The organism is Lactobacillus sp. M0390 (genome assembly GCF_016102085.1).
Taxonomy (GTDB): Bacteria; Bacillota; Bacilli; order Lactobacillales; family Lactobacillaceae; genus Lactobacillus; species Lactobacillus apis.
In genome coordinates, this window is record NZ_JACFPH010000001.1 from 57,672 (window position 1) to 519,044 (window position 461,373).

Consider the following 461,373-nt stretch of genomic DNA (forward strand, 5'->3'; position numbering starts at 1 on the left):
GGTGCAGGTGACAGTTTTATTGCTGGTTTTCTAGTTTCTTACTTAGATAAGAATAATTTAGTATTAGCGGCAGAAGCTGCAAGCAAAAACGCTGCAGTTACCTGTCAATTATCTGGCGGCTTTGGTCACCAGAAATCTTTTTAGAAAAGAGTGATGAACATGAAAAAAGGTGCAGTACTTGCTACAGCAGCCGTTGCATGCTTCGGTATGCTGTTAACTGGTTGTCAGAACAAAGGCAATTCTAGTTCAAAAAAGCAAGATAAAATTACAGTTGTACAAAATGCCCCAGTGGATTCGCTAGATCCAATCTTGGCCTATTCAAACAGCTCGTCTGTAGTTGTAGCCAACACAACTGAGGGTCTTTATACAATTGATGCAAACGATAAGCCTCAGCTTGGTTTGGCTTCAAGCGTGAAGACAAGTAATCATGGTTTGACGAAGACCTTTACGATTCGTGAAGATGCTAAGTGGTCAAACGGCGATCCAATTACAGCAAATGATTTTGTCTTCGCATGGCGCCGCTTGGCTAATCCTAAGAACGCCTCAGCTTTCAACTTCCAACCAGGTGCAGCTGGAATTAAAAATGCTGATGACATCGTTGCAGGAAAGAAACCTGTTAATTCATTAGGCGTTAAAGCTACAAGTGAAAAGACTTTAGTTGTTGAATTAGATCATGTAGTACCTTATATGAACAAGCTGCTTGCATTTAGTGACTTTGCACCAGTCAACCAAAAGTACTTCGAAAAAGCAGGTAAGGAATTCGCTCAAGATTCAGATCACTTGATTGCTTCAGGTCCATATAAGATTAAGGACTGGAAGCTTGGTGATAACAGTATCCAATTAGTGAAAAACGCAAAATATTGGGATGCTAAAAACGTTAAGCTTAACGAAGTAAAACTTGATGTGATTATTGATCCTGAAAAAGCAGCCATTGCTTTTGAAAACGGTAGTGCTGATTATGTTCACCTTAGCGGACAACTTGTTCCTAAGTACCGTAAGGATAAAAACTACGAAAATGAAGTTGGTAATTTTACCCAATACCTTATGTTCAATGTAAAGAAGCCTGGTCTTGATAACGAGGACTTACGTAAGGCAATTTCTAGTAGCATTAATCGTAAGGAAATTACCAAACACATTTTGAAAGACGGTTCTATTCCAGTTCATTCAATGGTAATGAAAGATTTAGTCAAGAATCCTTCAAATGGTAAGGACTTTGCCGATGAGTCTACGACTGATTTGTCAGAGTACTCAGCTGCTGATGCAAAGAAGTACTGGAACAAAGCTAAGTCCAAGACTGACTTAAGATCAATAACCTTATTGTATGATGATAGTGATCCTGCTTACGCTAACGTTGCCGCATATGTGAAGGCACAAGTTGAAAAGAATCTTCCAGGAATGAAAGTTGATTTACAACAAGTTTCCAAGAAGACTAGACTTGATAAAATGTCAAAAGCAACTTACGACGTTACACTTACACGTTGGGGGCCAGATTATGCTGATCCAACAGCAATTTTAAGTATGTACCAAAGTAAGAATGATAGTAACTACGGTAAATGGGCTAACTCTGAATTTGATAAGTTAATGGCAGAGTCAAACAAGACAACAGATCAAGCTAAAAGATATCAACTTTTACTAAAGGCAAATAATATTTTAATTGATAGTGCTTCTTGTCCGCCATTGTACCAAAATGGTGCTCCAGTCTTAAAGAGAGCTAACATCCAAGACTTACCAATGCATATTGCAGGTGTTCCATACTTCTTCAAGTATGCATCGATTAAGTAAATTGAATGACTGTAAAAAAGAGGCCTAGGCCTCTTTTTTACTCACAAAATATGATCGAGATAATTAGTTCTCACCAACTAATATAATAAATATATTAAATTATTTTAAGAAATAAGGTTGACAGATTAAAAATATCTTATTATCTTATCATATAAGGCGCTGAACAATTACTAAGATCTTGGGTAGATTTAAAAGAGATCTTTATTTCTTTGAAACTGATCAAATTAAAGTCATTTGGTTTTAAGTAATTCTCCCTAGTTCGAAGCATTTAGAAAAGAGTGAAATTTATGAAAAGAAGTGCAGCAATCGTTTCAACTGCAATTGCCTGCGTTGGAATGTTACTGACTGGTTGTCAGAAGAGTTCGAATTCAGGCACACAAAATCAAAGTAAAATTACGGTGGTAGAAAATACTCCTGTTGATTCTCTGGATCCCGCAGTAGCATATCAAGAGTCAGCTATCGTTACCGTAGCTAACACAACTGAAGGCTTATATACAATGGATGCACATGATAAGCCACAATTTGGATTAGCATCCAAAGTTAAAACAAGTAATCACGGTTTGACAAAAACATTTACAATTCGTGAAGATGCTAAGTGGTCAAATGGTGATCCAGTGACAGCTAACGATTTTGTATTTGGTTGGCGGAGATTTTCAGATCCTAAAAATGCGTCACCATATAACTTTGAACTAGGTGCTGCGGGAATTAAAAATGCTGATGCAATTACTCTAGGTAAGAAGCCTACAAGTGATTTAGGTGTGAGAGCTACCGGCCCCAAGACTTTGGTTGTTGAACTTGATCATCCGGTTCCGTTTTTGAGCAGAATTTTAGCATTTGCACCATTTGCTCCTGTTAATCAAAAGTATTTTGAAAAAACAGGTAAAAAATTTGGTCAAGATTCAAGTCACGTGATTGCAACAGGACCATATAAAATTAAAGACTGGAAGCTAGGAGACAATACAGTACAGCTTGTAAAGAATCCAAAATACTGGGACGCTAAAAATGTTAAGGTTAAAGAAATTAAGCTTGATGTAATAACCGATCCAGAAAAAGCAGCGATTGCTTTTGAGAACGGTAATGCTGACTATGTACGTCTGAGTGGGCAACTGGTTTCAAAATATCATAAAGATAAGAACTTTGTTGATGAGATTAGCAACTTCAACCACTACTTAATATTTAATATGAAAGAACCTGGCATAAATAATGCTAATTTGCGTAAAGCAATTTCAGTTAGCCTTAATAGGAAAGAAATTACTACTCATATTTTGAAAGATGGTTCAGTTCCTGTTCATTCGATGGTAATGAGAAAACTTGGCAAAAATCCCAAAACTGGTAAAGACTTTGCTGATGAATCAACAGCTAATTTATCACATTATTCCCCAGCTGACGCTAAAAAGTATTGGAATAAGGCTAAATCAGAAACTAAATTAAGATCATTCACTTTGCTTTATGATGATAGTGATCCGTCATATTCAAATGTTGCTGCTTATATTAAAGCTCAAGTTGAGAAAAACTTACCTGGAATGAAGGTAAACTTACAGCAGGTTTCAAAGAAAACTAGGTTAGATAAAATGGCCAAATCTAACTTTGATGCAGGTATTTCTCGTTGGGCACCAGACTATGGTGATATATCAGCAGTATTAAATATGTATGTTACTGGTAACGCTAGCAACTATGCGAAATGGTCAGATCCGGAATACGATCGTTTGATTGCACAAGCAAACAAAGAAACTGATCTTTCTAAGAGATATCAACTACTATTAAAAGCAAATAATATTTTAGTTGATAGCGCAGCTTGTCCACCATTATATCAAGCAGGTGCACCAGTCTTAAGACGAACAAACATTAAAGATATGCCAATGCATATCTCTGGTGTTCCACTAGTCTTTAAATATGTATATATAAAATAAATTAGAAAACAAATAGAACTGGGATTTAATCTCAGCTCTGTTTGATTAGATGAAAGTGAGGGAAGAACTTGAAGAAATATGTCTTGAAAAGACTTTTAATCGCGGTAGTAACCTTATTCTTAATTACATTAATTTTATTTGTAATGGAAAAGGCAATGCCAGGTTCTCCATTTAATGATGAAAAAATGTCACACGCTCAAGTTGCTGCCCTTTACCGTAAATACGGGCTAGATGGACCGATTTGGCTACAGTTCTTTAATTATTTGAAAAATATGATTACTGGTGACTTTGGTGTTTCATACACAGTTCAAGTAAACACTCCGGTAACAACAATGATTTTTCAACACTTCAAGATTTCATTACAAATTGGTTTACAAGCAACTGTATTAGGCTCAATTATTGGTTTCTTTATGGGTGTTCTTGCAGCAGTTAAAAAAGGCACCATCTGGGATAACCTAATGACAGGAATCTCGGTATTAGGAATTAGTTTACCCAACTTCGTTGTGGCCTTGATTATCTCGCTAATCTTCTCATACAAATTAATGGTTTTACCTGGAACTTACCAACAAACTCAACCATTTGTTTCAAGTATTTTGCCAACAATTGCATTGAGTACATTTACAATGGCAAGTATCGAACGATATGTCCGTAATGACATGATTACGATTATGGATTCAGACTATTATCGATTAGCAGATTCAAAGGGAATTAAGAAGTATCAATTAATTATGCACCATGTAATTAGGAACACTTTGATTTCCGTAATTACTGTGTTAGCACCATTAATGATCGATTTAATTGCTGGTAGTATGGTTATTGAAAAAGCCTTTGCTATTCCTGGCTTAGGTACTTTGTACATCAGTGCAATTCAAGCTAATGATTACAATGTTGTTTTAGGAATCACATTTTTCTACGCAGTTTTGTTCATTGGTATCATGCTAGTTGTTGACATTTTATACGGTTTAATTGATCCACGGATTAGATTAGATGAGGGTGAATAAGATGACAGATAATAAAAATAATGATTTTGAATTTGCCCAAAATCCCGAAGTCGAGGACCATTATTCGGGTAAATCATATTCATATGGTCAATTAATTTGGCATCGCTTTTTAAGAAATAAGGGAGCAGTTGTCAGTGTTGTGGTACTGGTTATTATTACGTTAATTGCCTTTTTGGCACCGCATTTTAGCCAGTTTTCTCCAACTACACCTTATCCAAATCAATCAAATTTAGCTCCAGGTACAAATGGCCATTGGTTTGGTACAGACAATTTAGGGAGAGATATTTTTGTTAGGGTAGCAGCCGGAACCTCCGTTTCATTACGAGTTGCCTTGGTTGCGATGGCTATCGACTTAGTAATAGGGACGAGCTACGGACTTATTTCAGGATACTTTGGCGGCAAGATTGATTTATTCATGCAACGAATTACTGAAATTTTAAGTACAATTCCAATGATTATTATCGTTACGCTTTTAGTTTTGGTAATGAAACCAGGGCTAATTAGTATTATTACGGCGATGATGATTGTTGGTTGGATTAACATGAGTAGAATAGTTCGGGCTCAAGTACTTGAATTGAAGTCGCGTGAATATGTTTTGTCGGCCAGAACAATGGGGGAATCTAATTTTAAGATTATTTTCTCGCAAATTTTGCCCAACACACTTGGTCAGATTATTACAACTTTCATGCTGTCAATTCCAAATGCAATCTTTTTGGAAGCATTTTTGGCCTTTATTGGTTTAGGTGTTCCTGCTCCACTAGCTTCATTGGGAACGATGATTAATGATGGTTATACGCAGGCGATCGTTTATCCTTACATGGTATTCTTCCCAGTCCTATTTTTGGCCTTAATCATGTTAAGTTTCAATATCATTGCTGATGGCTTACGTGATGCGATTGAAGGAAGCTAGGTGAAACCATGACTGAAACAGTTCTAGAAATAAAAAACTTACAAGTTGAGTATCATACCGAACACGGTGATGTACAAGCAGTTAGAGGGATTAACTACAAGGTAAATAAAGGGGAAACTGTTGCTTTAGTTGGTGAATCTGGTTGTGGTAAATCTGCTAGCGTTAAACCGATTATGGGTGAAAAGGAAGCCAATCAAGTAATTAAATCAGGTGAAATTAACTTTACCTACCAAACTGAAAATGGACAAAAGACAGTTGACCTTTTAAAGATAAGTCCCAAAGAAGTCCAAAGTCAGATTAAGGGTAAGGAAATTGCCATGGTCTTTCAAGATCCAATGACTTCACTTGATCCAACAATGAAAATTGAAAAGCAGATTGCTGAGGCAGTAAAAGCATCGAATCCCAAAATTAATAAGGAACAATTAAATAAACGTGTTCTAGAATTAATTGAGACAGTAGGAATTCAAAATGCTGACGTGGTAAAGAAACAGTATCCACATCAACTGTCAGGAGGGATGCGGCAAAGAATTGTTATTGCGATTGCATTGTCGGGGAATCCTAGTTTATTGATTTGTGATGAACCGACAACAGGCCTTGATGTTACAATTCAAGCTAAAATTCTAAATTTGATTAAGGACATTCAAAAAAGCCGTAAGTTATCAGTGATTTTTATTACACATAACCTTGGTGTTGTGGCCAATATTGCTACTAATGTTAATGTTATGTATGCTGGTAAGATTGTCGAAACTGGTACGACTGAAGATGTTTTCTTTGATCCGCGTCACCCATACACTTGGGGTCTACTTGAATCAGTACCTGATGTAAATGAAGCGGTTAAAGAGTTGCCAACAATTGCTGGGACAATTCCAGATTTAACCCAACCAGTTGTTGGTGATGCTTTTGCACCACGAAACAAGTATGCATTAAATATTGACTTTAAAGAACAACCTCCAATGTTTGAAGTTAATGATCATCATTATGCTGCTACTTGGCTTCTCGATAAAAGAGCACCTAAAGTAGAAATACCGACGGTACTTAAAAGGAGAATTGAAAAAATGAAGAAAGAAGCTGAAACTGATGGCGAATAATATTCTTGAAGTACACCATTTAAAACAGTATTTTCCAATTGGGAAGAAAAAAGTAGTTAAAGCCGTTGATGATGTTTCTTTTAATATTGCTAGCGGTGAAACTTTTGGCCTTGTTGGTGAATCTGGTAGTGGGAAAACGACAATTGGTCGTTCAATTATCAGACTTTACAAACCAACATACGGTGAAGTAATTTTTGAAGGTGAACAGATAGGTGGCACTTTAGATAAAAAACGTACTTCAAAGTTACGTAAAGATATGCAGATGATCTTTCAAGATCCGATGTCATCGTTAAATCCAAGGAAAAAAGTTGGCGACATTATAAAGCTTGGCCTCGATATCCACTATCCAGAATTAAGTAAAGAGGAAAAGCAAGAGCGCGTTCTTAAAATGCTAAAAGTCGTTGGTCTTGATAGCTCTTTTATCAACCGTTACCCACAAGAACTATCTGGTGGGCAGAGACAAAGAGTCGGCATCGCACGTGTTGTTATTATGCAGCCCCGCTTAATTATTGCCGATGAAGCAATTTCAGCCCTTGACGTTTCTGTTCAAGCTCAGGTTGTTAACTTGCTGCAACATATTCAAGAAGAAACTGGAAGTGCGATGCTATTTATTGCGCATGATTTGGCAATGGTTAAGCACATTTCAAGTCACATTGGCGTTATTCACTTAGGTCACATCGTTGAGTCAGGTCCTACAGATGAAATCTTTGATCACCCGAAGCATCCCTATACTAAGAGTTTGTTGACCGCAATTCCGATTACAGATCCGATTGCTGAGCAGAAAAAGCAATTGTCTGATTATCATGCACATCGGCATCAATATGTAAACAAGACGATGGTTGATCTTGGCAACGGACACATGGTTTTGGATGATGGCTCATGGTCGTAGAAGCACTGTTAAATAACAATTGCAAAAGTTTACTTATTTAATTATACTTGGCTGGTCGAAACGTAAAACAAGTTTATAGGAGAGTTTATCAATGGCACGACCAACAAATAAAACTGATTTAATTGAAGCAAGTAATACAGCGTATCAAAAAATAGTTGATTTAATTGCTTCATTACCTGAAGAGGCACGTACAGCTGACTTTGATTTTGATACTAGTAAGTTAAAAGAAGCACATTGGAAACGCGACCGCAACGTTAGAGACGTATTAGCTCATTTATATGAATGGCAAAAATTATTAATTGACTGGATTGATAGTAATCAAGCTGGCAAACCAAAAGAATATTTACCTGAGGGCTATAATTGGCGTAATTATGGCGAAATGAACCAAGAGTTTTGGAAGAAAGACCAATCAATTTCTCTTGAAGAAATGGAAGAACTACTTGCTCAAAGTCATAAGAAAACAATGGCTTTAATTGACTCCTATACCAATGATGAACTATTCCAAAAGAATGTTTTCTCATGGACAGGCAATAATGCTCTAGGTACATATTTTATTGCCAATACTTCTAGTCACTATGAATGGGCTTTGAAGAAGCTAAGAAAATATAAGAGGTCTTTAAAATAAGATAGCGAAAAAACCGTTAGCACTTGATGTGAACCCTAAAATTAGGACACTTTATATTAGCTGCTAACTGAGGACTAACTCCCGATATTCAATCGGAGTTAGTCCTTTTAGTTTGATTTTGATTCTTTTCTGATTGCATCTTCTAGTTCATTGAGATTCTTAAACTGCTTTTCAAACCCATAAAACATTTCTCGTTTAAGTATGCCGAAGAAGCCTTCCATTAATCCATCATCAAGTGAGTTGTCGTTGCGTGACATTGATTGGCTAATACCATGATTTTTGAGCCATGCCTGAAATCTGTAATTCTGATATTGCCAGCCCTGATCTGTATGGAAGATTAAGCCATTCAAGGCTGGGTATTTGTGCCAAGCCTGGTTTAACATGTCCATTGTCTGCTTAAGATTAGGACCACGAGAAATAGTGTAGGAAATAATCTCTTGGGTACACCCATCAATGATCGGTGATAAATAGGTCTTTTGCCCATTGAGCTTAAACTCAGTTATATCTGAATACCATTTGTGATTGGGATAAACCGCACTAAAGTTACGTTTAATCAGGTCAGGCTTAATCGGACCTTGGGTACCGCGATAACTGTTATATTTGTGCCAGCGTTTACTGACTATACCAAACAGTTTCATTTTATTCATTAGGCGCTGCACCTTTTTATGGTTGACTAATAAACCACGACGCCTAAGTTCTACAGTAATACGGCGATAGCCATAGCGGTGCTTGTATTCTTCATAAATAGCTCTGATTTCAGCCATTATTTCTCGATTAACCCGATCTTTGTCCTTCTTTAAAGTGTAGTAGTAAGTACTACCAGATAGATTCGGATTGGCATTAATGGTACCAAGAATAAAAGCTACACTGACTTTAAGCTCATGTCTTAGTTGAGTAACTACCTGGGCTATTTCCGGGGCTTGCGGTTCTTGATCCGCTGGTCGACTAAGACGCTCAATTTTTTACAAATTCGTTCTCGATAGTCAGCTTTAAGTTCTGCTGGCGTAAGCGCTGGATTTCTTGCTTTAACCGTTCGATTTCCGGATTTTGTTTGGGCATGAGGTGGTCGTTCTTTCTTGTGGTTAACGATATTATACCCATTTTTACGGTATTCGCGTAGCCAATTGGACAACATGCCATAACTTTTTAAACCTAAATCTAGTGCCACTTGATAAATCGCTTGCTTTTAACCAGCACCCGTCTAATGGCCTGCTCCTTAAACGCAATTGAATAACTTGTATATGGTCGGTCAAGAATAGCTATACCATGACGATTAATGAGGGCTAAAAGATAATTAATAGTAGACGGATAAACCTGATAGCGGCGACTCAATTCAGTGGCTCCAACCTGATAGTTTTGCCAAAGATTAAAGATTTCAATTTTGTCTTGCTTAGATAATTTAGCCATAATAATACTCCTAAATTTGGGAGTCATATCAACTTTGGCTAGCGGTTTTTATATATCTATTATTGGATGGGCTAATTAGTCCATCTTTTTTTAATTAGTTTGATGGCTTTTTGCATATTTATGGTAACTTCTGAATGATCAAGGTCCTCTTGCTTCTCTTTTAAGTAGCCTAACCCATATGATGTGTAATGGTCCCAATCTAAAAAACGATAATAGACGTCAGTATTTCTATTGTCATAAACAAAGCTCGGAACTATAGCAATTCCTGATTTTGCCTGAACGAGCATGGCAGCTAAAGAAACTTTATGAATGATTTCTATTGAGGGAGTAGTGGAAGAATTATTATCTTCTATCGCTTTTTTGAGTAGTGCAACTGATTGGAGCGGTACACCACCATCCCACAAATATATTTTTGTACTGCATAATGCTTTCAAGGGAATTCTTTTATATTTTTGTAAGGGGCTGTCGCGACGAATAATGACTGAAAAGCCTGCACGTAGCATTGGAGAGAAAGAATAGTTTGGATCTTTGAAAAAATCAGATTGATAAATCATATAGTCAATTTCTTGGTTGTCTAGAAGTTTAATAGTGTCCGATTCACTAATATTAATTGCTCGGAGTTCTATTTTCCACTTCCTCTTTTCATTCATTAACTGAATAAAAATTGGCAAAAATTGTTTTTCGAACGGAAGCCCAGAATATCCGATTGAAATAGTACGCTGCCTTTGAGTCTTATTTTGATACATTTCCTTAATAGCAGTAGTAATTTCGTTATCCACGTTTATAAGCGTTTGGTAAAAAAGTTTCCCTTCATCAGTCAAGCAGATTTTTCTATGATCATGAAATATCAACTTAATACCGATCTCTTTTTCTAAATTGTGAATATTCTTAGAAACGGTTGGTTGAGACAGATAAAGGTCTTTTGCCGTTTGTGTGAAATTTAGAGTTTTTCCTAATGAAATAAAGCAGTTAACTTGAGTAGAATTCATTTTTTTCTATTCCAAATATCAATATATCTATTCTTTTTACCTTTAATCATACACTTTTTATGATGCTAAACTCAATAATGTAAGCGAAAACAAGGAGACGAAAGGATGATATAAAAGCGTTAAGTAGATGTATGAAAGATTATAAAAATATTATTTTTAAAAATTAGGAGGAAGAATATGAGTCCTATGGTTATAACGCTATTAATTTTGTTAGCGGTAATTATAGCATTTATTTCTGGCAAAATACCCATTTCTTTAATTGGTGTTTTAGTGATGTTTTCTTTAGTCATATTTAAAATATTGCCACCAGAAAAGGCTTTTGGAAATATAACTAATACTTCGGTCATTTTATTCGCAGCGATGTTCGTTATTGGCAAAGCTATTCAAAAAACAACTATTATTACGAAAGCTGCTCAGCTTGTTGAACGATTCAAGGACAAGCCAAATTTATTAACTTTTTTTACTTGTTTAATTGCAGCAATACTAGCCATCGTTTCTAACGGCACAATAGCTTTAGTAATTATGTTACCAATTCTTTGTGGGATTTGTGATGATATAAAATTATCGAGAAGTAAAATACTATACCCCTTTGAAGTCACAGCTGTTTCAGCGGCCGGTGCGTGGTTCTTGGGTGTTGGTGCCTTAAATATGTCTTGGTCAAGTGTAATGATGAAATTGGGAGCAAAGGCCCCAGTTAATATAAATGATTTTTTGATTGCAAGAATTCCTTTTTTGTTAGTTGTAATTTTATATATGACATTTATAGGACCAAAACTGTTACCAAATATTGAAAATAGTAGGCTAAAGTCCACAGTTTCAGATGATTCAAAAGCTGAAGCACTGTCCAAGGAAAAGAATGCTTTAGGTATAGCAATTAGTTCTTTAACTATTATATTGATGGTTTTTTCATCATATATTGGAGTCCAATCTTATATTATTGCAGTTGCTGGAGCAGTTCTTCTGGTTTTGACAGGTGTTTTAAGTAATAAAGAAGCACTGAATGCTTTAAATCTAAACATCATTTTACTAATAGCAGGTATGTTGGGGCTAGCTGATGCCTTACAAGCAACAGGAGCAGGAAACATGGTTGGTAATGCTATGGCAGGTGTTGCCAAAAACATCACTAATCCGTATCTAATGATGGGGCTATTTTTCTTAGTAGCTATTGTAATTGCTAATCTAATTGGTGGTTTAGCTGCAGTATCAATTCTTGTTCCATTGTGGACTCTTACATGTCTAAAAATGGGCTTGGACCCCAGAGGAGCTGTATTGGCAGCGTCGACAGCTAGTGCATTTAGCTTTTTAACGCCAATAGGAGGGCATAGCTTACCACTTATAATGGATACAGGTGGCTATAAGTTAAATGACTTTTTGAAATGCGGGTTACCGCTTGCTCTCATTTTATGTGTTTTAGGATGTTTTGTTACTCAATTAATGTACCCACTTTAAGGAGATAAAAAATGGACAATATAAAAAATGATTATGACGTAATTGTAGTTGGTGGATCTAATGCTGGTGGCTTTGCTGCTGCTTCAGCAGCTGAGCAAGGTGCAAAAGTTTTAGTCATTGATAAGACAAGTACTGTAGAGCATTTATACCGTCATTGGCTTGGCGGCGTTAACACAAAAGCTCAAAAAAAGGCAGGTGTACATATCGACAAAAATGAATTGGTACAATATTTGACAACATTTACACAGGATAATGTTGATCAATCTTTAATCTGGGCCTGGGTTAATAATTCTGGTGAAGCAATGGATTGGTTAGAAGAAAAAGTTCTAAAGCCTAAAGGCGATCATTTATATAGTGAACCTGATGCTCATTATGAAACTTTGATTAATACTGCTTTTCCAACTGAACACCACGTTACTGCTGACAATAAGTCTGATGATAAAAATTATGGGAATTATATTATCGAATATGCTGAAAAATTGGGAGTAGATTTCAAGTTTAATACAAAACTTGAGCATTTAATAACTGATTCGACCAATAAAATTATAGGACTTGAAGTAAAAAATACTAAAACAAATAAAATTTCAACAATCATGACTTCTAAAGGTGTCATATTATGTACTGGAGGATACGGAGCAAACGAAGCTTTGCTTCAAAAGTGGAATCCAACAGTTCTAAAAAAATGCTGCTATACTCAGAGTCCTCGCGATGATGGTTCAGGAATTATTGCAGCAATGGAAGTTGGAGCTGTTAAAGATGATGAATCTGCTTCAATTATTTTTGATCGAGGTGCAATTCCAGTAGGAACTAATACTAAAGACACATATTTAAAAGATTGGCGGAATCATCAGTATAATATTGGATCATTTCCTTTCCTAAAGGTTAATCTGAAAGGTGAAAGATTCTTTAATGAAAGTGCACCATACCAATTCGACATGAATGCACTGATGCATCAACCAGGAAACATTGAAGTATTGATTTGGAATGAAGAAACAATGAAGCATCTGAAAGAATTTCATACTTTGGGATGCTCGAGAGTTGGCTGGCCTGGAAATAAAGAAATTGAGGGAAGAATAGAACAAAATAATGAAAAAATAGAAGAAGGGTTAGTACAAACTGCCGATTCAATTGAGGAACTAGCTAATAAGTTACATTTGCCAGCAGAACAGTTGGAAAAAACAGTAGAAAGATATAATAAATTGGCTAACAAGGGAATTGATGAAGACTACGGTAAAGAAAAATCACGATTAATTCCGGTTGAAGGGGCACCATATTATGGTGCATGGTTTAGCGGTATATTGTTGTCGACCCTAGATGGACTTCATATTAATGATCATATGCAAGTTTTAGATGAATCTGGGGATCCGATTGATGGATTATATGCTGCTGGAAACTGTTCAGGTGGATTTTTCTGGGGAGCATATGAAGATAGAGTGCCAGGTCTTACATGCAGTCATGCTCAGACTTTTGGAAGATTAGCTGGGAAGTATATCACAAAGTAAGTTTTTCTTAACATATATAAAGAAATAAGTTTCAAAAATAGTCAATTTTTGAAACTTATTTTTATGTTTAGATGAAGCTATAATCAAACTTAGTGTTTGTTATTTCAATTTTAATTTAGTAATATTGTGGTATTGAGGAGTGTTGTAATGAGATCTGATAAGACAATTGAAACAGTAGTTCCGCTTTACCGCAAGATATATCTTGATATTAAAAAGCAAATTCAAAATAATGAATTAAAGCCGGAACAAAAATTGCCTAGTGAACAGTACTTGTGTCAAAAGTACAACGTAAGTAGGATAACGGTTCGTAAGGCTTTAAAGTTGCTAACCGAGGAGCGATTAGTTGTTACCGTTCAAGGTAAAGGCTCATATGTTAACGCTAAGAAGATGATAGGTAAGTTGGATCAGATTCAAGGCTTTTCAGAATTTGCGCTTTCGCTTGATAAAAAGAGTGAGACCAAAATTTTGAAACGTGAAATCATCAAGAACGTCGATATTGCCAGGAAATTAATGTTACCTGATGATGCGGATTTAATTTACATCAAACGACTTTCTGAAATTGAAAAAACACCTTTGGGGATAGATGAAGCTTGGTTATCTGCTGAGCGGTTTCCTGATTTGCTTGTTAATATTAACTCTGACTCTTCTTTATATGAATATCTTGAACAGAAATATCATGAATTACCAGCAAATTCATATCGTGAAATTAGTACAAGTCTGCCAACTGCAAAACAAACTAGTCTGCTTAAACTCGATAAGGTAATACCATTATTTGAGGTTAATAAGACAGTTTATAATCAATTCGATCAGCCATTGGAATTTTCACATTATGTGGTTCGTGGAGATGAAATGACTTATATCATCAATTCGAATGTTGATGGGAAGTTTCGTCTAAACAATGAAAAATAAATTGATTTCAATAATACCAAAGGCAGCAAGCTGAATAACTAGTTCAGTTAGCTGCCTTTTAATTAAAAGATTATTTTTATTTCGTAGCTAGTAATAAAATTAAGAAGGATAATGTGTCGAATAAAAAGTGAACTAAAAAACTAACCCAAATATTATGAGTTTTCGTAAAAGCCCAGTTTAGAACTAACCGTGTAAATGCTAAACCTAAAATGACATAGCCAAGGTTATAATCGTATGTTGATAGATGAAGTAGCGCAAAAATTAAAGTAGAAGCAATATTTCCCCATAATAGCGGATGCGGCAACTTTGCAGAGGTAGCCAATTGCGTGACTGCCAATAGTGGCATAATTGCCAAGAACTCTTCACCTAAAATTTGGATAGCGCTACTAAATCTTTGATAAAAAAAGATTAGCCAGACGTGTGGTGTTTTCATTGCTAAGCCTGCTGCAGCATTACCAGAAACAGATCCGAATAGCTTTTGCGCAATCATCCCCGATAAAACAGAAATAATGTAAGCTAAAATAAAGAAAGCTAAAACCCAGAGCCTCTCTTTTGCCTTAAGACCATGAAATAAGCGGTGCCATCTATTACCAGTAGCTAGTTGAACACCCAAAATTTGAATTCCAAGAAAAAGCGCAACTATTAGTATTTGAAATATACCACTTACAAAAGTTGGATGGTTTTCATCGAAGATTAAAAAGTCTGGGATTTGGATACCAGGCATCATTAAACAGCAATAGGCTAGAAGGTTTGAGCCCAGAATTATTAGCCATTGTTTAAAGGTTAATTTAGTTGAATTGATATTTGTAAAAGAATTATTCATTTTTACCACCTCTTACTAGTCTAATTTTATTGACTATATTGTTGAAATACAATTTCCTTGCTTGTGTAAAATGCACAAGCTTCAAAAAATAAGAAAAGGAATTGTAGGACTTCTTAAGAATTCGGATTGTTATCGTTTACAATAAAGAGTGTGCTAAAATCAAAAATGAGTAGTATGCAAATAATATTTGCAGAAAGGAGCTATTTTATGAAGACTATTACAATTGCTCATCATGAGGTCCCTGCTTTAGGGATTGGTACATGGGAAATGGGTGATAAACCAGAAATAAGAACTGAAGAAATTGCTGCAATTCGTGCTGGGCTTGATGCGGGTTTGCGCGTGATTGATACGGCTGAGATGTATGGCAATGGTCGTTCTGAAAAGTTGGTAGGTGAGGCAATCAAAACTTACCAGCGGTCTAATATTTTCTTGATTTCTAAAGTTTTACCTTCAAATGCGTCTGCGGAACATATGAGACGAAGTCTAGAAAATAGTTTGAAGCGACTTCAAACAGATTATCTTGATTTGTATCTTTACCATTGGCGCGGAGCAATACCATTAGAAGAGACTATTGCTGAGCTACAGTCTTTACAAGATGAAGGCCTTATCCATGCTTGGGGTGTTTCAAATTTTGACTTAGCTGATATGGAAGAACTATGGCAATTACCTAGCGGACGTAATTGCGCTGCTAATGAAGACTTATATAACTTGGAAACTCGAGGAATTGAATACAGTTTGCTTCCTTGGCAAAGAGAAAAACAAGTTCCACTAATTGCATATAGCCCATTAGGACGAGGCGCAAAAATGGGAAGTACAATGATGAAAAATCAGGCGGTCTTGCAAATTGCTGAGCAGCATCATGCAACTGCTTATCAAATTTTATTAGCTTGGGTGATGCAACAACCAGATGTTTTAGCGATTCCTAAAAGCAGTAGCTCAGAGCACTTATTGTCTAACGTAAAAGCATTAGAGATTGAATTAACTCAAGAAGATTTGCAAACTTTAGACCAAGCTTACCCAAAGCCTGATCATAAGGAGCCACTTGCGATTTACTAGGCAATCAACTGGTCTTTTTTGAAAACTAGTGACTTGAGAATGTTAATGGTAAAGTTTCATTAGTCGATATGAGATTATTTTGGCTGATGCAAAAATCTTTTTTAATGATTAAAAAACTAAAAAATAAAGCAAAAAAGCTTGAGTTCACTCAAGCTTTTTCTGTACTCTTATACTAAGTAAGAAATTGGGAAGTTAAATAATGAAGAGTTTTTTGTTTCGATTATATCTGGCATTAATGAAGCTGGTTGCTCGTTTTACGCCAATGCAAGATAATAAAGTGGTCATTCTTAATGGAGCTGGTAGGTCAGGCTCCAATGGTTATTTGTTTGGCAAGTACCTGGAAAAAAGCCATCCAGAATATGAAGTTACACTTGTTGAACCGTGGCCGTCTTCACATTTACCGCTTAAAACTTGGCGCGAAATCGGTGCGGCTAAATTCGTTTTGACCACACACCAGCCATTTAAAGTTCATGCTAAGCAGATTAATATCCAGTTTTGGCATGGTATTCCACTTAAACGAATGGGAATAATGGCAAATAGTACTACTAGAAAAACGGATCAGCGCAACGCCAAATTATGGCAAAAAAATGCTGATATTGTTTGTTCAAGTAGTGACTTATACGAAAGTTTGATGAGTGCGTGCTGCGGCATTGAAACTAATAAATATCAAAAAACTGGCTTTCCTCGACTCGATGTTTTGAAAAGTCCTGCCATTAGCAAAAAGCAGCTATTGATGGATTTGTTTAAAGTCGAAGATGCTGATGCCAAAATTGGTATTTACATGCCAACATTCCGCTATGAAATGGAAGACAGTCAGATTATGAGACAGGTTGAACAGGGTAACTTTTTAACGCTGGCTGACTTTGATATTGAACAATTGAATCATAATTTAAAACAAAAGCATCAATATCTAATTGTTAAATTGCATCCGTATGAAATGCGCTTATTTGAAGATCTGCATAGCAATTTTTCTAATATTGCCTTCCTTAATAATGATTATCTCAACCAGCAAGATGTTGACCTGTACGAATTGTTGGGCAATACTGACTTTTTGATTACTGATTACTCGTCAATTTACTTTGATTATTTAACAATTGATAAGCCAATTATTTTCCTCACTAACTACTTGAAGCAATATGAAGAAAAGCGCGGTTTACTAATGGGACCATATGAAGATGTTGTCCCTGGAATATGTGTGAAAACCCAGCAAGAACTTTTAGAAGCATTGGACAAACCTGACCAGTTTCAGCAAAAGCGACATTATTGGCTAAACCTAACCAACCAAGTTCAAGCTGAGTCAAATTGCGAAAATGTTGTTAAGTTAATGAAGAACATTAGAGGGTAAGTTGTGAAAAAAACTTTTTTAAATATCTTGTATAATGCGGTTTACCAAATTTTCCTTGTGCTAGTGCCGTTAATTACGGTGCCATACTTATCGCGAATTTTAGGTCCCAAAACTTATGGTATTTATAGCAATGTTAATAATATTGTCCAGTTCTTAATGATCTTTTGTACATTATCAGTTTCATATATTGGAATGAGGACAATTTCGCAAACACGAGCATTTAAAAGCCCACAAGAATTAACTGAAGCATTTTGGGGCTTATGGTATTTTCAAGCATTAGCGGGCTTGGTTACGATTCTAATTGTTGTTTTAGTTGCGTGTTTTTTCCATATTAAGTATTGGCAATACATCTTGCTGATGGTGCCATATTTAATCTCAGCTCAAGTTGATATTTCATGGTTTTTCCAAGGGTTGGCAGACTTTGGTCGTGTTGTTTTAAAAAATACGGCGGTTAAACTAGTTTCAGTTGTTTTGATTTTATTATGGGTTAAACAGCCAGGCGACTTGTGGAAATATATGTTGATTATGTCTGTCTCAACGATGCTCGGGTCATTTGTTTTCTGGTTTGATATTCGGCGCTATGTTGGTGGGCCAGTCAAGCACTTTTATCAGTACCAAGCGACAATTAAATCTATTATCACATTATTAATTCCGCAAATTGCGACGCAAATCTATACTTCACTTGATAAGCCGATTTTAGGTCTTTTTCAAAACTCAACTCAGGTGGCCTACTACGACAATTCTCAACGTATATCAAATATGGTTTTGGGAGTTGTTACAAGTATTTCACTAGTTATTATGCCCAAAATGGCCGGTGAAGGTAAAAAAGAGCAGCGTGTTATTCTGAAAAAATCGCTTGAAGCAACCGTCATGCTAGGAACATTGTTTGCAGTGATTATCATGGCCAATACAAAAGAATTTGTTCCTTTCTTTTTTGGTCACAAATTTATTCCGATGACGCCGTTAATGTTCTTCTTTGCACTAACAATAGTGATGATACCGACTGGGGGCGTTTTTGCTAACCAGTTCGCTTTGGCAAATCATCGTGACCAAGACTATGCTATTCCGGTAATAGTTGGTGCGATTCTTGAAGTAGTTCTGAGCTACTTCTTAGACAGATTGTACGGTGCAACGGGTGCGATGATTGCAATTTTGATTACTGAGTTCATCGTTTTGATTTTGCGGTTGTGGATAGTGCGTGACGGATATGATTTTAAGTATTCCTTTAAAGAGATTCCGAAATATCTGTTGATAGCCCTGATTGTCTTAGTAGTGGGGATGCTTATTCCGCAGCTTGTTTCGTCAGCCTTTTTCAATATGGCTATCAAATCAATTGTAATGTTCATCCTATATTTTGCCCTTATGTTCCTATTTAAGCTTGATTTTAATCAGGACATTATTATGTTAGTTAAGAAACTTTTTACTAGAGGTTAAAAATGATTCCGAAAATAATTCATTATGTTTGGGTTGGAGGCAATCCTAAGCCCAAAAATATTCAACGATGTCTAAAAACTTGGCGCAAACACTTGCAGGACTATAAAATTATCGAATGGAACGAGGATAATTTTGACATTCATGAAAACAAATACGTTGAACAAGCCTATCAAGCAAAAAAATGGGCCTTCGTTTCCGACTATATTCGTGCCAAGGCTGTTTATGAATATGGCGGCATTTATTTGGATACTGATGTACTCGTCCTTGACGATTTGACAAGTTTGCTTAATAGTCGCGCTTTTGTTGGCTTTGAAAACAAGGACAATCCTTTTACGGCAGTTTTTGGTGCCGAAAAACACCATCCACTACTGAAGGATATGCTGGCCTATTACGATGATCGCGACTTCACTTTCGATCGAGCCGATCAATTGGCTGGTGTTAATACGGTCTCTGTTTCGGATATTTTAAAAAACAAGTATGGTGCTAAGCCCAACAACCAAGAACAAGAGCTTAAAGAGGGAATTCACGTATACCCAGATGGCGTTTTATGCAACCCATCAGCTGATTCTAAGACTATCCATGTATTTACTGGTACTTGGATGGAAGGCGAGAAGCCACTAAAAAGAAAACTTGTTACAGCGTTCAAAGTAAGAATTAAAACGCAAAAAGAGGCGACGCTTTATGCCAAACTCTTCAGGTGAACTAACTGAAGCAGAATTGCAGGAATTAGTTGAACATGTTTCGCTGACATCATTTAACCGTCCTTTTTTGCATCAAGCCAAGATTAATCGGCGAATGACAACAACTGGGGGATGCTATCATTTAACTGATCATCATCTTGAGATAAATGCACATTTTTTACAACCGCAATACCATGATGAATTAGTTGGAATCATTAAACATGAACTAACACATTATCATTTACACTTACAAAACCGCGGTTACCGTCACCGTGATACCGATTTTAAGTTATTGCTGAAAAAAGTTGGTGGCAGTCGCTATGCACCTGATATTGGATTGCGCAGAAAGCAAAAATCCAAATTTGTTTATAAATGCCGGCAATGTGGGCAGAAGTTCAAGCGGGTTCGCCGCATTAACGTACGACGCTACGCTTGCGGTAAATGCGGTGGCCCTTTAAGGCTGGTAAAAAGCTAGTTTAAAAATAAAGTTACCGTTTTCATGGATTTTGTTTGACAAATCGTTAGGTGCCAAACTATAATCAAATTATAGAAATTAGGTACCTAACAAAAATTAAAAATAGAAAAACAAAAGGAGTTTTATCATGAGTCAAACAAGTGATAAGTTAATGAAGCAACTTTATTTTATTATGCGTGCCAGTCGCTACTTTATGTTTGAGAATAAGCAGCCTATTTCTGGTCAAAAACGTGTCTTGGCAGTCCTTAGACTCGAAGATGGCTTAACCCAAAACTATTTAGCTGAAATTCTGGCGCTTAAACCTGGATCCTTAGCTGAGCTTTTAAAGAAAATGGAAGCTAAGGGCTCCATTCGACGTGAGACAGATGAGCAGGATAAACGAGTTAAAAGGGTTTATTTAACTGAAGAAGGACGAGAAGAAGCAGCTCGTTTAGATGAATTAAAGAAGGCCCAAGACACAGGTTCATTTTTTGCGGGTCTAGATGAAGAAGAGCAAACCCAATTTAGCCATTACTTGGAAAAAATAGCTGATGGTTGGGATGAGGACTTTAAGCAACATGCGCAAAAGTTTGTTGATCCAACAGTACGTATGAAGGCTTATAGCAAGTGGCGCAAATATGCTGAAAATCACGATTACTCAAAAGAAGAGATGAGAGATCTCTGTCACCGGATGCATGGTCACCATCATTATCGTGATCACTGTCATGGTTATAGTAGTGAAGATTTTAAGAAATACTGTGATTTTGACAAAAATTGGCAGGGCGACCGCGACTTTTGGCGTGAATTTTGGCATAATGAAGATAACGAATTGTAGTTAGAAAAAAGAAAAAGTTTTTCAGTAATTGAAAAGCTTTTTTTTAATTAAGAAAGTCGGTACTACTAATGACATTTAAGTCTGACCAAACTAAGACAAAAACGGTTAAAATGAAAGACTTTTTACAGCTTTTAAAGGGACTAAAAGTAAAGAAAGGACTCTTTGCCGCTGGTTTGCTTTTCAGTTTAGTTACGAGTGTAGCTAATTTACTACTGCCATTATTGACACGTAATTTAGTTGATACAAGTAAATGGAATAAGTTCAACTACCGGAGTATGGTGTTAATCATTGTTGTTTTTGCTGCTCAACTTGTCTTAGGCACACTTGGTGGCTATATTTTGCGCTACTTCGGTGAAAGTGTCGTAAAAAGTTTACGTGAAAAACTTTGGTCGCACCTGCTAAAATTACCGATTTCTTATTTTGATGAAAATAAGGCTGGAGAAACTAGTTCACGTCTTGTTAATGATACTGGAGTAATCAAAGATTTAATTGCTTCGCAATTTCCTAACTTTATTACCGGTGCCATCCAACTGCTTTTTTCATTAATTATTCTCTTTGTGATGGATTGGCAAATGGCAGTCTTAATTTTTACAATTGTGCCGGTTGTCATTTTAATTCTATTTCCGGTGGGGCGTATTATGGCGCGACTTGGACGTAAGCTGCAAACTGCAACGGCTGAATTCAACGGTGATGTCAGTGAGAAATTAGCGGAAGTTCGACTGATTAAATCAAGTAATGGTGAAAAGTTTGAAGAGCAAAGTGGGAAAAAGATGCTTAATAAAATCTTTAACATCGGAGTAATCGATGCCCGCGTTGAAGCAATCTTACAGCCAATTATGACAACGCTGATGATGGCAGCATTTGCCGGCATTTTAGCTTTTGGACTTATTCGTGTCGGGCAAGGCTCATTAACAAGCGGATCACTTGTTGCCTTTTTACTTTACTTGTTTAATGTGATTGCGCCATTTGCCAACTTTGCAACCTTTTTCTCGCAGATTCAAAAAGCTTTAGGTTCCACCGAACGAATCCAACAAATTTTACAAATTGAACCAGAAAAAAGTTACTTAAGTCAGCCGACAGATATAGCTAATCAAACTTTGAAAGCAGAAAACCTGAGCTTCAATTATGAGACAGATGAACCGGTTTTAAGTTCAATTTCGTTTGTTGCCAAACCCAATTCTGTAATTGCTTTTGCTGGGCCAAGTGGCGCTGGAAAGTCGACCATTTTTGCTTTGATTGAACGCTTTTATCACCCAGCAACTGGGCAAATTTTGATTGGCAAGCAAAATATTGATGAGATTGAACTGGCGAGTTGGCGCTCTCAAATTGGATATGTGTCGCAAAATAGTGCCATTTTCTCTGGTACGATTAGAGCTAATTTGGTTTATGGACTAGATCAAAAACTGACTGATGAGCAGCTTTGGCATGGGTTAGAGCTTGCTTATGCAGATCACTTTGTCCGTGCCTTTCCGCATCAATTAGATGCTGAAATAGGTGAACGAGGCATCAAATTATCTGGTGGACAAAAACAGCGAATTGCAATTGCACGTGCATTTTTGCGCAATCCCAAGATTTTGATGTTAGATGAAGCAACTGCTAGTTTGGATTCTGAATCAGAGCGCAAGGTGCAACAGGCACTTGACCAATTAATGACAAATCGTACTACGCTGGTCATTGCCCACCGGCTAGCCACAATCGTGAATGCTGATCAAATCTACTTTATTGAACATGGTCAGATAACAGGCCATGGTACGCATCATGAATTAATGAAATCACATCCTTTATATGCGCGCTATGTTAATGAACAGATGGTTGATTAATAAAAAAGACTGCCAGAAAGTCTTGTGTAAAACTTCATTTTGAGGTATAGTATTGAATGTGTTGCGGGCATGGCGGAATTGGCAGACGCGCAAGACTAAGGATCTTGTGATCGCTTTTTGATCGTGGAAGTTCGAGTCTTCTTGCCCGCACTAATTAATGGAGCTTCGGCTCCATTTTTTGTATCCGATAAAAGCACCTTTACTAAAAAGGTGCTTTTTTATTTTAAAAATTAATTACATTGCACATTTTTATGTCCGAAAGAGGTTATACTAAAAAGTAATAACTAAAAGAGTAAGGGAATTTCTATGCCAAAAAAACGTAGGGGCAAAAAGCAATCAAATTTTATTATTATTTTGCGAACATTTATCATCTTATTTGTTTTAATTATTGCTTTTGTAGCGTTTAGATATTATCGGCGGCAAGCAATTCAAACGGAGCAAATTAGACAAGAGCAACTCGCCCGTGAAGAAGCTAGACAAAAGATTATTAGGCAGCACAAAGCATTTATTAAAGAAATTGGACCAATTGCCAAGGAAGTTGATCAGGAATTTGATTTACTTCCAAGTATTACAATTGCCCAGGCATGCCTTGAGAGTGACTATGGTCAGAGCAGTTTGTCTCAAAAGTACAATAATCTGTTTGGCGTGAAAGGTAGCAATCCGAATACCTCAGCGATTTTGAAGACAAAGGAATATCAAAAGGGTAAGTGGATTGTCGTGAAGGCACGCTTCCAAATCTATGATTCCTATGAAGCGTCAATTCGTGCGCATGCTCGGCTTTTCCAAAAGGGTACTACATGGAATAGTCAGCAGTATAAGCATGTTCTAGCTGCTAAAAATTATCAAAAGCAGGCGCATGCATTAGTTCAGGACGGCTATGCCACAGATCCTGATTACGCGGCCAAATTAATTAAATTAATCGAGGAGTACAACCTTGATCGTTTTGATAAATAACAGGTATTCTTGCTAAAAGCTGCCTGCTTTTTTGGTACAATGAATTAGTTACATAATTTTATTTGTGAAGGGAATTATAATGAGCGAAGAATCGATTTTGGCAGGATTAAATCCGCAACAAAAAGAGGCCGTAAAAACGACAGAGGGTCCACTCTTGGTTGTGGCTGGTGCAGGCTCAGGCAAAACCTCCGTATTAACAAGACGAATTGCCTACTTAGTAGAAGAAAAACAAGTCTTGCCTTGGAACATTCTGGCAATTACTTTTACCAATAAGGCAGCCAGCGAAATGCGCGAGCGTGAACAGAAACTTCTTGGTCCTGCCGCAAATGATATTTGGATGTCAACTTTCCATGCTTTATGTGTCCGTATTTTACGGCGTGATTCAGATAAGATAGGTTATGGTCGTAATTTTTCAATTGCGGATTCAGCCGAACAATTGACTTTGGTTAAGCACATTGAAAAAGAACTGAACATTAATCCTAAAATGTATGAACCCAGAGGCATCTTGTCTGCCATTTCAAATGCTAAAAATGACCTCTTAACGCCACAAGCATTTGAGGATAGTGCTGCATCACCTTTTGAAAAAATGGCTGCTAAAGTCTATCAGGAATACCAAAAGCGGTTGAAACATGACCAAATTATGGATTTTGACGATTTAATTATGCAGACATTGGTTCTCTTTAAAAAAGATCCTGAAGTTTTACATTATTATCAAAATAAATTCCGTTATATGCTCGTTGACGAGTATCAGGATACTAACCAAGCACAATATGAATTATGTCATGAATTAGCGGCACAATATAAAAATATCTGTGTTGTTGGTGATGCAGATCAGTCTATTTATGGCTGGCGTGGCGCCAATATGGAAAACATTATGAACTTCGAAAATGATTACCGCGATACTGGGGTTCAAACTGTCAAATTAGAGCAGAACTATCGCTCAACTGGTCATATTTTGTCCGCAGCCAACGCAGTAATCGACAATAATCGTAATCGCAAGAAAAAGAACTTGTGGACTGATCAGGGCGATGGCGAAAAGATTACTTATTACCGTGCTCAAAGTGGTGACGATGAAGCCCACTTTATCATTTCCAAGATTCAAGAAGAAGTTGATGATAATAACCGCTCCTACAAAGATTTTGCTGTTCTGTATCGGACCAATGCCCAGTCAAGAACAGTCGAAGAAGCTTTTGTGAAGTCAAATGTCCCTTATCAAATTGTTGGTGGTCATAAGTTCTACGATCGAAAAGAAATTATGGATATCATGGCTTATCTCAAGCTAGTTGCTAATCCAAACGATTCAATGAGTTTTAACCGTATCATCAATACGCCAAAAAGGGGAATTGGTCGTGTTAGTGTTGACAAGTTTATGGATGTCGCACAAGGAAACAACTTGTCATTGATCGACGCTTTTAAGCACATTAATATATCAGGCATTTCAACCCGTGCTGCAGCTAAAATGAGTGACTTTGGTGCTAAATTACGTGATGCAATTGAATATGCCAAAGATCATAGTGTTACAGGCCTAACCGAAAAGATTTTGCAGGATTTTGGCTATACAGATGCACTTAAGGCAGAACATACAATTGAAGCCGAAACAAGACTAGAAAACTTGGATGAATTTCTTTCAGTTACTAAACGTTTTGACGATCAATATGAACCTGAAGAAGATGATGCTAACGCTTTAAGTGACTTTTTAGCAGAAGTTTCATTGTTAAGTGATCAGGATGATTTAGAAAATAATGATGATCAGGTCGCATTAATGACCTTGCATGCAGCTAAAGGTTTGGAATTCCCAGTGGTCTTTTTGGTAGGGATGGAAGACGGATTATTCCCACTTTCTCGTGCCCTTTTAGAAGATGATCAATTAGAAGAAGAACGCAGACTTGCCTATGTTGGAATTACTAGAGCCAAAGAAAAGCTCTTTTTGACCAATGCTTATTCCAGAATGATGTTTGGTCGGATGCAAAACAATCCACCTTCAAGATTTTTGGAAGAAATTGATGTCGATGATCTTGACATGCAAAACTCAGTTCCAGAGGGTGTAGGAAATAGTGATTTCCAAGTTCAAACAGCTCCTTTTGCTAACGTTGATGAACGTGCGCGTGCTCAAGTTTACACACCAAAGGCAAAACCTGCTGGTGGTGCAATTGGTGCTGAAAAGAAGGGCTGGAATGTTGGCGATCAAGTTGAACATAAAGCTTGGGGCCACGGCGTTGTAACGAAAGTTAACGGCGAAGGCGAAGACATGGAGCTCGATATTGCGTTTCCAAATAAAGGAATTAAACGCCTTCTAGCAGCATTTGCTCCTATTAAAAAGGTATAATTAAAGCGAAAAACATAAATAAAAATTAATCAGGAGGAACAAAATGGCAGACTTAACTCTTGATGAGGCTAGAAAAGAAGTTGCTTCCCTCAGAGATAAACTTGACGAATGGGCTAACGCATATTATTCCAATGATGCACCAGAAGTTGAAGATAATGTTTATGATCAAAACTATCAGCGTTTGGTCGAACTTGAGCACCAGTTTCCCCAACTCGTAACGCAGGATTCAATTACTCAGCGAGTGGGTGGACAAATTGGTAGTGAATTTACCAAAGTTACGCACAAGATTCCTATGCTTTCAATGGGTGACGTTTTTTCGAAACAGGAATTACGTGAATTTGATGAACGGGTGCAAAAGCAAGTTGGTCATGAGGTTGCATATAACGTAGAGCTAAAAATTGACGGTTTATCAATTAACCTTGAATATCAAGATGGTAAATTAATGCGGGCTTCAACCCGTGGTAATGGCCAAGTTGGAGAAGACGTAACGGCTAATGCACGTTTTATTTCCGACATTCCACAAACCTTGCCTGAAAAACTCACGACAGAAGTGCGTGGTGAGTGTTACATGGGAAAAGAAGCTTTTGCGAAGTTAAACCAAGAGCGTGATGAAAAGGGAGAAACAACTTTTGCTAATCCACGTAATGCTGCTGCGGGTTCATTGCGTCAGCTTGATGCCAATATTACTAAGCATCGCAATCTGAGTACCTATATTTACACTTGGGTTAATCCCCCTGAAGAAATTACAAGCCAACATCAAGCAATTGAAAAAATGACGGATCTAGGCTTTCACACTGATTTAACAGGTCGTCGCCTTTCGAAGATGGATGAAATCTTTGACTTTATCGACGAATATACAGCTAAAAGAGATTCACTTGCTTATGGGATTGACGGAATTGTTTTAAAAGTTGATGACCTTGGCTTACAGAGTGAACTGGGCAATACGGTTAAAATTCCGCGTTGGGAAATTGCATATAAATTCCCGCCAGAAGAACAGGAAACTGTGGTTCATGAAATTAAATGGACGGTTGGTCGTACCGGTGTTGTAACGCCTACTGCTATAATGGATCCAGTACAACTTGCTGGAACAACGGTCTCGCATGCCGTTTTGCACAACGCAGATTTGCTAAAGCAAAAGGATGTGCGAATTGGTGATACCGTTATGCTGCACAAGGCAGGAGATATCATTCCTGAAATTTCCGAAGTTGTGTTAGCCAAACGACCTAAGGACTCTGAACCATATCCAATTCCTACTGAATGCCCATCTTGTGGGGAAAAATTGATTCACTTAAAAGATGAAGTGGCTTTACGTTGTGTGAACCCATCTTGTCCAGCACAGATGGAAGAGGAAATTACGCACTTTGCTTCTCGTCCAGCAATGAATATTGATGGCCTTGGTCCAAAAATTGTGCGTCAACTGATTTCTAACGATCTTGTTCATAACGTAGCAGATTTATACCACTTGCAAGCAAGTGACTTGGCTAAGCTTGATCATTTTAAAGATAAGTCTATCAATAATCTGTTAACAGCAATTAATAATTCAAAGCGTAATTCTGTTGAACTTTTGCTTACTGGTCTAGGAATTGATCATGTCGGTGCAAAGGCAGCCCGCTTAATTTCACAAAAGTTTAAAAATATGGCAAAGATTATGGAAGCTGACGTGCAAGAGGTTGCTGCTATCGATACAATAGGTATGACAATTGCTGAATCGCTAACAACCTATTTTGCTCAGGATGAAGTGGTTGAACTAGTTAAAGAATTGCAAGCTAGTGGCGTTAATATGGATTACTTGGGCGAAACAGAAGAGCAAATTGAAGACATTCCTGACAATTACTTTAAGGGTAAAACAGTTGTCTTAACTGGAACACTATCCCATTTCACACGAAGTGAATTTACGAAAAAATTACAGGCTTTAGGTGCAAAAGTGACTGGTTCAGTTTCAAAGAAAACCGATTATGTAATTTATGGTAAGGATGCAGGTTCTAAGTATACTAAGGCCCAAAAGCTTGGTGTAGCGTTATTAACTGAGGAAGAAGCAGTTGCTCAAGTTAAATAAAGGAACAATTAAAGTGAAAAAGTATTTACAGATAATAGCAGTTTTAGGTGCGGCACTTAGCTTGAGTGCTTGTGGGAATCTAAAAAATTCCAATTTGGCTAATAATGCCAAAACTTCAACAAATACGAATACTAAAACCTATCAAACAACTGAAACTGGTAACAATGGCTATACAGTATTGTTAAAAAATGGTCACTATGTAACCAGTCCAATTACTGGTTTAACTGCGACCAGTAATGATAATTCGGTTGATACGCGTGAACTTGAACGTGGATTGATTCAAATTTCGAAGGGTGTATATTCACCTAACTCTTATGTTTTCCAAGAAGGACAATATATTAATACGACTGTGGCCAATGATTGGCTGGGACGTAAATCGAAGAGCAATCCTTTAGGGCTAAATCCTGAACTTGGTTCAAAGAAAAAATATAATCCATATTATCTTGAAGAAATAATTGAACAAGACTTTTTGAATGGTTCAGGCTCAAGTTATCATATTGCGGGGATGAGCATTGGCTTAGCAATTAATTCGGTTGATTATTACCAGAAGAAAAAAGATGGCCCTGAATATCAAATGGCCATTTCTCGTTCAAACCAAAAGCAATATGGGCAAAAAATAGCCCAAGAAGTTGTGACACGCTTGCGTAAGAAAAAAGCTTTGAAGAATATTCCAATCACAATTGGCCTTTTTTCAAAAGAGAGTAAGGACTCACTCGTTAGTGGAACTTACTTTTTGAGCGGGACAGCGGCTGCTAATAGTAGTAAAATATCTAAATGGAAAACTATTAATACCCAAACAGAAGTGTTACCGACGATTGGTGGTAAAAAAGCAATCAACAGTAACGATGCATCCAGCTTTAACAGTTTTAAAGAATCAATTCAAAATTATTTTCCAAATATTAGTGGTGTGACAGCATCATTGCGTTATGAAAACGGAAAATTGGTTCAAGAAAATATTTCAATTACTACTCAATTTTATGGTTATGAACAGATTCAGAGTTTTACTCGTCTTGTTCTGTCCACGGCGAAAAAATATCTGCCTAACAATGTTCCTCTTGAAATAAAGATCGGTTCTGTTAATGATGTTCAAGCCTTGGTTGCGAAAGAATCAGGAGATAGTAGTTATCAAGTCCATATTTATGGCGGCGAATAAGGAGGTATATGCGTGGAAATTACAGAAGAAACAATTAAGCACGTTGCGGGATTATCGCGACTTGAAATTGATGAAAAAGAGATAGGTAAAGTTACTGAGCAAATGAGCTCAATTATCAACATGGCTGATCAATTATCAGAAGTTGATACTGATGGTGTTGAAGAAACAGTGCAAGTAGTTGATCGTGACACTGTGTTTAGAGAAGATAAACCTGAGCACTGGGAAACTCGCGAAGAATTAATGAAAAATGTTCCTGAACAGGCCAATGGCTTTATCAAGGTTCCTGTAATTATTAATAAGGATGAGGACGAGTAATGAACTACTTACACGAAGATATTGATTCATTAAATGAAAAACTTGCCCAAGGAACTTTGTCTGCAGACAAATTGGCGCAAGACACCGTTGAAAATATTAAGAAGACTGATGAAAAGCTAAATGCTTGGATTACAGTTCAAGAAGATGCAAAGCCTGATGGGGACTTGGATTTTGCTAATAATAAATTAGCTGGTATTCCAATTGCCATTAAGGACAACATCATCACTAAAGATGTCAAAACAACTGCAGCTAGTCATATCTTGGATAACTATATTCCTGTTTATGACGCAACTGTTATTGATCGCTTGAAGAAGGCTCATGTCACCTTTGTTGGTAAGACTAACATGGATGAATTTGCCATGGGTTCTTCAACAGAGCATTCATATTTTGGTGCTACTCATAACCCATGGGACTTTGATAAAGTTCCAGGTGGTTCTTCTGGTGGTTCAGCTGCAGCCGTTGCCGCTGGTCAAGTAGTTGCTGCACTAGGTTCTGATACTGGTGGTTCAATTCGTCAACCTTCAGCTTTTAACGGTATTTTTGGTATTAAACCAACTTATGGCCGTGTTTCACGTTGGGGTCTTATTGCCTTTGCTTCATCACTTGATGAAATTGGTGTTATGAGTAAACGTGCAAAGACTTCTGCACAAGTTCTTAACGTTATTGCTGGTTCCGATGAGCATGATTCAACTCTTTCCACAAGAGCAGTACCAGACTTTACAGAGTACATCGGCAAGGACGTTAAGGGTCTGCATGTTGCTGTGGTTAAAGAATACATGGATGCCGTTGATGGTGAGATGCATGAAGTAATCCAAAAACAAATTGATGTTTTAAAGGATGCTGGTGCAATTATTAATGAAGTTTCATTACCATTAACAAAATATGTTGTTCCTGACTACTACATTATCGCTTCAAGTGAGGCTTCATCAAATCTTCAGAGATTTGATGGTATTCGTTATGGTTACCGTGCTGAAGATGCCAAGAACTTGTTAGATGTATATGTAAAATCTCGTTCGGAAGGTTTTGGCGAAGAAGTTCAACGTCGTATTTTGCTGGGTTCGTTTGCTTTATCAGCTGGTTCATATGATCGCTTCTTTAGACAAGCTTCTAAGGTTAGAACATTGATTTGCAATGACTTTGATAAGATTTTTGCTGATAACGATGTAATTGTTGGCCCAACCACAACTACGCCTGCATTTAACATTGGTAGTGAAATTTCTGATCCAATTAAAATGTACAATAACGACATTTTAACCATTTCTGCTAACTTGGCTGGAATTCCAGCTGCTAGTGTGCCTGCTGGTCTTGTTGATGGCATGCCAGTTGGTTTGCAAGTGATGGCTAAGCGCTTTGATGAAGGTAGCATTTTCCAAGTTGCAGACTTCATTGAACGTAACAATAAGTTTTATGAAAAAACACCAGCTGGAATGGAGGATTAATTAATGAACTTTAAATCAACAATTGGATTCGAAGTCCACTTCGAATTAAAAACTAAGAGTAAAATTTTCTCACCTTCACCAGTTAGTTATGGTGCAAAGCCTAACACAGAAACCAACGTAATCGACTGGGGTATGCCTGGTGTTTTACCATACGTCAATAAAGATGTTTACCGTTTGGGAATTATGGTTGCTTTAGCAACGCACTCACATATTTTGCCAACAACACACTTTGACCGAAAGAACTACTACTACCCAGATAGTCCGAAGGCATATCAGATTACGCAGTTCTTCCAACCACTTGCTCGTGATGGCTATGTTGAAATCGAAGTACATGGTAAGAAGAAACGTATTGGTATTCACGAAATGCATATTGAAGAGGATGCCGGTAAGAACACTCACGGAACTAATGGTTTTTCATATGTTGACTTAAACCGTCAAGGTGTTCCACTTCTAGAAGTTGTTTCTGAACCTGAAATTTCTGATCCTGATGAAGGTTATGCATATTTGGAAAAATTGCGTAAAATTGTTCAATTCACTGGTGCTTCCGACGTTAAGATGGAAGAGGGTTCAATGCGTGTTGATACCAACATCTCAATTAGACCTGCCGGTCAAAAGGAACTTGGCACCAAGGTCGAAATGAAGAACCTTAACTCTTTTGAACACGTACGTAAATCACTTGCATACGAAGAAAAACGTCAAGCTCAAGTTTTGCTTTCGGGTGGTCGTGTTCAAATTTCTACTCGTCGTTTCGATGAAGCAACTGGTAAAACTGTTTTGGAACGTGTTAAGGAAGGTGACGCAGATTACCGTTACTTCCCTGAACCAGATATTGCACCTGATCACATCAGTGATGAATGGATTGAAGAAATCAAGTCCAGCTTACCTCGTTCGGCTGAAGAACGTTACAACCAATACGTCAATGAATTCGGTTTGAAGGAATATGACGCAAATGTTCTTCTTCAAACAAAGGAAAGCTCTGACTTCTTTGATAAAACTGTTGCTGCCGGTGCTGATCCTCAATTAGCAGCCAACTGGATGAACACCCAAGTTAATGGTTACCTAAATGATAACCGTGTTGAACTTGCTGACATTAAGTTGACACCAGAAAACTTGGCCGCAATGATCAAATTGATTAAAGATGGTACCATTTCTTCTAAGATTGCTAAGAAGGTCTTTGCTGAAACAATTGCTAATGGAACTGATCCGAAGAAGTATGTTGAAGATCAAGGAATGGTTCAGTTATCTGATACTAGTGTCTTGGAACCAATGGTTAAGGAAGTCGTTGATAACAACCCACAATCCGTTGAAGACTTCAAGAACGGTAAGGATCGTGCAATTGGCTTCTTAGTTGGTCAAATCATGAAGCAAACTCGTGGTAAAGCCAATCCTAAAGTGATTAACCAATTGCTAAACGATGAATTGCAAAAACGTTAATGTCAATTTTTAAGTAATAAGGTAGTAACTATGACTAAAAAAGCAAGATTAATCTATAATCCTGTATCTGGTCACGAACAGATGCCCAAGAATGTCGCTGACATCTTAGACGTGTTAGAGCAAGCAGGCTATGAAGCAAGTGCTTATCGAACAACACCTGAAAAGCAAAGTGCTCAAAAAGAAGCAACGCGTGCAGCCAAAGCTGGCTTTGATTTAATTGTTGCAGCTGGTGGTGACGGCACAATCAATGAAGTTGTTAATGGGATTGCCTTTTTGGAACAGCGTCCAAAAATGGCGATTATTCCTGCAGGAACAACTAACGACTATGCTCGTGCATTGCGCATACCGCGTGATAGTATATCAGGTGCAACTAAGGTCATTCTCAACAACAAAACCCGTAAGATGGATATCGGTGAAGCAACATTTGGTGAGGATAGACAGTATTTTGTTAATATCGCCGCTTGTGGCTCGTTAACAGAACTAACTTATGATGTTCCTTCCGAAGTTAAATCAGCTTTGGGCTATACTGCTTACCTAATCAAAGGAGCGGAGATGTTACCTCATTTGACTGAAAATGAACTACGTCTTACCTATGATGCCGGTGTGTATGAAGGTAAACTATCAATGCTATTATTGGGTATGACCAATTCAATTGGTGGTTTTGAACAAATTATGCCTGATGCAGAGCTTAGTGATGGACTGTTTCAATTGATTATTGTTAAGCCATCTGAGCCAGTTAAATTGTTGAAACTGATGGCTTTAGCCATGAACGGTAAGCACGTTGATGATCCGGATATTATTTACACTAAAACCCGTAGCTTAAAGATTGAGCTGGTAGGTAAAAGCTTAGGACAAAAGCTACCAGTCAATCTTGATGGTGAAATTGGTGATTACTGTCCAGTTACTTTTAAAAATTTACAGCAACGAATTGAATTCTTTGTTGGAGAATAAAATGCAAATATAAAAAAGATCGCTCATAAACGAGCGATCTTTTTTATTGCTTATTTTTAACTAATTAGCGTAATCAATGTCTTCTTTTGGTTGAACCTTGAATTCACGATAATCAGTTTCTTTCTCCAATTCAGGAGTTAATCTTACACATCTGATTCGTTGATTGCCGTAAGTTGCGTAGTAGTAACTTCTTGATTCAGCACACATATAAGCAGTGTAGCAAGTATAGTCAAAGGTATCATCTGTAGTAACAACAATTCCACGAGGGATGCTAACTGATTCCAAAATATGGTGAGAAAGAGTAACTGCTGAAAGTTCATCTGCTGGCTGTTCAACATTGTTCTTCATGAAAGCTGTTCTGACAAAACGTGAAACTGGCGTAAAGTCACCAGGTAAGCCAAATGTTCCTGAACCTTGACTGAAAGGTTTCAATGTTTTACCCAAAAATTCAATATCTTCATGTTGCTTTGGTTGAACAGATAGGTAGTTACGTAAATTAGTTTCATGCCAGTGGTAGTCAGGACTGTTAGTCATAACACCGATTGAGTCTTCAATAACATGAACACCATCTTTTTCTGGTTCAACAATTAAACTCTTGCCTGAAGTATCGGAGAAAATGAAGTGTAGTGGTGGAACTACTTTCAAAGTTACGCTAGCTTCATTAACAATTGAAATCTTCTCGTCAAATAACTCTTTAACTTCTGCAAGTGAAGCAGCTTGAGACAAAATAGCTGAAATTACTTTGTCTGGTGAAACAGCCCAAGTGTTGTCCGTAGCCTTTTCCTTATAGCTTGCATAGCCAGGGAAGTATAGGACACCAGCAGTAACACCAGCGTCGTTAACACCATCACAAGTTACTGGTGCATTATCAACTTCCTGAATGCTGCCCATACCGATAAAAGCATGCTTACTAGTGATTTCTTCTTTATCGTCATAAGAAACGGCAAAAGTTTTGTTCTTTGGAACAAAGACAACTTGCTCTGCCATTTCCATCATAAAGTCCATTGTTCGTGACAATAGGTGTTTATGATCTTTTGTTTCCAGTGTAAAACTACTACAACCAATCATATTGCAACCTCCTGCTTAATTAGCTATATAAAAAATATTTATATAAATTAATGTATATGTTAAAAGTATAAGAGTGTTGAAGACTTAATTCAAGCTATATTAAGAAAAACATTAAAGAAAGATAGTAATTTACTCATCATAATTGTATATGGAGTTTTTGGAACATAAAAAAACTTTGCCACCTGATTAAGTGACAAAGTCTTTAAATAGTTAGGTTAGCTTCAAATTAGTTATTGCTGCTATTGCCGCTACCACCAAAAATTTCTAATAAGAACATGAAGATGTTCACGAAATCAAGGTAGAGTTGCAATGCGCCAAGAACAGCTAAGCCATTAGTTGAAACTTGATTGCCGTATTGGCTATAAATAATTTTCATTTTGTTAGCATCACTAGCAACTAAACCAGTAAAAATAATTACACCAATAAATGAAAATACGTATGTAACTGCTGGGCTGTTAAAAAACATATTAACAAGCCAAGCTACTAAAAAGCCAGTTAAAGCTGCACCTAGATAGGCATTCCAATTGGACAGGTCTTTTTTGGTAAATGTACCAAAGAGTGCCATTGCAATAAAGACAGCTGCTGATGAAACAAAAGCAGTAGTAATTTGAGAGCCGGTGTAAAAACCAGCGATTAATGCGAACTCAAAACCATAGATAATAGATAAAATGGCCAACATAATCATGCTAGCGATTGGACTACGGTTAGCATTAAAACTAATCCCCATTGATAAACCAAGTGGAACTAGTAAAATGAGCCACATCATAGCTACAGGCATATTCATTACTGCAGATCTGAAAACGGTCATTGTTAAGTAAGCTGCTAAGGCCGAAATCAATACGGCTACAGCCATTAGTGAATACATTTTGGTTAAAAAGCCGTTGGTTTCAGAAATACTGTGAATTTGTCGCTTATTTGAATTAGTATCAAAATCGTTCATAATTAACGTCCTCTCTATAAATAAGATTAATAATAAACCTAACACAGTTTGAATAAAGAGTGAAGCGATATTGCTGTAAATTAAATCAATGTTAAGAATGAGCAATGCCGTTACTTTAACCAGTTTTTTTAGTAAAATAGTAATGTTAATTATTGTTTGTAAAAAAGGACAAAAAATGGAAAAAAATCAAATTATCGACTTAGAAATAACTGACTTATCATATGAAGCAATGGGTGTAGCCCATTATGAAGGCATGACTGTTTTTGTCACTAATGCCCTGCCAGGGGAGACAGTTAAAGCCAAAATTTTAAAGGTCAAAAAGAACTTTGCTTTTGCTAAAATTGAAGAAATTGTAAAGGAAAGTCCTGATCGAGTAAACATTGAACTTAACCAGTGGGTTCAAACAGGGTTAGCATCTTTAGCACATATCAAATATGATAAGCAATTAGAGTTCAAACGTAACCAAGTAGTGAACTTATTGAAAAAGGCACACTTAGATGATGTAGAAGTAGGCGAAACTTTGCCTAGTCCTGAAGAAACAGGCTACCGTAACAAGGCACAGGTTCCGGTGAGAGAAGTTAATGGGCAACTTGAAATTGGCTTTTTCAGACGGCATTCGCACGATTTAGTGCCACTAACTAATTTCTTTACCACTGATCCAGAAATTGACCGTGTTTTGGTTGCCGTTAGAGATATATTGCGTCAGTACCGCGTACCTGCATATGATGAAGTGCACAACAAAGGTGAAGTACGGTATTTAGATGTTCGCCGGAGCAAAGCTACCGGTGAAATCATGGTGATTTTAGTTTGCTTGCATAAAGATTTTCCTCAGTTACCAAAAGTAGCAGAGGCTATTAAACAAATTGATGGTGTCACTAGTTTAGTATTGAATTATAACCCGAAGAAGACCAATGTTATTCTGGGAAAGGTAGATTACTTAATTTTTGGTAAGCCACAGATTACTGATCAAATTGGTGATGTGAAGTTTAGAATCTCACCCGAGAGTTTCTTCCAAATTAACTCACTTCAAACGCCTCGTTTATATGATTTAGCCATCAAAAAGGCTGAACTTGCTCCCGATGATGTAGTCGTCGATGCATATTCAGGAATTGGTACGATCGGTTTGACTGTTGCCAAGCATGTTAAAGAAGTTAGGGGAATTGAAAGTGTCCGTGATGCTGTCAAGGATGCCAACAACAACGCTGAACTGAACAATATCGACAATGCTAGATATGTTGCTGGTAAGGCAGAAGAGGTAATGCCTAAGTGGGCGGCCAAAGGGATGAAAACAGATGTGATTTTTGTTGATCCACCTCGAAAGGGTTTGACTTCAGAATTTATTGATGCCGCTGTTAAAACAAATCCAAAAAAGATTGTTTATATCTCATGTAACCCCGCAACAATGATTCGTGATCTGCAAGAATTGCTGGAACATGGCTATAGTTTTGAGCGCATTGATCCAGTTGATATGTTTCCACAGACACCTCATGTTGAAGCTGTGACGGTGCTGGAAAGAGAAAAATATGGTAATGAAGTCAGATAAACAGTTTACATTCGCAGATACTGTTAATTATATGACTAGATATCATATTACAGATTTTTTGTATTTGAGAATAAAAAGGTCTAGGGAACTTTTAATAAATTGATTAAAAGTTATACATATGTAATATGAAAATGCGGAGAGTAAAGTAGGGGCGTAAAATCAATAAATAATATTAAGCGCCTTGCTCTAAATGAATTTATGCTTTTAAACATTTGTACAATGTTTCTAGATTTAGTTTTGGAGAATAGAAAATGAAAACAGATATAGAAAAATACAATGATAGCGTGCAGTCAAATACTGCTTTTCTAAATGAATTGAAGGAAAAACTTCCAGAATTTATTGCTAAAGATGGGTCGTTTGATCTTGATAAATTTAAAGGTCAATTGAAGAACAAAAATATAAGTGAACTTAGTGAAGGGTATCAATTAAACTTTATTGGTAAGGACTATGCACGTCGTCAGGCTGGTGAAATGCCGACTAGTGTGATTGTTCCAGATGAAGAACAAAATATGGGAGAGGGTTCAGACTCTCGCAATTTATTTTTTACTGGAGATAATTTAGAAGTTTTACGGCATTTGCAGAATAATTATCAAAATAAAATTGATCTGATCTATATTGATCCCCCCTATAACACTGGAAATCACGACTTTATTTATCCTGACAAATTTGAGTATAGCGATAGAAAAATTGAAGAAATGTTTGGATTAGATGACAACGAATTACAACGTTTAAAGAGCATTCAGAAAAATTCAAGTCATTCTGCTTGGCTAACATATATGTATCCAAGATTGCAATTAGCCAAACATCTGCTGTCTAACAGCGGTGTGATTTTTATTTCTATTGATGATAATGAGATGGCTAATTTAAAAGAAATTTGTGATGAAATTTTTGGTGAAAGTAACTTTATTAGCAACATAATTTGGAATTCAAGAAAATCTGTTTCAAATGATGCTGTTGTTTCGCTAAATCATAATAGTATGCTTATCTATACAAGACAAATTAGTGAATTCAACAAAAATAAGTCAAACTTTAAATTATGTATGAGTGATAAAGGATTTTCTAATCCTGATAATGATATAAGAGGACCATGGAAAGCAGACCCGTTTGATGCTCCTGGTATACGTAAAAATCTAGAATATAGAATTGAGAATCCTAAAACAGGCGCGTATTTTACACCCACTGCTGGAAGGCATTGGCGGACAGAAGAAAGCGAATATAGGAAGCTTTTCGATGATGATAGGATTATATTTGGAAAACGCGGGGAATCAGGCCCCCAGCTAAAAAGATTTCTTTCTGAAGCAAAAAATAAAGGATTGACTCCTAAGTCCATATGGGATGATGTTGGTACTGCAACTACTGGTACAAAAGAAATACAGGAGTTTTTTGGAAAAAAAGTTTTCAGTACTGCTAAACCTACAGACTACATTAAACGGGTAATAGATCTGGGGACAAATAGCAATTCTATAGTTCTGGATTTTTTTGCTGGATCATCAACAACTGCCGATGCTGTTATGCAATTAAATGCTGAAGATGGTGGACAACGTAAATTTATTATGGTTCAGCTGCCTGAAAAAACTTATGAAATAGATAAAAAAACTGGATTACCAAAACTAAACCGAAAGGGTGAGAAGATTCCTACTAAGGGTGGTAAAGCTGCTTATGATGCTGGATTTAAATCTATTGATGAAATTTCACGGGAACGTATACACCGAGCAGCGGAAAAAATTAAAAAAAATAATAACTTAACTTTGCCTGATAATTTTGACGCTAGCTTTAAGCACTATAGGGTAGTAGAGCCTACTAAACAGACCCTAGAGAACATCGGGGACTTTGATCCTAATAACACCAACTTATTTACTAATATGATTGAAGGATTTTCTAGTAAGAGTCTAAATATCCCTGGAGATGCCTCTGGTGAACAAACCATTCTTACCACTTGGCTAGTTCAAGATGGATATGCCATGGATGTGGAAGTTAAAAATCTTAAGTTTAGTAACTATCTTGCTCATTTAGTTGATAATCGTCTTTATCTTATTAATGAAGGATGGGGGAGTTCACAAACTAGAGAGCTGTTGAATCTGATAGGAACCAATAAGCTTCAGTTGCAAAGTGTTGTGTTATTTGGATATTCATTTAATATTACTGGGTTGCGTGAGCTAGAGAACGGTTTGAAGCAACTAGATAGTAAAGTTTCTTTAATAAAGAGGTACTGAGTTATGAAAATTAGACTTGAAACTTTACAACACCAAATTGATGCTCTTGATGCAATTGAAAAAGCCTTTCCTGGCATTGACAATATGAGTGATGATTCGAATGCTGATTACATATATGCTAATCCTTTGATTAAATACCGTTATGATGATAAAACTAATATCGACATTAAGATGGAGACAGGAACTGGTAAGACATATGTTTATACTAGAATGATGTATGAGCTTCACCAAAAGTATGGTTTATTTAAGTTTGTTATTGCTGTGCCCAGTACTAGTATTAAAGCAGGCACGAAGAGTTTCATTACCAGCGACTATGCGAAACAGCATTTTAGCGAATTTTACGAAAGTACCAGAATGCAATTGAATGTAATTAATGCAGGTGATTTCAAGACGCGGTCAGGTAGACGTGATTTTCCAGCACAACTTTCTGAATTTGTTGAAGCTACCAGACAAAATGCTAATCAAATTGAAGTTCTTTTAATTAATCGGGGGATGCTTCATTCCTACTCAATGAGTCGCGATGACTATGACCAAACATTGCTTGGTGGTGAAACTTCACCTATTAAAGCAATTGCTGCTACTCGACCTGTAATAATTATAGATGAGCCCCAACTTTTTCCACGTGATAAGAAGTTTTACGCCGATATTAAAAGTATGGAGCCTCAATTGATTATTAGATTCGGAGCTACTTTTCCAGAAATCACAAAGGGCCGTGGTAAAAATAAGGTTACCAAAGTAGACTATTACCGTGGTGAACCTCAATATGATCTTAATGCTGTTAATAGTTTTAACCAAGGCCTAGTTAAGGGGATAGACATTGATTATCCAATTCTGTCCAAAGAACAGGCAAATAACTTATATAGGGTTAAAAAAGCTAAAACGAAAGAACTAATTCTATCTAAGGGTAACAAAGAGTATTCTATTAAAATTGGTGAGAATATAGCCGACATTGATTCCAGTTTTGGAAGTAATATTACCTATGCTGGTGGAACTAACTGCGAATTATCAAATGGATTAGCACTTGCGAAGGATATGAAATTGATACCAGGAACTTTTGCAAAAAATTATCAAGATGAAATCATCTCACAGGCACTGGACTGCCACTTTAATGCAGAAGAGAGGAATTTTCTTCGCTTAGATTCGGGTGAGAATGCTCCAAAAATTAAGACATTATCTTTATTCTTCATTGATAGTATTTCGAGCTTTCGTGGTGAGGATGGCAGTAGAGGTTGGTTAGCCCAACATTTTGAGGATATTTTAACCAAGAAGTTGAAAAAGTTAATTGACCGTTATGAATTAGCTATAGAAGACCGCGAAAAGGAGTATCTTTCATTTTTGCAAGCTACCCTGCAAAGTCTTCAATCAGAACATCAAGATGTATATGCAGGATATTTCAGCGAAGACCGTGGTAGCTCTGATGCAGATATTCAGGCCGAAGTAGAGGACATTCTTAGTAATAAGGAAAAATTGCTCAGTTTTAAGGATAAGAATGGTAAATGGTTGACTAGGCGTTTCCTATTTTCAAAATGGACGCTACGTGAGGGATGGGACAATCCGAATGTTTTTACAATTGCTAAATTGAGGACCTCAGGCTCGGAAACTAGTAAAATTCAAGAAGTAGGGCGTGGTCTGCGACTGCCTATTGATGAAAATGGACACCGTCTAAATCAAGATGAATGGCAAAGTCGTCTTTCTTTCTTAATTGGTTATGATGAACATGATTTTGCCCAGAAACTAGTTGGTGAAATTAATGAAGACTCACCAATTAAACTGAACAAAGAAGAGCTTACGGTTGACATGATTAAAGTAATTGTTAAGGCTAAGCAACAGATTGATCCGCAATTTGATGAAGATCAATTGCTTGATGATCTCGATGAACATAACGTGATTACTCGTTCTAACAAGTTTAGAAATGATGTTGAACTTGATGGACAAACTATGTCTGGTTATGATGCTTTGTGTCAACTTTATCCAGAACTTGAACAGCAAACTAAGGTTGCTAATGACAAAGTTCGAGACAAAAATTCTAAGGATGATACTACTGTTAAATTAAGGAAGCAAAATTGGCAACAATTGAAAAATTTATGGTTGCAGTTGTCTAAACGCCAAATGATTAAATTTGATTTATCAGTTAATCAGGATGCTGAAACAGTTGCACGTAATGTCTTTAATGATAGTGACAATAAAGTTTTCGTTTTGCAGCGTCCTGAAATGGTTCATCAAGAGGTTGATACTACTAGTGGTGATGCTGTTGTAAAAGAAACACAAGCAGACTATAGTGCTGAATATTTGACCATGAACTATGGCAAATTTCTCAAAAGTCTGGCTAAACAAACTGACTTGCCGGTTAACTTGCTGAATAATCTGATGATAAAGGCAATTAAGCGGCTGAAAAATAATACTAATTATATTAACGAAAAGACTCTTTGTAATTTGATTCGTACTTTTAATAATCAATTTAACGAGCGAATTAAGACTTCATATAGCTACGAACCATTAGAGTTTTCAGAATCAACTTCGATTTATAATGCTAAAAAACATGAATTTGTAGATTCTGTACCAGCAAGTGCATTAGGTATTTATCAATTTAACTCGACTTCTGATGAGAAGTATTTATATGATCGTCCACCGCTACGCTATGACAGTGCCGACCCAGAGCTGAAAATTTTGAAGCGATCGTATGGCCCTAAGATTAGTGTTTTTGGGAAGCTTCCCAAGAGGGCTATTAAAATTCCAAGATTTGATAATGGCACAACCACGCCAGATTTTATTTTTAAAATTGAGCGTGGTAGCAAACCGATTTATTTGGTGATTGAAACTAAAGCCGAAAATATGCGTCTTGACGACGAACAAATTCGTATTATTCAACAGAAATATTTTGATCGGTTGAGAGAAACAGGTGTTTACTATCAAATGGCGACTAGTGAGCAAGAAGTACATGACTTGATTAACAAGTTGGAAAATGGAGAATTGGATTAGGATGACATCATTAATTAAACTAGCTAAAGAAGGGAAACTAGAAAAAACAGCCGCTAAGCCTAAATTACCAATTAAGGTTGATGGCGTTAGCTCTGAAACATTAGATGTATACAAGATTCCGCTTGAATACCTTTATTACAATGATAAAAATGGGCGAATTGCGACCGGTATTTCTCAGTATCAGGATGAGTTACATCCAGTCAATGATCAAGAAGATCCACAATATAATAGTTCTGTTGCTGAACTGATTAAACAAGATAATCCATCAGCATTGAAACGAACGGAAAAGTCCATTCAAGAGTCCGGTCAACAGGTTTATGGTTATGTACTAGACGATGGGCGAATTGTTGATGGTAACCGTCGTTTTACTGCACTACGTAATATTCGGAAATCTACTGGCAGGACAGTGTATTTTGAGGCTGTTGTTTTGCCGTTCTCATATGACAACATTACTGAGCGAGCTAAGATTAAAAAATTAGAATTAGCCATTCAGATGGGGGTTGAAGAGCGACAAGATTATGACCCGGTTGATCTTGCTGTGGATATTTACCAAACCACTAGTGGTAATGATCCGATTATGACTCAGGCCGACTACGCAGCAGACGCTCATATGCGTGCTACTGAGGTGAAAAAATATTATGATGGTGCTGTATATATGAAGAAGTTTCTGGAGTTTATTGGGGCCCCAGAGAATAATTTCAACATCATTAAGGAAAGTAAAGTGTGGTCGCTTTTCTATGAAATGGGTAAATCGTTATCTAAGAATTTTGGCGATGATCCGGAATCTCAAGTTCGCAAAAATGAAACAATGAATTCATATTTTGGAGTAATACTTTATCAGATTCACGTTGGAGTTAGCGGCATTACTGCTAGGACTCATATTCGTGAATACGGTAAGAACATCGTTAATAGTGTTAACAATGAAGATTTTAATGATGATGTTGCGGATGTGGTGGATGATCTTTCAGAGTCTCTTCAAGACGATGAAATTCGTACGACTTTTGATTTGATGCAAAGTTTGACGGATGAAAACGAAACGGTTGAATCCTTTGGTGATACATTTGACACTTATATGAGGAATGCTAGGAATAGTGAATCCGTGGATAAATTTATTCGTAATATTAAACAAAATGTTAAATACTATCGTGACCTAAATGATGACGGCGGTTTGATTGGAAGCTTGCGATATAACGAAGTTAGTGAAGACCAATTAAAAGAGTTGCAAAAATATATGCGGGACTTAAATCAATTTAGTAAGGAGTTGTTCAGTAAGTATGGGGATGAAATTAGATAGCCCAATCATTATCAAGAATGATGCTGGACAGTTTCAATTATTAGATGATGATTATCATACACTAGAAACTAAGGTAGCACAGAAGGGTTTAGCAATCTTTGCTCCTTATTTTGAAAACCCTGAGCAGCGCACTTTTAAAGAAGATTTAACCTATGTTCAATTATTAGAGTTAATTAAAAAACTTAACAGACGCTTGCAGCGCAAAGGATTACCCGAAGTTAAAACTAGTAATGAATTTAATCAGTTCGTGCAGCAACGTCAGTATTACATCAAAGAACAAAGTCAGGCTGGTTTAACAATCAAGAATGGCGATTTACGTTGGGAGGAAGATTTTGATGATTTTAAGGCTATTGTCAGTCAAGAAATAACTCGACCACTAAAATCGGAACAGGAGAAGGCCAGCTTTTTTCTGACTGTCATGAAGAGAGCAGCAAATTTCTCAGTGCCAGGTGCTGGAAAAACTGCTATGATGTATGGTGCTTTTTCATATTTATCTAGTAACCAAGTTAATGAAGTGAATAAGCTTTTAGTAGTTTCACCTTTGAATGCTTTTGCTGCCTGGCGAACAGAATTTGAACAGATCTTTGGAGCTAAGCGGAAATTACATTATCTCAATATGCGGGATAAGAAGTACAACAATAATCCTGGAGCAATTAAGCGTGATTGGGTAGAAGCTAATGTCATTACGATCAACTATGAGTATTTACAAAGCAAACTCAATATTATTAATGAATTACTGGACTCTAAGACGATGCTAGTTTTCGACGAAGTTCATCGAGTTAAGAGTGTTGGTGGTCAACGAGCTAGGGCAGCACTTAGCCTCAGCCAGTCACCGCATTATCGATATGTTTTAACCGGAACGCCAATTCCAAATGGCTTCAGGGACATTTATAATTTCTTGCACTTGATGTATCCAGATGAATATTCCTCATTCTTTGCTTGGGACTTAACAACCTTAAACAACATTGATCCAGAAGATGTGAATAAGAAATTATCGCCATTTTTCTGGCGTACCAACAAGCAGGATCTTCATGTCCCGAAACCAGATCCAGACATTATTAAAGAAGTAGCCCCTTCAAGAAATCAGGAACTACTGGCACAGGCTATTTATGAAAATGAAAACGGAACTCTGGCAACGTTTATTAGGTTGCTGCAGGCTTCCACAAATCCGGAATTGCTGGCAACCAATATCAACTACAAAGAATTAGGATTGATTGATGCCGATTCTGGTGTCTGGGACAAGCAGTCCGCAACTATTAAAACAGAAAACATCAGTAGTGGTGAGGCGTATAAAAAATATAACTTAGCCCAGATAGAAGCTCCTAAGTTTGAGATGGGGATTGACCTGATTGACAAATTAGTTGGCAAGGGTAAAAAAGTCCTGGTCTGGGGGATGTTTGTCGGAACCATGCAAAAGATAGCCGATACTCTCAAAGGTATGGGAATTGAAACCACCTTGGTTTATGGTGCTACTCCGAAACAAGATCGTGAAGAAATGATTAATAATTTTCGTACTGGAGATGCTCAGGTACTGGTATCAAATCCTAATACCTTGGGAGAATCGATTTCTCTGCACCAAACTGTGCACGATGCAGTTTACTTTGAGTACAACTTCAATCTAACTTTCATGTTGCAATCAAGGGACCGGATTAATCGTTTGGGCCTTCCTGCGGATCAATACACTCGCTACTACTATCTTATGACTAAGGGTGATGTTGCTCACATGAGCTTTATTGACAGTACGGTGTACAAGAAGCTGAAGGACAAAGAAAAGGTCATGCTCGATGCCATTGATGGTCAATTGCTTGTCCCTGAATATACTGACGATTATCTGCAAGAAGTTAAGGATATTGTGATGGGTAGGTATAAATAAAGGAGATTCTGAACATGGAAACTATTGTTCCATCTGTTAATACAACTAAGGAAGAATTACAAGAACGAGTAGATTATATGGCTAATAAAGCTTTACAACTTGAGCAACTAGCTAAAACAGATGAACATGAAGCAATGAGGCAATTTATCATTTTAAAAAAATTTGCAAATAAGGAGTATCATGTGTTAACTTTGCAAAAGAATTAAGCAGCAGTTAATAGCAATGTATATTTATCCAATTATCGGGGATTCTTTACACATTTACATTTTACAGCTGGCAAAACACCTCTTAGATTGCTGCAATGGAATCTCGATGAATTCTATCAAGCAAATATGGGATTTAGATTTTGATTTTCCACAAACGCCCTAATTCCTATTTGTAAACTTAGTTGGTCCTGCAAACAGACAAAACAGAAGTGCTATTACTTATCAGCAAGGCCCCATCAAAATCAAGCATTTTAGGCTAAAATAAACGGATATGCTGCTTTTAGCTAGACAATAAAAATCACCATGACTAGCAGTTAATCAACAATGTATAATTGACCGACTAAGTTCGTGGCATGTGGAAGCTGTGACAGTGCTGAAATGACGTTAGAATAAGAAATCTTTGATTTTAAGCACTTTTATAAGCAAAGACGATTAAATCCGAAATAAAGAGATTTAATGTGTTGATGTTTATAGACCTAGTAAGTGGGAAAACAACAAACAAAAATCAAATATTAAAGTAAAAGTAGCTATTGGCATACTTTATAAAAACGCTTTTTTAAAAAGCGTTTTTTTGTACCAAAATTAAGTTAATAAAAACAACGAGAAGAATATATAGATGAACTTTCAAGAGCTGCCTACTATGACAACACTACTAGTATTGTTAATTTATTGTTAATTCTGCTGCAAGAAGTAGTAAATTGGAATTTTTAATAATAATATACATAGTACTGAACCAGATGATTATATCTATGATTGTTGCTTAAATATTAAAAAAATAAAGTAGTTTCCGAGATATGATAAGAAATCAGTAGAAATTACAATTGGCAAAAGGAGAGAATAAAATGGGCTTTTATGTAATGATTTTTTCAATGTTAATAGGTATTTTTTTAATAGCTTTAGGAATTATTCGTAGAAAGAGAAACTCTTGGTATAAAATTTTGATTGCAGTAGGAGTGTTATTAGTTCTTTTTGCGATTTATTTAGGATTTCCTAAATAATGAACTTTAAGTAATATAAAGATAACTGCTATATAAAATATATAGTATTCCGTATTCTATCTTTTAAATACTTCTATGAAAGACAGTAGTTTGCGCTACTGTCTTTTTTTCTATACTCATCTTTCAAGTTTCCTAAAATCTGTGAAGTAGTAATTAACATGATGGAAGATAAAAAAGATACAGATAGATAACGCAATTTTTAATAAGGTAAGCTGAGTTAAAATTATACTTTAGTTCCTATTATTTGTATCTAGAAGGTATTTAGCTATAAAATTCAGTCAGATGAAATTCAATTATAAGATTGGAGACAATTCATGAAAGACTGAGGCTATCAAAATGGATAAATGGCATGAAAAATGGGCCTACAACAAATATTGGGTGATGGCGCGATCGCAGCAATGTTATGAGCAGATTAGACTACTAGCTAAAGATAATGAGTGGTCAGCTCAAAAGAATGCTGAATTCGAACGTTTATTAGAAAAGGCTGCAGGTCAAACACCAACAGTTAAAACATTAACTAATGCATATCAACATGTTTGGGGCTACTTTAAGAAGATTGCGACAATCTCAGAAAAGCAAACCTATTTACAGTTATTGCAAGAATTATCGCTCCAAAATGATGATTTAGGTCCATTTTTAAAACATCTAACTGAAAAATATCAGGTTTCTTATTTATTAAACTCACGTTTAATTCAGGAGTGCAAAGAAAAATTATGAGATTATGGCATCAAGATTTAATTTGGCGGTTGCCTAGACAACAGTTATTAGGACAACATCGTGAAATTGCAGCTTTACGAGGCCGAGGATGGGGCAAAAATCATGCCATTGTTAATTATGTTTTCCAATATTCGCCGTATAAGCTGTACCAGTTTCATCTACTAGTATTAGCTGAAATGCAACGACGCCATTACCATCCTGATCTTAATTGGTTTGATCCATACTATCGCGGGCAATATTGCCCTAGGTATGAAACATTACCAGCTATTCCATGGACTGATCCAATTTATCCAGAGCATGATGATACTTATTTACAAATCTGTTTGGATAATTTGCACCAAAAAGGAATTAACTTGTATTAAACCCAGCTTAATTAAAGATAGAAAAAATCACTTAAGACATTAAAGAAATCATGATAACTTTTGTCTAAATCACTTTAAAAAAGGTTGAGCATTGTAATATAATGCTCAACCTTTTTTATTTTGTAATCAAATTACTTTTCTTTGATTTTTTGGTTAATGCTTTTAACGTCTTTTACAGCCTTATGGTAAGTGCAATACCAGGTAGTAATATAGATCAGGATAAAAATTAAAGTGAATTTTGATAAGTTAATTAAATTTAATGGAACCCAGCCAGCTAAGAGGGCCAAAGGAACAAAGCCAAGGTAGTAGGTAAAGAAGTTAACTATCGTCTTTTTTAGTAATGACCATTGGCTAATACTAAAAATAAAACTGCCAAATCCGAATAGCGTTCCAGTTACCGCCCATAGAATGACTGAGACGGTAAAAGCATCAAGCGAATTGCTAAATTTTGACGTAAAAGAAGGGTCTGATGGAACGTAACTAGAGCTTCGTGATAGGTAATTACAAATAATCGAAATTGCTAAGCCTATGAAGATGCCTTCAGTAGCAAACATGTATAAATGATAGATAAATCTTTTAACGCCTTTCATATTCCTAACCTCTCTTTCAAGTTTTTAATATTTCTGCGAGAAATTTGTACGCGATGATTGTTGGTTAAAACAACATCAATTAATCCGTTATCGAGTATTTCAAGGTGATCGATATGCTGATAATTAAATACAGCACTGCGTGATGCTTCAATGAAGTAACTGGGCAAATCAGTTTTTAGATTTGATAAGCGGTCATTATAAGATAACTGCTGCTTTTCAGTGAAAACTGAAATATCACGGTTGGCTACTTCCAAAGCATAAATGTCTTGATACTTAACTGGAATAATCTGTGACTGGTAATGACACCAGATTTCATCATCACTTTGTGCTAATTTCTGTAAAAAATCATTGATCTCGGGTGTGATTTTTCTGAGCCACAACTCACCGTGCTCTTCTTTTAAGTTGGGATCAACGTGACAATTAATTTTCATGTTTAAGCTCCTTTCTGCTACCCAGTATAATAGATAAATTTTGTTTTTATTTAGTAATACCTCAAATGGTTGGAAAAGCGTCAATAATGGTTGGAAAAGCGGGAATATTGGATTTTGACTTTAGAATTAAAAGATAGTTTGAGCATATGAATATACTAAAGTATAATTTAAAATGAGTTTAGTTTTAACTATTTATGTTAAGCAAAGAAGTTGGGACTACTTATAGATGACACGGGAAATTAAACGTTGTGATTGGGCAACAAAGAATAAAATAGAGCAGGAATATCATGACACAGAATGGGGAATTCCTGTACATGACGATAAACAGTTGTTTAAAATGCTAGTCTTGGAAGGAAAACAAGCAGGACTGAGTTGGACAACAATTTTAGCTAAAAAAGAAACTCTCTGCAAAGCATTTGATGACTTTGATCCTGCAGTTTTAGTTACTTATGACGATAAGAAGAAGGCAGAGCTTTTACAAAATGATGGAATTATCAAGAATAAGCTAAAAATTAACGCTGCTATTAGCAACGCCCATGCATATTACGATGTTTGTGAGCAATATGGTTCTTTGGACAATTACCTTTGGTCATTTGTTGATAATAAACCTATTATTAATTCTTGGAAGAGTACCGAAGAAGTGCCAGTAAGTACACCATTATCAGATAAATTGAGTAAAGATTTAAAGAAACAGGGTTTTAAGTTTGTTGGATCAACAACAGTTTACGCATTTATGCAATCTGTTGGGATGGTGAATGACCATCTTGATACATGCTCTTTTAAAAACAAATAGTTAATGCTACTAAGTTAGAAGTAAAAAATACTGTTCTAACAGTAAAACGGTATATTTAGTAAAGGGAAAGCAGGTGCATTCAACTGAATAACGAAAATTTACAAAGTCCAGCTATCTTTGAAACCAAATACGATGTAAAAATGCTAAGGAACTTGAAGCAAAAATTCATGAAGAATATGAAACCAATGATGAAACTGAAAAAATTCTGACTGAGTATCCAACTGTCTGTATAATCATTCTGCCTTGTCTAAGAAGGACACGTATGCAGTTTATGTAGGTGAAACAAACGATATCCAGCGGAGAACAATTGAGCATTTAGGAGAAGATCCTAAAGTTCGAGAAGATTTTGCTGACTTTAAGCAATCATCAAATGCCGAAATATATGTAATTGGTCATAAACATTTTAATAAATCGATGACATTAGATATAGAGAATAGGCTTATGCAGTATCTAAGTAGTGTTCCTGCAGTGTCAAAATTAAATAACCGCTGGTTTAATGATCAAAATAAATATTACGATTCTGAAGAATTTGACGGCTTATTTAATCAAATTTGGATATCATTACACGAAAAAAACGCTAAACTTTTTCCAGATGCTGAAAAATTAAAGACGAAAGCTATTTTCAAGGCTTCACCGTTTAACAAACTTACTGATGAGCAATTGAAGGTCAAGACTAAAGTAATTACTAAAATTGATCAAGCACTCCAAACAGTAAATAGGGATGCTAAAAAAGCTAAACTAGTTTTACTTGAGGGTGAAGCAGGTTCAGGCAAAACAGTACTAGTAAGCAATATATTTTATGATTTAGTTCATGAAAATCGCTTATCAAAAAAGGAGAATTTGAAAGTTTCAGTTCTTGTTAATCAAAATGAGCAGCTTAAAGTATATGAAGAGATTACAGCAAAGCTTTTTCCAAAGGATTCTAAGATTAGAATTATGAAGCCAGCTACATTCATTAAAAATACTTCTACTAAAAAAGTAAAGATGATATTGTCATCATTGATGAGGCACATTTACTGTTAACTCAAAATAGTCAATCTTACAATGGATATGGACAAAAAATGATTGATGACATTTTGGAGCGAGCTCGTGTAGTTTTGGCAGTTTTTGACCCGAATCAAGTGTTATCTATTGACTCTATAATTGATAATGATTACCTAGAAAAAATTGTTAATCAAACACATGGCGAAGTTGTTAGTCTAGAAAAGCAGATGAGGATTGATGCAAGTGACAAAACTATTAACTGGATTCGGACTTTGATTGATGATGACAAAATTTTGCCAATTCCAAAGGATCCAAAATATAGAATAAAAATATTTGATGATCCGAAAGAAATGCAAGACGAAATTACTGATATAAATAAAACTCAATATAATGGCATAAGTAGAATGGTTGCAACGTTTGACTGGAAATATTCAGGCGGAAAAGAAAAGCCCTCATCTGAACAAAAGTATTGGAAGGTGTCAGACGGGGACTGGGAAATGCCTTGGAATTATGAAATAAAAAGACGTGATCAGTATGAAAAGAAGCATCATAACCACTCTGTAAAATATAGTGATTTACCCTGGGCAGAAAAAGATTATACGATTAGAGAAATCGGTTCTTTATACACTGTTCAGGGTTTTGACCTAAATTACGTTGGTGTTGTTTTAGGACCATCAGTAAAATACAGAGATGGAAAAATAATTCATGATTTTAATGAAAGTAAAAATAAGAAGGCAACTAACAAATTACATTCAAAGACAAGTTATGCTGATAAGTTACTAAAAAATGAATTCAATGTATTACTAACTCGAGGTGTGCATGGCTTATATATTTATGCTGTTGATAAAGACTTGAGAGCGGCTTTAAAAAAAGCGGAAGATAGAAATTAGTGTTAATAAAGCATCAGGCTATAGTTAGTCTGGTGCTTTTCTTTTCAAGAGCCTAGTCAATTTTACTTATTTAGGTAATTATGCTAATCTAAATTTAATCAAATCCTTATAAATGAACAAAATTTTTAAGAGTAAATTCAATATAATAGAAAGAAGATAGTGAGGCTATTTTAGCTACTAATAAACAAAAATGAAAATTAATAATACAATTAAATACTATCTCTACACTACATTTACTAATCTAAGGTTTTCCAGAATCATTAGCATTTTGTTTGTAGTACAAGTATTAAAACTAAGTTTGGTTCAGTTTGCGCTACTAGAATCAATTTTTATGTTTGCACAATTTTTTTCTGAGATACCAAGCGGAGTTTTAGGTGATCTGTTTAAAAACAAAACTGTTGTTTTGACTGGGTTAGCCGTTTTAATTACAACACCACTATTAACGGTTATGGCAATGTTTTGCCCGAAAAATATTATTTTCCCTTTACTTGCTGTTTCCTTTGCACTGGAAGGGGTGGGAAATGCATTATTGAGTGGTGCAGATGAGGCCTTTTTTTACGAAGGTATTCGCGAAGATGGGGATGAACAGCTCTATGGTAAAATACGAGGAAATAGGCAGTTAATCGGTTCAATTGTTTTAGGCGTTGCAACTGCAGTAGGAGGCTATCTTTTTACTCAAAACGATAAATTTCCATACTTGTTTCAATCACTTTTTCTCCTAGGTGCAGTGGCCGTTATTGCTTTAACTAAAGAGTCAAAAAAATTTGAAAACGTAAATCATGAGCACGAGACTTACACTGATATGCTAAAAAGTATTTTATCAGTTTTTAGGGATATGATTCATTCTTCAAACATTCTGTTTCTCTTTGTAATTATGATTATAGTAACTGCGGTCGAAAATGCGATATTTATGCTATTGCCCAATTATATTTCTAAATTAGGTTTTGATGCTTCTGCTAACGGAAGCGTCTTTATGATCTATAGTTTTGCTGGTGGGTTAGTAGCAGCTCAATCTTACCGATTGGTAAAAATGAAGTTTTCATCTTTAACGGTTTTAATAATTGCTGTTTTACTAGCCGCAACAGGACTAGAAATTCAAGGCTCGAAGTATTTGTTTTTACTAGGTGCTGGTTTATTATATATTGTTTTAGACATCCTCGATCCAGTAGTAATGCAAATGTTAAATTTATGGGTGTCAGATAAATCCAGGGCTACTTTTATTTCTGGACTGTCATTCTCTACTAGTTTAGCTACAATGATTATCAATCCGGTTATTGGTGCAGTAATTCAAAAATACGGCACAATAAATATGCTCATTGCCGTCTCGTTGATAACGGTTATGATGATTGCAATCGCATATTTATTAATAATACGGACAAGTAAAAATCAAAATGAAAAATAATAGATTTTTGAGGTCTTCTAAATGAACAAAAAAGAAACTTTGCAATATCTTGATCAATTGGGAATCGAATATGAGATAGTTGAGCACCAAGCCGTTTTTAATATGGCAGAAATGGAAGAAATTTCTCTTCCGCATCCTGAGGCAGACGCTAAGAACTTATTCGTGCGAGATGATAAAAAGCGTAATTATTACCTGCTGACCGTAAAGGGTGATAAGCGAGTAAACTTAGCTGAATTTCGCAAGCAAAATGATACCAGAAGACTTAGCTTTGCCTCACCAGCTGACTTAAAAGAAAAAATTGATCTGACTCCAGGTTCAGTTACACCCTTAGGTTTGTTAAATGATCAAAAGCATGAAGTATTATTTTATTTGGATAAGTACTTTGCAGATCAGCCTAGAATTGCCGTTCATCCTAATGACAACACTGCAACGATTTGGTTAAATCCCCAGGACTTGCTTGCAGTGATTAAAAAGCAAGGCAATCCAATTAAAGTGGTGGAAATGTAATAAATTTATATTAAACAGTATTTTGACTAAATAAGCCAACTAATTTTAATTACTGAACTATTGACACATGCCAATTTAGATGCTAAATTAAAATATAATTAAATATTTCATCTTGAGAAGCAGAGTAATTTTCTTGGTATCGTGAAAGAGAGCTAGCAGGTGGTGAAAGCTGGTCGATAGCAGTTAATGAACATGAGCTTTAATTGATGACTAACGGTGATAGTTAGCCGTTAGCGGCGCTGCAGCCGTTATAAATGCAAGCTATTGATTGATAGCTAGTGAGTTTTATTACGTGAGTAATAAAAAAATTAAAGGTGGTAACGCGAAGCACTCGTCCTTATATTAGGGATGAGTGCTTTTTTATTTGGTTTGGAGGATTTCAAATGTCACAAACAGCTTATATCAATGCCAATATTTATACTGGCGAAGATGATCAAATTCATGCAAACAACTACTTAGTAGTTGATGATGAAAGTGGAAAAATTACCAAAATTGGTTCAGGTGAAATACCTCAAGTGGATAAAACTGTTGATTTAGCAGGAAAATTTGTTATTCCTGGTTTAATCAACTGCCATACTCATGTCGTGATGGATCCTCAAACGGCTGATGGCGGGACAGATAACAATGAAGTAGCTGCAGTAGTTCAAGCTTTAAGTAATTTGCATGACTTATTAAAATCAGGTGTAACGTACATTCGCGAATGTGGAAGCAGTTATGATGTTGATATTTATTTAAGCAAGCTAATTGAGCAGGGTAAAGTCACTAAAGCACCAGAGATTTTACCTTCTGGTCGACCATATTCAATGACTGGTGGTCATGGCGATATGCCTAATTTTGGACATTTAGTAGATTCACCTGATGAAATGCGCAAAGCAGTCAGACAAGGAATCAAAAGAGGCGCTAAAACAATCAAGGTAATGGCAACTGGCGGTGTCATGACTGAAAATGACTTCATGGATGACCCACAGTTGAGTGAAGAAGAAATTCATGTTGCTGTAGAAGAAGCTCACCACAAAGGCTTGACGGTTGCTGCACATGCTGAAGGTAATCCAGGGATCATGAATGCCATTAAGGCAGGTGTTGATAGTATTGAGCATGGTTTTTATGTTAACGATGAAGAAATCAAGGTAATGCTTGAAAAGGGGACATATTTGACACCAACAATTGTTGGTGCTTGGGCTTTTATTGAATATGCGCCAGGTAAAATTCCTGATTGGGAAATGAACAAAATAGCAGCTGCATGGAAAGACTTGCGTGGTAACATTACTAATGCTAAAAATGCAGGCGTTCCAATTACTTTGGGTACAGATGCAGGAACGCCATTTAACGACTTTACAATGACGCCTGAAGAATTGCCACTTTTGGTTGAGCAAGGCTTTACTAACCATGAAGCATTACAAACGAGCTATAATTCTGCTAAATTAATGAAAATTGATGATGAATATGGTTCACTAGCTGAAGGCAAATATGCAGACTTCCTTGTTTTGGATGAAAATCCTTTAGAAAAGATTGAAGCAGTTGTTCAAAAAGATAAGGCGGTTTACAAAAAGGGTCGTCGAGAGTATTAATTTGCTTTCACCCAGATAAGTGCAAACCTTGAAGGAGATTACGATAATTAGTAATCTCTTTTTGCTTTTAGCGAAAAAAGAGTTCAAAGGTTTTTTAGGTTATTTTGTCCATAAAAGTAAATCCAGATTTGTTCAAATAAATCTTTAATTTTTTACTAATCTTAGATAGAATAGTAGATATCACAATTTATCCAAAAAGGGAGGATTATTTAATGAAGGCCTTACTATACAGTATGACCCCTGAACAAAAGGTTTACGTTGACCAGTGGAATAAAGAACATCCTGACGATGATCTGCAAACTACTTATGATGATTTAGATGCAAAGACAGTTGAACAAGCTGAAGGTTTTGACGTTGTCAGTGTCTTGCAAGTTTTTGATCTTGATGAGGAAGAAGTTTATCGCAAATTAGCTTCGTATGGCATAAAACATATTGCATTACGCTCAGTTGGCTATAATATCGTTAACTTTGATTATGCACATAAATATAATTTACTTATTACTAACACTCCTGCATATTCGCCACGAGCAGTTGCTGAAAACACCTTAACTTCTGCAATGTACTTGTTACGCAAGTGGGGTCCAATCTTGAAAAATGAACGGGAAGATTTGAATTTTGTGCGTGAAGCCAACTTGATGAGTGACGAAATTTATAATCAAACCGTTGGTATCATTGGTGTGGGACGAATCGGGAGCGCCACAGCCGAAGTTTTTCATGCATTAGGTGCACGAGTTATTGGTTACGACATTGTTGAAAATCCTGCCAATGAAGCTTTTCTCGAGTACACGGACTTTGAAACGGTTATTAGAGAATCCGATATTTTATCTTTGCACACGCCACTTACACCTGATTTAGAGGGTATGATAAGCGCTAAGGAATTTAAGGAAATGAAAAACACAGCGGTATTAATTAACGCTGCACGTGGACCTTTAGTTGATAATAAAGATTTAATTGCTGCTCTGAAGAATAATGAAATCGCTGGCGCATCGCTTGACGTTATGACTGGCGAAGAAGCAATTGTTATGAAGAAATTCAATGACATTTCAGAATTGCCAGAAGACTATCAAGAATTGGTCAAAATGCCAAATGTTGTTTTCACACCGCATTCTGCATACTACACTAAGACTTCGGTTAAAAATATGGTTAACCAGAGTATGACCGATGCTAAACGTGTTTTAAGTGGTGAGAAGCCAGTATATCCAGTTGATGAATAGATGAAATCAAAAAAGACTAACTTTTGTTAGTCTTTTTTTGTCCTGGTATCATATTTTGTTATTGTCAATTATAATAAAAATATTGGTATAATAACTAATAGATAAAGGTCGGAGATCAGGATGGGTAGATTTCATCACAAATATACGTTGCCAGCAATTATTTTACTGTTAATAGTTGCAATTGGTGGACTTGTAGCAGGTGTACTTAATTTTCGCAATCAAACAACACTGCCTTCCGATTCAAATTCAAGTGCAATTGGTGTGGAACTAAATCAAACTTTTGGATATGTTGACCTGCATGAATTACAAGATCACGGTATTTCGTTTGTGTATCTCAGAAGCACGCAAGGACGTTCATATTTTGATGATGATTACTTATCTTATCGCGATCAGGTGTTAGGCACGAAAATGGCTTTTGGCACTAGCATCGCATACAGTAATGAATCTACACCGGAACAGCACTATCAATATTTCATGAAGAAAGTCGGTTTGAACACAGGCAGCTTACCAATCTTGATTGAACCCGCAGTTGACGATCATAGTAACCACTATCTGGAACAGATGGCTCAATTTGTCAGGATGCTGGAAAACCATGGCAAATTAGTCATGGTTGATGTTAATATCAGGTATAAAACCTTTTTCCCTGATGGAACTTTATTTATTACTAATGGTAAAAAAGCACCAAGTAAGATGAAATATTCTTTTTGGCGCTACACTAACAATGGTCGCGTAAAATCGGTTAGCGGCTTAGAAAATGGCGTTGCAATGCTCGCATATAATGGGACAGTAACGCAGTATAAACAACGATATGGACAGTTAACACAATAATGAAAAAAGAAATCGAAACAGTTTTAACTAAATTAGGTTTTACAAAACCAACTTTAATTCAACAAGAAACTAACCAGTTAATTAGTGAGGGTGAAAGTTGTATTGCGTTGGCCAAAACGGGAACGGGAAAAACGTTGGCATATGCTTTGCCGGCCCTTGAAAGAATCACTAAGGGTGAACCGAATAGTTTGATTATTTTTGCACCTACAACAGAGCTTGCAGTGCAAATCAGACATGCAATTAATCCTTTTATTCACGCTTTAGATCTTACTGGTATTACGCTGGTCGGTTCAGGTAATCGGCAACGACAGGAAGACAACTTAAAGAAAAAACATCCTGAAGTTGTTGTCGCTACTCCAGGACGTTTCTTTGACTTTTTTTCAAGTAACCGTATTAAAGTTGAACAAATCAAAACTTTAGTCATTGATGAGGCTGACGATATTCTTGAATTCAGCAAAATGGAATTGTTAAGTTCATTAGGACAAAACTTATTACCGAATGCTCAAATTTTATTATTTGGAGCAACTGAATCAGAGATTACGCAAAATGCAGCTGAATTGTTTGATCGTCCTTTTAAACTAGTTGATGTGCGGGCGAAGCAAAGAACAACAGTAAAAAATTATTTTCTGCAGGTTGATAATGCTCATAAAATTGACTTTATTCAGCGTTTAATGAGATTGGATCACTTTAAAGGGATTTTGTTTTTCGATTCCAATCAGACAATGATGCGTTTTGCTGGTATCCTCGGTCATACCAAAACCAAATTTGGTTTACTAGCAAATGAGTTTGGCAAGCAAAAAAGAGAGCAAGCACTCAGCGATTTTAAGGCTGGTAGAACACGACTTTTAATTGCAACAGACCTAGCTGCTCGTGGTTTAGATATACCTGGAGTAACCTATGTAATCAACTATGATATTCCTAGTGAAACAAATACCTACTTGCATCGCGCTGGAAGAACCGGACGAATGGGAGCCAAGGGTTATGTTGTGACACTTGGGGATGACCATGATTTGCGTGATCTCAAAAAGTTATTAATAGATACAACACAAATTGAGCGGGTTTATTTTGCTAAACACAAGTTGTCGACCGAACAGCCCAAGGAGCAAGAAGTAGCGTCCAAAGCTGCTACAAAGACAGTTCAGCCTGAGCAGCCTACTAAAAAGAAAAAGCATAAAAACAAAAATAGAAAGAATAAGGGATATCATCCACATTATTTAAAGAAAAAGGAGCAAAAATGAGTCGATTAGTAGCCTGGTTAGAAGACTACATATTACCACTAGCAAATAAACTGGCGCAGACCCATTGGCTAGTGGCCTTACGTGATGCATTCGTTTCTGTAATGCCAATTACGATTGCTGGTTCGCTTGCAGTTTTAATTAAGAGCTTGATTGAAGCTGCGCGAGTTAACTTGGGCTGGGAAACTTTCGCCTGGTTGATGAGTCCGCTCGCTTTGATTAGCAATGTTGTTTGGCGAGGAACCTTTGCACTTTTTGCACTCTTTTTATCTATGTCACTCGGCTATCATTTAGCTAAAAGTATGGAAGTTGATCCAATTGCAGGGGCAATTGTTTCCCTGTCTTCCTTAGCAATGAGCATTGCCAACTTAACCAAAATGCGGGTAAATGGTCGGACTATTTCAGTTAAGCACACTTTTGATATTTCGCAGTTTTCAACTACCGGAATTTTTACCGCAATCTTGTTTGGTTCAATTGGTGTTTCAATTTTTGCCTTTTGTGTAAAAGCACGACTTAAGTTGAATATGTCGGTTACTTTACCATATGCAGAACAAATGGCGCTTGATTCATTGATCCCGGCAATTATTGCCATCTTTTGTGTTGGCATGATCAATTTTGCTTTTCAAACAATTACTGGTACTTATTTTGGTAATTGGCTATTAAATTCCATCCAAACACCGCTTGTAAAACTTGGCCAGGGCTTTGGTATGGTCTTGCTAGTAACGCTGTTTGTTCAAATCTTTAGTTTCTTTGGACTTAATGGGCTGGGAGTCTGGGCTCCAATCCTCGATTCAATTTGGTTAACAGCCCAGAATGTTAATGTAACTGCGGTACGTAATGGTGAACCTGCTTCTTATCTCTGGGTTAGGGGCTCATTTGATGCCTTTGCTTGGTTTGGAGGCGCAGGTGGTACTTTGATGTTAGTTGTAGCGATTTTGCTATTTTCTAAACGGAGTGATTACCGCACGATTGCTAAAGTTGCATTGGCTCCAGCTGTTTTCAACATTAACGAACCAATTGTACTTGGACTGCCAGTCGTGCTTAATCCAGTTTATTTCATTCCCTTTGTTTTAGCTCCGATCGTCAATGTTGCATTTTCATATTGGGTGACAATGCTGGGTTTGGTAAATCCGGTACAAGCTGCGGTTCCAGCAGTTGTGCCGCCAATTATTGGACCATTCTTAGCCTGCAATTATGATTGGCGTGCAATTGTTTTGTGTATTATTAACATGTTAATTGCGCTGGCAATCTGGACACCTTTTGTTTTTGCGGCAGATAAAATTGCGGATTCAAACAATCCAAGTCCATATTTCACACGGCAATATTAATTTAAAAAAATTGGCTTTTATCAACTAAATTTGGTAAAGTTAATTTGTTGCGACCCTGTAGTTCATCTGGATAGAACAATGGTCTCCTAAACCGTAGAGGTGAGTTCGAATCTCACCGGGGTCATTAATTTAGACTTTTAAATCTTGATGTATCAGTATTTAATATTAATAATGTTAGCTAAATTATTTTTCTGGTTTATTCATCGAGCCGGATGCTTAGGCTAGACATATAAGGATAGATGTCCTTAGTGATACATATATTTGTGTATTCAAATTTGTCACTGTGGTAAAATGAAATTTGAGCGCACTAATAGCGCAGATTGGATTAGTTCTTAAAGAATGAAGTTTGGAGACAGAATTCTTTAAGAACTTTTTTGATTTAGTAAAAATATATTGACTTCAGAAGATTAAAAGCCAATAATTTTGATATAAATATTAAGAAGGGGGGATTTTTATGAAGTACTTTCAGGAAATATGGGGTTATATTAGTTTATTATCCTTCGTTAAACTAATATCAACAATAATTGATTTTGTATTTAAAATTCAATCTAATATTACTTTTCTGATTCTTGTTCTTTTTTCTCTTCTTCTTTTTCAAATTCATCCGTTGAAGGAATCAAATTGTCCTTTTGATTTTCAAATTGAATTAAAGACCCTGGATTTTCGTTTGAGAGTTTAAGTTCTTTTTGTAAATTATTTTTATCTTTTTCGATTTTCTGAATATTTTTCGGAAAATCGATTTTTTTCTCCATTGATTCGATAGAAAATTTATTTTCTAACTCTTGCTTATCGTTTTCTTTATCATCATTACTAATTGCTGAATTTTCAATCTCCTTTAGAAGCCCATGTTTTAATCCTTCTGAATTTTTATCATTTAAATTTGAGAGTGTTGAAACTGAATTGGCGTATTTGTTAGAACTATCGGCTTTTATATTGTCTATTTTTGCCTTCTTTTCTTCTACATCAAGGTTTCTAATTTGTCTTTCGGTTTTTGAAAAATATCTAAATATACCTACAAAATTTATTTTAAAATCGCCGTGTTTGATTTCAACTTTACCAAAAAGACACCCTATAAGTAAAGGAACCAACCAATACAAATTTTGCTTAACATAAATAATAATTTGACCAGGTGATTGAACATACAGTTTTTGAAAGACATTACCTAAATTATTACTCAAAATATCTTTCATTGTTAGCTGATAATCTAGCCAAGATGAAGAACTTATTTCTTTATCTGTATTTACACCAATTCGAGCGTATACCTTTCCTTTGTATCTATATAAAGGATTAATAAAAGGATTTAACTCATTACCGTAACCAGTAATATTAAAAATACTTTGATGTGCACTTTCTATCCATGAAAGTTTATCTGGAAACTTGCTTTTTGGGAGTTCCTTAATCCATAAAATTTTTCGCTTCAATTTGAAGGGAGATATTGCATAATTTGACTCACTATTTTCATCCAAATCTTCCACATGATCTATTTCATTTTCAAAGCAGTTGGTTACTACAGTACCAATTAAAAACTTTTCTGCAGATTTATATGGAATAACCACAAAATCCCCAATATTCATATCTTCAACAAAATGAAAAACTATTCCAGATCTATACGAGCTTCTCTTCAATACAGCAGCTCTTTCCTTCTTTCTGGTTTTATCCGACATTTTTTCATCTTTGCTACGTTTGTCAAATTTGCTTAAAGCATTTTCTTGAAATAATTGTTTATACCGATCTTTTAAAGCGTCTTTTGAACTACGTAGTGTTTGTGGGATATCTAATAGAGTATTCAATGAGATTGAACTAGAGTCAACTGCTATATAGTTATTTTGTAAAAAATCATCGTAATATTCAGCTCTGCTATTAGCTCTTACAAACCAATATTGCGTGTTTGATGGTATGTCAAGTATTTTAAATTCATTTTCGTTATTCATTTTGCCTCCTAAGTATATATTTTTTGTTCCGTATTAGCGTACGAGGGATTTTAAAGATTTAATAGTCGTTCCTTCTTTGCTTCGAATTCATCTTGAGTGATAATACCATCGTCAGCTAATTGTTTAAATTTTTTTATTTGGTCAGCAGTATCAATTGATTCAGATGATGAATTGGCGTGATTCTGATGAACTTTGCTAATTTTTTCTTCTACAAATTCTTTTAGAGCTAGCATTTCTTTATTTTTGCCATTTCTAAAAACAATTCCAGTTGTGCTTCCATAAGCACTGTTGCCGCCAATTAAACTTTTTTGCGGACCACTTGCAGCATTAATTTGAAATTTTCCTCCAAATCCTGTTGATTTACGGAAATCTATGGATACTATTTGCCAATAAGGAATTTTGGTAGATCCAACTTTACCGTGGTTACCAAATGCACGTAATCCTTTGTGAGTGATAGTAACTCCTGTATCATCAGCCTCAACAATAGTATGCTCTGGCACTTTGATTTCTACTTTCATTTAAAAACCTCCTAAACATTGCCTTAGGTTTAATGTCACTGGTATGATGGACAAAATGATTAAAAGCAGAGATTATATTCTTCTTGTCTAGTTCAGTTTTATTGTGAAGCATTCATACATAGAGGTTGTATGGTAAATAAACATAATAGGGTTCATCAAACATATCAAACTCTTTTGAAGCATAGTCATAGACTGAATTTAAAAAATATAAATCTATCAATTATTTTCCAGAGTTAATTGGTTTATAATGACACAATATAGTGCTGTTATTTTATGATGCTATATATTATTTTATTGATGTTTAGTGGATTGCAATTATTTATTTTTCTATAATCAAAATTAAATTGAGACGATAATTGGCAACCAGTATTACCTACCGATAGTCAGCAGAAGTATGTCAAACTTTAGCTTTTTTTGCAGATTCTCAATTTCGAGTTTACTAGTTTTTTAACTATGAATAGTATTTTCCCTAATTCGGCTTGTTTGTCAACTTGAGTAAGTGTTAAATGCCGCTTGACACAAAATAATTTGCTTTGTTAAAAGATTGATATTAAGGAATCTCTGCCCTAATAAACACAATAACAAAAAAATATTGAAAATGCAGTCCAATTACTTTATGTATTGCTTTTTGATATTAGAATATTCTATAGTACATGTCAATAAAACCAGGTAATTAGGAACGTGTACTAAGAAAGTGAGTTAATACTTATGAAAAGATTCTTATGATACTGTTTTATTTTTCCATAAGGAGCTACAAAACGACAATATATAATGAAATAAAAAAGCTCTAAAGCGTCAATGTCAGGATTACAGGATTAATAGTAGTAACTTTTGTGATTATATGGGACTAACACTGCTGGAAAATTTAACATTAGACTATAACTCAAAGGAGAATCATTGGGTGTTCCTATTTACTATACTATCAAATAGTATGAATGAAATAGCAGTGAGTAAAATCATCGCATAGACCACAATTTTAGTTGCTATTAAAAGATAATTATGATAAGTGAAGTGTAAAAACTAATAAGAAATAGAACTAAAAAAACAAAGAGAATATCTTACTGAAAACTTCAAGTTAATAAGTTAGTTAATAGTTTTCAGCTAATGAGTATTTAGAAAACGTGAAAAATTAGTGTATATTATTGATTTCTTTATGCTGACCCGCGATTAGTATCAGTGTAATTAAAGCATGTTGATATTGATGATAAATTTCTGTCTGATATAGTTGGTATTCTGGACGTCTTTCAAGTTGATTATATTGTCATTACTGGTGAGTATAATGAGTTAGAAGAAACAAATAGTGTAGGGAAATAATAAATCACCTTTACTGTTTTTCTACAGGTGATTTTTTGTTCTGACTAGTTAATTGTAGTAGTGATTATCAATTGTTTTTCCAATTTATTTTGATTATAGAGAATAGAAAAATTGGGGGTCATTATTATCATATTTACGCCAATTATGATGAAAATATGCTATAGTTAGTCCACTTCAAGTTCTAGTATTAAAGCTAGGACAAATAGATTATGTAGGTGGAGAGCATATTAATCTTTATAGACACCGTACATCGTTGCAAAAAGTAACAATTGACTATGACAAACGGGATGATTTCAAAATGGCGCTATATAAGTGATTTAGTAAAATACTTAAACTTAAGCACTGTTTGGAAACGAGTTGAAGTTAAATAAATGGAAAAATCCATGTTGTAAAAAAGCATGGATTTTTTGTAATGCAAAATTTAATTGACATGGAGTTAACTCCAGCAGATAGACTACTATTATAAAAATCTACAAGAATAGGAGGCTTTAGATACTGGAGCACCAGTTTTCGAACAAATGAAATAGATCCACCAATACGAGTTACAACTCAAACAGTGTTTGAGAAAGTGACTGATGGTGATGCTAAATACGATTATGACAAAATAGTTAGCAGTGTAAATAGGGATAGTTAAATTTATCCTTATAACAATAAGTTTCATTATGCAATGATGCTTTACAAGAACATAATAGGAGATTTTTAAAAATGATGAAGCGCTTGGCTAAGATAACAGTCTTATTAGGTCTACTAGGCAGTTTAGCTGCTTGTACAAACGACATGGGACCAGGTGACGTGGAACTAAGCACCAAAGTTTACAGTAAGAAAAAGAAGACCAAAAAGGTCAAAAAAGTAAAAAAGGCGAAAAAAGGTAGTAAGAAAGGGGACCAAAAATTGAAACTGATTAAAAAATACACAGGCTTCTCATCTCCAACAGCAATGGCAATTGATAAAGAGAATAACCTTTATGTCTCAAACTGGGGTGGAGATTCAGTAACAAAAATATCGAGCAATGGTGAAAAGTCAAAATTTGTAACTGGCATGAGTTCGCCAGCAGGATTAGCTTTCGACAAGAGTGGCAATTTGTATGTATCTGACTATAGTGCTAATGTCATTCTTAAGGTAGATAAAAATGGTAAAAAGACTACTTTTGCTAATAATTTGAGTACGCCAACAGGTATTTCATTTGATAAAGCAGGGAATTTACTTGTTACTAACCGTGGTAGTGATGAAATAGTAAGTATTGACCCTCAAGGCAAAAAGACCATTGTTTCGAATAAAATGCAGACTCCTGTTGGAGTAGTGGAAGATTCTCAAGGCAATTTGTTTGTCACGAACTACGGTGGAAGTGTGCTAAAAATTGACACCAATAAACAAGTCTCAGTATTTTCAAAAGGTTTTGCAAGACCAGGCGTTGGCATCGACATTACAGCTAAGGGCGAGATAATTGCCGCTGACAATGGTGGTGATTGTGTCAGAAGAATTGCTAAAGACGGTTCAACTGAAGTTATTGCTGATAAAATTGGTGGTTGCGTAGGTGTGCGTGCTCATAATGATCAACTTTATGTATCAAGCTGGTCAGATGGCGCGGTATATGTTTACTCATTAAATTAACGTAGCCACTAATTTTAAGTATTAAAAAACTGACTTCCGATTTGGAAATCAGTTTTTTTGTTATATATAAATAAAGAAAAAGTGTTCTATTTGGTTAATTAAAATATTAACTTAAATAGGTTTTGAGAGTATCAACTATTATTTAATGCTGTAACCATAATGAATGAGAATATAGAAGTCACTGTCATCTATAAAGTTGATTTAAGTTCAGCTATTAAAGTCAGCCTTTTGATTTACGACTATCATGACCATAAGAATCTTTCAAATTAATTTTACCATCTCGTTTTTGGCTAATTAACTCAGTCTTTTCTTCTTTAGCCCGTTCTTTAGCAAATTCCATTGCATCAGCTTTGCGGTCAAAGACTTTAAGTGGCTTGGCTTCACCAGCAATCTTTACTGCCCATTGGTCACCGTGAGTTGTAACCCAAACATTTTTGGTGGTTTCTTCCTTGCTCATTTTGCTCATCTCTTTTCTTACTCTATATTGTGATTATACAACGAGCTACCAATTAATAGTTGAAAGATGCACATTTAAAACTAGGAAAAAATGAGTAGCACTCTTTTGCGAAAACCCTACTCTAAAAATGATTAAAGTAGAGGATTGTTTAAGATTAGCTTGGTTAAAATGCCGATTATAATAAATAAGATAATTGCGCCAGTCAAAAGTAATAACCGTTTTTGCTTTGTACGCCGGTTATCGAAACTAAATACTAGAAAGAAGCAGGCAATGATGATTAAAAAGGCAGTGATTAAAAGTAGTCCGAAGTGATTTTTCATTAGTTTACCAGCTTTCTATTTCCTCTTAATTATTAAAGCATAATGACTTGAGTTTTTCTTGTGAAATTAATATTATTAATGTGGAGGCACTTATGACTAAAATAAAAGTAATGATGGTTTTTGGAACCAGACCAGAAGCAATAAAAATGGCTCCTTTGGTGCTGAAACTAAAGGCAGATGAGCGTTTTGATGAGGTAACAGTCGTTACTGCGCAACATCGCGAAATGCTAGATCAGGTTCTAGAAATTTTTAATATAAAACCAGATTATGATTTTAATATCATGAAAAAGAACCAGTCGCTCGAAGGAATTACTTCAAAGGTAATGCTTAAATTGGCAGATGTGATTACCAAGGAACAACCTGATATCGTTTTGGTGCACGGTGATACAACGACTAGTTTTGCAGCTAGTTTGGCCAGTTTTTACCAACAACGACCTATTGGTCACGTCGAAGCCGGTTTGAGAACATGGAATAAGTATTCGCCTTTCCCTGAAGAAATGAATCGCCAAATGACAGATGACTTGGCAGATATTTACTTTGCACCAACTAAGATGAGTAAAGAAAATCTGCTTAGTGAGCATCATCAAGTAGAGAATATTTTTATTACTGGTAATACTGCAATCGATGCTTTGCAAGAAACTGTCAAAGATGACTATCATCACAAGGTGCTCGATTTAATTGAGCCAAATCATAGAGTGATCTTAGTAACAATGCACAGACGGGAAAACCAGGGCGAACCGATGAGACGCGTCTTTAAGGTGATGAAAGAAGTTGTGGATAGTCACGATGATGTTGAAATCATCTATCCCGTTCACATGTCGCCTAAGGTACAAGAAGTAGCTCATGAGATTTTAGGCAATGATCCTCGCATTCATTTGATCGCACCACTTGACGTGGTTGATTTCCATAATTTAGCTAAGCGCAGTTACTTTATTATGACAGATTCGGGTGGTGTTCAAGAAGAAGCACCTGCCTTAAACAAACCTGTGTTAGTTTTACGTGACACTACTGAACGACCAGAGGGTGTCAAGGCTGGAACATTGAAACTGGTTGGAACGCAAGTTGACGATGTTCGAGCAGCAATGCTGCAATTATTAGAAGATAAAAGTGCCTATGACAAAATGGCTAATGCGAAGAATCCATATGGTGATGGTCATGCTTCAGATCGCATTATGGATGCAATTGCTTATTACTTTTCTGATAAAAAGGGGCAACGACCAAAAGATTTTGAATAAAAAGAAAAGCCACGATTGGATAAAGAAAAATGATTTGGAAATACTTAAAACGAGTAATTAAAAAAATTGGTATTAGCAAAATTGCATATTTCTCTATCTTCGTGCTTTTTGGATATATACTTTATTTTTCGCAACCTTATTTCATCACTAATTTATTTTCAACAAATAAAAGTGAAAGTAACAGATTAGGTAATTTAATAGCCCTGTTAGTTTCACTTATGACGATACCGTTTATTGATTATTTCAACAATACATTTGTTCAGGCAGTTAGGAAATATTCTAAACAAGAACTGTGGGAAGTAGTTACTAATAAACCTTTCAGCTATTTTTCAAAGCATCCTGTAGGTAAAGTCCAAAGCTATATTAAGGACGTCTCTTTTGCCTGCCGTGAGTTGGAACAAAGTAGTTTAAAAATCATAATTCAAATGGCTGTAATGATTGTGCTGTATACCATCATGATAGGTATCGAAAAAAAACTACTTGGTTTTTTATACTTGGTGTTCTTTTCTGGTTATTTAGCAATTTCTGTGTGGATGGCGAAGTGCAACAGGAAAAACATATCTAATTCGTTAAAAAGTGCATCTGTTGTAAACGAGTATATGATTGACTACTACCGAAATATTGAAACGATCTCATCTAGTAATTCTGAAGAATATGAAAGTAATTACATGAACAGTATTCTTTCTAATGAGCAAAAGTCATATCAACATGTTCAGAGCATTACAAATCAGGCCGCAATAATACAACAATTAATAATAGTTGTTTTAGCTTGTCTAATTGCGGCAGCTGGACAGCATGTATTTGGAAGTAATAAAATTCAATCACTTTCAGTCATTCTAATTTTATTATATTCTATTTTGAATTTATCCGGATTTGGCCCACAGTATTTAGCTATAGAGGAATTATTAAACCGCATTCGAGCAGGATTGTCCGAACTCGAATATGGTGTGTCATCTGAGCAAAAAACTAATATGGTTAAATTTGATAATCAGACAGACGAAGTGGTAATTAGAGATATTGACTACTCATATAAAAGTGATCAAGCTATTTTTCATCACCTAAATTTAACCTTTGAAAAAAATAAAATGAATGCATTAACAGGGCAAAACGGCACTGGTAAAAGTACACTTTTGAAAATTCTGAGTGGTTTTTATACACCGAGTAAAGGTGAAATAATTTTCCCGTTTCAGAGTGCACCCAAAATAATGTACATCGCACAAGATGCCCCGTTATTTAACAGATCTATTTATAAAAATATCTGTTATCCTAATTTAAATGCTAGTATTGAAACAGTTTTGAACCTAGTTAAAGAAATTGGCTTAGATACTTTAATTCAAACTAGAGATGATTTAAATAATAAGACACCAGGAGATTTTAAGAATAAAATCTCCGGCGGTGAAGTTCAAAAAATTTTGTTTTTGCGAGCAATTATTACTAAACCGGATATTTTATTACTTGACGAATTTACAAGTAGTTTAGATGAAAAGGCTATCAAAAAAGTTTACTTAATGATTAACAAATACCTAAGTAACACGACAATTATAAGTGTTATACATAGGGCAGACGAATTATCTTATTATTCAAATATTGTGAAAATAGCTCCAACGCAATAATTTTTCTTTTTTAAAAAATCAATTAACAAAAGCTGCAATTTGTCATGGTAACTAGATAGTTATAATGACTCTTTGTAAAATGCAGCTTTATAATATCTTGATTGAGCATCAGGCTACCAAGTAGCTTGATGCTCTTTTTTGATTTCGGTTTTGAAATTTTGATAGCTTAATGGAAAAATTCTCAGGTTCGGATAAAACTTAAATATTTCTAACAAAGAATTAAAGAGACACTAAAAGGCCTGATTCCGAAAGAATATCGGACTCAGACCTTAAAGAAATGATATTAACTTTTTTCCAAGTTTTTGGCTTAGAACAATTCATGATTTTTTTATTTTGGACGCTTTTCTTGATGTTCTTTGAGCTTCTTTTTAGCTCGTTCAATCATCGTTGTTTCTTTTGCTTGGAAAACAGATCTGGTAGTCAAGTAATTGAAAATACCAACCAGAACTTGATCAAGAATCTTCACGAATAGTGCATTCATTTTTAACCATGACAGACCAACTAACATGATGAGGCTGTCTGGAATCAAGCTGATAATGCGGTAAGTGAAAAAGACGATTAACTTTTGCCAAGTAGAGTGCTCTTCATCAACGTTATTTGTAAAAACGGCTTTTTGATTAAAAACAAAAGAGGCCAAATTTGAAATCACAAACGCAATTGTATTTGAAATTAATACGGGGCTATGCATGTATTTGTGGATAACCATAAATACCACGGTGTTAATGAGAGCAGCAATAAAACCGAAAATCATGTAAACAAATAAATTACGGTGCCGTTTAACCACGTTTTGTCCCAAGCGATGAATGGTTGGATCAGACGTTGAATTAAACTTGGATGAATTAGTGTTAGTGTTTTTAGCCATTTAATTGATCAGCCATTTCCTTTGCGGCATTGTCAATAGCAGCGATATCGTCATCATCCGGTGCATTTTCAATTGTAACTGGTTTAGTTACTTCTTTTGCACCAACTTGATTAAACATTTTTTCAAAGTCAAAGACATTTTCGCAAAAATGGTCAGCATAGACCATGTCGCCGCTGCCCATCACGGCGAAGTATTTACCACTTAAATCCAATTCTTTTAGTTGCTCATAAAAGTCCGCAACGTCATCAGTCATTTTACCTTCACCGTAAGTATAAGTGACGAAGATGCAGAGGTCGCTTGTCAAATAGTCACTAGCATCGGTAAATTCTGCTTCGCTTGTTTCCACATCAAAGCCGTAGTCTTGTAAATCTTCTTCCAAGATATCTGCCATATCGGCATCATTACCAGTCATACTAGCATAGACAATTCTAGCTTTCATACTTCTCCTTACCTTTCCTCTTTTTTATTCATCATAACATTATACATAATTTCACTGTATTGATGAAATTCTTTAGTAAAGTTTTAAAAAACGCTATAATGATAATAAACATCATTTTACTAAGAGGAGAAGTTTAATTTTGATAACAATTAAATCTGTTCGTGAACTTAAAGGTATGCAAGCTTCTGGCCGTTTACTGGCTTCAATGTTTGAAGGATTGCGCGATGTCATTGAGCCAGGAATTACGACCTGGAAAATTGAAGAATTCTGCCAAGACTTTGTTAAAAGCCGTGGTGGTCGCTTATCAGAACAAGGTTTTGAGGGCTACAAATATGGTACTTGTATTTCAGTCAATGACCAAATTGCTCATGCAACCCCACGTAAGGACACCATTTTAAAAGAAGGCGATCTGGTTAAGGTTGATGTAACTTGCAACCTTAACGGTTTTGAAACTGATTCATGTACCACTTATGCAGTTGGTGAAATTTCTCCTGAAGATCGGGACTTAATGGAAACAACTAAGAAGGCAATGTACCTTGGAATCGATCAGGCTGTTTTAGGCAACCGAATCGGTGATATTGGTGCTGCTATCCAACATTTCGTTGAAGATGAACACCATTATGGTGACGTAAAAGAACTAGTTGGTCATGGTATCCAACCAAGTATTCACGAAGATCCTGAAGTTCCTCATTGGGGTAAGGCAGGACATGGTTTACGTCTTCGCGAAGGAATGACAATTACGGTTGAACCAATGGTTGAAGCCGGGGGTGACTGGCGGATTGAACAAAAAACTGTTTCTGATCCAAACGATGATTGGGTTTTTTACGCTACTCCAGATGGCTCTAAATCTGCACAATTTGAGCACACTTTTGCCATCACTAAAGATGGTCCTAAGATTTTAACTTTACAAAAGCCATATGATGGTTATGAGAAGTATTTGCCACACTTTGACGAAATGGATGACTAAGTTGAATGGGTAGAAAAGCGAGCGCAGCCAGTCAACGTGTTGCTTTATTTTATAAAACCGTTTCTAACAAGTTCACTCAGGGCGAAGTTTTAACTAGTGCAATTTCAATTGCGTACTATGTTTTATTCTCAATTTTTCCGTTGATCATTATTATCGGAAACATTTTGCCATTATTTCACATTAATACGGAACCGATTGCTAGCTATCTAAAATTGATTTTTCCTGATCGGATTGCCAAATTTATTATGCCAATCATTGATTCACTGTTAAAAAGTAACTCAACTGGTTATATTTCGTTTGGTATTTTGCTGGCATTTTGGTCGGTCTCGTCTTTTGTAAATGCTATCAGAATTGGCATGAATCGGATTTACGGTGTACGTGAAGTTGAGCTGAAGCAGAAGTGGCAGATTACTGTCTGGACAAGATCGATTACCATCTTTTTAACCAACTTGATGATATTGATTTTTGCTTTACTTATTTTGACTTTTATTTTTGGTCAGCAGGTATTGGAATTTTTACGTCCAATTTTTTCATTATCAGTCGGTGAAATTGAAAAAATCTTTAGCTACCGCTATCCTGTGGTCATTATTACTTTAATTGGTGCATTGTATTACTTAAATTATTTTTTGCCCAATATAAAATTAAAAAAGCGTGTCATTTGGCCTGGTGTTTTTACAACTTTAATTGGTTGGGTGGCATTGTCGTGGCTCTTTAGTTACTATTTACATAATTTCCATATTAGCTGGGAAAACTATGGCATTGTTGGTACCTTCATCATTTTTATGTTGTGGCTCAATATTGCTTCAATTTTGTTTTTGGTTGGAACCTGTGTGAATGCAGCAATTGTGACAATGAACTACGGTGAAGTGAGTTATTCGGTAGGTCACTTGGCTGAATATGTGCAAGGAAAGCGCCACCGGAAAAACTAGCATCAGATGCACTAATCTGTTATATTATTTTTTAGATTAATAAAGAAAGCGTACAAGGGATGAAAGTAAGGAAAGCAATTATTCCGGCAGCTGGATTGGGTACAAGATTTTTACCTGTCACTAAAGCAATGCCAAAGGAAATGCTACCAATTGTTGATAAACCAACAATTCAATTTATTGTTGAAGAAGCAAAACATTCTGGAATTGAAGATATCTTAATTGTTACTGGTAAAAACAAACGAACAATTGAAGATCATTTTGACTCTAATCCAGAACTTGAACAAAACTTACAAGAAAAAGGTAAGACTGGCTTACTTAAACTATCGCAAGAAATTACCCATTTAGGAATTAATATTTACTACACTAGACAGCCTTATCCAGCTGGTTTAGGTGATGCAATTGCGCGTGGACGCAGTTTTGTCGGCGATGAACCGTTTGTGGTAATGCTTGGTGATGATTTAATGATGGACAAAGAGCCATTAACCAAGCAATTGATTGATCGCTACAATGAAACTCATGCTTCGACTATTGCAGTAATGCCAGTGCCACATAAAGAAGTTTCAAAATACGGTATTATTGAACCCGAAAATGAAATTGTGCCTGGTTTGATTAATGTTAAGTCATTTGTGGAAAAACCAGAAATTGACAAAGCGCCAAGTGACTATGCGATTATTGGTCGCTATCTGCTTACTCCTGAAATTTTTGCAATTTTAGAAGAACAAAAACCTGATAAGGGTGGCGAAATTCAATTAACTGATGCAATTGATACAATGAATAAAACACAGCGCGTTTTTGCACATGTGTTTGAAGGTGTTCGCCATGATGTTGGTAATAAAGAGAATTACCTTGAAACATCAATTGAATACGGGCTTCAACATCCTGAAACTAAGGATCAGTTACGTCAATATATTATTGATTTAGCTAAAAAGTTGCAGGCTGAAGATAAGAAAAAATAAATAACAATTTAAAGAAACCAAATCTTAATGGTTTCTTTTTTTGTGTAAAATTTTTCTTAACGTGGGCCAAATTACTATTTTTCTGCGTGATTTTTAGGTAAGATTCAACTTGAATATTTTGTGAGGAGATTAACTTATGAAAGATATTTATGTTGTTGCAGCTAAAAGAACACCTTTTGGCCGCTACCGCAGTTTGTGGAATGAAAAAAATGCAACTGAACTTGGCGAATTAGCGCTGACTGGGGCACTTGAAAGCATTGATATTGAGCCACAGAAACTAGATGCATTGTTTATGGGTAACGTGCTAAGCGCAGGACTTGGACAAAATATGGCTCGGCAAGTTGCACTGAATGTTGGAATGAAAGAAACCAGCAGCAGTGTGACAGTAAATGAGGTTTGTGGCTCGAGTTTAAAGGCAATGCGCTTGGCTCAAGGACAAATGGAGCTCGGCGACTTTGAATTAGTTGCAGTCGGCGGTGCCGAGAGCATGACTAATGCGGCTTTTATCGCTGAAGATAAAGCTGGTAGCAATTTAAAAAATGAAATGTTTGCTAACGGGCTAACAGATGCATTTTCAGGGATGCCGATGGGATTGACCGCTGAACGACTTGCCGACAAGTATCAAATTTCTCGGCAAGAAATGGACGAGTTCAGTAGCTGGTCACATGAAAAGGCTACGGCAGCAGTGCAAAATGATTGTTTTAAAGATGAGTTAATTGAAGTTTTTGATGAAAATAATGACTTAGTGCACGACGAAAATATCCGCGAAGATACAAATGTTGCCAAGCTTAGCACCTTAAAGCCAGTTTTTAAGGAAGATGGTACTGTAACAGCTGGTAATGCGTCGCCTATAAGTGACGGAGCCAGCATCGTAATTCTGGCAACTGCGAACAAGGTAGAAGAATTAGGTTTGCAGCCACTTGCTAAGCTAGGTTCTTTTGCCGAATCAGGTAATGATCCTGCTGAAATGGGATTTGCTCCGTATTATGCAGTGCAAAAACTACTGAAAAACACGGGTAGCACGATTACAGACTATGATGTAATCGAACTAAATGAAGCCTTTGCGGTTCAATGTGTGGCAGTAGAACAAGCTTTAGCAATCCCACGTGAAAAGTTGAACATGTACGGTGGTGCAATTGCTTTGGGGCACCCCTTAGCCGCAACTGGAACTAGACTGGTCGGAACGGCAATCAATGAATTAAAGCACGTTAATGGGCACAAAGCTTTAGTCACACTATGTATTGGTGGGGGTCAGGCCATTGCCTGCGAATTAATTCGGGACTTTTAACGAATGAAATTTTATGAATTGACGCCTGAAAAAAGACGAGAATATTTGATTAATCAAGGGATAGAATTAGATGACATTGATGAAACTACCTTGCACGAATTGAATAACCTAAGTGAAAATGTTATTGGACAATTGCGTTTTCCGGTAGGCGTTGTGCAGAATTTGCTGGTAAACGGTAAGTCGTATCTTGTTCCACTAGCAACAGAAGAGCCATCGGTCGTTGCCGCTGCCAATCATGGGGCTAGCATTTTTGCAAAAAACGGTGATGTTGCAGCAGCAAGTAAACGTACTGGAATTTACGGTCAAATCACTTTACAAGTTGACACTAAGTTTGATGCAAGTGAGCTTTCTCAACTTTTTCCTATAATAATCGAGCAAGCAAACTCTCAATTTGCTAGCTTGGTTAAACACGGTGGCGGTGTTCGTCAAATTGATTTACAACAAAAAGATGATTTAGTAATGCTCAGAGTACTGGTCGATCCGGCTGAATCGATGGGCGCTAACCGTGTAAATTCAATTTTGGAGTTTGTGGCTAACAAGTTAGCCATTTTTCCAGGAGTTGTTGACAAGTTATTTGCAATTTTATCGAATTACCCCAGTCAATTCACTAAAGCACAAGTTGAATTAGATGTTGCCACAGTTGGTGGACTAAAAGTGGCTAAACGAATTGCTTTATTGAGCAAAATTGGGCAAAACGATCCATTTCGCGCAGTCACTAATAATAAGGGCATCATGAATGGTGTTGACGCAGTTCTGTTAGCAACTGGTAATGATGCCAGAGCCGTTGAAGCTGCTTGCGGTGTTTGGGCCAGTGAAAAGGGCAAATACAGTAGTCTAAGTCAATGGGATGTCAAAGATGACAAGTTGATTGGCTCTTTGACGATTCCATTAGCAATTGGTACGGTTGGGGGCTCAATTAACTCCCGGACTGATGTAAAGCAGAGCTACCGTCTTTTAGGCCAAGATATCACTAGTAGCGAACTGGCTAACGTGATTGCAGCGGTCGGCTTAGCTAACAATTTAGCTGCTTTGCTAGCAATATCGACCACGGGAATTCAAGCGGGACACATGAAATTGCAAGCTAAAAATACTGTTGCCAATTTAACTGCCACTTTGCGAGAAAAGGAGCAGGTACGGCAAATGATGATTGACAAAAAAGAGTATTCATTAGCAGCTGCGGAGCAGTTTTTAAAACAAATAAGAGAGGGACAATAATGCAAGTTGGAATAGATCGAATTGGTTTTTACACTCCTAATAAATACGTTGATATGGTGGATTTAGCACATGCGCGTAATCAAGATCCTAATAAATTTTTGATTGGAATTGGTCAAAGCAAAATGAGCGTGGCTGATCAAACACAGGATGCTGTTTCAATGGGAATTAACGCAACTATGCGTTATATTGATGAAATCGACCGTGAACAAGTTGGTCTGTTAGTCATTGGAACGGAAAGTGGAGTGGATCAGTCTAAGTCTGCATCACTTTTTGTTAAGAGTGCGTTAGAGCTTGCACCTGAAGTGCGAACTTTTGAAATAAAAGAAGCTTGTTTTGGGATGAGCGCGGGAATTATGATTGCGCGAGATTATGTTCGACTTCACCCACATCACAGTGCAATCGTTATCGGTAGTGATATCGCTCGTTACGGTTTAAACACTGGTGGTGAAGTGACGCAAGGTGCAGGTAGTGTCAGCATGCTAATTAAGGCTGAACCACGAATTTTAGCCTTAAAAAATGGTCACAGCGCCTACAGTGCCGACATTAATGATTTTTGGCGTCCAAACGATTCTGCTGTTGCTCTAGTCAATGGTAAATACTCTACCGAGGTCTATCTTGACTTTTTCAAACGAACATTCACCAATTACCAAACGCAAAATGGCTGTCAAACTGCCGATTTTGCTGCACTAATTTATCATCTACCTTTTGTTAAGATGGGATTTAAGGCAAATCAATTAGCAATTGAAAAGCAGGAACAAGAAACTGCAGAAAGATTAGCAAATAACTTTACAGCTTCTGCGCAATACAGCCGTGAAATTGGTAATATTTATACTGCGTCCCTATACTTAAGTCTTTTGAGTTTGCTAGAAAACGGTAATTTGCCTCCAGAAGCGTTAGTTGGACTATTTTCTTATGGTTCGGGTGCAATGGGTGAGTTTTATGCTGGTCAAGTCGTGGCAGAGTATCAAAATGCGCTTGATGTTGATGGTGACAAGGAAATGATTGCCCGTCGGCAGAAAGTCAGTGTTTCAGAATATGAGCAAATTTTTACTCAGGCACTTGAACTTCCTCAAGATAACCTTGAATTAGCGAGCGATGAAGAAACCGGTTATTGGTACTTTGCTGGAACTAAAGATCACGTTCGTCAATACAAGCAAAAATAAATTTAGACCCTAAAGTTGGGTCTTTTTTTATGCACATTTTTATTAAAACTGAAACCAAAACATTAAGCTAATTAACCCTTGTGCTATAATTTAGGTGATTTAATTTTAGTCTAAAAGTTTTTGAACTAAAAATGTAGCTAGTTTTTAATTCAAAAGCGTGTTTTTCGCAATTACGAGGTGGTTGAGTTGACGAAAAATACTTTGATAATTGCCGGAACTATTTTTGATGAGACAGCATTAAAAAATGATGATAAAAAATCGGTTTTAGATGGTTGTTAAATCAATGATGGTTAGAACTTAACACCTAGATTACAGACAACCAAGCTGGTTTTAGATGGTTGTTAAATCAATGATGGTTAGAACAAAATCGTGAGGACAAACACGGTGGCAATAGTTTTAGATGGTTGTTAAATCAATGATGGTTAGAACATGCTATTGGCGAACCCGGTATTTACTTTAGTTTTAGATGGTTGTTAAATCAATGATGGTTAGAACGCAACCGCAGAGAATGTTAAGCGATTTTTCGTTTTAGATGGTTGTTAAATCAATGATGGTTAGAACCTCGCGTAATATAGACATCTTTTGCTGAAAGTTTTAGATGGTTGTTAAATCAATGATGGTTAGAACAAACAATATACTTGGCTTTAGAGATAGAATGTTTTAGATGGTTGTTAAATAAAAAACGTGAGACTAATACATAATTAAAAGAAGGCTGAGAATAGAGGCACTAAAAATGATTAGTGGAAAGTAATATAGCCAGCAGGAAGAATAAAAAAATAATCGAAGAGAAGCCTTTAAACGAGCAGGCATCCTTACTGATAAAGAATTCTATAGTCTAACGACAAGTGAGCGACTTGAATATGTCAAAAAACAAAATGAGTTACATATGCCAGTAACTGTAGAGCGAGACACACCTTATGATACTAACTTCCAAGTGAAAAAATCAGGTAAAGAGAAAAAAGTAGATGTTGACGCTAAGATTAGACATGCACAAACTAAGGGCTTTATTATGAACGTTTTAGGTTTATTAGCCCTAATTGATATAATCCATAATTGGTGGGGACCTTCAAAATAGTTTCATTTTCTAAGAACAAGTGGTTATTACCTAGCCTAGGAGAAGACAAAAGTTACTAAACACTTTTGAATTTACTAAGTGTATCAGCTTTTGTTAGGATTAATTTATAATTGCTTATTGCATAACTATTTTGAATAAACTATGCATTTTAAATGTGCTTTTTTAATTTTCGTTGTTTAGAGGAATCAAGAATAAAAAACAGTTAGTCGAATGAAACTAACTGTTTTTTGCTGTCTTTAACTATTCATATTTTTATGAAATACAAAAATAAGCTCATGGATATGATGGACCTCGCTTACCCTTGAATCAAAACTAAGTTAATCTAATTGAATTTTGTTCGGGCAATATTTGAATGCCAAATACTGGAAGGAGTTCTTGTTGATTGACCATATATGTGGGGATATCAAAGCCATGGATGTTTTTTACTAAATGAATCATTTTACCCTTGGTCATCGCCTGTTTTCCTGGATACAACAGACACTCTTTGCTAGAAATTTTTAATTTTGCCAAGGGATAAACTTGTTGATTAATTGTTAAAAACAGTTTGGTTTGGCTATCTATATCATTCGTTAATTGCAATAAGTTAGTCAATTTCATAATAATGATTCCTATACGTTTTTAAAGTGTTATACTATTGATATTATTTTTAGAAAAGGTGACATATCTTTGAAACAATTAAAGCATAAAAAGCTATGGCTTTCATTAATAATTATTGTTTTGCTAGTTTGCATAGTTTTTACCGGTGCAGGCTATTATTTCTTTAAAATGGCCTGTGTACCAGGACCAAAAAGCTTTTTAAGCTCATCCAGTGACACTTTGAAAAAGTCGGATCCTCTGTACAAAGAAAAAATGTGGTTCAAAAAGACTGATAAACAAAAATGGTACATGCAGTCGGCTGACAATCAATATAAATTAGTCGCAAACTATATTCCTGCGGCTAGTTCTAATAAGACAGTAATTATTCTGCCTGGATACATGGACACTAAGGAAGATATGGGCGAGTATGATGCGCTATTCCACGAACTGGGCTATAATACTCTAACACTTGATCCACGTGCTCAAGGTAAAAGTGAAGGAAAATATATCGGCTATGGTTGGCCAGAAAAACATGACGTCAAAAAGTGGATTAATTTAGTACTCAAGCGTAAAGGTAGTCAGCAACAAATTGTCGTCTATGGTCTTAGTATGGGCGCAGCGACAGCTATGATGACAAGTGGACTAAAACTTCCTGGGCAGGTTAAGGCCTTTATTGAGGATTGTGGCTATACCAGCGTTAAAGATGAAATTGAACACGAGGCTGAAGCACTATATAATATGCCTTCTTTTCCACGGTTCCCATTAGTAGAAATCTTGAGCGGCATCAATCGAATAAAAGTTGGTTACTTTATGAAAGATGCCTCGAGCATTAAACAACTACATAAAAATCATCGTCCAATGTTCTTTATTCATGGTAGTCATGATACTTTTGTTCCAACAAAAATGGTATACCATAATTATTTAGCGACTAAAGGCCCTAAACAACTATGGGTTGCACCAAATTCCAAACATGCCGATTCATTTTCGGATCATCCGAAGGAATACCGTAAGCGTATCGCAAGCTTTTTAAAAGATTATGTTAAATAATTAAGTGCATTTTGGTGGTAAGGACTAGCAATAAAATGCTATGATTAAATTGTGGAAAGGGGAAACAAATAACCTAATTTATTTCCATATTCTATATATTGTTAAAGTAAAGTATATGTCATATATGAGTTGGCTTTCTAATAGTTAAGGGATAATGATCTTTACTTAAAGAGATTGGTTTATCAAATAATAAAGGTTGGTCTTTATTTATTCACCTAAAGCATTAAAATACCTCCATCCACAAATAAAAAAGTTGCCGCAATTTGCGACAACTTTTTTATATTAGCGTAAGGTTAATTTGACGACACACTCACAGCGTGGTGTTTGAGGTAACATATCAACATTTTCAATTAAGCGAACATCGTATGCTTCACTCAATAACATTAAGTCTTGTGCAAGAGTGGAAGGATTACATGAAATGTAAACAAAAGTTTTAGGCTTGATTTTCAATAGGGTCTTAATTAGACTTTTCGCAAGTCCGGTCCTTGGCGGATCAACAATTAAGGCATCAATTGGAACACCATTTTTCTGCAATTCAGGAAGAACTTTTTCCACACTGCCTTGAAAGTAATCTGCATTACGCAAATGATTAAGCTCAACATTGTGTTTAGCGTCTTCAACAGCTTCAGGAATAGTTTCAATTCCAACTACTTGTTTGACTTGATCTGCTGCTAAAATTCCCAGTGTACCGACGCCGCTATAGGCATCGATTAAAGTGTCCTCAGGTTTTAAGTCGAGGAATTTAAGTGCCTCAGAATACAAGGTTGCAGTTTGAACTGGGTTTAATTGGAAAAATGCTCGTGGTGAAAGGGCAAACTTCTTGCCTAGGATTTCATCAATAATTTGATTTTTGCCGGCCAATTTTTCTGTCTTATTACCCCAAACTTGAGGGTTGCGCCAATCAGTTTCGTTCTGAAAAACGCTAACAACATTAGGCAAGTTAATGATTTCCTTACTTAAAGCGGGTAAGTTCTTAATTTTGTGTCCAACCGTTATTAGTGTTACTTGAATTTCTTTGGTTGCTTCCGCTTGGCGAACAACGATTGTCTTTAAACCATCATAATGTCTGAAAGGATCGGCAACTGCTACGTGTAACTTGTCAACCAGCTCCTTTATTTTACGTTCAGTCTCTTGCGTTGCTTTGTTTTGCGTTGGCATGACAGGTAAATCGTATAGTTCATGTGAATTTGGAGCAAACAAACCGAGTTTAGTTTGACCATGATCTTGCTCAATTTGATATTGAGCCTTATTACGGTAGTGCCATTCACTTGGAGCAGGGATTGTCTTTTTGACTTTATACTTATTGTAACCGCGTGGATGATATTTTCTTAATGCTTCCAAAACATTGTCACGCTTGAATTCAAGCTGTTTTTCGTAACTTAAATGTGCCAGCTCAAGTCCGCCGATTGCTGGATCAACGCCTTTAGGGTAAGGAACACGGTCTGGACTTTTTTCCTTAATGCGAACTAGTTCAGCGTCAATGTAGTGCGGATATTCCTTGATAATTTTTGCCACAACAACTTCGTTTGGCAGTGCGCCTGGAATAAAAATGATTTTCTTGCGATAATAGCCAATACCTTCACCATTAATTCCTAAGCGTTTAATCGTGATGATAACGTCTTTTTCTTTTGTTTCTTTTTGCTTAAAATTTTTGTACATAATTTTCTTTCTACAATAAAACGTTACAATGTTAACAATTTATTGTACTACCTAACAAAACTTTTTCGCAAGAATGAAAGAAATTTGCTAGCATGTAATTATAACCTAGTAGAAAGGTGAGTAAAATGCCAATAATTACTAAAGTAAGCAGTCAAAAACGTCCGGGTCGGTATAATATCTTTTTAGATGGCAAGTATGCTTTTTCCGCCAGTGAGCAGACTGTCGCTGAATTTGTTCTTTTAAAAGGACAAGAGCTGACTGATGAAAAAGTAGATGAGGTCAAGCAATATGATGAAGATGCAAAAGCAACTAATTTAGCATCAAGGTATTTAAATTATGAACCGAGAACGGTTTATGAAGTTTTACAATACTTAAAGGATCATGGAATTGATAATGAACCTGCGCAAGCTGCAGTTAGTCAATTAACCGAAATGGGCTTTTTGGACGATCAAAAGTACGTGGATCTAGCAATTAGACAAAATTTGCGAATTGGTACTGATGGGCCAATGACGATTTCACGTAAACTTACGCAAAAGGGGATTGATCCTGAATTAGTCCAAATTGGGTTGGAACAGATTGATGACAGTGAATGGCAAGATGCGGGACAACGGGTCTTGAAGTCAATGAAAAGTAAAATTGGCAGAATTTCACAACGTGAACTTGAACGTAAAATGAGGAACAAGTTGATGAGCCATGGCTTTTCTAGTGCAATTGCTGATGAGATAATTGCCGAACTGGATCTTGCGCAAGATGAAAGTGAGCAACTTGATGCTTTGAAAAAACAGGGCGTTAAGGCTTATAAGCGCTTCAGAAGGCTGCCCGAACAAGAGCGCAACAGTAAAATCCGTAATTATCTTTATACACATGGTTTTGCCAGCAATGAAATTGATTCTTTTTTAGCAGGAGAAATTATCCCGCTTGATGAATTAGCAGACTATTAAGGAGTTTTTATGAAAAAGTTACAAGAAAAAAGTACATTTGTTGGTCGTCCTTTTTCCGATCAATTAATGGATGACCAAAGAACATTTTCTAGTTGTAATGTGGAAATGGAACAAGATCAGGTTTTTCAAGCGTTTTTAGCCGAGCATGAATTGACTGATCAACGGGCTAGCATGATCGTTTTCGGTCCAGAAAATTTTATGTACTGGTACGGTGTACTAGTTCCAAACGAAGTAGAAGTTCCTAGCGGTCTAATGAGATTTGTTTTACCTCAAAATGAGGTTGCACTTGAAGAACTTGACCAGCAAAATCTCGCTTTTTTCAGTCAACCACTTAATTCAGTTTTACCAACATTTTTACAAAAAGTTGGCGATGAAGGAATTCAAATGTATGAAAATCCAGGTGATAGTCTAACACCATACTTTGTTCAAACGCTAAATTTAGCGACAAAAAAACTGGCACAGATGTTATATCTGGATGCCAGTGAATAGCTTATTTAATGTTGGTTAGGGTCGATTGATAAATTATCGTACTCAACGTAGGCACCTAAGCAGGTTGAAAGTAACATGACTAACATTACGATTCCTGCCGACTTGCCAACAATCTGATCCAAAGTTAGAAATTGGCGAACAACAAACGTTGCGCCAAAGCAGAGAACAAAGTCCAAAATCATATTGGCTAATTGCAAAAGTGGACGCCGTCTAATACTGAAAAAACGTAAAAGTTGTTTTAGTAATCCGTCATCAACTTCCACAGCCAAGAGGTCGACTGGACGTTGAATGGTTGCCTTAATTGCAAACATAATTAGAGCGCCGACAAATGCACCAATTGAGGTTCTGAACAAGTCAGCTGAATGCAGTACTAATGCATCGTAACCGATACCAATAATAGTAAGACTGCAGATGTATGGTATTAGCAATAAAAACGTAAAAACAAGTAAAACATGACTTTTTTTCATTAATAAACCTCATTTCTTACGTGCTATTTTAACATATCCTGTGCGTACATGATATAATGGCACTATTAAACTTCGTATTTTTAGAAAGAGAGAAAAAACTATGGCTAGCGACCCTGATAAGGGGAATTTATTTCAAATTTTCAAAAATAAATTATCCTCTTCAAGCGATGGAGAGACGAAAGAACATTTAACTGAGGAAATAAAGGAACTGCACGATCAGAAAAAAGTGAGTGACACTGAGTTTTCAATGTTAAATAATGTTTTGGATTTTCAAGGACGAATGGTTCGTGAAGTCATGGTTTCTAGAATCGATGCTTTTATGGTCGATTATGGAGTTAGCTTGCAGGATAACCTTAAAGAAATTTTGCACGAGCCATATTCAAGAATCCCTGTTTACAAGCAGGACAAGGACAAGATTGTGGGTGTCATTCATATCAGAACAGTGCTTAGAAAGGCTTGGGAAAAAGGCTTTGATAAGATTGACTATGAAGATGTCATGAATCCACCGCTATTTGTTCCAGAAACAACTGATTTGGCTGAATTACTAGTTGAGATGCAGCGAACACAGCAGCAATTAGCAATTTTAACCGATGAATATGGTGGAGTTGTTGGTATTGCAACCATTGAAGATTTGATCGAAGAAATTGTTGGTAACATTGATGATGAAGTCGATCACACTGAAGTTTTATCCGAACAAATCGCTCCGAATAAATATGTGATTTACGGGAAAATGCCGCTTGATGAATTTAACGAACAGTTTGGTACTGATCTTGAAATGGAAGACGTTGATACAGTAGCCGGATACGTAATCACTAAATTGGGAATTATTCCTGCCAAAGGAGAAAAATTATCAGTCAAATTAGACAATGGAATGGTTTTGACCACAAGAAGAATGAACCGATCAAGATTACTCACGGTCTTGTTGACGATACCAGACAAAGGACAAAAGGAAGAAGAGCAAAGTAATTAATGAGTGATGAACTTAAAAATAAGGTAGAACAAAGAAGAACATTTGCTATCATATCGCACCCTGATGCGGGTAAAACAACGATTACGGAGCAAATGCTTCTTTTTGGTGGCGTTATTCGTAGTGCTGGTACCGTTAAAGCACGTAAAACAGGCCATTATGCAACTAGTGACTGGATGGAAATCGAGAAACAACGTGGTATCTCCGTTACTAGTTCCGTAATGCAGTTTGAATACGATGGTAAAAGAATTAATATTCTTGATACACCAGGACACGAGGATTTTTCAGAAGACACTTATCGAACATTGATGGCGGTCGATGCAGCAGTCATGGTAATTGACTCGGCTAAGGGTATTGAGCCACAAACGAAAAAGCTGTTCAAAGTTGTCAAGCAACGTGGTATTCCAATCTTCACGTTTATGAACAAGTTGGACCGTGATGGCCGTCCACCACTAGATTTAATTGCGGAATTGGAAGATCTTCTTGGCATCGAAGGTGTTGCGATGAATTGGCCAATTGGTTCCGGCCAAACTTTGCAGGGTCTTTATGATATTGCCAATAATCAAGTTGAGCTTTATCACAAGGACGGTGAAGACCGTTTCTTGCCACTTGATCAAGATGGAAACTTGCCTGAAAGCGAACCATTAAGCCAGAACCCACAATTTAAGGATACTTTAGATGAAATTGAATTAATCAAAGAAGCTGGTAATACTTTTGATTCTGAGAAGATTCTCAGAGGTGACCAGACCCCCGTATTCTTTGGTTCTGCCTTAACTAACTTTGGGGTTGAAACCTTTTTAAAGAGTTTTGTAAAATTGGCTCCAGCGCCACAAGCACACACAGTTAATGATGGTGAAGAGCTGAGTCCAGACGACCCAGAATTTTCCGGCTTTGTCTTTAAGATTCAAGCTAATATGAATCCAAATCACCGGGATCGAATTGCTTTCATTAGAATTGGTAGTGGCGAATTTAAGAAGGGCTTAGATGTTACTCTTGCGCGGACTGATAAGCCAATTAGGCTAAATAATGCGACCGAGTTCATGTCTAGTGAACGTGTTCAAGTCTCCGATGCCGTTGCCGGCGATATCGTTGGTCTCTATGATACTGGCAATTTTCAAATAGGTGACAGTATCTATGCTGGTAAAAAGAAAATCGTTTACCCACCATTACCAGAATTTACACCGGAATTGTTTGTGCGTGTAACTGCGAAAAACGTAATGAAGCAAAAATCGTTCCATAAAGGAATGACGCAACTGGTTCAAGAGGGTGCGATTCAGTTATACCGTAACTATCAAACTGATGAATATATTTTGGGTGCCGTTGGTCAACTGCAATTTGAAGTTTTTAAGTTCAGAATGAAGAACGAATATAACTCAGATGTAGAGCTAAATAGTATCGGTCATCGTGTGGCTCGCTGGATTGATCCGGAGCAACTTGATCCTGCTATGTCGAATAGCCGTAACTTATTGGTTAAAGATCGCTATGATCAGCCACTGTTTCTCTTTGAAAATCAGTTTGCTGAGCGCTTTTTCCAAGATAAGTATCCGGATGTTAAATTAACTGAGAAATTATAAGCAAGCAAAAAAAGGTTGATAAATTTATCAACCTTTTTTCTATTTATCAATATTGATTTCAATTAACTGTTGATTTTTGTCAAAGGTTATAACGTAGGAAGGATCATCTTCCTTAATTAGTCGCTTAATGACAAATTCAGCTTCTTCTTTACGAATACGACGATCATGATTTTCCAAAGCAATTTCGATTGCTTCATTGCTTTCGGTATAGATGACAGAGGTATTTCCTAATGAATAAACTTTTACATAATTAACGTTAGTCGAATTCAGTTGACTATGAACTAGATCCTTATAACTATTGGTTACATCTATTAAGTGCATGGATTTCACCCGTTTCTTCTAGTAGTTATCTTTTACTTTAGTATAACGCTAATTACAACATTTTTCTTTGCAAAAAAGCAATTATATTGTAATTAATTAAAATTTTATTGCATAAAGCCGAGAGATTAATGATTAATTTCCTCATCAGAAGAATTATTTTCTTCATCGCTAATAACAATCTTTTGATCCTTAACACTTGCAGTTAAGTTTTTAGCAGTTGGATGATCAAGCTTGTAATCAGCTACTTTATCTTCAATTTCTTCTTGAATAGTTCTGCGAAGTGGACGTGCACCCATAGCAGGGTTGTAGCCTTCCTCAACTAACTTGTTCTTTGCTTCGTTAGTAACAGTAATTTGCATTCCACGGCTCTTAACCATGTTGTTTACACTGTTAAGCATTAAGTCAACAATCTTAACTAAGTCTTCCTTAGATAATTCGTTGAAGTCGATTACGTCGTCTAAACGGTTTAAAAATTCAGGTTTAAAGAATTGACTCATTGAAGAACGAGCAGCATCTGGCTCATCACTAGCGTTTTCAGCTGTAAAGCCCACGCTAGTTTCCTTAATACCTTGACCCGCGTTAGATGTCATAATAATGATTGTGTCTTTGAACGAAACAGTACGACCTTGAGAATCAGTTAAGCGACCGTCATCTAGAATTTGTAAGAACAAGTTCATTACAGAAGGATCAGCTTTTTCAATTTCATCTAACAAGATTAGACTGTATGGATTACGACGAACCTGTTCAGTTAATTGACCTGCTTCTTCATAGCCAACGTAGCCAGGTGCAGAACCAATTAGTTTAGAAACTGAATAGGATTCCATATATTCTGACATATCAAAACGAATCATGGCATCTTCTGAACCAAACATTTGCTTGGCTAATTGTTTAGCAAGCTCAGTCTTACCAACACCAGTTGGACCAACAAAGAGGAAGGAGCCAATTGGTCGTCCGGATTCGTTGAAACCAATCCGGTTACGACGAATAGCACGTGCTACCTTGTCGACAGCTTTATCCTGACCAATTACATGTTCTTTTAAGTTAGAAGCCAAGTTTTGCAGTTGATTTTCTTCTTGTTTTTGTAAGTCACCAACTGGGATACCAGTTTTTTCTTCAACAATCTTATTCATAATCTTGCTGGTAATAACTGGTGATTTATCAGGATCAACCTTTTGGTCTTTTACTTTATTATATTTTTCAATTTGATCACGATAGTAAGCGGCTTTCTCGTAGTCTTCATTTTGCAATGATTCCTGCTTTAATTTTTCAGCTGCTGCAATTCTTTCCTGCAATTTTTCTTTGTCAACGTAAGGGATGGTTAAGTTCATTCTTGAACCAGCTTCATCGAGCAAGTCAATGGCCTTATCAGGTAAGAAACGATCTTGAATATAGCGCTCAGATAATTCAGCTGCAGATTTGATTGCATCATCAGTGTAGTGAACGTGATGATAGTCTTCGTAACGCTTCTGAATACCTTTTAGAATTTGAATAGTTTCTGCAACTGATGGTTCTTTAACATCAACTGGTTGGAAACGACGTGACAAAGCAGAATCTTTTTCAATTTCGCGATATTCGTTCAAGGTAGTTGCACCGACTAGTTGCAAGTCACCACGGGCAAGGGCAGGCTTAATGATGTTACCAGCATCCATGCCGCCTTCAGCATTTCCGGCGCCAACTATTTCATGAATTTCATCAATAAACAAGATGATGTCGTCATGATCTTGCAGTTCCTTGATCAATTGTTGCATCCGTTGCTCAAATTGACCACGAATTCCAGTTCCTTGAACAAGAGAAACAACATTTAATGAAATAATTCGTTTATCTTGTAATTTTGCAGGTACTGAACCATCAACTATTTGTTGTGCTAATCCTTCGACAACCGCAGTCTTACCAACTCCGGCTTCACCAATTAAGACAGGATTGTTTTTTGTTCTTCTATTTAAAATTTCGATGACACGCGCAATCTCTTTATCACGACCAATAACAGGATCGATTTTGCCTTTTTTAGCAAGAGCAGTTAAATCTGTACCGTATTGATCAAGTAGTGAACGGCCTCCACCACCATTATTAGGATTACCATTGTTCATTCCAGGGTTTCCTGGGTTATTAGGGTTGCCGTTCATTGCATTTTCATTATTAAAATTAAAGAGATCGTTAAAGTCGCCAAAGAAACCGTTGTTGTCGTTACTCATGTTAATATTTCCTTGTTGTTTAAGTTCTTGATAACATTGTCCACATAAATTGATTTCGCGGCTTTCTCCATTTACCTTTGCAAAAAGATGAATAGAGGCAGGTCGTTTTTGACAGTTTTGACAGAGCATTACATTACCGCCTTTCTTTTCAATGACTAAATTATATAATTAGCACTCTCAATAATCAAGTGCTAAAACTCGGAATAATATATATTATTATCTATTGAATCCAAATATGCTAAAATAATCACTTGTAAAAGCAAAAATGCTTAATTTTTAGTGTATGTTTTAGAAAAACGGTGGTATATTTGGATTATCAAAAAATTTTAGAGCAGTTAGCAAGTGGTGAATTAGATCATTATGAAGTTGAACCTAAAGATGCATTTGCGTTTCAGGCTGCTTTGAGATCTTTTGGCAAAAGACAGAACATAACTGGTAAAGCCCTACGTGGTGGAAAAATAGTTTACAAGCAATCAACGACGGAACTTTGATGATGTAAACTGTTACATTTATGTTGTCTAATTCACAAAAAAATGATAGTCTAAGTAAGCGAATAGGTAGTTACTACCGGTTTGATTTTTCAATTCAAAGGAGATATTTATAATGGAAAAACGCGATTTTCATGTTATTGCAGAAACAGGTATTCATGCTCGTCCAGCAACTTTGTTAGTACAAGCTGCTTCAAAGTTTGGTTCAGACATCAACTTGGAATACAATGGCAAATCAGTTAACTTGAAGTCAATCATGGGTGTTATGTCACTCGGTGTTGGTAAGAATGCTGACGTTACAATTAGTGCTGATGGTGATGATGAAAAAGATGCAATCAACGCTATTTCAGAAACAATGAAAAAAGAAGGATTAGCTGAATAATGACCAAGACATTAAAAGGAATTGCTGCTAGTGATGGTATTGCTGTAGCACCAGCCTATCTCTTGGTCGAACCAGATCTTTCTTTCACGAAGACAACTGTTTCAGATGTTGACAGTGAATTAACTCGTTACCATGAAGCTATTTCAGTATCAACTGAAGAAGTTGAAAAAATTCGTGATAGTGCCAAAAAGAGTTTAGGTGAAGAAGAAGCTCAAGTTTTTGAAGCTCACTTGATGATTTTGAATGACCCTGAATTTACAGGTGCAATTGAAAATGAAATCAAAGAGCAAAAAATTAACAGTGAAGCTGCACTTGATGAAACCGCTCAAAAGTTCATTACAATTTTTGAAGGCATGACAGATAACGAATATATGCAACAACGTGCTGCTGATGTTCGCGATGTTTCAAAACGAATCATGGCTCACTTATTAGGTAAGGAATTACCTAATCCAGCTTCAATTGATCATGAAGTTGTTGTTGTTGCTCATGACCTTACTCCAAGTGACACTGCTCAATTAAACAAGAAATTTGTTAAGGGCTTTGTTACTGATATCGGTGGTCGTACTGCTCACTCAGCAATCATGGCTCGTTCACTTGAATTGCCTGCTGTTGTTGGTACAGATTCAATTACTAAAGACGTTGAAAACGGTCAAACATTAGTTGTTGACGGTTTGAACGGTGATGCAGTAATTGAGCCAACTGATGAACAAGTTGCTGATTACAAAGTTAAGAGTGAAGCATTCCTAAAGCAAAAGGCTGAATGGAAGAAACTCAAGAACGAACCTTCTGTAACTGCTGATGGTAAACAATTCATTATTGCAGCTAACATTGGTACACCAAATGATATGGAAGGCGTTAATGAGAACGGCGCTGAAGCTATTGGTTTGTATCGAACTGAATTCTTGTACATGGATTCCAAGGATTTCCCAAGTGAAGAAGACCAATTCGAAGCTTATAAAGAAGTTATCGAAGGAATGAATGGCAAGCAAGTTGTCATTAGAACAATGGATATCGGTGGTGACAAGCACTTAGACTACTGGGATCTTCCAGAAGAGATGAACCCATTCTTAGGTGTTCGTGCTATCAGATTGTCATTGCAAAATGAAGAAATCTTCCGTACACAATTACGTGCGCTTTTACGTGCATCAGCATTCGGTAAATTGGGCATCATGTTCCCAATGATCGGTACTTTGGGTGAATTGCGTAAGGCTAAGGCAATTTTGGCTGAAGAAAAAGATAAGTTAGTTAAAAGCGGTGTTAAGGTTGGCGAAGACTTACAAGTTGGAATGATGATTGAAGTTCCTGCTGCTGCAGTTATTGCTGACCAATTCGCTAAAGAAGTTGACTTCTTCTCAATCGGTACCAATGACTTAATCCAATACACAATGGCAGCTGACCGTGGTAATGATAATGTTTCATATCTATACCAACCAGCTAGCCCTTCAGTATTGCGTTTGATCAAGCACACAATTGATGCTGCTCATGAAAATGGCATTTGGTGTGGTATGTGTGGTGAAGCCGCTGGCGACAGCACCATGTTTCCAATTTTGCTTTCAATGGGTCTTGATGAATACTCAATGAGCGCAACTTCAATTTTAAGAATTAGAAGCTTAATGAAGAAGTTAAACACAGAAGATATTAAGGAGTTAGCTAATACTGCTTGTTTTGTTTCAGAAACTGCTGAAGAAAACGAAAAATTAGTTGACGACTTGATGAAAAAAGTGAATAATTAAGTTCATTAGTTAACAAAGAGTGCATTAGATATTAATGCACTCTTTTTATTTCTTTACTTTTTCTTGAGAAATTCTTCACAGTTTCTTCACTTTTACTTACTATCATAAAGTATAGATAGCATAGACACATTACTTATAAAAAGAAAGTAATGTGATATAATACTAGAGGTAACGAATCATTTTTTGATCAGAAGGAGCGTGAAAATATATGGTAAATTTATATATATCTCCAAGTTGTACCTCGTGTCGGAAAGCGAAGGCATGGTTGAAGAAACATGATATTGATTTTAAGGAAAGAAATATCTTTTCTGAACCACTTACTAAAGGGGAACTTATCCAAATTTTGCGGATGACTGAAAACGGTACTGAAGAGATTATCTCTACACGATCCAGAGCATTCCAACAACTTAAAATAAATTTGGATGATCTGTCAATTGATCAATTACTAGATATGGTTGAAAAGGACCCAAGTCTTTTAAGAAGACCAATTATTATGGATGATCGTCGTCTTCAAGTTGGTTACAACGAAGACGAGATTAGGCGATTCTTGCCGAGAAAAGTTCGTCGACTTGAACTTGAGGAAATGCAAAAAATCGCAGATTTATAATTTGAAATCTTTCAAAAAAAGCGTTAGTTTTAGAACTAACGCTTTTATTTTATGTACAAAATACGCTACAATAGAACAAAGGATCTGATGGAGGTGAATGACTCATGCAAGTAGAACATATTAATGAAAATACTATCCGCGTGAGAATTAACAAGTCTGAATTAGCTAAACGTGGTCTGAAAGTTCTAGATTTGCTGGGCGATAAAGGTAAGATCCAACAATTTTTCTATTCAATTTTAGATGAAATTGACACCGACCATTCTTTTAGCCAGGATGCTCCAGTCACTTTTCAAGTAATGCCAAATAATGGTGGACTTGACCTGTTGATCACTAAGGCAACGAATCAGGATCCAGAGAGCTTATCAAAACTGTTTGAGAAGGATTTTGGCGATATTAAAAACGAAAATACTGATGATGCACGTCGCTCTTTCCTTGATTTAGAAGACGATGATGAAGAAGATTTGGATGACGAGGACAGTCAAGACACTGATGAAGCTACAGTTCCAAAAGTTAAAAAATCGTTTTGGAAATTGCAGACAAAACAGGGTTACAGTTTTTCTGATCTTGAATTTGTAGTTGAACTTGCCGATAATTTATTGGCACCAGATCTTTCTTCAAGTCTTTACTATGAACGAAATCGTTTTTACCTTGACTTAGCGTTTGATAATGAAAACTATTCTGAACTTAAACCTGCTGATGCGTGGGCAATTGCTAATGAGTATGGTACCAAGGTAAAGCCTGAAGAAATGGGGCGTGTCCGGACAACTGCAAAGTGTCTTATTAAACAGGATGCATTAGAGCAATTACGCCAGACTTTTGCTAAAAAATAAAACTGATTAAAAACGACAGGGTAAAACCTGTCGTTTTTTGCGTACTTCATAATAGGTGATTATTTTGTACGCAGCATTTTTGAATAATGAATTAGTTACTGCTAAAGAAGAAGCAGTAAAAGAAAGTACTAACCCAAAGCAGTTTGCGAGGCGACATTATTTCTGTCCGCGTTGTAAAAGAGAGGTTCAGTTAATTGTAAAAAAGAAGACAGCTTACTTTAAGCACTTGCCACAGACTATCAATATTGCAGGAGAAAAAGATGAGCATGCACAAAGTAAGGAACTACTTAAAGATGCCTTGCAAGCGGCTAAATTTGACGCTCAGACGGAAGTTTCACTTGCAAATGGTAGATTACGAGCAGATGTGTTAGCAAGTCCTAAGTTGGCTTTTGAGGTGCAATGTGCGCCGCTCAATAAATCAGAATTTATGCACCGACATCTTTTGTATCAGCAAATTGGCATTAAGGACATTTGGATTGTAGGAAAAAGGCACTTTCTTCAACATTATCTCAAAAAAACACAACTCATTTTCTTTCGTGAAAACGAGTTGTGGAATAATTATTATTTAGAAGTTAATCCGTATCAAAGGAGTTTACGTTTGAAATATAACGTCAAACTTGAACCACTAACGGATATGTTACATTTTCAAACTGCTAGTTTTAGTTTGGATTCTATTGGATTAGAAAAGTTATGGTATTTTAAGCCACGTTTGAAAAAATACCAGATTGATTCTAGCGTTCAGAAGAACTATCTTAAAATGCAATTAGCACATAAAAGTATCAAGGGACTGCAGATAGGTGCAAAGTTGTACCAAAAACAGATGACGGTTGATGAATTACCACAATGGGTGTTTAGCAAAGTTCGTTCTGTCAATTCAGCTGATAATGCTACAACATACTTTACATCAAGCGAAGGTGCCTTCTAGGAAGGTAACCATTTTCCACTTGTTTTTGTTCCTCTTCTTGAGGTTCACTACAGTAACTATTTTTTAACAAAGCAAGCAATTTATCGTGAGCAATTGTGCCTTCAACTAAAAGCCCATTATCGTTACCACTTTCATTAAAAAAGATTGTTGTAGGAATGGTTTGAATATTAAATTTTCGTGCGAGCTCTTTGTCTTGCTCAATCGAGTCATCAATATATTTATTGATTTTAGAATCACAGATTCGTTTGTAGTTTAAACCTAAATCAACTGCAACTTTTTTAGGCAAATCTTGCGAATAAACATTAAAGTCCTTACTCACAGCCTTTTGCACGCTAACTAAGTAGCAACGTGCTTTTTTATTGCCGTATTCAAGTTTAATTGCATGATAATTACGCAATGCCTGATAAGCAGCCATTGTGTATTCAGGAATATCATCTATCGTTTGACCGCAAGTTTTTCTTCGAATAATGTCGTCTCTGATTACTTTTGAGTTAGTAATAGGAACAAAATGGAAAGAAGAACTAATATCAAGTTCTTCGACCGTTTTCTTAACAGCTACTTCTGTATCATAGCAGTATACGCCAATTGGATTGACAAAAAGAAATATCTCAAACATGATCAGGCTCCTCCATAACTTGATTAATCAATATAACTTTACCAAATATCTATCCTTTAAAAATGAAAAAATCCATACAGCTACATTTTACCACGATGACTGAAAGCGCGTGCAATTTTTGCTCGGTTTGTGTTAGCAGAATTTTGCACTAACCCATATTGTTGCTTAAGCAAATTCAGTGTTGCTTCAATTAAAGTAGGATCATCATTTTCTACTTCTAGTTCAAAGTCTTCAAATCCATCAGGATACCTTGTTTCGTCAAATGTAAGTTCACAATTTTGTGGTCCTTGAGCAAGAATTCGATGTGTTTTACTGAATGTTTGCAAGCATAAATTTGCTTCGGAATCGAAGTGTTCTTTTAGATAATCACCAACTGAACCAGTAAAGATGATTTTGCCTTTTTCTTCGGCATTTTTTAGAAGGTCTTGTGCCTTCTCTAGATTCAAGTCATCATTGATTTCGATTGCTTCATGGTAACGATGCTGTACAGGATTTTTATCCGGTACTTTCAATGTTTGCTCGGCATGATCTTCAAACAAACGTATCCTGCAGCTGATATGTGCCTGCTTTAATAAGCCGTTATCAGTGTCGAAGTAGTAGTTTTCTTGTTTAAAATCGCTTTTAACGGGAAAACTTGCACATAAATGGGAATATGTTGCTTTGGGCAAAATTATCTTGGCTTCAATTTCATTATTCTCTGACATTAATCTACCCCAATGTATATCAACAATTTAGCTATAGTAAGTAATCTCACCTTAAAAGCTATCATAGGAAAAATTACAACTAGCAATCTTGCCTATCTATATTATAGTAAACTTTTTCTAACTTGATCACATTTATTATAATGCGGCAACGTTTTTCATTGTGAACTATTTTTGCCATAAGAGTCAAAAAATAAGCTTAGGAAAAGTTGGATTATTAAGAATGGGATATCCAAACTATTGTTATAAAGCAAATGTGAGTTACAGTTAAAAAATCAAAGTGAGCAACTTTTTTGACTTTATTTAATAAATTTATCATAATTTTAGAGGATTGTTAAAGAAGAGCTTTTAAAAAAATCAATTTAATAAAAAAGCTAATTAATCGCACTTTTTCCACTTTTGTTATTAAAAAAGCAAGCAAGATAATAGCTTCTGTCACCAATATGAAATTGCTATCATTGTTTTATGTTAGAATGAAGAAGCAACTAAGAAAGGAAATATTTCAATGAATTTTGACTGGGATACTTTTTTATGGCCTTATACTGAAGCCGTTCGCGAATTAAAAGTAAAATTCCGTTCGCTGCGCCAGAGCTTTTTGACTAAAGGTGAGCACTCACCAATCGAATTTGTTGTTGGACGCGTCAAAACGGTAGATTCGATTAAAGAAAAGATGAAAAGGCGCGTTATTAGTCCTGATGTAATTGAAACCGATATGCAGGATATTGCGGGCATTAGAATTGTTTGTCAATTTGTTGATGATATATACAAAGTGGTAGATTTGATTCACGAGCGTGATGACATGGAAGTGTTAGAAGAGCGTGACTATGTTCAAAATGCCAAGCCCTCAGGCTATCGTTCTTATCACATGGTAATTTCATATACAGTTTATCTTCCAGAAGGCTCGAAAAAATTGTTGGCTGAAATCCAAATCAGAACTCTAGCAATGAACTTTTGGGCTACCGTAGAACATACGCTAAACTATAAGTATCAAGGTTCGTATCCTGAAGACATTTCGCAAAGATTAAAGTCTACGGCTGAAACAGCCTATAAGCTTGATGAAGAAATGTCGCTAATCAAGGATGAAGTACAAGAGGCACAGAAAGTTTTTACCAAAAACAAAGGTAAGGAAAAATAATGAGAATAGCGATTGCTCATAACACTAATGAAGAAACTTTAAAAGTAGTAGCTCATTTAAAAAAGATTCTTGCCACAAAAGAAGGCGTAGTTTTTGACGCAAAATATCCTGATGTAGTGATTACTGTGGGTGGTGATGGCACATTAATAAACGCTTTTCACCGGTATGAAAAACAAATCAGCTCGATTCGTTTTATTGGAATTCATACAGGACACTTAGGTTTTTATACTGATTGGCAGGGGCAAGATGTTGATAAAATGGTTGATGCTCTCTTTTTGCGTGAACCTGAATCAGCCAAGTACCCTTTACTAGAAGTAGAATTGACAACAGAATCTAATGAGCGCAAGCATTATTTAGCTTTGAATGAGTCTGCTGTTAAACGGGTTTCTCATACACTTGAGGCCAATGTTTATATTGACGGCAAGCTATTTGAAAATTTTCGTGGTGATGGTCTCTGTGTTTCAACGCCAACGGGCTCGACTGCTTATAACAAATCAATTGGTGGGGCAGTAATTCACCCGAAACTAAAGGCGCTGCAGATGACTGAAATTGCATCGATTAATAATCGTGTCTTTAGAACTCTTTCATCTCCAATTGTCATTGCACCTGACCAGTGGATTACGATTGTCCCTAATTCAGATCATTTTGTAATGACGGTTGACGGTAATAGGATTAACATTCATAATGCCAAAAAGATAGACTTTCGAATTTCAAACAAGGAAATTCGGTTTGACCGGTTTGGACATACTCATTTTTGGTCTCGAGTTCAGAGTGCCTTCATTGGGGATAAACATGACACTATTTAAAGTTAAAGTAGAAAATAAAGCTCCCGTAGAATTAGGGGCTTTTTTAATGAAAAACGGGTTTTCAAAAAAGGCTGTCAATGATGCAAAAAACAATGACGGAATGATTTTAGTAAACCATAAACGGCGTTTTACCAATTATCAGTTGCATTTTGGTGACGAAGTGATTTTTGTTCCGGGAAACGAAAGGGAGAATCCATGGCTAAAACCGTCGTACGAGCCTTTAGTGATTGCTAAAGAAACGGAAAACTATTTAGTCATAAATAAACCAGCAGATCTCTTGTCAATTCCTTCAAGATACGATGACAATGCGGTTGTAAATCGTGTTTTAGGCTATTTTGAACAACAAAAATTGCAAGGTGTTAAGCCGCACGTTGTAACCAGGCTTGATCGCGAAACCTCAGGCTTAGTATTGGTTGGTAAAAATGCAATAGCTCATTCGCGTTTTAGTAAACTGGATAAAGATCAGTTTGTTAAAAAGTATCATGCGCTTGTTCATGGTAATTTTGCGGAAAATGAATTAAAGGGTGTGATTGATAAACCAATTGGAAAAAAGGGAGATGCAGTCAAGCGTAGTATTACTCCGGATGGCAAAAGAGCAATTACAGCTTATCAGGTTCTTAAACAAGAGCCTGGAATTAGTCTAGTTGAACTAAGACTTTATACTGGACGGACTCATCAAATCAGACTTCATATGCAATCAATTAACCATCCTTTATTTGGAGATCCGCTGTATGGCATAAATGACGAATTTAAGCGCCAAGCATTGAACTGCTTTTACTTAGCCTTTCCAGATCCATTTGCACACAACCAGCTGGTAGAAATTGAAATTGCGGATCCGGAAGATATGCAAGCTTTATGGCAAAATAGCACAAAAAAAGAACTGTAAAAACAGTTCTTTTTGTTTGGCTTAAAATTTATTCACTGAAGAGAACACGAGTACCTTCAGGTACGTAAATGTCTTTTTGAATTGGAGTAAGGCAACCATCTTCAGCACTACGCTTGTATAAGGTAGCATTGTCAGTGTTTTGGTTGGTTGCTACAACAAATTGCTCGCTTGGATCCCAGTTGAAATCACGCGGGAATTCACCAAAAGTAGAAACGCGTTGTTTAAGCTCTAACGTGTGATCTTCTTTAACTGCAAAAACAGTAATTGAGTCGTGACCGCGGTTAGATACGTAAATAAATTTACCATCATGACTAATTTTAATAGCAGCAGCACCGTTGTGGTCAGTGTAATCGTCAGGAATAGTTGAATATGTGGCAATGTTGTTAAAAGTCCAATCTTTTTCATTAAATTGAACCACATTGACCTTACTTGAAAGCTCACCAACGACATAGAAGTAATTTCCATCATGACTAAAGACGATATGACGTGTACCAAAGCCGGCTTCGTTTTGATACTTAGCTAAGTGTTCAAGCTTGTTGTTTTGAAGGCGATAAAAATCAACGCAGTCGTTACCCAAATCGCAACTTACCAGGTTCTGTTCTGGTGTCTCATCAAAAAAGTGTGGGTGAGGCCCGTCAACTTGTTCTGGACGAGGTCCAAGTGTGTCTGCTGTATGTGTGACAGAGTCGATTAGAGTTAGTTGACCATCAGTTGTGTAAGAAAAGACAGCTAAAACGCCAGTGTGATAGTTTGCTGTATAAAGTAGGTGCTTTACTGAATCAATTCCGATGTAAGCTGGTGAAGAACCAGCAGTTAAATAAGAATCTTTTTCTTGATATGCACCATCAACTAACTGGAAAGAACTAATTCCGCCTTTATCACCAGCATTGTTAATTGTGAAAATCAAATCCTGGTCTTGAACAAAGTATGTAGGACCGCCGATTTTAATTACTTCCTTTGCTGTTCCCAGTTCAACTTTTAAGCCGTTATCAGAATTATAAAGTGGTAATTCGTAAATTCCTGTAGCCTTTTTTTTGGTGTAACCACCAATTAATAATTTCATTTTTAAGCCTCCATTTAATTTCAGTGATATGAACTAATGAGATAAGTATAACATGACATTTATTTGTAAAAAATTTGCATGATTACATTAGTTTAAAAGTGGTAAAGTATGGTATCGGAATATTCCGATTAAATCACATTTTTATTAAGGAGTACAAATGAATGGACGAAAATAAAATTCGTGAGCTTTATGCCCAGAATGATATTTCTGAAGTTTTTACTAATTTGCAATCTTCTACGGACGGTTTGAGTTCCGAAGAAGCTGCTAGTCGATTAGAGAAGTATGGTCCGAATCAAATTCAGAAAGCCAAAGAAGAATCTGAATGGAAGGCCTTTTTTAAAAACTTTATTAGTATGATGGCCATTTTGCTTTGGATTTCAGGCGCGGTTGCCATGTTTAGTGGCACACTGGAATTGGGAATTGCTATTTGGCTGGTTAATATCATCAACGGGTTATTTAGTTTTTGGCAAGAGCGAGCAGCTAAAAAAGCAACCGATGCTTTGAACAACATGCTGCCAACATATGTCGAAGCCATTCGTGATGGTAAAAAGGTCCAAATTGATGCTAAAGAATTAGTTCCTGGGGATGTTTTTGTTTTGCAAGCTGGAAATTCAATTCCAGCCGATGCACGGTTGATTTCTGCGAGTTCGATGCAGGTTGACCAAAGTGCTTTAAACGGTGAGTCTGTTCCTGAATCAAAGACAACCGACTATTCACCTGGCGAGGGCAGTTACGCTGAAACTAACTTAGTATATTCTGGTACTACAGTTGGAGCGGGAACTGCACGTGCGATTGCATTTGCAACGGGTATGAATACCGAGTTTGGTAAAATTGCCAAGCTTACCCAAAAGCAAAACAAGGTCGATAGTCCACTTACACAAGAATTAAATCGACTTACTAAACAGTTATCAATTATTGCGGTTTCAATCGGAATTGTGTTCATGATTGCAGCGATTGCTTTCGTTAAATATCCGTTTGCAAAAGCATTTATTTTTGCTTTAGGGATGATTGTTGCATTCATTCCAGAGGGCCTTTTACCAACTGTTACTCTTAGCTTGGCCCAAGGGGTCAAAAGGATGGCCAAGAAACATGCTTTGGTTAAGGAACTTAATTCTGTAGAGACTTTAGGAGAAACAACCGTCATTTGTTCAGACAAGACGGGAACGTTAACTCAAAACCAAATGACCATTCATTACATTTGGACACTAAAAAATGAATTCCAAGTTACCGGTAATGGTTATGAAAACAATGGTCAGGTGGAATTAAATAAAAAACAACTTTGGTACGAAGAAAATCCTGATTTACATAAGCTGGTTCAAATTGCTTCGCTTGATAACGATACAGCTGTTCAGCCAAGTAAAACCAAGGGCGGCAAACCAAAGATTTTAGGAACACCAACTGAAGCGTCATTAATAATAATGGCGGAAAAAGCGGGTTTTGATCGCCAAAAGGTCTTGGTTAAATACCCACGCTTACGTGAATTACCGTTTGATTCAGACAGAAAGAGAATGTCAACTATCCACCGTTGGAACGATACACAAGACATTATCTTCACTAAAGGTTCATTTAGTGACGTAATTAAACAGTGTGATCAGATTCAAGTTGATGGTGAAGTTCGGCCACTAACTGAAGACGACCGCAATGTTGCTGATAAGCGTAATGCAGAATATGCTGCTAAAGGGTTACGTAGTATGGCAATGGCCTACAGAATCATTGATTCTAAGGACACTGATATTAATAAGTTAACCATTGAAACTGCCGAAGAGCATTTGGTATTTGTTGGGTTAACCACGATGAGTGATCCGCCACGTCCTGAAATTTACAATGCCGTTAAACGTTGTCATGAAGCAGGAATCAAAATTATCATGGTAACTGGTGACTCCAAGTTGACTGCCAAGACTGTGGCTGTTCAAATTGGTTTAACTTCAGATAAAGCGAGAGTTATTTCCGGTGTTGAATTAAACAAGATGAGCGATGATGAACTGCGTGAGGCACTTAAGGGCGAAGTGATTTTTGCTCGAGTTGCACCTGAGCAGAAATATAAAGTTGTTAAAACTTTACAAGAAAATGGCGAAATTGTTGCCTCAACTGGTGATGGTGTTAACGATGCTCCTGCTTTGAAACAGGCTGATATCGGGATTGCGATGGGGATGACTGGTACAGATGTTGCTAAGGATGCTGCCAATATTATCTTGACTGATGATAACTTTGCTTCAATTGTTGCTGCAATTGAAGAAGGCCGCGCAGTTTATAGTAATATCCGTAAGTTCTTGACATATATCTTGACCTCGAATGTTCCGGAAGCTTTTCCATCGATTCTCTTCCTACTTTCTGGTGGTTTGATTCCACTTCCAATGACGGTTATGCAAATTTTAACGGTCGATTTGGGAACTGATATGCTTCCTGCATTGGGACTCGGTGGTGAACCGGTTGATCCAGATGTGATGAAGCAACCACCACGTAAACGAAGTGAACATCTGCTCAATCGAAGTGTAATTATCAAAGCATTCTTATGGTATGGCTTGATTTCAAGTATTATTTCAATTTGTGCTTACTTCTTTGTTAATATGCAAAATGGTTGGCCAAAAGTGGCACTTGCTTCAAGTGGTTCAGTTTACATGCGTGCTACGACAATGGTACTTGGAGCAATTATCTTCTCTCAAATTGCTAATGTGCTAAACTGTCGTACAAATAAGGTTTCAATTTTCAAAAAAGGTTTATTCAGTAACCGTAATATCTGGTACGGAATTATTTTTGAAATTTTATTGTTCCTTGTTTTAACTGTAACTCCAGGTTTACAACAATTATTTAACACTACAAGATTAATGCCGATTGACTGGCTCTTCTTATTCTGTTTACCAATTCCATTGGTAATCATAGACGAAATTAAAAAATGGCTGTTATATCGTGAAAAATAGTCATCAGACAAATAAAAACCGCTTATATATTAGTTAAGCGGTTTTTGTTATGCTAAAATTATTGTCTAAGGAGCTTAATAAAATGAAATGGAACTCAACGATTACCAAAATTGGTCAACAAGCTATTGAAGCAGACGGCAAAATGGTGATTTTATTTAGTGATAATGTGACAGCCGATTTAGATGATGTTTCAGTCATTCAAAAATTTGATGACACAACACCAGTTAGTCAGTTTGTGTTCAAAAAGGGCGACACAATTACGATTGATGGTCAAACCTACCTGGCTGATTATGTCGGAGCAATGGTTGAAAGTAATATGAAAGCTTTAGGTCATATTACAATCTTTTTTGATCAAAAAAAGCCTAAAAATCCCATGGCAAATGCTGTCTACTTGACGTTTGCTGATAAGCAAACATTCCCAGAGTTTAATGTAGGTGATGAAATTATCTACGAGCATGTTTAAATAGGGGGATTTAATGAACTCACAAGAAAAGCCTAGAAAACAGAGCATTTTTCAAAAGTGGTTTTTGAATAATCGCTTTAGCGTTGTCTTACTCAATATTTTATTGTTTTTCCTGATTATTTGGGTCTTTAATAAAATATCTTTTGTGATGAATCCGGCAAAGCTATTTGTAAGTGCAATCTTGCCGCCTTTGTTACTAGCATTAATTCAATATTACATTATGAACCCCTTGGTCGACATTCTTGAGCGTAAGTTCAAAGTACCACGGGTTGCAACTATTATTGGTTTGTTTTTACTGGTAGCGGTATTACTTGTTTGGATTGTTAATACTTTATTGCCAATTGTGCAAACGCAAGTCGATTCTTTAATAAGACACTGGCCTCATATTTGGAATGATGCAACAATTGCTGTTCAAAATATGTTAAGTGATCCACAATTTCATAGTGTGAAAAATAATATTAATGATGCAATTGCACGTGCGCAGGACATGATATTTAAATCTGGCCAGCATGCGATTGACGCTGCACTAGATAATATTTCGTCGGCAATTAGTATTGTTACGATGATCTTTATGACGTTATTGACGGCGCCATTCATCTTATTCTTCATGTTAAAAGATGGACATAATCTACGTCCTTATTTGACACAATTTGCCCCTAAGCGTTGGCAAAACGGCTTTGGCGAATTACTATATGATATTAATACAGCTCTTTCTTCATATATCAGAGGTCAATTAACAGTTGCCTTTTGGGTAGGGATTATGTTTGCAATCGGCTATAGCATCATCGGTCTGCCATATGGGATTGCGCTCGCTGTTTTAAGTGCCTTTTTAAACCTGATTCCATATTTTGGTACTTTTATTGCATTCATTCCAGCAATCGTAATTGGTATCATGATTTCTCTACCGATGGTCATTAAAGTTTTAATTGTCTTCGCTGTTGAGCAAACAATTGAATCACGTCTGATTAGTCCGTTGGTTATGGGGAACAAAATGGAAATGCATCCAGTTACAACTATTCTTCTCTTGATTGGTTCAAGTGCGGTTTGGGGCCTATGGGGTGTGATTTTTGGTATTCCAATTTACGCAATTTTAAAAATCATCATCATGCGTGTGTATAATTACTATCGTAAGGTTTCAAAAGTTTTTGATGAAGACGAAAAAACTTCTTTAGTTCCAAAGAAGACAGTTGATAACGAAGAAGTGACAAAGAATTAGAGTAAAGTGTGGTCACTGGGCCACACTTTTTATGTTAAGGAGAAAAAAGTGACTAATCACGTTGTTTTATATGAACCATTAATGCCTGCTAACACAGGTAATATTGCACGTACTTGTGCTGGTACTAATACTGTATTGGACTTAATTGAACCACTTGGTTTTCGTATTGATAATAAAACCATGAAACGTGCCGGACTTGATTATTGGGATAAGGTTGACGTGCGGCTGCACGATGACCTTACAGCTTTTTTAAACAGTCTTGGTCCAGACGATGAAATGTACTTGATTTCCAAATTTTCATCAAAAAACTATGCGGAAGTAAGTTACACAGATCCAAAAAAGAATTATTATTTTGTTTTTGGTAAGGAAACAACTGGTTTACCAGAAACGTTTATGCGAGAATATTATGAACGCAATTTACGGATTCCAATGTCTGATAATATCAGATGCTATAACCTAGCTAATTCGGTTGCGATTGTCCTGTTGGAAGCAATTCGTCAGCAAGGTTTTCCAGGATTGGAAAAAGAGCATCACTACGAAAATGATAAGCTTAAGGACAGTTATAATCGTCCAGAAAGATATGAACGTAATTTAAAAGGAGAACAATAATGGAATTTAATAAAGAAACACCAGTCATCGTAAAGAATTTTCACTACGACATTAATGAAGAACTTGAAACTAAGGACAATGTGAACTTTGGTTTGAAAAAAGTCGAAAAACAAAATGAAGATGGCACTACTGATCCTGGTGAAGATGGTAACTACTTCGACATTACCGTTGTCTTTGAAGTGGCCCCTGCTCCTGGTGAATTCACTGTTAGTGGCATGATTAGCCAAGTTGTTAAAATTAAAGATTATTTCGGTGATGGTAGTGATCTTTCAAAAACAGATTATAAAATCTTAAGTCGCCCATTGGTTGAATATATTGAAACTTTGACTTATGAAGTTACGCAAATTGCGCTGGATGAGCCAGTTAATTTGAACTTCCAAGCCAACTTTTAAAGCCTAATTAGGTGATTTTATGCCTAAGAAAAAGAAGAGGACAACAAAAGCAAGTAAGAAGGCACAAAATACAGGAATAACTTGGGCTGTTGTCGGCCTTGTTCAAATAATTATTGTAATTTTAGCTTTTGCCAAATTTGGTATTTTAGGTAAACAAATTGCTAATGTTTTCCGTCTGTTTTTTGGCGATTCCTACCTATTAGTTGCTGGACTATGCGCAATTTTTGGCTTAGTGATGTTGATATACAACAAGCCGATGCACTTTAAGCTGAAAAGAACATGTGGATTGCTCTTGGCAATTTTGGGTTTTTTGATTATTCAAAGCAGCGTTTATTTTGAACGCGAATTAGTCAATAATGCGTTCATGAACGCTTTTTGGCATGAGATGTCGGCAGAATTTGGACGCGCAGCTATTACTGAATCAATTGGTGGTGGATTAATTGGTGCTATTTGCTATCAACTATTTTATCCGCTACTTGGACATATTGGTCTGCGTGTGTTTGCAATTCTGTTTATTCCAATTGGCATTTTGATGTTCTTTGATGTTAAGTTTGCTGATGTCATTAGGAAGTTTCAGGCTGTTAGCCAGTTGTTTATTGCCAAAAATAAAAAAGCTGGCTCAAAAATCAAAGAAAAATACAGTGAAATTCGTGAAGAGCAGATTCAAAAAAGAGAAGAAAAAGAGGACGATTTTCAAGACCCACTTTCTTCTGAATCACCAGTTTTTCCAAATGTTGATGATTTTACTGTAAAAGATGATACCGAAGATGAAAGTAATACTTCGTCCAATCAAGAAAGTGATTTTGCAGAAGAACTTCCAATTGAAGAACAACCAGCTTATCAAGAGCCGCTTGAAGATGATAGCCAAGTTCAATATTCCAGTCATGATGACCAGCAAGAGCAGTCAGAAACTGAATTACCTAAGTCTCATTCTTTTGCAGACGAAGACCAGAAATTGATGCAGGAGCTTGGATCAGTTGATCACGGTGAATTTGATGGTAAAGAAGTAGTTAACCCCGAATATCAAAAGCCACCGTTGACATTACTCGATTCAGTTAAAAACACTGACCAAAGTGCTGACAAAGCTTTGATTAGGAAAAATACCCAGACCCTGCAATCTACTTTTAAGAGCTTTGGCGTCAATGTCAATATTAAGAAAGCAATTCTGGGACCTACGGTTACGCGATATGAAGTTCAACCAGCAGTCGGTGTAAAGGTAAGTAGAATAGTTAACTTAGCTGATGACCTTGCGCTGGCTCTTGCAGCAAAAGATATCAGAATTGAAGCACCGATTCCGGGTAAACCATATATCGGAATTGAAGTCCCCAATCGTGCAACTTCGATTGTTGCTTTTAAAGATGTGATGCAGAATCAGGACAGCAAGGCTAAAGCTGATCCGATGCAAGTTCCACTCGGTAAGGATGTCAGTGGACAAATTATTTCTGCCAATTTGACGAAGATGCCGCACCTCCTGATTGCTGGATCAACCGGTTCCGGTAAATCTGTTGCAGTGAACACGATATTAACAAGTATTTTAATGAAAGCCACTCCAGATCAAGTAAAATTGATTTTAATTGATCCGAAGATGGTTGAGCTCTCAGTCTATAATGGTGTACCCCACCTGTTAATTCCGGTGGTCACGGATCCAAAATTAGCTGCAAATGCCTTAAGTAAAGCAGTTAAAGAAATGGAGCGTCGGTATAAACTATTTGCTGCAAGCGGTGCACGTAATATGGCCGAATTTAATGAAAAGGTAGAAATCAATAATCAGGATAAAAGCAAGCCTGTGATGCAATCTTTACCATACATCTTAGTTGTAGTTGATGAATTAAGTGACCTAATGATGGTTGGTGGACGCGACGTAGAAGGTGCAATTGTTCGTTTAGGACAAATGGCTCGTGCTGCCGGTATCCACATGATTTTAGCAACGCAACGACCAAGTGTTGACGTCATTACGGGACTAATCAAGGCTAACGTGCCTTCCAGAATCTCATTTGCGGTTTCAAGTGGAATTGACTCTCGGACTATTCTTGATCAAAACGGTGCAGAAAAGTTGTTGGGGCGTGGAGACATGCTGTACATGCCAGTGGGTGCTTCAAAGCCTGAGCGAATTCAAGGTGCCTATATTTCTTCTCATGAAGTTGAAAAAGTCATTTCATGGGTAAGTCAACAGCAAAAGCCAAAATATGATGAGGGTATGATTCCGAAAAAAACTGAAGAAACAGCTGATAATGTTGACGCTGAGCCAGAGGATGAATTATATGATCAAGCTGTTGATCTAGTAAGAAGACAACAATCAGCCAGTGTGTCAATGTTGCAACGGAGGTTTAGAATTGGCTACAATCGTGCAGCGCGCATCGTTGATGAAATGGAAGCTAAGGGTGTAGTCGGCCCTTCCGAAGGATCAAAGCCACGTCAAGTATTAATACAACCTCAAAAAACTGAAAATAAGAGCTAATTTTTAAGAAAGTTTAGCATGTTGGTTTTTTGCCAAGTTTTGAGAAAAAATAATGTTAAAATTAATTCGAATGTGAACTTTAGTCGAAATTGTAGCATCTGAAAAGTAATTATTATATAATTGCAATGCTGTTTTTGGTGTTTTGTTCACTAAAACAAAAAAGGAAATGTTTTGATGCAGCGAGCGATAGTTTTTGGTGCAACTGGTGGTATTGGTCGGTCGATTTGTACCGATTTAGCTGAAGCCGGTTGGTCGTTATATATTCATTGTAGCAGTAATTGGACAGCTGCTTGTGAAATGAGTGAAAGCTTCATGAAGCAATACCCATCGCAGGACTTTCTACCGCTCAAGTTCAGTTTCTTAGCAGAAAATAATGAGCTTGAAAAAGTAGTGCAGAGTTTATTGCCAATTAATGCAATTATTTTTGCTCAGGGCATTACAGATTATCATCTTCTAAGTGATCAACATTTGGATAAAGTTGATGAGATAATGCAGGTCAACTTGGTTACACCAATTAAGTTGACTAGCCTACTTGAGCCACTCTTGCTAAAAAATGATTTTAGTCGAATTATTTTTATCGGTTCGGTTTATGGAGCTCAGGGCAGCGCAATGGAAACAGTTTATAGTGCAACTAAGGCTGGACTTAGCCGCTTTAGCCAGGCATACGCTAGAGAAGTTGCATCGGCTAACTTAACGGTTAATGTTATTGCGCCCGGTGCAGTTGACACAGCAATGAATAAAATGCTTTCTGCAGAAGAAATGGCAGAAGTAGTAGAAGAAATTCCGGCTGGACGATTAGCTAGTGGCGCTGACATTTCATTCTGGGTCAAAGCCTTACTTGATCCCAATTCAACTTATTTAACTGGACAAACGCTTTATGTTAGTGGTGGCTGGTTAACGTAGTTTATATAATGGTAAAAGAAATTAGTAGTATATATGTTATACTCAGTGTGTAAAAATAAAAATTAAAAGGGGTAACTATGGCAGATATTGGAGACAAATTACGCAGTGCCAGAGAGGCAAAGGGACTTTCAATTGAAGATATTGAAAAAGCAACCAAAATTCAAGGCAGGTATCTGACGGCAATTGAGCAAGATGACTTTGATAAGCTTCCTGGTGACTTTTATGTACGTGCTTTTATCAGACAATATGCGCAAGTAGTCGGATTAGACGGCAAGCAGCTTCTTAGTGAATACCACAATGACATTCCCCAAGCTGAGCCTGACGAATACGTTGAGGATTCAATCGATAACAAAAGCGAAGAAGTCAGCAAAACAACTAGCAATAAAAAGAAGATTTGGAAAGAGTATCTTCCAAGAATTATTGTTGGTGTAGGGATTATTTTGGCTGTGCTTGTTTGTTACATGGTTTATGCTCATTTTTCAGCTAGTGACAATCAACCTGACAATTCTGCTAACGATGTTTCTGTTTCATCAGATAACAGCAATACAACAAAGCCTAAGAAGCGGAAGCAAGTTAAGAAAACTAAAGTAAAAATTAAGCAGTTGAGTAATAATCAATATCAAGTAACGGGCTTAAAGGAAAACCGCAATTTAGTTGTACGTGCTGGTAATCAACAAACCAATGTTTCAGTTATAATTGACGGCGTTAGCCAAGCAAATCAAGTACTAACTTCAAATCAGAAACGTACTATAGCTATTCCTGAATCTGCTAAAACAATGGTAGTGACATTTACTAATCCTTATGGTGCAACAATTAGGATTGGCGGTAAGAGAATGCACTTTGATCCACGGATTACCGGTAGCACTTTGACTTTCTATATTGGTAAGCATAAGCAAGAACAATCTCAGACAACTGAGAATAATTCAACGCAAACTAATAATAATCAAACGACTACCCATTCAAATACTAATACAAATCAGCATAATCAAGGCCAAAATCAGTCAAATGGTACTACTAATAACCAGCAGAACGGTCAAACTGATAATGGTCAATCTGGTCATGAAACAAACCAGCAAACTAACAATGGACAAGGGACTGAAGCTAACCATTCTAACCAGTCCACAAATAACAGCAATGGTGGCCGGTAAAAGACTGCCAAGTAGTAGAAGGAAGTAATTTAGAATGAATTTACCTAATAAATTGACGGTTTTTAGAATTTTCTTAATACCGGTGTTTGTATTAATTATTATTTTCGGTGGGGATGCCAGTGTTAAAGTTGCTGGAGCAACTGTTTATTGGAAATTAGTAGTTGCTGCGATTGTTTTTGCAGTTGCATCGGCAACAGATTGGTTTGACGGACATATTGCCCGTTCGCGAAACCTAGTTACTAACTTTGGTAAGTTTGCTGATCCTTTAGCTGACAAAATGTTGACAATGACAGCTTTTATTATGTTGATTTCTTTAAATTTAGCTCCAGCATGGATAGTTGCAGTTATTGTTTGCCGCGAGTTAGCAGTAACTGGCTTACGTTTGCTACTTGTTGAAAACAAGGGTCAAGTAATGGCAGCTGCTATGCCAGGCAAAATTAAGACAACATGCCAAATGTTATCAATTATCTTCTTATTAGTTGGTGATTTTTACCATATTGGAACAATTTTGCTATATCTAGCTTTAATTTTTACAATATACTCTGGCTGGGATTACTTCCGCAGTTCATGGGATGTTTTCAAAGGTTCTATGTAAAAACAAATTGAATAACTATAAAACACTAACTTAGTTAGTGTTTTTTGTTTGCCAAAAATTAATTGGTGAAGCCTAGTATAAAGCAACAAGATTGATAACAAGTAATAATACTGTTAAGATTAAATTATAATTAAAATGAAAAGGAGAGATTTTATGGTAGAAGAAATTCCAATGGTTGAATTCAAAGATGTGACGAAGATTTACTCCAAGTCGAAGCAACCAGCAGTGGAGCACATTAGCTTTAAAATAAATAAGGGTGAATTTTGCTGTTTAATCGGTACCTCCGGTTCAGGTAAAACGACGTTAATGAGAATGATTAACCGGATGAATAGCGTAACTAAAGGACAAGTCTTGGTTAACGGCAAGGACGTAAAGAAGTTTAACTCAGTTAACTTACGTCGAAAGATTGGTTACGTAATTCAAAATAATGGTTTAATGCCGCATATGACAATTCGTGAAAATATCGTTCTAGTACCCAAACTTTTAAAATGGTCGAAAGAAAAGCTCAATGAAGAAGCAGAGCGTTTAATCAAACTGGCTGAATTACCCGAATCTTATTTAGACCGCTATCCAGCTGAACTTTCTGGAGGACAACAGCAACGTATTGGTGTAGTGCGGGCTTTGGCTGCAAATCAAAATTTGATTTTAATGGATGAGCCTTTTGGCGCACTCGATCCCATCACGCGGGAGAGCCTACAAAACTTAGTGCAAAATTTACAAATGCAGTTAGGCAAAACGATTGTTTTTGTAACACATGATATGGATGAAGCACTAAAACTTGCCACTAAGATTGTCGTTTTGCATGACGGCAAGTTAATTCAGGTAGGAAGTCCGGAAGAAATTTTGCATCATCCTGCAAATAAATTTGTTGAGAGCCTGATTGGTGAGGAGCGACTTTCTGAAGCAAAATATGAAACTGTTAAGGTTAAAAATGTGATGACAGCACCCGTGAAAATTAATTTGGGTGCTTCTTTGAATGATGCATTAGCTATGATGAAAGAACGTCACGTTGATACTTTGCTTGTAATTGATGATGATAATCATTTGAAAGGCTACATTTCGATTGCTGACTTACAAAGAAAGTATCCTCATGTTAGTTCAGTTAGCGATATTATGTTGCCAATTAATGCTACCGTTGGGCCTGAAGAATATTTACGTGATAATTTCAGCAGAATTTTAAGCCGCAATGGTCAATATATTCCAGTCGTTGACGCAGAGAGAAAGCTAATTGGAGTAGTTACTCGAGCTAGTTTAGTTAATGTTGTCTATGAAAAAATTTGGGGAGAAAAGAAACCTGCAACAGAAGAGTTAGAAAAGAAGGCGAATTAGTATGTCTGCTTTCATTGCACAGCATGGTTCAGAGTTGCTTGAAAAAACTTGGCAACAAATTTATATTTCCGCAATTTCATTGTTTTTAGGAATCATAGTTGCGGTACCGATTAGCGTAATTTTGCTTAAATTTCCTAAGACTGCCAAAGTCGTAATTGCACTTGCGAGTATGTTGCAGACTATTCCAGCCTTAGCACTGCTCGCAATGATGATTCCTTTCTTTGGCGTAGGACGTGTACCAGCAATTATCGCTTTATTTCTTTATAGTTTGATGCCGATAATGCGCAACACATACGTTGGTTTGATTGATGTAAATCCAGACACGATAGACTCAGCTCGCGGACTGGGAATGACGAAAATGCAATTAATTCTCAAGGTTGATATTCCCTTAGCAATGCCAGTAATTATGTCAGGCATTCGATTATCAGCTATTTATGTCATCGCTTGGGCTACTTTAGCTTCATATATCGGGGCAGGAGGATTAGGTGACTTTATCTTCAATGGCTTGAGTTTATATCAACCAGATTTAATTTTTGGTGGTACGATTCCAGTTATTATCTTAGCACTTTTGGCAGATTACTTATTAGGCCAGTTAGAGAAGAAGCTCTCGCCAAAGGGAATATAAGGAGGCATGTCTAATGAAAAAGCAATTTAAAAATTTATTGTTGTTATTCATTTCAGTCTTACTTGTATTGACCAGCAGTGCGTGTGGCTTACCTGGTTTAGCGGATACTCAGGGGCAAAATGACGATATTAGGATTACGGCTCTAACGACTACTGAATCACAAATTGTGGCTAACATTGTTGCTCAATTGATTGAACATGAAACGAATTATAAAACTTCGATTATCAATAATTTAGGTTCAGCGCCAATGCAACACCAAGCTCTTTATCGGCATGATGCTGACATTCAAGCTGCGGCCTATGATGGTGGTGAATTGACCGCCAATTTACTATTACCAGCAATTAAGGATTCAAAAAAGGCGAATGAAACAGTTAGGCGAGAAGTAAAGAAAAGATGGGATCAAACTTATCTGCCAACTTATGGTTTCGCAAACAACTATGCCTTTATGGTAAGAGCAAAAGATCAGAAAAAATATCATCTATATAATATTTCTGATCTGAAAAAGGTGAAGGATAAGTTTTCTTTCGGAGTTGCATCCGAATGGGTCAATGCTCCTGGTGTTGGTTATCCTGCCTTTCAGACAGCGTATGGCATTACCTTTTCAAAAGCACACCCAATGAATATCGGATTAGTATATTCAGCTTTGAAGAGTGGAAAGATGGATGTCATTTTAGGCTATTCAACTGATGGCCGGATTGATAGCTATAAATTACACTTACTAAAAGATGATAAGCACTTTTTCCCACCATATAACTGCGGGATGTTGATTAATAACTATCTTTTACGTGAGCATCCAGATTTGAAGCCGCTTTTAAGTAGATTAGTAGGTAATATTAATGTCCATGAAATTAGGGCAATGAATTATCAAGTGGATGATAAATTACTTGAGCCTGCTACTGTCGCTCATCAATTCTTGGTCAAGCACAATTACTTTAGGGGGCAAAAATAATGTCAAAATTAGGTTTGTGGCAACAATTTATTTATTATTACCAGCACAATGGCAGTTACGTTTTGCAACAATTTAACCGTACGTTTTTAATCTCGATTTACGGTGTACTGTTTGCTGCTGTAGTTGGAATTCCCATTGGAATTTTTATTTCTAGAAATGCACACTTAGGTAACTTTGTTGTAGAAATTGCCAACTTTATTCAAACAATTCCGTCACTTGCATTGCTTTCAATAATTATGATTGCGATGGGACTAGGTGTAATGACAGTAATAGTGACGGTGACACTCTATTCTTTATTACCAATTATTAAAAATACATATACTGGAATGAAGAGTGTTGATAAAAATGTCATTGACTCAGGTAAAGGGATGGGTATGACTAAATGGCAGTTGCTCTATCTGGTGCGACTTCCGTTATCAATGTCAGTAATTATTGCCGGATTAAAAAATGCTCTCGTGATTGCAATTGGAATCACATCAATTGGTTCTTTTGTTGGTGCAGGAGGATTAGGCGATATAATTATCCGTGGTACCAATGCAACTAACGGTAGTGCAATTATTTTAGCAGGTGCATTGCCAACCGCGTTAATGGCAATTTTGGCAGATTTACTTCTGAACTTTTTACAAAAATGGTTGCAACCAAAAGGGCTAAGAAATTAAATTGCAAAAAATTATTGTTAGTTCTAGCGTACTTATTAGTAAGAAAGTAATTTTAAAACATTTGTTCGCTTTTTCTTGCAAATATACACTAAATCAAAGTATAATTAGTAAGTACTAAATTGAGGACTAGATACTAGAGGAGGAAAAAATTCTTGGCCAAAGATGAAAAGCAGGCTGCATTGGAAAATGCGCTGAAAAAAATCGAAAAGAATTTTGGTAAAGGTGCCGTTATGCGCATGGGCGACAAGGCGGATACCAAAATTTCAACCGTTCCATCCGGCTCGCTTGCATTAGATGCAGCTCTTGGGGTTGGCGGCTATCCGCGAGGCAGAATTGTTGAAATTTATGGACCTGAATCTTCAGGTAAAACTACGGTTGCTTTGCACGCTGTAGCTGAAGTGCAAAAGCGTGGCGGAACGGCTGCGTATATTGATGCGGAAAACGCAATGGATCCAGCATATGCGGAAGCTTTAGGTGTTGATGTTGACTCACTTATCCTATCCCAGCCAAATACTGGTGAAGAAGGTTTGCAAATTGCGGACACACTGATTACGAGTGGCGCGATTGATATTTTAATTGTTGACTCTGTAGCTGCCTTAGTACCTCAAGCAGAAATTGATGGTGAAATGGGTGACAGTCACGTTGGTTTGCAGGCTCGTTTGATGAGTCAGGCCTTACGTAAGCTGTCAGGAAACATTAATAAGACAAAAACGATTGCAATTTTTATTAATCAGATTCGTGAAAAAGTCGGTATTATGTTTGGTAATCCAGAAACTACTCCTGGTGGCCGTGCCCTTAAGTTCTATTCTACGATTAGACTAGAGATTAGAAGAGCAGAAAAAATCAAGCAAACTGGTGGCGAAATTACTGGTAACCGAGTAAAAATTAAAGTGGTTAAAAACAAGGTTGCACCGCCATTTAAAGTTGCTGAAGTTGATATGATGTACGGCAAGGGTATTTCACAAAGTGGTGAATTACTTGATATGGCCGCTGATAAAGATATTGTTGCTAAAGCGGGTTCTTGGTATTCATATAACGATGAAAGAATTGGTCAAGGGCGTGAAAATGCCAAGGCATATCTTGAAGACCATCCTGATATTTATGATGAAGTTCAACAGAAGGTAAGGCAGGCTTATGGAATTGATGAAGAGTCAATTGCTGAGCGTGAAGACCCTGAAAAAGTTAAAAGCAAAAAGGCTAAAGAAGCCGAGAATGCTGAAAAGGAGGTTTCCGAAAAAAAGGAAACCGACAACAAAAGTAACTAAAATTGAGGAGATTAACCTTGATCTATAATTTGGATCAAGGTTTTTTTCTACTTGTTTGACATCGTTCTCGCGGTTCATTATTATTAATTATGTGTAAATAATCTAAAAATAAAAAAGGCGATAGTAATCATGACAAATACAATATTGATTCCCGTCGCGGTTGCTATTATTTCAATTTTAGTTGGTACAGTCATTGGCTATGCTGTTCGAAAGAACATTTGGGAGAAAAAAGTCCAAAATGCGCAAAGTGATGCTGACCATATTTTAACCGAAGCAAAAGCACAAGTAGATGCCGCAAAAGCTGAAGTCAACGCACAAAAGCAGGCAGCAGATGCTATTAAGCAAAGTGCACAAAATACCAAAAAAGAGAAAATTCTTGAAGCTCAAGAACAGATTCAAGAATATCGACAAAAAGTTGAAGATGAGCTAAACACAAAGCGTGACGCAATTGCACGTGATGATAATCGCTTAAAACAACGAGAAGATACACTCAATCACAAGAATTCTTTGTTGATCGAAAAAGAGGATGGACTAACCGAGAAGGAAAACCAATTAGTAAAACAAAAAGCTGATTTAGATGAAAAAATTAAAGAAGCTGATGAGCTAGTACAGCAAAGCCAAGATAAGCTCTACGAAGTAGCTCATTTGGATAAAGAGCAGGGTAAAAAGATGGTTCTTAGTCAACTATCTGATGAGTTAGTTAAAGAACGTGCGGAAATGATTCAAAATAGTAATGAGGAAGTTAAGGCAAAAGCTGATCACTATGCTCATAAAATCATTATTGATGCCATTCAGAATAGTTCAGCTGATACTGTGGCTGAGACTACAGTATCGGTTGTTGATTTGCCTAATGAAGAAATGAAAGGACGAATTATTGGCCGTGAAGGTAGAAATATTCGTTCTTTTGAAGCCCTTACTGGTGTTGATTTAATCATTGATGATACTCCAAAAGTAGTTACACTAAGTGGTTTTGACGCAATTAGACGTGAAATTGCAAAACGAGCAATGGAACGTTTAATTAAGGATGGACGGATTCACCCTGCTAGAATCGAAGAAATGGTTGATAAGGCTCGTAAAGAGGTCAACGACGATATTTATGAAGCTGGTGAAAGCGCCCTAATGGAATTAGGAATTCACAAAATGAATCCTGAATTGGTTAAAACATTAGGTCGACTCAAGTATCGGACATCATATGGACAAAATGTTTTAGGTCACTCGATTGAAGTGGCAAAATTAGCCGGCACAATGGCGGCTGAGCTAGGTTTAAATGAAAAATTAGCGGTTCGCGCGGGATTATTACACGATATAGGAAAAGCCATCGATCATGATATTGAAGGCTCACACGTAGAAATAGGTGTGGAATTAACAAGAAAATATCATGAACCAGATGTAGTAGTTAATGCAATTGCTGCTCATCACGGGGATGTACCGAAGACTTCGTTTATTGCTGAACTAGTAGTAGCAGCAGACACGATTTCTTCTGCGAGACCAGGAGCAAGAAGTGAAAGTTTAGAAAACTATATTAGACGGTTAACTGAACTAGAACAAATTGCCAATCGGTATGACGGAGTTAAACAGGCTTATGCCATTCAAGCAGGACGTGAAGTTCGCGTAATGGTAGAGCCAGACAAGATCTCAGATGATCGCATCACTGTTTTAGCACGTGATATTCGAAACCAAGTTGAAAAAGAGCTTGATTACCCGGGTAATATTAAGATTACGGTCATTCGTGAAAAAAGGGTAGTTGCAGTTGCAAAATAAAAAGGTTGAATTTTCATTCAACCTTTTTTTGTGCGCTTTTCAAGATTTTTTTGGCGCATTTTGACATAAAATGTCATTATAAATCACAAAATTAATTAGTGAAAAAGTATACAATCTATTTTAGAGAGGAAATAAAAGTGAGTTTACGCATATCTTCAGAACTTCTATCTTCAGAACTTCAAAGTTTTATCAGTGAATTAGGCTATCCATTTACTACACTATCAAGTTTATTTGAATCGAAAAATTTAGATAAATATTTAGATTCAAAGTGGATCCAAAGTGCTCATATTTTTGAAATACTGGATAAAAATGCAAACGATCAACAGTTATTAACCTGTAGTAATGTCCAAAAATTTTATCAGTTTATTCCTCCCTACTTTGCCGCTCTTTCAAGTAAAAATGGGCAGCAAGCAATTTCACGTTTAGCATCGTACGAACAACTAATTGGTCCAATTGAAATCGGAACGTTTAAAGAGGGTGATAAGTTAAGGATCCACATTGGATACCTTAATCAATATCGTAAAATATCACGTTTTAGTTTACTAGTTGATCAACTATCGATAATCAGTTTAATTAGAACTGGCACAGGAAAAGAAGTCAAGCCCATCTCAATTGGTAGTCGTTTTGAATATAGTCAGATTTTGACTAACTATATAGGGATTCAAGCTCAAATGAGTTCGGATAACTATTTGGTATTTAAATTAGAAGATTTACTAATTCCTTTTAAAACTCAAAATGATATTGTTTGGAATTTTATGGAGCCTGGGTTAAAAAAGTACATTGATGAATTAAACGTCAATCCACCTTTTTCAGCGGTAGTTCAAAATGTTTTATTTAAATTGATTGCTGGTGGCAATTTTCAAGTTAAAGATGTCGCAGAAGAAATTGGTATCTCGCCACGAACTTTACAACGCTGGCTTGGTAAGGAAGGAACTACCTTTAAAAAAGAACTAGGTAAGGTTCAACAAGTTCTTTCACTTAACTTGTTGCAAGATGCAACTATGAAAACTGCTGAAGTAAGCTTCTTAGTAGGATTCACGGATGTTACTTCTTTTTATAAAGCATTCAAAAAGTGGACTGGAAAGACCGTTTTAACATACCGACACGAAGTTATTTATCGGAAAAATCAATTTAATTCAACAAATTAAATTGTTGAGGAGAGAAAAAATGTTTTTAAAAAATAAAGATACATGGAATGCAACTTATGATGTTGTAGTAGTTGGTTTTGGTGGTGCAGGTGCCACTGCTGCTCGCTTTGCTGCAGACAAGGGAGCCAAAGTCTTGTTAGTAGACAGTGCTCCTGAGGGCCATGAAGGTGGTAACACCAGATATTGTGGCCAGATTGTTGAAGCAGGTTATGATTATGACAAGCTTAAAAAGTATTATCAAAAAATGACTGAGCCGCTTGATTTGGACGAAAAGGTACTCGATACCTTCGTTAGAGGAATGGTTAATCTACCAGAATACTTTGAAAAGTACTTAGGCGGCAAAGCATTCAGCGTTAAGAATAATCCTGGTAATAAGAATGTAGCAATGCTTGCATATATGAGTGCCGAGTACCCGGAATTTGAAGGTGCAGATACAAATGATGACCTTTTAATCCATGATCAAATCTTTGATGCAGCTTTATGGAAAATACTGCGTCTAAATGTTTTAGACCGAAGCGATAGGATTGATGTGCTTTATTCCACTCCTGCAAAGCATTTAATCCAAAATGATGATAAAACTATTATTGGTGTTCAAATTGAAAACAAAGGCAAGTTATTCAATGTTCGAGCAAGAAACGGTGTTGTTCTAGCCTTAGGTGGTTTTGAAAATAATGATCAAATGATACAGGATTACTTAGGTGAAACAAACCTCTTACCATACGGGACACTGTATAACAATGGCGATGGTATCAAAATGGCGATTGAAGTTGGTGCTGATTTATGGCACATGAACAACTATGAGCCGGGTGGAACAGTTAACTTTGCTGCGCCAAAAGGCCAAAGAGCCCATAATATTATGGGCTGGAAAGCTTTATTTACGGGTTCACTCATTTCAGTAGGTGATGATGGTACAAGATATGTCCCAGAAGATGACCCAACTAGACATGGTCACCGCTATAACCACGGCCTTTGGAGAATACCACTTGCACAAATTCATCCACATATGATTTTTGATCAAAAGAAGTTTGATGAATTGACTGCTGGCGCTAAAGAAGATTTTCAAAAAGAGACTCTGGCTAAAGCTATTAAGTCAGATACAATTGCTGACTTGGCCAAGACAATTGGTGTTGATTCTGAGGTATTGGAAAATACAATTAAGACCTATAATTTCTTCGTAGATCAAAAGGTAGATTACCAATGCGGCAGGAAACCAGAATCAATGGCAAAAATTTCACTTTCAGGACCGTTTTACTCAATTGCACAGCAACATACAATGCTTAATACTCAGGGTGGTCCAAGACGTAATGAAAACGCTGAAGTTTTGGATACTGATCAAAAAGTGTTGCCTCATTTATACGTTGCCGGAGAATTAGGTCATATCGGAGCCAATCAATATAATGGTGGTGGAGATATTGCCGATTGCCTAATTTTCGGTAAGATTGCTGGTGAAAATGCAGCCACTGTAAAAGATGATCAAGCAGTTACAGGTGCCAGTGTTAGTGAACAAAATTTAGACACTGATTTTCCAGTTTCTGATGTAAAAGAAGAGCATTATACAACTGGCGACAATCAATACATTGGTACGTCAACTAGTGGAATGGGTAATGAAATTGTGGTTCGCGTTACTGTGGATGACCAAAAGAACCCAAGTAAAATTGAAGTATTGAAAGAAAGCGAATCACCGGATTATGGTGAAAAGGCAATTAAGCAGTTGCAGGAAAAAATGATTGCAAACCAGACTGCAGATGTCGATGTCGTTTCAGGAGCTTCTGCCACAAGTCGGGCATTTAAGGCGGCTGTTATGGCAGCACTAAATCAAGCTTAGGACTTTAAAAACAAAAATGGGATTCATAGTAAAGTGAATCCATTTTTTTGTACTAGGAAAAGCCTAATTTGTACATTTTTCGCCAAGTCGGTATAATTAAGAGAATTAATTTATGAAAGTAGCCGATTATGTTTAAAATTATCGTTGAACTGTTTTTCTTAGTGATTATTCAAGCTGCAATCACACCTTTTATTAGAAGGTTAGCCTTTGTTTTAGGGGCAGTAGACATCCCCAACAAAAGACGAGTAAACAAGAAGCCAATGCCGACTCTAGGTGGCTTGGGTATTTTTGTTACTTTTAATATTGGGGTTTTTATTCTCTTGCGTGAGCAATTTCCTACTCATGAAGCCTTTAGTGTCCTTCTTGGGTCAAGTGTAATTGTTCTAACCGGAATTATTGATGATATTATGGAACTTAAGCCAAGACAAAAAATGTTTGGTATTTTCATTGGTTCATTGGTAATTTACTTTTTGGCTGGAATAAAAATGAGTGTACTAAACCTACCATTTTTAAATAAGCAAATAAATCTAGGCTGGTGGAGCTTACCAATAACAATTTTTTGGATTTTAGCGTTGACTAATGCTGTCGACTTAATTGATGGCCTTGACGGCTTAGCCGATGGTGTATCAATGATATCATTGACAACAATGGGAATAGTTGGCTATTTCTTCTTACATACAGGTCAGCTTTACATTCCAATTAGTTGTTTTATGTTAGCTGCATGTCTTTTGGGATTTTTACCGTATAATTTTCATCCGGCAAAAATGTTTTTAGGTGACACAGGGGCACTCTATATTGGTTTCATGATTGCGGTATTTTCGCTTAAAGGCTTGAAAAATGTAACTTTTATTTCAATGCTAGTACCAGTCACAATTTTAGGCGTGCCAATCACTGATACGATTTATGCGATGATTAGACGTAAGCTTAATAATCAACCTGTTTCACAGGCAGATAAGCACCATTTGCATCATCAGTTAATGAAAATGGGGCTAACTCACCGGCAAGCAGTTTTAGCAATATATGGAATTTCACTGATTTTTTCATTCATTTCATTGCTTTTCTTACTTTCACCGGTGTGGGGCCTATGGCTACTCATTGCGGGGTTAGCCGTAGCACTAGAGTTATTTGTTGAATCAATTGGCTTATTGGGTGAAAAATACAAACCGCTTTTAAGTTTGATACAAAAAATAATCAATTCACGTAGTAAGAAAGATCCAACGGTTGAAGTCTGGCATTTGGGTCAAGAAAAACCAGAACAATTAAAAAGCAAACATAAAAAGGACTAAGTACTAGTCCTTTTTATTTGTCATGATAATTATGATCGGTAATTGGAATTTCATTATAGCGTTTATCACCTGGCGTAAACTCGATTTGACCGCTCATAAGGTTGGTGAGGTTTTTTTCAAGCTCTTGCTGCTCATCTTCATCGATAAAAATGCTAATGACAACATCGACTCCATAGGTAACTTTTTCAATCCAAATATTTTCTTCTTTTAGAAAATGGTTCACTTCATCAAACCGATTATATGCGACGTGAAAAGAAAGCTCTTGTTGCAAGACACGCTTAACAACGCCGATTGCTTCAGCTCCTTCGGTAACGCTGTTAGAATATGCCCGAATTAATCCACCAGCACCAAGTTTAGTCCCCCCAAAATAGCGCGTAACTACAGCAGTAACATTTTTTAAATTCATCAGTTGTAGGGCTTTTAGCTCAGGAACACCAGCGGTTCCAGAAGGTTCACCATTATCGCTGGCTTTTACTTGCTCATCGTTTAATCCTATCGTATAAGCATAAGTGTTATGAGTTGCATCACGGTATTTTTTTGTGGTTGCAGCGATTACTGCTTCAGCTTCAGCTACTGATTCGGTGCGAAAAAGACTTGCAATAAAGCGACTCTTTTTAATGACTATTTCGTTTGAACCATTTTCTTTAATTGTTAAATAATTTTCTTCTTTGACCAAAAAAGTTTGCCTCCTTTTGACGTATTTATTATTAGGAGGGCAGAGAAATGGAAAATTCATCTTGCCTCGCTGGCCGCCAGTGGATTAGCAGTCAAGAGGATTTTAGCACAAATGAAGCTTTAACTAAAATTAGCGCAATTCAGCAAGGCCACTGTATGCGTTGCGGTGCAAGAGTTTATGCGAAGCTGCCAAATGGCAAATTTTATTGCCGCGATTGTATTGAATTAGGACGCATAGTAGAAGGCGATTTACTTGTTCGTAACCTGGAGATAGCTGATTTTTCCAGAATGAAGAATGGCGGTCTAACCTGGCATGGCAGTCTGACAAAACGTCAAGCAGCTGTTTCGTGCGAACTTGTCAAGAACTTCAACCAAAGAGCAGATACGCTAGTTCACGCAGTTACCGGTGCTGGAAAAACAGAAATGCTCTTTGCGGCAATTGCTGAATGCATTTCGCAGGGGAAAAGAAGCTGTATTGCAACACCAAGAATAGATGTTGTTAATGAGTTGTATCCGAGATTTAAGGCAGCTTTTAACACAATAAAAATTGGAAAATATCATGGTAAAGAGTATCACGAACCCAGACTGGATCAACTAACCATTTGTACTACACACCAACTAATGAAGTTTTATCGTGCCTTTGATTTGCTGGTAATCGATGAAGTGGACTCTTTTCCATATGTTGAAAATACGCAACTACATTTTGCCGCAAAGAATGCTGTGAAAGAGGATGGTGTAAGAATTTACTTAACGGCAACTCCAACAAATGATCTACTTGAAAAGGTTAAGAAAAAGCAGTTAAAGATTTTACGTCTTAACCGACGGTTTCATGGTGGATTATTACCAGTACCGCGAGAATTATTTTTTAACCGCCCATTTTTACTCCAACAAAAAATTAATCCTAGATTGTTAAAAGAAATTGACGCAGTTATTAAGAGTGGTCATCAATTACTGCTTTTTGTGCCAAGAATTGAGCAGATTTCCATCTATGTGAGTGCATTAAAAAATGATGCTCAATTTAGTAGTGTGATAGTTGAGGGCGTTCATGCCATGGATAAAAACAGATTGGTAAAAGTGGAAAACTTTAGGCAAGGGAAGTCGCAAGTACTTGTGACGACGACAATTTTGGAACGAGGAGTGACATTTAAGCACGTATGGGTAATTGTTGTACAAGCTGATGACGAGATTTATACATCAGCTAGCCTTGTTCAAATTGCAGGTCGTGTCGGCCGGGCAAAAGATGATACAGATGGACTTGTTTTATTTTGTTACCGCAAGTACACGCATAATATTCGTAATGCACTTAAGCAAATTAGGGAGATGAATAAATGAAAAAGTGCTTGTTATGTGGGCAAGATTTCATTCCTGCTACCTCATTTTTGCGGATTTTTTCCTTTAAGAAATTTCATGAACAATGTTTGTGCCAGCATTGTTTGGCCAAATTTGCACCAATAAGTGGAGAGCACTGTAAAATTTGTTATGGTAAAGCCGCCGCAAATGAACTCTGTCTTGACTGTTTAGAATGGCAAAAAATGTATGGACATAATTTACTTCATAATCATGCAATCTACCACTACAATGATGCTTTTCACGAGATAATGGTAAATTATAAACGATATGGTGACTATGTTTTACGTGAAGTATTGCAAGAACTGTGTTTTGAGCAGCTAAAGAAAATTAAAGCCGATTTTTATGTTCCTATTCCCACATCCCTTGAACACATCGCAAAAAGGCAGTTTGATACAGTTGCTGCGATTTATAATAAACTAGTACCACTTTCGTTTTTTCTTGCCAAAAAAGAAGGTCAAGGTGCCCAAGGTGAGCGTACGCGAAGTGAGCGGCTGAAAAGCAAACAAAGTTTTTTTGTTAAAGAGGGAATTAAGGTTGATGTGAGTAACCACTCAGTCCTGCTTTTGGATGATATTTACACGACCGGAAGAACGTTATATTATGCCCGGGATGCGCTTCAAACAGCCTTTCCGCAAGCAAAGATTTCTAGCTTTACAATTTGTCGATGAGATATGTTGTTCAGCGCTTTCAAGTTTTGTTATAATATAGATAAGATAAGACTGCGAATGCAGTTGAAAGGAGAATCTCATATGTTAAAGTATAATGTTCGTGGTGAAAATATCGAAGTAACCGATGCTCTAAGAAGCTACGTTGAAAAACGTTTAAAGAAATTAGAAAAATATTTTGACTTGAACCAAGATATTATTGCGCACGTCAACCTAAAGGTGTATCGTGATCGTAATGCCAAAGTTGAGGTTACTATTCCACTTCCATACTTAGTATTGAGAGCAGAAGAAACAACTGATGATATGTATCGTAGCATCGACTTTGTTTCTGAAAAACTTGAAAGACAAATTAGAAAATATAAGACACGCGTAAATCGTAAGACCCGTGAAAAGGGAATTGGTGATTTCTTTGTTGAGGGTGCTGAAGAAGAGGCACAAGAAAAAGAAACAAAAGAATTTACTATTGTTCGAAACAAGCAAATTGGTTTAAAGCCAATGAGTCCAGAAGAAGCAATTTTGCAAATGAACATGTTGGAACACGATTTCTTCGTTTTCCAAGATGCTGAAACAAATGGTACTAGTGTTGTTTACCGTAGGAATGATGGTCGTTACGGCTTAATTGAAACTAAATAAATAAGTGCTGTTTTGAGACTGGACCTCACATTTAGTGTGAGGTCTTTGTTTTGTTTATTTTTCATTTAGGGCTAATCATGGTAAAATTATGATGTGTTTTTATACTTAAGTACATATAAGGATCGATTAAATGGCTAATATTTTAAAGAAAATATACAATGGTGATAAAAGAGAACTAAAGAAATTCGAGAAATTAGCTAAGCGTGTAGAAAGTTATGCTGATGAATATAGTAAACTTTCTGATGAGCAACTACAGGCTAAGACACCAGAATTTCGTGAACGCTTGAAAAATGGTGAGACATTAGATTCACTATTACCCGAAGCTTTCGCAGTTTCTCGTGAAGGTGCTAAGCGTGTTCTGGGATTATACCCATTCCACGTTCAAATTTTGGGTGGTATTTCACTACACTACGGTAACATCTCTGAGATGATGACGGGTGAAGGTAAGACTTTAACTGCTACAATGCCAGTTTATTTGAATGCACTGACAGGTAAAGGTGTTCACGTTGTCACGGTTAACGAATATTTGTCGAGTCGTGACGAAGAAGAAATGGGCCAATTATATAGATGGCTAGGCCTAACTGTTGGTTTGAACCTTAACGCAATGTCTCCTGATGAAAAACGGGAAGCATATGAGTGCGATATTACTTATTCAACTAACTCAGAATTAGGTTTTGATTATTTGCGTGACAACATGGTTGTTTATAAAGAACAAATGGTTCAGCGTGAACTTAACTACGCCATACTTGATGAGGTTGACTCAATCTTAATCGATGAAGCAAGAACTCCTTTGATTATCTCCGGTGAAGCAGAACAAGCTAATGGCGACTATATTCGTGCAGATCGTTTTGTCAAAACTCTTAAAGAAGATAAGAGCGATGATGACGTTGATGATGAAGAGGACCATGGCGATTACAAGATTGACTGGCCAACTAAGACCATTTCTTTAACTAGAACTGGTATTCAAAAGGCTTGTGACCACTTTGGCTTGAGAAACTTATACGATGTTGAAAATCAAAAGCTTGTTCACCACATTGATCAAGCTCTACGTGCAAATTACATCATGCTTAAGGACATCGATTACGTTGTTCAAGAGGGTGAAGTTCTGATTGTTGACTCATTCACTGGTCGTGTAATGAAGGGACGTCGCTATTCAGACGGTTTGCACCAAGCAATTGAAGCCAAGGAAAATGTTAAGATTCAAGAAGAATCTAAGACACAAGCAACGATTACTTACCAAAACTTCTTCAGAATGTACAAAAAGCTTGCCGGAATGACTGGTACTGCCAAAACTGAAGAAGAAGAGTTCCGTGAAATTTACAATATGCAAGTTATTGCAATTCCAACTAACCGTCCGGTAATTAGAAAAGACCGTCCAGATGTTTTGTATCCTAACTTGGATTCGAAATATGCTGCAGTAGTAGACGAGATTAAAGAGCGTCACGCAAATGGACAACCAGTTTTAGTTGGTACGGTTGCGGTTGAAAGTTCTGAAAGATTGAGTAACTTGCTTGATAGAGAAAATATTCCGCACGCAGTTTTGAACGCTAAAAACCACGCTAAAGAAGCACAAATTATCATGAATGCGGGTCAACGCGGTGCTGTAACGATTGCCACTAACATGGCTGGTCGTGGTACTGATATTAAATTAGGGCCTGGCGTTAAAGAAATTGGCGGTTTGGCAGTTATTGGTACAGAACGTCATGAATCACGTAGAATTGATAACCAGCTTCGTGGGCGTTCAGGTCGTCAGGGTGACCCTGGTGAAACTCGTTTTTACCTATCACTTGAAGACGATTTGATGAAACGTTTCGGTGGAGAACGAGTTAAGGACTTTTTGGATCGTTTGTCAGATAATGATGATGATAAAGTCATCGAAAATAGATTTATTACTCGTCAAATTGAATCTGCTCAAAAACGAGTAGAGGGTAATAACTATGATACGCGTAAGCAGACCTTGCAATATGACGACGTGATGCGTATTCAGCGTGAAATTATTTATGGTGAACGGATGCAAGTCATCGGTGAAGAAGATTCACTTAAGGATGTTTTAATTCCAATGATTCGTCGCACTATTAACAGTCAAGTTGACATGTTCACACAAGGTGATCGAAGCAAATGGCGGATAGATTCTCTTCGTGACTTCATTAGTTCTAGTCTTCTATCTGAAGATGAAACAGATGCAATCGACTTTAAGACAATTACAGTTCCTGAATTAAAAGAGAAATTGTATGATGAAGTTGAAAAGAACTATAACGAAAAAGCTGATGTTTTGGCTGATCCTTCACAAATGTTGGAATTTGAAAAAGTGGTTATTCTACGTGTGGTAGATGATCGTTGGACAGATCATATTGACGCAATGGATCAATTACGCCAATCAATTAGTCTTCGTGGCTATGGACAACTTAATCCGCTAGTTGAATACCAGGATTCCGGTTACAACATGTTTGAAGAAATGGTTTCAAATATTGAATTTGATGTAACTCGTTTATTCATGAAGGCTGAAATCAGACAAAATCTTAGTCGTTAAAAATTAAGATTAAAGAGAAAGCGGCTATGCTTTCTCTTTTTTGTATTAAACCTAATTTAGGAGAAAAATTAATGGAAATTAGTGACATCCAAAATCAGTTAGACGAGTTAAAAAAGCGGTTAGACCACTTTAGGGGGTCTCTTTGACTTAGAGTCAATTGACGAAAGCATCATTGTTAATGAAAGTAAGATGCAGGAACCCTCGTTTTGGGATGATCAAGAAAAAGCACAAAATTTAATTAGTGAAAATAATCTATTAAAGGAAAAGCGTGACTCTTTTTTAAGTCTGCAGGAAAACTATCAAAATGCAATGACAGCTTTAGAACTTTTACGTGAGGAGCCGGATCAAGAACTTCAAAAAGAGGTTGAAGCAGATTTAGCCAAGTTACAAGAAGAATTTCATAACTATGAAATGGATCTGTTACTGTCTGGCAAATATGATAATCACAATGCTTTGCTAGAAATTCACCCAGGCGCTGGTGGTACAGAGGCAATGGATTGGGGACAAATGCTGTTTAGAATGTACCAACGATATGCAGATAGCAGAAACTTTAAGTTTGAAATTAACAACTATGAGCCAGGTGAAGAAGCAGGACTGAAAAGTGTTAGCGTTCGAATAAGTGGAAAAAATGCTTATGGCTTGTTGAAATCAGAAAATGGGGTTCATCGTTTAGTAAGAATTTCACCGTTTGATTCAGCCAAAAGACGCCACACTTCGTTTGCTTCGGTTGAAGTCATTCCAGAAATTGATGATAGTATCAAAATTGATATTAACCCTAAAGACTTGAGAATTGATGTTTATCGTTCTAGTGGTGCGGGTGGACAACACATTAACAAAACTTCTAGTGCGGTGCGAATTACCCACTTACCAACTGGATTTGTAACTACATCACAGGCACAGCGTTCGCAGCTCCAGAACCGTGAAACGGCAATGAACGAATTACGAGCCAAGCTTTTCCATTTAGAAGAGGAAAAGAAGCGCCAGCATAAGCAAGAACTCAAGGGTGATCAAATGGAAAACGGCTGGGGTTCACAAATCAGATCTTATGTTTTTCATCCTTATAATTTAGTTAAAGATTTGCGTACAGGCTATGAAACTTCTGATACAAGTGGTGTAATGGATGGAAAGTTACAGCCATTTGTCTATGCATATTTGCAATGGTTACTTAGTCAAGATAATCCAGAGTAGGTGGAAAAATGAGTTTTTGGGGAATTATTGGAATTGTTTTATTAGCAGTTATCATTCTAAGTGCGATATTTGCTTTCTTTCACATTTTATTCATGCTGTTACCAGCTGTTTTGGTAATTGCAGCTATTCTCTGGCTGATTAACCACTTCACCAAGAAAGACGATGATCAGCGACCAAGTAGTTTTGGTGAACGACCAGATTTTTCTGAGAAAAACAATTGGTATTCTAATTCGAATGAGCGGCCCAAACGGAAAAAAGTGCGTAATGTTCACACTAAGGATGTTGACAAATAACTGAAAGGCAATTTTAAATGGTAAACGCTGTTAAATTAAAAAATTTAGTTCGAGATAACAAAATTGCATATGTTGTCCAAGGACAGCAATACATTGATGATAAAGAAATAATGGTCTCGGACATTTACCGTCCAGGACTTGAATTAACTGGTTATTTCGATTTTTATCCCAAAGAGCGAATTCAGCTTTTAGGTAGAACTGAGATATCTTATGCGGCTAGGCTAGATCACGAGAGTTTAGTCAATGTCTTTAAGCGACTATGTACGCCGCAAACGCCATGTTTCTTTGTTTCGCGTTCTTTGCCTGTGCCAAAAGAACTTAAGGAAGCAGCAGAGGATGCTAAGATTCCAATTTTGTCTTCAACTGAGTCAACAACCTATGTTTCAAGCCGACTAACGGAATATTTGCGTGAACGCTTGGCGGTTAGAGATACCATTCATGGTGTTTTAGTTGAAGTAAAAGGAATGGGCATTTTGCTAACAGGAGATTCTGGGGTCGGAAAGTCAGAAACTGCTCTTGGTTTGATTCATCGGGGCCACAGGCTAATTGCTGATGATCGTGTTGATGTTTACCAGCGTGATGTTGAAACAGTAATGGGTGAGGCACCACAAATTTTAAAGCATCTGATGGAAATCCGTGGTATCGGCATTATTGATGTGATGGATTTATTTGGTGTTGGTGCAGTGAAAAATCGCGAGGTAATTCAGCTTGTAATTAAACTGGTTAATTGGAATGAAAAGGCCAATTATGATCGGTTAGGCTTCGAAGAAAGTAAACGTGAAATTTGCAATGTTGAAATTCCACAGATTACTATTCCAGTCAAAGTTGGTCGCAATATGGAAGATATCATTGAAATTGCTGCAATGAATTTTAGGGCAAAAAGAATGGGCTATAATGCCACGACTACCTTTGACAATAATTTGACTAGTTTGATTGCTGAAAATTCTAAAGATGACTCAACAAAGGGTGAAAGTAAATGAAGTTAGTGATTAGTCCTGACGCCTTTGTAATTGGTAACTTTAGTGTAAAGTGGTACGGCATTATCATGGCCGTTGCAATCATTTTGGCGGTTTCAATGGCAATTGTTGAAGGTAGAAAGCGCCAAATCGAAAGTGAGGACTTTCTTGACCTATTGTTATGGGTAGTTCCACTTGGCTATATTGGGGCTCGAATCTATTATGTGATTTTTGAATGGAGTTATTATTCAAAGCACCCTGATCAAATTATTGCAATTTGGAATGGTGGTATTGCAATCTATGGCGGTTTAATTGCTGGCTTGGTTGTTTTACTAATATTTTCTTATCGAAGAATGTTACCGCCATTTTTAATGCTAGATGTAATTACACCAGGGGTTATGGCAGCGCAAATTCTTGGGCGTTGGGGTAACTTCTTCAATCAAGAAGCTCACGGTGGACCAACAACTTTACATTTTTTACAAAGCCTACATTTGCCAGATTTTATCATTAATCAAATGAAGATTGGTGGAACTTATTATCAGCCGACATTTTTATATGAATCATTTTTTAATCTCATTGGGCTAATTCTGATTCTGGTATTAAGACACAGAAAGCACTTGTTTAAACAAGGTGAGGTCTTTATGCTGTACTTAGGCTGGTATTCTATCGTGCGTTTTTTTGTCGAAGGATTGCGTACAGATAGTTTATATTTAACAAGTGGAATAAGGGTTTCACAATTATTAAGTTTGATTTTGTTTATTGCTGTAATTGCTTTATTCATTTATCGAAGAAAAGTCGTCAAACCTAAATGGTATCTTGACGGTAGTGGGCTAAAATTCCCGTATTCAAGAGATTAGTAAAAATATAAATAGAAAGATTGGAAAAACAATGACAAAAATTGCAGTTTTAGGAGCAGGTTCATGGGGAACAGTTTTAGGCTCGATGCTTGCTGATAAAGGTAATGAAATCGTACTTTACGGTAATAATGAAGAAGTTAACCAAGAAATTAACGAGCATCATACCAATGAGCACTACATGAAGGATTGGAGTGTTAATGAAACAGCTACGGCCACAGGTGACTTAAACAAGGCGCTTGATGGGGCTGAAGTCATTCTTTTTGTGTTGCCAACGCAAGCAATTAGAATAGTTGCCAAGCAAGTTGGTCAAATTTTGACTGAAACTGGTCGCAAGCCTTTAATTGTGACTGCAACTAAGGGAATTGAGCCAGGGACTAAGAAATTAATCTCAGAAATTCTAACCGAAGAAATCTATCCTAACGACACGGATAAAATTGTGGCAATTTCTGGTCCAAGCCATGCAGAAAGTGTTGCTCAAAAAGATCTCACTGCTATTTCTTGTGCATCAACAAGTAAAGAAAACGCCGAAAAAGTACAGGAAATGTTTTCAAATGACTATTTCCGCTTATACACTAATAGCGATTTAGTTGGTGTTGAAGTTGCAGGTGCAGTTAAAAACGTAATTGCAATCGCTGCAGGAATTTTGGTTGGTAAGCATTATGGTGATGATGCTAAAGCAGCTTTGATGACCAGAGGTCTTGCTGAAATCACAAGACTTGGCGTTAACTACTTTGGTGCTGATCCAATGACATTTAGTGGCTTATCTGGTATCGGTGATTTAATCGTTACTTGTACTTCAGTTAATTCACGTAATTGGCGTTGTGGTAAACAACTTGGTGAAGGTAAGAGTCTTGATTATGTTTTGCAAAATATGGGACAAGTTGTTGAAGGTGCGACAACCGTGAAGGCAGTTCATGAATTATGCCAAGAAAAACAAATTGATATGCCAATTAGTGAAGCAATTTATCGTGTACTATATGAAAACTCTAATGTTGACGCTGAAATTACCAAAATGATGGGAAGAAGTCCAAAGCAAGAAATTAGACTTTAATCGGCTTTAGATGTAAGATTTACTTACGAAAAATAAGAGTATAGTTAAGGTGTAATTATGACAAAAAAATATGATGTAATTGTAATTGGTGCTGGCCCAGGCGGACTAACTGCAGCACTATATGCTTCGCGAGCTAACCTTTCAGTTTTAATCTTGGATCGTGGTTTATACGGTGGTCAAATGAATAATACTGATGCAATTGACAACTATCCTGGTTTTACTGAAATTAAGGGACCAGAGTTGGGCGAGAAAATGTACAATTCGGTAATGAAATTTGGTTCCGAATTTGAATATGGTGATGTTCAGTCAGTAACTATAGACGGTGAAAATAAGGTTGTTAAGACTGACACTGGTGAATATAGTGCTCCTGCATTGATTATTGCAACAGGTGCTGATCATCGGCACCTAAACGTACCAGGAGAAGAAGAATATTCCGGTAAGGGTGTATCCTATTGTGCTGTTTGTGATGCTGCATTTTTCAAGGATGAAGACATTGCAGTAATCGGCGGTGGCGATTCAGCGATTGAAGAAGGAATTTATTTGGCTCAGAGTGCTAAATCAGTGACTGTTATTCACCGTCGAGATCAGTTACGGGCTCAGCCAACTTTGCAAAAACGTGCTTTTGCCAATGATAAAATCAATTTCATTTGGAATGGGATAACTGAATCAATCGATGGCGATGGCCAACGCGTAACAGGTGTTACATACAAGGACAAAGAAACTGGTGAAGAAAAGCAATTAGCTACACGTGGTGTCTTCATTTACGTTGGTGTGATTCCTCAAACTGCTCCTTTTAAAGAGCTTGGAATAACCGATGAGCAGGGCTGGATTCCAACAGATGATCACATGCGAACTAAGGCTGATGGTATTTTTGCCTTAGGTGATGTTCGAGCAAAGGATTTGCGGCAGATTGCTAATGCTGTTGGTGACGGTAGTATAGCTGGTCAAGCCGCTTACAATTATCTACAAGATTTAAATGATAAATAAAACTAAGAAAGAATTCATAAAAAATGGATTCTTTTTTTATTATTGCGGATAGCTAAGTTGATAAATGCTAGAATAGAAATTATGAAAACGAATTAGCCATTTAAAAACAAGAAAAAGAGGTTTAGTGCTGTAATGAACGCTAAAGAAATATTTCAAGTTTGGCAAAAAGCGCCTAATGTGCCCGATTATTTAAAGAAGCAACTAGAACAGTTGGGACAAGATCCGAAATGGATTGAAGATGCTTTTGGCCAAGAAATTAATTTTGGAACTGCCGGTATGCGAGGCCGACTTGAACCGGGAATTAATCGGATAAACCTGTTTACAATTGGCTGGGTAACAGAAGGGCTAGCAAGATTAATTGATGAAAAAGGTTCTGAGGCGCAAAAACGAGGCGTAGTCATTTCTTTTGATTCAAGATATCATTCACGTGACTTTGCTGAACATGCGGCTCGGGTTCTTGGAGCCCATGGTATCCACGTCTACCTTTTCGATGACTTGCGACCAACGCCTGAATTGTCTTATGCAGTCCGTTATCTCCATACATTTGCCGGTATTAACATTACCGCTTCGCATAATGCCAAACAATATAACGGCTATAAAGTGTACGGTGAAGATGGTGCCCAAATGGGACCAGACGATGCTGATCGTGTTTTTGACTATGCACAAAAGATAACAGATATTTTTCAAGTTAAGACTGCTGAAGTTCAGGAATTACGTGCAAATGGCACTTTGGAGTTAATTGGTGAAGATCTTGATGAAGCCTATTTAGCTGAATTAAAAACAGTTAATGTTGATAAAAAGCAGATTAAGCAGAATGCAGATCAATTAAAAATTGTCTATACACCACTCCATGGTACAGGCAAGATGCTTTATGAGCGTGCCTTTAGGCAAAACGGGTTCGTTAATGTTTATCCTGTAGCAAGTCAATCGATTATTGATCCTGAATTTCCAACAACTAAGAAGCCTAATCCTGAGTATCGTGATGTTTTTGATCCAGGAATTGAACTTGCCAACCAAGTAAATGCTGACTTGATTATTGCGACGGATCCGGATGCAGACCGAATGGGAGCTTGTGTAAGGACAAAAGATGGCGAATTCCAGGTTCTGACAGGTAATCAAATTGCCACTTTGATGATCTATTATCTTTTAGTTAACTTAAAAGACAATCATCAACTAGCAAGTGACTATGAATTAATCACTTCAATTGTTTCAAGTAGTATGCCACTGAAAATCGCACAAGACTTTGGAATTAGAACCAAAACAGTGTTAACCGGCTTTAAATTTATCGGCGAAGAAATTGACCGAATGAACAAGGAGCACGATGGCCGTTTCCTAATGGGCTTTGAAGAAAGCTATGGCTATTTATTCAAACCATTTGCACGCGATAAGGATGCAATGCAGGGCGCAATTATGTTTGCAGAGGTTGCCTCGTACTATGCTTCTCGTCAAATGACTGTTTTGGATGGCTTAAACGAGATCTGGCAAAAGTATGGCACATCATATGAAATCACACGCGCAATTGAAATGCCTGGCATCGGTGGACAAAAGAAAATGACTCAATTAATGGCTAAATTGCGTGAAAGTCAGTTAACCGAGATAAATGGGGTAAGAGTTTCTAAAATTGAAGACTACTTATTGCAAGAACAGTTTAGTGGAAAGCAAAAACAACCATTTACTGACTTGCCTAAGTCCAATGTGTTGAAGTACTATCTTGCCGATGATACTTGGCTTGCTCTAAGACCATCAGGCACTGAGCCAGTTATTAAAGGATACGTTGGGGTTAACAAGCCGGACATTAAACAAGCTGAAGCGGCAGCGCAGGACTATCAAGAAGCTTTAGCACAACTTTTAAGATAAAAACAAAAGACGTGCGAAAATACGTTCGAGGTAGTAGAATAGAATAAACGAAATAAAGGTTGGACTTTTTGGTCCAATTTTTTTATGAGGAGCCTATCTATGATTAAACGACAAGATAAACGAAAATTTGAGCTTGTCTCAAAGTTTAAACCTGCAGGAGATCAAGAGCAGGCAATTAATAAATTAACTGACGGCTTTAAAAAAGGTTATAAGGAACAAATTCTTGAAGGAGCTACTGGTACAGGTAAAACCTTCACGATGGCTAATGTTATTGCCAATTTGAACAAGCCGACATTAGTAATTTCACATAATAAAACTTTGGTTGGTCAGTTGTATGGCGAATTTAAGGAGTTTTTCCCTAACAATGCAGTTGACTACTTTGTTTCGTACTATGACTACTACCAACCTGAGGCTTATGTACCCCAGTCGGATACCTATATTGAAAAAGATTCATCAATCAATGACGAAATTGATCAGTTGCGTCACCAAGCTACCAGTGATTTGATGGAGCGAAACGATGTGATTGTCGTAGCATCTGTTTCTTGTATTTACGGTTTGGGTGATCCAAAAGAGTATTCTGCAAGTGTGATTACTGTTCATGAAGGCGATGACTATGGGCGTAATACATTGCTGCGCAATCTTGTAAATATTCAGTATGATCGAAATGATATTGACTTCCAGCGCGGACGGTTTAGAGTGCGCGGAGATGTTGTTGAAGTCTTTCCAGCTGGTAACTCAAGTCATGCCTACCGAATTGAATTTTTTGGGGATGAAATTGACCGAATCGTTGAAATTGATTCTTTAACAGGTGAGGTAATTGGTGAGCGTGAGAGTATTTCACTATTTCCAGCTACGCACTTCATGACTAATGAAGAACAAATGCGCAGAGCACTTAAAGCTATTTCGCAAGAAATGAAACTTCAAGTTAAGAAGTTTGAGGGAGAGGGAAAACTCCTTGAAGCGGAAAGAATTAAGCAGCGCACTACTTTTGACATGGAAATGATGGGAGAAGTTGGTTTTACCAGTGGAATTGAAAATTATTCAAGACATATGGAAAATCGAAAAGAGGGCGAACCGCCTTACACTTTGCTTGATTTCTTTCCAGATGACTTTTTAATTCTAATTGATGAGTCCCATGCCACGATGCCCGAAATTCGAGCAATGTACAATGGTGACCGTAATCGAAAGAAAACGTTAATTGATTACGGCTTCAGATTACCATCTGCATTGGATAACCGGCCTTTAAAAATTGATGAGTTTGAAAAGCATGTAAATCAAATTATGTATGTTTCTGCTACACCTGGTGATTATGAACTCGAGCGAACTGACCACAAGGTTGAGCAGATTATCCGACCGACAGGATTGTTGGATCCGAAGATTGAGGTCCGACCGGTTGAAGGTCAAATTGATGATTTGGTCGGTGAAATTAATAAGCGAATTGAGCGTAATGAACGTGTCTTTATCACTACATTAACTAAGAAAATGGCAGAAGACTTGACCGATTATCTAAAGGATTTAGGGATTAAGGTTCAATATCTGCACTCTGATGTAAAGACACTTGAAAGAATGCAAATACTGCGTGACTTACGAATGGGCAAGTATGATGTGTTAATTGGAATTAACCTTCTTCGTGAAGGTATCGATGTTCCTGAAGTTTCATTAGTCGCGATTCTTGATGCTGATAAAGAGGGCTTTTTACGAGCTTACCGCCCACTTGTTCAAACAATGGGACGTGCATCGCGTAATTCTAATGGTGAAGTAATTATGTATGCTGACACAATCACGGATTCTATGCGGGAAGCAATTGAGGCAACGCAGAGAAGACGTAAATTGCAAATCAAGTTTAACGAAGAACACGGTATCACACCAAAGACAATCGTTAAGCCGATTAGAGACGTGATTTCTGCCACCAAGGCTGTTGATGAAGTTGCTGAGACTGATAGCTTTGCTGATCTTAACTTTGATGAACTAACTGTTAAACAGAAGAAGACGATGATTAAAGATCTTCGTCAGCAAATGCAAGAAGCCGCTAAGAAACTTGATTTCGAAGGTGCCGCAACATTGCGTGACGCAATCATGGAACTTGAAAGTTCAACAAGAAAACCAATTGAGAAAAAGGGAAAAACACTAAATGGCAAATGATAAGATTGTAATTCGCGGGGCACGTGAACACAATTTAAAAGATATTAATTTAACAATTCCAAAAGATAAAATGGTGGTAATCACTGGCTTATCGGGTTCTGGTAAGAGCTCGCTTGCCTTTGATACACTGTACGCTGAAGGTCGTAGACGTTATGTTCAATCACTGTCTAGCTATGCTCGTCAATTTTTGGGTCAAATGGACAAACCGGATGTTGATTCAATTGATGGCTTAAATCCGGCAATTTCAATTGATCAAAGAACTACTTCACACAATCCTCGTTCAACAGTGGGTACAGTTACTGAAATCAATGACTACTTGCGTTTACTATGGGCTAGAGTGGGTCATCCAATCTGTCCGAATGATGGAACGTTAATTGAAAGACAATCCGTTGAGCAGATGGTTGATCGAATTTTAGCATTGCCTGAAAGGACTAAAATTCAGCTACTCGCACCTGTAATCAGATCTAAGCGTGGCGCTCACAAGGAAGTATTTAAAAGGGTTCAACGTGCTGGTTATGTGCGTGTGATTGTTGATGGCGAGATGCATGATATCAGTGAGGATTTTGATTTAGACAAAAATAAACGCCACACCATTGATATTGTCGTTGACCGGTTGGTAGTCAAAGAAGGTATCAAATCACGTCTTTTTGATTCAGTGGAAGCTGTGCTAAGGCTGTCAGAAGGATACATGGATGTTGATATTATTGATGGTGAGACACTGAACTTTTCTGAGTTCTATGCTTGTCCTAAATGTGGTTTTACAGTAGGTGAAATGGAACCACGTTTGTTCTCCTTCAATGCACCGTTTGGTGCTTGTCCAGATTGTGATGGATTAGGAGTGAAGCGTTCAGTTGATGAAGATTTAGTTGTTCCTGATAAAAGTAAGACACTAGCTGAAGGGGCAATTGTCCCTTGGAAGACTTCAAATTACTATGGTGGGATGCTTCAACAAGCATGTGACGCATTAAAGATTCCAATGGATAAACCATATAGTAAATTGACCAAAAATCAAAGAGAAATCTTGATGCATGGCTCTAAGAAAGAAATTTCTTTTCATTTATCTGGTGAATTTGGCGTGAAGAACACCACTGCACCATTTGAAGGCGTAATGGAAAACATTGAAAGACGCTACATGAACCCAATGTCCAAATTTATGCGCGATGTCATGGGTAAATACATGACAGAATTAACGTGTTCAACTTGTCACGGCAAGCGCCTTAACCAAAAAGCTTTAGCAGTTAAAGTTATGGGAAAAGATATTTCGGAAGCATCTGAAATGTCGATTACCAAGGCTTTGGAATTTTTCAATAACATTAAATTAAATGAACAAGAAACAATTATTGCTAAACCAATTCTTAAAGAAGTGCGAGATCGACTATCCTTCTTGAACAGTGTTGGCCTAGACTATTTAACGTTATCTCGTTCCGCTAACACTTTGTCTGGTGGGGAAGCTCAAAGAATTAGATTAGCTACACAAATTGGCTCAAACTTATCTGGTGTAATGTATGTTCTGGATGAACCATCGATAGGGCTGCACCAACGTGATAATGATCGCTTAATTTCTGCATTAAAACGAATGCGTGATCTAGGTAACTCGTTAATCGTCGTTGAACACGATGATGAGACAATGCGCCAAGCTGATTACCTCGTTGATATGGGTCCTGGTGCTGGTAGTTATGGTGGTGAAGTAATGGCCGCCGGAACTCCAGAAGAAGTTGAAGCTAATCCAAAATCACTTACAGGACAATATTTGTCTGGTAAAAAATTTGTGCCGGTTCCATTAGAAAGACGTAAAGGTAATGGGAAAAAGATTACCATTACCGGTGCCGAAGAGAACAATTTAAAAAATCTTAAGGTTGAGTTTCCACTTGGTAAGCTAATTGTTGTCACTGGCGTGTCAGGTTCTGGTAAATCGACGTTGGTCAACATGATTTTAAAACGCGTATTAGCGCAAAAACTGAATCGTAACCAAACTAAACCTGGTAAATATAAGAGTATTTCTGGCTATAAAAATATCGAAAAAATAGTTGATATTGATCAGAGTCCAATTGGTAGAACACCTCGAAGTAACCCAGCTACTTATACTAGTGTTTTTGATGATATTAGAGCATTATTTGCTCAAACTAATGAATCAAAATTACGTGGCTATACTAAAGCTCGTTTTTCATTCAACGTCAAAGGTGGACGCTGTGAAGCTTGTCGCGGTGACGGTATAATTAAAATTGAAATGAACTTTTTGCCAGATGTTTACGTACCTTGTGAGGTATGTCACGGCAATCGTTACAACTCAGAAACGCTTGAAGTCACATATCGTAAGAAGAATATTGCCCAGGTTCTTGATATGACCATTAGTGAAGCTTGCGACTTTTTCAAAAATATTCCGAAAATAGCTCGCAAGTTGCAAACAATTGTCGATGTAGGCTTGGGTTACGTGAAATTAGGTCAATCTGCCACTACTTTATCTGGTGGAGAGGCGCAAAGAATGAAGTTAGCAGCAGAGTTACAAAAAATTTCGACTGGTAAGAATTTTTATATTCTAGATGAGCCAACAACTGGTCTTCATACTGATGATATTAAGCGTCTGCTTGAAGTAATGCAGCGGCTAGTTGATCAAGGTAATACAGTATTAATTATTGAGCATAACCTTGATGTGATTAAAAATGCTGACTGGCTAATTGACCTTGGTCCTGACGGTGGTGAAGGTGGTGGCACAATTGTTGCAACTGGTACCCCTGAAGATGTCGCTAAAGTAAAGGAAAGCTATACTGGACAATACCTTGCCCCTGTTCTTAAACGAGACACTGTGCTGACTAAAGAAGCAGCGAAAAAAGCAAAGAAATAGTATTTATTTAAATACAAAAAGTGTAAAATATCGGACAGGGAGGAATAGAAATGGATAATTTTTCAAATTACAGAGAAAGACGCGGCTTTAATTGGGCCGCACTTATCTCTGGCATATTAATGATTATTGCAGGCGTATTTTTAATTAGTCATCCTAATAAGGCTTTACACGCATTTGTCTTGCTGTTTGCGATTATTTCAATAGTCCAAGGTTTTGTCTGGCTCGCATTTTATAGTCGCTTTCGTTATTTTGTTTCCTTTAGTTGGATTTCAATCGTTACGGGGGTTTTGGATATCATCATTGGTATTTTATTCCTCTATTCATACGATGCAGCAGGTTTAACCATTGCATACTTATTTGCCTTCTGGTTCCTGTTTGATTCAATTTCTGGAATTATTTTCACGTGGCATTTACGCAGTTTATCTGGTTTTTATTTCTGGGTAAACATGATACTGAATATTTTCGGGCTCTTGATTGCAGTAGGATTAATGTTCAACCCAATGCTTTCAGCATTGACATTAATTTGGCTCGTTGCCTTCTGGCTATTTATTTTTGGAATAAGCGAAGTAATTGCAGCATTTGCTCATAGATAAAGATTGAAAAAGTTCGTAATGAACTTTTTTTTTGACCTGAAATGTGAAACACCCGGTATGTTATAATTTGAGTAGAGGGGAGTGCAACATGACTAATAATAAAAAACAATTGTTGATTGTCACTGGAATGAGTGGGGCTGGAAAGACTGTCGTTTCACATTCCTTAGAAGACATGGGATACTTTGTTGTTGATAATTTGCCTCCAACCTTACTTTCAAGTTTTTGGGATTTAATTGTCAACTCGGATGATTATTCTAAAGTAGCAGTGGTAATCGATTTAAGAGTGCGCAGTTTCTATAAGGACTTAATAAATGAAATAAGTTCACTTGAGGATAATAGCTGTGTTCAAACACGGATTATCTTTTTGGATGCTTCGGATGATATATTGGTTGCTCGCTATAAAGAAACAAGGCGCGTTCCGCCACTAGTTCATGGTGGGAGGCTACTTGATGGCATTATTGAAGAGCGACATATTCTTGCAGGAATTAAAAATCGTGCTAATGACATTATTGACACGTCAAACCTTGCTCCTCAAGAATTAAAAGAAAAAATGTTTGAAGAATTTAGTGATCAAGAAAAGCAGCCATTTTCAATTGAAGTTCTTTCTTTTGGCTTTAAATATGGTCTGCCAATTGATGCTGATCTTGTGATAGACGTACGTTTTTTACCAAATCCATTTTATATTTCTGAACTACGTCCTTTCACGGGACTTGATCAGCGAGTCTTCGATTATGTGATGGATAAAGATATTACTCAAGTATTTTATGAAAAACTGTTAGATTTGTTGAGAACAGCCATGCCTGGGTATATTAAAGAGGGAAAGAGCAAGTTAACTATTGCGATTGGCTGTACAGGTGGTCAACACCGTAGTGTAGCAATTGCAAGGCAGCTTGCACATGATTTGTCACAAGACTATCCAGTTGATATAACTCATCGCGAAATTAGCAGGTATACCAGAAAAAGGTGAAAATATGACATATAGCGATTCCAAAGTGATTAGGGTAACGAGAAGTAGAAGACCCAAAATTGTTGTAATTGGTGGCGGAACGGGTCTTCCAGTTGTTTTGAGCGCGTTAAAAGAACAAGATGCGCAAATCACAGCAATTGTGACAGTTTCAGATGATGGCGGCTCTTCTGGAACAATTCGTAACTTCATTAATGTTGTTCCACCAGGTGATATTCGTAACGTATTAGTTTCTCTAAGTGACATACCACAAGAACAAAAAGATGTTTTTCAATACCGCTTTGATTCATCGGACTCGTTTTTCTCAGGCCATGCGATAGGTAATTTGATTATTGCCGCTTTAAATGAAATGCATGGTAATATTTTTGATGCTGTTCAATCATTGTCAAAAATGATGCGCGTAGATGGGCATGTTTTCCCAGCTTCAAACGAACCTTTAACATTGAATGCGGAATTTATTGACGGAACAATCCAAGCGGGAGAAAAGGAAATAACTAACAAGGACAAGCGAATCAAGCGTGTTTGGGTAACAGATACGAATTCTAATAAAGAACCGGAGGCTGTTTCACCTGTTCTGGACGCAATAATGCAAGCTGATGCAGTTGTTTTGGGTCCAGGAAGCTTATTCACTTCAATTCTTCCTAATTTGATGATACCTAACCTCGGTGAAGCTGTTAGAAAAACAAAAGCCGAAGTTATTTATATTTGTAATATCATGACCCAACTTGGCGAGACCGATCACTTTTCCGACTGTGATCATGTTGATGTTATCAATAAGCATCTTGGTGGTCATTATGTAAACACAACTTTGGTTAATGGTGCAAAAATTGACATGTCAAAATTTAATCCTAAGGATTATGATGCCTACATTGAACCCGTTAAAAATGACTATGATGGCTTGCGAAAGCAAGGGTGCCGGGTAATCACAGATGACTTTATTGACCAACGAAGCGGCCTTGTTTTCCATGATGGTGAAAAAGTGGCAAACGAGATTATTAATCGTGCATTTACGGCAATGTCGACCAGAAAGACTACGGAATAACCAATGGCAAGTTATGCAAGTGAAGTAAAGAAGGAACTTACCTCCTTACCAATTCATCCTGAGCACGCAAAGGCTGAATTAGCTGCTTTTTTGCGGATGAACGGTGTTTTAAACTATCATGATCGTATGTTTAGTCTTGATATCACAACTGAAAATCCAGCAATTGCTCGACGAATTTTTTCCTTAATAAAAACAGCGTATCGTGTAGAACCGTTATTAATCGTTTCGCGTAAAATGAAATTGAAGAAGAATAACCAATATCTGGTACGTCTGCAAAATCATGTCAAAGGAATTTTGACTAATTTGGAAATCTTAGCACCAGATTCAGGTTTAATCACGCGAATACCTAAAAGAATAATTGATTCGCGCGAGGGCGCAATGTCGTATTTGCGTGGTGCGTTCTTAGCAAGCGGTAGTGTAAATAATCCGGAAACAAGCAGGTATCACTTGGAAATATACTCTGCTTATGAAGACCACAACAATGATTTGTTAGAACTAATGAATCATTACTTTAATCTTAATGCCAAAACAATTAGTAGAAGGCGGGGTTATATAGTCTATCTCAAGGAAGCAGAGAAAATTGGCGATTTTCTTCATGTTGTCGGTGCAGTCAACGCAATGCTATCCTTTGAAGACTTAAGGATTATGCGTGATATGCGCAATTCGGTTAATCGCTTAGTTAATTGTGACACGGCAAATTTGAAAAAGACTGCTAATGCTGCTGCTAAACAAGTTGAGGATATTGAATTAATAGAACGTAAAATCGGGCTTGAAAATATTCCAGAAAAGCTGCAGGGAATCGCAAGATTGCGGCTGACCAATCCGGAACTGTCATTAAAAGAGATTGCTCAGCAAGTTCCAGATGGACCTATTTCAAAATCAGGTGCAAATCACCGTTTTGCTAAACTACATGAAATGGCACAGAAATTAGAAGAATAAAAAAGATCTCCGAGCTATTTAGCTTGGAGATCTTTTTAGTTTAATTAGTATCTAACTACTTCTTTTGGTTGACCATAATTTCATCAATTAAGCCATAATCCTTTGCTTCTTCAGCAGTTAGGTAGTTATCACGTTCAGTATCTTTCTGAATCTTTTCAAGTGGTTGACCAGTAGTTTCGTGAAGAATCTTATTGATCTTTTCACGGCTCTTTAAAATTTCATTAGCCGCAATTTGAATATCAGTTTGTTGACCTTGAGCACCACCTAAAGGTTGGTGAATCAAAACAGTAGAGTTAGGTAAAGCAAAGCGTTTACCCTTTGCACCACTGGTTAATAGAATGGAAGCCATTGAAGCAGCCATTCCGATTGCAATAGTTGATACATCTGACTTAATGAAGTTCATCGTATCCATAATTGCTAAACCGGAAGTGATTACACCACCGGGTGAGTTGATATAAAGGGAGATGTCCTTAGTGTTGTCTTGAGCATCAAGGAATAATAACTGGGCAATAATTGTATTTGCCATGTCATCATTAATTTCTCCACTGAGCATGATAATTCGATCTTTTAGCAAACGAGAATATATGTCATAAGCCCGTTCGCCACGAGCAGTTTGTTCAATAACTGTAGGTACAAGCATCTTTTTACCTCCTAAAATTAAAGTCATTTTTGTTAGCACTCTAATAAGTACAGTGCTAATTAAATCACTTACATTAAATGCTGTCAATGAAAGTGTATTAATTTTGTATTCTAAGTTACAATGTTCTTATTATATAATACGAAAGTAAACTAAAATATTGGAGGAATAATTTTGAAGCTTTTTAAGAAAATTGCAATTCTTGTGACAACAATGCTTGCTGGCCTAGCATTGTCAACTGGTCTTGCAATTACATCGGTTGAGGCTGATTCTAATCAATCGCAGCAGCCAACGCAAGGAGAAACTAAAACCACTCCTAGCAAGAATAGTAATCAGGGAGAAAATACCGATGAGGAAAATGACAGTGGTGATCCCAATAGTCAACCTGATCCTGGTAATACCAACTCTGATACTCAGAATGATAAGCAGCCGCTAGTAAAAAAGAAAACACCTAAACAAGTAATAACAGGCTATGCAATGATGACTAAAGTTGCTGGTAACAAAAACTATAAGGTTTGGGCAAATGTAACAGACGGTAAAGTTAGCAAAAAAGTCGCTGACGGGATTAATTTTCAATATAGCCATATTCAATCAGACCAACTAATTGAAACTAAAAGTGCACGCTATTGGCGAATTTATGTTAATGGTCGAAAAGTTGGTTATGTAAATGAAAAATTCTTTGCTAGAAACCAAATTGCTGTTCCTAAGACTATTAGCCTGGTTAACAACGAATTTTATGAATTTTTCACACGGGATGCAATTTCATACGTAACTAATTACATGGGTACGGTTATTAGTAATGATGATGTAAAAGTTTCGCGTGAGACTATCTCTTGTGCTACTCCAAAAACTTATACAGTTAAATATACATATGGTGATGCGACAGCAAGCGTCAAAATAACTGTTAGAAAAAGCACTACTGAAGGAATTGCTGATCCTGATGTAACTAATTCGTTCCCTGCGCAGCCTGGTACAAATGAACACCAAGCATGGAAAACACATTATGGTTCTTCAGTTAATTACATTAGTCCTACAGAATACACACCAGAAACAGAATCACATACTCTAACAAGTGGTAATATGACTCTGAAGACAAGATTTTATCAACCAGTTCTTCTGAGCGTAAAGGATCCAACCGATGATAATATTAATCGTGTTGGCCATATTCCAGAAGGTGTAACTGTTTCAAACGGCTGGGCTTATACCAGTTTATTGAGTCACACTTATTTAAGCTCTGGTCACATTGTTGGTTATGATTTGAATAAGTTAACTAATCCATATAATGCTCAACATCTTTTAGACATGTCACAAAAAGACTTTAATAATTACGTTAAGCATATTAAAGTTAGTCCATATATCCCAATTGGTCACGGTCAAGCAATGGGTGCAAGTGACAAGTATATCTATGTGATTAACAATGATAATAAATTAAATGAAACTACTGACTCAGAAGAAATTGTTCAAATTCGTAAGAGTGATTTACAAATTAACAAGATTTGGACAATGAAAACTTGGGTAGGTGACCAAAATAGTCCGCGTTACTTCCATAACGGTGTAATCATGAACGACTATGAAATGTACACGGTATATCATGATACTAAGAATAATCGCTATGAATATTGGCAACTAACTCGTACTGGTGACAACTGGAATCCAAAATTAGTTGGTAAGACAGATGGCAATTTTGTTAACAACAATTCACCAGTTCAAGGTTTTGCTTATGATCCAGATCATAAGAATTTTTACTTAGCATTTAATGATTTAATCTTCAAAATTGGTCGCGATGGAACTTTAAAGGATCACTATTCATTTGATACTGGTCGTGAAATTGAAGGTATTTCAGTACATGATGGTAAACTTTACGTTAACTTAGCACAACGTGCAGAGTTATTAGTAAGCATGAACATTGATTAAAAAATAAGCAGTATTTAAAGTAAATAAAAAGAAGAGCTAATTAGCTCTTCTTTTTTTGATTCTTCTTTTGACATTCAGGACAAATACCAAAAATTTCTAGGTGACTTGCCGACGTAACATAGCCCGTTTGTTTTTCAGCTTCTGCACGCATACGATTTTCAACTGCTTCAAAGTCTGGATAATAGACGTCAGCTATGTTATCGCATTGTTTACAAATAATGTGGAAATGAGGCTCTACAAAGTAGTCATAATGAATGGAATCATCACTATTTTTGATTTCGATAACAATGCCTGCGTCAACTAATTTGTTTAGTGTGTTGTAGACTGTTGCTCGATATGCTGGCTCGTCGCCGCTAATTGCTTTAAAAATAGTAGCTGCAGTAGGATGATTATGATGTGTCCGCAGATATTTCAAGATTTTAAGCCGTGGCTTGGTGACTTTCAAATTATGCTCACGTAGTAAATCTTCTGTTTCTTTTAAGTAGTTTGGCACAGGTTTCATCTCCTTAGTTTATTAAGTATAGTTTAGCATTAAATGCACAAAAAAAGTCGCCTTTTATTAGGCGACTTAATTAATCTTTAATTAGTATTTACTGTTCTTTAGCATCTTGATGGTGCTTAATCGTTGGTAAAATCATACCAAGTAAGAATAAAACAATTGGGGTAGCAATGTTCAAGCATAATGTAAATGGATCATCAGAGTACATTCCCATTAAGCAACATGCAACTGTAACAATTAATCCCCAAACACCAAGCGTATATGCAAGCCATTGATGCTTAGTCATTTCGTAGTTTTGGCCATTGTGGAACTTAGCTGCTTGCTTACGTAATGCAATGTAAGCAATGAATACCCATAAATAACGCATTGGCATCACGATAGAGTTTAATTTAACCAGTTGAGCCATGACTGCTTGAGCATTTGGCATGATAGCTTGTAAAACAATTAGACCACCAGATAAGCAAACAACCATCCAAATACCATTGATGTAGGCACCATGCTTGTTAACTTTCAATAGCTTCTTAGGGATATAATCTTTAGCTTCCTTACTACCTAATAGGATACGTAATGGAGCATCGATACTGATTACTAAAGCTGAGAATTGTCCAATAACGTTGCACCAAGCATAAATGTACATGAACAATCCACCAACACCGTAGTATTGGCCCAATTTAGCAAAGGCCATGTAAGGTCCGTTAGAGATGTATTCGTTTAAATTAGCGTTAACAACCTTAGGATCAAACATCATTGCCAAAGCAATTGTTCCTAAAATTGCGGAAATCATGACCATTCCAGCTAAACCTAACATTGATTTAGGGAAGTTACGAGAAGGATCTTTCAACTTATTTACATATGGTGAAATCTTTTCAGCTCCACCAACTGCGAATACTAAAATTGATAATGAAGTAAAGTACTTGAGGTTAAAGTCAGGTACAAAATTCTTCCAGTTCCAGCTGATATTATTAAAACCCGCGTGAGGATTGATCATAGGTGCTGCATACATCATGATAATGAATAAAATTGACATGATGAACATTGATGAACCAGCAATCGTTGACAAAGTCTTAATAACTGGCACACCACGACTAGCAACCCAGCAGAAGAATAAAAAGACAGCAAGAGTTGCTAATTGAGTCCAAGTAGTAGGTAAACTGTCATACCAAGTAGTATTGCCAAAAATACCCCATGACATACCTCTTAAGCCACCAGTACCTTTACTTGAGATATAAACGACATGAACAGCCCAGAAAGTCCAACCAGCATAGTATGCCCATTTTGGACCGATTGTAGCATTAATCCATGATGAGACCCCACCTTCGGAGTTTTGAAAGACAGAGCCGAGCTCACCAACCATTAATGCATAAGGGATGAAAAACAGAAGGAAAATAATAATCCAACTGAGAATAACTTTTGTTCCATCAAAATAAATGAACCCATTAACAACATTACCAAAGCTCCAAACAATAGAGAAAGCCATAGTTGCTAGGGTGGGCCACATCATTTTTTTGGAATTTTCTTGCAATGTTTCCATAACCTAGTTCTCCTTACAGAAAAAAATAATAACTTTGATATTGTAACGCAGAGGATTATAAAAATCTAATTTTTGTTAGAATCCTAAAAATACGCTATTGATTTAACTTTTTAAAAGTGTGAAACTATCTATATATGTTTTATTAGGAGGGTAAAGAATTTAATGAAGAAAAAGTTTATAAGTAAGTTGCTAGTTGCCTGCTCAATTATGGTAACTGGCTTATTTGTCGGGAGTAACACAACTGAAGTAAATGCCAAGAGCTACCACAAAGCTGTGACTAAAATTGCTGGCAATGGTAACTATGCTATTTACCATAAGGCAAGCAAAAAAGGTCCATCAGGTAAATTTACTTCAACTAAGTATTTTAAGCATGCTCAAATTCAATCAAAGCAATCGCTTGATACTAAAAAGGGTAAGTTTTGGAAAATTATTGTTGATGGACGTACAGTTGGCTGGGTCAGCCAAGACTTTTTTGCAAGAAACAAAATTGCAGTTGTTTCTAAAGTAAGCCTAGTACAAAATCCTAGTTTTTCATTTGATACAAGAGATGCAATTAACTATGCTACAAACAGTGAAGGGACAGCTGTTAACGCAAATAAAGTTAAAGTTTCAACGTCTAGTGTTAGTTCCGCTACCCCTGGCGCTACAACAGTTAATTACAGCTACGGCAATGCAAAGGCAAATACAGTAGTAACTGTTCGTGCTGACAAAAATGAAGGTATAACTAGAGCTTCTATTACGCCTAAAAATGGTCCTAAAGAAGTTTCTACTTGGAAGGGCAGTTCAAAATCTAGTTCAAGAAATTGGAATGCAGCTCATCACTTTACTTTCGAAACTAGACCGAATACTTTTAAATCAAATGGCTTAACTCTTAAAACTAAGTTTTTCCAACCTCGTTTTGTCAGTTTAGATTACAACAAGGCAGCTGATAAAATGGGACAAGTTGGAGTAATACCAGAAGGAATAACTGTACGCGGTTCCAACTTTACAGTTGCTGTCTTCAATTCAAGTAGTGATCAATACGGTCACTTGGTTTCATATGATTTAAACCATGTTAGCAAGTATGGCGCCCAGAATTTACCAGGCTTAAAATGGTCAACTTTCAAAAAATATGCATCACATATTAAAGTCAGTCCATACATTAAACTTGGACACGGACAAGCAATCGGCTCTTCAGCAAATTATATTTATGTAATTGCTAATGATAACAAGATGAAGAATTCCACTGCTTCTGAAGAAATTTATCAAATTCGTAAGTCAGATATGATGGTTAACCAAATTTGGAGCTTCAGAATTTGGAGTGGTTCATCACCAAGATACATTCACAATGCAACATTCCCTGATGATAACACGATGTATTGCTTATTCCATAATGGTGGCAACAACCGTTATGAATACTGGAAAGTAACACGGACTGGTGATTCTTGGGTACCAGAAGAAGTTGGTGCAACCAAGGGTAACTTTGTCAGCAACCATTCACCTGTTCAAGGATTTACTTATGATCCATCGCATGACCAATTCTACGTTGGCTTTAACGACTACATTTTCAAAGTGGCCAAAGACGGAACTTACAAGAAGACGCATCATTTCAACGTAAAACGTGAGCTTGAGGGTCTGTCTATTTCCGGCAATAAGATTTACGCTGAATTTGCTCAACGTGGTGAATTAACGGTCGGTAAGACTAAATAAAATGAATTAAAAACAGTTTTCCGAAAGGAAGACTGTTTTTGTTTTAGTCCGGATTAATAAAAAATTGACTATCCTTATAAAGTTTGCATATTATTTTAATTATTATATAATTTCATTTATAGTATTTTTAAAATAGTTTAAGGAAGGTCCCTATGCAAAACATACTAGAAACAACTAACTTAACTAAAAAGTTCAAAAATCAAGTTGCACTTGATCATGTTAATATACATGTACCTGCCAATCAGGTTTATTGCTTGCTTGGACCAAATGGAGCCGGTAAGACGACACTGATGAAAATTTTAACTGGAATGATTTCAGCCACAGAAGGATTGATTTCCTTTGCTGGACATGAATGGTCTAGAAAAGATCTTGCGTCTATCGGTTCGTTGATTGAGAATGCACCGTTATATGGCAACCTAACTGCAAGAGAAAATTTGCAGGTCATTTGTAATTTGCGAGGCGTAGATACTAATGAAATAGATAATATTTTAGCAACAGTGGGTATGGATCAAACTGGAAAGAAACTTGCTAAAAATTTTTCTTTAGGGATGAAAGAACGATTGGGAATTGGGCTAGCCTTAGTTGGTAGTCCTAAGCTATTGATTTTAGACGAGCCAACAAACGGACTTGATCCACTAGGAATTCAACAATTACGTAACCTGATTGCTGAATTTAAAAAGAAAGATATCACAATTATTATTTCAAGTCACATGTTATCAGAAGTTGAGCATTTAGCAGATAACATTGGAATTATCGGAAACGGTAAACTTCTCTTAGAAAAGCCGATAGATCATCAGGAAAACTTGGAAGAACTGTTTAATAGTACGTTGATGAAAGCTGGTGTTACAGGTGCTTAAAGCTCTATCAATAGAAACTCTTAAAACTAAAAGAACTCTTGTTAGACAATTAATCTGGGTTTTTCCATTCTTAGTAGCAATTGTCACTTTTCTATTATTTGCAGCAGCTGGCTATGTGGCTCAAAGCATAATTAATCAGTGGAGTTGTATTTGGTTTCCATTATTTTTAGCACTAATCACTGGGCTAAATGATCGCCATGAAAAAAATAGTACTGAATATAAAATGATTCTGAGCTCACCGGATGACTTATTTAGTTATGAGTTAGGTAGAATACTTCATGGGTCTCTGGAAGGCCTGATTACTTCCCTTGTCCTAGTTATTTTGGTTTGCGTACTTTCATTTGTGACAGTCACTAGTGTTTCAGTCTCCTCAATAGTTTTGGCGATTTTGGGATTATGGCTTGTGAATTTATGGCAAGTACCTTTATATACATGGATTAGTCGTTTGACGAATATGTATGTTACAGTGCTTATTGCGGCTATCGGAGTTTTTATTGGCATAGAAATTAATGAATATGCTTGGGGGAAAATTTGGCCATTTACTTGGTCTGAAATTTTCCCAATTTCTCTAATTAAGATTAAAATAAATGGTCTCCCGATAGCAAATACTTCAGGCTTATCGAATAATTACTGGACGATTGGAGCAGCACTTGTTTTATTTGTGATTTTAAGTTACTTGGGTGCTAGATCATTTAGAAATCAGGTAAAGAAGAATGATTAATAAAATATTTAAAGCCGAAAACGAAAAATTAAAGCGTAGTTTTTTATTATACATGCATCTATTTGTGCTACTTATTTTCCCGCTAATTATGGGACTTTACTATGGAAGTAAGAAGAATTTTGTTAATTCCCAAACCATGGTTATAAGTTTTTATGAAATATTAGCAATTGTTTCTCCTTTAGTCATTAGCGTTGTGGTTTGTCTTGTTTTTGATAGAGAAGAAAAAGCTGGCGGCTGCAAAAATTGGTTGTCCAATCCTATAGGGAAGGGCAAAACTATAATGACGCAATTGCTGTACTATTGGCTGTGGTATTTTGTTGAAATAGTAGGGACAAGTATTTTTTACTATTTGATTCTAAAATATGGGTTCCGTGTAACGGGTATCTCCTTCTTAAAGCTTCTTCTAACAAGCATTGCTTTTGCTCTTTTTGGCTTTTTGCAATACGCAATTGCTCAATTAATTGTACTTAAATGGAACGTTGGGGGAGCAATGATTTTAGGATTCTTTGGATCCGTAATTTCTGCTTTAAGCATTACAGTTATCTTCGACTTTATTTGGCCGATTGTACCCTGGTCATGGCAAATTTATTTGATTGCTTTTTGGCAGAAAGAAATGAGTCTTGGCTCCCAAAAAGTCATAGGATTATTGATGCTAATTCCACTCTTCTTAACAGTTATATTTAGCCTGTTGATTGAAAAGGCATATAGAAACTGGCAACACTAAAAGTTCTAAGTTGAATCATTGCATGCCTGACATAAATATAAAAATTAGAGGAGTGCATTATAATTTAGATGAGGACTAACTTTCGATTTTTAATCGAAGTTAGTCCTTTTTGTTTAAAAATAGATATTAAGATGCTAAAGTATGTGAGTAATTTTGCTATGTATGACAATGTTTAAGACTTTTTATAATTTTAATAAAATAATTTTTCAAAGGAAAGATATCAGTTATCATCTTAATTTGATAAAACCAATTATTTTGATTAAGGAGAACCTTTTGACTAAAAGAGATTTTATTGATAGCTGTAATTTTTCACAAGTTGAAATGCAATATATGGCCGAACTGGGCTTGAAGCTAAAAGCGGCAATTGAGCACGGATATTATCCACCATTACTAAAGGGCAAGAGTTTGGGGATGATTTTCGATCAATCCTCAACAAGAACGCGCTGCTCTGCTGAAGCTGCAATGACTGAATTAGGTGGCCATGCATTATATTTAGCACCTGGTCAAATTCAATTAGGCGAGGGTGGTCATGAAGGATTAGCGGATACCAGTCGTGCTCTAGGAGACTTGCTCGATATTATTGGAGTTAGAACGGCTAGCCAAGAAGATGTTGAAGAGATAGCTCAAAATTCTCGGGTACCTGTTGTTAACTTTATGACCGATGATGATCATCCTACTCAAGCATTAGGTGATTTGATTACCATTAAGGAGTATTTGCCTGAAGGTAAGAAACTATCTGAAGTAAAGCTTGTTTTTGTCGGGGATGCTACGCAAATAGCTGTTTCAGCAATTTATCTGTGTGCGCAAATGGGTATGCAATTTGTGCAATATGGCCCTAAAGCTAAGCAAATGCCAAAGAAAATAGTAGAAAAAGCACAAAAAATTGCTGACAAAACAGGTGGTACAATCACTTTATCTGAAGATGAAGCAGTTTTAAAAAACGCAGACTTCATTTATACGGATGTTTGGTACGGCTTATATGACCAAGAGCTGAATAAAGATGAATACATGAAGATCTTTTATCCTAGATATCAAGTTAATGACGAGTTGATTGCAAAAACGGAAAATCCAAATGTTAAATTTATGCACTGCTTGCCTGCTAATAGGGGTGAGGAGGTCAGTGCTTCTGTTCTTGAAGGTGAAAAATCAATCGCTTGGGAGCAAGCAGCCAATAAAAAAGCTGCTATGCGTGCAGTGTTTGTTTATTTGCTTAATGCCAACTTTGCTACAGACGCTGATTCAATTAAGATTGCTAGTCGGTATCAAAATGAATTGCAAGAAATACTAGAACAAAGACCGTAAAAGCAAAAAGAGCTAAATGACAACAATTCATTTAGCTCTTTTATTGTTTAATTATGGGTCCCCTGAGAGTCGAACTCAGATTTTAAGAACCGGAATCTTACGTGCGATCCATTACACTAAGGACCCAATTAGCACTTGAACAAGTATAGCAGAAAAAAGCAAAAAATTGAATTCTTTTTATTCTAAAAGCTAAGCAGGACTCAGTTATTACTTAAAACTAAGGAAAAAGCAGTTAAATTATTAAGACTTTCTAATCGGTTCATTTTTGCTTGAATTATTTTTGGGTGGTTGATATACTATAGATGTCGATTGAGGAATGAAGAATTTAATTGATATAAGTTCACGTTTCTCTTATATTTTTAGACAATCTGGGACAAAAAATGACAATAGCTAGGTCAAAAATGTCCCAGGAGAAGGAGAGAAGTCGATGTACTCGGAAATTCCTGTGCTAGAAGCTCTCGTTCCTGACATTTTAAAAGTTTTTCGACAAAGATATCTTGTTCTAGAGCAGATATCACTTAAAGCCCCAATTGGGCGTAGAAGTGTTGCTCAGTCTTTAGGACTTTCTGAAAGGAACGTTCGAACTGAAACGGAGTATCTTCGCGATCTCGGCTTAATCGAGATTAAAAGCTTTGGAATGTTTATGACAGAAAAAGGTCAGAAGATGTTGCAGGATGCAGCGCCGGTGATTGATCGACTATTCAATGCACGTGAGACTGAGGTTGATTTAGCTCGTAAACTTGGAATTGAACGGACGATTATTGTTCCTGGCGATAGTGACTTGCAAGAACTTGTTTATGAGCGAATGGGTGAAGAACTCAATTCAGCTCTTGACTTGCTTTTGCCTCTAGGACACTCAATTATCACTGTTTTAGGTGGAGCTGCACTTGCGAAGTCAGCAAAAAATTTGTCTAGAAATTTAGGTAAGAATCGGCAATTAGAATTTGTACCTGGTAGAGGTGCCCTGGGTGAAAATGTTGCGATTCAAAGCAATACAATTGTTCAGGAGATGGCACTGAAAACAGGTGGTAAATATAGAACTTTATATTTACCTGAGCAGGTTTCTACAGAAGCCTATAAGTCACTGATTCGTGAATCAACTGTTGCTGATGTGCTTGAAGATATTTCAAAAACTGATGTTGTCATTCATGGAATAGGGCTAGCTCAAGATATGGCGCGGCGCAGAGGATACGATTCGGTTCGTTTGTCTGAGTTGCGTGAAAAAAAGGTCGTTACCGAATGTTTTGGGTGTTTTTTCGATAGCGATGGTAAGATTGTCGACCGCGTGCATCAGGTTGGCTTGCAGTTCGAAAATCTGAACAAAATACCTCACATATTTGCCTTTGCTTGTGGTGGCAGAAAAGCCAAAGCAATCAAAGCTTATATGCCTAATGCTCCTCATCAAACCTGGTTAATTACTGATGAGGGAGCCTCAAAGAAGATTTTAAAGGAGAAATAATTCTCATTTAAAATAAAAAGATGTTTATAGTTCTTAAGGAGGACTTTAGAATATGACAGTTAAAATTGGTATTAACGGCTTTGGCCGTATTGGTCGTTTAGCATTCCGTCGAATCATGGATTTGGGCGAAAAGTCAAAGGATATCGAAGTTGTTGCTATTAACGACTTGACTACTCCAGCACTTTTAGCACACTTATTGAAGTATGACTCAACTCATGGTACTTTCAACCACGAAGTTTCAGCTACTGATGATTCAATCGTTGTAGATGGTAAGAAGTACCGTGTATACGCAGAACCACAAGCTCAAAACATTCCATGGGTTAAGAACGATGGTGTTGACTTTGTTCTTGAATGTACTGGTTTCTACACTAGCAAGGCTAAGTCACAAGCTCACCTTGACGCTGGTGCAAAGAGAGTCTTAATTTCAGCACCTGCTGGTAACGACTTGAAGACTATTGTTTACTCAGTAAACGATGATACTTTAGATGCAAGCGACACAATCGTATCTGCTGGTTCATGTACTACTAACTCATTGGCACCAATGGTTGACGCTTTGCAAAAAGAATTTGGTGTTAAGGTAGCTACTATGACTACTATCCACGCTTACACTTCAACTCAAATGCTTTTGGATGGACCTGTTCGTGGTGGTAACAAGCGTGCTGCTCGTGCTGCTGCAGTTAACATTATTCCTCACTCAACTGGTGCTGCTAAGGCTATTGGTCTTGTTGTTCCAGAATTGAACGGTAAAGTTAACGGTCACGCACAACGTGTACCAGTTACTGATGGTTCATTGACTGAATTAGTTTCAATCCTTGACAAGAAGGTAACTGCTGACGAAGTTAACTCAGCATTGAAGAAATACGAAAGCCCATCATTTGCATACAACGATGATGAAATCGTTTCAAGTGATGTTGTAGGTATGACTGCTGGTTCAATCTTTGACCCAACTCAAACTATGGTAACCACTGCCGGTGACAACCAATTAGTTAAGACTGTTGCTTGGTACGACAATGAATACTCATTCACTTGCCAAATGGTTCGTACTTTGTTGAAATTTGCTACTCTTTAATCTGTAAATTAGATTACTGAATAAGTAGTAAAGAGAAGGCGGAGGGAAATTCTTCCTTCCGCCTTTTTTTCAAGAAAAATAATTAAGTTATCGGAGGATATAGATGGCTAAATTAATCGTTTCAGACGTTGATGTTAAAGATAAAAAGGTATTAGTTCGTGTTGACTTTAATGTTCCTATTAAAGATGGCGTGATTGGTGACGACAACAGAATCGTTGCTGCACTTCCAACTATTAACTACATTATCGACAATGGTGGTAAGGCAATCTTACTAAGTCACTTAGGTCGTATTAAGTCAGATGCAGATAAGAAGGACTTATCACTTAAGCCAATCGCTGATCGTTTGAGTGAGTTATTGAAGAAACCTGTTACCTTTGTTCCTGAAAATGAAGGTAAAGAAGTTGAAGATGCTATTAACAACATGCAAGATGGCGATGTTGTTGTTCTTGAAAACACTCGTTTCCAAGATATCGACAACGACTTTGGCAAGCGTGAAAGCAAAAACGATCCTAAGCTTGGTGAATACTGGGCATCATTAGGTGACGTTTACGTTAACGATGCCTTTGGTACTGCACATAGAAGCCATGCTTCAAATGTTGGAATTGCTGAAGCAATGAAGAAAGCTGGTAAGCCTGCTGCAGCTGGTTTCCTAATGGAAAAGGAAATCAAGTTCTTAGGTGATGCTGTTGCAAATCCAGTTCACCCATTTGTTACTATCTTAGGTGGTGCAAAGGTTTCTGATAAGATTGACGTTATCACTAACTTGATTCCTAAGTCTGACCACATCTTGATCGGTGGTGGTATGGCTTATACTTTCTTAGCAGCACAAGGTCATGAAATTGGTAAGTCATTATTTGAACCAGATAAGGTTGACTTGGCTAAAGAATTGCTTGAAAAAGCAGATGGTAAGATTGTTTTACCAGTAGATAACTTGGCTGCAACTGAATTCTCAAATGATGCTGCCCGTAAAGTTGTTGGTGACGACATTCCTGAAAACATGATGGGTCTTGATATTGGTCCTAAGACTGTTGAAAAGTTCAAGGACATCTTGAAAGATGCTAAGACTGTTGTTTGGAATGGACCAATGGGTGCATTTGAAATGCCTAACTTCGCTGAAGGTACTCTAGAAGTTGGTAAAGCATTAGCTGATTTGACTGACGCTACTACTATTATCGGTGGTGGTGACTCAACAGCAGCTGCTAAGCAATTAGGTATTGCTCCTAAGATTACTCACATCTCAACTGGTGGTGGAGCTTCATTGGAATACCTTGAAGGTAAAGAATTGCCAGGAATTGCCTGCATTTCAGACAAATAAGCTATCAGAAAGGACAATAATTAAATGCGTACACCAATTATTGCTGGTAACTGGAAACTAAACATGAACCCAGAACAAACTGCTGAGTTCGTAGCTTCTATTAAAAATGAGTTACCAGAATCAAGTAAAGTAGAATCAGTAATTTGTGCTCCAGCCGTTGACCTTGATGCATTGAAAAAGGCTGCTGAAAGTTCAGAATTACATGTAGGTGCAGAAAATGCCTACTTCGAAACTGAAGGTGCTTTTACTGGTGAAACTTCTCCTAAAGTTCTTAACGAAATGGGAATCGATTACTGCATTATTGGTCACTCAGAGCGTCGTGAATACTTCCACGAAACTGATGAAGATATTAACAAGAAAGCTAAAGTTTTATTTGCTAATAACGTAACTCCAATCGTTTGCTGTGGTGAATCACTTGAAACTCGTGAAGCTAATAAGCAAGAAGAATGGGTAGTTGGCCAAATTAAAGCTGATTTGGATGGTTTAACTGCTGAACAAGTTTCAAACCTTGTTATTGCTTATGAACCAATTTGGGCAATCGGAACTGGTAAGACTGCTAGTTCAGAGCAAGCAGAAGAAATGTGCAAGACAATCCGTGAGACTGTCAAGGACTTGTACGATGATGAAACTGCTGAAAATGTTCGTATCCAATATGGTGGTTCAGTTAACCCAGCTAATGTTAAAGAATTGATGGGTAAGCCAAATATTGATGGAGGTTTAGTTGGTGGTGCATCACTTAAACCTGATTCATATTTAGCTTTGGTAAATTACCAAGACTAATTTTAACTGTATAAATGAAAAATCCTCTGCTATTTGCAGAGGATTTTTTTGTTTATCAAAAATTTAATACCAAGATTATTACTATAAGGTGAGCAAACTACAAGTTGTTTTTTGTAAAATCATGTATTAAAATTTAATATATTAGATAAAATAGTCATTAAATTAATGATCGTTAGGAGAAAATAATGAAACTAAATAAGTTTAATTTAAGTTTGTTTTTAAGCACCTTACTTTTATTTTTTATAAGTCTTGGTTCGACAACTACAGTTTTTGCATCAGAAAATAGTAATACAGCTGTTGTTGCAAAAAAGTCCACGATCTACGTGCCAGATGAAAAACTATCTGCATATGTGCGTACAAAAGGAAGGGTAGAAAAAGGAACAAAAGTAAGTTTACTTTCTTCTATAATTTCAAACGGCCGTAGTTTTGATGAAATTTCAGATGGTAAGTTTATTCTGGCTACTAACCTAAAAGGTAAGAGCCGCAAATTAAAGAAAGATGCGTATGTTATTTTTCCAGATGGTGGGAAATTAAAAAAGTTAAAAAAACATACGAGAGTAATGACATATGGACTACCAGTCACAGGCTATTTAGATAAAAAGTACTATACGGAAAAAAGTGGAAGGTTTATCAAAAAGTCAGCTTTTATTAAATAAGAAGGGAAAGAATATTGAATAAACAAATAAAGAACAGCAAAATAAAGATACTTATTGCTATAACTACATCTTTGGCTCTTGGATTATTTGTAGGAAAAAGTAATGATAGTAACTTCTTCAATACAAACGCAGTTGTTCAAGCAGCTCATGTAAAAGGTAATTTAGGAAAACTGACTACACCGAAGAAGATGCGCGGGACCTGGTATGGCAAAGCTTTTGATATGAATTATAAATCAAACACAATTGATAAATTGAGAGTAAAAGCGCATAAAATCGGTTCTGATGAATTACATAGGCAAGATACTAATGCTAAGGGAATTAAGAATACTAAGCAAACCAGAAATTGGGTAAGGGCTTTTTACCCTGTAACTTTTAAAAAGGACAAAAACATAAAATATATCTCGATGTTTCCTTGGTTTAGTCCTGTTGCATCAGGTAGGAGTTTAGGTTTATATCATTACAAAGGACATCGCGTTTTAATTGAAAGAACTACATCTTCTTATAGAATAACTAACGTTTATTGGCGTTCGGCTAAGTTAGCTAGAATGTATGGTGGGACAAAGCCAAAAGAGTTAAAAACATTTGCTCAATGGTAAATTATTTTTGTGTCAGTTTTTCTTATGTTTAAAACGAAAAGTCTCTGCTATTTGCAGAGGCTTTTTACTTGGAATTGTTTTAGTTAGCAGGAATAATATATATAATTATATATTTAAATCACAAAAGACACTTTTATTGTTGAAAATAACTGATATAATATTAAATTATCTCAGGTTCTCAGGAGGCCGAAAAAATGAAAAGTAAGAAGATTTTAACAATGCTTGCAGCCGCAACAGTTGTTTTAACTACTGCTACACCAGCGCTAGTAAATCAACCAGCTCAAGTTCAAGCTGCCACTGTTAAGAAAAATAAATATGGTTTTAACAAACTATATACTTTCCCCAAAACTTGGCGTGGTAAGTGGTACAGCACCAACAATTTGACACCTAATCCAATGAATATTCAAAAGAATTCATTCGATGCGCCATGGGCAAATGACCATGTTAAGGCTGTTGAAGTTGGAACAGTTAAGGGAACGAAAAAGTACCCTTGGCAAATGTCCAGAACTTGGAAGTCAAAGAACGCTGATTTATTTGCTAAGTATGCAAGAGTAACAACTAAGACAATGAACGGCGACAAGTGGACAATTGTGAGTCCAGTCGATGAAAAGTCAACTAAGATGGGTTATGCTTTTACTGTAAAAACTGAAGTGATTGATGGAAAGAAAGAATCTGTTTTATTCCAATCACATCCTCAAGTGGGTGAAGTTACTAACCAATACTTCAGAACTGAAGAATTGGCTAAAAAATATGCTGCTCATGAATTCAAGAATATGAAGTATAGTAAAGTAAATCCTAGAAATTAAAATAGACTGTAGTTACAATTTAACTGTAACTACAGTTTTTTATTAGTTTTAATTGGAGAAGCTTCAAATGAAATTGCTTTTAACAGGTGATAGCATCATTGCTAGAAAAGAAGGCTTGAAAGAGCCACGACTTGACTACACTTTAAAGAAGAAAGATTCTAATATAGGGACGATTAATACCGCAGTACCAGGAATTAACTCAGGTGCATTTTTTGCTTTGATTTCTGACCTTGTCCTTAAGATAGACCACTGTGATAAGTTGATTCTATTACTTGGAACAAACGATTTGGCACTGCATAAAAAGGTTCCATTGGAGCAGTTTAAGCAAAACATGGCATTAATTATTTCCAGCATCGTTTGCTTATATTATCCAAATAATTTCATAATGATTTCTCCGCCTGCAGTTGATGAGCATAAACAGGAAAAGCGAATTAATAATGATGTTGCTGCTTATACAGCAGAATTGGAACAAGTAGCAAATAACTATAAAATACATTTTATTAACCTCTTTGAAAAAATGGTTAAGCAAGGAAGCTTAACAACTCTTTGTCAAGGCCAATTAGATGATGGTTTACATTTTGGTGCTGCAGGGTATGAGCTATTGGCTGACTTGATTATTAAAGAACTTGATAATAATAGCTAAAATTGACAATAAATAGTAGATTTAACCTTGCTATGGAGTTAACTCTAATGTTTATACTAACTCTAACAAAAGAATTTTTGGGAGAGTTAAAAATGGAGAAAATAACATTAAATAATGGGGTAGAGATGCCCCTTTTAGGGTTCGGTGCTTTTCAAATTACTGATTTAACCTTAGCTGAACAGGTAGTAGAAGATGCAATTAGATCAGGGTATCGCTTAATTGATACAGCCTCTTCATATGGCAACGAAGAGGCGATAGGACAAGCAATAAAAAATAGTGAAGTTGATCGTGCTGATATATTTGCTACAACAAAACTATGGGTATCGGACACCGGTTATGAAGCAACAAAGAGAGCAATTTTAACTTCTTTAAAGAAACTTCAGTTAGACTATTTAGATTTATATTTAATTCATCAACCGTATGGCGATGTTTACGGCTCTTGGCGAGCAATGGAAGAAGCATATCAAGCAGGTACAATTAGAGCAATTGGTGTTTCGAATTTTACAGCAGACCGTGTTTTGGATTTAGAGCTATACAATAAGATTTGTCCCACTGTTGATCAAATTGAAGTTAATCCTTGGATGCAACAAAAAGATGATGTTCCTTTTTTGCAGGAGCGCAATATTCAACCGGAAGCATGGGCTCCATTTGCTGAAGGAAAGCAGCAAATATTTACTAATTCACTGATTGCTGAAATTGGACAGAAGTATCATAAGACCGCAGGGCAAGTTATTCTACGCTGGCTACTTCAAAGAAAGATTGTTGTGATTCCAAAATCAGTTCATCATGATAGAATAGTTGAAAACAGCCAAGTCTTTGATTTTGAATTGACTCAAGCAGAAATGGCACAAATTAAAACACTAGATGAAAATAAAAGTCAGTTTTTTGATCATCGGGATCCAGCAGCTGTTCAAAATATCCATGATCTAGTACGAAATGTTGATTAAGGAAATAAAAGTTTGAATATCAATGAAGTGAGCAAAAAGTTTGGTTTACCAAAAGATACATTAAGATATTGGGAAAAAGAAGGATTAATACCTGCGATAAAGCGTGATCAAAATGGTTATCGCGTTTATAGTGAATACGATCAAAACTGGATTTTTTATATTTTAGTTTTGCGTAAGGCTGGGATGCCGGTTAAAAAGCTGAAGCAATTTGTTGCACTATATTTGCATGAACCACAAACCAGAAAAAAGCGTCGTGAATTATTAGAAATGCAACGTGACGAACTAATAAAGCAAACACATGATATTCAAAAGACAATTAACTATCTAACTTATAAAATTGATCATTTTGATGACCAACTTCTGACATTCGAAAATGAAAAGCTAGCATATGAGAAAAAGGTTGATTAATTAGCAAAAGACATTACCCCTGTAGCCCGGTAATGTCTTTTGCTATCTTCTTGAAGTTTAAACTGAACATAAACAAGCATTTTTTACTAATTGACAGAATAAGTGAATAATATTAGAGTTAAATGAAAAAGTTGATTGTATATAGGAGGCACAACATGCACAAATATCTTAAGCAACATTTATTTTCTGTCGGGTGTGCCTGCTTATTGTTGTTAACCAATTCATTCCTGCAAGTTTTTGCTGCTACCAAAATGGCAGATTTAGCTAATGCTTTAATTGCGAAGAATATAAATCTTTTTGGTCAACTACTGATGCTGATTTTTTTACTATGGTTTATTTCTTTTATTATTTCCTTTTTTGAAAGCTATATTGAAGAAAGTGCAACTCAAGACATTTTAACTGATATTAGAAATGATATTGCAACAGCGCTAACTGAAATGCCAGAGAGTGATTTTCAGAATAATCCAGTGGACTATTACGAATCGTATTTGCAAAATGATGTTAATCTCATTCAAAGAGAAGGTGTAAACACCTTTTTCAGGATTGTTCGCTTCAGTGGCAATGCAATTTTTGCTTTAATTGCATTATATCTATATAGTCCAATTTTGTTCATTACTGCTATTTTTTTAGTAGTTTTAATTGTATTAGTACCTCGGCTTTGTAAAAAATACCTTAGTAATGGAGTGGAAGAGATATCTAAAGCTAACGAAAAATTTCTTAAGTATACTAGCAGTGGATTACACGGTTATGAGACTCTCTTTGTTTTTAATGCCCTGTCAGAGATAAAAAAGCTCGTTGATACGGGCTCTAGTATATTGAAGAAAGCAAATGTTCATAACACTATTAGGAGATCGATTGTCGACATTATTACTAGTGTAGTAAATATTGGTAGTCAGCTAATTATTTTAGGAATTACTGGATTTTTACATTTCAAGGGTGTTTTGAGTGCTGGAGCCATTTTGTCGACAGCAGAATTAGCAACAAAAGTCTTTGATTCAGCTGGAATAATTAATCGCTATTTAGCTCAATTACTTTCAACTTCAGGTATTTTTGCAAAATTTTCTAAGCTGAAAAATCTTGTTATTCCAAGTAATCAAAAGTTTGATCTGGCATCCTTTCCAATGCAATTTAAGACACTGGAATTTAGAGATGTGTCGTTTTCATATCCTGGTTCTAGAACAACAATATTAAGTCATTTTTCTTATGCCTTTATTAGGGATAGTTTTTATAAACTAAATGGTGATTCTGGTAGGGGAAAATCAACATTGCTTAAGTTAGCAACTGGTCAGCTCAAACCAAATTCTGGTGAAATTCTTTTAAATGGAATTAATATTAATCAAATCCCACAAGAAGTCATAAACGAGTTGATTATATACTTACCTCAAAAGGTTACAATTTTCCCTTACTCAATTAACTATAATATTTCATTAGGAAGAAAAGTTGATTTGGAAAAATTAGCCTCAGTAAAAGAAAAGTTTGGAATTGATGATTCATGGCAATACAATTCTCTTTCTGGAGGACAGAAACAACGAGTTGCATTAGCTCGTCTCATTGATTCTACTAACAAGCTTGTTTTACTTGATGAAAGTTTTTCAAGCATTGATTTGAAATCGTCGCAGGATTTACTTCAAATGTTTTTGAAAGATTGTAAAACGATAATTTTAGTTTCTCATCGAAATAATGAAATTGGCGATTTTCCAGTTAAAAATCTCACTTTAAAGTAAAAGCTGGAACAAATGATTTAGCAAAAAAGAAGATTTCTGGGCTATTTGCTGCAGGAAATGTAACTATACCAATATCTGGAATTTCAGAAGCAATACATTCAGCTCAAATCACGGGATTCTATATAGAACGTTTACTAAGGAAAAGTACTATTGCTAATCCAAGCGTTAGGTTTCTTTTTCCCCGAGAGGTCAACTGTAACTATAGCTTGCAACATAATATTGAAGAGTCAAAACAGAAGATGGATAATATTTAAGGATGGAAAAGTGATGATAAAAAAGAAATATTTAAATGTTTATAAATTACTAGCTGGACGGGTGGCAACTAATATTGCTGATAGTTTATTCTATATGGCAATTCTTTGGTACTTTAAAGAAACTGGTCATTCACCATTAATGGTAGCGCTAATTTTTTCAATTGAAGCTGGAATTGACATAATTTCGTTTGGATTTGGTCCGCTAATTGATCGTTTGTCCGTTAAAAAATTGCTAAAATATTCAACTCTTATACAAATTGTAATTAGTGTTATTATCGCGTGTGTACTATACCTTAAGCAAAATAATGTAATCATTGACATATTTTTACTTCTGTTATTTGGTATATCAACAATATTATCATCAATTATTTATCCAACAGAATATAAGCTATTGCCCGTGCTTGTTGAGAAGAAAGATCTCTTGCATTTTAACGGCCTTTTTCAGGTAAGCTACAAGATATTGGACTTAGTACTAGACGGTATAACCACCTTTATTATTGCTACAACATCCATCAGTATAACCATTATTATATCAGCGGTTATTTTTACCATAGCGCTCTTTATCTATGCAAGAGTACAAATTAATATGCTCGCAAAAGATGTACTAAAAAGTGAAGAATACTTTACAGGCTCCTATTTAAAAGATTTACAAGTTGGTTGGGTTACTTTGAAAAGTGAGAGTAATATTATTGAATTGATATTACCGTTATGCGTGGTTAACTTCTTTTTTGGCATTTATGATGTTGGATTGCCTTATTTTGCGGAAAGCTATATACATGACTCGGCGATTGGCTATGGAGGATTGCTGATGGTATCCTCCCTAGGAAGCATACTAGGAGCTCTTGTTATACAGCATTTTAAGTTAGGAAAAAAGAATATGGAAGCCTTTATTACTTTATGCTTCTTGGGAGCGGGAATATTTAGACTCTTGGTTCCATTAACTGTAAAAACTAGTGTAATTTTCGCCTTGATTAGCTCTGCAATCTCTTCTTTATGGATTACAATGATGAACATAGATTTTGAAACTCTAGTTCAAACAAGCTTTTCATCAGCAATTTTAGGTAGAATTGATACTATCAATGACAGTATACTTTCTCTAATGATACCGTTAGGTACATTTGGGGGAAGCTGGATTATAGAAAAATTCGGCTCAATAAGTACACAATACGTTTATGGAGTGGCATTATTAGTTAGTGCAATCTACTATTTTGGTGTAACAAGATATAGAAAAAGATTAAAATAACTCATTTTTTGATTTGGCTGAAATATACCTATTTTGATGACCAACTTCTGACATTTGAAAATGAGAAGTTGGCTTATAAGAAAAAGGTTGATTAACAAAAGGAGCACTACAATTAGTAGTGCTCCTTTTGTTTAGTTGAATTTAACATTATATTTACGTCCAATAGGTGGGAATGTCGGTAACCGCAGAGGCGTTGTATGCCATTGTGTAAAGAGGGTGGCACACAGTAAAATAAACGGTACATCTTCTGGGCGAGCAATATTACAAGTTAAAACGACCCCATTTTTCTTGATATCTGTTTCAACCGTAGCCACTGTTTTAACCCCAGATAAAAAGCGGTATTTTCCGTTTTTGATACTACCTGTAACTAAGTAATTAAGTCTAGTAATATAAAAAAGATTCGACACAGAGTTGTTAAAGCGTTTGACTTTAACTAAAGAATGATTGACAACGTCAATAGTATAGGATGAAATTATGCCATTACCATCAGTATAAAGGCGACCAATTTCAGTTTGCTTATACGTCTTCAAATAAAGTGTATGGTTAGGATTATCAAGATTACCTTGAATTAAGTATTTGATTTTGCCTTTTTCATTTGCAACGGGAATCTGACCGTATTCTTGCTTTTGAGTTAGTTCTAGTAAATAGCGCATTTAAGCACCTCTATTCTTTAGCATTTTCGCTAATAAACTGTTTTAAAATATAAGCTACTCCATTTTCATCATTAGTTTTTGTTTGTACTTGGGCTAATTTCTTAATTGCTGGAACCGCGTTGCCCATAGCTACACCTGTACCGGCATCCCTAATCATACTCTCATCATTAAGGTTATCGCCAATTGCAGCAACTTCTTCTCGCTTCAGGCCTTTCTTTTTCGCATATTCCATCAATGCAGGACCTTTTTGTGCCTTAGCATCATTAATCTCGATATTAGCTGGGGAGCTTGAAGTCACTGCCACATCTCCTAAAGCCATGATTTCCTTTTTTGCCTCAACAAAAGCTTCAGGTCCATGTCCGTCAAAGGAAATTATCTTCATTACTTCAAGCTCTGGATCGTTTAATAGGTCAGTAAAACTGTCAACATAAGTCATGCTTAACATTGCATTACTTCCTGCTGCTGTTGCTACTGCTTTTTTAAAACTTAGGCGCGGATTAAGCGCAGTTAATGCACGAGCTAAATTAACTACTCGTTGGCTAATGTCTTTTGAAAAAATCAAGTCTGAGGTTACAAGCTCATAATAAATGTGGTGCCGGTCCAAAATGTCCGCTACTTGTTTCGCTTTGGCTGTTGGCAACGGATTTTTAACCTGCAGCTTACCATTTGCATCAAATACAAGTGCACCATTAATGTTAATAAAACCTGTGTTAATACCAAAATCTTTAATTACTTTACGCGATTGTTCAGGTGAACGTCCGGTTGCCACCAAGAACTCAATTCCACTTTTTTGGGCCGCTTTAATTGCGGCTACGTTTTCGTCTGAGACGGTAATATTACTGTTAAATAATGTGCCATCAAGGTCACAAGCTACTAATTTAATCAAGATAAGAGATGAGCCTCCTTCGTAACTGAAGCGTTTTATTATTTCATAATCATCTTAACATAAGTAGAGAACATGCCGTTTATTATTTTTTTAATAAATGCGCTTTGTTATGGTAAAAATCGTTAAAATTGTCTAAGTTATTTTCAATCAGAATTAGTTTCATGATACCATATAGGCTGTGAAAGAGAGGGTGTCTTGATAATGAAAAAGTTTATTGGCAATGACTGGGATGAAGTACTAGCTCCCGTATTTGAAAGTAATGAATACCATGCGCTTCATGAGTTTTTGAAAAAAGAATACCAAACTAAGCGGATATTTCCGGATATGTACCATATTTTCACTGCTTTTAAATTAACCCCATTTGCTAAGACTAAAGTAGTTATTTTAGGCCAAGATCCATACCATAATCCAGGGCAGGCAACCGGAATGAGTTTTGCCGTAATGCCTGGGGTTAAATTACCACCATCCCTACAGAACATTTATAAGGAACTTTATGATGATGTGGGCTGTATTCCGGTTCAACATGGTTATTTGAAAAAGTGGGCTGATCAGGGTGTACTTCTACTGAATGCAGTTTTAACTGTACCATATGGACATGCAAATGGACATCAGGGCAAAGGCTGGGAGCAAGTAACAGATGCTGCAATCAAAGCCCTGAGCGATCGTGGTCAGGTTGTTTTTATCTTATGGGGCAAATATGCGCAAAATAAAATCGCATTAATTGACCAAGAGAAGAATTATGTGATTAAATCAGCTCATCCAAGTCCCTTCTCAGCAGATCGCGGCTTCTTTGGCTCACGACCATTTTCGCGCTGTAATGAGGCCTTAAAAAAATTTGGTGAAACACCAATTGATTGGCAATTGCAGCAACAAGTTACAGAATCTGATTTAGCATAGGTGAAATAATGAGTATTTTTGAATTATTAAAGAGCAAAGTGAAAAATTCTAGTAAACAATATCGCATAGTTTTCCCTGAAGGAAATGATCCTAGGATATTAAAAGCCGTTAGAAAACTTAAAGACGATAATGTCGTTAGTCCAATTATTTTGGGTGATCCAGAACAAATAAAACAAGTTGCACAGCAAGAAGGAATTTCACTCGATGATCTTTTGTTAATTGACATTGATAATTACGAGAACCTGAATGAAATGGTAGTCAGTTTCATTCAAGCTCGTGGTAAAGAAATTACTGAATCCGAGGTGCGTAAAGCATTAAAGGATGCCAATTATTTTGGCACAATGATGGTTAAGATGGGAATTGCTGATGGAATGGTTTCTGGTGCAGTTCATTCGACGGCAGAAACTGTTCGTCCAGCATTACAACTTGTTCATACTGCTGAAGGCATGCATCGCGTCTCTGGTAGCTTTATTATGGAGCGAGGGAAAGAAAAGTATCTTTTTGCAGACTGTGCAATCAATCCATCACCTGATAGTCAAACGTTAGCAGAAATTGCTTATCAAACTGTTGAAACAGCCAAAATGATTGACCTTGAGCCACGTGTAGCCTTCCTTAGCTTTTCAACCAAGGGCTCCGCAAAAGGTGAAATGGTTACTAGAACTGTCGGGGCTGCTGAAATTTTTGCTAAAGAGCACCCTGATATTGTTTCAGATGGTGAATTACAATTTGATGCTGCTTTTGTTCCGGAAGTTGCTGCAAAAAAGGCGCCTGACTCTAAGCTTGCGGGTCGTGCAAACATTTTTATTTTCCCTGAATTACAATCGGGCAATATTGCTTATAAAATTACACAACGTTTGGGTAACTTTGCAGCAATTGGACCTATTTTGCAGGGACTTGATAAACCAATTAACGATTTATCACGTGGGGCAAGTAGCCAGGATGTCTACGACTTAGCTGTTTTAACAGCAGCTCAAGCACTTTTTAAGGATAAAGAATAATGACTAAATTAGAGATTAACTCAGCTGCTGAAATGAAGAAAATTGGTGCAGCGATTGCCACTACAGCTAAGCCACACGATTTGCTTTTACTAAATGGTGATTTAGGAGCCGGTAAAACTACACTGACACAGGGAATTGGTTATGCGCTTGGGGTAAGACGTCCGGTGAAAAGTCCAACCTTTACGATTGTCCGTGAGTATGCTGAGGCAAAACTACCAATTTATCACATGGATTTTTATCGTTTAGAAAACAGCGATTTATCATCAATCGATTTAAATAGTTATCTGTCAGAGCCAGGATTGGTTATTATTGAATGGCCAGAAGTTATTCAGGGCTATCTACCAGATCAATATTTGCAGGTAGTAATTAGAAGAGTTGATGATAGCTGGGATTCCACTAAGAGGACATTAGAATTTAGACCGCAGGGAAAGCGCAATGAACTGTGGGTAAAAGATATCATGAATAAATTGCAATAAAAAAGGCAGAGCTGAAATTAATCAGTTCTGCTTTTTGACTTATTTATTAGATTTGGTAAACAAGGTTTTTAATTGGTTCATCACCAAATTCTTTGTTTTGGGCGATAAGAATACCTGCACAGGCTTCACTATCGCTAAGCGCATTGTGATGGTGCCACAATTCAACATTTAATGCTTCGGATACAGTATCTAGTTTATGATTAGCTAGATTAGGTTCAAATAATTTACTTGTTTGTAGGGTGTCGATTACAAAATAGTGCGGTTCTTGAATATCATAACGCGCTAAACTTTGCTTCATTACATTTGTATCAAAACGTGCATTATGCGCACAAACTAGCATGCCAGGCTGATACAAGTCTTTGATTTGAGTCCAAACTTCTGCCATTGTTGGCGCATCCTTTACATCATCTGCAGTAATGTCATGAATTTGAATGTTTCGCGCATCAAACGGCATTTGGGGGTTTATAACTGTATAGAACCGGTCAACAATTTGATTGTCGCGAACCATTACTAGTGCTAGAGAACACGCACTTTCTGGATGGCGGTTGGCGGTTTCAAAGTCCATTGCAATAAAATTCATTTTCTCTCCTTTAAAACTTAATTTTAGTATAACATAGGATGAAGCAATTCACTGAATGCGGTAAAATAAACAAAAGATTTAATAAGGAGAATTTTAACTTTGAAGTTATTTGATTTAGCAAAAGAAGGGATAGAAATTAAGCAACAAGTCCCGCTTAGCAAATATACGTTTACAAAAACTGGTGGTCCAGCAGAATTTTTGGCTTTCCCGCAAAATCAAACAGAGCTTCAAGAGCTAGTTGAAGCAGCTAATGCTGATCAAATACCGCTAACTGTTATTGGAAATGCATCAAATTTAATTATTCGTGATGGTGGCATTGATGGACTCGTCATTATTTTAACCAAAATGGATAAGATTACCGTTGAAGGTCAGACAGTTACTGCTCAAGCAGGTGCACGAATTATTGACACTGCTTTTATGGCAGCCAACCATGGACTTAGTGGAATGGAATTTGCAGCCGGTATTCCAGGTAGTGTTGGTGGCGCTGTTTTTATGAATGCAGGAGCGTATGGCGGTGAAACTTGTGAGGCTGTTGCGTCGGTTACCGTAATGTCTGCAAAAGGTGAGTTTAAAACTTATACAAATGAGGAAATGGCTTTTTCATACCGACATTCACGTATTCAAGACACTGATGATATTGTCTTATCTGCGACCTTTGAATTAAAGAAAGGCCAGAAAAGTGAAATTTTAGCGCAGATGAACTATCTCAATGCATTGCGACAATATAAACAACCATTAGAATATCCTTCTTGTGGTAGCGTGTTTAAGCGTCCAGCTGGTCATTTTGTTGGTCCGATGATCATTAAAGCGGGTCTTCAAGGAAAACAAATTGGTGGTGCGCAGGATTCCACTAAACATGCCGGCTTTATTGTTAATAAAGGAGGAGCAACAGCTACGGACTATCTTGACTTAATCCATTTAATTCAAGAGAAGATTAAAGAGGAATTTGGTCTTGATTTAGAGACTGAAGTTAGAATTATTGGTAAGCCAAATGATTAAGTTTTGCTTGTTACAATAATAGAAAGGAGTATCTATGCAGTCTAACGGAATACATATTTTTACTTGGGCGAACTTCTCAACTATCTTAGACGTTTTGATCATTTGGTTTTTAGTTTACCATTTGGTCATTTTAATCCGAGGTACTAAAGCAGTTCAGCTTGCCAAGGGAATTGTCCTGATTTTTGTGGTGCGCATCGTTGCTGGAATTTTGCAATTACATACCACGACCTGGTTGATCGATCAAATTGTTTCTTGGTCGGTGGTCGGGATTATCATTATTTTTCAGCCCGAGATTAGGCGTGGACTGGAGCACTTAGGGCGTTTGCCAATTTTTGCTGGTCGAGAAGACAGTGAACGTACTGAATCAATCAAGTTTATTAATGAACTTGATAAGGCAATTCAATATATGTCGAAAAGAAGAATTGGAGCATTAATCACTCTCCAGCAAGAAACAGGACTAGACGACTATGTTGAAACTGGTATTAAGTTGAATGCTGATGTAACTGGTGAGTTATTGATTAATATTTTTATTCCTAATACCCCGTTACATGATGGTGCTGTCATTATTAATAATGATCATAAGATTGCCGTTGCGGCAGCCTATTTGCCTCTTTCGGATAATAGTATGATTCCGAAGCGTTTAGGGACACGTCACCGTGCTGCTGTCGGAATTTCAGAAGTTACCGATGCGATTACAATTGTTGTTTCCGAAGAAACTGGTGGTGTGACAATTACGCGGAATGGGCGTTTTCTAGTTGATATGACTCGTGATGAGTACATGAAATACCTGACTGCTGAACTTGTTCCTAAGAAAAACCAAGCAGAAAAATGGTATCAAAAAATTGCTCGTAAGGTTTGGAAGTGGGGTGCTGACCGATGAAAAACTTTTGGAAAAAATCTTGGTTCATTCGGTTAGTTTCACTACTGATTGCAATTTTATTGGTAATTTATGTTAATGACACGCAGGGTGGTTTTTTAACTCAGGGACAGTCAAGTCGGACGAAACAAACTGCTAACAAAACACAAACGATTAGTGTTCCTTTGCAAGTTTCAGTTGATACAGATAAGTATTACGTTGTCGGCTATCCTGAAAAAGTAAGCATTACATTAGAGGGCTCTAATGCACTAGTGACATCAACTGTTAATACGCAAAACTTTCGGGCCTATATTGATTTGACTAAGAAGAAAATCGGTGGTCATGAAGTAAAAGTTCACGTTAACGGCATTAGCAGGCAACTTTCGTATTCAATCAATCCAAAAGTTGTTCATGTTGATATTCAGAAAAGAAAATCAACAACAATGCCTGTTCAAATAGAGTATAATGAGAACGCTGTAGCTCATGGTTATACGGTTGGTCATCCAAGCGTTTATCCGCAACAAGTTGAGGTTACTGGAGCACGGAGTGAGGTTGAACAAATTGACCAAATAGTCGCAAAGGTCGTTCTTCCAAGTGAAATGAAGCATGACTATGAACGGCAAGTTAGCCTTATTGCCTTAGATCATAAAAAAAGGCAGCTTAATGTGGTCATTGAACCTGCTACAGCTAAGGTAACAATACCAGTTTCAGTCGCTCATAAACGAGTTAGGGTTAAGCTAGAACCAAAAAGTGAGCAAAGCGGAAAAATATATTCGCTAACGGCTAAACCGGACTATGTTACTATATATGGGGCAAAGGAAGATTTAGCCAAAATAAGTAAGCTAAAAGTTCCAGTCGACCTTAGTGAAATTGCAGTGTCGACAAGCAAAGTGGTTAAACTAGACTTGCCCGCGGGTGTAGTTAAGTCTGATCCCGTTCAACTTGGAATAGACATCAAAGTAGCAAATTCAAATGTAAAAAGTGAAAAAAATTAAGTAAAAGGAAGGTATTTTAGATGTTGAAGTATTTTGGCACCGACGGTGTTCGTGGAGTAGCAAATCAAGATTTATCACCAGAATTAGCATTTAAATTAGGACGTGACGGAGGTTATATTTTAACCAAGAACAAGGATAAAGATGAGCAAGCTAAAGTTTTAGTTTCTCGTGATACCAGAATCTCTGGTCAAATGTTAGAATATTCGCTGATTTCTGGTTTGCTATCAGTTGGAATTGAAGTTTTAGAAGTTGGTGTAATTACGACTCCAGGTTTGTCATACTTAGTAAGAGCGCAAGGTGCAGATGCCGGCGTACAAATTTCCGCTTCTCATAATCCAGTTCAAGATAATGGAATAAAATTCTTTGGTAGCGATGGCTTGAAACTATCTGATGAAATGGAAGAAGAAATCGAAAAGCTAATTGATGCTAAAGAAGATACCTTACCTCGTCCTTCAGCTGAGGGTTTAGGCTCAGTAACTGATTTTCACGAAGGTAGTGCAAAATACCTCCAATTCATTGAAAATACCATTCCAGTTGATTTAGATGGAATTAAAGTTGTTATTGATGGTGCTAATGGTGCTGCTAGCAACTTGATTTCTCGTCTATTTGCTGATTGTGGTGTTGATTTTACTACGATTGCAACTCATCCAAATGGCTTAAACATCAATGATCACGTTGGTGCAACCCACACAAAGAAGTTACAAGAAGAAGTAGTTAAACAAGGTGCCCAATTAGGACTCGCTTTTGATGGGGATGCTGATCGCTGTATTGCTGTTGATGAAAATGGTAATGAAGTTGATGGAGACCACATTATGTACGTTTTGGGCAGCTACATGGAAGATGGTGGCCGTCTAAAGAAGGACACGATTGTAACTACTGTAATGAGTAACTTAGGTTTTACTAAAGCACTTGAGAGAAAGGGCATTAAAAACATTCGTACTCAAGTAGGTGACCGTTATGTTTCCGAAGAAATGAGGGCAAACGGTTATAACTTAGGTGGGGAACAGTCTGGTCACGTAATTATGAGCGATTACCATAATACTGGTGATGGGATGCTAACAGGTTTGCATTTAATGCTAGTAATGAAGAAGACTGGTAAATCACTAAGTGAACTACTTGAAGATTTCAAGGATTACCCTCAATGTCTTGTTAACGTTCCTGTAAAGGATAAGAAGAGCTGGAAAGAGCATCAACCAATTCTTGATGTTATCAAGGAAGTTGAAGATGATATGAATGGTGATGGTCGTGTCGTAGTTAGACCTTCAGGTACGCAAGAGCTTTTACGGGTGATGGCCGAAGGACCAACACAAGAGGAAACTGATGCTTATGTAAAACGCATCACTGATGTAGTTGAAAAAGAAATGGGCGTCTAAATTCAACTAGTCCAATTAAAAGTAAGAGGCAGGAAAATATTTTTCCTGCCTTTTTTGTGTATACAATAGCACTTATCAGACTTAGTATATACCAATTGTCATACTAATTACTTGACCAATTTTTAAATAAATATTATCATTCCATACGTAACAAAGAAGCTTTCACTAGTCCAAAAAATAAAATATGGACTATACCAAAGGAGAATAATATGTGTGGAATTGTTGGAATTATCGGTAAATCGGCTAAAGAAGTCGTATTAGATGGTTTAGCAAACTTGGAATACCGGGGATATGATTCAGCGGGCATTTATTTAAATGACTTAAATGGGCGAGAATACTTAACCAAAACTACCGGGCGTATTAAGAACTTACGTGCTAAGATGACGCAGGATGAGGATGGACTTGTTGGAATTGGGCACACGCGCTGGGCAACACATGGCAAGCCAACTGTAGCTAATGCACATCCACAATTTGATGAGACAAATCGTTTTTACATGGTTCACAATGGGGTAATTGAAAATTATCAAGAACTAAAGGAAAAATATTTAAGTGACGTTGATTTTCAATCAGATACAGATACCGAAGTTATCGTTCAATTAATTAGTAAGGTAGTTAATGACAAAAAGGTCGATACCTTTACTGCTTTAAAGATGGTACTGGCAGAAGTAAAAGGCTCATACGCAATACTTTTAGTTGACAATACAATTCCTGATCACATTTTTATTGCTAAAAATAAGTCGCCACTAATGCTTGGACTAGGAAAAGACTTTAATGTAATTGCTTCAGATGCATTGTCAGTATTAGATCAAACCAAGACTTTTATTGATTTGGCTGACGGTCAAGTTGGAGATATCACTAAGGATAACTACGTACTAGAAAATCTTGCTGGAGAGAAAATTCAAGCCAAGCCTTATGAGGTGAATATTGATCCTAACGCTGCTTCTAAAGGCACTTATGAATTTTATATGTTAAAAGAAATATGCGAGCAACCAAGTGTTTTGCGGCATTTGGCGCAATACTATTTAGATGAAGACGGTAAGCCAAAAGTTGATCAAGAAATCGTTGATGCACTGACACGAGCAGATCGTTTATATATCTTTGCGGCAGGCACCAGCTACCATGCTGGTTTGGTTGGCAAAGTTTTGTTTGAAAAGTTTGCTAATATTCCGACAGAAGTTGGACTTGCATCAGAGGCTGGTTATCATTTCCCAATGATGTCGAAAAAGCCATTATTTATCTTTTTATCGCAATCTGGGGAAACGGCAGATTCACGTGTCGTTTTACAAGAAGCAATTAAGCGTAATATACCAACCCTTACATTAACAAATGTTCCAGGTTCAACACTTGCTCGTGAAGCAAGCTATTCAATGTCACTTGAAGCGGGACCTGAAATTGCTGTTGCTTCAACCAAGGCTTATACCGCTCAGGTGGTAGTTGAGGCAATACTAGCAAAAGCAATGGGAGAAAGAACTGGCAATGACGCAGCGAAAAATTTTGCTCTAAAGGAAAATTTAGCTTTAGCTGCTGAGGGAGTAGAACAAGTAATCTCCAGTAAAGAAAAAATTGAGCAATTAGCTAAGGAATATCTAGTACCGTCACGCAATGCTTTTTATATTGGACGCGGAATTGATTATCCACTTGCTCTTGAAGCTGCACTCAAACTGAAAGAAGTATCTTATATCCAAACAGAAGGATTTGCGGCAGCCGAATTAAAGCATGGCACAATTTCGTTAATTGAAAAGAATACACCGGTAATTGGCCTAATTAATGATCCGGTTACAGCAGACCTAATGCGCGGGAACATCGAGGAGGTTGTCTCAAGAGGTGCTAGTGTGATTACCATTGCAAGTAAGAAACTGGCAAAACCTGACGACGATATCATTTTGCCAGATATTGATTATTATCTAACTCCACTTGTTAGTGTTGTTGCCGCTCAATTATTTGCCTATTATGCCTCTAAAGCTAAGGGCTTAGATGTAGATAAACCACGTAACCTTGCTAAAAGTGTTACTGTTGAATAAATATTTTTTTAGAACTAGCAAAACAACTAGATACCGAAAAAAGTCGTAAGTAATTACGACTTTTTGTATAATAAAGGGGACGATGCAAAAAGCAGTGGGAGGAGAATACTGTGTCAATAAAATTAATTGCTGTTGATTTAGACGGTACTTTGCTTAGTAGTACTAACTCGATTTTGCCAGAAACAGAAAAGACTTTAAAAAACGCGATTAGCGAAGGAATTCAAGTGGTTCTTGCAACAGGTCGACCTTTATCTGGGGTAATGCCTTTTAACAAGCAATTGGGCCTTGCTGGAAAGAAGCAATATAACATTGTGTTTAATGGCGCGGTCATTCAAAACTTGGCAGGCGATGTTTTGATGAATCAAGAAATGAACTATCAGGATTTTTCCAATATGCGCAAACTTCAAAGACTTGCTCATGTTAATTTACATTTTGAAACGCCAGAGTGTTTTTGGACCTGTGATCGCGATTTAGGGGCTAATCTTGCAGTGAATGCCGCAATGACTAATAACATGATTAAAGTACGTAAGGCAGAGGAAATTCCACAAGATTTTGCTTTTAACAAAGTTGGCTTTAGCATGACTGAAGATGTTAACGAGGTTGAAAAATTATGGAACAATATTCCCGAGTGGGCTTTTGCCAAGTATGATATTGTTCGAAGCTTTTCGACTAATGTTGAAATCAACATTAAAGATGCTTCTAAGGGTAACGCTCTTATGGTACTTGCTGATCGCTTGAAGATTGATCAGAGTCAAGTAATGGTCTTTGGCGATCAAGGGAATGACATTTCCATGTTTTCCAATCCAAACTTTAAAAAAGTTGCAATGGGAAACGCAATCGAACTGATTAAAGATAGTGCGGACTATGTAACTGATGATAATGACCATGACGGAATTGCCAAAGCATTAAAAAAATATGTTTTGTAGTAGAATAAAGTTAGGTTGATTATTATGGTAGAAAAAAATAAAGAACATAATATTTCTGAAGCCGAGTGGGAAGTCATGAGGATAGTGTGGACACTTGGTGAAATTCATACTGGTGATATCATTAAGCAATTACAAGCTAAAAAGAACTGGTCAGAATCAACAATCAAGACACTGATTGGGAGACTAGTTAAAAAAGGTTTGCTAAAGACTAGAAAAGATGGACATCGGTATGCATACTCCGCAACTGTTACTCAAGTGCAGATGATGATTCAGGTTTCAAAAGAAATGATGGATCACATGTGTGATATGCATAAAGGACAAGTTCTAATTGAACTTTTGAAAGATATGCCATTATCTAAATCAGATATCTCGACAATTGAGGATGAGCTTGCTGGTAAGGAGAGCAAGGCGCCTGCAGTAATTAAATGCAACTGCTTAGTTTCAGGTCAACACGAATGCTAGAACAATAGTTAATCTACCTAAGGGGGTAAGCTTAATGAAGAAGTTTACTAGTATTTTTCTACGGTTGATCTTTGCCGCATTGGTTTGTCTATCAGGGTTATTTTTATTTGAGGGCGCTGCAACAATTAATGTTCAGAATGTTCCCAAAATGGCGAAAACAGTAATTGACAAAAATGTTAATAAGACTGGGGATGCTAATTTAAAGGGATCGCTACAGTTAGCAAAAGACTTTGGTGTTGAAGATAAGATTTTTGAGCAATTACCACAAAAGTATCATCGCGATTTGTCTTATATTAACCTTTATAATTTGAGTGTGAGTTACCAAGAAAATGGTGAAGTTACAGCGCAAAATTTGAATTTATCTGAAAAGAATCAGGTTCAAAAGGCTGTCAATTACGTCATTTTAGATCGGTTAAATAAAGAGCTCAAAAACAACGGCAAGCAAGTCAACGATACCATTAATGTTTTCCATTATTTCTTTTTCGCAGCTATTTTGCTTTTTGCTATTGCAGCTCTGCTTGTACTATTCGGTAGTTCTTGGGCTTCGATAGTTTTATTGATCGCCTCTGTAGGATCGTTTGGCGCACTGCAATATTACTTAAATCAGCTAACCCAAAATTTGCAGACAGAGCTTTATCATGGAATTTCATTGACCACTTCGTCTGTTTTGTGGCTTGGGCTCGCCATGGGATTGGTGCTCACATTTATTTGGCCAGTGATCCTAAAAATAACTAAAAAAGAGAATAATTAAAAATAGCATCGTCTATAGAAGTGACTATACTGACGGTGCTTTTTTATGCTCAAAATTTCATAACAATGGAACTAAATGCAATAGTACTATTTACAATTAATAAGTGCGATATTATTAGCCTTTTTTATAAAAACAAGCAATATTGTAATATTGGTGTGATAAAATTGAAAGTGCGAATTACAATTTAACAAGGTAAGGGAGTAAATGATGTATTATTTTCTAAATAACAGATTAGATGCTAATAGCTCTGGTATTGAGCATGCAGAAGTTAAACGATTAAAATTATTCAAGCAAAAGGGTGTACCTGCTAAGATAGTCATGTGTGAATATAATCGTCTTGCTCACCGAAATTTACCATTGTATGAAATGACTGATGATGATTATGTTAACATGTTTGACTTTTTTGCTGGTACAGTAACTTTTCCGGCGAAAGTGGTAACTGTTTCTGATTTATCAATTCCAGATGAGTATCAAATAAGAGAAGTAGATAACGGTTATGAAGTTTATAATGGTAATCGTAAAACTATGCGGATTACTATGTTTCCTAACGGTAGTGTTGATACAATTGATTACTTTAATGGTGACGGCAACCATACAAAACAAGAATTTTATGATACTCGTGGTTTCAAGAGTATGACCCAAATTTATGATACGGCAGATGGACACCTTATTTATGAACAATTTTATCGCCCTAATAATACTGTTTATTATGAGACCTCTTATGAAAAAAGACCTAACTCCTATCCTGCAACAAATATTCAATTGACTGATACGCACGGTAAGCTGCACTCGCTGATGAACACTGGACAGGCATTCACAATTATGCTCGATGAGTTAAATGAGCAAGATGGTGACGAGATTTCGACCTTTATTTCTGACAGAAGTGATTGTTCGAATGTTCCGATGATTAACATGAAAACTCCAGCTCGGAAAATTGAACATTTTCATAATATTCACTTCAGAGATTTTTGGGATCCAAGTTCTCCTATAACATATCCGTCAATTTCTAATAATGAGTTATTAAGCAAGACTGACTTGGTTATAACGCCGTCTCAACGTCAAGCTGATGATATGACGAAACGTTTACGTACACAAGTACCAATTGTATCAATTCCAGTTGGAATCGTTCCTGATAAGCAGTTGAATACCAGACATATTCCAATGAGTGAACGTACGCCAGGCAAAATTGTAGCAGTGGCACGTTTATTTTATGAGAAGCGTCTAGATGATGCGATTAATGCATTTGCAAAAGCATATAGAGAAAACCCAACGCTAAGCTTTGATATCTACGGTTATGGTAACGGACGCGATGGTCTTAAGGAAGAAAAGATGCTTAAGCAGCTTGTTAAAAATCTTGGTTTAGAAAATGTGGTTCAATTTAAGGGCTATACTCAAGATATGGAAACTGTCTACAATACAGCGGAGCTTTTAGTACTATCTTCACGCTATGAAGGAGCTCCTCTTGCAATTGTTGAAGCACAATCGCATGGTGTACCAGTAATTGCTTATGACATTAACTATGGTCCGGCTGATCTAATTCAAGATGGTCAGAGTGGTTTTATTGTTCCGAGCGGACATGTTGATGATCTGGCTGCCAAAATTAAAGAGTACTTTGATAATCCAGCGTTGATGGAGCAGTTAAATGAAGGTGCATATCAAAATGCACAACGCTTCTCTGGCGATAGCATTTGGAAAGAATGGGAAAAGTACGTTATTAATGCCTAATTTTTCTTAATTAGTTAAGAAATAAAACCTATCTTATACGAAATGAGCTCCGAAGTTAGCAGACTTTCGGGGCTTATTTTATTATTGGTGTTTGTTGAAAAAAACAATATCGTTTGTGATTGAATTAAAGGTCTACATTGTAATGTAATGAGGTAAAGGATTAAGAGATGTACTATTTTCTAAGTGGCGGATTAAGTGTTAATAGCTCTGGCATTGAGCATGCACAAATTAAGCGATTAAAATTATTTAAACAAAAGGGGGTACCTGCAAAAATTGTAATGTGCGAATACAATCGCTTTGCGCATAGAAATTTGCCATTATATGAGTTAACTGATGATGACTATGTTAATATGTTTGACTTTTTTGCTGGCACAGTAATGTTTCCTGAAAGAGTGGTAACCGTCTCTGACTTACCGATTCCAGTCAATTATCTAGTAAAAGATGTAAATACCAGCTATGAAGTTTATGATGGTAGTCGTAAAACCATGCGAATCAGTTTGTTTCCTAATGGTAGTGTTGATACGGTTGATTACTATAACGGTGACGTTAATCTTACTAAGCAAGATTTTTATGATACACGAGGCTTTAAGAGTTCAACTAAAACTTATGATACAGCTGACGGTCATCTTGTATATGAACAATTTTATCGCCCAAATAATACAGTTTATTTTGAAATTTCTTATGAAAAGCGGCCAAATTCTTATCCTGCAACAAATATTCAGTTAATTGACGTAGAAGGCAGAACGCATTCGCTAATGAATACAGGTCTAGCGTTCACAATTATGCTTGACGAGTTAAATGAGCAAGACGGTGATGAAATGTCGACCTTTATTTCTGATCGGAGCAATTTGGTAAATGTTCCAATGATTAACATGAAAACTCGAGCTCGTAAAATTGAGCATTTTCATAGTATTCATTATCGAGATTATTGGGATCCAAGTTCTCCTCTGACCTATCCGTCTATTTCTAATACCGAACTATTGAGTAAGACAGATTTAATTATTACGCCATCACAGCATCAAGCTGATGATATGAAGAAACGGTTAAGGACTCAGGTGCCAATTGTGGCCATCCCAGTGGGAATTGTTCCAGATGAACAACTGAATGCTCGGCATATTCCAATAAGTGAACGTATCCCAGGCAAAGTTGTAGCAATAGCACGACTTTTCCCTGAAAAGCGTTTAGCTGATGCAATTAATGCATTCGCAAAAGTATATCAAGAAAATCCGACATTAAGCTTTGACATTTACGGTTATGGTAATGGTGCCGATGGCTATAAAGAAGAAAATATGCTAAAACAGCTTGTAAAAAAACTTAATTTGCAAAATGTGGTTCAGTTTAAGGGCTATACTCAGGACACAGATAGTGTATACAATAGTGCTGAGCTCTTGTTATTAACATCAACATATGAAGGCTTTTCATTAGCAGTTTTAGAAGCGCAATCACATGGTGTTCCGGTCATTTCTTATAACATTAATTATGGTCCTTCTGACATAATCCGGGATGGTCAAAGTGGTTTTCTTGTTCCAATTGGAAGTGTAGACGCCTTGGCTGCTAAAATTGAAGAGTACTTTGCTAATCCTGAACTAATGAAGCAGCTAAATGAAGGTGCATACGAAAGTGCAAAGCGCTTCTCCAGTGACAACGTATGGAAGTACTGGGAAAAGTACGTTATTAATGCTTAATTTTGCTATTAAGTTAAAAAATGATTAAATAAAACCCATCTTTTTAGATGGGTTTTTGTTTTGAAAACGTTATTAATTGCTTTTTAATTTTTTTTAGGTTACGATAGTAAATCGTTAGCTTGCTAACTAAAATTGAAGGAGGAATTTTATGCAAAGGAAATTAGATGCGAGATTGATTTGTTCAATCTTTGCAGCAGGATTGATGTCATTTTCGGGGGTTTTGATTGAAACGGCAGGAAATGTTACCTTTCCAGTCCTAATGAGCGAATTTAACGTTAATATGTCGATGGTTCAATGGATGACAACAGGTTACTTATTGGTTGCATCAATTGTTATGCCACTTTCAGCATATTTAAAACGTAATTTTAGTTCACGTGCACTGTTTATTACAGCTTCAGTTTTGTTTATTGTTGGTCTTTTAATTGATGTAGTTGCTAAGAATTTTATGTTCTTAGTAATAGGAAGAATTGTTCAGGGAGCAGCAGCTGGAATTGCAATTCCACTGATGTTTAACATTATTCTAGAAAAATCCCCATTAGACAAAATTGGTTTATTAATGGGAATTGGAACAATGATTACTGCAGTTGCCCCAGCACTTGGACCAACTTTTGGTGGTTTAGTTGTGAATACGATGGGTTGGCGCTACATCTTCATCTTCATGCTTCCGGTAATGATTATTTCATTAGTTATGGGTCTTTGCTCAATTACTAAAGACTCAGAAAAGATTGAGCACACTAAATTAGATTTTGTTGGCTTTTTAAGTATTGCAGTAACTTTTATTGCTTTGATTTTTGCTTTTAGTAACTTAGCAACGGTTATGCAAAAGCCTCTTACGTTTATTATTCCATTAGTAATCGGAATTATCGGATTGATCATTTTTATTAAGCATTCTTTAAAAGTGGAAAATCCATTGATCGATATTCGAGTATTTAAGAAAAACAAGTTTACTCAAGGTTTAAGTGCATACTTTGTATTTCAAATTAACACGTTAGGTTTATCATTTATTCTGCCAAACTATGTTCAAATTGCTAACAAGCAAACAGCTATGACAGCAGGTCTTTTACTTTTGACTGGTGGAATTGTAGGTGCGATTGCATCTCCTGTTGGTGGGCGTTTGCTTGATAACTACGGTGCCAGAAAACCAGTAATGACTGGTGCGATTCTAGAGTTTATTGGCGGTGCATTATTCTGTGCTTTTGCTTCTAACTTTAGCTCACTTGAAATTATCCTGTTTTACACAGTGACAATGCTTGGAACTGGTTTAATCATGGGCAATATCATGACAGCTTCTCTAAATGTTTTAACTGAAAAAGAACATACTGATGGTAATGGATTATTCAATATGGCGCAGCAATTTGCTGGTGCAGTAGGTACTTCAATTGTTTCAGCAATTATGCAATTTGTTCAACAAATGAGTACTAGATCAACTGCAGCTGGCCGACTGGTTGATGCCGCTCAAATTGGCTTAATCTTTTTGCTGATTTTAGTTGCTATTGGTGTATACTTGCTTTATAAAGCTACAAAGGCTGTTAAAGCAGGAGAATAATTAATGGAAAGACTGGGTTTGACTCTACAACGCGCCCAAAACACTTTTAACCGTAATGTAGATCATTTTGCTAGACAATTAGGTCTGACAGGAATGCAAATGCTAATTATTGAATATTTAGCATCTTTTTCTGGAGAACACTATATTTATCAAAAGGATATTGAGCATGAGTTCAATATCAGAAAGTCGACTGCAACTAATATTTTGCATTTGATGGAGCAAAAAGATTTGATTACAAAGGAAGTTAATCATAAGGATACGCGTTTAAAGGTAATCCAGTTGACAGATAAAGCCAAAAAATTGGAACCTGAAATAACTTCATATTTTGTTTCTTCTGAAAAAGAAACTGAGAAAATTTTGGGTTCTGAGGTAAAAAAAGAGCTGATACAGAATCTGCTTAAATTAAATCAAATATTATCTGAGAAATAAAAAGGCTAGTTACGCTTGTGTAACTAGCCTTTTTTGAAAACTCGATATTTAAAATTTATCTTTCGTAATTAGGTGCTTTTTTAGTGATCTGAACATCATGTGGATGTGATTCTCTCAAACCAGCATTAGTAATTTTTACAAATTGAGCATTTTCAATTAATTCAGAAATAGTTGATGCGCCAACGTATCCCATTCCGGAACGTAAACCACCAATAATTTGGAAAATGATATCCGAAACATCACCTTTATATTCAACGCGTGCTTCTACACCTTCTGGAACAAGTTTATTAGCTTCATTTACGCCACCTTGGAAATAACGGTCAGATGAGCCATGTGCTTGTGCCATTGCTCCTACAGAACCCATTCCACGGTAGGTCTTGTATTTTTCGCCATCACTTTCAAAAATTTCTCCAGGAGCTTCAGTTGTACCAGAAAGCATGCTTCCTAGCATTACAGCATTACCACCAGCAGCGAGGGCTTTTACAATATCACCGGAGTATTTCATTCCACCATCGGCAATAATTGGCTTGTGATATTCACGAGCGGCTGTTGCGGCATCGTAAATTGCAGTTATTTGGGGAACTCCAACTCCAGCGACAACTCTCGTTGTACAAATTGATCCGGGTCCAATACCAACTTTTACGACATCGACGCCAGCATCAAAAAGTGCTCTTGCCGCATCACCAGTGGCAATATTACCTGCAATTAAAGTAACATTTGGAAAATGATCACGAATTTCTTTGATTTTACGTAATACACCAGCGGAATGTCCGTGTGCAGTATCAATAACGATTGCGTCAGCGCCGTTTTCGAGTAGTGCTTCAGCACGTTCAAACGTATCACTAGTTACGCCAATTGCAGCTGCAACCAATAAACGATTGTTCTCGTCGACGGCTGCTTTAGAAACGTCACTTGGTACAATAACATTTTTTACGTTTGCGACTTCGCCAGCTTGTGCGTTGATTGACATGTTCTTATGAATAACACCTAATCCACCTTGAAGTGCCATTGCAATTGCCATTGCACCCTCAGTAACTGTATCCATACCAGCACTAATTAGTGGGATTTTAAGTTTAAGATTTGGTGCTAATTCTGTATGTAAATTAACTTCATTGGGTAATACATGACTTTCAGCCGGAATTAATAAGACGTCATCAAAAGTTAATCCTTCTTTTACAAATTTTGTTGACCAATTTGACATTTACTGCACGCTCCTTGTTTAACTATAGATAAATTATAAATTGATTTTACTTTACTAGTGATTGGGGAGCTGGTCAAGGTAGAATTAATGCATTTTTTTAAAATATACTAAGTGCTACTAGTTTTTATTATGATTAAACAGCAAATATAAAATATACAAGCAATAAGGAAGGTAAGGATAACAAGTGTTTTTTAAAAAGATTTTCTAAAGAACCACTGAAGTAAGCGAGTATTTCTTGAAAGATATTACAGATCCTCATAGACTGATGATCTGCGGTTTTTTGACCAAGTCTAAAAGATGGGATAGAAAATGAAATGAAAGACAAAAGTTTTATTTAAACAAGTTGATCACTGAATAGTTGAGTATCTTCACGCTAGAAAGCAATGGAGTAAATAAAAGCGTATCAAATGCTAATAATGCTTAACCTGCTGCTTATGCGCAATTTGATAGTCCGGATGCGACATAATTTTTACGCACGAGTCGATTTTATCGATTTTGGAGGATCGATAAGTCAGATAGACAAAGTAAAAATCGCAACAGCCATTAACGAAAGTTAGTGGTTTTTTTAATTCATTTATGTTTACAAATGTAAATTTAGTGGTAAACTAATTGTAGTTTACAAATGTAGACATTAAAAAGAATAAAACAAATAAAAAATAAGTTGAAGGAGAGTTAATTATGAAGGTTATTACATTAATTATAGGAATTATGGCTATTGCTTTTATTGCTTGGTGGTTCTTAGGTAAACATGATGCAAGTGTTGAGCAAGCAAAAGTGAATTCTACTAATCAAACGGTTAACATTCAAGTAAAGGGTGGCTATTCACCTGAAAAAGTTGTCCTAAAAAAGGGCGTTCCTGCAACTTTGAATTTTAAGCGATTAGATTCTTCTAGCTGCTTAGATCATGTCATTTTCTCTGACTTGGGAATTAATCAAGAACTACCAAAAGGTCAAGTCGAGCAAGTCAAAATCGACACATCTAAAGCAGGTGAATATGACTGGGAATGCAGTATGAACATGTTTCATGGCAAGGTAATCGTTAAGTAAGTAGGAAAAGGAATCAGTATATGAAGATAACGACACGTTTTTGGACCTCATTGGTACTTTCCCTGCCAATGCTTGTTGAGATGATAATCCATCCCTTTACAGGCTGGATGTTACCAGGTGGTAATTGGACAATGCTGGCGTTTACGACAGTTATTATGTTGATTTCTGCGGGTCCATTCGTTTCTAGCGCCTGGTCAGCATTCTTGAAGCATCATTCCAACATGGATACCCTTGTTGCACTGGGAACAATGATCACTTACCTTTACAGCATTTATGCCATGTTCACGGGAAGGCCAGTCTTTTTTGAGACAGCAGCGTTTGTAATTACATTTGTTCTCTTAGGGCAAGTCCTGGAAGCAAAAATGCGCAGTAATGCCTCGAGTGCAATTAGTAAGCTGGTTAACCTGGGGGCAAAAGAGGCCTTGGTAAAACGCGGAACTGAGTTTGTGAAGGTTCCGATAAGTCAGGTTGTAAAAGGTGATTTAATACAAGTTTTACCGGGACAAAAAGTACCTGTCGATGGAAAAATAGTTTCTGGAACTTCAAATATTGATGAATCAATGGTTACTGGGGAAAGCATGCCTGTTGCCAAAAAAGCTGGAGATCAAGTAATTGGTTCAACAATTAATCAAAATGGATCTTTTGTCATTGAAGCCGAAAAAGTTGGCAATGACACAATGCTTGCCCAAATTATTGAAATTGTAAAGAAAGCACAGAATAGCCATGCACCGATTCAAAAACTAACCGATAAAGTTGCTAACGTTTTTGTACCAACTGTTTTAATTATTGCTATTATTACATTTCTAGTTTGGTTTGTCTTTTTAAATAAGAGCGTACCAACAGCTCTTAACTATGCAGTTTCCGTAATGGTAATTGCTTGTCCCTGTGCTTTAGGATTAGCAACGCCAACCGCTTTAATGGTCGGAACAGGTCTGGGCGCTAAAAAAGGAATCTTGATTAAAAATGGTGAAATTCTTGAAGCTGCTAATAATTTAACTGCAATAGTTTTTGATAAAACTGGCACAATTACTAAAGGAAAACCGCAAGTAACAGACGTCATTGGGAATAAATTAGTAGTATTACAAGTAGCTGCAAGCCTTGAAAAATTATCAGAGCATCCACTTGCACCAGCAATTCTAACTGCTGCTCAAACAGAAAATGTTGAGATGAAAGATGTAACTGATTTCAAGGCGATTGAAGGACACGGAATTAAGGGGATAATCGAAGGGAAAACTGTTTTTGTCGGTAAACCCGAAATTGACCAATATACTCTTGAAACCAAAATGTCTGATGCGATAACTAAGCTGCAAAAAGAAGCAAAGACCGTTGTTATTGTTGCTATAGATGATAAGGTTATCGGTTTGATTGCAATTCAAGATGCTCCAAAGGAAACAGCAGCTAAGGCGATTTCCGACTTAAAGGCGGAAGGCTTAAAAACAGTTATGCTTACTGGTGATAATAAGCAAGTTGCAGATTCAGTTGCTAAGCAAGTAGGAATAGATCAAGTAATTGCGGAAGTTTTACCGATTGATAAAGCTGACGAAATTAAAAAGTTGCAACATAACTATAAAGTTGCCTTTGTTGGCGATGGTATTAATGATGCTCCAGCATTAACACAAGCAGATGTTGGGATAGCAATGGGCTCTGGAACTGATGTAGCGATTGATGCAGGCGGAATTGTTCTAATCAAAAATGACTTAGAAGATGTTGTTCGTGCACTTAAATTGAGTAAAAAAACTTTTAAACGAATTAAGTTGAATCTGTTTTGGACATTTATTTACAACATTTTAGGAATTCCAATTGCTACGGGGTTATTTGCAGGGATTGGTTTTACTCTTAGTCCTGAAATAGCTGGTCTTGCAATGGCCTTTAGTTCATTATCAGTTGTAATAAGTTCTGTTTTACTCGGAAGAGCAAAAATTTAACGCAAAAAGGATAGTCGAAATTTAGTCGACTATCCTTTTTTATTCTGTATGAGCATTAGTTATTTGTAACGATGTTTTCACTTAAATAAAGTGGTTTTAATTTGACTACAAAAAACTATTGAAAAAAGCCGAGCATAATAGCTCGACTTTTTTTACTATTCAACGGATATTAATCAACGGATTTCAATGCTTCTAGCATATCTAAATCTCTCAGCTTTTTGTTGACGATAAATCCTAAAATAATTGTAATTAATCCAATTACACCCAATGGCCACAAGAAGCTTGAGGCGGAAAGGGCTGGATTGAACATGACATTATCAGGTGGAACAACATACAGGATGTAGCGATAAAGCAAATCACCAGTCAAATATCCCACTAGAATCCCAATACCCGTTAACAAAATTGTTTCGCGGTAGATGTACATTGTGACTTCATTGTTGTAAAAGCCTAGTACCTTGATGGTAGAAAGTTCGCGAATTCGTTCAGCGATGTTGATATTAGTCAAATTGTACAAAATAACAATTGCCAGCAAGCCAGCAACAATGATTAAGACAACCATTATCATGTTAAGGGATTGTACAACAACGTCTAGTTCTTGACTAATTGCTGTGTTTTGAACGACACCAGCGACACCGTTAAGCTTCATAAAATCTGCAGCTACTTTTTTGGTGTTCTTATTAGAACTGTTCTTTAAGTTAACCAGATGAGCGTTAGTAGAATACTTTTTAGCAAAAATCTTTTCATACTGGTTTGAGTTCATTAGAACAAAGTGGCCCATATACATTTCAGTAATATTAGCAATCTTCATTCTTCGACGGTGATTGTCTTTATCAGTCAAAGTAATATAGTCACCTTTATTAACATTTAGGAGACTGGCTAAGCGTTCGGAAACGACAACACCACCATTAGTTAATGTAATCTTCTTTTTACTGCGACGATCGTTTAAATAAAGATATTGATCAAGTTTGTGGTCTGATTTTGGCGCAATTAAAGTAATGTCTTGCGTGTCACCAGATTTACCAGCAGTTTTTGACATCGACTCATAATAGATAGGTAGTTCGGATTTAATGTTACTTCCTTCTAGCTTATCATCGAGTGTAGCTTGGTCATTAGCTGAAATTGGGGATTTTTGAGCCACTATCATGTTGTAATGAATTAATCCTGAAAACTGACGATTGTTCATATTACTGATAGAGTTCTTTACTGCAAAACCTGTAAAAAGAAGAGTAGCTGCACCACAAACACCAAAGATTGTCATTAACATTCGTTTTTTATAACGGAAGATGTTACGGGCAGTTACCTTGTGGGTGAAGCTAAGATGATTCCAAATAAACGGAATTCTTTCAAGAAGTATTTTTGAACCAGCTGCAGGTGGCTTAGGTAGAAGTAATGCAGCTGGTTTTTCACGGAATTCAGCTTTTGCAGTTAAATAAGCGGGTAGAACGGAACTGATCCACGATAAAACAAGGGCAATTAGACTAATCTGCCAGTAAAAGTGTTCTTCAATTGGTGGTATCGTCAGAGACTTATAGTAAGCATGGTAAACAATCTGTGGCATTAAAGTATGGCCAAGATAAACACCAATAATTGTTCCGATGGTTCCTGAAAGAAAACCGTAAAAGACAAACTTGCTGATAACAACATTGTCGCTATAGCCCAATGCTTTCAGTGTTCCAGAATTGATTCTTTCCTCATCGATAAAACGATTCATAGTGGTAAATGTGACTAAAGCAGCTACAAAGTACAAAAAGATAGGAAAGACTTTCGCTAAGTCTTCGACAACTCTTGCGACCGTGGTATAGACAAGATTTCCTTCACCACCAGGCACTTCTCGGCGATTGTAAACACTATAACTTGGTGCTGATAACTTTTTTGCCTGCTTTTTTGCCTTAGCTAATTTAAGCTCATTCTTTGCAATTGTTTTTTCAGCACTTGCTGAAGCAGTCAATGCTTTTTGTTTTTTTGCTTGTAAAACTTTTGCCTTAGCAGATAATTCTGCTAGAGCCTGTTGAAGCTGCATTTTTGCTTCCGGTGTAGTAGCACTCGAAGTTTGAGCAGCTAAGGCATTTTTCTGCTCATCTAATTCTTGCTCGGCAAGTAACAGTTGCTTTTTAGTATCGGCTATTTTATTTTTGGCGTTAGTAAGTTGCTGTTCCTTTGGCTTTATTACTTGATTAAAGCTAGCATAAATTCGTTTTTGGCGTTGCTTGGCATCTTTTTTGAGCGTTTTTTGCAATGCCTTTTTGTGATCACTAACTCGGGCAGTATAAACTTTGCCATATGAATCAAGGTTACGTAAATTGTGATATCTAAGGTTGGCAACAGTGTAAACTTGGTGGTTAAAAGCACTTGGCAAAACAACAGCATATCCTTTAAGTTCTCCAGTACCACTATTACTTTGACCTAAGTTAACATTAGATAGAATTTGACTTGAGCGGACAAATCCAACAACTTTAAATGTCTTTCTTTTTAGAAGGGTACTGCCAAGCAGATTCTTCTTTTCGGTAAAACTGACTTCTTGACCAATCTTGTAGCGATTATGATAGTGCTCAGCAAGTGCAACTTCTTTTTTACTTTTAGGTAAGCGACCTTGACGCACTTCGTACTTGCCGACAGATTTAGGCTTTGAAAAAACGCGAAAACTTTCATCGGTATTTTTTAAAACGGTGTCAGTCATATAGCCGAATTCAACTTCTTCAAGACCCTTTGTTTGCTTGATTTTTTCGGTATCTTTTTTGTCAAAACCATAATTACACATTACAGATAAATCTGCAGTGTTAAGTTCTTGCGCATAGTGATTACCAGTATCACGCATATCAGGTCCCGTAACAAAAAGTCCGACCAACGCGAATGCTCCAATCATCATTAAGCCCATAATTGACAAGAATTGTCCTTTGGTATGCTTAATTGACTGCCAAAAATCTTTCCAAATTATTTTTTTCATGATCTGCCTTTTCTACCACTTAATATTTGTAATATCTTCTGGTTGAGCGTTTTGCTCAATTTTGGTTACTTGGCCGTCATGAAAATGAATCACGCGATCTGCAATTGGTGCCAGTGCACTATTGTGCGTAACAATAACTACTGTTGCACCATTTTCGCGGCTCATTTTGGCAATGGTTTGTAAGACGCTCTTTCCTGTTTGGTAATCAAGTGCTCCAGTTGGCTCATCACACAGAAGTATCTTGGGATTTTTAGCAATTGCACGCGCAATTGCAACTCTTTGCTGCTCACCACCTGATAGTTCAGCAGGGAAGTTGTTAATTCGATTTTTTAAGCCAACGTCAATTAAGGTTTGAACTGGATCAAGTGAATCGGCAACAATTTCTGATGCTAGTTCGACATTTTCTTTTGCAGTTAAGTTTTGAATTAAGTTGTAGAATTGAAAAACAAAACCAATGTCATTACGCCGATACGTAGTCAATTGGCGTTTATTATAATTTGCAATATTTTTGCCATCGATAATGATGTCACCAGAGGTGTTGGTGTCCATTCCGCCTAAGATATTGAGGATAGTTGACTTACCAGCACCGGAAGCTCCTAAAATAATTGCCAATTCGCCTTTTTCAATGGAAAAATTGACGTCGTTATTAGCTAAAATTTCCGTGTCACCGGTTTGGTAACGTTTAAAATTGTGTTTGACTTCAATATAACTCATAAATAATTTTCCTTTTAGATCTGTTTTTTGCTTTTATTTTAACTTGATTTTAGCCTAAATAGTCTTCTAACACTTGCAAAACGCCCATTTCATTGTTGCTAGGAGCTTCAAATTTGGCAATTTTCTTTAAGCGTTCATCACCATTTTCCATTGCATAACTGTAACCAGCAAGTTCGATCATTTCTTTATCGTTCATTCCATCGCCAAAAGCAATTAGCTCTTCAGGTTCGATTCCAAAGTAGCGTAAAAAGAATTTGATTCCCTGACCCTTGTTAACGTTGACTGGCATGATGTCGATATTATCAAAACCACTAGTTGTGCAGTGAATTCGCTCAGTATTATCTGCGTTGAATTTCTTTTCAATTTCATTAGCTAGTTCAGAAGAGCAGCTTAGTGTCAGCTTGGTTAAGCTGTCGCTGGTTGGAAGGTCAAGTAAGTTTGCGATTTCATCAATGTTGGGATAGAAAAAGTGCATTAATTTTTTAAAATTGGTGGATGCACGTTTGTTTAAGTAGGCACTATCCAAACCACTCGCAACAATTTCTATTTGGGGGTAATTAGTCTGAATGAAATTAACTAGCTTAATACCAGTTTTATAAGTAAAAACATGTCTAGCGATGACCTGATTATCCTTGGTAAGAATTGAACCATTATCAGCTATAATGTCGATTCGATCCAGAAACTCAAAAAAATCTTGTCGCAAACGCGAAAGAGGGCGCCCACTAGAGACAATGAAATGAACTTTTTGCTCACGTAATTTGGTTAAAACTTGTTCAAACCGGTAATGATCAAACTGCTTATTATCATCTTCAAAAGTGCCGTCCATATCTACGGCAACTGCTTTAAATGGAATTGGTGTCATCGGTGTTCTCCTTCGTCTAAAATCCTCTATATTATTATATATTAGATAGATTGGTTTTTTCTTTATTTAACAAAAAAACAGATTCATTTAACGATGAACCTGTTTTAAAATTTTGATAACTATTTTTTAGCTGAAGTAGGCTTTTTTCTGCCAACTAGCCAGCAAATCAGAATTGCAAACATTGTTTCAATCAGAATTAATACAATGTTCATGCCCAGTTTAGCCTGTCCAAGACTAAGTGTAGCGCCATTAAACAAGTGATTTCTTTCTCCTAAGTATAAATCAAAAATAATTGAACCAATTACTAGAACACCCATAGTTGTCCATTGACCACGATTGAAAGCAATTCCGTATTCTTCTTCACGTTTCCTGATACTTGGCAGTATCGCACCCAAACCAATCAATACTACAATTGCGACAATGTTAATAATTAGTTCATACCACCAATAGCCACTGAATTGCTTAATGTCTTGTGGCGCAATGCCGAGTACTGTTGCCACTGCAGTGACAATCAATAAAAACAGTCCAGCCAGATAGCCAAGCTTGTCGTTTTTAATAAAGACATAATCAGACTTGAATTTCTGTGAATTCTTCCTGATTTGCATGAATGAGAAGAAAATCCAGCAGGTAACACCTGGTGAAATAATACCGTTAAGGTTTAAGAGCCAGTTGAAAATATCATTCATATCAGGAAGGAAAATTCCTAAAAGCATGATGAAAGCTGAAAGACCGACAGTTAAAACGTAACCATTAATTGGTAATCCATTTTTATCTTTTTTCTGCAAAAAGTGTGGCATGTATTTGTCACCAGTATCGGAAATTAACATTCTCGTCATTGCATCGAGTAAAACGGCCAGAAGGGCTGCATTGTAAAAGACTGATGTCCAAGCCCAAATGTAAAGTAATGTTTTACCCATACCATATTGGTGACCGACCATATCAAATGCGTAGTAGGCACCGTTCATCTTTAAATCTTTTGGAATATGGTAACCGTCAAAGTAAATACCAAGTGCGAATGAGCCAAAGACAGTTAAGAAAATGGTCATAATTGCTAAAGCAACCATTGCTTTAGGAAAATCAGCTTTTGGTTTCTTCATTTTGGTAACGTAAGGCGCTACTAGCTCACAGCCATTTAAAGCGTAAATTAACATGGCAATAGTGGTCCAATAATGCATGTCAAACTTAGGAATAAGTGTCTTCCAAGTAAATGGATGAGTTGCCATGTGGCCACCTGATTTAGCTAAACCTAAGAAAGCTAAGAAAACAAACATTAGTGTCATGATTAACATCAAGCCACCGCCGATGGTCGACAAAATTTCCATTGAACGAGAGAAATAGTGTTCAATGATGATGAAGATAATAAACATGGCAAAAGTCATGAGAGCAAATTTGGTGTTAGATATTTGACTCTGAAACTTTTCTGAACCAGTTAATGCCCAACCAATATCGACAATAATCTCGTTAGCTGAATCGACGGCATAAGGGATAGATGCAGCCCAATATGTCCATGCAGTAAAGTAACCAAGGAATTCCCCATTGGTTCCACGTACCCATGAGGAAAGCCCACCGCCTTCCTGATTAAAGACTGAGCCTAATTGTCCAACCATTAATGAATATGGAATAACATAAAAAAGACACATTATGATCCATGAGGTGACAACTGGCATTCCCTGATTTTGGAAATTGTACATGATATCATCGAGGCCAATAACCGTACAGAAAGCCATTAGGGTTAAAACAGGCCACGAGATATATTTTTTATTAGAATCTAGTTCCTCCACAAAAGTTCTCTCCTTTTTTAAACAATTATTTACATTTTACGCATTAAAAATGAAAAAGACTAGGGAATAATTAATAAATTCGTCTGCATTATTATGGTAAGTAATTATATTAGACTGGAAGAAAATCACTCCGCTTGACTTGATAGTATTGAATTTTCTTAAACCGTGCGTTAAGATTATATCGTTAATATTTTAAGAAGAGAAAGAAGGATTCTTATGTCAGGACATTCAAAATGGCACAATATTCAAGGCCGCAAGAATGCGCAAGACGCAAAGAGAGGTAAAATTTTCCAAAAGTTATCTCGTGAAATATATATGGCTGCAAAGAATGGTGGTCCTGATCCCTCTGGGAATCCTAACCTACGTATGGTGATGGATAAGGCACGTGCCAATAATATGCCTAAAACCAATATTGATCGTGCGCTTAAGAAGGCTGAAGGTAATTCAGATGAGCACTACGATGAAATTACATATGAAGGTTATGCACCAGGTGGTGTAGCAGTATTTGTTGAAGCTTTGACTGATAACAAGAATCGGACAGCTTCTGCAGTTCGTGTCGCATTCACTCGTAATGGTGGTTCTCTTGGTGCAAGTGGCTCAGTTGCTTACATGTTTAATCGCAAAGGTTACATTGTAATTGATCGTACTACTACTGACGCAGATGAGGATCAGATGCTTCTTGACGTAATGGATGCTGGTGGTGACGATTTACAAACTAGTGACGATGCGTTCGAAATCTACACTGATCCAAAACAATTTGCTCAAGTTCGTGACGCTTTAGAAAAAGCAGGTTACAAATTGGCAAATGCGGAATTGACAATGATTCCAGAAAATACAACACCTGTTCCTGAAGATAAGAAGGAACAATTTGATAACTTAGTTGATGCACTTGAAGACGATGATGATGTTCAAAACGTTTATACTGCAGCTGAAGAAGACTAATTAATAGAAGATAAGACCTTCCAGATTTATTCTGGAAGGTTTTTTATTTGCCATAATTAGCTATTTTTTAGCTATGTAATAACTATTCGTGCAAGGATCAGGCTAATAAAAGAATCAGATTTACTTCAAATATAGTTGACTGCTTCACAAAAAAACAACTAGTTTATTACCATAATAGTACTAGTGATCATGGCGTTATTTAACAAAGATAGTAAAAGATATTTATAAATTTGAGTAATAAATCACAAATTTATTGGGAATATTAGGTACACAAGTAGTATACTGTTTTACTGGAATTAATTAGATTCTTTATTACAAGACATTTTAATGAGTAGGAGAATTAAGATGACAAAACCCGTTATTTTAAGTACGGATCCTGGAATTGATGATGCAGTTGCAATCTCAATTCTATTATTTGATCCGCAAGTAGATGTGAAGCTAATTGCGGCAGCTGCTGGTAATGTGGGAATTGAACAGACACTAAACAATGTGTTAAAGCTTGAAAAGTTTTTAGGCAAAAAAGTTCCTGTTGTAGAGGGCTGTAAACGCGCTTTAATTAAGGCACCAGTAGATGCGGCTAGCGTTCATGGTAAAAGTGGCATGGATGGTTATGACTTTCCAGAGCCTGATTTAGATTTACTATTAAAAGATACAACAGCACCCGAAGCTATTCACAAGGTAGTGGCTAATTCAAGTGAAAAAGTTACTTTGGTGGGAATCGCACCATTAACAGATTTTGCACTCTACATTCGGCTATATCCTGAAGATTTAACTAATATTGAAGAATTAGTATTGATGGGTGGCTGCATTGGTCGCGGAAATTACGGTATCTATTCCGAATTTAATATTGCTGGTGATCCAGAAGCAGCAAAAATTGTTTTCGAAAGTGGACTAAAAATTCGCGTTGCACCACTGGAGCTTGGCTTCCAGGCACTTGTTAAGCCAGAAGTAAGTGAGCAAATCAAGTCACTTGGCAGTGTTGGTGATATGTTCTATAGCCTGTTTAAACGCTACCGTGGCGGTAGTTTCAATACTGGATTGAAAATTTACGATGCGCTTGCAGCAGGAATTTTACTAAATCCAACTATGTTTGATTTTGAAGAGGCCTATGTGGATATCATAACCGATCAAGGTCCTACAAACGGTGCTTCTTTAATAGACTTCAATAATAAATTGAATAAACCAGCAAATGCCTTAATTGGTAAGTCTGTTAATGTTGATGAATTTATTGCGTGGTTCATCGAAGCAATCAAAAAAGCTTGTTAGATTAGAAGGGAATTTTTAATGAATCAGTTAATCGCAATCGTATTAACTTTGTTGTCAGTAGTCATCTTGGTATACATGTTATCCAAAAAAATGGATATTAAAATTGTGCTATTTGCTTTAGGACTTGTACTTTTGTATTGTGCAGTTCTAATGGGCAATAAGATAACCGTTTTAGCACCAGTGTCGAACCAATTTTTAAAACCTATACAGGTTATAATAGATCAATTTACTTCGACACTGTCACAAGCAGGATTTGTAATTCTATTTTTAGCGGGGTATAGTGCCTACATGAGTCACATTGGCGCAAACGATGTGACAGTAAGTGCTTTGACTTCTTCAATGAAGGGAATTAAATCGGTTTATCTATTAGTTCCGATTGTTTTCTTAATGTCAAACATCCTTTCTCTTGTAGTTCCAAGTGCTTCAAATTTAGCAATTATTTTATTGGCAACATTGTATCCTGTTTTAAGAGCAACAGGAATGAGTAGATTAACTTCTGCTGCTTTGATTGCTACTTCAGCTACAATCATTCCAACACCATTAGGTTCAGATAATGTGGCATTGGCTTCAGCCCTACATATGTCAACTACACAATATGTTTTTGGTTACCACGCTTTAATTTCAATCCCGACCTTACTTTTAATGGCAGTAATTCAATATTTCTGGCAAAAACATGAAGATAAGAAAGATGGACAAGAAATTAGCTATGAAGAAGAACTAAAGAAATATGGGTTAAAAGAAGAGAGTACCCAGAAACTTAAGGTTAAAGGTGGAAAATTCGTACGCTTTGTATACGGCCTATTGCCTTTAGCACCAATTATCATCTTGATAATTGACTTCATCTATAATCTTGTTAGAGGCGTAACTACAACCATGAGTGTGCAGGAAGTGACACTTATCAGTTGGATTATTGCCATTATTGTTGAACTAATTAATACCAAAGATGCTAAACAGGTTTTGCAGGACAGCAATGTGTTCATTAAAGGGATGGGCAATGCAATGAGTATTGTCGTACTTTTAGTTGCTGCTCAAACTTATGTCCAAGGATTAAACGCAGTTGGTATCATGACAATGCTACAAAATTCAATGACAGATATTAAAAGTGCCGGCATCCTCTTGCCAATAATTATGGTAATCTTTACTGCTATAATTGTTATCTTGAGTGGTAGTGGTATTGCATTGATTTTTGCATTAATTCCATTGATTGTACCGTTAGCAAAATCTGCCGGAATTGCTCCGCAGCAACTTTCTGTTCCAATTCAATTAGCAGCTAATTTGTTAAGAGCAGTTTCACCTGTTGCGGCAGTTGTTCTAATCGTTTCCGAGTCAACTCACTTGGATACAGCTCAAATTATCAAGCGGACTTCTGTGCCAATGCTTGGTGGTGTAGTCATTATGCTAATCTTGTCATTCTGTCTACTATAAAAATGAATAGAAGAATAAAGAAGCAGTACTTAAAGTGCTGCTTTTTTGTTTATCCAAAATAATATTTGATTTTAACAAAAAAATTCCAGGTTTTTGCGTAATTATTATTGGCGGCAAAAAGGAGGTATTTATGCGAATTAAAGAAGCGGTTAGTTCATTAATTCAAGAAGCAATTGACTGTCACGCCAGCGACTTGTTCTTTTTAACCCAAAAAGGAAAATTAGTGGTTAATTTTCGAACAATTAATGGAATTGCAAATCAAGCGAATTTTTCGATTAACGAAGGAAAGGAGTTGATTAATTATTTAAAGTTTGCGGCTCAAATGAATATTGCTGAACACCGACGACCGCAAGTTGGGGCATTTGATTTTGAGTACAATAAGCAAGTATATTATCTGCGCTTATCCAGTCTTGGTGATTATACTGACTGCGAGTCACTGGTTATCAGAATTATTTACCGTGTAAGTGAAGGAAAGTATTTCTTTAACCAGCAACTTGAATTACTGAAAAGCTTAGCGCAAAAACGTGGTCTTATTATTACTAGTGGTCCAACGGGCTCGGGAAAAACGACCACCATGTACAAACTTGCTAAGTATGTTGGTCAAGACAGGATGGTGATGACAATTGAGGATCCGGTGGAAATCCATGAAGCTAGTTTTTTACAGACACAAGTTAATTTAGAGGCAGCCATTACATATCCGATATTACTTGAAGCAGCTTTACGACATCGTCCGGATATTCTAATTATTGGCGAAGTCAGAAATGCAGTAACTGCACGTTTGGCAATTGATGCGGCCTTGAGTGGTCACTTAGTTTTTGCAACGGTTCATGCAAAAAGCACACTGCAAACAATTTCAAGACTAGAAAGTTTGAACATTACTAAAAGTGAATTGGTAAATTGTCTTACTGCTGTTTGTTATCAACGTTTATTGCCAACAAAAGATGGTTTTTCTTGTCTAATGGACATTGCAAGTAGGAATTTTTTGCAAAAAAGCATCTTGAAATCTCAACGGGGTGATTATGTTGACTGGCAAGATAATATAGCGAAGTTAAAGCAGGAGGAGAGAATTAGTGCGGCAGTATTTGAGCAATTCAAGCAAGGGTAAGCTAAATAGTAGGGAACGATTTCTCTTTTTGGATTACTTACAAAATAGTTTACTTAATGGTTTTTCTCTTGGTACAAGTTTGGAATTAATGCCAATTGTTTGGCCAAAGCAGAAAAAGATCCTTGGAAAGTTAAACAAACGCCTTCAGTCTGGAACAAAATTGAGCAAAGAAATGGAACGACTAGGCTTTTCAAAAACTGTTGTTACCCAGATCGACTTAGCAATGAATCAAGGCAACTTAGTTGAATGCCTTGGCCAACTTGCGTCATTGAGTAGATTGAAAAATGAACAAATAAAGAAATTAAAAGCCGAAATGTCCTATCCATTTGTTTTAGCTGTAATGATGGTTTTGTTGCTCGTATTCATGCAAACTTTCGTTTCTAGTCAGTTTGCAAATACTGGAGAGCATACTGGAGACATTATGCTATTTGTTTTACTTGTTATGGGTCTACTTTTTATCTATTTTTTAGTTAAAGTTACCACCTTATTGAAGAAACAGGACTATCGTTCTCTAGTTAAGTTAGGACACTATCCAATCATTGGTTCGACTATTAAATTATATGTTAATTACTTACTTGTTTATGATGCTGGTTTATTGCTTGCAAGTGGGTTTTCACTACAAAAGATGTGTGAGTATGCTGCTAAACAAGAAACAGGGTCACTACAACAAGTGATTGGTGCAAAAGTTGGTAACCAGCTTAGGGATGGTAAAAGCCTGGAGGAAATTATCAAGAAAGAGTCTTTTTTACCAAATGAACTGTTATTGCTAGTTCAAACAGGTGCGAAAAAGAGTGATTTAAGCAAGCGTTGTTTGCTTTTAGGGAAGACACTGTTTACTAATTTGTCCAACAAAATTGAAAAGTTAATTGTTAATGTTCAACCGTTTTGCTTTATCTTAATTGGATTATGCATTATCGGGATGTACTTAAAGTTATTACTACCAATGTACGCAATGATGCAAAGTATTTAGGAGGATATAAAAATGAAAAAAGTAATAAAAAAATATCTATTGGGTTTACTAGCCAAAAATAGAAAAGCACAAGGATTTACTTTGATTGAGATGGTAGTAGTCGTTGCTATTATCGTTATGTTGTTACTAATCATTGCACCTAATTTGACTAAACAAAAGCAAAGTGCAAATGACAAAGCTAATGATGCATTTAAAACGACACTCCAAACTCAGGCAGATTTATATCAAGAAGACAAAGAGCGCGACGGTAAGGAAATTTCCTTTAAAAATATGTTTGACGACGGCTATTTAACTAAGAAACAGTTTGATAAGACACAAGATTATACAGTAACTAACGGTGTTGTTCAAAAGAATGCAAACTAAAGCAAGCCAACGTGGCTTTACAGTTATTGAAATGGTAATTACTTTAGCAATTTCAATCGGAGTAATTATGCTGGGTACAGTTTGTCTTGACGGTTATAGTGAAAAAATGATGTTAAATAATACTACCAAAGAAGTTAAAAGCACAATCGAACAGGCTGCTACAATTTCTACCATTAAACATGTTGCAAGCTACATCAGGTATTATCCTAATTCGAATATGTTGACGGTTACCAGAGCTGGCCATAGAAAAGTTGTTAAAATTGCACCCCAAATAAAGATTTATAAATTGTCAGATTTATGGATTTCGTCAAGCGGCTCAATGTCACCGAGAACAATTGTAATTGCCAATCGTCAAGAAAAAAGGACAATTAGGCTGCAAATGATGTGGGGACGAGTGATTGACAATGCAGCATAAAATAGGTGGTTTTTTAATGGCTGAAAGTTGTGTCGCACTCTCTATTACATTTTTAGGAATTGTCAGTATTTCATTGATTGTGAGCGAAAGTAGATCATTCGAACTAGAAAATGAGCAAAAAGTTGATCGTACTTATGCTATGCGAGCAATGAAAGAAAATGGAATTAAGCAAATTATTGTTCATGATCATGTTTATCAAATGATAGGTGATTCAAAAATTTATGACGCAACTAAAAAACAAACGTACAAGGTCAAAAAGTAATGGCTTCTTATTGGCTGATGCTGTATTTGCTGTTTTTGTAACCTTGCTAGCAGTTGTAACTTTACAGAATATGTTAAAGAGTATGGCAACGGCTGATAAAGCACATCATCGAACCGATGACATAGTATTTGCTTATGTTCAATTTGATCATTTTTTGAAAGAAGATGCTAAAACCGTTTATCTTTTTCCAGCTGGAACAAATAGCCGTCAAGTTGCTATCAAAAAAATTGATCAAAGCGGAAAAACGCAAGTTTATATTTTGGCTTCATATAAAGACATGATTAGAATGAGGACGCCTGAAGGAGGGCATATGCCACTACTGTTAAACGTTAGAAAGGCCTCATTTATTAGTAAAGACCAACAAATAAAAATTAACGTCGTCGAAAAAGATGGGCGATCATCTGAAATATATTTCAAATTGGATGCAAAATCTAAAACAACAAAAAATGAAAAGAGGGAAAATAATGAAATTAAAAGCTAGCGCTTTATTAAGTAGCGTTTTAGTTTTAACTACCTGTTTGCTTTTTTTACAGTTTTATCAAGAAACCTATTGTAGCAGTTTGCAAAACAATACGCTATTAATCGAATATTTATGTCGGTATTGATTTACTTGCGCTTGTTACCTGATTTCTATTAAAATGTTTAGAAGAAACGGGGTATCAAAGTGGATAAAATTGAAAACTTATTTAATAAATTTATTGACTGCGTTGAGGTATTACAGAATGCTCTAAACGTATCATTTAGTGAAGCATTAACAGAGACTTTTGATAATTTGGAAAATGAGCAGATAAAGGTTGAATTAGGTGCACCTGATAAAGAAACAGTGGCCCAACTAAGTGAAAAATACCAACAATTGCATTATGAAGACCTTTCACAAAAGGCGAAAGTTCAAATATTTACTTTTTTAACACTCAAGGCTATTAACGAGGATGGTTTAGATCCTAATCAGATGCCAACACCACCAGTGATATCAACTATTATTGCGATGTTTATGCAGAAATTATTACCAGATCAGGGGTTAACTATAATTGATCCCGCAATTGGTTCAGGCAATTTATTATTCTCGGTGGTGAATCAGCTCAAAAATGCGAATCATTCGAAAGTAGATTTTAACTTATTTGGTATTGATAACGATGAAGATATGCTGAACTTTGCCGATATTAACGCTCATTTGAATGGTCTTGAAATAGAGCTATTCAACCAAGATGCGTTAACACCATGGTTTTGTTCTGAGCCAGACGTTGTTGTGAGTGATCTACCAATTGGTTATTATCCAATTGATGAAAATGCAGAAAATTTTGCAACCAAGGCTGAAAAAGGTCATTCATTTGCTCATCTTTTGTTTATTGAACAGATAATTAAGAATTTGGCGCAGGGTGGATATGCTTTCCTTGTTGTTCCTAAGGACATTTTGTCTGGAAAAACTGGAAGTGACTTTATGCCATGGTTATCAGAAAAAGTTTATTTAAGAGCAATAATTGAGCTGCCAGATAATGCGTTCCAAAATAAATTTAATCAAAAGTCCGTTTTAGTTTTCCAAAATCATGGTAAAAATGCTAAAAGTAGTGAGGTTTTTCTCACAAAGTTGGATACACTTAAAAAAGAAGAGGACCTAATCAAGCTTAATGTTAAACTAAATGAGTGGTATACTAAAAATATTCATTAACTTGTGAAAAAAGTCAAATTAAAGTGTATGGAGGAATCTCATTTATGAAAAAAGTTTTAGCAATAAACTCAGGAAGTTCTTCATTTAAGTATAAGCTATTTGCTATACCTGAAGAAAAAGTATTGGCAGAGGGGATTGCTGATCGAGTTGGTATTGATGGCTCATCTTTTGAAATTAAGTTAGCCAATGGTGAAAAGCACGAAGAAAAGGTTGCAATTCCCGATCAAGAAACAGCTGTCAATTTGTTATTAAAGGCTTTAAAAGAATATAAAGTTGTTGAAGACTTGAGTGAAATTGCTGGAGTAGGTCACCGTATTGTTGCCGGTGGTGAAGATTTTACTGATTCAGCTATTATTGATCAGGAAAAGCTGCAAAAAGTTTACGATTTAAAAGAATATGCCCCATTACATAATCCGGCTGAGGGAAAGGGTATTGAAGCTTTTATGAAGTTACTACCTGATGTTCCTGAAGTAGGGGTTTTTGATACTTCATTCCATCAAACATTGGATCCAGAACACTACATGTATTCAATCCCTTATAAATACTATGAAAAATATGGTGTGCGTAAGTATGGTGCACATGGTACTTCTGTGCGTTACATTACTGGTAGAGCAGCAGAAATGCTTGATCGTGATGCCAAAGATTTGAAATTAATCGTATGTCACTTAGGTTCTGGTGCATCTGTTACTGCAGTAAAGAATGGCAAATCATATGATACATCAATGGGCTTCACACCACTTGCTGGTGTTACTATGGGTACTCGCTCTGGTGATGTTGATCCATCTGTTTTGCAATATATTATGAATAAGGAAAACCTTGATATTAATCAAATGATTGACATTTTGAATGATCAATCTGGTTTATTAGGTATTTCTGGCATTTCTTCTGATATGCGTGACTTGGAAAATAATTCAGATGAAAAAGCTGCATTAGCACGTAAGATTTTTGTTAACCATATAAGACAATATATCGGTTCATACATTGTTGAATTAAAGGGTGTTGATGCAATTATTTTCACTGCTGGAATCGGTGAGCATGATGCAGGCGTTCGTGAAGAAATCATGAAGTCATTTGAATTTATGGGACTAAAGCCAGATTATGAAGCTAATAAATCTAATGGTGAGAAGTTCATTTCTAAGCCTGATTCAGCAATCAAGGCAATGATTATTCCAACTGATGAAGAATTGATGATTGAACGTGATGTTGTTCGTCTAGCTCACTTGAGTTAACGATAAAACCTGTAATTAAATAAAGAAGCCGCTAAGGAAAAACTTAGCGACTTTTTTTGTTTATTTTTGATATTATAGTATTTGGAAATAATGCTGTAACATAGGGAAAAATATGTGTTATTGCCTAAAAGAAATGTGTCGTCATTAAACGATTTAGAAGAAAGAATAGCTTTTTTGACTGTTATAGCACTATTAGGCAATTCAATTTTACAAGTATCTCAGCCATAGAGAATTAATTATGACATTTTGACCAATATGAATAATTTATTGCACACACATGTCTTTCCCAGATTTCAAACTGAGGAACCCGAAAGGCTAGCCAAACCAGTTTGGTTATATGATTCGCATTATTAGATTGATTTTGACTATTAATATAATTCACAAAAGCATAGTCGGATTCAACGGTAAATAACTTAAAACTTGAACAAAATAGTAAAGGAAAAATAAATGATTAAATTAGTTGCGATTGATGTTGATGACACATTATTAAATAGTCAGGGAAGGTTACTTCAATCTACTATTGAAGTAATTAAAAAAGCAGTAGAGCGTGATATTAAGGTTGTGCTATGCTCTGGACGACCATTAGCTGGTGTGAAGCATTTTTTGAATGAGCTAGGAATAGTTCAGGATAATCAATATGTTGTTACTTTTAATGGTGCTGTTATTGAGACGGTGACAGGTAAGACTTTACAAAAATCTGGAATTGATCAAGCAACTTATGAAAAGATTGACCAATATTCGAAAGAACATGGCGTGGATTACAATATTGTTGATGAGAATAGTGCAATCATTACAAGTAATTTAAATGTTAATCGAATTACTGTTGTCCAGGCGTGGGAAAACAGTGCAGGTGTCTTAATCAGAAAACCTGATGAATTACCTGAAGATGATCAAGTAATTAAGGCTGTTTTTGGTGATGAAAAAGATAAGCTTGATCAAGTTGAAGCTGATGTTGTAAAAACATTTGGAAAAGAAAATTACGTGGTACGCGCAGCAGCTAACTTTTTAGAAATAATGCATCCAGATGTTAACAAGGGAGTAGCACTAGAATTTTTGAAAAAAGAACTAGGATTAGAAACTGCTGAAGTAATGGCTATCGGGGATGAACGCAATGATATTCCAATGTTTAAAGTGGCTGGAACTTCAGTAGTAATGGAAAACGGTTCTGCTGCAGCAAAAGAACATGCAGATTATGTAACTGCTTCAAATGATGAAGATGGGATTGAACAGGCATTTAATAAATTTGTTTTGTAAAAGTTTTATGTGGTAACGCGAAAGCTATTGGATAGTAAGTTAGTGTAAATTATGCTATACTATTTCTATCCTATTTGGGGATGTTTTGGGATTCGACAGGCGTAGATTCGCATTGACTGCGATCCGTAGGTCACGTCTGCGTTAACAACGTCAACAGTTTTATAACTGCAAATAAAGAAAATTCTTACGCATTAGCTGCTTAATTTAAGCGCATGTGTTGCTTTTTATCGGATTACTCACGTCTGGTAGAAAGTATCAACTTAGTGAGTTACGTTTAACTACCTCATCTGAATAGTTAAAAAGAGTCATTTCAGGTTAGCTAGTCCATTCTAGCCCTGTTATATGGCGTTTTGGATTAGTGAAATTCAAGTAATATAACTATGATTGTAGATGTCAGTGACGGAATGCGTTTGGACAGGGGTTCAATTCCCCTCATCTCCATAAATAAAAAGAAAAAGACTGATAAATCAACGCTTATCAGTCTTTTTTGATACAAAAGTTCGAAAAAAGTTCGAAAAAAATAATTAAAGATTTAAACTGTCCATAAATTCTCGTACTCTTTCGCGGCCAGATTCTGTAGAGTGAGTGTAGTGTTTGGTCATAAACTCATCTGAGTGGCCCATTACTGCTTGAACATCTTTGATGCTTTGGCTCTTATTGAGAGTAGCGTAGGTATGGCGAAAACCATAGACAGTAATTGGCCTTAAACTTGGATTTTGTTTGTAAATATTTTTTAGCCAACGGTCAGGCTTTGAAATTGCAACATACTTGTTGCCAGATCCGTGAAAAACAATAGGGCAGATTAGCTTGTCTTTTTTATGATATTCATGTAATACTTCAATCATGTGGCTTGTTAAGACGGCGGTTCGTTTAGAATCAGCACTTTTTGGGGACTGAACTATTTGCGTATTATTCATACCGATAGATAGAGTTTTAGTTACACTAACAGTTCGTTTGTTGAAGTCAATGTCTGACCAGAGAAGTGCTAAGGCTTCTGATTTTCTAAGTCCTGTAGTAGCTAGTAGCAGAAAATAGGTGTAATACTTGAAATTATATTTTTGAGCAGCAGCTAAAAATTCTTTTAATTCCTCTAAAGTATAAAAATTGGTTTTAATGTCTCTTCTTTTTCGTGTTGTTTTTTTAGGAATGATAATCATGTTAACTGGATTATCTTCACGTCTGCAATAACGCATCGCGGCTGCGTATTTATAAATCTGGTCAAAACGATTTATTATTTCTCGAAACTTAACAAGTTCTTCGGCCTTTTTATTGGCGAAAGCCTGAAATTTTTCACTACTAATTTGATCGATGTAGTCGCTCCCAAACCATGGCTTAATGTGAACTCGATAATTGATTTGAGTTTTGTTTGCAGTGGATTCCTTAACCTCATTTTTGTAAATAGGGAACCAAATTTTGTAAACGTCATCTACTGTCTTTTGCTTAGGTTTTGAATAGTGTCTGGTTCCCTCAAGCCGCACCTTATCATAAGCATCCTTGGCATCATTGTAGTTATCGTAGGTACCATTAGCAAAAACCCGTTCACCTGTTACCGGATCAAGTCCAATGTAAGTATTGTACTTGTATCGCTTAGCACCACTCTTAAGTGTTATCTCTTTGATATTTTTGTCTCGTTTTGGCATAAGTACCAACCTTTCTCTGTTATAATGAAAGGGAATGACTATTTAGTTATTCGCATTTTTAAGTCTTTAAGAACTGAGTTTGCCGACCTGCTTCTTAAAGGCTTTTTTATTTTATTTTAAATCTGTCTGTGCTTTGGAAGTCAACTTGTTGTTATCAAACACGAAGGTAGCAGTTGCGCCGTCTTTGCCTTTGATACCAGTCATATAAATAGCAGTAACGTTAGTCTGTCCCATGGTAACACTCTCGTTTAATCCATCGGGTTCGCCGAATGATTTAACGAGTGCATCATATGTACTGTCATCTTTAACTTTGTTAAATGCTTTAAGGTCCAACTTCTTACTAGTTCTATTCCATTTAAATCCTGAAATAGTCTTAGTAATAGCTTTCTTGTGTGCAAATTGCACTAAGATATCTGTACCTGATTTAGTCCAATTATATGATTTGACCTTAAAACCACTTACTTTGGCTGTACTAGTTGAATTAGGTTGACCCAAAAGGGCAGTAACTTCATCAACTGATGCGCCACCGTTTCCTTGTTGCGCAACATCACCAACTTTAATCTTGTCATACTTTTCTCTAAAAGCAGTTTTTTGCTCCGTTTTTCTCTTTTTCTGCTGAGTAGTCTTTGTTCCAGTGCTGCTTGACTTGCTTTCTGATGAATTAGAAGAGCAACCAACCATAGATGCAGCTAATAGTCCCACCCCAACTACTGACAATGCTTTTTTAAACTTATTCATAAAATCTCCCTTCAAAAATAACCGTAGGTTTAACGTCACTGGCGTTATGGACAAATTATATTTTTAAAAATAAAGATTGTTTTTCTTTTTGTATAACTCTGTTGCATCATTAAGCATCCTAATAGGGATGCCGTACTCATAAATAAACTGAATTGGTTCTTCAAATGTATCAAACTGATCTGAAGCATAATCGTAGATTAAATTTAACGAATATAAATCTGCGAATCGTTCTTCAGAGTTAATAGGCTTTCCACAGTAGAATGCTGCGTTAGAATCTCCGTTCATAATATGGCCTATTTCGTGTCCAATTATGAAAGGTAATTCTTGTTTATTTCTACAATTTTGATTTATTACAATTAGTTTCTTTTCGGGCAGTGCAACAGATTGGTAATCTATATTTTTCCATATTAATGCACAACTAACTCCGTTATCAAAAGCAAATTGAAGGAGATAGGTGATTAAATCATCCATTTATTTATCTTTTCCCTTTCTAATATCACTGTCCATTAAATTGCGAATAACGTCCAAATATTCCTTAGGCACTGGCTTTCCACGATATGAATAAATAGTTTCATCATCTGCAATATCAACAAAAGGATGTTCACTGTCTTTATGTACAGGGGACGAATCATCAGTATTACCCAATAAGTAATCTGTTGAAGTATGCAGTACTTTTGCAACATTTTGTAGATTATCAATACTAGGGGTTTTAGTTTTCCAATGATAAATAGTTCTAGTACCTAAACCAGCTTTATCATTTACTTCAATTAATGATAAACCCTGCTTGCGAGATAATTCTTTTATACGGTCAAAGGCTGTCATATCAAGCTCCTAATGAATATGACAAAAATATTTTCGCATTTTTCGCATTTTTGTATTGGTTAATTCGCAATAATGCGTAATAATATATTTGCCAACAAAATTATTTACACTTTTAAGTAAACAAAAAAAGTATTGAAATGTATGGGGGATACTGTTCAATTGCTTTATTTACTATGCTTACATATTCGCATTTATACGAAAAAATGTCAATGCGAATTCGTAAATTTGATGACAAAATTATTGACACTTTTATTTAAGGAAAGGAAGTGAGCTAATGCCAGCCGAAGAAATTTTAGCAAATACTAAACGCAAAATTTTTGCTGATATCAAATATGAAATGGATAAAAGAGGGTATACAACGACAAGTCTAGCTGAGTTGTTAAATATAAATCGTCCAACTGTTAGTTCTGCAATTCATGGAGGAACAACACCCAGGGATGTAGAAATTAGGAAGAGAATTTATCAAATTTTTGAGATGAGAATTAACTAAGGCTAGGGTCTATTGAAAATCAATAGCAAAATTGACGTTATAAATTCTGAATATAAGTTGGTAATTGAGATTGAATTAGGTAAAAAGGAGAAGAAATGAGCATAACGAATCAAGAAATTCCCTCTCAAGCAGTTGAAATGTTTACTAAGGGATTGACTGCAGTGTATCAAGATGCAAAAGCAAAAGCACCAAAACTTAAAAATCCAAAATATGGGTATTTTAACAAAACAAATGCAGCCATTTATTTAGGAGTTTCTAATCCAACTTTTGCAAAATGGATAGCAAAATACAACATTCCTTACACAAGTGTTGATGGGGTTAGACGATTTGATAAGTGTGATTTAGATGAATTTATGAAAAAGCATAAAAAGTGGGCGAGGTGAAATAAATTGGAAATAGGAAGAAAAGAAGTTAATTATATTTATTTTTTCTTTGATCAATTCGGAGAAAGAGTACCGCTAATTGCAGGAGCTGATTTAGGAAATAACCTTGATAGCGAAATACATCCAAATTCGATACTAAAAAAAATGATCTTGGAGCAACTGCCCAAAGATCAGACTTCAAAGAGTATCTATTTATGGATAGATGGAACTGAGTTTAAGATAGGCCAAGTTTCTTAGCAACAATACTTTTGGCCAAAAAAGCTATTGTTTCAAATGACACTTTTAAACCAAGTTCTTTAATTTTATTCTTCGCTTCATTCCAGACGTTTTGAGTTCTAACTGAATTAAGATACTCATTTCCTTGCCAAGTTAGATTACCTGGCTCAGTTATCTTATATGAATTGCCTATTAATTGAGGGGACTTTGTAATAAGTCCGCCTTCGTACATTCTAGCTAATGTAAATGTTAATTCGTCATATGAACATTCTTTTTTGGTAGCGAAATCTATTAGTTCTTGAGCTGTTGGACCACTAGTGTGTTCACTCTGGGCATATTCAATAAGTATATCTCTCACAAGGTCATAATTTAATTCCATGTTTTCACTTCCTTTTATTAAATTATCTCACTGATGGGAACGTGAAGGCAAAGATAGAAAGAAGAAAATAATGTTACATATTCAAAAATTCAAAGAAAGGATATTACAACAATGGCAGCACATATTATATGCAGGTTTCGGCACCTATCCGAAAAACAGAAAGTTATTAATCGCATCATTGCTTATAGTAATTGCTGGACTGGTATTAACGATTATCGTTTTAAGCCTGCCAGAACGATTACCAGGAATATAAAAAAAGCCCGACGGCAATCGGACTTAAATTATAAATGAAATCTAAGGAGATTATAGCACAAATGAAGTGTATAGGTACAGAAGCAGATGGTGGACTAGCCACATATGGTGAAAATGGTGATGACTATAGCAGCGCAAGGGACTTTGTTGTTGGTCAAGCATGGAAAATGAATAACTTGAAAAAATATACAGAGCGCTTGGGATATTACCTCGGACAGCCACTTGGACATCAAACATTTGAAGATATGTTAAATGATTTTGCAGACTGGTGGCATGATCCAGATGGCGAAGAATGGTACGACCTAGCTGCAAATTACTTTGACGGTCACGAAAGAGGTGTGAAAAATGAATGACTTTATCGAATGGCAGAGTGAGGTTTTAAAAGGAATCGACTTATGGACAACGAATCTTAAAAATGAAGCCTTAAAGCAGAAAACTTACAAAGGTGCAATCAATTACCTTAATAAAAGTCGTCCTGATTTACCACGCTCATATCAAGGTACAGCTTCTGAACAATTTCAATCAGTGATTAGATCAATGTTTGATGAAGCTAAAAAGATGGTTTATGACGAAGCACAAAGTCAGGAGATTAATCATGAATAGAATTAAAGAATTACGGGAATCTAGAAACGTGAGCCAAGAAGAGCTCGCTACCGTACTAGACACTACTCAACAATCTATAAGTTTGTATGAAAGTGTAAAGCGTGAGCCAAAGCTAGAAGCATGGCAACAATTGGCAGATTACTTCGATGTCTCAGTTCCATACCTACAGGGCTTTAATGAACATAAGCCAAATAGGCTAAAAGAACTAAGAAATAAAAAGGGGATGTCGCAAAGTCAATTTGTACAAGCATTTAATGAATTGTTAATTAGTAAAAAAATGAAACCTATAACAATCCCGACATATTCAAGATGGGAAAATTCATTAAATAGTCCTACCGAAAAGGTGTGGCAGCAATTAGCAGACTTCTTTGAAGTATCTGTTTCATATATCAAAGGTGAAATTGATACAGAGCAGTTAGAAAAACTAATCGAATTAACAATATTTTTCTGTTTTCCAAAAGCAACTTTAAATAATGGAAAAGAAGAACTTGACGAAGAATTTAAACCATTTATAATCATTGGAATTTTGAGCCGAATGCTAAGCTTGCTTGGCTATGATTCGAAAAATAAGTTTCAAAAAGTTTATCAAAAAGCAATACACATGGTTGATGACCAAATAACTTTTGGATTTTTGAATAATTTTAAATGTGTTGTGGATGAAACCATTCCTGATGCTGAAGGAATCACTAATAACTTGCTGCAAGCCTACGAAAAATTATAAATATGTACGAATTAAGATCATATCAAAGCGATTTAATTCAGCGCATAACTAAATCAATGCAGAATGGTCATCATCATATTATTGTCCAGTCACCACCTAGAACAGGTAAGACAGTGGTAATGGCAGAAATTGCCAGGAGAACAACCGATAAAAACAATCAAGTGATGTTTATCATTCATCGTAAAGAAGTATTGGACCAAGCTAAGGCTACTTTCAAAACTCAAGGTGTCAATCCTAACTTAGCAACAATGGGACTAGTACAGACACTTTGCAGACGAGTTGATGAATTACCTGAGCCACAATTAATTCTGATTGATGAAGGCCACCACGCACTTGCAAAAAGCTATCAAAAAATACTAGAGAAGTTTAAAAATGCCTATGTGCTGATTTTTACAGCTACTCCTAGACGTACTGGGCAAAAGCAACTTGACCAAATAGCAGACGATATTATTGTCGGAAAATCAATTAAGGAATTAACCAATGAAGGCTTTTTAGCACCATTCAGATATTTCCAACCGCCAAACGATTTTAATAGTAAATTACTGAAACGCAGTTCGACTGGTGATTATACCAACAAATCAATGGATGAAGCTATGAGCAATAAGATCTTTGGTCATGTCGTAAAGCAATATCAACGCATTGCCGATGGGATGCAAGCAGTTGTTTACACGTATTCAATCGAGTCTGCGAAAAGAGTGGCTCAAGAATTTAATGATGCAGGAATTTCAGCAAAAGAAGTTGACGGTAAAACACCGGCAGTCGAAAGGGACGCAATTGTTAGTGATTTTAAAAATCAAAAGCTAAAAATACTGGTTAACGTCAATTTATTTACAGAAGGTGTGGATTTACCCAATGTTGACTGCGTAATTATGGCTAGACCTACTATGTCACTAGCATTGTATTTACAGTTTTCAATGAGATGTCTTAATCCAAGACCAGGCAAGACTGCAATAATTATTGATCACGCTAATAACGTTCAGAAATTTGGCTATCCCGATGATGATCGAGACTGGAAACAAGCTGTAGTCAGCGGTACGAAGTCAGTTGAAAAAATAAATACTGAACCAGGCATGGCAATTATTACCTGCGATTACTGTTTTGCAGTTGTCAAAGCAGGCGAAGTTAAAGATGGCAAGTGTCCATTGTGTGGTAAGCCAATTAAAGTTCATGAAGCAAAACAGGTTAAAGATGTTGATTTAGTTGAAGCGAAAAATCGTAAGAAATTAATAGCAGAAATAGTACAAAGCGACCTAATGAAAAAAGTCGCAAACATGAAAGTTAATGAGTTAACTTCACCAGCTGAGCTAAATGCTTACGCAAAGTTGCATGGCTATAAGCAAGGGTGGGTTTACTTCCAACTTAAACAGAGAGGAATGATTAGAAAATGATAGATTTACCAAAACCTAAAAAATTAGAACCAAAGGCGCAGCCGCATAACTTTTTCATCTGGGGCGCTCCCATGAGTGGTAAGAGCTACTTTGCCAGTTTTTTCCCAAATCCAATTGTACTAAACACTGATGGCAACAGTGAACAAGTAACCGCACCTGGATTTCAAATTAGAAATTTAAGAGACAAGAACGGCAATCCTACGCAACTAGTAACTAAACAAATGGATGATATTATTCTTGCTTTGCAAAATCAGGCTCAAGGCGAAGATGTTTTTAAAACGGTAGTTGTTGACGTAATTGATGACATTATCGTCATGCTAGAGCAGGCAATCTGCTGGGATAACAATGTTAAGTCATTAAGTGATATTCCATACGGTAAAGGATACGCATTATTCAACACCGCATTGCAACAGTTAGTAATGGATTTAAAAGCATTGCCAATGAACATAATCTACATTAGTCGAGAAAATTCAATTACAGATGACAGCACTGGTGCCACTTCTTATCATCCTTCACTTAAGACTAAATATTTTAATGTGGTAAATGGCAATTGTGATGTTGAAATTAGAACTAAAAAAGTTGGTGACGGTGTTAATGCTTCGTATTTCAGAGAAGTTAAAAGTTTAAGAACACAATACAATCCTAAAAATATTACTGACAAACGAATTTTAAAGCTATTGGAAACATGTAACGGAATTTTTATCAAGGAGACTAAATAATGAGCTTATTAGATGCAATGAACGATTTGAAGAAAAATGGATTCGACCCAAAGGAAGGTAAAGAATACAATCCCTACGAGCGAATCCCTGATGGAACATACCTAATGTCGTTTGACAACGTAAATCATAATGCTAAAGGTGACCGTGATTTCTTAATGTTGGCTTTCACAGTAGTTCAAGGGAAGCAGGAAGGTAAGCAAGAATCAATTTTTCCATCGCTAGCACAGACAAAATCAAATGGAGAACCAATGCATTCATTTGTACTTGCAAGAAATATTTCAATGATTCAAGTCATTGGCGAAATGTTAAACAATCCAATCCCAGATTCATGTTTTAACTTTGAAAATGAATCTGAGGCATACGAGGCTTTAGTTGAAGCTTTCAAACCTGCAGAAGGTCGAGTTTTAGAAATGACAATTGAAACTACGCCAAATAAAAAGAATCCACAATTTCCTTTTAGAAATTACGAATTCAAAAAGCATGAACAACCTAAGATTGCAAAAGCTGAAGATCCATTTGCAGGTTCAGGTGACACAGTAGAAATTAACGACAGTGACTTACCATTTTAGGAGATAAAGGTAATGAAAGCTTTAGAACTTTTTGCAGGAATAGGCGGTATTGCATTAGCAGAGCAGATGGCGGGGATAGAAGTTGTTGCTCTATCTGAAATAGAGGAATACCCAGTCAAAATATTGGAAAAGAACTTTCCGAATGTACCTATTTTGAAAGATGTAAGAAAAATCAACAAAGAAACACTAAGAAAGGAGGGCATAGATGCAGACACAATTAACATTGTTTCAGGAGGGTTCCCCTGCCAACCATTTAGCACAGCCGGGCACAGACGAGGCAAGGAAGATGACCGTGACCTCTGGCCTGAAATGTTTAGAATTATCCAAGAAATCAGGCCAGATTGGGTTATTGGAGAAAATGTTGCTAACTTCGCAAACATGGAACTCGACCGAACGTTATCTAACTTGGAGAGCGAAGGTTACGAAACAAGAACCTTTGTACTTCCAGTTACAGCCGTCGGTGCCCCACATCAAAGATTGCGAACATTCGTTGTGGCCAACGCCAATGGCAGGAGACGGTCAAGCGTGGAAAAAAGTGAATCAGTCAGATGTAATAGGCAGTATCCAGAGGTCTTTGATGCCCAAGAGTGGCAAACGGAATGGACAGACCAGGTACACGTATTATCTGCAGGTGCAAGGAAACTCAGCCAATCAAGCAGCCGACTTCGGCGAAATGATGATGGGCTTTCCCAAGGGATGGACAGACTTAAATGCGTAGGTAATGCAGTAATGCCGGAACAGATATTACCTATTTTTAAAGCAATAGTTGAGATTGAAAAAGGAACAAGAATAGAAATTAATAGGTTAAATCATGGCATTAGAAAATCTAGTCAATTATGCAGTTAACTACGCATCGCATGGATTTTCTGTAATTCCAATTGGAGCTACTAAACGACCGCTGATTAAATTTGCCGGTAAACCACCACTTTCTGTTGATGAAATTAAACAGGTGTGGCAACGATATCCGTTAGCAAACATTGCACTTAAAACTGACAAGTTTTTCGTAATTGATGTTGACCGTCATGGAGATGTTGATGGGATGGACTCAATTAATGAGTTAAATCATCCTGAATGGTTTAAGGGTACCTTAACCGAGAAAACTGCACACAACGGTTATCACTTTTTCTTCCAAAAGCCTAACAATGAAACGATTGCTCAAAACATTGGTTTCTTGCCTGGTGTTGATTTAAAAGCCCACGATAACAATTATGTAGTAGTAGCGCCTAGCCAGATAAACGGTAAGCACTATAAATGGCTTAATCATGAAATTATTCGTCCAGCCCCGCAAGGGCTGCTTGACCTAATTAAAGAAAAAGCTAAACCGGAAAAACGGACAATCCTCAGTTATAAAACATCTGCTAAGACACAAACTACTGAATTATTCGAAAAAATTGCTAATGGTTTAGGTAATGATGGTCAAAGAAATAAATCGTTAGCTAGCTTTGTCGGTGGTCTGTTATATCGTAGCGTTGATCCAGATGTGGCAGCTAAATTAGCAATAATTGCAAATACCAATACAGCAGATAGCTTACCGCTGAATGAAGTGGAGCGAACCGTTAATTCAATGATTGAAAAAGAAATGCAGAGAAGGGGGATTGAATGAGTGACGTTATTAATATTGACGAGAAAAACGCTGAGAAATTGCGTAAATCAAATATTACTCTTGATCGTCAAAATAATGGCTCGGTTAAAACCACAAGCGTTAAAAACGTAGTAATGATTTTATTACGTGACCCCAAGCTTAAGAATCTGTTTCGGTTAAATGAATTTACGCAAGAAATCGATGTTGTAAAAGAAATTAACTTAGAAATAAAAAATATCGGCACTGTCTTAATTAGCAAAGGTCAATATACCGACCAAGTTACTAACTCAATTGAACTCTATATTGAGTCTCAAGCGAGCTATGACCACGCTAATTTTAAGAATGTAATCATTGAGCAAGCAGTTGATAATGTGGCTTACATGAACTCCTACAATCCAGTGATTGACTATATGAATGACGCATATGAACATTGGGATAAGAAGAGAAGATTGGATAATTTTTTTCCGGAATATCTTGGTGCACCAAAGAATGCTACTACAACTTTAATTACTCGTACGTGGTTTATGGGTGCAGTTGCAAAAGTGTATAATCCCGAAACTAAATTTGATTATGTTTTGGATTTAGTGGGTGGTCAAGGCGTTGGTAAGACATCATGCTTAAAAAATATTGCTCCATTGGGACTTTATACAGACCAATTCAATACCTTCACTAAAAAAGATGATTTTGATGTGATGCGTAATGCGTTGATTGTAAACGATGATGAAATGATGGCCAGTAATGATGCTAGTTTTGAAGAAACAAAGAAATTCATCACGATGCAAGATTTTGAATACAGAAAGCCATACGGACACAAGCCTATTCACTTCAAGAAAAAATTCGTAATTGCACGAACAACTAACGAAGTGCGGCACTTAAAAGACCGTTCAGGTGATAGACGTTTTTTATCAATCTATGCTCACCCTGAAAATCAAACAAAAAATCCTGTGACCGACTTAACTGAAGATGTGGTGCAGCAGCTGTGGGGCGAAGTAGTGTGGTTATTCAAAAATGCGAAAGATCCGTTTAGATTTACACCTAAGCAAGAAGAATTACTGAAAGAAAATCGTGAAGAATTCCGATACACATCAGGACTTGAAGATAACTTGATGGACGTTTTGGAAAATAAATTTAAAGATCAAGATTTTATTTCTAATCGCGATTTATCTTTTGCGCTATTCCAAGACTACAATGCACTATCGAAAAACAGTAAGCAGACACGCGATATTAGGTATTACATGGAGCACTTAGGGTTTAACACGAGTGGACGAAAGAAAATAGATGGAAAAGTAGTAAGAGGATTTCAAAAGTGAACAGATGGTGACAGTAGGTGAACGGTTACTGTTCACCGCATAAAAGCATATGAGAGTAAGGCTCATGTATATAGGTGAACACTAGAACACTATATTCTAATAAAACTTTTTATTTATATTTTATAAGTACCCTATAGAACGTTTTAAAGTTTTTTTCAATTTTACTGTTCACCGCTCAAAAAAACACCGTGTTTTGTTGCGGGAGTAAGGATTGACTGGTGAACAGTTACTGTCACCGAAGTGTCACCTGAAAGGTAAGTTTTAGATGGTTGTTTTAGAAGGAATTTTAGGTCAAAATCCTAATGTGATGGGAAATCGGAGTGATAAAGATGAAATTTAAAGATGGAGAGGTAGCGAAAATGGAAAATAAAAAAACGCCACAATCCGACAAGATTGGTACGTTTAAAATGGATAAACAAGGAGAATTAGTTTGGGAAGATTCTACTTATGGACATACAATTTTTTCAGCTGAACAGGTCGAAGCAATCAAATTTTTAATTAATTCTGTATAACGATTTGAGTTAGTTTTTTACCAAAAGTTGTGAATTCTATAAATCCCTTTTTAATAGCGGGTTTAAAGCCTATAGCTGATAAAGCACCTGAATTACTCCAACTTAAAAATTCAGGTGATTTTTCAACAGAATCATAAAATGACTTATTTGTATCATTAGCTAAATATTGTTCATCGCTTTGATTAATGATTCCTAGCGATACAAGATTATTTAAACTTAGTTCATTTTGGAACCAAGAAGCTGTTGATCTATCTGGAGCAATAAAATGATTTCCATATTCAGAGCCACTACCATTATTCAGTTGGGCAATAAATATAACAGTAGGTATAGGAAGAAGATCAAAATTATTAGTCGAAATTTGCATAAGAAACTTAGCATCTTCTGGACTGAATTGAGATAAAACATTTGAAAATCTAGGTGATAATCCTTGATTATTCCTTTTGTCTATAGAAGCAGCAATAAGTTTAGCGAACATTTCTCTTAAGTTATCATCATTTATTTGATATTTAGAGTCCTCTATAGTTTTCATAGCTAAGTTTATTTTAGAAGAATCCCTATTTTCTTCAGGAATTTTATTTACATTATCAATAATTGATTGCTTAAATTTTCTTATATGTGCATTAGCCCATGTTGTTGCTATGTTTACTGGCGATAATATTAATTCTGAAACATCTCCTAAGGTGTCACCAATATTTTTCGCAGTAGGGTTCAATAATAGTTTTTTAGTATTTTGAGGTAAAACAGCACGTGGATTTTTTTTATCCATAAAAAGTCTCCTTTTAAAAAATCAAGCAAGCACTAAATATATGTACTATTATACACGAAAGGTACAAGATGTTGTGGAATAAGATACAAATTATTTTGAATAAAAAGCATTGGTCTTTAGCAAAATTAACCAGGGAATCTAATGTAAATTATGAAACATTAAAAAAATATAAATTTGCTGGGCAGGAACCTAGCTTTAGTAAAGTATGTAAAATTGCTGATGCATTAAGTATTAGTTTAGATGAATTGAGGTAACCATTAGCCTGAAAGGAGCTAGTAAATGACAACGATAAAAATGAATGATGGCAGAACTCAATATGATGTTAAGGAAGATTACTACAAAGTAAGAGATGATTTACAGATGCTAACTCAATCTTTTATTGAATTAACAGATACTCAATTGGGTAAAGTTCTACTAAATGTAAACAATATTTTATCTGTAAAGAATGCAGATTAAATACGGTGGTAAATATGGGTGATAATTTAAAGTTCAGAAAGTGGGACAAACAATCTAAAACTATGAGCGATGTTGAAGTTTTAGATTTACGTCCAGGACAAACATATACAGACAATCCAGTTATTATGCAATCTACTGGTCTTAGAGATGTAAATAGTAAAGAAATTTATGAAGGCGATATTCTAAGTTTACCAACTCATTATCGAATTCTTATGTCTAATGTTGATCGTTGGGTGGATGAATTTTTAGAAGTTAACTATTCTAGCTGGTTTGGCGGGTTTATAGTTTCGCCATCCGAGAAATATCTCAGTGAATATTTGTTTGACGGCTATGATAAAAATGGTTTTTATCACAAATATCCCAAAATTGTCGGGAACATCTATCAAAATTCAGAGTTGGTTAATATGATTGAAAAAGAAAATGAGTGAGTGAAATGGCAGGAATAATCAAATTTCGGGGAACGGGTAGCGATTGTGTTAGCCGAATCTACGAAAAGCAGCTAACCGATTTGAAAGAGTTAAGCATGAAAGTCGAAAACGGACGCTTTGCTTCTTATAAAGCTAAGTTTGGTGGAAGAATATATCGCATTAACAAGGATGTGTTTTTTGAGATATTAGATAGGTTACCTGAAACTAATCTAGTAATCATTAATCCTAATTAGAGGGAGAGTAGTAATGGAAGAAAATGTATATTGCCAAGCGTGTAAACGTGATTTATCCGGAGAAGATGAAGTTATTGTTTTTGACTCTGACATTTTTTGCAGTCCTGAATGTTTAATTCAAAATCTGAAAAACTACGAAGGATTAGAGGAAATGACGGTCTAGGAATATTTGGAAAAAATGGGTGATTAGTAACGTGAAGATACTAGATGCTTGTTGCGGTTCAAAGATGTTCTGGTATGAAAAAAATGAACCGCATACAACATACATTGATAATCGGTCAGAAGTTGACCAAATTAAAGATCGTAATTATGTTCGTAATGTAATAGTTAATCCAGATATTATTGCGGACTTTAGAGATTTGCCTTTTGAAGATAATGAGTTTGATTTAGTAATCTTTGATCCGCCGCATTTAATCCATGCTGGTAATAGTAGTTGGCTAAAAATCAAGTATGGGTGCTTACCTGAAGATTGGCCAAACTACATAAATAAGGGATTTCAAGAATGTTTAAGAGTACTAAAACCAACTGGAACACTATTGTTTAAATGGTCAAATAATCAAATTTCATTTAGCGAAGTGTTTAAGGTTATTGGCCAAAAGCCAATTTTAGGAGATAAACGAGGAAACACAAGATGGTCGATTTATATTAAGGAAAATGATTAATGTCTGAGCACGAAATACAAAAACAAATCATGCGTGAATTATCAATGCATCATTGTACTGTTTTTAGGGCTAATGTAGGTAAAGTGCAGATGCAGAATGGAAGGTGGTTTGATACTGGACTACCTAAAGGACATCCAGATTTATATGGTTTCAGATGGGTGGACAATCAAGTGTTTTATATAGAAGTAAAATCTGAAACTGGTAAACCTAGAGACGACCAAATTAGATTTCATGAGTTTCTTCTGTCACACAATGTAATACACGGTATTGCTCGCAGTACAAAAGATGCTCGAATGATTGTGGAAGGAGGTTTAGTAGGATATGGATATCCCTTATGATTTAATTCATAAATTAGAAAATAAATATGTAACAATGATGAATGTTCCAGAAAGTGATCCTTTGATGATTGAATTACACCAAAAAATCGGCATTAAAAATATAAAACATACAAGTCACCGCAAAAGTTACAAACGACATTATGTTCCTCATTATTATGATGATGAAATTATTGAATTAAATAGAAAAGGTTACTCTATTAATGAAATTAATTATATGACCAAGCGCTCAAATCAAACTATTAGCAATATTTTGCATAACTTTGGATTAAAAACTAAAGATCCTTATATTGGAATTTACAAAGGTATCTATATTTCTAGTTTACAAAATCTATTGTATTGGGGAATTAAAGCAAGAAACTCAATCGAAGTTAATCGTAAAACTAATCAGCAATTTGCTACCAAAAGATATCACTGGTGTGATTTGAGTGAAGGTGACAAATTCATGATTAGGGGAAATAATACTGAAATTTTTACTAAGTAAGAAAGGGAAGAGCTGTGGAAGAAAACGTTGATTTACCAATTGATATTGATCAAAAATTAACTGCTCAAAAGGTGCGCGACTTTTTTAAATATAATTTCGAACACTATCTAATAAGAGCAGGCTATCATCGTACTGATCTAAGCAGTCCACAGCTTGATCCTACTGGAATTATGAGTCATAGTGGTAATTCTGCCGAAGCGAAAATGGCAACAATATTTGAAGCACAGGATAAATGCCAAGCAGTTTATCATGCCATTGATCAATGTGCTGATAGTTCAAAGCAACCATTTCGAACAATTCTAAAATCATTATACATAGATGAACTTAGTGACTGGCAAGTGGCTGCAAAAGTTCAGTATAGTGACTCAAGGTATGGCGACCTAAAGAGGTATGCTTTGTGTCAATTCGCAGACACAATTGATACTTGGAAACTAATTTATAATGTGAAAATTCCAGAACTTAAGGTGTTTAAAAATCGGTGCAATATCGGTTCAGAATCGGGGAAAGGTCGGACTTAGCAAGTGTTATATTTATACCATCGAGAATAAAAGATATTCTTGATAATTGTGTATATGCAAAGGCAAGAATAGGTTCGATTCCTATCGTTGCTATAACGTGTAATTCAATACGGCAGTCAAGGTATATTATTTAGCGGAATTAACCAATTGATTATACGTTTTTATTATATTCACCTCAAAAGAACTAGCTTTAATAGCTAGTTTTTTGTATTATTTTTTATGAGGTGAATAGAATGGCAGATTTTTTTTGTTGGTTAGTTGTGTTTACTTTAATATGGTTATTTATATTTAAATTTAGCTATGGAAAACTAAGAAATTACGTAATTAAGCATAAAAAAGTTTTTATAGTCTTTTTGATTGTTATGAGTGCTTGCATCATGTACGCTGTTCAAAATAATGCAGATAGCATTTTGTATATTTTAAAATATAAAAATACTGCAAGTTGGTTTAGTGCAATAGGCACAGTAGCTGCGACTTTTGTGGCTTTGCTGCCTCAAATTATGAAATTAAAGTCAAGTGACATACTATTTCAAGTTTCAATTGAAAAGGTAGATGCTAAAAGATTTAGAGTAAAATATGAGATTACTAATTTTTTAGATAAATTAGAAAAAATAAAAATAGAAAATTCTTCATTAGAATTTTCTGTTTTTGAACCCGGTAAGTACAGATTAAATCAGATGGAGGCATATTCAGAGAAAGATTCTCTAATTTTTCAGTCCTTTCGTCATAACGTGAATTCAGGTGATGGTCCGGAACAAGCATTATATTTACCAGCTTTTGGCAAAAAGCAAACAATTTATTACTCCAAACCTATATTGATAAATATTATGGAGAGGTATGCAGAAAATAATATTGATTATCATGAAGATGAAATAGATATTCATAAAAACAGGGTAATGTTTGTTCTTCAAAAAGCAAAAATTAGTGTTAAAAGAGATAAAAAAAATTATTATGCAGAAACAAGTTATAAAATAAAAAATTATAATTTTTTCTTTGAACATAGACATAACGTTGAAAATCAGGGCTAATAGTAATCAAGAAATAGTTACTATAATAATATATTAGATTCAAAAATTTAAAAATGTATAAGATGAATGGGCTATTTGTTGATGAATTAAGATTGTTAGCAAAGTAAAGGATACTATTGATAGATAAAATAGAAAAAATGAGATAAATAATGATCAATATTAATAATAATTTCAATTGTGATCATTTGAAATTAAACAAATAAAAATACAGCATGGCATTCGAAGGAATGCTATTTTTTATTTACCCAAACTTAGGAGGTGGTGAAATGATGTGAGTGAATTAAGAGGCAAGCAGCGTAAGTTTGCTGATAATTATATAAAAAGCGGCAATGCGACAGAAGCATATGTTAATGCTGGTTATAAAGTTAGAAGTAATGAAACTGCTAGAGCTAATGCTAGTCGACTGCTAACAAATGCTAACGTGAAAGCTTATATTGAAAGACGGTTAAAACAGCTTGAATCTGCTAAATTAGCAACTGCTCAAGAAACTTTGGAGTATCTCACGTCAGTTATGCGAGGTGAGCAAACAGAGACTGTAGTAACTGCTAAAGGGCTTTATAAAAATGTTGAAGTGTCGGCTAAAGATAGGATAACTGCAGCAAAGGAACTGCTTAAAAGATATCCAGTTGATCCATTGACGAAAGCACAATTACGTAAAATTAAAGCTGATGCAACAATTGCTGAATATCAGGCTGAACAGTTAACATCTGATGACAGCGATACTTCAGTAAACATCAATTTTGATATTCCAAAGGAGGGGGAAAATGCAAGTAAGCCTTAAAGACAACATCTCACCTGCGTTTTATGACCTGTTTTGGGACATACACAACAAAAAACATGCTAATTATTGGCTAAAAGGAGGACGAGGTTCAACTAAGTCCTCTTTTATTTCTCTCATGATCGTTTTAGGTGTGATGCAAGACAAGAATGCTAATGCGATTGTTTTACGTAAAGTAGCTAATACCTTGCGTGATTCGGTATTTGAGCAATACTTGTGGGCAATTGACTTATTGCATGTTGATGAATACTGGCAGTCGTCAGTTAGCCCTATGCAGTTAACATTCAAGCCAACCGGTCAGCAAATCAGATTCAAGGGTGCAGACGACCCACGTAAAATCAAATCGCAAACCTTTCGTCAAGGATATACGAAGTTCAAACACTTTGAAGAGGTTACTGAATTCAAAGGCATGGAAGAAATCAGATCAATCAACCAGTCTCTTGGTCGTGGTGGTTCTGGAATAATTACCTTTTATTCATACAACCCTCCTGCACGGCAATCTAACTGGGTAAATCAGGCGGTTGATAGTGAACAGATGCGTGATGACACGTTAGTTAACTTGTCTGATTACCGCTCAGTTCCTAAAGCATGGCTTGGTATTGAGTTCCTGACAGACGCAGAGCAACTTAAAAAGGACAACGAGAAAGCATATCGTCACGAGTATTTAGGTGAAGTTACAGGTACTGGTGCAGAAGTGTTCAACAACATTACTACACGAGCTATTACTGATGATGAGATTGCTACCTTTGACAAGGTTTATCATGGTCTAGACTTCGGTTTCGCTCATGATCCGACGGCTTACGTAAAAATATATTGGGATGCGGCAAGACGTCGCATTTTTATTTTCGATGAATTCGAACGTGTAGGTTTAAAGAATCGTGATGCGGTTGAAATGATTAAGCAACGGAATCCGTTGAACGAACCTGTGATTGCTGATTCAGCATCCCCTGGAACAATTGCCGAGTACCGTGACTTAGGCTTGAACATCTATGGTGCTCGCAAAGGGCAAGGCTCTCGTGATCATGGCTACAAGTGGCTTGAAGACTTACGAGAAATTGTCATTGACCCTGCCAGATGTCCGGATGCATGGCGTGAGTTTACGGGTTATGAGTTTGAGTTGGATTTGAACGGTAACTACAAATCTGGATACCCAGATGGCAATGATCACACAATGGACGCTACACGTTATGCACTTGAAAGATTAATTCAGAAAGGAGGTTTCGAACCTTGGAAGTAGAAGCAATGAAAAAGCTATTGCAAAGCACGCAAGCAAGACGTAAAAATTTTATAGAACGATATAGTACCTCTAAAAGATATTATCTGAATGAAAATGACATAACATCTAAAAATAATGGCGAGTCCAAAACGAAGGAAGAAGATGCTGGTAAAGAAAGCAAAAATCCTTTTAGAGCAGCTGATAACAGAGTAAGCTCAAACTTCCACCAGTTGTTAGTTGACCAAGAAGCAGGCTATTTAGCTACGAAGCCACCAACTATTGATGTTGATGACGATAAACTAAATCAGCAAATCAAAAACACATTAGGCGATAACTTTGGATTAAGGCTGAATGAACTAGTTGTAGATGCAGCTAATGCTGGTGTGGCATGGCTACACTACTGGATTGATGAAAATAAGCAATTTAGATATGCCATTGTGCCTCCTGACCAAGTGACTCCGATTTACTCAAGTGATTTAAACAGAAAGCTTATTGCGCTAAGACGTTCATACAAAGAGCTTAATAAGGACACAGCCAAGGAGTACTGGGTACATGAGTTCTGGGACGATGAAGCCGTAACTGTATTTAAGTCAAAAGATGAGCAATTTACTGACCTTCAGACAATAGATTCCCGATTTGCAATTTATGATGCAACTACTGACGCTAAGACTGGCAATTCAAGTGTTAACCATCATGGACTAGGTCGTATTCCGTTTATTGCCTTTCCTAAAAATAAAGAAAAGCAACCTGATCTATATCATTACAAGGGCTTAATTGATGTCTATGACAAGATATATAACGGATATGTTAATGACCTTGATGATATTCAGCAGGTTTTCTTAATTCTTAAAAATTATGATGGTCAAGACTTAGACGAGTTTAGGAAAAACCTACAAAGGTACAAGTCAATTAAAGTTAGAAGTATGGGTAGTGGCGACGACTCAGGAGTTGATCAACTGGCGGTTGACATACCAACTGAAGCCCGCAACTCAATGCTTGAAACTACTAAGACTAACATCTTTGTTCATGTACAAGGAATTGACCCAACAGACTTTAAAACTAACAATGCAACGGGTACGGCAATTAAGATGTTGTATTCCCATTTAGAGTTAAAAGCAGCTAAAACAGAAGCTTATTTCAGGGATGCCTTAACAGAATTGGTTAGAGCAATTATGAACTGGCTCAATGTGCCCGATGCTGATAGAAGACCAATCGAACAAACCTGGACTAGAACAGCCATTCAGAATGACGTTGAAAAAGCTCAAGTGGTTGCTCAGTTGGCAAATTGGACTAGCAAAGAGGCGATTGCTAAGGCAAATCCAATTGTTGAAGATTGGCAGCAAGAGCTCAAGGACGAACAGGAAGATCTGAAGAACCGTAATGATGAGTATGGTAACCCTGACAACCTAAACGGCGATGGTGACAATAATGACGGCCAAGAGAGAGGTTAATTATTGGAAACGTCGCTTTCTTTTTGAGAAGAAGCAACAACTGCAAAACACTGCTGAATATGAAACAGCAATGCGCGCCAGACTTAAAGAAGTTGAGCAGGTGCTAGAGCAGGAAGTCGACTATTGGTTAAAACGATATGCTGCTAATCAGGAAATTACCGTTAAAGATGCTCGTAAGATACTATCAACCATCGGCACACGTGACTGGCATATGACGTTGAAAGAATTCAAAACCAAGGCTAAAGCTGGCGGCTTTGATAAAGAGTTAGACGCCGAGTATTTTCGTAGCCAATTATCAAGATTGGAGAACATAGACGAGCAATTAACTAACTTGCTGGCTCAATATGCGACAGCTGAGACGGACAAAATGGGGAAGAGTCTATCTAACCAGTATCAGCAAACGTACATGCACAGCATCTATTTAACGCAAATAGAAAAGGCTAAACTATCTAGTAACTTTGCAAATGTTAATGAGTACCAGGTAAAAGCAATTGTGCACAAGCCATGGCGTGGCAGTGATTTCTCAAAACGTATTTGGAAGAATTACACTGAAGTGTTACCGAATGAACTAGGAGATGCTTTATTGCGTGGTTCTGTTCTGGGACATTCAAATGAGCAGATTTTTAAGATGATGCGCCAACGCTTAAAAGACGTTGAAGACTATCAACTGCATAGGCTTGTTATTACTGAAATGGGACATGTAGCTGAAACTGCAACAGCCGAAGCATACAAAGAAGAAGGAATTGAACAGTATCAATATTTAGCAACTCTTGAGTCTCACACTTGTGATGAATGTGCGCATTTAGATGGTCAAGTATTTGAATTAAAAGACAAAGTTGAAGGCTTAAATTATCCCCTAATACATCCATACTGTAGATGCACAACTATGCCGTACATTAAGGGATTGCCTGACAGCTCTGAACGCTGGGTTCGTGATCCTGAAACTGGTAAGGGCTATTATGTTGACAACATGACTTTCGACCAGTGGAAGAAGGCAATTGAATATCAAAGGCAAAATGAGTCGTTACCAAATTCTGCCGCTAGATGTATTTCAAAAAAAGGCAATTATAACTGGAACGAACTCAATGCAGAGCAGTATAATAAACATGTAAAGGGAACGCCCGAATTTGATAACTATGCTAAAGGTCGTAAACGGCCAGTAAGCGAATTAATTATCTCACCCGCTGAAACTCAAGCATTGATTGGGAAATATGGCAAGAAACGTCAGAATACGGATAAACAAAAGGTTTTGTTCAACCATAATTCTTATATAGGCTTATGGGCTGACATAAATGGCAATTATTATCCAACTAAGCAGGGACGTATCGGCTACAGTAAGAGAGGCTGTCATGTCACGCCACAGAAGCCAGATTATTTAAAATAAGGAGGGCAAATCATGAACCCACAAAAAATGACGATTAAAGAAATTGATCAGCATTTCTATGGCAGGAATGTGAAGTTCACTTTAAAGAATGGTAAGCATAAAACGATATTTGTTGAGGACATTTTGAATGAAGATGATGATGAGCCTGAGCTTACTTTCATTGGCGGGACTTTAGAAGACGAGATAGGCATTTCTGATATTGTTAGTGCAGTACCAGTATAGGCAGAGCAATGAGTAATAATGATTATTTCGCAATTGCATACAAAATATTGAGTTATCTAAAATATTGCTATGAAAACGGCCAAGATGCAGATCCTGACATACTAAAAGCAGATACCTTTAATATATCCCAACAGCAATTTGTGCGTACACTACAGATGCTGTTTAAAGATGGTTATATTGAAGGTACTACGTTTTCTCCATTGTAAAGTGGCGGTATACTCTTGGGTAATAGGAGCAGTACGGTTATAACAAGCGATGGATTGCAATATCTTGCAGAAAACTCAATGATGCAGAAAGCATATAGAATTTTTAAGGAAGTCAGGGATTGGCTTCCACTAATCAAATAAATTAAAGCAGCATAACAGCTGCTTTTTTTGTTGCCCTGAGCATGGCGTAAAAAGGCTTATTTTTTATACCTTAATTTGTGGTCGCTCCACGTAAAAATATTGCGAGAGAGGAAATAAAATGGCAAATAGAATTTCAAGAGAAAAGTTAATAAAAATTGGTTTAAGTAATGAACAAATGGAAAAGATTGTTGCACTTCATGGTGCAGATATTGAAGAGTTGAAAGCCAAGTCCGATGAATTAATTAATTCAAAAACTGAGGAATTGAAAAAAGCTAATGAGTCCTTGCAGTCGCAAATTGCTGAACGAGATAAGGATTTGAAGTCACTCAAAAAGCAAGCAGGAGACAACGAGGAACTCGGTAATAAGTTCAAGGAACTTCAGGACAAATACAAGCATGACACAGAGGACTTAACCAAGGAATTGCAACAAACCAAGCTCAATAGCGCAGTTGACAGTGCATTGGGGAAAGCAAAAGTGCGCAATACCAAGGCGGCTAAAGCTCTTTTGAATATGGACGATATACAGCTCAACGACAAGGGCGAGCTTGAAGGCTTAGACAATCAAATTAATTCATTACAAAAATCAGATGGCTATCTGTTTGACCAGGGAAGTAAAGAACCGTATCAACCGCAAGGTGGTGACGGCAATACAGACCCTGATCCAGTAGCCATCATGACTAATATTTTTAAAGGAGATAGATAAAATATGGCAACAGTTAATTACGCAGAACAATACCAGAAAGCAGTACAACAAGCATTTTATGATGGATACTTATATACTTCACCGTTATGGAATTCACCAAGTAATAGTTTGATTGATTTTGACGGTGCTAAACACATTAAGCTTCCAAGATTGACCATTGAAGAAGGTCGACGTGATAGAAAACGTAGAACGATTGAAGATATCCGAGCAAACTACACCAATGATTGGGATTCCTATGAAATTACAAATGAACGTTACTGGAGTACCTTAGTTGATCCATCAGATGTTGATGAAACTAATTACGTTACTACAATGGCGAACATTACTCGTCAATTCAATATCGATGAAAAAATGCCTGAAATGGACAAGTTTATGTTTAGTAAATTGTTCAAAGAAAAAGAGCAATTGGATAGTGGCAAGGGAATCACAACAGATACTCTTGATGAGAAAAACATTTTAACTGCTTTTGATAATATGATGCTTGATTTTGATGAAGCACGTATCCCTGCACAAAATAGATTTTTATATGTCACACCAGAAGTTAACGCTATTTTAAAGCGCGCCGAAGTAATGAATAGAGAATTGGTTCTTAAAGACCCTAATTCTGTTGAACGTAGAGTTTACAGCTTAGACTCAGTTACAATCGTAGTTATCCCATCAGATTTAATGCACACAGCATATGATTTTACAGTTGGCGCTAAGACAATTGATGATTCTAAGCAAATTGAAATGATGTTGATTTATAACGGCGTTCAAATTGCGCCAGAAAAATACTCTTTTGCTGGTTTTGATGACCCAAGTGCAGCTACCAACGGTAATTACCTTTACTATGAACAATCATATAACGATGTGCTTTTGTTAAAGACTAAGACAGCTGGTATTCAATTCGTTATTAAGGACAGACCAGCTCCACAAACACCAGCAACTAAAGCTGCAGTAGATGAATCTGCTGATGATGCAGACAGCGCTAAGGAAACTAAAACAACTAAGACAGCAGCTAAAAGTGGGAAGTAAAGATGAATGACGAACGCAAAAAGGAGATTAAAGATAAGGTCACCCAATTACTGAGTGATAAAGCGAACAACGATCTGATTGATTTCAGTGTGGATAGAGTTATCCAATCCGTAGCAAACTTCACCAACATTCCCGTTGATGAATTGCCATTAGAAATAGATAGCACTATTACAGCAATGTGCTTGCAATTATTACAGACACATGATTGGACTAGCAATGATGTGGTCAATTCAATCAGCGAAGGAGATGTATCGGTTAATTTTGGTTCACCAGCAGAGCTTTATGCTCAAGTGCAGAAAATTAATCCGGTTACAGACGATTTCATTAGTGATTTAATCCATTTTAGGAGACTACCACAATGATTAACGCATTTAACAAGCTAAAAGAAGTGGCACCCATGCTATGGAATGACAAAGTGACTATTCAAACCACTAAGAAAGTGATTAATGAGCACCACATAACCACCAGTGAGCCTGTGACGGTAGTTTTAGATGAGCCAGCTAAAGTTATACTCAAAGGGCTAAAAGCTGGTGAGCAGTCGTTTTTTGGTACAGATGAATATGATGCAAAGCTTTTAATTAGAACAGGAATAGATGTACCGGCAGGTGCCACAATAACAGTGACAGATGTTAATGGCCAAACTACCAAGTATAAACGGAGTAGTAAGAGCTATTCTGGCTATGTAAGCCATCAAGAAATAGCTATGACAAGGGATGAAAAAGCATGAGCGCATTTGGAGATTTTGACAATGCTGAGTTTGAAGCATTTGCCCAACGTGTTAATTCACAAATTTCGGGCGGTCAGTTGAAAAATGAAGTCAAAAAGAGCGTGAAGAATGTTGGAGAAACATATAAACGCAATGCTGAAAGCAGGACACCAGTTCAATCTGGTGAGTTAAGGCGTAGTTGGCAACTCAAAGGACCGTTTTTTAGTGGCACAGATATATCAGTGGAATTACGCAATAGCAAAAACTATGCTTCATTCGTGGAGAATGGTCACAGGCAGACACCTGGTAGATATGTACCTGCGATTGGTAAAAAGCTAAAAGCTAGTTGGGTTCCAGGACAGCATTTCTTACAAAAAGCAACTGATGAAACCAAAGGACAGGTTCCGCAATTGCTCACTCCTGTAATGAATGACATTCTAAGGAGGTTAATGGATTGACAATTATTGAACGTATTGCTAACGAGATAGCACGGCTATTCCCTGATGCAACCATCTACACGGAAAATCAATCAGACGGTTTTAATGAGCCGTCTTTTTTTGTTGAGAAAATCAATACGTCTTCAACAGTGGAACAGTTTGACAGGCAGTTACGCAAGTATGAATATCAGGTGGTTTATTTTCCTGATCCGGACAATCCTAAAACGGATATGGAGCTAATGGGAGACTATCTGTTGAGTGGTTTGTTAGAGCTAAAAGACTATGCTCCGTTAAGGCATATACAGGTTACGCAGCAAGAAGACAACACGCTAATCTATCAATTCGAAGTTTGGGGTAGATTCTACCCGGATAAAAAAGATGAAATCAAATTAAACAAAGAAGAAGTGAAAGGACAAATTAAATGAGTTGGAAAAGTGAAAACAAACGCCGTCCTGGTGCCTACATTAATGTTGTGGGTAAAGGCAATAACAATAATGGCGCGGATATTGGACGAACATTGCTACCAGTTAGCACACAACTAAACTGGGGAGCTAAAGGGATTATTAAGCTAAATAGTGATTCAAATTTTCAGGCACTGCTTGGCCATGACATTGATGAACCTGAACTGCAAACACTCCACGAAGTGCTTAAGGGAGCAAACACAGTATTGTTACTTAACAACAATGACGGTACTGCGGCTTCGGCAACGGAGGCTACACTACCATGGACAATGACTGCTAAGTATCCTGGTACATTAGGCAACAACTTGCATGTAACGGTTGAAAAAAATGATAGCAAGGTGACTGTATCAACACTGTTTGGCACAAAGGTGGTTGACCAACAAGTAATTGGTGTTGATAAGCCGAATACGCTATTTGACAACGATTATGTCAGTTTTAAGTTGACTAGTGAAATGACACCTCAGCCACCATCATCAGGCAGTGATGGCAATGACAGTAATGGTAGTGATGGTGGTAAAACTACTAAAGCAAGCAAAGCACCAGTAGTAATGGCATCTAAGCTGGATCAGTTATCAAGTGACGTGACTGTTGATTTGACAGGTGGGACAACATCCCCAGTTAAGATTAGTGACCTGCTTAATGATGCGCTTGAAACAGAAGACTACGACGTAGCCACTACTGCAGGTTTTCCGGTTGATAGTCCGCTACACAAGCAATTAGTCGATAAAATCAAACATTTGCGTGAAGACAATGATATTAAAGTACGTGGTGTTATCCCTTATACAGGTGACAAAGTTAACTATGAGGGTATTTCTACAGTAGCTAACGGTGTTGTATTAGGCGACGGCACAGAGTTAGATGCAACAGTAGCTGCAGGTTTCTTTGCAGGAGCATCAAGTTCTGCAAATGCAGCCAAATCATTGACCTACGTTGAATATCCAGATGCTATCAGTGCATATCCTAAATTCAGCAATGACCGGACAATTGAAGCTTTAGAAAATGGTGAAATTGTCTTTACGACAAAACGCAATGAGACAGTTGTAATTGAGCAAGACATTAACTCGTTGACCAAAGTAACTGCAGAAAAACCAGTATTTTTCAGTAAAAACCGTGTAGTCCGCACAATGGACACAGTTGTAACTTATGCTAAACGAACTTTTGAAGATATGTTTATTGGGAAAATCACAAACAATGCAGCTGGACGTGATTTGTTCAAGGCAAACATAGTCAGTTATTTGCAGGGGTTGTCAAGTTCTGGCGTAATCACTGATTTTAAGGAAGACGACATTACGGTAGAAGCCGGAAATGACCGTGATGCAATACTGGTTAACTTAGCAGTAAAACCATTGGATTCAATGGAAAAACTATATATGACAATGGTCGTTCAATAATAGGAGGCAAAGTAAATGGCAGATGAAACAGTAAGCACAGTTGGCAGTTTTTTAAATGGTCGAGACACCATTTCGACTAAAGATGCCAAAGTATATGTCACGATTGAAGGCAAAGTTATTCCGCTCATTGAATGTAAAAAATTTAGTGCAAAGTTGGAAAAAAACAAAGAGGATGTTCAGACATTAGGAAGTCGTTGGAAGCACAAGAAAGTAACTTCGGTAGAAGGTACTGGAACACTTGGAGGTTACCTAATTAGTTCAAATTGGACTAAATACGCCCTGCCTTATATTAATGGTGGTAAAGATTTATACTTTGAAATCACGCTAACAATCAACGATCCAACTAGCCGTGCAGGAACACAAACACTACATTTTGGCGAGGTAAATCTAGATGACATACCATTTGCAGACTTTGAAGCAGATGATGGAGTAATGGATTGGGAGTCAGACTTCACATTCGAACAAGTAAACCTAGTTACACCATTTGATGGATTTGAAATTTAATATAGGAGAAAAAGAACATGGCATATAATGTGGAAGACTTTTTAGCAGAAAACGTAAAGAGCAAGGTTGAGACTAAGAATGTAAAATTTGATGGCTTTAAATCGCCATTTGTCATCAAAGCATTGACAGCAGATGAGTTTAGTGAACTCCAAAAGCAAGCTACTACTAGTTATATTAATAAAAAAACGCACCAACGCGTTCAAGAATCGGATCAAAATAAACTAGTAGATCTAATGATGTCAAAAGCAGTTATTCAGCCAGATTTAAATGATGAGAAACTGCAAAAATCTTGGGGATGCATTGCCGACCCAGCTGGTGTTTTGAAAAAAATGTTAAATGCTGGTCAATATACTGACTTAGGTAATGCAATCCAAGAGTTATCAGGATTTGATATTGATAGCATTGATAATTTTGTAGAACAAGCAAAAAACTAATTACAGAGTCCTATGGGGACTTCAGCGTATATTACTACTGTCTGAATGAATACCATTGGACTCCAGGACAATGGGCTCAATTGTCCCAAAAAGAAAAGGCACTAGTAATAGCTTCAATTCAAATTCGTCAAAAGGAAGAAAAGAAGCAAGAACGTGAAGCTAAGCGTAAGGCAAAATCTAAACATATATAGAAAGGAGGTAACACGTGGCAACTGTTAGTGGAACATTACGTATTAATGATGCATTCAGCAACACGCTTAACCGCTTTAATGCTGGTGTAACTAGGGCATCAGAAATGACTGGTCGTCTTAAAGCTGCAATGTCAGGAGGTTCCAGCAGCATTAACTCACTGAATAAAGGTCTGGGGTCCGCTCATCTTGGTATGAAAGAGTTGATTGCAGGTTCAGCCATTGGTGGGATGATTAGTTCCGCAATGGGTGTTGCTGGAACAGGTGTCCGTGCCTTTGTCGGCGAACTAAATGAATCTACTAAGGCATGGTCAACATTTGAAGGTAATATGCATCAAATTGGCAAAAGTCCAGCTGCAATTGCTAGTGCAAAAAAATCACTACAGCAATTCGCTCAAGACACCATTTATTCTTCATCTGATATGGCTCAAACATATAGCCAATTGGCTGCAGTAGGTACCAAAAATACTACTAAATTAGTTAAAGGTTTTGGTGGATTAGCAGCAGCAGCGACTGACCCACAGCAGGCAATGAAGACATTGTCGGAGCAGGCTACGCAAATGGCTGCTAAGCCTATGGTGCAATGGCAAGATTTTAAATTAATGCTGGAACAAACACCAGCAGGTATGGCTGCAGTCGGCAAGACAATGGGTATGAACACTAAGCAATTAGTTAAAGCAGTACAAGATGGCAAAATTAAAACTGAGGACTTTCTAGCAGCCATCGCTAAAACTGGTACTAATGCAAACTTCTCAAAAATGGCAACACAGTATAAAACTGTTGGGCAAGCTTTAGATGGTCTGAAAGAAACTATTGCTAACAAAGTTCAACCCCAGTTCAAGAAGTTGAGCGACATTGGAATAAAAGCTATTAGCGGAATTACTGACAAACTAGGTAATGTCAATTTTAAACCATTCTCTGACGAATTATTGAACACAGTTAATTACGTCAAGCCTATTTTGGACAAAGTAAAACTAGGTATTCAGGACGTTGTTGACGGCTTTAATTCTACGGGTGCTGGTACTGAAATCAGTCAAATGTTTCAGCAAATTGCAGATTCAGCAAGTAATTTAACAGACACATTCAGCGGAAGTGGTATCTATTCCACAATCGGCACTACTATAGGCAACATGGCCGGTGGACTAGCAAAATTTATTGGTACACTGGCGAGTGTTACAGGTAAGCTTGATCCAGGCACTTTGAAAGCTCTAGGAGCTGCATTACTAGTTCTTAAAGCAGGAACTAAAGGTCTGGTATTAACAGCAGTTGTTGTTGGGCTTAAGGCATTAAATAAGTTAAATCCAAGTCAATTACAATCGCTTGCAAAAGCAGTGACAGCTTTAGCGATTGCCTTTGCTGCGTTCAAAGTACTTAAAGGTGTTAAAGATGTTTTCGGTAGTCTAAAAGGACTAGGTGCTCTGGGTAAAATATTTAAGCGTACACCTAAAACTCCTAATTTACCGGCATTGTCTGAAGCTCCAAAATCTGGCGGTAATGCTGCCTCGACATTTGCAACAATGGGCAGTGCAATGTTGAAATTAGGAGCGGCAGCTCTCACAGCTGGTGCTGGTTTCGCTTTACTTGCATATGGCATTAAAACCATTGCACAGGGTGGTTCAACAGCAATAGGTGTTTTGATAGGTGTAGGTGTAGCAATTATTGTGATATTAGTGGCAATTGCTGCACTTTCGAAGCCATTAGATGTTGCAGCGGTTGGACTTTTTGCAATCGGTGTTGCAGCGCTTTTGGCTGGTGTCGGAATATTGGCAGCAACATTTGGTTTGTCATTACTAGCTAAAGAATTGCCAACAATAGCACAATATGGGCTTCAAGCAGCATTTAATATCTTGGTATTGTCAGCAGCAATGGCTGTCTTTGCTTTGGGTGCAATAATTGCTACAGTTGGCTTGATTGCATTGGCAGTTGGCCTAGTAGTATTAGCAGTTGGCATGGGAGTCGCAGCAATTGGTGGACTGCTATTTGCAGCTGCTTTAATTGCTGTTGCTATCGGTGCAATAATCGCCACAGTGGGCGTTGCACTGTTAGCTGTAGGTGTAATGATTTTGGCCGCGTCATCCATAGTTGCAGCAATAGGCTTGATTATGATGGCTGTCGGTATAACTCTAATTGCAGCAGTTGGAATAGTAGCCGCACTGGGCTTAATGCTCTTTGCAGTTGCATTGATGATAGCAGCTCCATTGATGATGATTGCCGCAGTTGGTGCATTACTATTAGGAGTAGCTGCAATTATCCTAGGCGCAGGATTATTGGTAGTTGGTGCTGCTTTGTTAGTTGTTGCAGGTGGTTTGATAGCTGTAGGCGTAGCTGTGATGGTACTGGTAACCATGTTTATCATGGCGGGAACCATGATGGTTACAGCTATCACTAGTGCAATGAGTAATGTTGTAAGTAGCGTTAGAAATGGTGTCTCAAATGCAGTCAATGCTGCTAGAAGCTTTGCAGGGGCTTTAGTAAGTGTAGGACGTGACCTAATTCAAGGATTAGTCAATGGTATCAAATCTATGGTTGGCGCAGCAGTTAATGCTGTGTCAAGTGTAGCAAGCAGAGTTGTAGGCGCAACTAAGAACATACTGCATATTGGCTCACCATCTAAACTATTTAACCAATACGGTCGCTGGGTTGACCAGGGACTAGCAATTGGATTGGCCCATGATGCTGATTTGGCAAGTAATGCTTCTGCCGAAATGGCAGCGGGAGTTGTAGCAGCAGCTTCAGATATGACGCCAACACTTAACCCTTTATCAATTGGCAAAACTAATGTAGGTAACTTGCTTGCAAATGGTTTTGATAGAGCAACAACAGCTGTAAATAGCGTTGCCAATGCGCTAAGTGGATTGGATGGCACTACAGCAGGAATTGGTATTAATGAACAAGATCAATTTGATGCTTCAATCAGTAGCAATGACGCTAATGGTTCGAATTTAATTGGAACTAAATTCGGCGGTAGCAGCGCAAATAATGACAATCGAAGTTCAACTGTCACAATTGAAAGTGGCGCTATCCAGATTAACAGCACAGGCAATACTGACTATGATGCTGATATGCTTTTAGAAGCTATTGAAAATAGACTAATTGCGCAAAACGAGAAAGCATTAAACTAGGGAGGTGATATTAATGGATGGTTTTGGTATTTTCCTTACGGATTATAAAACGAGTAAAACTATCCAATTGCCGGTTAACCCGGCAGCTTTAAAGCTTAAATTAGAGGGTGATAATAAAAGTCAGACCGTTGTTAATTTGGGCGAAATTAATCGACTTGGTAATTTAAAATTAGCTGAAACATCAATAGAAAGCACACTTCCGTGTGATGTGACTACATATGTTGCAGATGATAATTTGCAAGAGCCACAATTCTATATTAATTTCATTAAAAAAATTCAAAAAGCAAAGGGACATATTCAATTTGTAGTTGCTAACACAAAAATCAGCATGCCGATGACTATTGAAAGTTTCGAATATGGTTTTGCTGATAGCTATGATGAAGAGTATGTTTACACGCTTGATTTAAAGCAATATCGTGAGTTTGCAGCTACTAAAGTTTCAAAGTCCAAGAAAAAGAAGAAAAAATCCAAAAAAGGCAAAAAAAGGATTGCGCCACCTAAGAAATTTGGGGTTGGATCAAGTGTTGTAGTTAATGGCAGATTGTATATGGATTCAAACGGCAATGGACCTGGAGCTTATGAGAAAAATGTTAAGCGTCAAGTAATCAACATTGCTACGGGTCGTAAGTATCCTATTTGTGTTGGTATCAACGGTGTAGCACGTGGCTGGGTTAAGAAAAGTGATGTGAAAAAAGCATGAAGGCTACTACTTTTGAATTGGTGCGTAGAAGCAACATGTATCGCAAATCTAAGAAAAATGGTAAAGGAACCACGTATGATTTGAGAGAAGTTGTTACCAATATTAAATGGATAACTGACCTTAATTTTAGTGCTGGCGAATTGACGTTTGACTTAATTCAGAAAGCACATCCGATTATTCCTTATACGGGAGACATTATTAAGTTTCGTTGGGAGCACCATAAAACTTTTTATGGCTACGTCTTTAAATATGCGGTCAAAGACGATAACACACTCAGTGTTACATGTTATGACAAAGAACGTTATCTAAAGAACCAAGACTCAATTGTATGGCAGGCTGGCACTATTGCCGACCGGTTTAACAATGTCTGCAAACGTGCAGGAATTAAGCATAAAGTAGTTAACAAGCCCACTCACAAGGTGGCAGCTGAGGTGTGTGATGGCAAAACATACTTTGACATGCTCAAGAGTGCTATTACTAAGACAAAGACAGCAACTAAGCACATGTACTATGTGTATTGTAATTACGATACTGTAGAGCTACGGCGTGCACCCTATAAGAAACTGAAAATCATTATTGGTAGTAAGTCGGCTATGACCGGCTTTTCTTATGCGGTTGATATTAACAATACAGCAAACGTAGTTAAGGTTATTCAAAAGGATACAAAAAAATCCAAGTCGAAGTCAGCCACAGCTAAGCAAGATGATCCGAAACGTACTAGTTTTAAATCTACTAGCGCAAAAGGTAAATCAACGGAGCAATGGGGCAAGTTGCAGGTTACGGTTAACAAGAAAAACAAAGCTAATCATGCCCAAATGGTTAAGCAAGCTAAAGATGAGCTTGCTAAGCGCAATCGTGCTAATAAAACATTGACAATTGACTGTATTGGCAATGTTGACCTTGTTGCCGGTAATGCCGTTACTATTAAAATTAACGATATTAATAAGACACTTAAAAATTGCCCAATTCTAAAAGCAGAGCATAATTTTGGCACTGATTATACGTGTCATTTAACGATGAAAGTGGGTGCTTCATGGCTGGAGAACTAATAATCGAAATGCTAAATAAACGTGGTGGCAAGGACAGTGATTATGCTGACGTTGTTTATGGCGAAGTAACTAGTGACAAGCCATTAAAGGTGCAACTATCTAACAACATGGTTATTGACGATAATTTTATCGTTCTTGGTCGAAATATTGGTAAACACAAGGTTTCGGGTAAAGGTGAAGTTAGTGGCCAAAAAATTAGCTTCAAGAACTTAGAAATAGACAATAGTTTGAAAAAAGGCGACAAAGTGACCATGATCCGTATGGATGGCGGACAGCAGTTTTATCTATTTGAAAGAGAGGAGGGATAGCATGGACGATGATGATAATATTATTGTTACTGAAGATGACAATATGGACGATGAAAGTGCCGAGCTTGAAGATACCGACATTGACGCAGATAGCGATGACGATGAAGTCCTGGAAGATGAGCCAACTTTAACGTTTAAGGTTGAAAATGGTCGTATTAGGGGCAAGGTTGACGAACAAGCAGCTATGGTTCAAGCAATTGACAAAATACTTCAAACTGAACGTCTAGTCTATCCTATCTATTCTGAGCAATATGGTAATGACTTTAATGACCTAATTGGCAAAAATATGGGCTATGCCAAAGTTGAAGTTGACCGAATGCTGAAAGAGGCATTATTAGCTGACGACTGAGTCACCGATGTTCAAATTGACGAAATAGAGCAGATTAACCGCGATACCTTGCAGGTCAAGGGGACGTGCTTCACAGTTTTCGGAAAAATCAATATAGATAGTGAGGTGGATATAGATGAATCCTGATGAATTAGCTGCTAATTATATGGCGCAAGATTTTGAATATTGGTTAAATCTGATGCTAGATAATGTACCAGATGATATTGACCAGCGGGTGGGCTCAATTATATATGACGCAGTAGCTCCTGCAGCTATGGTAATGGCACAACAGTCACTGTCATTAGCTAATATTGTCAAGCAAACTTATATCAAGACTGCGCAAGGGGAATTTTTAGATTATCGTGCGGCTGAACACGGAACAGCCAGATACGCAGCAACGCAAACAGAAGTTAAGGCTAAATTTTTAGATTCTGACAGTAACGCGATTAATAATGTTCAAATAGGCGACCAATTCGCAAGTATTGGCGAAACGCCTATTTTTTATACCGTGAAAAAAATCAATGATGATTTGACAGGCGAATTAACTGCGGATGATCCAGGGACAGCAGCCAACTCATATATTGGCCAAATACTGCCAGTAACCAGTAACGACAGCTTATCATGGGCTGAAATCACTGAAATAGTGGCTCCTGCAAGGGATGAAGAAACAGATAACCACTTGCGTGACCGTCTGTTAAGAGCTGATGACTGGATTGCCTACGGTGGCAATATTACTGATTACTTGGCAATGCTCAGCAAAATAAGCGAAGTTGGAGCTGGGCAGGTTTATCCGGTTTGGAATGGTGCAGGCACTGTTAAGCTTGTTATTGTTGACAATAATCTAATGCCTGCTAGTGCCGACTTAGTCAAAAAAGTGAAGAATATCATTGATCCTACTGACAATGAGAGTCAAGGTTATGGTCTAGCGCCAATCGACCATCAAGTAACTGTAGTTGCACCAACACCATTGACAGTTAACATAGCAGCAACGGTCAACATTGATGGCACGCATGGAGCAGACACAGTTAAGGCAAAAATCAAAACTGCTATCGAAGAGTATTTTAAGTTGCTACGGCAAAGCTGGAACAACATTGATGCAAAAACTGGGCGAGGATATTCTCAGACTATTTATCGCTCCAAAATACTGTCCCAAATAATGATGGTTGATGGGGTAATCAATGCATCTGTTCCAACTTTGAATGGTGCCGACCAAGACATTACGCTTGTGTTTAACAATCAAACATCACAGCTGCCAGTTCTAGGGGAGGTAAAGATAGATGGCTAACAATTTAATGGACTATCTTCCTGACTATTACAATGATGTTTACGAAATGCAGGCAATAATGCACGCACAGGGTAACGTCTTAGACAGGGCAGAAAGTGAACAGTTACGTTTGCTTTTAAATCAGTTTGTTACTCAAACAGATGCGAAAGGTATTTCCGTTTTCGAAGACCAAGTAGGTATTAAGCCTGCCCAAAATGATGATTTGGAGACAAGGCAAAACAAGGTACTAATGCGACTATTGCCGCCAAGACCGATTACCATTAGCTACTTGCGAGATTTATTTGCGACCCTTAAAATTCCTGCGACAATCACAGTCATTCAAAGGAATGCAATCGTTGAAGCGAAAAGTGCCGAAATTGATAGTAGTCAGATTGAAAATATTAAGTATCTACTTAACATCTATCTCCCTGCTAACATGATTTATGAAATTAGAGTTGCATTAAACAGAGCAGAAATATCAAGCGACATAAAAATTGGTATCGGCACCTGGTATCAAGCAAAAGCTACTACACAAGCTAATGTGTCGCAATTCATCAATTAGAAAGGAGTGGTAATTTGTCAAAATATAACAAAACAATATTAACCAATGCAGGGCTTGATTTAGCTGCTAAGGCTAATTCAGGCAAAGCAAAATTCACGATTACCAGGGCTGCTACTTCAACCGAAAAGTTAGCAGATAAGAGTATTAGTGAGCTGCAAAAACTTACTACACTACCAAGTTTGATGCAGTACGGTGAGATTAATAATGTTGCAAATTCCGCACAAGACAAGAGCATTGTCATTGGTACAGAGCTAGTATTTAACAACAAGGACTTGACCACAGGCTACAACGTGAACACTATTGGCTTGTTTGCAAAAGAGGAAGGTACTAATAAAGAGATTCTTTACGCATTAACTACTGCGGCTGAGCCTGAAACGATGCCTGACTTTAAAGATAAGGTACTGTTCAAGTTCAACATGACAATGTTTGTGGTTGTTGGCCAAACTGATAATGTATCAGTCAATGTTACAGATAATGGTGTAGTTACACAGCAACAACTGTCTGATGTCATTGCTAAATTACCGACTAAAGACGATTTGGCAAAAGTGCGTAAGGATAGCAATGATTTAGCGGTACTTACAAATCCAAGTAGCATAGTATCCAATCAGACAATCAACTTGGATACATTTACCACAAAAGGAATCACCAAATTCCAAAATGCACAGTTATCGTCGGCTGGTTACATGCAAGCATTTGATCAGTCTACCACTGGGCTAAATGGTTGGATTTTTAACATATACAGCAATGACGGGGCTAGTTATATCCAAATTGTGTACATAACCAACACTGCATATAACCAAGGGGCAATGTACTTTTTAAGGGCCAAGGCTAATGGCACCAGTACAGAGGATTTCGCTCGATTGTCGACTGTAAAAGACCACGCTCAATTCTTCCCCTTAACGCAAAGGGACGCTAAAGAGGTTATTGCAAGGGACGAAAACAAGAGCTTTAATCCAGATAATGTAGTGGGTTCAGGTGTCCACAGAATATCTAGCACTAAAATTATTGCTAAGTATGATGTTACTGATCCTAAAGACCCCAACAGTGGCTATAGCTTTTCAGGTTATTATTGGGGTTGGTTATTCAACTTTAATTTTGACGACACGCCAGATAGCAATGCAGTCTATCAACTGTTATTGGTAAACAGTGGTATGTATTTCCGTGAAATATCTGTTAAAACGAATGATTTCCCAGCTTTCAATAGTTTCAGCTTTACCAAAGATATTGCCAATCTTCAAACAGCAATCGATAACAAACTAAAAGCAAAAGTTAACTTTTCTGACATGATTGGTTACATTTCAGATCACAACGGCAATAAGTTGGTAGAAACTACAGGCAATGCTAATGCTATTGGCGAACCTGGTATCTATTTCACAAAAGGCGGTATAAAAAATCTGCCACTGACTAATTGGGGTATATTGCAGGTTATTGGTATTACAGCTACAGATAGTGATAGTGCGCATCGAAAAGTGCAGATATATTATCCAGATGACCTAGGCATAATGCCGTACTATCGTAATGTAACCAACACTAATATTGGTTCTTGGCATCAGTTTGCGTCCCAGGACGACATTACTGATCTTCTCAATAAAGTTGATACTCTTGGCGCTGTAAAAAAGGTTAATAATAGATTACCAGGTGCTGATGGTAACGTCACTCTATCGTCTTTTGAAAATCCTGATTTTGTTTACACAAAAAAAGATACATTAGATGTAGACAAGGCCACTACACCAGGTATCTATTCGTTGATGGATACTACGCTGACATGTTCAATTAACAAAAATGCGCTTAGTGCAGTGCCAGGCAACACAGACGGCACAACATATACAGGATATCTAAAGGTGTATAAGCATGACGCTGCCAATATTACGCAAGAGTTACGGATCTATACAGGACGCACTGTTCCTGATTTTACGACTAGCACTAGATGCATCTATGGCAACAGTAACTACCGACCTAACTTTCAACGTTCAATCACCGATATCGATTATAAGAGCATTATCAATTATATTGATGACAAAGAAGTAGTGCATCAATGTGATGACTTAACAAGTGGCATTGCTTACTCAAAAGCAAATCCAAATATCATTGTTGCAACACCATAATATTGTAGAAAGGGGATTGATTATGCTTCAAATGAATGGGAAAGAAGTTAATAATCTGATTTTTGCCGGACAACGCTTTTCGGCTGTTAAAAATACGCTGATAGGTACTCAAGTTCAGGTTAAAAAAGGGCAGAAAGCTATCTATGTTGGCGAAGCTCAAACGACAGCTATAGGGAGGTTTTCAACTGGAACGTCCACAAAAGACCAACTAGTAGAAGTTAAACAGTGCTTATATTTGACTAAGACAAATAATCCGGATGATGGAGAATATTGGATTCAAGCTTTAATCAATTTTACTAATGAAGAAAATAGGATAGTTTATGTTTCAGCCCCAGTTTTTATGCGGTTATCTGATGTAACCATCCAAAGTGAAAGTGGGGGGTAAATAGTCCCTCCTATTTACTATTTATATATAAATTGGAAGACGTGAAGGAGGTGACTCCTTCATGACTTTGATAATGAATGGCAAAGAAGTTAATCACTTAGTAATAGCTGGAGAAACATTTGACAAAAGCTATTCTGCCGGAGTTAAGGCTAGGGTTATTTCACATTCACACGTAGGTTCGATAAATAAGAACGGGGACATTATTAGTAGGCTTTCTGACGGTGGAATGCCTATCAAAGAGCAAGGTGATATTTTGACAGTAGTTGGGATATATAAAAATGCGGCTGCATATTTGGCAGACGATGGTGAGCAATATACTAGAGGAAGCTGGATATCATTGAACGATATTGAATTTATAGATTAGGAGACAAAAATGACAGAAACAACGAATACAGTTAATCAAGATAGTAGCGGTGCTGATTTAGCGGCCAATAATGATGAAAAGGGTTTTGTACAAGTTTATAAGTCAACTGATGAAGTACCATGCGAGGTGTGGTTTGCACCAAGGGATGCAGAAATTATCCGCCCCCTTTACACCAATACCACCAGACCCCGATTTGAAAGATCCAAAATTCGACTTTGTTAATTATAAATGGTTCGACTTAGATGCGGCGACGCAAGCGCAAAAAATAAACAAATTAGCAGATAAAATTAAAAAATTACAGCAAGATGTAGCTGACGGCAAGCTTACGCAAGAAGAAATGAACCAACAATTAGGTTTATTAACAGATTTGGTTTCATCAGCAGCTACTGATAATGACAAGGAAGAAGGCAGCAGCAATGAACAAGGCTAAGATTTTCGAAAAGCTGTATAGCTACCTATATTCTGTTGGTACTTATGACAAAGCAAAAGTTGCTAGTTTTGTTGGAAAGACAATTGATGCCACTGCTTATAAGAAGATTACGGGAGATGATTATGTTGACCAAACTGAAGCAGTTAACTAGAAATGCTGACAACAACTTTAATCAAATGCTGATAGGAGTGCTAATCATTGTGATTGGCATTTTTTTGTGGGCCGATAAAAATTATTTCTTTTGGCCACCACAGTTAAGACCGTTAATGAACAGCGAGTGGTCGGATATTATTTTGTCATTTTAGGTGTGTGCCTGCTTTTTACGGCATTAACCGGCAATCGCAGCAGAAAGTTGCAGAGTATTTTGCTAATTGTGGCAAGTGCAGCTGTGGCCATGCTGCTGGTTGAGCAGGTGTGGCACGTGTTATTTGCTAATAAAATTGAAATGATAATGGCTGTAATCTTAGACGCAGGATTATTAGTAATGCTTATCAGGTGCGCATACGAGAATTAAGGGGGCGATCACTTGCGCGATCTATCAAATTGGATACAAGTGTTCGCTGGTGCTATTAGTACGATAATAGCTGCCGTTGCGGTGTCGCACAAAACCAACAGGGCAGACTATGATGCAATAATACAAGAACATAAATCTGAACGTGACGAATTAAAAAGGGAGAGAGATGAATTCAAACAGAATTACTATAACGAGAGAGAATTGAGAAATAAGGCGGAAAATGAACTGCTTGAATGTAAAACCAAGTACAAAATTTTATCCAAAAAATTGAAACAGCAAAAAAGCACTAGGAATAAATCCTGAGTGCTTTTTATATTAGAAAGGAAAAACAATGAGTCAAATCACTAATATTATCAATGTCATATTTCCGTATGTGGCATTAATTGCAGTTGCTTTTGTTGCTATTTATCCCAATTTAAAGCAAATTAATCCAAGCTTGGCGGAAAAGATGGAAACTTTATATCAAATAGCGCAGTCAATCGTTGTTAATCAAAGTAAGCGTGATGTGCCGGGACAAGTTAAAAAGGAGACTGCGACAGAGCAATTGCTTAAACAAGCAAATAAGTCTAACACTAACATAACTAAAGAAACAGCTGAAAGCATCATAGAAGATGCCTATGATACCAAAATTAATAATCAAAAAGGAGAGAATAAATAATGAAAAGAAATTATAAATACGCATTAAGTGATAATGAAGGAAGTTCGCACAAGGCAAAGCCTAACTTTATTGTGGCACATTCCACGGCAACGCCAAATGGTGAAGCATGGGCTGTAGCTCGCAATATGAAAACTGGAATTAACACCAGTCAAACCTATGTCCATTTGGTAATTGACGATGAAAATATCTATCAGGTCGGCGAAGTTGGCTATGATGCATGGGGCGCAGGTATGCCGGCTAACAGTATGGCACCAGTGCAGATTGAGCTTTGTGAGTTTACCAATCATAAGCGAGCAATGAAAGCCTATAAACACTACGTTAACTGGTTACGCTGGTCTGCTAAGAAATACGGTATTCCGCTAACGCTTGACAACGACAAGCCAACCGGTATTAAGACGCATGCATGGCTAGTCCAACATGGTTACAGTAATACCAATCACACTGATCCATGGGGCTATCTAACTAAGTTAGGTATTACTAAGGCACAATTTGCTAAAGACTTGAAAAAGGGCTTCAGCGGTAAAAACATCAAAAATACTAAATAATAATCAATAATCCACTCTGGAGCATTGCTCTGGGGTGGTTTTTTTTGGTGCTATAATTAAATAAAACGAGGTAAGGAAATATGAAATCAAATAAAAAAAGAAAATTAAATTATAATTTTTTGGAAGTGCTATTTGCTATAGCTATAATGTTAATTTATGGCACAAAAAAATTATCCAGATCAATTTTGTTAATAATATTGACTGTTTCTGATGCTTTACTTCATAACTTTTTTAATAATAAAGAAAAATTCGATAAAGACTCTAAATATTTAATGCTACCCTATATTATTCCGATATCTTTATTATTGTTAATTTCAATATTTGGAGTATTCAATACGGAAATACAAAAATATTTAAAAGATTATACAATTTATGCAGCTGGAACGATCATTTCTTTATTACTATATTTTTTATTTCTTTATTTTATTCGCTGTCTAAAAGTCATTAAGGAAATTAGAGGAGATAAGCACCTTTTTGTAGCAGAAACAATTAAATCAGCGTTAAAGTATTTTTTGTATTTTTCTGCGGCTAGTTTAGCTATCATATCTTTTTCTGATGAACAAGGTTATATGGTCTTGACATACCAACTTTCTAATGTTTTCGTGAATTCTATTTTATTATTTATTGACATGTTTGTTTATGTCCGTTCGGAAATTGACGAATTTGATAAGCAAGAGAAAGTAGATGAGGAAAAGAAAGAAAAATTGGATGAACAAAAATATGAAATGGATAAAAAAGAGCTACAGACTATTAAAAAAGAGATAGAAATGATGAAAAACAAGATAAATAGAAAAACAGCGAAAATAGAATATAAAATAATTCATTACAAAAACAAATAAAAGCCACTTAGACTAAGTTCTAGGTGGCTTTATTTTCCTAAAAATAATTGACACTACACTTACGTAAGTGTATTATAATATATGTAAGGAGGTGAGACATGGATGGCAAGAAATAAAAAAAGACTTCAACAGTCAGGTGAAAAAGTTGCTAAGTACACCGCAATAGCGGCATGGGCTGTTCCAGCAACCGCACTTATCAACTTGATTCAAGACATTGTTAAAGCCTTTTGTAAATAACCAAAGATGTGGAGCTTAGCTCCACTCTTTGCTATCCATTATAACATGACTGATAAAGAAAAAAAGTACTATAAATCAGCAATGATTGCTATATTATTAGGAATACTGTTATTTTCAATAGGAGCGCTAATATGACGTTAAGTGATGCAAAAAAACGTGCAAACCAAAAATGGAATGATAAAAATAAAGATAAAATGACTTACTTAAGGAGAAAATCGGACTCTAAAAATTTCATTTTGAAGTATGCTACTGAAGAAGACTTAGACAAAACACTAGAGTATATCCAACAGCGAAGAGATGAACTAAAAAGTTAAACCATAAAATTGCTTTTTTATCACTTAGGTTTTACAATTATACCAAACTAACGTTTGGGTGGTACGCAAGTGAGTAAAGAATTTGATAAAAGATTAGATGATTTTTTCAGAACATACCAAGATCGTGGCATGAAAAAATGGCAGGGATTTATGCTAAGCGACTTTACTTCTAAAGTTGGTAAGATTGACAAGGAACGCGCACAGGTTTATGAAAAAAAGAAACCAATGTCTCTTGAATCAATCAGTGAAATATTGATGATTGCTTATGCTAATCATAGATCAGTATCAGTACAGTTGAAGCAGGTTGATATCGATGATAAATTCCTGCCTGATATAATTGGCACCGTAGATGGCTATCAAGTTGACCACGTAGTTATTGCAGGCGAATGGATTGAGTTAGAAGACATTAATAATGTAGAAATAGGTTAAAAGAGTAGCTTATTAGTATGACTCTTCGTTTCCTAGTTATAAATTTATTAGCAATTTAAGTTAGAAAGAAAATCAACGTTGGAATAATTCGAAAAAGTTCGAAAAAAATTTTATAACCATTTAAATCCTTTTTATAAATGGTGGTGATTACTGAAATGTTTGAGTCTATTTGAGCCTATTTATATTAAAAAGGAAACCCCTCATCTCCATAGAATCTATGCTATAAATGCTTATATTACAGTGTTTTGATACATGGGTGGACTAAAAATGGACTAAACGGTACTTATCTTGAGTACTGTTTAGTCCATTTTTTATTTATAAGGTATCTAGTATTTCTTCAATACGGTTATCAGTCTTAGCTTTTAATTCGTCAATCATATGAGCATAAACTTTTGCGGTAATTGACATGTTAGAGTGACCTAGTCGCTGACTTGTCGCGTATAGGTCGACGCCTTTAAGAACTAAGTTTGGTGGCCTGCTTCTTAAAGGCCTTTTTGTTTTATTTCAAAGTTACAGTTTCATGTTTTAGTTTTATGTTATTTGATTTTAAAACAGATACGGATTCAAGAGCCTTATATTTTACGTTGAACTGTCTGCTTTTTGACCGTTTGGGTAAAAATTACCCGGCAAATAGTCAGGGAATAGTTGAGAAATACAGTCCTTTTGATTAAAAGTCTTAAACTCATCTTTTGAAATTTTAACGGAAGAATCAGTACATTCAAGATTATCCTTAATTCATCTTTATCAGTTTTAAGCTTTTTATGAATCTCATATACGTCTACGTCGTCTCCGCTGAGAGTTGCTCGGAAAATTCTATAATACTCCCTACCAGGAATTATATTTTTAATGATAATGCAATTACCAGTTGATTTGGCAACAGTTAAGTTTGATTACAGTTCAGACAGAATTCAAGCGCTGTTAGATTCACCTAGTTAGACATCTAACGGATTTTCTTTTTAGCAAAGTATATTTTGCTTGAACTTTAAATCTATATGTACTGCAAGCTAAAATAATGGTAATGAGGTACTAAAGGCAAACGGATTGAACTGTTCTAAAAAGTGATAGAGATGCGAACATAGAAAAATTAAAGAACAATCGGATCGGTAAGTCTCCAACAAAAAGACTTGCTTTGAGGATAGTTATAGCTGAGTATGGCAGTTACGATTTCCCGAAAACGAAGGTCAACATGAAGGCACCAGCTAAGGAATTAAAAGTTAAAAAGAAGCTCAGCAAGAGAAATAATTAACCAAATAAAAGAAAGAGCTCTACAAAAACAACCTAGTGTAACCAGGAAACAGAGTGTAGATGACACGAATAGCCCTCAAATTCGACTAGAAAGACTATGAGATGAGGATAATGAATTGATAATATATAAAAACTCGCTTTTTGTGATGTGAACCCAAAAATTAGGACAGTTTAATAAATTCTAGCTGAGGACTAACTTCCGATATTCAATCGAAGTTAGTCCTTTTAGTTTGCTTTTGATTCTTTTGGTATTGTAGTAATTAATATACTTGCTGATTGCTTTTTTCTAGTGCGTTTAAATTCTTGAAGGCATGTTCAAAGCTGTAAAACATTTCCCACTTTATGATGCCAAAGGAGCCCTCCATTAGTCCATCATCCAGCGAGTTGCTCTTGCGTGACATCGATTGATCGATGCCATTGTTCTTAAGCCAGGCTTGAAATTGTTGATGCTGGTACTGCCAGCACTGGTCTGTGTGAAAAGGCCATTTAGTGCCGAATGCTTGCCCTAAACATGTCCATAATCTGCTTGAGGTTGGAACTGCGCGAAATGGTCTAGACAATAATCTCCTGCGTGCACCCATCAATGATGGGCGACAGGTTGGTCTTCTGGCTATTCAATTTAAATTCTGTCACGTCAGAATACCACTTGTGTTCAGGGTAAATTGCCTAAAGTTGCGTTTAATTAAATTAGGCTTAATCGGACTTTGGGTACTGGGGTAGCTGCTATACTTGCGCTAGCTTTTACTAACCAAGCAAAAGAGCTTTTGGGAGTTGCACTTTCTTGTGGTTGATTATCAGGCCGCGACGTCTTAATTCCAGGGTAATGCGGCGGTAGCCATAGCGGAGTTTATGCTCTTCATATATCGTTTTGATTTCTGCCATTACGGCTTGATTGCCTTAATCCTTGTTGCTTTTTTTAGCGTGTAGTAGTAATTGCTGCGCGATAAGTGTGGCAGGTCAGGATTGCATTAATAATATTAAGAATAAAAGTTATGCTGACTTTAAGTTCGTGCCTTAGTTCGGTAACTGCATGAGCTATTTCCGCGGCTTGCGGTTCTTATTCCGCTGATCGATTAAGGCGCTCAATTTTTTTACGAATTCGTTCTCGACGGTTAGCTTCAAGTGCCACTTGGTAAATCGCTTCGTTTTTAACCAGCACCAGTTTAATGGCCTACTCCTTAAATGCAATTGAATAACTTGTATACGGTCGGTCAAGAATAGCAGTACCATAACGATTAATGAGGGCTAAGAGATAATTAATAGTAGACGAATAAACCTGATAGCGGCGACTCAACTCAGTGGCTACAACCTGATAGTTTTGCCAAAGATTAAAGATTTCAATTTTATCTTGCTTAGATAATTTAGACATAATAATACCCCCAAATTTGTCCTAAATTTGGGGATCATATCATTGTATACCTTTTTATATCGTATAACTATTCTTAATTTTAAAATTTTTATATTTCTCGTTTTTTTCTTTGTCTTGTGTATTATCAGTGGTACGTAATAGTCTGTCAGTATTGTCATGGCTTGCTTTTTGCTTAATTATTGTTTTTACCAAATCTGTATAACCGTATTCCTCGATTGCGCTTGTTAGTGCAGCGGCAATCGAGGCGGATTTATTGTGCTGGTATTTTAGCCAGCGATAAATTTCAGACTTATCGTCAACTCTAAAATTAACTTGTTTAAGTGTCATTTTTTCACCTAACTTAATTGTTTATAACCTTCATCTACTATATAGTAACATTTTTTGGTTCATTTTCAAATACCAATGAGATGTACTTGTATCTATTAATTTTAAGCAAAATTTCCTTTTTTCCATTCATTTCGTTTTGTTGGGCTTGAATTAACTATTCTCGTAAATTCAATAATATCTTTTACGTTAAAACCATCATTAATCCTGGATAAGTACTTTGAAGCTTTTCGTAAAACTGCTCCGTAGCCTAAATCAACAGCAGCTACCATATTTTTGTTTTTGAGTGTTAGCTTTTAGTTGTCTTAACATATAACCTCTTTTTCTATTTAAACTATTAACTAAGCTAAATTAATTATAGTGCATTGTTATAAATTCAAAAGTGGAAATAAATAGATGTAGCATTTTTATATAAAATCAAAAGAGTAGTGCTGCCATTTTAGGAACCTTACAGCATGAAGGGATAAAGAAAAGGCCTAGAATTAATCTAGGCTTCTATTTGAAACTTAAAATTATAGGGTTATATGTTTGAAGCAACAACGAAACAAACGCCATTTGTATAATCACCGTTAAAGTGGGTGACACCTAGTCCAATTCCAAAGGTTCTAAGTGACGGCATTTTTAGGTGATCTCTGTGTGCATACCCAGCGTTAGCATCTCTATAAACAAACTTATTAAATGCAGATTCTGCCATTTTTTGAGGACTGCCATAGGTTACTAAGCAAATCATTTCACCACCTGTTTTTGAACCAGCGTGATGATCGGATTGCTGATATTTGTCAAAATGCTGTGCTAATTCAATTGATCTTGCAACATCATAATCATAATGCTTAGTTGTGTATGATACTTTGGATCCTACCCCTTGTTGAGCGCGCCAATCATTTACCAGTGATTCAAAACATTTGGCTGTCTCTTCGATGGTGGCTCTGTCAAGAGAGGTTCCACTAGGGATAGAGTTTTGTTTTTCTTCTTCAACAATTACACCTGTGTTGTCATCAGAATTGTCTTGGTTATCTGAAGTAGAAACATCATCGTTATCCTGCTTTGGCTTCGATTTTTGGGTATCGGTTGCCTTTACCCAATTTTGGTACTTAATTCGGTACCATGTATTGCCTTTATCATCTGTATATGTTTCATAGACTGGTTGTTTTCCAATCAGTGTATAAAGCGATTTTTTACCGTTAGGCTTTGTATAAAACTCAGCGTCATATTTCAAATAAACCGTAAATAAAACTGGATCCTTGTCTTCCTTAGGGGGGATGACCGTATTAATTTTCTTTACATATCGTCCGTTACCAATATTGTAATATACTTTTCCTTTTATAGATTTTTTCCCATAAGTTTTAAGATATGTTCCTCGTTTTAATGAAACTTTACTTTTTCTACTACCCTTTGAAGAATATACATAGGAATTCTGTCTTAACTGAACTCTAGGTGAAGAGGCAGCCAAAACAGGGCTTGAACTTTGCTGTATAGTTAAAAGTCCTAAGCCAATTAAAAGTCCCGAAGAAATTTTAGTAAAGGCTTTTGTATTTATCATGTTGTTCTCCTTTTTATCTAACAATAAATTATTTATATTCTTTATTGTAGACAAGAAAAAAGAAAATTTCAGGAAAAATTAGGAAGGAGCAAAAGCAGTGAACAAAGTATATAATTTTAAAAAGCAAAAAGGTAATTGGACAATCAAGACAAAAATAGATTTAAGACCTAGAACTATCCTTAAAACAGTTATAATTGTAGTAGTAATCATTGCGATAATTTGGAGCGTGACAAAATGGCTAAGCTAACTGAAGCAAAAAAAGAAGCAAATAAAAAATGGAATCAAAAAAATAAAGAGCGAATGAATTATCTTGCGGCTAGGTCTCAAGCTAAAAGATTCGTTAATAAATTTGCGACCCTTGAAGATTTAGACAACTTGGAAAAGATTATTGCCGAAAAAAGAAATGAATTAGAAAACAATAATGACATAGAGAACCACATGGACTAACTTTTCAAAAATTACTATTGTCAGTTGTTTTTAAAATGCTATTATATCAAGGTTTATATTTGATATTTATTGATGATTTCAATTATAAATTCCCCTCATCTCCCTAAATAAAAGCCTATAACCTTCGTGGTTATAGGCTTTTTTATCATTAGTGGTCGCCAAATGGTCGCCGACTTGTTACATTTTGTCTAGGATTGATCATAAAATTTTAGAAAAAGCACATCACTTAGTCTTTTGATAAAGAACGCTCTAATATATTAGAGATTGCTGGGTTCTTATATATTGCAACAACATCATATTTTAATTTCGGTAGCTCAGGTAAAAAAGTAACACGGCTATCATAAATCTTGGGTAGTGATAGTTCCTCTGGATAGATTGCCATACCCTGGTCTAACACAACATTTGATAATGCAGAGTCAAAACTATCTAAATAATCAATTTCTTCATAACTAATATGCATTTTTTCCAGAGTATTTTTGATTTTTGTTTGTACATCATTATTATCAGTAGCACTCCATCTTTGTAAAAAAAGGGGGTGTTTTTTTAGTATGTTTTTCTTAAGTTTCCCGTTTGAATCGAAAGAACTTTGATTCAATAAAATCCCAAAACTAGCGGTACCAACTTTTCTAACATGGATATTTTTAATCTTACTGACGGCAGTAGAAAAGCCAATCAGTACGTCATAGTCGCCAGCATCAAGCTTAGGTATACTTGTTGAAAAATTTTCAGTATCCAGTTGTACTTTTAGGCTAGGGCTATTTTTGGTCAAAGAGTCAGCTAATTTTACAGTCCAATAATCAAAACCATGTAAGTAATGTATTCTCAAAGTTTGAAATGAATTGTTTAATTGACTGATTTTTTCATTGAATTCGTAGTAATTTTTTAAAACAGGTACTGCACAATTGTATAGGTTATTTCCTGCCACGGTTACCTTAAAGTGTGAAGTTGAACGGTCAATTAGTTGGACACCTAACTCATCTTCTAAATTTTTAATCGCATTGCTGATTGCTGTTTGAGAGACAAAATTTCTTTTTGCAGCAGGAGTAAATCCTTGAGTTTCAACTACATCAATAAAGTATTTATATGCTAATAAACTGTATTTCATCACGTTTTATCCTTTTGCTTATAACTTTACCTAATAAGTTATTATCATTATATGTTAGCGCTTTCTAAAAAGCGAGGGTAAAATTAAATCTGTAAAAACGGTTACCATTACTAAATTAGTTTTGTGACTAAAAAGGAGAAAAAGTATAAATGGCTGAAAAATATATTTTAGCGATTGACGAAGGTACTACAAGTACTCGATCAATTATCTTTGACCATGATGGTAAAAAGGTAATTGACTCACGCAAAGAATTTAATCAATATTTCCCTAAACCTGGCTGGGTAGAACATGATGCCAATGAAATTTGGAATTCAGTATTATCTACAATTGCCAATTCGTTTATTAATTCGGGAATCAAACCTAATCAAATTGCTGGTATTGGTATTACCAATCAGCGTGAAACGACAGTAATTTGGGATAAAAAAACCGGATTACCGATTTATCATGCAATAGTTTGGCAATCACGGCAAACTTCAGATATAGCTGACAAGTTAATTGCCGATGGCTATTCAGACATGATTCATGAGAAAACTGGCTTAATACCTGATGCTTACTTTTCAGCAACTAAAATACGCTGGATTCTTGATCATGTTCCTGGTGCTCAAGAGCGGGCTGAAAAGGGCGAATTATTATTTGGCACCATTGACACTTGGCTGGTTTGGAAATTAACAGGCGGTAAAGTTCATGTGACAGATTATACGAATGCCAGCCGGACAATGCTCTTTAACATTACCCAACTTGATTGGGACGATGAAATTCTTAAGCTATTGAACATTCCAAGACAATTACTACCTGAAATTCGGTCCAATTCTGAAGTCTATGGTACTACAGCAGAATACCATTTTTATGGTAGTGAAGTGCCAATAGCTGGAATGGCCGGTGACCAGCAAGCAGCTTTGTTTGGCCAACTAGCTTTTGAACCAGGCATGGTTAAAAATACTTATGGTACCGGTGCTTTCACAGTTATGAACACTGGTGAAAAGCCAAAGTTTTCTTCTAATAACTTGTTAACTACTGTAGCTTACGGAATAAATGGCAAAGTAAATTACGCTTTAGAAGGTAGTATTTATGTAGCAGGTTCTGCAATTCAATGGCTACGTGATCAGATGGAAATTATTGATGACGCTTCTCAATCAGAAGAGGCAGCTCAAAATTCAAAGGATAATAACGAAGTTTTCGTTGTTCCAGCATTTACTGGATTAGGTGCTCCATATTGGGATTCTAATGTACGCGGTGCTGTCTTTGGCTTAACTCGCGGTACTACCAAGAATGATTTTACTAAAGCTACTTTGCAGTCCTTAGCGTATGAAAGTCGCGATGTAATTGATACGATGCATGAGGATACAAAGATTGATATTCCTAAGTTGAAGGTCGACGGTGGAGCAGCAAACAATGACTATTTGATGCAATTCCAAGCAGATATCTTAGGAACTGAGATAGAGCGTGAAGCTAACCTTGAAACTACAGCACTTGGCGCAGCTTTTCTGGCAGGCTTAGCAATCAACTTCTGGAGTGGTCTTGATGAAATTAAGAAAATTCAAAAAGTAGGTAAGACCTTTGAACCCCAAATGAGTGATGAGGAAAGAGAACACCTTTACGAAGGCTGGAAATCAGCGGTTAAGGCAGCTCAAAGCTTTTCATACAAACCATACCTAAAGAAGTAAGTAGTGTTTTTTACAAAGAAAGAGAATAAATCATGGCATTTTCAATTAAAACAAGAGAAGAAGAAATTGAACGTTTAAAAAACGAGAAACTAGATTTGCTAGTAATCGGTGGTGGTATTACAGGAGCAGGTGTGGCTTTGCAAGCTAGTGCAGCTAAAATGAAAACTGGCTTGATTGATATGCAAGACTTTGGTAGTGGTACCTCATCACGCTCGACTAGATTAGTTCATGGTGGTATTCGCTATCTTAAAACTTTTGACGTTCAGGTAGTTTCCGACACAGTTAAGGAACGTGCAGTTATTCAACATATTGCTCCACATATGACTCAACCAGATCCAATGATTTTACCTATTTATGACGAACCTGGTGCAGCCTTTACTATGTTTTCTGTCAAAGTTGCAATGGATCTTTATGATCATCTAGCTGGCATCGAAGGAGATTCTCCTTTGACCAAATATGCTAATTATACGATGGATAAGGAAGAAACCTTAAAACGTGAGCCACAGTTAAATAGTAAAAATCTTCTAGGAGCAGGGGTTTATTTAGATTATCAAAATAATGATTCACGTCTGGTACTAGAAAACGTTAAAAAGGCACACGAATTAGGTTGTTTGGCTGTTAGTCGACTAAAATGTGTTGAAATTTTGCATGATGACCAAAAGCAAGCAAACGGCGTGCGTGTTCATGATAATTTAACTGGTGAAGATTTTGAAATTCATGCGGACGTAATTATTAATACTTCTGGACCATGGTCTGATTTGGTAAGACAATCAGATAAAGAAGTTTACAAGAAACCACGTTTACGTCCTACTAAAGGTGTACACCTTGTTGTTGACCAATCACGTCTGACAGTACCACAACCAACTTATTTCGGTTCGGGTACCGATGACGGTCGTATGATTTTTACTATTCCTCGGGAAGGCAAGACCTACTTTGGGACTACAGACACTGACTTTAGAGGTGACTATGCTCATCCAACAGTTGAGCAAGGTGATGTTGACTACTTATTAGGTATTATAAATAAGAAATATCCTTCTGCTCATTTAACTATAGATGATGTAGAAGCTAGTTGGGCTGGTGTTCGTCCATTAATTGAAGTAGAAGTTGAAGAAAACGAAGCAGCTGATGCCGCAACAGGTGCCAGTGTTTCTGATAGTACTTCCGCACCATCAGCTGTGTCACGTGGTAGTTCATTAACTGAAGCAGAGGATGGATTAATCACTTTAGCTGGTGGTAAGTTGACCGATTACCGTATTATGGCAAATGGAGCAATGGATAAGATTCTGGAAAAACTGCACGATAAGTTTTCAAAGAACTTTACCTTACAAGATTCAGCCGAAATTAAGGTTGCAGGTGGCGACTTTGACTCTGACAATGCTGAAGAAGAACTTGCCCGTATTGCTAAAGAGGGCGAAGAAGCTGGTCTGTCAAAAGCAGATGCGACAGAAATTGCCAATTTATTTGGTTCAGAAGCTGAACAGATATATGATTATGCTCGTACAATTAAACCAGCAGATGGATTAAGTCTGGGAGAAACTGCTGCACTTGATTATTCGTTAGCTGAAGAAATGACACTGACACCTGTCGATTATCTTTTACGTCGCACTTACCACATTTTATTCAAGAGTGACACATTGAATGAAGTTAAAACTGGTGTTGTCAACCATATGGCTGATTACTACGGTTGGGATAAAGTGCAAAGAGAAGAGTATGAAACTGAATTAAGGAATGAAATAGAAGAATCACGATTGGAAGATTTAAAAAGTAAAAACTAATATAATAAAGTAATAATGAAACTAGTTGTGAATTATTCCTCAAAAAACCTGTCAGAACAATCTGACAGGTTTTTTCTCATTAATGCAGTTAATAGTAACGGTCTAATTAGTGCTATAGTTAAAGTAGCAGAAAAAATCTAAAGATATCATTAATAGCTAAGTACCTATAAAATAAGTAATTTTACTTTTAAAGTGTTAAATGTGTGACTATTTTTCAAAAAGGAAAATAATAGGATATTTGTATTTAAATCAAAGCTTTTAGCTATTTTTATGGTTAAAAGCTTTTTATTTGCTTTAATTTTTAGCTAGAAAGAGCATTGTAGGGATGAAAAAACTTAAAGAAGAATCCAAGCTTTTATTGGGATATGCAATTTCAGGAATGGGTGATCAATTTTACATTTTTGCAATTCCATTGCTAATGCTGTCTAAAACACATTCTTCAATTATCATGGGACTGCTAACAGCAGTTGAATATCTTCCTACTGCCTTGTTCGGCTTGATTATAGGACCCATTTACGATATTTATCCAAGAAAAAGAATTATGCTTATTTCACTAGTGATGCAAATGTTGCTAATATTTTGTGTTCCAATTTTGACTGCCAATAATATCTCAATTTATTTAATACTTCTTATTGTCTTTTTGCTAGGCAGCTTTGATCTAATCTCATGGACAGGTTATCAGATATTTATTGCCGAATCTGTCGATACAGAAGAATTATCAAGCGTTTCAGGTAAAGTTGGATTAATTTCATCTATTCAAAAAACGTTTGGTCCAGGGATTTCTGCAATTATTATTAATTTGCTTAACTATATGGGTGGTTTCCTACTTGATTCACTTAGCTTCGGCTACCTTGCTTTAGTAATTAGAAACTACCAACCACTGCATGAAGAGAAAACTGCTACTGCACAGAGCTCTTTCAAAAAAGGTACAAAAGATGGTATAAAATTCCTGTTCTCACAACATACAATAAAATGGTTAATAATCAGCTTTTTAGTTGCTAATATCGGTTTTCAAGCAGTTATACCAATGTTAACTTTCGTATTAAAGCAAGCTATGAACTTAAGTGTAAATATGGTCAGTATTTTCTTTACGGTCTCAGCGGTTGCAAGCATCATTGGAAATTTTGCTTATTTACATTTAAATAAAAAGTTCAAAATAGGATTTCAACTAATTATGATCGGTCTGTTAATTGCATTAGGTTTTGCAATTATGCTTAATACCAAGTCCTTTATAATGGTAACTGGTGGTTACGCACTTGTTTCGTTTGGTAGTGTATGGTCTCAAGCAAATTTCTTTACGATTATTCAAGCAAAAACGCCAACTCAATATAAAGGAACAATTACAGCAGTTTCTACATCTTTAACTAGAATAATAGGACCAATCATGTCTTTAGTAAGTGGAGTCTTAGTTAATTGTGAAGTACATTTGATTTTTATCGTAGCTGTTATTTGCTTAGTAGCTTCCGTCATACTCAATTTTGTAGGTGGCTTAAACAATCTAAAAGAACTATAGTCTGCAACTTTTTATAAACAAATGTTAATTTGTTATTGAAAAAACAAGACTTACTTTATAACATATAAGTGATGCAATCCATGATTAGTAATTAACCACATCTAGTAAAAATTGCTTATGGATTGCTTTAAAATTATAGTATGATAGGTTTTTATACTGGTTATTTCAAATAGCACACAAATTTGCTTAATAAAAACATATAAAGAAAAACAATATAAAGTTACTGCAAAATATTACTTATCAATTATCTAGCTTGTTGCGATAGGATTTCTTTTTTATTTTTTAAAATTAGGCTGTATTTTTGAATTAACGATTTATAAAAAAATATTATTATTGTAACAACAACTTGTTTTCATATTTGAAAATTTGTTTTAATTTTAATGTGTAAAAGTTTAAACTTATATATGAGGTGATAGGGAATGGAACCGATCTTTTTAACTCCGTATTTTAGATCAAAAATATGGGGTGGCCGTAAGCTAGAAACAATCTTTAACTACGATATTCCTGATGGAAAAGTCGGAGAAGCATGGGTTATTTCAGGTTATAAGGATGATGCCTCAACGGCAACAAACGGCGAATTAAAAGGTAAGAGCTTGCGTTCGATTTATCAAGAAAACCCTGAGCTTTTTGGTAATCCGAAAAGTAAGGAATTTCCACTATTAGTGAAATTTCTTGATGCTAATGATGATTTGTCTGTCCAAGTTCATCCAGATGATGATTATGCTGAAAAAGTAGAAAATGATCGTGGAAAAACTGAAAGTTGGTACGTATTACAAGCTGATCCTGGTTCTTATTTAATCTATGGTCATACTGCAAAAACACGTGCAGAATTGGCTGATATGATTAACAAAGGCCAATGGGATAAGCTTTTGCGGAAAGTTCCAGTTAAAGCAGGTGACTTCTTCTACGTTCCGGCAGGTACAATTCATGCCTTGACTAAAGGAATCATGGTAATTGAAACCCAGCAATCAAGTGATGTTACGTATCGCTTATATGACTATGATCGAATCGATGACAAGACTGGACAAAAGAGAGATTTACATACTGAGAAATCTATCGATGTTACTACCGTTCCTCACGTTGATCCTAAGCTTAACGGCAAGATTGAACAAGATCAAGATGCACAAATTACGACCTTGGTTGCTCCACCTGTATCACCACATTTTTATCTATGGCAAATTGATTTAAATGGTGAGTGGAGAACGGGCTTAAATGAACACCCGTATCTGCTAGTAACTGTAATTGATGGATCTGGTCAGTTAGAAACTGAATCTGATTCATACCAATTAAAAAAGGGTACAAATCTGATCATTCCTAATCAGATGAAAAAATTCACTTTCACTGGTAAAATGAAAATGGTTATTTCTGCTCCTGGAAATGACGAATAGATTTTCAAGACTAAAAGAGGGAAAAGTATGATATATATCGCTTGTGGATCAGTTATTATGGTTGTGGGAATTATCTGGCTAATTAATCCTCCCCGAAAACCGCATCCACTTTACGGATATTATTCATACCTTGCTCAGACTAATTCGACTAGTTTTAAGTTTGCTCAAAAAAAGGCTAGTCTTTACTTTATCCTTTTTGGCGGAATACAGTTACTAATTGGGATTGGTGTCCATTTGCTGAATTGGGATCGATATTTCCTAATTTGGCTACTCACATTTTATCTTTTTCTTATATTTCCAATTATGGCAACAGAGAAAAGCTTAAAGAAGTTTTTGATCGATCGCCATGAATTGCCACATGATTACGTTAATCCTGATGACGTAAAGCATGAGAGAACTAAGGGATTTAGGGACCGAAAATGAAATTAAATATCTTAATGGTTGAGGATGACCAGTCCGTTGCAGAGATGATGGAAATGTTCATCAAAAAAGAGGGTTGGACAATGGAGGTTGCTACTGATGGGGAGCAAGCGGTTGAAAAATTTTCTGCTAATCCTGATCAGTATAATTTAGTTACACTGGATTTGAATTTACCAAAAAAAGACGGGATCCAGGTTGCTAGAGAAATTAGAGAGAAATCGCCAACTATTCCAATTATTATGCTGACGGCGAGAAATAGTGAAGCAGAGCAGATTTTGGGCCTAGGCGTAGGCGCAGATGATTATGTTTCAAAGCCATTTAGTCCATTAGCTTTAATTGCAAGAATCAAGGCTCTTCAGCGAAGAATTGATATAGAAGAAAGCCAAAGTAGAGCTAAAGCTAAAGCCGAAGCTGATAAAGTAAAAGAAAAGTTTGATGTTGAAACAGAACATATTAAAATTTCTAAAGACAGACGTGAAATCTTGTTTGATAACAAAAAAGTACCAGATATTACCCCAAAGGAATTTGATTTGTTGGCTATAATGGCAGAAAAACCTAAGCAGGTTTTTTCGCGGAGCCAATTAATTGACTATGTTTGGGGCTATAATTTTTTTGGCGAAGAACGAACAGTCGACGCACATATCAAGAAATTACGACATAAGCTAGAAAAAGTTGGAGCAAACGTCATTCAAACGGTCTGGGGAATTGGTTACAAGTTTGACGATTCACAGGTTTAATAAATTATGAAATTGATTTATCAGCACATGCTTAGCTTTCTGCTGATTATTTTGACAACTGTTGCAATTATTGGCTATTCCGAAATTGCTTATGTAACAAACCAATCATATTCGCAAAACTATCAGCGAATGGAAGACTATGCGTCTTCATTGGGTTCTTTGGCAGCTACGGATAAAAAGAATGGCACATTAATGTTAAATGCAAATTTCCTAAAGCAAATGGAATTTGTCTTACGTGGTGATGACCTTCATCTCCGTATTTTTGATTCAGATGGCCGTCAAATTTATCCCAAGACTGCTAAAGACTTGCACCTTGCTTCTGATATATATGGTATTTTGAAACAAGGGCAAGAAATTCGTATTAAAAATAATAACGACTCTCATTCTTATATGGGCCACACTAATGATCCATGTACTGGTGTTCTTGTTCCTTGGATGAGTGAGCACAAGATGATTGGTGCAATTTGGCTTGGCGCTAGGGTAAAAAACGTTGAAAGACCAATAGCAATGGCGAAGCAAAATTTGGTAAATGCTTTTATTGTTGCGTTAACTGTCGGAGTTGCCTTAAGTTTAGCTTTGTCATATTACACTACTAGCAAAATTAAGCGCCTCTCGATTGCAACCAAGAAGGTTACTTCCGGTAATTTTGATGTGCAGCTCAATTATAAGGGAAACGATGAAATTGATCAGCTAGCCGATAACTTTAACCAAATGGTACGGTCGCTGAAACAGTCTGATGAAGAAATCAAGAATCAGGAAAAACGGCGGGATCAGTTCCTGGCTGACGCTGCTCATGAAATGAGAACGCCTCTAACAACCATTAACGGAATTTTGGAAGGATTGCAATATGATGCGATTCCTGAAGACGCTAAGCCTAAGTCAATTTCTCTAATGAAAAAAGAAACTAAAAGGCTAATCAGATTAGTCAATGAAAATCTTGATTTTGAAAAAATTCGTAATAATCAGATTTTGTTGGTTAAAACATCATTTAATGCAACTAAGATATTAGAAGATGTGAAAATGCAGCTTTCACAAAACGCTGAAAAGGAACATGATGAGATTCGAATTGCTGCACCTGGCGATTTGTCAGTTTATGCGGACAAGGATCGCTTTACCCAAATAATTTTCAATTTGGTTCAAAATGCAATTCAATTTACCAAAAATGGTCAAATAGTAATTAGTGGCCGAAGGAAAGACCATGCTACAGAAATTGTGGTTATGGATAACGGAATTGGAATGAGCGATGAACAAATGAAGTATATCTTTGATCGTTTTTTCAAAGCTGATCCGTCAAGGGCTCGTCAAGGAACTGGTGAATCTGGTCTTGGCCTTTCAATTGTCTCTTCGCTAATTAAGCAGCATGGTGGCAAAATTAGCGTAGATTCGAGTCCTAACGAAGGAGCTATTTTCACAATCACTTTCTTTGATGAAGGATTTGAACAGTATCTATCTGAATAAACAAAAAGCACTTCAACTGAAGTGCTTTTTGTTTACTCTTAGGTATTATTCTTTTTTGTCAGTAGATTTTTGCCAAATTTTTGCTGTAGCAGGTACTGCACCTAAGTTAGTCATATCATCTTTATCGACTACAATTAGGTTAGAAGGACCAGAAGCAAGCTTGTTAAAACTATCTAGGCTTTGGTTTCTAAAGTAACCATCTGAAGCTTTATCCAAGCTTGCCTGTAGCTGATTAATTCGGTATGCCTCAGCATCGGCTTCAGTTTTGACAGCTTCAGCTTTAGCCTTTGCAGTGGCAATTAATGCCTCATTTTTGGCCTTAGTGGTTAATTCAATGTTTTTAGCTTCGCCTTCGGCTTTTTCAATTGCTGCAATTTTTTCTCTATCAGCAGTTAGTTGTTTATCCATTGCCTTTTGAATTTCAACACTAGGAAGTAATTCATCAATATTGACACGAACCACACGAATACCATATAAATCTGTCAAATCGCCAATTGCATCAGCAAGTTGTGAATTGATTTTACTAGTTGAACCAAGGGCATCGTTTAAGTCCATCCGACCAATGATATCGCGTAAGTGTCCTCTAATTAATTCAACCATCGACTTAACTGAATCGGTATTGTTGTAAAAGTACTTATATGAATCAGTTACTAAATAGTTTAACGTCAAACTAGTGGTGATTTCAGCATTGTCCTTAGTAATAATTGAATACTTAGAAATTTCTGCTGGAAACATTGCTAATGAAACGCGTCGCAATCTTTGAATTACAGGTATGACAAACACAAGGCCTGCTTTAACTGTTCTTGAGTATTTACCTAGAGTTTCGATTAGTCCTTCGTTATTTTGAGGAACAACTCGGCAACATGATAGAAATAAAAGAATAACGACAATAACCAAAATTAAATAGACCATAGTTTAAAACACCTCAAATTATAAAAAGATTAACTATGTCTTAATTATATTCTCTTTTTTTCTTTTGGCTATCATTATCCCTTTTTTTATCTAAATGATTTTCTGCTACTGATTCAGGAATTTCTGTTATTTCGTAGTGGCGGCCATTTAATTCAGGGGCATCAGTACGATAAAAACGAGTAGTGGAGTGCTTATGTGTGGAGATTAGTGCTGTTGATTTGGTCTTTAATTTTGCTCTTAAGGCTTCCATTTGCTGGAAGTTACTCAAGTAATCGAATTGACCTGGATCAACTGGTTTAAATCCCTTTGGGGTGTAAAAACGTAAAAGGTTATGGTTATTGAGCAAATCAGAGTACTTAAGAGCCATTTTTCCTTTTTTGGCTAGTTCCGCAATTTCTTTGTTTTCTTTTTCTGTATAATTGATAATTTCTTTACCGCTGATTCGATCGTAAACAGTGCCTTTTTTACCTTTTCCGCCGATAATAACATATTTTTGACTGACAATTGTGCCATTTCTAAAAACAATCCACGGTTTGTACTTCGGTGATAACAGGTCATTACCAAACTGAATATAGTTCTTATTGGAAATGCCAAGTAAGTGAAGTAGTGTAGGCAAAACATCAATTTCTCCTGCAACTTCATTCATAATCTTGCCCTTTAAGCTAGGGGAGTAAAGCATAAAGGGCACACGTTGCATTTGGACATTATTATAACTATTCCAAGTATCCGAGCTTTCGCCAATAATAGGAGCCAAGGTTTCATTTTCGGAATTACTTAAGCCGTAGTGGTCACCATAAATCATTACTACTGTGTTTTTCATTAAACCAGATTTATTCAAATAGTCGAAAAATTCCCTGATTGCTTGATCAAGATAGTGGGCCGTTTCAAAGTAGTTGTTGATAGCTTTGTCAGATGTATCCGCAGTTTTAAAGTTTGGATCGCGATCTTCTTCGTCCATATCAAACGGGGTATGATTGGTAACGGTGATAAATTTGCTATAAAAAGGTTGTTGCATGCGCTCAAGATATTTAACACTTTCAGCGAACATGACTTTATCTTTGATTCCGTAACCAATACTATCGCTTTGATCGTGACTGTAATAATTTTGATCAAAGAAATAGTTATAACCCATATTTTTGTAGACATCGTCACGATTCCAAAATGAACCAACATTGCCGTGAAAAACGGCTGAAGTATAGTTGCCTTTTTCACGCAAAATCTGTGGCGCGGCTTGGAAGGTATTTGAACTACCTAGCGCAGTAAAAAGTGAACCGTCTGAGATACCAAATGTGCTTGTTTCAAGCATGTTTTCTGCGTCACTAGTACGTCCAATTCCAACTTGATGATAGAAATTAGAAAAACTAAGTGAATGACGACTATGATAGATTGAGTTAAGAAAAGGTGTGACTTCCTTGCCGTTAATTTTGAGATCGATTACGAATTGCTGGAAACTCTCTAGGTGGATTACAATGACGTTTTTGCCTTTGGCAGCACCATAATACTGAGGGCTAACTGGTAACTTGTTTTTACGTGTATAAGCCAATATTTTGTTTAAGTCAGCGGTGTTAGCATTACGATTTACTTGCTCAGTTTGTTCATTTTTCACGCCGTCGTACACGGTAAAAGTGTCAATTCCTAGGTACTTAACAATGTATGAACGATCAAAAGTTGTCCCTAAAAGGCGTGGACGTGACGATTCTGCTAAAAAAACATTGAGACTTAAAATTAGGGCTCCACACGTTGTGATCGTAAATGGAGTTAGTAATCCATATGATTTTTGGTCAATTTTGATTTTATGAGCAAGCAAAAGTCCTATCACAATAATTAAGTCGAGCCATAAAATTAGGTCAGAGGGCTTTAATAGGGCAACCGCACTTTTTCCAAGACCTGGTGCTACTTTAGCTGCATTAGTCATTGTTTTGACAGTAATGAAGTCTGCAAATTGTCGATAATTTAAGATGTTAGCAAAAAGCAAACCAGTATTGGCGAAATCCATTATCAACATGATGACATAGGATACAACTGGTTTAGAAAAGTAAAATCCAATGCTTAGTAATAAAACCGCCGATCCGATAGGACTGATCCACATGATAATGTGTTGGTAAGGGTCACTAATGCCCAGGTTAAAATCATGATAGGCAGCAAAAATGTATTTTAATGTAAACAAAACAACCAACAGACAAAAAAAGCCTGTACGGGTCTGGATAAAATTAATCAGCTTCTTTTTTTTCAAGTTGAACTCTCCTTATTTAATTATTTTAGAATTTTCGTGCACTTTAGACAATCATTTCTGAATTGTTAGTCCTTTTTTAAGAAAAATTTGGCAAAGATTGGGTATAATCTAGATGAACACTAAATTTATAGGACTTGAACTAAAATGATATTTCTAGGACCGCTATATAACTTAATTGCTCAAAGTTATGCAACTAAAGTTAATCATTTTGCCTTAATTAAGTTAATTATGTTGGCATTTGATAAGACAATTTTTTATTTTTTGGTTTTCATGATTTTGCGTTTGTTTTGGTTAATGGTGGTAAGACGAAGGCGAACACTTAAATCAGAAGCGACGGTATGGCTGTTTGCTTTTTATTTAATTTTGATTTTAATGTTAACCACTTTTCGCCGAACCTATTTCCCATGGCAACTTTCTTTCAATTTCCATCGACCGCTAAGTGAGATTAATCTCGTATTTATGAAAGAAACTTGGAAGATGTACTATGCTCAGAGTCGGTTGGATTTTATTTACAACTCACTGGGTAATGTTGCTTGCTTTTTGCCATTCGGTTTTTTAGCACCATTTGTTTTTTCAAAAAAGCAAACTTTTATCAGGGTGTTAGTAGCAGGTGTCTTATTTTCAGTTTTTATTGAAACAATGCAGTTTCTACTCGCAACCGGTGTGAGTGACATTGATGATGTCTTTTTTAATAGTTGTGGGGCGGCCTTGGGTTATTTACTATACTGGCTTTTTCAACAATTACGAGTAAAGCTGAAAACAATTTAAAAAGCGCTGGTATTTATAAAATAAGATTGCTAAAATGGTTTTGTGAAATAGATATTTAATTCAATAAAGGGAGCGTATTTTATGAGTTTAATTAAATTCGATAGCAGTAAATTAACACCATTTGTTCACGAAAATGAACTAGGCGAAATGCAAGCAATGGTTGATGCTGCATCTAAGGAATTAAAGGAAGGTACCGGTGCAGGTAGTGACTTTTTAGGTTGGGTTGACTTACCAGTTGATTACGACAAAGAAGAATTCGCTCGTATTAAAAAAGCAGCTGCAAAAATTCAAGCCGATTCGGAAGTTTTGATTTGTATTGGTATCGGTGGCTCATACCTTGGAGCCCAAGCTGCCATTGAATTCTTAAATAGCGCTTTTTATGGTAAGGGCAAGGATAAGTATCCAACTGTTGTCTTTTGTGGTAACTCACTTTCTGGTTCATATCTTCACGATTTGATTGAATGGTTAGGAGATAAGGACTTTAGCATTAACGTTATTTCTAAATCTGGTACAACCACAGAACCTGCTGTTGCATTCAGAATCTTTAAAGATAAGTTAATTAAGAAATACGGTAAAGAAGAAGCTCAAAAACGTATCTTTGCTACAACTGACCGTGCTAAAGGTGCTCTTAAGACTGAAGCAGATGCTGAAGGCTATGAAGAATTTGTTGTTCCAGATGACATTGGTGGTCGTTTCAGCGTCCTTTCTGCTGTTGGTTTATTACCAATCGCTGTTTCTGGTGCTGACATTGATCAACTTATGCAAGGTGCTGCTGATGCACGTAGCGAATACACTGATACTGACTTATCAAAGGCAACACCATACCAATACGCTGCTTTACGTAATATCTTGTACCGTAAAGGATACACTACTGAAATTGTCGAAAACTACGAACCAACTTTGAGAATGTTTAGTGAGTGGTGCAAGCAATTAATGGGTGAATCAGAAGGTAAAGACAACAAGGGTATTTGGCCAGCAAGTGCAAACTTTACAACTGATCTTCACTCATTAGGTCAATACATTCAAGAAGGTTTACGTAACTTGTTTGAAACAGTTATTAGAGTTGAAAATCCTGCAAACGATGTAGAGATTCCTTCAGATGATCGTAATTTAGATCAATTGAACTTCTTAGAAGGAAAGAGCTTAAACTTTGTTAACGATCGTGCATACGAAGGTGTTGTTTTAGCACATACTGATGGTGGTGTTCCAGTTATGACTGTTAATATTCCAGATCAAACTGAGCACACATTAGGCTACCTTATTTACTTCTTCGAGTTAGCCATTTCAATTTCTGGTTACCTTAATGGCATTAATCCATTTAACCAACCAGGTGTTGAAGAATACAAACGTAACATGTTTGGTCTACTAAACAAACCGGGTTACGAAGCTTTACATGATAACTTAGTATCACGTTTTGAGCAAAAATAAGGATAATGTGTCCTGTACATTGTTATCTGATCGGTGAAAACCGATTAAGGATTGGAAAGGGTAAAAGCTAATTGGCTTTTTACTCTTTTTTATTACCGGGAGGTTTAAGAGAATGGAAAGAAAAGCAGAGACGCCAAAACATATTTTGGCAATTGTTAGCTGCGCACTGATGGCATTTGTATCAATCTTAACGGAAACAAGTTTGAACGTTACTTTTCCTACGTTAATGAAACAATTTCATATTGGTCTAGGACTTGTTCAATGGACCACTACAGGCTACCTTTTAACAATTGCAGTTATTATGGTTGCAAGCTCATATTTAAACGAGCGTTTTTCGGCTAAACAGCTATTTTTAACAGCAGCTATTTCATTTATTGGCGGCTCAGTAGTTGCTGGACTGGCACCTAATTTTTGGGTTTTGCTTGCTGGAAGACTCATTTCATCTGTGGGAGCTGGTTTGTCAATTCCATTGATGTTTAATTTGGTTGTTGAACTAATGCCGCAGGAAAAATGGGGCTTTTATATGGGATTAACTGGTCTAGTAGTTATTCTTGCCCCATCTTTAGGACCAACATTTGGTGGGACAGTTGTTTATTATTTTGGCTGGCCGTTAATTTTTCATATTGTTGCTTTAATTGCTGTAGTCGTACTAATCATCGGTGCTCTATCAATTGAGCAATACCACGAAAAAAAGCATCCAAGCTTTGATTGGGCGAGTTACTTTGTGATTGCTGCGGCTATGATTATCTTTAACTTGGGCTTTAATCGAATTAGTAATGGCTTCGGTGATCCATATTTTTGGATAAGTATGGCTGTTGTTGCAGCGCTAGTATTCCTTTTTATCAAACTGTCGAAGAAGAGCAAAAAGAAGCTAATCAACTTAGATATTTTCAAAAATAAACCATTTGTTTTCGCGATGATTTCTTATTTATTGCTGCAGTTTATTAATATTGGAACTAGTTTCGTGTTACCAAACTATGTTCAAATTGTTAATCATGAAAGCTCACTCATTGGCGGTTTAGTTTTACTTCCGGGATGTATTTTAAGTGGCTTCTTGAATCCATGGTTTGGGCATATCTATGATCAAAAAGGGCCAAAACTTCCATTTTTAACTGGTACAATCTTTTGCTTTACGGCAAGTATACTATTTACCATTTTCGGTCTGAAAATCTCAACAGTTATGGTGGGCGTTTTCTACGGTATTATGATTATTGGGAGACAAATGGCGTTCAACAATACAATGGCTGAAGCATCCAAATTGCAACCAGATGAATTACATACTGATGCTACCGCTGTCTTTCAGACTGGTCAACAGTATGCTGGCTCAATGGGAACAACGGTTATGGCCACAATTATTTCGGCTTGGCAAAAGAAACCAGGCAATTATTCTGTTTTGACTGCCCAGGGAAGTCAGGTTGCTTTCTTAGTTATGTCAATCATTAATGTCATTATTTTCTTAAGTTATCTAAATTTATTTAGGTTAGAAGCAAGAAATAAATAGAAGTATTTTTTTATAATCAGTAGAGGCCTTGTCATTAACGGCAAGGCTTTTTTGATGTTATTAGTGAGAAAACAGACAGAGACTTCACTAATTATTAGTTTGGGCATAAAGAATAATTATGTTTAAATAAAGGAAAGCGCTTTTAAGGAAGGAGGGATAATATGAAAGCGAAATATCAAGTGTTAAGCAAAGTTGAAAACTTATTGGCTAATAAAACAAAAGTAACAACACAAGATGTTGCAAAGGCAATGCAGCTATCACGTGGTGTTGTTAGCACTTATTTGTCGCAATTATATCAGGAGGGACTACTTTTGAAGAGTGGTACCAAACCTGTGTATTGGCAACTAAATTCAAATGATGATGTATTTGCAAAAATGATAGGATCAGATGGAAGTCTTAAAAAAGTAATAGATAAGTGTAAAGCAGCGGTCAACTACCCACCAAATGGTTTTCCACTAATTATTACAGGTCCATCTGGTTCTGGTAAAAGTTTTTTAGCTTCATTAATTTATGAATATGCTAAGCAGGTTAGTGTAATTAGTCAAAACGCAAATTTTGTGGTTTTAAATTGTGCAGATTATGCTAATAATCCTGAGCTACTATCTTCTGTGTTGTTTGGCTATAAAAAGGGAGCTTTTACAGGGGCTGATCAAGATCATCTTGGACTAGTTGATCAAGCTGATGGAGGCTATCTTTTTCTCGATGAAATCCATCGTTTGCCTAGAGAAAGTCAAGAAAAGCTTTTTGTTTTACTAGATTCGGGAAAATTTTACCCTTTGGGAGAAAGTAAGCACTTCAAACAAGTGAATGTTCGATTTATTTTTGCTACTACAGAAGATATTACTAATCATTTGTTAAAAACTTTTAGAAGACGTGTTCCTTTAAAAGTTAGCTTATCTTCAATATCTAAACGCCCACTTGTTGAACGTTGTAAGTTAATAGAAAATTTCTTCAAGAAAGAAGCTATCAAAATTGATCGAGATATTGAGGTACCAACTGATGTGGTTGATTATTTATTAAAGTCTGAATTAATTGGGAATGTTGGTTCTCTGGAAAATCAAGTTAAACTTCTTTGTGCAGAAAACTTTAATCGAACTGACAATTCTTCAATTTTAAAAATCACTTCTAGTAAAAATGAAAAAGAAAATAATAGAAGTTGGTTAATTAAGAGTTCCCAATACATAAACTTAACCTTTAGTTCAAGTGATGAGATTAATGTAAAACTAGCTTCATTTGTAAAAACATTGCTAAAGAATGAGAAAATAAATCGAAGAATTGAAAATCAGTCTTTAGCAATGAATCAATTTTTGCGCGATTTACATGAGAATCTTTCTGTTTTAATAGTTGATGAAGATTATAAAAATTATCTTTATAAAAAGCTCACAGCTACTTTGAAACCTGTTTTTCTGCGCTACGGACTTTTAAAGGATTTAAAAAAGGTAAAGATAGAGCAAGCTGCTTCTTTGCTATCAGTTTTACATAGGGAAAATAATAAAACTGATCTGAAAGAATTGAGGGAATTAGTAGAGCAGCATTACCCAAGAACCACTTATATTTGTAACCAGGTAAAGAATGCTCTTGATATAAAAATTGATGCTAATTGGTTAATTATTGTTCTTTTATATGTAATATGTGATGAAATTGCACCTGAAATTGAAAAGCAGAAATTGTTGGGTATTATGGTCTGTCATGGGGGAGCAGTTGCATCTAACATTTGTTCAATAGTTAATTCTCTATGTGGAAGTTATATTTTCGAAGCATTTGATATGCCTATTGATGTGTCTAATCGTGAAATTGTTTCTCAAATAAGTTGTTATATAAGGAAGCAAAATCGTAATTATGATGGAACAATTCTATTATTCGATATGGGGTCACTTGCAACCTTGTATAAAAATATAAAGGCATTATTAAACAATGATTTATTAGTAATTAATAATATAACTACTGCAATCGCCCTTGATTTAGGCTTACAAATTCAGCAGAGAACGAGCTTTAAGAAAATCGCTGAAAAAGCTGAGAAATATCCTGACTCAATGAAAATTCAATACTATGAGGGGATTTCACAAAAATCAAATGTTATCGTTTCTTGTATGTCTGGTGTAGGACTATCAGAAGAGGTAAAAAAGATTTTGAAGGTGACTTTAAAAAGTGATATTGAAGTTATCACAATGGATTACCGCGATCTTAAGAGTACTTTACAAAGACATGATCATTCTTACTTTAAAAACACAAAATTTATTTTAACGACAAATGATGTGCCAAAACAAAATGGAATTGAAGTTTTGAACTTGTATGATGTAATGGATGAAGACGGTGATTGGAAGTTGCGACAGTTGTTGAAGCAAATGGGTGAAGATAAAAAAACAATTGATAACCTTATTAAAGAACTGCTGAAATTTTTTACAATTGGTGGTATTAAAGGTCGTTTACGATTTTTAAATCCAGAAGTCGTGATTCCCGAAATCCAAGAGATTGTTGCCAAGTTTGAAAAGTTCTATCATCTTAACTTTTCAAATAAGCTTAAATTGAGCTTGTACATGCATATTGCTTTGATGCTTGAACGTTTGATGCTAGGAGGAGTAGACACAAGTGATGTGCATGAAAAGGTCATTACTAAAGATGAGAGGGACTTTAATGTAATTGCTAAGAAAATTTTTCGCGATATTGAGGAAAAATATAATATTACAGTGAATGATTATGAACTATCATTAATTTACGAGTTGCTCAAAGTTAATTTTAATAAATAAACTGCTTAAAGAAGTGCTTAAAAAAAGCACTTCTTTTTTTATAAATGCCTATGTAACAGTACTTTGATGGAGTTGGCATGACTTTTGCTAATAGATTAGTAGAACAGGGGGGGTGAAAAAATGAGGAAGTTTGTTTTAGTTAGTCATGGGTCATTAGCGCAGGGAGTGAAAAACTCCGTTGAAATGATTAGTGGAAAACAAGACAATTTGTATGCTTTTTGTATGCAGGAAGGAGAAAGTCCAGCAATTTTAAAAGAAAAGATTTCAAATTTTCTTGAGCAAAATAAGAAAGGAGAAATTGTTTTCGTTTCAGATTTTCCTGGAGGAAGCGTGAATACAATGTTAATGAATTTTTTGGATTGTGATAACGTTTTTTTGGTATCTGGGATGAACTCAATGCTTGTGCTTAATTTGCTGTTAAGCCAGGCAAAAATTGATGTTTGTCTTGATAAAGCCATTGAGGCTGGGAAAGCAACTATAAAAAGGATAGAAATTGTTGAAGAAGATCAGGAGGATGATTTTTTTGATTAGTATATTACGAGTAGATGACAGATTAATCCACGGTCAAGTAGCTGTTGTATGGAGTCATTATTTAGGCGTAAATCGAATTATCGTTGCCAATGATGAAATTTTGGATAATAAAGTTCAAATAATGGCTTTAAAAATGTCCGTACCTGATGGAGTTAAACCATTTTTTGTTAGTGTTGAACAAGGAATAAAATTGATGAACAATCCGAAGTCAGCGAATCTAAAGATTATGGTTGTAGTCAATAAACCAGCTGATGCACTAAAAATTGCACAAAGCGTTCCTAATATACCGTTAATTAACCTTGGCAATTACGGACGAGTAGGAGCAGAAAATATGAAAAATAAGAAACAGTTAAGTAAGAATATTTTTGTTACAGAAGATGACGAAAAAGTACTGAAGGACTTAATTGCAACTAATATAAAAGTAAACGTTCAGCCTGTTCCAAGTGATCCTGATGTACAGCTGTCTAGTTTAATTTAAGGGAGGTAATTTTATGTTAGTACCAGCTTTATGGGTAGCCCTTATAATGTTTATTGGAAATTTTTCCGACTGTGGTATGTCTGACCCGATGATTAGAAGGCCACTTGTTATGTCAATGCTTGTTGGTCTAGCCTTAGGTGATCTAAAAACAGGTATTATTATGGGAGCCTCACTAGAGGTTATTTTCCTAGGCATTAGTGGAATTGGTGGTGCAATGCCATCTGATTCAATGACAGGATCGATATTTGGAACAGCATTTGCAATCTTAAACCATCAAGGTGTTGCAGTCGCACTTTCCTTAGCTGTCCCAATTAGTTTGTTGGCAGTTTTTGTTAATCAATTAGTTATTTTCATTCGTGGTCTTTTATTAAACTTTTTTGAAAAGTATGCAGATGAAGATAATATCAAAGCAATTGAGCACTTACAGTACTTGAGTATTATTGGTGGCCCCCTTGTATATGCCATTATTGGTTTTTTAGGTATATATCTTGGTTCTGGTTCAATTTCGGCACTAGTACATTCTATCCCTGCAGTTATTATGAATGGTCTTACAGTATTAGGACAAATGTTACCAGCATTGGGAATTGCACTTTTACTAAATATGATTTACGAAAAAGGTAACATGATTTACTTATTACTAGGATTTTTATTGGCTTGTTACTTAAAATTGCCGATTATTGCCGTTGCACTTATTGGCATAATCCTAGCAGTTATTCTTTCTTCAATCGATAAGAATATTTTGGATGTAAAAAATCTAGTAACTTCAAGAAAAACAGTTACTGAAAAAAGGAACAAAGATGATACATTAGAGGAGGATTTTTTCAATGACTAAAGAAAATGTTAGTTCTGTCCAAGATCAAGTTATGGATAAGAAGACTTTCAAACAGATTTTCTGGCGATCATTTCTTTTACAAGGATCTTGGAATTATATAAATGGTGCTGGTGTTGGAGCATTATATATGCTTTTGCCATTTATTAAGAAGCTATATCCTAATCCAGAAGATAAGCCACAGCGTGTTTCTGCATTGAAAAGAGGATTAGCATATTTCAACATTACTCCTGCTATTGCTCCTTTTCCAATGGGAATTGCAGCCAGTATGGAAGAACAAAACAAGAAGCTAGATGAATTTGATGCAAGTTCAATAAATGCAGTAAAAGCAAGTTTAATGGGGCCTCTTTCAGGAATAGGTGACTCACTATTTTGGGGAACAATTAGAGTTATTGCAGCAGGAATAGGAATCAGCTTAGCAAAAGAAGGCAATATTCTTGGACCAATTCTATTTCTAGTTATTTACAATATTCCAAATCTACTTGCTAGATACTATGGCTTGAAATATGGTTATGAACTTGGTGGAGACTTTATTCAAAAAGCTTATGAAAATGGTTTGATGAAAATAATTACTAAAGCAGCAGGTATTTTAGGTATGATCATGGTGGGAGCCATGACATATAGTACCGTTACTTTAAAAACAATTTTGAAATTCAAAATGGGAAGTATGACCTTTAATTTACAACAAATTTTAGATCAAATTATGCTTGGTATTATTCCATTAACTGTTACGCTTTTGACCTTTTTACTAATAAGAAAAAAGGTTAGTGCAAACAAAATAATTTTGTTAATGGTGATTTTATCTTTTGCTCTGAGTGCTTTGAAGATTTTCTAGTCATTTGAGAAGGTAAGGTATATGGAACAATACTTATTTAGACCAGATAATTGCTTTTTTGGGGATTGCATGCCTTTTTATCAAAAGAAGGACAACCAATTTTATTTATATTTCCAAAAAGACACAAGAAGCCCTATTCCATTTGGTGATCCTTTTGGCTGGGAACTTGCTACCACTAGTGATTTCGTTAAATATAAAACATATGGCGAAGTTCTGAAAAAAGGACAAGAAGATTCCGAAGATCAGTTCATTTATGCTGGTAGCGTATTTGAAAAACCTGATGATAAAATTAGTGCTTACTATACTGGATATAATCGAAATTTTGTTAGTCAAAATAGACCATCACAAGTTTTGCTGAAAGCTTCTAGTACCGATGGTATTACATGGACTAAGGAGGGGAAAGCAGATAAATTAGCTCCACAGGAAGGTTATGATCCAGATAATTGGAGAGATCCAAATGTTGTATGGAACGAAGAGACAAATGAATATCTTTTGATTTTGGGTACAAGATTGAAATCTGATGTTAAGAAAAAGACTGGTAGACTAGTTTATTATACTTCTAAAGACTGTAAAGATTGGTCATTCAAGGGGGATTTTTGGACACCTGATTTATATACAATGATTGAGATGCCTCAACTTTTTAAAGAAGGGGATTGGTGGTATTTAGTCTATTCAGAATACGATCTTGAAAAAACTACTCATTATGTAATGAGTAAAAAGATTATGGGACCATGGATTATTCCAGAACAAGATACTTTTAGCGGTCGTGCATATTATGCTGCGAGAACTGCTACTAATGGAAAAGAAAGATTTCTTTTTGGCTGGGTTCCATCAAAAGAGGCAGGAAAAGACGAGAATAATTATTTGTGGGGTGGAACTTTCTTACCTTTAGAAGTAAAGCAAAATAAGATTGGTGAATTGGATGTTGCAATGCCACATAGGTTAAAAGCAGTTGTTAAGGAAAAAGTGTCATTTCATCAACAAGAAATTTCTTCACCATTTAGGCGCTCAGAAGTACCGCTAATTGGTGGCATATCATCCAAAAGCTTTTTGTTAAAAAACAAAATTTCATTTAAACCATCAACTAGAAGTTTTTCTATAATTTTTTGCGAGAACCCAGAAACCGGAGAAGGATACGAGTTTAATATTGATCTTAAGCGGCAAGAACTATCTGTAAGAAGAACACCAAACTTACGTTGGTATCAAATGCTTAATATTGGTTTGACGAGACAAGTTAAATTAAAGCCAGAAACAGATTATGAAGTGTCATTATTTGTGGATGATACTGTTGCAGTTATGGAAATAGCAGGCACAGTCTTAAGCTGTCGTATTGAAAAAAATAACTATCATGGGTTATCACTGGCTGTTGTTGATGGATCGGTAACAGTTAAATAAGTGATGAAACTGAACTTTTGAATAGAGCTTAGTTTTTATTACATAACAAGCTAATTTTATGATTCGGCTAATTAATTTTTAATTTTTCCTTTATTTTTAAATTTATCATGTTAAACTATTGATAATATCTTTGAATGGGAGGAAAAAAGAATGCAGCTGAATTCAAGCCGTTTTTACTTGCAACGAATTATTTTTAAATGCAATCAACATTAAAAATTAATTCGAAGGAGTATTTCTTATGGCTGACACAACCACAACAAACAAATTAACAATCAAAACATTTTTTAACAATATTCTGGCAGGAACTGCAACTGGGATCATTGTTGGTTTGATTCCTAATGCAGTAGTAAGCGCAATTTTAAAGTTATTTGGGCAGAATGCAATTACCGCCAGTATCGGTCAAGCATTACTGATTTTCCAATGTGCGACACCGCTGTTGATTGGGGCACTAATTGCAATCCAATTTAAAATGGTTCCGTTGGATGTAGCTATTGTAGCTGCAGCAGCATATGTCGGATCAGGCGTAACTAAATTTGTTCCGCAAATTGTCAATCCAGCAACTAAAGCACAAGGTGTGTTTGTTTCTGCTGGAACTGGTGATTTGATTAATACTATGATTACTGCTGGTCTAACTGTTTTTCTACTATTAATGGTAGGGGAACGTTTTGGATCAGTGAAAATTGTAGCTGCTCCGATTATTATTGGAGTTGGCGCAGGCTGGATCGGGTTATTAATTTTACCTTATGTAAGTAAAATTACCACTTGGTTAGGAACCGTCATTAATTCATTTACTGATTTACAACCAATTTTAATGTGTATATTGATTTCCTGCATGTTTAGTATTTTGATTGTTTCACCAATTTCGACGGTTGCGATTGGCATGGCAATTCAATTAAACGGGCTTTCAGCTGGTGCTGCAGCTATGGGTGTAGCAGCAACGACAATTGTGCTAGTTGTTCATTCTTGGCGCACAAATAAATCAGGGGTAACAATTGCAATTGCGTTAGGCGCAATGAAAATGATGATGCCGAATCTATTTAGACATCCAATTATTCTTCTGCCCTCACTAATCACAGCAATTGTGTCTGCAATACCTGTCGCATTATTCCATGTATCTGGGACTCCTGCATCAGCAGGATTTGGTCTTGTAGGCATTGTTGGACCACTGGCTTCAATGGATGCAGGTAAGTACAGTTTGAATTTCATAATGGCACTGCTTGTTTGGATTGTTATTCCAGCAATTGTTGCAGTAATTTGTCGCTTTTTATTTGAAAAAGTGCTTCACATCTATGACGAAAAAGTAGTTTTTGCTTATTTAGGTGAATAAAAAATAAAGAAATAGCCAATTTCGGTAAGGAAATTGGCTATTTTTGTTTGATTTGATTTTTAGCTAGTTTTTTAATTCAAAGGGTAGATATAAGTTGTTTTAATTATGCTTTTTCCATGCAGCTTCTATTTGCTCATAGCTTAATTTGGAGGTATCAGGATAGAGCAAGTAGGCTTCGCTAAGTTCATTTTCATTACCGACACCTACTGAAAAGGCACCTGAAGAGTTTATTGCTTTAATTCCAGCGATTGAGTCTTCGATTCCAACACATTCTTTTGGAGATAAGTTAATGGCATCTGCAGCGGCGATGAAAATGTCGGGTGCTGGTTTTCCTGCTGCAACTTTGCTGGGATTTGCAATTGCATCGAAAGTACTAATAAGCTCTAATTTTTCTAGTATATAAGGACCGTTCAAGCTTGCAGAAGCTAGTGAAAGCTTAACATTATGTGCCTTAAGTTCAGAAATAAGTTCAGATATTCCAGGTAGGATATTAGCAGGGGTTAAGTTGGCTAATAACTCACGAAAAACATCATTCTTTTCTTCAGTCATTTTGTTAAATTCAGAATCAGTTACTTTAATGTCTAAATAGTTCAGAATTGCAGTAAGTGAATCAGCACGACTTACGCCTTTAGTTTGGACTTCTAATTCATCAGGTAATTCGCGATTAAAGTGGTCTTTGATGAGTTTTCGCCAGGCTTGAAAGTGGTAAACCGAAGTATCGGCAATTACACCATCAAGATCAAATAGTACGCCCTTCATTTAAAAACTTCCTTTCACTAGCCAATGGAGTTTCTGCTAAAACAGCTTTGATGTTAGCGAAATCTTCATCGGAGATATTAACAAATGGTAACATTGTATTCATTTCAATTAATGAACTTCCACCAAATGTGTCAAGGTTATTTTGATCTTGTAAGAAACCAAAGACACCATTCAGTGGTGACAATTTTTCTACTAATTCAGAATCTGCCATAAGGTCTTTGGCTGGCATATCAATGTTGTAGTATTCGATATAGCTAGAACTTGGAACATAACTGATAGAATATTGTCCACCAGTTAGCTTAAGTGGCAGACTAGTGGCTTCACCATTAAGCTGAACTTCACCAGTAGCACGTGGTAATTTCACTGTTACTTGTTGACCAAATGGAGTATTCAGGTTGAGCTTGATTGTGTGTTGTTCATCAGTTTCAAGTTGGTATTCAATTTGAAGATCACCGTATGAACTTTCATAATGACCTTGAACATGCTTGAGACGGTAATCAAATTGTGGTGCCAAAGTGACTTCTTGATAGCCATTTGTTTGAGAACTGATTCCAAGTACTTGCTGGTAAACCCACTGCATAATCGCACCAATAGAGTAGTGGTTAAGTGAGTTCATTCCTTCAGGATTCATTGAGCCATCAGGCATAACTGAATTCCAACGTTCCCAAATTGTTGTTGCACCTAAATTAACTGCATAAAGCCAACTTGGGAAGTCTTCATTTAAGAAGATTTGTGTTGCAAGCTTGTGTTCGCCATTTTCAGAAAGAACACGACAAACAATTGGTGTACCAACAAAACCAGTCTTTAGATGGTTATTATCTTTACCAAGGCGAGTAACTAGGTCTTTAACGACACGTTGCTTTTGCTCATTAGGTACTAAATCAAAGGCTAGAGCCAACGCATAAGCTGTTTGTGTATCAATTGATAAACGTCCAGTTGCAGTAATATATTCGTTAGAAATAGCTTTTTTAATTGCTTTAGCTTGTTTTGAGTACTTAGCAGCATCATCGCTAAAACCAAGTATTTGTGCTGTCTCAGCGACAATAGAAGTAGAGTAGTAATAGTAAACAGAAGCAATGAAGTCTTCATCAGTTTTACCAGTTGGCATTGCTGGATTTTCACCATCAAGTGAAAGCCAGTCACCGAATTGGAAGCAACCTGTCCAAAGGTTCTTAGTTGAAGTATTTTTACCAATCCATTCAACCCAAGCTTTCATGCTTGAGTAATTTTGACGCAAAATAGCAGGATCATTATATGCTTGGTAAACAGTCCATGGAATAATTGTTGCAGCATCACCCCAAATTGCAGCGCCACCGCTACCATTACCCATTGCTGGAGCATACATTGTGAGCATGCCATCATGAGCATTCTGTTCGATTTGCATATCACGTGCATATTTCTTAAAGAATGCATAGGTATCCATGTTCAAAACGGCTGTTGCTGAAAATACATCTGCATCACCAGTCCAACCAAGACGTTCATCACGTTGAGGACAGTCGGTAGGGACATCAAAGAAATTACTCTTTTGACCCCAAATTACGTTTTGCAAAAGGCGATTGACTTTCGCATTATCTGTTGTAATTCCGCCAGTAGTTTTCATATCGGAGTAAATGACTGCTGAGCGAAAATCTTCTTTCTTAAGTGGCTTGGTATTACCTGTAACTTTTGCATAGCGGTAACCATAGTAAGTAAAGTGGGGACGAACCCATTTTTCTTTACCACCAGAAGTATACTTGAAGGCGGCGCGGGCTTCACGAAGGTTGTCCCGGTAAAAATTACCGTTTTGTAAAATTTCCCCAACTTGAAGTTCAATTGTTTGTCCCGCAGGTTCATGATTGAAAAGCTCAGGCCAACCTGCATGATTTTGGCCAAAATCTAAGACAGTTTCACCAGCAGGAGTTTGAATGATTTCTTTAACTGGTAAGTATTCTTCAACTTTAAGTGGCAAGCTTAAACGATCATGCAAAATTTCTTTAGAGTGATCAATGATTACTGCTGGTTCCCAACCAGTAATTTCTATCGTGTCATCTAAGTCCTCACCGTAGTAAATTGCTGACTTAGTAACTTTTCCCGAAGTTGTTTGCCATGAATCATCTGTGTTAATTACTTCTTCAGTCCCATCAGCAAAGGTTAAATGCAGTTCTGCAATGGCCATTTGACGATCACCATAAATATTTTCTTGACCGCCGTCAAAGCCGAAGTTTCCTTTATACCAACCGTCGCCTAGAGAAATCAATAATTCATGCTTTGGTGTTTTTTGTAAAAAACTAGTGACATCATATGTCTGAACTTGGGTTACTTGATCATAGGCAGTTACACCAGGCGCAAGTAATTCATCACCAATTTTTTCGTTGTTGAAGTAAACTTCGTAAACACCTAAACCAGTCATGTAAAGACGTGCACTAGTAATTTCTTTATCTAATGCAAATTCTTTTCTTAACAAAGTATTTTGCAAATCCTTGTTACTGTTTCCAATCCAGTTAGCTGAAAATGGTTCAGTTATTTTTCCAGTTTCGAAAAAACTATCCTTAGTTATTTCATCGCCGGCATTTTGAACGGAAACAGACACTGTATAGTGGGTACGAGGTTCTAACTCGATTGCAAAATCAAAAAAGTTATTGTCATAGTTTTGCCAATCAGAGTCGTAAACAACTTCATCGGTTTTTATAATGACTCTTTTTTTGGTTTCCGTCATAGGTTTAGAGCTATTTACACTAAATTCAATATGTAAATGGTTATCTAAGTCAAAACCAAGTGGAGTGGTCATATGGTTAATTGAAATTTGACTAATTTCGATCATTTTTAGCTCCCTTTACAAGCGTGTGTCAAAACGACCACAGAATGGATCAACTGGGTTAGTACCAATGAATTTTTCTTCGCCGGTCATCTTTCTTAGCAATGCATCAATGGTAACGTCATTACCTGTATATGCGTTGACGTAAGTTGAAACCATTGGAATATCGAAGAGGTGATATGGGTTGCAAGTTGAAACAAAAACAGTTGGAATGTCTTTCATGAACCATGGAGCATCGGCAGCCATTAAGTGAATCCAGTCAAGACGGGTAGTGGTTTGATTAGAAGCAGTTTCAACGTTAGCAACGTAAAAAGCTAAGTCAAATTGGTCTTTTTCGTATTGAACACCACCTTCAAATACTTCTTGGAAGTTTAAGTGTTGGCGATCAAAGACAGTAACTTCAAAGCCTTTTTCTTCAAGTTTTTCCTTAAATTTAGCAGTAACCTTGCCACCTTCTTTAAAGCCACCGTCATCGTTGTCACCTAAAACTACTAGGCGAACACGAGGATATTTTTTAGGTGTAATTGGCAACAAGTTGTCACGATCTTTAACAAGGGTAACTGATTCAGCTGCAACTTTAGCAGCTAACTTTTCATGTTCAGCAAGCTTTAAGTCAATGTTACTTGAAGTAGGTTCACAAAGTTCACAATCAGTGTTCATAACACCTTGTGCTATCTTAGTTCCGATAATTCTAGTAACAGCTTCATCCACTCTGTCCATTGAAATGGTACCGTTAGCCACTGCATCAGTAATGAACTTGTAATCTTCGTCAATGTCTTTGTTGAATAAGATCATGTCGATTCCTGCGTTAATTGTAGCTGGTAAAGCTTCAGAACGTGGCATGATTGCATTGTAACCAATCATTGGAGTAGCGTCCGTAATTGTTAAACCGTTGAAGTTTAAAATGTCGCGAAGCAAGCCATCAATTAACAATTTGGAAGTTGAAGCAGGATGCAAGTCTTTATCTTCAATTCCTGGTTGTAATTTTTGCTCCCAAGCAGGTTGCATAATGTGAGCAATCATAATACTTGGCAAGCCATTTTCGATTAAGTGATGGTATATTTCACCGTATGATTCCATCCATTCATCAGCAGAAAGTGAATTAATCGAACTTAAAAGGTGTTGGTCGCGTTCATCAACACCGTCACCAGGGAAGTGTTTAGCAACAGGAATAACGTGATTAGCATTAAGTCCTTCGATTTCTGCATCGGACATTTTAATTACACGGTCCTTGTCACTACCAAAAGTACGTGAGTTCATAATTGGATTGCGGAAGTTTAAGTCAAGGTCAACAATTGGTGCAAAAGACATATTGCCACCAACTTGTTTTGCTTCATAACCTGAAACATCACCGAGGTTATATGCGTTTTCTGGATTATCAGTTGCCGCCACTTGAAGTGGACGCCCAACCCAAGTACCTTCATTAACCAAGCCATTACCACCAGCTTCAAGGTTTGCGGCAATTAATAGTGGAATATCACTTGCTTCTTGTGAAGTGGCAATTTCATGTTGCAATTTTTTGGCAGCGTCAGGACGGTACATAATTCCGCCTGGTTGGTACTTTTTAATAAATTCTCTTAAATCTGTGTTTTCTTCGTCTGCCCCAATAACGAAAAACAATTGTCCAATTTTTGCTTCCGTTGACATACTTGCTATTTTTTGCTTTACAAAGTCGATTTGTGAAGCAGACAAGTTATAGGGCTTCTTCGATAAGTCTGTCATATTTTTTCTCCATGTGTTATAAATATAAAAAATGATCCTATTAATTAATTCTAGTCTTATGTTGGTATTTGAGCTATTGCCAAAAGTCATAAATACTATGTTGATTTCACAGGTTTATTTCAAAGTACTTGTGAACTGGAGGAACGGAATTGAAAGAAAGAGTTTTAAAAGTACTTCGGAAAAATAATTCACCTAAAACATGGAAAGATGTATTGGAAACTGTTAAGAAAAATGGCAATCTTACAAAAAAAATTGGTAATGTAGGCACAGAACCAATATATCGTTTTTTTGATACATATTCAGATAATTTAACCTTGAATAGTAATTCAATTTCGATTGCTGTTCAGCCAACAGAATCATTTGTGCCTTTCCACGTTCACGACTATATTGAAATCATGATTCCACTAAATGAAGATTGTGTAGTTGTTCTCGAGCACTCAGAAGTAAAAGTTAACCAAGATGATTTGATTTTTATGGGTAATCGAACTATTCATAAAGTTAAGCCTATTAGTAAAAAGGGAATAGTTGTCAATATTGCATTGCGCAGTTCGGCTTTTTCTCTAAATGAGCTGGATTATCTAAAAAATCAAAAAAATGGTTCAAATATTTCGAATATTCTGTTTTCATTGCTATCTGATGAAGAATATGGTGAAGGAAGGTATAGTTTATTCAAAACAAAGCATAATGCAAAAATCAAAGAGCTTGTATACGATATAATTTATGAATATTACTATCCTGATATACAGTCAGATCAGCTTATTAGATTAGAAATGTTGACCCTTTTTTCAAGATTAATTCGACAAACTGCAAACTCAGAAATAAAAGTAACAGATTATCATAAAAAGAATAATAATTTGCTATCATTACTTCTATATATTGAAAAGAACTATAGCAATATTACTCTTCAAAAAATGGCTAAGAACTTTGGCTTTAATCCAAACTATCTTTCTGACTATTTGAAAAAGCAAACTGGTAAGACTTTTATTCAATTAGTACACTTGCAAAGAGTTAACGTAGCAGCAGAGTTTCTCACATATACAACAGCTCCTATTGAACGTATCGCAAATCAGGTGGGGTATGAAAATCCTTCCTACTTTTATAAGATATTTAAGAAGTATTTTGGAATTTCACCTGCCGAATATCGTAATAAAAATAGTTAAGAATATAGCTGATATAGTATCTTGTCAGCTTTTTTTGTATGTGTTATTTTTGCTAAAACTGGGAAATGGATATAATTCTTCTGTTTTTTGGCTATGGTTAAGAGATAACAATATGAATATACTTTGTTTAAAATGAAAGCGATTAAGCTGATAAGGAGTATTTAAGAAATGAAAAAATTTCAAGAGTGGCTAGAAAAATATCTAGTTCCGTTTTCAAATAAGCTAGGACAAAATAAGGTCCTACAAAGTATTTCATCTGGAATGGTTATGACACTGCCAGTGACAATTGGTGCGTCTATTTTCTCTATTTTTGCCAGTTTTCCAATTAAACCTGTAGCAGATTGGTTTGCTAAAGTTGGTATTACACCATCCATGACTGCTATCGTTAACGGGACAATGAACATTTTAGCTGTTTTCATTGCCTTTACAATTGCTTATGACTACGCTCAAAAGTCTAAGGCAAACGGTGTTGTATCAGGTCTATTAAGTTTGGCCAGCTTTTTCATTTTGATGCCGCAAGTTATTCCAGGCAAAACGCCAATTAATGCGTTTAAGATTAACTATTTAGGCAGTGAAGGTATAATTGTTGCTATTTTGCTATCAATTTTAATTGGTGTTTTCTATGTTAAGTTAAGTAGAAACAAGAAGTTAACAATCAAATTACCTGATTCGGTTCCTAGCATGGTTAGTTCATCTATTGAACCTTTAATTATTGGAATTATTATTTTTGTTGGCGTATTTATTGTAAGAGCTATTTTTGACTTTTCACCATTTGGAAATGTTTTTGACTTTGTTAATAAGCTAATTACAACTCCATTATTACATGTAGGTGGTTCACCAATTACATTAATTTTAATTATGGTGTTATCTAACCTATTATTTACCTTTGGTATTCATCCAGCTGCTATTCAGTCGGTTATTATTCCAATTGTAATTTCAATGATGGTAGGTAGTACGCCAGCATACCAAGCTGGTAAAACTATTCCATATTTAAGTAATTTAGTTGTATTTTCATTTGCAAATAATGATGCTGCTGGCGCTACACTGAGTTTAGTTCTAGTTGCGTTAGTTTTCGGTAAGTCTAAGCGTTACAAGGAATTTTTCAAAGTTTCAGCTTTACCAAATATTTTTAACATCAACGAGCCAATCATTTTCGGTATGCCGATTGTATTAAACCCAATTATGTTTATTCCATTTATTTTATCTAGTTTTGTATCTAGTGGTGTAGCTTTATTAGCTGTTAAAATTGGCTTCATTACTAGTTACAATCCAAGTTTAGGAATGGGTATGCCTTGGACAATGCCTAAATTAGTTGCTGATGCTATGATTATGGGCTGGCAAGGTGCAGTTATTTGGATTATCAACTTTGCATTAATGTGTGCAATCTATCTTCCATTCTTTAAGGTTGCAGACAAGCAAGCATTAGAGGAGGAAAGTAAATAAAAATGAGCATTCAAAAGCAGCTCAAGGACGATTTTCCAGCTGACTTTTTGTGGGGAGCAAGTACTTCAGCTTTTCAGGTTGAAGGTGCAGCTAATGAAGACGGTAAAGGCGTTACAGTTGCTGATTTACGTTCACAGAAAAGTAAGTATATAGATACTTCAGTTGCAGCTGATCATTATCATCATGTTGAAGAAGATGTAGCCTTAATGGCTGAGCTTGGCCTAAAAAGTTACCGTTTTTCAATTTCTTGGGCACGTATTTATCCTCATGGTAATGATGAGGAACCAAACCAAAAGGGCATTGATTTTTATAATAAGCTAATCAACTTATTGGTTAAAAATAAAATTGAGCCGATAGTTACATTGTTCCATTTTGATTGTCCAGAAGATTTGGTTAAACAATATGGTGGATGGGCTAATAGAAAAGCCATTGATGATTACTACCGCTATGCTAAAACTGTTTTTGAACAATTTGGCGACCGTGTAAAATACTGGTTAACTATCAATGAACAGTCTCTAATTGCCAATGTACCAGCGATGAATGGAATTAACGACACCGATATGCATCGCTTAAGGGAAAAAGGCGAGAATTCAAACTACAATATGTTTTTAGCTCAAGCTAAGGTTTACTCACTGTGTCATAAAATGTTTCCTAATTCCAAAATAGGTCCAGCTGTATCATATATGACCAATTTCCCTTACGATCATACTTCTGCTAATGCATTAAAGAGTAAGTCAATGGAAGATATGATTTCCTTTATTGATATGGATGTTGCTCTTCGTGGTGAATTACCGAGCTATTATTTACGTTACCTTAAGGACAGCAATATAACACTTGATGTACATGAAGGTGATGCTGAAATATTGCAAAATGGAAGAGCTAATTTCTTAGGCCTAAACTGGTACTCAACTTCAGTTTTCAAATTAAGCAATGAAGAAAGCCCTAAAATGCTCGATGGTGTTATTTCTAATGTCGAGAAGGTTAGGGACGATCGTTTAATGAATTCTGAATGGGACTTTTCATACGATCCTGTTGGTTTACGCTTTGCCTTGCAAAAGGTTAATGATCGCTATCCAAATATTCCAATTATTATTACAGAATGTGGTTGGCCAGAACGAGAAGAGCTTGAAGATGGAAAAGTTCATGATTCAAAGCGGGTTAAGTACCTTAACGGACATATTTATGAATTACGTGAAGCGATTAAGGATGGCGTAAATGTGATTTCATTTAATCCTTGGTCATTTTTGGACTTATTAAGTGTTAACGATGGCATGGATAAACGATATGGCTTAGTCTTTGTTAATCGTGACAATAATTCTGAACGTGATATGAAGCGTTATCCAAAAGATAGTTTCTACTTTTATCAAAAAGTAATTGCCACAAACGCTAAAAATGTTACTAAATTAGAGATAGATGAATAAGGAGTTTTAATATGGCTGAAAAAACAATCATGCTATGCTGTTCTGCAGGAATGAGCACAAGTTTACTTGTTACTAAAATGCAAAAAGCAGCTGAAGACCAAGGAAAAGATGTGGAAATTTTTGCTTGTCCTGCAGCGGAAGCAGATGACAACCTTGCGCAAAACAAAATTGACTGCGTTTTACTTGGACCTCAGGTTCGTTATATGGAAAACGAATTTAAGCAAAAAGTTGATGGTAAAAACATTGGACTAGCAGTAATTGATATGCAAGCATATGGTATGATGGATGGAGCCAAAGTATTAGATCAAGCATACCAGTTAATGAGTTAATAAAGTATACTAGAAATTAATAAAAGGTTTGAACCCAGTTCAAACCTTTTTTTGTTTAGCTTAAAAGCTGGAATTAAAAAATGGCTACTCTAGTTTTTACGAATTATTCCGAAAGATGGGAAAAGAACAGCTATTTCCTGTTTTTTGGATATGGTCTGCTTTTAAATTTATACTTTATAATAAAATTATAATCGAAAGCGGATACATTGATAATTTGAGCATATCAGCTCAATAAGAGGAGAAAAAACATGTTAAATTTCAAAGTAGAGCAGAATGAAAAAACCAATTTTCCACATTACTGGGAAGTGTGCGTAGGGAGTTGTCATGCATATACCGCTTTGCGAGAAGATTATCGCGAGCAGCTAATTAAAGCGCATAATGAATTAGGTTTTAAATATGTTCGTTTCCATGGTTTATTTGATGACGAAATGAGTGTATGCATCGAAAACTTTGATTTTGAAGGTAATTCTCAGGGAATCACGTATAATTTTATTAATATTGACAAGATTATTGATTTTCTACTTCAAATAGGTATGAAACCATTTTTGGAATTGGGCTTTATGCCTTCATGTCTTGCGTCTGGCAATGGTAGAATATTTGTCTATGGTGGAAATAATTCAATGCCTAAGTCTGATAAAGTATGGGAAGAGTTGATTAGCCGTTTTATCAAGCATATCATTGATCGTTATGATGAGTCAGAAGTAGAAACCTGGTTCTTTGAAGTTTGGAATGAACCAAATTTGCCACTGTTCTTTTCTGGCTCACAGGAAGATTATTTCCACCTATATGAGATGACGGCAAGAACAGCTAAAAAGATTGATAGTAAGCTTAGGTTTGGAGGGCCAGCAACTTCATACAATTCTTGGATTCCTGAAATGATTGACTTTTGTGAGAAAAACAATGTTCCACTTGACTTTGTTTCTACTCATCATTATCCAACAGATGATCCATTATGGAAGAGTGGATTGGATATTAAAGAGTTTTTTAAGCAAACAGGTGGAAAAGAGACAGACTATCATCGTGGCATTTTAAAAGAAATGACTGCTAGAACAAAGCAAGAGTCTAAAAATTATCCTTTATATTATACTGAGTGGAATGTCTCGGCTATGCTTGGCGATACAATTCATGATGAACCATATGCTGCTGCAATGGTCGCAAAAACTTTAGCAGATAATGATGGTTTAGTTGATGGTTATTCATTTTGGACTTTTAGTGATATTTTCGAAGAACAATCTCAAAAGCCAGGTGTTTTTCATGGTGGATTTGGTTTACAAACAGTTGATGGAGTTGAAAAGCCAGTTTACCGTATATTTGAAATTTTCCATGAGCTAGGAACAAAGAGAATTAAAGTGGAAAATGATACTGAAAGTACTGCTGAAATTTTAGCTGTTCAAAAAGGGAATGACTTACAAGTCTTAGCATATAACCATAATGTTCCAAGTGAGCCAATCGAAACTGAAGAAGTTAAAATTGATTTAGGAACGGATAATGCATATGATGCATGGATCGAACGAATCGATTCCAATCATGCCAACCCAATGAAAAAGTGGGAAGAAATTGGAAAACCAGAATATCTTAAGCAACCTGAAATTAATCAGTTAAGAGAAAGCTCTAAATTGCAGAAAGAAAACATTGAGATTAAAGAAGGACAACTGACACTCGAAATGCCACCACATTCATGTGCATTTGTTACAATTCCAGGATTCTTCAATTAATAATTTAAAAAGGCTTGAACTAGTTCAAGTCTTTTTGCTGTTTAAATATTAATTAAATTACATAACTCCAGAAATAAATGATGTCTTGTAAGAGCAAAATATATTTTTGGAAAAAGTTTGCTTATTGCTTACGAATGTAAACATTTTGAAATGATAACACTAATTAGAATAAATTTTTGATTTTTAAAGTTAAGCCCATTAAATAACCCCAAAAACCCCCATTTTTACTATGAAAAAAGGTATAATTTGGATAATAAATGAAAGGGGTTTTTACCTATGATGTGTGATAATTTGTTTTTTAAGATTGTTTGGGTAATTGTTTATGGCATCACTGCTTACTTTACATTTACTGATAAGATGATGATGGCTATGTACTGGATGGCAGGCGGTATGTTTGCTCAAGCCTTAGTTGATCTAATTTATCACTTCTGGCCAAAGAAGAAGTGTTAATACAAAAAAACAGCTTTTTATATAAAAAGCTGTTTTTTACTGGTCATTTTCTTTTAAAAAGCTCTGAATGATTTTTTCCCGCATGGCAAGAAAAACTTGGTTGTGTCCCGTGGGATGAACACGGTTAGTTAAAACGATCATTCCGGATTTTTTCACTCGATCTAGGAGAATTAGTGTCCCAGTGAAACCTGTATGTAAGATAATTGGGTAATTGAATTCAGGGTCAAAGCGTAAGTCCCAGCCCCAAGAACGTGGCTGAACACCGGCGGGATTTTTATTTTCAAAAAGCTTAGTTACAGTCTCTTGGTCATATGGAAGAATATTATCGTCTAAGCCAATGTAACCTTCCGAAATTTTAATTAAATCAGACATTGTAGAAAAGAGGCCAGCAGAGCCACAATCACTCCCAAGTTGTCTTGCTTTAGGATCATGAGGCACTCCTTGGAGGACAGAACCGTTTACCATTGCTGTTGGAACACAGTTATCCTTATCAGGCGAAAAAGTGGTTTCTGTGAGTTTCATTGGTTTGATGATCTCGTCTACTCCAACTTCCTGAACAGGCTTACCATAGATTCTTTTAATTACTAAGCCCAGAAGAATGAAGTTGGTATCAGCATACCGCATTTTATGCTCAAATTCGTCAGTTACAGGCAAGTTAATAATTGCATGTATTAACTCATCATGGTTTAGCTGGTCACGATTTTCAATCCAACCGCGAATTCCACTAGTATGGGTGAGAAGATGAAAAAGGCGAACTCGGTTGTCTTGAAACTCTGGAATAAAATCTTGAAGTGGCTCAGTAAAGTTTAATTTATCGTTTTGATAAAGCTTTAATAAAATATTTTCAGTAATGAGCACTTTAGTTAGACTTGCCAAATCATATTGGGCAAATGGACTGAGTTGAGTTACTTTGGGGTATGTACTAGCAAAACCAATTGTTGAAGTGAAAATTTGCTTGTCTTTAATAAAAGCGTAGTTAACGCCTGGAACAATTCGTTCGGAAACCATTGATTCAATTAAATTTTGTGTGGTTGAATAAGCAAGCATAAAAAATTCCTTCATAAAATACTTTACCTACTATTATATACAATTAAAGTAATAAAATTGTATCGAAAAGACAATAATTGTATTTTTATGCTAAGAAGAAGTTTATCAAAACTCAGAAAGTAAAAAATATTGAGGATATGTGATTTTTAAGCTGAAAATCTTTGGTGTAAATGCGTCAAAAGCACTTGACAACAAGGGCTGTATAAAGCATAATAATTACTGTTGATTTTGCCCGTTGGTCAAATGGTTAAGACGCCACCCTCTCAAGGTGGAGTTACGAGTTCAATTCTCGTACGGGTGATTAACACTGGGATATAGCCAAATGGTAAGGCACAGGTTTCTGGTTCCTGCATGTTTCGGTTCGAGCCCGGATATCCCAATATAAAAATGGCTTAACAGCAAGTTTTTAACGAATTGAAAAGCTGGCTTGCCTATCAAATTCCCATCAGGGTGTCTAAGTTAAAAAAGCTAGATGAATAAATCATCTAGCTTTTTATTTTCTCGAATTTTCTGTAATTAGCTCAAGACAAGTTATTTATATTTTTAAGTAGACGTGCAAGTGGGCTAATCTTAGATATTTAGCTAAATCGGTACAGTTGGTTAATGTAAAACAAGTAGGTTTAAATCTGACTTAGACACCAAAAAGCCAGAATCTATAAGGGTTCTGGCTAGTTTTGATACTTTCAGATTTCATAATATAAATAAAAATTTATTGACAATTTAAAGTCGCTCAATTAGTCTTTAATTAACTTTATTTTAACTAAATATTAAAATATTTAATGTTTTTTGGAAGGTATTTTTTTGCCAAATTATAAAAAGAGTAACTCAGTCAGTAGTGGCTCTGAAATAAAATTAGAAAAAGAAGTTCAATCCTTAGAAGATATTATCCTTTAATTAAATTATGTAGGTGATTTTATGCGTGCTGTTCTAAAAGAGATTAATGGCAAGTACAAGTTTGAGTATTTTCTTTTTTTAGGAATGAGTATTATTAATACATGTATTGAGACATCTAATGTTATTTTGGAAGGTATGCTAATAAATTCACTAGTATATAAGGCTGATAGAATATCATTTATACGTAATATAATAGTGATAATAGTTTTAAACCTAATAAGATTGTTTTTATCTTTTTTTATAAACAAAATTCAAATTCTAAAGTTCAGAAAAATAAACATAGAAGTAAACGATATTATAATAAAGAAGCTGTATTCAAAAGATACGTTAGAAGTCTTAAAACTTGATCCTATTCAAACTGCAGATAGAATTACGGAAGATACTAATGAAATCTTAAATTTCTTGTTTCAAACAGTAAATCAAATCGTTTCAATTATTATTTCCTCGATTATAATTTTTATTTATATTATTAAAGCTAAATCTCACTTTTTCTTGCTAGTAATGATTTTGCTACCAGCCTATATTATTTTGTACCTTTTTTTAAAACCAAAAATATTCAAAATAAACTTAGAATTAAGACGAATTTACAATGAATACTTTTCTGGATTTGCTGAATGGCTGAATAGATATGTTGAAATTAAAGGTAATAAACGGGAAGAGATAGAATCTAGAAGATGGAAAAAGACCAAAGTTTCTCTTTTAAATGTTACAAGAAAAAACTTTCTTCTTAATTTAGGTATGTCTACTTGTGAAATTGTCTTACAATTGATTTTCCAGATAATATTGTTTATTAATGGCGGATTGGCCGTAATATCAGGAAGTATGACAATTGGATCTTTTTCTGTTCTTTTCCAATACTTTAATCAATTATTAGGACAAGTGGATGAAATCTTTTCTATTTTGTTTAACTTTGAGTCTTTTCGAGTTGCATACATGAGAATTGATCAATTGATGTCTATCCGGAATGAAGTAGACGGAGCAATAGTCATTCCTAATGTTGAAAATATACAAGTTCATAATTTCAATATTAGCTTGGATGCACAAAATACTTTATTTTCAAAAGAACTTACATGTACTTTTAATAATCCTGGTTTTTATGTTATTAGAGGCAAAAATGGAATAGGAAAATCTACTTTTTTAAGGACGATAATTGGACTGTATACGTCAGCAAAAAAAGGGACAATTTTAATAAACAATATAGATATTGATTTAATAAATAAGGAAAAATTGAGAGAAGATAATATGAGCTGTTTATTCCAAGATACGATTCTTCCAAATTGTCTTGTAAGAGAATATTTAGATATGTATGTAAATGAGAGTAACGAAAACTGTATTTCTGGTGATCAATATTTCCAAAAAGTATTTAGCTCTTCTCAATTTAATATAAAAAAAGTGTTAGATAAGAAAATGACTGAGCTTTCAACGGGTGAAATACAATTAGTAAAGCTTTACTCTGCTATTTTGAAAAAGAAAGCGCACTGCTTTTTATTAGACGAGCCACTAGCTAATATTTACCCTGAATTGCAATCAGATTTATTATGCTTATTGGAAAAAATTGCACAAACTAATCTAGTTATAATCATTAGTCATGACCTTGAAATTGGGGAAAAAACTAAAAATATAAGAATAAGATAACTATGAAATCATATTTAATAATGCCGAAATTCTGAATAAAAATGGGATCAACTATCTTATAAATAGAAGCATCATTAGTCTCTTTCTTTATTTTCTCGAATTTTTCTGTCATTAGCTCAATAAGTACAAACGTCATGTTAAATGTAAAAAAGTTTAAATGATTTCTCCTGTAATCGCTTGCATAAAAGGAACAGTAGTGTTAAATTTATAGATTATAAATAAAAATAGTTTTTATTTGACGTGTTACTGGTAATGCAGGCAAGATCAAATGTACGTAAATAATGCTCCAAAATTATTGGTCTATTTTACGCATATTTGGTCTTTTTTATTTAGTAAAAGAGGAAAAAGTAATGGATAACCATAAAGTTGCGCTGCAAATCCTGAACGGAGTTGGTGGAAAGGAAAATGTCTCAGGTTTGACTCATTGTTTCACCAGACTAAGATTCGTTTTAAAGGATGAAGCTAAAGCAAACAAAAAAGAAGTGTCTAGTATAGAAGGAGTAATTCAGGTTGTAGAGGCAAGCGGTCAATTTCAAGTCGTTTTAGGTAATAAAGTTGAGACGATTTATGATGAAATTATGCCGATGCTTGGGGCTGATGCTGATTCCCAAAATGATGAGCAAGAAGAAAAAGTTGGCATAGGAACAAAGATTCTAAATATGGTTACAGCTATTTTTACGCCAACTATTCCAGCAATTGCTGCATCTGGAATGTTAAAAGGTATTTTAGCTATAGCTGCAATAATTGGATTAAATATGTATCATGTCGATATCAAGACATTTAATACCTATATCATTTTGAATGCAGCCTCGGATGCACTATTTTATTTTATGCCGGTGATCTTGGCTAAATCCGCTGCCAAAGTTTTCAAAACAAATGAATACATCGCTATGACGCTGGGAGCAACGCTATGCTATCCCACTTTGGTAGAGTTGATGACGGGAAAGAATGCAGTAACGTTATTTGGGATTGGGATTACCAAGGCAAATTATGTTTCCTCAGTTGTGCCCATCATCATAGCAGTTTTTGTATTGGCATACGTTGAAAAATTTGTTAAGAAAATAATGCCGGATGTTTTGAAAATCATTATGGTTCCGACGTTGTCTTTACTTATTATGGTGCCTGCAACTTTAATGATTTTTGGACCAATTGGCATTTACATTGGTAACGCAGTTAACTGGGCATACCACTACATCATGAATTTAAGTCCAATTTTACTAGGTGCCTTTGTCGGTGGCATTTGGTGCGTATTGGTCATTTTTGGTGCTCACAGAGCAATTATTCCGATTGGTATAAATGATGTTGCTAAAACAGGACGCCAAAACTTACTTGCTTTTGCGGGTGCAGCTAATTTTTCGCAAGCAGGTGCAGCATTAGGTGTTTTCTTAAAAACCAAAAACAAGAATCTTAAAACTGTGGCTGCTTCGGCTACAGTTACAGCCTTATTTGGCATAACTGAACCGGCCATTTATGGTGCTAACTTACCCCTGAAAAAACCTATGGTGTACGCAGTAATTAGTGGTGCTTTAGGTGGTGCCTTAATGGGCTGGGGTGGCTCTTACGGTAATGCTTTTGCTAATCAAGGCGTTTTAACTATTCCAGTTTATGCTTCTGCAGGAACCAAGGCATTTATTTGCTACATTTTAGGTTGCTTAATTGCATTTGTTGGAGCATGTATTTTAACGGTTATATTTGGTTTCAATGATTTACCTAGTGATACAGCTCCTGAAGGCAAAAATAGTAAAGAAATAAAACAGGTTGCAGATAACCAGAACGAAAATTCTACTAAAACGATTGACGAAGGTTTGGTTACAAACGATTGTGATTTGTTTGTAAATTCTCCGGTTGAGGGTAAGACACTTCCTCTAGCGCAAGTTTCAGATGAAGTTTTTGCATCTGGAGCTTTGGGTAAAGGTATTGCTGTACAACCTACAGTAGGAAAAATTGTAGCTCCTGCTGATGCAACAGTTAGCATGATATATCCAACTTTACATGCAATTGGTTTGATTTTGGATAACGGAATTGAAATGATGATTCATATTGGCATTGATACTGTTAAACTGAATGGGCAATACTTTGAAAAGCATGCTCAAGACGGTGATCATGTTAAGAAGGGGCAGCCAATAGTGTCATTTGACATTTCAAAAATTGAGCAGGCAGGGTATGACTTAACAACTACAGTTATCGTTACTAATTCAAAAGAATATGCAGCCATTGGTTCAACAAAGAAAAATGCTGTTACTAATAACGATCAGTTGTTGTACCTCTTGTCAAAATCATAAAATTAAGTCTGAAGCATAATTATCGGAGGAGCAAAATATGAAAAAATTCGACCCTAATTTCTTGTGGGGCGCGTCATCATCAGCATTTCAGATTGAAGGTGGATGGAATGAAGATGGTAAGGGAGAATCAGTAGCAGACTATAATTCTTTTGTCCATGCTGGTCCCGGACAAGCTGATACAAAGGTAGCCAGTGATTTTTATCATCATTATCGAGAAGATATTTCTTTAATGAAAGAGCTAGGTCTTAAAGTTTATCGTTTTTCCGTTGCCTGGTCGAGAATTATTCCTGATGGAGACGGTAAAGTGAATCAGAAAGGCATAGACTTTTACAACAAAGTGATTGATTGTTTAATCGAAAATGGAATTAAACCTTTTGTTACTTTATATCATTTTGATTTGCCACTAGCTTTGGTGGAAAAATACAATGGCTGGGAAAATAGGGCTTGTATTTCAGCTTTTAGAAGATATGCCCAAATATGTTTTAAGGAGTTTGGTGACCGAGTTAAAAATTGGCAAGTATTCAATGAGCAAAACCTTATGGTTCGTGTTGACGAACGCATGAACATGTATCATATTGAAGAAAAAAATAAAGAGCGTGTCAGAGCACAAATGGACTACAATATGTTTGTAGCAAGTGCATACGCAATGGAAGATTGTCATAAACTAATCCCGAACAGTAAAATTGGCCCTGCAGTCTCGTCCACAATGACTTATCCGGCTTCTAGCAAACCATTAGATGTTTGGGCAGCAAAAATGAATGATAATTTTAAAACAAATTATGCACTAGAGATGTATTGTAATGGCCAGTATCCCGGTTATTATATTAATTATCTTAAAAAAGCTGGCATTTTCCCATCTATACAAGAAGATGATACTCAAGTATTAAGGGATGCAAAACCAGATTTCATAGCAGTTAATTATTACCGGACGCTCGTTGCTAGTTACTTACCAAGTGATTCTAACCACCCATATGGTACAAGGGAAAATGATGTAGATTTTAACTTGTATGGCTATTTTAAAATTGAACCCAATCCTAACTTGTCAGCTACAGAATATGGTGCTCAAATTGATGCGATGGGGTTAAGAATCGTATTAAATGAATATCATCGTCAGTTTCGTCTACCGATGATTATTACTGAAAATGGTTTGGGTACACCTGATATTTTGGCACAAGATTGCAAAATTCATGACCAATATCGCATAAAATATCTTGCAGATCATATTCAAGCTTGTTATGATGCCATTCAAGACGGAGTAAATCTAGTGGGCTATTGTCCATGGTCAGTTATGGATTTACTAAGTTCTCACCAGGGATTTAAAAAACGTTATGGTTTTATCTATGTAAACAGAACTGATGATGATTTAAAAGATTTACGTCGGATTCCAAAGGACAGTTTTTATTGGTACCAAAAAGTCATTGCAAACAATGGACTGACCAATTAACCAAATATGCAATTAGGCGGTGAGCTAATGAAAGTACTAAAAGTTTTAAATAATTCGCTCATTTTGGCATTAGATGATTCGGGAGCAGAATGTATCTTAATGGGAAAAGGAATTGGCTATCACAAAGCAATTGGTTATCCCGTTAAAAACGAAGAGATTCAGAAAATCTTTGTTTTAACTGATAATAAAATGTTAAAAAACTTTATTCAGTTGGCCAGTACAATAGACGAAGTTTATTTAAATATGGTCAAGGAAATAATAGATTTTGCCGCCAAAGAATATCACATTAAAGTGAAAGACTACCTTTATTTATCCTTGGCTGACCATATTTCTTTTGTAGTAAAGCGATTTAAAGAAGGCAATATTGGTGAAAATTTCAACTATCCTGACGTTTTGCTCCATCATAGGGATGAATATCAGGTAGGTTTGTTTGCCGTCAATTTAATCAATAAAAAAATGCATGTTTCATTACCTGATAGTGAAGCAACAGCCATAGGATTACATTTTGTAGATGCTGAAGTTGACCATAGCAATCAAGAGAAGAATATGAAAATAGCTGATCTGGTAAATAGTCTTGAGAAAATAACTCAAAGGGTTATCGGAGGAAAGATTGATCAAAGTACTTTCACTTATTCTCGCTTTTTAACACATTTAAATTATTTTTGTGAAAGAGTTTATGAAAACAAACTTTTTTCAGATGAAGACAAAGAAGGACTTTATCAGGATTTGGCTGCAAAAATGCCAAAAGAAGTTGAGATTATTGCTGCTTTCGATAAATTTATTAATAAAAAGTTTACTTTAAAAATCACTAAGCAGGAAAAAATATACTTGTTGGTTCATTTGCACAAAATAGTTGAAGAAAACTGCAAAAAAGTATAATTGGCTAAAAACATTATCTATTACCTCTGGATTAAAAATGTCCAGAGGTTTTTTCTTAGACTTATAAATTCTAATCAGTAATAGTAGAACAGGAAAAATCATGTTTAGTGCGTAGGTGACATTTTTAGCAGATATTGTCTTATAAAGTTCTTAGATGTACATATATTATTGAGCTTTTAGTCCTATATCTTTATAGAATGCTGATTAACTATTTTACTAATAGTTAATATCACAAGCAAATTTAAAGGTACTTTTTTTAGTCTGTGCTAAGTTTATTGTAAAGATAATAATTAAGAGTGCCTAGTGCAGAGGACGCTATATATGAGTACAAGAAGAAAAAGTACAATGTTAGGTAGCAGCTTAACTGTGGCTACACTTAGCTTATTGCTCTTTACAAATAATAATGTGATTAAAGCCGATAGTTTGCCTGTTAACCAGCCAAATAGCGAAGAGAGTTCAGACAAGGGTAATTCTGCCACTTCTAATACGCAAGAGCAGGTTAGCAAAAATACTGATAATCTAGGAAAACAAAGTGAACAGGTTGAATCTCAAACTGAACCGACTATTGTTAAAAGTGGTACGTGGGGTGAAAATGGTCCAAAATGGAGTTATGACAGCAATGACTGCTTAAAGATTAACGGGGGTACAATTACCGGTGAAAATGATAGTAACGGTGCTTTTGCTGATCAAGACATTTTAAAAAACGTCAAAAAAATCGAGTTTACAGATCAGATAAAATTGAGTGGCGATTTTCAGTACTGGTTTAGATATGTAAAAGATACGCGGTTAGTGAATCTCACGGAAATAAGTGGGTTAGATAAAGTAGATACTTCCCAAGTCACTAATATGCGAGGTATGTTCTACGCAAGTAAAATTAAAGCACTGAATTTGTCTAGCTGGGATACTTCTTCTGTAACAGATATGAGTTACATGTTTACTGATATGTTTGCAGTTGGGGAAGATGGTTTGATAAACATTGGAGGTAAGTTTGGACAAAATTCAAAGAATGTTCAGGATATGACTTTCATGTTCAATGGTTGTGTTGGTTTGAGTAAAATTGAAGGAGTATCAAACCTTAACACTAGTTCTGTAACTTCAATGAAAAATATGTTCCATGGTGCTTATAACTTAACCGAATTAGATTTAAGTCATTTTAATACAGAAAAAGTGACTAATATGGATGACATGCTAAGTTTTATGCTCAGTCTAGATTATTTAGATTTAAGTTCATTTGATACTACGAATGTTGTTAGCATGAAAAACATGCTGGCAAATGATGTTGTGGTAAAAGTTGCAGTTATGGATAATGGCAATGTCGATACTCAGTTCCTCCCTGGTATCACAACGATAGTATTAGGCCCGAAAACTAAGTTAAAAAGTGAAGTGGCCTTGGACCAGCCTAATCCTACTAAGTTGTCCAACAAGAGCGATTATATCGATAAATGGCGTATGGTGGGAAACGACAATGAACCGCAGCTTACCAGTAGTGAACTACTTCAAAAAACTCAAGTTGGCACACTTAAGCCTGGCACCTATACTTGGAAAAAATTTGTACCATCATCAAACGGCAATGACAGTAATAATACAAGCACCGTTAATTCAGGACAAGGTCAAAATCCAGTCCCAGAGATTGCACCTGATGATCACACTGATAAAGCAGCCGACAAGAATGAAGATAATCTAAGTAACATGCAAGAATACACTTTGATGCATAATGCTTATTTATACGACGATGCTGGCAAGCGTACTAATGGCGTCATTTTGGGAGTCGGTTCATTTATTGCAACTTATGGTGAAAAGACTATCAATGGGCGCGATTTTTATATTGTAATCGATAAAAATGACAACAATATGAAGTACTATGTTCGATATGGTAATGTTCAGCCTGTTGTTAGAAAGCTAAAGCAAAACGCCTACCTTTATAATCAATATGGAGAAAAAGCTAACAATACTGGCAAGCTCAAAAGGGGGCAAAGCATTAAAACGTATGGTTCACCTGTTCGTATTCGAGGCATTAAATACTACATTATTGCTAAAAACCGCTACGTCAAATTGAGCAACTTACTAGTAAATACTCAGAAAAATGCATCTACTTCTGAAACTGTATCAAAATCTTCGCAGATTTTTGATGGAAAACTGCTAATGCATAATGCCTATTTATCTGATAAAAATGAAACCCGCGCTAATCGTTTAATTCTTACTGCTGGATCAATAGTTAAAGTTGTCAGTAAAAAGGTAAATAATAAAAAAAGCTATTATGAACTGTCAAATGGTTTGTATATTGCAGCGGGAAACATTGACGCAAAGCAATCTAATTTGAAACATAATGCATATCTTTATAATCGATATGGCAACCGCAAAAAAACAAAAATAAAGAAAAACAGACTGGTAAAGACTTATGGTGCGCCTATTAGAATAAAGAATAAGGAATACTACATTGCGAATGTGAACAGCTTTATAAAGAAAGCAACTTTGTAAGTCCTACTAAGCAATGTTGTCATAAAAAAATAATCAGGCCATATTAAAAGGTCACAGTCCACAATTAAATTGTTGGAATGTGACCTTTTTGATTGAATAATTATTAATGCTTAAATTTGAATTTAAAGCTAGTTTATTTGGTCATACTTTAAATTATTTATCCAGTTCAACTTGTGTTTTTGAGATAAGTTTATTGTCTGAGAAAACAAAAGTGGCACGGTTACTGTTGTTATCGGATTTTGACTTGGTTTTGGTTTGGTAAAGAGCAACTTTGTTCTTTTTACCCATTACGATATTATCGTTTAACGTATCCGGTTGACCGTATTTTTTAACTAAACTGGTATAAGAACTATTTTCTTTGATTTTATTATATGTTTTTAGAGTTAATTTATTAGGAGCTTTCTCCCATTTAAAATTATTAATGGTCTTTGTGATTGCCTTTTTATTATAGAATTGGACAACAAGTATAGCACCTGATGTTTTCCAACCTATGGTTTTAACTTTAAGTCCGTTGACTGAGGTTGTTTCAGTAGATTTTGGCTTTCCTAAAAGCTCAGTAGTTTCTGTAATAGAAGCACCGCCGTTGCCTTTTTCGGAAATATCTCCAAGTTTAATTTCGTCATACTTTTCCTTGAAAGCTTTCTTCTGCTGTTCAGTCTTAGTGAGTGTGTTGGAGTCGCTCGACTTGTTATTAGAAGAGCATCCAGCCAATGTGATTGCTAAAAAGCTGATTCCAACAACTGATAGTACTTTTTTTATTTTGATCATTAAGATCTCCCTTCAAAAATATGCCATAGGTTTAGTGTCACTGGCGTTGTGGACAATAAAAAATATATGACCGTAGTTATTATATATGTATATTTAAATTTTTGGAAGATATTATTTTTTGCACCTCTAAATCTACGCCATTTTAATCATATTACGTACGGTATGATTAAAATAAAACACTAGTGATAGGCTTTTGACAGAACATTTTTCATACCTGAAATAATAAAGAACTAAGAAATAACCGGTTTAAATTAGACTTAGAAAATTTCTAGGTATGGGGAACAAGTTGTGATATTATAATTGTATTAAAGAATAGAAAACGCTATTAGGAGAGTAATTATGAAGAAAATTGAAAGCTTAAAAATCAAGAAAAGCTCTGCTTTATTGACTGCCGCAGCTGCAGCAGTATTTGCTTTTGCTGGTGTTAATGGAACTAATGTTGTTAAAGCTGATGCTACCAATCCTGCTGCTACAGTAGTTAACGATGGAAGAACTGCTACAGTTGTTGCTCATTATCAAGATGAAGCAGGAAATAAGATTGCTGACGATCAAACTATTGCCGGCCATACACAAGTTAGCTATGGAACAATGCGTAAGGCAATTCCTGGTTATACTTTAAAGGACTGGCAAGGACCAACTGAAGGTTACTTTGAAGACACACCTAAAGAGGTAATCTACATTTATACTAAGGATAATGGTTCAAATGAGACCAATGTAACTGACAATTCAGGACAAATTCAAAACCCAATTGAAAAGCCTGGTACAAGTTCTGATCAAAAGGATCCTAGCAAAGATAAGAAGGACCCAGCAGCTTCAACTGATACTGCCAAAAAAGATGAGAACAAGAGTGACAATGTAAATACAACAACTAAGGATCCTGCCGCTAAACCAGCTGTTTTGCCACAAACTGGTTCTGATAAGACTAACTCTTTGAAGATGTTATTAGCTGGTATTTCTGTCGTTGCAGTTTCATTGCTAGGAATGGTTGCAGCATTTAAAAAGCGTATCTAGTCTGTTGAGCAGCAAAATATTTGTATAACTGAATAACATTTAAATACACGATTTGGATTTAACCGAATCGTGTATTTTAGTTTGCTCAAAAATGTAATTACTCTGTTGCATTTGAATTAGCAGATTTCACAAAATATTAGCATATTTGCTCATAAAAAAAGAGCTCCAAATAGCCAGATTGAAGCCTAACTATTATGAAGCTCTTTTATTTTGTGTTGTTAATCGTCTATTGCATTGCTTGCAATAACATTTTTGTACCAATTAAATGATTTCTTTTTGTATCTGTTATAAGTTCCACTACCATCATCATTTTTATCAACATAGATAAAGCCATAGCGTTTAGTCATTTCACCTGTACTTGCTGATACAAGATCAATACAGCCCCAAGGGGTGTAGCCAACTAAGTTAACACCATCCTCAATTGCTTTAGCCATTTCAACAATATGATCATGAAGATAATCAATCCGATAATCATCTTCGACAGTATATTGACCATCTTTTTCAACTAGTTGATCAGCAGCTCCCAGTCCATTCTCAACGACCATTAGTGGAATTTCATAACGTTCGTATATTTGATTTAGTGCTGTTCGAAGGCCAACTGGATCGATTTCCCAACCCCAAGCACTACGTTCAACATATGGATTTTTAACGCCGTTAAAGAAGTTACCAGCTGCTTTTTCAGCATCGTCTTGGGTAACAGTGACAGTAGATGACTGATAATAAGAAAAAGTATAAAAATCAACTTTTCCTTTTTGTAACAATTTTAAATCATTGTCAGTGATATCTAACTTAAGATTGTGGTCATTCCAGAACTTTTGCGCAAAGTAAGGATATTTTCCCTTAACCTGCACGTCACCACAGTAAAAATTATTGATTTCAGTCATATATTGAGCATAGCGAACATCGTCAGGATGGCTTGTTAGAGGATAGATCATGCGGTAGGCCATCATGCAGCCCATTTTTAATGAAGAATCATAATGATGTGCCCAATCAACAATTTCGGCGCTCGCTAAGAACTGATAATGTAGTGCTTGATAACGTAGTTGGGTAGAGTCTTCCTCAGTATTATTGAAGACCTCTGAATCACCTAAGTACATTCCGCCACCCATATACGCTCCAAGCGGTTTGGCAAGCATGTTGATTTCATTAAATGTAAGCCAATATTTAACATCTTTGTGATAGCGTTTGATTACAGTCTTAGCAAATTTAACATACTGGGGAATCATTTTACGAGAGGCCCAAGCATTGAACTCTTGTGTTAATCCAATGGGATTTTCAAAATGTGAGATGGTTACTAACGGTTCAATATGATATTTTTTCAATTCAGCAATTAAGTTATCGTAAAATTCCAGACCTTTTTCATTAGGCTCGTTTTCTAAACCATTAGGGTAAATTCTTGACCAAGCAATTGAAAAGCGATATGTTTTGAAACCCATTTCGGCAAATAACTTAATATCTTCTTTGTAATGATGATAGTGATCAACGGCCATATGATTAGGGTAGAGGGTGTTGTCTTCGATTTGACGTGTGATTCTTCGCGGTGTCTGATGATCACCACCAGTAAGTAAATCCATCGTGGATAACCCCTTACCGTCTTCATTATAGGCACCCTCAAGTTGATTAGCGGCTGTTGCTCCACCCCATAAAAAGTCTTTGGGGAACGAATAAGTTTTACTCATTATCATCTTGTCCTTTAATTCTAGTGCTGAAGATTCGATCATCAACAGTTACTTGATCTACTGAGTCATAATTTAACTGGTTGTCTGGTTTATTGAGCGCAATTATTAAAACAGTCGGATCATATCCTGCTTGCTTAATTTTAGCAAAGTCAACTTGAACCAAAGGATCTCCTTGTTTTACTTCTTGTTGCTCTTTAACTTGAACGTCGAAACCTTCGCCCTTTAAGTTAACTGTGTTAATTCCAATATGAATCAGATATTCATTACCATTATCTGATGTGATTCCAATTGCGTGACCAGTTTGATAGGTCATAGTAACTTTACCGGCTAGAGGAGAAACAATTAGGTTAGTTTCAGGGTCAATCCCGCGACCTGAACCAAGCGATCCACTTGCGAACACTTCATCGTTAACTTGATCTAGAGGAATAACTTTACCATCAACTGGAGCGTTAACAGCTTCAAATTCAGCGTAATTTTCAGTATTAGATGAATTTAATGTATCTGATGTTTTTGACGCACTTGAATCAGTTTTTTCAACTTTTGCGAGTATAAAGGTGAAGATAAAACCTAAAATAAAGGCAATAACTGCAGTAATGATTGCATTTAAGAAGTTACCTGGTTTACCAACAAAGTTAACAATGGTGAAAATACCAGGTGAACCAAATGAGTATCTAACAACTTGAGTAATACCAGCGTAAAAGCCAGCCAATCCACCGGCTGCCATAACTGCGTAAATTGCTCGTTGGTACTTTAAGGTAACACCGTAAAGAGCAGGCTCAGTAATTCCTGATAGGGCAGTTACACCAGCAGAAAGTGCTAATTGGCGATTTTGTGAACGTTTATCTTTTAAGGCAATGGCAAATGAACAGCCAGCTTGAGCGATATTCGAAGCTAGCATACCAGGTCCAAGAATATTTTCGCTTCTTGCGGGACTAGCAATACCTAAAGATGCTATTGGCATCAGGGCAACATGCATTCCAACCATAACTAGAAGAGGTGAGAAAGCGCCCATTAAAGTTGGAACTAGCCAAGGAGCATATTTGTTCAGACTATTGATTAATAATGCTAATAAGTCACCTAACCATGAACCGATTGGTCCAATGACAATTAAAGCAAGAGGAGCCATGATGATAAAAATCAAAAGCGGCTTAAGCATTGTTTTAATGACGTTAGGGGAGACTTTTTCAGCGAATTTTTCAACGTAGGATTGAATCCAAACACATAAAATGATTGGAATAACAGTGCTGCTGTATGTAGCTAAAGTTATTGGTGCTCCAAACAGAGTTACTGGTTTGCCTGCAGCAACTAACGCTGCCCAGTTGGGATGTAAAAGCACGCCTGCAATAGCAATTGACAAAAATTTATTTGTCTTAAAGTGTTCTGCAGCACTAACAGCCAGCATCATCGGCAGGAAGTAAAAGACGGCATCAGCCATAAAGCTCAAAATAGCATAGTTCTGGGACTTGACTGAAATTAGATTAAAAGTAGTTAAAAGTGAAATAACCACTTTAAACATACCGCCAGCAATTAATGGCGTGATGATTGGTGCCATAATTGTAACGATAATATTAATTAGGTTTCTGAAAAAGCCAACTTTTTCCTTATCGGTTGAAGGCTCCGAAGAACTATCACCAGAAATGTGATAATCACTCTGAATCTGTTTAAAGTATTCACCAACTTTTGCGCCAATGATAACTTGCGATTCTTCACCTGCTTGAACCGCCCCCAAGATTTCCGGTTGTTGCTTCAAAAATTCGGCATTAAATTTACTTTTATCCTTTAATGTGAAGCGAATTCGCGTCGCACAATGATAAAAGCTAGAAATGTTATCGGGACCGCCAACATTTTTGACGATCATATCGGTAACTTCTTTGTTACTTCTCATTTGTTTTTTTCCTTTCAATACATGGTCACACGGTGAATATGAATAATTAAATAAGCAAGCTCTTCCTTAGTAATAGGTTTACTATAAATAATTTCAATTGTTTGCTTAAGCTTCATGGCAATTTTACTAGCTTCAGGATAAAGATTCATCACTTGTTCTAGTAATTCTGGATCATTTGAAAGCATCTGATCACTGATATATCTTTCAGCAAAAAACTTAATATGAGTAACGAAGCGCTCATAATTTAAACCTTCCGTTGCAAGATTACCGTGGCAAAGAACACGCAGAGTTTGCAATATATTATCAATTAGGCGAGAAACTTCAAGCACATTGCTGCTTTCCTGATTACTGGAAGCATTAATAATGTGAAAAGCAATGTTAGCAGCTTCTTCTTGAGGTAACTTTACGCCTAAATTGTCTTCGATAATATCAAGTGCATGTAATCCTACTTTGAACTCAGGCTGATAATAAGTTTTCATTTCCAGATATATACGGTTGCCTAACGATAAGTTATTTTGCAAACGTTGAATTGCAAAATATAAATGGTCAGACAAAGCATAATAAATACTTGCATCGAGCTTTTCGTGCAGGCTTCGCTCTGCATATTCAACTATTTCAGTTGTTGTTTCAATGATCTTGGCTGGAATTTTTTGTAGTGACTGAACGAGCTCGTTTTGTTTGTTATCATCAACCGGAATGTACTTCCGACTAATTTTTTCTTCAGGCACTTCGCTGCCAACTTTGGCGTGGTAGCCAATCCCTTTACCAAAAGCAATATATTCATTTCCATCGTGATCAATAATTACAACATTAACATTTAGTATCTTTTTAATTTTATTCATTCTTGTACCCATCAAAAAATGCAGACAGGACGACAAAAATAACTAATACTTAAAAAAGCAAAATGTTAGTTATCAATGTAGTCTTGCCTGCATTACCAGTAACATGCGCTATCATTAACTCTTTTAAAGTTAACAAAAAAATTATCTTTTTGCAAGCGCTATCTTTAAAAACTTTACAAAAATAGTTTTTAGCTGTTAATTACGCCAATTACATGCCAGCCTTAATTATCTTTTTTTCTGCCATTGTCTTGCGGAGTGAAAGAAGGGCAGTGTAGGTAGATAAAATGTAAACCTTTTTAGTTGGAAGCTTGGCAATTTCTTCAATTACTGCTTCGTTATCCGGACAGGTAGTCATTTGTTCTGGTGAAAAGCCAGCAACTTCTAAGCGAAATCCCATGTCATGCCAACGCTGTCCACCAACTAGAATTTGTTTAATTTGCTCGTGATTTAAATCTTCAAACTGACCATCCCAAATCCATGAAGTATCAATTCCATCAGCATGATTAGCATTAAGTAGTGTAACTAGAGAATAGTCATCCTTTTCGGTGTTAAGCATATGTAAAACTTCGTCTAGACCAACTGGATTTTTAACCAAAATGAGATCAATGTCCTTATCAGCGTATTGAATTAACTCTTGGCGACCAAAAACGCGTTTGTTTTTGGCAAAGGCACTAGCAATTTCTTCATCGTCAAGATCAAAATGACGTGCGACAGAATAAGCTGCTAAAGCATTGTAAATGTTATATGTTCCACCAATATTGATGTGATAATCTTTGGTTCCCATTCGAAAGCTAAGGTGGTTTGGATCCTTATCAATAATCTCGCTGACTGAATAAGTTAACTCCGGACGGCGATAGCCACAGTTGGGGCAGAAAAAGTCGCCTAAGTTAGCATAAATTCGGTCATGGTAGTGCAATATATGGTCGCATTCTGGGCAAAGGACACCATCAGTATTAACCGGAGCTTTAACATCATTTTGTGAATGGTCACTTGGAAGTTTGAAGCCGTAAAAAATTTTTGGATTTGGCAGATCAACTGATGAAAAAATACTAGCATCACCGTTAGCAATGACGGTTGCATCAGGAGCTAACTTAATACCTTCAATAATTTTATTATAGGTAGTATAAATTTCGCCGTAGCGATCCATTTGATCACGAAAGATATTAGTTAAAACAAAAACACTCGGCTTAACTAGTTTAGTAACCATTTTGACATTGGCTTCATCAACTTCTAAAACAGCAATGGGGCGCTTAGCTTTGCTCTTTTTATTAGCTAAAAAAGCAGTAACAATTCCTTGCTGCATGTTAGAACCAGATGGATTGGTCAAAACCTCGCCGTATTTTTCTCGTAAGGCTTCAACTATCAGTGCCGTGGTCATGGTTTTACCATTTGTCCCGGTTACAATAACTGTTTCGTAATTTTGAGCAAGTGTGTTCAAAATATCTGGATCAAGTTTCATTGCAATTTTTCCTGGGAAGCTAGTTCCACCTTTTAGTACATTGTGAAGAAACCAGTAACTTGATTTTCCGGCAAATTTGGCAACATCAGATTTTAGATTCATGTTTATCCCTCGCTTTAAAATCTGTAACAACTATAGCATAGCACGCAAACGAAAACGAGTTTTTAACTACTATTTTAACTGCACTTATTTTGATTTTCATCTATACTAGATAAAGTCAGGTGGATATAATTATACAAAGGAGCAAAAATGGCACAATTATTTTTTCACTACGGCACAATGAGTAGTGGCAAAACGCTTGAAATTCTGAAAGACGCACATAACTATGAGGCTCAGGGTCGAAAAATTGTGCTGATGACAAGTGGCGTAGATAATCGGAGTGGGGTAGGAACTGTTGCTTCCCGAATAGGTCTTCATCGCAAGGCTATTCCAATTGAGCATGACATGGATATTTTTGCTTATATCGAAAAAATCAATGATCAGGAAAAAAAGCTTGGTGATGGTCCAATTGCGTGCGTTTTTGTTGATGAAGCACAGTTTTTGGAACGGCACCATGTTTTTGAGTGTGCTAGAATTGTTGACGAATTAAGCATTCCAGTAATGGCTTTTGGATTAAAAAATGATTTTCAGAATAACCTATTTGAAGGGTCAAAAAATCTGTTGATTGTTGCTGATAAAATCAACGAAATAAAAACCATTTGCCACTATTGTGGACGTAAGGCTACAATGAACTTGCGTATTCACGAAGGGAAACCAGTTTATGAAGGTGAGCAGGTCCAAATTGGTGGTGATGAAAGTTACTATCCGGTTTGTCGTTTTCATTATTTTCACCCAAATGAACAAAGATAGAGAGGGACTGATAAAATATGGATAAAATTATGGCACAGCTTGAAGGACTTGTGGCTCATTATGATGAATTGCAAGAAATGATGGCCGATCCAGAGGTTATCAACGATACCAAACGGTATATGGAAATTTCCAAAGAAGCATCTGACTTACATGATGTTGTAGAAAAATATCAAAAATACAAAGCAGATAAAAAAGAAATAGCAGACAATAAAGAAATTATTTCAAGCGAAAGCGACTCTGATTTAGTTGAAATGGCTAAAGAAGAAAATAGTAGCCTAGAGCAGGAAATAGTTAATTTGGAAGACGAAATCAAAATTTTAATGCTTCCTAAAGATCCTAATGATGATAAAGATATCATTATGGAAATCAGAGGTGCAGCTGGTGGTGACGAAGCCTCACTTTTTGCTGGTGACTTACTCAGAATGTATGAAAAATATGCTGAACGACAAAATTGGCAAGTCTCCATTGTTGATAGTGAACCTACTGAAGTTGGTGGTTATAAGCGTGTTGCAATCATGATTACAGGTGACAAAGTTTACTCTAAATTAAAGTATGAAAATGGTGCTCACCGTGTACAACGTATCCCTGTAACCGAATCTCAAGGACGAGTACATACTTCAACTGCAACAGTTGCTGTAATGCCAGAATATGAGCAAGTTGATTTTGAGCTTGATCCAAAGGACATCAGAGTTGATGTTTACCGTTCTAGTGGTGCAGGTGGTCAGCACATTAACAAGACCTCTAGTGCTGTTAGAATGACTCACTTGCCTACTGGAATTGTGGTGGCAATGCAGGATCAACGTAGTCAGCAACAAAACCGGGAAAAAGCAATGCAAATTTTAACCTCACGTGTTTATGATTACTATGAAAGTGAAAATCGTGATCAATATGACGAAAAGAGGAAAAATGCGGTTGGTACAGGGGATCGTTCTGAAAGAATTAGAACCTATAACTATCCGCAAAACCGTGTAACTGATCACCGAATTGGTTTAACACTCAACAAGTTAGATCGAATTATGAATGGTGAGTTGGACGAAGTAATTGATGCATTGATTTTATATAACCAAACTAAGCAATTAGAGGAGTTGGCTGATCAAAATGGCTAAAATTGCTACTTTGAAGGACTTAAGTATTTGGGCAACCGAAGCGGCTGCTGATCAGCGTCAAGAAGACGTTGATTTTCTTTTAGCTGAAAGACTTGGACTAAGTCCAAGCGAATTTGAGTTAAAACAAGAAATGGCGCTAAGCGACGCTCAAATTAAGCAAGCCGAAAAAGATGTCAAAAAACTTGCTAAAGGAATTTCACCTCAATACATTTTGGGTTATGCATGGTTTTATGGTTACAAGATATTAGTTGAACAAGGTATTTTAATTCCGCGTTTTGAAACTGAAGAACTAGTTGCTTGGACGCTTGAAGAATTAAAAAGCGGTGAGACGGTACTTGATTTAGGTACTGGTTCAGGCTGTATTACTGTTGCTTTAGCAAAAGAAGCAGCAAAAAAAGGAATTACAGATTTAAATTTGTTCGCTTCTGATGTGACAGATGCTGCTTTAAGAACAGCGGAAGAAAACTTCTTAGTCTATGATTTAGATGTCACTGTGCGCAAAGCTAACGTTTTAATTGGATTAGAAAAGTTTGATAAGATAATTTCTAATCCGCCATATATCAAAGAATCCGAAAAAGATGTGATGGATCAAAATGTTTTACAAAATGAACCTAAGGAGGCATTATTTGGTGGTAAAAGTGGCATTGCCTTTTATCAAAAATTTGCCAAGCAGGTACGTGAGCATTTGAACACAGGTGGCGAATTCTTTTTAGAATTTGGCTTTAGTGAAAAACAGCAATTACAAGAAATGTTTGTCAAAGAATTACCTGATTTTACAATTGAATTTAAGGATGATATGGCAAATAAACCACGAATGGTATTTGGGAAGTGGAATAAGTAATGGAAACGAAAATTTTTCAGCAAGACCAAATTGACGAGGCCGGTAAACTTTTAGCAGCAGGTAAATTAGTGGCTTTTCCGACCGAAACAGTTTATGGTCTTGGCGCTATCGCAACTAATGAAAAGGCTGTGAAGAGTGTTTATGCCGCCAAGGGAAGACCTAGTGATAATCCATTAATTGTAACTGTTTCAGATGGAGCAATGGTTTCGGATTATGCGAAAGAAATTCCTGAACGTGCGCAAAAATTAATGAAGCATTTTTGGCCGGGTCCGCTGACCATTTTGCTTTTTGTTAAACCTAATGCTTTGCCCAAAGCTGTTACTGGTGGGTTAGATACTGTAGCTTTTCGTTGCCCAGATGATAAGTTGACACACGATTTGATTTCTAAACTGGGCTATCCAATAGTTGGGCCTTCTGCGAATACTTCTACTAAACCAAGTCCAACCACTGCACAGCACGTTTATCATGATTTAAATGGTAAAATTGCGGGCATAATCGATGGTGGGCCAACCAGAGTAGGTTTGGAATCAACCATTATTGATTTGTCCGTCGAAACGCCAGTTGTCTTACGGCCTGGTGAAATTACGCCACAAGAGCTAAGCGAAGTACTTGGTGAAAAGGTCTTGATTAACAGTGGGCAAGTAGAAGACCAAGGTGTACCAAAGGCTCCGGGGATGAAGTATCGTCATTATGCTCCAAGTGAACCAGTAATAATTGTCGATGACACGAGTGATTTTGCAAAAATTGAGTTTAATGAGCATACTGGCGTAGCAGCTTTAGATTCTGTTTTAGTTGGGTTGAATGTACCAGAGCAAAATAAGTTCAGTTTGGGTAAGAATCTGGTAGATGCTGATCATAACTTATTTGGTGCATTGCGCTATTTTGATGATAAGCAGTCAATTGATCAAATTTATGTTCAAGGCTTTAGTGGCAGCGAGGCCACCTTGGCATATATGAACCGCTTAAATAAGGCTGCGGCTGAGAACCATTTTCATGGAAAGTAAAAAAATAAAGCAAAGGGCTTTAAACCCTCTGCTTTTTTGATTAAAATAAGCGAGAAAGTATATTTGTTTTATAGGAGGAAAAGAATGGGTAAATTTACAGTGTTAGATCATCCGTTGATTCAACACAAGTTAACAATCATTAGACGTAAGGAGACAAGCTCCAATGAGTTTCGTCAAATTGTTGGTGAGATTGGCGGATTGATGACATATGAAATTACTAGGGATTTACCATTAAAGGATGTTGAAATTGAAACACCAATGGGCAAAACAACGCAAAAGGAAATAGCTGGTAAAAAGATGACGATTGTTCCTATTTTGCGTGCAGGTATTGGTATGCTCAATGGTGTGATGGAAATGATTCCTTCAGCTAAAGTTGGTGTCATTGGGATGTACCGTGATGAAGAAACATTAGAACCACACGAATACTTCTGTAAGATGCCTAAGGATGTAGCAGATCGTGAGTGTTTAGTAGTTGACCCAATGCTTGCCACTGGTGGCTCAGCTAATATGGCTATTGGCGCCTTGAAAAAACGTGGTGTTAAGGACATTAAACTTGCCGTTTTAGTTGCTGCACCTGAAGGCGTAAAAGCTATTCAGGAAGAAAATCCTGATGTAGACATTTATGCCGCAGCAGAAGATGAGAAGTTATTACCAAATGGCTACATCACTCCTGGTCTCGGTGATGCTGGTGACCGCTTGTTTGGCACTAAATAGCGATATTTTTACAAATAGTATACGGAATTCGCTTACAATTTTTCACAAAAGGTTTGTTTGGTGTTAATATTGTAGGAGTGTTCGATAAACTGGGCACAAGAAGGGAGGTCACGAAGTAATGGAGAAATCATTTGTTTTTAAATTTTTGGGTTTAAACTTTGATCTCGCTGGGATGATTGGCTCAACTTTAATGGCTGCAGTGGTTTTATTCGTCTGCATTTGGCTCTCGCGCAAAGTTGAATTGAGACCGAACAAGAAGCAAAATGTGATTGAATATTTATTGGATTTCACTGATGGCATTGTTAAAGATAATGTCAGTGATCCTGATGCACGTAAGCATCTATCACTTTATGCTTTTGTTTTGTTCCTATTTATCTTTTGCATGAATCAATTGGGACTCTTCTTAGAAGTCAAAGTTGGTGACAATATGTTTGTTAAGTCACCAACAGCTGATCCAGTAACGACAATGTCGTTTGCAATGATGACCTTGCTTCTATCATTCACATTTGGAATGCAAAAATTTGGCGTAGGTGGCTATTGGCGCAATTATGCAGAGCCAGTTAGCTTTTTGTTCCCAATCAATATGATTGAGGAAATAACTAACTTTTTGACTTTGTCTTTACGTTTATACGGCAATATTTATGCTGGGGAAGTTCTATTGACATTGATTGGAAATAGTTTAGCTCCTAGCTTTGGTATTACAACCATGGTTTTAGCTGCCCCACTTGCGATGATTTGGCAAGGTTTCTCTGTCTTCATTGGCTCTATCCAGGCATATGTTTTCGTAACCTTATCAATGGTTTATATTGGTAAGAAAGTTACAAAAGAATAATTTTTCGGAGGTTTAAATATGTCACAAGCATTTAAATATATTTCTGCAGCGTTAGCCGCTGGTATTGCTGCTTTAGCTGCTTCTTGGGGTAACGGTAAAGTTATTACTAAGACTGTCGAAAGTATGGCTCGTCAACCTGAAAGTGCAGGTAACTTGAGATCAACAATGTTTATCGGTGTTGGTTTGATTGAAGCCGTTCCAATTTTGGCAATTGTTGTTGCTTTTCTGATTCTCTTCCTTTAATTTTTAAAAGTAATTAAGTTGAAAAGAGAGAAGGGCAGTAAATGACATTTCAAACTTTATTTGCAGCCTCATCAGGTCATATTTACATTGGTAATACCATTTGGTATTTGATTGTTTTTGCAATTTTGCTTGTCTTGGTTAAGCACTATGCTTGGGGACCAGTTTCCGAAATGATGGAAAAAAGACGGCAAAAAGTAATTAGCGATTTAGATTCAGCTGCAGACAACCGCAAAAAAGCCGAAGTTTTGGCTAATGAACGTGAAGCTGCCTTGAAAAATTCAAGACAAGAAGCAACACAAATTCTCTCTGATGCAAAAGCTAATGCGCAGAAGACAAGTAGTCAAATCGTAGCTGAGGCTAACGATGACGCTGCTTCGATTCATGAAAAGGCCAAAGCAGATGCTGCACAAGCCAAAGCAGATGCATTAGATGAAGCACGTGCGCAGGTAGCTGATATTTCAGTTACAATTGCTGAAAAGGTAATTGCTAAAAACTTATCTGCTGATGATCAAAAAGATTTGGTTGATCAGTTTATTAAGGGGCTGAATAAATAATGGCCTTAAGTAGAGAAGAAATTGTTGCACGTTATGGAACTGCGCTATTTAATTATGCGCAAGACATGAACGCTTTGGATACTGTTAAAGAAGAATTATGTGAATTAAGAAAAGCCGTTTGTACAAATCCACAGATCCTTAGTGTTTTTAGTGATCCAATTTTAAACAGTGATGAAAAGAAAAAATCGTTGTCAGCAATTGAACAGGGCTTCAGTACAGAAGTTCAAACTTTTTTAAATTTGCTGCTAGATTATAATCATTTTCTTGAACTTGTTGATATTATCGATTTCTTTAATAAATTGTATAATGACAGCAAAAAAATAATGGTTGGAACTGCAATAACTGCGGTTAAACTCGATGAAGATCAATTAAGTGCTCTAGGAGATAGTTATGCCAAAAAATTTGGTTTATCCAGTGTTACCCTAGAAAACAAAGTAGATTCAGAGATAATCGGCGGTGTAATTCTAAAAGTTGGCGATTGCGTTATCGACGGTTCAGTAAAGAACAAACTGAAAAAGATTCGTGCGCAGTTAATTAGTAAAAATTAAAAGAGGTGAAACCATTGAGCATTAAAGCAGAAGAAATTAGCTCTTTAATCAAGCAACAGCTTGAACACTATGATGACAAACTCGACATTAATGAGGTTGGGGTTGTAACTTACATAGGTGATGGTATCGCCCGGGCTCACGGATTGGACAATGTTCTATCTAATGAATTGTTGGAATTTGACAACGGTTCGTATGGTATTGCTCAAAACCTTGAGTCAAATGATGTTGGTATCATTATCTTGGGTAACTTTGATGATATTCGCGAAGGTGACCAAGTAAAAAGAACCGGTGAAATCATGCGTGTGCCAGTTGGCGAAGAACTGATTGGTCGTGTAGTTAATCCTCTAGGTCAGCCAGTTGACGGACTTGGTGAAATTAAAACCACTAAGACTCGTCCAATTGAAGATGCTGCACCTGGAGTTATGCAACGACAATCAGTTAATCAACCACTTCAAACTGGTATCAAAGCAATCGATGCATTGGTTCCAATTGGTCGAGGTCAGCGTGAATTAATCATTGGTGACCGTAAAACTGGTAAAACAAGCTTGGCTGTTGACACTATTTTGAATCAAAAAGGACAAGATGTAATTTGTATTTACGTCTTTATTGGTCAAAAGGAGTCAACTGTTAGAACGCAAGTAGAAACTTTGAAACGCTTTGGCGCAATGGATTATACAATTGTTGTCGAAGCTGGACCAAGTGAACCGGCCCCAATGCTTTATATAGCACCATATGCTGGTACGGCAATGGGTGAAGAATTTATGTACAACGGTAAGGATGTTTTAGTCATTTTTGATGACCTATCCAAACAAGCCGTTGCTTATCGTGAACTCTCTTTGCTCCTTCGTCGTCCGCCTGGTCGTGAAGCTTATCCTGGTGACGTTTTCTACCTGCATTCCCGTCTGTTGGAGCGTAGTGCGAAGTTGAGTGATGAACTTGGTGGAGGTTCAATGACTGCCATTCCGTTTATCCAAACTGAAGCGGGAGATATTTCAGCGTATATTCCAACCAACGTAATTTCGATTACGGATGGTCAGATTTTCTTGCAAAGTGATTTGTTCTTTGCAGGAACTCGTCCAGCTATTGACGCTGGTAATTCTGTTTCCCGTGTTGGTGGTAGCGCTCAGATAAAAGCAATGAAAAAAGTTGCTGGTACGTTACGTACTGATTTGGCAGCTTATCATGAATTAGAGAGTTTCGCTCAATTTGGCAGTGATTTGGATCAGGCAACCCAGGCTAAATTAAATCGTGGTCGTAGAGTTGTTGAAGTTTTAAAACAACCATTACATGACCCAATTCCAGTTGAAAAGCAAGTTGTCTTACTATACTCACTAACTCATGGCTATTTGGATTCTGTTCCTGTTGAAGATATCGGCCGATTTGAAAAAGAATTGTATGATAACTTTGATAGTCAACATTCAGACTTATTGGATCACATCCGTGAGACAGGTGAACTGCCGGATGAAAGTGAGTTAAAGACTGCAATTTCTAAATTTGCAGATAGTTTTTCACCAAGTAATAAATAGGAGGTAGCGTATGCCTGCATCTTTACTTGAGTTGAAGAAGAAAATTGCTTCAGTTAAGCAAACTGGTAAAATCACAGAAGCAATGAGAATGGTTTCTGCGTCAAAACTTAATCAAACAGAAAAAAGAGATGAAGGATATACGGTTTATAATGACCATGTTCGACAAACTCTTTCCCGTTTGATGAGTGCACAAGTGGTTAGCCACTTGCACAAAGAAAATGTTGCAATCGATGAAGACAGCATCAGTAAGATTGACTATGAAAATGTTTTTGGCCTAGGTGTCATTTCAGACATGGTTCAAGCTCGTAAAGAAGTAAAGTCTACTGGTTATCTTGTAATTACAGGTGATCGAGGACTTGTTGGATCATATAATAGTGCCGTCATTAAAAATATGATGGGCTTAGCTGAAGATGCAAAAGCAGAAAATAAAGACATTAAAATTCTTGCTGTTGGCTCTGTAGGAGCTGAATTTTTCAAGAAAAACAACTTGAATGTTGTTTATGAAAATGCTGCAATTTCTGATGTGCCAACTTTTGATGAAGTTTTACCAATTGTTTCAACTGCAATCAAAATGTACTTAAACGGAGTTTATGATGAGCTATACGTTTGTTATACGCACCACATAAACTCTTTATCATCAGCATTTCGTGTTGAAAAAATGCTTCCTATTGTTGATATCGATATCGGCCTTAAAGAAGCAAAAGAACACCGAGATCTAGAATATGATATTGAGCCAGACATTAATACTGTGTTGACTACACTAATTCCTCAATATGCCCGTTCAACTATTTATGGGGCAATTCTGGATGCAAAAACTGCAGAACATGCTAGTTCAATGACAGCAATGCAGAGTGCAACCGATAACGTAAATGACTTGGTTTCAAGTTTAACTACAAAATTAAACCGTGCAAGACAAGCTGAGATCACTACTGAAATTACCGAAATTGTCAGTGGTGCAAATGCTTTGAAATAATTAAGAGAAAAGGAGGTAGATGTTTTGAGTGAAGGTGAAGTTGTTCAAGTAATCGGCCCTGTAGTCGATGTGAAATTTCCACTTGACAAAAACCTACCTGATATTAACAATGCTTTGCGCGTCGTTAAGTCGGATGATGAATCAATTGTTCTTGAAGTTACACTTGAACTCGGTGACGGTGTATTAAGAACAATCGCGATGGAATCTACCAACGGACTCCGGCGCGGAATGAAGGTCCAAGATACTGGAGGTCCTATTTCAGTACCTGTTGGTTCTGATACCTTAGGACGTGTTTTTAACGTTTTAGGTGAACCAATCGATAATGGTCCAAAATTTGATAAGGATCATCCTCGTAACAGTATCCATCGAAATGCACCAAAATATGATGAATTAACTACCAGCCAAGAAATTCTGGAAACAGGGATTAAGGTTATTGATTTACTTGAACCTTATGTTCGTGGTGGTAAAGTTGGTTTGTTTGGTGGTGCCGGAGTTGGGAAGACTACTATTATCCAAGAGTTAATTCACAATATTGCTCAAGAGCATGGTGGTATTTCGGTCTTTACTGGTGTTGGTGAAAGAACACGTGAAGGTAATGACCTTTACTTTGAAATGAAGGCATCTGGTGTTTTAAGCAAAACAGCGATGGTCTTTGGTCAAATGAATGAGCCGCCTGGTGCCAGAATGCGTGTAGCTTTAACTGGATTAACCCTAGCTGAGTACTTTAGAGATGTTGAAGGACAAGACGTTTTGCTCTTTATCGACAACATTTTCCGGTTTACTCAAGCTGGTTCTGAGGTTTCAGCTCTGTTAGGAAGAATGCCTAGTGCCGTTGGTTATCAACCAACACTTGCAACTGAAATGGGTCAATTGCAAGAAAGAATCACTTCAACTAAGAAGGGTTCAATTACTTCAATTCAAGCCGTTTATGTTCCTGCCGATGACTATACCGACCCAGCCCCAGCTACAACTTTTGCTCACCTTGATGCTACAACCAACTTGGAACGTAGCTTAGTTGAGCAGGGTATTTATCCAGCCGTTGATCCATTGGAATCAACTTCTAGTGCGTTGGATCCTGAAGTAGTTGGTCAAGAACATTACGAAGTTGCTACACGTGTACAGCACATTTTGCAACGCTACCACGAATTACAAGACATTATTTCAGTGTTGGGTATGGATGAATTATCTGATGAAGAGAAGGTAATTGTTAGTCGTGCTCGTAAGATTCAGTTCTTCTTATCCCAAAATTTCTTTGTTGCTGAACAATTTACTGGTGTACCTGGTTCATATGTTCCAATCAAAGAGACAATTAAAGGCTTTAAGATGATTTTGGATGGTCATTTAGACGATTTACCAGAAGATGCTTTCCGTAGCGTGGGTCCTATCGAAGATGTTTTGAAAAAAGCTCAAGATATGGGTGTAACCGCCAGTGATCCTGAAGCAAAAGCATTATTAGAAAAGTAGGGTGATGTCAAATGGCAGATCCAGAAAAACTTTTCATGGTAAATGTTGTAACACCTGATGGCGTAGTTTTTTCTCATCATTGTAGTATTGTTGAGATGCGTGCAATCGATGGACAACGCTCAATCATGTATAATCACTTGCCTATTTTAACTCCACTTTCAATTGGTGAAATTAGGGTTAAAAGAAGTCGTGAGATGAATGAAGTTGTTAATCACATAGCAGTAAGCGGTGGCTACTTTGAGTTTTCTGATAATGTAGCAACGATTATTGCTGATAGTGCGGAACGTTCAAATAAAATTGATGTGTCTCGTGCTGAAGCAGCTCGAAAGCGTGCTCAAGATGCTTTGAAGGAAGCAAAAGCAACGCATGATCAAAGATCGCTCGAAAGAGCACAAGTTGCATTGAGAAGGGCTGTCAACCGGATTAGTGTTTACAATTCAGGTAAATAGTATTAAAGTTTAACGGATACACAAAAGCGTGTATCCGTTTTTTATTTGACTAAAGAAAAGTGGGAAATTAAATGTTTCAACTTGGTGTTCATGCTCTGATCAGTATTATTATTTACCTGATAACAATAGGGCTATCATTTCAAATTATGAAGAGTGTTAGAATCGAAAAAATTATTAGAACTAATAAGGTTTTTGAAGCGCAATTGCTACTGATTTTTGCAGCAATTGCGTTAGGCTTTTTAGTGGGGAATTTTTTCATTACGCTGATAGATACTTCTTTACAATTAAGTAATTTCTTTTAAGACTTGTTAAAACGCCTGAAGAGTGCAGCAAACTAGCTTTCTTTATGGTAAAATGTACAATGAATGTTTATGGAGGATTATCGTGGCACGAGATATAGGAATTGATTTAGGGACAGCCAACGTGCTCATTAACGTTTCTGGTAAGGGAATCGTTTTGAATGAACCATCAGTAGTTGCTGTCAATACAAGTACAAATAAAGTAGTAGCTGTTGGAACTGAAGCATACAAAATGGTAGGTAGAACGCCTGGTAACATTCGTGTGATTCGCCCATTAAAGAATGGGGTAATTGCCGATTTTGACATTACAGAAGCGATGCTATCTTACTTCATTGAAAAATTAAATGTTAAGGGCTTTATGTCAAAACCCAACATTTTGATTTGTGCTCCAACTGGAGTAACTTCAATTGAACAGAAAGCAATTATTCAAGCAGCTGAAAAATCAGGTGGTGGTAAGGTTTACCTTGATTTTGAACCTAAGGTTGCAGCTGTTGGTGCAGGGCTAGATATTTTTAAGCCACAAGGTAACATTGTTATCGATATTGGTGGTGGTACTACTGATATTGCTGTTTTATCAATGGGTGAAATTGTTACTAGCCAATCTCTTCGCTATGCTGGAGACCATATGAACCAAGCTGTTGTTTCTTACATTAAAAACAAGCATAATTTGCTTATTGGTTCAAGAACAGCTGAACAAATTAAAATTGAAATTGGTAGTGCGTTTGAACCGGATAAGGATCAGACGATTACTGTTCGTGGACGTGATGTAGTGGATGGTCTTCCTAAGCAGGCGACTGTTTCTGCTCCTGAAATTCAAGAAGCTTTGCATGATGGTTTAATGACAATTATTGCAGCAACTAAAGATGTTTTAGAGAAGACTCCGCCTGAGTTATCTGCCGACATTATTGATCGTGGTATTATGCTAACTGGTGGTGGTGCGATGTTAAAGAACTTGGATAAACTAATTTCGTACTATCTTAAGGTTCCAGTTTTGACTGCTGATCATCCTCTTGAAGCTGTTGCATTGGGAACAGGCATTTTGCTTAAAAATATCGAAAAGCATCAACGTCATTAATTCAACTGGAGGTGTGGTTTGCGTAAGATTTTAATTTATCTAGTTAAAATTTATCAGAAATTTATTTCGCCGGCTTTACCTAAGTCTTGCCGTTATTATCCTACTTGCTCAACTTACATGATTGATGCATTGACCAAATTTGGTCCTTTTTTAGGATTAATTATGGGTATTAGCAGAATTTTGCGGTGCAATCCCTTTGTTCGCGGAGGGGTTGATCCGGTACCTGATAAGTTTACTATTTTCCGTAACCCCCACCCAGAGAGATATGAAGATGAAATTATTGCTAAAAAATTTCATCCTGATGTGAAATAGGAGTATTTATGTCAAAAAAACCAGAGAATATTAATATTGAAATTAATGAAATCAACGGAAAAGATAATCCGACTTGGGAAGTAGTCATTCCACAGAAGAAAAAAGCTATTGGTTTAATTGAAAAAATTGATGGACGTTATCGTGCAACTACTAATAAAACTAATAGTGTTCTATATGCAAAGACGTTAGAAAGTAGCATCAATGACTTGCTATCGTACTTTGCTTTACATGAAAAATAGTGGACAGTGATGATTAATGGTAAAAGTACAAAATAAAACTGATTTGTATGATCAAATAGCCTGGAACATTGTTGTTCCTGTGCTGATTCTGGCAGCTGTTGGTTTATACTCGATTTACTTTGCTGCAATAGATGATCCAAGTCATATGGGAAGTCCAGTAAAAGCAGTTTTAATGCAAGGGCTTTGGTATCTGATTTCTTTAGTAATAGTTGTTTTTGTAATTCAATTTGATGCAGAACAGTTATTTCGAATTGCACCATATGCCTACGGTCTAGGAATTGTCCTTTTGATTGCAGTTTTATTCTTTTATAATCGAAGTATAGCTGCTGATGCTGGTGCCAAAAGTTGGTTTAAGCTAGGGCCAATTTCCTTTCAGCCATCCGAGGTAATGAAACCAGCGTTTATTCTAATGTTAGCTAGAGTAGTTAGAGAGCACAATCAGAAGTTCGCACACACAATTCGAAATGACTGGGTTTTAATTGGTAAAATAGTTGGTTGGATGCTACCAATTGCAATTCTACTGAAATTACAAAATGACTTTGGTACGATGCTTGTCTTTTTCGCTATAGTTGGTGGGGTAATTATTGTTTCAGGAATATCTTGGAAGATAATAACACCAATGTTTATCATAGTTGCAATTATAGGTGTGGTAGTGATTTTTATGGTAACTACACCAGGCGGCCAGGTTATTCTAAGCCATTCTTTTCAACCGTATCAATTTGCTCGTATCATGTCTTGGCTGAATCCATCTACAGATACATCTAAAGCAGCATATCAGTTGTGGCAGAGTATGCAAGCGATTGGATCTGGACAGATTTTTGGTAATGGGTTTGGAAATCTAAGTGTTTACGTACCAGTCCGTGGTTCGGATATGGTTTATTCAGTAATTGGTGAATCATTTGGTTTTGTTGGTAGTGTAGCAGTTATCTTGCTTTACTTATACCTGATTATTCAGATGGTGCGTATCACATTTGATACCAAAAATGCATTTTACTCATATGTATCGACCGGGGTCATTATGATGATCTTGTTCCATGTTTTTGAAAATATAGGAATGAGTATTGATCTCTTGCCGTTGACAGGTATACCATTACCATTTATTTCCCAAGGTGGTTCAGCCTTAATTGGGAATATGATTGGTATTGGTATGATTTTATCGATGAAGTTTCATAATAAAGATTATATGTTTAGCCAGGCAGGCGACTTTTAATTAAAAATAAAAAGCACTTCTTTTAAAAGGAAGTGCTTTTTGCATGCCCAGTTTATTTTAACTTTGATTTTCGGCGGTACGACAAACTAGTACATCGCAATCTGCGGTTCTGGTTACATACTCGGTTACGCTACCGACTAAAATTCGTTCTACAGCATTTAAGCCAGTTGCACCAACTACGATTAAATCAATTTGATGCTTTTTAGGAAAGTCGTGTGCAATGATTGCCTTAGGAGAACCGAATTCAATTGAAAAGTGAACATCGTTAATTCCCGCTTCTTTTGCATCATTGTAATATTTTTGCAGCTTTTCCTTAGCATCATTTGAAACTTGCTCAACCATTTCGGAGTCAAAGCTTGAAACATTTTGGAAGGATCTAGTATCAATGACATGTAAAATTTCTAAGCCTGCATTATTACCCTTAGCTAGTAAAATTGCTTTTTTAAAAGCTAAATCTGCTTCTTTTGATCCATCAACGGCGACTTGTATGCGGTGATATTGTTTCATCATTTAAAACACCTCTCTTATACATTCATTTTACCAAACTTTTGGCCAATTAATCATTTTCGTGATTAATTAATAAGCTAAAAATTAGAATAGTAATTGAACTAAGGAGTAGGGTAACCAAATTCAAATACTTATTACTTTGGAATAAGATGATGATCCCAATAATGCATTCCAACAATAAAATAATTGCTGTCCAAGACATGATAGGCCGGAAATTCGTATTACTTTTACTACTAAAAACCAAAAAGTGTCTATCTCGGTTATGCCAAAGATAGAAGGCGGTTAGAAGAAGCACGGCTAAATACAGAATAATAACAATTTTTAAGATCATAAAAGTCTCCAAATAAAAAAGCGGTCAATAGACCGCTTCCTGAATTTCTAAAGAAATCCGAGTCGACCGAATATAGCAAAAGAATGCTTGTTGAACCCGCAGTGTTCAAAAAAATGAGATGTATCGCAATGAATATGGATCCTATTAACTAAGTAATAGTATTCCGATTCAAAAGTTATTTACAATCTCGCATGTCTTATGTTTGACCGGTCAACTATATACAATTAAGCTAGTCGATCAACTCAGATCAATTATTATACTACCCACCATTACAGCATTTGTCAAGATTTAAACAATAAGCAGATAGTATTGCAAAAAAATCATAATGTTATGAATTAAACTGTTGTTTTTATTATTATTTTAATATTTATACATAATTAAGCTGTTTAAATATAATTTCAGAAAACAAGTAATTGTCAAATGAAATGCACTTTTTTCTATTTGAAGTATTAAGCATCAATCCTGAAGCACATCAGCAAATCTTTGTATAATAGTAATTGTCTGCAGAAAACATCCCCTCATTTTCCTTTTTTAAAATCACTTAACTCATTATTTATAAAATGCATATCAAGTGTAAGCACTATATTAGCAAATTATTAATAGTGGTCATACAATGTAGTTGTAACATAGATTTTGAGAAAGGAATATCATGCTAGGGAAAAATAATAACAATGAAAGATTAAAGAAAATGGAAATGCAAGATAAGCAGGACCACTTTTCAATTCGAAAATTGACAATTGGTACTGCTTCTGTGCTATTGGGCTTTACCTTTTTTGGCCTAAATACCCAAACTGCTAAAGCAGACATGGTAGATGCTGCTCAAGAAGTTAGCAAGAAGACAGATAGTTTGAGTACTTCTGATAGTCAAAAGGTTAACTCCCAAGATGATAACACTCAAAATGCTAATCACTTGGTTGATGTAAGTACCTATTCAGGTTTAAGCTCATTTTTAAGAGATGGCAGTGTGCCTCCAACTACTAATTCAAGTTCTTCAACTAGTCAGACAGGAAAGACTAATGCAACAAATGGCTCTGATCAGCAAAATAGTACTAATCAAGAACCTAGTTCTGACACAGCTGATTCTAAGGACCAAACTAGTACAGGTAATTCTGATACCAATCAAACTGGTGGAACCACTGACACCTCAGGTAAAGGAGGTACGACGACTAAACCCGTTGATCCAACTGATCCAGCGGCTAAAGTTCCAGATACTGCTAAAAAGACTGAAATTAAAACTAAGGATGCTAGTGTAGCGCAGGTCCATAGCTTTACTGAACTTATAGCTGCTTTTCAGAATGAGTCTATTTCAGAAATTGACGTCATGAACGATATTACAGACGGACCAGAGAATGGATCACAAGCTTTCTACTTTTACGGAAGAAAAATGTTGGTTAAATCCGGTGGCAACGGTAATACCAGATTTAAAGTTGATTTGAAAGGTAATCACCTTCAATTAAATAGTGGAAGTACGAAAGACTTGGATATTACGTACGATAATCTTGATTTATGGAGTGCTGATATTTGGGGCGTCATCATGACTGATGATTACAACAAGGACGGTCATTTTTCAAAAATCACCTTTAATAATGTTAATTTCCATGGATCGCAAATGGTTCACTGTGGTAATAATACTAAAATTTACTTCACAGGAACTAACTACGGTGAAGTAACGCATACACCATATCCAGGGATTACGATTTCAAGTGGTGATGTTCAACAACTATTTGAATTTACTGGTTCAAATAACTCAATCGATTTTAGCGGGACTTTTACCGGTAAAACTGTTGGTGGTAACGTGCTTGAAATGAATGGCGACAATAACGTTGTTAATATTGCTAAGGACGCTAAGGTTACACTTTCGCCGCGAATCTATTTTCCTAATAATGGTTTAGGTTCAAATGCGGCTGAGCATACTGGTCTTCCTTTGGCTATCGCCATGCGGGGGAATAATGAAGCCGTAAATGTTGATGGTGAATTAAACATCGTAGTTGGTAGTGATCACTATAATGGAACATACGATAATGATCAGTCCAGTGCAATCTTTATCAATGATGGTAATTCTGTCTTCAATATTAATAGCGATGCGAAAGTCAATATTACCACTAACGGCGATATAGCCAATAACTGGTGGAACAGAAACCTGATTTATGATGGCGGTAACTTTAACATTTTACCGCGAGGTTCGCTAAACATTAACGGTTCAAATATGGGTGACTATTCTGGTACGTTAGTTCTTATTAAGGGTACGGCTAATATAGAAAACGGTGGTTTCAATATCGTTCTTGGTCAGCCAGATCCAAGTGGCAAATATGTAAACGGCGGTACTGGTCAAATACTATTGGTAGATGTTCAAGGTGGAAAACTAGTTGTTAATAATCCTACTTCATTAATTTTAAATGCCCAAGGTAATACCAATCCTAATACCAGTATTATCGGTACAATGCCAATTACCTTAACAAATGTTCGACAACAGTTTGATTTGAGTTCGACGCAAAGTGGGCTAGGTAAAGTAACATTGCCACCGTTTCACGTTTTAACTGTAAGGAAAACTGATAGCACGATTGCAGTTGATAATATTGAATTGCTTAATGGCCAAGAGAAGTTAACTGCAGATAGATTAGCAGAAATTAAGGCGCAAGCAGCTAAAGCTAATATTTCACTTGATAAGTTACCAGCAGACGTTCAAACATCATTGGCTGATGGTATTAAAAACGGTTGGACTTACGATCAAATCTTTTCAGATATTATTCAAAAGGCATTTAATAATAGAAACAATTTTGGTTATAACAACATTAGTTTTGTTCCAGCCAATCCAAGTGGCTTTTTGGATATTGATCCCGGTAAGGTTCAAATAACTAGAAATGCTGATGGTTCACAAACAATTTCTGGTGATCCAGGTAGTGTAATTAATTACAATTCTGCTGTTGATGGTCCTGATTCAGATCCACAAAATTTGAAAAACCCATTTAGTTTAATCCTACCTATTGCAACTAAAGCATATATTATGGCTAATTTGATTGATAGTATGGGTAGAAAGACAGCGTGGACACCAAAGGATCAAAATGGTAAGAACTTAATTGACAATCCATATGCTCAAACAAAAGACACTATAAGAGACTCAAGCAACAGTTCTTTGAATCCTTTACCAACTCAGTATGCGGCAATTATAAATGATGACGGCTCATTTAGTTTTACTATCCCCGCAGACCAAACGATTAAGTTTGATAAGGGTTACTCTGTAGAACTAGCGCCCAATGCTAACTTTGTTAGCTACGATCCATCTAGTGTAGCTACGGGACGTCGCCCAATTATTAAAAACTTGGATATTTTAACTTTATCTGATGCACAAGATCAAGCCGCTAAGGCAATCACTGACGCAATTAGTGATGCGAAAATTCATAGACCTAATAACCTGTCTGAAACTCAAGTTAACGATTTTAATAGTCAATTAGATAAAATTGCGACTGCTGCATCTAAGACTGTTAATGCTGATAACGAAAAAACTTCAGTCTACGCCCCAAGTTCAAACACGTTAACAGAGATTAACAATCGTAAGAATGCTGCCCTTGATGCGATTAAGAACATCGTAAGCCAAGCACAAAGTTCCTCAACGATTGAAACATCTCGTGATAGTGCGATAACGAATTTAAATAATGAAGCCACATTGCAGTCAAAGAGATTTCCTACAATGGTAGATGCGATTAATGCTGCACGTGATAAAGCAATTAATAATGTGAAAGCTTTTCAAGCTGATAAAGATATTACAGAAGCAATGAAGAATGGTATTAATGCAATTGATCAAGCCGCTTATGGCTATAAAAAGAGTATTGAAACTGATCTTAAACAAAAAATTGATCAGGTCTATGTCGATACTTACAAACTTGCAAATGATCCTAACTTGAGTAAAGAAGAGAAGGACGAAGTATTAAAGCTAACTGGTCGTTTGTCTCGCGCTCAGGCGATTGCTCAACCGGAAGGTGATATTGAAAAAGACCTTGATCAAGTGTCAGTAGACGGGCACCAAAAAGAAGCTCAAGGTATAATTGATCAAGTTAACAAAACAATTCAGGCCCTGAAAGACTTACAGGCAGTTGCTCAAGATGAAATTAAAAATCATGCCGATAAGACCGCAGAAATAAAAGATTCTTATAATAAAGCAGTTCACAACATTATCACTGGTGATGATCCTGATGGTTCTAAGGGTAAGGAGTCTATTAAGGATATAAATGCTGATCAAGAAGCAAGTAAAATTAATGCTGCAGCTGAAGCTGCCAAAAAGCGAGTACAGAACTCAGGCATTAGTTCGGATCAGCAGACCCCTTTATTAGACGCAATTGATCAGGCTGCCCAAGTTGCAACTGCTAAACCAGGAAGTTCTATGTATGATAAGCAAAAGTCGATATACGGAACTGCTGATAATACTGTAATTAGTCAAAGAGAAGCAGCTGCACAAACTATTTTTGATCAAAATGCTGCAAAGGCAGAGATTTTGGGCTATGCAAACGCTAATGAGAATTCGTTAGGTATTGTTTCAAACTCTGATATAGAGAAAACAGTAAATGATAGTTTGACTAATATTAGTAAAGCAAGCGATTCCGCAACTGTTTCAACTACTGAGGAGGCTGCTAAGAGGTCAATTTTAAGACAGCTTTCTAAGATTAAACTAGCTAAATTTGAAAGCGATATTGAAACCCAATTGCGTAGTTTGCCTGGCTTATCTGCAAATGATATTGACGATAGCGTAGCAGCTGCGCAGAAGTTGCTCAATAATTCAACAACTCCTCTTGGTTATAACCAGCGCATTGATCAAGCAGATAGTTTAACCGCAATCGACTCAGCACGAAATGATGGTATTGCCGCCCTGAACAACCTGCTGCTTTCGGCTAAAGCTAAGGGTGAGCGTAACACCTCCTTAGATGATGCTATCAAGCAGATTAGAGAAGAGCAAACTAATGCTAATTCAAGAATTGATCAAACAAGCAATCTAACTGATGAACAAAAGAAAGCATATCATGATCAAATCAGTAAGGTAGTTAATGATAGTATAGATACCTTAAACAAGGTTGATAGTTCAAAAATTGCTGAGACAGTAACTAATGCTAAAAATAGTATTGAGAATATCGTAAGCGATGCTCAAGGCACTGCAGATAAGGAGGTAGAAGAAGCTAGAACCAAGGCAACTCAAGACATTGATACAGCTGTTAATGATGCAAAAGCTAAAATTGAAAGCATTGATGATAGTCAACTCAGTCCTTCAAATAAGAAATATTATGAAGATCAAATTGATCAAGATGCCCAGGCTGCGAAGGCAAAAATTACTTCGGCTCAAAATGTTTCTGATATTAATTCGGCTAAACAAGAAGGCCAAAATAATATTCTAAAAGATTTAGGTGCTGCTCAGATTACAGCTACTAGAGCACAAGCAATTAGTAGATTACAACAGGCCAAAGCTAAAGCTAAAGATGCTCTTGCCAAAGCCCAACAGAATGAACAACTTGATCCTGCAACAGTCCAAGCTAAAAGAGATCAAATTGATGCAGGGTACGATCAAACAATTCAAGCTATTACTAATGACCATACAGTAACTGACATTAATGATGATGCTCAAAAAGGAGTTGATGCAATTGATTCAGTTATTAATTCTCTTTCATCAGATATCAACGCCCAGGCTCTAGAAAAGCAACGTAAAGCCGCAATCGAAAAATTAAAAGGTACACGCGATGATGCAAATAGTCAAATTACTAATGACCCTAATTTGGGAGTAACAGAAAAGAATGACTACTATAACCAGATTACAAATGCCTTTAATCAAGCGCAAACTGCTATTCAGGGTGCAAGTAAAGATGATATAGATACAGCACTAACTAAAGGTAAAAATGATTTTGCAAACATTCTAGCTTCTGCTAACTTGCAATCCGCAAAAGACCAGGCTTTAGCAACTCTAATGGCTGAACGAAATAAAGTTAAAGAACAAATTGGCAATATGGATCAGATTACAAGTGCCAACAAAGCAGATTTACGTGCAAAAGTGGATGCTATATATAATATCGGTGTTAATGGAATTAATAATAAAACCACCACTACTAACGGGCAACTTAATGAAATCGTTCAAAACGGTAAGTCATTAATTGATAATGTGATTAGTGATGTAAATGTTAACAAGATTCTTAATAAGCAAAAGCTTGATGATTATGCTCAAAAGGCGGTTGAGCGAATTAGTAATTCCTCAGATATTACTAATGATACCAAGGCAACCACTATTAATAATATTACAGCTGCACGTGATAATGCTAAATCAATAATTGATTCCACAGATGCCATTTCCGATGCTAACACAGCTGAGAAAAAAGGTGAATCAGCTATTGATGCTGCAGAAGCTACAGGTAATGGTTTTAATGCATCTAAAACGGATATTAAGAATAGTATTGCTAATGCTGCTAACATTGCCAAGAACCGTTTAAGTGACATTTATAGCAAATTATCGACAGACCAAAGAAATGAAGTAAAAGATAAATTTACTGATGCAATTAATCAACTTGGCACAATCCCAACTGATGCAAACACTAAAATTGATGCTACAACAAACAAAGATCAGCTAACTGGGATTTATCAAGATACATTAAATAAAATTAATGATATCGAATCAGCTGCAAAGTTGGCTAGTGACAAAGTTATCGCCAAAGATTTGATTCAAAAGACGGCACTTGAAGCTCGCGATAAACTTCATGATTCACGAGACCAAAATGCAGTTTTCGAAGTGGCTGATTTAGGTATTAAAGATATTGATGCTGCAAATGACAGCGATACAGTTGAAAAAATCAAAAATAATACTTTGCAGGGAATTAGTAATGTTATCACAAATGCAAGTAAGAGTGATGCAGATGATATCCGTAATCAAAGAGATCAAGCAATTAAAGAACTTGATAAAGCTCTCGGAAAGAGCTCAACTGATACCGGTGTTCTACCAGAAATTAATGGTTTACCAGGCTTAACTTCAGATCAGTTAGCTAAGTTTAAACAGCAAGCTCAAGATGCTTATAATCATGCCATTGCAAGTGTTAATGGTGCTCTTGCGGAAAATATTGATACAGAGAAAAATGCTGGTCTAAGCAATATTTACCAGGCTTTGGCTGATGCTAAATTGCAAGCAGCTAAAAATAAGGCAAATTCATTTTTAGATGAGTATGCTAAAGGAGCCATTCAAAATGACCCTAGAGATGCGGACATGATTAATAGCGAGCGTGATAAGGCGAAAGCCAAGGTAGACAATGCTAAAAACCAAGATGATGTTCAAAAAGCTCAAGATGAGGGTCACGACATTATGAAAGGAATCATTGACACCGTCAATGATAAGAACATGAACGCTGCTAAAGACTCTGCTAAGAATGATTTAGCTGACTCAATTAGTAAATTACAACAACAAATTGATCAAGATTTAGCTAATAAAAAGCTAGGTCAAGATCAATATAACGATTTGAAGAATAAACTTGATCAAGTTCGGCAATCTGGTGAGTCAAGAATTAACTCCACTGTAAATAAAGATCAATTATCTGATGCTAAAGATCAGAATAATGCTGATTTGAATAAAGTTAATAATGAAATTATTAAGGCTGAATCTGCTAATACTGCATTGACTAAGTTGCAAGATGCAGTTAATAAGGCAAACGAATCTGCCGATAAGATTGCCAAAGACAATCCTAGTCTTGCAGATCAGATGAGAGACCGAATTAAGTCAGAGCGTGATAAAGCTGCCCAAAATATTCAAGCCGCTCAAAATAATTTGACTGATGCAAATAGTGCAATGAATCAAGCAGCACAAGCTGGTAGTGATGCAATTACTGGTTTAACCCAGAGATTCGAAGAAAAGAACAAACAAATTAATACTCTGAAAGATTATGCTGAAGCTGCTAAGGCAAAATTACCAAGTTCAGGACTTGATCCAACAGAAATAAGCCAAAATGAAGCTGCAATAAATAACGCAATGCAAAAAGGTGTTAGCGACTTATATGGTGCTGATGATAATGCAGACTTAGGTCAAGTTGAAAAAGCTGGTGAAGCCGCTATAGATCAAGCAGGTATTCCAGCCAATTTACTAAGTGAAAAGAATAAGCAAATTGCGGCTATTGATAAGTATGTCAAAGATAAGGGCAGTATTAGTCAAGTTGCCAGCGATTTAACTGAACAGCAAAAGGCTGATTTACAGGATCAACTTAATCAGCTGGTTCAAAAGACCAAGGACGAAATTAGTAAAGTTGCTTTACCAAGCAGTCCGACAACAACAGATCTCGAAAATGCTAAACAGAAATTGCAGACCATTGAAAAGGGACTAGATAAAGATGGTCATGCAAACAATTTAGGTGAAGCTGGAATTAATCAGCTCTATCAAACAGCCCAAAATAAAGAAGAAATCTATCAAATTAAGCAAAATGCTATTAATAATCTTCTTGAGCAAAAAGCAGAAGCTGATAAAAAGCTTGAGGATTCCGGTTTAGTAAACTCTGATTTACAAAAGCAAAAGCAGAAGCTCCAAGACATTTACGATCAAAGTAAAGCAAAGATTAACGCAGTTCCAACTACAGATAAGAACGGAAATGATCGCTCTACTGATGACATCCAAAAGGATGTTGATCAGATTGTCAGCAACGCAACTCAAGGATATTCTGATAGTGATTCCGGTAGTCACATTCCTGGATTTGCTGATGTTGAAAAAGATACTGATCTTGCTGCTGCAAAAGCAAAGGCAGAAGCTATTTTGCTAGGTAAGTATTCGATTACTCAAAATGTTATCAGGTTATCACAGCTAACTGGTGAGCAAAAGAAAGCATTAAACAAGATAGTTGATGATTTATATGCAAATGAAAAAGCAAGCATAGAGCAGCAAACTGATATCAATAAAATTCCGATTGATGAAAATCAAATTGGTACTAAGCTAACTGATACTTATCAAAATACTTCTGAATGGTTCAATTACAATCAGTCTAATGCAATAAATGGTGCTGGAAATGAAATAACTGGCTTAGAAGCTGGATACAATGGGTTAACTGAAGAACAAAAAGCTAATCCAAATTATCAAAAGAATATTCAAGCTATGCATGATTCAATTGATGCAATTAGACATGCAACCAATATAGATACAACAACAAGGTGGTACAATACTGGAATCAATGCTTATAATGAACTAATATCTAGGGAACAACTAAAGGACATGTTCAATAAAGCAAAGGACACACTTAATAATATAGATAGCCTTCTTCCTGAAGACAGAGATCATTTCAAGAATAGGCTTGATGGAATATATGGAAGTGTAGATATTAAGCTCACTCAGGAAATTGGAGCAAGCACATCCTATGATAATATTGAGTACAATCTAAAGCGTGATATTGACTTAGCAAGGCAAGCAATTGATCAATTAATGCAGCAAGCATTGTACACAGTTAAGAGTTCTGCCAATAGGGATATTGAGGCTGAATACAAAGGTGCAGTTGCTCAGAACCAAAAATACTTTGGTGATTCTGCATGGATTTATTCAACTAACAGTGAGCATGACAAATATAAATATATATCTGGTAATTCTTACGATGAAGTTTCGAATAATAGAATAACTGGAATACGAGAAATTGCCAAAGCTGCTGTTTCTGATGCTGCTACTAATGCTAAGAAGAAAATTGATAATAACAAAGTAAAGCATGAAAATGGTGATAACTATACTGATGATGAAAAAGCTGTGATTAATACTGAAATCGATCGTATTCTAACAGATGCTCAGAAAAAGATTAATCAAAATAATACTCTGACTGATGTTGATGGTAAGCGTGACGATGGTATTGAAGCGATTAATAAGGCATCATCAGATTCAACTGTCATTGATAAAATTATTAAAGATAGTGCCAACAACAGCAATAACGGAAATAATGGCAACAATGATAATACTAACAACAATGGAGGTAATTCTACTTCTAACGGTAATGGTGATACAACTTCTAACCCTGCAAATCCAGCTAAGCAACCAACTACTGATAAAGAAAATGGTGCAGCAAATGATTTAGGCGAAAGTACTAACGTGACCTTAATGCATAATGCTTATCTATATGATAATTCAGGAAAACGTGCTAACAAAGTTACACTTGGTGCTGGCTCAATTCTTTCAACTTATGGTACTGTTACTATTGCCGGCCATGAATACTATGTACTAATTGACACACATGATAAAAATAAGAAATATTATGTTGCCGTTGGTAACGGATTGGCAACTGAGCAAAAGTTAAAACATAATGCTTATGTTTATAACAAATTCGGACAGCGTGTAAAGAAAGCTGGTGTTCTAAAGAAGGGTAGCATTGTTAAAACTTATGGTGATAGTGTTAAACTTCGTGGCGAAAAATACTTTATCATTGATAAGAACCGCTATGTTAAAGCTACAAATGTTGCAGTGGTTGTTTCTAATCAATCTGCAAAGGTTGAAGCAATATCTGCTAATGAGTCTAAGGAAAAATCTGGGACAACCATTGAAAAAATGTTAATGCACAATGCATATCTTTATGATGAAAATGGTCATCGTGCTAACCAAATGATGTATTTAGCTGGCTCTATAATTAGCGTAACAGGACAAAAAGCAATTAGTGGAACTAACTACTATATTTTGCAAAATGGTTTACTAGTTAATGCAGGTAATATCGATGGTAAGAATTTAAAGCTGAGACATAATGCTTATCTTTACAGTCAATATGGTAATCGTCTAGGCAAAAAGGTATTGAGAAAGAAGCAATCGGTTTCGACCTATGGTGATCCTGTTTCTATTAAGAATAAAAAGTATTATATCGTTGCGCAAAATAAATATGTTAAAAAGGCTAATTTTTAAATTAAATAGTTAACTTTTAGACCAAAATAAAAGTGACACAATTGTTAGAAATAACAATTGTGTCACTCTTTATTTTTTTAATCCTTTTTCTTGCATTTCATGTAGAATTTCGTACTGCTTCTTAAGGCCACTTTCGATTTTAGAATTGCCTTTAGGATTGAAATACTGCGTACCAACTAAATTGTCCGGCAGATATTGTTGTGCAATCCAGTCATTAGCAAATGAATGAGGGTATGCATATCCTTTACCGTGACCTAGTTTCTTAGCACCTTTATAGTGGGTGTCCTTAAGGTCATCAGGAATTGGACCGTAATTTTTACTTTTCACATCGTCTAGTGCTTGATCAATTGCACTGATTGCACTATTGCTTTTTGGTGAAAGTGCAAGTTCAATCACAGCGTTTGCCAGGGGAATCCTCGCTTCAGGAAAGCCTAGACTTTGTGCTGCCTGTATTGCAAGCTGTGCGTGTTGCACAGCTGCTGGATTTGCTAGGCCAATATCTTCATATGCAATTACACTCAGTCTGCGGCAAATTGAAATAAGGTCACCAGATTCAATTAAACGAGCCAAATAATGCAGTGCAGCATCAGTATCGGAACCGCGAATTGATTTTTGAAAGGCGGAGACTAAGTCATAATGTCCATCGCCTTTTGCATCAAAGTTTTGGCTGCGCATCTGAATTGAATTTGCCATTTCTTCTTGGTCAATTATTAGTTGGTCATCTTCATTTTTACCCGCAGCAATTTTTTCTTGCTTAGTTGAGCGAACGGCTAACTCTAAGCCGTTTAAGGTGGTTCGTAAGTCACCATTTCCTTTTTGAATTAATAATTTTCTTGCATCATCTGTAAGCTCAACATGGTATGAGCCCAGGCCATGTTCTGAATCGTTAAGTGCTCGGCTAATTGCTTGATTAACATCTTCTTCAGCTAAGGGTTTTAATTCGAAAATTTGGCAACGTGATCTTATTGCTGGAGAAATTGCAATATAGGGATTTTCGGTTGTTGCACCAATCAGAATAATTTCACCAGACTCAAGCAGAGGCAAAAGGAAGTCTTGTTTAGTTTTATCCAACCGATGAATTTCATCTAGTAAAAGGATAACAGTTCCACTTAATTTACCTTCTGCAGCTACTTGCTCCAATTGTTTTTTACTATCAGTAGCAGCATTAAGCATGCGAAAAGCATATTTAGTCGAACCAGCGATTGCACTTGCGATACTAGTTTTTCCAATGCCTGGTGGGCCATATAAAATCATGGATGACAACAGTTTGGCTTCAACCATTCGTCTAATAATTTTTCCGGGACCAATTAAGTGCTGTTGACCCACAACCTCATCTAGTGTACGTGGACGCATGCGATAAGCTAATGGTTTCATTATTTATCTCCATGGAATAAGCGATGCCAAAAACCATTTTTATCTTTTTTAGCATCATGACTTAACTCAGTTTTAGGAATTTCGGGTGGGTAAACTTGGGCTATTTCTATTCGCATTTTGTTAATTGCTGTGTTTGAAACTACTAAAATTGCCGTATCGTCAGGACCAGTTTTAGCGGTCTCGTTAGTAACAATCGTAAAAGGAATGTTTGTTTTTCCACATTGTGCCTCGACCTGATTTAAAAATTCATCATTTAAATTGCCGTTAATCAGGATCGAAAATCCAGTGTAATCGTTGAAGTGCGTTAAAAATAATTGGGTTAGGGCAGGGTCTTTAACTTCAGTGTTATTCATTCTGACAAAGACGCGCTCTCGCAGTGAACCGAGATATCTTCTACGTTCATCAGGCTTTGTTTGTGGGGTAATTCCCTGGGCTGCATTTGCAACTCGTGTGTTTAAATCGTCTGACATAGTTATTATTTTCCCTTTCAAGTAACAAAAAACCCTTCCCAAGAAGGAAAGGGCTTTTGCGAATAAAAGAAATTAAAGTAACTTGTTGTAGTATTCAACAACCAAAGCTTCGTTAATTTCTGGTTCCATTTCATCACGTTCTGGAAGACGTACAAGAGAACCTTCAAGTTTATTGTCATCAAATGTAACAAATGATGGACGAGAAACAACTGCTTCAAGTGCATCTTTAACTTGTTGTAAGTTCTTTGACTTTTCTCTAAGACCGATTACTTGGCCAACCTTAACGTCGTATGAAGGAATATCAACACGTTTACCATCAACAGTAATGTGACCATGGTTAACTAATTGTCTAGCTTGTTCTCTAGTAGTAGCTAAACCTAGGCGGTAAACAAGACTGTCTAAGCGACATTCAAGTAAAATCATGAAGTTAGTACCGTGTTCACCTTCACGTATCTTACCAGCACGTTTGAACAAAGTTCTAAATTGGCGTTCGTTTAAGCCGTACATCCAACGTAGCTTTTGCTTTTCGTGTAATTGTTCACCATATTCTGATAAACGACCACGTGAATTAGGACCGTGTTGACCTGGTGCATAGTTACGACGACTAAGTTCTTTACCAGTGCCTGAAAGTGAAATTCCTAATCTTCTGGAACGTTTCCAGCTTGGACCTGTATATCTTGACATAAAATCCTCCAATAAAATCTGATAACAGTTTTTGGAGTAAAATAGTTACGTATAAGTTTAGCATTCGTGCATCTTAATTTTCATTTTCGCCTCTTGCAGCGTCGGTTACTCGTTCACTAAAACGTATTAAGATGTTGACGTTCTTGCCACTTATAGCTGCAAATATTTTACACGAAATCTATTATAGCTACCTTGGGCTATTTAAGCAAGGAAAACTGGATGCTTCTAAGCGTTTTTTAAAAAAACAAGTTAAATTTAGACCAGTTTGGTAATTATTATATTGATAAATTAAAACGTCAGAAAAAGCTCATACTTAATAGTAGATTTTAGCATTCAATTAAGATAGTTAACTTCTTTCAAATCAATCCGCACTCCGTTAAAGAAGTTTGGTATAATTGAGGGTAGTTTTGGAGGAAAAATATGACATCAACTCAGTCCATAATTGTAATAATTGCAATTTTAATTATCATTCTTATTGTAGCATTTATGCTCATCATTAATCGGAGGCAATTGCGAGAAATTATTGAGCTTGACGATATGATTACCAAGATTGACAAAATGGACTTGGGCAATGATATTGCTAAGCTTGATAAGATTGATCTTGCGGGTGAAAGTCTAACAACTTTAACAACATGGCGTAAGAACTATGAACAAGCAACTAGTAAGAAAATTCCGGAAGTTCAGGAGTTACTAGAGCAAGCTGCAGAACAAAACGCACATTATCAGCTTTTTAAGGCAAACAAAAATATTAAGCAGGCTCAAGAAATTATGAAGCCAACTTATGATGATGCCAAAAACACAAAAGACGTTTTTACAGAATTGCTTGAGTCAAATCGCGAAAATCAAATGGAATATGATGATTTGAACAAGAGCTACCAGGAGATGCGTAAAGAGGTTTTAGCAGATTCCTTTAAATATGGTGTTGCGCTTGATCAAATTGAAACTGAGCTTGGTGCAATTGAAACTGATTTTACTGAGGCTAAAAGCTTAACTGCGCAGGGGGATCAGGTTGAAGCTAAGCGCGTTTTATCCAAAATAAAAGCAGCAATTAATTCGATTGGTACAAAATTACCTGAAGTTCGCGAGGCCCAGCATGAGCTTGACACGGTTTTTCGTGAACAGTTAAGTGAACTAACTGATACCTACAAAAAAATGGCTTCTTCAAAATATTGCATTACTAAGGTAAATGTTTTAGAAGAAATTAAACAAATTCGTGGTCAAGTTGATGATGCTGAAAAGCTATTAGCTGAATTAAAAATGGCAGATCTCAAGAAGGAGCTTAAGCAAATTAAGTCTGAAATAGATGGCCTATATGATGTTTTAACGCTAGAATACAAAGCTCGTCCGTTTGTTGAAAAGAATCAAGATAAAATTCAACGCTTACTTGCTCATGCACAAGTTGAATCCAAAAAGCTAGTTGAAAAATTGCGTCATATCGATGAAAGCTATGAGCTAACTCATGGCGAACTAGCTGAAAGTCGAAAACTGGAACAAGAAGTAAACGATATGAATCGGCAATATACTGTAGATACTCAGAATATTGCTGATGGAAAGGGCGTTTATTCCGAAATCAAGACTTCTTGGCTCAGCATGATAGAGCGATTACGTGAAATTAGCGATGAACAGAAGAGAATGTCACAAGACGTTGATGGGCTTTACGATGCTGAAAACGTAGCTAATGATTCAATCAATCGCTTTAAGCAAGAAGTTTCGTTAGTCTATCGCCGTTTGGAACGTAAGAAGTTACCAGGCAATCCTGATACATTTATTCAAATGTACACGTTGGTAGTTAATGAAATTGGTCATGTTGCAAAAGAGTTGAGTGAAGTTAGAATTAATATGGAAAAAATTTCTAACGAGTTAATTCAGATTTCAGACGACGTTGAACGACTAAAAAGAGAAGCAGATGAAATTATCAATTGTGCTGACTTAGTTGAGTTAACCTTGCAATATTCAAACAAGTACTCTAATCATGATTCAATTAAACAGGCACAAAAGAAAACAATGCAACTTTACAGTATGGATTATAACTATAAGGATGCACTTGATACGATTGCAACAGCAATTGAAAAGGTCGAGCCTGGATCATATCAACGACTTGAGAATCTTTATTATTCTGACAAGAAGAACAATTAGACAATCTGATATAAATAAAAAGCTGTATTTATCTAAATACGGCTTTTTACTTGTAAATGGTTTTATAGCGAGGCTCTTTTGGTAATTTAAACGGAAGAATTAGGGATGAGCGACTTGTATTTAAATTATTGCATTGAAGCTAGTTTTGATTTAAGCTAAAATTTATTAGTTAATGGACATTCAAGTCAATTGGGCTTAGAAGGGAGCAAAAGCTTGTGATATATTTTGACAACAGTGCCACCACTAAAATTGATCCTTCAGTTTTGGCGACTTATGATCAGGTTACGAAAACAATCTGGGGTAATCCATCAAGTTTGCACAAATTAGGTGACCGGGCATTTCAATTATTGGAGAGTTCGCGAAAACAAATTGCTAACCTATTGGGTACGCAAGCAGACGAAATTTTCTTTACTTCTGGTGGAACTGAATCAAATAATTGGGCTATTAAAGGAACGGCTTTTCAAAAACGTAAATTTGGTAAGCATTTAATTACTTCTAGTGTTGAACATGCTTCTGTTACCAATGCGTTTAATACTTTAGAGTACTTGGGCTTTAATGTTACAAGATTGCCAGTGGATAAAGAAGGTAGAGTTAATGTCAATGATCTGCGTAATGCAATTGATTCTGATACGACTTTAGTTTCGATTATGGGTGTTAACAACGAAATTGGCACCATTCAACCAATTGAAGAGATTAGTGATTTACTATCTAATTATCCAAATATCATGTTTCATGTTGATAATGTGCAGGCATTAGGTAAAAATATTTGGTCACGTGTTTTTACACCACGTGTTGATTTTTCAAGTTTATCTGCACATAAGTTTCATGGCCCTCGTGGTACTGGTGTTTTTTATAAAAAAGAAGGCAAAATGATTGCTCCGCTCCATGATGGTGGGGGACAAGAAAAGAGTCTTCGTTCAGGTACTGAGAACTTGCCAGCAATTGCTGCAATGGCAAAAGCAATGCGTCTGATTTTGGATGACGAACCTGAAAAAGCGACACGTGAAGAGGCAATTAAGGCGAAAATTGTTAATTATTTGCAAGACAAACCTGGTATTACAATTTTTTCACCAGTTTCAACTGGCTTTGCGCCACATGTTCTTTGCTTTTCGCTTGAAGGTATTCGAGGTGAGACTCTCGTTCACACGCTCGAAGATCATGATATTTATACTTCAACAACGTCTGCTTGTGCTTCAACTAAAGTAGATGAAGCAAGTACTTTGATTGCAATGAATGTTGATGACAAAATAGCTACAAGTGCAATCCGCATGAGTTTTGATGAAACTAATACACTGGATGAAGCAGATGAATTTATTAAAGTTTTTGATCAAATTTATCGTCACTTCGCTCAGATAAATCATTTAGGAGAGTAGTTTTTAATGGAATATACGGAAATTATGATTCGCTACGGCGAGCTTTCAACCAAGGGAAAGAATAGGAAGGACTTCATTGGTCGCTTAGCAGGAAATGTAACTAAAGTTCTGCGTGACTTTCCGCAAGTCGAAATTCATCCCAAGCATGATCGCATGCATATTGTTTTAAATGGTGCACCATTTAAACAAGTTGATCAACACTTAAAAAAGGTTTTTGGTATTCAAACTTATTCCCCAACGATTAAGACTGAGAAGACTTTAAAGGATATTGAGGAAACGGCATTAGCATTAATGAAGGAAACCTATCATGAAGGGATGACTTTTAAGGTTAATACCAAGCGTAGTGATCACCATTTCACTTATGATACCAACGAATTGAATTTAATGGTTGGCGACTATTTGTTTGATCACATGTCCAACCTAAAAGTTGAAATGAAGCATCCCGACATTGTTTTGAGAATTGAAGTTCGTCAAGATGCAGTTTACATTTCTGATGAGTTGCTCCATGGTGCTGGCGGAATGCCGGTTGGAACGGGTGGAAGAGCAGTGATGATGCTTTCCGGTGGAATTGACTCTCCAGTTGCTTCATATTTGGCATTAAAACGTGGTGTTGACATTGAAATGGTTCATTTTTATAGTCCACCATACACAACTGAGAAGGCTTTGAATAAGGCAAAAGAATTGACTGGAATTTTGGCAAATTATGCTGGTCGAATTAACTTCATCGCTGTTCCATTTGCTGAGATTCAAGAAACTATTAAGGAAAAAATTCCCGAAGGCTACTTGATGACAGTTCAACGTCGTTTCATGCTAAGGCTTGCTGATTTGATTCGCGAGAAGCGCAAGGATTTAGCGATTTTTAACGGAGAATCAGTTGGTCAGGTTGCCTCACAAACATTGGAATCAATGGCTGCAATTAATGATGTGACGACTACACCTGTCCTTCGTCCTGTTGCAACAATGGATAAGACAGAAATTATCAGTTTAGCTGAAAAAATTGGCACTTTTGATTTGTCAATTCAACCGTTTGAAGATTGCTGTACTATTTTTGCACCACCACGTCCAAAGACAAAACCGAAAATGGATAAAGCACGTGAATATGAAGCTAGACTGGATGTCGATGGTTTAATAGAACGTGCACTTGATGGTATTGAAGTTACACCAATCTATCCAGATGAGAAATTCCTGGCTAATAAAGCCGAGGAAGATACTGCATTACTGTAAAAAACATGCTATAATGGCAACAAAGTAATAATCAAGAGGTATTAATCTTATAAATAGAGAAAGGTCCATTGTTGGTGAAAGACCGAAGGAAGATTAGTTGGTAGCTTGATTGAAAACTGATTAGCTGAACTGGTAGTAAGCTAGTCCGGTGATTTGCCGTTATCATGTTTTAAGAGAGGTAGGACCTAGTCTTACCTAACTTAGGTGGTACCGCGGTTAATTATATCGTCCTAAACAATTTTTAAATTGTTTAGGACTTTTTTATTGGGAGGAAAAATATGAAAGATTTAGCACCTAAATATGACCCTCGTGAGGTTGAAGAGGGCAGATATCAAAAATGGCTAGATCAAGATTTGTTTAAGCCATCGGGTGACAAAAAGGCACATCCGTATTCAATTGTTATCCCACCTCCAAATGTAACTGGAAAACTGCATTTGGGTCACGCCTGGGATACTGCAATTCAAGATACTTTGATTCGTTATAAGAGAATGCAAGGTTATGACACTTTGTATTTGCCAGGGATGGATCATGCTGGTATTGCTACACAAGCTAAGGTTGAAGCTAAGTTGCGTAAACAAGGCAAAGATCGTCATGAAATGGGACGTGAAGCCTTTGTTAAGCAAGTTTGGGACTGGAAAGATGAATATGCTGGAATAATTAAGAGCCAATGGGCTAAGTTAGGCTTGTCACTTGATTATTCCCGTGAGCGTTTTACGCTTGATGAAGGTTTGTCAAAAGCTGTTCGTCGCGTTTTTGTTCAATTATATAATGAAGGCTTAATTTACCGCGGCGAATATATCATTAACTGGGACCCAGAATTACAGACGGCTTTAAGTGATATCGAAGTTATCCACCAGGATGATCAAGGTGCGTTCTATCATATTAAATATCCATTTGCTGACGGCTCTGGTTTTGTTGAAATTGCAACTACTCGTCCTGAAACAATGTTTGGTGATACTGCTGTTGCAGTTGCTCACGGTGATGAACGCTACAAAGACATCGTTGGTAAAGATTTAGTTTTGCCATTAGTAGGACGTCACATTCCTATTATTGAGGATCAACACGTTGACCCTGAATTTGGAACTGGTTTGGTAAAAATCACACCAGCTCATGATCCTAATGACTTTGCTGTAGGTAATCGTCATAATTTAGAACGAATCAACGTAATGAACGATGACGGTACAATGAATGAGAATGCTGGTCAATATGAAGGCATGGATCGTTTCGAATGCCGTAAAGCAGTAGTCGAGGATTTAAAGAAGCAAGGCTATCTAATTAAAGTTAAGCCAATCGTTCACTCGGTTGGACACTCTGAGCGTTCCGGTGTTCAAGTAGAACCTCGCTTATCAACCCAATGGTTTGTTAAGATGAAGCCATTGGCTGAAAAGGTTTTAGAAAATCAAAAAACTAATGATAAGGTTAACTTTGTACCTAAAAGATTTGAACAAACACTAGAGCATTGGATGGAAGATGTTCATGACTGGGTTATTTCACGCCAATTATGGTGGGGTCACCGAATTCCAGCTTGGTATAACAAGAAGAATGGTGAAATGTACGTTGGTGAAGAAGCGCCAAAGGACATTGAAAACTGGGACCAAGATCCTGACGTATTAGATACCTGGTTCTCAAGTGCATTATGGCCATTTTCAACGATGGGCTGGCCAGATGAAAATTCAGAAGATTTTAAACGTTATTTCCCAACAAATGCTTTAGTAACAGGATATGACATTATCTTTTTCTGGGTTTCCCGTATGATTTTCCAAAGCTTGCACTTTACTAACGAGCGACCTTTCAATGATGTAGTTCTACATGGATTAATCAGGGATGAACAAGGGCGCAAGATGAGTAAGTCATTGGGTAACGGTGTTGACCCAATGGATGTAATTGATGAATACGGTGCTGATGCTTTACGTTGGTTCTTACTTAACGGTACAGCTCCTGGTCAAGATACGCGTTACAATCCAAAGCAACTTGCATCTGCTTGGAACTTTATCAACAAGATTTGGAATGCTGCTAGATTCGTAATTATGAATTTACCAGAAGATGCACAACCTGCTCATATGCCAGATAAAGCTAAATTTGATTTAGCAGATGGTTGGATTTTTGACCGCCTAAATCATACCGTTAGTGAAGTTATTCGGTTATTTGATGACTATCAATTTGGTGAAGCTGGTCGTGAATTATACAACTTCATTTGGAACGACTTCTGTGACTGGTACATCGAAATGGCCAAAGTAGCTTTGAATGGTAATGATGAAGAATTAAAAGCAAGAAAACAAGATAATTTAATTTGGATTCTTGACCAAATCTTGCGTTTACTACACCCAATTATGCCATTTGTAACTGAAAAGCTTTGGCTCTCAATGCCACACGATGGTGAGTCAATTATGGTGGCTAAGTATCCTGAGGCACATGCTGAGTTTGAAAATGAGCAAGCGCGTCATGATATGGCTTTCTTGATTGAAATTATCAAAGCAGTTAGAAATATTCGTACCGAAGTAAATGCGCCATTATCATCTTCAATTGACATTATGATTCAACTAGAAGACGCTAAGAATGAAAGAATTTTAACTGATAATGAAGATTACGTTAAGAACTTCTTACATCCAAAGGAATTGACTATTTCGACCCAAATTGCTGCACCGAAACTTGCTAAAACTGCTGTTATTTCAGGTGCACAAGTCTTTATCCCATTGGCTGACTTAGTGAATGTTGATGACGAAATTAAGCGGATGGAAAAAGAAGAAAAGAATCTTCAAGCTGAAGTTGATCGTTCAACTAAGAAATTAGGCAATCAAGGCTTCGTTGCTCATGCGCCTGAAGAAGTAATCGCTAAAGAAAAAGCTAAGAAAGCGGACTATGAAAGTCAACTCGAAAGTGTACGTCAACGAATTGAAGAATTAAAGAAGGGTGAATAAAATTGTTTTTTACCAACGCTCAAGATGTGATTAAGCACTTATATTCACTTCCTAAACTACATGAAAAAGCTGACCTAACCTATATTAAGCGCGTCTTAAAACTATTAGGAGATCCACAAGATCAGGTGAAAACGATTCATGTTACGGGCACAAATGGTAAAGGATCTACTTCTTATTATTTGAGTAATTTGTTGCAAAAGGCCGGTCAAAAGACTGGCCTTTTTGTTTCACCGTACATTTTTGAGTTTAATGAGCGAATACAGTTAAACGGCCAAAATATTAGTGATTCTGAGTTGGTTAGAATTGCTAATCTAGTTGAAAAAGCACTCGATCAAATTAGAGTCGAAGATCCCAGTTTTGCTTTAGTGACGTTTGAATATGAAGTTATCATTGCCTTCGTTTACTTTGAACAAGTTAAATGTGACTATGCCGTGATTGAAGTTGGAATAGGTGGTGAACATGATAAAACCAATGTTATTACCCCGGAAGTTAGCATCATTACAACTGTCGGACTTGATCACGAAGATGTAATTGGTCCCACACTACTTGATATTGCTCGTGAAAAAAGTGGAGTTATCAAAACCAAGCGGCCAGTTGTTCTAGGTAATCTACCTAAGGAAGTAATGCCAATTATTGAGGAGAGAGCTCGCGAAGAAAGTGCTCCAATAAGAAAATTGGGTAAGGACTTTTTCGTTTCGGATGACCAAAAAATACGTTATAGGGATAACAATAAAAAGTTATCTTTCAATCTTAGACCAGAAGTTGAGGGCTTTGACATTGCTGTCGCGGTTCAAGCATTTTCGCTTTTACATTTGCCTTTAGCGCCTGATGAAATTGAAGAGGCGATTAATCAGACAATTATTCCTGGTCGTTATCAAGTATTGCAGTCTGAGCCATTAATCATTTTAGATGGAGCTCACAATATTCAAGCAATGCAGAACTTGCTTAATTTTATTCATGAGCAAGCACGCCTTCGTCATAGCACGGTTCGCATTTTAATGATGATGATGCGTGATAAAGATTTAGACGAGGTTTTCTCATTATTCCAGCCAACAGATCAAATAGAATTGACAACGATTGATTATCCTCGTGCCGCTAAAAAAGAAGACTTTCCAAATTGGGTTGTGCAGAAGTATCCATACCACGAAAATTGGCAATCAGTCTACAAGCAATTAAAACTTGAAAGTCAAGCAGATGATATACTATTAGTAACAGGATCGTTTTATTTGGTGGGCGAAGTTTTACATTTAGAGGAGAATGCCAAAAATGAAAATTAATGGTATTGATGCAGAAATTAGCGGTATCCTTTTCGATATGGATGGATTGCTGGTTAATTCTGAAAATTTGTATTGGAAGGCTAACATTCAAGCTGCTAAAGAAGCAAATTTGGGCATTCCAGATGACACATATCTCAAACTTGTTGGCTCAACCAATAATGATATGCAGGATTTTTACCAAAAGTACTTTTCTGGTGATGAGCAACGTGATCGCTTTATTAAGCGGACTGATGAATTGGTTTGGCAGTGGACGAATGAAGGAAAGCTAAAATTACGTCCTGGTGTCCAACAAGCACTTGATTTATTTCAGGAAAAGCAGATACCAATGGCGGTCGTTACAAGTAATACTGAAGATGTGGTAGAGCAGAATTTATGGATGACGGGAATTAGAAATTATTTCCAATTTCACTTGAATTATGATGATGTAAAGAAAAATCATGTAAAGCCTAAACCAGCACCTGATATTTATCTGCTAGCTGCTAAAAAATTAGGAATACCGCAAAATAATATTTTGGCTTTTGAAGATTCATCAGCTGGCTTACAATCTGCTGTTGCTGCCGAAATCAAGTGCGTAATGGTACCTGATTTAATTCCAGCAAGCGATAGTGATAAAGAAATTGCTGCAGAAGTTTGCAGCGACTTTTTCGCTTTCTTGAAAAAAGTTTAACGTCTTTTTGCGTATTAAATAGTGAAAGGAATGATTTAATGAAATTTATTAAGTCCCGACACTATTTGATAGACACTGATATTGTGATTTTGACTAAGCTGTTTGACCAGCTGAAGAAAGTTGGAATAACTGATTATGATCAGTTAATTAAGAGACTAAATCAGTTGAATATTGTTAGCTTTGACGATTTACTTGAATATTTGTCTGATTTCAAATGTGATGATAAAGTTGCAGTGATGGGCGAAATGGTGCTTGAGCGTTTACGGATGGCTGTCTATGATCGTGATGCAGTGCTGACTTCTAGTAATGAAGTGGGGATGTATTTAACGGACAAGCTGGCGAATCGTAAGCAAGAAGAATTGTGGGCTATTTATATAGATAATAGCAACCATATAATTGCTGAAAAATGTTTGTTCAGGGGTACATTAGATAAATCTGTGGCTCATCCGCGCGAAATTTTTCGTTGGGCATTGATATATGCGTGTGCGGGTGTTTTTGTTGTTCATAATCATCCAAGCGGTAAATTAGTGCCCTCAAAAAGTGATTTAGAATTGACCAAGTTGTTGCACAACGCAAGTGACATGCTACACATCGACTTTTTGGATCATTTTATTGTTGGAAAAGGGCATTATTTAAGCATGCGTGAGCATCAATTGTTTTAAGTTCATCTTAAAGTTTATACTGCGCTTCTTTTTTAAGTCTGAGTTTATGCTATAATGATTCAAGATTTAGAGACTGCAGTAATAAGGAGAGATTTTCGTGTTTGGATTAGGAGCAAAAAATATTGGTATCGACTTGGGTACAGCAAATACACTTGTCTATATAGAAGGTAAAGGGATAGTTTTAAGAGAACCTTCTGTTGTTGCTAAAAATACTCATACTAATAAAGTAATCGCTGTTGGTTCAGAAGCCAGAGAAATGATTGGTAGAACCCCATCAAGCATCGTTGCAATTAGACCGATGAAAGATGGTGTTATTGCCGATTACGATACAACTGCTTCAATGCTAAAGTATTTTATTGAGAAGACCGTTGGTAATTCTAAGCCTTCAGTAATGATTTGTGTTCCATCTGGTGTAACTGAAGTAGAAAAACGTGCAGTAATTGATGCTGCTCGAGTAGCTGGTGCCCGTGAAGCTTATGTGATTGAAGAACCATTTGCTGCCGCAATTGGTGCTGGGTTACCAGTAATGGATCCTACCGGTTCAATGGTAGTTGATATTGGTGGTGGAACAACAGATGTTGCAACCATTTCACTTGGCGGAATTGTATCTTCAACTTCAATTCGTCAAGCAGGCGATAAGTTCAATGCCGCTATTGTAAATTATGTTCATTCCAACTTTAATTTGCTAATCGGTGAACGTACTGCTGAAGATATTAAGATTCAAATTGGATCTGCATCAGTTGAAAAAGCAAAAGACATTGAGTCAGTTAATATTCGTGGTAGAGACCTGGTTACTGGTTTACCAAAATCAGTTGATATCAAGGCAGAAGATGTATCACGTGCCATTCAAGACGTTGTTCAAGATATTATTGTTGCTATTAAAGAAACACTTGAACAAACATCACCAGAAATTGCTGCTGATGTTATCGACCATGGTATTGTCTTAACCGGTGGTGGTGCCTTACTTAAGAATTTACCTGATGTTATTTCTGAGGCTACAAAAGTTCCTGTATTCATTGCTCAAGATCCACTGGACTGTGTTGCAGTTGGAACAGGTGAATCTCTCAAAAACATTGAAATAATGCGTAGAAGTCGCAGATAAAATTTTAAAAGCCGGCTATTTTTGCCGGCTTTTCTTTAGGGATCATTCCAGATGAAGAAATTTCTACAAAATAAAAAATTATTATCAGTTTGCATTGTTGTTATTGCTCTTTTTGCAGTGATTGGTGGCTCTGTTAGTTTGCGTAATAAACGAAGCACTCCACTTGTAATTCAAAGTTTAGGCAATGATATTGTTGCAGTTGGTACCAGAATTGTTGATTTTCCAATCGGTATAATTTCTGGTGGCTTCAACAATGTTAATAATCTGCTAAATACACAAAATGAGAATAATTACTTAAAAAGTCGTGTGTCTGAACTAGAGCAAACAAAAGCGCGTAATTCTAGCCTTGAAGCAGAAAATAAGCAGCTGAAGTCAGCTTTAAAACTTAAGAAAACTCTTACTGATTTTGATCAAGTTAATGCGTCAGTAATATCTCGTTCTCCTGATAGTTGGACAGATATCCTGGTTATTAATAAAGGGACAACTTCTGGCTTACGTAAAAATATGGCGGTAATGTCTGGCGGTGGTGTTATCGGACGAATTATCGAAGCAAACGCAGCTTCCGCAAAGGTTGAATTAATCACAACTACTGATAAGTCGGCTAACCGTTTCGCCGTGGAAGCTGAAGCGACTAACGGGAAAAAGGTTCATGGCATTATCACTGTTATTGGAGATAAGACACTGGCATTTACTCAAGCAGTTGATAGCAAGAAATTAAAGCAAGGCACCAGGATATATACTAGTGGAATGGGAGGTAATTCTCCTAAAGGCTTACTAATTGGAAAAGTTGCGGCTACAACTCACGATTCTTTTGGGCTATCTGACTTGATAAAAGTAGATCCTGCTGGTGAATTGAATGACCCAACAACAGTAACCGTAATTAAGAGGACGGTGGACTGATGAGCTCGTTAAAGAAATATACACTAGCATTTGCTTTATTCATCACCTTAGCTTTAAATGGTAGTCTTTCATTATATTTGCACCCATTGTTTGGCTTTAATAATGGAGCAAATTTATTACTACCAATTGGTATGATGCTAGTTGCATTAATTGATGATATTAACCAAAAAGAACTTTGGCTAGCATTCGGTACAGGCATTGTAAGTGATATTTTTTTCTTTGGTATCATTGGTGTATATACAGTTAGTTTGCCGTGTGTCTGCTGGCTTTTGCAAAAAGTTGCTCGTTTTTTACCAGAATTGTTTTGGGCTAGAGCTATCTTTACATTAATTGGAACAATTTTCTTAAATGTTTATAATTGGCTGTTCTTTAACCTAACTGGTATCACTAAAGTATCACTAGGGATGCTAATAAAAGGCTTGCTACCGACTCTTTTATGGTCAGCTGCTTTCATTATACTTACGTACTGGATTTGGAACTGGTTAGCCATAGAGTTTCCATTTATGGTAAAGCAAGAGAATTATCGTTCTTAAATTCTCTGTAAACAAAAAAAACGTGAGATCATTTCTCACGTTTTTTATTCGAAAAAGCCGATTTGGCTTAATGCCTGAACGACAACAGCTGCTAAAGTAATAATAGCCATTAGCCATGCCATAAAAATAGTTAACTTTTCAAAACCTGATTTTTTCTTTTTACGTCTTCGCGTCATTTGTTGACCTCCTGTTTGAACAATATTTTATTCTACTTAATTATTTTTTTCAAACGGCTAATAGGATAAAATAGAAACAAAGTAAGTAGAGGAAGAACAAATATGCTTTTAATCTTTGTGTTACCCATCATTGGAATAGTAATAGCTGTCTTACTAAATAAGTTTTTTCCAAAAGCAAAATTTAGAGGCTATGATATTTTACCGTTTTTTTTAATTGCGGCTTGTCATTTGATAGTCGTTCGAGAAAAGAGACCAGAATTTTTGCCATATGGCTTTTTCGTGTTTTTTATTTTAGTAATAATTATTGCAGTTAGTGAGGCTATAAAAAATAAAAACATTTCATTGGGTAGAACAATGAGAGAAATTTGGGACTTTTTAACTATGAATACCATTTTTTGGTATGTTGGTTTATTATTTTTGATGATTTAAGTGGGCATAATTCACCACCGGCAAAATAAGCTTAAAAGATTGAAATCTTGCAAAAAGATTTCAATCTTTTTTTATTTTTAAACGTGAAAAAATAAAAAAGTGAAAAAATGTACTAAAAAGTGGTAGAAAGTGGTGGAATGTGGTAAATTATTATTTGGAAGGGGGCTAGACCATGTTCATGGGTGAATTCCATCACAATCTTGACAGCAAAGGGCGTTTAATTATTCCCGCTCGTTTGCGTACTCAAATTGGTGATAAGATGGTATTTACTCGTGGGATGGAAGGCTGTATTTTTGGCTACACACTTGATGAGTGGCAAAAAATTGAAGCTAAGTTAGCAAAACTTCCATTAACTAAGAGGAATGCGCGTAGTTTTACGCGATTGTTTTACTCTGGTGCAATGGAATGCGAGTTTGATAAACAAGGACGTGTTAATCTGACCACAACATTGAAGGAACACGCTTCCTTGGTTAAAGAATGTGTCATCGTTGGTGTATCCGACCGAATTGAAATTTGGGCCAAGGAACGCTGGGAAGAATTTAGTGAAGACGCTAATGAAAACTATGATGATATCGCAGAAGATTTGGATGATATTGAACTATAAAAATGACTATGGAATTCAAACACACCAGTGTACTCTTACATGAAACAATTGAAAATTTAAATCCCCAAAACGGTGGTCTATACGTAGACGCAACTTTTGGCGGTGGCGGACATGCAAAATATTTGCTGAGCAAGCTTGAAAATGGAACGCTTATTGGTTTTGATCAAGATGAATATGCAATAAAATCAGCACAGTTGAACTTTGCTAGTTTATTAGATCCTAATAGTGACCCTAAACTACAGTTAGTGCACGACAATTTTAGTCATTTAAAGAAGAATCTGGTTGAGCTAGGTTATCAAAATGGCATTGACGGTATATACTATGATTTGGGTGTTTCATCTCCGCAATTTGATCAAGCAGGACGCGGTTTTTCTTATCGTTTTGATGCTAGATTGGATATGCGTATGGATCAAAGTCAAAGTCTTGATGCATATCAGTTAGTGAACAACTCCAGCCAAAAAGAGCTAGCAGATATTTTGTACAAGTTTGGCGATGAAAAATATTCACGACAAATTGCTCGTAAAATCGTTGAAAGAAGACAGAACAGACCAATAGAAACAACTTTTGAATTGGTAGAGGTTATTAAGGAAGCAATTCCTGCGTTTGCACGTCGAACTGGGGGACATCCTGCTAAAAAGACATTTCAAGCATTACGCGTGGCTGTTAACCATGAGCTTGATGTTTTGCAGGAGTCACTTGAGGAGGCTATTGAGCTCTTAAAGCCCGGTGGCAGAATTAGTGTAATTACCTTCCAGTCTGATGAAGACAAAATCGTAAAGAATATTTTTAAAAAATATTCTGAAGTTGAAGTACCAAGAGGAATGCCAATGATACCAGATAGCATGAAGCCAACCCTTCGCCTGGTCAATCGGAAACCAATTGTTGCTTCTAAAGAAGAGTTGGAAAACAATAACCGCTCACACAGTGCAAAGTTGCGAGTTGCGGAAAAATTGTGAAGAGGAAATAGCAATGGCTGATAGTTTAGCAAGAAAAATAGAATTTAATCCTAATAATCAAGAAGAGCCCCAAAAAAGAAAAAGACAAGTTCTTGACCATCGCCATGTTGCTTGGAATGGGCTTGAGCGGACTTTACTTGCCGTGGGCACCTTAATCACAATTGGCTTGATGACAATGTTAGTATCTTCAAGCATTTCTGCTACCTCAGCTCAACATGAACTTACTAGTGTGCAACGTGCAGTTGCTAAAAAGCAAAGTCAAGTAAGTGATTTACACCAGGAATTAGGCGAGTTAACCTCAAGTGCAAGACTTAACAAGATTGCTAAAGATAAGGGGCTAACTTTGATTGAAAAAAATATTAGGACTATTCACTAATGAAAAAACACATTAGTAATTTAAATTTACAGAAATCCAAAGCTCACAAATACCGTTTTACTGTAGGAAGATTCCTTCAGGTAGCTGTAGCTTTGGTTTTTCTTGTATTTATGGGCAGATTTTTATATATAGGAATATCTAAAACAGTTAGCGGTCAAGACTTGACTAAAAAAACTGAGCAGTTATACATGAGAAATCAGGTTTTAAAGGCAACTCGCGGAACAATTTATGATCGTAATGGTCTTGCGGTTGCTCAGGATTCTCATCTATATACAATTTATGCAATTTTGGATAAATCTTCGATCAATTATAAAAATAAGCCCGAATACGTTGTAAATAAAGCAGAAACTGCAGAAAAATTAGCGAAAGTCCTACCGCTTTCTGCTGACAAGATTTTGCAGTATTTAAATCCGGGGCATCCAGCTTTTCAGGTTCAATTTGGAACTGCTGGTATTGGGTTGACACGAAAAGAAAAAGAACGAATTGAAAAGATGAAGTTACCAGGAATTAAGTTTTTTGAAACTCAATCGAGACTCTATCCTAATGGTAATTTCGCTTCTCATATTGTTGGCTTAGCTACACCAGAATATAACAAAAAAACTAAGACCCAAGATTTGATTGGAACAATGGGACTTGAAGCTTGGTATAATGATGTTTTATCAGGTAAGGATGGCTACCAAATTTCGTCAGTTGATGCTTCAAATTTTCAAACGCCAAATAGTGTTCAAAACTATCAGGCACCAAAAGATGGTAATAACGTTTATTTGACTATTGATTCACAATTACAAGAGTACCTTGAAAATCGCTTATCGTATGTTCAAAGCAATTTTAATCCAGTTTCAATTACTGCCGTTGTAGAAGATATGAAAACTGGTAAAGTCCTGGCTGCTTCACAAAGACCAACTTTTAACCCGCAAACAAAAAAGGGAATGGAAAAATCATACCGGAACATTTTGGTGCAAGATACGTATGAACCGGGCTCTGTATTTAAAGTACTAACTTTGTCTGCGGCCGTTAATAGTGGAAATTATCATCCAAATCAATACTACAATTCTGGTTCGGTAACAGTTAGCGGTTCAGTAATTCATGACTGGGAAACTCATGGGTGGGGAAGCATCCCATTTTCACAGGCTTTTCCTCGCTCAAGCAATACTGGTTTTGTTCATCTTGAACAACAAATGGGTGCAAAAACTTGGCGTAAATATTTGAATGAATTTCACATTGGTCAGAATACTGGTGTAACTTTGCCAGGAGAACAACCAGGACTGATTGCTTTTAAATCACCAATTGATCAAGCTGTTACAAGTTTTGGTCAAGGTGTAAATGTTAATGTTATGCAGATGATGCAAGCCTTTAGTAGTTTGGCTAATGAAGGTCAAATGGTAAAGCCACAGTTTGTTGAAAAAGTGACGGATTCTGAAGGTAAGACAATTACCAATTATCAAATCAAAAATGTTGGTGAACCGATTTATTCAAAAGAAACTGCACAAGTAGTTCTTGAAAATATGCAACGTGTATTGAATAAGAAAATTGGAACAGGATCTGTTTACCGCATTAAGGGCGAAAGTATTGCAGTCAAAACTGGAACTGCTCAAATTGCCAATACCAAAGGTGGAGGCTACCTCAGGGGCGACAATAACTATACTTTTTCTGTTGTTGGCGTTACCCCAGCCAAACACCCACGTTATTGTATTTATATAACCGTGAAGCAGCCTCGACGGATGAGCAAGCCTGCGGAAGTTATCTTAGCTTCAATTTTTAAACCGATGATGAAACGCGTCATTTTAATGTCAAAAAACGAAGTAAATGACACAGTAATCATTAAAACACCTGATTTTAAAGGAATGTCATATTTAGAAGCTGAGAAGAAGGCACGTCAAATAGGTTTGAAGCTTGCCAAGGTAGGCAGTGGTGATAAAATAAGCGGGCAGTCAATTGCTAAAGGACAAAAACTAGAAGCAGGTAACAAAATTTTTGTTTTGACTTCCGGTAAAATAAAATGTCCCAAAATGAATGGCTGGACAATTGAAGAATTGCGTCAATTTGAAAATCTTACTGATGTGAAGTTGGATATTCAAGGCACTGGTAGAGCTAGTCAGCAAAGCGTGAAACCTGGTGTCACTATTAAGTCAGGTACTAAAATAAAAATCAAATTAAAGGAGTAGCATTTTTATGCTTATCATTAGCATTATTGCATTAGTTAGTTCGTTAGCATTAACAGGAATTTTTCTTCCATGGATGATTATTTTCATGAGAAGCCACCATGAAGGACAAGAAATTCGTGATGAAGGCCCTAAATGGCATGAGAAAAAATCGGGGACGCCTACAATGGGTGGTGTCATCTTTGTGCTTTCCGCTGTTATTTCAACAATATGGGTAGCTGCTTGGCAAAACCACTTGAATAAATTAATTTGGATTTTGGTAATTAGTTTATTAGGTTATGGCATTATTGGCTTTCTAGATGATGGAATTAAACTGTTTTATAAGCGAAACTTGGGTTTAAAGGCTTGGCAAAAGTTCACATTGCAGATCCTAATTGCAGCTTTAATTGTGCTAATTGCAGCAACTGATAACTTCAAATTTGGTCTTTATATTCCATTTATCGGCATTGTGACAAGCGCAATTTTGTTTACAATCTTTGTTATTTTCTGGTTGGTTGGCTTTTCAAACGCAGTTAACCTGTCTGATGGGTTAGACGGTTTAGCTACTGGTTTATCAATCATTGCATACGGGACGTACGCATATTTAGCATTAAAGCAAAAGAACTTTGCCGTACTAATTTTTTGTATGAGTGTAATTGGTGGACTTATTTCTTTCTTCATTTTCAACCACAAACCAGCCAAGATTTTTATGGGTGACGCTGGTTCACTTGCCCTAGGTGGTGGTTTAGCTGCCGTAAGTATCTTTTTAAATAGACCATGGTCATTGTTACTAGTTGGAATCGTATTTGTCTGTGAAACAGCTAGTGTAATCTTACAAGTGATTTCTTTCCAAACAACGGGTAAGAGAATTTTCAAAATGACACCTATTCATCATCATTTTGAAATGTTAGGTTATTCCGAATGGAAAGTTGATATTATTTTCTGGCTAACTGGTTTAATTGGCAGTATTTTATATTTAGTTATTTGGGGATAAAACAAAATGAGGCAGATTGAGACATATAAGAATAAAAATATTTTAGTCTTAGGATTAGGAAAAAGCGGCTTTGCTGTAAGTGAGTTGTTGCTTAAGCTTGGTGCAAAATTAACTTTAAACGATAAGGCTAATCTCGATCAAAATCCTCATGCACAAGAATTAAAAAAGCTTGGTGTAAGGGTTATTGGTGGTCAACATCCAGTTGATTTGCTTTCAAAAGAGCACTTTGATTATTTGGTTAAAAATCCAGGTATTCCATATGACAACCCAATGGTAAAGGAAGCAACCAAACTAGACTTACCAATTATCACCGAGCCGGAGGTTGCTTTAAGTGTTAGTGATGCTCCATATGTCTGTGTTACCGGTTCTAATGGTAAAACAACAACGGTAATGTTGACTCAACAAATTTTGGAGCATCATTTAGTAAAAACTGGACATCATGCATACGCGGTAGGCAATATTGGACGACCAATTGCAGAAGTTGTTACTGAGGCTACGAAGGATGATGTTCTGGTTGTTGAAATGTCAAGCTTCCAATTGATGGGTGTGACTGATATAAATCCACGCGTTGCAGCAATTATTGACATTTATGATAATGTTCACCTTGATTATCATAAAACCTTTGCCAATTACGTGGCTGCTAAGTTAAATGTTACAAAGACACAATCAGCAGATAACTATTTTTTAGCTAATTTTGATCAAAAAGCTATCTTAGAAAAAGAAAAGGCAATTACCAAGGCAAAAATACAAACTTTTTCAGAAAAAGATCAAACAGCAGATTACTTTATTGCTGACGGATATTTACAAGATCAAAACGAAAAGATTATGGCAACTAAGCAAATGAAACTGCCAGGAATCCATAACCAACAAAATGCCTTAGTGGCAATTGCTATCGCTAAGATCATGGGGGCAGAAAATGAAGACATTCAAGCAGTCTTAGCAACTTTTACCGGTGCTAAACACCGCTTACAGTATGTCATGACACTTGATGGTCGAAAGATTTATAATGATTCTAAATCCACTAATATAGAGGCTGCATCAGTTGCTATCCCATCTTTTCAAGAACCAGAAGTTTTGATTGCAGGAGGTTTAGATCGTGGATTTACATTTGATGACTTGGTACCATTACTAAAAAAGCACGTAAAAGCAGTTGTTCTTTATGGTGAAACAAGATTCTTGTTAGCAGACGCTGCTCGTAAGGCTGGTATCACTGATATTGTGATTGAAAACAGCTTACAAGAGGCGGTGCCCAAAGCCTATGAGTTAACCCAACCGGGCGATGTTTTACTATTTTCACCAGCATGTGCATCGTGGGATCAATTCCGTACTTTTGAAGAACGTGGCGACTATTTTATAAATTTTGTTAAGGAACTGAAAACTAAATAAAATGAGAATTATTTTTACAGGTGGTGGCACGGGTGGCCACATTTATCCAATAATGGCATTGATAGAACGACTTAAAGAGCGTGATCTAGCAACTGATGACGAAATTCTGTTTGTCGGAACGCAAAAAGGGCTCGAAGCAAAAATCGTTCCTGCTGCTGGAGTAAACTTTAAAACACTTGAATTGCAGGGGTTTACTAGAAAGCACTTACTAAGTAACTTTACAACGGTTAACCTATTTATTAAGGCAACCAAAAAAGCCAGAACAATAATTGCTGATTTTAAGCCAGATGTTGTTGTAGGTACGGGTGGCTATGTAAGCGGAGCAATGGTCTACGCTGCTGCTAAAATGAATATTCCTACGATGATTCATGAATCTAATTCAGTTGTTGGTGTCGCAAATAAGTTTTTGGGTCATTATGTTGATAAAATTTGTTATACCTTTGATGATGCAGCTGCTCAGTTTACCGAAAAGAAAAAACTGGTAAAAACTGGAAACCCTCGTTCACAACAGGTGTTAGGCCTTGCTTCTACAAAAGTTGACTTGCAAAGTAAATTAGCACTTAATCCTGATACACCGACAGTACTGGTTTTCGGTGGTTCTAGGGGCGCACTAGCTCTGAATCGGATTATGCTGAAATCACTGACCAAGTTAATGAAAAAACCGTATCAAGTGATCTGGGTGACAGGTACATACTACTATGATGAAATTCAAAAGAAGTTAGCCGACTTTAACTATGGTCCAAGCATCAAAGTACTGGCTTATGTTGAGGACATGCCAGCTCTTTTACCCAAGATGACTTGCGTTGTTTCAAGATCAGGTGCAACGAGTATTGCAGAATTTACTGCATTGGGCGTGCCAGCAATTTTGATTCCTAGTCCCAATGTTACCCATAATCATCAAATGAAAAACGCTCTTGATCTTGAAAAGGCTGGGGCAGCAACAGTTATTGCTGAAGATGATTTGAATCCTAACAATTTTATTTCCTCGATTGATCATATTTTACTAGATCAGAAATATGCTGATGAAATGAGTGCAGCGTCTAAGAAATTGGGTGTACCAGATGCATCAGATCAGGTTATTAAAGTAATGGAAGAAATAGCCAAAAAATAAAAGCAGGTGAGGTAGTTGACCAAGAAACGCATAACTAAGATTGATCCGGAAGAAAAATTATCGCACTACTTAGACCATCAATCTAATCAGAAAAAAAGAAAAAGCCAAAACAAAATTTCTGCTTCACTTTCAAATTTGCATAGTGAGCGTAAGTCTGCGTTGGTTAAAAGGCTCGGCTTAATCATAACTATCTCAATAATTTGCTTAATTTGCCTTGGCTACTACATTTCACCCTTAGCAAATGTTCGCAGTGTTAGGGTTGAGGGAGCGGATGATTTACCTGCTAAAGAAGTGGTTAAAACTGCTGATATTAGGGCAAGCGATAGAGTAATCGACTATTTGCTACACTGGAATGATGTAGATGAAGATCTAGCTAATAGATACACAGAAGTTAAGAGTGTTGATATAAAAGTAAAACATTTCAATCAATTAAATTTAAATATCGTTGAATTTAAAACAATTGGTTATATAAAAAAAGAAAAAGGCTATTGTAAAATCCTATCAAATGGTAAACTAGGTACACAGCTTATTTCTTGGAATAAAATAGATCAAGATAAGCCAGTTTTTATTGGTTACAACCATGAAGTTTCATTAAAAAACAATTTACAGTTATTTAATAGTTTGCCTGAAGAATTCCAGGATCAAATTAAGCTATTGAGTGGAAATACCCGTCGGAAATCGCAGGTCATCTTTGTAATGAAAGATGGAAATGTAGTAATTGGCAACATTTCTACAATCAAAAGTAAATTAAAGTACTATAATGAAATAAAGAATAAAGTAAAGAAAAATAGCTTGATTGACTTAGAAGTAGGTGCATATAGTCGCCCACTGACATCAAGCGAAAAGCGAGCTTATGGCTTAATATAAGCTGTATTTGTAATTGTTTTATGTTAAAATTTTCAAAAAGGCATCGACGGGGGGTTAATCTTGGACAACACAAATTTACTGGTGGGACTTGATATAGGTACTACAAGTGTAAAAGCAGTTGTAGCTGATTCCGGAAAAGTTATTGGAGCTGTTGCAGTTCCAAATAAGGGAATGCGTCACGGTAGTATCGTTGATATTGATGAGACCGCAAGTGCAATCAGTTATGCGCTAAAAGAAATAAGTAAAAAGACAAATGCTAACATTTATCGGGTTGTAACTGGTATTCCAGTTGGAATGCTACAGCTAGAAACTGCAAGTGATTTAATCAATGTTAGTGATAATGGCCAAGAAGTTGGCAATAATGATGTTAGGCGCGTCGTAAGAGCTGCAATTAGGTCTGCTGTAAAAAGTGAACGTGAACCGATTGCTTTTTTACCGAGCCGTTTTTTAATTGATGGCAAAAATGAAGTTGACGATCCACGAAAGATGATTGCCCACTCGTTGGCTGTCCAAGGTATAGTACTAACTGCTCCTGCAAGTCCATTGCACAATATAAAAAAAGCAATTGAACGTGCAGGCTATCAAAATAATTTCTTTATTCCAACGCCACTAGCAATTGCAAGTGTTGCTTTAAATGAAAGTGAACGGACATTTGGCTCTATTATTTTAGATTTGGGCGGTGGCATAACTACTGCAACTGTTATTCATAATGGTCAGATTAAATATGCAAATATTGACTTTGAAGGCGGTAGCGACATTACAAATGATATTTCAACCGTCTTAAGTACCTCCAAAAAAGATGCCGAGCAACTTAAACTTGACTACGGTTATGCTGAGCCTAAGCTTGCTTCGGAGAAGAATAAGTTTGCCATTAATAGTGTTGGCTCAAATGGGCAACAGATGGTAGATGAAGTTTACTTAAGTCAGATTATTAATGCGCGTATTATGCAAATAGTTAACCGGATTGAGAAGGGCTTAATTAAGCATGATGCTTTAAAACTTCCTGGTGGTGTTATTATTACTGGTGGTAGCAGTTTACTACAGGGAATTGATGATATTATTGCAACAAAATTAAATATTAAAACCCGTATTTATCAACCGGATCAAATTGGGATGCGTAATCCTGTTTATTCAGCTGCATATGGTATTGTCAATTATGCATATAGGATGTCTGATATTGACTTTTTGGTAATAAGTGCAATTTATGGCAAGAATACACTTGGAGAAAAAACTGAGCTACCTGAAAAAAATAATAAAAATTCAAAAAGAACAGGTACCGGTAATGAAACAAAGGGTAAAGAAGAATATAATAGAACTGAGTTACTGAAGCGGGAACGAAGAACGCAAAGTAAATCAAATAAAGATACGCAAAATAAAGAAAAAGGAATAAAGAATTTCTTTAAAAAATTCTTTGATTAAAGGGTGGTTAATTAGATGGATTTCACATTCGATTCAGACGACAATAAAAATGCTGTCATCAAAGTGATTGGTGTCGGTGGCGCTGGTGGTAATGCTGTTAATCGAATGATCGATGACGGCGTTCAAGGGGTTTCCTTTGTTGCTGCTAACACAGATGTTCAAGCATTAAATAGTAATAAAGCAGAAACTAAAATTCAGCTTGGGCCAAAATTAACGAGAGGATTAGGAGCAGGCTCTCATCCTGAGGTTGGTCAAAAGGCTGCTGAAGAAAGTGAGCAAACAATAGAAGATGCACTTAAGGGTGCTGACATGATTTTTATCACTGCCGGAATGGGTGGTGGTACAGGTACTGGTGCAGCTCCTGTTGTTGCTAAAATTGCTCGTGAAACGGGAGCATTAACAGTTGGTGTTGTTACTAGACCATTTACATTTGAAGGACCTAAGCGTTCGAAAAATGCAACTGAAGGAATCGCCCAATTAAAGCAATATGTTGATACGTTAGTTATTATTGCTAATAACCGCTTACTGGAAATGGTTGATAAGAAGACCCCAATGATGGATGCTTTCAAAGAGGCTGATAATGTCTTGAAGCAAGGTGTTCAGGGGATTTCTGATTTAATTACTTCTACTGACTACGTAAACTTAGACTTTGCGGATGTTAAAACTGTAATGGCAAATCAAGGTGCTGCCTTGATGGGAATCGGACGTGCTAGTGGTGAAAACAGAACTGTTGAAGCTACAAAATTGGCAATTTCTTCACCACTTCTTGAAGTTTCAATTGATGGTGCAAAACAAGTCTTACTAAACATTACTGGTGGACCAGACTTAACATTATTTGAAGCTCAAGATGCTTCTGAAATTGTTTCAAAGGCTGCTGGCGATGACGTCAATATTATCTTTGGTACATCTATTAACCCTAACTTAGGCGATGAAGTTGTTGTTACTGTAATTGCGACTGGAATTAGCTCTTTGGCTGAAGAAGAGGCTTCAAAGCAATTACCTGGTCAAAGTCATCAGGTCAAGGCAAATCAGAACAAGCAAGCACCTAGCCAACCAGCTAACCAAAATGTTGCTGAACCAGTTGGCGAAGCGCAAGTTGTTGATCAAGCTTCTGATGTTGAACCTGCACCTAAGCATCGAACAATGGTTGATCCAACAAGCGTTTGGGGTTTAGATAATGATGATCAAGTTAATCGTCGTTCAACTCCAAGCGAGGTTGAGCAAAATGAACAGCCAAGTTCATTTGATGATGATCAAAGCAATATTTCTCAGATTGAAACTAATGCTTTTGATGATGACGATACAGATGACATTCCATTCTTTAGACACCGTGGCGAAAACTAATAGGAGGTAAAAGAAATGGCTTTTAGTAAAATAGGTAAATTTTTTGGCGTCTCTGATGATGAAGACGAGATGTTAGATAACGAAGAATATCTTGATGAGCAGGAAGAAAATGAAAACAGTATTCCTGTCGGTGCAATTGATCATGACAAGGTAGTTTCTATTAAGTCTGGGAATAATTCTGCTAAAAGCAAGATCGTTTTGTATGAACCTCGTGTATATTCAGATGCTAAAGATGTAGCCCAAAATTTATTAAATAACAAAGCTGTAATAATCAATTTTAGTCGTATGGAAGATGCTTCTTCAAGACGAATTGTTGATTTTATTACAGGGACGGTTTATGCCCTAAATGGTGAAATTCAACGCATTGGTGATAAGATCTTTTTAGCTACACCACCTAAATTCGTAACTAATGGAAAAATCAGCGATTTAGTCGATAAGAAAGATAATTTAAGTTAATGCTTGTAGCAATTTATTATATACAAAATATTCTAAATTGGATTATTTGGTTATACAGTATTGTGATGGTTATTGATGCAATCATGAGTTGGGTACCTTTTTTACGTGATTCAGCAATTGGGCAAATAATTAATCGCATCATTGATCCATATGTGAGTATTTTTCGTAAAGGACCAATCGAACAGTTATCAAATTCTACTGGTATAGATTTTTCATTTCTTTTAGCCTTATTATTACTGTACTTTGTGCAGGAATATGCTATAGGATGGCTATGCGATATTTTGTTTAGGATCTTTGCATAATGGAAAAGAGACAAGCAAGTAAATTTTATCCTTATTTTGACGTTGAAGAAAAATCGGTCATTGATAAAATGACCGGTTTTTTCAATAGTGTGGTTTTTAAACAGCAACCATTGCTTACTGAGTTCTTGGATCCTGCTCAAAGAGATATTTTACGCACAATTGCAGGAAATGATCTTTTTATGCAGGATTTTGGTGGTTACCAAGCTGCTGAGAAGAAAAGAGTTTATCTAACTGTAGACTGGACTAATTTTGATTTATCGGATTATGGTGTAACTGCATTTTCAATTAACTATCCGAATAAGTTTGAAAAATTAACTCATAGTGCCATTCTGGGTAGCTTAGCTAATTCAGGAATTGAGACTGAAACATTTGGTGATATTATTACTGACGGAAATGGGCAGTGGCAGTTTTTTGGAAAAAGTGAACTAACTGATTTTTTTCAAAAAGAAATTACTAGAATAGGGCGAGTCAAAGTTAAAGTTGAACCTATAGACTTTAGAAATGTCATAGTCCCAGAAGATGATAGTAGTGAAACTTCGATTGTTGTAACTTCACTTCGTGTTGATGCAATTTTATCAGGAATTAGTAACCAAAGCCGTAGCCAAATTCAAAATAGTATTTCGACAAATTTGGTTAAATTAAATTGGCATGGTATCAAAGATTCTAATATAATAGTAAAAGTAGATGATGTTCTCAGCTTAAGGCATTTTGGTCGATGCAAAGTTGAGGATATTAGAACAACGAGAAAAGGCAAATACAAGGTGGTGCTGAGACTTTGGCAGACAAAAAAACACAAACAAAGAAATTAACGCCAATGGATATTCACAATGAGGAATTTAAAAAACGTGGACTTAGTGGCTATGATCGTCGCGAAGTTGATTCTTTTTTAGATCATGTTGTGGATGACTATGGTGATGCACTTGATGAAACAATTGATTTAAAAAATGAAGTAGCTCGGCTAAAAACGCAAGTTAATGACTTACAAGCTAAAGTTACGAAATATGAGCAGAACGAAGAAGCAGCTAAGCATCAACTTGCTGATGCACATGTTCGTGCACAAGAGATTATCAATACGGCAACAGAGCAAGCGCATAACGAAACTACTCAAGCAAGAGTAGATGTTGACTACCAAAAGCAGCAATTGGATACGATCAAAGATGATTACGAGCGAGTTAAGAAAGAGGTCGCTGGTTATCGTACATATATTCAAGATTTGCTTCAAAAGGCAATTGAAAATCTCAATGACGATGATTGGCAAAAGGCGCTTGATAAGTACTTTGGCACAGAGCGTTTTTATCCACCAGACGGTGCAGAGCCAATTACTTTAACCGATGAAGAAGAAATTGTTGATGAAGATGACGATGAAGAGGATACGGGAATAGTTGACAAAGATGATAACTATGAAGTAAACTTTGATGAAGAAGATGATCCACAGCCAATGGCTGGTGATAGTTCAAATTCTGAAACAATTGATCTGAATAATGAGGAGGGACCTGAAGTACAAGTTTCAGGCACTTCAATCGTTTTTCCAGAGGATTATAAAAAAAGGGATTAATAAACGGATAGTAAAACCGACAGACAATTCAGCGATCTAGTGGTGGTGTGAGACTAGTATTAAGTGCTTGATGGTTGATCAGCTATCGCGATACAGTTTATTTCGTCAATTGCACGTTACGCAATCTTTAAGTGGAGCTTAATTGGCTCAATTTAGGTGGTACCACGATATTAAACCTCGCCCTAATTAGGACGAGGTTTTTTTGCAGAAAGGAATAAATAATGAGAGTAAAGGATACGCTAAATTTAGGAAAAACTAAATTTAAAATGCGTGGAAATCTTCCCGTTAGAGAAGCAGAATGGCAAAAAGAATGGGATGAAAATAAATTATATGAACAAAGACTAAAACTAAATGAGGGTAAACCTCGTTTTGACTTGCATGATGGTCCTCCATTTGCCAATGGTAATATTCACATGGGACATGCGTTAAACAAGATTTCTAAAGATATTATTGTTCGCTTTAAAAATATGGATGGCTATTACGCACCTTACGTTCCCGGATGGGATACACACGGGTTGCCAATTGAGCAACAATTAGCAAAACAAGGCGTTGACCGTAAAAAAATGAATCGTGCGGAATACCGTCAATTGTGTGAAGACTACGCTAAAAAAGAAATCAGTAAACAAAAAGCTGATTTTAAGCGTTTAGGAGTGATGGGTGACTGGGATCATCCATACATTACTTTACAACCTGAATACGAAGCAGAAGAAATTCGTGTGTTTGGTAAAATGTATGAACAAGGATACATTTACAAGGGTAAGAAGCCGGTCTACTGGTCACCTTCTAGTGAGTCAACGTTGGCTGAAGCCGAGGTTGAATATCATGATGTAAAGTCTCCTTCAATTTATGTTGCTTTTCCTGTTAAGGATGGTAAGGGCATCATTGACCCAAAGGATACTTATTTCGTAATCTGGACTACAACACCTTGGACTATACCGGCTAATCAAGGGATTACAGTTAACCCAGGCTTTGACTATTCAGTAGTCAAAGTTGGCGATAAGAGATATGTGGTAGGTACTGATCGACTTGAAGCAGTAGCAGAAGCGCTTGATTGGGAAAATTATGAAGTTGTACAACACGTAAAAGGTTCTGAGATGGATCGCATGCTTGCTTCACATCCACTATATGGACAAGGTGTTTTGGTAATGAATGCGATGCATGTTACTGCTGCTGACGGTACTGGTTTAGTTCACACTGCTTCTGGCTTTGGTGAAGACGACTATAATGTTGCTCAACGCTATGATTTACCTGTCTTTAGTCCCTTGGATAATAAGGGTTGCTATACCGATGAAGTTCCCGACCCTGAATTAGTCGGCATGTTTTATGACGATGCTAATAAAGTTGTCAGCGAAAAATTAAAGCAGTCTGGTAACTTATTGAAACTAAGCTTTTTCACGCACTCATATCCACATGACTGGAGAACTAAGAAGCCAGTTATCTATCGTGCAACAACCCAATGGTTTGCATCAATCGAAAAATGTCGTAAACAAATTCTTGAACAAATTGATCAGGTTAACTTTATGCCAGAATGGGGTAAAGTTCGTTTGCACAACATGATCAAAGATCGTGGCGACTGGGTAATTTCACGTCAACGTGCTTGGGGTGTTCCTCTACCAATTTTTTACGCAGAAGATGATACTCCAATTGTTACTCCAGAAACAATTGAACACATTGCGCAAATTTTTGCCAAGGAAGGTTCGAATGCTTGGTATAAACGCACTGCTAAAGAACTTTTGCCAGATGGATTTACTTCTCCACATTCTCCTAATGGAGAATTCAGAAAAGAAACAGATATTTTAGATGTTTGGTTTGATTCTGGGTCTTCACATCGAGCAGTAATGGCTGCAAGAGAAGATTTACGTTTTCCAGCAGACATGTACCTTGAGGGGAGTGATCAATATCGTGGTTGGTTCAATTCTAGTTTGATTACTTCAGTTGCAACAACTGGTCAGGCCCCATATCGCAACATCCTATCTCAAGGGTTCGTTTTAGATGATAAAGGTCATAAAATGTCTAAATCGCTTGGTAACATCATTGCACCAAACGATATAATTAAAAAGATGGGTGCTGAGATAATTCGTTTATGGGTTGCTTCAGTTGATGCAACTTCAGATGTAGCAGTTTCCCAAGACATTTTGCAGCAAACTTCTGAAAGCTACCGTAAAATTAGAAACACTTTCCGTTATATGTTGGCTAACACTTCAGATTTTGATCCAGAAAAAGACCGTATTGCATATGAAGATCTTAATTCGATTGATCAATATCTTGAAGTTCGTTTGAATGAACTTGTTAAGACCTGTTTGGAAAGTTATGAAAAATATGATTTCAATAACGTCTATAAAAAGATCTTTTCATTTATTTCTAACGATTTATCAGCATTTTACTTGGACTTTGCAAAAGATGTTTTATACATTGAAGGCAAGAATAGTCATGCAAGACGTTCAATGCAAACGGTCATTTACGATGCTGCGGTTAAATTAGCCAAGGTTTTGACACCTATCCTTCCGCACACAATGGAAGAAATCTGGTCATTCTTAAAAGAAAAAGAAGACTACATCCAACTGACGAATATGCCTGAAGTTGAAGAATATGAAAATAGTGAAGAACTACTTGTTAAATGGCAAAAGTTCATGTCATTAAGAGATGATGTCTTAAAGGTCCTAGAAGAAGCACGTGACAAGAAGCTAATTGGTAAATCATTTGAGGCAGCTGTGACGATTTATCCTACTGAAGAAATGAAATCGGTTTTAGATTCACTAGATGCCAATTTCAGACAGATTTTAATTGTCTCTAAATTAACTATCGCTGATGGTCCGGCTCCTGAAAATGCTGAGAAACTACAAAATGGTGCTTTCATTGTTGAACGAGCTGAGGGTGAAGTTTGTCCACGATGCCGAATGATTAGAAATGACATTGGGCAGGATAACGACCTTCCAATGCTTTGTGGACGCTGTGCTGAGATAGTCAAGGCTGATTATCCAGAAACAGCTCAAGAAGGACTAGAAGAATAATGCGTTTAGGTACAGTAAAGCAATTTGATCCAAAAAGTAGTTTTGGATTCATTGAAGATGACGAAAACCACAAATCTTATTTTGTTTTTTACACTGCAATTAAAGAAGAAGGATATCGTCGTCTTCAAGTTGGTCAAAAAGTCAAATACCAACTTGCTCAAGGAAAAAATGGCTTGCAATGTGTGAATGTATATCTAGCTAATTAATAGGAAAGTGAATAAATGGATTTAACAGAAACTGAAATTTCTTCAAAACAGATTTTTTCGGGGCGAATTGTTGATCTCTCTGTTAGAACAATTAAATTGCCTAATGGTGAAACTGCAACAAGAGAAGTAGTCAAACATCAACCTGCTGCTGCAGCGATTGCAGTAAATGATAAGCAAGAAATGCTGCTAGTTGAACAATGGCGCGAACCAATTAAAGAATTAACCTTGGAAATTCCAGCTGGTTTAATTGATGAGACCGATGCGAGTCCATTGGATGCAATGAAACGCGAGCTGAATGAAGAAGGCGGTTATCATGCCGATTATTGGGAAAAAATTACCGAATTTTATTCTTCACCTGGCTTTACTGATGAGAAACTACATTTATTTTATTGTGACACTTTGACAAAGCTTGATGATAAAAGACCATTAGATTCAGATGAATTTTTGACTAGTCACTGGTATAATTTGGAAGAACTAAAGCGTCTTTTTGCTCAAGGTAAACTTGTTGACGCAAAAACGTTGTACGCAATGAGTGTTTGGGAAAACATGTTGTTAACTGGCGCAAGCGCAAAGGAATAAAATGACTGAAAAGCGATCTGATTATCGAAAAAAGAATCAACGAAAAAAGAAAAACAGCTTTTTTAAGACAATTAAATCGGCTTTTGATAACGAGGAAGAAGTAGATGTAAATCCAGAATTTACACGTGACTCAACTGAGCGTCCTTTTAATGATGAGCAAAGCTCAAAAACTATAAGAGAACCTCAAAGAGAAACGCAAACTTCTAGTGATGAAAATAATTCCAAGTATCAAAATAAGCAGAAAGCTCAGCCTAAGACTTGGGTAGAAAAGGGCTTAAGACTAAAAAGGCGTTTAAACATTGCAATATTAATTGTGATTGTATTGATTGTTTTGGTATTATTAGCGTTATTTCATTTATAAATAATCGAGGGGAAAATGAAGATAGCAATTATTGTCCCAATGGAAATTGAGGCAGAATATTATCGTAAGTATTTTCACTCTGGTAGCACAGAAATGTTCGGATCTACACAGTTCGAGCATTTTTGCGTTAACGGCAATGAAATTTACATTGGATTGAGTGGAATAGGTAAAGTACAAGCTGCAATGAACTTAGCAAGCTTATTGAGCAGCGTAGATATTGATTTGATTTTTATGACGGGAACGGCAGGTTCTTTGCAACAAACTGTTCATAAAGGTGATTTAGTTTTAGCTAGTTCTTTTGCTTACCATGATGCTCATAATACGCTTGCTGGGGACTACGTAGAGGGACAAATTCCCGGTGAACCAGCAGTATTTGAACTAGATTCATCTGCTAGAAATGAATTTATTAGCTTCTTAAATAAAGAAGGAGTATCGTATCAAGAAGGATTAGTAGTCACTGGTGATTCCTTCATCGGTTCTGATAAGCAGAAGGACGAAATTAAACTTAATTTTGCTAATGCTCTTGGTGTTGAAATGGAAGGTGCGGCGTTTGCTCAAGTAGCTTATCATTTTGCTAAACCTCTTATTGCATTACGTGCGATTTCGGATAATGGAAATGATAATGCAAACGAAGATTTTGATCAGTTTGCCAAAAAAGTTGGCGCTAAAGCTGCAAAGTTAATTTGTGCCTATCTAGACAAAGTGAAATAGCTTATGGAAGAAATTTATTTAGACAATGCAGCGACTACTCCAATGTCTCCAAAAGTAATTGATGTGGTTACTGAAGAAATGAAGAACGATTTTGGTAATGCTTCTAGTACTTATGAGCTGGGAAGAAAAGCGCGTCATGTAGTCGACCAAGCGCGTTCAAAGGTTGCTAAAGCAATTAATGCTAAGGATAACGAGATAATTTTTACTTCTGGTGGTTCGGAAAGTAACAATACGGCAATTTTCGGTACCGCTCATAGTAGGTCTGATATTGGCAAGCGCATTATAACTACTAAGATTGAGCATCCATCTGTTTTACAGCCAATGATGCAACTTGAACGTGAGGGCTTCGATGTAGTTTATCTTAATGTTGATGAAACAGGCCATATTTCACTTGAAGAGTTGAAAAAGAACTTAACTCCTGAAACAATTTTAGTTTCGATCATGGCAGTCAATAATGAAATAGGAACAATTAATCCGATTGCTGAAATAGGTGAAATTGTCGCAAAGAGTAACGCATATTTCCATGTTGACGCGGTTCAGGGATTAGGAAACATTGACATTGATGTTGCTAAAATGAAAATCGATTTACTATCTTCATCTGCTCATAAAATAAATGGCCCAAAGTTTCTTGGCTTTTTGTATGAAAAAGCTGATGTGAAATTACCACCATTAGTCTATGGTGGAGAGCAGGAAACGAAGCGACGGGCAGGTACTGAAAACGTTCCTGGAATTGCTGGTTTGGGCGAAGCTGTAAGCGAAATTGCTGAAGTAGACAAGCAAAAATTGCAAGAAAAGTATCATCACTTCCAAAAAATAATTTTGACTGAACTTGATCAAGCAAAAATTGCTTATCAGGTTAATGGCGGTTTAGGTGAAAATGTTTCGCATCATATTTTGAACCTGCGTATTGATGGTATATCTACAACACTTTTACAAGCAAATCTTGATTTAGCTGGCTTTGCCGTTTCAGGTGGCTCAGCTTGTACAGCAGGTTCACTTGAACCGTCACATGTTTTATGCGCATGCTTTGGTAAAAAGTCTCCGCGTGTTCTAGAGTCAATTAGAATTTCATTTGGTAGATATACGACTGATGAAGAAATTACTAGCTTTGCTCAACAACTAGTGAAAATTGCTCAGAAAGTCCAGAAAAAAGAAAAATAGTTGCTTTTTAATTTAATTTAACTTATTATTAGTAAGCGTGAGGTATAATTATGGCAAATACTGTAGAAATTAATGGTGATACGCGTAAGTTTACACTTAGTCCTGACTTGAAGCTGTACGCGCTTATTGACGCTGGCTTTGTTAAAACGGCTAAAGGTAATTTTAATTACGAACATCCACTTTATAATGATTCACCATATAATGCTCCTACCAAATTGAAAATGACGATTGACAAAGAAATGAGTCATTTAACAATGGTTGTGACTGACCGCAATGGTCTTAAGAAGGTTAATATTTTTAAAAACCAACAATTGGCACCTACGGTGGAGCTGTTAGATTATATTCTAAAAGACTTAGAAGAGCGAAATATTATTGTTGCTGTAAAGGACTGAGTTAATTGGCAAAAAAGGGTCGAGTAGTAGTAGGTATGAGTGGTGGGGTTGATTCCTCTGTTTCTGCATTACTACTTAAGAAGCAAGGCTATGATGTAATTGGCGTTTTTATGAAAAACTGGGATGACACTGATGATGCGGGTGTTTGTACCGCAACAGAAGATTATGAAGACGTCAAAAAGGTAGCTGATCAAATTGGTATTCCATATTATTCAATCAATTTTGAAAAAGAATATTGGCACCGTGTTTTTGAATATTTTTTAAGTGAATACAAAAAGGGGCGCACACCTAATCCAGACGTAATGTGTAATAGCCAAATTAAATTTAAATCATTTTTGGATTTCGCAATGGACTTAGATGCAGATTATATTGCAATGGGACATTATGCAAAAACGATTACTGATGAAAATGGCATTACGCATATGATGCGGCCAAAAGATGGCAATAAAGATCAAACTTACTTTTTGAGTCAACTGAGCCAAAAACAAATCAGTAAGGTGATTTTTCCATTGGCTAATTTGACTAAGCCACAGGTACGTGAAATTGCAATTGAAAATAATTTAGTTAACGCAAAAAAGAAGGACTCCACTGGAATTTGCTTTATTGGAGAGAGAAACTTCCGCAAGTTTCTAAGTGAGTTTTTACCGGCAAAGTCTGGTAAAATGGTCACACCTGATGGAAACGTTGTCGGTGAGCATGCCGGATTAATGTACTATACTATTGGCCAGCGTTCTGGCTTGGGTCTAGGTTCTACTAAGCAATCAACTGCTCCATGGTTTGTTGTTGGTAAGGACTTGAAAAAGAACGAATTAATTGTTGAGCAAGGATATGATAGTGAATTGCTTTACGCTACTAAGCTTGAAGCAAGCGGCATGTCATTTTTCACTGGTCAACCTGACCGTGACTTCAAGATTCGTTGTAGTGCAAAGTTCCGTTATCGCCAGCCTGATGTTGCAGTTACTGTTAAATATCATGCTGCTAATAATTCAGCTACTGTTTACTTTGATGAGCCAGCTCGTGCAGTAACACCTGGACAGGCTCTAGTTTTATATAACGGTGAAGAATGTCTAGGTGGTGGCAACATTGACTGTGCATACCAGGAAGAGCGGAAATTACAATTAGTTTAGAATAGCTATAAAGAAAGACTTAGTTCTTTCTTTTTTTATACTCTGAAATATATTTACAGGCCGTTGATTCTGCTTTTTCATTTATATTAATTAAATGATAAACTAGAAAAGTAATGCTAATAAAGAATAGGACTAGTAATAGATGCAGATTTATTTTGTAAGGCATGGAAAAACCGAGTGGAATTTGGAGCGTCGTTTTCAGGGCGCACATGGTGATTCTCCATTGTTGGTAGAAAGCTTAAATGATATAGAAAAACTTGGCAATCACTTAAAAGGAACTAATTTCAATGGAATCTATTCTAGTCCATTAAAACGTGCTTTTGATACAGCTAATGGCGTGAAAAAAGCTATATCTTCGGATTTAAGTGTCAAAAAAGATGAGCGTCTACGTGAATTTGACATGGGGCTAATGGAAGGCTTAAAGTTTGATGAAGCGAGCGCAAAATTTCCTAAACAGGTTGACGATATCTGGAATAGACCTGATAAATATGATGGTAAAAGCATTCAAGGTGAAAACTATCCAGATGTAATTTCGCGTGGAAAGAGCTTTGCTACTGAAAAAGCCAGCCAATTTACTGGTGTTGACGATAAAGTGCTTGCCGTTAGTCATGGTGCTGCTTTGGGTGCTATTATGGGGGGATTACTAGGATACCCATTAAAAGATGTTAGGTGTAATGGTCCATTAAGTAATACTAGTTTAACGATTTTGGAAACACTTGATCAAGGTGCAACCTTTAAGTTAATTGTGTGGAATGATACAAGCTTTTTGGAAAGGGATACTTCAGGAACTGATGCATTATGACAGATAAACAAAGTAAAAGTATGAAAGAGGACGCTGTAGTTAATCAGCGTATACACAAGTTAATCGAAAAAATAGATCAGAATCCACAAAAAACAGAAAATTATCTAAAATTAGCGACAGAATTAATTGAGCAGGGAAGTTTTGCTCAAGCAACTCAACTTCTTGAGCAAGCTAAACATCTTGTTAAGCACCCACAGGACTTAGACTATGATTTAGCAGTTTGCTACTACATGCAAGGTGATTTTGATAAGTCTCTTACCTTACTTAATCAAATTCCTAATGATGATTTAGTTTTATACCAGAAAGCACTAGTTTTTTTAAAACTTGGTCAAGGACAAAAGGCATTAGCTCATGCGTTAACGATTAAGCAAGTTGATGATAAGGTTCTAGAATTACTAGGTGATATCTGGCTAAGTCTTGGTGAATTAAGCGAAGCTCGTACCTGTTATGAAAAGATTTCTCCTAACAAGAGGACGGCAAAAGTTTATTTTATGCTTGGGATTAGTATTTTGGATAGTGACCGTGAAAAAGCAACTAGTTATCTTAAAAATGCAAAAGAAAAAGATCCTGAATATTTTAAGCAAGCCCAGGAACAATATGGTGCAATTTTAAAAATGGTTAACGAAGCGGAAAAGAAAAATGACTAAGTTTGTTGGAAAAGTGAACAGAATCGTTTTCGAAAACGATCAAGATTTATATAAAATCCTTGATGTAACAATCATTGGCAAATTGGAAGACTATGATCGCGAGGAAATTAAAGTAACTGGTAATTTTGGCGAAATTCAAGAAAATACTACTTATAGCTTTGAAGGGAAGCTCGTTGTTCACAATAAGTTTGGTTTACAATTTCGATGCGATAGCTATAAGCAATCAGTCCCACACGAAAAGGGTAGTTTAACGCGCTATTTGAGTTCAAATAAATTCCCCGGAATTGGTAAAAAGGCAGCAGACTCTATTATTTCGGTTTTAGGTGTTGATGCATTATCAGTTTTAAAAGAAAAACCTGAAAAAGTTTCAGTTTTACCGTTAACTAAGAAGCAAAAGGATAGTCTATTAAATGGGGTTCAGTCAATGGATTCATATTCAGAGATTGTTCTAAAGCTTGCCCAATTTGGCTTAAATAAAAAGGTTGCTGGACGTCTTTACCAACTTTATCATGGTGATACTTTAACTAAAATAGAAAATGACCCCTATGCTGCAATTTCAGAAGTGACAGGTTATGCTTTTAAAAGTGCGGATCAAATAGGAAATAAGTTGGGGATAGAGGTTGATGATCCCCGCAGAATTAAGGGTGCAGTTTTTCAGGTTCTAATGGATGAGCTTAGCCAAGCTGGAAATACCTATATCAAGTTAGAACAGCTTCTAACGTCAGCTAGCGAATTATTGCAATTTAAGCATTTTGATCCAATTGCCAATGCAGTCAATGAATTGCAGCATGAAGGCAAAATTGTGGTTTCTGGTGAGAATGCTGCATTACAAAACATTTATGCAACAGAAAATGACATTGCTTTAATGATGAAAAACTTAGTTGATCGTAAAGATGAAAGTGAGCATTTTGAAGATAAGGCAATCGACAAAGCTATAAAAAATGCTGAGAAAAAGCTAAAAATTAAATATGACCAAACACAAAAGCTTGCAATAAAAAATGCTTTAACTAATCCAATATCGATTTTAACGGGTGGACCCGGAACCGGTAAAACAACTATTATTAATGGTATCTTGTTAGCTTTACGTGAACTTGCTGATATTCCTGCATCAGCACTTTATAGTAGTGATCCGCCATTCTTACTGGCAGCTCCAACTGGGCGAGCAGCAAAGCGCATGGAAGAAATAACTGGTATTACAGCAAAAACAATTCACCGCATGCTGGGCCTAGGAATTGGCGATAGTGATGCTCTTGACCTCAACGAACTTAACGGCGAAATTCTAATTATTGATGAAATGTCGATGGTTGATATGTTTCTTTTTAAAGAACTAGTTTCTTGCATAGCTGAAACACGACACGTTGTATTTGTTGGAGACAAGGATCAGCTGCCATCAGTTGGTGCAGGAAATGTTTTTAGTGACTTAATTAGTGCAGATGTTTTTCCAACAACTGTTCTAAAGCAAATTCACCGTCAGGGTGACGATTCAAGTATTATTACGCTTGCCCACGATATAAATGAGGGACAGGATCAAGACGCATTATTTAATAAAACTAAGAACTATTCTTTCATTTCCTGTCCGCCACATGAAGTTGATCACGTAGTTAGTCAAATTGTTGAGCGTGCTCTTAAACGTGGTTTTTATCAGGATGATATTCAAGTATTGGGCGCAATGTATCAAGGTTCTGGTGGCGTAACTAACCTAAATAATGTGATTCAGGAAATTATGAATCCAGCCAAACCTAATAGTAAAATTCTCGAAGCTCATGATGAAATTTTTCGAATTGGCGACAGGGTGCTACAACTGCAAAATAACCCTGAAAAAGATATTTACAATGGACAAATAGGAAAAATAATCTCCATCGATGAAAAAAATCCGCAAAAGTGTATGATAGCTGATTTTGATGGACGTGAAATTAACTTTAGTAAGAAAGATCTGTTTGACCTTACTAGAGCTTATGCGATTACGATTCACAAAGCACAAGGTTCTGAATTTCCCTTGGTTATTTTAAGCTTGACCATGCAAAACTATGTCATGTTGAAACGAAATCTTTTATATACAGCCGTTACCCGAGCGGAGAAAAATCTTGTGTTAATTGGAGACCCGCGTGCATACGCAATGGCTTTTAATACACCAGGAAATGACCGTAAAACTGGCTTAAGTGCCAAACTGTGTGAACAGCTAGGTAAGAAAGCTAATACAGAGGTAGTTGATGAAAAAAAAGATAGTAATCTTGCAAGTAGCACCACTGACTTGCCAAAAGATGAAGATTACGTTTTAACTTCAGAATTAATTTATTCAGGTCAAATAGATCCAATGATTGGCATGCAAGGAATTAAATTAGGTGTTCAACAATAAGCAAAATAGCTTGGAGAAAAATAATGAGTAAAGAAATTGAGCAAATCATAAAAGATCAAATTGGAAACTGGGTAGTTAATCACACTCAGGTTTGCTTTATTAGTGATGATACACTTGAAATTGCAACTAGTGAAAAAGACTCTTTGGGAGAAACAATATACTGCTTTATCCAGAAAAGTAATGATGTATATCGGATAGGTGATGACAGTAGAACATTGTTTAAAATTGACCCAAGTGCAAGTGATGAAGAATTGTATGCTATGACAGAGGAAATTGCTAAGTCTGCAGGCTTTGATTTTGATTACAATACTGGAGAAATTTGGAAGGAAGTAAGCCGAGCTAATGTCATTGCAACGATTATGAAGCTAACCCAATTAGTAGTTGCCGTATCTTATTTAGGTTAATACAGTAAGTAAATCTTCTTTTCAATCGTGCAGTAATGGAGTTGAAATAGATGAGAGGGAAGGAACCTTAGAAAGTGAAATGCAATCTGCATACCCTTTGTGGTTAATTTATCTATTTCAAATTCTTGGAGAAAACATTATTGTTTGGCTTGAGTTATTAGTCATAAGCATAGTCACATGTTTTTGTCGTACTTTACTTTTAATAATTTAATATCTTCTTTGCTTCTTACTTTTGTTTTTTCCTATAGCATTAAGTATGAACGAAAAAATGGTTCATTTGACGCTTTTTAAAATAAAACTTAATATAAAATAGAGCAGTTTGATATTCATGAAAAGATGTTAACTGCTTTTATTATACTTAATAGAGTAGTTCATGCATTAAAGGAAGTTAGAATATTATTTTAGAATTTAAGAATGTTGTTTGGGGAACAAAGAATTATTTTGCCGTAAGAAAATTATATTTAACCGCTTTTCCAAAAAATGAGCGCTTTTCAATATGGCAATTAGTTTTAATGTCACTTCACCGCCAAGTTCATTTCGAAGCGGTTTATGACAAGTACGACTTTATTGGCTTAGTATTTCTTGCAGAGAGCAGTGAAGCAGTTTATTTGATGTTTTTGGCAACAGTTTCGAACAAAAGAAATCAAGGGTATGGCTCAAAAATTTTAACTCAATTAAAAAAGCGTTTTGCGCCCAAGAATATCGTTATTGACATTGAACCAGTGAATGAAAAAGCGGTCAATTATAGGCAACGCTTAAAGAGATTATCTTTTTATGAAAAAAATGGGTTTAGGCAGACTTCTAATTATCTAGTTGATGATGGAGGGGCCTTCTCAATCTTAATTTCGGGAAAGAAATTTAATGTAAAAAAATTCAGTCATTTACTGAAATGGCTGAGCTTTGGGTTGTATAAATTTGAAATAAAATAAAAGGAAAAGCGTGTATCTTTTCCTTTTTTAGTGATTATCTTAATAAATAAAAATGGCTAACTTTAAAATCTATTTTGAATGAATCTGGTTTGATTTGCTCACCATCAACTTGGGCAAACTCTTTTTTAGTTGTTTGAATAGATATTTGCTTACCCTCAAAATAATGAAATTGAGGATCATGAACATGTGAGCCGTCTTTTAACAAATTAACAAAGAGTTTGATTAGTTTGCCTAAACTGAAGCGTTCAACAACAACGGTGTCAAGGACACGACTTTTGATACTTGCGCTTGGTAATAATGGAATGCCACCACCCAAATAGGGATGATTAGTAGTAGTTATTAGAAAAGCATCATCGTAATGATATCTTTTATTGTCGCACTTAATATCAACAGTAAATGTATCTTGCTTACGCAGTGCTGACAAAATATGAAGTCCATAAATCATTTTGCCTTCATTGATTTTGTTTAAGAGTTTCTTTAATTCTGAAATGTTACTAAGATGATTAACATAAGCATCAAAACCAACCCCTAGACTATTTGCAAAATAATAAACATCATTGCTTGAATGAGGGAAGTGGAAAGAACCACAATCAATTCTTTCAGGCTCAATACCATTTTTTAAGTGATTAATAAGTTCTTCAGGGTTTCCAGAAAGATTAGCAGCCTTGCCGAAGTCATTTCCGGTGCCCGCAGGTAAATATGCTAGCGGCGTGGAAGGATGACTTGATCTTTTTATTCCATTAAGAACTTCATTCAAAGATCCATCTCCACCAATTACTAATAGAACTTCATTGGAGAGATGGTTTCTATTGCCATATCCTTGTGCAATTTTTATTGCTTCACCTGCAAAAGAGCTTTTGTAAACATCAAAAGCAATATTTTCATTAACAAGTAAGAGGGTAGTTTGGTCTAATATCTTTTTCGCATGTCCATTTCCAGCAGTTTCATTAACTAGAAGATGGATTTTAAGTTTATTTTTCATATTTTATTTATTAAAAAAAGCCCAAATGGGCTTTTTTACTTTTTCTCAACAATCATAGGTAAAATCATTGGCCGTCTTTTTGTCTTGGAATATAAGAAATCAGAAAGATTTTCAACAATTGCCTTACGGACAACAGCATCTTTAGGATTATCTGTTTTATCCATTTCACTTTTTATAATATGGTAAATATGTTTTTGAGCTTGGCTAATCAATTCAGTTGATTCACGCATATAAACAAATCCACGACTTAAAACATCAGGTCCTGCTAGAACACGCTTGTGTTTGTAATCAACGGTAGCAACTACAACAACTAAGCCATCTTCTGATAAAACCTGGCGATCATGGACAACAACATTGCCAACGTCAGCAGTTCCAGAAGTATCAACATACACATCGCCTGCAGGAACGTGTCCAGCAATTCTAGCACCCTCAGGTCCAAAGCAGACAACCTCACCGTTTTCCAAAACAAAAGTATGATCTTCGGGGACGCCAGCAGCTTGTGCAAGTTCTGTATGAACTACTTGCATGCGATATTCGCCGTGCACGGGAATCATATACTTAGGTTTAGTCAATCTAACCATCATCTTTAATTCTTCTTGACCACCGTGACCAGAAGTATGGACATTATTAACACGTCCGTGAATGACGTTAGCGCCACCTTCCATCAATTTGTTAATCAAATGATTTACACTAAGTGTATTACCAGGAATAGGGTTAGAAGAAAAAATGACTGTATCACCAGGTTGAAGACTAATTTGACGGTGTGTTCCGTTTGCAATTCGAGAAAGAGCAGCTAATGGCTCACCTTGTGATCCGGTACATAATATCATTGCCTCATTGGCAGGAGTGTGATTGATTTCATTTGAATCAACAATTAAACCTTCAGGTACATTTAAGTATCCTAGATCGATTCCATTTTGCACACCGTTTTCCATGCTTCGACCAAAAATTGCAACTTTTCTACCAGTATCAATTGCTGCTTCAATTGCCGTTGAAACACGATAAAGGTTAGAGGCAAACGTAGCGAAAATAATTCGACCATGGATACCAGTAATAATATCGTGCAACGAATGTGCAACAAAGCGCTCTGACTTGGTAAATTGCGAAACCTCTGCATTAGTTGAATCTGATAGAAGGGCTAAGACGCCTTCGTTACCAATTTGAGCCATCTTTTGAAAATCAGGAGCAGGTTGGTTCATTACTGGAGTTAAATCAAATTTAAAGTCACCAGTAAAGACAACAGCACCGAGAGGAGTGTGAACAGCAATTCCTAACGTATCAGGAATTGAGTGGGTAGTTCTAAAGAAAGAAACAGAAAGCTTCTTGAATTTTAGAACTGTGTTTTCGTGTTCTTCGTGCAGTTCGGTAGTGCGAAGAATTCCGTGTTCTTCAAGCTTACCCTTGATTAATGCCAAGGCAAAGGGTGTAGCATAAACTGGAATTTCGGGTATTTTTTCAAGTAAGAAAGGTATACCACCAATGTGATCTTCGTGACCGTGGCTGACAACCAGTGCTTTGATTTTTTTACGATTCTTGACTAAATATGAATAGTCAGAAATAACGTAGTTAATACCAAGAAGATCATCTTCTGGGAACTTAATACCACAGTCCATGATAATAATTTCATCTTGATATTGAACGCAATACATATTTTTGCCGATTTCATGCAACCCCCCGATTGCAAAGACGGCTACTTCATTATTTTTAATTCGCACAGAAACTACTTCTTACTATCAAAAGTCGTCAATTTAAAATCGGCGTGTTCTTTTTCATATTGTAGTGAATTTCCTGCTAATTCTTGGATGAGTTCAATGTTGTAGGGGGTATTGTCCTCAACCAAGGTTCTAGCGCTGACCAAATTATCAGCCTCTAGGTAAAGGGTTTGAGTTGTTTCACGTCTAGGATTAACAACTTTGTCCTTTTGATACAAAACTTTGTAGATCATATTTGTATTCTCCTTATTCAGTTATAAAAACGTTCTTAATTTTGGATAACTAAAAGTATCCAATAGCTTATCTCAGTTTACCATAATTATAATTTTAAGTATAGAAACACTACTTGTTTGACTCATAAAAAAACCGTCAAAGTAAATTGGCGGTTAATCTATCATGTACTGATGATACTAATAAATTAGGACTGTATCATCATCCAATTTAAATGGGTTTTGCTTATCAATCCGGTCATAAAATAGGTGGCCTCTTAAATGTTCAATTTCATGAGATGCAACGATAGCAGGATAATCCTTTAAGTTAATCGTCTTTTCCTCACCATCAACGGTATAGTAATGAATCTTTAACTTATCAGGACGGGGAACATAGCCGTCAATAACTTTATCAACGCTTAGGCATCCTTCACCTTCACTAAGACATGCCTGACGAACGGATTCGGACAAAATCTCAGGGTTAACAATTGTTTCTTTAAAAACAATCTCGTTTTGATCATTTGGAACAAGAAGTGATGCCATTTGCACACTTTCACCCACTTGAGGTGCCGCTAAACCAACTCCAGCGCGTAACTGATGCTTTTTAGCAATTTCCGGATTCTGTGAATTGATTAGGTATTCCATCATGTCTTCGGCCAATTTTTGGTAATGGTCGCTCAAAGGAAAAGTTAACTTTTCAGCAACTTTGCGCAATACAGGATCCCCATCACGAACAATATCTTTCATTAAAATCAATTAAATTCACTCTTTCATAAAAAAGTTATCTCTATATTTTTACCATAAATAAGGACATTTTGTCTGCTTTTTATTCTATCGTAAATTTAAAAATTGAAAAAGAGTGATAAACGTTGACCAGTATAACAATTAGGTGTTAAAATCAATGAGCGTAAATATACAGATATGAAACACTTCGATTAGCATGTTCTTGAACGTGCCGGCGAAACTGTGACATTGTCACAGTTTTTTTATTGAGGAGTGGAGGAGGAATACTTTTGTCAGAAAAAAGAAGAGACGATATTAGAAATATAGCGATCATAGCGCACGTTGACCATGGTAAGACAACTTTGGTTAACCAATTATTGAAGCAATCCGACACTCTCCCTGAGCACATGGCTTTGGAAGATCGTGCAATGGACTCAAATGATATTGAACGTGAACGTGGTATTACTATTTTATCTAAAAACACTGCGGTTAAATATGGCGATACCACAATTAATATTTTAGATACACCAGGGCACGCCGATTTTGGTGGTGAAGTTGAACGTATCATGCATATGGTTGACGGAGCCCTTCTTTTAGTTGATGCGTACGAAGGAACAATGCCACAAACTCGTTTTGTTCTTAAGAAGGCATTAGAAGCAGGAGTTAAGCCAATCGTTGTTATCAACAAAATTGACCGTCCAGGTGCTCGTCCTAAGGAAGTTCTTGATGAAGTTCTTGAATTATTCATTGAATTAGGTGCCAATGATGAACAACTTGATTTCCCAGTTGTTTATGCATCAGCATTGAACGGAACTTCTTCTTACGAAGCTGATCCATCCACTCAAAAAGAAACAATGGATCCAATTTTTGACACTATTATTAAAGCTATCCCAGCACCAATTGATAATGCTGATGAGCCTTTACAATTCCAAATCACTATGCTTGACTGGGATGACTATGTTGGTCGTATTGGAGTAGGCCGTATCTACCGCGGTAGTGTAAAAGTTGGTGACAACATCACAGTTATGAAACGTGATGGTTCAAAGCAAAACTTCCGTGTAACTAAGCTATTTGGTTTCTTTGGTTTGAAGCGTAATGAAATTACAGAAGCTAAAGCCGGAGATATTATTGCCATTAGTGGTATTAACGACATTTTCGTTGGTGAAACAATTGCATCTGCAGAAGACCCAGAAGCATTGCCATTCCTTAAGATTGACCCACCAACTTTGCAAATGGACTTTGTTGCAAGTGATTCACCATTTGCTGGCCGTGAAGGTGACAAGGTAACTCCTAAAAAGTTAGAGGATCGTTTAATCAAACAAACTCGTACTGATGTTTCTTTGAAGGTTGAACCTACTGATCAAATCAATGCCTGGACTGTTTCTGGACGTGGTGAATTACACCTTTCAATTCTTGTAGAAGAATTACGTCGTGAAGGATTTGAATTACAACTTTCACGTCCAAAAGTTATCTATCGTGAAATCGATGGTCAAATGTGTGAACCATATGAAGCTGTTCAAGTTGATACACCAGATGAATACGTTGGTTCAGTAATTGATTCACTTTCACAACGTAAAGGTGAAATGAAGAACATGGAATCAACTGGAAATAATCAAACTCGTTTGGACTTCTTAGTTCCGTCACGTGGCTTAATTGGTTACAACAATGAATTTATGTCTCAAACTGGTGGATATGGAATTTTAAACCACAGCTTTGATTCATACAAACCAGTAGTTAAGAACTGGGAACCAGGACGTAAAAATGGTGCTCTTGTTGCCATCAGTCAAGGCAAGTCAACTACATACTCACTTCAAACTGTTGAACAACGTGGTGAATTATTCATCGGCGCAGGTGTTGAAGTCTACGAAGGTATGATTGTTGGTCAATCATCACGTGATCGTGATATTGCAGTTAACGTAATTAAGGGAAAGAACTTAACTAACACCCGTGCTGCCGGTAAAGACCATGCGGCTGCAATCAGAACACCAAAGACATTGACACTAGAAGAAGCAATCGAGTTCTTAAACGATGATGAATATTGTGAAGTAACACCTGAATCAATTCGTCTTCGTAAGAAGATTTTAAACACTTCTGAACGTCAAAAAGCAGATAAGAAACGCAATAAAAACTAAATCAAATAATTAAAATGGCACTCACTTAATGAAGTAGTGTCATTTTTGTTTTATAATAAAAATATATTTTTTTCGTAAGAGGAGGGCTACTTTTGCGACGGAAACTTCAACATCTGGACTACAAAATTTTATCACCATATTTATTACTGGTTTTCTTCGGCATAATTATGGTTTATTCAGCTAGTTCAGACATTTTGCTCGTAAATGGTTTTAAGCCGGCGACATATGGGATTAGGCAAGCAATATATGCGGTGGTAGCTTTCTTTTGTTTTGCTACATTGGCGTTCTTTTTGCGGTTAGAACTTTTTAAGCGAACTAAGTTTGTTGCTTGGTTCCTCGGAATTAGCATGTTCCTATTATTTTACCTGATTGTTTTAAAGGTGTTTAAGGGTTCGGACGCTGCTGTGAATGGTGCGGTTGGCTGGATTGATTTAAAAGTTATCCGTATTCAGCCATTGGAAATTGCCAAATTAGCATTGGTAATATATTTAGCGTACTATTTAGATCGTCATGATGGTTCTTTCCGCCAAGGGAATATTGTTAATAATTTGATTAGACCAGCAGTTTTATCTGGGGTAATGATGCTATTAGTGATAGTTGAACCAGATTTAGGTGGTACTGCCATTTTAGCAACAATTGTGATCATTATGTTTTCTCTATCAGGTGTGCCTGCTAAGAATGCACTACTCTGTTTAATTGGAATTGGAATTGGAGTTTTATTCTTGGTTTTCCTAATTGTTAAATGGAATCCAGATTTTTTACAGTCCAGTTATCAATATCAACGGCTTATGTCATTTTTGCATCCCTTTGAGCTAGAGCAGAAAGGTGGTGCCCAGTTAGTTAATTCATATTATGCGATTCATAATGGTGGTTTGTTTGGTGTTGGTCTAGGTAATAGTATGCAAAAGAGAGGCTATTTACCGGAACCATATACGGACTTTATCTTAGCAATTGCTGCTGAAGAAATTGGAGTAATCGGTGCATTACTAGTTTTAGGCTTACTTTTCTATTTGATGTGGAGCATTATGGAAGTGGGTCTTCATGCTAGTACGCAATTTAATGCCTTGGTTTGTTTTGGCGTAACGACAATTATCTTTACTGAAACTCTGTTTAATGTTGGTGCAGTTTTGGGACTATTACCAATTACAGGTGTTACTTTGCCCTTTATTTCATACGGTGGGTCATCACTAATTGTCTTATCAGCTTCAATTGGATTAGTTTTAAATATTGCTGCAAATGAACGTATTAAGAAAGAAGAGGAGTTGGCTGATGAGTATCAATCATGATTTGGCAAATACTTCCTTAACTAAGAGACAAGGACTAATTGTTTATCTTAATTCTATTAACAGTCAGTTTAAGCTTAGGCGTTACGGGGACATCGTGTATTTTTCTAAGAAAAATGCATATTGTGTCTTATATGTTGACCAAAAAGAAGCTGACAAAACGATAAACGCTATTAAACAGTTGGATTTTGTCAAGGATGTACAAAAATCTAGTGATGATGAAATTGACTTGTCAAGTAAGCATATTGAAGAGCAAATTACTGAACTTGCTGCTGAAGCAGAAAAAAAGTTACTTGATGAGCAGGAACAGAATACGGACTACTTATTATGAGAATTATTTCGGGAAAGTACGCTAAGCGCAACTTGTATACACTAAAAAGTCAAAAAACTAGGCCAACCAGTGATAAGGTTAAAGAATCTTTGTTTAATAGCCTAGGACAATTTTTTGAAGGTGGAGAAGTATTAGACTTGTATGGTGGCAGTGGCGCTCTTGCAATCGAGGCTGTGTCAAGAGGCTGCAGTCATGCAACAATTATTGATATTAATTACCAAGCTGTAGAAATCATCCGGAAGAATGTTGCTTTAACTAAAGAAGAAGATTGTTTTTCTGTTTATAAAATGTCAAGCAATGCTGCATTAACCAAACTTGCCAAAGATGAAAAGAAATTTGATTTAGTTTTCTTAGATCCGCCATATGCCAAACAAAAAATTGCTTCTGATATGAAGAAAATGGACAGTTTAAATTTGTTAACAGATAATACAGTTATCGTAGCAGAGACAGACGATGAAACTAATCTTGGCGAAATAGAAGATTTTGAGCTAACAAAAACTCACCATTTAGGTAAAACAATCGTTCGTTTTTATCGAAAGGAAAAAAGATGAGTATTGCACTTTTTCCAGGTAGTTTTGACCCAATTACTAATGGACACATTGATGTAATTCAGCAGGCTGCTAGAATCTTTGACCAGGTTTTTGTAGTAGTAATGGACAATACCTCTAAACACTATTTATTTAGTGCAGATGAACGGATAGAATTTATTAAAAGTGCAGTTAAAAATATTGCTAATGTTGAGGTTCAAAAAAGACCACAATCATTAACTGTCGATGTGGCACACGACATTGGTGCAACAGCTATTGTTCGCGGAGTGCGGAACAGCGAGGATTTCACTTACGAGCAACAAATTGCAGCAATGAATAAGAAGCTAGCGAATGAGCTTGAAACTGTATTATTGTTTACTTCGCCGCAAAACAGCTTTGTGGCATCTAGTATTATTAAAGAGGTAGCTCAATTTGGCGGTGATATTAGTTCATTTATGCCAATAGAAGCTGCAACTGCTTTAAAGAAAAAATTGGTAAAGATTAATGAACGATAAAACTAAAGATAAAGGTAAGAAAAAAGGTCATAAATGGCTCTTCTTTTTCTTAGCTGTTGTCGCAATTGTAGTAGGCTTAAGCTGGCCAACTAATTATTATCTTGAAATGCCTGGCGAGGCATTCCAAGTTAGTCAATTTATCAGAAGTGGTAAAAAAGCACCTGATAATTATTATTTAGTGACAGTTAGCGAAACCCAACGTCCAGCTTCAGTGCTGCGGTATTTGTTAAGTTATACTAGAAAATACGAAACGAGAATTTCAAAAGAAGAACTGCTGGGGGATGCAACAAGTAGTCAGTATGAGGAATTGCAGAATTGGTACATGGAAACCAGTCAGCAAAATGCTATCTATTATGCAGCAAAGAAGGCAGGCTTAAAGCCAAAACTGAATTACGAAGGCGTTTATGTCATGCAGGTTCAGAAGCACTCAAGCTTTAAGAAAAAACTGCAAATTGGTGATACTGTTCTGGGCGCAAACGGCCATCGTTTTAAATCAACAGAAGAAATGCTTTCATATTTTCAGAAAAAGAAAATTGGCGCTAAAGTTAAAATTAACGTTTTAAGAAATAATAAACCACTAACTTTTTCAGGAAAAATTGTTAAAGTTGAGGGTACTAATAAACCAGGAATTGGAATTCAGTTAGTTGAACATGTCAAAGTCACGACAAAACCAGAGCTAAAAATAGATGCTGGTGCAATTGGGGGGCCTTCAGCAGGATTAATGTTTACACTAACGAGCTATGAAACTTTCACGCAACAGGATTTGGCTAAGGGACATAAAATTGCCGGAACGGGCACTATCTCTCCTAGAGGCAAAGTTGGGGCAATCGGTGGTGTTGACAAAAAAGTAGTCGCAGCCGACAGAGCCGGAGCAGAAGTTTTCTTTGCGCCGACAGATACGTCTCAATTGAAAAAAGCTGATAGTAACTATCAAGTTGCTAAAAGAACGGCGAAGCAAATAAAAACGAAGATGAAAATTGTCCCAGTAGGTACCTTTGAAGATGCTTTACATTATTTGCAAAAACACTACTAATAAAAAGTAAAAAGTTCAGAAGAAATTCTGAACTTTTTTCGTACTTAAAATTAGGAGGTGAAAATATGGATTGGGCAAAAGTTAAGGAATTCATAATTGAGCATAAACAGTATTTTGTTATAGGAATAGGGATTTTGCTTGTCCTGCTTTGGTTAATTGGTCATTCTGGAAATGAACAATCTAATGATTCTGATTTTGCCATAAAGCAAACAGAGACTGATGAGCAAGAAGGAACTGAAATAAAAGAAGAAACACAAATTGCTAATAAAGAGGTAGAGAAGAAAGTAAAAGAGCCTAAAGAAGTTACTTGTGATATTTCAGGTGCAATTGAAAATCCAGGTGTTTATACATTGAAGTATGGTGCTCGCTTAAATGAATTGATTGCAGCAGCAGGTGGACTGACAAGTAAGGCTCAAATTGAAAAAGTTAACCGTGCATTAATTCTTCGTGACCAGGACAAAGTTCATATTCCTTATCATGGAGAAAAGTTAAAGGAAAACGAAATTGTTTCTTCTGTTAATAGTAGTTCTAATTCAGGAGAACTAGATAATTCTTCCCAGAGTGAAAGTGCCAACCAAGCTTCAGGAGTAAAAGTAAATATCAATACGGCAAACACTGCAGATTTGCAAAAGTTATCTGGAATAGGCGCTAAAAAAGCTGAACAGATTATTGCGTACCGGCAAAAAAATGGAAATTTTAAAAGCATTGAGGATTTGAAACAAGTTTCTGGGATAGGAGATAAGACTTTTGAGGCACTTCGAAGTCAACTGGAAGTCTAAAATTCTGACACCAGGTTTTTTATTGCTAGTTTCTTTATTATTAGCAGACATAAATTTTGGTCTTTCACAGTCTATTACGCCTCTTCAATGGCTATTTTGCTTGGTAATTGCACTTTATTTGGTATTTCTTTTGTTTCATAAACACCGACAAACAAGTTGTTTAGCCTTTTTAGTGCTATTTGTTGCACTTATCAGTTTTGCTATTAATCAGAACCAACAAAATTTTTCGCTCAAAAATAGTTCTGTGGTTACCATATACCCAGATCAAATCAAAGTGTCTGGAAACCGAATGTTTGGCCAAGGAAAAGCAGATGGAAAGTCAGTACTAGTTTCAACAAAAATTAGCCAAATGCAGAAAAAAGAACTCCTTTCTGGGTACTCACTTTATCTTTCGCATTTACAAGGAGAGGTTAAAGAAATCGAGCCTGCTACAAATTATGGCCAATTTGATGCAAAAAAATATTATCTTAGCAAAAACATTAAACAAAAGATTGAACTGGAGAATTGTATAATCACAAATAAAAAGCAACATTTTAGGGATGTTGCACATCATATTCGTTTTTGCTTGCAAAAGTATTTTGCACAAATGCCACCGATTTTGTCTTTTTTCAGTAGCCAATTAGTTCTTGGCGAAAGTCCAAGCCAAGCGGACCAATCGATTTTATCTAATTACCGTGACCTTGGCGTAATTCACTTGTTAAGTATTTCCGGTCTTCACGTTGGTATCTATACCTTAGTAATTAGTACAATTTGTTATTATCTGAAATTAACCGAACAAGAAACATTTGCAATTTGTTTATTCATTTTATTAATTGGTATTTTCTTAAGTAATGGTCAAGCTGGCTTTATTCGAGCCAGTCTAACTTATATACTTGATCAGATTTTTAAATTCCAGAAGCAAAAAATTACTCATTTTGATTTATTAGGTCTCACTTATATGATTCACTTAATAATTAATCCGTGTTTGATGCTCAATGTGGGAGCCATTTTAAGTTATGTCTTGGCTCTAGGTTTAGAATTAACAACTAAATTAACCTCATTTAAACAGTCATTTGCCTTAAATTGTTTACTAACACCATTACTACTTTTTCATTTTTTTCAATTTAATTTGTTGACCGTTTTTTTCAATTTGGTAGTAGTACCATATTTTAATTGGCTAGTTATGCCAATTGTCTTTTTGAACTTAGCTACTTTTAAATTATGTCCTGAAATTTCCTGGTGGTTTGAAAATGTTTTAATGACATGTGAAAAGTTAATAGCTCAAGTATCCGCTTCTAAATTGGGACTATTAACATTTGGTAAGATCAACTGGTGGCAATGTGTGATATTAACTATATTTACGGCTATTTTGCTGGCTTTTCTAAATGAGAAAGAATTGACGAAAAAAAGGAGGTTAAAAGCAATTGGTGGCATTGCGGCTTTGTACGTGATGATCTTTTTCTCGATTCATTTTCCCTTAACAGGTCAGGTTACATTGATTGATGTGGGTCAGGGCGATAGTATTTTAATTTCTACACCTTTTCCGCGGCGTGTTTATTTAATTGATGTTGGTGGAAAATTGAATTTTAGTGGCCAAAAAACGACGCCTCAAGTTAATAAAATTACCATTCCTTTTTTGAAAGCACTGGGAATCAGTAAACTTAATGGTGTTTTTGTAACTCATCAAGATGCAGATCACGTTGGAGATTTAAGACCCTTGCTCGAACAAGTTCACGTTCAAAAATTGTATACGGCAGCAGGATTAATTCGTAATCCGTCTTTTATAAAAAGAATAGTGGGACAAATTAAGCGAGATCAAGTTGTAGAACTATTAGCTGGTCAGAAAGTAGCTGAGCCACAAATTACATTTAATGTTGTTTATCCTTTTAAGCCTGGCCTAGGTAAAAATGAAGATTCACTATCTTTGACATTTGTTGTGAAGAGTAAAAGATGGCTTTTTACTGGTGATTTAGGTCAAGAAGGTGAAAAAGAAATAATGAACAAGTTTAATATTCAAGCTGACTATTTCAAACTAGGACACCATGGTAGTCGCACTTCTTCAAATCCTGATTTTTTAAAAGCTTTAAGGCCAAAATTAGTTTTTATTTCAGCTGGTCGAAATAATCGTTTTGGGCACCCGCATAAGGAAACGCTTGATACTTTAAGCAATCAACACATTCCATGGGCTTCGACGCAGGACTGTGGTATGATTACTTGGACATATGGCTATTTTTCTAGGCCAAAATTCAAACGTTTTGTAGTGGTGAATCAAAAATGACTTTACTTTCTTTGTTTAAAAATTCAAATAATAGCAATGCGCAAACCTTAATTTTGGGTTCAGATAGTTTTTTGAATGATTATATTGCGCGCTCATACATATATGAAGAATCATTTCAAGAACTAGAGAAAGTATCCGTTGATTGTGAAAGCGATAGTCTAGATGATTTGATTGCTGAATTAACAGAATCAAGTCTTTTTAGCCAGCAAAAGATAATAACTATCAAAAATCCGTTCTTTTTAACTGCTAAAGTTCCGCAAAAAGCAAAAAAGCAACTTGATCAGTTGCAGCAAATTTTTGATCATGTTGATCAGCTCGACAACAAACTAGTAATAGTAGCATCGTATGAAAAGCTTGATCGGCGAAAGAAGCTGACAAAAACAATTTTGAAGAAGTTTAATGTCGTAGATACTGAAGTTAAAAGTTATGAAGTTAAAAAGGTAACTAAGGCACTAATTAGTGCTGAAGGATATCAGATTACAGAGATGGCTTTGCAGCTTTTACTTGAAAGAAGTGATCAGGTTCTTGATACTGTACTGAGCAATTTTAATAAATTAAAGATGGCTGCCACTGAGAATAAAATTGATGAGACACTAATTCGTAAAAACGTTGACTTATCATTTGCCCAAAATGTTTTTGCAATTTTAGAAGCAGCTTTAAAGCATAATTATCGAGAAGCGATTGCAAGATTAGATAACCAATTGAGAGAGGGTAGTAATCCGATTCAATTACTTGCAGTCTTTGAAAACCAGTTAGAATTAATTTTAGTTGCAAAGACATTGCACGAGCGTGGCAGAAATGAAACTGAAATTGTTAAAGAGCTAGGGGTTCACCCTTATCGAGTAAAGCTAGCTCTTAATAATAAAATTTCGACTAATAAACTGGCGAGCTTGTTAGAGCAGGCAATCAAGCTAGATTATAACTATAAAAATGGGCAGTATCGGGAAAACAATTTCTTAAAGTTATTTGTTTTGAGCGTATGAGGTAATAAATTGAGCAAAGAAAAAAGCAAGGATTATTCAATCCTTGCTTTTTAGTTTTTGAATTCAAATTATTTAGCTAACTTAGCTAAGCGACTCTTATCACGGCTAGCCTTGTTTTTATGAATAAGACCCTTAGAAGCGGCCTTGTCCAATGCGCGGGCAGCAGCAACATGTAATTCGGAGGCGTTTTCAGCACCAGCAGCTTGGGCAGTCTTGAACTTCTTAACAGCAGTTCTTAATTCTGTCATTTGAGCGGCTCTGCGCTTTCTAGCAGCATCTTGAGTTTTAACACGCTTAATAGCTGATTTGATTTGTGGCATAACATTCACCTCCATTAATCGTAATTTTACTTAGTAAATTATACTGAAGAATAGTTGTAGATGCAAGACAATTTATACTTGCTTTTTAAAAAAATAATCTGTATTATACTATTGTTGTGAACCGTTAACGCTGTTTGCTCGCTCACACCTGACGGTTAACGTTGTTAACGGCAATTTTTTTATTGAAAGGTGAATAATTATGGCAATTTCAAAAGCAGAAAAAGATGAAATCATTAAGCAATTTGCTACTCATGAAGGTGACACAGGTTCAACTGAAGTACAAGTTGCTATTTTAACTAAAGACATCAACAACTTGACTGAACACATGAGACAACATTCTCATGACCACCACTCATATGTTGGTTTACTTAAGAAGATTGGTCACCGTCGTAACTTGCTTCGTTACTTACAAGATAACGACATTAATCGTTACCGTGAATTAATCAAGAAGTTAGGTTTACGTCGTTAATTTCTAAACTTAGATTTAAAAAAGTCAGTTCTATTAAAGAACTGGCTTTTTGTTTTTGCCATAAGTGCTTTTTATGCTAGAATAAAAAAAGATACTTTTTACGTTGTGATCTTACGATCCATAAATAAACAACTTAATAACAATTATTATAGAAAAGGAAATAAAATGGCTGATCAAGTTAAGATAATGATTTTGAGCGGTGTTCGTGAACAAGGAAAGGACATGTTTGCTGTTCAAGTTAATGATGAAATTTTTGTTCTTGATGCTGGATTAAAATACCCTGATAGTTCTTTATATGGAATTGATTTGGTTATTCCGGATCTCGACTTCTTTGAAAAATATGGTGACCAAGTTGTTGGTATTTTTCTAACTCATGGACACGCTGATTCAATTGGGGCCTTGCCATATATTTTGCGTCAATATGATATACCTGTATTTGGGTCTCGGTTAACGATTGAACTGGCTAAAATTACAGTTAAAAGAGAGAATAAGCGAATTAAAAACAGTTTGTTCCATGTAATAGACGCTGAAACTGAAATTGAATTTAAAAACGCGAATATTTCATTCTTCCACACGACGCACTCAATTCCTGACTCGCTCGGAATTGATGTGCACACTCCAGCTGGAGAAGTAGTCTATACTGGTGACTTTAAGTTTGATCCTTCTGCAGCGCCAAAATATCGAACTGATTTAGATCGGTTGGCAGAAATTTCACAGAAGAAAGTTTTGGCACTTTTAAGTGACTCTTCTAATGCAGAAGCATCACTACCTAATGTTTCTGAACAAGAAATAGGTGAATATGTGACCAATGTCTTTCGTAATGCCACTGGCCGAGTAATTGTAGCTGCTAAAGCTTCTAATTTAATTAGAATTCAAGAAGTTTTAAATGCTGCGCATGAAACAGGCCGGAAGGTACTATTAACTGGACGTGATGTAGCAAAAATAGTTCGTACAGCTATGGACTTAGGTTATCTTTATGTTCCTAAAAATCTGTTAATGCGTGTCAAAGATTTGAGCACTACACCAGATAACAAAGTGGTAATTCTTGAAACTGGGCAAATGGGTGAGCCATTAAATTCTTTGCAAAAAATGGCTAAAAAACGTCACAGTATGATTACGATTCATGAAAATGACCTAGTTTTCATCGCAACAACACCATCTCATTCTGTTGAAACAGTAGTTGCGCAGACTAGTGATCTTGTTTATCGAGCAGGCGGAACCGTAATTGAGCTTGGCAGGGCTAAGCACACAAGCGGTCATGCAACTGGACGTGATTTGCAAATGCTAATTGATATTCTAAAACCACAATTTGTAATCCCGGTAATCGGTGAATATCGCTTATTGGAAGTTCATCGCGACCTTGCAATAAGAGCAGGAATTAAGAAAGAAAATGTTTTGATTACCAGAAATGGTGATTGTTTGGATTACGATTTTAAACAAAAGAAGTTTAATTTAACTGATCCTGTTCCAGGCGAAGATATAATGATTGATGGCTCAGGCATCGGTGATGTCGGCAATATTGTCCTGCGTGACCGAGAAATTTTGTCAGATGATGGTATTTTTATTGCCGTTGTTACAATTGATCGTCGTAAGAAAAAGATTATTGCACAACCACAAGTTACTAGTCGTGGCTTCGTTTACATCAAAGCCAATCATCAATTGATGAATGATTGTATTGAATTAATTAAAAAGACTATAAATAATAACTTTGAACATAAGAAGTTTGATTGGACTGAAATAAAGCAGGATGTTAGAAACGATTTAGAGAAGTTCTTATATAAGAAAACTAATCGTCGCCCTGTAGTATTACCAGTGGTCATGGAAGTAAACCAGAATAGACATCGTGCGATGCAAAAGCGTACGGGCAAAGATGCGACTACTGGAAAAAATAATGAGCATCATTCCGTTGACGTGAAAAAATCTGGTAAGAAAATAGTTAAGAAAGACTAGTATGACAACTTTAAGCCAAAAAAATTTACTAACTCTAGCACAAGAAAATGAAGCAAACGGTAAATTAGATTTAGCAATTCAAAATGTTGAAGAAGCTCTGCGAATTGGCAGTAACAAGGAAATTGTTCTTCGCTTATGCGACTTATATTTAAAAGCCAATCAAGCCTATTCTGCGTATAGCTTAATCAAAGAGGAAAAAGATCTCTTTTCAGATGATGAGATCTTTTTTGCTTATTCTAGGGTTTTGCAAGCCAATCACTTTTTAATTGAAGCACTCGAGATTAAAAATTTGAGTAAGGGCGAAAAAAAAGTTGAAGTCTTACCAGTTTCGATTTCTGAGCAGCAAGCAACAATGGAGAAATTTCGTCTTAGTAAAAATCCAACTAAGTATGAATATGACCAACTTTTTACATTGGATTTAATTAACTTTACGAATTTTGCACAGAGTCTATTATTAGACCCCAGCTTAAGTTTTGCTGTGCGTCTAGTATTATGTGAAGACCTCTTTCGCTTGGGAATTAATGAATCTTTTGATGTTTTGGTGTTAGGTAAAAGAGAAAAGTTTATTCCTAACGAGATTAATTTGCTAGAGAAGGATCCAGTTTATCGTGAAGTAGTTTCGGCAATCGGATCAAGATATTATCACCGCCCGAGTCAGCTTCCCGCCGTCTTAGGCGAAGTTAATTTGATCTTAGGTAGTTTGTATCCAAAACTATCTAAATACGTGGAAGAACCAGATAGTTTTGCGAGTGACATTGCATCATACATTGATTTTCAAGATGGTCGAAGTCACCATGATTTATTCAAACAAATTGACCATGATTTGCCAAAATAATTTAGATAAAAGGCCTTTACATTTTTTTCATATTTAGTATAATATCAAAGGACGTTTTCATTAGGCATGGCTCTATGCATTAAAATACTAGGCATTTGCCAATGAAAGTAGTACAATATTCAACAGAGAACTATCCGTTACTTACTCAACGGACTTCTTGCAAATTTACAGGAGGGTCATTTTAATGGCAGAAAAAGAACATTACGTTAGAACAAAGCCACACGTAAACATTGGTACTATCGGTCACGTTGACCATGGTAAGACCACTTTAACAGCGGCTATTACTAAAGTTTTATCAGAAAAGGGCTTAGCAAAGGCTGAAGACTATTCAGACATCGATGCAGCTCCAGAAGAAAAAGAACGTGGTATTACTATCAATACCGCTCACGTAGAGTACGAAACTGAAAAACGTCACTACGCTCACATGGATGCTCCAGGTCACGCTGACTACATCAAGAACATGATCACTGGTGCCGCACAAATGGATGGTGCCATCTTAGTTGTTGCTGCAACTGATGGTCCTATGCCTCAAACTCGTGAACACATTTTGCTTGCTCGTCAAGTTGGTGTTAACTACATCGTTGTTTTCTTAAACAAGACTGATTTAGTTGACGATCCAGAATTGGTTGACTTAGTTGAAATGGAAGTTCGTGACTTGTTAACTGAATACGATTACCCTGGTGATGATATTCCAGTTATCCGTGGTTCAGCTTTGAAAGCTTTACAAGGCGACAAGGAACAAGAAGAAGTTATCATGAAGTTAATGGACACTGTTGATGAATACATCCCAACTCCAGAACGTCAAACTGATAAGCCTTTCTTGATGCCTGTTGAAGATGTCTTCACTATCACTGGTCGTGGTACTGTTGCTTCAGGTCGTATCGATCGTGGTACTGTTAAAGTCGGCGACGAAGTTGAAATCGTTGGTTTAGTTCAAGAAGTTCTTAAATCAGTTGTTACTGGTTTGGAAATGTTCCACAAGACTTTGGACTCAGGTGAAGCCGGCGATAACGTTGGTGTATTGCTTCGTGGTATCGACCGTGACCAAATCGTTCGTGGTCAAGTTTTAGCCGCACCTGGCTCAATCCAAACTCACCGCGAATTCAAGGGTCAAGTTTATGTCTTGAAGAAGGAAGAAGGCGGACGTCACACTCCATTCTTCTCAGACTACCGTCCACAATTCTATTTCCACACTACTGATATTACTGGTGAAATCGAATTGCCAGAGGGTACTGAAATGGTTATGCCTGGTGATAACACAGAATTTACTGTTAAGTTAATCAAACCAGCTGCCATTGAAAAAGGTACTAAGTTCACTATCCGTGAAGGTGGTCGTACTGTTGGTGCTGGTCAGGTTACTGATATCCTCGACTAGTTCGTAATAAAACAGTTTAAAAAGATGTACTTCTTCATAGAAGTGCATCTTTTTTTGCCTAAATTTGTTTTTTGCGTGCGTTTAATGTAAGATAATTTAGTATGCAAGATGCAGTTAAACTTGACATTGGAGGTATTTAATTAATGTCTGTAAAATGGAATAAAACTGGTAAAACTACCGGTGAACTTACTTTTGATATTTCTCAAGCTGAAGTAAAGCTTGGGTTAGATCAAGCATTCAGAAGAATAAAAAAGAATTTGCGTGTTCCCGGCTTTAGAAAAGGTCACGTTTCACGGGTAATCTTTGATCAATACTATGGTGAAGAAGCTTTATATGAAGAAGCATTAAACATGGTTTTACCTAACGCATATGCTGCTGCTATTAAAGAAGCTGGTATTTCTGCAGTAGGTCAACCTCAAGTTGTTCCAGATTCAATGGAAAAGGGCAAAGACTGGACAATGAAGGCCACTGTAACTGTTGAACCTGAAGTTAAATTAGGTGATTACAAGGGCATTGAAGTACCTAAGCAAAACACTCGTGTTTATGCTAAGGATGTTGACGCTCAACTTGATGCAGAACGTGAAAAGAATGCAGAACTTGTACTTAAGAAGAGTGCTGCTGCCAAGGGTGATACAGTAACTATTGATTATAAGGGTACTGTTGATGACAAGGCATTTGATGGTGGTTCCGCAGACGACTATGCACTAGAATTAGGCTCAAATACCTTTATTCCTGGCTTTGAAGATCAATTAATTGGTCACAAAGCTGGTGACGAAGTTGACGTTGTAGTTACTTTCCCAGAAGACTACGGTGCTAAAGATTTAGCTGGTAAAGAAGCTCACTTTGCAACTAAGATTCACGAAGTTAAGTCAAAACAACTACCTAAACTTGATGATGAATTTGCAAAAGACGTTGATGATTCAGTTGAAACTCTTGATGAATTAAAAGAAAAGATCAAGAAAGATTTAAAGGCTAAGAAAGAAGAAGCTGCAAACGATGCAATTGAGCAAGCAGCTATCGAAGGCGCCGTTAAGAACGCTACAATTGACGAAATTCCAGATGCAATGATTCAAGAAGACGTTAATACTCAAATGAACCAATATCTTGGTAACATGCAACGTCAAGGTATTAGTCCAGAAACTTATTTCAAGTTGACTAATACAACTGAAGATCAATTACGTGCTCAATTTAGTAAAGACGCTGCTGAGAGAGTTAAGACTAACTTAGTTCTAGAAGCAATTGTTAAGGCTGAAGATATCAAAGCATCCAAGGAAGAAATTGATAAAGAAATCAAGGATCTTGCTGGCGAATACAACATGGATGAAAAGACAGTCCGTAACACTTTGACTGATGATATGCTTTCACACGATATTGATGTTCGTAAGGCAATCGATTTAGTAACTGATAATGCAAAACAAGTTGCTAAGTCTAAGAATAAGAAAGATGAAACTAAATCTGAAAAATAGTCGGATTTAATTTCTAGATAAAAAGGTAGTTGTTAAAACTGCCTTTTTATTTATCTACAAGCAAATTTTTTATGCAATTTTCTTGATTTATGATACCCTTAAGCTTGTAGATATTAGGAGGAATAGAATGGCATCACAGTTTACTGATCAGGATGAAATTAGATGTTCTTTTTGTGATAAAACACAAGATCAAGTTAAGAAAATGATTGCTGGCAATGGCGTTTATATTTGTAATGAATGTGTTGATTTATCCAAAAAAATTATTGACGATGAATTAAAATCAGATTCACTCAAAAAAGCCAAAGACTTACCTAAGCCAATGGAGATTAAGCAACAGCTTGATCAATATGTTATTGGCCAAGATCAGGCAAAAAAGGTACTGTCAGTGGCCGTTTATAACCATTACAAACGTATAAGTCAAATGGATATTGACTCTTCAACTGAATTACAAAAATCAAATATTGCTTTAATTGGGCCAACTGGTTCAGGAAAAACCTATTTGGCACAAACTTTAGCTCGTATTCTCGACGTTCCATTTGCAATTGCTGATGCAACAACTTTAACTGAAGCTGGTTATGTCGGAGAAGATGTTGAGAATATTTTATTAAAGCTTTTACAAAACGCTGATTACGACATTGAACGTGCTGAACGAGGAATTGTTTATATTGATGAGATAGACAAGATTTCCAAAAAATCTGAAAATGTCTCAATTACTCGTGATGTTTCCGGCGAAGGAGTACAGCAATCATTACTAAAAATTCTTGAGGGTACCATTGCTTCAGTTCCACCTCAAGGGGGAAGAAAGCATCCACAACAAGAGTTGATTCAAATTGATACCACCAATATTTTGTTTATCGTTGGTGGTGCGTTTGATGGAATTGAACAAATCGTTAAAAACCGTATGGGTAAAAAAATTATCGGGTTTAGTGCAGAAAATGAACTGAACAAAACAAAAGATGATTCATGGACACAGCATTTAACTACAGGTGATTTGGTTAAATTTGGTATGATTCCAGAATTTATCGGTCGTATTCCAATCATTGCGACGCTTGATAAACTTAGCAGCAAAGACTTGGTAAGAATTTTAACAGAACCTAAGAATGCGCTGGTAAAACAATACAAGAAATTGCTTTCGCTTGATCAAGTTGATTTGGAATTCACTGATAGTGCGCTTAAAGCAATTGCAGATTTAGCAATCGAACGTAACATGGGTGCACGTGGTTTGAGAACAATCATTGAAAATGCAATGATGGGCATAATGTACAAAACACCAAGTGAACCTGATATTGAAAAGGTTGAAGTTACTAAAGAAGTTATTACTGATCAAGCAAAGCCAAATGTAATTCGGCGAAATGCTGATGAAGATAGTGAAGAAATTAAGGCCGCAAATGATAATTAAAACGAGCGACTATGCAATCAGTGCTGTAAAAGAAGAACAATATCCTAAGGATCAACTTCCTGAAATAGCTTTGGCAGGTAGATCAAATGTGGGTAAATCAAGTTTGATTAACTCATTATTAGGAAGAAAAAACCTTGCTAGAACTTCATCGCAACCTGGTAAGACGCAGACATTAAATTTTTATATTATTAATGAAGAATTTTATTTAGTCGATGTTCCTGGCTATGGTTATGCGAAGGTTTCTCAAGTAAAACGGCAACAATTTGGTGAAATGATTCAAGATTATCTTGAAACTAGAGAAAATTTAAAAGGCTTAATCCTATTAACTGACTCACGCCATGAGCCGACTAAAGATGACATTGCGATGTATAATTATTCGCTCTATCTTAATTTACCAATTTTGGTTGTTTGTACTAAAATTGATAAGGTAAAGAAAAACCAAGAAAATAAAGTACTATCCAATTTAAAGAAGCACCTTGATTTGGCACATGACAATGTTACTGTTCTAACATATAGTTCAGTTAATAAAACGCATGTCAAAGAAGTATGGGACTGGATAGAAGAAAAGCTTTAAAAAAAATGACTCTCATCTTGAGAGTCATTTTTTCTTCTTCTTATCGTCTTTATCTTTAGTAAGCTTTTTCTTTTTGTCTTTTGGAACTGTCGCAAATTTATCAAATAACTTTTCCAGTTCATCCTGTTTTTTATATGTTAGGCCCATGGCTTTTTTCCTTTCATTTTTGATAATTATAATTGAAAAAGCTGTGACAAGCTAGTATAAAAATAGGTAGTAAGAATAAAAGCTGACAGAATCACTAGTTCGTATTTTGTGTTAAAATTGATAAAGCAAATTTAGAGAAGGGGTGATTTTTTGGCGTCAGAATTAATTGAAAACAAGTTAAAACTTCTTCCTGCTAAACCTGGTTGCTATTTGATGAAGGATATCAACGGGAAAATAATTTATGTTGGAAAGTCAAAAAATCTAAAAAATCGAGTACGTTCTTATTTTAAGAGCACCCAAGTTGGTCGAAGGGCTGAATTAGTTAATGAAATTAGGGACTATGATATTATTACCGTTTCAACTGATAAAGAAGCCTTTCTTCTAGAAGTAACTTTAATTAAAAAGTATCAACCGTACTATAACGTTCAGTTGAAGCAGGGTACAGGTTATCCCTACATTGAAATTACCAATGAACGGGATCCGCAGACAAAACTAACTAGTATTGTTAGAAAAGATGGCGGCTATTATTTTGGTCCATATCCTAATGTTTATGCTGCTCAGGCAACTCTGAAATTTATTCAAAAAGTTTTTCCTTTAAGAAGGTGTAACGGTAAGCAAAAGCGACCTTGCTTGTATTATCACATGGGTCAATGCCTAGGAGCATGTTTTAAGACAGTTCCTAAATCAGAATATGATGCCCAAATCAAAAAGATTAAAAGCTTTTTGAACGGTGATATTGCTTCTGTTAAGCAAGAGTTAAATCAAAGAATGGAAGAGGCGTCGCAAAACCTTGAGTTTGAGCGAGCAGCTGATATTCGTGATCAACTCAAATATATTGAAGAAACAGTCGAAAAGCAGAAAATCATTTCTAACGATAATACTCAACGCGATATTTTTAATTTTTACGTTGATAAATCATGGATTTCAGTTCAAGTGTTTTTCTTACGCCAGGCAAAATTGCTTAGAAGAGAAACAAGAATGTATCCTTTGACAGATACTGGTGATCCTGAAGACGCTTTTGCATCAGTTATTGTTCAGTTTTATGGTCAGAAAAATCGAGTTCTTCCTAAGGAAGTTCTTGTACCTGAAGGAATTGATAATGAAGCCTTAAGTGAAGTATTAAAGGTCCCTGTAAGAACACCAAAAAGAGGGCAAAAACGCGCACTCTTAAAGATGGCTAAAGAGAATGCTAAGCTTAAACTCGATGATAAATTTCGTTTGCTGGAACTAGGAAATAGAAAAACCAAAGGTGCGCAAAAAGAAATTTTTGATGCACTTGGCTTACCGTATGGCCATGTAATCGAAAGTTTTGACCACTCTCATATTCAAGGAACAGATCCTGTTTCTGCTTTGGTCGTTTTTAAAGACGGCGAACCAGACAAAAATTCTTACCGAAAGTATAAGTTAAAGGGAGAAGTTGAACATCAAAATGGTGGCGATGAAGTTCGCAATACCAGAGAAGTTGTGCGTCGAAGATATGGAAGACTTTTACGTGAGCATAAAGCGATGCCTGACTTAATTTTAATGGATGGTGGTCAAATCCAAGTAGATGCTTGTCAAGACGTTTTACGTAATGAGCTGAACCTTAATATCCCTGTAGCAGGAATGGTTAAAGATGATAAGCATAGAACCAATCATCTATTGTATGGTGATCCGATTAACGGCGTGCCAATGAAACTGATTCCACTAGATCCAAAATCACAAGGATTTTATTTGATGACTAGGATTCAGGATGAAGTTCACCGCTTTGCAATTACATTCCATCGGCGGACACATGCGAAAAATGCTTTATCGAGTAAATTAGACTCAATTAAAGGAATTGGTCCGAAGAGTAGAAACAAGCTATTGCGTCATTTTGGCTCAATTAAGAAAATTAAAGAAGCATCAATTGATGAGTTGCGCGAAGTAGGTTTGACACTCCCGCAAGCACAAACAGTAAAATTAACGTTATAGCAATTAAATTACCACAAAAGAGCTGCTTTTTTGTGGTATAGTAGTAAAGTTAGAGAAGACGGAAGGAGAATTAGCATGCCTACATTTGTCGATCAGACTAAGATAGAAGTTCAAGCCGGTAAAGGCGGGGATGGTATGGTTGCTTTCCGCCATGAAAAATACGTTCCTAATGGCGGACCCGCTGGTGGAGACGGTGGCCGTGGTGGAAGCATTATTTTTGTTGCAGATAGCGGCTTAAGAACTTTGATGGATTTTCGTTACCGGCGCAAATTTAAAGCTGAAAGCGGTGAAAATGGCCGTATCAAATCACAATACGGTCGCGGCGCAAAGGACTTATATTTGCGCGTCCCGATTGGAACAACGGTATATGATTTTGATACTAATGAAGAAATTGGCGATTTAACTGAAAATAAGCAGGAATTAGTTGTTGCACGTGGAGGCCGTGGAGGTCGTGGAAATATTCACTTTGCTACAAGTGTCAACACTGCACCTGAGATTGCCGAAAATGGTGAGCCTGGTGAAGACCGTGTCTTGCGTTTAGAGCTAAAGGTTCTGGCAGACGTTGGCTTAGTTGGCTTTCCATCAGTTGGTAAATCAACTTTACTTTCTGTTGTTACCAAAGCCAAACCAAAGATTGCTTCATATTCATTTACCACATTAACTCCTAATTTAGGGATGGTCATCTTACCAGATGGTCGAGACTTTTCAATGGCTGACTTGCCTGGATTAATTGAAGGTGCAAGTCAAGGTGTTGGACTGGGAATTCAGTTTTTACGACACATAGAGCGAACAAAAGTTATTTTACACTTAGTATCAATGGATCCTGAAAATGGTCGTGATGCACTTGAGGATTATCAAAAAATCCGTAAGGAATTGTTGCTCTATGACGAAGAACTTAAAAACAAAAAAGAGCTAATTGTAGCAACACAATTGGATATTCCTGGTTCTGAAGAAAAACTGGCTGAATTTAAGGAAAACTTGAAAGAGGCAGGCATTACGGAGCCGGTATATGCAATATCTAGCGTTACGCATCAGGGAGTTGATGTCTTAATGCAGGATACAGCTTCATTAGTCGAAAAAGTTGAAAAAGAAAAAGCCCAAGAAGAACCAAAAGCTGTTCAAAAAGTTAAAGAATATCGTTATAGTTCACCTAAGAAGAATGAATTTACAGTTATCAAACTTGAAGATCATGTTTTTGAAATTAAGGGTGAAAGTTTAGAGAATTTAGTTAAACGTACAAATCTTGATTATCAAGACGGTGTTGTCCGTTTAGCACGTAAATTGAAAAACCTTGGTGTGGATGAAGCATTACGTGAAAAAGGAGCCGTTGACGGCGACGATGTAATAATTGGCACATTTAATTTTGAATTTGTGCAATAATTAAAAATAGAAAAGTAGAAAAATGGCAAAAAATCGGTTTATTACGGGATATTCTGGACTCAGAGCGTTAGCAGTTATCGGTGTGATTTTATATCACCTGGATCCTAATACTTTTATTGGAGGCTATCTTGGAGTGCCGATTTTTTTCGTTTTAACAGGTTATTTGGTTACATGTCAGATACTTAAATCTTATGATGAGGAAGGATACTTTGACGTTAAGAGATTCTATCTAGGTAGGTTAAAGAAGCTATATCCATCTTTAATTGCTGTTTTATGGCTAGCTGCTGCTTATATTATTTTATTTCAACGAAATTTATTAGCGAAATTAAATCAAATTGTTATTGCTAATCTATTAAATGTCTATAATTTCTGGCAAATTTTTAACGGGCAGAGTTATTTTGAGCGTTTTGCGACAAATGAATCTCCCTTCACGCATTTATGGACAATGTCAATCAACGGACAGTTCTATATTTTATGGCCACTAGTGATTTTTTTACTCGTAAAATACGGTAAAAAAAGGAAGAGAATCTTTGAAATTCTTTTTGGTATGTCCATCCTTTCCGCGTTGGAAATGGCAATAATGTATAAAACCGGCGTTGATCTTAATCGGATATATTATGGGACTGATACACGCTTCTTTTCACTTGGTCTAGGTGCCGCGTTTGCAGTTATTTGGCCAATGGACAGAATGAAATCTCGAATTGAGCAAATAGATACGACATTACTTGATATTGTAGGTGCGATATCGCTAGTTACGATGCTCTTTCTCTTCTTTGGTCCAACAATGAATCCAGAAAAGGGCTTCCCATATTATGGCGGCATGCTACTGTTCACTATTTTTACTGTTATTTTGGTTGGCGTCATTGCTCATCCGGGAAGCCATTGGAATAGCTGGCTGACTAATCCAATTTTTAATTGGTTGGGCTCTAGGAGTTATGGTATTTACCTGTATCAATTTCCAATTATGATCTTTTTTGAAGATAAGGTCACTAATATGGCCGATCATGTGGTGTTATACCGACTAATTGAGCTATTATTAATTTTAGTATTCAGTGAAGTTTCATATCGTATTATTGAAAAGCCACTGGGGAAGATTACTTGGGCTAAATGTAAAGCTTTTTTCTTCAGATTACGTGACTTGGATGCCAAAAACAATTTTCTTAGAATAAGAACAGCTTTAATTGGCTTAGTTTTTATCGTTGGTAGTATTGCAATGCTTGTTTCGCCAACGGTTAAGGCGGAAGACTTTAATAAATCCCAACTTGCCTTAAGAATCAGTGCAAATCGAAAGCAACAAAACAAAGATAATAAAGCTTTGATTGCAAAAATGAAAAAGGCAAAAAAGAAGGATGAAAAAAAGAGCAAGCTGATAGCTCAAGCGAAGCGAAGTGCTAAAAAGCATCCTTTAAATCGGTCCTATACAAAATATGGGATTAGCCAAGTTGACCTACAGCTGGGACAAAAAGTGCGCCTTACTGCAATAGGTGATTCGGTCATGGCCGGTTCGAGTAATGACTTAACTAAGTTAATGCCGAAAGCAATTATTGATGCGGCTATTTCACGTCAGCTAAATGTTGCTTTTGGATTGGTTAGTCAATATAAGGCCCAACATGCACTTGCTGACAATGTGCTAATTGGCTTAGGTACAAATGGGCCATTTGCCATGTCTGATTTAGAGCAGTTGATGAAAGAAGTTGGTCCAAAGCGCCATGTTTTTTGGATAAATACACACGTACCAAATAAACCATGGCAGAATCAAGTAAATAAATTACTGGCACATGCGGCGAAACGTTATCACAATCTTACAATTATTGACTGGTATGATTTTTCTAAAAATAAAACTGACTGGTTTTACGAAGATTTGACTCATCCAACACCAATAGGATCAAAGTACTACAGTGCTTTAATCGTCAAAACAATCACAAAAAACGCCAAATATTAGAACGAGGGACATATGGAATTAGAATTTTTAGGAACGGGTGCAGGGCAGCCATCTAAGCAGCGCAATGTTTCGAGTATTGCACTTAAAATGTTAGATGAAATTAACGAAATTTGGTTATTTGATGTTGGAGAAGCAACACAGCATCAAATTTTACGTACAAATATTAGATTGCGAAAAGTGACCAAAATTTTTATTTCTCATAATCATGGTGATCATATTTTTGGGTTACCTGGTTTGCTTGCAACCAGATCGTTTCAAGGAGATGTAGGTCCGATAACTATTTATGGTCCTCCAGGACTAGAACAGTTTGTTCGCACTGCCCTTAAAATTTCGCGTACAAAAATATCCTATCCAATCAAGTTTGTTCAACTTGAAGAGGGTGGTCTAATATTCCAAGGCCAAGGATTTAAAGTATATGCAGAAAAACTTGCGCATCGTGTTCCAAGCTTTGGTTACCGCGTAGTTGAAGATAACCATCAAGGTGAGTTGCTAATGAGTAAGTTAACGCAATATAATATTCCTAATGGACCATTACTTGGTAAACTTAAAAATGGTGAAAAAGTGACCTTAGACGATGGTACAATATTGGATGGAAATGATTTTTTAGGACCAAGTAAGCCAGGTAGGATAATTACAATTATTTACGATACTCGTTCTACGCCAACAATTGCAAAGCTTGCTAAAGATGCTGATGTATTGGTCCATGAATCAACTTTTGCTGGTCATGAAGCCGACTTAGCGCATTCATATTTTCATTCAACAGCGGTTGAAGCAGCTAAAATTGCGCGCGATAATGGAGTAAAGAGCTTATATTTGGATCATATTTCAGCCAGATATTTAGGGGCAAAAGCCAGAAAACTAGTAAATCAAGCCGAAAAAATTTTCCCTAATACGAAATTAGCGAATGATTTTGACCGGGTAATAATTCCAATGGAGGGTGAGCAGAATGAGTGACTCATTAAGAAATAAGGTCGTGGTTGTTACTGGGGCATCCAGTGGCATAGGCCATTCAATTGCTTTAGAAAGTGCGGGACGCGGTGCAACCGTAATTTTGATAGCACGAAACAAAGAAAAGTTGGAAAAGGTAGCAGCTGAGGCACATGAACTATCTGGTGCACCAACTTACAGCTTTGTTACTGATATGAGTGAAAGTGAGCAAATTGATGCTACTTTCAAGGACATTGTTAAAGTAACTAAACATGTTGATTATTTAGTTAACTGTGCCGGCTTCGGTAAATTTGAAAATTTTGTTGAAATGGATCGCCGTGAAGTTACTGCAATGTTCCAAGTTAATGTTTTGGGCTTGATGTACTTTACTAGATTGATCGGAAGACTAATGATGGACCAAAAGACTGGTCAAATCATTAACTTTGGTTCAATGGCTGGCAAGGTTCCAACTGTAAAATCGGCTGCTTATAGTGCATCAAAAGCTGCCGTAATTCAATTTTCAAATGTCTTACGTCTAGAACTAAAGCCATTCGGTGTTAAAGTAATGACGGTCAATCCTGGCCCTGTTTATACGAATTTCTTTAATATTGCTGATAAAAGTGGTGAATATGTTAAAAACGTTGAAAGATACATTCTTGATCCTGATGATGTTGCTTGGCAAGTGGTTCACTTCTTTGGTAGCAATAAGCGTGAATTAAATATTCCGCTTAGTTTGGCCACTTTAGCTAAGCTTTATAATCTATTTCCATCAATTGGGGATAAATTATCCCTTAAGTTTGCCTCAAGAAAGTAGTGCGATAAATGAAAAATAAGACAAGACAAATAAAATTGATCTTAATCTTGATCCTTACTCTTTTAGCAGTGATTTTTGTCGTACTTAATACCAAAAATGTTGCAATCAATTTCGGCTTGTTTAATGTCAAGGTACCACTAATTATTATTTTAGTGTTAATGATTATTATAGGCGTCTTAATTGGCTGGTTTTTTGGAGCAAATGGGCATAAAAGGGACAAGAATAACTAATATATCTTGATTTATTTAAGATACAATAGTATCATTAACAAACGTGAAGTGTTTTAGGCACTGTTTTATTAGTGACCTAAAAACGTAATTCTACAATAAAGGAGATCAAATAAAATGGCAGTTCCTAAGAGACATACTTCTAAGCAAAAGAAACGTTCACGTCGTGGCCATATCAAGTTAGCTGTTCCAGCAATGCACTATGATGCAACTACTGGTGAATACCGTTTGAGTCACCGCGTTTCACCTAAAGGTTATTACAAGGGTCGTCAAGTTGTTAGTGAAACTAACGCAAGCGACAACAACTAATTTAAAGACACCTCAATTAAGGGTGTCTTTTTTTTACCTAAAATTTGTTCACGTAGATAGGATTAGACAAGATGGAATTAGTTTTCTTAAGTTCAAGTGATTTACATGGTTATATATTACCGACAGACTATCAAAGTCGCCAAGATTGCAATGCTCCTTTTGGATTAAGTAGGGTTAGTAGCGTCATCAAGCGTGAACAGGAGACGTATGGAAAGGATAATGTTGTCATTACTGATTCCGGCGATTTTCTGCAGGGCTCGCCATTAGCCTCATTTGCTCGATCAGCTAAAAATATTGTGCAGGTGAAAGAATTTCTTTCTTTATATAATGCAATCGACTATGATGCGCGGTGCTTGGGCAACCACGACTTCAATTATGGACTTAATTACTTAAACTACTGCATTGATAATAGTAGAGCGCCATTTGTAAATGACAATGTTTTAGATGAAAAAAACGGTCAACCAGCTTTTGGAAAAGACTATTTAATCGTCAATAAAAATGGAATCAGGGTAGGATTAATTGGTTCTACAACTAAAAAAGTTCCTTCATGGGAACCTACGGAACATGTCGCGGGGCTTAGATTTGCCTCTGCATTTGCTCAAACAAAGTATTATGCGCAAATTCTACGCCCACAAGTAGATGTTTTAGCCGTAATTTATCATGGTGGCTTTGAAGCTGATCCCGAAAGTGGTATGCAAACTGAACCAGCAACAGGAGAAAACGAAGGCTACAAAATGCTGGCTGAAATTCCAGAAATTGATGTTTTCCTGACAGGGCATCAGCACAAAAAGATGAGTGCGGTAGTTAATAACACAGCAATTGTACAGCCAGGATATCGCGGTGAAGCCGTCGGAAAAGTGGTATTAGAGATTGACGAACAGACTAAAAAAATCATCTCTAAAAAGGCAATGTTGATTGATACTGCAGAAGCCACTCCTGATTCAGAAATTATTAATCTTTCTACGGATTTAAACAAAAATACACAAAAATGGCTGGATCAGCCGATAGCAAAGTTAAGCCAGTCAGCACCAATTGAAGATGCAAATAAAGCGCGGATTGAGGGATCACCGTTTGTTAACTTGTTACAGCAAATGCAACTTTATTTTACTGGAGCAGATGTTTCAGCCACTGCAGTGATGAGTGAAACGGCGAAAGGCTTTAAACAAGAAGTAACAATGCGTGACATTTTGCTAAATTATCCGTATTCCAATTTGTTATGCAAAGTAAAGGTTTTAGGCTCTGAACTACGAGCAATTGTTGAACATAGTTTATCTTTTTTAAAAAAAGATGATCTAGGAAAAATTAGTTTTGCACCTGAATATCAAGATTTATTATTTAACTTTGACGTTTTTTATCCAATTGACTATGAAGCTGATCTTGATAGAGAAGTAGGCCAGCGCTTAACCAAATTTGAGCTAAAAGGCAGAGCAATTGAGCCAGAAAAGAGCTACTACTTAGCAGTTAACAATTATCGGGCAATGGGTGGCGGCTTTTATCCATGTTATAGTCAAGATAAAATTGAGGAAACACTTGATAAAGATTATGTCCAAATGTTTCAAGAATTTTTAACTCAAGCAAAGATACCAGTTGATCCAAGAAAAAATTATAAATTTTATTAAAACAAAAAAGCCGCTAGCAGTCTATGCTAGCGGCTTTTTAAGATCTATTTTAGCTTAGTGTATTGACTTTTATCTTTAACAGAATGAGCTGTAATTGTTGGGATAATAGCGGCAAATAGAACACCAAAAATCACACCAATAATAGCAGCTTCACCTAGGTTGAAGACGTTTTGCGTTAAAGGAGCCGCAATAAAGCCCACAATTAACATATAAACAACGCTCCAACAGATGGTTACAATATAACGTCCCATAGTGTTGCCCTCTTTCATAGGAGAATTTTAGCAAAGTTTGGGCAGGTTTTCAAACTAAAAGAGTAGTTTTTGGTATACTAATTTTAATAGAAGGGAAGATGCCAAATGAAAATTGCTGCTTTACAAAATACAAGTTCTTTCACACTTCTTGAAAGTCCAATTAAAATTAAAGATCTTTTAATTGCCGCTAAAAGTGAAGGTTATGAGGCAGTTAGCCTAACTGACATAAATGTTACCTATGGTCTAGTTAACTTTTTTGAAGTGGCGCAAGATGTTGGCATTAAACCTATTTTAGGGATGCAGCTCAGATTAAACGGCCTAATTGATAATTCGCACCAATATGACATAATTGCATTGGCAAAAACTGATGAGGGCTATCGCAACATTCTACGCTTATCTAGTAGGATTAACTTATTAACTGAGAATGGGGCTAATAAGAAAATACTAACTTTAGACAAATTGGCTAAAGATCTTGGTGATTTAGTTTTAATTGTTCCGGCAAATTCATATAGCGAGTTGCTTAATTTACAAAAGCAGGATGACCAGCTCGGCAACGATTTTGTACGAAAGCTGCTTAATTTGGTGCCAGAAACAAGCTCTCTGTACTTGGGAGTATATGGCTCGAAAAAACAGGAAGTTTATCTTACATATGTTAAAGAACTGGCTAAACAGTTTAAACTACCAATTGTTAGCCTGGAAGATACCAACTACCTGAAACCGCATGATCAATTTTTAAAGAAAACATTACAGGCTGTAAAAAATGGTCTTGTCATGGAAGACATCGAATCACTAGCTAAGCAAGAAGGCTCGCATTATTTACCAAGTACGCAAGAATTAAGCATCAGGTACCATGATTTGGACCTTGATGAAGCACTAGAGAATACTTGGAAAATTGCTGAGCAATGTAACGCTAACATTGTTTTTCAAGAACCTGTTTTACCAAAATATAAACAAAACAAATTTCCAACTTCAAAAGAATATCTTACTTATTTGGCGCAAAATGGTTTGCAGGCTCGGTTTAAAAATAAGTCAATTCCTGCTAATTACCAAAAACAACTTGATTATGAATTAGGCATAATTGATGAAATGGGCTTTAACGATTATTTTTTAATTGTTTGGGATGTAATTAATTACTGCCATCGTGCTAAAATTGTCACAGGTCCGGGACGTGGTTCAGCTTGTGGATCACTTGTTTCATATTCATTGCGGATCACGGAAGTTGATCCAATTGAATATCATCTTCTGTTTGAGCGTTTTTTGAATCCTTCAAGACACGAAATGCCTGATATTGATCTAGATATTCCTGATAATCGCCGAGATGATGTTATCAAGTATATGTTTGAAAAGTATGGGATGGATCATGCAGCGCAAATTTTAACATTTGGTACTTTGGCAGCTAAACAAGTTTTACGTGATACTGGACGTACATTTGGTTTAAGTGAAGCTGAAATGAGTAAGTGGTCGCAAAGTGTGCCGTTTTCTAAAACAAAAATTTCACTTGAAGAGTCTTATAAAAATTCTAATAAAATGCGCTTATTGGTTGACGCTAGTTCGAAGAATAAGCTCCTTTTTGAAACGGCAAAGGGGCTTGAAGGCCTGCCAAGGCATTACTCAATCCATGCTGCTGGGTTGGTTTTAAGCGATAACTCAATTGCAGCGATTTCTGGATTGCAAGCCGGTCAGCTCGGTATACCGATTACACAACAAACTAAAAAGTATGTTGAAAGCCTTGGCTTATTAAAAATTGATTTTTTAGGACTCCGTAACCTAACAATTCTGGGTGACACTGTAGATATGATTCAGAGTCAAGGTAAGACAATTGATGTAAATCAAATACCGCTTGATGATCAAAAGACAATGGAAGCTTTCCAGAAAGGGGATACGGATTTAGTCTTTCAATTTGAATCTGGTGGGATTAAGAATGTTCTTCGTGAGCTTCATCCGGATAACTTTGAAGATCTCGTTGCGGTTAATGCTTTATATCGTCCGGGTCCAATGCAAAATATCCATTCTTTTATTGCTCGGAAAAGAGGAAAGGAAAAAGTTACTTATCCGGATCCAAGCCTTAAGGAAATTTTGGCACCAACGTATGGTATCTTGGTTTACCAGGAACAAGTTATGCAAACAGCTCAGATTTTAGCTGGCTTTTCTTTAGGTGAAGCCGACATCTTACGTCGGGCAATGTCTAAAAAGAACCAGCAAGTCATTGATCAAGAAAAAGATAAATTTATTGAGGGCACAGTAAAAAATGGACGCCCTCGTGAAGTAGGAGAACGTGTATACAGCTATATTGAGCAGTTTGCTAACTATGGTTTTAATCGTTCCCATGCAGTTGCCTATACTAAAATGGCATTTTGGCTCGCATACTTAAAGGTTCACTATCCAGCAGAATTTTATGCCGCAATGCTAAATTCTAATAGTGGTAATCACTTTAAAATTAGTGATTACATTATGCGTGCTCAAGGAGCTGGAGTGAAAATTTTGTCGCCTGATATCAATAAGAGTGATTTAAATTATCAGATGGTTGATGGCCGAATTCTGGTTGGTCTTCGCGCAATCAAGGGTATAAGAATTGATGCACTTAAGGAAATTTTAAAAGCACGCGGAAATAAACCTTTTACTTCATTTACTAATTTTTTGCGTCGAATTGATTCCAAGTTTTTAAAAGTTAAGTTAATTCAACCTTTAATCAAGGCAGGGTGCTTTGATAGTTTAAATAATAATCGAAATGAATTACTCAAAAATAGCCCAGAGATTATTGAAAATATTGAACTAACTGGTAACAATTTGGCTTTATCGGAAAGCTTGGGTGGCGTACCAATAAAACCAGCTGAAGCACCAACTAGTACTGAAAAAGCTGATATGGAGCAAGAAGCACTAGGCTTTTCGACCATGACATCACCAATAGTTGCGGTACAAAAGTATGCCGAAAAATTTCATGCAAAAGCACTTAATGAGTTTGAAATTAACGAAATTGGTGTCGCAGTAGGAAAACTGATGACATTAAAACTTGTCAAAACTAAGAAAAATACAACGATGGCATTTGCTAATTTTGTTGATTCTTCAAGTAGAGAAGATATTGTTATTTTTCCAAATGTTTATGAAAAAGCCCAGTCTATTTTAAAGGAGGGTGATATTTACCTTCTGAATATTAAAGTTCAAAATGATCGCTTTGATTCAAGTAAAAAACAATACGTTTTACTGAACATAAAAGTAGTGAACTTTAAGGGATAAAGCGTTTTTTCTAACAATTTTTGGTGAGTAATGACTGTTAGCGCTAACAAGCAAAAAGACCGATAAAACGGTAAAATAAGTCATTTTTTTGAGATTTTTTTGGCAAAGAATGTTAGAATTTAGTGGATGTGAGAAATTACACAATAAATATTAATGAGGTGAATTCATGAAGCGAATTGGTATTTTAACGAGCGGCGGCGATGCTCCCGGCATGAATGCAGCTGTTAGAGCTGTTACTAAGACTGCAATTCATAACGGGCTTGGTGTCGTTGGTATTCGTTATGGCTTTGCCGGGTTAGTTGCTGGTGACTTTGTTACGCTTACTGCTGAAAACGTTGACCACATGATAAGTTTAGGTGGCACATTTTTATATAGTGCACGTTTCCCAGAATTTGCACAACCAGAGGTGCAAAAAAAGGGAGTTGAACAACTAAAGAAGCATGATATTGACACTGTTATCGTAATCGGCGGTGATGGTTCTTATCACGGTGCCTTAGCCTTAACTCGTCTTGGCATTAACTCAATCGGTTTACCAGGTACAATTGATAATGATATTCCATGTACTGACTACACAATCGGTTTAGATACTGCCTGCAATACTGCGTTAGAAGCAATTGACAAGATTCGTGATACTGCAAGTAGCCACCACCGTGTGTTCATTGTTAACGTAATGGGACGTGGTTGTGGTGATATTGCTATGCGTGTTGGTTTAGCAAGTGGTGCCGATGCAATTGTTGTTCCTGAACGTCCATACGATGTTAAAGAAATTGCTGAGACACTTAAGCGAGGCTTTGCAGCAGGTAAGGATCATGGTATTATCGTATTAGCTGAAGGCGTAATGGATGCCGAAGAATTTAGAACTGAACTTCTAAAATACGGTGACTTTGACGCTAGAGCTAATATCTTAGGTCATATGCAACGTGGTGGATCACCAACAGTTCTGGATAGAGTTAATGCAACTAAGATGGGTAATTATGCCGTTAAGTTGCTTCTCGATGGTAAAGGCGGTTTGGCTGTCGGCATGGAGAATGGGCAACTTGAAACACACGATATCTTAGACCTGTTTGATGATACTCATCGCAGTGATGAGACGTTATTAGATATAAATGATGAAATGACTAAATAATTTAGTCGATTTTGGGGAGAATTTTACATAATGAAGAAAACTAAAATTGTTAGTACTTTAGGGCCAGCTTCAAACGATATTGAAACTATTACAGCTTTGGCTAAGTCAGGCGTAAACGTATTTCGTTTCAACTTTTCACACGGTGATCATGCTGAGCATTTATCACGTATGAAGATGGTTCGCCAAGTTGAAAAAGAAACTGGAATACTTCTTGGTATTGCTTTGGATACTAAAGGTGCTGAAATTAGAACCACTGATCAAGAAGGTGGCAAGTTCACTATTAATACCGGTGACGAAATCCGCGTTTCAATGGATGCTTCAAAACCTGGTAATAAGGACATGATTCATGTTACTTATGAAGGTCTATATGGTGATACTCACGTTGGTGGTCATGTTTTAATTGATGATGGTTTAGTTGATTTATTAATTAAAGAAAAAGACGACTCTAAGAAAGAATTAGTTTGTGAAGCTCAAAATACTGGAGTTATTGGTTCTAAGAAAGGTGTTAACGCACCTGGTGTTGAAATCCGCCTCCCAGGAATTACTGATAAAGACGCTGATGACATCAAGTTTGGTCTAGAGCACGGTATTAACTTTATCTTTGCCTCATTTGCACGTAAAGCTCAAGATATTCTTGATATCCGTAAGCTTTGTGAAGATGCTGGTTGTGATTATGTTAAGATTTATCCTAAGATTGAATCACAAGAAGGTATTGATAACGCAGACGAAATTTTACAAGTTTCAGATGGTTTGATGGTTGCTCGTGGTGACATGGGTGTTGAAATTCCATTTATCGATGTACCATTTGTTCAAAAGGACTTAATCAAGAGAGCTAATGCACTTGGCAAGCCAGTTATCACTGCAACCCAAATGCTTGACTCAATGCAAGAAAATCCTCGTCCAACTCGTGCTGAAGTTTCTGACGTTGCTAACGCAGTACTTGACGGTACTGACGCAACTATGCTTTCAGGTGAATCAGCAAATGGTCTTTACCCAGTTAAAGCTGTTTCAGCAATGGCTGAAATTGACGAAAGAACTGAACAAGAACTTCTTAAGCGTAACACTTTAGCTCTTCAAAGATTTGAAGAATACAAGGGTTCAAACGTTACTGAAGCTATTGGTGAATCAGTTGTCCGTACTGCTCAAGAATTAGGTGTTAAGACTATCATTACTGCAACTAACTCTGGCTACACTGCAAGAATGATTTCTAAATACCGTCCAAATGCTAACATCTTAGCTTTGACTTTTGACGAAAAGATTCAACACTCACTTGGCATTTGCTGGGGTGTTCAACCATTACTTACTGAAAAACCTGCTTCAACTGACGACATGTTTGATGTAGCTGCTAAAGTTGCTAAAGAACAAGGTTACGTTAAGGATGGCGACTTAGTAATCATCGTAGCTGGTGTTCCAGTTGGTGATTCAGGTACAACTAACTTAATGAAGCTTCAAATCATTGGTAGCAAATTAGCTCAAGGTTTAGGCGTTGGTAACGGTTCAGTTGTTGGTAAAACAGTTGTTGTAAACAGTGCTGAAGAAGCAATTAGCAAGACTAATGAAGGTGATATCCTTGTTGCTAAGAACACTGATCCTGATTACATGCCTGCTATTAAGAAGGCTTCAGGTTTAGTTGTTGAAGCTTCAGGCTTAACTTCACATGCTGCAGTTGTTGGTTTATCACTTGGTATTCCAGTAGTTGTAGGTGTAACTGATGCAACTGAAAAGATTGCTGGTGGTACTACTGTTACTGTTGATGCTCGTCGTGGTGCAATTTACCAAGGTGAAGTTTCAAACCTTTAATTAATAACTTTAAACGAAAAAGTCAGCTTAGTTAGCTGGCTTTTTTGTTTTGCTTTTTTCTTATCACCTTGTAAATAAATTAAATTGCTTCTTAAGAAAAATATTACGTGGTAAAATGTTATACTTAGTGAATAGAATATGTAAAATTAAAGGGAGAATTTTATGCTTGGCACAATTGCAAAAGGAAAGGTCATCGATCAAAATGATGATGCCTATTACGTTCAAATTGAGGGTGTTACTTATGAGCTGAAACGTAAAGAAATAACTCAAGAAGAACCACCTAAACTTGGTGATGAAGTAAAAGGCTTTCTGTATGACGATAAACAGCACAATCGCCAAATGACCCAGTTTTTACCTTTTGCTCAAGCGGATCAGTACGGCTGGAGTAAAGTGACAGATGTAAGGTTTGACTTAGGGGTTTTTGTTGATATCGGGTTGCCTGATAAAGATGTTGTTTTATCAGTCGATGATTTACCTTTTAACAAAGATGTATGGCCAAGAAAAGATGATCAGCTTTTAGTTCATCTTGAAACAGATGATAAAGACCGTATCTGGGCCAAGCTGGCAGATGAAGATATTTTTGAACAACTTTCAGCTCACTTTCCAACTGATATGAAAAATAAAGATGTCTTTGGAACAGTGTATTCTAGTCGCGATGTAGGTGCTTTTGTCATTACTAGTGACTATTATTTGGCTTTCGTTCATGCTTCACAAATGGCACAGCCATTACGTGTTGGTGAACAATTTAAAGGTCGTGTAGTGGGCATTAGTCAATATGGACGCTTAAACTTAAGTAGTTTGCCGCGCGCATTTGAAGAAATTGATGATGACGCTCAAATGATTCTGATGAGCTTACGTCGTAAAAGAGATAAGACCTTGCCTTTTTATGACAAGTCAGATGCTCAGAAAATTAAAAACTACTTTGGCATTTCTAAGTCAGCTTTTAAACGTGCTGTGGGCCATTTACTTAAAAACAGATACATTTCAGAAGATAAGGAAGCAGGATCGATTACTTTAATTAATGATCCTGAAGCTGAAGAAAATGAATAAACTGCAAGAAGATGTTGAAGATTATCTGCGCTATAGTCAAATTGAACGTGGATTAAGTGATAATACAATTTTTGCTTATCGACAAGATCTAATGGATTTCTTGGCCTTTTTGAAAAAAGAAGGACTCGATTCTTGGCCAACAAAAGCGGTTGATATAGATGCTTTTTTAGCCGAACAGCGTGATTTAAATAAAGCAACAAGTTCGATTAGTAGGATGATTTCAAGTCTAAGAAAATTTTATCAATGGCTGGTTAGGCAAAACATTCAAAAAATAAATCCCATGCTTGAAATTGATTCACCCAAAAAAGAACACCGTTTACCTGTAGCATTAAGTGTTGATGAGGTAACAAAGTTGCTTGATCAACCCGATGTAACTAAAAAATTGGGCATACGAGATCGAGCCCTGTTAGAAACTTTATATGCAACAGGAATTAGGGTGAGTGAACTAATTAATTTGAAATTTAGTGACCTGCACGAAGAACTAAAGCTGCTGAAAGTATTGGGCAAAGGATCAAAAGAACGTCTGATACCAATTAGTGATGTGGCAATTTCTTGGATTAAGAGTTATCAGGAGAAAGTAAGAGATCCGCTTCTTTTAAAATCTGGCAAATACACCGACACCATTTTCCTGAATAATCGTGGTGGTGCATTGACTAGACAGGCTGTTTGGCAAATTATTAAGCGTTATTGTCAAATGGCTGGAATCAAGAAAAATGTTACTCCACATACATTACGCCATACTTTTGCAACTCACTTGCTTGAAAATGGTGCTGATTTAAGAGTGGTGCAAGAAATATTAGGGCACTCAGATATCAGTACGACGCAGATTTATACTAATTTATCGCAGCAGCATATTTTGCAAGTGTATGCTAAAACACATCCACGAACCTAGGTGATTGTATGCTGATTCAATGTAAAAAAGATAAAGAAAAAGTGGCAATGGGCTTATTGTCCTACTTGCCAGATTTTAAAAATTTGGATAATTTAAGAGACGAAATTGAACTCAATAAAAATAGTGAAGAATTTCGGCTGTTTTTGTATCGGGATGATGATCCTAACTTTGTTGGTGTAATGGGAACTCAATGGGATAATGAGTTTATTGTTGTACGTTATCTCTCACTGGCGCCAGATTATCGTCAAGCCAAAACAGAGAGTAAAATAATGCAAGAATTGGCAAGCAGTAATCCGAACAAAAAGATTACCGCCGTACCAGAATACATTTATTTAGTAAAATATTTAACTAAAGATAATTAAAAGATGAACAGTAATTTAACTTTAGAATTACCAAACTTTGAGGGACCATTAGATTTGCTCCTTCATTTAATCAAATCGCAAAAAATTGATATTTATGATATTCCGATTGCACAAATCACTAGTCAATATTTATCCTATTTGCATGAAATGCAAAGATTAAATTTAAAAATTGCTGGTGAGTATTTTGTGATGTCCTCAATGTTGTTACGAATTAAGTCACAGTCTTTATTGCCCAAAAACGATTTTACGGAAGATGAGGGGCCTGAAGAAGACCCAAGGGATGAACTTGTTCAACAATTAGTGCAGTACTCAGTTTTTAAAAAGATTTCTGCTTATTTTAAAGAACGAAATGAGGAGATTCCGATTACTGCTGCTAAAGAAGAAAGTGTTCCGCAAACTAAAAAAGTTCAGCCGCTACCATTAGGACAAATTACCTCTTCAGAATTGGCAAATACCTTTATTGTGGTTCTGCAGCGGTTAAAAATTAGACAGCCTGATGCTGTCTCGGTTGACGTCAAGGAAACGCCAATTACCGAAATGATTGATTACTTACACCAAAAATTGGCTACACAACGAAAAATTAGCTTTTTTTCTTGTACGGATAAAATGAAGAATTTATCTGATGTAATCGGCTTGTTCTTAGCATTACTTGAGCTTTGTAAAAAGCAGGAAATCAGAGTGCAGCAGGCACATACCTTCGGTGACTTAGAACTAGAAAGAATAGACCAAAATGATAAGTAAAATAGCTCAATTAGAGGCTCTACTATATGTGGCAGGGGATAGCGGCATACTAACCAGTAACTTGTGTGATCTGATGCAAGTGGAGCATGCTGCATTGCGAGAACTGGCCAAGCAGTTAGCTGACAAACTAAGTAAAGACCCTGATTCTGGCCTCCAGGTATTGTATATAAATCACAGCTATAAATTAACTACAAGGCCTGAAGTAAGTGAGTTAGTCTCGAACTTTTTCCAAAAAGATGTTACAAAAACACTCAGTCAGTCGGCACTTGAAATTCTGTCGATAGTTGCTTATAAACAGCCAATTACTAGAGTTGAAATAGATGAAATTAGGGGAGTTAATTCCTCAGGTGCTTTGCAAACCTTGGTTTGGCGCGGTTTGATTAAAACTGAAGGAAAAAAAGATGTTCCAGGACATCCAAATTTATATGTAACTACAACGTACTTTTTACAATATTTTGGCTATCAAAGTTTGGCTGATTTACCTTTAATAGAAGATTTTGAAGATGAGAGCATTAACTCTGAGGGAGAAATTGATTTATTCTCTGCAAGAGGAAAAGCTGATGAAAATATTGCCAAGGCACAAAAGGGAGAAAAATAATGGTCTTACAACGATTACAAAAAGTTATTGCGGAAGCAGGCATTGCTTCACGTCGAGGTGCTGAAAAAATAATTCAAGAAGGTAGGGTAACGGTTGATGGTAATGTCGTTACTAAGCTTGGCACAAAAGTTGATACTTTCAGTAATATTACCGTCGATGGTGAGCCAATTGAGCGTGAGAGTCTGCATACATATCTTTTCTACAAACCGCGAGGCGTTGTTTCAACCGTTAAGGATGATAAGGGACGTAAGACTGTGGTTGACTTCTTTAAAGACGTACCTTATCGGTTATATCCAATTGGTCGTTTAGACTATGATACGTCAGGCTTGTTATTAATGACAAACGATGGTGAATTAGCTAACTTGATGATGCATCCACGTAACAAGGTAGCCAAAGTTTATGTAGCTAAAATTGAAGGTCAATTAACACCGGAAGAAATTAAAAAATTATCCTCTGGTGTAGAAATTGATCATCGTAAAAGCTCACGTGCCAAGGTTAAAGTTGTTCGCACTGATAAAAAGAAAAAATTCCAAATTGTGCAGCTTACTATCCACGAAGGACATTACCATCAAGTTAAGCGAATGTTTAAAGCAGTTGGGCATCAGGTTATTAAACTGTCACGTGAGCGCTATTCATTTTTAACTTTAGAATCTCTTGTTTCAGGAAAATATCGTGAATTATCTCATGCTGAAGTTGACAGGCTAAAGCATGTGGACTAGTATATGTTTGTAATTAAATATAAGTTTGTTGTCTTCATGGCAGGGTGAAAATCCCGACCGGTGGTGAGAGTCCACGACCCACGTAAGTGGTGGAATCAGTTATGATACCGATAGTTAAAGTCTAGATGAAAGAAGACAGACTAAACTTAAGCTGTGAATGATGTATATGAGATATGGGTTCATTCCATTTAAGCGGGTCTGTTGCTAGGAGCAACAGACCTGTTGTTTTTTGGAGGAAAACATATTGAAAAGAAAAAATACTAGTAATTTAGCCAATATTATTGCATACGCTTTAATCGGTACAATTGCATTCATTTTAATGGAAATTGCTTTTCCGTTGCCTGTTGCCAGTTTTTTGAAGTTTGATTTTTCGGATGTTATCGTGACAATTGGAACATTTTTATTTGGACCTTTGCCTGGCTTGTTTATCGCTTTTATCAGAATGGTAATTGATTTGATATATAAGGGTTTCGCGTTACCAAGTATTATTGGTCAATTAGCTGCTTTACTTGCATCCATGTCATTCGCACTACCGTTTTACTTTGTTACTAAAGATCTTTCTGTTGACGAAAAAAGCACAACAAAAAGGCATCTGAAGCCACTTTTGGGAATATTAATCGGGATTGTCGCAATGACAATTGTTTTGGCAACATTGAATGCACTTGTTCTAACACCAATTTATGCTGTATCAACAGTACCAAATCTACCTGCTATTCACGGTTATTCTGGTTTACTTAACTTCACAGAAAAGGTTTATTTAGGGCAATTACTTCATATTCCATCAATGAGTGCTTACATTTTCGGAATCATTGTGCCATTTAATTTATTAAAAGGTGCAATTAATGGTGTAGTTGTATTCTTACTATTTGAAACTGTTTTAAGAAGCTTAAAACCATTCGTGCGTAAATATTTCAAGTTAAATAAATAAGTATGAGAAGCGTTAGGATTTTCCTAGCGCTTTTATTTTTCTTAAACATGTTGTTTTTATTTCAACATCTAGTATAATATAACTTGTTAATTATAAACCAACATGAAAGAAAGGCGTTTATTAATGAAATATGCTGTTACTGCTGCTACAGGCAACTTTGGTTTGTTAGCAGTCAATTATTTATCAAAGTTAGTTGATCCAAAAGATATTATTGTTATCGCTAGAAATGAGCAAAAGGCTCAACAACTTTTCCCAGATTTTGAAATTAGAAAAGGCAATTATGATAGTGCAGAAGAAATGACTGACGCACTTAAAGGAATTGATCGAGTACTCTTTATTTCATCACAGCCTGGTGGTTCGGTAGAGCGTAGTGTTCAACATCAGAATGTTGTTTCTGCACTTCAAAAAAATCATGTGAGTTTTGTAGCTTATACTAGTTTTGCTAATGCGCAATCTTCAAAAACTGCATTGGCAGCTGACCATAAGCTGACAGAAAACCTAATTGAAGAAGCAGACATCCCACATTCATTTTTACGAAACAATTGGTATCTAGAAAATGAGGCTGGCTTTTTTGAAAGTGGAAAGACGAGCCAAAAGGCTATTTACTGGGCAGGTAATAAAGCAGGTTGGGCTCTTGAGCGTGAATATGCGGAAGCTGCTGCAAAAGTTCTTACTTCTGAAAATCCACAAGCAATTTATGAATTTTCAGGCAAAGCAGTTACATATGAAGTGCTAGGAGAAGCTTTAAATAAGGCACTTGCTCAGCCATGTGATGTTGCACAGGTTTCTAAACAGGAGTATACTCTTGATTTAGAAAATCAAGGCTTAGACAATCAAACAGCTTCATTATATGCTTCCTTCCAGGATCCAATTGACAATGGCTCGTTAAATGAGAATAGCAGTGATCTGCAAAACGTACTTGGAAGAGAATTGACTACTCTAAGTGATGGTATCAAAGAGATACTTTCGAAGTAAGGTGAGGACAAATCAAATACTCATATAAATTAAGTGACGCGATTCATTTGCTAGCTTATCTAGTAATATGTTCGGACTGTGACCAATCCAGTAAAGCAATCGCTGCCAGTATTGAAGCAAATCCGAGTGTAATTAGAAGTTTGATGAGTGATTTGAAAAAGTCCAACATCATTACTGGGCGTCAAGGCTTAGCTAAACCAACTCTAACCAGAAATCCTGCAGAAATTAGTATTTTTGATATTTACCAAGCAATTAATATCAATCATCATCTTTTGCATGTTGATCCTGAGACTAATCCCAAATGTATTGTTGGTGGCAATATTCAGGAAGTATTAGGGGAAGTCTATTCTGAAATTGAACAAAGTGCACAACAAAAAATGAAAGAGATTTCTCTACAAGAAGTTGTAAATCAAATTTTGCAAAAAAATAAAGATAAGTAAAGTAAAAAGTAAACTGACTAAATAATCTAGAAAAAGGAATTTTTCTAGATTATTTTTTGTCCATTTTAATAAGTAAATATGCTAAAATTAAGCCAGCTAGGTTGAAGGAGTTTTTTAAATGCAGCAAAACCATGAAGGACCATATAAACACTATGAACGTCCTAGCAGCAAAAGAGCGATAATAAATAAAACTGGCTCTCGAGCATGGCTAGTGGTAGTTATTTTTTTGGTTGTTATCTTAGTGGCACTTGTTCCAGTAGTTCATCACTTGTCTTCGGCTGGAAAAACGAATGAACGGGTTGTTGAATTGCAAAAGTCAACTAAGAAAAAGGTGCATTCTAAGCTTAAGAAGATGCGCAAGAAAAAAACTAAATCTACTGTCCAGAAACAGACAAGGAAAAAGCCACAAGTTAACTCCCAAGGTGAGATTAAAACTAAAAAGAAAATTTCACAGCCAACAGAGTATACTGTACAAACAGGGGATTCTCTGACCAGTATTGCGGATAAATTCCATTTAACAGTTGGTGAGTTGATTCAGATTAATCAACTTGATTCAACCGGTCAAGTTAATGCTGGACAAGTTCTTAAATTAAAATAAATTGTAGAAAGGTTGGGACATACAGTCCCTTTTTTATTGGCATGCAAGTAGCAATTGATGGACCAGCTTCAGCTGGAAAAAGTACAGTAGCAAAGATTATTGCGCAAAAATTGAATTTTACATATATTGATACAGGAGCAATGTATCGAGCTTGTACGGTTATCGCAAAAGAAAATAACCTAGATTATGGTGATGAACAAGGCATCTTGGCTGCAGTTGACCGCAATGAAATTCAACTTAAAGCAATTGACGGTGAGCAAAAGGTATACGCTGGTGATGAGGACATCACTCGTGACGTCCGGCTACCTGAAATTTCCGCCAATGTTTCTCAAGTTTCAGCTCTTCCAAAAATTAGAGAGAAAATGGTCAGTCTTCAAAGAAAAATGGCCGGTGAAATGAATGTAGTGATGGACGGAAGAGACATTGGAACTACAGTTCTACCAAATGCGGAAGTGAAAATATTTTTGGTTGCATCAGCCCATTCTCGAGCACAAAGAAGAATGCTTGACTTGAAACAACAAGGAATTAAAAGTGATCAAACTTTGCAAGAAATAGAGCAGAGTATTCAGGAAAGAGACTATAAAGATTCTCATCGTCAAATTTCTCCTTTAAAAAAGGCGGCTGATGCTGTTGAAATTGACACAACTGAGATGAATATTGATCAAGTAGTTGAAGCAATTTTGGCTCAAATCAAAAAATCTCAAAAAAATATTTAAAAAACGGGCTAAAAGAGTAGAAAAATATCTTACTTTCATTTAGAATTAGATTATGATATTGGGAGGTAAATAATGTCAGAAAACAGTAATCAATTTTTAGATGCATTAAAGCAAATGCAAGGAGTTGAGGTTGGCGATATTGTAGACGTTGAAGTTTTAGACGTTGAAGATGGTCAAATCGATGTTGGTGTAGAAAATGCTGGTGTCGAAGGTGTTGTTCCTCGTCGTGAATTCACTTCAGATCGCAACTTAGACTTACGCGAAGCAGTTAAACCAGGTGATAAATTCAAAGCTTTAGTTTTGAGAAAAGCTGGTGGTGACAAGGAGAACGGTGAATTCTTCTTCTCAGTAACTCGTCTTAAGGAAAGAGAAGCTTATGACGAATTACAAAAAGACTTCGAAGAAGGTAAAACAATCGAAGGTACTGTTACTTCATCAGTACGTGGTGGTTTATTAGTTGATGTTGGTACTAGAGGTTTCTTACCAGCTTCACTTATTTCTAACCGTTATGTTTCTGATCTTAAACCTTACATTGGTAAAACAATGAAGCTTAAGATTACAGAAATTGACCCAAGTAAGAACCGTCTGATTCTTTCTCACAAAGACTTAATCGAAGAAGAACGTGAAGAAGCCTTTGATAAAGTTGCATCACAACTAGTTGTTGGTGATGTAGTTGAAGGTAAAGTATCTCGTTTAACTAACTTTGGTGCCTTTGTTGACGTTGGTGGTGTGGACGGTTTAGTTCACATATCTGAAATTTCATATAAGCACGTGGACAAACCTAGTGATGTTTTGAAGGTTGGTCAAGATGTTAAAGTTAAAGTAATCGGTATAGACGATGACAGACATCGTATCTCCCTTTCAATTAAACAAACAGAACCTTCCCCATTCGAGCAAGCTACTGCTGAATTAAACGAAGGCGATATCTTTGAAGGCGAAGTTAAGTCTTTAACTAACTTCGGTGCTTTTGTTGAAGTTGCTGACGGCATTCAAGGTTTAGTACATGTTTCTGAAATTTCATTTAAGCATGTAGATAAGCCAAGTGATGTTTTGGAAGTTGGACAAAAGGTTAAGGTTAAGGTTTTAAACATTGACCCTAGTGAACGTAGAATTTCTCTTTCAATGAAGGCTGCAGATTCTAAAGGTTCTGAAAATAGCGAAGAATCACATTCACACAGTTCATACAACAAAAACGCAGTTAACAAGAAGTATATGAGCAATGATGACAGCGGTTTTGCATTAGGTGACATAATTGGTGACCAATTGAAAGATCGTCGTTAGTTTTTAATTAAAAGAGCCGACTTTGTTAAGTCGGCTCTTTTATTGTTAGGAGGCTGGAAATATGGTTTTACCCGTAGTTGCTATTGTTGGACAACCAAATGTTGGTAAATCAACGCTTTTCAACCGGATTATTAATGAGCGTTTGGCAATCGTCGAAGACAAGCCAGGGGTAACCCGAGACCGAAACTACGCACAAGGTGAATGGCTAGGGCACAAATTTGATTTGATCGATACCGGTGGTATTACATGGGAAGACGGCCGGATAGAGGATGAGATCAGGGCGCAGGCTGAAATAGCAATTGATGAAGCAGATGTCATAGTTGCTTTGACTAGTGCAACTAATCAAGTAACCAATTTAGACGAACGTATCGCACAAATGCTTTACCAGACTAAAAAACCTGTAATTTTGGCAGTTAATAAGGCTGATAATCCTGAACAAAGAATGGATATTTATGATTTCTACAGTTTAGGTCTTGGCGAGCCAATTCCAATTTCAAGTGTTCATGGTACTGGTATAGGTGATTTGCTAGATAGAATCGTCAGTGAATTACCAAAAGACTTGGACAATAATGACAATGATCAGATTTCTTTCAGCGTTATTGGGCGTCCTAATGTTGGAAAATCATCAATTGTCAACCGGCTACTCGGTGAAAAACGAGTAATCGTGAACAATGAGGAAGGAACAACTAGGGATGCAGTTGATACGCCATTTGAAGGTGAAGATGGCACTAAGTATCGTATAGTTGATACTGCAGGAATCAGACGACGTGGGAAAGTATACGAAAAAACTGAAAAGTACTCTGTAATGAGAGCAATGAGTGCGATTGAACATTCAAACGTAGTTTGTTTAGTTTTAGATGCAAGTACTGGTATCCGGGAGCAGGATAAGCATGTGGCCGGATATGCACATGATGCGGGTCGTGGAATTATTATTGTTGTCAATAAATGGGATTTGCCAAAGAAGAATAGTAATAGTGGCAAGGAATTTGAACAAACAATAAGAGAAGAATTTCAATACTTAGATTATGCACCAATTATTTTTGTCTCTGCTAAAACAGGACAAAATCTTGATCAGATTCCCAAAATGGTTAAACGTGTACACGAAAACCAAGTTCAGAGAATTAGGTCTAGTGTGCTAAATGATCTATTGCTTGAAGCAAGTAAGTTAGTTCCAACACCAATGATTAAAGGAAAGCGTCTTAGAGTATATTACATGACGCAAGTAGCAGTTAATCCACCTACTTTTGTCGTTTTTGTCAATGATCCTGAATTAATGCACTTTTCTTACGAAAGATTCCTGATTAATCAGCTGCGAGATAACTTTGACTTTACTGGTACACCAATCAAAGTTATTGGACGAAAGAGAAAATAACTTTGTATCTACCAAATGAAGAAAAATGGCATTTTTTGACTAAATTACTTGTTGTACTATAGGTTTTGTGCTATTTTGAAACAAGGAAAGAATGATTAGGAAAGAATCATTATTCCTTGTTTCTCTCTTGAGAAATAAGTATGAATTTCTATTATGAAATTCAATTTTGGGAGGTGAATTTCCAGATGGCAAATAAAGCAGAATTAGTTACTGAAGTCGCTTCAAAAACTAAATTGACCAAAAAAGATGCTGCAACAGCTGTTGATGCAATTTTTAATTCAATCCAAGAAGACCTTGCTAAAGGTGAAAAGGTACAATTGATTGGCTTCGGTACTTTTGAAGTACGTCAACGTGCAGCTCGCAAGGGACGTAACCCACAAACTGGTGATGAAATTGAAATTCCAGCTAGTGTTGTTCCTGCATTTAGACCTGGTAAAGCGCTTAAAGACGCTGTTAAATAAAACTAATGGTTCTATCAAAAAAGATGATGGCGTACTTGCTATCATCTTTTTTGATTGTTATTCTTTTAAAGAACATTAGATGATAACTATTTCCATAATTAAAAAGGTGATAATGATGAGCTATTCCGAACAACTTCTTGATTCAATAGAGAAGCAAGATTTTTCGCAAGAAAAGGTTTTACTGAAAAAAGCTTTAGACGAGGATGAACCAGAAGTTTTGGCGTCGCTAGCTGAGAATTTAATGGGACTTGGTTTTACTGACTTGGCCAAGGATGTATATCGAAGTCTAATTGCGAGGTTTCCTAAAGAAGATTTGTTTAAAATTTATTTAGCAGAGATTTTATTAAATGATGGTAAAGACGATGATGGCTTGTCCTTACTTTACGATATTCCTGAGGATTCACCTTCATATCTAGATAGTCTGTTAGTTCAGGCTGATTACTATCAAACCAATGGTTTGCTTGAAACGGCATATAGCAAGCTGAAAAAAGCAGCTAAAATTGCTCCTGATGAAGATGTTGTTAAATTTGGTTTGGCTGAATTAGACTACCTAAGTGGCCACTACGAGCAAGCACTTGATTTATATCGTGACTTGTTGAAACGGCAAAGCACTTTTAGTGAGATCAATTTGAATGACCGCCTGTTTCAGACGCTTGCAAAATTGGGCCGCTATGAAGAAGCTAGTGAAGTAATCGATCAGCATGGTGGCGATATCTTAGATATTGATAGCAAATATCAAGCTGCTCTAATTATGCTTGCTGTTGGCAAAAATGATCAAGCAATTAAGTACCTTGATGAAGTAATTGACCAAAGTCCTGATTATGTTAATGCATATCGCTTATTAGCTACAGCGTATGAAAATAAAAATGATGATGATCAAACCTTACGTTCAGCACAAGCTGGGATTGCTTATAATGAGCTCGACCCAGTGCTGTATTCTAAGGGTGCTAGTGCTGCTGTACGACTCAATGATTTTGCCACTGCTGAGAATTTGCTTCTAAAGGGGTTAAAATTCCTACCAGAAGATATTGATTTACTGTTACAGTTATCAAACGTCTATTTGCAAGAAGGCAAGTATGAAGAAAATTTGCAGCTGTTTAAAGATGTAGATGAAGATGATCTTGATCCACAGGCACACTGGAACTTAGCATTGTCATATCAAGCTTTGGATCAAAATGAGCAAGCAAAAAGTGAATTTCTGCTTGCCTATCCCGAATTTCAAAATAATGCAGATTTCTTGAAACAAATGATTCGCTTCTTTAATACTGAGGCAAATTCACAACAAGTAGTTAAGGAATTGCTTACGCGCTATCTCAAACTTGAACCTGAAGATACTGAAATGCAAGAACTTAATAATGATCTTTTAGATAATTAAAAAAACTTCTTAACTGAGAAAATCCAGTTAAGAAGTTTTTGGTTATTTGGTTTGTTTAAGAAAATGTGTTAAATTTTCTCCTAATATTGTAGCTAGCCTATTTGAATTAATATGGCGCAAGTCAGCTAAGGCAGTGAGCGTTTGTTTCAAGATACCAGGATAGTCGGTTACGCTAACCGGTTTATTTAGTAGCCATTCTACTGAATTCAAACCGTCAGTTTCGATTAACAAATGATCTAATGGAACATTTTGGGCTAATTTAATAACCGCAGGATTGTCTAAAATATCAAGACAAATGCTGAAATAGCAGCCAAGGTCAATGTAGTCTTTTTGATATTTTAGGCAATCATACCAATGCACAAAGTAATTATTGGGATATTGCCGAATTATTGCGAGAATTTCTTTTTCGCAGCCTTTGGTGTGAAGAATAACCGGTTTTTGCTTTTTAGCTGCCCAAGCAAGTTGTTTTCTAAAAGTTTTTGTTTGAAGTTTTATATCATTTTTTGTCCAAACCGAGTCAAGCCCAATTTCACCAACTGCGTCGGCTTGCTCTAAATAAGGAACAATTTCTTCAAACTTTAATTTGTTAACATCCCATGGGTGAATACCAAAACTAAGTGGCTGTCTATGCATGGTTAACTTAGAATTGATTTGCCACTCTTTTGGAGTTTGACAGTTGATAATGGCTTTTATTTGTTGTTTGATTTGCAATTGTGCGAGCTCTTGATTGTTTGCTAGATGGCAGTGCGCGTCAATTAACATTTGCTTTTTTCCTTCTATAATAAAAATTATCAGCTAATTCTATCGTAAATGCCTTTTAAATTATTATCTAATATTTTTAGATAGGAACAAATTCGCAAAATAAAACTCCTGGTTTTCGCAGATCAGCAAGAACAGGGGGCCTTATTGACATGTTGAGTTTTATTTTAGTTACTTACGAATCAGTAAATGTTGTCGTTTTTGCTTATACGTAAATCCTTCACCTAAGGCTTCGTGCACTTCAATTACGCTCACAAATGCTTTAGGATCTTCTGCTGCGATTAGTTCCTTAACTGCAGGAATTTCACGCGGTGAAACTACGAGGTAGATTACAGGACGCTTTGTCTTTTTGTAACCGCCGCGGGCCTCAAGATAAGTAAAACCGCGATCTAGTTTTAAATCAATCATTTCAGCAATCTTTTCATAGTTATCCGAAATGATGAGTAGACCCCTTGCAGAATATGCCCCTTGTTGTACTGTATCCATTACGCGAGACAGAATGAATGAGGCAACTAGTGTATACATAATATGTTTCAAGTCTAAGTACGAAAGAGAAGCAAACAAAATAATTGCATCGCAGAATAATAAAACTTTCCCAGAAGATAGGCCATATTTTATCTGGCAAATTCTAGCAATAATATCAGTCCCACCTGAAGTACCATTATAGCGAAAAACTAAACCTAATCCTATTCCGGAAAGAGTTCCGGCCAAAATTGCGGACAGGAAGAGGTCGTGTTCCAAGTTTAATTGATATATAATAGGAACTAAGCGCCAGAACCACAAGAAAAAAGAGAGCCAAAGTGTTCCCCAAATTGTGTAGGCTAAAAGTCGTTTACCCATAAAACGGTAACCAAGAATTATAAGAGGGATGTTTAATAGAAGTGAAGAAAGTCCCATGTTAATGCCCCAGAAGTGTCTGAGCAAAAGGGTGATTCCACTAATACCGCCATCGGTTAGTTGATTAGGTGCAGAAATCATATCTAAGCTTAGGCCGTATATGGCGCAACCAAGCATTATCATGAATAATTCAAGTATGTTTCTTTTTGTAAGTTTATGCATAAAGTTGTCATCTTTCTTTTTATTTTCATCACCTTAAACGTAACATATTTTGATCTAAAAAACACGAAACAAATGAGTTGATTATTAATGAAAAAAATAAATGAATTACCACCAATTTTTTTATCAGCAATTCCTGTCCTAAAGCGATTAGAAGAAGCTGGTTATGAGGCATATTTTGTTGGAGGTTCAATCAGAGATTTGCTTTTAGGAAGGCATATCCATGATATTGATATTGCTACTAGTGCATATCCTGAAGAAGTAAAATCCCTTTTTCATAAAACGATTGATACCGGTATCAAGCATGGTACGGTAACAGTACTTTTTGAAGGGGAAAGTTATGAAATTACTACGTTTAGAACTGAATCCGGTTATCAAGATTTTAGACGACCTGACCATGTTACTTTTGTCCGTAGCTTAAAAGAAGATCTTAAACGACGTGACTTTACAATTAATGCGCTGGCAATGAATACAGAAGGCGAAATTGTTGATTTATTCAATGGCTTAGGGGACTTGAATAATCACCTAATTAAAGCTGTTGGTGATCCTATGGAACGTTTCCACGAGGATGCGCTTCGAATGATGCGAGCAGTTAGATTTATGAGCCAACTAAAGTTTGATCTTGAGGATGAGACAAAAGAGGCAATTAAGAATTTACATGATCTTTTGCCTAAAATCTCTGTTGAACGGATCCGCGATGAGTTCATCAAAATGGGAACCGGTCCTAATTCACGTCAAGCATTTCAGGTTTTCCTAGATACAGAATTAAGTGAAGGAGTTCCTGATTTTGCAGGTAAAAAAGAACTGTTAAGTATTTTTCCTAGTTTGAAATTTGGTCCAAGCATGGAGTCTAGCTTGTGGGCAATCATTATCATTTTGTTAAAATTGCCTAATGATCAAATCACCAGTTTTATGCGTGATTGGAAAAATTCAAATGCAATGACAACTAATGTAGAACGAATCGTTGAACTATTTGACTTGCTTTCTGAACATAGTCCATCGGATTATGAGCTATTTAAGGCGGGTAAGGATGTTTTGCTAAACACAATCGATGTGGCTAAAATACTTGGACAGCCTGTTAATTCAGAAGCTTTAGTAGACCGCTATACTGCTTTACCAATTAAGTCTTCAGCTGATTTAGCAATTGATGGACGCTTTTTGATTAATGCAGGAATTCATCCTGGACCTGGATTGGGCGAACTTTTAACCGAAATTAAGCAAAAAGTCATTGCAGGTGAGCTTGAAAATAGTGAAGAAGCAATTACGGTTTATTTAAACGGACTCAGTGCCTAAACGTAAAACAAAACTGAAAAGTACATTAAGGCAGAACCTATGATAACAAATAGGTGCCAAATAACATGGATAAATGGTACATTTTTCATCGTATATAAAACTGCACCAACTGTGTAAGATACCCCGCCTCCGACTAGTAGCCAAAAACCGGTTGGACTTAGACGAACATACAAATAGTTGCCTGCTAAAATGACTAGCCAGCCCATTCCGACATAGAGGATTGTATCTAAAATCACGTGCTTGCCGCGGTTAAAGATGTAATAAACAATTCCAAAAATAGCAATTAGCCAGATTAAAGTGAATAACAGCCAACCCCATTTTCCACCTATGGCGACTAATGAAAATGGAGTATAAGAGCCAGCAATTAAGAGATAAATAGAGGAATGATCAAAGATTTGAAAGACATTTCTTGCTCTGGTAAAAATCAGGCTATGAAAAAGAGTTGAAAAAAGATATAGCAAAATCAAACAGACACCATAGACAGTGAATGTAATTAGTCTGAGTGGACTCTGAAGAGAAATAGCTTTAATGATCAACAGAATTAAACCGATAACGGCTAGGAAAAAACCGATTCCATGTGTTACTGCACTTAGTGTATTGTCCAAAATTTGATAATTCTTACTTCTGTTTTTCGGTTCTTGCCAAAACTCTTTAAATTTCATAATGCAACAATCTATCCGCTTTCTTTTTTTTACTGGTTTTTTTGATATAATAATTTATAATTGATTCAGTTCACATTCTATCATAGAATGTGTAAAGCAATTCAGAATTGAGGTCGAGTAAGTTGTCAAGAATAAAAATTTTGACCGATTCTTCTGCACAATTAACACCAGAAGAAATTGAAAAATATGATATTACGGTTGTGCCCTTATCGGTAACAGTTGGCGGAAATACTTATCTTGATGGTATTGAAATTTCCAGACAAGAGTTTGTTAAAAAAATGAGTGAGTCAGCTGAACTACCAAAGACGAGCCAACCATCAATTGGTCGCTTAGTTGATACAATTAACGATTTAACTAGTGATGGTAGTGAAGTTATCGGTATTTTCTTAGCGAAAGTTCTAAGCGGTACAATTGACGCTGCTCGTCAAGCAGTGAAACTTACCGGTAAATCTGACCAAGTTCACATTGTTGATTCAGAGCTGACGGATCGGGCCGAAGGTCTGCAAGTTTTAGAAGCAGCTCGTGATGCCGAAAAAGGTAAATCAATTTCGGAAATAATTGATCATCTTGAAAAAATCAAGAAGACTCAGCGTTTACGGCTGATGATTGTCAACTTGGAAAATGTTATCAAGGGCGGTCGTTTGGGTCCTATTTCAGGTAAAATCGCTAATATGCTTAATATTAGAATTGAGTTACAAATGCCTAACGGCGAATTGAAGGTGGCCAAAAAAGGTCGTGGTAAGAAATTCATGATGGCTTTTGACCAACGCGTGCTTGATGATATTGAAGCAAATAAAGAAAAAATCAAAGAAGTTGGAATTTCTTATGTTTCACTAGATGGTGTTCCGCAAAAATTGCTCGATTTTGCCCAAAAAATTAAAGATATTAATTCAAAAATTGATGTCTTGGTTCGTGAGACCAGTCCAATTATTGCAACACATGCTGGTATGGATGCATATGCAATTTTATATTACACGGAGTAAATAATTGGCCTATCGAGAGAGTTTTTACCGATATTTAATGACATTACGTGACGCTGATTCAAACGATGAAGTTGCGCAATTCGCAAATAATGCTCAAAATGATCAAACTTTTCCTAAACAGGAACAAGACTATGACAAATTGTCTGACTATCTTGAACTAAATGCAGGATATTTGTCTAGCATGAGTATTTTTGATCAAGCTTATCAAATGTATCGAGATAAAATGATGTATTAACAAAGGCCCTTTTGGGCCTTTTAGTGTTAAAAGAAGGCGAAATAATGGCTAATATTCAATGGTATCCTGGTCACATGAACAAGGCGCGTAACCAACTGGAAGATAAGATGGGGTTAATCGACGTCTTAGTTGAAGTTTTGGATGCTCGCATCCCTGAATCATCCCGAAATCCAATGATTAGTGAGCTAGTGGGTGACAAACCACATTTAATTATCCTAAATAAAGCTGATTTAGCTGATCCTGTGATGACTAAGATGTGGCAGAAAAAGCTCAGTGGCAAGGGCAAAGTTGTTATGGCCCTTGATTCATTGCATAGCACTAATATGCAGGTCTTAATCCGAATGATTAAAAAAGCTGCAAGTTCAAAGGTAGCTAAACTTGAATCAAAGGGTGCTTCCAATCCAGTAATTAGAATTGCCTTAGCTGGTGTTCCTAATTGTGGTAAATCAACCATTATCAATCGCTTGGTTGGACGCAATGTCGCTGCCGTTGGTAACAAGCCAGGAGTTACTAAGGGACAAACTTGGTTAAAAGCGCCGTATAACATTCAAATTTTGGATACTCCGGGTATTCTTTGGCCTAAATTTGAAGATCAGGAAGTTGGCTATAAGTTGGCAGCACTTGGTTCAATTAAAGATAGTATTTTTAGTGCTGATGATGTTGCCCTATACTTGCTTTCGAAATTGCGTAAGTACTACTTAAACGATGTCGTTAAATTTGCTCGCTCGACTAAAGAAGAAGTTAGCAAAATTAATGATACTGATTTATTGCTTGCATTAACGGAACAATATGGGATGAGGGATGATTATGACCGCTTTTCACTTTATCTGTTACAGCGCTTGCGCAAAGGTAAAGTAGGAAGGATAACTTTAGACCGCCCATGACAATTAATGAGATAAAAGAACTATTGACCAATGACCGATTAGATGAAACTGAACTTGCCGAACTTGAAAGTGATTCACGTTCAGGTGTCAAAAAGCTCTTGGACAGCTATCGACGTCGTAAAGAAAAACTGGCTCAAAAAAGGGAATCTTTTGAAAAGAGATTTACATATGAAAAAACTTTTTGGGTTAAGAATCAAATGGTTGCTGGTGTCGATGAAGTAGGACGGGGCCCCTTAGCAGGTCCAGTTGTTACGGCAGCAGTAATCATTGATGAGAATTTTGACCTAATCGATGTTAATGATTCCAAAAAGTTAAGTGCACAAAAAAGACTGGAACTTTATCCTAAAATTTTGGAAGAAGCTGTCAGTGTAGCAATCGGTGTTAAAGACGCTGAAGTAATTGATCAGGTTAATATTTATGAAGCTGACCGTTTGGCCATGGCTCAAGCAGTTAATGATCTTGACGTTCGTCCAGATGCCTTATTAGTAGATGCAATGAACGTTCCAGTTGATTTACCACAAATAGAATTAATTAAAGGTGATAGTAAGTCAAATTCAATTGCTGCTGCGTCAATTGTAGCCAAAGTTTTCAGAGATAAATTGATGGAAGATTATGCGGAAATTTATCCCGAGTATCATTTTGATTTGAATGTTGGCTATGGAACTAAAGATCATATTGCTGCAATTAGAAAATATGGGCCGACCCCAATTCACCGAAAAACTTTTGCACCAGTTAGTGATTTTTATAAATAAGAAATTTTGTCTCCTTTTTACGTAATTCTAATTAGGAGGCTTTTTATGAAGATAACAAATTTTCTTTTGCGCTTAAAATTACAAAACGGAATCGGTTATGTTAAGATGTTACAAATTGCTAGTCAATTGCCTACTAGCGAAGTTAATCCTGAAATAATTAAGCAAATGGATTTGCCAAGTAAGTTGATCAAGTCAGCGTTAACAGCATTTTATGATCAACAGGCTGAAGCAAAGATTACGCGAATAAAAAAGCAGTGTCAGATAATTAGTTTTTTTGATCAAGTGTATCCCCAAAAATTACGGGAAATATATCGACCGCCGTTAATTTTGTTTGCGCAAGGTAATTTGAAATTGTTGCAGGAAAACGTCATCACTATTGTGGGTTCGCGTCAAGCAACTGATTATAGTCAATTGGTTTTGAATAAAATAGTGCCGCAATTAGTTAAAAGTAACTTTGTTATTGCCAGTGGATTGGCAATGGGTGTTGATGTAATGGCACACAGCGCTACATTGAATAATGGTGGAAAAACCATTGCCGTTATTGGAAATGGTTTAAATCACTTTTATCCAGAACGCAATAGTCAAATTCAAAGGCAGATTATTAATGAAGGTTTAGTTCTTAGTGAATATTTGCCTGATACACCACCAAGGCCCTTTCGCTTTCCAGAAAGAAATCGAATTTTGGCTGGAATTGCTAACAGCGTAATTGTTACCGAAGCTAAAGAAAAATCAGGTTCGTTAATAACGGCCAATATTGCGCTTCAAGAGAATCGTAATATTTATGCAGTTCCCGGTCCGATTAATAGCCAACTTTCGGCTGGTCCGAATAAGTTAATTGCAGCAGGGGCAACACCAATAACTGATTTTTCTTCTTTAGCTTGAATAAGTTGACAATTGGTAGGCAAATATTCTATTCTCAGACTAGTATTTTTAAATAGATTTTTAATGAGGAGGCTTTTGATGCCTACGAAATCAAAGCCAAGTAAACGAAAAAAGACATTGGTGATCGTTGAGTCACCCGCAAAGGCTAAGACAATTGAAAAATATCTTGGTCGTAATTACCGAGTTATTGCTTCTAAAGGCCATATTCGTGATTTGCCTAAATCACAGATGGGAATTGATTTTGATAATGATTACAAACCAAAATATATTTCTATTCGTGGTAAGGGCGATACGATTAAAGAATTGAAGTCAGAAGCCAAAAAGGCTAAAGAAGTATATTTGGCTTCCGACCCGGATCGTGAAGGAGAAGCAATTGCTTGGCACGTCGCGCATACGCTAAATTTGGATGATACTGCTAAAAATCGTGTAACCTTTAATGAGGTTACTAAGGATGCAGTTAAAAACAGTTTTAAAAATCCGCGTGCAATTGACATGGACACGGTTAATGCGCAACAAGCAAGAAGAATTCTTGATCGAATTGTTGGTTATTCACTTTCGCCAATATTATGGGACAAAGTTAAAAAAGGTTTAAGTGCAGGACGTGTTCAATCTGTTGCACTCAAGCTGGTAATTGACCGCGAAAAAGAAATTAAAAACTTCAAGCCTGAAGAATATTGGACAATTGACGCTGAGTTTAAAAAGAAAACTAAGTCATTTAAAGCATCTTTTTGGGGTGTTGATGGTAAAAAGCAAGAACTACCTAATAATGAAGCAGTTCAAAAGGTTTTGGCCAAAATTGATAAAAAGAAACCGTTTGAAATTAATAATGTTTTAAAGCGTGAACGTCGTCGGCAACCTGCAGCTCCTTTTACGACTTCAACGCTTCAACAAGAAGCCAATAAGCGGTTGAACTACCGTACAAGAAGAACGATGAGCATTGCTCAGCAGCTTTATGAAGGAATTAGTTTGGGTAAACAGGGGACAGTAGGTTTGATTACCTATATGAGAACCGACTCTAAGAGAACATCACCAGTTGCTCAAGCAGAAGCTTCTAAGTTCTTAAATGAGAAGTATGGCAAAGAATACGCGGCCAAAGGTGCAAGGCACTTCAAAAACCAGGAAGATGCTCAGGATGCCCACGAAGCAATTAGACCAACTAGTGTTTACCGCACACCCGAATCCCTCAAATCCGTATTAACAACTGAGCAATATCGTTTGTATAAACTGATTTGGGCACGGTTTGTTGCAAGTGAAATGACACCAGCAGTTTATGATACTGTTAGAGCAGATATTGAACAAAATGGTGTTACATTTAGGACTACTGGTTCAAAAATGAAATTTGCTGGTTTTACAAAAGTTTATGATAACTTGCAAGAAAAGAATATTGAGCTTCCAGATTTAAATGATGGAGACGAAGTTAAACTTGCAAAATCCGATAATAAGCAGCATTTCACTTTACCACCTGCTAGATATACAGAAGCAAGTTTAGTACACACGCTGGAAGAAAATGGTGTTGGTCGTCCGTCAACATATGCACCGACTATTGACACGATTCAAAGACGTTACTATGTTAAGCTTGAGGCTAAATCGATTGTACCAACTGAGTTGGGTGAAATCGTTGATAATTTAATCGAAAAGTTTTTCCCAGATATTGTTAATATCGACTTTACTGCTCAATTAGAGAATGACCTCGACAGTATTGAGGCTGGTAAAAAGAACTGGGTAAAAGTGGTTGATGAATATTACCACCCATTCAAGAAAGAACTAGATAAAGCTGAAGCAGGGATTCAAAAAGTTCAGATTAAGGATGAGCCTGCTGGATTTAACTGTGATATCTGTGGTGCCCCTATGGTCATCAAAATGGGACGCTATGGTAAGTTCTATGCTTGTTCACGTTTTCCTGATTGCCGTAACACTAAGGCAATTGTCAAAAAAGTTGGCGTTACTTGTCCGAAATGTGGCAAAGGAGACGTTGTCGAGAAAAAATCTAAGCGTAATCGTAAATTCTATGGTTGTTCGCGTTACCCAGAATGTGACTTTGTTTCGTGGGATATGCCGATTAGCCGTAATTGTCCAAATGATGGACATTTCTTAGTTGAAAAGAAAACTAAAAAGGGCTTAGTAATTTCATGTCCAAATGGTGACTACAAAGAAGAACCTAAGGATGAAAAAATAACAAAATAAAATTAAATTTATGTAAATATCATCAAATCGTTTTGATTTGATGATATTCTTTTATTTAAGCTTAATTTAACTGATTTTTAGTAAAGGAAGATATAAACATGCCAAAAAGTGTAACTGTTATTGGTGGTGGCTTAGCTGGAAGTGAAGCTACCTGGCAATTAGCAAAACGCGGGATTCCAGTTGATCTTTATGAGATGCGCCCTAAAAAGATGACGCCTGCACATAAAACGGGTGAATTGGCCGAGTTAGTGTGCACAAATTCAATGAGATCCAATCAACTATCTAATGCCGTTGGATTATTAAAAGAAGAAATGCGTCAACTAGATTCGTTAATTATTGAAGCTGCCGATAAAACACAGGTTCCAGCTGGAGGAGCTTTAGCAGTCGATCGTGATGAGTTTAGTGAATATATCACGCAAAAGCTTCATGCATTGCCAAATATCACTTTTCATGGAGAAGAAATTACTGAATTGCCTAAAGATGGTATTACGGTAGTTGCAACTGGCCCATTGACTAGTGATGCATTAGCAGATCAAATTAAACAATTTTCTGGTACTGATAGCTTACATTTCTTTGATGCAGCAGCCCCAATTATTGCGGCAGACTCAATTGATATGGATATTGTTTATAAAAAATCACGTTATGACCGTGGTGATGCCGCATATCTTAACTGTCCAATGACACAAGAAGAATATGAAAAGTTTGCTCATGAATTGGTTAATGCTGAAACTGCTGAAATGCATAGTTTTGAAAAGGAAGATGTTTTTGAAGGCTGCATGCCAATTGAAGTAATGGCCGGTCGTGGTGAAAAGACAATGCTCTTTGGTCCACTTAAGCCAGTTGGCTTAGAGGATCCGCATACCGGAAAAACTCCTTATGCGGTTGTTCAACTGCGTCAGGATAATGCAGCTGCTTCAATGTATAACATTGTTGGTTTCCAAACTCATCTTAAGTATGGTGAGCAGAAGAGAGTCTTTTCGATGATTACAGGTTTGGCAAATGCACGCTTTATTCGCTACGGTAAAATGCACCGCAATACTTATATGGCTTCTCCTGAAGTCTTAGCAGCTACTTATGAAGCTAAAAAGCAACCGGGACTCTTTTTCGCTGGTCAAATGACTGGAGTTGAAGGTTACGTTGAGAGTGCTGGCAGTGGTTTAGTTGCTGGTATTAATGCAGCAAAGACTGCCTGTGATCAAGCTCCTGTTGTCTTTCCGAAGGATACTGCACTTGGTTCAATGGCCAACTATGTTACAACCACTAGTGTTAAACATTTTCAGCCAATGAATGCCAGCTTTGCTCTGATTCCTGGTTTAGAAGGAAAGAAAATTCGCAATAAGCGTGAACGGCATGAAAAAATTAGTGAACGTAGTTTAGCAGATCTTGCAACTTTTAAGCAGGAAGAATTGATGTAAAAATGACAGGTGCTAATGAAAGTGATGAACTAACGCTTTTTATTTCTTATCTTCAAAACGAACGACATTACAGTAAAAATACGGTCATTTCTTACCAAAATGATTTGCTTGAGGCAAAAGCATTTTGGCAGGATAATGGTGGTTTTGATGGCTGGAAAGAGGTTACTAGACGGGATGTTGAGCTTTTTATACAAAATCTCGCAGAGCGCAAAGTAGCAAGGTCCACACAATCACGAAAAATGTCGAGTTTGCGGTCATTTTACCGCTTTCTAACTAAGCGGAAAATTGTTAAAATAGACCCAACGCAAACGGTTGTTTTGCGCGCTAAAGATCATAAACTACCGCAGTTCTTTTATGCTCCTGAAATCAAGCAAGTTTTTGATTCACTTAAGTCCAATGAGCCATTAACAATGCGCAATCTAGCAATGTTTGAATTGTTTTATACAACTGGCATGCGGGTAAGTGAAGTAAGTGAACTAAAAATTGAGCAAATTGACTTGGAGTTAAAGATCATCCTAGTTCATGGAAAAGGAAATAAAGATCGTTACGTGGCTTTTGACAAGCAAACTGAAGAAGCACTGTCGAACTACCTGAATGAAGGACGACCTAAGCTTTTGAAAAATTCAAACGATACTAAAACTGTTTTTTTAAATAATTTAGGGAAGCCACTAACTACGCGCGGAATTGAATATATTATGCAAAAAGTATTTAATAATGCGGGGATAAACGGAAAAGTTCATCCCCATGAATTACGCCATTCATTTGCGACAGCTATGCTTAATAATGGTGCCGATTTGCGTAGTGTTCAAGAGTTATTAGGACACATTAATTTGTCGACAACACAAATTTATACTCACGTAACAATGAGTCATTTACAGGCAAATTATGATCAGTTCTTTACACGTAATGATAAGAAAGATGAGGCAAAATAATGACAACTATATGTTCAGTAAGATATAACGGAAAAACTGCAATCGCAGGTGACGGTCAGGTTACTTTAGGTGAAAAGGTAATCGCAAAAGCAACAGCAAAAAAGATTCGCCGGATATACCATGATCGCGTGGTTATTGGCTTTGCTGGTGGTGTTGCCGATGCAGTTAGCTTACAAGATATGCTAGAAGGAAAACTTGAAGCGTTTGGTGGCGATTTGCGTCGTGCTGCAGTTGAAATGGCACAGTCTTGGCGAAAAGATGCTACTTTGCAAAAGCTAGACGCAATGTTGATTGCATTCGATGATAAGGACTTGTTACTAATTTCAGGAAACGGAGAAGTTCTTGAGCCAGATGAAAACGTAGTTGCAATTGGTTCTGGTGGTAATTTTGCTCAGGCTGCAGCAATTGCTATGATTAGACATTCTTCTGATATGTCAGCCAGTGAGATTGCTCTTGAAGCTGTTGAAATTGCTTCTGGAATCGATATTTTTACCGATGATCAAATTCATACGGATGAACTTTAAAGGTGAGTGAATAAGTAATGGAGATCAAAACACCCAAACAAATTGTTAGCTTATTAGACGAATATATTATTGGTCAAGATGAAGCTAAAAAAGCTGTTGCAGTGGCTCTTTATAACCGTTATCGACGCATGCAACTGCCTAAAAAGATGCAGGAAGATATTACTCCTAAAAACATGTTAATGGCAGGACCAACTGGGGTCGGAAAAACAGAAATTGCTAGAAGACTGGCAATTATTGTTGATGCACCTTTCGTCAAAGTTGAAGCAACCAAATTTACCGAAGTTGGTTATGTTGGGCGTGACGTCGAATCAATGGTACGTGACTTAGTCAGTGAAGCTGTTCGAATGGAAGAAAAGGATCAGTTTGACCATGTTCGTGCTCAAGCAGCAAAAGAAGCAAATAAGACAATTGTACGTTTGCTTGTTCCTGGCATCAAAAAAGAAAAAAGAAGAAATCAAATGCAGGAATTGCAGGACATGATGTCAATGCTCATGCCAAACGAGCAAAATGCTAATAACGTTCCTGAAGCTGACCAAGAAGAAGTAACAGATGAAATCAGAAATGAGCGTTTGTCAGTTGCTGAACAACTTGACAAAGGCTTGCTAGAAGACCGTGATGTGACGATTGAAGTAGAACAAGCTCCAAAAATCAACCCAATGGGTAACATGATGAACCAAATGGGCGTGGATATGGGCTCAATGCTTAATGAAATGATGCCAAAGAAACGTGTTAAACGGACCATGTCTGTTAGGGATGCCCGTGAAGTTCTAATTCAAGAAGAATCAAAGAAGTTAGTTGATTATGACTCAATCTATCAAAAGGCAATTGAGCGTACATCAAACAATGGTATTATTTTTATCGATGAAATTGATAAAATAGCTGCTGGAAACAAGAAGACTTCGGGAGAAGTGTCCCGTGAAGGTGTTCAACGCGATATCTTACCAATTGTTGAAGGATCAACCGTTCAAACCAAGTATGGTCCTGTATCAACGGATCATATTCTCTTTATTGCTGCCGGTGCCTTTTCAGAATCTAAACCAAGTGATTTAATTCCAGAACTTCAAGGTCGCTTTCCTATTCGAGTTGAGCTTAATGCTTTAACTAAGGAAGATTTTGTGAAGATTTTGAAAGATCCAGCAGATTCTCTGCTTGAGCAATATGTTGCATTGATGAAGGCTGACGGCATCAAATTAGTCTTCACAAAAGAAGCAGTTGATAAAATAGCTCAAATAGCGTTTGATGTTAACCAGGGAACGGATAATATTGGTGCTAGAAGACTATCAACTATTTTGGAAAAGTTGCTTGAAGATGTTTTGTATGAAGGCCCTGACATGGCAATGGGTGAGATTACAATAACTGAAGCATATGTTGATGAAAAACTTAGTGATATAATAACAAATAAGGATTTAACTAAGTTTATTCTTTAACAAAAGGCGATGATTTAACATGGATTACACAATTAAAAACAGCATTTTGCAAGTCACAATTGCAAGCAGGGGTGCTGAAGTCCAGAGTGTTAAAAGTTTACATAGTGGGTATGAGTATATTTGGCAAGCCGATCCAGCGGTCTGGAATCGACATGCACCGATTCTATTTCCAATTGTTGGTAGACTAAAAAATGATGAATATACTTATCAAGGCAAAACCTATCATTTAAATCAACATGGTTTTGCACGTGATCAAGAATTTAAAGTTGAGCAACAGACTGATGAAAGTATTACTCTTCTACTGACTGATAATGAAGAGACAAGAAAAGTCTATCCATTTAAATTTGAATTACGCGTAAACTACAACTTACTCAACAATTTATTGGAAGAAAATTTCAGTGTGGTAAATAAGTCCGATGGTGAAATGATTTTTGGGATCGGTGGTCATCCTGGCTTTAATATTCCAACTACTTCTAAGCTAACAAAAGAAGATTTCTACTTTAGTACTAAACCATCCCGTGCAAGGGTACGGATTCCTTTAAAGGGAGCCTATTTGGATTGGCAAAATCGTTCTTTAGCTTCAACTAATAGTCTGATTACGCTGAGTAACCATTTGTTTAAGGATGATGCATTAATTTTCCAATTACGTGGTCATGATAATCGGGTTTCTCTTAGAACAGATGCAAACAATTTCCACGTTAACGTTTGGTTACGGGATGCTCCATTTGTTGGTGTTTGGTCGCAATATCCAAAAACAGCTGACTATGTTTGTATTGAACCTTGGTGGGGAATAGCTGATCGAAGTGATACCAATCAAAAGCTAGAAGAAAAATATGGGATGAACCATTTGGCTGCAGGTGAAACATTCACTGCTGGCTTCAGTATGGCGTTCCATGATAAAGATGAATAACTTATAACTAAGCAAAAAAGTATGGCGACTAGTCATACTTTTTTTGTGCAATCAAAATTGAATGATTAAAATATTTTTCCTACTGATTTTAATTATAATTAGCAATTTTTTGTATAATTCAAATCACTTATTGATAAATGACCTACTATTTAGCACCACTATATATTGTGATAATATTCTAGAAGAGTCAAAGTTTAGTGCTAAGGAAGGAAAAATTAATGACAAACAATAAGAAACTCGTAGGAGCAATTATTGCAGTTGGAGTCCTGAGCTTTTTGGGAATTGTAATTGAAACTGCGCTAAATATCGCTTTTCCGCAGTTAATGAAGCAATTTGCAGTTTCAGCAAAAACAGTTCAATGGCTAACTACAGGATATATGCTTGTTTCAACGATCATCATCCCTTTCGGGTCATTTTTGCGTAAAAGGTATCGAGCAAGCGCCTTGTTTAGGGTTGCGGTCATCTCTTTTTTGATTGGAACAATCATGGCAGGATTCACGACCAGCTTTACGATGCTCTTAGGTGGCCGTCTCCTACAAGGAATTGCAGATGGAATTGGCCTACCATTAATGTTCTCTTTAATATTGGAGCAGGCACCAAAAGAGAAGGTTGGAACTTTGATGGGCATCGGAACACTAGTTATTGCCTTTGCCCCTGCTGTTGGTCCTGCATATGGTGGTCTTGTTTTGAACTATTTACCATGGCAAGCCTTATTTATTCTAATTATTCCGATAATCATTATTACCTGGTTATTAGGAGAACGAAGTATTGTTCAAGTCAAACAGCCAGTTCATGTACCATTTGATTTCCAAGGTGGAGCTTTTTTAAGTGTATTTTTGGTGTCGACTTTATGGTTGCTACTTGATTTAACTGACCAGCAATTTGGCTTAAGACAGATTGTTTTACTGCTTGTTGCGCTAATTAGTTGCTTAGTCTTTGTTTATTGCGAACAAAAGAGTGATCATGCTGTAATCAAACTAGCTCTTTTTAAAAGTGTGCGTTTTGATGGCTTACTAATTGCCTTTTTCTTATTGCAATTGATTTCGCTATGCCTATCTTTTTTACTTCCCAACGTTTTGCAAACAGCATTTGCGCAGACAGCTGCAAATACTAGCCTGCTTATCCTTCCCGCCGCAATTACAGATGCTATTGTTGCAGCGTTGGCCGGCATTATTTACGATAAAACTAATCCGCGTCTGCCGATAATTTTAGGTGTAATTATTATTTGCTTTAGCTTTTTGATTGCAAGTTTCAATGGGTCATCGGCTTCTATCATAGTGATTAGTTATGTAGTTTTTATGATTGGCTTGGGTCTGAGCTACAGTAATATTATGACGTTTAGTTTAGCAAGGCTTGAAAATGAGGAGTCTAATGACGGCAATGTGATTTTTATGACGGCTCAATCTTATTCTGGTGCAATGGGCACAGCTATGGCAGCGTCACTTTTGACTTGGGGTCAAGCCCAAAGTAAGGATATTGTGTACGGAACACTTGCCAGTCTAAAATTAAGTTTTGAGGTGCTTTTGCTAATCTCGGCTATTGTAGCTGTACTTTGTGTAGTTAGCTTAGTTGAGTTTAAGCGAAAGTAGGATATCTTTTTCCTGCAAAAAGATGCCAAAATATTCCGTTGCGAACTTTTGTTCTTATAACTATAATAAAATAGCTAGCAAATAGTTGCTAGCTGTATTTATTCACTTAATGTTTATAACTTGTTGTGTTTTTTCTTGTACCAATACCATAATCCGAACGGAATAATGTTTTCTTGATGGTTAATTAGTCGCTTAATATTGCTGCGGTGCCGGATAAAAAGTATAACCATAATGCAGCCAACGATAATTTCAAGGAAAAGGTCATGAAAAAAGAAAGTGCTAATAAAAATTAGGACAACCGCAATTAGACTGGCTAAACTCACATATGAAGTAATGAAAACAAGTGGAAGAAAGATTAGGGCACAAACGCCGAAAAACTTTAGGTTGTAGCCTAAAAAGAGACCGGCACTTGTTGCAACTGCTTTACCACCCTTAAATTTTAGAAAAATTGAAAAAGTGTGACCTAGAATTGCTAGGCCACCGGAAATTAATAGTAAGTATTTAGGACCAGCAATATGAAATAGACGTGGCAAGTTAGTAGCTAAAGTTCCTTTTAGAACGTCAACTACTAAAACAAAGCTCCCGGCAAAAGGACCTAAAACTCGAAAAGAGTTTGTGGTACCAATGTTGCCTGAACCATAGTCACGAATGTCTTCAGCAAAAAATATTTTTCCGATAATTACCCCAGTGGGGAAGGAACCTATTAAGTATGCTAGAATAAATACCAGTATTAATTTTAGATTTATCATTTATATCCTGCTCTCTTAAAGTCTAAGGCTATTTTATCAAAGATTACTTGGCTTGAGGATTAAAATATATAAATGATTGAAAACTGGAGGAATTTATTTGGCTAAAACAAATAAAAACGCAAATTCTTACGATGATTCATCGATTCAGATTCTTCATGGTTTAGAGGCTGTTCGTAAGCGTCCAGGAATGTATATTGGATCAACTGATATTCATGGCCTGAACCAACTAGTTTACGAAATTGTCGATAATTCTGTTGATGAAGCAATGGCCGGATACGGTCAGGAAATTGATGTTACAATTCATCAAGATAACAGTGTCACCGTGCGTGATTTCGGGCGAGGAATGCCTACTGGGATGCACAAATCTGGTCGCCCAACAATTGAAGTTATTCTGACGGTTCTTCATGCTGGAGGAAAATTCACTGAACAGAACTACAAGACATCAGGTGGTTTGCATGGTGTTGGTTCTTCGGTAGTTAATGCTTTATCCAGTTATATGGATGTAAAGGTTGTTCGTGATGGTGTTGCGTATGAAGAAGAATTTAAAGACGGTGGGCATCCAGTAGGTACTTTAAAACGTTTAGGTAAAACTAAAGAAAAAACAGGAACCTGCATTACCTTTAAGCCAGACGAAACAATTTTTTCTACTATTAAATATAAGTACGAAACAATTCAAGAACGAATTCGTGAATCTGCTTTTCTATTAAAGGGTGTGCGCTTTGTTTTAACTGATGAGCGCGAACCACAGCATCATGATGATTTTAAGTATGATAATGGGATTGAGTCCTTTGTATCCTACTTAAATGAAGGTAAAGAAACCCTTAATGATGTCTTCTACTTTGATGGTAAGCAAGACGAAATTGAAGTTGAATTCAGTGGCCAATACAGTGATAGTTATTCAGAAAACTTAGTTTCGTTTGTCAATAATGTGCGGACTGCTGACGGTGGTAGCCATGAAGTGGGTGCTAGAAGCGGATTTACTCGTGCGTTTAATGACTATGCTAAAAAGCAAGGCTTACTAACCAAAAAAGATAAGAACATTGATGGCTCTGACTATCGTGAAGGTTTAAGTGCTGTTTTGTCTGTCAAGATACCTGAAGAGCAGCTAGAGTTTGAAGGGCAGACCAAAGGCAAACTAGGTACACCTCAAGCAAGATCCGTTGTAGATGCGATTGTTTACGAAAAAATGTCGTACTATTTGATGGAAAATGGTGAACTAGCTCAGGAGCTGGTCAAAAAGGCACAGCGAGCAAGGGATGCACGTGAAGCAGCCAAGAAAGCTAGAAACGAAAGTCGTAATGGCAAGAAACGTCGTAAAAAAGAAGTTCTATCTGGGAAGCTAACACCAGCGCAATCTCGCAATCCTAAGAAAAATGAACTTTTTCTAGTGGAGGGAGACTCAGCCGGTGGTTCTGCTAAGCAAGGCCGAGATCGTCGTTTCCAAGCAATTTTGCCTTTACGTGGTAAGGTTTTAAACACCCAAAAGGCTAAATTACAAGATATTTTTAAAAACGAAGAAATTAATACTATGATTTATACCATCGGAGCCGGTGTTGGTGCCGAATTTAAAGTCGAAGATTCTAATTACGACAAAGTAATCATTATGACGGATGCCGACGACGATGGAGCTCATATTCAAATTTTGCTATTAACCTTCTTTTACCGCTACATGAGACCTATGATAGAGCACGGTAAAATTTATATTGCATTGCCCCCACTATATCGTTTACAAAAAGGTCGCGGGAAGAAAGCTCAAGTTAAATACTCCTGGACTGATGAAGAACTTGTAAATGATGAAAAGGAAATGGGTCGTGGTTATTCTTTGCAGCGTTTCAAAGGTCTTGGTGAAATGAATGCAGAACAACTATGGAATACTACAATGGATCCAGAGACCAGAATGCTGATTCGCGTTAAGATTGATGATGCTGCACTAGCTGAGCGTCGAGTAACTACTTTAATGGGTGACCAAGCAGAAGCTAGAAGAAATTGGATTGAGGAAAACGTCAAATTTAGATTAGGCGAAAATGCTTCAATTCTTGAAGAAGAAAATGAATAGAGGGGTTTAATTAATGGCTACAAAAGAACGAATTCGTGAAATGCCACTTGAGCAAGTCATGGGTGAACGTTTTGGAAGGTATTCTAAATATATTATTCAAGAAAGAGCCTTACCTGATATTCGTGATGGCTTGAAGCCCGTACAAAGAAGAATCTTGTACGCAATGTACCAAGATAATAATACTTATGATAAGCCATTTAAAAAAGCTGCTAAGGCGGTTGGTAATATCATGGGTAACTTTCACCCTCACGGTGACAGCTCTATCTATGGCGCGTTAGTCCACCTTTCTCAAGATTGGAAAATGCGTGAGCCGCTAATTGAAATGCACGGTAATAATGGCTCAATGGACGGTGATGGTCCTGCAGCCATGCGTTATACGGAGTCTCGTCTAAGCAAAATTTCCAATATGCTTTTGGAAGATATTGATAAAGATACTGTCAATATGGTGCTTAACTTTGATGATACTGAATATGAGCCGACAGTTTTACCTGTACGCTATCCCAATTTACTTGTTAATGGTTCAACAGGAATTTCTGCTGGTTATGCTACAGAAATTCCACCACATAACTTATCTGAAGTAATTGATGCGACTATCTATCTCTTGAAGAATCCTGATGCAACACTTGATGATTTAATGAGGTTTGTTAAGGGACCAGATTTTCCAACTGGAGCGATTGTTCTTGGTAAAAAAGGTTTAAGAGAAGCATATCAAACTGGCCGTGGTCGTATTCAGGTTCGTGCTAAGTCAACAATTCAAGAAATCCGCGGGCATCGCGAAGAAATTATCATTACAGAGATACCTTACGCAGTAAATAAAGCTTTACTTGTCAAAAAGATGGATGAAATCCGTCTTAACAAAGAAATTGATGGTATTGCGGAAGTACGTGATGAGACTGATCGTCATGGTTTATCCATTGCGATTGAACTAAAAAAGGGTGCAGATGCGCAAAACATTTTAAACTACTTGTTCAAGAACACCGAATTACAAGTTTCCTATAACTTCAATATGGTTGCCATTGATCATATGACGCCAATGCAAGTTGGGTTGAAGCATATTCTTTCTTCATACTTGGAGCATGAAAAAGATGTTGTCATTAAACGGACAAAGTATGACTTGAATAAAGCAGAAGCACGTCTTGAAATTATTCAAGGTCTGATTCATGCGATGGATATCTTAGATCAAGTAATTAAGGTTATCCGTGCATCTAAGAATAAGACTGAAGCTAAGAAAAATATTTCGGAGCAATTTGATTTTACTGAGCGTCAAGCAGAAGCAATCGTTTCTCTGCAACTGTATCGCTTAACCAATACCGATGTTGATGCCTTGGTAGCTGAGCAAGCAGAACTTGATAAAAAAATTGAGCAGTATCGTACACTTCTGTCCGATTCAAAGGTTTTAGACAAGGAAATTATTAAAGAACTGTCAGCTGTTAAGAAAGAATTTGGAAATCCACGAAGAACAGAAATTTCATCAGAAACAGCACAAATTAAAATTGATGAAAAGGCGTTAGTAGCGGATGAACAAGTTCGTGTATTGATTAGTAAAGACGGCTATTTAAAGCGCTCTTCATTAAGATCATGGCAGTCAAGTGATGATGAAGAAAACGGTCTTCCTGATGGGGATGAAGTCGTATTTGAGAAGACTTTGTCTACGCTTACTTGTCTATATCTCTTTACCAATCATGGTAATGTGATTTTCCGTCCCGTTAACGAACTAATTGAGACGAAATGGAAAGATACTGGACAGCACCTATCACAAGAAATAGGTCTAAATAATGATGAACAAATAATTCGTGTCTTTGATTTTGAGCAGTTAGATCAAAAGGTTAACTTTTTAATTGCAACAGATGATGGCTATATTAAGCAGCTACAATTAACAAACTTACAGCCAACCAGAACATATAAATCGCGAGCAATTACTGCGATTAAGATGAAAAACGCTGATAGTAAGGTTGTACGAGCTGACGTGGTTCAACCGGATTCTAAGCAAGAAATAATTTTATTTACTCATAATGCTTATGCAGTTCGCTATGATATTAGTGAAATACCTGAATCGGGTGCAAAGGCCGTTGGAGTTAAATCAGTTAATCTGAAAGATGACGACTTTGTTGTATCTTATGTCTTAATTCAACCTGACTACCTTGATTTAATGCGTGTAGGATTAATCACCCAGAGAGGAGCATTTAAACAGTTTAAAGCCAATCTGATTAATAAAGTATCTCGGGCCAAAAGAGGAGTTCTCGTTCTACGTGAGCTGAAGAATAATCCACACCGCGTTGTTGCTGTTGCCTCATATGGTCAAGATCATACTTTAATGATTACGACTTCAAGTAAGCGACACATTAAAGTGAATACGAACGAATTTCCACTTGGAGATCGCTATTCAAATGGTTCATTTGTGATAGATACTACAAGTGAAGGTTTACCTGTTAGTTTAAGAATCGGTAACCCACTTAGTTCACGGTAAATAATATTTATACATACACTGTTATTTAATAGAGCTTGCGGCAGTATATTTTGAACTACTCTTTGACATGAAGGGGTTTTTGAACGATAATAGCATATAAATAGAGTTATATTATTGTTAAGATAGAAGGATTAATTTATATGCCTAAAACAGATACAATACTATCAACAAAGTCGTTACATTATTTTTTGCAATTAATTGATACCATGAATTACACTCAGGCGGCGCAAATTTTAGGAATTACGCAGCCAGCCTTAACTCAACAAATTAAAAAGATCGAACATGCAATTGGGACACCTTTATTTGGGCAAATGGGCAAGAAACTCTATCTAACTGAAGCCGGCAAGCAATTACAAACGGGAGCAATTAAGCTTTTAGGAACAATCAATTCTGTTGTTAATGATATCCAGGAGTTTACTCAAGCTGATAAAGGTAATATTTCAATTGGAGTTTTAGACAGTGTTAGTTCTGAGCTATTAAGAAAATTTTTAATTCGTTTCAATCAGCAAAGTCCAGATATCACAATTAACGTTTGTTACTTTAATCGCAAAGATTTGTGGTATAACCTCGATAATAATTTAATAGACTTTGGGTTGTTCTATGTACCTGCAAATATAAAGAAAAGTCAGGTTAATCTGCATAATCAATATGAGTACATGCAGATTTGTGAAGACCGGCTTACAGTATTAACTCATGATCACGAATTAGAAGCAGGGAAGGCTTACCCTTCTTCAAAATTTATGGACAAAAAGTGGGTGGCATATCCAGACAACTTTTACTTAACACAGTTGATGAAGGAAAAATTTGGTAGCAAAATTAATGCTAAGAATGGTATGAAAGTTCCATTGAGTTTTTCTTCAACTGAGCAATTAGTAGAGACTGCTGAAGAAACAAGTTATGACACATTTGTCAGTTCTTCATATTATCAACTGCATAAGAGTGAAATTAATTTAATTCCTGTATATATAGAAGGTACTCCAGAATATTCTGTTTCAATTATTTATCGTAAGGGTAAGATTGACGTGCCACGTATTAAGAGAATTTTAACGGAACTGAAAAAGTTCTTGGACGAATAACTATTATTAGGTAAACTACTAAGTAAAGAGATAAATATAAAAGAAAAAGAGGAAGATTAATGGAAAAAGAGCTAATTTTTGGTCACCAAAATCCTGATACAGATGCAATTGGTACTGCAATTGCATATTCATACCTACAAAATAAATTAGGCTATAATACTGAACCAGTAGCACTTGGTGAAGCTAATGATGAAACTGCATTTGCATTAAAGAAATTTGGTTTTGAAGCACCTAGAGTAATTAAAACTGCTGCTAATGAAGTAGATAAGGTAATGTTGGTTGATCATAATGAGCCACAACAAAGTGTTTCTGATATTGACAAAGTGACAGTTACACACGTTGTTGACCACCATAGAATCATGAACTTCAATACAACTTCACCATTATTCTATCTTGATGAACCAGTTGGTTGTACAAGTACAATCATGTATGACTTATATAGATATAATGATGTCGAAATTCCCAAGAATATTGCAGGAATTATGCTATCAGCAATTATTTCCGATACTTTGCTATTAAAGTCACCAACCACTACTGATAAGGATAAAAAGGCTGTTGAAGCTCTAGCTGAAATAGCAGGTGTCGATTACCAATCTTACGGTCTAGAAGAACTAAAGGCTGGTACGAACATTGCTGATAAGTCCGAAGAAGAGTTAATTGACCTTGATGCTAAGAGCTTTGAACTTAACGGTCAAACTGCTCGTGTAGCTCAAATTAACGTTGTTGATCTTCCTGAGGCAATGGAACGCAAGGACAGCTTCTTGAAGGCAATGGAAGATGCGTCAGAAGCTGAGAACTATGATTTATTCATGTTGCTAATTACTAATGTACTTGATTCAGATTCAAAAGCACTTGTAGTGGGAAATGATAATGCTAAAGCTGCTTTTGAAAAGGCCTTTGGCAAAGTTGTTGACTCTGAAATTGACTTACCAGGTGTTGTTTCTCGTAAGAAGCAGGTAGTACCTCAATTAACAGAAGCTTTTGAATAAAAATTTAAATTAGTAAAACAAAAAACGAGCTAAGTAAAAACTAGCTCGTTTTTTGTTTGATATTTAATTTGAAACAATTATTCTTTGTTTATTTCTTTAGCTAAAACAATAAAAGATTTACATACTCGTTCAGCTTTTTCTGGAGACATCTTTCTTAATTCATTAAGAACTTTTTTGATAAATACAGGTGTATTATCATGATGATTTTCGACTTTAACTTCTTTAAAGCGGTAAGCATTCATAATGATGTCTGGAGTAGTAGTGTTCAGGGCTCTAGCAATTGAGTCGAGTTTCTGAATACTAATATTCTGATTCTTAGTACGTTCAAGACGTGAAATGAAGTTAACTGACAAATCGCTTAACTCAGCGAGATCCTCCTGCGTCAGTTTCTGTTCACGTCTACGACGGCATATTTCTTTTCCTAAATTTATACTCATGGAATAAATTCAACCCTTTCAAAAATATAATTCCATCTTCCATAATAACAGAACAATTATAGAATTAAAAATTAAAACAATAAAAATAATGAACAAAACAACTTAACTAATAATGTAGTTAAAGCCACAGATTAGCAAAATTGTTTTTTAACTATACCCCAGATAGTATTGTAGGACAAAAACAAAAAAAAGCAAATAAAAAGGGCTAAAAAAATAAACCTAAAGTGAAGAGATAAAAGCTTGCAAATAATAGTTTAAGCCACCAAAAGAGGTGCTGTCAATGCTATTCAAAATTTCTTTAAGACCAGTTTTTGGACAATTAATAATAATATATAAACTATAAATAGTAAATACAGAAAGCGCTTTTTATAACCATTTATTTAGTTTCAAAACCAAAAATAAAAATAGTAATGAAGTAGCATCATTGATGCACTTAAATAAATAACATTCAAAAAAGCAATGTGCTAATTCACTAATATATACCGGTTAGGAATTGTCGCTAAAATATAAATCAACCAACTAATTCGATTTTTGTCTGTTTTAGCTTTTTTAAGCATTAACAGGCCATCATTTTAGTTTTTTAAAATGATTAGTAGGAAAAAAGAAATAAAAAGAAAATTCATTTGAAAAGTAGGACTTATGATTTTTCCATATGTATAACTTCGTATAATATATATTATGTAAAGTTAAATATAAAAAACTGAAGAGAATATTATTTATCAGTGAGAGCATTACTCGTGTATTTAAATTACTAGTACTAGCATCAAACTTTTTTGTTAAGCAAATGTTTGAGTTCAATTGTCTAAAAAGATCAGTTTAATAGGACCAAAATACTTGTTTACGGATACTATCTTCTGCTGTGCTGTTAGTGTGATTTTAAGCGCGTCAAAATAATTTTTGCTCGATAACTGATCAAATCGATTAGCTGATTCGGCAGAATTTTCACTCAATTAAGGTAGAAAAACGATTTTTGAACAAAAGTAGAAAATTGTCGAAATTCATTGTTCAGTTAATTATATTTGTAGAGAAATTAGGGCGTTTATTCCTTAAAGGATCCCATATGGTCAAATATTCAATTTGGGTCAAAAAATGAAGTGACTCAACTATTTTTTGGTTGCTATCATTAAAACTATAATTTTAATGATAGGTATAAACGTACACTATTAGTTGCTTAGTCAAATTTACTTGAGTTTAACTTGTTTAAAGTTATCAAAACGAGTTTAACTTTTTTATCAAAAGTTCTATCGCGTATTTAAAAAGCTGATCTTAGGTTTAAAGATCAGCTTTTTAAATTTTTCGTAGCAAGTCAAACTGATTCTTCGGAAAAAATGCAAAATGTCAGTTCGATTTATACTGATTTGCGGATAAGTTAGAGACGTGAGTAAATGCCTAATGCCTAAGAAACCATAGGAAACCACCAATAAAATAGACTTTACTTCCATGAAATAGATAAAAAACGCCCCTCTCCTCTTGTGTTTTGATAACCTAAAGTTAAATATTCCTTACGCATCAAGCTATATTGATGGTTGAGATGAATTAATTTGTCAGGATGTACTTTATTAAATAAATGCTATGTAAAGTAGTCTGACTAGTACTCTCTCCCCCATCCTTCTGCTCCCCTAGTTACAAAATTGGACTAAATAGCCATTTTATTTAAGTACAGTATTGATTTTAGACGTATTTTCTTGTCAGCAACTGTTACTTCATATTTTTCTTTTTGTAGTAATTTACCATATGAAATAGCATAAACATACCCTTGGCTTGAAGTGAGAGTAATATAATTGGGCTTAAAAGGAAGGCTTTTAATTTCCTTTATTTCCTCATCAAGCGACTTGGTTTCACCGATGTAATTTGGTGCTAAGTTAAGCTTACGCCACTTGCTTGTTAGTTTTGGTAAGAATGTCATATTTTGACCTATATGATTAAAGATTGAATAACGAATATCAGTGCCAGTTTGATAAAAAGTTTTCCAGTTGTAATACCTTTTTGTAAATGTAGTAATGGAATCATCCTTTTTTATTAAGAATGGAACAGTAGAATGCAGATCTCCAATAATATTTGATGCGTCAAATCCTGCAAACTTCCGAATATTCAGCGATAATTCTCCGGTAACAGTATCGATTGCTTTTTCTTGAGCAATAACTTTACCTATCAAGAACATTGCTATGATATATGCGTCATCCGCACTAGTCACTTTATGTTTAAATTTAATGATATGAAGAACGTTATCGTCTTTTGTTAAATTTAAATCAGTACTCGTATCAGGGAGTTTAAGCAGTAGTTTTTGCAAATCATTATTTTTATTAGTTTTTTCAATGTATTGCATAAAGCTAGCAAAAGAACTGTCTGGTAATTTTTTTATGTCAAAATTGTTTTCATACACATTTACAAAAACACGCTCTATTAACCGAAGGGACGCAGCGTCTATTACGTGATGCGAAAATATCAATCTTAATTCACTTGTTTGTTCATTTATTAGAACTAAATAGACAGGCTTTCCTACATCACTGTACATTATCTGTGCTAATTCATTATCACTAATATTTTCTTGGGCTATATAAATTAACGGATGGGCTTCTTTTATTTTTTTAAAGAAAAGAGAATCATCTTTAAAGAACCAGGCAAACTTCAAGATATCAATTTTTTCGGCTAATTTACAAAAAAGCTGCCTAATTTTTTCGACCTCTTTGGCTGTCACTTCTTTTAGTTTAAAACTAGTATAGATAATCGATTTCTTGTGTTGTCTGAAAAGACTTTGTTGTGATGATGAAGCCATTATTTGTTCGTCGTCATATGTGAATGACAGGTTTTTCATCATATTGGCAAGATTAATTAGATCTGCTTTTAAATTAGATGTAGGAGTTGTAGTTTTTTCATTTGTCTCATTCCTAGCAGCAATAACTAAATTTACTACGTCATTGGATGTAACCAACATTGAAGCCTGAGCCTCATTAATTTTAATATTAAATGTGTGTTCAAGATCTAAAAGCAAGCGTACTAAGTCCAGAGAATCTAAATCAGAAACACGGTTTACATGATACTTGTTTAAAATAGAATCTACTTGAGCCTTTATATCCTTATCCTTGTTCTCATCTGAGTTCAACGTGTAATACTCATTAATCATTTTTTCCGTTGCAAATTTACGATTATAGGTATAGCTAAAATGATCTACCTTTAAGATAATTGGTTTTATATAATCTGGAAGTTTGGATAAGATTACTTCTTCTTGGTTATTTGAGCTAATATAAAATATATATATTTTGCCCTTAAAGTACTTTACAACTGCAGATTTGATAGACTCGATTGACGATGCAATTGCCTGAATTTCGCCTAACTCAATACGAATACCATTGACTTCGATTTGATCATCTTGACGATTAAGAAAGACTAATTCATTATCCTGATTCCTAAAGACATTATCGCCAGTAGAATAATATTTATGACCGGCAATTGTTATAAAGCTTTCATTGTTTTTAACTGGATCTAGTAGATAACCTTGTGTAAGACCCTTGCCTCCTATGTAGAGTTCGCCCTTCTCTACTTCTTTTAGTCTGTCCTTATCAAAAATTTTAGCAACGGCTCCATCCAAGGCTTTGCCGATTGGAACAAACTCTTGTTCATTTCCAGTTAATTCATGACATGTTGCGTATAATGTGGTTTCGGTTGGACCATATAAGTTAAAAACTCTACATCCATTGGATAAAGTTGTTTTCAATTTGTTGGCCAATGAAATTGGAAAATTTTCACCTGCAATCATAACGCATTTGAGTTGGAGGAAACATTGGTTATCGGTTATATCCAATAACGCATCAGCAAATGATGGTGAAAGGGATAGATGAGTAATTTTTTGTTTACTAAGTACAGCCGGAACTTCCCTAATGCTGTACCCCTTTTCTAAACAAACCAGAATACAGCCAGTAACAGCGGGAGCTAATATTTCACTTATAGAGACGTCAAAAGAGTATGGGGTTGAAAACAAGAAACTGGAATTTTGATTAATATCAATTAAAGGATAAAGAGTGTCGACAATCCAATTAATATTTTTTTCTGCTAAAAAAACTTTTTTTGGTATTCCCGTACTGCCAGAAGTTGAAAGGATATAAACCGTATCATTATTCTCGAATTGCGCACTTTCTATATTTTGATATGTACAGTCTTCCTTGGAGTCAAAGTCATTAACTTTAATGATTTCTTGCTCTGTTTCTACTGCGAAATCAACTAGTAAGGTGTCAAATTCAACGTCTTCAACTCGTTTTACTGCTTCCGGTAATTTTAAAGCAGAAACTAGTGGCATAGGTATCCTACCAGATAACCAAATTCCAAGTACTGTTGGCAGCACAAAGCAAGTATCATTAAGATAATATGCCACTATTTTTGAACCTTGTTTTCGATCAAGCTCTTGAGCAATTTGCACTGCAATATTTTTTACTTCTTTAAAAGAATAACTCCTAGATTTACTTGTTACAGCTATTTTGGTTGGATTACTTTCAACCTGCTCTTTAAATTTGTTTATTATATACATACACACTGCCTAATTTCTTTTTAACATTTGAAGTAATTATATTACTCTTTTAACTAATATAAAAGATATATATTGTAAAATTATTAAAAAAATATTAATCTTGTATATTGACTTTTATGTCAAAATAAGTAATGCCTCCAAATGCTTATAAAAGCTTTGCTTTTAGTCGGTTAGTTAAGGCTAATCTTAGTAATGTATTCTTAAATTAATGATGTATTTTTCGATAATGATATTGTTTAGATAAGCAGTCATCTAGCTTTATCTAATAAAATATTACTTATTTAATATTATTATATAGTTATATATTGGGTGAATAAATGTGCTATCTAGATAGGCTTTTTTGCTCTATTCAGAAATTTATTATACGAGATTAGCTTCAAATGGTTGTTTTAATCACTCTTTTTAGCAAAAAGACAAACATACATTCCGTTTTTGCTTTATAATGATAAAAAAGCATAGTTAGGAGAACTACGTGGAAACTAAAAAGTACTTAGACCTTATTGAAGAAGAATTGAAGAAAATGCCTGATTTTGTTAAAGAGTATAATTTTGGTACCAATCACTCATTAGCAACTTCTTACCAATATTTGACTGAAATCAGGCGTTTTTTTGATTGGTTAAGGCAAGAAGGAATATCTGACGCTGAAGACAACCAGCATATTACTACTGATACTTTGGCTAATCTTCAGCGTAACGACATAATGCTTTATATCAATTACTTGGGGCATGTTAAAAACCAACAGGGTAATTTAAATTCCCCTACTACAATTAACCGTTCAATCAATGCATTGCGCTCTTTATTTAAGTTTTTAACCATCACAGCCGACAATAACAATGGTGAGCCTTATTTCGAAAGAAATGTTATGTTGAAGATTGACTCACTTAACAATACAAAAACGTTAAACTACCGCGCACATATTTTGGAATCCCACATGTATACTGGTGATTTAAAATATCAGTTTTTGGATTTTATTGATAAAAATTTTGAAAAGCAGTGCAACAAGCATGCCCTGCCATCTTTTAAAATCAATAAAGAACGCGATATGGCAATTATTGCCCTTATTTTAGGAACTGGAATAAGGGTTTCTGAGTGTGCAGGAATTGACTTAGCTGACATCAATTTAAAGAAAGCCTCACTTGATGTAACCCGTAAAGGTGGTCAACGCGACAGTGTACCAATTGCAAAGTGGACGATTAAGTATTTGAACAGTTATCGTGAAATACGCAAGAAGCGTTATTTTGCTGATAAAAAGCAGAATGCCTTTTTCCTTACCAGATGGCATGGTCAAACTAAGAGAATTACAACTAATGCAATTGAAAAAATGGTTAATAAATACTCTGCAGCGTTTGGCCATCCGTTAACACCGCATAAATTGCGTCATACGCTTGCCTCCGAACTTTATGGGGTAACTAAAGATCAAGTGCTCGTTGCGCAACAATTGGGCCAAAAAGGCACATCAGCAACAGACTTATATACGCATGTTGACCAAAAGAAACAACGTGATGCTTTAAATGAAATTGCTAATGTTAAAAATCAAGGAGAAAAAAAGCTGGATTAACTATCCAGCTTTTTTATGTTAGTCACAAATAACTTGCCAATGCGGATCATGTGCAGCCTTTAAGCACATTTTTACTTCATCTGCAGTAGTACGATTTACTGATAATGGTGGAAGATGATCAACGTCAAAATAATCATATTCGGTCGTTTCAGTGTTTACAACGAATTTACCGCCAAGTTCTTTGCAAAGGAAAAAGACACTGCAACAATTAATTGCACGCTCTACTCTTTTTTGATTATGAACACTAACGGATTTATCAATTAGCGCAATTACTTTTTCAATTTCGACTTCGCGTCCAGCTTCCTCCTTAACTTCTTTGATGCAATTTTCAGTCGTTGTTAAATTAGGATCACACCAGCCACCTGGCATTGACCAATGTTCATCAGTCGTTTCTTTAACAAGCAAGATCTTCCCGTCATTAAAAATCGCGGCGCGAACTGCTAATTTTGGAGTCTGGTAACCATCATCGCTACTAAAGAGTTCTTTTACCTGTTTTATTGGTAAACCAGTCTTAGCAGACATCATTTCTGTAGCAATTTCCCTAATTCTGGTATATCGCTCTAGGTCAAAACGGTCGTGACCGTATGCTAATCCGTCTTGAGCAAGACTTTGAAGTTCAATTGCCCAATTAGTAAATTGATCTCTTTTTTCCATGTTTATTTACCTCAAGTTACAAAAAAAGCAGCCTATAAGCTGCTTCTACTTAGCCCAAATCAATCTTATCAATATCAATCATCCAGCCAATTGCAAACGATTTTTCACCCAAGTGCGTAGCAATTACCGGACTAAAGGTAGTGACAGAATAATTCTGGTTAGGGAACTCTTTCTCTATCCACTCTCTAGCTTCATTGACCTGCTCACTATCATTTGAATCAATAATGAAAAGCTTGATTTTATCTTTATAAGGTAATTCATCAATTTTTTGAGTGGTCAGCTTTTTAATTCTTGAAAAAGCACGCTTCATTGAGCGAATTTTCTCAAATGCAACGATATTACCGTCCTTAAAAGTTAACAGTGGTTTGATATTAAGCATTGAGCCGATAAATGCACCAGCATTACTTAAACGACCACCTCTACTAAGGTTATTCAAGTCATTAGGAACAAAAATTTCGTCAATTGTGGAACGAATTTTTTCAACTCGTTCAAGAATGGTATCGAGATCTAACCCATTTTTAATCATTCTTGAAGTGGCCAAAACCAAATCACCTTGTAAACGAACAGTCATTCTTGTATCAATTGGATGTAGATTATATTTTGGATGATTCTCCGCAATATTGCATAAAGTATGATAAAACCCAGAAATACCACTGGATAAAGTAATCGCAATGATTGCCTCATAGCCTTCATCATGTAATTCATCGAAAAGCTTAATCATATCGCCAATGCTTGGTTGAGAAGTCTTGGGAAAATCAGCCCCTTGTCTTTGCATTTCAAACAATTGATCAGGTGTGATATTGATATTTTCCAAGTACTCTTTTCCACCTATGATAATTGGAATAGGAACAACAACTATATTGTTTTCTTCAGCTTCTTTTTTAGTAATAACGCTAGTACTATCAGTAACCAATGCAATTTTCATCTAAATAACCTTTCGATTCTAATCTGTACAACATAGATGAATTATAGCATAAAAAAACAAGTGGTTCGACTTTCTATTTGAGTGAATTCTTCTCTACTTTTTTGACTAGTTTATTAAACATACTGTTAAAAACTGAGATATCTTTATCAGAAAAACCAGCAAATAAGTTTGCTTCGATCTCTTTTAAAGAACTTTTGAGTTCTTTGATTTTGGCAATCCCTTTTTCATTAAGAACAACAGTTTTACTAGAATCATTTTCTGAGCGAGTAATAATTACTAACTCAAGCGTTTTTTTCTGTTGTAACTGTCTGCTCAATGTGGAAAGAGAGATTTTAAGCTTGTCAGCAAGGTCCCCCATTTTGAGGGCAGTATTATTATTCTTGCCAAAATATAGCAGAATGCGCGTTTGTGAAAGATTTAAGCCACATTTTTTACTAATAGCTTTTTTGATACTTTCTGCAATTGTACTAAAAGATAAAATATCCATCTAACTACCTTTTTCTTATAAAGCAACAAATAAAAACAATTTCCTGTTAATTCAATTTGTTAAAACGACCATCAGCATGAATGATATATGCCAAGTTGTGAAACAAATGAATCATATGTAGCAATCAAATTGCTACAAAAGCTGTTATATTATTTTTAGCTTATAGTTATGTAGCAACGATAACCATAAATCTATATTACCAGTATATCTGCTTTTTGCAATAAATAATTTTGTAAGATCGATTAGTTAATATAGTAATATTAGTATCTTATTTTCAGGTAGAGGCTACTTTCTTTAGATACTTATTTGTAAATAATTGGTATAATAGAAAGCGTATTTTGAGGTGATATTATGGCATTTGACGGATTGTTTATTCATAGTCTTTTAAAGAGTATTGAACCAGTTTTAACTGGTGGCAGGCTCTCAAAAATTTACCAGCCTTTTGATCAGGATCTGGTTTTAACTTTTCGAAAAGAACGAAAAAACTACCAATTACTTATTTCTGCAAACGCGCAGTATCCACGCTTCTATTTAACTAAGCAATCAATAAGTAATCCTGATAAGGCACCTACTTTTGTTATGGTGTTAAGGAAGTATCTTGAAGGATCAGTGCTTCAAGGAATTGATCAAGTTGGCGTAGATCGAATTGTAAACTTGCATTTTAGCAATCGGAACGAGCTTGGCGACCAAGTTAAACTAGTCTTATCGATTGAGTTAATGGGACGACACAGTAATGTTATTCTCTATAATGAACATGATGGTCACATTATTGATTTGCTAAAACGAATTAACCCTGATGAAAATCGGGCTAGAATGTTGTTACCCAAAGCTAAATATGAACTACCACCATTGAATCCTGGTGTTAATGGCTTTGAGATAACTGAAGATGAATTTAATAAGCAAAAGTCAGAGCAAGAACCGCTAGCTTTTGCTCGCCAAATTGGTGGGCTTGATCGTGATGATAGGAATGAACTAACCGGTTATTTAGAAGATGATTACTCTTACTCATCTTTTTCAACTTTTATCGGTCAATTTGATAAAAGCGGAGCATTCATCTTACAAACTCCGGAGCATAAACAAAAAATATTCTCGTACCTCCCCTACCATCTTGACTTAACTAAGGAACGCTCATATTCGGACATTAATGAAGCTCTTGAGGACTTTTATCTTGATCAAGCCAACCAGGATTGGGTTAAGCAAAAATCTGGTCAAATAGAGCGTCTAGTAAAGAATGAGCAAAAAAAGTTGACCAAAAAAATTGGTAAACTAAATAAGCAATTGGATTTGGCTGAAAATTCTGAAGGTTACCGAATTCGAGGAGAAATTCTTAATGCCAACTTAAATCAGGTTAAACCAGGTATGACGAAAATCGAATTACCTAACTATTACGAAAATAATCAGCCGATTGAGATAAAGCTTGATGCTGCTCTTTCTCCTGCTCGAAATGGCCAAAAGTATTTTACACGTTATAAGAAGCTTCGTGATTCAATCAAACACGTCAAGGAACAAATTAAAATTGCTCAGGATAATTTAGCCTATTTTGATTCGGTACAAACTGCAATTGATAATGCTGAACCGCAAGATACTGATCAGATTACAGATGAGCTAACAGCCCAAGGCTATTTGAAGAAGCCACAAAAACAAAAGCGAAAGAAAAAAATATCAGAACAAAATTTGAATAAGTTTAAATTGTCTTCTGGAAAAACAGTCTTAGTTGGTAAAAACAATTATCAAAACGATTGGCTAACTTTAAAGAAGGCAAATAAGACTGACATCTGGTTTCACGTTAAGAATATTCCAGGTTCACATGTCATTTTGCAGGACGACGATCCAACTGATAAAGATATCGTGGAAGCAGCTGAAATTGCGGCTTACTTTTCAAAAGCTAAAAACTCAGCTCACGTGCAAGTTGATTATGTTCAAGATAAGCGTGTAAAGAAGCCAAATGGGGCAAAGCCAGGTTTTGTAATTTATACTGGGCAAAACTCAATAGAGGTAACCCCAGAAGAAGAACGTGTTTTAAGTAAAAGAATAGACTAAAAAAGAGGATAATCATTTATCCTCTTTTTTGCTTAAAGTTAAGTTTTTAAATTGGTTGAGTGGTTAGTGACAATGATTCAAGAACCCTTAAGATTAATTCTGTTGTTTCAATACTTGAAAGTACCGGAATATGAATATTTAAAGCTTCATCGCGAATTCTTGTTGCATCTCCGCTAGCTGAATCAGATAAATCGGTAATATTAACTACCATGACAATTTTTCGTTGTCGTATTTTGTCTAAGAGACTGTTTGAGTCCGAATGAATTTTACTTACCACTCCGGTAGTAATCCCCGCTTCAGCCAAGCAATTAGCTGTTCCTTCCGTGGCAATTATCTTAAAACCAAGCTGATAAAAGCGTTTAGCAAGCTCAGTCATTTTCTTTTTATCGGCATCACGCACTGACATGAAAATTGTACCAAAACTAGGAATATGAATACCACTTGCTTCGTATCCTTTATAGAGTGCCTTAGACAGTGCAGTATCACGTCCCATAACGGATCCAGAAGATTTCATTTTGGAGTCAAAGGTGTTCTCACTATGATAGTCGATGTATGAGAACACTGGCATTTTAACATAAATGAAGTTATTGGAGTGCCATAAGCCTCGTTCATAATCTAGCTCATTTAAGTTTTTACCAGTTAAAACTTCAGTAGCACATGCTGTAATGTCCTTGCCCAAAGCCTGGGTTAAAAAAGCAACATTGTGGCCGGCATATGGCTTTATCTGTAACAAATAAACATTGTCTTTAACAATTAAGAAATGGAGTGTAAAAATTCCCCGTAGTTTAATTTGTTTTATTAAGTTAGTGGTATATTCAGTCAAACGTTTTTGGTCTCGTGTAGACAGATTTTGTGGCTTAAACACAGCAATTGAATCAGAAGCATGAGAACCACTTTGTTCTAGGTGCTCGATAATACCTGGTATAGCAACATTTTCACCATCTGATATGGCAGTAATTTCATACTTATTGCCTTCAATAAAATGTGACAATGAAATTTTGGATAACTGATTTTCATTCAAATACTTTTCCAAAGCCGGTTTATCATAAACAACTGCAGATTTTTGCTTTACACCTTGGCTATTGAAACCACCAATTAAAAGTGGAAAATTATTTTCTTCGATAAATTTTTCTCCAGCTTTTTGATCTAAAGTAGTTATCATTTGGGTTTGCCTTAGTGAGTCTAATGAAGAATTTAAGACTTGCTCAATTCGATCTTTGGGATTAACGTCTCCCGTTCCTAGAATACTCAAGCCATTGTTCATCAATCTTTTTGCTAAGCCACTAATTTCTTTGCCTGAAAATTGAAGGAGAACTTCTTTAATCCCTTCTTTCTCGGCAATATGAACAATATTTTCAACTGTGATAGGTTCAAAATAGACTTTATCAGCTTTTTGATAGCTGGTAGCAACAGATTCGTCATTATTGGAAATAATGACAGTGTCATATTTATTATTATGTAAAGTATCTATTGCATGACTTACCATGTAATCAAATTCACTAGTAACTGATACCTGTGAAGGCAACATTCCAACGATTAGGATTTTCTTTTTTGAATCTAACTGGATTGATTCATCTTGTACGCCGAAAGCACTATAAAAAGCATGCACCTTTGGTTCATAAACACCAGCTGAACCGTCTATTTGCAAATAAGCTGGCTTTAATTGGAGCCGTTTGATTCGCTTCTCTACTTCTTTTAAGCTGATTCCAGTTAAATCTGAAATCAACAGGTTACGGAAACCTCTCTTTTTTGCTTCGATTAACAAGTCGTCAGTAACTTCTTCTTCGGCTAATTGACGACCAAGATGCGCAAGATGTTCAAATTTTTGATAATAGACGGGATGGATGCTGATGATTTTTTGCAAATCCTGGTATGTAAATCCCTTAGAGATTGCAGCTAATAACTTAATTAAATGAAGTTCATCAGGATGAAGTAAATCTTCAATTATGTCCGCGTCATTTTTTGCTATTTCTTTACGGAATTCATTAATTGCAATTTTGACATTAACGGTTGATGCTAAACCCTTTAGAAAAGCTGATTCAAAATTTTGGCCAATTCCGATTGCTTCCCCACTGGCTTGCATTTGACTACCAAGTTGATAATGATTAGTGCCGGACTGAGTTAATGACCAGAATGGTAATCTGATTGCTATTTTATCCTGTGCTGGCTCAATCGCTGCGTTGAGTCCAGACATTGGATCTGTGATTTCATTTAGATGGTAGCCAATAGCTACTTTGCAAACAACATAACCTAAACTATATAAGCCAATTCTTTGTGACCAAATTGCGCTACGAGTTAGTCGTGGTTTAATGGACAGGACACGCACCGCAAAATTGGTACCATCGTGTTTGACAGCAAAATGAATGTTTAAAATCCCAACAACGTTCAAACTAGCAGAAATTTTTTTGGCGATTTTTCTCAAAGTTTGGACTTGGTCATTATTAAGCGTTAAAGCAGGCATTACTGCTGCTGAATCGCCAGAGTCAATGGAAACCGGTTCAATATTGTCCGCCAAACTAGTAAATAAAACATTGCCATTACTATCTCGGATAATATTGAGAATGATTTCTTCCCAATTAGAAAGATCTTCAGTTAAATAGTAGCGATTTTCAGGAAAATCTTCATTTTGACGCTCTTCTTTAAGATAGTCTGCAATATCTTGCGCATTACCAAAAAGCATTTTTTTATCGTCTAAGTATGGCTTTTCTTTAATTAACAGAACAGGATATCTAACTTGTTCTGTTAGTTGTTTTTCAATTTCATCTGCTGTAAGCCCCGATAATTTTAAGTATCTGCTGGCTGAAATTCCGTTTTTAGTTAAAAAGGCGGTCATCTTCTCTTCCGTATTAACTTGAAGAGTCTGTTCATTAATCGTCAGTAACCGAATACCCATTTGACTCAGAATGCCATCGCTTACCAATTCACGTGTGACTTTTATTCCCATCGTGGAGCCATAAGCTGAAATAATGGCACTCGGCTCTTCCATCCGGATAATTCGTTTTAAGAAATCCAGTGTCATAGGTTCCAAGTAGGTTGTCACTTTAGGCTTTTTGTCAGTTGAAACTGTTGCAGGGTTGGGATTTACCAGAACAACCTGAATATCATCTTCAACTAGTGCTTTGATTGCGTCACTAATTAAAATGTCGGTTTCAGAAACACTACCAATTAAGGTGGGTCCTGATCCAATGATGAGTACTTTATTTAAATCATTATCTAAAGGCATAATTACACCATCATCTTTATAAAACTGTCAAAAATTTCCAGTGCATCTAGACTACCAGGAGCCCCTTCTGCATTAAAAGCGGTAGCTATTACCTTTTCTTTTTTATTACTAAAACCAGCTATTAGATTACTATGTAAATCAAGATATGATTGGTTAAGTTCTAGTTGAATACTAGCAGGTGCGACTAACTGGTCAATATTCATTGCAGTTTGCCAAATTTTGTTGGAATGTTGCTCAATTACTGGAAAATTAGTTCCATTGTAAGTTCTGGATAAATTGACAAGTTCAAAATTTAAATAATCACTCAACGCCAAAAAGCCTAGGCCAATTCCCCATAATGGAGATTTACCATAAAAGGCTTCAAAAATAGGGCTAAGAGTAGGACTAACTTCTTCAACTTTACCAGGACCACCTGAAACAATAATACCGTCTGGCCGCAAATTTTTAATATCAGGTACAGAAACGTCATATGGTAAAACGGTTGCGTTTATTTTTCTCAAAGATAATTCGCGCAGCATTGAATGCTTCAAACCCAAATCAATGATTGCTACAGTC

433 protein-coding genes, 4 tRNA genes, 1 other RNA gene, 4 pseudogenes, 1 CRISPR repeat array, 1 riboswitch and 1 other annotated feature (2 of these 445 running past the window's edge) are annotated in these 461,373 nt (G+C 36.3%); of the genes and pseudogenes, 366 read left to right on the forward strand and 76 right to left on the reverse strand.

Annotation, left to right across the window (positions count from 1 at the left end):
* The 8 genes from H3R25_RS00295 to H3R25_RS00330 all read left to right on the forward strand — a co-directional run.
* Nucleotides 1-144 carry the 3' portion of a PfkB family carbohydrate kinase gene (locus H3R25_RS00295; protein ID WP_198193737.1) on the forward strand. It extends 672 nt beyond the left edge of the window, so only the last 144 of its 816 coding nucleotides appear in the window; the start codon falls outside the window, past its left edge; its stop codon occupies nucleotides 142-144.
* A gap of 15 nt (nucleotides 145-159) precedes the next feature.
* A complete protein-coding gene (locus H3R25_RS00300; RefSeq protein WP_198193739.1) occupies nucleotides 160-1,782 on the forward strand; it encodes a peptide ABC transporter substrate-binding protein in 1,623 nt (540 codons plus the stop codon).
* 287 nt (nucleotides 1,783-2,069) lie between these two features.
* Nucleotides 2,070-3,692 carry a peptide ABC transporter substrate-binding protein gene (locus H3R25_RS00305; RefSeq protein WP_198193741.1) on the forward strand — a complete coding sequence of 541 codons (1,623 nt, stop codon included), beginning with the start codon at nucleotides 2,070-2,072 and terminating at the stop codon, nucleotides 3,690-3,692.
* Between the two features lie 68 nt (nucleotides 3,693-3,760).
* Nucleotides 3,761-4,693 (forward strand): ABC transporter permease, encoded by a 933-nt coding sequence (locus H3R25_RS00310; protein WP_198182967.1) that lies wholly within the window; start codon nucleotides 3,761-3,763, stop codon nucleotides 4,691-4,693.
* 1 nt (nucleotide 4,694) lies between these two features.
* Nucleotides 4,695-5,603 carry an ABC transporter permease gene (locus tag H3R25_RS00315; protein WP_074425665.1) on the forward strand — a complete coding sequence of 303 codons (909 nt, stop codon included), beginning with the start codon at nucleotides 4,695-4,697 and terminating at the stop codon, nucleotides 5,601-5,603.
* An 8-nt stretch (nucleotides 5,604-5,611) separates the two neighbouring features.
* Entirely contained in the window at nucleotides 5,612-6,691 is a 1,080-nt protein-coding gene (locus H3R25_RS00320) for an ABC transporter ATP-binding protein (protein ID WP_198193743.1), read from the forward strand.
* The gene (locus H3R25_RS00325) at nucleotides 6,681-7,580 is read left to right on the forward strand and encodes an ABC transporter ATP-binding protein (RefSeq protein ID WP_187157637.1); all 900 of its coding nucleotides are present in this window, start codon (nucleotides 6,681-6,683) and stop codon (nucleotides 7,578-7,580) included. The genes H3R25_RS00320 and H3R25_RS00325 overlap by 11 nt, the downstream gene beginning before the upstream one ends.
* 91 nt (nucleotides 7,581-7,671) lie before the next feature.
* Nucleotides 7,672-8,205, forward strand: coding sequence for a ClbS/DfsB family four-helix bundle protein (locus H3R25_RS00330; RefSeq protein WP_198193745.1), 534 nt, complete (start codon nucleotides 7,672-7,674; stop codon nucleotides 8,203-8,205).
* Nucleotides 8,206-8,268: 63 nt separating this feature from the next.
* Here H3R25_RS00330 and H3R25_RS00335 read toward each other — a convergent pair.
* Together H3R25_RS00335 and H3R25_RS00340 are read right to left on the reverse strand one after the other, a co-directional pair.
* Nucleotides 8,269-9,612 (reverse strand): annotated as a pseudogene (locus H3R25_RS00335) (IS3 family transposase).
* A 71-nt stretch (nucleotides 9,613-9,683) separates the two neighbouring features.
* Complete coding sequence (locus H3R25_RS00340; protein WP_198193747.1) at nucleotides 9,684-10,601, reverse strand: LysR family transcriptional regulator; 918 nt, start codon at nucleotides 10,599-10,601, stop codon at nucleotides 9,684-9,686.
* Between the two features lie 177 nt (nucleotides 10,602-10,778).
* Between H3R25_RS00340 and H3R25_RS00345 the strand changes: the two genes are divergently transcribed.
* From H3R25_RS00345 to H3R25_RS00355, 3 genes are all read left to right on the forward strand, one after another.
* Nucleotides 10,779-12,050, forward strand: coding sequence for an SLC13 family permease (locus tag H3R25_RS00345; RefSeq protein WP_198193749.1), 1,272 nt, complete (start codon nucleotides 10,779-10,781; stop codon nucleotides 12,048-12,050).
* A gap of 11 nt (nucleotides 12,051-12,061) precedes the next feature.
* Nucleotides 12,062-13,552, forward strand: a complete 1,491-nt coding sequence (locus H3R25_RS00350) for an FAD-dependent oxidoreductase (protein WP_198193751.1) — start codon at nucleotides 12,062-12,064, stop codon at nucleotides 13,550-13,552.
* 147 nt (nucleotides 13,553-13,699) lie between these two features.
* On the forward strand, nucleotides 13,700-14,461 hold the full coding sequence (locus H3R25_RS00355) for a GntR family transcriptional regulator (protein WP_198193753.1): 762 nt from the start codon (nucleotides 13,700-13,702) through the stop codon (nucleotides 14,459-14,461).
* A 76-nt stretch (nucleotides 14,462-14,537) separates the two neighbouring features.
* On the opposite strand, the gene H3R25_RS00360 is transcribed toward H3R25_RS00355, so the two are convergent.
* Nucleotides 14,538-15,284 (reverse strand): CPBP family intramembrane glutamic endopeptidase, encoded by a 747-nt coding sequence (locus tag H3R25_RS00360; RefSeq protein WP_198193755.1) that lies wholly within the window; start codon nucleotides 15,282-15,284, stop codon nucleotides 14,538-14,540.
* A gap of 207 nt (nucleotides 15,285-15,491) precedes the next feature.
* Between H3R25_RS00360 and H3R25_RS00365 the strand changes: the two genes are divergently transcribed.
* From H3R25_RS00365 to H3R25_RS00440, 16 genes are all read left to right on the forward strand, one after another.
* Nucleotides 15,492-16,340, forward strand: coding sequence for an aldo/keto reductase (locus H3R25_RS00365; RefSeq protein WP_198193757.1), 849 nt, complete (start codon nucleotides 15,492-15,494; stop codon nucleotides 16,338-16,340).
* A gap of 199 nt (nucleotides 16,341-16,539) precedes the next feature.
* The gene (locus tag H3R25_RS00370) at nucleotides 16,540-17,685 is read left to right on the forward strand and encodes a CDP-glycerol glycerophosphotransferase family protein (protein ID WP_198193758.1); all 1,146 of its coding nucleotides are present in this window, start codon (nucleotides 16,540-16,542) and stop codon (nucleotides 17,683-17,685) included.
* Nucleotides 17,686-17,688: 3 nt separating this feature from the next.
* Complete coding sequence (locus H3R25_RS00375) at nucleotides 17,689-19,119, forward strand: oligosaccharide flippase family protein (RefSeq protein ID WP_046306326.1); 1,431 nt, start codon at nucleotides 17,689-17,691, stop codon at nucleotides 19,117-19,119.
* 2 nt (nucleotides 19,120-19,121) lie between these two features.
* On the forward strand, nucleotides 19,122-19,820 hold the full coding sequence (locus H3R25_RS00380) for a glycosyltransferase family 32 protein (RefSeq protein ID WP_198193760.1): 699 nt from the start codon (nucleotides 19,122-19,124) through the stop codon (nucleotides 19,818-19,820).
* Complete coding sequence (locus tag H3R25_RS00385) at nucleotides 19,801-20,274, forward strand: SprT family protein (RefSeq protein ID WP_198193762.1); 474 nt, start codon at nucleotides 19,801-19,803, stop codon at nucleotides 20,272-20,274. Before H3R25_RS00380 ends, H3R25_RS00385 begins: the two co-directional genes overlap by 20 nt.
* 127 nt (nucleotides 20,275-20,401) lie before the next feature.
* Nucleotides 20,402-21,088, forward strand: coding sequence for a MarR family winged helix-turn-helix transcriptional regulator (locus tag H3R25_RS00390; RefSeq protein WP_198193764.1), 687 nt, complete (start codon nucleotides 20,402-20,404; stop codon nucleotides 21,086-21,088).
* A 68-nt stretch (nucleotides 21,089-21,156) separates the two neighbouring features.
* Nucleotides 21,157-22,908 carry an ABC transporter ATP-binding protein gene (locus tag H3R25_RS00395; RefSeq protein ID WP_198193766.1) on the forward strand — a complete coding sequence of 584 codons (1,752 nt, stop codon included), beginning with the start codon at nucleotides 21,157-21,159 and terminating at the stop codon, nucleotides 22,906-22,908.
* A gap of 63 nt (nucleotides 22,909-22,971) precedes the next feature.
* Nucleotides 22,972-23,058, forward strand: a tRNA-Leu gene (locus tag H3R25_RS00400).
* Nucleotides 23,059-23,214: 156 nt separating this feature from the next.
* The gene (locus H3R25_RS00405; protein ID WP_198193768.1) at nucleotides 23,215-23,862 is read left to right on the forward strand and encodes a glycoside hydrolase family 73 protein; all 648 of its coding nucleotides are present in this window, start codon (nucleotides 23,215-23,217) and stop codon (nucleotides 23,860-23,862) included.
* 79 nt (nucleotides 23,863-23,941) lie between these two features.
* Nucleotides 23,942-26,188 (forward strand): DNA helicase PcrA, encoded by a 2,247-nt coding sequence (pcrA, locus tag H3R25_RS00410; RefSeq protein WP_122034555.1) that lies wholly within the window; start codon nucleotides 23,942-23,944, stop codon nucleotides 26,186-26,188.
* A 43-nt stretch (nucleotides 26,189-26,231) separates the two neighbouring features.
* Nucleotides 26,232-28,244: an NAD-dependent DNA ligase LigA gene (gene ligA / locus H3R25_RS00415; protein WP_198193770.1), complete on the forward strand. Its 2,013-nt coding sequence runs from the start codon at nucleotides 26,232-26,234 to the stop codon at nucleotides 28,242-28,244.
* 13 nt (nucleotides 28,245-28,257) lie between these two features.
* A complete protein-coding gene (locus tag H3R25_RS00420; protein WP_198193772.1) occupies nucleotides 28,258-29,397 on the forward strand; it encodes a CamS family sex pheromone protein in 1,140 nt (379 codons plus the stop codon).
* Between the two features lie 12 nt (nucleotides 29,398-29,409).
* Nucleotides 29,410-29,712, forward strand: a complete 303-nt coding sequence (gene gatC, locus H3R25_RS00425) for an Asp-tRNA(Asn)/Glu-tRNA(Gln) amidotransferase subunit GatC (protein ID WP_122034557.1) — start codon at nucleotides 29,410-29,412, stop codon at nucleotides 29,710-29,712.
* Nucleotides 29,712-31,151 carry an Asp-tRNA(Asn)/Glu-tRNA(Gln) amidotransferase subunit GatA gene (gene gatA / locus H3R25_RS00430; RefSeq protein WP_198193774.1) on the forward strand — a complete coding sequence of 480 codons (1,440 nt, stop codon included), beginning with the start codon at nucleotides 29,712-29,714 and terminating at the stop codon, nucleotides 31,149-31,151. Before gatC ends, gatA begins: the two co-directional genes overlap by 1 nt.
* 3 nt (nucleotides 31,152-31,154) lie before the next feature.
* Nucleotides 31,155-32,585, forward strand: a complete 1,431-nt coding sequence (gatB, locus tag H3R25_RS00435; RefSeq protein WP_046306345.1) for an Asp-tRNA(Asn)/Glu-tRNA(Gln) amidotransferase subunit GatB — start codon at nucleotides 31,155-31,157, stop codon at nucleotides 32,583-32,585.
* 30 nt (nucleotides 32,586-32,615) lie between these two features.
* The gene (locus H3R25_RS00440; protein ID WP_046306347.1) at nucleotides 32,616-33,536 is read left to right on the forward strand and encodes a diacylglycerol kinase family lipid kinase; all 921 of its coding nucleotides are present in this window, start codon (nucleotides 32,616-32,618) and stop codon (nucleotides 33,534-33,536) included.
* Nucleotides 33,537-33,596: 60 nt separating this feature from the next.
* Here H3R25_RS00440 and H3R25_RS00445 read toward each other — a convergent pair whose 3' ends face one another.
* Both H3R25_RS00445 and H3R25_RS00450 read right to left on the reverse strand, forming a co-directional pair.
* Nucleotides 33,597-34,604 (reverse strand): choloylglycine hydrolase family protein, encoded by a 1,008-nt coding sequence (locus H3R25_RS00445; protein WP_198193776.1) that lies wholly within the window; start codon nucleotides 34,602-34,604, stop codon nucleotides 33,597-33,599.
* Nucleotides 34,605-34,830: 226 nt separating this feature from the next.
* Nucleotides 34,831-35,544 carry a Bax inhibitor-1/YccA family protein gene (locus H3R25_RS00450; RefSeq protein WP_198193778.1) on the reverse strand — a complete coding sequence of 238 codons (714 nt, stop codon included), beginning with the start codon at nucleotides 35,542-35,544 and terminating at the stop codon, nucleotides 34,831-34,833.
* 175 nt (nucleotides 35,545-35,719) lie between these two features.
* Between H3R25_RS00450 and rlmD (H3R25_RS00455) the strand changes: the two genes are divergently transcribed.
* The 9 genes from rlmD (H3R25_RS00455) to H3R25_RS00495 all read left to right on the forward strand — a co-directional run bounded on the left by rlmD (H3R25_RS00455) (nucleotide 35,720) and on the right by H3R25_RS00495 (nucleotide 47,729).
* Entirely contained in the window at nucleotides 35,720-37,087 is a 1,368-nt protein-coding gene (gene rlmD / locus H3R25_RS00455; RefSeq protein WP_198193780.1) for a 23S rRNA (uracil(1939)-C(5))-methyltransferase RlmD, read from the forward strand.
* A gap of 251 nt (nucleotides 37,088-37,338) precedes the next feature.
* Nucleotides 37,339-39,300: a site-specific DNA-methyltransferase gene (locus H3R25_RS00460; RefSeq protein WP_198193782.1), complete on the forward strand. Its 1,962-nt coding sequence runs from the start codon at nucleotides 37,339-37,341 to the stop codon at nucleotides 39,298-39,300.
* Between the two features lie 3 nt (nucleotides 39,301-39,303).
* Complete coding sequence (locus tag H3R25_RS00465; protein WP_198193784.1) at nucleotides 39,304-42,279, forward strand: type III restriction-modification system endonuclease; 2,976 nt, start codon at nucleotides 39,304-39,306, stop codon at nucleotides 42,277-42,279.
* A 1-nt stretch (nucleotide 42,280) separates the two neighbouring features.
* Nucleotides 42,281-43,573: a hypothetical protein gene (locus H3R25_RS00470; protein WP_198193786.1), complete on the forward strand. Its 1,293-nt coding sequence runs from the start codon at nucleotides 42,281-42,283 to the stop codon at nucleotides 43,571-43,573.
* Nucleotides 43,554-45,446 carry a DEAD/DEAH box helicase gene (locus H3R25_RS00475; RefSeq protein ID WP_198193787.1) on the forward strand — a complete coding sequence of 631 codons (1,893 nt, stop codon included), beginning with the start codon at nucleotides 43,554-43,556 and terminating at the stop codon, nucleotides 45,444-45,446. The genes H3R25_RS00470 and H3R25_RS00475 overlap by 20 nt, the downstream gene beginning before the upstream one ends.
* Before the next feature lie 14 nt (nucleotides 45,447-45,460).
* A complete protein-coding gene (locus H3R25_RS09010) occupies nucleotides 45,461-45,652 on the forward strand; it encodes a hypothetical protein (protein ID WP_232354520.1) in 192 nt (63 codons plus the stop codon).
* An 821-nt stretch (nucleotides 45,653-46,473) separates the two neighbouring features.
* Nucleotides 46,474-46,650, forward strand: coding sequence for a hypothetical protein (locus H3R25_RS00485; protein ID WP_187158148.1), 177 nt, complete (start codon nucleotides 46,474-46,476; stop codon nucleotides 46,648-46,650).
* Nucleotides 46,651-46,986: 336 nt separating this feature from the next.
* Entirely contained in the window at nucleotides 46,987-47,367 is a 381-nt protein-coding gene (locus H3R25_RS00490) for a DUF1722 domain-containing protein (RefSeq protein WP_198193789.1), read from the forward strand.
* Nucleotides 47,364-47,729: a TIGR02328 family protein gene (locus H3R25_RS00495; protein ID WP_198193791.1), complete on the forward strand. Its 366-nt coding sequence runs from the start codon at nucleotides 47,364-47,366 to the stop codon at nucleotides 47,727-47,729. The genes H3R25_RS00490 and H3R25_RS00495 overlap by 4 nt, the downstream gene beginning before the upstream one ends.
* A 131-nt stretch (nucleotides 47,730-47,860) precedes the next feature.
* Here H3R25_RS00495 and H3R25_RS00500 read toward each other — a convergent pair whose 3' ends face one another.
* Nucleotides 47,861-48,319, reverse strand: coding sequence for a DUF3021 domain-containing protein (locus H3R25_RS00500; RefSeq protein ID WP_198193793.1), 459 nt, complete (start codon nucleotides 48,317-48,319; stop codon nucleotides 47,861-47,863).
* Nucleotides 48,316-48,750 carry a LytTR family DNA-binding domain-containing protein gene (locus H3R25_RS00505; RefSeq protein WP_198193794.1) on the reverse strand — a complete coding sequence of 145 codons (435 nt, stop codon included), beginning with the start codon at nucleotides 48,748-48,750 and terminating at the stop codon, nucleotides 48,316-48,318. The genes H3R25_RS00500 and H3R25_RS00505 overlap by 4 nt, the downstream gene beginning before the upstream one ends.
* Nucleotides 48,751-48,976: 226 nt before the next feature.
* Here H3R25_RS00505 and H3R25_RS00510 point away from each other — a divergent pair, with 226 nt between their 5' ends.
* From H3R25_RS00510 to H3R25_RS00555, 11 genes are all read left to right on the forward strand, one after another.
* Nucleotides 48,977-49,543: a DNA-3-methyladenine glycosylase I gene (locus tag H3R25_RS00510; protein WP_198193797.1), complete on the forward strand. Its 567-nt coding sequence runs from the start codon at nucleotides 48,977-48,979 to the stop codon at nucleotides 49,541-49,543.
* 243 nt (nucleotides 49,544-49,786) lie between these two features.
* Nucleotides 49,787-50,566, forward strand: coding sequence for a DUF2075 domain-containing protein (locus H3R25_RS09070; protein WP_255527075.1), 780 nt, complete (start codon nucleotides 49,787-49,789; stop codon nucleotides 50,564-50,566).
* Entirely contained in the window at nucleotides 50,560-51,417 is an 858-nt protein-coding gene (locus H3R25_RS09075; RefSeq protein ID WP_255527081.1) for a DNA/RNA helicase domain-containing protein, read from the forward strand. Before H3R25_RS09070 ends, H3R25_RS09075 begins: the two co-directional genes overlap by 7 nt.
* 190 nt (nucleotides 51,418-51,607) lie before the next feature.
* Nucleotides 51,608-52,819, forward strand: coding sequence for an MFS transporter (locus H3R25_RS00520; protein WP_198193799.1), 1,212 nt, complete (start codon nucleotides 51,608-51,610; stop codon nucleotides 52,817-52,819).
* A 21-nt stretch (nucleotides 52,820-52,840) separates the two neighbouring features.
* Nucleotides 52,841-53,326 (forward strand): prolyl-tRNA synthetase associated domain-containing protein, encoded by a 486-nt coding sequence (locus H3R25_RS00525; RefSeq protein WP_198193801.1) that lies wholly within the window; start codon nucleotides 52,841-52,843, stop codon nucleotides 53,324-53,326.
* A gap of 102 nt (nucleotides 53,327-53,428) precedes the next feature.
* Nucleotides 53,429-53,668: a binding site (T-box leader), on the forward strand.
* A gap of 41 nt (nucleotides 53,669-53,709) precedes the next feature.
* On the forward strand, nucleotides 53,710-54,894 hold the full coding sequence (locus tag H3R25_RS00530; protein WP_198193803.1) for an amidohydrolase family protein: 1,185 nt from the start codon (nucleotides 53,710-53,712) through the stop codon (nucleotides 54,892-54,894).
* A gap of 212 nt (nucleotides 54,895-55,106) precedes the next feature.
* On the forward strand, nucleotides 55,107-56,108 hold the full coding sequence (locus tag H3R25_RS00535; protein ID WP_198193805.1) for a D-2-hydroxyacid dehydrogenase: 1,002 nt from the start codon (nucleotides 55,107-55,109) through the stop codon (nucleotides 56,106-56,108).
* 120 nt (nucleotides 56,109-56,228) lie between these two features.
* Nucleotides 56,229-56,936, forward strand: coding sequence for a GH25 family lysozyme (locus H3R25_RS00540; protein ID WP_198193806.1), 708 nt, complete (start codon nucleotides 56,229-56,231; stop codon nucleotides 56,934-56,936).
* The gene (locus H3R25_RS00545; protein ID WP_232354521.1) at nucleotides 56,936-58,174 is read left to right on the forward strand and encodes a DEAD/DEAH box helicase; all 1,239 of its coding nucleotides are present in this window, start codon (nucleotides 56,936-56,938) and stop codon (nucleotides 58,172-58,174) included. Before H3R25_RS00540 ends, H3R25_RS00545 begins: the two co-directional genes overlap by 1 nt.
* Complete coding sequence (locus H3R25_RS00550; RefSeq protein WP_122034603.1) at nucleotides 58,171-59,499, forward strand: PTS sugar transporter subunit IIC; 1,329 nt, start codon at nucleotides 58,171-58,173, stop codon at nucleotides 59,497-59,499. The genes H3R25_RS00545 and H3R25_RS00550 overlap by 4 nt, the downstream gene beginning before the upstream one ends.
* A gap of 51 nt (nucleotides 59,500-59,550) precedes the next feature.
* Nucleotides 59,551-59,623, forward strand: a tRNA-Arg gene (locus tag H3R25_RS00555).
* Between the two features lie 430 nt (nucleotides 59,624-60,053).
* On the opposite strand, the gene H3R25_RS00560 is transcribed toward H3R25_RS00555, so the two are convergent.
* Nucleotides 60,054-61,430, reverse strand: a complete 1,377-nt coding sequence (locus H3R25_RS00560) for a hypothetical protein (RefSeq protein WP_198193808.1) — start codon at nucleotides 61,428-61,430, stop codon at nucleotides 60,054-60,056.
* 50 nt (nucleotides 61,431-61,480) lie between these two features.
* Nucleotides 61,481-61,948 (reverse strand): SHOCT domain-containing protein, encoded by a 468-nt coding sequence (locus H3R25_RS00565; RefSeq protein ID WP_198193810.1) that lies wholly within the window; start codon nucleotides 61,946-61,948, stop codon nucleotides 61,481-61,483.
* A 2,019-nt stretch (nucleotides 61,949-63,967) separates the two neighbouring features.
* Between H3R25_RS00565 and H3R25_RS00570 the strand changes: the two genes are divergently transcribed.
* A complete protein-coding gene (locus tag H3R25_RS00570) occupies nucleotides 63,968-64,873 on the forward strand; it encodes an NHL repeat-containing protein (RefSeq protein WP_198193812.1) in 906 nt (301 codons plus the stop codon).
* A gap of 220 nt (nucleotides 64,874-65,093) precedes the next feature.
* Here the strand turns inward: H3R25_RS00570 and H3R25_RS00575 are convergent, their stop codons facing one another.
* Nucleotides 65,094-65,330, reverse strand: a complete 237-nt coding sequence (locus tag H3R25_RS00575) for a DUF2188 domain-containing protein (RefSeq protein WP_187157712.1) — start codon at nucleotides 65,328-65,330, stop codon at nucleotides 65,094-65,096.
* Between the two features lie 412 nt (nucleotides 65,331-65,742).
* On the opposite strand from H3R25_RS00575, the gene wecB reads away from it, so the two are divergent.
* Together wecB and H3R25_RS00585 are read left to right on the forward strand one after the other, a co-directional pair.
* A complete protein-coding gene (gene wecB / locus H3R25_RS00580) occupies nucleotides 65,743-66,885 on the forward strand; it encodes a non-hydrolyzing UDP-N-acetylglucosamine 2-epimerase (protein ID WP_198193814.1) in 1,143 nt (380 codons plus the stop codon).
* Nucleotides 66,886-66,914: 29 nt separating this feature from the next.
* A complete protein-coding gene (locus tag H3R25_RS00585; RefSeq protein WP_198193816.1) occupies nucleotides 66,915-68,498 on the forward strand; it encodes an ABC transporter ATP-binding protein in 1,584 nt (527 codons plus the stop codon).
* A 328-nt stretch (nucleotides 68,499-68,826) separates the two neighbouring features.
* On the opposite strand, the gene H3R25_RS00590 is transcribed toward H3R25_RS00585, so the two are convergent.
* Both H3R25_RS00590 and H3R25_RS00595 read right to left on the reverse strand, forming a co-directional pair.
* Complete coding sequence (locus H3R25_RS00590) at nucleotides 68,827-69,360, reverse strand: GtrA family protein (protein ID WP_122034618.1); 534 nt, start codon at nucleotides 69,358-69,360, stop codon at nucleotides 68,827-68,829.
* Nucleotides 69,353-69,799 (reverse strand): flavodoxin, encoded by a 447-nt coding sequence (locus tag H3R25_RS00595; protein ID WP_046306393.1) that lies wholly within the window; start codon nucleotides 69,797-69,799, stop codon nucleotides 69,353-69,355. Before H3R25_RS00595 ends, H3R25_RS00590 begins: the two co-directional genes overlap by 8 nt.
* A 139-nt stretch (nucleotides 69,800-69,938) precedes the next feature.
* Here H3R25_RS00595 and map point away from each other — a divergent pair, with 139 nt between their 5' ends.
* From map to H3R25_RS00630, 7 genes are all read left to right on the forward strand, one after another.
* The gene (gene map / locus H3R25_RS00600) at nucleotides 69,939-70,766 is read left to right on the forward strand and encodes a type I methionyl aminopeptidase (protein ID WP_046306396.1); all 828 of its coding nucleotides are present in this window, start codon (nucleotides 69,939-69,941) and stop codon (nucleotides 70,764-70,766) included.
* A 5-nt stretch (nucleotides 70,767-70,771) separates the two neighbouring features.
* Nucleotides 70,772-71,695, forward strand: a complete 924-nt coding sequence (locus H3R25_RS00605; protein ID WP_122034620.1) for a YihY/virulence factor BrkB family protein — start codon at nucleotides 70,772-70,774, stop codon at nucleotides 71,693-71,695.
* 59 nt (nucleotides 71,696-71,754) lie between these two features.
* Complete coding sequence (gene galU / locus H3R25_RS00610) at nucleotides 71,755-72,651, forward strand: UTP--glucose-1-phosphate uridylyltransferase GalU (protein ID WP_198193818.1); 897 nt, start codon at nucleotides 71,755-71,757, stop codon at nucleotides 72,649-72,651.
* 136 nt (nucleotides 72,652-72,787) lie between these two features.
* On the forward strand, nucleotides 72,788-73,939 hold the full coding sequence (locus H3R25_RS00615) for a thiolase family protein (protein WP_198193821.1): 1,152 nt from the start codon (nucleotides 72,788-72,790) through the stop codon (nucleotides 73,937-73,939).
* A gap of 3 nt (nucleotides 73,940-73,942) precedes the next feature.
* Complete coding sequence (locus H3R25_RS00620) at nucleotides 73,943-75,154, forward strand: hydroxymethylglutaryl-CoA reductase, degradative (RefSeq protein WP_198193822.1); 1,212 nt, start codon at nucleotides 73,943-73,945, stop codon at nucleotides 75,152-75,154.
* The gene (locus H3R25_RS00625) at nucleotides 75,154-76,317 is read left to right on the forward strand and encodes a hydroxymethylglutaryl-CoA synthase (RefSeq protein ID WP_198193824.1); all 1,164 of its coding nucleotides are present in this window, start codon (nucleotides 75,154-75,156) and stop codon (nucleotides 76,315-76,317) included. The genes H3R25_RS00620 and H3R25_RS00625 overlap by 1 nt, the downstream gene beginning before the upstream one ends.
* Before the next feature lie 261 nt (nucleotides 76,318-76,578).
* Nucleotides 76,579-77,010: direct repeats of the CRISPR family, unit length 36 nt; unit sequence GTTTTAGATGGTTGTTAAATCAATGATGGTTAGAAC.
* Between the two features lie 193 nt (nucleotides 77,011-77,203).
* The gene (locus tag H3R25_RS00630) at nucleotides 77,204-77,392 is read left to right on the forward strand and encodes a hypothetical protein (protein ID WP_198193826.1); all 189 of its coding nucleotides are present in this window, start codon (nucleotides 77,204-77,206) and stop codon (nucleotides 77,390-77,392) included.
* Between the two features lie 312 nt (nucleotides 77,393-77,704).
* Here H3R25_RS00630 and H3R25_RS00635 read toward each other — a convergent pair whose 3' ends face one another.
* Nucleotides 77,705-77,989: a hypothetical protein gene (locus H3R25_RS00635; RefSeq protein WP_198193828.1), complete on the reverse strand. Its 285-nt coding sequence runs from the start codon at nucleotides 77,987-77,989 to the stop codon at nucleotides 77,705-77,707.
* Nucleotides 77,990-78,052: 63 nt separating this feature from the next.
* On the opposite strand from H3R25_RS00635, the gene H3R25_RS00640 reads away from it, so the two are divergent.
* Entirely contained in the window at nucleotides 78,053-79,015 is a 963-nt protein-coding gene (locus H3R25_RS00640; protein WP_370567423.1) for an alpha/beta hydrolase, read from the forward strand.
* 282 nt (nucleotides 79,016-79,297) lie between these two features.
* On the opposite strand, the gene rlmD (H3R25_RS00645) is transcribed toward H3R25_RS00640, so the two are convergent.
* Nucleotides 79,298-80,674, reverse strand: a complete 1,377-nt coding sequence (gene rlmD / locus H3R25_RS00645) for a 23S rRNA (uracil(1939)-C(5))-methyltransferase RlmD (RefSeq protein WP_198193832.1) — start codon at nucleotides 80,672-80,674, stop codon at nucleotides 79,298-79,300.
* A 125-nt stretch (nucleotides 80,675-80,799) separates the two neighbouring features.
* Between rlmD (H3R25_RS00645) and recX the strand changes: the two genes are divergently transcribed.
* Nucleotides 80,800-81,615: a recombination regulator RecX gene (recX, locus tag H3R25_RS00650; RefSeq protein ID WP_198193833.1), complete on the forward strand. Its 816-nt coding sequence runs from the start codon at nucleotides 80,800-80,802 to the stop codon at nucleotides 81,613-81,615.
* Between the two features lie 9 nt (nucleotides 81,616-81,624).
* Nucleotides 81,625-82,104, forward strand: coding sequence for a hypothetical protein (locus H3R25_RS00655; protein ID WP_046306422.1), 480 nt, complete (start codon nucleotides 81,625-81,627; stop codon nucleotides 82,102-82,104).
* Nucleotides 82,105-82,109: 5 nt separating this feature from the next.
* On the opposite strand, the gene H3R25_RS00660 is transcribed toward H3R25_RS00655, so the two are convergent.
* Complete coding sequence (locus H3R25_RS00660; RefSeq protein ID WP_046306424.1) at nucleotides 82,110-82,571, reverse strand: hypothetical protein; 462 nt, start codon at nucleotides 82,569-82,571, stop codon at nucleotides 82,110-82,112.
* A 100-nt stretch (nucleotides 82,572-82,671) separates the two neighbouring features.
* Between H3R25_RS00660 and H3R25_RS00665 the strand changes: the two genes are divergently transcribed.
* Both H3R25_RS00665 and H3R25_RS00670 read left to right on the forward strand, forming a co-directional pair.
* Nucleotides 82,672-83,541 carry a hemolysin family protein gene (locus H3R25_RS00665; RefSeq protein WP_198193834.1) on the forward strand — a complete coding sequence of 290 codons (870 nt, stop codon included), beginning with the start codon at nucleotides 82,672-82,674 and terminating at the stop codon, nucleotides 83,539-83,541.
* A complete protein-coding gene (locus H3R25_RS00670) occupies nucleotides 83,541-85,112 on the forward strand; it encodes a peptide chain release factor 3 (protein ID WP_198193835.1) in 1,572 nt (523 codons plus the stop codon). The genes H3R25_RS00665 and H3R25_RS00670 overlap by 1 nt, the downstream gene beginning before the upstream one ends.
* A 39-nt stretch (nucleotides 85,113-85,151) precedes the next feature.
* Here the strand turns inward: H3R25_RS00670 and H3R25_RS00675 are convergent, their stop codons facing one another.
* Both H3R25_RS00675 and H3R25_RS00680 read right to left on the reverse strand, forming a co-directional pair.
* Nucleotides 85,152-85,433, reverse strand: a complete 282-nt coding sequence (locus tag H3R25_RS00675; protein ID WP_046306430.1) for a DUF1827 family protein — start codon at nucleotides 85,431-85,433, stop codon at nucleotides 85,152-85,154.
* 125 nt (nucleotides 85,434-85,558) lie between these two features.
* Nucleotides 85,559-87,754: an ATP-dependent Clp protease ATP-binding subunit gene (locus tag H3R25_RS00680; protein WP_198193836.1), complete on the reverse strand. Its 2,196-nt coding sequence runs from the start codon at nucleotides 87,752-87,754 to the stop codon at nucleotides 85,559-85,561.
* Between the two features lie 179 nt (nucleotides 87,755-87,933).
* Here H3R25_RS00680 and H3R25_RS00685 point away from each other — a divergent pair, with 179 nt between their 5' ends.
* The 6 genes from H3R25_RS00685 (at nucleotide 87,934) to H3R25_RS00710 (ending at nucleotide 92,590) form a co-directional block, all read left to right on the forward strand.
* A complete protein-coding gene (locus tag H3R25_RS00685; RefSeq protein ID WP_046306432.1) occupies nucleotides 87,934-88,116 on the forward strand; it encodes a hypothetical protein in 183 nt (60 codons plus the stop codon).
* 112 nt (nucleotides 88,117-88,228) lie between these two features.
* Complete coding sequence (locus tag H3R25_RS00690; RefSeq protein WP_046306433.1) at nucleotides 88,229-88,495, forward strand: phosphocarrier protein HPr; 267 nt, start codon at nucleotides 88,229-88,231, stop codon at nucleotides 88,493-88,495.
* The gene (ptsP, locus tag H3R25_RS00695) at nucleotides 88,495-90,228 is read left to right on the forward strand and encodes a phosphoenolpyruvate--protein phosphotransferase (RefSeq protein ID WP_074425604.1); all 1,734 of its coding nucleotides are present in this window, start codon (nucleotides 88,495-88,497) and stop codon (nucleotides 90,226-90,228) included. Before H3R25_RS00690 ends, ptsP begins: the two co-directional genes overlap by 1 nt.
* A gap of 208 nt (nucleotides 90,229-90,436) precedes the next feature.
* Complete coding sequence (gene spxA / locus H3R25_RS00700; protein WP_074425603.1) at nucleotides 90,437-90,835, forward strand: transcriptional regulator SpxA; 399 nt, start codon at nucleotides 90,437-90,439, stop codon at nucleotides 90,833-90,835.
* Nucleotides 90,836-90,939: 104 nt separating this feature from the next.
* Nucleotides 90,940-91,665 (forward strand): adaptor protein MecA, encoded by a 726-nt coding sequence (locus tag H3R25_RS00705; RefSeq protein WP_122034653.1) that lies wholly within the window; start codon nucleotides 90,940-90,942, stop codon nucleotides 91,663-91,665.
* Between the two features lie 55 nt (nucleotides 91,666-91,720).
* Nucleotides 91,721-92,590: a competence protein CoiA gene (locus H3R25_RS00710; RefSeq protein WP_370567416.1), complete on the forward strand. Its 870-nt coding sequence runs from the start codon at nucleotides 91,721-91,723 to the stop codon at nucleotides 92,588-92,590.
* Here the strand turns inward: H3R25_RS00710 and H3R25_RS00715 are convergent.
* Both H3R25_RS00715 and H3R25_RS00720 read right to left on the reverse strand, forming a co-directional pair.
* A complete protein-coding gene (locus H3R25_RS00715; protein ID WP_198193838.1) occupies nucleotides 92,565-93,206 on the reverse strand; it encodes a DsbA family protein in 642 nt (213 codons plus the stop codon). The genes H3R25_RS00710 and H3R25_RS00715 overlap by 26 nt on opposite strands.
* 80 nt (nucleotides 93,207-93,286) lie before the next feature.
* On the reverse strand, nucleotides 93,287-93,910 hold the full coding sequence (locus tag H3R25_RS00720; RefSeq protein WP_198193840.1) for a CYTH domain-containing protein: 624 nt from the start codon (nucleotides 93,908-93,910) through the stop codon (nucleotides 93,287-93,289).
* A gap of 502 nt (nucleotides 93,911-94,412) precedes the next feature.
* Here H3R25_RS00720 and H3R25_RS00725 point away from each other — a divergent pair.
* From H3R25_RS00725 to H3R25_RS00735, 3 genes are read left to right on the forward strand one after another with little or no spacing between them, the layout of a single operon-like run.
* Nucleotides 94,413-95,042 carry a GTP pyrophosphokinase family protein gene (locus tag H3R25_RS00725; protein ID WP_074425598.1) on the forward strand — a complete coding sequence of 210 codons (630 nt, stop codon included), beginning with the start codon at nucleotides 94,413-94,415 and terminating at the stop codon, nucleotides 95,040-95,042.
* A complete protein-coding gene (locus H3R25_RS00730; RefSeq protein ID WP_074425597.1) occupies nucleotides 95,042-95,848 on the forward strand; it encodes an NAD kinase in 807 nt (268 codons plus the stop codon). The genes H3R25_RS00725 and H3R25_RS00730 overlap by 1 nt, the downstream gene beginning before the upstream one ends.
* The gene (locus H3R25_RS00735) at nucleotides 95,835-96,734 is read left to right on the forward strand and encodes an RluA family pseudouridine synthase (protein WP_198193850.1); all 900 of its coding nucleotides are present in this window, start codon (nucleotides 95,835-95,837) and stop codon (nucleotides 96,732-96,734) included. Before H3R25_RS00730 ends, H3R25_RS00735 begins: the two co-directional genes overlap by 14 nt.
* Nucleotides 96,735-96,762: 28 nt before the next feature.
* Here H3R25_RS00735 and H3R25_RS00740 read toward each other — a convergent pair whose 3' ends face one another.
* Entirely contained in the window at nucleotides 96,763-97,797 is a 1,035-nt protein-coding gene (locus H3R25_RS00740; RefSeq protein WP_198193852.1) for a lactonase family protein, read from the reverse strand.
* A gap of 161 nt (nucleotides 97,798-97,958) precedes the next feature.
* Here H3R25_RS00740 and H3R25_RS00745 point away from each other — a divergent pair, with 161 nt between their 5' ends.
* From H3R25_RS00745 to H3R25_RS00830, 18 genes are all read left to right on the forward strand, one after another.
* Nucleotides 97,959-100,715 carry a cation-transporting P-type ATPase gene (locus H3R25_RS00745; RefSeq protein ID WP_198193854.1) on the forward strand — a complete coding sequence of 919 codons (2,757 nt, stop codon included), beginning with the start codon at nucleotides 97,959-97,961 and terminating at the stop codon, nucleotides 100,713-100,715.
* A gap of 82 nt (nucleotides 100,716-100,797) precedes the next feature.
* Nucleotides 100,798-101,178 carry a PTS glucitol/sorbitol transporter subunit IIA gene (locus H3R25_RS00750; RefSeq protein ID WP_198182832.1) on the forward strand — a complete coding sequence of 127 codons (381 nt, stop codon included), beginning with the start codon at nucleotides 100,798-100,800 and terminating at the stop codon, nucleotides 101,176-101,178.
* 13 nt (nucleotides 101,179-101,191) lie between these two features.
* Nucleotides 101,192-102,394, forward strand: a complete 1,203-nt coding sequence (locus H3R25_RS00755; protein WP_187157734.1) for an AI-2E family transporter — start codon at nucleotides 101,192-101,194, stop codon at nucleotides 102,392-102,394.
* A 48-nt stretch (nucleotides 102,395-102,442) separates the two neighbouring features.
* Nucleotides 102,443-103,003: a tRNA (cytidine(34)-2'-O)-methyltransferase gene (locus tag H3R25_RS00760; RefSeq protein ID WP_046306450.1), complete on the forward strand. Its 561-nt coding sequence runs from the start codon at nucleotides 102,443-102,445 to the stop codon at nucleotides 103,001-103,003.
* Nucleotides 103,003-103,395 (forward strand): DUF1149 family protein, encoded by a 393-nt coding sequence (locus tag H3R25_RS00765; protein ID WP_046306452.1) that lies wholly within the window; start codon nucleotides 103,003-103,005, stop codon nucleotides 103,393-103,395. Before H3R25_RS00760 ends, H3R25_RS00765 begins: the two co-directional genes overlap by 1 nt.
* 19 nt (nucleotides 103,396-103,414) lie before the next feature.
* Nucleotides 103,415-105,853 (forward strand): DNA translocase FtsK, encoded by a 2,439-nt coding sequence (locus H3R25_RS00770; protein WP_198193856.1) that lies wholly within the window; start codon nucleotides 103,415-103,417, stop codon nucleotides 105,851-105,853.
* A 174-nt stretch (nucleotides 105,854-106,027) separates the two neighbouring features.
* Nucleotides 106,028-106,756, forward strand: a complete 729-nt coding sequence (gene ymfI, locus H3R25_RS00775; protein WP_198193858.1) for an elongation factor P 5-aminopentanone reductase — start codon at nucleotides 106,028-106,030, stop codon at nucleotides 106,754-106,756.
* Nucleotides 106,757-106,833: 77 nt separating this feature from the next.
* Nucleotides 106,834-107,904 (forward strand): RodZ family helix-turn-helix domain-containing protein, encoded by a 1,071-nt coding sequence (locus H3R25_RS00780; RefSeq protein WP_198193860.1) that lies wholly within the window; start codon nucleotides 106,834-106,836, stop codon nucleotides 107,902-107,904.
* A gap of 34 nt (nucleotides 107,905-107,938) precedes the next feature.
* Complete coding sequence (gene pgsA / locus H3R25_RS00785) at nucleotides 107,939-108,499, forward strand: CDP-diacylglycerol--glycerol-3-phosphate 3-phosphatidyltransferase (protein ID WP_198193861.1); 561 nt, start codon at nucleotides 107,939-107,941, stop codon at nucleotides 108,497-108,499.
* Nucleotides 108,500-108,652: 153 nt separating this feature from the next.
* Nucleotides 108,653-109,828: an ABC transporter ATP-binding protein gene (locus tag H3R25_RS00790; RefSeq protein ID WP_305067116.1), complete on the forward strand. Its 1,176-nt coding sequence runs from the start codon at nucleotides 108,653-108,655 to the stop codon at nucleotides 109,826-109,828.
* 1 nt (nucleotide 109,829) lies between these two features.
* Nucleotides 109,830-110,453, forward strand: a complete 624-nt coding sequence (locus tag H3R25_RS00795) for an ABC transporter permease (RefSeq protein WP_187157742.1) — start codon at nucleotides 109,830-109,832, stop codon at nucleotides 110,451-110,453.
* A 13-nt stretch (nucleotides 110,454-110,466) separates the two neighbouring features.
* Entirely contained in the window at nucleotides 110,467-111,402 is a 936-nt protein-coding gene (locus tag H3R25_RS00800) for an osmoprotectant ABC transporter substrate-binding protein (protein ID WP_187157743.1), read from the forward strand.
* Nucleotides 111,402-112,061: an ABC transporter permease gene (locus H3R25_RS00805; RefSeq protein WP_046306465.1), complete on the forward strand. Its 660-nt coding sequence runs from the start codon at nucleotides 111,402-111,404 to the stop codon at nucleotides 112,059-112,061. Before H3R25_RS00800 ends, H3R25_RS00805 begins: the two co-directional genes overlap by 1 nt.
* Nucleotides 112,062-112,213: 152 nt before the next feature.
* Entirely contained in the window at nucleotides 112,214-113,326 is a 1,113-nt protein-coding gene (gene recA, locus H3R25_RS00810; RefSeq protein ID WP_074425584.1) for a recombinase RecA, read from the forward strand.
* Nucleotides 113,327-113,455: 129 nt separating this feature from the next.
* Nucleotides 113,456-115,087: a ribonuclease Y gene (rny, locus tag H3R25_RS00815; RefSeq protein ID WP_046306469.1), complete on the forward strand. Its 1,632-nt coding sequence runs from the start codon at nucleotides 113,456-113,458 to the stop codon at nucleotides 115,085-115,087.
* Between the two features lie 137 nt (nucleotides 115,088-115,224).
* Nucleotides 115,225-116,235: a helix-turn-helix transcriptional regulator gene (locus H3R25_RS09125; protein ID WP_198193863.1), complete on the forward strand. Its 1,011-nt coding sequence runs from the start codon at nucleotides 115,225-115,227 to the stop codon at nucleotides 116,233-116,235.
* Between the two features lie 19 nt (nucleotides 116,236-116,254).
* Nucleotides 116,255-118,060: an FAD-dependent oxidoreductase gene (locus H3R25_RS00825; RefSeq protein WP_187157748.1), complete on the forward strand. Its 1,806-nt coding sequence runs from the start codon at nucleotides 116,255-116,257 to the stop codon at nucleotides 118,058-118,060.
* A gap of 128 nt (nucleotides 118,061-118,188) precedes the next feature.
* Nucleotides 118,189-119,346: a glycosyltransferase family 4 protein gene (locus H3R25_RS00830; protein ID WP_046306471.1), complete on the forward strand. Its 1,158-nt coding sequence runs from the start codon at nucleotides 118,189-118,191 to the stop codon at nucleotides 119,344-119,346.
* A 13-nt stretch (nucleotides 119,347-119,359) separates the two neighbouring features.
* On the opposite strand, the gene H3R25_RS00835 is transcribed toward H3R25_RS00830, so the two are convergent.
* Entirely contained in the window at nucleotides 119,360-120,022 is a 663-nt protein-coding gene (locus H3R25_RS00835; RefSeq protein ID WP_198193865.1) for a YigZ family protein, read from the reverse strand.
* Between the two features lie 47 nt (nucleotides 120,023-120,069).
* Here H3R25_RS00835 and H3R25_RS00840 point away from each other — a divergent pair, with 47 nt between their 5' ends.
* The 17 genes from H3R25_RS00840 (at nucleotide 120,070) to whiA (ending at nucleotide 140,910) form a co-directional block, all read left to right on the forward strand.
* A complete protein-coding gene (locus H3R25_RS00840) occupies nucleotides 120,070-121,353 on the forward strand; it encodes a helicase-related protein (RefSeq protein ID WP_198193867.1) in 1,284 nt (427 codons plus the stop codon).
* A complete protein-coding gene (locus tag H3R25_RS00845; protein WP_198193869.1) occupies nucleotides 121,350-122,039 on the forward strand; it encodes a ComF family protein in 690 nt (229 codons plus the stop codon). Before H3R25_RS00840 ends, H3R25_RS00845 begins: the two co-directional genes overlap by 4 nt.
* Before the next feature lie 81 nt (nucleotides 122,040-122,120).
* Nucleotides 122,121-122,669 carry a ribosome hibernation-promoting factor, HPF/YfiA family gene (gene hpf, locus H3R25_RS00850; RefSeq protein ID WP_046306478.1) on the forward strand — a complete coding sequence of 183 codons (549 nt, stop codon included), beginning with the start codon at nucleotides 122,121-122,123 and terminating at the stop codon, nucleotides 122,667-122,669.
* 130 nt (nucleotides 122,670-122,799) lie between these two features.
* Nucleotides 122,800-125,199, forward strand: coding sequence for a preprotein translocase subunit SecA (secA, locus tag H3R25_RS00855; RefSeq protein ID WP_187157753.1), 2,400 nt, complete (start codon nucleotides 122,800-122,802; stop codon nucleotides 125,197-125,199).
* A 71-nt stretch (nucleotides 125,200-125,270) separates the two neighbouring features.
* Nucleotides 125,271-126,387 (forward strand): peptide chain release factor 2 gene (prfB, locus tag H3R25_RS00860; RefSeq protein WP_198193870.1). Its coding sequence is split into 2 segments (ribosomal slippage): nucleotides 125,271-125,342 and nucleotides 125,344-126,387, totalling 1,116 coding nucleotides; the frame shifts between segments, so codons are not numbered across the junction.
* Between the two features lie 8 nt (nucleotides 126,388-126,395).
* Nucleotides 126,396-126,680, forward strand: coding sequence for a hypothetical protein (locus H3R25_RS00865; RefSeq protein ID WP_046306483.1), 285 nt, complete (start codon nucleotides 126,396-126,398; stop codon nucleotides 126,678-126,680).
* A gap of 17 nt (nucleotides 126,681-126,697) precedes the next feature.
* Nucleotides 126,698-127,660, forward strand: coding sequence for an HPr(Ser) kinase/phosphatase (hprK, locus tag H3R25_RS00870; RefSeq protein WP_187157756.1), 963 nt, complete (start codon nucleotides 126,698-126,700; stop codon nucleotides 127,658-127,660).
* Entirely contained in the window at nucleotides 127,657-128,493 is an 837-nt protein-coding gene (gene lgt / locus H3R25_RS00875) for a prolipoprotein diacylglyceryl transferase (protein WP_198193872.1), read from the forward strand. Before hprK ends, lgt begins: the two co-directional genes overlap by 4 nt.
* A 31-nt stretch (nucleotides 128,494-128,524) precedes the next feature.
* Nucleotides 128,525-129,544 carry an NAD(P)H-dependent glycerol-3-phosphate dehydrogenase gene (locus tag H3R25_RS00880; RefSeq protein WP_187157758.1) on the forward strand — a complete coding sequence of 340 codons (1,020 nt, stop codon included), beginning with the start codon at nucleotides 128,525-128,527 and terminating at the stop codon, nucleotides 129,542-129,544.
* A gap of 57 nt (nucleotides 129,545-129,601) precedes the next feature.
* Nucleotides 129,602-130,531 (forward strand): thioredoxin-disulfide reductase, encoded by a 930-nt coding sequence (gene trxB, locus H3R25_RS00885; RefSeq protein ID WP_122034719.1) that lies wholly within the window; start codon nucleotides 129,602-129,604, stop codon nucleotides 130,529-130,531.
* 132 nt (nucleotides 130,532-130,663) lie between these two features.
* Nucleotides 130,664-132,388 carry a phospho-sugar mutase gene (locus H3R25_RS00890; RefSeq protein WP_198193874.1) on the forward strand — a complete coding sequence of 575 codons (1,725 nt, stop codon included), beginning with the start codon at nucleotides 130,664-130,666 and terminating at the stop codon, nucleotides 132,386-132,388.
* A gap of 99 nt (nucleotides 132,389-132,487) precedes the next feature.
* Nucleotides 132,488-134,530: an excinuclease ABC subunit UvrB gene (gene uvrB, locus H3R25_RS00895; RefSeq protein WP_198188854.1), complete on the forward strand. Its 2,043-nt coding sequence runs from the start codon at nucleotides 132,488-132,490 to the stop codon at nucleotides 134,528-134,530.
* Entirely contained in the window at nucleotides 134,520-137,372 is a 2,853-nt protein-coding gene (gene uvrA / locus H3R25_RS00900) for an excinuclease ABC subunit UvrA (RefSeq protein WP_198193876.1), read from the forward strand. Before uvrB ends, uvrA begins: the two co-directional genes overlap by 11 nt.
* A 50-nt stretch (nucleotides 137,373-137,422) precedes the next feature.
* Nucleotides 137,423-137,965, forward strand: a complete 543-nt coding sequence (locus H3R25_RS00905) for an HdeD family acid-resistance protein (protein WP_122034729.1) — start codon at nucleotides 137,423-137,425, stop codon at nucleotides 137,963-137,965.
* Nucleotides 137,966-138,053: 88 nt separating this feature from the next.
* The gene (gene rapZ / locus H3R25_RS00910) at nucleotides 138,054-138,932 is read left to right on the forward strand and encodes an RNase adapter RapZ (RefSeq protein ID WP_198193877.1); all 879 of its coding nucleotides are present in this window, start codon (nucleotides 138,054-138,056) and stop codon (nucleotides 138,930-138,932) included.
* A 4-nt stretch (nucleotides 138,933-138,936) separates the two neighbouring features.
* Complete coding sequence (gene yvcK, locus H3R25_RS00915) at nucleotides 138,937-139,971, forward strand: gluconeogenesis factor YvcK family protein (RefSeq protein ID WP_122034731.1); 1,035 nt, start codon at nucleotides 138,937-138,939, stop codon at nucleotides 139,969-139,971.
* Nucleotides 139,972-139,974: 3 nt separating this feature from the next.
* A complete protein-coding gene (gene whiA / locus H3R25_RS00920; protein WP_198193878.1) occupies nucleotides 139,975-140,910 on the forward strand; it encodes a DNA-binding protein WhiA in 936 nt (311 codons plus the stop codon).
* 55 nt (nucleotides 140,911-140,965) lie between these two features.
* Here whiA and clpP read toward each other — a convergent pair whose 3' ends face one another.
* Nucleotides 140,966-141,550, reverse strand: coding sequence for an ATP-dependent Clp endopeptidase proteolytic subunit ClpP (gene clpP / locus H3R25_RS00925; RefSeq protein WP_046306499.1), 585 nt, complete (start codon nucleotides 141,548-141,550; stop codon nucleotides 140,966-140,968).
* Between the two features lie 171 nt (nucleotides 141,551-141,721).
* Between clpP and H3R25_RS00930 the strand changes: the two genes are divergently transcribed.
* Nucleotides 141,722-143,461 carry an SH3-like domain-containing protein gene (locus H3R25_RS00930; RefSeq protein WP_370567417.1) on the forward strand — a complete coding sequence of 580 codons (1,740 nt, stop codon included), beginning with the start codon at nucleotides 141,722-141,724 and terminating at the stop codon, nucleotides 143,459-143,461.
* 40 nt (nucleotides 143,462-143,501) lie between these two features.
* On the opposite strand, the gene H3R25_RS00935 is transcribed toward H3R25_RS00930, so the two are convergent.
* Together H3R25_RS00935 and H3R25_RS00940 are read right to left on the reverse strand one after the other, a co-directional pair.
* On the reverse strand, nucleotides 143,502-143,954 hold the full coding sequence (locus tag H3R25_RS00935) for a Fur family transcriptional regulator (RefSeq protein WP_233558444.1): 453 nt from the start codon (nucleotides 143,952-143,954) through the stop codon (nucleotides 143,502-143,504).
* Nucleotides 143,955-144,051: 97 nt separating this feature from the next.
* Nucleotides 144,052-145,491, reverse strand: a complete 1,440-nt coding sequence (locus tag H3R25_RS00940) for an APC family permease (RefSeq protein ID WP_198193879.1) — start codon at nucleotides 145,489-145,491, stop codon at nucleotides 144,052-144,054.
* Between the two features lie 162 nt (nucleotides 145,492-145,653).
* On the opposite strand from H3R25_RS00940, the gene H3R25_RS00945 reads away from it, so the two are divergent.
* The 17 genes from H3R25_RS00945 to H3R25_RS01025 all read left to right on the forward strand — a co-directional run bounded on the left by H3R25_RS00945 (nucleotide 145,654) and on the right by H3R25_RS01025 (nucleotide 162,684).
* Nucleotides 145,654-147,180, forward strand: a complete 1,527-nt coding sequence (locus tag H3R25_RS00945) for an SH3-like domain-containing protein (protein WP_198193880.1) — start codon at nucleotides 145,654-145,656, stop codon at nucleotides 147,178-147,180.
* A 152-nt stretch (nucleotides 147,181-147,332) separates the two neighbouring features.
* A complete protein-coding gene (locus tag H3R25_RS00950; RefSeq protein WP_198188848.1) occupies nucleotides 147,333-148,037 on the forward strand; it encodes a lantibiotic protection ABC transporter ATP-binding subunit in 705 nt (234 codons plus the stop codon).
* A complete protein-coding gene (locus tag H3R25_RS00955; RefSeq protein WP_198193881.1) occupies nucleotides 148,030-148,758 on the forward strand; it encodes a hypothetical protein in 729 nt (242 codons plus the stop codon). The genes H3R25_RS00950 and H3R25_RS00955 overlap by 8 nt, the downstream gene beginning before the upstream one ends.
* Entirely contained in the window at nucleotides 148,751-149,482 is a 732-nt protein-coding gene (locus H3R25_RS00960; RefSeq protein WP_198188846.1) for an ABC transporter permease, read from the forward strand. The genes H3R25_RS00955 and H3R25_RS00960 overlap by 8 nt, the downstream gene beginning before the upstream one ends.
* Before the next feature lie 273 nt (nucleotides 149,483-149,755).
* Nucleotides 149,756-150,784: an ornithine carbamoyltransferase gene (gene argF, locus H3R25_RS00965; protein ID WP_198193882.1), complete on the forward strand. Its 1,029-nt coding sequence runs from the start codon at nucleotides 149,756-149,758 to the stop codon at nucleotides 150,782-150,784.
* A 427-nt stretch (nucleotides 150,785-151,211) separates the two neighbouring features.
* On the forward strand, nucleotides 151,212-152,243 hold the full coding sequence (locus tag H3R25_RS00970; protein ID WP_046306514.1) for a sugar-binding transcriptional regulator: 1,032 nt from the start codon (nucleotides 151,212-151,214) through the stop codon (nucleotides 152,241-152,243).
* A 52-nt stretch (nucleotides 152,244-152,295) separates the two neighbouring features.
* A complete protein-coding gene (gene gap, locus H3R25_RS00975) occupies nucleotides 152,296-153,312 on the forward strand; it encodes a type I glyceraldehyde-3-phosphate dehydrogenase (protein WP_046306516.1) in 1,017 nt (338 codons plus the stop codon).
* 103 nt (nucleotides 153,313-153,415) lie between these two features.
* Nucleotides 153,416-154,627 carry a phosphoglycerate kinase gene (gene pgk / locus H3R25_RS00980; protein ID WP_046306517.1) on the forward strand — a complete coding sequence of 404 codons (1,212 nt, stop codon included), beginning with the start codon at nucleotides 153,416-153,418 and terminating at the stop codon, nucleotides 154,625-154,627.
* A gap of 24 nt (nucleotides 154,628-154,651) precedes the next feature.
* A complete protein-coding gene (gene tpiA / locus H3R25_RS00985; RefSeq protein ID WP_198193884.1) occupies nucleotides 154,652-155,407 on the forward strand; it encodes a triose-phosphate isomerase in 756 nt (251 codons plus the stop codon).
* 185 nt (nucleotides 155,408-155,592) lie between these two features.
* Nucleotides 155,593-156,063: an SLAP domain-containing protein gene (locus H3R25_RS00990; protein WP_198193886.1), complete on the forward strand. Its 471-nt coding sequence runs from the start codon at nucleotides 155,593-155,595 to the stop codon at nucleotides 156,061-156,063.
* Nucleotides 156,064-156,077: 14 nt separating this feature from the next.
* Complete coding sequence (locus H3R25_RS00995) at nucleotides 156,078-156,659, forward strand: hypothetical protein (protein WP_198193888.1); 582 nt, start codon at nucleotides 156,078-156,080, stop codon at nucleotides 156,657-156,659.
* A gap of 194 nt (nucleotides 156,660-156,853) precedes the next feature.
* On the forward strand, nucleotides 156,854-157,465 hold the full coding sequence (locus H3R25_RS01000) for a hypothetical protein (protein WP_198193890.1): 612 nt from the start codon (nucleotides 156,854-156,856) through the stop codon (nucleotides 157,463-157,465).
* A gap of 67 nt (nucleotides 157,466-157,532) precedes the next feature.
* Entirely contained in the window at nucleotides 157,533-158,108 is a 576-nt protein-coding gene (locus tag H3R25_RS01005) for a GDSL-type esterase/lipase family protein (RefSeq protein WP_198193892.1), read from the forward strand.
* Nucleotides 158,109-158,200: 92 nt separating this feature from the next.
* The gene (locus H3R25_RS01010) at nucleotides 158,201-159,055 is read left to right on the forward strand and encodes an aldo/keto reductase (protein WP_198193894.1); all 855 of its coding nucleotides are present in this window, start codon (nucleotides 158,201-158,203) and stop codon (nucleotides 159,053-159,055) included.
* A gap of 12 nt (nucleotides 159,056-159,067) precedes the next feature.
* On the forward strand, nucleotides 159,068-159,463 hold the full coding sequence (locus tag H3R25_RS01015) for a MerR family transcriptional regulator (protein WP_074425549.1): 396 nt from the start codon (nucleotides 159,068-159,070) through the stop codon (nucleotides 159,461-159,463).
* A 155-nt stretch (nucleotides 159,464-159,618) separates the two neighbouring features.
* A complete protein-coding gene (locus H3R25_RS01020) occupies nucleotides 159,619-161,187 on the forward strand; it encodes an ABC transporter ATP-binding protein (protein ID WP_198193896.1) in 1,569 nt (522 codons plus the stop codon).
* A gap of 267 nt (nucleotides 161,188-161,454) precedes the next feature.
* Nucleotides 161,455-162,684 (forward strand): MFS transporter, encoded by a 1,230-nt coding sequence (locus tag H3R25_RS01025; RefSeq protein ID WP_198193898.1) that lies wholly within the window; start codon nucleotides 161,455-161,457, stop codon nucleotides 162,682-162,684.
* Between the two features lie 131 nt (nucleotides 162,685-162,815).
* On the opposite strand, the gene H3R25_RS01030 is transcribed toward H3R25_RS01025, so the two are convergent.
* A complete protein-coding gene (locus H3R25_RS01030) occupies nucleotides 162,816-163,337 on the reverse strand; it encodes a hypothetical protein (protein WP_046306534.1) in 522 nt (173 codons plus the stop codon).
* A 10-nt stretch (nucleotides 163,338-163,347) separates the two neighbouring features.
* Nucleotides 163,348-164,223, reverse strand: coding sequence for a Cof-type HAD-IIB family hydrolase (locus H3R25_RS01035; protein ID WP_046306536.1), 876 nt, complete (start codon nucleotides 164,221-164,223; stop codon nucleotides 163,348-163,350).
* Between the two features lie 201 nt (nucleotides 164,224-164,424).
* On the opposite strand from H3R25_RS01035, the gene H3R25_RS01040 reads away from it, so the two are divergent.
* The 3 genes from H3R25_RS01040 to tsaE are packed head-to-tail and all read left to right on the forward strand — an operon-like array spanning nucleotide 164,425 to nucleotide 166,594.
* The gene (locus tag H3R25_RS01040) at nucleotides 164,425-165,120 is read left to right on the forward strand and encodes a uracil-DNA glycosylase (RefSeq protein ID WP_198193900.1); all 696 of its coding nucleotides are present in this window, start codon (nucleotides 164,425-164,427) and stop codon (nucleotides 165,118-165,120) included.
* 8 nt (nucleotides 165,121-165,128) lie between these two features.
* Nucleotides 165,129-166,118 carry a phosphate acetyltransferase gene (gene pta / locus H3R25_RS01045; RefSeq protein ID WP_198193902.1) on the forward strand — a complete coding sequence of 330 codons (990 nt, stop codon included), beginning with the start codon at nucleotides 165,129-165,131 and terminating at the stop codon, nucleotides 166,116-166,118.
* Nucleotides 166,118-166,594, forward strand: a complete 477-nt coding sequence (gene tsaE, locus H3R25_RS01050; protein WP_198193909.1) for a tRNA (adenosine(37)-N6)-threonylcarbamoyltransferase complex ATPase subunit type 1 TsaE — start codon at nucleotides 166,118-166,120, stop codon at nucleotides 166,592-166,594. The genes pta and tsaE overlap by 1 nt, the downstream gene beginning before the upstream one ends.
* A gap of 46 nt (nucleotides 166,595-166,640) precedes the next feature.
* Here the strand turns inward: tsaE and H3R25_RS01055 are convergent, their stop codons facing one another.
* Nucleotides 166,641-167,174 (reverse strand): 3'-5' exonuclease, encoded by a 534-nt coding sequence (locus H3R25_RS01055; protein ID WP_046306542.1) that lies wholly within the window; start codon nucleotides 167,172-167,174, stop codon nucleotides 166,641-166,643.
* 99 nt (nucleotides 167,175-167,273) lie between these two features.
* On the opposite strand from H3R25_RS01055, the gene murB reads away from it, so the two are divergent.
* From murB to H3R25_RS01115, 12 genes are all read left to right on the forward strand, one after another.
* On the forward strand, nucleotides 167,274-168,173 hold the full coding sequence (gene murB / locus H3R25_RS01060; RefSeq protein ID WP_198193911.1) for a UDP-N-acetylmuramate dehydrogenase: 900 nt from the start codon (nucleotides 167,274-167,276) through the stop codon (nucleotides 168,171-168,173).
* Nucleotides 168,174-168,207: 34 nt separating this feature from the next.
* Nucleotides 168,208-169,053 carry a diadenylate cyclase CdaA gene (cdaA, locus tag H3R25_RS01065; RefSeq protein ID WP_074425541.1) on the forward strand — a complete coding sequence of 282 codons (846 nt, stop codon included), beginning with the start codon at nucleotides 168,208-168,210 and terminating at the stop codon, nucleotides 169,051-169,053.
* Nucleotides 169,050-170,024 (forward strand): YbbR-like domain-containing protein, encoded by a 975-nt coding sequence (locus H3R25_RS01070; protein ID WP_198193912.1) that lies wholly within the window; start codon nucleotides 169,050-169,052, stop codon nucleotides 170,022-170,024. The genes cdaA and H3R25_RS01070 overlap by 4 nt, the downstream gene beginning before the upstream one ends.
* 20 nt (nucleotides 170,025-170,044) lie before the next feature.
* Nucleotides 170,045-171,397 (forward strand): phosphoglucosamine mutase, encoded by a 1,353-nt coding sequence (gene glmM / locus H3R25_RS01075; RefSeq protein ID WP_187157786.1) that lies wholly within the window; start codon nucleotides 170,045-170,047, stop codon nucleotides 171,395-171,397.
* A 209-nt stretch (nucleotides 171,398-171,606) separates the two neighbouring features.
* A complete protein-coding gene (gene glmS / locus H3R25_RS01080; protein WP_198188691.1) occupies nucleotides 171,607-173,418 on the forward strand; it encodes a glutamine--fructose-6-phosphate transaminase (isomerizing) in 1,812 nt (603 codons plus the stop codon).
* 110 nt (nucleotides 173,419-173,528) lie between these two features.
* Nucleotides 173,529-174,344, forward strand: a complete 816-nt coding sequence (locus tag H3R25_RS01085) for a Cof-type HAD-IIB family hydrolase (protein ID WP_109715333.1) — start codon at nucleotides 173,529-173,531, stop codon at nucleotides 174,342-174,344.
* Between the two features lie 24 nt (nucleotides 174,345-174,368).
* Nucleotides 174,369-174,806 carry a CopY/TcrY family copper transport repressor gene (locus H3R25_RS01090; protein ID WP_109715334.1) on the forward strand — a complete coding sequence of 146 codons (438 nt, stop codon included), beginning with the start codon at nucleotides 174,369-174,371 and terminating at the stop codon, nucleotides 174,804-174,806.
* A 34-nt stretch (nucleotides 174,807-174,840) separates the two neighbouring features.
* Nucleotides 174,841-175,557, forward strand: coding sequence for a hypothetical protein (locus H3R25_RS01095; RefSeq protein ID WP_198193914.1), 717 nt, complete (start codon nucleotides 174,841-174,843; stop codon nucleotides 175,555-175,557).
* A 204-nt stretch (nucleotides 175,558-175,761) separates the two neighbouring features.
* Nucleotides 175,762-177,282 carry a glycosyltransferase gene (locus H3R25_RS01100; RefSeq protein ID WP_198193916.1) on the forward strand — a complete coding sequence of 507 codons (1,521 nt, stop codon included), beginning with the start codon at nucleotides 175,762-175,764 and terminating at the stop codon, nucleotides 177,280-177,282.
* A 167-nt stretch (nucleotides 177,283-177,449) separates the two neighbouring features.
* On the forward strand, nucleotides 177,450-178,967 hold the full coding sequence (locus tag H3R25_RS01105) for a glycosyltransferase (protein WP_198193918.1): 1,518 nt from the start codon (nucleotides 177,450-177,452) through the stop codon (nucleotides 178,965-178,967).
* 148 nt (nucleotides 178,968-179,115) lie between these two features.
* Complete coding sequence (locus H3R25_RS01110) at nucleotides 179,116-180,513, forward strand: DHA2 family efflux MFS transporter permease subunit (RefSeq protein ID WP_122034778.1); 1,398 nt, start codon at nucleotides 179,116-179,118, stop codon at nucleotides 180,511-180,513.
* A 3-nt stretch (nucleotides 180,514-180,516) separates the two neighbouring features.
* A complete protein-coding gene (locus H3R25_RS01115) occupies nucleotides 180,517-180,942 on the forward strand; it encodes a MarR family winged helix-turn-helix transcriptional regulator (RefSeq protein ID WP_198193920.1) in 426 nt (141 codons plus the stop codon).
* Between the two features lie 55 nt (nucleotides 180,943-180,997).
* Here H3R25_RS01115 and H3R25_RS01120 read toward each other — a convergent pair whose 3' ends face one another.
* On the reverse strand, nucleotides 180,998-182,143 hold the full coding sequence (locus H3R25_RS01120) for an IMP dehydrogenase (protein WP_074425530.1): 1,146 nt from the start codon (nucleotides 182,141-182,143) through the stop codon (nucleotides 180,998-181,000).
* A 678-nt stretch (nucleotides 182,144-182,821) separates the two neighbouring features.
* On the opposite strand from H3R25_RS01120, the gene H3R25_RS01125 reads away from it, so the two are divergent.
* Both H3R25_RS01125 and H3R25_RS01130 read left to right on the forward strand, forming a co-directional pair.
* A complete protein-coding gene (locus H3R25_RS01125; protein ID WP_122034784.1) occupies nucleotides 182,822-183,190 on the forward strand; it encodes a cupredoxin domain-containing protein in 369 nt (122 codons plus the stop codon).
* 20 nt (nucleotides 183,191-183,210) lie between these two features.
* Complete coding sequence (locus H3R25_RS01130; protein ID WP_198193922.1) at nucleotides 183,211-185,115, forward strand: copper-translocating P-type ATPase; 1,905 nt, start codon at nucleotides 183,211-183,213, stop codon at nucleotides 185,113-185,115.
* 169 nt (nucleotides 185,116-185,284) lie between these two features.
* Here H3R25_RS01130 and H3R25_RS01135 read toward each other — a convergent pair whose 3' ends face one another.
* From H3R25_RS01135 to H3R25_RS01150, 4 genes are all read right to left on the reverse strand, one after another.
* Entirely contained in the window at nucleotides 185,285-188,059 is a 2,775-nt protein-coding gene (locus tag H3R25_RS01135; protein WP_198193924.1) for an FtsX-like permease family protein, read from the reverse strand.
* Between the two features lie 12 nt (nucleotides 188,060-188,071).
* On the reverse strand, nucleotides 188,072-188,773 hold the full coding sequence (locus H3R25_RS01140; RefSeq protein ID WP_046306572.1) for an ABC transporter ATP-binding protein: 702 nt from the start codon (nucleotides 188,771-188,773) through the stop codon (nucleotides 188,072-188,074).
* Between the two features lie 49 nt (nucleotides 188,774-188,822).
* Nucleotides 188,823-189,635, reverse strand: a complete 813-nt coding sequence (locus tag H3R25_RS01145; protein ID WP_198193925.1) for a Cof-type HAD-IIB family hydrolase — start codon at nucleotides 189,633-189,635, stop codon at nucleotides 188,823-188,825.
* A gap of 119 nt (nucleotides 189,636-189,754) precedes the next feature.
* Nucleotides 189,755-191,362 carry an APC family permease gene (locus tag H3R25_RS01150; protein WP_232354543.1) on the reverse strand — a complete coding sequence of 536 codons (1,608 nt, stop codon included), beginning with the start codon at nucleotides 191,360-191,362 and terminating at the stop codon, nucleotides 189,755-189,757.
* A 270-nt stretch (nucleotides 191,363-191,632) separates the two neighbouring features.
* Between H3R25_RS01150 and H3R25_RS01155 the strand changes: the two genes are divergently transcribed.
* The 14 genes and pseudogenes from H3R25_RS01155 (at nucleotide 191,633) to ssrA (ending at nucleotide 202,757) form a co-directional block, all read left to right on the forward strand.
* Nucleotides 191,633-192,358 (forward strand): YebC/PmpR family DNA-binding transcriptional regulator, encoded by a 726-nt coding sequence (locus H3R25_RS01155; protein WP_122034791.1) that lies wholly within the window; start codon nucleotides 191,633-191,635, stop codon nucleotides 192,356-192,358.
* Nucleotides 192,359-192,703: 345 nt separating this feature from the next.
* Entirely contained in the window at nucleotides 192,704-193,624 is a 921-nt protein-coding gene (locus H3R25_RS01160) for a nucleoside hydrolase (protein ID WP_198193929.1), read from the forward strand.
* Nucleotides 193,625-193,642: 18 nt separating this feature from the next.
* Nucleotides 193,643-195,049, forward strand: a complete 1,407-nt coding sequence (gene dcuC, locus H3R25_RS01165) for a C4-dicarboxylate transporter DcuC (protein ID WP_198193931.1) — start codon at nucleotides 193,643-193,645, stop codon at nucleotides 195,047-195,049.
* A gap of 130 nt (nucleotides 195,050-195,179) precedes the next feature.
* Nucleotides 195,180-196,154 (forward strand): competence type IV pilus ATPase ComGA, encoded by a 975-nt coding sequence (gene comGA, locus H3R25_RS01170; protein ID WP_198193933.1) that lies wholly within the window; start codon nucleotides 195,180-195,182, stop codon nucleotides 196,152-196,154.
* The gene (locus H3R25_RS01175) at nucleotides 196,120-197,124 is read left to right on the forward strand and encodes a type II secretion system F family protein (RefSeq protein ID WP_198193940.1); all 1,005 of its coding nucleotides are present in this window, start codon (nucleotides 196,120-196,122) and stop codon (nucleotides 197,122-197,124) included. Before comGA ends, H3R25_RS01175 begins: the two co-directional genes overlap by 35 nt.
* Nucleotides 197,125-197,136: 12 nt before the next feature.
* On the forward strand, nucleotides 197,137-197,487 hold the full coding sequence (gene comGC, locus H3R25_RS01180; RefSeq protein WP_198193942.1) for a competence type IV pilus major pilin ComGC: 351 nt from the start codon (nucleotides 197,137-197,139) through the stop codon (nucleotides 197,485-197,487).
* A complete protein-coding gene (locus H3R25_RS01185; protein WP_198193944.1) occupies nucleotides 197,477-197,902 on the forward strand; it encodes a Tfp pilus assembly protein FimT/FimU in 426 nt (141 codons plus the stop codon). The genes comGC and H3R25_RS01185 overlap by 11 nt, the downstream gene beginning before the upstream one ends.
* A gap of 16 nt (nucleotides 197,903-197,918) precedes the next feature.
* A complete protein-coding gene (locus H3R25_RS01190; RefSeq protein WP_198193946.1) occupies nucleotides 197,919-198,164 on the forward strand; it encodes a hypothetical protein in 246 nt (81 codons plus the stop codon).
* Entirely contained in the window at nucleotides 198,124-198,645 is a 522-nt protein-coding gene (locus tag H3R25_RS01195) for a ComGF family competence protein (protein WP_198193947.1), read from the forward strand. The genes H3R25_RS01190 and H3R25_RS01195 overlap by 41 nt, the downstream gene beginning before the upstream one ends.
* Before the next feature lie 183 nt (nucleotides 198,646-198,828).
* Nucleotides 198,829-199,830, forward strand: coding sequence for a class I SAM-dependent methyltransferase (locus H3R25_RS01200; RefSeq protein WP_198193949.1), 1,002 nt, complete (start codon nucleotides 198,829-198,831; stop codon nucleotides 199,828-199,830).
* A gap of 44 nt (nucleotides 199,831-199,874) precedes the next feature.
* Nucleotides 199,875-201,059, forward strand: a complete 1,185-nt coding sequence (locus tag H3R25_RS01205) for an acetate/propionate family kinase (RefSeq protein ID WP_122034808.1) — start codon at nucleotides 199,875-199,877, stop codon at nucleotides 201,057-201,059.
* 114 nt (nucleotides 201,060-201,173) lie between these two features.
* Nucleotides 201,174-201,398: pseudogene (locus H3R25_RS09150) on the forward strand (hypothetical protein); the annotation flags it as partial.
* Between the two features lie 108 nt (nucleotides 201,399-201,506).
* Nucleotides 201,507-202,313: a Cof-type HAD-IIB family hydrolase gene (locus H3R25_RS01210; protein ID WP_198188710.1), complete on the forward strand. Its 807-nt coding sequence runs from the start codon at nucleotides 201,507-201,509 to the stop codon at nucleotides 202,311-202,313.
* A 76-nt stretch (nucleotides 202,314-202,389) separates the two neighbouring features.
* Nucleotides 202,390-202,757: a transfer-messenger RNA gene (gene ssrA, locus H3R25_RS01215) on the forward strand.
* Nucleotides 202,758-202,837: 80 nt separating this feature from the next.
* Here ssrA and H3R25_RS01220 read toward each other — a convergent pair.
* The 4 genes from H3R25_RS01220 to H3R25_RS01235 all read right to left on the reverse strand — a co-directional run bounded on the left by H3R25_RS01220 (nucleotide 202,838) and on the right by H3R25_RS01235 (nucleotide 205,513).
* A complete protein-coding gene (locus H3R25_RS01220; protein WP_198193951.1) occupies nucleotides 202,838-203,953 on the reverse strand; it encodes a site-specific integrase in 1,116 nt (371 codons plus the stop codon).
* Between the two features lie 111 nt (nucleotides 203,954-204,064).
* Nucleotides 204,065-204,691, reverse strand: a complete 627-nt coding sequence (locus H3R25_RS01225) for a DUF3862 domain-containing protein (protein ID WP_198193953.1) — start codon at nucleotides 204,689-204,691, stop codon at nucleotides 204,065-204,067.
* Nucleotides 204,692-204,754: 63 nt separating this feature from the next.
* The gene (locus tag H3R25_RS01230; protein ID WP_198193954.1) at nucleotides 204,755-205,162 is read right to left on the reverse strand and encodes an ImmA/IrrE family metallo-endopeptidase; all 408 of its coding nucleotides are present in this window, start codon (nucleotides 205,160-205,162) and stop codon (nucleotides 204,755-204,757) included.
* Nucleotides 205,163-205,513 carry a helix-turn-helix domain-containing protein gene (locus H3R25_RS01235; protein ID WP_198193956.1) on the reverse strand — a complete coding sequence of 117 codons (351 nt, stop codon included), beginning with the start codon at nucleotides 205,511-205,513 and terminating at the stop codon, nucleotides 205,163-205,165.
* Between the two features lie 274 nt (nucleotides 205,514-205,787).
* Between H3R25_RS01235 and H3R25_RS01240 the strand changes: the two genes are divergently transcribed.
* The 3 genes from H3R25_RS01240 (at nucleotide 205,788) to H3R25_RS01250 (ending at nucleotide 206,623) form a co-directional block, all read left to right on the forward strand.
* Nucleotides 205,788-206,003 (forward strand): XRE family transcriptional regulator, encoded by a 216-nt coding sequence (locus tag H3R25_RS01240; protein ID WP_198193958.1) that lies wholly within the window; start codon nucleotides 205,788-205,790, stop codon nucleotides 206,001-206,003.
* A gap of 95 nt (nucleotides 206,004-206,098) precedes the next feature.
* Nucleotides 206,099-206,386 (forward strand): excisionase family DNA-binding protein, encoded by a 288-nt coding sequence (locus H3R25_RS01245; protein ID WP_232354522.1) that lies wholly within the window; start codon nucleotides 206,099-206,101, stop codon nucleotides 206,384-206,386.
* Between the two features lie 6 nt (nucleotides 206,387-206,392).
* Nucleotides 206,393-206,623, forward strand: coding sequence for a hypothetical protein (locus H3R25_RS01250; RefSeq protein WP_198193960.1), 231 nt, complete (start codon nucleotides 206,393-206,395; stop codon nucleotides 206,621-206,623).
* On the opposite strand, the gene H3R25_RS01255 is transcribed toward H3R25_RS01250, so the two are convergent.
* Complete coding sequence (locus H3R25_RS01255) at nucleotides 206,601-206,981, reverse strand: DUF2513 domain-containing protein (RefSeq protein ID WP_198193962.1); 381 nt, start codon at nucleotides 206,979-206,981, stop codon at nucleotides 206,601-206,603. The genes H3R25_RS01250 and H3R25_RS01255 overlap by 23 nt on opposite strands.
* Nucleotides 206,982-207,051: 70 nt before the next feature.
* Here H3R25_RS01255 and H3R25_RS01260 point away from each other — a divergent pair, with 70 nt between their 5' ends.
* The 11 genes from H3R25_RS01260 to H3R25_RS01310 all read left to right on the forward strand — a co-directional run bounded on the left by H3R25_RS01260 (nucleotide 207,052) and on the right by H3R25_RS01310 (nucleotide 214,637).
* On the forward strand, nucleotides 207,052-207,234 hold the full coding sequence (locus H3R25_RS01260) for a hypothetical protein (protein ID WP_198193964.1): 183 nt from the start codon (nucleotides 207,052-207,054) through the stop codon (nucleotides 207,232-207,234).
* Nucleotides 207,235-207,295: 61 nt separating this feature from the next.
* Nucleotides 207,296-207,586 carry a hypothetical protein gene (locus H3R25_RS01265; protein WP_198193965.1) on the forward strand — a complete coding sequence of 97 codons (291 nt, stop codon included), beginning with the start codon at nucleotides 207,296-207,298 and terminating at the stop codon, nucleotides 207,584-207,586.
* On the forward strand, nucleotides 207,579-207,836 hold the full coding sequence (locus tag H3R25_RS01270; RefSeq protein ID WP_198193967.1) for a hypothetical protein: 258 nt from the start codon (nucleotides 207,579-207,581) through the stop codon (nucleotides 207,834-207,836). Before H3R25_RS01265 ends, H3R25_RS01270 begins: the two co-directional genes overlap by 8 nt.
* A complete protein-coding gene (locus tag H3R25_RS01275) occupies nucleotides 207,829-208,557 on the forward strand; it encodes a helix-turn-helix transcriptional regulator (RefSeq protein ID WP_198193969.1) in 729 nt (242 codons plus the stop codon). Before H3R25_RS01270 ends, H3R25_RS01275 begins: the two co-directional genes overlap by 8 nt.
* Nucleotides 208,558-208,559: 2 nt before the next feature.
* On the forward strand, nucleotides 208,560-209,945 hold the full coding sequence (locus tag H3R25_RS01280; protein ID WP_198193971.1) for a DEAD/DEAH box helicase: 1,386 nt from the start codon (nucleotides 208,560-208,562) through the stop codon (nucleotides 209,943-209,945).
* A complete protein-coding gene (locus H3R25_RS01285) occupies nucleotides 209,942-210,664 on the forward strand; it encodes an AAA family ATPase (RefSeq protein ID WP_198193973.1) in 723 nt (240 codons plus the stop codon). The genes H3R25_RS01280 and H3R25_RS01285 overlap by 4 nt, the downstream gene beginning before the upstream one ends.
* On the forward strand, nucleotides 210,664-211,233 hold the full coding sequence (locus H3R25_RS01290; protein WP_198193975.1) for a single-stranded DNA-binding protein: 570 nt from the start codon (nucleotides 210,664-210,666) through the stop codon (nucleotides 211,231-211,233). The genes H3R25_RS01285 and H3R25_RS01290 overlap by 1 nt, the downstream gene beginning before the upstream one ends.
* A gap of 12 nt (nucleotides 211,234-211,245) precedes the next feature.
* Entirely contained in the window at nucleotides 211,246-212,079 is an 834-nt protein-coding gene (dcm, locus tag H3R25_RS01295) for a DNA (cytosine-5-)-methyltransferase (RefSeq protein WP_198193977.1), read from the forward strand.
* Nucleotides 212,045-212,836: a bifunctional DNA primase/polymerase gene (locus H3R25_RS01300; RefSeq protein ID WP_198193978.1), complete on the forward strand. Its 792-nt coding sequence runs from the start codon at nucleotides 212,045-212,047 to the stop codon at nucleotides 212,834-212,836. Before dcm ends, H3R25_RS01300 begins: the two co-directional genes overlap by 35 nt.
* Nucleotides 212,833-214,125 carry a VapE domain-containing protein gene (locus H3R25_RS01305; protein ID WP_198193980.1) on the forward strand — a complete coding sequence of 431 codons (1,293 nt, stop codon included), beginning with the start codon at nucleotides 212,833-212,835 and terminating at the stop codon, nucleotides 214,123-214,125. Before H3R25_RS01300 ends, H3R25_RS01305 begins: the two co-directional genes overlap by 4 nt.
* Before the next feature lie 329 nt (nucleotides 214,126-214,454).
* Entirely contained in the window at nucleotides 214,455-214,637 is a 183-nt protein-coding gene (locus H3R25_RS01310; RefSeq protein WP_198193982.1) for a hypothetical protein, read from the forward strand.
* Here H3R25_RS01310 and H3R25_RS01315 read toward each other — a convergent pair.
* Nucleotides 214,624-215,403, reverse strand: coding sequence for a DUF4393 domain-containing protein (locus H3R25_RS01315; protein ID WP_198193984.1), 780 nt, complete (start codon nucleotides 215,401-215,403; stop codon nucleotides 214,624-214,626). The genes H3R25_RS01310 and H3R25_RS01315 overlap by 14 nt on opposite strands.
* Before the next feature lie 68 nt (nucleotides 215,404-215,471).
* On the opposite strand from H3R25_RS01315, the gene H3R25_RS01320 reads away from it, so the two are divergent.
* From H3R25_RS01320 to H3R25_RS01545, 47 genes and pseudogenes are all read left to right on the forward strand, one after another.
* Nucleotides 215,472-215,657, forward strand: coding sequence for a helix-turn-helix transcriptional regulator (locus H3R25_RS01320; RefSeq protein WP_198193985.1), 186 nt, complete (start codon nucleotides 215,472-215,474; stop codon nucleotides 215,655-215,657).
* A 25-nt stretch (nucleotides 215,658-215,682) separates the two neighbouring features.
* Nucleotides 215,683-215,859 carry a hypothetical protein gene (locus tag H3R25_RS01325; RefSeq protein ID WP_198193987.1) on the forward strand — a complete coding sequence of 59 codons (177 nt, stop codon included), beginning with the start codon at nucleotides 215,683-215,685 and terminating at the stop codon, nucleotides 215,857-215,859.
* 62 nt (nucleotides 215,860-215,921) lie between these two features.
* Nucleotides 215,922-216,287, forward strand: a complete 366-nt coding sequence (locus H3R25_RS01330) for a YopX family protein (RefSeq protein ID WP_198193989.1) — start codon at nucleotides 215,922-215,924, stop codon at nucleotides 216,285-216,287.
* A 5-nt stretch (nucleotides 216,288-216,292) separates the two neighbouring features.
* Complete coding sequence (locus tag H3R25_RS01335) at nucleotides 216,293-216,520, forward strand: hypothetical protein (RefSeq protein WP_198193991.1); 228 nt, start codon at nucleotides 216,293-216,295, stop codon at nucleotides 216,518-216,520.
* Between the two features lie 13 nt (nucleotides 216,521-216,533).
* Nucleotides 216,534-216,683 (forward strand): hypothetical protein, encoded by a 150-nt coding sequence (locus H3R25_RS01340; RefSeq protein WP_198193993.1) that lies wholly within the window; start codon nucleotides 216,534-216,536, stop codon nucleotides 216,681-216,683.
* A gap of 22 nt (nucleotides 216,684-216,705) precedes the next feature.
* Entirely contained in the window at nucleotides 216,706-217,182 is a 477-nt protein-coding gene (locus H3R25_RS01345) for a class I SAM-dependent methyltransferase (RefSeq protein ID WP_370567424.1), read from the forward strand.
* A complete protein-coding gene (locus tag H3R25_RS01350) occupies nucleotides 217,182-217,520 on the forward strand; it encodes a VRR-NUC domain-containing protein (RefSeq protein WP_198193995.1) in 339 nt (112 codons plus the stop codon). The genes H3R25_RS01345 and H3R25_RS01350 overlap by 1 nt, the downstream gene beginning before the upstream one ends.
* Nucleotides 217,504-218,001: a hypothetical protein gene (locus tag H3R25_RS01355; protein WP_198193996.1), complete on the forward strand. Its 498-nt coding sequence runs from the start codon at nucleotides 217,504-217,506 to the stop codon at nucleotides 217,999-218,001. Before H3R25_RS01350 ends, H3R25_RS01355 begins: the two co-directional genes overlap by 17 nt.
* 14 nt (nucleotides 218,002-218,015) lie before the next feature.
* Nucleotides 218,016-218,519 carry an ArpU family phage packaging/lysis transcriptional regulator gene (locus H3R25_RS01360; protein ID WP_198193998.1) on the forward strand — a complete coding sequence of 168 codons (504 nt, stop codon included), beginning with the start codon at nucleotides 218,016-218,018 and terminating at the stop codon, nucleotides 218,517-218,519.
* Nucleotides 218,520-218,752: 233 nt separating this feature from the next.
* Complete coding sequence (locus H3R25_RS01365) at nucleotides 218,753-219,547, forward strand: hypothetical protein (RefSeq protein ID WP_198194000.1); 795 nt, start codon at nucleotides 218,753-218,755, stop codon at nucleotides 219,545-219,547.
* A gap of 271 nt (nucleotides 219,548-219,818) precedes the next feature.
* Complete coding sequence (locus tag H3R25_RS01370; RefSeq protein WP_198194001.1) at nucleotides 219,819-220,328, forward strand: terminase small subunit; 510 nt, start codon at nucleotides 219,819-219,821, stop codon at nucleotides 220,326-220,328.
* Nucleotides 220,312-221,562 (forward strand): PBSX family phage terminase large subunit, encoded by a 1,251-nt coding sequence (locus H3R25_RS01375; protein WP_198194003.1) that lies wholly within the window; start codon nucleotides 220,312-220,314, stop codon nucleotides 221,560-221,562. The genes H3R25_RS01370 and H3R25_RS01375 overlap by 17 nt, the downstream gene beginning before the upstream one ends.
* Nucleotides 221,553-222,992, forward strand: a complete 1,440-nt coding sequence (locus tag H3R25_RS01380; RefSeq protein WP_198194005.1) for a phage portal protein — start codon at nucleotides 221,553-221,555, stop codon at nucleotides 222,990-222,992. The genes H3R25_RS01375 and H3R25_RS01380 overlap by 10 nt, the downstream gene beginning before the upstream one ends.
* Nucleotides 222,970-224,376 (forward strand): minor capsid protein, encoded by a 1,407-nt coding sequence (locus tag H3R25_RS01385; RefSeq protein WP_198194007.1) that lies wholly within the window; start codon nucleotides 222,970-222,972, stop codon nucleotides 224,374-224,376. Before H3R25_RS01380 ends, H3R25_RS01385 begins: the two co-directional genes overlap by 23 nt.
* Nucleotides 224,377-224,388: 12 nt before the next feature.
* On the forward strand, nucleotides 224,389-224,598 hold the full coding sequence (locus tag H3R25_RS01390) for a hypothetical protein (RefSeq protein ID WP_198194009.1): 210 nt from the start codon (nucleotides 224,389-224,391) through the stop codon (nucleotides 224,596-224,598).
* A gap of 8 nt (nucleotides 224,599-224,606) precedes the next feature.
* Nucleotides 224,607-224,945, forward strand: a pseudogene (locus H3R25_RS01395) (YjcQ family protein).
* Between the two features lie 118 nt (nucleotides 224,946-225,063).
* A complete protein-coding gene (locus H3R25_RS01400) occupies nucleotides 225,064-225,648 on the forward strand; it encodes a phage scaffolding protein (RefSeq protein WP_232354523.1) in 585 nt (194 codons plus the stop codon).
* A 3-nt stretch (nucleotides 225,649-225,651) separates the two neighbouring features.
* Complete coding sequence (locus H3R25_RS01405) at nucleotides 225,652-226,662, forward strand: capsid protein (protein WP_232349879.1); 1,011 nt, start codon at nucleotides 225,652-225,654, stop codon at nucleotides 226,660-226,662.
* 2 nt (nucleotides 226,663-226,664) lie between these two features.
* Nucleotides 226,665-227,024, forward strand: a complete 360-nt coding sequence (locus H3R25_RS01410) for a hypothetical protein (protein WP_198194011.1) — start codon at nucleotides 226,665-226,667, stop codon at nucleotides 227,022-227,024.
* Entirely contained in the window at nucleotides 227,024-227,389 is a 366-nt protein-coding gene (locus H3R25_RS01415; protein ID WP_198194382.1) for a hypothetical protein, read from the forward strand. Before H3R25_RS01410 ends, H3R25_RS01415 begins: the two co-directional genes overlap by 1 nt.
* Nucleotides 227,386-227,826, forward strand: coding sequence for an HK97-gp10 family putative phage morphogenesis protein (locus tag H3R25_RS01420; protein ID WP_198194013.1), 441 nt, complete (start codon nucleotides 227,386-227,388; stop codon nucleotides 227,824-227,826). The genes H3R25_RS01415 and H3R25_RS01420 overlap by 4 nt, the downstream gene beginning before the upstream one ends.
* Nucleotides 227,823-228,230 (forward strand): DUF6838 family protein, encoded by a 408-nt coding sequence (locus tag H3R25_RS01425; protein ID WP_198194015.1) that lies wholly within the window; start codon nucleotides 227,823-227,825, stop codon nucleotides 228,228-228,230. The genes H3R25_RS01420 and H3R25_RS01425 overlap by 4 nt, the downstream gene beginning before the upstream one ends.
* A complete protein-coding gene (locus H3R25_RS01430; protein ID WP_198194017.1) occupies nucleotides 228,227-229,657 on the forward strand; it encodes a phage tail sheath C-terminal domain-containing protein in 1,431 nt (476 codons plus the stop codon). The genes H3R25_RS01425 and H3R25_RS01430 overlap by 4 nt, the downstream gene beginning before the upstream one ends.
* A gap of 15 nt (nucleotides 229,658-229,672) precedes the next feature.
* Nucleotides 229,673-230,161, forward strand: coding sequence for a phage tail tube protein (locus tag H3R25_RS01435; RefSeq protein WP_198188747.1), 489 nt, complete (start codon nucleotides 229,673-229,675; stop codon nucleotides 230,159-230,161).
* A 17-nt stretch (nucleotides 230,162-230,178) separates the two neighbouring features.
* Nucleotides 230,179-230,595, forward strand: coding sequence for a hypothetical protein (locus tag H3R25_RS01440; RefSeq protein ID WP_198194019.1), 417 nt, complete (start codon nucleotides 230,179-230,181; stop codon nucleotides 230,593-230,595).
* Between the two features lie 205 nt (nucleotides 230,596-230,800).
* Nucleotides 230,801-233,905, forward strand: coding sequence for a tape measure protein (locus tag H3R25_RS01445; RefSeq protein WP_198194021.1), 3,105 nt, complete (start codon nucleotides 230,801-230,803; stop codon nucleotides 233,903-233,905).
* A gap of 13 nt (nucleotides 233,906-233,918) precedes the next feature.
* Nucleotides 233,919-234,605: a hypothetical protein gene (locus tag H3R25_RS01450; RefSeq protein ID WP_232354525.1), complete on the forward strand. Its 687-nt coding sequence runs from the start codon at nucleotides 233,919-233,921 to the stop codon at nucleotides 234,603-234,605.
* Nucleotides 234,602-235,654, forward strand: coding sequence for a hypothetical protein (locus tag H3R25_RS01455; protein WP_232354526.1), 1,053 nt, complete (start codon nucleotides 234,602-234,604; stop codon nucleotides 235,652-235,654). Before H3R25_RS01450 ends, H3R25_RS01455 begins: the two co-directional genes overlap by 4 nt.
* Entirely contained in the window at nucleotides 235,639-235,962 is a 324-nt protein-coding gene (locus H3R25_RS01460; protein ID WP_198194025.1) for a DUF2577 family protein, read from the forward strand. Before H3R25_RS01455 ends, H3R25_RS01460 begins: the two co-directional genes overlap by 16 nt.
* 1 nt (nucleotide 235,963) lies before the next feature.
* Nucleotides 235,964-236,311 (forward strand): DUF2634 domain-containing protein, encoded by a 348-nt coding sequence (locus H3R25_RS01465; RefSeq protein WP_370567418.1) that lies wholly within the window; start codon nucleotides 235,964-235,966, stop codon nucleotides 236,309-236,311.
* Nucleotides 236,312-236,426: 115 nt separating this feature from the next.
* Complete coding sequence (locus tag H3R25_RS01470; RefSeq protein ID WP_198194026.1) at nucleotides 236,427-237,575, forward strand: baseplate J/gp47 family protein; 1,149 nt, start codon at nucleotides 236,427-236,429, stop codon at nucleotides 237,573-237,575.
* The gene (locus H3R25_RS01475) at nucleotides 237,568-238,116 is read left to right on the forward strand and encodes a putative phage tail protein (protein WP_198194028.1); all 549 of its coding nucleotides are present in this window, start codon (nucleotides 237,568-237,570) and stop codon (nucleotides 238,114-238,116) included. Before H3R25_RS01470 ends, H3R25_RS01475 begins: the two co-directional genes overlap by 8 nt.
* A 14-nt stretch (nucleotides 238,117-238,130) precedes the next feature.
* A complete protein-coding gene (locus H3R25_RS01480) occupies nucleotides 238,131-240,221 on the forward strand; it encodes a pyocin knob domain-containing protein (RefSeq protein WP_198194030.1) in 2,091 nt (696 codons plus the stop codon).
* A 22-nt stretch (nucleotides 240,222-240,243) separates the two neighbouring features.
* Nucleotides 240,244-240,606 (forward strand): hypothetical protein, encoded by a 363-nt coding sequence (locus H3R25_RS01485; protein ID WP_198194032.1) that lies wholly within the window; start codon nucleotides 240,244-240,246, stop codon nucleotides 240,604-240,606.
* 61 nt (nucleotides 240,607-240,667) lie between these two features.
* Nucleotides 240,668-240,970: a hypothetical protein gene (locus H3R25_RS01490; protein WP_198194034.1), complete on the forward strand. Its 303-nt coding sequence runs from the start codon at nucleotides 240,668-240,670 to the stop codon at nucleotides 240,968-240,970.
* A gap of 9 nt (nucleotides 240,971-240,979) precedes the next feature.
* Complete coding sequence (locus tag H3R25_RS01495) at nucleotides 240,980-241,192, forward strand: hypothetical protein (protein WP_198194036.1); 213 nt, start codon at nucleotides 240,980-240,982, stop codon at nucleotides 241,190-241,192.
* The gene (locus H3R25_RS01500) at nucleotides 241,164-241,400 is read left to right on the forward strand and encodes a hypothetical protein (RefSeq protein ID WP_198194038.1); all 237 of its coding nucleotides are present in this window, start codon (nucleotides 241,164-241,166) and stop codon (nucleotides 241,398-241,400) included. The genes H3R25_RS01495 and H3R25_RS01500 overlap by 29 nt, the downstream gene beginning before the upstream one ends.
* Complete coding sequence (locus tag H3R25_RS01505) at nucleotides 241,387-241,551, forward strand: XkdX family protein (RefSeq protein ID WP_198194040.1); 165 nt, start codon at nucleotides 241,387-241,389, stop codon at nucleotides 241,549-241,551. The genes H3R25_RS01500 and H3R25_RS01505 overlap by 14 nt, the downstream gene beginning before the upstream one ends.
* Nucleotides 241,523-241,705 (forward strand): hypothetical protein, encoded by a 183-nt coding sequence (locus H3R25_RS01510; RefSeq protein ID WP_198194042.1) that lies wholly within the window; start codon nucleotides 241,523-241,525, stop codon nucleotides 241,703-241,705. The genes H3R25_RS01505 and H3R25_RS01510 overlap by 29 nt, the downstream gene beginning before the upstream one ends.
* A gap of 47 nt (nucleotides 241,706-241,752) precedes the next feature.
* A complete protein-coding gene (locus H3R25_RS01515; protein WP_198194044.1) occupies nucleotides 241,753-241,914 on the forward strand; it encodes a hypothetical protein in 162 nt (53 codons plus the stop codon).
* Between the two features lie 12 nt (nucleotides 241,915-241,926).
* Nucleotides 241,927-242,217, forward strand: coding sequence for a hypothetical protein (locus H3R25_RS01520; RefSeq protein WP_198194046.1), 291 nt, complete (start codon nucleotides 241,927-241,929; stop codon nucleotides 242,215-242,217).
* Nucleotides 242,218-242,245: 28 nt separating this feature from the next.
* Nucleotides 242,246-242,572: a phage holin, LLH family gene (locus tag H3R25_RS01525; RefSeq protein ID WP_198194048.1), complete on the forward strand. Its 327-nt coding sequence runs from the start codon at nucleotides 242,246-242,248 to the stop codon at nucleotides 242,570-242,572.
* Entirely contained in the window at nucleotides 242,572-243,117 is a 546-nt protein-coding gene (locus H3R25_RS01530; protein WP_198194050.1) for a peptidoglycan recognition family protein, read from the forward strand. Before H3R25_RS01525 ends, H3R25_RS01530 begins: the two co-directional genes overlap by 1 nt.
* A gap of 80 nt (nucleotides 243,118-243,197) precedes the next feature.
* Complete coding sequence (locus H3R25_RS01535) at nucleotides 243,198-243,956, forward strand: hypothetical protein (RefSeq protein WP_198194052.1); 759 nt, start codon at nucleotides 243,198-243,200, stop codon at nucleotides 243,954-243,956.
* A gap of 102 nt (nucleotides 243,957-244,058) precedes the next feature.
* Nucleotides 244,059-244,193 (forward strand): hypothetical protein, encoded by a 135-nt coding sequence (locus tag H3R25_RS09080; RefSeq protein WP_255527076.1) that lies wholly within the window; start codon nucleotides 244,059-244,061, stop codon nucleotides 244,191-244,193.
* 131 nt (nucleotides 244,194-244,324) lie between these two features.
* On the forward strand, nucleotides 244,325-244,507 hold the full coding sequence (locus tag H3R25_RS01540) for a hypothetical protein (RefSeq protein ID WP_198194054.1): 183 nt from the start codon (nucleotides 244,325-244,327) through the stop codon (nucleotides 244,505-244,507).
* Between the two features lie 129 nt (nucleotides 244,508-244,636).
* Nucleotides 244,637-244,936 carry a hypothetical protein gene (locus tag H3R25_RS01545; protein WP_232354527.1) on the forward strand — a complete coding sequence of 100 codons (300 nt, stop codon included), beginning with the start codon at nucleotides 244,637-244,639 and terminating at the stop codon, nucleotides 244,934-244,936.
* 1,426 nt (nucleotides 244,937-246,362) lie between these two features.
* On the opposite strand, the pseudogene H3R25_RS09155 reads toward H3R25_RS01545, so the two are convergent.
* The 3 genes and pseudogenes from H3R25_RS09155 to H3R25_RS01560 form a co-directional block, all read right to left on the reverse strand.
* Nucleotides 246,363-247,550, reverse strand: a pseudogene (locus H3R25_RS09155) (IS3 family transposase).
* A 54-nt stretch (nucleotides 247,551-247,604) separates the two neighbouring features.
* Nucleotides 247,605-247,877, reverse strand: coding sequence for a hypothetical protein (locus H3R25_RS01555; RefSeq protein WP_198194058.1), 273 nt, complete (start codon nucleotides 247,875-247,877; stop codon nucleotides 247,605-247,607).
* A gap of 517 nt (nucleotides 247,878-248,394) precedes the next feature.
* Nucleotides 248,395-249,414 carry an SLAP domain-containing protein gene (locus H3R25_RS01560; RefSeq protein WP_198194060.1) on the reverse strand — a complete coding sequence of 340 codons (1,020 nt, stop codon included), beginning with the start codon at nucleotides 249,412-249,414 and terminating at the stop codon, nucleotides 248,395-248,397.
* 234 nt (nucleotides 249,415-249,648) lie between these two features.
* Here H3R25_RS01560 and H3R25_RS01565 point away from each other — a divergent pair, with 234 nt between their 5' ends.
* Nucleotides 249,649-249,861, forward strand: a complete 213-nt coding sequence (locus H3R25_RS01565) for a hypothetical protein (protein ID WP_109715359.1) — start codon at nucleotides 249,649-249,651, stop codon at nucleotides 249,859-249,861.
* 226 nt (nucleotides 249,862-250,087) lie between these two features.
* Here the strand turns inward: H3R25_RS01565 and H3R25_RS01570 are convergent, their stop codons facing one another.
* Nucleotides 250,088-250,966, reverse strand: a complete 879-nt coding sequence (locus H3R25_RS01570; RefSeq protein ID WP_198194062.1) for a LysR family transcriptional regulator — start codon at nucleotides 250,964-250,966, stop codon at nucleotides 250,088-250,090.
* Nucleotides 250,967-251,115: 149 nt separating this feature from the next.
* Between H3R25_RS01570 and glpK the strand changes: the two genes are divergently transcribed.
* The 7 genes from glpK to H3R25_RS01605 all read left to right on the forward strand — a co-directional run bounded on the left by glpK (nucleotide 251,116) and on the right by H3R25_RS01605 (nucleotide 259,921).
* The gene (gene glpK, locus H3R25_RS01575; protein ID WP_198194064.1) at nucleotides 251,116-252,630 is read left to right on the forward strand and encodes a glycerol kinase GlpK; all 1,515 of its coding nucleotides are present in this window, start codon (nucleotides 251,116-251,118) and stop codon (nucleotides 252,628-252,630) included.
* 32 nt (nucleotides 252,631-252,662) lie between these two features.
* Nucleotides 252,663-254,405 (forward strand): FAD-dependent oxidoreductase, encoded by a 1,743-nt coding sequence (locus H3R25_RS01580; RefSeq protein ID WP_198194066.1) that lies wholly within the window; start codon nucleotides 252,663-252,665, stop codon nucleotides 254,403-254,405.
* Between the two features lie 325 nt (nucleotides 254,406-254,730).
* On the forward strand, nucleotides 254,731-255,918 hold the full coding sequence (locus H3R25_RS01585; RefSeq protein ID WP_198188774.1) for an MFS transporter: 1,188 nt from the start codon (nucleotides 254,731-254,733) through the stop codon (nucleotides 255,916-255,918).
* A gap of 419 nt (nucleotides 255,919-256,337) precedes the next feature.
* Entirely contained in the window at nucleotides 256,338-257,306 is a 969-nt protein-coding gene (gene manA / locus H3R25_RS01590; RefSeq protein WP_046306596.1) for a mannose-6-phosphate isomerase, class I, read from the forward strand.
* A 27-nt stretch (nucleotides 257,307-257,333) separates the two neighbouring features.
* The gene (locus H3R25_RS01595) at nucleotides 257,334-257,729 is read left to right on the forward strand and encodes an SdpI family protein (protein ID WP_198194068.1); all 396 of its coding nucleotides are present in this window, start codon (nucleotides 257,334-257,336) and stop codon (nucleotides 257,727-257,729) included.
* Nucleotides 257,726-258,463, forward strand: coding sequence for a response regulator transcription factor (locus tag H3R25_RS01600; RefSeq protein WP_046306599.1), 738 nt, complete (start codon nucleotides 257,726-257,728; stop codon nucleotides 258,461-258,463). The genes H3R25_RS01595 and H3R25_RS01600 overlap by 4 nt, the downstream gene beginning before the upstream one ends.
* A gap of 6 nt (nucleotides 258,464-258,469) precedes the next feature.
* Nucleotides 258,470-259,921: a HAMP domain-containing sensor histidine kinase gene (locus H3R25_RS01605; RefSeq protein ID WP_198194070.1), complete on the forward strand. Its 1,452-nt coding sequence runs from the start codon at nucleotides 258,470-258,472 to the stop codon at nucleotides 259,919-259,921.
* 45 nt (nucleotides 259,922-259,966) lie between these two features.
* On the opposite strand, the gene H3R25_RS01610 is transcribed toward H3R25_RS01605, so the two are convergent.
* Nucleotides 259,967-260,833: an SPFH domain-containing protein gene (locus H3R25_RS01610; RefSeq protein ID WP_046306603.1), complete on the reverse strand. Its 867-nt coding sequence runs from the start codon at nucleotides 260,831-260,833 to the stop codon at nucleotides 259,967-259,969.
* Nucleotides 260,834-260,873: 40 nt separating this feature from the next.
* Nucleotides 260,874-263,066, reverse strand: coding sequence for an LTA synthase family protein (locus tag H3R25_RS01615; RefSeq protein WP_198194072.1), 2,193 nt, complete (start codon nucleotides 263,064-263,066; stop codon nucleotides 260,874-260,876).
* A gap of 144 nt (nucleotides 263,067-263,210) precedes the next feature.
* Between H3R25_RS01615 and H3R25_RS01620 the strand changes: the two genes are divergently transcribed.
* The 10 genes from H3R25_RS01620 (at nucleotide 263,211) to H3R25_RS01665 (ending at nucleotide 274,905) form a co-directional block, all read left to right on the forward strand.
* Nucleotides 263,211-263,834, forward strand: coding sequence for a VanZ family protein (locus H3R25_RS01620; RefSeq protein ID WP_198194073.1), 624 nt, complete (start codon nucleotides 263,211-263,213; stop codon nucleotides 263,832-263,834).
* 81 nt (nucleotides 263,835-263,915) lie between these two features.
* Complete coding sequence (locus H3R25_RS01625) at nucleotides 263,916-265,262, forward strand: glucose-6-phosphate isomerase (protein ID WP_074425504.1); 1,347 nt, start codon at nucleotides 263,916-263,918, stop codon at nucleotides 265,260-265,262.
* 112 nt (nucleotides 265,263-265,374) lie between these two features.
* Nucleotides 265,375-266,763, forward strand: coding sequence for an MFS transporter (locus tag H3R25_RS01630; RefSeq protein WP_198194075.1), 1,389 nt, complete (start codon nucleotides 265,375-265,377; stop codon nucleotides 266,761-266,763).
* A gap of 161 nt (nucleotides 266,764-266,924) precedes the next feature.
* Nucleotides 266,925-269,510, forward strand: coding sequence for a sigma 54-interacting transcriptional regulator (locus H3R25_RS01635; protein WP_198194077.1), 2,586 nt, complete (start codon nucleotides 266,925-266,927; stop codon nucleotides 269,508-269,510).
* Between the two features lie 120 nt (nucleotides 269,511-269,630).
* Entirely contained in the window at nucleotides 269,631-270,041 is a 411-nt protein-coding gene (locus H3R25_RS01640) for a PTS sugar transporter subunit IIA (RefSeq protein ID WP_198194078.1), read from the forward strand.
* Nucleotides 270,034-270,519 (forward strand): PTS sugar transporter subunit IIB, encoded by a 486-nt coding sequence (locus H3R25_RS01645; protein WP_198194080.1) that lies wholly within the window; start codon nucleotides 270,034-270,036, stop codon nucleotides 270,517-270,519. Before H3R25_RS01640 ends, H3R25_RS01645 begins: the two co-directional genes overlap by 8 nt.
* A gap of 13 nt (nucleotides 270,520-270,532) precedes the next feature.
* Nucleotides 270,533-271,351 carry a PTS sugar transporter subunit IIC gene (locus H3R25_RS01650; RefSeq protein WP_198194082.1) on the forward strand — a complete coding sequence of 273 codons (819 nt, stop codon included), beginning with the start codon at nucleotides 270,533-270,535 and terminating at the stop codon, nucleotides 271,349-271,351.
* On the forward strand, nucleotides 271,344-272,183 hold the full coding sequence (locus H3R25_RS01655; protein WP_232354528.1) for a PTS system mannose/fructose/sorbose family transporter subunit IID: 840 nt from the start codon (nucleotides 271,344-271,346) through the stop codon (nucleotides 272,181-272,183). Before H3R25_RS01650 ends, H3R25_RS01655 begins: the two co-directional genes overlap by 8 nt.
* Before the next feature lie 69 nt (nucleotides 272,184-272,252).
* Nucleotides 272,253-273,578: a family 43 glycosylhydrolase gene (locus tag H3R25_RS01660; protein WP_198194084.1), complete on the forward strand. Its 1,326-nt coding sequence runs from the start codon at nucleotides 272,253-272,255 to the stop codon at nucleotides 273,576-273,578.
* A gap of 238 nt (nucleotides 273,579-273,816) precedes the next feature.
* Complete coding sequence (locus tag H3R25_RS01665) at nucleotides 273,817-274,905, forward strand: PTS sugar transporter subunit IIC (protein WP_198188785.1); 1,089 nt, start codon at nucleotides 273,817-273,819, stop codon at nucleotides 274,903-274,905.
* Nucleotides 274,906-275,004: 99 nt separating this feature from the next.
* Here the strand turns inward: H3R25_RS01665 and pgmB are convergent, their stop codons facing one another.
* The 3 genes from pgmB to H3R25_RS01680 are packed head-to-tail and all read right to left on the reverse strand — an operon-like array spanning nucleotide 275,005 to nucleotide 280,180.
* Nucleotides 275,005-275,664 (reverse strand): beta-phosphoglucomutase, encoded by a 660-nt coding sequence (gene pgmB / locus H3R25_RS01670; RefSeq protein ID WP_198194086.1) that lies wholly within the window; start codon nucleotides 275,662-275,664, stop codon nucleotides 275,005-275,007.
* Nucleotides 275,645-278,461 carry an alpha-L-rhamnosidase gene (locus tag H3R25_RS01675; RefSeq protein WP_198194385.1) on the reverse strand — a complete coding sequence of 939 codons (2,817 nt, stop codon included), beginning with the start codon at nucleotides 278,459-278,461 and terminating at the stop codon, nucleotides 275,645-275,647. Before H3R25_RS01675 ends, pgmB begins: the two co-directional genes overlap by 20 nt.
* Nucleotides 278,462-278,476: 15 nt before the next feature.
* Nucleotides 278,477-280,180, reverse strand: coding sequence for a glycoside hydrolase family 3 protein (locus tag H3R25_RS01680; protein ID WP_198194088.1), 1,704 nt, complete (start codon nucleotides 280,178-280,180; stop codon nucleotides 278,477-278,479).
* Between the two features lie 149 nt (nucleotides 280,181-280,329).
* Here H3R25_RS01680 and H3R25_RS01685 point away from each other — a divergent pair, with 149 nt between their 5' ends.
* The 6 genes from H3R25_RS01685 (at nucleotide 280,330) to H3R25_RS01710 (ending at nucleotide 286,698) form a co-directional block, all read left to right on the forward strand.
* On the forward strand, nucleotides 280,330-281,340 hold the full coding sequence (locus tag H3R25_RS01685) for an AraC family transcriptional regulator (RefSeq protein ID WP_046306617.1): 1,011 nt from the start codon (nucleotides 280,330-280,332) through the stop codon (nucleotides 281,338-281,340).
* Nucleotides 281,341-281,508: 168 nt separating this feature from the next.
* Entirely contained in the window at nucleotides 281,509-282,783 is a 1,275-nt protein-coding gene (locus H3R25_RS01690; RefSeq protein ID WP_109715374.1) for a PTS sugar transporter subunit IIC, read from the forward strand.
* 2 nt (nucleotides 282,784-282,785) lie between these two features.
* Entirely contained in the window at nucleotides 282,786-284,204 is a 1,419-nt protein-coding gene (locus H3R25_RS01695; protein ID WP_198194090.1) for a glycoside hydrolase family 1 protein, read from the forward strand.
* Between the two features lie 11 nt (nucleotides 284,205-284,215).
* Entirely contained in the window at nucleotides 284,216-284,533 is a 318-nt protein-coding gene (locus tag H3R25_RS01700) for a PTS sugar transporter subunit IIB (RefSeq protein ID WP_198194092.1), read from the forward strand.
* A gap of 248 nt (nucleotides 284,534-284,781) precedes the next feature.
* Complete coding sequence (locus H3R25_RS01705; RefSeq protein WP_198194094.1) at nucleotides 284,782-286,248, forward strand: hypothetical protein; 1,467 nt, start codon at nucleotides 284,782-284,784, stop codon at nucleotides 286,246-286,248.
* 276 nt (nucleotides 286,249-286,524) lie between these two features.
* Nucleotides 286,525-286,698, forward strand: coding sequence for a hypothetical protein (locus H3R25_RS01710; protein ID WP_165775957.1), 174 nt, complete (start codon nucleotides 286,525-286,527; stop codon nucleotides 286,696-286,698).
* Nucleotides 286,699-286,734: 36 nt separating this feature from the next.
* Here H3R25_RS01710 and H3R25_RS01715 read toward each other — a convergent pair whose 3' ends face one another.
* Nucleotides 286,735-287,745 carry a serine hydrolase gene (locus H3R25_RS01715; protein WP_198194386.1) on the reverse strand — a complete coding sequence of 337 codons (1,011 nt, stop codon included), beginning with the start codon at nucleotides 287,743-287,745 and terminating at the stop codon, nucleotides 286,735-286,737.
* A gap of 229 nt (nucleotides 287,746-287,974) precedes the next feature.
* Here H3R25_RS01715 and H3R25_RS01720 point away from each other — a divergent pair.
* The 7 genes from H3R25_RS01720 to H3R25_RS01750 all read left to right on the forward strand — a co-directional run bounded on the left by H3R25_RS01720 (nucleotide 287,975) and on the right by H3R25_RS01750 (nucleotide 297,357).
* Nucleotides 287,975-288,046, forward strand: a tRNA-Glu gene (locus H3R25_RS01720).
* A gap of 7 nt (nucleotides 288,047-288,053) precedes the next feature.
* Nucleotides 288,054-288,125: transfer RNA gene (locus H3R25_RS01725), tRNA-Gln, on the forward strand.
* A 535-nt stretch (nucleotides 288,126-288,660) separates the two neighbouring features.
* Nucleotides 288,661-290,274 carry an ABC transporter ATP-binding protein gene (locus tag H3R25_RS01730; RefSeq protein ID WP_198194096.1) on the forward strand — a complete coding sequence of 538 codons (1,614 nt, stop codon included), beginning with the start codon at nucleotides 288,661-288,663 and terminating at the stop codon, nucleotides 290,272-290,274.
* 350 nt (nucleotides 290,275-290,624) lie between these two features.
* A complete protein-coding gene (locus H3R25_RS01735; RefSeq protein ID WP_198194098.1) occupies nucleotides 290,625-292,556 on the forward strand; it encodes a beta-glucoside-specific PTS transporter subunit IIABC in 1,932 nt (643 codons plus the stop codon).
* 37 nt (nucleotides 292,557-292,593) lie between these two features.
* Nucleotides 292,594-294,000, forward strand: a complete 1,407-nt coding sequence (locus tag H3R25_RS01740; protein ID WP_198194100.1) for a glycoside hydrolase family 1 protein — start codon at nucleotides 292,594-292,596, stop codon at nucleotides 293,998-294,000.
* 27 nt (nucleotides 294,001-294,027) lie between these two features.
* Nucleotides 294,028-294,879, forward strand: coding sequence for a PRD domain-containing protein (locus H3R25_RS01745; protein WP_198194107.1), 852 nt, complete (start codon nucleotides 294,028-294,030; stop codon nucleotides 294,877-294,879).
* A gap of 321 nt (nucleotides 294,880-295,200) precedes the next feature.
* Nucleotides 295,201-297,357 (forward strand): SLAP domain-containing protein, encoded by a 2,157-nt coding sequence (locus H3R25_RS01750; RefSeq protein ID WP_198194109.1) that lies wholly within the window; start codon nucleotides 295,201-295,203, stop codon nucleotides 297,355-297,357.
* Nucleotides 297,358-297,510: 153 nt separating this feature from the next.
* On the opposite strand, the gene H3R25_RS01755 is transcribed toward H3R25_RS01750, so the two are convergent.
* Nucleotides 297,511-298,125 carry a DUF3862 domain-containing protein gene (locus H3R25_RS01755; protein ID WP_198194111.1) on the reverse strand — a complete coding sequence of 205 codons (615 nt, stop codon included), beginning with the start codon at nucleotides 298,123-298,125 and terminating at the stop codon, nucleotides 297,511-297,513.
* A gap of 339 nt (nucleotides 298,126-298,464) precedes the next feature.
* Here H3R25_RS01755 and H3R25_RS01760 point away from each other — a divergent pair, with 339 nt between their 5' ends.
* Complete coding sequence (locus H3R25_RS01760; protein ID WP_198194112.1) at nucleotides 298,465-299,136, forward strand: MucBP domain-containing protein; 672 nt, start codon at nucleotides 298,465-298,467, stop codon at nucleotides 299,134-299,136.
* A 218-nt stretch (nucleotides 299,137-299,354) separates the two neighbouring features.
* On the opposite strand, the gene H3R25_RS01765 is transcribed toward H3R25_RS01760, so the two are convergent.
* The 4 genes from H3R25_RS01765 to H3R25_RS01780 all read right to left on the reverse strand — a co-directional run bounded on the left by H3R25_RS01765 (nucleotide 299,355) and on the right by H3R25_RS01780 (nucleotide 305,103).
* Nucleotides 299,355-300,815 carry a glycoside hydrolase family 1 protein gene (locus H3R25_RS01765; RefSeq protein ID WP_198194114.1) on the reverse strand — a complete coding sequence of 487 codons (1,461 nt, stop codon included), beginning with the start codon at nucleotides 300,813-300,815 and terminating at the stop codon, nucleotides 299,355-299,357.
* Entirely contained in the window at nucleotides 300,808-302,700 is a 1,893-nt protein-coding gene (locus H3R25_RS01770; protein ID WP_198188799.1) for a beta-glucoside-specific PTS transporter subunit IIABC, read from the reverse strand. The genes H3R25_RS01765 and H3R25_RS01770 overlap by 8 nt, the downstream gene beginning before the upstream one ends.
* A gap of 14 nt (nucleotides 302,701-302,714) precedes the next feature.
* Nucleotides 302,715-303,542 carry a PRD domain-containing protein gene (locus H3R25_RS01775; RefSeq protein ID WP_122034869.1) on the reverse strand — a complete coding sequence of 276 codons (828 nt, stop codon included), beginning with the start codon at nucleotides 303,540-303,542 and terminating at the stop codon, nucleotides 302,715-302,717.
* 208 nt (nucleotides 303,543-303,750) lie between these two features.
* On the reverse strand, nucleotides 303,751-305,103 hold the full coding sequence (locus tag H3R25_RS01780; RefSeq protein ID WP_198194116.1) for a Mur ligase family protein: 1,353 nt from the start codon (nucleotides 305,101-305,103) through the stop codon (nucleotides 303,751-303,753).
* Nucleotides 305,104-305,250: 147 nt separating this feature from the next.
* Between H3R25_RS01780 and H3R25_RS01785 the strand changes: the two genes are divergently transcribed.
* The 18 genes from H3R25_RS01785 (at nucleotide 305,251) to H3R25_RS01870 (ending at nucleotide 319,239) form a co-directional block, all read left to right on the forward strand.
* Nucleotides 305,251-305,850: a thymidine kinase gene (locus H3R25_RS01785; protein ID WP_046306636.1), complete on the forward strand. Its 600-nt coding sequence runs from the start codon at nucleotides 305,251-305,253 to the stop codon at nucleotides 305,848-305,850.
* Between the two features lie 17 nt (nucleotides 305,851-305,867).
* Nucleotides 305,868-306,956: a peptide chain release factor 1 gene (prfA, locus tag H3R25_RS01790; protein WP_198194117.1), complete on the forward strand. Its 1,089-nt coding sequence runs from the start codon at nucleotides 305,868-305,870 to the stop codon at nucleotides 306,954-306,956.
* Nucleotides 306,949-307,797, forward strand: a complete 849-nt coding sequence (prmC, locus tag H3R25_RS01795) for a peptide chain release factor N(5)-glutamine methyltransferase (RefSeq protein ID WP_198194119.1) — start codon at nucleotides 306,949-306,951, stop codon at nucleotides 307,795-307,797. The genes prfA and prmC overlap by 8 nt, the downstream gene beginning before the upstream one ends.
* Nucleotides 307,797-308,801, forward strand: coding sequence for an L-threonylcarbamoyladenylate synthase (locus tag H3R25_RS01800; protein ID WP_198194121.1), 1,005 nt, complete (start codon nucleotides 307,797-307,799; stop codon nucleotides 308,799-308,801). The genes prmC and H3R25_RS01800 overlap by 1 nt, the downstream gene beginning before the upstream one ends.
* Before the next feature lie 84 nt (nucleotides 308,802-308,885).
* The gene (gene upp / locus H3R25_RS01805; protein ID WP_046306643.1) at nucleotides 308,886-309,515 is read left to right on the forward strand and encodes a uracil phosphoribosyltransferase; all 630 of its coding nucleotides are present in this window, start codon (nucleotides 308,886-308,888) and stop codon (nucleotides 309,513-309,515) included.
* Between the two features lie 118 nt (nucleotides 309,516-309,633).
* Nucleotides 309,634-310,347 carry a F0F1 ATP synthase subunit A gene (atpB, locus tag H3R25_RS01810; RefSeq protein WP_122034879.1) on the forward strand — a complete coding sequence of 238 codons (714 nt, stop codon included), beginning with the start codon at nucleotides 309,634-309,636 and terminating at the stop codon, nucleotides 310,345-310,347.
* Between the two features lie 18 nt (nucleotides 310,348-310,365).
* Nucleotides 310,366-310,590: a F0F1 ATP synthase subunit C gene (gene atpE / locus H3R25_RS01815; RefSeq protein ID WP_046306646.1), complete on the forward strand. Its 225-nt coding sequence runs from the start codon at nucleotides 310,366-310,368 to the stop codon at nucleotides 310,588-310,590.
* Nucleotides 310,591-310,631: 41 nt separating this feature from the next.
* Complete coding sequence (gene atpF, locus H3R25_RS01820) at nucleotides 310,632-311,144, forward strand: F0F1 ATP synthase subunit B (RefSeq protein ID WP_046306647.1); 513 nt, start codon at nucleotides 310,632-310,634, stop codon at nucleotides 311,142-311,144.
* Nucleotides 311,144-311,692 carry an ATP synthase F1 subunit delta gene (gene atpH, locus H3R25_RS01825; protein ID WP_198194123.1) on the forward strand — a complete coding sequence of 183 codons (549 nt, stop codon included), beginning with the start codon at nucleotides 311,144-311,146 and terminating at the stop codon, nucleotides 311,690-311,692. The genes atpF and atpH overlap by 1 nt, the downstream gene beginning before the upstream one ends.
* Before the next feature lie 14 nt (nucleotides 311,693-311,706).
* A complete protein-coding gene (gene atpA, locus H3R25_RS01830; RefSeq protein WP_046306652.1) occupies nucleotides 311,707-313,218 on the forward strand; it encodes a F0F1 ATP synthase subunit alpha in 1,512 nt (503 codons plus the stop codon).
* Between the two features lie 10 nt (nucleotides 313,219-313,228).
* Nucleotides 313,229-314,191, forward strand: a complete 963-nt coding sequence (locus H3R25_RS01835; protein ID WP_074425480.1) for a F0F1 ATP synthase subunit gamma — start codon at nucleotides 313,229-313,231, stop codon at nucleotides 314,189-314,191.
* Nucleotides 314,192-314,215: 24 nt separating this feature from the next.
* Nucleotides 314,216-315,655 carry a F0F1 ATP synthase subunit beta gene (gene atpD, locus H3R25_RS01840; protein ID WP_109715392.1) on the forward strand — a complete coding sequence of 480 codons (1,440 nt, stop codon included), beginning with the start codon at nucleotides 314,216-314,218 and terminating at the stop codon, nucleotides 315,653-315,655.
* Nucleotides 315,656-315,666: 11 nt separating this feature from the next.
* The gene (locus tag H3R25_RS01845; RefSeq protein ID WP_046306658.1) at nucleotides 315,667-316,104 is read left to right on the forward strand and encodes a F0F1 ATP synthase subunit epsilon; all 438 of its coding nucleotides are present in this window, start codon (nucleotides 315,667-315,669) and stop codon (nucleotides 316,102-316,104) included.
* 71 nt (nucleotides 316,105-316,175) lie between these two features.
* A complete protein-coding gene (locus H3R25_RS01850) occupies nucleotides 316,176-316,406 on the forward strand; it encodes a DUF1146 family protein (protein ID WP_046306660.1) in 231 nt (76 codons plus the stop codon).
* A gap of 82 nt (nucleotides 316,407-316,488) precedes the next feature.
* Entirely contained in the window at nucleotides 316,489-317,478 is a 990-nt protein-coding gene (locus tag H3R25_RS01855) for a rod shape-determining protein (RefSeq protein WP_046306663.1), read from the forward strand.
* 18 nt (nucleotides 317,479-317,496) lie between these two features.
* Nucleotides 317,497-317,790, forward strand: a complete 294-nt coding sequence (gene yidD, locus H3R25_RS01860) for a membrane protein insertion efficiency factor YidD (protein WP_187157847.1) — start codon at nucleotides 317,497-317,499, stop codon at nucleotides 317,788-317,790.
* A gap of 8 nt (nucleotides 317,791-317,798) precedes the next feature.
* Complete coding sequence (locus H3R25_RS01865) at nucleotides 317,799-318,029, forward strand: DUF2969 family protein (RefSeq protein WP_046306667.1); 231 nt, start codon at nucleotides 317,799-317,801, stop codon at nucleotides 318,027-318,029.
* A 16-nt stretch (nucleotides 318,030-318,045) separates the two neighbouring features.
* The gene (locus H3R25_RS01870; protein ID WP_187157848.1) at nucleotides 318,046-319,239 is read left to right on the forward strand and encodes an FtsW/RodA/SpoVE family cell cycle protein; all 1,194 of its coding nucleotides are present in this window, start codon (nucleotides 318,046-318,048) and stop codon (nucleotides 319,237-319,239) included.
* 57 nt (nucleotides 319,240-319,296) lie between these two features.
* Here the strand turns inward: H3R25_RS01870 and H3R25_RS01875 are convergent, their stop codons facing one another.
* Nucleotides 319,297-319,749, reverse strand: coding sequence for a universal stress protein (locus H3R25_RS01875; protein ID WP_198188807.1), 453 nt, complete (start codon nucleotides 319,747-319,749; stop codon nucleotides 319,297-319,299).
* 977 nt (nucleotides 319,750-320,726) lie between these two features.
* Between H3R25_RS01875 and H3R25_RS01880 the strand changes: the two genes are divergently transcribed.
* The gene (locus tag H3R25_RS01880; protein ID WP_198194125.1) at nucleotides 320,727-330,935 is read left to right on the forward strand and encodes an SLAP domain-containing protein; all 10,209 of its coding nucleotides are present in this window, start codon (nucleotides 320,727-320,729) and stop codon (nucleotides 330,933-330,935) included.
* A gap of 69 nt (nucleotides 330,936-331,004) precedes the next feature.
* On the opposite strand, the gene H3R25_RS01885 is transcribed toward H3R25_RS01880, so the two are convergent.
* The 3 genes from H3R25_RS01885 to rpsD form a co-directional block, all read right to left on the reverse strand.
* Complete coding sequence (locus H3R25_RS01885; RefSeq protein ID WP_198194127.1) at nucleotides 331,005-332,309, reverse strand: replication-associated recombination protein A; 1,305 nt, start codon at nucleotides 332,307-332,309, stop codon at nucleotides 331,005-331,007.
* Complete coding sequence (locus tag H3R25_RS01890) at nucleotides 332,309-332,779, reverse strand: YueI family protein (protein ID WP_198194129.1); 471 nt, start codon at nucleotides 332,777-332,779, stop codon at nucleotides 332,309-332,311. The genes H3R25_RS01885 and H3R25_RS01890 overlap by 1 nt, the downstream gene beginning before the upstream one ends.
* 72 nt (nucleotides 332,780-332,851) lie before the next feature.
* The gene (gene rpsD / locus H3R25_RS01895; protein WP_046306681.1) at nucleotides 332,852-333,463 is read right to left on the reverse strand and encodes a 30S ribosomal protein S4; all 612 of its coding nucleotides are present in this window, start codon (nucleotides 333,461-333,463) and stop codon (nucleotides 332,852-332,854) included.
* 420 nt (nucleotides 333,464-333,883) lie between these two features.
* Here rpsD and ezrA point away from each other — a divergent pair, with 420 nt between their 5' ends.
* The 10 genes from ezrA to mreD all read left to right on the forward strand — a co-directional run bounded on the left by ezrA (nucleotide 333,884) and on the right by mreD (nucleotide 346,255).
* Nucleotides 333,884-335,599, forward strand: a complete 1,716-nt coding sequence (gene ezrA / locus H3R25_RS01900; RefSeq protein ID WP_198194130.1) for a septation ring formation regulator EzrA — start codon at nucleotides 333,884-333,886, stop codon at nucleotides 335,597-335,599.
* 215 nt (nucleotides 335,600-335,814) lie between these two features.
* On the forward strand, nucleotides 335,815-336,972 hold the full coding sequence (locus tag H3R25_RS01905; RefSeq protein WP_198194132.1) for a cysteine desulfurase family protein: 1,158 nt from the start codon (nucleotides 335,815-335,817) through the stop codon (nucleotides 336,970-336,972).
* 6 nt (nucleotides 336,973-336,978) lie between these two features.
* A complete protein-coding gene (gene thiI / locus H3R25_RS01910) occupies nucleotides 336,979-338,196 on the forward strand; it encodes a tRNA uracil 4-sulfurtransferase ThiI (protein WP_046306689.1) in 1,218 nt (405 codons plus the stop codon).
* A gap of 278 nt (nucleotides 338,197-338,474) precedes the next feature.
* Nucleotides 338,475-341,114 carry a valine--tRNA ligase gene (locus tag H3R25_RS01915; protein ID WP_198194140.1) on the forward strand — a complete coding sequence of 880 codons (2,640 nt, stop codon included), beginning with the start codon at nucleotides 338,475-338,477 and terminating at the stop codon, nucleotides 341,112-341,114.
* Between the two features lie 2 nt (nucleotides 341,115-341,116).
* A complete protein-coding gene (locus H3R25_RS01920) occupies nucleotides 341,117-342,391 on the forward strand; it encodes a folylpolyglutamate synthase/dihydrofolate synthase family protein (protein ID WP_198194142.1) in 1,275 nt (424 codons plus the stop codon).
* Entirely contained in the window at nucleotides 342,381-343,058 is a 678-nt protein-coding gene (locus tag H3R25_RS01925; protein WP_198188813.1) for an HAD family phosphatase, read from the forward strand. Before H3R25_RS01920 ends, H3R25_RS01925 begins: the two co-directional genes overlap by 11 nt.
* Nucleotides 343,059-343,096: 38 nt before the next feature.
* Entirely contained in the window at nucleotides 343,097-343,720 is a 624-nt protein-coding gene (locus H3R25_RS01930) for a RadC family protein (RefSeq protein ID WP_074425468.1), read from the forward strand.
* A gap of 97 nt (nucleotides 343,721-343,817) precedes the next feature.
* Complete coding sequence (locus H3R25_RS01935) at nucleotides 343,818-344,822, forward strand: rod shape-determining protein (RefSeq protein ID WP_187157856.1); 1,005 nt, start codon at nucleotides 343,818-343,820, stop codon at nucleotides 344,820-344,822.
* Between the two features lie 51 nt (nucleotides 344,823-344,873).
* Complete coding sequence (gene mreC / locus H3R25_RS01940) at nucleotides 344,874-345,722, forward strand: rod shape-determining protein MreC (RefSeq protein ID WP_187157857.1); 849 nt, start codon at nucleotides 344,874-344,876, stop codon at nucleotides 345,720-345,722.
* Nucleotides 345,722-346,255, forward strand: coding sequence for a rod shape-determining protein MreD (gene mreD, locus H3R25_RS01945; RefSeq protein ID WP_122034998.1), 534 nt, complete (start codon nucleotides 345,722-345,724; stop codon nucleotides 346,253-346,255). Before mreC ends, mreD begins: the two co-directional genes overlap by 1 nt.
* A 44-nt stretch (nucleotides 346,256-346,299) precedes the next feature.
* Here mreD and H3R25_RS01950 read toward each other — a convergent pair whose 3' ends face one another.
* Nucleotides 346,300-346,431 carry a DUF4044 domain-containing protein gene (locus H3R25_RS01950; protein WP_122035000.1) on the reverse strand — a complete coding sequence of 44 codons (132 nt, stop codon included), beginning with the start codon at nucleotides 346,429-346,431 and terminating at the stop codon, nucleotides 346,300-346,302.
* A gap of 102 nt (nucleotides 346,432-346,533) precedes the next feature.
* On the opposite strand from H3R25_RS01950, the gene H3R25_RS01955 reads away from it, so the two are divergent.
* The 28 genes from H3R25_RS01955 to H3R25_RS02090 all read left to right on the forward strand — a co-directional run bounded on the left by H3R25_RS01955 (nucleotide 346,534) and on the right by H3R25_RS02090 (nucleotide 373,057).
* On the forward strand, nucleotides 346,534-346,860 hold the full coding sequence (locus H3R25_RS01955) for a DUF3397 domain-containing protein (RefSeq protein ID WP_198194144.1): 327 nt from the start codon (nucleotides 346,534-346,536) through the stop codon (nucleotides 346,858-346,860).
* Between the two features lie 172 nt (nucleotides 346,861-347,032).
* Nucleotides 347,033-347,464 (forward strand): division/cell wall cluster transcriptional repressor MraZ, encoded by a 432-nt coding sequence (gene mraZ / locus H3R25_RS01960; protein WP_122035003.1) that lies wholly within the window; start codon nucleotides 347,033-347,035, stop codon nucleotides 347,462-347,464.
* An 8-nt stretch (nucleotides 347,465-347,472) separates the two neighbouring features.
* Nucleotides 347,473-348,420, forward strand: coding sequence for a 16S rRNA (cytosine(1402)-N(4))-methyltransferase RsmH (rsmH, locus tag H3R25_RS01965; RefSeq protein ID WP_198188815.1), 948 nt, complete (start codon nucleotides 347,473-347,475; stop codon nucleotides 348,418-348,420).
* Between the two features lie 13 nt (nucleotides 348,421-348,433).
* Nucleotides 348,434-348,796, forward strand: coding sequence for a cell division protein FtsL (gene ftsL / locus H3R25_RS01970; protein ID WP_122035005.1), 363 nt, complete (start codon nucleotides 348,434-348,436; stop codon nucleotides 348,794-348,796).
* Nucleotides 348,796-350,961: a penicillin-binding protein gene (locus H3R25_RS01975; protein ID WP_198194146.1), complete on the forward strand. Its 2,166-nt coding sequence runs from the start codon at nucleotides 348,796-348,798 to the stop codon at nucleotides 350,959-350,961. The genes ftsL and H3R25_RS01975 overlap by 1 nt, the downstream gene beginning before the upstream one ends.
* 7 nt (nucleotides 350,962-350,968) lie before the next feature.
* A complete protein-coding gene (gene mraY, locus H3R25_RS01980) occupies nucleotides 350,969-351,931 on the forward strand; it encodes a phospho-N-acetylmuramoyl-pentapeptide-transferase (RefSeq protein ID WP_232354531.1) in 963 nt (320 codons plus the stop codon).
* A gap of 6 nt (nucleotides 351,932-351,937) precedes the next feature.
* Nucleotides 351,938-353,317: a UDP-N-acetylmuramoyl-L-alanine--D-glutamate ligase gene (gene murD, locus H3R25_RS01985; protein WP_198194148.1), complete on the forward strand. Its 1,380-nt coding sequence runs from the start codon at nucleotides 351,938-351,940 to the stop codon at nucleotides 353,315-353,317.
* Nucleotide 353,318: 1 nt separating this feature from the next.
* A complete protein-coding gene (murG, locus tag H3R25_RS01990) occupies nucleotides 353,319-354,428 on the forward strand; it encodes an undecaprenyldiphospho-muramoylpentapeptide beta-N-acetylglucosaminyltransferase (protein WP_198194150.1) in 1,110 nt (369 codons plus the stop codon).
* A gap of 15 nt (nucleotides 354,429-354,443) precedes the next feature.
* Nucleotides 354,444-355,295 carry a cell division protein FtsQ/DivIB gene (locus H3R25_RS01995; protein ID WP_198188819.1) on the forward strand — a complete coding sequence of 284 codons (852 nt, stop codon included), beginning with the start codon at nucleotides 354,444-354,446 and terminating at the stop codon, nucleotides 355,293-355,295.
* A 60-nt stretch (nucleotides 355,296-355,355) separates the two neighbouring features.
* Nucleotides 355,356-356,714, forward strand: coding sequence for a cell division protein FtsA (gene ftsA, locus H3R25_RS02000; RefSeq protein ID WP_187157863.1), 1,359 nt, complete (start codon nucleotides 355,356-355,358; stop codon nucleotides 356,712-356,714).
* Between the two features lie 15 nt (nucleotides 356,715-356,729).
* Nucleotides 356,730-358,058 (forward strand): cell division protein FtsZ, encoded by a 1,329-nt coding sequence (gene ftsZ, locus H3R25_RS02005; RefSeq protein WP_187157864.1) that lies wholly within the window; start codon nucleotides 356,730-356,732, stop codon nucleotides 358,056-358,058.
* Nucleotides 358,059-358,073: 15 nt separating this feature from the next.
* A complete protein-coding gene (locus H3R25_RS02010; protein WP_187157865.1) occupies nucleotides 358,074-358,514 on the forward strand; it encodes a cell division protein SepF in 441 nt (146 codons plus the stop codon).
* Nucleotides 358,514-358,816, forward strand: coding sequence for a YggT family protein (locus tag H3R25_RS02015; protein WP_122035019.1), 303 nt, complete (start codon nucleotides 358,514-358,516; stop codon nucleotides 358,814-358,816). The genes H3R25_RS02010 and H3R25_RS02015 overlap by 1 nt, the downstream gene beginning before the upstream one ends.
* Nucleotides 358,816-359,625, forward strand: a complete 810-nt coding sequence (locus tag H3R25_RS02020) for an RNA-binding protein (RefSeq protein WP_122035021.1) — start codon at nucleotides 358,816-358,818, stop codon at nucleotides 359,623-359,625. The genes H3R25_RS02015 and H3R25_RS02020 overlap by 1 nt, the downstream gene beginning before the upstream one ends.
* Nucleotides 359,592-360,371, forward strand: coding sequence for a DivIVA domain-containing protein (locus H3R25_RS02025; RefSeq protein ID WP_198194152.1), 780 nt, complete (start codon nucleotides 359,592-359,594; stop codon nucleotides 360,369-360,371). The genes H3R25_RS02020 and H3R25_RS02025 overlap by 34 nt, the downstream gene beginning before the upstream one ends.
* A gap of 221 nt (nucleotides 360,372-360,592) precedes the next feature.
* Complete coding sequence (gene ileS / locus H3R25_RS02030) at nucleotides 360,593-363,382, forward strand: isoleucine--tRNA ligase (protein ID WP_198194154.1); 2,790 nt, start codon at nucleotides 360,593-360,595, stop codon at nucleotides 363,380-363,382.
* On the forward strand, nucleotides 363,382-363,588 hold the full coding sequence (locus H3R25_RS02035; protein ID WP_046306729.1) for a cold-shock protein: 207 nt from the start codon (nucleotides 363,382-363,384) through the stop codon (nucleotides 363,586-363,588). The genes ileS and H3R25_RS02035 overlap by 1 nt, the downstream gene beginning before the upstream one ends.
* Before the next feature lie 15 nt (nucleotides 363,589-363,603).
* Nucleotides 363,604-364,167, forward strand: a complete 564-nt coding sequence (locus H3R25_RS02040) for an NUDIX hydrolase (protein ID WP_046306730.1) — start codon at nucleotides 363,604-363,606, stop codon at nucleotides 364,165-364,167.
* Nucleotide 364,168: 1 nt separating this feature from the next.
* The gene (locus H3R25_RS02045; protein ID WP_074425448.1) at nucleotides 364,169-364,528 is read left to right on the forward strand and encodes a hypothetical protein; all 360 of its coding nucleotides are present in this window, start codon (nucleotides 364,169-364,171) and stop codon (nucleotides 364,526-364,528) included.
* A gap of 15 nt (nucleotides 364,529-364,543) precedes the next feature.
* Nucleotides 364,544-365,239 (forward strand): 5'-methylthioadenosine/adenosylhomocysteine nucleosidase, encoded by a 696-nt coding sequence (locus H3R25_RS02050; protein WP_109715422.1) that lies wholly within the window; start codon nucleotides 364,544-364,546, stop codon nucleotides 365,237-365,239.
* Between the two features lie 3 nt (nucleotides 365,240-365,242).
* Complete coding sequence (locus H3R25_RS02055) at nucleotides 365,243-366,400, forward strand: cysteine desulfurase family protein (protein WP_187157870.1); 1,158 nt, start codon at nucleotides 365,243-365,245, stop codon at nucleotides 366,398-366,400.
* A gap of 50 nt (nucleotides 366,401-366,450) precedes the next feature.
* Nucleotides 366,451-366,792 (forward strand): DUF1831 domain-containing protein, encoded by a 342-nt coding sequence (locus H3R25_RS02060; protein ID WP_046306739.1) that lies wholly within the window; start codon nucleotides 366,451-366,453, stop codon nucleotides 366,790-366,792.
* Nucleotides 366,793-366,797: 5 nt separating this feature from the next.
* Nucleotides 366,798-367,919 carry a tRNA 2-thiouridine(34) synthase MnmA gene (mnmA, locus tag H3R25_RS02065; RefSeq protein WP_255527077.1) on the forward strand — a complete coding sequence of 374 codons (1,122 nt, stop codon included), beginning with the start codon at nucleotides 366,798-366,800 and terminating at the stop codon, nucleotides 367,917-367,919.
* Between the two features lie 142 nt (nucleotides 367,920-368,061).
* Nucleotides 368,062-368,721, forward strand: a complete 660-nt coding sequence (locus H3R25_RS02070; RefSeq protein WP_187157871.1) for a histidine phosphatase family protein — start codon at nucleotides 368,062-368,064, stop codon at nucleotides 368,719-368,721.
* Entirely contained in the window at nucleotides 368,718-369,368 is a 651-nt protein-coding gene (locus H3R25_RS02075; RefSeq protein WP_074425444.1) for a lipopolysaccharide assembly protein LapB, read from the forward strand. Before H3R25_RS02070 ends, H3R25_RS02075 begins: the two co-directional genes overlap by 4 nt.
* Nucleotides 369,361-371,724 (forward strand): ATP-dependent RecD-like DNA helicase, encoded by a 2,364-nt coding sequence (locus H3R25_RS02080; protein ID WP_187157872.1) that lies wholly within the window; start codon nucleotides 369,361-369,363, stop codon nucleotides 371,722-371,724. Before H3R25_RS02075 ends, H3R25_RS02080 begins: the two co-directional genes overlap by 8 nt.
* A gap of 23 nt (nucleotides 371,725-371,747) precedes the next feature.
* Nucleotides 371,748-372,128 carry a DUF1828 domain-containing protein gene (locus H3R25_RS02085; protein ID WP_187157873.1) on the forward strand — a complete coding sequence of 127 codons (381 nt, stop codon included), beginning with the start codon at nucleotides 371,748-371,750 and terminating at the stop codon, nucleotides 372,126-372,128.
* Between the two features lie 512 nt (nucleotides 372,129-372,640).
* Nucleotides 372,641-373,057 carry a GNAT family N-acetyltransferase gene (locus tag H3R25_RS02090; protein WP_198194155.1) on the forward strand — a complete coding sequence of 139 codons (417 nt, stop codon included), beginning with the start codon at nucleotides 372,641-372,643 and terminating at the stop codon, nucleotides 373,055-373,057.
* 34 nt (nucleotides 373,058-373,091) lie between these two features.
* Here the strand turns inward: H3R25_RS02090 and H3R25_RS02095 are convergent, their stop codons facing one another.
* From H3R25_RS02095 to def, 4 genes are all read right to left on the reverse strand, one after another.
* Nucleotides 373,092-374,039: a diacylglycerol kinase family protein gene (locus H3R25_RS02095; protein ID WP_198194163.1), complete on the reverse strand. Its 948-nt coding sequence runs from the start codon at nucleotides 374,037-374,039 to the stop codon at nucleotides 373,092-373,094.
* A gap of 35 nt (nucleotides 374,040-374,074) precedes the next feature.
* The gene (rnjA, locus tag H3R25_RS02100; RefSeq protein ID WP_198194165.1) at nucleotides 374,075-375,754 is read right to left on the reverse strand and encodes a ribonuclease J1; all 1,680 of its coding nucleotides are present in this window, start codon (nucleotides 375,752-375,754) and stop codon (nucleotides 374,075-374,077) included.
* Nucleotides 375,755-375,759: 5 nt separating this feature from the next.
* On the reverse strand, nucleotides 375,760-375,984 hold the full coding sequence (locus tag H3R25_RS02105; RefSeq protein ID WP_046306751.1) for a DNA-dependent RNA polymerase subunit epsilon: 225 nt from the start codon (nucleotides 375,982-375,984) through the stop codon (nucleotides 375,760-375,762).
* Between the two features lie 177 nt (nucleotides 375,985-376,161).
* A complete protein-coding gene (gene def, locus H3R25_RS02110) occupies nucleotides 376,162-376,716 on the reverse strand; it encodes a peptide deformylase (protein ID WP_198194167.1) in 555 nt (184 codons plus the stop codon).
* Nucleotides 376,717-376,973: 257 nt separating this feature from the next.
* Between def and typA the strand changes: the two genes are divergently transcribed.
* The 9 genes from typA (at nucleotide 376,974) to holA (ending at nucleotide 386,523) form a co-directional block, all read left to right on the forward strand.
* A complete protein-coding gene (gene typA, locus H3R25_RS02115) occupies nucleotides 376,974-378,815 on the forward strand; it encodes a translational GTPase TypA (RefSeq protein WP_109715429.1) in 1,842 nt (613 codons plus the stop codon).
* Nucleotides 378,816-378,907: 92 nt separating this feature from the next.
* Nucleotides 378,908-380,101 carry an FtsW/RodA/SpoVE family cell cycle protein gene (locus H3R25_RS02120; protein WP_198194169.1) on the forward strand — a complete coding sequence of 398 codons (1,194 nt, stop codon included), beginning with the start codon at nucleotides 378,908-378,910 and terminating at the stop codon, nucleotides 380,099-380,101.
* Nucleotides 380,085-380,429, forward strand: coding sequence for a YlbG family protein (locus tag H3R25_RS02125; protein ID WP_122035042.1), 345 nt, complete (start codon nucleotides 380,085-380,087; stop codon nucleotides 380,427-380,429). The genes H3R25_RS02120 and H3R25_RS02125 overlap by 17 nt, the downstream gene beginning before the upstream one ends.
* On the forward strand, nucleotides 380,426-380,980 hold the full coding sequence (gene rsmD / locus H3R25_RS02130; RefSeq protein ID WP_198194171.1) for a 16S rRNA (guanine(966)-N(2))-methyltransferase RsmD: 555 nt from the start codon (nucleotides 380,426-380,428) through the stop codon (nucleotides 380,978-380,980). The genes H3R25_RS02125 and rsmD overlap by 4 nt, the downstream gene beginning before the upstream one ends.
* Nucleotides 380,977-381,471: a pantetheine-phosphate adenylyltransferase gene (gene coaD / locus H3R25_RS02135; RefSeq protein ID WP_198194173.1), complete on the forward strand. Its 495-nt coding sequence runs from the start codon at nucleotides 380,977-380,979 to the stop codon at nucleotides 381,469-381,471. The genes rsmD and coaD overlap by 4 nt, the downstream gene beginning before the upstream one ends.
* A complete protein-coding gene (locus H3R25_RS02140; RefSeq protein WP_187157880.1) occupies nucleotides 381,461-382,504 on the forward strand; it encodes a SepM family pheromone-processing serine protease in 1,044 nt (347 codons plus the stop codon). Before coaD ends, H3R25_RS02140 begins: the two co-directional genes overlap by 11 nt.
* 65 nt (nucleotides 382,505-382,569) lie before the next feature.
* On the forward strand, nucleotides 382,570-383,283 hold the full coding sequence (locus tag H3R25_RS02145; protein ID WP_198194175.1) for a helix-hairpin-helix domain-containing protein: 714 nt from the start codon (nucleotides 382,570-382,572) through the stop codon (nucleotides 383,281-383,283).
* Complete coding sequence (locus H3R25_RS02150) at nucleotides 383,252-385,540, forward strand: DNA internalization-related competence protein ComEC/Rec2 (protein ID WP_198194177.1); 2,289 nt, start codon at nucleotides 383,252-383,254, stop codon at nucleotides 385,538-385,540. The genes H3R25_RS02145 and H3R25_RS02150 overlap by 32 nt, the downstream gene beginning before the upstream one ends.
* Nucleotides 385,537-386,523, forward strand: coding sequence for a DNA polymerase III subunit delta (gene holA, locus H3R25_RS02155; RefSeq protein WP_198194179.1), 987 nt, complete (start codon nucleotides 385,537-385,539; stop codon nucleotides 386,521-386,523). Before H3R25_RS02150 ends, holA begins: the two co-directional genes overlap by 4 nt.
* Nucleotides 386,524-386,591: 68 nt before the next feature.
* Here the strand turns inward: holA and rpsT are convergent, their stop codons facing one another.
* On the reverse strand, nucleotides 386,592-386,843 hold the full coding sequence (gene rpsT, locus H3R25_RS02160) for a 30S ribosomal protein S20 (RefSeq protein ID WP_046306779.1): 252 nt from the start codon (nucleotides 386,841-386,843) through the stop codon (nucleotides 386,592-386,594).
* Between the two features lie 199 nt (nucleotides 386,844-387,042).
* Here rpsT and rpsO point away from each other — a divergent pair, with 199 nt between their 5' ends.
* The 7 genes from rpsO to yihA all read left to right on the forward strand — a co-directional run bounded on the left by rpsO (nucleotide 387,043) and on the right by yihA (nucleotide 394,911).
* Nucleotides 387,043-387,312, forward strand: coding sequence for a 30S ribosomal protein S15 (gene rpsO, locus H3R25_RS02165; RefSeq protein WP_046306781.1), 270 nt, complete (start codon nucleotides 387,043-387,045; stop codon nucleotides 387,310-387,312).
* Between the two features lie 165 nt (nucleotides 387,313-387,477).
* Nucleotides 387,478-389,262, forward strand: a complete 1,785-nt coding sequence (locus tag H3R25_RS02170) for a ribonuclease J (RefSeq protein ID WP_198194180.1) — start codon at nucleotides 387,478-387,480, stop codon at nucleotides 389,260-389,262.
* A 1-nt stretch (nucleotide 389,263) separates the two neighbouring features.
* Complete coding sequence (locus tag H3R25_RS02175; RefSeq protein WP_198194182.1) at nucleotides 389,264-390,097, forward strand: tetratricopeptide repeat protein; 834 nt, start codon at nucleotides 389,264-389,266, stop codon at nucleotides 390,095-390,097.
* A gap of 184 nt (nucleotides 390,098-390,281) precedes the next feature.
* Nucleotides 390,282-391,472 carry an elongation factor Tu gene (tuf, locus tag H3R25_RS02180; protein ID WP_122035059.1) on the forward strand — a complete coding sequence of 397 codons (1,191 nt, stop codon included), beginning with the start codon at nucleotides 390,282-390,284 and terminating at the stop codon, nucleotides 391,470-391,472.
* A 143-nt stretch (nucleotides 391,473-391,615) separates the two neighbouring features.
* Nucleotides 391,616-392,938 carry a trigger factor gene (gene tig / locus H3R25_RS02185; protein ID WP_122035061.1) on the forward strand — a complete coding sequence of 441 codons (1,323 nt, stop codon included), beginning with the start codon at nucleotides 391,616-391,618 and terminating at the stop codon, nucleotides 392,936-392,938.
* Nucleotides 392,939-393,065: 127 nt separating this feature from the next.
* Nucleotides 393,066-394,337 (forward strand): ATP-dependent Clp protease ATP-binding subunit ClpX, encoded by a 1,272-nt coding sequence (clpX, locus tag H3R25_RS02190; protein ID WP_187157886.1) that lies wholly within the window; start codon nucleotides 393,066-393,068, stop codon nucleotides 394,335-394,337.
* Nucleotides 394,327-394,911, forward strand: coding sequence for a ribosome biogenesis GTP-binding protein YihA/YsxC (gene yihA, locus H3R25_RS02195; RefSeq protein WP_198194184.1), 585 nt, complete (start codon nucleotides 394,327-394,329; stop codon nucleotides 394,909-394,911). The genes clpX and yihA overlap by 11 nt, the downstream gene beginning before the upstream one ends.
* A gap of 24 nt (nucleotides 394,912-394,935) precedes the next feature.
* Here yihA and H3R25_RS09085 read toward each other — a convergent pair whose 3' ends face one another.
* Nucleotides 394,936-395,058 carry an SPJ_0845 family protein gene (locus tag H3R25_RS09085; protein ID WP_255409602.1) on the reverse strand — a complete coding sequence of 41 codons (123 nt, stop codon included), beginning with the start codon at nucleotides 395,056-395,058 and terminating at the stop codon, nucleotides 394,936-394,938.
* A 150-nt stretch (nucleotides 395,059-395,208) separates the two neighbouring features.
* On the opposite strand from H3R25_RS09085, the gene uvrC reads away from it, so the two are divergent.
* From uvrC to H3R25_RS02235, 8 genes are all read left to right on the forward strand, one after another.
* Nucleotides 395,209-397,011, forward strand: a complete 1,803-nt coding sequence (gene uvrC / locus H3R25_RS02200; RefSeq protein ID WP_198194186.1) for an excinuclease ABC subunit UvrC — start codon at nucleotides 395,209-395,211, stop codon at nucleotides 397,009-397,011.
* Between the two features lie 75 nt (nucleotides 397,012-397,086).
* Nucleotides 397,087-398,391 (forward strand): GTPase ObgE, encoded by a 1,305-nt coding sequence (gene obgE / locus H3R25_RS02205; RefSeq protein WP_046306795.1) that lies wholly within the window; start codon nucleotides 397,087-397,089, stop codon nucleotides 398,389-398,391.
* A 22-nt stretch (nucleotides 398,392-398,413) separates the two neighbouring features.
* Nucleotides 398,414-400,333 (forward strand): acyltransferase family protein, encoded by a 1,920-nt coding sequence (locus tag H3R25_RS02210; protein ID WP_198194188.1) that lies wholly within the window; start codon nucleotides 398,414-398,416, stop codon nucleotides 400,331-400,333.
* A 12-nt stretch (nucleotides 400,334-400,345) separates the two neighbouring features.
* The gene (rnz, locus tag H3R25_RS02215) at nucleotides 400,346-401,287 is read left to right on the forward strand and encodes a ribonuclease Z (RefSeq protein ID WP_046306797.1); all 942 of its coding nucleotides are present in this window, start codon (nucleotides 400,346-400,348) and stop codon (nucleotides 401,285-401,287) included.
* On the forward strand, nucleotides 401,280-402,074 hold the full coding sequence (locus H3R25_RS02220; RefSeq protein WP_109715444.1) for an SDR family oxidoreductase: 795 nt from the start codon (nucleotides 401,280-401,282) through the stop codon (nucleotides 402,072-402,074). Before rnz ends, H3R25_RS02220 begins: the two co-directional genes overlap by 8 nt.
* Before the next feature lie 8 nt (nucleotides 402,075-402,082).
* Nucleotides 402,083-402,304 (forward strand): lipopolysaccharide assembly protein LapA domain-containing protein, encoded by a 222-nt coding sequence (locus H3R25_RS02225; RefSeq protein ID WP_046306800.1) that lies wholly within the window; start codon nucleotides 402,083-402,085, stop codon nucleotides 402,302-402,304.
* Nucleotides 402,305-402,418: 114 nt separating this feature from the next.
* Complete coding sequence (gene rpmF / locus H3R25_RS02230; RefSeq protein ID WP_046306801.1) at nucleotides 402,419-402,610, forward strand: 50S ribosomal protein L32; 192 nt, start codon at nucleotides 402,419-402,421, stop codon at nucleotides 402,608-402,610.
* A gap of 71 nt (nucleotides 402,611-402,681) precedes the next feature.
* On the forward strand, nucleotides 402,682-404,229 hold the full coding sequence (locus tag H3R25_RS02235; protein WP_198194189.1) for a bifunctional UDP-sugar hydrolase/5'-nucleotidase: 1,548 nt from the start codon (nucleotides 402,682-402,684) through the stop codon (nucleotides 404,227-404,229).
* Nucleotides 404,230-404,273: 44 nt separating this feature from the next.
* On the opposite strand, the gene H3R25_RS02240 is transcribed toward H3R25_RS02235, so the two are convergent.
* Nucleotides 404,274-404,480 (reverse strand): YjzD family protein, encoded by a 207-nt coding sequence (locus H3R25_RS02240; protein ID WP_109715446.1) that lies wholly within the window; start codon nucleotides 404,478-404,480, stop codon nucleotides 404,274-404,276.
* Between the two features lie 105 nt (nucleotides 404,481-404,585).
* Here H3R25_RS02240 and H3R25_RS02245 point away from each other — a divergent pair, with 105 nt between their 5' ends.
* The 18 genes from H3R25_RS02245 to H3R25_RS02330 all read left to right on the forward strand — a co-directional run bounded on the left by H3R25_RS02245 (nucleotide 404,586) and on the right by H3R25_RS02330 (nucleotide 423,148).
* A complete protein-coding gene (locus tag H3R25_RS02245; RefSeq protein WP_198194190.1) occupies nucleotides 404,586-407,714 on the forward strand; it encodes a DNA polymerase III subunit alpha in 3,129 nt (1,042 codons plus the stop codon).
* 166 nt (nucleotides 407,715-407,880) lie between these two features.
* Nucleotides 407,881-408,840 carry a 6-phosphofructokinase gene (gene pfkA / locus H3R25_RS02250; protein ID WP_046306809.1) on the forward strand — a complete coding sequence of 320 codons (960 nt, stop codon included), beginning with the start codon at nucleotides 407,881-407,883 and terminating at the stop codon, nucleotides 408,838-408,840.
* A 30-nt stretch (nucleotides 408,841-408,870) separates the two neighbouring features.
* Nucleotides 408,871-410,640: a pyruvate kinase gene (pyk, locus tag H3R25_RS02255; RefSeq protein WP_046306812.1), complete on the forward strand. Its 1,770-nt coding sequence runs from the start codon at nucleotides 408,871-408,873 to the stop codon at nucleotides 410,638-410,640.
* 162 nt (nucleotides 410,641-410,802) lie between these two features.
* The gene (locus tag H3R25_RS02260; protein WP_198194191.1) at nucleotides 410,803-411,690 is read left to right on the forward strand and encodes a S1 RNA-binding domain-containing protein; all 888 of its coding nucleotides are present in this window, start codon (nucleotides 410,803-410,805) and stop codon (nucleotides 411,688-411,690) included.
* Complete coding sequence (gene xerD / locus H3R25_RS02265; protein ID WP_109715450.1) at nucleotides 411,683-412,582, forward strand: site-specific tyrosine recombinase XerD; 900 nt, start codon at nucleotides 411,683-411,685, stop codon at nucleotides 412,580-412,582. Before H3R25_RS02260 ends, xerD begins: the two co-directional genes overlap by 8 nt.
* Nucleotides 412,583-412,590: 8 nt before the next feature.
* A complete protein-coding gene (locus tag H3R25_RS02270) occupies nucleotides 412,591-412,944 on the forward strand; it encodes a hypothetical protein (protein ID WP_046306817.1) in 354 nt (117 codons plus the stop codon).
* A gap of 3 nt (nucleotides 412,945-412,947) precedes the next feature.
* Nucleotides 412,948-413,685, forward strand: a complete 738-nt coding sequence (locus H3R25_RS02275; protein ID WP_198194192.1) for a ScpA family protein — start codon at nucleotides 412,948-412,950, stop codon at nucleotides 413,683-413,685.
* Entirely contained in the window at nucleotides 413,675-414,283 is a 609-nt protein-coding gene (scpB, locus tag H3R25_RS02280) for an SMC-Scp complex subunit ScpB (RefSeq protein ID WP_198194193.1), read from the forward strand. The genes H3R25_RS02275 and scpB overlap by 11 nt, the downstream gene beginning before the upstream one ends.
* Nucleotides 414,283-415,002 carry a pseudouridine synthase gene (locus H3R25_RS02285; protein WP_074425397.1) on the forward strand — a complete coding sequence of 240 codons (720 nt, stop codon included), beginning with the start codon at nucleotides 414,283-414,285 and terminating at the stop codon, nucleotides 415,000-415,002. Before scpB ends, H3R25_RS02285 begins: the two co-directional genes overlap by 1 nt.
* A 26-nt stretch (nucleotides 415,003-415,028) precedes the next feature.
* A riboswitch (FMN riboswitch) is annotated at nucleotides 415,029-415,143 on the forward strand.
* Nucleotides 415,144-415,246: 103 nt separating this feature from the next.
* On the forward strand, nucleotides 415,247-415,930 hold the full coding sequence (locus H3R25_RS02290) for an ECF transporter S component (RefSeq protein WP_232349868.1): 684 nt from the start codon (nucleotides 415,247-415,249) through the stop codon (nucleotides 415,928-415,930).
* A 123-nt stretch (nucleotides 415,931-416,053) separates the two neighbouring features.
* On the forward strand, nucleotides 416,054-416,905 hold the full coding sequence (locus tag H3R25_RS02295) for an NAD(P)H-binding protein (RefSeq protein WP_198194194.1): 852 nt from the start codon (nucleotides 416,054-416,056) through the stop codon (nucleotides 416,903-416,905).
* A gap of 11 nt (nucleotides 416,906-416,916) precedes the next feature.
* The gene (locus H3R25_RS02300; protein ID WP_198188680.1) at nucleotides 416,917-417,345 is read left to right on the forward strand and encodes an Rrf2 family transcriptional regulator; all 429 of its coding nucleotides are present in this window, start codon (nucleotides 416,917-416,919) and stop codon (nucleotides 417,343-417,345) included.
* A gap of 118 nt (nucleotides 417,346-417,463) precedes the next feature.
* The gene (locus tag H3R25_RS02305) at nucleotides 417,464-417,943 is read left to right on the forward strand and encodes a LysM domain-containing protein (RefSeq protein WP_198194195.1); all 480 of its coding nucleotides are present in this window, start codon (nucleotides 417,464-417,466) and stop codon (nucleotides 417,941-417,943) included.
* 41 nt (nucleotides 417,944-417,984) lie between these two features.
* Nucleotides 417,985-418,659: a (d)CMP kinase gene (gene cmk / locus H3R25_RS02310; protein WP_198194196.1), complete on the forward strand. Its 675-nt coding sequence runs from the start codon at nucleotides 417,985-417,987 to the stop codon at nucleotides 418,657-418,659.
* A 72-nt stretch (nucleotides 418,660-418,731) separates the two neighbouring features.
* Nucleotides 418,732-419,940 carry a 30S ribosomal protein S1 gene (gene rpsA / locus H3R25_RS02315; RefSeq protein ID WP_122035094.1) on the forward strand — a complete coding sequence of 403 codons (1,209 nt, stop codon included), beginning with the start codon at nucleotides 418,732-418,734 and terminating at the stop codon, nucleotides 419,938-419,940.
* Nucleotides 419,941-420,001: 61 nt separating this feature from the next.
* On the forward strand, nucleotides 420,002-421,312 hold the full coding sequence (gene der, locus H3R25_RS02320) for a ribosome biogenesis GTPase Der (protein ID WP_198194197.1): 1,311 nt from the start codon (nucleotides 420,002-420,004) through the stop codon (nucleotides 421,310-421,312).
* A gap of 185 nt (nucleotides 421,313-421,497) precedes the next feature.
* Nucleotides 421,498-421,773, forward strand: coding sequence for an HU family DNA-binding protein (locus H3R25_RS02325; protein WP_046306834.1), 276 nt, complete (start codon nucleotides 421,498-421,500; stop codon nucleotides 421,771-421,773).
* A 115-nt stretch (nucleotides 421,774-421,888) separates the two neighbouring features.
* Nucleotides 421,889-423,148, forward strand: coding sequence for a lipopolysaccharide assembly protein LapB (locus tag H3R25_RS02330; RefSeq protein WP_198194198.1), 1,260 nt, complete (start codon nucleotides 421,889-421,891; stop codon nucleotides 423,146-423,148).
* 42 nt (nucleotides 423,149-423,190) lie between these two features.
* Here H3R25_RS02330 and H3R25_RS02335 read toward each other — a convergent pair whose 3' ends face one another.
* Together H3R25_RS02335 and H3R25_RS02340 are read right to left on the reverse strand one after the other, a co-directional pair.
* Nucleotides 423,191-423,910, reverse strand: coding sequence for a TatD family hydrolase (locus H3R25_RS02335; protein ID WP_187157898.1), 720 nt, complete (start codon nucleotides 423,908-423,910; stop codon nucleotides 423,191-423,193).
* A 168-nt stretch (nucleotides 423,911-424,078) separates the two neighbouring features.
* A complete protein-coding gene (locus tag H3R25_RS02340; RefSeq protein ID WP_122035102.1) occupies nucleotides 424,079-424,966 on the reverse strand; it encodes a YitT family protein in 888 nt (295 codons plus the stop codon).
* 87 nt (nucleotides 424,967-425,053) lie between these two features.
* Here H3R25_RS02340 and H3R25_RS02345 point away from each other — a divergent pair, with 87 nt between their 5' ends.
* Nucleotides 425,054-426,256 (forward strand): CCA tRNA nucleotidyltransferase, encoded by a 1,203-nt coding sequence (locus tag H3R25_RS02345; RefSeq protein ID WP_198194199.1) that lies wholly within the window; start codon nucleotides 425,054-425,056, stop codon nucleotides 426,254-426,256.
* Here H3R25_RS02345 and H3R25_RS02350 read toward each other — a convergent pair.
* On the reverse strand, nucleotides 426,253-426,918 hold the full coding sequence (locus H3R25_RS02350; protein ID WP_198194200.1) for a hemolysin III family protein: 666 nt from the start codon (nucleotides 426,916-426,918) through the stop codon (nucleotides 426,253-426,255). The two genes, H3R25_RS02345 and H3R25_RS02350, sit on opposite strands and share 4 nt — an antisense overlap.
* Before the next feature lie 122 nt (nucleotides 426,919-427,040).
* Here H3R25_RS02350 and H3R25_RS02355 point away from each other — a divergent pair, with 122 nt between their 5' ends.
* The 12 genes from H3R25_RS02355 to H3R25_RS02410 all read left to right on the forward strand — a co-directional run bounded on the left by H3R25_RS02355 (nucleotide 427,041) and on the right by H3R25_RS02410 (nucleotide 439,635).
* Complete coding sequence (locus tag H3R25_RS02355; RefSeq protein WP_074425382.1) at nucleotides 427,041-427,901, forward strand: DegV family protein; 861 nt, start codon at nucleotides 427,041-427,043, stop codon at nucleotides 427,899-427,901.
* Nucleotides 427,902-427,905: 4 nt separating this feature from the next.
* Nucleotides 427,906-428,136, forward strand: coding sequence for a YozE family protein (locus H3R25_RS02360; RefSeq protein WP_046306842.1), 231 nt, complete (start codon nucleotides 427,906-427,908; stop codon nucleotides 428,134-428,136).
* A gap of 44 nt (nucleotides 428,137-428,180) precedes the next feature.
* On the forward strand, nucleotides 428,181-429,020 hold the full coding sequence (ylqF, locus tag H3R25_RS02365; RefSeq protein WP_198194201.1) for a ribosome biogenesis GTPase YlqF: 840 nt from the start codon (nucleotides 428,181-428,183) through the stop codon (nucleotides 429,018-429,020).
* Nucleotides 429,017-429,772 (forward strand): ribonuclease HII, encoded by a 756-nt coding sequence (locus tag H3R25_RS02370; protein WP_198194202.1) that lies wholly within the window; start codon nucleotides 429,017-429,019, stop codon nucleotides 429,770-429,772. Before ylqF ends, H3R25_RS02370 begins: the two co-directional genes overlap by 4 nt.
* A gap of 45 nt (nucleotides 429,773-429,817) precedes the next feature.
* Nucleotides 429,818-430,654: a DNA-processing protein DprA gene (dprA, locus tag H3R25_RS02375; protein WP_198194203.1), complete on the forward strand. Its 837-nt coding sequence runs from the start codon at nucleotides 429,818-429,820 to the stop codon at nucleotides 430,652-430,654.
* A gap of 78 nt (nucleotides 430,655-430,732) precedes the next feature.
* On the forward strand, nucleotides 430,733-432,838 hold the full coding sequence (gene topA / locus H3R25_RS02380; protein ID WP_046306847.1) for a type I DNA topoisomerase: 2,106 nt from the start codon (nucleotides 430,733-430,735) through the stop codon (nucleotides 432,836-432,838).
* Between the two features lie 98 nt (nucleotides 432,839-432,936).
* The gene (trmFO, locus tag H3R25_RS02385; protein ID WP_198194204.1) at nucleotides 432,937-434,253 is read left to right on the forward strand and encodes a methylenetetrahydrofolate--tRNA-(uracil(54)-C(5))-methyltransferase (FADH(2)-oxidizing) TrmFO; all 1,317 of its coding nucleotides are present in this window, start codon (nucleotides 432,937-432,939) and stop codon (nucleotides 434,251-434,253) included.
* A 2-nt stretch (nucleotides 434,254-434,255) separates the two neighbouring features.
* Nucleotides 434,256-435,185 (forward strand): tyrosine recombinase XerC, encoded by a 930-nt coding sequence (gene xerC / locus H3R25_RS02390; RefSeq protein WP_198194205.1) that lies wholly within the window; start codon nucleotides 434,256-434,258, stop codon nucleotides 435,183-435,185.
* Complete coding sequence (gene hslV / locus H3R25_RS02395; RefSeq protein ID WP_198194206.1) at nucleotides 435,185-435,709, forward strand: HslVU peptidase proteolytic subunit; 525 nt, start codon at nucleotides 435,185-435,187, stop codon at nucleotides 435,707-435,709. Before xerC ends, hslV begins: the two co-directional genes overlap by 1 nt.
* A 17-nt stretch (nucleotides 435,710-435,726) precedes the next feature.
* Complete coding sequence (hslU, locus tag H3R25_RS02400) at nucleotides 435,727-437,136, forward strand: ATP-dependent protease ATPase subunit HslU (protein ID WP_198194207.1); 1,410 nt, start codon at nucleotides 435,727-435,729, stop codon at nucleotides 437,134-437,136.
* Nucleotides 437,137-437,155: 19 nt separating this feature from the next.
* Nucleotides 437,156-438,046 carry an aldose 1-epimerase family protein gene (locus H3R25_RS02405; RefSeq protein ID WP_198194208.1) on the forward strand — a complete coding sequence of 297 codons (891 nt, stop codon included), beginning with the start codon at nucleotides 437,156-437,158 and terminating at the stop codon, nucleotides 438,044-438,046.
* 218 nt (nucleotides 438,047-438,264) lie between these two features.
* Complete coding sequence (locus H3R25_RS02410; RefSeq protein ID WP_198194209.1) at nucleotides 438,265-439,635, forward strand: MFS transporter; 1,371 nt, start codon at nucleotides 438,265-438,267, stop codon at nucleotides 439,633-439,635.
* Nucleotides 439,636-439,748: 113 nt separating this feature from the next.
* On the opposite strand, the gene plsY is transcribed toward H3R25_RS02410, so the two are convergent.
* The gene (plsY, locus tag H3R25_RS02415; RefSeq protein ID WP_046306861.1) at nucleotides 439,749-440,384 is read right to left on the reverse strand and encodes a glycerol-3-phosphate 1-O-acyltransferase PlsY; all 636 of its coding nucleotides are present in this window, start codon (nucleotides 440,382-440,384) and stop codon (nucleotides 439,749-439,751) included.
* A 97-nt stretch (nucleotides 440,385-440,481) separates the two neighbouring features.
* Here plsY and parE point away from each other — a divergent pair, with 97 nt between their 5' ends.
* The 4 genes from parE (at nucleotide 440,482) to H3R25_RS02435 (ending at nucleotide 446,972) form a co-directional block, all read left to right on the forward strand.
* Nucleotides 440,482-442,440 carry a DNA topoisomerase IV subunit B gene (gene parE / locus H3R25_RS02420; protein WP_074425371.1) on the forward strand — a complete coding sequence of 653 codons (1,959 nt, stop codon included), beginning with the start codon at nucleotides 440,482-440,484 and terminating at the stop codon, nucleotides 442,438-442,440.
* 13 nt (nucleotides 442,441-442,453) lie between these two features.
* A complete protein-coding gene (parC, locus tag H3R25_RS02425) occupies nucleotides 442,454-444,907 on the forward strand; it encodes a DNA topoisomerase IV subunit A (protein ID WP_198194210.1) in 2,454 nt (817 codons plus the stop codon).
* A 140-nt stretch (nucleotides 444,908-445,047) separates the two neighbouring features.
* A complete protein-coding gene (locus H3R25_RS02430) occupies nucleotides 445,048-445,983 on the forward strand; it encodes a LysR family transcriptional regulator (protein WP_198194211.1) in 936 nt (311 codons plus the stop codon).
* A 59-nt stretch (nucleotides 445,984-446,042) separates the two neighbouring features.
* A complete protein-coding gene (locus tag H3R25_RS02435; RefSeq protein WP_074425367.1) occupies nucleotides 446,043-446,972 on the forward strand; it encodes a manganese-dependent inorganic pyrophosphatase in 930 nt (309 codons plus the stop codon).
* Between the two features lie 77 nt (nucleotides 446,973-447,049).
* Here the strand turns inward: H3R25_RS02435 and H3R25_RS02440 are convergent, their stop codons facing one another.
* Nucleotides 447,050-447,409 (reverse strand): helix-turn-helix domain-containing protein, encoded by a 360-nt coding sequence (locus H3R25_RS02440; protein WP_046306868.1) that lies wholly within the window; start codon nucleotides 447,407-447,409, stop codon nucleotides 447,050-447,052.
* A 1,636-nt stretch (nucleotides 447,410-449,045) separates the two neighbouring features.
* Nucleotides 449,046-451,931, reverse strand: coding sequence for an AMP-binding protein (locus H3R25_RS02445; RefSeq protein WP_198194212.1), 2,886 nt, complete (start codon nucleotides 451,929-451,931; stop codon nucleotides 449,046-449,048).
* A gap of 472 nt (nucleotides 451,932-452,403) precedes the next feature.
* Here H3R25_RS02445 and xerS point away from each other — a divergent pair, with 472 nt between their 5' ends.
* Entirely contained in the window at nucleotides 452,404-453,489 is a 1,086-nt protein-coding gene (gene xerS, locus H3R25_RS02450) for a tyrosine recombinase XerS (protein ID WP_198194213.1), read from the forward strand.
* An 18-nt stretch (nucleotides 453,490-453,507) separates the two neighbouring features.
* Here xerS and H3R25_RS02455 read toward each other — a convergent pair whose 3' ends face one another.
* From H3R25_RS02455 to H3R25_RS02465, 3 genes are all read right to left on the reverse strand, one after another.
* Nucleotides 453,508-454,143 carry an NUDIX hydrolase N-terminal domain-containing protein gene (locus tag H3R25_RS02455; RefSeq protein WP_198194214.1) on the reverse strand — a complete coding sequence of 212 codons (636 nt, stop codon included), beginning with the start codon at nucleotides 454,141-454,143 and terminating at the stop codon, nucleotides 453,508-453,510.
* 49 nt (nucleotides 454,144-454,192) lie between these two features.
* Complete coding sequence (locus H3R25_RS02460; RefSeq protein ID WP_198194215.1) at nucleotides 454,193-455,068, reverse strand: DegV family protein; 876 nt, start codon at nucleotides 455,066-455,068, stop codon at nucleotides 454,193-454,195.
* A gap of 73 nt (nucleotides 455,069-455,141) precedes the next feature.
* Nucleotides 455,142-455,555, reverse strand: coding sequence for a MarR family winged helix-turn-helix transcriptional regulator (locus H3R25_RS02465; protein WP_187157911.1), 414 nt, complete (start codon nucleotides 455,553-455,555; stop codon nucleotides 455,142-455,144).
* Between the two features lie 351 nt (nucleotides 455,556-455,906).
* On the opposite strand from H3R25_RS02465, the gene H3R25_RS02470 reads away from it, so the two are divergent.
* The gene (locus tag H3R25_RS02470; protein WP_198194216.1) at nucleotides 455,907-457,595 is read left to right on the forward strand and encodes an NFACT family protein; all 1,689 of its coding nucleotides are present in this window, start codon (nucleotides 455,907-455,909) and stop codon (nucleotides 457,593-457,595) included.
* Nucleotides 457,596-457,641: 46 nt separating this feature from the next.
* On the opposite strand, the gene H3R25_RS02475 is transcribed toward H3R25_RS02470, so the two are convergent.
* Together H3R25_RS02475 and H3R25_RS02480 are read right to left on the reverse strand one after the other, a co-directional pair.
* Nucleotides 457,642-460,818 carry a carbamoyl phosphate synthase large subunit gene (locus H3R25_RS02475; protein ID WP_198194217.1) on the reverse strand — a complete coding sequence of 1,059 codons (3,177 nt, stop codon included), beginning with the start codon at nucleotides 460,816-460,818 and terminating at the stop codon, nucleotides 457,642-457,644.
* Between the two features lie 2 nt (nucleotides 460,819-460,820).
* Nucleotides 460,821-461,373 carry the 3' portion of a carbamoyl phosphate synthase small subunit gene (locus H3R25_RS02480; protein ID WP_198194218.1) on the reverse strand. It continues 503 nt past the right edge of the window, so the window shows 553 of its 1,056 coding nt (coding positions 504-1,056); its start codon lies beyond the right edge, outside the window; the stop codon is at nucleotides 460,821-460,823.

Bases quoted from the DNA above. Each gene is read 5' to 3' on its own strand.
- H3R25_RS00300 (WP_198193739.1), top strand. From the start codon at position 160: ATGAAAAAAGGTGCAGTACTTGCTACAGCAGCCGTTGCATGCTTCGGT.
- H3R25_RS00305 (WP_198193741.1), top strand. From the start codon at position 2,070: ATGAAAAGAAGTGCAGCAATCGTTTCAACTGCAATTGCCTGCGTTGGA.
- H3R25_RS00315 (WP_074425665.1), top strand. From the start codon at position 4,695: ATGACAGATAATAAAAATAATGATTTTGAATTTGCCCAAAATCCCGAA.
- H3R25_RS00320 (WP_198193743.1), top strand. From the start codon at position 5,612: ATGACTGAAACAGTTCTAGAAATAAAAAACTTACAAGTTGAGTATCAT.
- H3R25_RS00325 (WP_187157637.1), top strand. From the start codon at position 6,681: ATGGCGAATAATATTCTTGAAGTACACCATTTAAAACAGTATTTTCCA.
- H3R25_RS00330 (WP_198193745.1), top strand. From the start codon at position 7,672: ATGGCACGACCAACAAATAAAACTGATTTAATTGAAGCAAGTAATACA.
- H3R25_RS00340 (WP_198193747.1), bottom strand. From the start codon at position 10,601: ATGAATTCTACTCAAGTTAACTGCTTTATTTCATTAGGAAAAACTCTA.
- H3R25_RS00345 (WP_198193749.1), top strand. From the start codon at position 10,779: ATGAGTCCTATGGTTATAACGCTATTAATTTTGTTAGCGGTAATTATA.
- H3R25_RS00350 (WP_198193751.1), top strand. From the start codon at position 12,062: ATGGACAATATAAAAAATGATTATGACGTAATTGTAGTTGGTGGATCT.
- H3R25_RS00355 (WP_198193753.1), top strand. From the start codon at position 13,700: ATGAGATCTGATAAGACAATTGAAACAGTAGTTCCGCTTTACCGCAAG.
- H3R25_RS00360 (WP_198193755.1), bottom strand. From the start codon at position 15,284: ATGAATAATTCTTTTACAAATATCAATTCAACTAAATTAACCTTTAAA.
- H3R25_RS00365 (WP_198193757.1), top strand. From the start codon at position 15,492: ATGAAGACTATTACAATTGCTCATCATGAGGTCCCTGCTTTAGGGATT.
- H3R25_RS00370 (WP_198193758.1), top strand. From the start codon at position 16,540: ATGAAGAGTTTTTTGTTTCGATTATATCTGGCATTAATGAAGCTGGTT.
- H3R25_RS00380 (WP_198193760.1), top strand. From the start codon at position 19,122: ATGATTCCGAAAATAATTCATTATGTTTGGGTTGGAGGCAATCCTAAG.
- H3R25_RS00385 (WP_198193762.1), top strand. From the start codon at position 19,801: ATGCCAAACTCTTCAGGTGAACTAACTGAAGCAGAATTGCAGGAATTA.
- H3R25_RS00390 (WP_198193764.1), top strand. From the start codon at position 20,402: ATGAGTCAAACAAGTGATAAGTTAATGAAGCAACTTTATTTTATTATG.
- H3R25_RS00395 (WP_198193766.1), top strand. From the start codon at position 21,157: ATGACATTTAAGTCTGACCAAACTAAGACAAAAACGGTTAAAATGAAA.
- H3R25_RS00405 (WP_198193768.1), top strand. From the start codon at position 23,215: ATGCCAAAAAAACGTAGGGGCAAAAAGCAATCAAATTTTATTATTATT.
- pcrA (WP_122034555.1), top strand. From the start codon at position 23,942: ATGAGCGAAGAATCGATTTTGGCAGGATTAAATCCGCAACAAAAAGAG.
- ligA (WP_198193770.1), top strand. From the start codon at position 26,232: ATGGCAGACTTAACTCTTGATGAGGCTAGAAAAGAAGTTGCTTCCCTC.
- gatA (WP_198193774.1), top strand. From the start codon at position 29,712: ATGAACTACTTACACGAAGATATTGATTCATTAAATGAAAAACTTGCC.
- gatB (WP_046306345.1), top strand. From the start codon at position 31,155: ATGAACTTTAAATCAACAATTGGATTCGAAGTCCACTTCGAATTAAAA.
- H3R25_RS00440 (WP_046306347.1), top strand. From the start codon at position 32,616: ATGACTAAAAAAGCAAGATTAATCTATAATCCTGTATCTGGTCACGAA.
- H3R25_RS00445 (WP_198193776.1), bottom strand. From the start codon at position 34,604: ATGATTGGTTGTAGTAGTTTTACACTGGAAACAAAAGATCATAAACAC.
- H3R25_RS00450 (WP_198193778.1), bottom strand. From the start codon at position 35,544: ATGAACGATTTTGATACTAATTCAAATAAGCGACAAATTCACAGTATT.
- rlmD (WP_198193780.1), top strand. From the start codon at position 35,720: ATGGAAAAAAATCAAATTATCGACTTAGAAATAACTGACTTATCATAT.
- H3R25_RS00460 (WP_198193782.1), top strand. From the start codon at position 37,339: ATGAAAACAGATATAGAAAAATACAATGATAGCGTGCAGTCAAATACT.
- H3R25_RS00465 (WP_198193784.1), top strand. From the start codon at position 39,304: ATGAAAATTAGACTTGAAACTTTACAACACCAAATTGATGCTCTTGAT.
- H3R25_RS00470 (WP_198193786.1), top strand. From the start codon at position 42,281: ATGACATCATTAATTAAACTAGCTAAAGAAGGGAAACTAGAAAAAACA.
- H3R25_RS00475 (WP_198193787.1), top strand. From the start codon at position 43,554: ATGGGGATGAAATTAGATAGCCCAATCATTATCAAGAATGATGCTGGA.
- H3R25_RS09010 (WP_232354520.1), top strand. From the start codon at position 45,461: ATGGAAACTATTGTTCCATCTGTTAATACAACTAAGGAAGAATTACAA.
- H3R25_RS00490 (WP_198193789.1), top strand. From the start codon at position 46,987: ATGGATAAATGGCATGAAAAATGGGCCTACAACAAATATTGGGTGATG.
- H3R25_RS00495 (WP_198193791.1), top strand. From the start codon at position 47,364: ATGAGATTATGGCATCAAGATTTAATTTGGCGGTTGCCTAGACAACAG.
- H3R25_RS00500 (WP_198193793.1), bottom strand. From the start codon at position 48,319: ATGAAAGGCGTTAAAAGATTTATCTATCATTTATACATGTTTGCTACT.
- H3R25_RS00505 (WP_198193794.1), bottom strand. From the start codon at position 48,750: ATGAAAATTAATTGTCACGTTGATCCCAACTTAAAAGAAGAGCACGGT.
- H3R25_RS00510 (WP_198193797.1), top strand. From the start codon at position 48,977: ATGACACGGGAAATTAAACGTTGTGATTGGGCAACAAAGAATAAAATA.
- H3R25_RS00520 (WP_198193799.1), top strand. From the start codon at position 51,608: ATGAAAATTAATAATACAATTAAATACTATCTCTACACTACATTTACT.
- H3R25_RS00525 (WP_198193801.1), top strand. From the start codon at position 52,841: ATGAACAAAAAAGAAACTTTGCAATATCTTGATCAATTGGGAATCGAA.
- H3R25_RS00530 (WP_198193803.1), top strand. From the start codon at position 53,710: ATGTCACAAACAGCTTATATCAATGCCAATATTTATACTGGCGAAGAT.
- H3R25_RS00535 (WP_198193805.1), top strand. From the start codon at position 55,107: ATGAAGGCCTTACTATACAGTATGACCCCTGAACAAAAGGTTTACGTT.
- H3R25_RS00540 (WP_198193806.1), top strand. From the start codon at position 56,229: ATGGGTAGATTTCATCACAAATATACGTTGCCAGCAATTATTTTACTG.
- H3R25_RS00545 (WP_232354521.1), top strand. From the start codon at position 56,936: ATGAAAAAAGAAATCGAAACAGTTTTAACTAAATTAGGTTTTACAAAA.
- H3R25_RS00550 (WP_122034603.1), top strand. From the start codon at position 58,171: ATGAGTCGATTAGTAGCCTGGTTAGAAGACTACATATTACCACTAGCA.
- H3R25_RS00560 (WP_198193808.1), bottom strand. From the start codon at position 61,430: ATGAATAACGAAAATGAATTTAAAATACTTGACATACCATCAAACACG.
- H3R25_RS00565 (WP_198193810.1), bottom strand. From the start codon at position 61,948: ATGAAAGTAGAAATCAAAGTGCCAGAGCATACTATTGTTGAGGCTGAT.
- H3R25_RS00570 (WP_198193812.1), top strand. From the start codon at position 63,968: ATGATGAAGCGCTTGGCTAAGATAACAGTCTTATTAGGTCTACTAGGC.
- H3R25_RS00575 (WP_187157712.1), bottom strand. From the start codon at position 65,330: ATGAGCAAGGAAGAAACCACCAAAAATGTTTGGGTTACAACTCACGGT.
- wecB (WP_198193814.1), top strand. From the start codon at position 65,743: ATGACTAAAATAAAAGTAATGATGGTTTTTGGAACCAGACCAGAAGCA.
- H3R25_RS00585 (WP_198193816.1), top strand. From the start codon at position 66,915: ATGATTTGGAAATACTTAAAACGAGTAATTAAAAAAATTGGTATTAGC.
- H3R25_RS00590 (WP_122034618.1), bottom strand. From the start codon at position 69,360: ATGGCTAAAAACACTAACACTAATTCATCCAAGTTTAATTCAACGTCT.
- H3R25_RS00595 (WP_046306393.1), bottom strand. From the start codon at position 69,799: ATGAAAGCTAGAATTGTCTATGCTAGTATGACTGGTAATGATGCCGAT.
- H3R25_RS00605 (WP_122034620.1), top strand. From the start codon at position 70,772: ATGGGTAGAAAAGCGAGCGCAGCCAGTCAACGTGTTGCTTTATTTTAT.
- galU (WP_198193818.1), top strand. From the start codon at position 71,755: ATGAAAGTAAGGAAAGCAATTATTCCGGCAGCTGGATTGGGTACAAGA.
- H3R25_RS00615 (WP_198193821.1), top strand. From the start codon at position 72,788: ATGAAAGATATTTATGTTGTTGCAGCTAAAAGAACACCTTTTGGCCGC.
- H3R25_RS00620 (WP_198193822.1), top strand. From the start codon at position 73,943: ATGAAATTTTATGAATTGACGCCTGAAAAAAGACGAGAATATTTGATT.
- H3R25_RS00625 (WP_198193824.1), top strand. From the start codon at position 75,154: ATGCAAGTTGGAATAGATCGAATTGGTTTTTACACTCCTAATAAATAC.
- H3R25_RS00630 (WP_198193826.1), top strand. From the start codon at position 77,204: ATGCCAGTAACTGTAGAGCGAGACACACCTTATGATACTAACTTCCAA.
- H3R25_RS00635 (WP_198193828.1), bottom strand. From the start codon at position 77,989: ATGAAATTGACTAACTTATTGCAATTAACGAATGATATAGATAGCCAA.
- rlmD (WP_198193832.1), bottom strand. From the start codon at position 80,674: ATGTACAAAAATTTTAAGCAAAAAGAAACAAAAGAAAAAGACGTTATC.
- recX (WP_198193833.1), top strand. From the start codon at position 80,800: ATGCCAATAATTACTAAAGTAAGCAGTCAAAAACGTCCGGGTCGGTAT.
- H3R25_RS00655 (WP_046306422.1), top strand. From the start codon at position 81,625: ATGAAAAAGTTACAAGAAAAAAGTACATTTGTTGGTCGTCCTTTTTCC.
- H3R25_RS00660 (WP_046306424.1), bottom strand. From the start codon at position 82,571: ATGAAAAAAAGTCATGTTTTACTTGTTTTTACGTTTTTATTGCTAATA.
- H3R25_RS00665 (WP_198193834.1), top strand. From the start codon at position 82,672: ATGGCTAGCGACCCTGATAAGGGGAATTTATTTCAAATTTTCAAAAAT.
- H3R25_RS00670 (WP_198193835.1), top strand. From the start codon at position 83,541: ATGAGTGATGAACTTAAAAATAAGGTAGAACAAAGAAGAACATTTGCT.
- H3R25_RS00675 (WP_046306430.1), bottom strand. From the start codon at position 85,433: ATGCACTTAATAGATGTAACCAATAGTTATAAGGATCTAGTTCATAGT.
- H3R25_RS00680 (WP_198193836.1), bottom strand. From the start codon at position 87,754: ATGCTCTGTCAAAACTGTCAAAAACGACCTGCCTCTATTCATCTTTTT.
- H3R25_RS00690 (WP_046306433.1), top strand. From the start codon at position 88,229: ATGGAAAAACGCGATTTTCATGTTATTGCAGAAACAGGTATTCATGCT.
- ptsP (WP_074425604.1), top strand. From the start codon at position 88,495: ATGACCAAGACATTAAAAGGAATTGCTGCTAGTGATGGTATTGCTGTA.
- spxA (WP_074425603.1), top strand. From the start codon at position 90,437: ATGGTAAATTTATATATATCTCCAAGTTGTACCTCGTGTCGGAAAGCG.
- H3R25_RS00705 (WP_122034653.1), top strand. From the start codon at position 90,940: ATGCAAGTAGAACATATTAATGAAAATACTATCCGCGTGAGAATTAAC.
- H3R25_RS00715 (WP_198193838.1), bottom strand. From the start codon at position 93,206: ATGTTTGAGATATTTCTTTTTGTCAATCCAATTGGCGTATACTGCTAT.
- H3R25_RS00720 (WP_198193840.1), bottom strand. From the start codon at position 93,910: ATGTCAGAGAATAATGAAATTGAAGCCAAGATAATTTTGCCCAAAGCA.
- H3R25_RS00725 (WP_074425598.1), top strand. From the start codon at position 94,413: ATGAATTTTGACTGGGATACTTTTTTATGGCCTTATACTGAAGCCGTT.
- H3R25_RS00730 (WP_074425597.1), top strand. From the start codon at position 95,042: ATGAGAATAGCGATTGCTCATAACACTAATGAAGAAACTTTAAAAGTA.
- H3R25_RS00735 (WP_198193850.1), top strand. From the start codon at position 95,835: ATGACACTATTTAAAGTTAAAGTAGAAAATAAAGCTCCCGTAGAATTA.
- H3R25_RS00740 (WP_198193852.1), bottom strand. From the start codon at position 97,797: ATGAAATTATTAATTGGTGGTTACACCAAAAAAAAGGCTACAGGAATT.
- H3R25_RS00745 (WP_198193854.1), top strand. From the start codon at position 97,959: ATGGACGAAAATAAAATTCGTGAGCTTTATGCCCAGAATGATATTTCT.
- H3R25_RS00750 (WP_198182832.1), top strand. From the start codon at position 100,798: ATGAAATGGAACTCAACGATTACCAAAATTGGTCAACAAGCTATTGAA.
- H3R25_RS00755 (WP_187157734.1), top strand. From the start codon at position 101,192: ATGAACTCACAAGAAAAGCCTAGAAAACAGAGCATTTTTCAAAAGTGG.
- H3R25_RS00765 (WP_046306452.1), top strand. From the start codon at position 103,003: ATGGAATTTAATAAAGAAACACCAGTCATCGTAAAGAATTTTCACTAC.
- H3R25_RS00770 (WP_198193856.1), top strand. From the start codon at position 103,415: ATGCCTAAGAAAAAGAAGAGGACAACAAAAGCAAGTAAGAAGGCACAA.
- ymfI (WP_198193858.1), top strand. From the start codon at position 106,028: ATGCAGCGAGCGATAGTTTTTGGTGCAACTGGTGGTATTGGTCGGTCG.
- H3R25_RS00780 (WP_198193860.1), top strand. From the start codon at position 106,834: ATGGCAGATATTGGAGACAAATTACGCAGTGCCAGAGAGGCAAAGGGA.
- pgsA (WP_198193861.1), top strand. From the start codon at position 107,939: ATGAATTTACCTAATAAATTGACGGTTTTTAGAATTTTCTTAATACCG.
- H3R25_RS00790 (WP_305067116.1), top strand. From the start codon at position 108,653: ATGGTAGAAGAAATTCCAATGGTTGAATTCAAAGATGTGACGAAGATT.
- H3R25_RS00795 (WP_187157742.1), top strand. From the start codon at position 109,830: ATGTCTGCTTTCATTGCACAGCATGGTTCAGAGTTGCTTGAAAAAACT.
- H3R25_RS00800 (WP_187157743.1), top strand. From the start codon at position 110,467: ATGAAAAAGCAATTTAAAAATTTATTGTTGTTATTCATTTCAGTCTTA.
- H3R25_RS00805 (WP_046306465.1), top strand. From the start codon at position 111,402: ATGTCAAAATTAGGTTTGTGGCAACAATTTATTTATTATTACCAGCAC.
- rny (WP_046306469.1), top strand. From the start codon at position 113,456: ATGACAAATACAATATTGATTCCCGTCGCGGTTGCTATTATTTCAATT.
- H3R25_RS00825 (WP_187157748.1), top strand. From the start codon at position 116,255: ATGTTTTTAAAAAATAAAGATACATGGAATGCAACTTATGATGTTGTA.
- H3R25_RS00830 (WP_046306471.1), top strand. From the start codon at position 118,189: ATGTTTAAAATTATCGTTGAACTGTTTTTCTTAGTGATTATTCAAGCT.
- H3R25_RS00840 (WP_198193867.1), top strand. From the start codon at position 120,070: ATGGAAAATTCATCTTGCCTCGCTGGCCGCCAGTGGATTAGCAGTCAA.
- H3R25_RS00845 (WP_198193869.1), top strand. From the start codon at position 121,350: ATGAAAAAGTGCTTGTTATGTGGGCAAGATTTCATTCCTGCTACCTCA.
- hpf (WP_046306478.1), top strand. From the start codon at position 122,121: ATGTTAAAGTATAATGTTCGTGGTGAAAATATCGAAGTAACCGATGCT.
- secA (WP_187157753.1), top strand. From the start codon at position 122,800: ATGGCTAATATTTTAAAGAAAATATACAATGGTGATAAAAGAGAACTA.
- H3R25_RS00865 (WP_046306483.1), top strand. From the start codon at position 126,396: ATGAGTTTTTGGGGAATTATTGGAATTGTTTTATTAGCAGTTATCATT.
- hprK (WP_187157756.1), top strand. From the start codon at position 126,698: ATGGTAAACGCTGTTAAATTAAAAAATTTAGTTCGAGATAACAAAATT.
- lgt (WP_198193872.1), top strand. From the start codon at position 127,657: ATGAAGTTAGTGATTAGTCCTGACGCCTTTGTAATTGGTAACTTTAGT.
- H3R25_RS00880 (WP_187157758.1), top strand. From the start codon at position 128,525: ATGACAAAAATTGCAGTTTTAGGAGCAGGTTCATGGGGAACAGTTTTA.
- trxB (WP_122034719.1), top strand. From the start codon at position 129,602: ATGACAAAAAAATATGATGTAATTGTAATTGGTGCTGGCCCAGGCGGA.
- H3R25_RS00890 (WP_198193874.1), top strand. From the start codon at position 130,664: ATGAACGCTAAAGAAATATTTCAAGTTTGGCAAAAAGCGCCTAATGTG.
- uvrB (WP_198188854.1), top strand. From the start codon at position 132,488: ATGATTAAACGACAAGATAAACGAAAATTTGAGCTTGTCTCAAAGTTT.
- uvrA (WP_198193876.1), top strand. From the start codon at position 134,520: ATGGCAAATGATAAGATTGTAATTCGCGGGGCACGTGAACACAATTTA.
- H3R25_RS00905 (WP_122034729.1), top strand. From the start codon at position 137,423: ATGGATAATTTTTCAAATTACAGAGAAAGACGCGGCTTTAATTGGGCC.
- rapZ (WP_198193877.1), top strand. From the start codon at position 138,054: ATGACTAATAATAAAAAACAATTGTTGATTGTCACTGGAATGAGTGGG.
- yvcK (WP_122034731.1), top strand. From the start codon at position 138,937: ATGACATATAGCGATTCCAAAGTGATTAGGGTAACGAGAAGTAGAAGA.
- whiA (WP_198193878.1), top strand. From the start codon at position 139,975: ATGGCAAGTTATGCAAGTGAAGTAAAGAAGGAACTTACCTCCTTACCA.
- clpP (WP_046306499.1), bottom strand. From the start codon at position 141,550: ATGCTTGTACCTACAGTTATTGAACAAACTGCTCGTGGCGAACGGGCT.
- H3R25_RS00940 (WP_198193879.1), bottom strand. From the start codon at position 145,491: ATGGAAACATTGCAAGAAAATTCCAAAAAAATGATGTGGCCCACCCTA.
- H3R25_RS00945 (WP_198193880.1), top strand. From the start codon at position 145,654: ATGAAGAAAAAGTTTATAAGTAAGTTGCTAGTTGCCTGCTCAATTATG.
- H3R25_RS00950 (WP_198188848.1), top strand. From the start codon at position 147,333: ATGCAAAACATACTAGAAACAACTAACTTAACTAAAAAGTTCAAAAAT.
- H3R25_RS00960 (WP_198188846.1), top strand. From the start codon at position 148,751: ATGATTAATAAAATATTTAAAGCCGAAAACGAAAAATTAAAGCGTAGT.
- H3R25_RS00970 (WP_046306514.1), top strand. From the start codon at position 151,212: ATGTACTCGGAAATTCCTGTGCTAGAAGCTCTCGTTCCTGACATTTTA.
- gap (WP_046306516.1), top strand. From the start codon at position 152,296: ATGACAGTTAAAATTGGTATTAACGGCTTTGGCCGTATTGGTCGTTTA.
- pgk (WP_046306517.1), top strand. From the start codon at position 153,416: ATGGCTAAATTAATCGTTTCAGACGTTGATGTTAAAGATAAAAAGGTA.
- tpiA (WP_198193884.1), top strand. From the start codon at position 154,652: ATGCGTACACCAATTATTGCTGGTAACTGGAAACTAAACATGAACCCA.
- H3R25_RS00990 (WP_198193886.1), top strand. From the start codon at position 155,593: ATGAAACTAAATAAGTTTAATTTAAGTTTGTTTTTAAGCACCTTACTT.
- H3R25_RS01000 (WP_198193890.1), top strand. From the start codon at position 156,854: ATGAAAAGTAAGAAGATTTTAACAATGCTTGCAGCCGCAACAGTTGTT.
- H3R25_RS01005 (WP_198193892.1), top strand. From the start codon at position 157,533: ATGAAATTGCTTTTAACAGGTGATAGCATCATTGCTAGAAAAGAAGGC.
- H3R25_RS01010 (WP_198193894.1), top strand. From the start codon at position 158,201: ATGGAGAAAATAACATTAAATAATGGGGTAGAGATGCCCCTTTTAGGG.
- H3R25_RS01020 (WP_198193896.1), top strand. From the start codon at position 159,619: ATGCACAAATATCTTAAGCAACATTTATTTTCTGTCGGGTGTGCCTGC.
- H3R25_RS01025 (WP_198193898.1), top strand. From the start codon at position 161,455: ATGATAAAAAAGAAATATTTAAATGTTTATAAATTACTAGCTGGACGG.
- H3R25_RS01030 (WP_046306534.1), bottom strand. From the start codon at position 163,337: ATGCGCTATTTACTAGAACTAACTCAAAAGCAAGAATACGGTCAGATT.
- H3R25_RS01040 (WP_198193900.1), top strand. From the start codon at position 164,425: ATGAAAAAGTTTATTGGCAATGACTGGGATGAAGTACTAGCTCCCGTA.
- pta (WP_198193902.1), top strand. From the start codon at position 165,129: ATGAGTATTTTTGAATTATTAAAGAGCAAAGTGAAAAATTCTAGTAAA.
- tsaE (WP_198193909.1), top strand. From the start codon at position 166,118: ATGACTAAATTAGAGATTAACTCAGCTGCTGAAATGAAGAAAATTGGT.
- H3R25_RS01055 (WP_046306542.1), bottom strand. From the start codon at position 167,174: ATGAATTTTATTGCAATGGACTTTGAAACCGCCAACCGCCATCCAGAA.
- cdaA (WP_074425541.1), top strand. From the start codon at position 168,208: ATGCAGTCTAACGGAATACATATTTTTACTTGGGCGAACTTCTCAACT.
- H3R25_RS01070 (WP_198193912.1), top strand. From the start codon at position 169,050: ATGAAAAACTTTTGGAAAAAATCTTGGTTCATTCGGTTAGTTTCACTA.
- glmM (WP_187157786.1), top strand. From the start codon at position 170,045: ATGTTGAAGTATTTTGGCACCGACGGTGTTCGTGGAGTAGCAAATCAA.
- glmS (WP_198188691.1), top strand. From the start codon at position 171,607: ATGTGTGGAATTGTTGGAATTATCGGTAAATCGGCTAAAGAAGTCGTA.
- H3R25_RS01090 (WP_109715334.1), top strand. From the start codon at position 174,369: ATGGTAGAAAAAAATAAAGAACATAATATTTCTGAAGCCGAGTGGGAA.
- H3R25_RS01095 (WP_198193914.1), top strand. From the start codon at position 174,841: ATGAAGAAGTTTACTAGTATTTTTCTACGGTTGATCTTTGCCGCATTG.
- H3R25_RS01100 (WP_198193916.1), top strand. From the start codon at position 175,762: ATGATGTATTATTTTCTAAATAACAGATTAGATGCTAATAGCTCTGGT.
- H3R25_RS01105 (WP_198193918.1), top strand. From the start codon at position 177,450: ATGTACTATTTTCTAAGTGGCGGATTAAGTGTTAATAGCTCTGGCATT.
- H3R25_RS01110 (WP_122034778.1), top strand. From the start codon at position 179,116: ATGCAAAGGAAATTAGATGCGAGATTGATTTGTTCAATCTTTGCAGCA.
- H3R25_RS01115 (WP_198193920.1), top strand. From the start codon at position 180,517: ATGGAAAGACTGGGTTTGACTCTACAACGCGCCCAAAACACTTTTAAC.
- H3R25_RS01120 (WP_074425530.1), bottom strand. From the start codon at position 182,143: ATGTCAAATTGGTCAACAAAATTTGTAAAAGAAGGATTAACTTTTGAT.
- H3R25_RS01125 (WP_122034784.1), top strand. From the start codon at position 182,822: ATGAAGGTTATTACATTAATTATAGGAATTATGGCTATTGCTTTTATT.
- H3R25_RS01130 (WP_198193922.1), top strand. From the start codon at position 183,211: ATGAAGATAACGACACGTTTTTGGACCTCATTGGTACTTTCCCTGCCA.
- H3R25_RS01135 (WP_198193924.1), bottom strand. From the start codon at position 188,059: ATGAAAAAAATAATTTGGAAAGATTTTTGGCAGTCAATTAAGCATACC.
- H3R25_RS01140 (WP_046306572.1), bottom strand. From the start codon at position 188,773: ATGAGTTATATTGAAGTCAAACACAATTTTAAACGTTACCAAACCGGT.
- H3R25_RS01145 (WP_198193925.1), bottom strand. From the start codon at position 189,635: ATGACACCAATTCCATTTAAAGCAGTTGCCGTAGATATGGACGGCACT.
- H3R25_RS01150 (WP_232354543.1), bottom strand. From the start codon at position 191,362: ATGGCTTTCTGTACGGTTATTGGCCTCGATGATATCATGTACAATTTC.
- H3R25_RS01155 (WP_122034791.1), top strand. From the start codon at position 191,633: ATGTCAGGACATTCAAAATGGCACAATATTCAAGGCCGCAAGAATGCG.
- H3R25_RS01160 (WP_198193929.1), top strand. From the start codon at position 192,704: ATGACAAAACCCGTTATTTTAAGTACGGATCCTGGAATTGATGATGCA.
- dcuC (WP_198193931.1), top strand. From the start codon at position 193,643: ATGAATCAGTTAATCGCAATCGTATTAACTTTGTTGTCAGTAGTCATC.
- comGA (WP_198193933.1), top strand. From the start codon at position 195,180: ATGCGAATTAAAGAAGCGGTTAGTTCATTAATTCAAGAAGCAATTGAC.
- comGC (WP_198193942.1), top strand. From the start codon at position 197,137: ATGAAAAAAGTAATAAAAAAATATCTATTGGGTTTACTAGCCAAAAAT.
- H3R25_RS01185 (WP_198193944.1), top strand. From the start codon at position 197,477: ATGCAAACTAAAGCAAGCCAACGTGGCTTTACAGTTATTGAAATGGTA.
- H3R25_RS01190 (WP_198193946.1), top strand. From the start codon at position 197,919: ATGGCTGAAAGTTGTGTCGCACTCTCTATTACATTTTTAGGAATTGTC.
- H3R25_RS01195 (WP_198193947.1), top strand. From the start codon at position 198,124: ATGACGCAACTAAAAAACAAACGTACAAGGTCAAAAAGTAATGGCTTC.
- H3R25_RS01205 (WP_122034808.1), top strand. From the start codon at position 199,875: ATGAAAAAAGTTTTAGCAATAAACTCAGGAAGTTCTTCATTTAAGTAT.
- H3R25_RS01210 (WP_198188710.1), top strand. From the start codon at position 201,507: ATGATTAAATTAGTTGCGATTGATGTTGATGACACATTATTAAATAGT.
- H3R25_RS01220 (WP_198193951.1), bottom strand. From the start codon at position 203,953: ATGCCAAAACGAGACAAAAATATCAAAGAGATAACACTTAAGAGTGGT.
- H3R25_RS01225 (WP_198193953.1), bottom strand. From the start codon at position 204,691: ATGAATAAGTTTAAAAAAGCATTGTCAGTAGTTGGGGTGGGACTATTA.
- H3R25_RS01230 (WP_198193954.1), bottom strand. From the start codon at position 205,162: ATGGATGATTTAATCACCTATCTCCTTCAATTTGCTTTTGATAACGGA.
- H3R25_RS01235 (WP_198193956.1), bottom strand. From the start codon at position 205,513: ATGACAGCCTTTGACCGTATAAAAGAATTATCTCGCAAGCAGGGTTTA.
- H3R25_RS01240 (WP_198193958.1), top strand. From the start codon at position 205,788: ATGCCAGCCGAAGAAATTTTAGCAAATACTAAACGCAAAATTTTTGCT.
- H3R25_RS01245 (WP_232354522.1), top strand. From the start codon at position 206,099: ATGAGCATAACGAATCAAGAAATTCCCTCTCAAGCAGTTGAAATGTTT.
- H3R25_RS01255 (WP_198193962.1), bottom strand. From the start codon at position 206,981: ATGGAATTAAATTATGACCTTGTGAGAGATATACTTATTGAATATGCC.
- H3R25_RS01260 (WP_198193964.1), top strand. From the start codon at position 207,052: ATGTTACATATTCAAAAATTCAAAGAAAGGATATTACAACAATGGCAG.
- H3R25_RS01265 (WP_198193965.1), top strand. From the start codon at position 207,296: ATGAAGTGTATAGGTACAGAAGCAGATGGTGGACTAGCCACATATGGT.
- H3R25_RS01270 (WP_198193967.1), top strand. From the start codon at position 207,579: ATGAATGACTTTATCGAATGGCAGAGTGAGGTTTTAAAAGGAATCGAC.
- H3R25_RS01275 (WP_198193969.1), top strand. From the start codon at position 207,829: ATGAATAGAATTAAAGAATTACGGGAATCTAGAAACGTGAGCCAAGAA.
- H3R25_RS01280 (WP_198193971.1), top strand. From the start codon at position 208,560: ATGTACGAATTAAGATCATATCAAAGCGATTTAATTCAGCGCATAACT.
- H3R25_RS01285 (WP_198193973.1), top strand. From the start codon at position 209,942: ATGATAGATTTACCAAAACCTAAAAAATTAGAACCAAAGGCGCAGCCG.
- H3R25_RS01290 (WP_198193975.1), top strand. From the start codon at position 210,664: ATGAGCTTATTAGATGCAATGAACGATTTGAAGAAAAATGGATTCGAC.
- dcm (WP_198193977.1), top strand. From the start codon at position 211,246: ATGAAAGCTTTAGAACTTTTTGCAGGAATAGGCGGTATTGCATTAGCA.
- H3R25_RS01300 (WP_198193978.1), top strand. From the start codon at position 212,045: ATGGCATTAGAAAATCTAGTCAATTATGCAGTTAACTACGCATCGCAT.
- H3R25_RS01305 (WP_198193980.1), top strand. From the start codon at position 212,833: ATGAGTGACGTTATTAATATTGACGAGAAAAACGCTGAGAAATTGCGT.
- H3R25_RS01310 (WP_198193982.1), top strand. From the start codon at position 214,455: ATGAAATTTAAAGATGGAGAGGTAGCGAAAATGGAAAATAAAAAAACG.
- H3R25_RS01315 (WP_198193984.1), bottom strand. From the start codon at position 215,403: ATGGATAAAAAAAATCCACGTGCTGTTTTACCTCAAAATACTAAAAAA.
- H3R25_RS01320 (WP_198193985.1), top strand. From the start codon at position 215,472: ATGTTGTGGAATAAGATACAAATTATTTTGAATAAAAAGCATTGGTCT.
- H3R25_RS01325 (WP_198193987.1), top strand. From the start codon at position 215,683: ATGACAACGATAAAAATGAATGATGGCAGAACTCAATATGATGTTAAG.
- H3R25_RS01330 (WP_198193989.1), top strand. From the start codon at position 215,922: ATGAGCGATGTTGAAGTTTTAGATTTACGTCCAGGACAAACATATACA.
- H3R25_RS01335 (WP_198193991.1), top strand. From the start codon at position 216,293: ATGGCAGGAATAATCAAATTTCGGGGAACGGGTAGCGATTGTGTTAGC.
- H3R25_RS01340 (WP_198193993.1), top strand. From the start codon at position 216,534: ATGGAAGAAAATGTATATTGCCAAGCGTGTAAACGTGATTTATCCGGA.
- H3R25_RS01350 (WP_198193995.1), top strand. From the start codon at position 217,182: ATGTCTGAGCACGAAATACAAAAACAAATCATGCGTGAATTATCAATG.
- H3R25_RS01355 (WP_198193996.1), top strand. From the start codon at position 217,504: ATGGATATCCCTTATGATTTAATTCATAAATTAGAAAATAAATATGTA.
- H3R25_RS01365 (WP_198194000.1), top strand. From the start codon at position 218,753: ATGGCAGATTTTTTTTGTTGGTTAGTTGTGTTTACTTTAATATGGTTA.
- H3R25_RS01375 (WP_198194003.1), top strand. From the start codon at position 220,312: ATGCAAGTAAGCCTTAAAGACAACATCTCACCTGCGTTTTATGACCTG.
- H3R25_RS01385 (WP_198194007.1), top strand. From the start codon at position 222,970: ATGACGGCCAAGAGAGAGGTTAATTATTGGAAACGTCGCTTTCTTTTT.
- H3R25_RS01390 (WP_198194009.1), top strand. From the start codon at position 224,389: ATGAACCCACAAAAAATGACGATTAAAGAAATTGATCAGCATTTCTAT.
- H3R25_RS01400 (WP_232354523.1), top strand. From the start codon at position 225,064: ATGGCAAATAGAATTTCAAGAGAAAAGTTAATAAAAATTGGTTTAAGT.
- H3R25_RS01405 (WP_232349879.1), top strand. From the start codon at position 225,652: ATGGCAACAGTTAATTACGCAGAACAATACCAGAAAGCAGTACAACAA.
- H3R25_RS01410 (WP_198194011.1), top strand. From the start codon at position 226,665: ATGAATGACGAACGCAAAAAGGAGATTAAAGATAAGGTCACCCAATTA.
- H3R25_RS01420 (WP_198194013.1), top strand. From the start codon at position 227,386: ATGAGCGCATTTGGAGATTTTGACAATGCTGAGTTTGAAGCATTTGCC.
- H3R25_RS01430 (WP_198194017.1), top strand. From the start codon at position 228,227: ATGAGTTGGAAAAGTGAAAACAAACGCCGTCCTGGTGCCTACATTAAT.
- H3R25_RS01435 (WP_198188747.1), top strand. From the start codon at position 229,673: ATGGCAGATGAAACAGTAAGCACAGTTGGCAGTTTTTTAAATGGTCGA.
- H3R25_RS01440 (WP_198194019.1), top strand. From the start codon at position 230,179: ATGGCATATAATGTGGAAGACTTTTTAGCAGAAAACGTAAAGAGCAAG.
- H3R25_RS01450 (WP_232354525.1), top strand. From the start codon at position 233,919: ATGGATGGTTTTGGTATTTTCCTTACGGATTATAAAACGAGTAAAACT.
- H3R25_RS01455 (WP_232354526.1), top strand. From the start codon at position 234,602: ATGAAGGCTACTACTTTTGAATTGGTGCGTAGAAGCAACATGTATCGC.
- H3R25_RS01460 (WP_198194025.1), top strand. From the start codon at position 235,639: ATGGCTGGAGAACTAATAATCGAAATGCTAAATAAACGTGGTGGCAAG.
- H3R25_RS01465 (WP_370567418.1), top strand. From the start codon at position 235,964: ATGGACGATGATGATAATATTATTGTTACTGAAGATGACAATATGGAC.
- H3R25_RS01470 (WP_198194026.1), top strand. From the start codon at position 236,427: ATGAATCCTGATGAATTAGCTGCTAATTATATGGCGCAAGATTTTGAA.
- H3R25_RS01475 (WP_198194028.1), top strand. From the start codon at position 237,568: ATGGCTAACAATTTAATGGACTATCTTCCTGACTATTACAATGATGTT.
- H3R25_RS01485 (WP_198194032.1), top strand. From the start codon at position 240,244: ATGCTTCAAATGAATGGGAAAGAAGTTAATAATCTGATTTTTGCCGGA.
- H3R25_RS01490 (WP_198194034.1), top strand. From the start codon at position 240,668: ATGACTTTGATAATGAATGGCAAAGAAGTTAATCACTTAGTAATAGCT.
- H3R25_RS01495 (WP_198194036.1), top strand. From the start codon at position 240,980: ATGACAGAAACAACGAATACAGTTAATCAAGATAGTAGCGGTGCTGAT.
- H3R25_RS01505 (WP_198194040.1), top strand. From the start codon at position 241,387: ATGAACAAGGCTAAGATTTTCGAAAAGCTGTATAGCTACCTATATTCT.
- H3R25_RS01510 (WP_198194042.1), top strand. From the start codon at position 241,523: ATGTTGACCAAACTGAAGCAGTTAACTAGAAATGCTGACAACAACTTT.
- H3R25_RS01525 (WP_198194048.1), top strand. From the start codon at position 242,246: ATGAGTCAAATCACTAATATTATCAATGTCATATTTCCGTATGTGGCA.
- H3R25_RS01530 (WP_198194050.1), top strand. From the start codon at position 242,572: ATGAAAAGAAATTATAAATACGCATTAAGTGATAATGAAGGAAGTTCG.
- H3R25_RS01535 (WP_198194052.1), top strand. From the start codon at position 243,198: ATGAAATCAAATAAAAAAAGAAAATTAAATTATAATTTTTTGGAAGTG.
- H3R25_RS09080 (WP_255527076.1), top strand. From the start codon at position 244,059: ATGGCAAGAAATAAAAAAAGACTTCAACAGTCAGGTGAAAAAGTTGCT.
- H3R25_RS01540 (WP_198194054.1), top strand. From the start codon at position 244,325: ATGACGTTAAGTGATGCAAAAAAACGTGCAAACCAAAAATGGAATGAT.
- H3R25_RS01545 (WP_232354527.1), top strand. From the start codon at position 244,637: ATGAAAAAATGGCAGGGATTTATGCTAAGCGACTTTACTTCTAAAGTT.
- H3R25_RS01555 (WP_198194058.1), bottom strand. From the start codon at position 247,877: ATGACACTTAAACAAGTTAATTTTAGAGTTGACGATAAGTCTGAAATT.
- H3R25_RS01560 (WP_198194060.1), bottom strand. From the start codon at position 249,414: ATGATAAATACAAAAGCCTTTACTAAAATTTCTTCGGGACTTTTAATT.
- H3R25_RS01565 (WP_109715359.1), top strand. From the start codon at position 249,649: ATGGCTAAGCTAACTGAAGCAAAAAAAGAAGCAAATAAAAAATGGAAT.
- H3R25_RS01570 (WP_198194062.1), bottom strand. From the start codon at position 250,966: ATGAAATACAGTTTATTAGCATATAAATACTTTATTGATGTAGTTGAA.
- glpK (WP_198194064.1), top strand. From the start codon at position 251,116: ATGGCTGAAAAATATATTTTAGCGATTGACGAAGGTACTACAAGTACT.
- H3R25_RS01580 (WP_198194066.1), top strand. From the start codon at position 252,663: ATGGCATTTTCAATTAAAACAAGAGAAGAAGAAATTGAACGTTTAAAA.
- H3R25_RS01585 (WP_198188774.1), top strand. From the start codon at position 254,731: ATGAAAAAACTTAAAGAAGAATCCAAGCTTTTATTGGGATATGCAATT.
- manA (WP_046306596.1), top strand. From the start codon at position 256,338: ATGGAACCGATCTTTTTAACTCCGTATTTTAGATCAAAAATATGGGGT.
- H3R25_RS01595 (WP_198194068.1), top strand. From the start codon at position 257,334: ATGATATATATCGCTTGTGGATCAGTTATTATGGTTGTGGGAATTATC.
- H3R25_RS01600 (WP_046306599.1), top strand. From the start codon at position 257,726: ATGAAATTAAATATCTTAATGGTTGAGGATGACCAGTCCGTTGCAGAG.
- H3R25_RS01605 (WP_198194070.1), top strand. From the start codon at position 258,470: ATGAAATTGATTTATCAGCACATGCTTAGCTTTCTGCTGATTATTTTG.
- H3R25_RS01610 (WP_046306603.1), bottom strand. From the start codon at position 260,833: ATGGTCTATTTAATTTTGGTTATTGTCGTTATTCTTTTATTTCTATCA.
- H3R25_RS01620 (WP_198194073.1), top strand. From the start codon at position 263,211: ATGATATTTCTAGGACCGCTATATAACTTAATTGCTCAAAGTTATGCA.
- H3R25_RS01625 (WP_074425504.1), top strand. From the start codon at position 263,916: ATGAGTTTAATTAAATTCGATAGCAGTAAATTAACACCATTTGTTCAC.
- H3R25_RS01630 (WP_198194075.1), top strand. From the start codon at position 265,375: ATGGAAAGAAAAGCAGAGACGCCAAAACATATTTTGGCAATTGTTAGC.
- H3R25_RS01635 (WP_198194077.1), top strand. From the start codon at position 266,925: ATGAAAGCGAAATATCAAGTGTTAAGCAAAGTTGAAAACTTATTGGCT.
- H3R25_RS01640 (WP_198194078.1), top strand. From the start codon at position 269,631: ATGAGGAAGTTTGTTTTAGTTAGTCATGGGTCATTAGCGCAGGGAGTG.
- H3R25_RS01650 (WP_198194082.1), top strand. From the start codon at position 270,533: ATGTTAGTACCAGCTTTATGGGTAGCCCTTATAATGTTTATTGGAAAT.
- H3R25_RS01655 (WP_232354528.1), top strand. From the start codon at position 271,344: ATGACTAAAGAAAATGTTAGTTCTGTCCAAGATCAAGTTATGGATAAG.
- H3R25_RS01660 (WP_198194084.1), top strand. From the start codon at position 272,253: ATGCCTTTTTATCAAAAGAAGGACAACCAATTTTATTTATATTTCCAA.
- H3R25_RS01665 (WP_198188785.1), top strand. From the start codon at position 273,817: ATGGCTGACACAACCACAACAAACAAATTAACAATCAAAACATTTTTT.
- pgmB (WP_198194086.1), bottom strand. From the start codon at position 275,664: ATGAAGGGCGTACTATTTGATCTTGATGGTGTAATTGCCGATACTTCG.
- H3R25_RS01680 (WP_198194088.1), bottom strand. From the start codon at position 280,180: ATGACAGACTTATCGAAGAAGCCCTATAACTTGTCTGCTTCACAAATC.
- H3R25_RS01690 (WP_109715374.1), top strand. From the start codon at position 281,509: ATGAAAAAATTTCAAGAGTGGCTAGAAAAATATCTAGTTCCGTTTTCA.
- H3R25_RS01695 (WP_198194090.1), top strand. From the start codon at position 282,786: ATGAGCATTCAAAAGCAGCTCAAGGACGATTTTCCAGCTGACTTTTTG.
- H3R25_RS01700 (WP_198194092.1), top strand. From the start codon at position 284,216: ATGGCTGAAAAAACAATCATGCTATGCTGTTCTGCAGGAATGAGCACA.
- H3R25_RS01705 (WP_198194094.1), top strand. From the start codon at position 284,782: ATGTTAAATTTCAAAGTAGAGCAGAATGAAAAAACCAATTTTCCACAT.
- H3R25_RS01710 (WP_165775957.1), top strand. From the start codon at position 286,525: ATGATGTGTGATAATTTGTTTTTTAAGATTGTTTGGGTAATTGTTTAT.
- H3R25_RS01715 (WP_198194386.1), bottom strand. From the start codon at position 287,745: ATGCTTGCTTATTCAACCACACAAAATTTAATTGAATCAATGGTTTCC.
- H3R25_RS01730 (WP_198194096.1), top strand. From the start codon at position 288,661: ATGCGTGCTGTTCTAAAAGAGATTAATGGCAAGTACAAGTTTGAGTAT.
- H3R25_RS01735 (WP_198194098.1), top strand. From the start codon at position 290,625: ATGGATAACCATAAAGTTGCGCTGCAAATCCTGAACGGAGTTGGTGGA.
- H3R25_RS01740 (WP_198194100.1), top strand. From the start codon at position 292,594: ATGAAAAAATTCGACCCTAATTTCTTGTGGGGCGCGTCATCATCAGCA.
- H3R25_RS01745 (WP_198194107.1), top strand. From the start codon at position 294,028: ATGAAAGTACTAAAAGTTTTAAATAATTCGCTCATTTTGGCATTAGAT.
- H3R25_RS01750 (WP_198194109.1), top strand. From the start codon at position 295,201: ATGAGTACAAGAAGAAAAAGTACAATGTTAGGTAGCAGCTTAACTGTG.
- H3R25_RS01755 (WP_198194111.1), bottom strand. From the start codon at position 298,125: ATGATCAAAATAAAAAAAGTACTATCAGTTGTTGGAATCAGCTTTTTA.
- H3R25_RS01760 (WP_198194112.1), top strand. From the start codon at position 298,465: ATGAAGAAAATTGAAAGCTTAAAAATCAAGAAAAGCTCTGCTTTATTG.
- H3R25_RS01765 (WP_198194114.1), bottom strand. From the start codon at position 300,815: ATGAGTAAAACTTATTCGTTCCCCAAAGACTTTTTATGGGGTGGAGCA.
- H3R25_RS01770 (WP_198188799.1), bottom strand. From the start codon at position 302,700: ATGAGAAGTAACAAAGAAGTTACCGATATGATCGTCAAAAATGTTGGC.
- H3R25_RS01775 (WP_122034869.1), bottom strand. From the start codon at position 303,542: ATGAATAAAATTAAAAAGATACTAAATGTTAATGTTGTAATTATTGAT.
- H3R25_RS01780 (WP_198194116.1), bottom strand. From the start codon at position 305,103: ATGAATCTAAAATCTGATGTTGCCAAATTTGCCGGAAAATCAAGTTAC.
- H3R25_RS01785 (WP_046306636.1), top strand. From the start codon at position 305,251: ATGGCACAATTATTTTTTCACTACGGCACAATGAGTAGTGGCAAAACG.
- prfA (WP_198194117.1), top strand. From the start codon at position 305,868: ATGGATAAAATTATGGCACAGCTTGAAGGACTTGTGGCTCATTATGAT.
- prmC (WP_198194119.1), top strand. From the start codon at position 306,949: ATGGCTAAAATTGCTACTTTGAAGGACTTAAGTATTTGGGCAACCGAA.
- H3R25_RS01800 (WP_198194121.1), top strand. From the start codon at position 307,797: ATGGAAACGAAAATTTTTCAGCAAGACCAAATTGACGAGGCCGGTAAA.
- upp (WP_046306643.1), top strand. From the start codon at position 308,886: ATGGGTAAATTTACAGTGTTAGATCATCCGTTGATTCAACACAAGTTA.
- atpB (WP_122034879.1), top strand. From the start codon at position 309,634: ATGGAGAAATCATTTGTTTTTAAATTTTTGGGTTTAAACTTTGATCTC.
- atpE (WP_046306646.1), top strand. From the start codon at position 310,366: ATGTCACAAGCATTTAAATATATTTCTGCAGCGTTAGCCGCTGGTATT.
- atpF (WP_046306647.1), top strand. From the start codon at position 310,632: ATGACATTTCAAACTTTATTTGCAGCCTCATCAGGTCATATTTACATT.
- atpH (WP_198194123.1), top strand. From the start codon at position 311,144: ATGGCCTTAAGTAGAGAAGAAATTGTTGCACGTTATGGAACTGCGCTA.
- H3R25_RS01835 (WP_074425480.1), top strand. From the start codon at position 313,229: ATGCCTGCATCTTTACTTGAGTTGAAGAAGAAAATTGCTTCAGTTAAG.
- H3R25_RS01845 (WP_046306658.1), top strand. From the start codon at position 315,667: ATGGCAGATCCAGAAAAACTTTTCATGGTAAATGTTGTAACACCTGAT.
- H3R25_RS01850 (WP_046306660.1), top strand. From the start codon at position 316,176: ATGTTTCAACTTGGTGTTCATGCTCTGATCAGTATTATTATTTACCTG.
- H3R25_RS01865 (WP_046306667.1), top strand. From the start codon at position 317,799: ATGTCAAAAAAACCAGAGAATATTAATATTGAAATTAATGAAATCAAC.
- H3R25_RS01870 (WP_187157848.1), top strand. From the start codon at position 318,046: ATGGTAAAAGTACAAAATAAAACTGATTTGTATGATCAAATAGCCTGG.
- H3R25_RS01875 (WP_198188807.1), bottom strand. From the start codon at position 319,749: ATGATGAAACAATATCACCGCATACAAGTCGCCGTTGATGGATCAAAA.
- H3R25_RS01880 (WP_198194125.1), top strand. From the start codon at position 320,727: ATGCTAGGGAAAAATAATAACAATGAAAGATTAAAGAAAATGGAAATG.
- H3R25_RS01885 (WP_198194127.1), bottom strand. From the start codon at position 332,309: ATGAAACCATTAGCTTATCGCATGCGTCCACGTACACTAGATGAGGTT.
- H3R25_RS01890 (WP_198194129.1), bottom strand. From the start codon at position 332,779: ATGTCAGACGATTTAAACACACGAGTTGCAAATGCAGCCCAGGGAATT.
- rpsD (WP_046306681.1), bottom strand. From the start codon at position 333,463: ATGTCAAGATATACAGGTCCAAGCTGGAAACGTTCCAGAAGATTAGGA.
- ezrA (WP_198194130.1), top strand. From the start codon at position 333,884: ATGACATCAACTCAGTCCATAATTGTAATAATTGCAATTTTAATTATC.
- thiI (WP_046306689.1), top strand. From the start codon at position 336,979: ATGGAATATACGGAAATTATGATTCGCTACGGCGAGCTTTCAACCAAG.
- H3R25_RS01915 (WP_198194140.1), top strand. From the start codon at position 338,475: ATGAAAGATTTAGCACCTAAATATGACCCTCGTGAGGTTGAAGAGGGC.
- H3R25_RS01925 (WP_198188813.1), top strand. From the start codon at position 342,381: ATGAAAATTAATGGTATTGATGCAGAAATTAGCGGTATCCTTTTCGAT.
- H3R25_RS01930 (WP_074425468.1), top strand. From the start codon at position 343,097: ATGAAATTTATTAAGTCCCGACACTATTTGATAGACACTGATATTGTG.
- mreC (WP_187157857.1), top strand. From the start codon at position 344,874: ATGAAGAAATTTCTACAAAATAAAAAATTATTATCAGTTTGCATTGTT.
- mreD (WP_122034998.1), top strand. From the start codon at position 345,722: ATGAGCTCGTTAAAGAAATATACACTAGCATTTGCTTTATTCATCACC.
- H3R25_RS01950 (WP_122035000.1), bottom strand. From the start codon at position 346,431: ATGACGCGAAGACGTAAAAAGAAAAAATCAGGTTTTGAAAAGTTAACT.
- H3R25_RS01955 (WP_198194144.1), top strand. From the start codon at position 346,534: ATGCTTTTAATCTTTGTGTTACCCATCATTGGAATAGTAATAGCTGTC.
- mraZ (WP_122035003.1), top strand. From the start codon at position 347,033: ATGTTCATGGGTGAATTCCATCACAATCTTGACAGCAAAGGGCGTTTA.
- rsmH (WP_198188815.1), top strand. From the start codon at position 347,473: ATGGAATTCAAACACACCAGTGTACTCTTACATGAAACAATTGAAAAT.
- ftsL (WP_122035005.1), top strand. From the start codon at position 348,434: ATGGCTGATAGTTTAGCAAGAAAAATAGAATTTAATCCTAATAATCAA.
- H3R25_RS01975 (WP_198194146.1), top strand. From the start codon at position 348,796: ATGAAAAAACACATTAGTAATTTAAATTTACAGAAATCCAAAGCTCAC.
- mraY (WP_232354531.1), top strand. From the start codon at position 350,969: ATGCTTATCATTAGCATTATTGCATTAGTTAGTTCGTTAGCATTAACA.
- murD (WP_198194148.1), top strand. From the start codon at position 351,938: ATGAGGCAGATTGAGACATATAAGAATAAAAATATTTTAGTCTTAGGA.
- murG (WP_198194150.1), top strand. From the start codon at position 353,319: ATGAGAATTATTTTTACAGGTGGTGGCACGGGTGGCCACATTTATCCA.
- ftsZ (WP_187157864.1), top strand. From the start codon at position 356,730: ATGGATTTCACATTCGATTCAGACGACAATAAAAATGCTGTCATCAAA.
- H3R25_RS02010 (WP_187157865.1), top strand. From the start codon at position 358,074: ATGGCTTTTAGTAAAATAGGTAAATTTTTTGGCGTCTCTGATGATGAA.
- H3R25_RS02015 (WP_122035019.1), top strand. From the start codon at position 358,514: ATGCTTGTAGCAATTTATTATATACAAAATATTCTAAATTGGATTATT.
- H3R25_RS02020 (WP_122035021.1), top strand. From the start codon at position 358,816: ATGGAAAAGAGACAAGCAAGTAAATTTTATCCTTATTTTGACGTTGAA.
- ileS (WP_198194154.1), top strand. From the start codon at position 360,593: ATGAGAGTAAAGGATACGCTAAATTTAGGAAAAACTAAATTTAAAATG.
- H3R25_RS02035 (WP_046306729.1), top strand. From the start codon at position 363,382: ATGCGTTTAGGTACAGTAAAGCAATTTGATCCAAAAAGTAGTTTTGGA.
- H3R25_RS02040 (WP_046306730.1), top strand. From the start codon at position 363,604: ATGGATTTAACAGAAACTGAAATTTCTTCAAAACAGATTTTTTCGGGG.
- H3R25_RS02045 (WP_074425448.1), top strand. From the start codon at position 364,169: ATGACTGAAAAGCGATCTGATTATCGAAAAAAGAATCAACGAAAAAAG.
- H3R25_RS02050 (WP_109715422.1), top strand. From the start codon at position 364,544: ATGAAGATAGCAATTATTGTCCCAATGGAAATTGAGGCAGAATATTAT.
- H3R25_RS02055 (WP_187157870.1), top strand. From the start codon at position 365,243: ATGGAAGAAATTTATTTAGACAATGCAGCGACTACTCCAATGTCTCCA.
- H3R25_RS02060 (WP_046306739.1), top strand. From the start codon at position 366,451: ATGGCAAATACTGTAGAAATTAATGGTGATACGCGTAAGTTTACACTT.
- H3R25_RS02070 (WP_187157871.1), top strand. From the start codon at position 368,062: ATGCAGATTTATTTTGTAAGGCATGGAAAAACCGAGTGGAATTTGGAG.
- H3R25_RS02075 (WP_074425444.1), top strand. From the start codon at position 368,718: ATGACAGATAAACAAAGTAAAAGTATGAAAGAGGACGCTGTAGTTAAT.
- H3R25_RS02080 (WP_187157872.1), top strand. From the start codon at position 369,361: ATGACTAAGTTTGTTGGAAAAGTGAACAGAATCGTTTTCGAAAACGAT.
- H3R25_RS02085 (WP_187157873.1), top strand. From the start codon at position 371,748: ATGAGTAAAGAAATTGAGCAAATCATAAAAGATCAAATTGGAAACTGG.
- H3R25_RS02090 (WP_198194155.1), top strand. From the start codon at position 372,641: ATGTCACTTCACCGCCAAGTTCATTTCGAAGCGGTTTATGACAAGTAC.
- H3R25_RS02095 (WP_198194163.1), bottom strand. From the start codon at position 374,039: ATGAAAAATAAACTTAAAATCCATCTTCTAGTTAATGAAACTGCTGGA.
- H3R25_RS02105 (WP_046306751.1), bottom strand. From the start codon at position 375,984: ATGATCTACAAAGTTTTGTATCAAAAGGACAAAGTTGTTAATCCTAGA.
- H3R25_RS02125 (WP_122035042.1), top strand. From the start codon at position 380,085: ATGAGTATCAATCATGATTTGGCAAATACTTCCTTAACTAAGAGACAA.
- rsmD (WP_198194171.1), top strand. From the start codon at position 380,426: ATGAGAATTATTTCGGGAAAGTACGCTAAGCGCAACTTGTATACACTA.
- coaD (WP_198194173.1), top strand. From the start codon at position 380,977: ATGAGTATTGCACTTTTTCCAGGTAGTTTTGACCCAATTACTAATGGA.
- H3R25_RS02140 (WP_187157880.1), top strand. From the start codon at position 381,461: ATGAACGATAAAACTAAAGATAAAGGTAAGAAAAAAGGTCATAAATGG.
- H3R25_RS02145 (WP_198194175.1), top strand. From the start codon at position 382,570: ATGGATTGGGCAAAAGTTAAGGAATTCATAATTGAGCATAAACAGTAT.
- holA (WP_198194179.1), top strand. From the start codon at position 385,537: ATGACTTTACTTTCTTTGTTTAAAAATTCAAATAATAGCAATGCGCAA.
- rpsT (WP_046306779.1), bottom strand. From the start codon at position 386,843: ATGCCACAAATCAAATCAGCTATTAAGCGTGTTAAAACTCAAGATGCT.
- rpsO (WP_046306781.1), top strand. From the start codon at position 387,043: ATGGCAATTTCAAAAGCAGAAAAAGATGAAATCATTAAGCAATTTGCT.
- H3R25_RS02170 (WP_198194180.1), top strand. From the start codon at position 387,478: ATGGCTGATCAAGTTAAGATAATGATTTTGAGCGGTGTTCGTGAACAA.
- H3R25_RS02175 (WP_198194182.1), top strand. From the start codon at position 389,264: ATGACAACTTTAAGCCAAAAAAATTTACTAACTCTAGCACAAGAAAAT.
- tuf (WP_122035059.1), top strand. From the start codon at position 390,282: ATGGCAGAAAAAGAACATTACGTTAGAACAAAGCCACACGTAAACATT.
- tig (WP_122035061.1), top strand. From the start codon at position 391,616: ATGTCTGTAAAATGGAATAAAACTGGTAAAACTACCGGTGAACTTACT.
- clpX (WP_187157886.1), top strand. From the start codon at position 393,066: ATGGCATCACAGTTTACTGATCAGGATGAAATTAGATGTTCTTTTTGT.
- yihA (WP_198194184.1), top strand. From the start codon at position 394,327: ATGATAATTAAAACGAGCGACTATGCAATCAGTGCTGTAAAAGAAGAA.
- H3R25_RS09085 (WP_255409602.1), bottom strand. From the start codon at position 395,058: ATGGGCCTAACATATAAAAAACAGGATGAACTGGAAAAGTTATTTGAT.
- obgE (WP_046306795.1), top strand. From the start codon at position 397,087: ATGCCTACATTTGTCGATCAGACTAAGATAGAAGTTCAAGCCGGTAAA.
- H3R25_RS02210 (WP_198194188.1), top strand. From the start codon at position 398,414: ATGGCAAAAAATCGGTTTATTACGGGATATTCTGGACTCAGAGCGTTA.
- rnz (WP_046306797.1), top strand. From the start codon at position 400,346: ATGGAATTAGAATTTTTAGGAACGGGTGCAGGGCAGCCATCTAAGCAG.
- H3R25_RS02220 (WP_109715444.1), top strand. From the start codon at position 401,280: ATGAGTGACTCATTAAGAAATAAGGTCGTGGTTGTTACTGGGGCATCC.
- H3R25_RS02225 (WP_046306800.1), top strand. From the start codon at position 402,083: ATGAAAAATAAGACAAGACAAATAAAATTGATCTTAATCTTGATCCTT.
- rpmF (WP_046306801.1), top strand. From the start codon at position 402,419: ATGGCAGTTCCTAAGAGACATACTTCTAAGCAAAAGAAACGTTCACGT.
- H3R25_RS02235 (WP_198194189.1), top strand. From the start codon at position 402,682: ATGGAATTAGTTTTCTTAAGTTCAAGTGATTTACATGGTTATATATTA.
- H3R25_RS02240 (WP_109715446.1), bottom strand. From the start codon at position 404,480: ATGGGACGTTATATTGTAACCATCTGTTGGAGCGTTGTTTATATGTTA.
- H3R25_RS02245 (WP_198194190.1), top strand. From the start codon at position 404,586: ATGAAAATTGCTGCTTTACAAAATACAAGTTCTTTCACACTTCTTGAA.
- pfkA (WP_046306809.1), top strand. From the start codon at position 407,881: ATGAAGCGAATTGGTATTTTAACGAGCGGCGGCGATGCTCCCGGCATG.
- pyk (WP_046306812.1), top strand. From the start codon at position 408,871: ATGAAGAAAACTAAAATTGTTAGTACTTTAGGGCCAGCTTCAAACGAT.
- H3R25_RS02260 (WP_198194191.1), top strand. From the start codon at position 410,803: ATGCTTGGCACAATTGCAAAAGGAAAGGTCATCGATCAAAATGATGAT.
- xerD (WP_109715450.1), top strand. From the start codon at position 411,683: ATGAATAAACTGCAAGAAGATGTTGAAGATTATCTGCGCTATAGTCAA.
- H3R25_RS02270 (WP_046306817.1), top strand. From the start codon at position 412,591: ATGCTGATTCAATGTAAAAAAGATAAAGAAAAAGTGGCAATGGGCTTA.
- H3R25_RS02275 (WP_198194192.1), top strand. From the start codon at position 412,948: ATGAACAGTAATTTAACTTTAGAATTACCAAACTTTGAGGGACCATTA.
- scpB (WP_198194193.1), top strand. From the start codon at position 413,675: ATGATAAGTAAAATAGCTCAATTAGAGGCTCTACTATATGTGGCAGGG.
- H3R25_RS02285 (WP_074425397.1), top strand. From the start codon at position 414,283: ATGGTCTTACAACGATTACAAAAAGTTATTGCGGAAGCAGGCATTGCT.
- H3R25_RS02295 (WP_198194194.1), top strand. From the start codon at position 416,054: ATGAAATATGCTGTTACTGCTGCTACAGGCAACTTTGGTTTGTTAGCA.
- H3R25_RS02305 (WP_198194195.1), top strand. From the start codon at position 417,464: ATGCAGCAAAACCATGAAGGACCATATAAACACTATGAACGTCCTAGC.
- cmk (WP_198194196.1), top strand. From the start codon at position 417,985: ATGCAAGTAGCAATTGATGGACCAGCTTCAGCTGGAAAAAGTACAGTA.
- rpsA (WP_122035094.1), top strand. From the start codon at position 418,732: ATGTCAGAAAACAGTAATCAATTTTTAGATGCATTAAAGCAAATGCAA.
- der (WP_198194197.1), top strand. From the start codon at position 420,002: ATGGTTTTACCCGTAGTTGCTATTGTTGGACAACCAAATGTTGGTAAA.
- H3R25_RS02325 (WP_046306834.1), top strand. From the start codon at position 421,498: ATGGCAAATAAAGCAGAATTAGTTACTGAAGTCGCTTCAAAAACTAAA.
- H3R25_RS02330 (WP_198194198.1), top strand. From the start codon at position 421,889: ATGAGCTATTCCGAACAACTTCTTGATTCAATAGAGAAGCAAGATTTT.
- H3R25_RS02335 (WP_187157898.1), bottom strand. From the start codon at position 423,910: ATGTTAATTGACGCGCACTGCCATCTAGCAAACAATCAAGAGCTCGCA.
- H3R25_RS02340 (WP_122035102.1), bottom strand. From the start codon at position 424,966: ATGCATAAACTTACAAAAAGAAACATACTTGAATTATTCATGATAATG.
- H3R25_RS02345 (WP_198194199.1), top strand. From the start codon at position 425,054: ATGAAAAAAATAAATGAATTACCACCAATTTTTTTATCAGCAATTCCT.
- H3R25_RS02350 (WP_198194200.1), bottom strand. From the start codon at position 426,918: ATGAAATTTAAAGAGTTTTGGCAAGAACCGAAAAACAGAAGTAAGAAT.
- ylqF (WP_198194201.1), top strand. From the start codon at position 428,181: ATGGCTAATATTCAATGGTATCCTGGTCACATGAACAAGGCGCGTAAC.
- H3R25_RS02370 (WP_198194202.1), top strand. From the start codon at position 429,017: ATGACAATTAATGAGATAAAAGAACTATTGACCAATGACCGATTAGAT.
- dprA (WP_198194203.1), top strand. From the start codon at position 429,818: ATGAAGATAACAAATTTTCTTTTGCGCTTAAAATTACAAAACGGAATC.
- topA (WP_046306847.1), top strand. From the start codon at position 430,733: ATGCCTACGAAATCAAAGCCAAGTAAACGAAAAAAGACATTGGTGATC.
- trmFO (WP_198194204.1), top strand. From the start codon at position 432,937: ATGCCAAAAAGTGTAACTGTTATTGGTGGTGGCTTAGCTGGAAGTGAA.
- xerC (WP_198194205.1), top strand. From the start codon at position 434,256: ATGACAGGTGCTAATGAAAGTGATGAACTAACGCTTTTTATTTCTTAT.
- hslV (WP_198194206.1), top strand. From the start codon at position 435,185: ATGACAACTATATGTTCAGTAAGATATAACGGAAAAACTGCAATCGCA.
- hslU (WP_198194207.1), top strand. From the start codon at position 435,727: ATGGAGATCAAAACACCCAAACAAATTGTTAGCTTATTAGACGAATAT.
- H3R25_RS02405 (WP_198194208.1), top strand. From the start codon at position 437,156: ATGGATTACACAATTAAAAACAGCATTTTGCAAGTCACAATTGCAAGC.
- H3R25_RS02410 (WP_198194209.1), top strand. From the start codon at position 438,265: ATGACAAACAATAAGAAACTCGTAGGAGCAATTATTGCAGTTGGAGTC.
- plsY (WP_046306861.1), bottom strand. From the start codon at position 440,384: ATGATAAATCTAAAATTAATACTGGTATTTATTCTAGCATACTTAATA.
- parC (WP_198194210.1), top strand. From the start codon at position 442,454: ATGGCTACAAAAGAACGAATTCGTGAAATGCCACTTGAGCAAGTCATG.
- H3R25_RS02430 (WP_198194211.1), top strand. From the start codon at position 445,048: ATGCCTAAAACAGATACAATACTATCAACAAAGTCGTTACATTATTTT.
- H3R25_RS02435 (WP_074425367.1), top strand. From the start codon at position 446,043: ATGGAAAAAGAGCTAATTTTTGGTCACCAAAATCCTGATACAGATGCA.
- H3R25_RS02440 (WP_046306868.1), bottom strand. From the start codon at position 447,409: ATGAGTATAAATTTAGGAAAAGAAATATGCCGTCGTAGACGTGAACAG.
- H3R25_RS02445 (WP_198194212.1), bottom strand. From the start codon at position 451,931: ATGTATATAATAAACAAATTTAAAGAGCAGGTTGAAAGTAATCCAACC.
- H3R25_RS02455 (WP_198194214.1), bottom strand. From the start codon at position 454,143: ATGGAAAAAAGAGATCAATTTACTAATTGGGCAATTGAACTTCAAAGT.
- H3R25_RS02460 (WP_198194215.1), bottom strand. From the start codon at position 455,068: ATGAAAATTGCATTGGTTACTGATAGTACTAGCGTTATTACTAAAAAA.
- H3R25_RS02465 (WP_187157911.1), bottom strand. From the start codon at position 455,555: ATGGATATTTTATCTTTTAGTACAATTGCAGAAAGTATCAAAAAAGCT.
- H3R25_RS02470 (WP_198194216.1), top strand. From the start codon at position 455,907: ATGGCATTTGACGGATTGTTTATTCATAGTCTTTTAAAGAGTATTGAA.
- H3R25_RS02475 (WP_198194217.1), bottom strand. From the start codon at position 460,818: ATGCCTTTAGATAATGATTTAAATAAAGTACTCATCATTGGATCAGGA.